Annotated in this window: 431 protein-coding genes, 2 tRNA genes, 1 other RNA gene, 1 pseudogene and 2 riboswitches (1 of these 437 only partly in view); of the genes and pseudogenes, 175 read left to right on the top strand and 260 right to left on the bottom strand. The window is 33.9% G+C overall.

The annotated features are described in order from the left end of the window. Positions 1-136, bottom strand: partial view of an NADH:flavin oxidoreductase gene (locus RM51_RS08710; RefSeq protein WP_039367617.1) — the 5' portion only. It extends 926 nt beyond the left edge of the window; the window shows 136 of its 1,062 coding nt (coding positions 1-136); it begins with the start codon at positions 134-136; its stop codon lies off the left edge, out of view. 140 nt (positions 137-276) lie between these two features. Here RM51_RS08710 and RM51_RS08705 point away from each other — a divergent pair, with 140 nt between their 5' ends. Next, entirely contained in the window at positions 277-648 is a 372-nt protein-coding gene (locus tag RM51_RS08705; RefSeq protein ID WP_228375793.1) for a winged helix-turn-helix transcriptional regulator, read from the top strand. A gap of 72 nt (positions 649-720) precedes the next feature. Here the strand turns inward: RM51_RS08705 and RM51_RS19085 are convergent, their stop codons facing one another. Together RM51_RS19085 and RM51_RS08695 are read right to left on the bottom strand one after the other, a co-directional pair. Then, positions 721-1,209 (bottom strand): DUF4274 domain-containing protein, encoded by a 489-nt coding sequence (locus RM51_RS19085; RefSeq protein ID WP_052248439.1) that lies wholly within the window; start codon positions 1,207-1,209, stop codon positions 721-723. A 105-nt stretch (positions 1,210-1,314) separates the two neighbouring features. After that, positions 1,315-3,747, bottom strand: coding sequence for an alpha-ketoacid dehydrogenase subunit alpha/beta (locus RM51_RS08695; protein ID WP_039367610.1), 2,433 nt, complete (start codon positions 3,745-3,747; stop codon positions 1,315-1,317). Positions 3,748-3,884: 137 nt separating this feature from the next. Here RM51_RS08695 and RM51_RS08690 point away from each other — a divergent pair, with 137 nt between their 5' ends. Then, on the top strand, positions 3,885-4,178 hold the full coding sequence (locus RM51_RS08690) for a hypothetical protein (protein WP_039367608.1): 294 nt from the start codon (positions 3,885-3,887) through the stop codon (positions 4,176-4,178). Here the strand turns inward: RM51_RS08690 and RM51_RS08685 are convergent, their stop codons facing one another. From RM51_RS08685 to queA, 6 genes are all read right to left on the bottom strand, one after another. Further along, positions 4,179-5,156, bottom strand: a complete 978-nt coding sequence (locus RM51_RS08685; RefSeq protein WP_039367605.1) for a polyprenyl synthetase family protein — start codon at positions 5,154-5,156, stop codon at positions 4,179-4,181. A 72-nt stretch (positions 5,157-5,228) separates the two neighbouring features. After that, positions 5,229-6,137 carry a hypothetical protein gene (locus RM51_RS08680; RefSeq protein ID WP_039367602.1) on the bottom strand — a complete coding sequence of 303 codons (909 nt, stop codon included), beginning with the start codon at positions 6,135-6,137 and terminating at the stop codon, positions 5,229-5,231. A gap of 78 nt (positions 6,138-6,215) precedes the next feature. Next, positions 6,216-7,157, bottom strand: coding sequence for a sterol desaturase family protein (locus tag RM51_RS08675; protein WP_039367599.1), 942 nt, complete (start codon positions 7,155-7,157; stop codon positions 6,216-6,218). 74 nt (positions 7,158-7,231) lie between these two features. Continuing rightward, on the bottom strand, positions 7,232-8,266 hold the full coding sequence (gene rlmN / locus RM51_RS08670) for a 23S rRNA (adenine(2503)-C(2))-methyltransferase RlmN (RefSeq protein WP_039367596.1): 1,035 nt from the start codon (positions 8,264-8,266) through the stop codon (positions 7,232-7,234). 42 nt (positions 8,267-8,308) lie between these two features. After that, positions 8,309-8,656 carry a four helix bundle protein gene (locus tag RM51_RS08665; RefSeq protein ID WP_039367594.1) on the bottom strand — a complete coding sequence of 116 codons (348 nt, stop codon included), beginning with the start codon at positions 8,654-8,656 and terminating at the stop codon, positions 8,309-8,311. A 48-nt stretch (positions 8,657-8,704) separates the two neighbouring features. Then, entirely contained in the window at positions 8,705-9,754 is a 1,050-nt protein-coding gene (gene queA / locus RM51_RS08660; protein ID WP_039367589.1) for a tRNA preQ1(34) S-adenosylmethionine ribosyltransferase-isomerase QueA, read from the bottom strand. Between the two features lie 199 nt (positions 9,755-9,953). Here queA and RM51_RS08655 point away from each other — a divergent pair, with 199 nt between their 5' ends. Then, positions 9,954-10,646, top strand: a complete 693-nt coding sequence (locus tag RM51_RS08655) for an AIM24 family protein (protein ID WP_039367587.1) — start codon at positions 9,954-9,956, stop codon at positions 10,644-10,646. A gap of 54 nt (positions 10,647-10,700) precedes the next feature. On the opposite strand, the gene RM51_RS08650 is transcribed toward RM51_RS08655, so the two are convergent. The 6 genes from RM51_RS08650 to RM51_RS08625 all read right to left on the bottom strand — a co-directional run bounded on the left by RM51_RS08650 (position 10,701) and on the right by RM51_RS08625 (position 17,465). Beyond that, entirely contained in the window at positions 10,701-11,192 is a 492-nt protein-coding gene (locus RM51_RS08650; RefSeq protein WP_039367585.1) for a DNA-deoxyinosine glycosylase, read from the bottom strand. A 128-nt stretch (positions 11,193-11,320) separates the two neighbouring features. Beyond that, the gene (locus RM51_RS08645) at positions 11,321-13,315 is read right to left on the bottom strand and encodes a S9 family peptidase (protein ID WP_039367583.1); all 1,995 of its coding nucleotides are present in this window, start codon (positions 13,313-13,315) and stop codon (positions 11,321-11,323) included. A 195-nt stretch (positions 13,316-13,510) separates the two neighbouring features. Then, entirely contained in the window at positions 13,511-13,855 is a 345-nt protein-coding gene (locus RM51_RS08640) for a phage holin family protein (protein ID WP_039367826.1), read from the bottom strand. A gap of 79 nt (positions 13,856-13,934) precedes the next feature. Continuing rightward, the gene (locus tag RM51_RS08635; RefSeq protein WP_039367580.1) at positions 13,935-14,357 is read right to left on the bottom strand and encodes a PaaI family thioesterase; all 423 of its coding nucleotides are present in this window, start codon (positions 14,355-14,357) and stop codon (positions 13,935-13,937) included. Between the two features lie 129 nt (positions 14,358-14,486). Further along, positions 14,487-16,037 (bottom strand): GMC family oxidoreductase, encoded by a 1,551-nt coding sequence (locus tag RM51_RS08630; protein ID WP_039367577.1) that lies wholly within the window; start codon positions 16,035-16,037, stop codon positions 14,487-14,489. Positions 16,038-16,058: 21 nt separating this feature from the next. Beyond that, positions 16,059-17,465 carry an aldehyde dehydrogenase family protein gene (locus RM51_RS08625; protein ID WP_039367574.1) on the bottom strand — a complete coding sequence of 469 codons (1,407 nt, stop codon included), beginning with the start codon at positions 17,463-17,465 and terminating at the stop codon, positions 16,059-16,061. A gap of 103 nt (positions 17,466-17,568) precedes the next feature. Here RM51_RS08625 and RM51_RS08620 point away from each other — a divergent pair, with 103 nt between their 5' ends. From RM51_RS08620 to RM51_RS08610, 3 genes are all read left to right on the top strand, one after another. Continuing rightward, positions 17,569-18,438, top strand: coding sequence for a helix-turn-helix domain-containing protein (locus RM51_RS08620; RefSeq protein ID WP_039367572.1), 870 nt, complete (start codon positions 17,569-17,571; stop codon positions 18,436-18,438). Positions 18,439-18,760: 322 nt separating this feature from the next. Beyond that, positions 18,761-19,513, top strand: coding sequence for a helix-turn-helix domain-containing protein (locus RM51_RS08615; RefSeq protein WP_039367569.1), 753 nt, complete (start codon positions 18,761-18,763; stop codon positions 19,511-19,513). Between the two features lie 24 nt (positions 19,514-19,537). Then, entirely contained in the window at positions 19,538-20,704 is a 1,167-nt protein-coding gene (locus RM51_RS08610) for an FAD-dependent oxidoreductase (RefSeq protein WP_039367567.1), read from the top strand. A gap of 53 nt (positions 20,705-20,757) precedes the next feature. Here the strand turns inward: RM51_RS08610 and RM51_RS08605 are convergent, their stop codons facing one another. Together RM51_RS08605 and RM51_RS08600 are read right to left on the bottom strand one after the other, a co-directional pair. Further along, positions 20,758-22,881 carry a type IA DNA topoisomerase gene (locus RM51_RS08605; RefSeq protein ID WP_039367564.1) on the bottom strand — a complete coding sequence of 708 codons (2,124 nt, stop codon included), beginning with the start codon at positions 22,879-22,881 and terminating at the stop codon, positions 20,758-20,760. A 111-nt stretch (positions 22,882-22,992) separates the two neighbouring features. Beyond that, positions 22,993-23,739, bottom strand: coding sequence for a metallophosphoesterase (locus RM51_RS08600; protein ID WP_039367560.1), 747 nt, complete (start codon positions 23,737-23,739; stop codon positions 22,993-22,995). Positions 23,740-23,974: 235 nt separating this feature from the next. Between RM51_RS08600 and RM51_RS08595 the strand changes: the two genes are divergently transcribed. After that, positions 23,975-24,823 (top strand): GLPGLI family protein, encoded by an 849-nt coding sequence (locus RM51_RS08595; RefSeq protein ID WP_039367557.1) that lies wholly within the window; start codon positions 23,975-23,977, stop codon positions 24,821-24,823. 63 nt (positions 24,824-24,886) lie between these two features. Here the strand turns inward: RM51_RS08595 and RM51_RS08590 are convergent, their stop codons facing one another. Further along, positions 24,887-25,606 carry a pirin family protein gene (locus RM51_RS08590; protein ID WP_039367823.1) on the bottom strand — a complete coding sequence of 240 codons (720 nt, stop codon included), beginning with the start codon at positions 25,604-25,606 and terminating at the stop codon, positions 24,887-24,889. A gap of 353 nt (positions 25,607-25,959) precedes the next feature. Then, on the bottom strand, positions 25,960-26,256 hold the full coding sequence (locus RM51_RS08585) for a GNAT family N-acetyltransferase (RefSeq protein WP_039367821.1): 297 nt from the start codon (positions 26,254-26,256) through the stop codon (positions 25,960-25,962). Positions 26,257-26,672: 416 nt separating this feature from the next. Between RM51_RS08585 and RM51_RS08580 the strand changes: the two genes are divergently transcribed. The 7 genes from RM51_RS08580 (at position 26,673) to RM51_RS08550 (ending at position 34,165) form a co-directional block, all read left to right on the top strand. Next, positions 26,673-27,701 (top strand): methionine ABC transporter ATP-binding protein, encoded by a 1,029-nt coding sequence (locus RM51_RS08580; protein WP_039367554.1) that lies wholly within the window; start codon positions 26,673-26,675, stop codon positions 27,699-27,701. Beyond that, the gene (gene metI / locus RM51_RS08575) at positions 27,694-28,350 is read left to right on the top strand and encodes a methionine ABC transporter permease MetI (RefSeq protein WP_039367551.1); all 657 of its coding nucleotides are present in this window, start codon (positions 27,694-27,696) and stop codon (positions 28,348-28,350) included. The genes RM51_RS08580 and metI overlap by 8 nt, the downstream gene beginning before the upstream one ends. 205 nt (positions 28,351-28,555) lie before the next feature. Next, on the top strand, positions 28,556-29,368 hold the full coding sequence (metQ, locus tag RM51_RS08570; RefSeq protein ID WP_039367548.1) for a methionine ABC transporter substrate-binding lipoprotein MetQ: 813 nt from the start codon (positions 28,556-28,558) through the stop codon (positions 29,366-29,368). Positions 29,369-29,743: 375 nt separating this feature from the next. Further along, complete coding sequence (locus RM51_RS08565) at positions 29,744-30,202, top strand: hypothetical protein (protein ID WP_039367545.1); 459 nt, start codon at positions 29,744-29,746, stop codon at positions 30,200-30,202. Continuing rightward, a complete protein-coding gene (locus RM51_RS19080) occupies positions 30,202-31,146 on the top strand; it encodes a 4Fe-4S binding protein (protein WP_052248438.1) in 945 nt (314 codons plus the stop codon). Before RM51_RS08565 ends, RM51_RS19080 begins: the two co-directional genes overlap by 1 nt. A 2-nt stretch (positions 31,147-31,148) precedes the next feature. Continuing rightward, the gene (locus tag RM51_RS08555) at positions 31,149-31,562 is read left to right on the top strand and encodes a hypothetical protein (RefSeq protein WP_131667062.1); all 414 of its coding nucleotides are present in this window, start codon (positions 31,149-31,151) and stop codon (positions 31,560-31,562) included. A 341-nt stretch (positions 31,563-31,903) separates the two neighbouring features. Beyond that, a complete protein-coding gene (locus RM51_RS08550) occupies positions 31,904-34,165 on the top strand; it encodes a glycoside hydrolase family 3 C-terminal domain-containing protein (protein WP_039367540.1) in 2,262 nt (753 codons plus the stop codon). Positions 34,166-34,218: 53 nt separating this feature from the next. Here RM51_RS08550 and RM51_RS08545 read toward each other — a convergent pair whose 3' ends face one another. Continuing rightward, on the bottom strand, positions 34,219-34,992 hold the full coding sequence (locus tag RM51_RS08545) for a hypothetical protein (protein ID WP_131667061.1): 774 nt from the start codon (positions 34,990-34,992) through the stop codon (positions 34,219-34,221). Positions 34,993-35,051: 59 nt separating this feature from the next. Continuing rightward, the gene (locus tag RM51_RS08540) at positions 35,052-36,554 is read right to left on the bottom strand and encodes a carbon-nitrogen hydrolase family protein (protein ID WP_039367534.1); all 1,503 of its coding nucleotides are present in this window, start codon (positions 36,552-36,554) and stop codon (positions 35,052-35,054) included. Between the two features lie 232 nt (positions 36,555-36,786). Between RM51_RS08540 and RM51_RS08535 the strand changes: the two genes are divergently transcribed. The 6 genes from RM51_RS08535 (at position 36,787) to RM51_RS08505 (ending at position 44,401) form a co-directional block, all read left to right on the top strand. Next, positions 36,787-37,329 carry a helix-turn-helix domain-containing protein gene (locus RM51_RS08535; protein WP_039367531.1) on the top strand — a complete coding sequence of 181 codons (543 nt, stop codon included), beginning with the start codon at positions 36,787-36,789 and terminating at the stop codon, positions 37,327-37,329. Positions 37,330-37,415: 86 nt separating this feature from the next. Further along, positions 37,416-38,327, top strand: a complete 912-nt coding sequence (locus RM51_RS08530; protein WP_039367814.1) for a hypothetical protein — start codon at positions 37,416-37,418, stop codon at positions 38,325-38,327. A gap of 53 nt (positions 38,328-38,380) precedes the next feature. Further along, positions 38,381-38,764: a VOC family protein gene (locus RM51_RS08525; protein WP_039367529.1), complete on the top strand. Its 384-nt coding sequence runs from the start codon at positions 38,381-38,383 to the stop codon at positions 38,762-38,764. 187 nt (positions 38,765-38,951) lie between these two features. Continuing rightward, positions 38,952-41,042, top strand: a complete 2,091-nt coding sequence (locus RM51_RS08520) for an outer membrane beta-barrel protein (RefSeq protein ID WP_039367526.1) — start codon at positions 38,952-38,954, stop codon at positions 41,040-41,042. 382 nt (positions 41,043-41,424) lie between these two features. Further along, positions 41,425-42,612, top strand: coding sequence for an FAD-dependent oxidoreductase (locus RM51_RS08510; RefSeq protein ID WP_039367520.1), 1,188 nt, complete (start codon positions 41,425-41,427; stop codon positions 42,610-42,612). Between the two features lie 16 nt (positions 42,613-42,628). Then, the gene (locus RM51_RS08505) at positions 42,629-44,401 is read left to right on the top strand and encodes a flavin monoamine oxidase family protein (RefSeq protein WP_039367517.1); all 1,773 of its coding nucleotides are present in this window, start codon (positions 42,629-42,631) and stop codon (positions 44,399-44,401) included. A gap of 127 nt (positions 44,402-44,528) precedes the next feature. Here RM51_RS08505 and mnmE read toward each other — a convergent pair whose 3' ends face one another. Together mnmE and RM51_RS08495 are read right to left on the bottom strand one after the other, a co-directional pair. Next, entirely contained in the window at positions 44,529-45,914 is a 1,386-nt protein-coding gene (mnmE, locus tag RM51_RS08500) for a tRNA uridine-5-carboxymethylaminomethyl(34) synthesis GTPase MnmE (RefSeq protein WP_039367514.1), read from the bottom strand. Positions 45,915-46,233: 319 nt separating this feature from the next. Then, positions 46,234-48,003, bottom strand: coding sequence for an aminopeptidase P family protein (locus RM51_RS08495; protein ID WP_039367510.1), 1,770 nt, complete (start codon positions 48,001-48,003; stop codon positions 46,234-46,236). A gap of 157 nt (positions 48,004-48,160) precedes the next feature. Here RM51_RS08495 and RM51_RS08490 point away from each other — a divergent pair, with 157 nt between their 5' ends. From RM51_RS08490 to RM51_RS08470, 6 genes are all read left to right on the top strand, one after another. Next, the gene (locus tag RM51_RS08490; protein ID WP_039367508.1) at positions 48,161-48,598 is read left to right on the top strand and encodes a DUF6526 family protein; all 438 of its coding nucleotides are present in this window, start codon (positions 48,161-48,163) and stop codon (positions 48,596-48,598) included. 25 nt (positions 48,599-48,623) lie between these two features. Further along, positions 48,624-48,791 (top strand): phosphatidate cytidylyltransferase, encoded by a 168-nt coding sequence (locus RM51_RS19280; RefSeq protein WP_084111013.1) that lies wholly within the window; start codon positions 48,624-48,626, stop codon positions 48,789-48,791. An 11-nt stretch (positions 48,792-48,802) separates the two neighbouring features. After that, positions 48,803-49,906 (top strand): DNA topoisomerase IB, encoded by a 1,104-nt coding sequence (locus RM51_RS08485; protein WP_039367506.1) that lies wholly within the window; start codon positions 48,803-48,805, stop codon positions 49,904-49,906. An 80-nt stretch (positions 49,907-49,986) separates the two neighbouring features. Continuing rightward, on the top strand, positions 49,987-51,612 hold the full coding sequence (pruA, locus tag RM51_RS08480; RefSeq protein ID WP_039367504.1) for an L-glutamate gamma-semialdehyde dehydrogenase: 1,626 nt from the start codon (positions 49,987-49,989) through the stop codon (positions 51,610-51,612). A gap of 164 nt (positions 51,613-51,776) precedes the next feature. Further along, positions 51,777-51,995, top strand: coding sequence for a hypothetical protein (locus RM51_RS08475; RefSeq protein WP_039367502.1), 219 nt, complete (start codon positions 51,777-51,779; stop codon positions 51,993-51,995). 182 nt (positions 51,996-52,177) lie between these two features. Next, positions 52,178-53,338 carry a thioredoxin family protein gene (locus RM51_RS08470; protein ID WP_039367500.1) on the top strand — a complete coding sequence of 387 codons (1,161 nt, stop codon included), beginning with the start codon at positions 52,178-52,180 and terminating at the stop codon, positions 53,336-53,338. 68 nt (positions 53,339-53,406) lie between these two features. Here the strand turns inward: RM51_RS08470 and RM51_RS08465 are convergent, their stop codons facing one another. Then, positions 53,407-54,429 carry a 3-oxoacyl-ACP synthase III family protein gene (locus RM51_RS08465; RefSeq protein ID WP_039367498.1) on the bottom strand — a complete coding sequence of 341 codons (1,023 nt, stop codon included), beginning with the start codon at positions 54,427-54,429 and terminating at the stop codon, positions 53,407-53,409. 72 nt (positions 54,430-54,501) lie between these two features. On the opposite strand from RM51_RS08465, the gene RM51_RS08460 reads away from it, so the two are divergent. The 6 genes from RM51_RS08460 to RM51_RS08435 all read left to right on the top strand — a co-directional run bounded on the left by RM51_RS08460 (position 54,502) and on the right by RM51_RS08435 (position 59,400). Beyond that, positions 54,502-55,401 carry a magnesium transporter CorA family protein gene (locus RM51_RS08460; protein WP_039367496.1) on the top strand — a complete coding sequence of 300 codons (900 nt, stop codon included), beginning with the start codon at positions 54,502-54,504 and terminating at the stop codon, positions 55,399-55,401. Positions 55,402-55,527: 126 nt separating this feature from the next. After that, entirely contained in the window at positions 55,528-57,144 is a 1,617-nt protein-coding gene (locus RM51_RS08455) for a patatin-like phospholipase family protein (protein ID WP_228375792.1), read from the top strand. Between the two features lie 37 nt (positions 57,145-57,181). Further along, positions 57,182-57,853, top strand: coding sequence for a DUF4919 domain-containing protein (locus RM51_RS08450; protein WP_039367493.1), 672 nt, complete (start codon positions 57,182-57,184; stop codon positions 57,851-57,853). Between the two features lie 2 nt (positions 57,854-57,855). Further along, positions 57,856-58,356 carry a DUF2199 domain-containing protein gene (locus tag RM51_RS08445; RefSeq protein ID WP_039367490.1) on the top strand — a complete coding sequence of 167 codons (501 nt, stop codon included), beginning with the start codon at positions 57,856-57,858 and terminating at the stop codon, positions 58,354-58,356. A gap of 2 nt (positions 58,357-58,358) precedes the next feature. Continuing rightward, positions 58,359-58,841: a hypothetical protein gene (locus RM51_RS08440; protein WP_039367487.1), complete on the top strand. Its 483-nt coding sequence runs from the start codon at positions 58,359-58,361 to the stop codon at positions 58,839-58,841. A 49-nt stretch (positions 58,842-58,890) separates the two neighbouring features. Beyond that, positions 58,891-59,400 (top strand): LptA/OstA family protein, encoded by a 510-nt coding sequence (locus RM51_RS08435; protein WP_039367484.1) that lies wholly within the window; start codon positions 58,891-58,893, stop codon positions 59,398-59,400. Positions 59,401-59,830: 430 nt separating this feature from the next. Here RM51_RS08435 and RM51_RS08430 read toward each other — a convergent pair whose 3' ends face one another. Continuing rightward, positions 59,831-60,382 carry a DNA-3-methyladenine glycosylase I gene (locus tag RM51_RS08430; RefSeq protein WP_039367481.1) on the bottom strand — a complete coding sequence of 184 codons (552 nt, stop codon included), beginning with the start codon at positions 60,380-60,382 and terminating at the stop codon, positions 59,831-59,833. A 132-nt stretch (positions 60,383-60,514) separates the two neighbouring features. Between RM51_RS08430 and RM51_RS08425 the strand changes: the two genes are divergently transcribed. Further along, entirely contained in the window at positions 60,515-60,889 is a 375-nt protein-coding gene (locus tag RM51_RS08425) for a hypothetical protein (RefSeq protein ID WP_039367478.1), read from the top strand. Positions 60,890-60,940: 51 nt separating this feature from the next. Continuing rightward, positions 60,941-61,957: a TQO small subunit DoxD gene (locus RM51_RS08420; protein ID WP_039367475.1), complete on the top strand. Its 1,017-nt coding sequence runs from the start codon at positions 60,941-60,943 to the stop codon at positions 61,955-61,957. A gap of 89 nt (positions 61,958-62,046) precedes the next feature. Here the strand turns inward: RM51_RS08420 and RM51_RS08415 are convergent, their stop codons facing one another. The 6 genes from RM51_RS08415 to RM51_RS08390 form a co-directional block, all read right to left on the bottom strand. Beyond that, positions 62,047-62,946 carry an EamA family transporter gene (locus tag RM51_RS08415; protein WP_039367473.1) on the bottom strand — a complete coding sequence of 300 codons (900 nt, stop codon included), beginning with the start codon at positions 62,944-62,946 and terminating at the stop codon, positions 62,047-62,049. 168 nt (positions 62,947-63,114) lie between these two features. Beyond that, a complete protein-coding gene (locus tag RM51_RS08410; RefSeq protein WP_039367469.1) occupies positions 63,115-64,689 on the bottom strand; it encodes a DHA2 family efflux MFS transporter permease subunit in 1,575 nt (524 codons plus the stop codon). A gap of 189 nt (positions 64,690-64,878) precedes the next feature. Beyond that, positions 64,879-65,982 (bottom strand): HlyD family secretion protein, encoded by a 1,104-nt coding sequence (locus RM51_RS08405; RefSeq protein WP_039367466.1) that lies wholly within the window; start codon positions 65,980-65,982, stop codon positions 64,879-64,881. Positions 65,983-66,000: 18 nt separating this feature from the next. Next, on the bottom strand, positions 66,001-67,323 hold the full coding sequence (locus tag RM51_RS08400; protein ID WP_039367463.1) for a TolC family protein: 1,323 nt from the start codon (positions 67,321-67,323) through the stop codon (positions 66,001-66,003). Then, a complete protein-coding gene (locus tag RM51_RS08395; RefSeq protein WP_039367459.1) occupies positions 67,307-67,933 on the bottom strand; it encodes a TetR/AcrR family transcriptional regulator in 627 nt (208 codons plus the stop codon). Before RM51_RS08395 ends, RM51_RS08400 begins: the two co-directional genes overlap by 17 nt. 270 nt (positions 67,934-68,203) lie before the next feature. After that, entirely contained in the window at positions 68,204-69,322 is a 1,119-nt protein-coding gene (locus RM51_RS08390; RefSeq protein ID WP_039367456.1) for a DNA polymerase III subunit, read from the bottom strand. Positions 69,323-69,557: 235 nt separating this feature from the next. Here RM51_RS08390 and RM51_RS08385 point away from each other — a divergent pair, with 235 nt between their 5' ends. From RM51_RS08385 to RM51_RS08375, 3 genes are read left to right on the top strand one after another with little or no spacing between them, the layout of a single operon-like run. Then, positions 69,558-70,868, top strand: coding sequence for a membrane protein (locus RM51_RS08385; RefSeq protein WP_039367453.1), 1,311 nt, complete (start codon positions 69,558-69,560; stop codon positions 70,866-70,868). 3 nt (positions 70,869-70,871) lie between these two features. After that, the gene (lptC, locus tag RM51_RS08380; RefSeq protein ID WP_039367450.1) at positions 70,872-71,462 is read left to right on the top strand and encodes an LPS export ABC transporter periplasmic protein LptC; all 591 of its coding nucleotides are present in this window, start codon (positions 70,872-70,874) and stop codon (positions 71,460-71,462) included. 9 nt (positions 71,463-71,471) lie between these two features. Continuing rightward, on the top strand, positions 71,472-72,515 hold the full coding sequence (locus tag RM51_RS08375) for an anhydro-N-acetylmuramic acid kinase (RefSeq protein WP_039367448.1): 1,044 nt from the start codon (positions 71,472-71,474) through the stop codon (positions 72,513-72,515). Positions 72,516-72,546: 31 nt separating this feature from the next. Here RM51_RS08375 and RM51_RS08370 read toward each other — a convergent pair whose 3' ends face one another. Next, on the bottom strand, positions 72,547-72,936 hold the full coding sequence (locus tag RM51_RS08370) for a hypothetical protein (RefSeq protein ID WP_039367445.1): 390 nt from the start codon (positions 72,934-72,936) through the stop codon (positions 72,547-72,549). A gap of 36 nt (positions 72,937-72,972) precedes the next feature. Between RM51_RS08370 and RM51_RS08365 the strand changes: the two genes are divergently transcribed. Beyond that, positions 72,973-73,584, top strand: a complete 612-nt coding sequence (locus RM51_RS08365) for an NUDIX hydrolase (protein WP_039367442.1) — start codon at positions 72,973-72,975, stop codon at positions 73,582-73,584. Between the two features lie 104 nt (positions 73,585-73,688). Here the strand turns inward: RM51_RS08365 and RM51_RS08360 are convergent, their stop codons facing one another. Then, a complete protein-coding gene (locus RM51_RS08360; protein ID WP_039367439.1) occupies positions 73,689-74,960 on the bottom strand; it encodes a UDP-N-acetylmuramoyl-tripeptide--D-alanyl-D-alanine ligase in 1,272 nt (423 codons plus the stop codon). A 63-nt stretch (positions 74,961-75,023) separates the two neighbouring features. Next, a complete protein-coding gene (gene gldJ, locus RM51_RS08355) occupies positions 75,024-76,625 on the bottom strand; it encodes a gliding motility lipoprotein GldJ (RefSeq protein WP_039367438.1) in 1,602 nt (533 codons plus the stop codon). A gap of 164 nt (positions 76,626-76,789) precedes the next feature. On the opposite strand from gldJ, the gene porU reads away from it, so the two are divergent. The 3 genes from porU (at position 76,790) to RM51_RS08340 (ending at position 84,401) form a co-directional block, all read left to right on the top strand. After that, entirely contained in the window at positions 76,790-80,686 is a 3,897-nt protein-coding gene (porU, locus tag RM51_RS08350; protein ID WP_039367435.1) for a type IX secretion system sortase PorU, read from the top strand. 61 nt (positions 80,687-80,747) lie between these two features. Next, positions 80,748-81,911 (top strand): type IX secretion system outer membrane channel protein PorV, encoded by a 1,164-nt coding sequence (gene porV, locus RM51_RS08345; RefSeq protein ID WP_039367430.1) that lies wholly within the window; start codon positions 80,748-80,750, stop codon positions 81,909-81,911. A 207-nt stretch (positions 81,912-82,118) separates the two neighbouring features. After that, a complete protein-coding gene (locus RM51_RS08340; RefSeq protein WP_039367427.1) occupies positions 82,119-84,401 on the top strand; it encodes an FUSC family protein in 2,283 nt (760 codons plus the stop codon). On the opposite strand, the gene RM51_RS08335 is transcribed toward RM51_RS08340, so the two are convergent. Then, positions 84,382-84,996, bottom strand: a complete 615-nt coding sequence (locus RM51_RS08335) for a 4'-phosphopantetheinyl transferase family protein (RefSeq protein WP_039367424.1) — start codon at positions 84,994-84,996, stop codon at positions 84,382-84,384. The two genes, RM51_RS08340 and RM51_RS08335, sit on opposite strands and share 20 nt — an antisense overlap. A gap of 403 nt (positions 84,997-85,399) precedes the next feature. Beyond that, positions 85,400-85,930, bottom strand: coding sequence for a HugZ family pyridoxamine 5'-phosphate oxidase (locus RM51_RS08330; protein ID WP_039367421.1), 531 nt, complete (start codon positions 85,928-85,930; stop codon positions 85,400-85,402). A gap of 166 nt (positions 85,931-86,096) precedes the next feature. Between RM51_RS08330 and ahcY the strand changes: the two genes are divergently transcribed. Both ahcY and yiaA read left to right on the top strand, forming a co-directional pair. After that, the gene (gene ahcY / locus RM51_RS08325) at positions 86,097-87,410 is read left to right on the top strand and encodes an adenosylhomocysteinase (RefSeq protein WP_039367418.1); all 1,314 of its coding nucleotides are present in this window, start codon (positions 86,097-86,099) and stop codon (positions 87,408-87,410) included. A gap of 137 nt (positions 87,411-87,547) precedes the next feature. Beyond that, complete coding sequence (gene yiaA / locus RM51_RS08320; protein ID WP_039367415.1) at positions 87,548-87,940, top strand: inner membrane protein YiaA; 393 nt, start codon at positions 87,548-87,550, stop codon at positions 87,938-87,940. Between the two features lie 45 nt (positions 87,941-87,985). On the opposite strand, the gene purE is transcribed toward yiaA, so the two are convergent. After that, on the bottom strand, positions 87,986-88,489 hold the full coding sequence (gene purE / locus RM51_RS08315; RefSeq protein WP_039367413.1) for a 5-(carboxyamino)imidazole ribonucleotide mutase: 504 nt from the start codon (positions 88,487-88,489) through the stop codon (positions 87,986-87,988). A 156-nt stretch (positions 88,490-88,645) separates the two neighbouring features. Here purE and RM51_RS08310 point away from each other — a divergent pair, with 156 nt between their 5' ends. The 4 genes from RM51_RS08310 (at position 88,646) to RM51_RS08295 (ending at position 91,503) form a co-directional block, all read left to right on the top strand. Continuing rightward, positions 88,646-89,551 (top strand): DMT family transporter, encoded by a 906-nt coding sequence (locus RM51_RS08310; RefSeq protein ID WP_039367409.1) that lies wholly within the window; start codon positions 88,646-88,648, stop codon positions 89,549-89,551. A gap of 83 nt (positions 89,552-89,634) precedes the next feature. Further along, complete coding sequence (locus tag RM51_RS08305; protein WP_039367405.1) at positions 89,635-90,234, top strand: hypothetical protein; 600 nt, start codon at positions 89,635-89,637, stop codon at positions 90,232-90,234. A 38-nt stretch (positions 90,235-90,272) separates the two neighbouring features. After that, complete coding sequence (locus RM51_RS08300; RefSeq protein WP_131667060.1) at positions 90,273-91,136, top strand: hypothetical protein; 864 nt, start codon at positions 90,273-90,275, stop codon at positions 91,134-91,136. A 7-nt stretch (positions 91,137-91,143) separates the two neighbouring features. Next, the gene (locus RM51_RS08295; protein ID WP_039367400.1) at positions 91,144-91,503 is read left to right on the top strand and encodes a hypothetical protein; all 360 of its coding nucleotides are present in this window, start codon (positions 91,144-91,146) and stop codon (positions 91,501-91,503) included. 45 nt (positions 91,504-91,548) lie between these two features. Here RM51_RS08295 and RM51_RS08290 read toward each other — a convergent pair whose 3' ends face one another. Both RM51_RS08290 and RM51_RS08285 read right to left on the bottom strand, forming a co-directional pair. Then, on the bottom strand, positions 91,549-92,661 hold the full coding sequence (locus tag RM51_RS08290; RefSeq protein ID WP_039367396.1) for a 5-(carboxyamino)imidazole ribonucleotide synthase: 1,113 nt from the start codon (positions 92,659-92,661) through the stop codon (positions 91,549-91,551). Positions 92,662-92,790: 129 nt separating this feature from the next. Further along, a complete protein-coding gene (locus RM51_RS08285) occupies positions 92,791-93,354 on the bottom strand; it encodes a DUF1543 domain-containing protein (RefSeq protein ID WP_228375791.1) in 564 nt (187 codons plus the stop codon). Positions 93,355-93,426: 72 nt separating this feature from the next. Here RM51_RS08285 and RM51_RS08280 point away from each other — a divergent pair, with 72 nt between their 5' ends. Then, entirely contained in the window at positions 93,427-94,257 is an 831-nt protein-coding gene (locus RM51_RS08280) for a sulfite exporter TauE/SafE family protein (protein ID WP_039367392.1), read from the top strand. Beyond that, complete coding sequence (locus RM51_RS08275; protein WP_039367389.1) at positions 94,257-94,640, top strand: DUF1634 domain-containing protein; 384 nt, start codon at positions 94,257-94,259, stop codon at positions 94,638-94,640. Before RM51_RS08280 ends, RM51_RS08275 begins: the two co-directional genes overlap by 1 nt. A gap of 3 nt (positions 94,641-94,643) precedes the next feature. Here the strand turns inward: RM51_RS08275 and gloA2 are convergent, their stop codons facing one another. From gloA2 to RM51_RS08230, 9 genes are all read right to left on the bottom strand, one after another. Further along, positions 94,644-95,021: an SMU1112c/YaeR family gloxylase I-like metalloprotein gene (gloA2, locus tag RM51_RS08270; RefSeq protein ID WP_039367386.1), complete on the bottom strand. Its 378-nt coding sequence runs from the start codon at positions 95,019-95,021 to the stop codon at positions 94,644-94,646. Between the two features lie 6 nt (positions 95,022-95,027). Further along, positions 95,028-95,471: a nuclear transport factor 2 family protein gene (locus RM51_RS08265; protein WP_039367383.1), complete on the bottom strand. Its 444-nt coding sequence runs from the start codon at positions 95,469-95,471 to the stop codon at positions 95,028-95,030. 109 nt (positions 95,472-95,580) lie between these two features. Further along, on the bottom strand, positions 95,581-95,901 hold the full coding sequence (locus RM51_RS08260) for a GIY-YIG nuclease family protein (RefSeq protein WP_039367380.1): 321 nt from the start codon (positions 95,899-95,901) through the stop codon (positions 95,581-95,583). A gap of 181 nt (positions 95,902-96,082) precedes the next feature. Then, the gene (locus RM51_RS08255; RefSeq protein WP_039367378.1) at positions 96,083-97,141 is read right to left on the bottom strand and encodes a diphosphomevalonate/mevalonate 3,5-bisphosphate decarboxylase family protein; all 1,059 of its coding nucleotides are present in this window, start codon (positions 97,139-97,141) and stop codon (positions 96,083-96,085) included. 59 nt (positions 97,142-97,200) lie between these two features. Continuing rightward, the gene (locus RM51_RS08250; RefSeq protein ID WP_039367377.1) at positions 97,201-98,970 is read right to left on the bottom strand and encodes an AMP-dependent synthetase/ligase; all 1,770 of its coding nucleotides are present in this window, start codon (positions 98,968-98,970) and stop codon (positions 97,201-97,203) included. Beyond that, positions 98,971-99,984, bottom strand: coding sequence for an NAD-dependent epimerase/dehydratase family protein (locus RM51_RS08245; RefSeq protein WP_039367375.1), 1,014 nt, complete (start codon positions 99,982-99,984; stop codon positions 98,971-98,973). Positions 99,985-100,454: 470 nt separating this feature from the next. Then, on the bottom strand, positions 100,455-101,234 hold the full coding sequence (locus RM51_RS08240) for an alpha/beta fold hydrolase (protein ID WP_039367374.1): 780 nt from the start codon (positions 101,232-101,234) through the stop codon (positions 100,455-100,457). A gap of 59 nt (positions 101,235-101,293) precedes the next feature. Further along, the gene (locus tag RM51_RS08235) at positions 101,294-102,016 is read right to left on the bottom strand and encodes a pyridoxine 5'-phosphate synthase (protein WP_039367371.1); all 723 of its coding nucleotides are present in this window, start codon (positions 102,014-102,016) and stop codon (positions 101,294-101,296) included. Positions 102,017-102,026: 10 nt separating this feature from the next. After that, on the bottom strand, positions 102,027-103,295 hold the full coding sequence (locus tag RM51_RS08230) for a mechanosensitive ion channel family protein (RefSeq protein ID WP_039367369.1): 1,269 nt from the start codon (positions 103,293-103,295) through the stop codon (positions 102,027-102,029). Positions 103,296-103,557: 262 nt separating this feature from the next. On the opposite strand from RM51_RS08230, the gene RM51_RS08225 reads away from it, so the two are divergent. The 3 genes from RM51_RS08225 to RM51_RS08215 all read left to right on the top strand — a co-directional run bounded on the left by RM51_RS08225 (position 103,558) and on the right by RM51_RS08215 (position 105,831). Then, the gene (locus tag RM51_RS08225) at positions 103,558-104,745 is read left to right on the top strand and encodes a carboxypeptidase regulatory-like domain-containing protein (protein ID WP_039367366.1); all 1,188 of its coding nucleotides are present in this window, start codon (positions 103,558-103,560) and stop codon (positions 104,743-104,745) included. A gap of 85 nt (positions 104,746-104,830) precedes the next feature. Next, the gene (locus RM51_RS08220) at positions 104,831-105,322 is read left to right on the top strand and encodes a DUF456 domain-containing protein (RefSeq protein WP_039367363.1); all 492 of its coding nucleotides are present in this window, start codon (positions 104,831-104,833) and stop codon (positions 105,320-105,322) included. Between the two features lie 11 nt (positions 105,323-105,333). After that, entirely contained in the window at positions 105,334-105,831 is a 498-nt protein-coding gene (locus RM51_RS08215) for a hypothetical protein (RefSeq protein WP_039367360.1), read from the top strand. Here the strand turns inward: RM51_RS08215 and RM51_RS08210 are convergent. The 3 genes from RM51_RS08210 to RM51_RS08200 form a co-directional block, all read right to left on the bottom strand. Then, on the bottom strand, positions 105,818-106,459 hold the full coding sequence (locus RM51_RS08210) for a uracil-DNA glycosylase (protein ID WP_039367357.1): 642 nt from the start codon (positions 106,457-106,459) through the stop codon (positions 105,818-105,820). The two genes, RM51_RS08215 and RM51_RS08210, sit on opposite strands and share 14 nt — an antisense overlap. A 163-nt stretch (positions 106,460-106,622) precedes the next feature. Continuing rightward, positions 106,623-107,126 carry a GNAT family N-acetyltransferase gene (locus tag RM51_RS08205; RefSeq protein ID WP_039367354.1) on the bottom strand — a complete coding sequence of 168 codons (504 nt, stop codon included), beginning with the start codon at positions 107,124-107,126 and terminating at the stop codon, positions 106,623-106,625. Between the two features lie 10 nt (positions 107,127-107,136). Beyond that, positions 107,137-107,676 (bottom strand): hypothetical protein, encoded by a 540-nt coding sequence (locus tag RM51_RS08200; RefSeq protein ID WP_131667059.1) that lies wholly within the window; start codon positions 107,674-107,676, stop codon positions 107,137-107,139. Between the two features lie 161 nt (positions 107,677-107,837). On the opposite strand from RM51_RS08200, the gene RM51_RS08195 reads away from it, so the two are divergent. Together RM51_RS08195 and RM51_RS08190 are read left to right on the top strand one after the other, a co-directional pair. Next, the gene (locus tag RM51_RS08195) at positions 107,838-109,985 is read left to right on the top strand and encodes an endonuclease MutS2 (protein WP_039367347.1); all 2,148 of its coding nucleotides are present in this window, start codon (positions 107,838-107,840) and stop codon (positions 109,983-109,985) included. A 6-nt stretch (positions 109,986-109,991) separates the two neighbouring features. Further along, positions 109,992-110,483 carry a YcxB family protein gene (locus tag RM51_RS08190; protein WP_039367344.1) on the top strand — a complete coding sequence of 164 codons (492 nt, stop codon included), beginning with the start codon at positions 109,992-109,994 and terminating at the stop codon, positions 110,481-110,483. 48 nt (positions 110,484-110,531) lie between these two features. Here RM51_RS08190 and RM51_RS19275 read toward each other — a convergent pair whose 3' ends face one another. Then, positions 110,532-112,085 carry a T9SS type A sorting domain-containing protein gene (locus RM51_RS19275; protein ID WP_084111010.1) on the bottom strand — a complete coding sequence of 518 codons (1,554 nt, stop codon included), beginning with the start codon at positions 112,083-112,085 and terminating at the stop codon, positions 110,532-110,534. 201 nt (positions 112,086-112,286) lie between these two features. Here RM51_RS19275 and RM51_RS08180 point away from each other — a divergent pair, with 201 nt between their 5' ends. From RM51_RS08180 to RM51_RS08165, 4 genes are all read left to right on the top strand, one after another. Next, positions 112,287-112,568 carry a hypothetical protein gene (locus RM51_RS08180; protein ID WP_039367341.1) on the top strand — a complete coding sequence of 94 codons (282 nt, stop codon included), beginning with the start codon at positions 112,287-112,289 and terminating at the stop codon, positions 112,566-112,568. Then, entirely contained in the window at positions 112,561-113,223 is a 663-nt protein-coding gene (locus RM51_RS08175; protein ID WP_039367338.1) for an ATP-binding cassette domain-containing protein, read from the top strand. Before RM51_RS08180 ends, RM51_RS08175 begins: the two co-directional genes overlap by 8 nt. 33 nt (positions 113,224-113,256) lie before the next feature. Beyond that, positions 113,257-114,054 carry a hypothetical protein gene (locus tag RM51_RS08170; protein ID WP_039367335.1) on the top strand — a complete coding sequence of 266 codons (798 nt, stop codon included), beginning with the start codon at positions 113,257-113,259 and terminating at the stop codon, positions 114,052-114,054. Between the two features lie 44 nt (positions 114,055-114,098). Further along, positions 114,099-114,279, top strand: a riboswitch (cobalamin riboswitch). Positions 114,280-114,393: 114 nt separating this feature from the next. Continuing rightward, positions 114,394-114,777, top strand: a complete 384-nt coding sequence (locus tag RM51_RS08165; RefSeq protein WP_039367331.1) for an acyl-CoA thioesterase — start codon at positions 114,394-114,396, stop codon at positions 114,775-114,777. Positions 114,778-114,898: 121 nt separating this feature from the next. On the opposite strand, the gene RM51_RS08160 is transcribed toward RM51_RS08165, so the two are convergent. Beyond that, positions 114,899-115,489, bottom strand: coding sequence for an HD domain-containing protein (locus RM51_RS08160; protein ID WP_039367327.1), 591 nt, complete (start codon positions 115,487-115,489; stop codon positions 114,899-114,901). Between the two features lie 314 nt (positions 115,490-115,803). Between RM51_RS08160 and RM51_RS08155 the strand changes: the two genes are divergently transcribed. From RM51_RS08155 to RM51_RS08115, 9 genes are all read left to right on the top strand, one after another. Further along, positions 115,804-116,133 (top strand): PadR family transcriptional regulator, encoded by a 330-nt coding sequence (locus tag RM51_RS08155; protein WP_039367323.1) that lies wholly within the window; start codon positions 115,804-115,806, stop codon positions 116,131-116,133. Between the two features lie 11 nt (positions 116,134-116,144). Then, the gene (locus RM51_RS08150; RefSeq protein WP_039367320.1) at positions 116,145-117,872 is read left to right on the top strand and encodes a PspC domain-containing protein; all 1,728 of its coding nucleotides are present in this window, start codon (positions 116,145-116,147) and stop codon (positions 117,870-117,872) included. Positions 117,873-118,185: 313 nt separating this feature from the next. Further along, the gene (locus RM51_RS08145) at positions 118,186-118,782 is read left to right on the top strand and encodes a 1-acyl-sn-glycerol-3-phosphate acyltransferase (protein ID WP_039367317.1); all 597 of its coding nucleotides are present in this window, start codon (positions 118,186-118,188) and stop codon (positions 118,780-118,782) included. Positions 118,783-118,881: 99 nt separating this feature from the next. Beyond that, entirely contained in the window at positions 118,882-119,316 is a 435-nt protein-coding gene (locus RM51_RS08140) for a PaaI family thioesterase (RefSeq protein ID WP_039367312.1), read from the top strand. A gap of 115 nt (positions 119,317-119,431) precedes the next feature. Continuing rightward, the gene (locus RM51_RS08135) at positions 119,432-119,887 is read left to right on the top strand and encodes a protease complex subunit PrcB family protein (protein WP_131667058.1); all 456 of its coding nucleotides are present in this window, start codon (positions 119,432-119,434) and stop codon (positions 119,885-119,887) included. Positions 119,888-119,939: 52 nt separating this feature from the next. Then, positions 119,940-121,007 carry a hypothetical protein gene (locus RM51_RS08130; RefSeq protein ID WP_039367305.1) on the top strand — a complete coding sequence of 356 codons (1,068 nt, stop codon included), beginning with the start codon at positions 119,940-119,942 and terminating at the stop codon, positions 121,005-121,007. A 4-nt stretch (positions 121,008-121,011) separates the two neighbouring features. After that, complete coding sequence (locus tag RM51_RS19075; RefSeq protein WP_052248437.1) at positions 121,012-122,106, top strand: RNA polymerase sigma factor; 1,095 nt, start codon at positions 121,012-121,014, stop codon at positions 122,104-122,106. Positions 122,107-122,192: 86 nt separating this feature from the next. Continuing rightward, positions 122,193-123,011 carry an outer membrane beta-barrel protein gene (locus tag RM51_RS08120; protein WP_131667057.1) on the top strand — a complete coding sequence of 273 codons (819 nt, stop codon included), beginning with the start codon at positions 122,193-122,195 and terminating at the stop codon, positions 123,009-123,011. Between the two features lie 21 nt (positions 123,012-123,032). Beyond that, the gene (locus RM51_RS08115; protein ID WP_039367299.1) at positions 123,033-124,001 is read left to right on the top strand and encodes a chorismate-binding protein; all 969 of its coding nucleotides are present in this window, start codon (positions 123,033-123,035) and stop codon (positions 123,999-124,001) included. Positions 124,002-124,151: 150 nt separating this feature from the next. On the opposite strand, the gene RM51_RS08110 is transcribed toward RM51_RS08115, so the two are convergent. The 10 genes from RM51_RS08110 to RM51_RS08065 form a co-directional block, all read right to left on the bottom strand. Continuing rightward, positions 124,152-124,346, bottom strand: a complete 195-nt coding sequence (locus tag RM51_RS08110; protein ID WP_039367297.1) for a hypothetical protein — start codon at positions 124,344-124,346, stop codon at positions 124,152-124,154. Positions 124,347-124,351: 5 nt separating this feature from the next. Next, on the bottom strand, positions 124,352-124,954 hold the full coding sequence (locus RM51_RS08105) for a MarC family protein (protein ID WP_039367295.1): 603 nt from the start codon (positions 124,952-124,954) through the stop codon (positions 124,352-124,354). Between the two features lie 43 nt (positions 124,955-124,997). Then, entirely contained in the window at positions 124,998-126,740 is a 1,743-nt protein-coding gene (locus tag RM51_RS08100; RefSeq protein ID WP_039367293.1) for a BatD family protein, read from the bottom strand. Continuing rightward, positions 126,740-127,486 (bottom strand): tetratricopeptide repeat protein, encoded by a 747-nt coding sequence (locus RM51_RS08095; protein ID WP_039367290.1) that lies wholly within the window; start codon positions 127,484-127,486, stop codon positions 126,740-126,742. The genes RM51_RS08100 and RM51_RS08095 overlap by 1 nt, the downstream gene beginning before the upstream one ends. Positions 127,487-127,584: 98 nt before the next feature. Then, entirely contained in the window at positions 127,585-128,592 is a 1,008-nt protein-coding gene (locus RM51_RS08090; protein WP_039367287.1) for a vWA domain-containing protein, read from the bottom strand. Beyond that, the gene (locus tag RM51_RS08085) at positions 128,592-129,584 is read right to left on the bottom strand and encodes a VWA domain-containing protein (protein WP_039367284.1); all 993 of its coding nucleotides are present in this window, start codon (positions 129,582-129,584) and stop codon (positions 128,592-128,594) included. Before RM51_RS08085 ends, RM51_RS08090 begins: the two co-directional genes overlap by 1 nt. Further along, a complete protein-coding gene (locus tag RM51_RS08080; protein ID WP_394330995.1) occupies positions 129,577-130,473 on the bottom strand; it encodes a BatD family protein in 897 nt (298 codons plus the stop codon). Before RM51_RS08080 ends, RM51_RS08085 begins: the two co-directional genes overlap by 8 nt. Positions 130,474-130,588: 115 nt before the next feature. Then, positions 130,589-131,452: a DUF58 domain-containing protein gene (locus RM51_RS08075; protein WP_039367278.1), complete on the bottom strand. Its 864-nt coding sequence runs from the start codon at positions 131,450-131,452 to the stop codon at positions 130,589-130,591. A gap of 3 nt (positions 131,453-131,455) precedes the next feature. Beyond that, positions 131,456-131,911 carry a GNAT family N-acetyltransferase gene (locus RM51_RS08070; RefSeq protein ID WP_039367276.1) on the bottom strand — a complete coding sequence of 152 codons (456 nt, stop codon included), beginning with the start codon at positions 131,909-131,911 and terminating at the stop codon, positions 131,456-131,458. Continuing rightward, the gene (locus RM51_RS08065) at positions 131,911-132,915 is read right to left on the bottom strand and encodes an AAA family ATPase (protein ID WP_039367273.1); all 1,005 of its coding nucleotides are present in this window, start codon (positions 132,913-132,915) and stop codon (positions 131,911-131,913) included. Before RM51_RS08065 ends, RM51_RS08070 begins: the two co-directional genes overlap by 1 nt. Before the next feature lie 251 nt (positions 132,916-133,166). Between RM51_RS08065 and RM51_RS08060 the strand changes: the two genes are divergently transcribed. The 8 genes from RM51_RS08060 (at position 133,167) to RM51_RS08025 (ending at position 141,632) form a co-directional block, all read left to right on the top strand. Next, the gene (locus tag RM51_RS08060; protein WP_039367270.1) at positions 133,167-133,640 is read left to right on the top strand and encodes a DinB family protein; all 474 of its coding nucleotides are present in this window, start codon (positions 133,167-133,169) and stop codon (positions 133,638-133,640) included. 91 nt (positions 133,641-133,731) lie between these two features. Next, positions 133,732-134,490, top strand: a complete 759-nt coding sequence (rlmB, locus tag RM51_RS08055; protein ID WP_039367267.1) for a 23S rRNA (guanosine(2251)-2'-O)-methyltransferase RlmB — start codon at positions 133,732-133,734, stop codon at positions 134,488-134,490. 3 nt (positions 134,491-134,493) lie between these two features. After that, on the top strand, positions 134,494-135,609 hold the full coding sequence (locus tag RM51_RS08050; RefSeq protein WP_039367264.1) for a serine hydrolase domain-containing protein: 1,116 nt from the start codon (positions 134,494-134,496) through the stop codon (positions 135,607-135,609). Between the two features lie 16 nt (positions 135,610-135,625). Further along, entirely contained in the window at positions 135,626-136,675 is a 1,050-nt protein-coding gene (locus tag RM51_RS08045; protein WP_039367262.1) for a DUF6263 family protein, read from the top strand. A gap of 99 nt (positions 136,676-136,774) precedes the next feature. Continuing rightward, a complete protein-coding gene (locus RM51_RS08040) occupies positions 136,775-137,005 on the top strand; it encodes a hypothetical protein (RefSeq protein WP_039367260.1) in 231 nt (76 codons plus the stop codon). A gap of 34 nt (positions 137,006-137,039) precedes the next feature. Beyond that, the gene (locus RM51_RS08035; protein WP_185095001.1) at positions 137,040-139,571 is read left to right on the top strand and encodes a hypothetical protein; all 2,532 of its coding nucleotides are present in this window, start codon (positions 137,040-137,042) and stop codon (positions 139,569-139,571) included. A gap of 5 nt (positions 139,572-139,576) precedes the next feature. Beyond that, entirely contained in the window at positions 139,577-140,860 is a 1,284-nt protein-coding gene (locus RM51_RS08030) for a glycosyltransferase family protein (RefSeq protein ID WP_039367256.1), read from the top strand. Between the two features lie 13 nt (positions 140,861-140,873). Beyond that, on the top strand, positions 140,874-141,632 hold the full coding sequence (locus RM51_RS08025; protein ID WP_131667056.1) for a hypothetical protein: 759 nt from the start codon (positions 140,874-140,876) through the stop codon (positions 141,630-141,632). 14 nt (positions 141,633-141,646) lie between these two features. Here the strand turns inward: RM51_RS08025 and RM51_RS08020 are convergent, their stop codons facing one another. Further along, a complete protein-coding gene (locus RM51_RS08020; protein ID WP_039367796.1) occupies positions 141,647-142,285 on the bottom strand; it encodes a hypothetical protein in 639 nt (212 codons plus the stop codon). Between the two features lie 149 nt (positions 142,286-142,434). Here RM51_RS08020 and RM51_RS08015 point away from each other — a divergent pair, with 149 nt between their 5' ends. Beyond that, positions 142,435-143,400 (top strand): YpdA family putative bacillithiol disulfide reductase, encoded by a 966-nt coding sequence (locus RM51_RS08015; protein WP_039367254.1) that lies wholly within the window; start codon positions 142,435-142,437, stop codon positions 143,398-143,400. Positions 143,401-143,480: 80 nt separating this feature from the next. Here the strand turns inward: RM51_RS08015 and RM51_RS08010 are convergent, their stop codons facing one another. Continuing rightward, positions 143,481-144,659, bottom strand: a complete 1,179-nt coding sequence (locus tag RM51_RS08010) for an MFS transporter (RefSeq protein WP_052248447.1) — start codon at positions 144,657-144,659, stop codon at positions 143,481-143,483. Positions 144,660-144,928: 269 nt separating this feature from the next. Here RM51_RS08010 and RM51_RS08005 point away from each other — a divergent pair, with 269 nt between their 5' ends. From RM51_RS08005 to RM51_RS07995, 3 genes are all read left to right on the top strand, one after another. After that, a complete protein-coding gene (locus tag RM51_RS08005; RefSeq protein WP_039367251.1) occupies positions 144,929-145,804 on the top strand; it encodes a helix-turn-helix domain-containing protein in 876 nt (291 codons plus the stop codon). 89 nt (positions 145,805-145,893) lie between these two features. Continuing rightward, the gene (locus RM51_RS08000; RefSeq protein WP_039367250.1) at positions 145,894-147,834 is read left to right on the top strand and encodes an oleate hydratase; all 1,941 of its coding nucleotides are present in this window, start codon (positions 145,894-145,896) and stop codon (positions 147,832-147,834) included. A gap of 25 nt (positions 147,835-147,859) precedes the next feature. After that, positions 147,860-148,756: a 3-hydroxyacyl-CoA dehydrogenase gene (locus tag RM51_RS07995; protein WP_039367247.1), complete on the top strand. Its 897-nt coding sequence runs from the start codon at positions 147,860-147,862 to the stop codon at positions 148,754-148,756. A gap of 76 nt (positions 148,757-148,832) precedes the next feature. Here RM51_RS07995 and RM51_RS07990 read toward each other — a convergent pair whose 3' ends face one another. The 3 genes from RM51_RS07990 to fbp form a co-directional block, all read right to left on the bottom strand. Then, positions 148,833-150,506 carry a glutamine--tRNA ligase/YqeY domain fusion protein gene (locus RM51_RS07990; protein WP_039367246.1) on the bottom strand — a complete coding sequence of 558 codons (1,674 nt, stop codon included), beginning with the start codon at positions 150,504-150,506 and terminating at the stop codon, positions 148,833-148,835. 336 nt (positions 150,507-150,842) lie between these two features. Then, a complete protein-coding gene (locus RM51_RS07985; protein WP_039367244.1) occupies positions 150,843-151,850 on the bottom strand; it encodes an o-succinylbenzoate synthase in 1,008 nt (335 codons plus the stop codon). Then, positions 151,850-152,866, bottom strand: coding sequence for a class 1 fructose-bisphosphatase (gene fbp / locus RM51_RS07980; RefSeq protein ID WP_039367242.1), 1,017 nt, complete (start codon positions 152,864-152,866; stop codon positions 151,850-151,852). The genes RM51_RS07985 and fbp overlap by 1 nt, the downstream gene beginning before the upstream one ends. Positions 152,867-153,180: 314 nt before the next feature. Between fbp and RM51_RS07975 the strand changes: the two genes are divergently transcribed. The 3 genes from RM51_RS07975 to RM51_RS07965 all read left to right on the top strand — a co-directional run bounded on the left by RM51_RS07975 (position 153,181) and on the right by RM51_RS07965 (position 156,465). After that, the gene (locus tag RM51_RS07975) at positions 153,181-154,419 is read left to right on the top strand and encodes an aspartate kinase (protein WP_039367240.1); all 1,239 of its coding nucleotides are present in this window, start codon (positions 153,181-153,183) and stop codon (positions 154,417-154,419) included. Between the two features lie 22 nt (positions 154,420-154,441). Next, positions 154,442-156,283, top strand: coding sequence for a lysophospholipid acyltransferase family protein (locus RM51_RS07970; protein ID WP_039367238.1), 1,842 nt, complete (start codon positions 154,442-154,444; stop codon positions 156,281-156,283). A 109-nt stretch (positions 156,284-156,392) separates the two neighbouring features. After that, a tRNA-Phe gene (locus RM51_RS07965) sits at positions 156,393-156,465 on the top strand. Between the two features lie 55 nt (positions 156,466-156,520). On the opposite strand, the gene RM51_RS07960 is transcribed toward RM51_RS07965, so the two are convergent. The 9 genes from RM51_RS07960 to tssD (RM51_RS07915) form a co-directional block, all read right to left on the bottom strand. Beyond that, the gene (locus tag RM51_RS07960) at positions 156,521-157,690 is read right to left on the bottom strand and encodes a hypothetical protein (protein ID WP_039367236.1); all 1,170 of its coding nucleotides are present in this window, start codon (positions 157,688-157,690) and stop codon (positions 156,521-156,523) included. Positions 157,691-157,740: 50 nt separating this feature from the next. Further along, the gene (locus RM51_RS19625; protein ID WP_039367234.1) at positions 157,741-159,030 is read right to left on the bottom strand and encodes a hypothetical protein; all 1,290 of its coding nucleotides are present in this window, start codon (positions 159,028-159,030) and stop codon (positions 157,741-157,743) included. A 15-nt stretch (positions 159,031-159,045) separates the two neighbouring features. Next, the gene (locus RM51_RS19065; protein ID WP_052248435.1) at positions 159,046-163,236 is read right to left on the bottom strand and encodes a TIGR02594 family protein; all 4,191 of its coding nucleotides are present in this window, start codon (positions 163,234-163,236) and stop codon (positions 159,046-159,048) included. Between the two features lie 16 nt (positions 163,237-163,252). Further along, positions 163,253-164,047, bottom strand: coding sequence for a hypothetical protein (locus RM51_RS07945; protein ID WP_039367233.1), 795 nt, complete (start codon positions 164,045-164,047; stop codon positions 163,253-163,255). 308 nt (positions 164,048-164,355) lie between these two features. Further along, a complete protein-coding gene (locus RM51_RS07935) occupies positions 164,356-164,817 on the bottom strand; it encodes a hypothetical protein (RefSeq protein WP_039367231.1) in 462 nt (153 codons plus the stop codon). A 58-nt stretch (positions 164,818-164,875) separates the two neighbouring features. Further along, entirely contained in the window at positions 164,876-165,316 is a 441-nt protein-coding gene (locus RM51_RS07930) for a hypothetical protein (protein ID WP_039367230.1), read from the bottom strand. A gap of 6 nt (positions 165,317-165,322) precedes the next feature. Then, on the bottom strand, positions 165,323-166,630 hold the full coding sequence (locus tag RM51_RS07925) for a hypothetical protein (RefSeq protein ID WP_039367229.1): 1,308 nt from the start codon (positions 166,628-166,630) through the stop codon (positions 165,323-165,325). A 1-nt stretch (position 166,631) separates the two neighbouring features. After that, on the bottom strand, positions 166,632-168,512 hold the full coding sequence (locus RM51_RS07920; protein ID WP_039367228.1) for a type VI secretion system Vgr family protein: 1,881 nt from the start codon (positions 168,510-168,512) through the stop codon (positions 166,632-166,634). Between the two features lie 179 nt (positions 168,513-168,691). After that, positions 168,692-169,096: a type VI secretion system tube protein TssD gene (gene tssD / locus RM51_RS07915; protein WP_039367225.1), complete on the bottom strand. Its 405-nt coding sequence runs from the start codon at positions 169,094-169,096 to the stop codon at positions 168,692-168,694. Between the two features lie 432 nt (positions 169,097-169,528). Between tssD (RM51_RS07915) and RM51_RS07910 the strand changes: the two genes are divergently transcribed. The 4 genes from RM51_RS07910 to RM51_RS07895 all read left to right on the top strand — a co-directional run bounded on the left by RM51_RS07910 (position 169,529) and on the right by RM51_RS07895 (position 171,739). After that, positions 169,529-169,601: transfer RNA gene (locus RM51_RS07910), tRNA-Phe, on the top strand. A gap of 98 nt (positions 169,602-169,699) precedes the next feature. After that, positions 169,700-170,875, top strand: coding sequence for a thioredoxin family protein (locus RM51_RS07905; protein WP_039367222.1), 1,176 nt, complete (start codon positions 169,700-169,702; stop codon positions 170,873-170,875). A gap of 7 nt (positions 170,876-170,882) precedes the next feature. Beyond that, the gene (locus RM51_RS07900; protein WP_039367220.1) at positions 170,883-171,527 is read left to right on the top strand and encodes a DUF3575 domain-containing protein; all 645 of its coding nucleotides are present in this window, start codon (positions 170,883-170,885) and stop codon (positions 171,525-171,527) included. A gap of 5 nt (positions 171,528-171,532) precedes the next feature. Further along, positions 171,533-171,739 (top strand): hypothetical protein, encoded by a 207-nt coding sequence (locus RM51_RS07895; protein WP_039367218.1) that lies wholly within the window; start codon positions 171,533-171,535, stop codon positions 171,737-171,739. Positions 171,740-171,793: 54 nt separating this feature from the next. Here RM51_RS07895 and RM51_RS07890 read toward each other — a convergent pair whose 3' ends face one another. After that, a complete protein-coding gene (locus tag RM51_RS07890; RefSeq protein WP_039367791.1) occupies positions 171,794-172,990 on the bottom strand; it encodes an exo-beta-N-acetylmuramidase NamZ family protein in 1,197 nt (398 codons plus the stop codon). A gap of 4 nt (positions 172,991-172,994) precedes the next feature. Here RM51_RS07890 and RM51_RS07885 point away from each other — a divergent pair, with 4 nt between their 5' ends. Together RM51_RS07885 and RM51_RS07880 are read left to right on the top strand one after the other, a co-directional pair. Then, a complete protein-coding gene (locus RM51_RS07885) occupies positions 172,995-174,224 on the top strand; it encodes an ABC transporter permease (RefSeq protein ID WP_039367216.1) in 1,230 nt (409 codons plus the stop codon). 122 nt (positions 174,225-174,346) lie between these two features. Then, a complete protein-coding gene (locus RM51_RS07880; protein WP_039367215.1) occupies positions 174,347-175,330 on the top strand; it encodes a PLP-dependent cysteine synthase family protein in 984 nt (327 codons plus the stop codon). A 54-nt stretch (positions 175,331-175,384) separates the two neighbouring features. Here the strand turns inward: RM51_RS07880 and RM51_RS07875 are convergent, their stop codons facing one another. From RM51_RS07875 to RM51_RS07865, 3 genes are all read right to left on the bottom strand, one after another. After that, complete coding sequence (locus RM51_RS07875; protein WP_039367214.1) at positions 175,385-175,912, bottom strand: hypothetical protein; 528 nt, start codon at positions 175,910-175,912, stop codon at positions 175,385-175,387. 122 nt (positions 175,913-176,034) lie between these two features. Further along, positions 176,035-176,337, bottom strand: a complete 303-nt coding sequence (locus tag RM51_RS07870; protein WP_039367213.1) for a chaperone modulator CbpM — start codon at positions 176,335-176,337, stop codon at positions 176,035-176,037. A 3-nt stretch (positions 176,338-176,340) separates the two neighbouring features. Next, entirely contained in the window at positions 176,341-177,261 is a 921-nt protein-coding gene (locus tag RM51_RS07865) for a DnaJ C-terminal domain-containing protein (RefSeq protein ID WP_039367212.1), read from the bottom strand. A 93-nt stretch (positions 177,262-177,354) separates the two neighbouring features. Here RM51_RS07865 and RM51_RS07860 point away from each other — a divergent pair, with 93 nt between their 5' ends. After that, positions 177,355-178,554 carry a dicarboxylate/amino acid:cation symporter gene (locus RM51_RS07860; RefSeq protein ID WP_039367211.1) on the top strand — a complete coding sequence of 400 codons (1,200 nt, stop codon included), beginning with the start codon at positions 177,355-177,357 and terminating at the stop codon, positions 178,552-178,554. 139 nt (positions 178,555-178,693) lie between these two features. On the opposite strand, the gene RM51_RS07855 is transcribed toward RM51_RS07860, so the two are convergent. The 3 genes from RM51_RS07855 to RM51_RS07845 form a co-directional block, all read right to left on the bottom strand. Beyond that, on the bottom strand, positions 178,694-179,077 hold the full coding sequence (locus tag RM51_RS07855) for a DUF779 domain-containing protein (protein WP_039367788.1): 384 nt from the start codon (positions 179,075-179,077) through the stop codon (positions 178,694-178,696). Positions 179,078-179,554: 477 nt separating this feature from the next. Further along, on the bottom strand, positions 179,555-180,589 hold the full coding sequence (gene adhP / locus RM51_RS07850) for an alcohol dehydrogenase AdhP (protein ID WP_039367210.1): 1,035 nt from the start codon (positions 180,587-180,589) through the stop codon (positions 179,555-179,557). A gap of 372 nt (positions 180,590-180,961) precedes the next feature. Further along, on the bottom strand, positions 180,962-182,491 hold the full coding sequence (locus RM51_RS07845; protein WP_039367209.1) for an aldehyde dehydrogenase family protein: 1,530 nt from the start codon (positions 182,489-182,491) through the stop codon (positions 180,962-180,964). Positions 182,492-182,672: 181 nt separating this feature from the next. On the opposite strand from RM51_RS07845, the gene RM51_RS07840 reads away from it, so the two are divergent. Next, positions 182,673-183,596: an AraC family transcriptional regulator gene (locus RM51_RS07840; RefSeq protein WP_039367208.1), complete on the top strand. Its 924-nt coding sequence runs from the start codon at positions 182,673-182,675 to the stop codon at positions 183,594-183,596. A 49-nt stretch (positions 183,597-183,645) separates the two neighbouring features. On the opposite strand, the gene RM51_RS07835 is transcribed toward RM51_RS07840, so the two are convergent. The 12 genes from RM51_RS07835 to RM51_RS07780 all read right to left on the bottom strand — a co-directional run bounded on the left by RM51_RS07835 (position 183,646) and on the right by RM51_RS07780 (position 197,416). Beyond that, positions 183,646-184,974, bottom strand: a complete 1,329-nt coding sequence (locus RM51_RS07835) for a hydroxymethylglutaryl-CoA synthase family protein (RefSeq protein ID WP_039367207.1) — start codon at positions 184,972-184,974, stop codon at positions 183,646-183,648. Between the two features lie 207 nt (positions 184,975-185,181). Further along, entirely contained in the window at positions 185,182-185,961 is a 780-nt protein-coding gene (locus RM51_RS07830; protein WP_165584992.1) for a T9SS type A sorting domain-containing protein, read from the bottom strand. 243 nt (positions 185,962-186,204) lie between these two features. After that, complete coding sequence (locus RM51_RS07825; RefSeq protein ID WP_039367201.1) at positions 186,205-188,718, bottom strand: M1 family metallopeptidase; 2,514 nt, start codon at positions 188,716-188,718, stop codon at positions 186,205-186,207. Between the two features lie 41 nt (positions 188,719-188,759). Further along, positions 188,760-190,079, bottom strand: a complete 1,320-nt coding sequence (locus RM51_RS07820; RefSeq protein WP_039367197.1) for a serine hydrolase domain-containing protein — start codon at positions 190,077-190,079, stop codon at positions 188,760-188,762. A 58-nt stretch (positions 190,080-190,137) separates the two neighbouring features. Beyond that, a complete protein-coding gene (locus RM51_RS07815; protein ID WP_039367192.1) occupies positions 190,138-191,049 on the bottom strand; it encodes a hypothetical protein in 912 nt (303 codons plus the stop codon). Next, positions 191,049-191,843 (bottom strand): thymidylate synthase, encoded by a 795-nt coding sequence (locus tag RM51_RS07810; RefSeq protein WP_039367190.1) that lies wholly within the window; start codon positions 191,841-191,843, stop codon positions 191,049-191,051. The genes RM51_RS07815 and RM51_RS07810 overlap by 1 nt, the downstream gene beginning before the upstream one ends. A gap of 142 nt (positions 191,844-191,985) precedes the next feature. Then, positions 191,986-192,735, bottom strand: a complete 750-nt coding sequence (locus tag RM51_RS07805; protein ID WP_039367186.1) for an SDR family NAD(P)-dependent oxidoreductase — start codon at positions 192,733-192,735, stop codon at positions 191,986-191,988. A gap of 235 nt (positions 192,736-192,970) precedes the next feature. Beyond that, positions 192,971-193,411 (bottom strand): hypothetical protein, encoded by a 441-nt coding sequence (locus RM51_RS07800; protein ID WP_039367786.1) that lies wholly within the window; start codon positions 193,409-193,411, stop codon positions 192,971-192,973. A gap of 16 nt (positions 193,412-193,427) precedes the next feature. Next, positions 193,428-194,777, bottom strand: coding sequence for an alpha-amylase family glycosyl hydrolase (locus RM51_RS07795; protein ID WP_039367183.1), 1,350 nt, complete (start codon positions 194,775-194,777; stop codon positions 193,428-193,430). Between the two features lie 150 nt (positions 194,778-194,927). Then, a complete protein-coding gene (locus RM51_RS07790) occupies positions 194,928-195,530 on the bottom strand; it encodes an IS1096 element passenger TnpR family protein (protein ID WP_039367784.1) in 603 nt (200 codons plus the stop codon). A gap of 132 nt (positions 195,531-195,662) precedes the next feature. Continuing rightward, positions 195,663-196,694: a sensor histidine kinase gene (locus RM51_RS07785; protein ID WP_039367180.1), complete on the bottom strand. Its 1,032-nt coding sequence runs from the start codon at positions 196,692-196,694 to the stop codon at positions 195,663-195,665. A gap of 44 nt (positions 196,695-196,738) precedes the next feature. Further along, the gene (locus tag RM51_RS07780; RefSeq protein WP_039367177.1) at positions 196,739-197,416 is read right to left on the bottom strand and encodes a response regulator transcription factor; all 678 of its coding nucleotides are present in this window, start codon (positions 197,414-197,416) and stop codon (positions 196,739-196,741) included. Positions 197,417-197,603: 187 nt separating this feature from the next. On the opposite strand from RM51_RS07780, the gene RM51_RS07775 reads away from it, so the two are divergent. After that, complete coding sequence (locus RM51_RS07775; protein ID WP_039367174.1) at positions 197,604-200,249, top strand: TonB-dependent receptor plug domain-containing protein; 2,646 nt, start codon at positions 197,604-197,606, stop codon at positions 200,247-200,249. Between the two features lie 34 nt (positions 200,250-200,283). After that, the gene (locus RM51_RS07770) at positions 200,284-201,507 is read left to right on the top strand and encodes a hypothetical protein (protein ID WP_039367172.1); all 1,224 of its coding nucleotides are present in this window, start codon (positions 200,284-200,286) and stop codon (positions 201,505-201,507) included. Positions 201,508-201,617: 110 nt separating this feature from the next. Here the strand turns inward: RM51_RS07770 and RM51_RS07765 are convergent, their stop codons facing one another. From RM51_RS07765 to RM51_RS19620, 7 genes are all read right to left on the bottom strand, one after another. Then, positions 201,618-202,856 (bottom strand): amidohydrolase, encoded by a 1,239-nt coding sequence (locus RM51_RS07765; RefSeq protein ID WP_039367169.1) that lies wholly within the window; start codon positions 202,854-202,856, stop codon positions 201,618-201,620. Between the two features lie 77 nt (positions 202,857-202,933). After that, on the bottom strand, positions 202,934-203,779 hold the full coding sequence (locus tag RM51_RS07760) for an AraC family transcriptional regulator (protein ID WP_039367167.1): 846 nt from the start codon (positions 203,777-203,779) through the stop codon (positions 202,934-202,936). A gap of 54 nt (positions 203,780-203,833) precedes the next feature. After that, positions 203,834-205,165, bottom strand: a complete 1,332-nt coding sequence (locus RM51_RS07755; protein ID WP_039367165.1) for an amidohydrolase — start codon at positions 205,163-205,165, stop codon at positions 203,834-203,836. A gap of 130 nt (positions 205,166-205,295) precedes the next feature. Beyond that, a complete protein-coding gene (gene hemL / locus RM51_RS07750; protein WP_039367162.1) occupies positions 205,296-206,582 on the bottom strand; it encodes a glutamate-1-semialdehyde 2,1-aminomutase in 1,287 nt (428 codons plus the stop codon). A gap of 85 nt (positions 206,583-206,667) precedes the next feature. Beyond that, entirely contained in the window at positions 206,668-207,726 is a 1,059-nt protein-coding gene (locus tag RM51_RS07745) for a glucosaminidase domain-containing protein (protein WP_039367781.1), read from the bottom strand. Between the two features lie 11 nt (positions 207,727-207,737). Next, complete coding sequence (locus RM51_RS07740; RefSeq protein ID WP_039367160.1) at positions 207,738-208,643, bottom strand: 1-aminocyclopropane-1-carboxylate deaminase/D-cysteine desulfhydrase; 906 nt, start codon at positions 208,641-208,643, stop codon at positions 207,738-207,740. 80 nt (positions 208,644-208,723) lie between these two features. Next, the gene (locus RM51_RS19620) at positions 208,724-209,050 is read right to left on the bottom strand and encodes a membrane protein (protein ID WP_039367159.1); all 327 of its coding nucleotides are present in this window, start codon (positions 209,048-209,050) and stop codon (positions 208,724-208,726) included. 40 nt (positions 209,051-209,090) lie between these two features. Between RM51_RS19620 and RM51_RS07730 the strand changes: the two genes are divergently transcribed. Together RM51_RS07730 and RM51_RS07725 are read left to right on the top strand one after the other, a co-directional pair. After that, entirely contained in the window at positions 209,091-209,273 is a 183-nt protein-coding gene (locus RM51_RS07730) for a DUF5522 domain-containing protein (protein ID WP_029294953.1), read from the top strand. A 1-nt stretch (position 209,274) separates the two neighbouring features. Further along, entirely contained in the window at positions 209,275-209,802 is a 528-nt protein-coding gene (locus RM51_RS07725; protein WP_039367153.1) for a DUF4136 domain-containing protein, read from the top strand. A gap of 116 nt (positions 209,803-209,918) precedes the next feature. Here RM51_RS07725 and RM51_RS07720 read toward each other — a convergent pair whose 3' ends face one another. Next, positions 209,919-210,734, bottom strand: coding sequence for a T9SS type A sorting domain-containing protein (locus RM51_RS07720; RefSeq protein ID WP_039367150.1), 816 nt, complete (start codon positions 210,732-210,734; stop codon positions 209,919-209,921). Positions 210,735-210,919: 185 nt separating this feature from the next. Here RM51_RS07720 and RM51_RS07715 point away from each other — a divergent pair, with 185 nt between their 5' ends. Further along, complete coding sequence (locus tag RM51_RS07715) at positions 210,920-212,713, top strand: endonuclease (RefSeq protein WP_052248434.1); 1,794 nt, start codon at positions 210,920-210,922, stop codon at positions 212,711-212,713. A gap of 52 nt (positions 212,714-212,765) precedes the next feature. On the opposite strand, the gene RM51_RS07710 is transcribed toward RM51_RS07715, so the two are convergent. From RM51_RS07710 to namA, 6 genes are all read right to left on the bottom strand, one after another. Next, positions 212,766-213,896 carry a DUF6119 family protein gene (locus RM51_RS07710; RefSeq protein WP_262483697.1) on the bottom strand — a complete coding sequence of 377 codons (1,131 nt, stop codon included), beginning with the start codon at positions 213,894-213,896 and terminating at the stop codon, positions 212,766-212,768. Between the two features lie 20 nt (positions 213,897-213,916). Beyond that, positions 213,917-214,537 (bottom strand): DUF6119 family protein, encoded by a 621-nt coding sequence (locus tag RM51_RS07705; RefSeq protein WP_039367144.1) that lies wholly within the window; start codon positions 214,535-214,537, stop codon positions 213,917-213,919. A 154-nt stretch (positions 214,538-214,691) separates the two neighbouring features. Further along, complete coding sequence (gene tssD / locus RM51_RS07700) at positions 214,692-215,096, bottom strand: type VI secretion system tube protein TssD (protein ID WP_039367141.1); 405 nt, start codon at positions 215,094-215,096, stop codon at positions 214,692-214,694. Positions 215,097-215,396: 300 nt separating this feature from the next. After that, complete coding sequence (locus RM51_RS07695; RefSeq protein ID WP_039367136.1) at positions 215,397-215,729, bottom strand: CCC motif membrane protein; 333 nt, start codon at positions 215,727-215,729, stop codon at positions 215,397-215,399. A 22-nt stretch (positions 215,730-215,751) separates the two neighbouring features. Further along, positions 215,752-216,042 carry a DUF2752 domain-containing protein gene (locus RM51_RS07690; protein WP_039367133.1) on the bottom strand — a complete coding sequence of 97 codons (291 nt, stop codon included), beginning with the start codon at positions 216,040-216,042 and terminating at the stop codon, positions 215,752-215,754. Between the two features lie 24 nt (positions 216,043-216,066). Continuing rightward, positions 216,067-217,119, bottom strand: coding sequence for an NADPH dehydrogenase NamA (namA, locus tag RM51_RS07685; protein ID WP_039367130.1), 1,053 nt, complete (start codon positions 217,117-217,119; stop codon positions 216,067-216,069). A gap of 103 nt (positions 217,120-217,222) precedes the next feature. Here namA and RM51_RS07680 point away from each other — a divergent pair, with 103 nt between their 5' ends. After that, a complete protein-coding gene (locus RM51_RS07680; RefSeq protein WP_039367127.1) occupies positions 217,223-217,705 on the top strand; it encodes a cytidine deaminase in 483 nt (160 codons plus the stop codon). Positions 217,706-217,719: 14 nt separating this feature from the next. Continuing rightward, a riboswitch (cobalamin riboswitch) is annotated at positions 217,720-217,918 on the top strand. Positions 217,919-218,042: 124 nt separating this feature from the next. Beyond that, positions 218,043-219,944 (top strand): TonB-dependent receptor plug domain-containing protein, encoded by a 1,902-nt coding sequence (locus RM51_RS07675; protein ID WP_228375790.1) that lies wholly within the window; start codon positions 218,043-218,045, stop codon positions 219,942-219,944. A 103-nt stretch (positions 219,945-220,047) separates the two neighbouring features. Here the strand turns inward: RM51_RS07675 and RM51_RS07670 are convergent, their stop codons facing one another. After that, positions 220,048-220,341 (bottom strand): hypothetical protein, encoded by a 294-nt coding sequence (locus RM51_RS07670; RefSeq protein ID WP_039367121.1) that lies wholly within the window; start codon positions 220,339-220,341, stop codon positions 220,048-220,050. 1 nt (position 220,342) lies between these two features. Beyond that, positions 220,343-221,764, bottom strand: a complete 1,422-nt coding sequence (locus tag RM51_RS07665; protein WP_039367119.1) for a CCA tRNA nucleotidyltransferase — start codon at positions 221,762-221,764, stop codon at positions 220,343-220,345. 133 nt (positions 221,765-221,897) lie between these two features. Between RM51_RS07665 and RM51_RS07660 the strand changes: the two genes are divergently transcribed. Beyond that, positions 221,898-222,869 carry a hypothetical protein gene (locus tag RM51_RS07660; protein ID WP_039367116.1) on the top strand — a complete coding sequence of 324 codons (972 nt, stop codon included), beginning with the start codon at positions 221,898-221,900 and terminating at the stop codon, positions 222,867-222,869. 41 nt (positions 222,870-222,910) lie between these two features. On the opposite strand, the gene RM51_RS07655 is transcribed toward RM51_RS07660, so the two are convergent. The 8 genes from RM51_RS07655 to gldB all read right to left on the bottom strand — a co-directional run bounded on the left by RM51_RS07655 (position 222,911) and on the right by gldB (position 228,125). Further along, on the bottom strand, positions 222,911-223,459 hold the full coding sequence (locus RM51_RS07655; RefSeq protein ID WP_039367113.1) for an L-threonylcarbamoyladenylate synthase: 549 nt from the start codon (positions 223,457-223,459) through the stop codon (positions 222,911-222,913). A 40-nt stretch (positions 223,460-223,499) separates the two neighbouring features. Continuing rightward, positions 223,500-223,808 carry a GIY-YIG nuclease family protein gene (locus tag RM51_RS07650; RefSeq protein WP_039367110.1) on the bottom strand — a complete coding sequence of 103 codons (309 nt, stop codon included), beginning with the start codon at positions 223,806-223,808 and terminating at the stop codon, positions 223,500-223,502. 76 nt (positions 223,809-223,884) lie between these two features. Beyond that, positions 223,885-224,388 (bottom strand): DinB family protein, encoded by a 504-nt coding sequence (locus RM51_RS07645; protein ID WP_039367107.1) that lies wholly within the window; start codon positions 224,386-224,388, stop codon positions 223,885-223,887. A gap of 96 nt (positions 224,389-224,484) precedes the next feature. Further along, on the bottom strand, positions 224,485-224,937 hold the full coding sequence (locus RM51_RS07640; RefSeq protein WP_039367104.1) for a GNAT family N-acetyltransferase: 453 nt from the start codon (positions 224,935-224,937) through the stop codon (positions 224,485-224,487). Between the two features lie 6 nt (positions 224,938-224,943). After that, positions 224,944-225,423 (bottom strand): nuclear transport factor 2 family protein, encoded by a 480-nt coding sequence (locus RM51_RS07635; RefSeq protein WP_039367101.1) that lies wholly within the window; start codon positions 225,421-225,423, stop codon positions 224,944-224,946. A 132-nt stretch (positions 225,424-225,555) separates the two neighbouring features. Continuing rightward, the gene (locus tag RM51_RS07630; RefSeq protein ID WP_039367100.1) at positions 225,556-226,695 is read right to left on the bottom strand and encodes a cystathionine gamma-synthase; all 1,140 of its coding nucleotides are present in this window, start codon (positions 226,693-226,695) and stop codon (positions 225,556-225,558) included. A 98-nt stretch (positions 226,696-226,793) separates the two neighbouring features. Beyond that, a complete protein-coding gene (gene gldC, locus RM51_RS07625; protein WP_039367098.1) occupies positions 226,794-227,120 on the bottom strand; it encodes a gliding motility protein GldC in 327 nt (108 codons plus the stop codon). Positions 227,121-227,147: 27 nt separating this feature from the next. After that, positions 227,148-228,125 (bottom strand): gliding motility lipoprotein GldB, encoded by a 978-nt coding sequence (gene gldB / locus RM51_RS07620; RefSeq protein ID WP_081999197.1) that lies wholly within the window; start codon positions 228,123-228,125, stop codon positions 227,148-227,150. Between the two features lie 120 nt (positions 228,126-228,245). Here gldB and RM51_RS07615 point away from each other — a divergent pair, with 120 nt between their 5' ends. From RM51_RS07615 to RM51_RS07590, 6 genes are all read left to right on the top strand, one after another. Then, the gene (locus RM51_RS07615) at positions 228,246-228,773 is read left to right on the top strand and encodes a GNAT family N-acetyltransferase (protein ID WP_228375789.1); all 528 of its coding nucleotides are present in this window, start codon (positions 228,246-228,248) and stop codon (positions 228,771-228,773) included. Further along, positions 228,770-229,303: a GNAT family N-acetyltransferase gene (locus RM51_RS07610; protein WP_185095000.1), complete on the top strand. Its 534-nt coding sequence runs from the start codon at positions 228,770-228,772 to the stop codon at positions 229,301-229,303. The genes RM51_RS07615 and RM51_RS07610 overlap by 4 nt, the downstream gene beginning before the upstream one ends. 11 nt (positions 229,304-229,314) lie before the next feature. After that, positions 229,315-230,109, top strand: coding sequence for an NAD(+) synthase (gene nadE, locus RM51_RS07605; protein WP_039367095.1), 795 nt, complete (start codon positions 229,315-229,317; stop codon positions 230,107-230,109). A gap of 96 nt (positions 230,110-230,205) precedes the next feature. After that, positions 230,206-230,700, top strand: coding sequence for a ribonuclease domain-containing protein (locus RM51_RS07600; RefSeq protein ID WP_039367093.1), 495 nt, complete (start codon positions 230,206-230,208; stop codon positions 230,698-230,700). A 61-nt stretch (positions 230,701-230,761) separates the two neighbouring features. Continuing rightward, the gene (locus tag RM51_RS07595) at positions 230,762-231,304 is read left to right on the top strand and encodes a matrixin family metalloprotease (RefSeq protein ID WP_117590342.1); all 543 of its coding nucleotides are present in this window, start codon (positions 230,762-230,764) and stop codon (positions 231,302-231,304) included. Continuing rightward, complete coding sequence (locus RM51_RS07590) at positions 231,301-231,606, top strand: barstar family protein (RefSeq protein WP_039367768.1); 306 nt, start codon at positions 231,301-231,303, stop codon at positions 231,604-231,606. Before RM51_RS07595 ends, RM51_RS07590 begins: the two co-directional genes overlap by 4 nt. Before the next feature lie 74 nt (positions 231,607-231,680). On the opposite strand, the gene RM51_RS07585 is transcribed toward RM51_RS07590, so the two are convergent. Beyond that, positions 231,681-232,898 carry a T9SS type A sorting domain-containing protein gene (locus RM51_RS07585; protein ID WP_228375788.1) on the bottom strand — a complete coding sequence of 406 codons (1,218 nt, stop codon included), beginning with the start codon at positions 232,896-232,898 and terminating at the stop codon, positions 231,681-231,683. A 236-nt stretch (positions 232,899-233,134) separates the two neighbouring features. On the opposite strand from RM51_RS07585, the gene RM51_RS07580 reads away from it, so the two are divergent. Next, positions 233,135-234,790, top strand: coding sequence for a helix-turn-helix domain-containing protein (locus RM51_RS07580; protein WP_039367089.1), 1,656 nt, complete (start codon positions 233,135-233,137; stop codon positions 234,788-234,790). Further along, on the top strand, positions 234,787-235,920 hold the full coding sequence (locus tag RM51_RS07575) for a hypothetical protein (protein ID WP_039367087.1): 1,134 nt from the start codon (positions 234,787-234,789) through the stop codon (positions 235,918-235,920). Before RM51_RS07580 ends, RM51_RS07575 begins: the two co-directional genes overlap by 4 nt. 60 nt (positions 235,921-235,980) lie before the next feature. On the opposite strand, the gene pafA is transcribed toward RM51_RS07575, so the two are convergent. Next, positions 235,981-237,627 carry an alkaline phosphatase PafA gene (pafA, locus tag RM51_RS07570; RefSeq protein ID WP_039367085.1) on the bottom strand — a complete coding sequence of 549 codons (1,647 nt, stop codon included), beginning with the start codon at positions 237,625-237,627 and terminating at the stop codon, positions 235,981-235,983. Positions 237,628-237,743: 116 nt separating this feature from the next. On the opposite strand from pafA, the gene RM51_RS07565 reads away from it, so the two are divergent. Genes RM51_RS07565 through RM51_RS07550 form a run of 4 tightly spaced genes read left to right on the top strand, consistent with a single transcriptional unit; the run spans position 237,744 to position 240,225 of the window. Continuing rightward, positions 237,744-238,658 (top strand): hypothetical protein, encoded by a 915-nt coding sequence (locus RM51_RS07565; protein WP_039367083.1) that lies wholly within the window; start codon positions 237,744-237,746, stop codon positions 238,656-238,658. A 4-nt stretch (positions 238,659-238,662) separates the two neighbouring features. Beyond that, positions 238,663-239,334: a hypothetical protein gene (locus RM51_RS07560; protein ID WP_039367081.1), complete on the top strand. Its 672-nt coding sequence runs from the start codon at positions 238,663-238,665 to the stop codon at positions 239,332-239,334. Between the two features lie 23 nt (positions 239,335-239,357). Beyond that, complete coding sequence (locus RM51_RS07555) at positions 239,358-239,900, top strand: GNAT family N-acetyltransferase (protein WP_039367078.1); 543 nt, start codon at positions 239,358-239,360, stop codon at positions 239,898-239,900. A gap of 28 nt (positions 239,901-239,928) precedes the next feature. Further along, complete coding sequence (locus tag RM51_RS07550) at positions 239,929-240,225, top strand: S41 family peptidase (protein ID WP_316932313.1); 297 nt, start codon at positions 239,929-239,931, stop codon at positions 240,223-240,225. An 83-nt stretch (positions 240,226-240,308) separates the two neighbouring features. On the opposite strand, the gene RM51_RS07545 is transcribed toward RM51_RS07550, so the two are convergent. Then, entirely contained in the window at positions 240,309-241,181 is an 873-nt protein-coding gene (locus RM51_RS07545; RefSeq protein ID WP_039367073.1) for a helix-turn-helix domain-containing protein, read from the bottom strand. Positions 241,182-241,392: 211 nt separating this feature from the next. Then, on the bottom strand, positions 241,393-242,319 hold the full coding sequence (locus RM51_RS07540) for a malate dehydrogenase (RefSeq protein ID WP_039367071.1): 927 nt from the start codon (positions 242,317-242,319) through the stop codon (positions 241,393-241,395). Positions 242,320-242,725: 406 nt separating this feature from the next. Between RM51_RS07540 and RM51_RS07535 the strand changes: the two genes are divergently transcribed. The 6 genes from RM51_RS07535 to RM51_RS07510 are packed head-to-tail and all read left to right on the top strand — an operon-like array spanning position 242,726 to position 249,809. Further along, the gene (locus RM51_RS07535; protein WP_039367069.1) at positions 242,726-243,775 is read left to right on the top strand and encodes a linear amide C-N hydrolase; all 1,050 of its coding nucleotides are present in this window, start codon (positions 242,726-242,728) and stop codon (positions 243,773-243,775) included. 43 nt (positions 243,776-243,818) lie between these two features. Further along, positions 243,819-244,973: a porin gene (locus tag RM51_RS07530; protein ID WP_039367066.1), complete on the top strand. Its 1,155-nt coding sequence runs from the start codon at positions 243,819-243,821 to the stop codon at positions 244,971-244,973. Positions 244,974-244,991: 18 nt separating this feature from the next. Then, positions 244,992-246,422 carry an anion permease gene (locus RM51_RS07525; protein WP_039367064.1) on the top strand — a complete coding sequence of 477 codons (1,431 nt, stop codon included), beginning with the start codon at positions 244,992-244,994 and terminating at the stop codon, positions 246,420-246,422. A 17-nt stretch (positions 246,423-246,439) separates the two neighbouring features. Further along, positions 246,440-247,096, top strand: coding sequence for a succinate dehydrogenase cytochrome b subunit (locus tag RM51_RS07520; protein WP_039367061.1), 657 nt, complete (start codon positions 246,440-246,442; stop codon positions 247,094-247,096). An 11-nt stretch (positions 247,097-247,107) separates the two neighbouring features. After that, positions 247,108-249,024, top strand: coding sequence for a fumarate reductase/succinate dehydrogenase flavoprotein subunit (locus RM51_RS07515; RefSeq protein WP_039367057.1), 1,917 nt, complete (start codon positions 247,108-247,110; stop codon positions 249,022-249,024). 35 nt (positions 249,025-249,059) lie between these two features. Then, the gene (locus RM51_RS07510) at positions 249,060-249,809 is read left to right on the top strand and encodes a succinate dehydrogenase/fumarate reductase iron-sulfur subunit (RefSeq protein WP_039367055.1); all 750 of its coding nucleotides are present in this window, start codon (positions 249,060-249,062) and stop codon (positions 249,807-249,809) included. Positions 249,810-249,875: 66 nt separating this feature from the next. Here the strand turns inward: RM51_RS07510 and RM51_RS07505 are convergent, their stop codons facing one another. Beyond that, complete coding sequence (locus tag RM51_RS07505; protein WP_039367053.1) at positions 249,876-252,632, bottom strand: T9SS type A sorting domain-containing protein; 2,757 nt, start codon at positions 252,630-252,632, stop codon at positions 249,876-249,878. Between the two features lie 753 nt (positions 252,633-253,385). Continuing rightward, a complete protein-coding gene (locus RM51_RS07500) occupies positions 253,386-254,399 on the bottom strand; it encodes a nucleoid-associated protein (RefSeq protein ID WP_039367050.1) in 1,014 nt (337 codons plus the stop codon). Positions 254,400-254,849: 450 nt separating this feature from the next. Between RM51_RS07500 and RM51_RS07495 the strand changes: the two genes are divergently transcribed. After that, positions 254,850-255,245, top strand: coding sequence for a DUF7674 family protein (locus tag RM51_RS07495; protein WP_039367047.1), 396 nt, complete (start codon positions 254,850-254,852; stop codon positions 255,243-255,245). A 51-nt stretch (positions 255,246-255,296) separates the two neighbouring features. Here RM51_RS07495 and RM51_RS07490 read toward each other — a convergent pair whose 3' ends face one another. From RM51_RS07490 to dnaK, 4 genes are all read right to left on the bottom strand, one after another. Continuing rightward, positions 255,297-255,812, bottom strand: a complete 516-nt coding sequence (locus RM51_RS07490) for a thioredoxin family protein (protein ID WP_039367042.1) — start codon at positions 255,810-255,812, stop codon at positions 255,297-255,299. 116 nt (positions 255,813-255,928) lie between these two features. After that, positions 255,929-257,467 carry a RagB/SusD family nutrient uptake outer membrane protein gene (locus RM51_RS07485; RefSeq protein WP_039367033.1) on the bottom strand — a complete coding sequence of 513 codons (1,539 nt, stop codon included), beginning with the start codon at positions 257,465-257,467 and terminating at the stop codon, positions 255,929-255,931. A 10-nt stretch (positions 257,468-257,477) separates the two neighbouring features. Continuing rightward, positions 257,478-260,387, bottom strand: coding sequence for a SusC/RagA family TonB-linked outer membrane protein (locus RM51_RS07480; protein ID WP_052248433.1), 2,910 nt, complete (start codon positions 260,385-260,387; stop codon positions 257,478-257,480). A gap of 410 nt (positions 260,388-260,797) precedes the next feature. Continuing rightward, positions 260,798-262,690: a molecular chaperone DnaK gene (dnaK, locus tag RM51_RS07475; RefSeq protein ID WP_039367030.1), complete on the bottom strand. Its 1,893-nt coding sequence runs from the start codon at positions 262,688-262,690 to the stop codon at positions 260,798-260,800. 245 nt (positions 262,691-262,935) lie between these two features. Here dnaK and ppk1 point away from each other — a divergent pair, with 245 nt between their 5' ends. The 5 genes from ppk1 to RM51_RS07455 all read left to right on the top strand — a co-directional run bounded on the left by ppk1 (position 262,936) and on the right by RM51_RS07455 (position 270,208). Next, on the top strand, positions 262,936-265,008 hold the full coding sequence (ppk1, locus tag RM51_RS07470) for a polyphosphate kinase 1 (RefSeq protein WP_039367028.1): 2,073 nt from the start codon (positions 262,936-262,938) through the stop codon (positions 265,006-265,008). A 97-nt stretch (positions 265,009-265,105) separates the two neighbouring features. Then, positions 265,106-265,987 carry a Ppx/GppA phosphatase family protein gene (locus tag RM51_RS07465; RefSeq protein ID WP_039367025.1) on the top strand — a complete coding sequence of 294 codons (882 nt, stop codon included), beginning with the start codon at positions 265,106-265,108 and terminating at the stop codon, positions 265,985-265,987. Between the two features lie 198 nt (positions 265,988-266,185). After that, entirely contained in the window at positions 266,186-266,839 is a 654-nt protein-coding gene (locus RM51_RS07460; protein ID WP_039367022.1) for an NAD-dependent epimerase/dehydratase family protein, read from the top strand. Beyond that, the gene (locus RM51_RS19465; protein ID WP_156122054.1) at positions 266,836-266,988 is read left to right on the top strand and encodes a hypothetical protein; all 153 of its coding nucleotides are present in this window, start codon (positions 266,836-266,838) and stop codon (positions 266,986-266,988) included. Before RM51_RS07460 ends, RM51_RS19465 begins: the two co-directional genes overlap by 4 nt. Before the next feature lie 181 nt (positions 266,989-267,169). Then, positions 267,170-270,208, top strand: coding sequence for a choice-of-anchor I family protein (locus tag RM51_RS07455; RefSeq protein WP_039367020.1), 3,039 nt, complete (start codon positions 267,170-267,172; stop codon positions 270,206-270,208). Positions 270,209-270,599: 391 nt separating this feature from the next. Here RM51_RS07455 and RM51_RS07450 read toward each other — a convergent pair whose 3' ends face one another. Next, positions 270,600-270,848, bottom strand: coding sequence for a NifU family protein (locus RM51_RS07450; RefSeq protein WP_039367015.1), 249 nt, complete (start codon positions 270,846-270,848; stop codon positions 270,600-270,602). A gap of 17 nt (positions 270,849-270,865) precedes the next feature. Then, positions 270,866-271,969: an Mrp/NBP35 family ATP-binding protein gene (locus tag RM51_RS07445; protein WP_039367012.1), complete on the bottom strand. Its 1,104-nt coding sequence runs from the start codon at positions 271,967-271,969 to the stop codon at positions 270,866-270,868. Between the two features lie 130 nt (positions 271,970-272,099). Here RM51_RS07445 and RM51_RS07440 point away from each other — a divergent pair, with 130 nt between their 5' ends. Together RM51_RS07440 and RM51_RS07435 are read left to right on the top strand one after the other, a co-directional pair. Beyond that, positions 272,100-274,925, top strand: coding sequence for a GH92 family glycosyl hydrolase (locus RM51_RS07440; RefSeq protein WP_039367009.1), 2,826 nt, complete (start codon positions 272,100-272,102; stop codon positions 274,923-274,925). A gap of 162 nt (positions 274,926-275,087) precedes the next feature. After that, the gene (locus tag RM51_RS07435; protein WP_039367006.1) at positions 275,088-278,231 is read left to right on the top strand and encodes an AsmA family protein; all 3,144 of its coding nucleotides are present in this window, start codon (positions 275,088-275,090) and stop codon (positions 278,229-278,231) included. Between the two features lie 134 nt (positions 278,232-278,365). Here the strand turns inward: RM51_RS07435 and RM51_RS07430 are convergent, their stop codons facing one another. Both RM51_RS07430 and RM51_RS07425 read right to left on the bottom strand, forming a co-directional pair. Beyond that, positions 278,366-279,601, bottom strand: a complete 1,236-nt coding sequence (locus RM51_RS07430) for an OmpP1/FadL family transporter (RefSeq protein ID WP_039367003.1) — start codon at positions 279,599-279,601, stop codon at positions 278,366-278,368. Positions 279,602-279,611: 10 nt separating this feature from the next. Then, on the bottom strand, positions 279,612-280,955 hold the full coding sequence (locus RM51_RS07425) for a DUF4270 family protein (protein ID WP_039367000.1): 1,344 nt from the start codon (positions 280,953-280,955) through the stop codon (positions 279,612-279,614). 228 nt (positions 280,956-281,183) lie between these two features. On the opposite strand from RM51_RS07425, the gene RM51_RS07420 reads away from it, so the two are divergent. From RM51_RS07420 to RM51_RS07405, 4 genes are all read left to right on the top strand, one after another. Continuing rightward, positions 281,184-282,164 carry a Kelch repeat-containing protein gene (locus tag RM51_RS07420; RefSeq protein ID WP_052248432.1) on the top strand — a complete coding sequence of 327 codons (981 nt, stop codon included), beginning with the start codon at positions 281,184-281,186 and terminating at the stop codon, positions 282,162-282,164. Continuing rightward, the gene (locus RM51_RS07415; protein WP_165584991.1) at positions 282,151-282,459 is read left to right on the top strand and encodes a DUF4907 domain-containing protein; all 309 of its coding nucleotides are present in this window, start codon (positions 282,151-282,153) and stop codon (positions 282,457-282,459) included. The genes RM51_RS07420 and RM51_RS07415 overlap by 14 nt, the downstream gene beginning before the upstream one ends. Positions 282,460-282,628: 169 nt before the next feature. Beyond that, positions 282,629-283,591, top strand: coding sequence for a sensor histidine kinase (locus RM51_RS07410; RefSeq protein ID WP_052248431.1), 963 nt, complete (start codon positions 282,629-282,631; stop codon positions 283,589-283,591). A 2-nt stretch (positions 283,592-283,593) separates the two neighbouring features. Continuing rightward, complete coding sequence (locus RM51_RS07405; protein ID WP_039366993.1) at positions 283,594-284,304, top strand: LytR/AlgR family response regulator transcription factor; 711 nt, start codon at positions 283,594-283,596, stop codon at positions 284,302-284,304. A gap of 40 nt (positions 284,305-284,344) precedes the next feature. Here RM51_RS07405 and RM51_RS07400 read toward each other — a convergent pair whose 3' ends face one another. Beyond that, a complete protein-coding gene (locus RM51_RS07400) occupies positions 284,345-285,064 on the bottom strand; it encodes a phytanoyl-CoA dioxygenase family protein (RefSeq protein ID WP_039366991.1) in 720 nt (239 codons plus the stop codon). A gap of 25 nt (positions 285,065-285,089) precedes the next feature. Further along, a complete protein-coding gene (locus RM51_RS07395; RefSeq protein ID WP_039366990.1) occupies positions 285,090-286,340 on the bottom strand; it encodes a dicarboxylate/amino acid:cation symporter in 1,251 nt (416 codons plus the stop codon). A gap of 225 nt (positions 286,341-286,565) precedes the next feature. Between RM51_RS07395 and RM51_RS07390 the strand changes: the two genes are divergently transcribed. From RM51_RS07390 to RM51_RS07375, 4 genes are all read left to right on the top strand, one after another. After that, the gene (locus RM51_RS07390) at positions 286,566-287,054 is read left to right on the top strand and encodes a BON domain-containing protein (RefSeq protein ID WP_039366988.1); all 489 of its coding nucleotides are present in this window, start codon (positions 286,566-286,568) and stop codon (positions 287,052-287,054) included. A gap of 5 nt (positions 287,055-287,059) precedes the next feature. Further along, positions 287,060-287,479: an SH3 domain-containing protein gene (locus RM51_RS07385; RefSeq protein ID WP_039366986.1), complete on the top strand. Its 420-nt coding sequence runs from the start codon at positions 287,060-287,062 to the stop codon at positions 287,477-287,479. Positions 287,480-287,564: 85 nt separating this feature from the next. Continuing rightward, complete coding sequence (locus RM51_RS07380) at positions 287,565-290,288, top strand: outer membrane beta-barrel protein (RefSeq protein ID WP_039366983.1); 2,724 nt, start codon at positions 287,565-287,567, stop codon at positions 290,286-290,288. Positions 290,289-290,472: 184 nt separating this feature from the next. Beyond that, positions 290,473-292,332 carry a CocE/NonD family hydrolase gene (locus RM51_RS07375; protein ID WP_039366979.1) on the top strand — a complete coding sequence of 620 codons (1,860 nt, stop codon included), beginning with the start codon at positions 290,473-290,475 and terminating at the stop codon, positions 292,330-292,332. A gap of 225 nt (positions 292,333-292,557) precedes the next feature. On the opposite strand, the gene RM51_RS07370 is transcribed toward RM51_RS07375, so the two are convergent. The 3 genes from RM51_RS07370 to speB all read right to left on the bottom strand — a co-directional run bounded on the left by RM51_RS07370 (position 292,558) and on the right by speB (position 295,133). Next, complete coding sequence (locus RM51_RS07370) at positions 292,558-293,169, bottom strand: alpha-ketoglutarate-dependent dioxygenase AlkB family protein (RefSeq protein ID WP_039366977.1); 612 nt, start codon at positions 293,167-293,169, stop codon at positions 292,558-292,560. A 199-nt stretch (positions 293,170-293,368) separates the two neighbouring features. Next, positions 293,369-294,211: a bifunctional helix-turn-helix domain-containing protein/methylated-DNA--[protein]-cysteine S-methyltransferase gene (locus tag RM51_RS07365; protein ID WP_039366974.1), complete on the bottom strand. Its 843-nt coding sequence runs from the start codon at positions 294,209-294,211 to the stop codon at positions 293,369-293,371. A gap of 67 nt (positions 294,212-294,278) precedes the next feature. Next, positions 294,279-295,133, bottom strand: coding sequence for an agmatinase (speB, locus tag RM51_RS07360; protein ID WP_039366972.1), 855 nt, complete (start codon positions 295,131-295,133; stop codon positions 294,279-294,281). A gap of 166 nt (positions 295,134-295,299) precedes the next feature. Between speB and RM51_RS07355 the strand changes: the two genes are divergently transcribed. Continuing rightward, the gene (locus RM51_RS07355) at positions 295,300-295,959 is read left to right on the top strand and encodes an HAD family hydrolase (protein ID WP_039366969.1); all 660 of its coding nucleotides are present in this window, start codon (positions 295,300-295,302) and stop codon (positions 295,957-295,959) included. A gap of 85 nt (positions 295,960-296,044) precedes the next feature. Here RM51_RS07355 and RM51_RS07350 read toward each other — a convergent pair whose 3' ends face one another. The 4 genes from RM51_RS07350 to RM51_RS07335 all read right to left on the bottom strand — a co-directional run bounded on the left by RM51_RS07350 (position 296,045) and on the right by RM51_RS07335 (position 299,674). Continuing rightward, on the bottom strand, positions 296,045-297,436 hold the full coding sequence (locus RM51_RS07350) for a type III PLP-dependent enzyme domain-containing protein (protein WP_039366966.1): 1,392 nt from the start codon (positions 297,434-297,436) through the stop codon (positions 296,045-296,047). Between the two features lie 111 nt (positions 297,437-297,547). Beyond that, positions 297,548-298,423 (bottom strand): tyrosine-protein phosphatase, encoded by an 876-nt coding sequence (locus RM51_RS07345; protein WP_039366963.1) that lies wholly within the window; start codon positions 298,421-298,423, stop codon positions 297,548-297,550. A 56-nt stretch (positions 298,424-298,479) separates the two neighbouring features. Further along, complete coding sequence (locus tag RM51_RS07340; RefSeq protein WP_039366960.1) at positions 298,480-299,115, bottom strand: thiamine diphosphokinase; 636 nt, start codon at positions 299,113-299,115, stop codon at positions 298,480-298,482. Then, complete coding sequence (locus RM51_RS07335) at positions 299,105-299,674, bottom strand: cob(I)yrinic acid a,c-diamide adenosyltransferase (protein ID WP_039366957.1); 570 nt, start codon at positions 299,672-299,674, stop codon at positions 299,105-299,107. The genes RM51_RS07340 and RM51_RS07335 overlap by 11 nt, the downstream gene beginning before the upstream one ends. A gap of 133 nt (positions 299,675-299,807) precedes the next feature. Between RM51_RS07335 and RM51_RS07330 the strand changes: the two genes are divergently transcribed. Then, positions 299,808-300,020, top strand: coding sequence for a hypothetical protein (locus RM51_RS07330; protein WP_039366954.1), 213 nt, complete (start codon positions 299,808-299,810; stop codon positions 300,018-300,020). Positions 300,021-300,102: 82 nt separating this feature from the next. On the opposite strand, the gene RM51_RS07325 is transcribed toward RM51_RS07330, so the two are convergent. Further along, complete coding sequence (locus tag RM51_RS07325; RefSeq protein WP_039366952.1) at positions 300,103-300,687, bottom strand: hypothetical protein; 585 nt, start codon at positions 300,685-300,687, stop codon at positions 300,103-300,105. A 181-nt stretch (positions 300,688-300,868) separates the two neighbouring features. On the opposite strand from RM51_RS07325, the gene RM51_RS07320 reads away from it, so the two are divergent. Then, a complete protein-coding gene (locus RM51_RS07320) occupies positions 300,869-301,360 on the top strand; it encodes a DinB family protein (protein ID WP_039366950.1) in 492 nt (163 codons plus the stop codon). Positions 301,361-301,591: 231 nt separating this feature from the next. Here the strand turns inward: RM51_RS07320 and RM51_RS07315 are convergent, their stop codons facing one another. The 4 genes and pseudogenes from RM51_RS07315 to lptB all read right to left on the bottom strand — a co-directional run. Beyond that, positions 301,592-302,548 (bottom strand): helix-turn-helix transcriptional regulator, encoded by a 957-nt coding sequence (locus RM51_RS07315; RefSeq protein WP_039366948.1) that lies wholly within the window; start codon positions 302,546-302,548, stop codon positions 301,592-301,594. 36 nt (positions 302,549-302,584) lie between these two features. Next, positions 302,585-304,312, bottom strand: a complete 1,728-nt coding sequence (locus RM51_RS07310; RefSeq protein ID WP_084111022.1) for an ABC transporter ATP-binding protein — start codon at positions 304,310-304,312, stop codon at positions 302,585-302,587. 181 nt (positions 304,313-304,493) lie between these two features. After that, positions 304,494-305,573 carry a baeRF3 domain-containing protein gene (locus tag RM51_RS07305; RefSeq protein WP_039366944.1) on the bottom strand — a complete coding sequence of 360 codons (1,080 nt, stop codon included), beginning with the start codon at positions 305,571-305,573 and terminating at the stop codon, positions 304,494-304,496. A gap of 562 nt (positions 305,574-306,135) precedes the next feature. Beyond that, a pseudogene (gene lptB / locus RM51_RS07300) lies at positions 306,136-306,861 on the bottom strand (LPS export ABC transporter ATP-binding protein); the annotation flags it as partial. 133 nt (positions 306,862-306,994) lie between these two features. Between lptB and RM51_RS07295 the strand changes: the two are divergent. Next, positions 306,995-307,723, top strand: a complete 729-nt coding sequence (locus RM51_RS07295) for a hypothetical protein (RefSeq protein WP_039366942.1) — start codon at positions 306,995-306,997, stop codon at positions 307,721-307,723. Positions 307,724-307,765: 42 nt separating this feature from the next. On the opposite strand, the gene RM51_RS07290 is transcribed toward RM51_RS07295, so the two are convergent. Together RM51_RS07290 and hemB are read right to left on the bottom strand one after the other, a co-directional pair. Then, positions 307,766-308,524: a carbonic anhydrase family protein gene (locus RM51_RS07290; protein WP_039366938.1), complete on the bottom strand. Its 759-nt coding sequence runs from the start codon at positions 308,522-308,524 to the stop codon at positions 307,766-307,768. Positions 308,525-308,679: 155 nt separating this feature from the next. Next, entirely contained in the window at positions 308,680-309,669 is a 990-nt protein-coding gene (hemB, locus tag RM51_RS07285; RefSeq protein ID WP_039366934.1) for a porphobilinogen synthase, read from the bottom strand. A gap of 118 nt (positions 309,670-309,787) precedes the next feature. On the opposite strand from hemB, the gene RM51_RS07280 reads away from it, so the two are divergent. The 4 genes from RM51_RS07280 (at position 309,788) to RM51_RS07265 (ending at position 313,162) form a co-directional block, all read left to right on the top strand. Then, the gene (locus RM51_RS07280; protein ID WP_039366931.1) at positions 309,788-310,138 is read left to right on the top strand and encodes a T9SS type A sorting domain-containing protein; all 351 of its coding nucleotides are present in this window, start codon (positions 309,788-309,790) and stop codon (positions 310,136-310,138) included. Between the two features lie 106 nt (positions 310,139-310,244). Next, the gene (locus RM51_RS07275) at positions 310,245-311,156 is read left to right on the top strand and encodes an ABC transporter ATP-binding protein (RefSeq protein ID WP_039366927.1); all 912 of its coding nucleotides are present in this window, start codon (positions 310,245-310,247) and stop codon (positions 311,154-311,156) included. A gap of 4 nt (positions 311,157-311,160) precedes the next feature. Further along, positions 311,161-312,468: an ABC transporter permease gene (locus RM51_RS07270; protein WP_039366924.1), complete on the top strand. Its 1,308-nt coding sequence runs from the start codon at positions 311,161-311,163 to the stop codon at positions 312,466-312,468. 31 nt (positions 312,469-312,499) lie between these two features. Next, the gene (locus tag RM51_RS07265; RefSeq protein WP_039366921.1) at positions 312,500-313,162 is read left to right on the top strand and encodes a hypothetical protein; all 663 of its coding nucleotides are present in this window, start codon (positions 312,500-312,502) and stop codon (positions 313,160-313,162) included. Between the two features lie 59 nt (positions 313,163-313,221). On the opposite strand, the gene RM51_RS07260 is transcribed toward RM51_RS07265, so the two are convergent. The 8 genes from RM51_RS07260 to RM51_RS07225 all read right to left on the bottom strand — a co-directional run bounded on the left by RM51_RS07260 (position 313,222) and on the right by RM51_RS07225 (position 321,050). Further along, entirely contained in the window at positions 313,222-313,866 is a 645-nt protein-coding gene (locus RM51_RS07260) for a porin family protein (protein WP_039366919.1), read from the bottom strand. A 133-nt stretch (positions 313,867-313,999) separates the two neighbouring features. Continuing rightward, a complete protein-coding gene (gene sucD, locus RM51_RS07255; protein ID WP_039366916.1) occupies positions 314,000-314,872 on the bottom strand; it encodes a succinate--CoA ligase subunit alpha in 873 nt (290 codons plus the stop codon). Between the two features lie 90 nt (positions 314,873-314,962). Beyond that, positions 314,963-315,865 carry a UDP-3-O-(3-hydroxymyristoyl)glucosamine N-acyltransferase gene (locus RM51_RS07250; RefSeq protein ID WP_039366913.1) on the bottom strand — a complete coding sequence of 301 codons (903 nt, stop codon included), beginning with the start codon at positions 315,863-315,865 and terminating at the stop codon, positions 314,963-314,965. Positions 315,866-315,938: 73 nt separating this feature from the next. After that, positions 315,939-316,505, bottom strand: a complete 567-nt coding sequence (gene efp / locus RM51_RS07245) for an elongation factor P (RefSeq protein WP_039366910.1) — start codon at positions 316,503-316,505, stop codon at positions 315,939-315,941. A gap of 32 nt (positions 316,506-316,537) precedes the next feature. Beyond that, positions 316,538-317,329, bottom strand: coding sequence for an acyl-ACP--UDP-N-acetylglucosamine O-acyltransferase (gene lpxA / locus RM51_RS07240; RefSeq protein WP_039366907.1), 792 nt, complete (start codon positions 317,327-317,329; stop codon positions 316,538-316,540). Then, positions 317,330-318,727 carry a bifunctional UDP-3-O-[3-hydroxymyristoyl] N-acetylglucosamine deacetylase/3-hydroxyacyl-ACP dehydratase gene (locus RM51_RS07235; RefSeq protein ID WP_039366904.1) on the bottom strand — a complete coding sequence of 466 codons (1,398 nt, stop codon included), beginning with the start codon at positions 318,725-318,727 and terminating at the stop codon, positions 317,330-317,332. It lies immediately after the preceding gene. Then, positions 318,720-319,751: a UDP-3-O-(3-hydroxymyristoyl)glucosamine N-acyltransferase gene (gene lpxD / locus RM51_RS07230; protein ID WP_039366902.1), complete on the bottom strand. Its 1,032-nt coding sequence runs from the start codon at positions 319,749-319,751 to the stop codon at positions 318,720-318,722. The genes RM51_RS07235 and lpxD overlap by 8 nt, the downstream gene beginning before the upstream one ends. A 72-nt stretch (positions 319,752-319,823) precedes the next feature. Continuing rightward, entirely contained in the window at positions 319,824-321,050 is a 1,227-nt protein-coding gene (locus RM51_RS07225; RefSeq protein WP_039366899.1) for an HD domain-containing protein, read from the bottom strand. Between the two features lie 291 nt (positions 321,051-321,341). Here RM51_RS07225 and porX point away from each other — a divergent pair, with 291 nt between their 5' ends. The 3 genes from porX to RM51_RS07210 all read left to right on the top strand — a co-directional run bounded on the left by porX (position 321,342) and on the right by RM51_RS07210 (position 324,167). After that, entirely contained in the window at positions 321,342-322,886 is a 1,545-nt protein-coding gene (gene porX, locus RM51_RS07220; RefSeq protein WP_039366896.1) for a T9SS response regulator signal transducer PorX, read from the top strand. 36 nt (positions 322,887-322,922) lie between these two features. Continuing rightward, positions 322,923-323,339, top strand: coding sequence for an MliC family protein (locus RM51_RS07215; protein WP_052248430.1), 417 nt, complete (start codon positions 322,923-322,925; stop codon positions 323,337-323,339). A gap of 63 nt (positions 323,340-323,402) precedes the next feature. Next, positions 323,403-324,167 carry an exodeoxyribonuclease III gene (locus RM51_RS07210; protein WP_039366892.1) on the top strand — a complete coding sequence of 255 codons (765 nt, stop codon included), beginning with the start codon at positions 323,403-323,405 and terminating at the stop codon, positions 324,165-324,167. Between the two features lie 101 nt (positions 324,168-324,268). Here the strand turns inward: RM51_RS07210 and RM51_RS07205 are convergent, their stop codons facing one another. The 16 genes from RM51_RS07205 to RM51_RS07130 all read right to left on the bottom strand — a co-directional run bounded on the left by RM51_RS07205 (position 324,269) and on the right by RM51_RS07130 (position 342,026). After that, positions 324,269-324,640, bottom strand: a complete 372-nt coding sequence (locus tag RM51_RS07205; RefSeq protein WP_039366889.1) for a septal ring lytic transglycosylase RlpA family protein — start codon at positions 324,638-324,640, stop codon at positions 324,269-324,271. A gap of 327 nt (positions 324,641-324,967) precedes the next feature. Beyond that, positions 324,968-326,269 (bottom strand): 30S ribosomal protein S12 methylthiotransferase RimO, encoded by a 1,302-nt coding sequence (rimO, locus tag RM51_RS07200; protein WP_039366885.1) that lies wholly within the window; start codon positions 326,267-326,269, stop codon positions 324,968-324,970. Positions 326,270-326,364: 95 nt separating this feature from the next. After that, the gene (rfbC, locus tag RM51_RS07195) at positions 326,365-326,910 is read right to left on the bottom strand and encodes a dTDP-4-dehydrorhamnose 3,5-epimerase (RefSeq protein WP_039366882.1); all 546 of its coding nucleotides are present in this window, start codon (positions 326,908-326,910) and stop codon (positions 326,365-326,367) included. A 44-nt stretch (positions 326,911-326,954) separates the two neighbouring features. Beyond that, positions 326,955-327,902, bottom strand: a complete 948-nt coding sequence (locus tag RM51_RS07190; RefSeq protein WP_052248429.1) for a sugar transferase — start codon at positions 327,900-327,902, stop codon at positions 326,955-326,957. Positions 327,903-328,161: 259 nt separating this feature from the next. Further along, positions 328,162-329,295: a glycosyltransferase gene (locus tag RM51_RS07185; protein ID WP_039366880.1), complete on the bottom strand. Its 1,134-nt coding sequence runs from the start codon at positions 329,293-329,295 to the stop codon at positions 328,162-328,164. After that, positions 329,292-330,041: a glycosyltransferase gene (locus RM51_RS07180; RefSeq protein WP_039366878.1), complete on the bottom strand. Its 750-nt coding sequence runs from the start codon at positions 330,039-330,041 to the stop codon at positions 329,292-329,294. Before RM51_RS07180 ends, RM51_RS07185 begins: the two co-directional genes overlap by 4 nt. Then, on the bottom strand, positions 330,038-330,859 hold the full coding sequence (locus RM51_RS07175; protein WP_052248428.1) for a glycosyltransferase family 2 protein: 822 nt from the start codon (positions 330,857-330,859) through the stop codon (positions 330,038-330,040). The genes RM51_RS07180 and RM51_RS07175 overlap by 4 nt, the downstream gene beginning before the upstream one ends. Then, positions 330,860-331,906: an EpsG family protein gene (locus tag RM51_RS07170; RefSeq protein WP_039366875.1), complete on the bottom strand. Its 1,047-nt coding sequence runs from the start codon at positions 331,904-331,906 to the stop codon at positions 330,860-330,862. A 290-nt stretch (positions 331,907-332,196) separates the two neighbouring features. Next, positions 332,197-334,557 carry a GumC family protein gene (locus RM51_RS07165; protein WP_039366872.1) on the bottom strand — a complete coding sequence of 787 codons (2,361 nt, stop codon included), beginning with the start codon at positions 334,555-334,557 and terminating at the stop codon, positions 332,197-332,199. Between the two features lie 180 nt (positions 334,558-334,737). Beyond that, positions 334,738-335,367, bottom strand: coding sequence for a DUF3575 domain-containing protein (locus tag RM51_RS07160; RefSeq protein WP_052248427.1), 630 nt, complete (start codon positions 335,365-335,367; stop codon positions 334,738-334,740). A 30-nt stretch (positions 335,368-335,397) separates the two neighbouring features. Continuing rightward, entirely contained in the window at positions 335,398-335,970 is a 573-nt protein-coding gene (locus RM51_RS07155; protein ID WP_039366870.1) for a sugar transferase, read from the bottom strand. A gap of 104 nt (positions 335,971-336,074) precedes the next feature. After that, entirely contained in the window at positions 336,075-338,879 is a 2,805-nt protein-coding gene (locus RM51_RS07150; protein WP_131667055.1) for a COG1470 family protein, read from the bottom strand. 17 nt (positions 338,880-338,896) lie between these two features. Then, positions 338,897-339,919 carry a hypothetical protein gene (locus tag RM51_RS07145; RefSeq protein ID WP_039366864.1) on the bottom strand — a complete coding sequence of 341 codons (1,023 nt, stop codon included), beginning with the start codon at positions 339,917-339,919 and terminating at the stop codon, positions 338,897-338,899. Beyond that, positions 339,912-340,715 carry a fimbrial biogenesis chaperone gene (locus RM51_RS07140; protein ID WP_039366861.1) on the bottom strand — a complete coding sequence of 268 codons (804 nt, stop codon included), beginning with the start codon at positions 340,713-340,715 and terminating at the stop codon, positions 339,912-339,914. The genes RM51_RS07145 and RM51_RS07140 overlap by 8 nt, the downstream gene beginning before the upstream one ends. Positions 340,716-340,797: 82 nt before the next feature. After that, entirely contained in the window at positions 340,798-341,349 is a 552-nt protein-coding gene (locus RM51_RS07135) for a hypothetical protein (RefSeq protein ID WP_039366860.1), read from the bottom strand. Positions 341,350-341,666: 317 nt separating this feature from the next. Continuing rightward, positions 341,667-342,026: a hypothetical protein gene (locus RM51_RS07130; RefSeq protein WP_039366857.1), complete on the bottom strand. Its 360-nt coding sequence runs from the start codon at positions 342,024-342,026 to the stop codon at positions 341,667-341,669. A 299-nt stretch (positions 342,027-342,325) separates the two neighbouring features. On the opposite strand from RM51_RS07130, the gene RM51_RS07125 reads away from it, so the two are divergent. Beyond that, on the top strand, positions 342,326-343,564 hold the full coding sequence (locus tag RM51_RS07125) for a YaiO family outer membrane beta-barrel protein (protein ID WP_228375787.1): 1,239 nt from the start codon (positions 342,326-342,328) through the stop codon (positions 343,562-343,564). Here the strand turns inward: RM51_RS07125 and RM51_RS19060 are convergent. The 49 genes from RM51_RS19060 to RM51_RS06880 form a co-directional block, all read right to left on the bottom strand. Then, positions 343,561-347,001 carry a sulfatase-like hydrolase/transferase gene (locus RM51_RS19060; RefSeq protein WP_052248426.1) on the bottom strand — a complete coding sequence of 1,147 codons (3,441 nt, stop codon included), beginning with the start codon at positions 346,999-347,001 and terminating at the stop codon, positions 343,561-343,563. The two genes, RM51_RS07125 and RM51_RS19060, sit on opposite strands and share 4 nt — an antisense overlap. Then, the gene (locus RM51_RS07115; protein WP_131667054.1) at positions 346,998-348,071 is read right to left on the bottom strand and encodes a HEAT repeat domain-containing protein; all 1,074 of its coding nucleotides are present in this window, start codon (positions 348,069-348,071) and stop codon (positions 346,998-347,000) included. Before RM51_RS07115 ends, RM51_RS19060 begins: the two co-directional genes overlap by 4 nt. Positions 348,072-348,076: 5 nt before the next feature. After that, the gene (locus RM51_RS07110) at positions 348,077-348,433 is read right to left on the bottom strand and encodes a response regulator transcription factor (protein WP_039366850.1); all 357 of its coding nucleotides are present in this window, start codon (positions 348,431-348,433) and stop codon (positions 348,077-348,079) included. An 18-nt stretch (positions 348,434-348,451) separates the two neighbouring features. Continuing rightward, positions 348,452-352,366: a response regulator gene (locus RM51_RS07105; RefSeq protein WP_039366849.1), complete on the bottom strand. Its 3,915-nt coding sequence runs from the start codon at positions 352,364-352,366 to the stop codon at positions 348,452-348,454. Positions 352,367-352,623: 257 nt separating this feature from the next. After that, complete coding sequence (locus RM51_RS07100; protein WP_039366846.1) at positions 352,624-353,757, bottom strand: DegT/DnrJ/EryC1/StrS family aminotransferase; 1,134 nt, start codon at positions 353,755-353,757, stop codon at positions 352,624-352,626. A 119-nt stretch (positions 353,758-353,876) separates the two neighbouring features. Next, positions 353,877-354,929 (bottom strand): glycosyltransferase family protein, encoded by a 1,053-nt coding sequence (locus RM51_RS07095; protein WP_039366844.1) that lies wholly within the window; start codon positions 354,927-354,929, stop codon positions 353,877-353,879. Further along, the gene (locus RM51_RS07090; RefSeq protein ID WP_039366840.1) at positions 354,919-356,250 is read right to left on the bottom strand and encodes an oligosaccharide flippase family protein; all 1,332 of its coding nucleotides are present in this window, start codon (positions 356,248-356,250) and stop codon (positions 354,919-354,921) included. Before RM51_RS07090 ends, RM51_RS07095 begins: the two co-directional genes overlap by 11 nt. Further along, the gene (locus tag RM51_RS07085; protein ID WP_039366837.1) at positions 356,250-357,140 is read right to left on the bottom strand and encodes a glycosyltransferase family 2 protein; all 891 of its coding nucleotides are present in this window, start codon (positions 357,138-357,140) and stop codon (positions 356,250-356,252) included. Before RM51_RS07085 ends, RM51_RS07090 begins: the two co-directional genes overlap by 1 nt. A 213-nt stretch (positions 357,141-357,353) precedes the next feature. Further along, positions 357,354-357,902, bottom strand: a complete 549-nt coding sequence (locus tag RM51_RS07080) for a sugar transferase (protein ID WP_039366833.1) — start codon at positions 357,900-357,902, stop codon at positions 357,354-357,356. Positions 357,903-357,935: 33 nt separating this feature from the next. Continuing rightward, positions 357,936-358,844 (bottom strand): NAD-dependent epimerase/dehydratase family protein, encoded by a 909-nt coding sequence (locus RM51_RS07075; RefSeq protein WP_039366830.1) that lies wholly within the window; start codon positions 358,842-358,844, stop codon positions 357,936-357,938. Next, positions 358,841-360,052, bottom strand: a complete 1,212-nt coding sequence (locus tag RM51_RS07070) for a glycosyltransferase family 4 protein (RefSeq protein ID WP_039366827.1) — start codon at positions 360,050-360,052, stop codon at positions 358,841-358,843. The genes RM51_RS07075 and RM51_RS07070 overlap by 4 nt, the downstream gene beginning before the upstream one ends. Beyond that, complete coding sequence (locus RM51_RS07065) at positions 360,052-360,900, bottom strand: dTDP-4-dehydrorhamnose reductase family protein (protein WP_039366824.1); 849 nt, start codon at positions 360,898-360,900, stop codon at positions 360,052-360,054. Before RM51_RS07065 ends, RM51_RS07070 begins: the two co-directional genes overlap by 1 nt. Then, positions 360,897-362,018, bottom strand: a complete 1,122-nt coding sequence (gene wecB, locus RM51_RS07060) for a non-hydrolyzing UDP-N-acetylglucosamine 2-epimerase (protein ID WP_039367736.1) — start codon at positions 362,016-362,018, stop codon at positions 360,897-360,899. Before wecB ends, RM51_RS07065 begins: the two co-directional genes overlap by 4 nt. A 4-nt stretch (positions 362,019-362,022) precedes the next feature. Beyond that, positions 362,023-362,433 carry a WxcM-like domain-containing protein gene (locus tag RM51_RS07055; RefSeq protein ID WP_039366821.1) on the bottom strand — a complete coding sequence of 137 codons (411 nt, stop codon included), beginning with the start codon at positions 362,431-362,433 and terminating at the stop codon, positions 362,023-362,025. Between the two features lie 6 nt (positions 362,434-362,439). Continuing rightward, complete coding sequence (locus RM51_RS07050) at positions 362,440-363,438, bottom strand: polysaccharide biosynthesis protein (protein WP_039366819.1); 999 nt, start codon at positions 363,436-363,438, stop codon at positions 362,440-362,442. After that, complete coding sequence (locus RM51_RS07045) at positions 363,439-364,440, bottom strand: glycosyltransferase (protein WP_039366817.1); 1,002 nt, start codon at positions 364,438-364,440, stop codon at positions 363,439-363,441. Positions 364,441-364,749: 309 nt separating this feature from the next. Next, on the bottom strand, positions 364,750-366,168 hold the full coding sequence (locus RM51_RS07040; protein ID WP_039366816.1) for an O-antigen polymerase: 1,419 nt from the start codon (positions 366,166-366,168) through the stop codon (positions 364,750-364,752). Between the two features lie 2 nt (positions 366,169-366,170). Beyond that, complete coding sequence (locus RM51_RS07035; RefSeq protein ID WP_039366814.1) at positions 366,171-367,052, bottom strand: glycosyltransferase family 2 protein; 882 nt, start codon at positions 367,050-367,052, stop codon at positions 366,171-366,173. Further along, positions 367,045-367,989, bottom strand: a complete 945-nt coding sequence (locus RM51_RS19055; protein ID WP_165584990.1) for an NAD-dependent epimerase/dehydratase family protein — start codon at positions 367,987-367,989, stop codon at positions 367,045-367,047. The genes RM51_RS07035 and RM51_RS19055 overlap by 8 nt, the downstream gene beginning before the upstream one ends. Then, positions 367,989-368,432 (bottom strand): dTDP-4-dehydrorhamnose 3,5-epimerase family protein, encoded by a 444-nt coding sequence (locus RM51_RS07025; protein ID WP_039366812.1) that lies wholly within the window; start codon positions 368,430-368,432, stop codon positions 367,989-367,991. The genes RM51_RS19055 and RM51_RS07025 overlap by 1 nt, the downstream gene beginning before the upstream one ends. Beyond that, positions 368,420-369,535, bottom strand: coding sequence for a CDP-glucose 4,6-dehydratase (rfbG, locus tag RM51_RS07020; RefSeq protein ID WP_228375786.1), 1,116 nt, complete (start codon positions 369,533-369,535; stop codon positions 368,420-368,422). Before rfbG ends, RM51_RS07025 begins: the two co-directional genes overlap by 13 nt. Next, positions 369,529-370,299 (bottom strand): glucose-1-phosphate cytidylyltransferase, encoded by a 771-nt coding sequence (rfbF, locus tag RM51_RS07015; protein WP_262483691.1) that lies wholly within the window; start codon positions 370,297-370,299, stop codon positions 369,529-369,531. The genes rfbG and rfbF overlap by 7 nt, the downstream gene beginning before the upstream one ends. 42 nt (positions 370,300-370,341) lie before the next feature. Next, positions 370,342-371,286 carry an NAD-dependent epimerase/dehydratase family protein gene (locus RM51_RS07010; protein WP_165584989.1) on the bottom strand — a complete coding sequence of 315 codons (945 nt, stop codon included), beginning with the start codon at positions 371,284-371,286 and terminating at the stop codon, positions 370,342-370,344. After that, the gene (locus RM51_RS07005; protein WP_084110986.1) at positions 371,276-372,529 is read right to left on the bottom strand and encodes a glycosyltransferase; all 1,254 of its coding nucleotides are present in this window, start codon (positions 372,527-372,529) and stop codon (positions 371,276-371,278) included. The genes RM51_RS07010 and RM51_RS07005 overlap by 11 nt, the downstream gene beginning before the upstream one ends. 10 nt (positions 372,530-372,539) lie before the next feature. Beyond that, complete coding sequence (locus tag RM51_RS07000) at positions 372,540-373,997, bottom strand: MATE family efflux transporter (protein ID WP_131667053.1); 1,458 nt, start codon at positions 373,995-373,997, stop codon at positions 372,540-372,542. Positions 373,998-374,074: 77 nt separating this feature from the next. Next, positions 374,075-375,247: a hypothetical protein gene (locus RM51_RS06995; protein ID WP_039366795.1), complete on the bottom strand. Its 1,173-nt coding sequence runs from the start codon at positions 375,245-375,247 to the stop codon at positions 374,075-374,077. A 27-nt stretch (positions 375,248-375,274) separates the two neighbouring features. Beyond that, entirely contained in the window at positions 375,275-376,012 is a 738-nt protein-coding gene (locus tag RM51_RS06990) for an oxidoreductase (RefSeq protein ID WP_039366793.1), read from the bottom strand. A gap of 14 nt (positions 376,013-376,026) precedes the next feature. Next, positions 376,027-376,809 carry a nitrilase-related carbon-nitrogen hydrolase gene (locus RM51_RS06985; RefSeq protein ID WP_039366791.1) on the bottom strand — a complete coding sequence of 261 codons (783 nt, stop codon included), beginning with the start codon at positions 376,807-376,809 and terminating at the stop codon, positions 376,027-376,029. After that, on the bottom strand, positions 376,809-378,107 hold the full coding sequence (locus tag RM51_RS06980; protein WP_039366789.1) for a glutamate-1-semialdehyde 2,1-aminomutase: 1,299 nt from the start codon (positions 378,105-378,107) through the stop codon (positions 376,809-376,811). The genes RM51_RS06985 and RM51_RS06980 overlap by 1 nt, the downstream gene beginning before the upstream one ends. A gap of 11 nt (positions 378,108-378,118) precedes the next feature. Then, on the bottom strand, positions 378,119-378,865 hold the full coding sequence (locus tag RM51_RS06975) for a cytidylyltransferase domain-containing protein (RefSeq protein ID WP_039366786.1): 747 nt from the start codon (positions 378,863-378,865) through the stop codon (positions 378,119-378,121). Further along, positions 378,865-379,881: a Gfo/Idh/MocA family protein gene (locus tag RM51_RS06970; RefSeq protein WP_039366783.1), complete on the bottom strand. Its 1,017-nt coding sequence runs from the start codon at positions 379,879-379,881 to the stop codon at positions 378,865-378,867. The genes RM51_RS06975 and RM51_RS06970 overlap by 1 nt, the downstream gene beginning before the upstream one ends. Before the next feature lie 166 nt (positions 379,882-380,047). Next, positions 380,048-381,097: a nucleotidyltransferase family protein gene (locus RM51_RS06965; RefSeq protein ID WP_039366780.1), complete on the bottom strand. Its 1,050-nt coding sequence runs from the start codon at positions 381,095-381,097 to the stop codon at positions 380,048-380,050. Next, positions 381,094-382,248, bottom strand: a complete 1,155-nt coding sequence (gene neuC / locus RM51_RS06960; RefSeq protein ID WP_039366779.1) for a UDP-N-acetylglucosamine 2-epimerase — start codon at positions 382,246-382,248, stop codon at positions 381,094-381,096. Before neuC ends, RM51_RS06965 begins: the two co-directional genes overlap by 4 nt. Then, on the bottom strand, positions 382,245-383,255 hold the full coding sequence (neuB, locus tag RM51_RS06955) for an N-acetylneuraminate synthase (RefSeq protein WP_039366776.1): 1,011 nt from the start codon (positions 383,253-383,255) through the stop codon (positions 382,245-382,247). The genes neuC and neuB overlap by 4 nt, the downstream gene beginning before the upstream one ends. Further along, positions 383,256-383,882: an acetyltransferase gene (locus RM51_RS06950; RefSeq protein WP_039366774.1), complete on the bottom strand. Its 627-nt coding sequence runs from the start codon at positions 383,880-383,882 to the stop codon at positions 383,256-383,258. It lies immediately after the preceding gene. Continuing rightward, complete coding sequence (locus RM51_RS06945) at positions 383,872-385,014, bottom strand: LegC family aminotransferase (protein ID WP_185094999.1); 1,143 nt, start codon at positions 385,012-385,014, stop codon at positions 383,872-383,874. Before RM51_RS06945 ends, RM51_RS06950 begins: the two co-directional genes overlap by 11 nt. A gap of 3 nt (positions 385,015-385,017) precedes the next feature. Then, on the bottom strand, positions 385,018-386,205 hold the full coding sequence (locus RM51_RS06940) for a UDP-N-acetylglucosamine 4,6-dehydratase (protein WP_039366770.1): 1,188 nt from the start codon (positions 386,203-386,205) through the stop codon (positions 385,018-385,020). Between the two features lie 40 nt (positions 386,206-386,245). Then, positions 386,246-387,616 carry a nucleotide sugar dehydrogenase gene (locus tag RM51_RS06935; RefSeq protein WP_039366767.1) on the bottom strand — a complete coding sequence of 457 codons (1,371 nt, stop codon included), beginning with the start codon at positions 387,614-387,616 and terminating at the stop codon, positions 386,246-386,248. Positions 387,617-387,757: 141 nt separating this feature from the next. Continuing rightward, the gene (locus tag RM51_RS06930) at positions 387,758-390,073 is read right to left on the bottom strand and encodes a GumC family protein (protein ID WP_117590339.1); all 2,316 of its coding nucleotides are present in this window, start codon (positions 390,071-390,073) and stop codon (positions 387,758-387,760) included. A gap of 78 nt (positions 390,074-390,151) precedes the next feature. Next, the gene (locus RM51_RS06925; protein ID WP_039366761.1) at positions 390,152-390,961 is read right to left on the bottom strand and encodes a polysaccharide biosynthesis/export family protein; all 810 of its coding nucleotides are present in this window, start codon (positions 390,959-390,961) and stop codon (positions 390,152-390,154) included. Positions 390,962-391,096: 135 nt separating this feature from the next. Further along, positions 391,097-392,089: a mannose-1-phosphate guanylyltransferase gene (locus RM51_RS06920; protein ID WP_039366758.1), complete on the bottom strand. Its 993-nt coding sequence runs from the start codon at positions 392,087-392,089 to the stop codon at positions 391,097-391,099. Between the two features lie 20 nt (positions 392,090-392,109). Further along, entirely contained in the window at positions 392,110-394,065 is a 1,956-nt protein-coding gene (locus tag RM51_RS06915; protein ID WP_039366755.1) for a polysaccharide biosynthesis protein, read from the bottom strand. 299 nt (positions 394,066-394,364) lie between these two features. After that, positions 394,365-394,826 carry a regulatory protein RecX gene (locus RM51_RS06910; RefSeq protein ID WP_039366752.1) on the bottom strand — a complete coding sequence of 154 codons (462 nt, stop codon included), beginning with the start codon at positions 394,824-394,826 and terminating at the stop codon, positions 394,365-394,367. 66 nt (positions 394,827-394,892) lie between these two features. Then, positions 394,893-396,158, bottom strand: a complete 1,266-nt coding sequence (gene glyA / locus RM51_RS06905; protein ID WP_039366749.1) for a serine hydroxymethyltransferase — start codon at positions 396,156-396,158, stop codon at positions 394,893-394,895. Positions 396,159-396,254: 96 nt separating this feature from the next. Continuing rightward, positions 396,255-397,286 carry an ACR3 family arsenite efflux transporter gene (arsB, locus tag RM51_RS06900; protein WP_039366746.1) on the bottom strand — a complete coding sequence of 344 codons (1,032 nt, stop codon included), beginning with the start codon at positions 397,284-397,286 and terminating at the stop codon, positions 396,255-396,257. Positions 397,287-397,292: 6 nt separating this feature from the next. Continuing rightward, on the bottom strand, positions 397,293-397,904 hold the full coding sequence (locus tag RM51_RS06895; protein ID WP_039366743.1) for an arsenate-mycothiol transferase ArsC: 612 nt from the start codon (positions 397,902-397,904) through the stop codon (positions 397,293-397,295). 18 nt (positions 397,905-397,922) lie between these two features. Beyond that, on the bottom strand, positions 397,923-398,396 hold the full coding sequence (locus RM51_RS06890; protein WP_039366740.1) for a DUF6428 family protein: 474 nt from the start codon (positions 398,394-398,396) through the stop codon (positions 397,923-397,925). A 59-nt stretch (positions 398,397-398,455) separates the two neighbouring features. Then, positions 398,456-398,782 (bottom strand): ArsR/SmtB family transcription factor, encoded by a 327-nt coding sequence (locus RM51_RS06885; protein WP_039366735.1) that lies wholly within the window; start codon positions 398,780-398,782, stop codon positions 398,456-398,458. Between the two features lie 112 nt (positions 398,783-398,894). After that, on the bottom strand, positions 398,895-399,794 hold the full coding sequence (locus RM51_RS06880) for an NAD(P)/FAD-dependent oxidoreductase (protein WP_039366732.1): 900 nt from the start codon (positions 399,792-399,794) through the stop codon (positions 398,895-398,897). Between the two features lie 87 nt (positions 399,795-399,881). Between RM51_RS06880 and RM51_RS06875 the strand changes: the two genes are divergently transcribed. Further along, positions 399,882-400,280 carry a Fur family transcriptional regulator gene (locus tag RM51_RS06875; protein ID WP_039366728.1) on the top strand — a complete coding sequence of 133 codons (399 nt, stop codon included), beginning with the start codon at positions 399,882-399,884 and terminating at the stop codon, positions 400,278-400,280. On the opposite strand, the gene RM51_RS06870 is transcribed toward RM51_RS06875, so the two are convergent. The 5 genes from RM51_RS06870 to RM51_RS06850 form a co-directional block, all read right to left on the bottom strand. Beyond that, positions 400,267-400,833, bottom strand: coding sequence for a hypothetical protein (locus tag RM51_RS06870; RefSeq protein ID WP_039366726.1), 567 nt, complete (start codon positions 400,831-400,833; stop codon positions 400,267-400,269). The two genes, RM51_RS06875 and RM51_RS06870, sit on opposite strands and share 14 nt — an antisense overlap. 128 nt (positions 400,834-400,961) lie before the next feature. Continuing rightward, positions 400,962-402,164, bottom strand: a complete 1,203-nt coding sequence (locus tag RM51_RS06865) for an efflux RND transporter periplasmic adaptor subunit (RefSeq protein WP_039366723.1) — start codon at positions 402,162-402,164, stop codon at positions 400,962-400,964. A gap of 36 nt (positions 402,165-402,200) precedes the next feature. Then, positions 402,201-403,472 (bottom strand): ABC transporter permease, encoded by a 1,272-nt coding sequence (locus RM51_RS06860; protein WP_039366720.1) that lies wholly within the window; start codon positions 403,470-403,472, stop codon positions 402,201-402,203. A gap of 17 nt (positions 403,473-403,489) precedes the next feature. Next, positions 403,490-404,719, bottom strand: a complete 1,230-nt coding sequence (locus RM51_RS06855; protein ID WP_039366717.1) for an ABC transporter permease — start codon at positions 404,717-404,719, stop codon at positions 403,490-403,492. Between the two features lie 76 nt (positions 404,720-404,795). After that, positions 404,796-405,485, bottom strand: coding sequence for an ABC transporter ATP-binding protein (locus RM51_RS06850; protein ID WP_039366714.1), 690 nt, complete (start codon positions 405,483-405,485; stop codon positions 404,796-404,798). A gap of 429 nt (positions 405,486-405,914) precedes the next feature. Here RM51_RS06850 and RM51_RS06845 point away from each other — a divergent pair, with 429 nt between their 5' ends. The 5 genes from RM51_RS06845 (at position 405,915) to RM51_RS06825 (ending at position 410,546) form a co-directional block, all read left to right on the top strand. After that, positions 405,915-406,889, top strand: a complete 975-nt coding sequence (locus RM51_RS06845) for a ribonucleotide-diphosphate reductase subunit beta (RefSeq protein ID WP_039366711.1) — start codon at positions 405,915-405,917, stop codon at positions 406,887-406,889. Between the two features lie 149 nt (positions 406,890-407,038). Further along, positions 407,039-407,326 carry a hypothetical protein gene (locus tag RM51_RS06840; RefSeq protein WP_039366707.1) on the top strand — a complete coding sequence of 96 codons (288 nt, stop codon included), beginning with the start codon at positions 407,039-407,041 and terminating at the stop codon, positions 407,324-407,326. 49 nt (positions 407,327-407,375) lie between these two features. Continuing rightward, on the top strand, positions 407,376-409,043 hold the full coding sequence (locus tag RM51_RS06835; protein ID WP_262483696.1) for a ribonucleoside-diphosphate reductase subunit alpha: 1,668 nt from the start codon (positions 407,376-407,378) through the stop codon (positions 409,041-409,043). Between the two features lie 195 nt (positions 409,044-409,238). Next, on the top strand, positions 409,239-410,129 hold the full coding sequence (locus RM51_RS06830) for a DUF72 domain-containing protein (RefSeq protein ID WP_039366702.1): 891 nt from the start codon (positions 409,239-409,241) through the stop codon (positions 410,127-410,129). A 192-nt stretch (positions 410,130-410,321) separates the two neighbouring features. After that, the gene (locus RM51_RS06825) at positions 410,322-410,546 is read left to right on the top strand and encodes a hypothetical protein (protein WP_039366700.1); all 225 of its coding nucleotides are present in this window, start codon (positions 410,322-410,324) and stop codon (positions 410,544-410,546) included. 14 nt (positions 410,547-410,560) lie between these two features. On the opposite strand, the gene RM51_RS06820 is transcribed toward RM51_RS06825, so the two are convergent. After that, positions 410,561-411,139 (bottom strand): hypothetical protein, encoded by a 579-nt coding sequence (locus RM51_RS06820; protein ID WP_039366698.1) that lies wholly within the window; start codon positions 411,137-411,139, stop codon positions 410,561-410,563. A gap of 52 nt (positions 411,140-411,191) precedes the next feature. On the opposite strand from RM51_RS06820, the gene RM51_RS06815 reads away from it, so the two are divergent. Beyond that, positions 411,192-412,439 (top strand): hypothetical protein, encoded by a 1,248-nt coding sequence (locus RM51_RS06815; RefSeq protein WP_039366696.1) that lies wholly within the window; start codon positions 411,192-411,194, stop codon positions 412,437-412,439. A gap of 2 nt (positions 412,440-412,441) precedes the next feature. Here RM51_RS06815 and RM51_RS06810 read toward each other — a convergent pair whose 3' ends face one another. The 4 genes from RM51_RS06810 to RM51_RS06795 all read right to left on the bottom strand — a co-directional run bounded on the left by RM51_RS06810 (position 412,442) and on the right by RM51_RS06795 (position 417,344). Further along, positions 412,442-413,086: an HD domain-containing protein gene (locus tag RM51_RS06810; RefSeq protein ID WP_039366694.1), complete on the bottom strand. Its 645-nt coding sequence runs from the start codon at positions 413,084-413,086 to the stop codon at positions 412,442-412,444. Continuing rightward, positions 413,079-413,924, bottom strand: a complete 846-nt coding sequence (locus RM51_RS06805) for an alpha/beta hydrolase family protein (protein ID WP_039366692.1) — start codon at positions 413,922-413,924, stop codon at positions 413,079-413,081. The genes RM51_RS06810 and RM51_RS06805 overlap by 8 nt, the downstream gene beginning before the upstream one ends. A gap of 96 nt (positions 413,925-414,020) precedes the next feature. Continuing rightward, on the bottom strand, positions 414,021-414,659 hold the full coding sequence (locus RM51_RS06800) for a DUF4241 domain-containing protein (RefSeq protein WP_039366688.1): 639 nt from the start codon (positions 414,657-414,659) through the stop codon (positions 414,021-414,023). Between the two features lie 69 nt (positions 414,660-414,728). Next, positions 414,729-417,344 carry a valine--tRNA ligase gene (locus tag RM51_RS06795; RefSeq protein ID WP_039366686.1) on the bottom strand — a complete coding sequence of 872 codons (2,616 nt, stop codon included), beginning with the start codon at positions 417,342-417,344 and terminating at the stop codon, positions 414,729-414,731. A gap of 128 nt (positions 417,345-417,472) precedes the next feature. Here RM51_RS06795 and RM51_RS06790 point away from each other — a divergent pair, with 128 nt between their 5' ends. After that, entirely contained in the window at positions 417,473-417,952 is a 480-nt protein-coding gene (locus RM51_RS06790; protein WP_039366683.1) for a DUF1573 domain-containing protein, read from the top strand. Positions 417,953-418,072: 120 nt separating this feature from the next. Then, on the top strand, positions 418,073-418,942 hold the full coding sequence (locus tag RM51_RS06785) for a polyphosphate kinase 2 family protein (RefSeq protein ID WP_039366681.1): 870 nt from the start codon (positions 418,073-418,075) through the stop codon (positions 418,940-418,942). Positions 418,943-419,022: 80 nt separating this feature from the next. On the opposite strand, the gene rnpB is transcribed toward RM51_RS06785, so the two are convergent. Continuing rightward, positions 419,023-419,346, bottom strand: an RNA gene (gene rnpB / locus RM51_RS19095) — RNase P RNA component class A. 173 nt (positions 419,347-419,519) lie between these two features. Between rnpB and RM51_RS06780 the strand changes: the two genes are divergently transcribed. From RM51_RS06780 to RM51_RS06770, 3 genes are all read left to right on the top strand, one after another. Continuing rightward, complete coding sequence (locus tag RM51_RS06780; RefSeq protein WP_039367723.1) at positions 419,520-420,011, top strand: RNA polymerase sigma factor; 492 nt, start codon at positions 419,520-419,522, stop codon at positions 420,009-420,011. Then, entirely contained in the window at positions 420,004-420,681 is a 678-nt protein-coding gene (locus RM51_RS06775) for a hypothetical protein (protein WP_039366680.1), read from the top strand. The genes RM51_RS06780 and RM51_RS06775 overlap by 8 nt, the downstream gene beginning before the upstream one ends. Positions 420,682-420,743: 62 nt before the next feature. Beyond that, entirely contained in the window at positions 420,744-422,366 is a 1,623-nt protein-coding gene (locus RM51_RS06770) for an AMP-binding protein (protein WP_039366677.1), read from the top strand. Positions 422,367-422,412: 46 nt separating this feature from the next. Here RM51_RS06770 and rpoN read toward each other — a convergent pair whose 3' ends face one another. The 4 genes from rpoN to RM51_RS06750 all read right to left on the bottom strand — a co-directional run bounded on the left by rpoN (position 422,413) and on the right by RM51_RS06750 (position 426,795). After that, positions 422,413-423,876 (bottom strand): RNA polymerase factor sigma-54, encoded by a 1,464-nt coding sequence (gene rpoN / locus RM51_RS06765; protein ID WP_039366674.1) that lies wholly within the window; start codon positions 423,874-423,876, stop codon positions 422,413-422,415. 159 nt (positions 423,877-424,035) lie between these two features. Continuing rightward, on the bottom strand, positions 424,036-425,484 hold the full coding sequence (gene asnS, locus RM51_RS06760; RefSeq protein ID WP_039366672.1) for an asparagine--tRNA ligase: 1,449 nt from the start codon (positions 425,482-425,484) through the stop codon (positions 424,036-424,038). 136 nt (positions 425,485-425,620) lie between these two features. Continuing rightward, positions 425,621-426,220 carry a CDP-alcohol phosphatidyltransferase family protein gene (locus tag RM51_RS06755; protein ID WP_039366671.1) on the bottom strand — a complete coding sequence of 200 codons (600 nt, stop codon included), beginning with the start codon at positions 426,218-426,220 and terminating at the stop codon, positions 425,621-425,623. Between the two features lie 8 nt (positions 426,221-426,228). Beyond that, the gene (locus RM51_RS06750) at positions 426,229-426,795 is read right to left on the bottom strand and encodes a hypothetical protein (protein WP_228375785.1); all 567 of its coding nucleotides are present in this window, start codon (positions 426,793-426,795) and stop codon (positions 426,229-426,231) included. 106 nt (positions 426,796-426,901) lie between these two features. Between RM51_RS06750 and RM51_RS06745 the strand changes: the two genes are divergently transcribed. The 3 genes from RM51_RS06745 (at position 426,902) to RM51_RS06735 (ending at position 430,461) form a co-directional block, all read left to right on the top strand. After that, positions 426,902-427,828, top strand: coding sequence for a hypothetical protein (locus RM51_RS06745; protein ID WP_039366669.1), 927 nt, complete (start codon positions 426,902-426,904; stop codon positions 427,826-427,828). A gap of 1 nt (position 427,829) precedes the next feature. Beyond that, positions 427,830-428,630, top strand: a complete 801-nt coding sequence (locus RM51_RS06740; protein WP_039366667.1) for a helix-turn-helix domain-containing protein — start codon at positions 427,830-427,832, stop codon at positions 428,628-428,630. Positions 428,631-428,817: 187 nt separating this feature from the next. Beyond that, a complete protein-coding gene (locus RM51_RS06735) occupies positions 428,818-430,461 on the top strand; it encodes a serine hydrolase domain-containing protein (protein WP_039366666.1) in 1,644 nt (547 codons plus the stop codon). Between the two features lie 95 nt (positions 430,462-430,556). On the opposite strand, the gene rimM is transcribed toward RM51_RS06735, so the two are convergent. From rimM to RM51_RS06705, 6 genes are all read right to left on the bottom strand, one after another. Then, on the bottom strand, positions 430,557-431,099 hold the full coding sequence (rimM, locus tag RM51_RS06730) for a ribosome maturation factor RimM (RefSeq protein ID WP_039366664.1): 543 nt from the start codon (positions 431,097-431,099) through the stop codon (positions 430,557-430,559). Between the two features lie 12 nt (positions 431,100-431,111). After that, positions 431,112-431,672 (bottom strand): 30S ribosomal protein S16, encoded by a 561-nt coding sequence (locus RM51_RS06725; protein WP_039366663.1) that lies wholly within the window; start codon positions 431,670-431,672, stop codon positions 431,112-431,114. Positions 431,673-431,870: 198 nt separating this feature from the next. Continuing rightward, positions 431,871-432,278, bottom strand: coding sequence for a VOC family protein (locus tag RM51_RS06720; protein ID WP_039366661.1), 408 nt, complete (start codon positions 432,276-432,278; stop codon positions 431,871-431,873). Positions 432,279-432,369: 91 nt separating this feature from the next. After that, positions 432,370-432,882 carry a nitroreductase family protein gene (locus RM51_RS06715; protein ID WP_039366658.1) on the bottom strand — a complete coding sequence of 171 codons (513 nt, stop codon included), beginning with the start codon at positions 432,880-432,882 and terminating at the stop codon, positions 432,370-432,372. 163 nt (positions 432,883-433,045) lie between these two features. Next, a complete protein-coding gene (locus RM51_RS06710) occupies positions 433,046-433,495 on the bottom strand; it encodes a GreA/GreB family elongation factor (protein WP_039366655.1) in 450 nt (149 codons plus the stop codon). A gap of 75 nt (positions 433,496-433,570) precedes the next feature. Further along, entirely contained in the window at positions 433,571-434,104 is a 534-nt protein-coding gene (locus RM51_RS06705) for an SRPBCC family protein (RefSeq protein WP_039366653.1), read from the bottom strand. Between the two features lie 202 nt (positions 434,105-434,306). Between RM51_RS06705 and RM51_RS06700 the strand changes: the two genes are divergently transcribed. The 5 genes from RM51_RS06700 to RM51_RS06680 all read left to right on the top strand — a co-directional run bounded on the left by RM51_RS06700 (position 434,307) and on the right by RM51_RS06680 (position 438,277). Continuing rightward, positions 434,307-436,325, top strand: coding sequence for a M3 family metallopeptidase (locus tag RM51_RS06700; protein ID WP_039366650.1), 2,019 nt, complete (start codon positions 434,307-434,309; stop codon positions 436,323-436,325). 10 nt (positions 436,326-436,335) lie between these two features. Beyond that, entirely contained in the window at positions 436,336-436,821 is a 486-nt protein-coding gene (locus RM51_RS06695; RefSeq protein WP_131667052.1) for a hypothetical protein, read from the top strand. 81 nt (positions 436,822-436,902) lie between these two features. Then, positions 436,903-437,376 carry a hypothetical protein gene (locus RM51_RS06690; protein ID WP_039366645.1) on the top strand — a complete coding sequence of 158 codons (474 nt, stop codon included), beginning with the start codon at positions 436,903-436,905 and terminating at the stop codon, positions 437,374-437,376. Positions 437,377-437,445: 69 nt separating this feature from the next. Next, on the top strand, positions 437,446-437,832 hold the full coding sequence (locus RM51_RS06685; protein ID WP_039366641.1) for a tetratricopeptide repeat protein: 387 nt from the start codon (positions 437,446-437,448) through the stop codon (positions 437,830-437,832). Positions 437,833-438,004: 172 nt separating this feature from the next. Further along, positions 438,005-438,277: a DUF4242 domain-containing protein gene (locus RM51_RS06680; protein ID WP_039366638.1), complete on the top strand. Its 273-nt coding sequence runs from the start codon at positions 438,005-438,007 to the stop codon at positions 438,275-438,277. A gap of 333 nt (positions 438,278-438,610) precedes the next feature. On the opposite strand, the gene RM51_RS19460 is transcribed toward RM51_RS06680, so the two are convergent. Continuing rightward, on the bottom strand, positions 438,611-438,817 hold the full coding sequence (locus RM51_RS19460) for a hypothetical protein (RefSeq protein WP_165584988.1): 207 nt from the start codon (positions 438,815-438,817) through the stop codon (positions 438,611-438,613). A gap of 259 nt (positions 438,818-439,076) precedes the next feature. Here RM51_RS19460 and RM51_RS06670 point away from each other — a divergent pair, with 259 nt between their 5' ends. Beyond that, entirely contained in the window at positions 439,077-439,742 is a 666-nt protein-coding gene (locus RM51_RS06670; RefSeq protein ID WP_039366633.1) for a hypothetical protein, read from the top strand. Positions 439,743-439,803: 61 nt separating this feature from the next. Here the strand turns inward: RM51_RS06670 and RM51_RS06665 are convergent, their stop codons facing one another. Next, entirely contained in the window at positions 439,804-440,829 is a 1,026-nt protein-coding gene (locus tag RM51_RS06665) for a lysylphosphatidylglycerol synthase transmembrane domain-containing protein (protein WP_039366630.1), read from the bottom strand. 4 nt (positions 440,830-440,833) lie between these two features. After that, positions 440,834-441,184, bottom strand: coding sequence for an aspartate 1-decarboxylase (gene panD / locus RM51_RS06660; protein ID WP_039366628.1), 351 nt, complete (start codon positions 441,182-441,184; stop codon positions 440,834-440,836). Positions 441,185-441,583: 399 nt separating this feature from the next. On the opposite strand from panD, the gene RM51_RS06655 reads away from it, so the two are divergent. After that, on the top strand, positions 441,584-441,874 hold the full coding sequence (locus RM51_RS06655) for an HU family DNA-binding protein (protein WP_039366625.1): 291 nt from the start codon (positions 441,584-441,586) through the stop codon (positions 441,872-441,874). A gap of 59 nt (positions 441,875-441,933) precedes the next feature. Here the strand turns inward: RM51_RS06655 and pdxH are convergent, their stop codons facing one another. Beyond that, on the bottom strand, positions 441,934-442,575 hold the full coding sequence (gene pdxH, locus RM51_RS06650; RefSeq protein WP_039366623.1) for a pyridoxamine 5'-phosphate oxidase: 642 nt from the start codon (positions 442,573-442,575) through the stop codon (positions 441,934-441,936). A gap of 23 nt (positions 442,576-442,598) precedes the next feature. On the opposite strand from pdxH, the gene RM51_RS06645 reads away from it, so the two are divergent. Together RM51_RS06645 and RM51_RS06640 are read left to right on the top strand one after the other, a co-directional pair. Next, on the top strand, positions 442,599-443,147 hold the full coding sequence (locus RM51_RS06645) for a YqgE/AlgH family protein (protein WP_039366619.1): 549 nt from the start codon (positions 442,599-442,601) through the stop codon (positions 443,145-443,147). A gap of 106 nt (positions 443,148-443,253) precedes the next feature. Next, the gene (locus RM51_RS06640) at positions 443,254-443,838 is read left to right on the top strand and encodes an N-acetylmuramoyl-L-alanine amidase family protein (RefSeq protein ID WP_039366614.1); all 585 of its coding nucleotides are present in this window, start codon (positions 443,254-443,256) and stop codon (positions 443,836-443,838) included. Between the two features lie 84 nt (positions 443,839-443,922). Here RM51_RS06640 and RM51_RS06635 read toward each other — a convergent pair whose 3' ends face one another. The 11 genes from RM51_RS06635 to RM51_RS06585 all read right to left on the bottom strand — a co-directional run bounded on the left by RM51_RS06635 (position 443,923) and on the right by RM51_RS06585 (position 455,714). Next, positions 443,923-444,696, bottom strand: coding sequence for an aminotransferase class IV (locus RM51_RS06635; protein WP_039367717.1), 774 nt, complete (start codon positions 444,694-444,696; stop codon positions 443,923-443,925). Positions 444,697-444,808: 112 nt separating this feature from the next. Further along, positions 444,809-445,195 (bottom strand): START-like domain-containing protein, encoded by a 387-nt coding sequence (locus RM51_RS06630; protein WP_039367715.1) that lies wholly within the window; start codon positions 445,193-445,195, stop codon positions 444,809-444,811. A 186-nt stretch (positions 445,196-445,381) separates the two neighbouring features. Continuing rightward, the gene (locus RM51_RS06625; protein ID WP_039366613.1) at positions 445,382-445,822 is read right to left on the bottom strand and encodes a hypothetical protein; all 441 of its coding nucleotides are present in this window, start codon (positions 445,820-445,822) and stop codon (positions 445,382-445,384) included. 52 nt (positions 445,823-445,874) lie between these two features. Beyond that, positions 445,875-446,153 carry a hypothetical protein gene (locus RM51_RS06620; protein ID WP_131667051.1) on the bottom strand — a complete coding sequence of 93 codons (279 nt, stop codon included), beginning with the start codon at positions 446,151-446,153 and terminating at the stop codon, positions 445,875-445,877. A 198-nt stretch (positions 446,154-446,351) separates the two neighbouring features. Then, positions 446,352-447,527, bottom strand: a complete 1,176-nt coding sequence (locus RM51_RS06615) for an aspartate aminotransferase family protein (RefSeq protein ID WP_039367712.1) — start codon at positions 447,525-447,527, stop codon at positions 446,352-446,354. 101 nt (positions 447,528-447,628) lie between these two features. Beyond that, the gene (locus tag RM51_RS06610; protein WP_039366607.1) at positions 447,629-449,368 is read right to left on the bottom strand and encodes an OstA-like protein; all 1,740 of its coding nucleotides are present in this window, start codon (positions 449,366-449,368) and stop codon (positions 447,629-447,631) included. A 3-nt stretch (positions 449,369-449,371) separates the two neighbouring features. Further along, positions 449,372-449,845, bottom strand: a complete 474-nt coding sequence (locus RM51_RS06605) for a Fur family transcriptional regulator (protein ID WP_039366604.1) — start codon at positions 449,843-449,845, stop codon at positions 449,372-449,374. Between the two features lie 67 nt (positions 449,846-449,912). Further along, positions 449,913-451,907 carry a KUP/HAK/KT family potassium transporter gene (locus tag RM51_RS06600; protein WP_039366601.1) on the bottom strand — a complete coding sequence of 665 codons (1,995 nt, stop codon included), beginning with the start codon at positions 451,905-451,907 and terminating at the stop codon, positions 449,913-449,915. Between the two features lie 112 nt (positions 451,908-452,019). Further along, positions 452,020-453,000: a pyruvate dehydrogenase complex E1 component subunit beta gene (locus tag RM51_RS06595; protein ID WP_039366597.1), complete on the bottom strand. Its 981-nt coding sequence runs from the start codon at positions 452,998-453,000 to the stop codon at positions 452,020-452,022. 209 nt (positions 453,001-453,209) lie between these two features. Continuing rightward, positions 453,210-453,629 (bottom strand): DUF2147 domain-containing protein, encoded by a 420-nt coding sequence (locus tag RM51_RS06590; protein ID WP_039366595.1) that lies wholly within the window; start codon positions 453,627-453,629, stop codon positions 453,210-453,212. A gap of 153 nt (positions 453,630-453,782) precedes the next feature. After that, positions 453,783-455,714: an LTA synthase family protein gene (locus RM51_RS06585; RefSeq protein ID WP_039366592.1), complete on the bottom strand. Its 1,932-nt coding sequence runs from the start codon at positions 455,712-455,714 to the stop codon at positions 453,783-453,785. Between the two features lie 138 nt (positions 455,715-455,852). Between RM51_RS06585 and RM51_RS06580 the strand changes: the two genes are divergently transcribed. From RM51_RS06580 to RM51_RS06560, 5 genes are all read left to right on the top strand, one after another. Further along, entirely contained in the window at positions 455,853-456,572 is a 720-nt protein-coding gene (locus RM51_RS06580; RefSeq protein WP_039366591.1) for a CDP-alcohol phosphatidyltransferase family protein, read from the top strand. Positions 456,573-456,666: 94 nt separating this feature from the next. Further along, positions 456,667-457,431 (top strand): 3'-5' exonuclease, encoded by a 765-nt coding sequence (locus RM51_RS06575; RefSeq protein ID WP_039366588.1) that lies wholly within the window; start codon positions 456,667-456,669, stop codon positions 457,429-457,431. A gap of 4 nt (positions 457,432-457,435) precedes the next feature. Beyond that, complete coding sequence (locus tag RM51_RS06570; protein ID WP_039366587.1) at positions 457,436-457,834, top strand: putative signal transducing protein; 399 nt, start codon at positions 457,436-457,438, stop codon at positions 457,832-457,834. 547 nt (positions 457,835-458,381) lie between these two features. Next, the gene (locus tag RM51_RS06565) at positions 458,382-458,987 is read left to right on the top strand and encodes a fumarylacetoacetate hydrolase family protein (RefSeq protein ID WP_039366585.1); all 606 of its coding nucleotides are present in this window, start codon (positions 458,382-458,384) and stop codon (positions 458,985-458,987) included. 59 nt (positions 458,988-459,046) lie between these two features. After that, positions 459,047-459,484 (top strand): universal stress protein, encoded by a 438-nt coding sequence (locus RM51_RS06560; protein ID WP_039366583.1) that lies wholly within the window; start codon positions 459,047-459,049, stop codon positions 459,482-459,484. Positions 459,485-459,558: 74 nt separating this feature from the next. Here the strand turns inward: RM51_RS06560 and RM51_RS06555 are convergent, their stop codons facing one another. Beyond that, entirely contained in the window at positions 459,559-459,792 is a 234-nt protein-coding gene (locus tag RM51_RS06555) for a DUF6341 family protein (RefSeq protein WP_039366581.1), read from the bottom strand. 42 nt (positions 459,793-459,834) lie between these two features. Between RM51_RS06555 and RM51_RS06550 the strand changes: the two genes are divergently transcribed. Both RM51_RS06550 and RM51_RS06545 read left to right on the top strand, forming a co-directional pair. After that, positions 459,835-460,740, top strand: coding sequence for a DUF6427 family protein (locus RM51_RS06550; protein WP_039366578.1), 906 nt, complete (start codon positions 459,835-459,837; stop codon positions 460,738-460,740). 5 nt (positions 460,741-460,745) lie between these two features. Beyond that, positions 460,746-461,330: a DUF3109 family protein gene (locus RM51_RS06545; protein ID WP_039366575.1), complete on the top strand. Its 585-nt coding sequence runs from the start codon at positions 460,746-460,748 to the stop codon at positions 461,328-461,330. The last annotated feature ends 43 nt before the right edge of the window (positions 461,331-461,373 follow it).

The raw sequence follows: 461,373 nt of genomic DNA, 5'->3' as shown, positions 1-461,373 counted from the left end.
TTGCATAATACTCTGTAATTTGTTGAGTCGGGACTCCGTTATCAGATTGTGCCCTGGTCATCGGAGCCATTACAATTCTATTTTTTAGTTCTAAATTCTTATATTTAAAAGGCTTAAATAATGATTCTGTGCTCATTTTTATCTCTATATTTTATAATTGTTACACAAAGTAACTAATAATAGTTCACTTTTGTATCTTTTGAATTTAAAAAAGTGGTAACTTTGCAGTAACCTACATTAGTAACGTAAAAGTAACATATGAAGCAAAATGAATTAATGGCATACAGTTGCCCTTTAGGAAAAGCAATGTCTGCCTTAGGAAGCAAATGGAAACCGATTATTGTATTGGTGATCAAAGACCGAAAATTACGTTTTGGAGAACTTGCGGTGCGCATTAATGTAATCTCAAGAAAGGTTTTAACCGATCAATTACGTGAAATGGAAGCCGACGGATTGGTGATCCGTGAAGAGTTTAAAGAAATTCCTCCAAGAGTTGAATATTCGTTAACGGAGAAAGGATTAGCATTATTACCTATTCTGTATCAATTAGAAGAATGGGAGAAGAAATATCATATATATGATCCGGAAAAAGAGAAAGATTGTAAAACTCTTTTAGAACAAAAGAATATAAAAAAGGCTGTTGTTTGACAGCCTTTTCTATTTATTTCAAAAATTCTCCGAATGCTACGGTTTTACAAAGTAATTGAGTTTCAAAGTCCACTATTGATTTTTAAGAAATTTTAGTATTGTACCTAAATAAATTGGTTTAAGACCTTTTATCATTTTTGTCATCTCGACTGGAATACCCCAATTTAAGATTTGATCCTCCTCAATTTCAAAATCTTCTTGAGGATTGTAGCTAAATATTGATCTTTTAAATTTATTGGATTTGAAAGATTCTATAATTGTTTTCAATAAATGATTAATTTCTCTTTCATAAACATCTAATTCGTTTTCTTCTTTTTCAAGATAATAATCTGGACAAGCTCTCCAAAAAATCATCAAAGCAGTTGCTTTATCACATTTGTTAGAGTTCACAATCCACAATAAAACTTCAACACCATCATCCCAATTATAAATATCAACAAGATAATGAAGTTCGACAGAGCTTAATGTCTTAAATTTTTCAAAATCTGGTTTTTCATCTCGAAAAGACAATTCAAAAAAATTCTCTTTAATAAAATTTTCACGGCTCGATTTGACAATCATTTGTATTAGTTATTAATTTTAAACAATTTACAAATTTTAAGACATTTTATAACAAAAAAACCGCTCCCAAAAAGAAGCGGTTTCAAAATTTATTTAAAAGCTCAATTAAAATATCGCAGGATATTTCTGAGGATTTGTTTCATTAAACATCGCGTAGATTTTTTCTACCATATCATCTGTAGATGGTTTAGAGAAATAATCTCCGTCACTTGCATACGCAGGTCTGTGATCATTTGCTGAAATTGTTAATGGGTCAGAATCCAAGAATCTGAACGCTTTTTGCTTTTCTAAAATCTGTTGCAAAATAAACGCTGAGGTTCCGCCTTCCACATCTTCGTCGATTACGACTAATCTGTTGGTTTTCTTCACAGACTCAGCAATTTCGTGAGTTAAATCGAAAGGAATTAATGACTGAACATCAATAACTTCCGCAGAAATCCCAAGTTTTTCTAATTCTTCCGCAGCTTCCATTACAATTCTCCAAGTTGAACCGTACGTTACCAATGTAACATCAGCTCCTTCTTTGGTCACTTCAATTTTTCCAACAGGAACCGTGAATTCACCTAAGTTATCCGGCTGTTTTTCTTTTAATCTGTATCCGTTCAAACATTCAACAATCACAGCAGGATCGTCGCTTTGAAGCATTGTGTTATAGAATCCGGCTGCTTTTGTCAAGTTTCTTGGAACTAATACCAAAATACCTTTAGAAAGGTTTAGAATTCCCGCCATTGGAGAACCGGAATGCCAAACTCCTTCCAATCTGTGACCTCTCGTTCTGATAATTACAGGTGACTTTTGACCTCCTTTAGTTCTGTACTGAACGGTAGCTAAGTCATCGCTCATTCCCTGTAAACAGTATAAAATATAATCTAAATACTGGATTTCAGCGATAGGTCTCAACCCTCTCATTGCCATCCCAATACCTTGTCCAAGAATCGTAGCTTCACGGATTCCCGTATCGGCAACACGAACCTCGCCATACTTTTCCTGCATTCCTTCAAGACCTTGGTTTACGTCACCAATATTTCCGGCATCTTCACCAAATACTAAAGTTTCAGGGTATTTTTCGAAAATCTTGTCAAAGTTATTTCTTACCACTACTCTTCCGTCTACATCTTCCGAAGCATCAGAATAGATTGGTTTGATTTCCTGTACATTCTCCGCTTTCCACTGAGACTGAGAGTATAAATGAGAAGAATAATTGTCTTTTTCAACCTCAAAAATCTCATTGTATTTCTGCATCAATTGGTTTCTTTCCGCAGAATTTGTTCCTCTTGTAGCCAATAAAGATTTTCTTACCAAATGGAAAACATCTTTCTTAGCTTTTGAAACTAATTTATTGAACTGATTAATATAGTTTTCAATTTCAGTATTTTGTCCTTTAATATTTTCAACTAAAGGTAACACTGAACTGATTAAATCTATAATTGTTTTCTGATAGCTTTCCCAAGCCTGTTTTTGTCCTGCTTTTACAGTCTTCTTAGCTTCTTCATCGATAGAATCCAATTCTTCAGCAGTTGCTAAAACTTCTTCTTTACCATCGATTTCTATTGAATAGTTTAAAATCCATTCTTTGAATTTCACCAAGCCATCAAACTGAGATTCCCAAGCTAAACGCTCTTCATTCTTATATCTTTCGTGAGATCCTGAAGTAGAGTGACCTTGTGGCTGTGTCACTTCAATTACGTGAACCACAACAGGTACAGATTCCATTCTTGCAAATTGTTCTGCTCTTGCATAGGCATCCAATAATGCTGCATAATCCCAAGCTTTCACCTGAATGATTTCACAACCTTGAGCTTCTCCTTCTTTTCTTTGGAAACCGCTCAACATTTCTGCAATATCCGCTTTTGCTCTCTGATTTTTTGTAGGTACCGAAATTCCGTAACCATCATCCCAAATTGAAACCACCATAGGAACCTGAAGTGCACAAGCAGCATTCAAAGTTTCCCAGAAATGCCCTTCCGCTGTAGAAGCATCTCCAATTGTTCCAAAAGCGATTTCGTTACCGTCTTTTGAGAATTTTTCAGAACCATCGAATTTAACTGATTTATATATTTTTGAAGCCTGAGCTAATCCTAATAATCTCGGCATTTGTCCTGCTGTAGGAGAAATATCTGAAGAAATATTTTTCTGAGCCGTCAAATCTTTCCAACTTCCGTCTTCATTCAAACTTCTTGTGGCGAAGTGACCGTTCATCTGTCTTCCAGCTGACGCAGGTTCTCTTTCAACACTTGTATCTGCATATAACTGAGCAAAGAAACTCTCTACGGTCAAGGCATCTACAGCCAATGCAAAAGTCTGATCTCTATAATATCCTGAACGGAAGTCTCCATTTTTGAAAACTTTCGCCATTGCCAACTGAGGAAGCTCTTTACCATCCCCAAAAATACCAAACTTAGCTTTTCCTGTAAGAACTTCTCTTCTTCCTAAATAGGACATTTCACGAGAAACCCTCCCCAACTTGTAGTCTCCAAGTATTTGATTTTTAAAATCTTGGAAAGAAATTTGCTGTGTTTCAATATAGGTTGTTTGCATAGCCAAATATAAAATTTTTAAATTCTCGAAGTATTTTGCTAATATACACTTTTTAAATTAATTTTAATTTTTATTAATCTTTTTTAAAAATTTGATAATAAAAAAAATTGTGTTTTATTTTGGATAAATTTGTATAGATGGAAAAAAAGTCAACACATATACTGAACGCATCGAGTAATCTTTTAGGGTTTTCATTGGTGATCATCACCTCATTAAAGATCACTAAAATGAGTCATAGTACACATTTGGACGAATTTGCAGGAGTAGCATGTCTATGCTTTGCATTCAGTTGCTTCTTCTCTTTCCTATCCATCAGATCAATGAACGAAAAGCGTGCAACCAAGTTTGAAACCATTGCGGATTATTTATTTTTAACCGCTTTATTTTGCATTGTTTTAGCCGTTATTATTGTAACAATGAGAATTATTTAATTAAAATTTTCTCTCAATTACATAATCTAGCATCAGATGTAAAGCTTTTTTAGGCTCAGAATCAGGAAATTCATTAAGAATATCTTTTGCTTTCTGCTGAAAATCTTTCATCACAGAAATAGCATAATCAAGTCCACCAGAAGATTTCACGAAATTTATCAACTCTTTAACACGTTTTTGATCATTATTATAACGTTTTATCGTATTAAAATAGTATTTTTTATCTTTTTCGTTAGCTATTTTTAAGGTATGAATTAAAGGCAATGTCATTTTTTGCTCTTTAATATCAATTCCTACAGGTTTTCCGATGACATTTGAACTTAAGTAATCGAAAAGGTCATCTTTAATCTGAAACGCCATTCCTGTGTAAGTTCCGAAATCCATCATTTTTTTTGCCAATTGTTCATCAGCGTTATTTGATAGTACTCCGATCTCACAACAAGCAGCAATTAAAGTAGCAGTTTTCTGACGGATAATTTCATAGTAAACATCCTCCGTGATATCCAGTTTTCTTGCTTTCTCTAATTGAAGAAGCTCTCCTTCGGACATTTCACGGATCGTTCTTGAAATTACGGCAAGCAAATCATAATCTTTATGATCCGTAGAAAGTAAAACAGCTTTTGACAATAGGAAGTCTCCTACCAAAACCGCAATTTTATTTTTCCACAATGCATTGATTGAGAAGAAATTACGTCTTTTAAAACTTTCATCCACCACATCATCATGAACCAAAGTCGCGGTATGAATCAATTCGATCATAGAAGCTCCACGATACGTTTTTTCATTGACATCTCCGATAAGCTTAGCACAAAGAAAAACAAACATTGGACGCATCTGCTTTCCTTTTGTTGTAACGATAAAACGAGTGACTTTATCTAATAAAGGTACTTTGCTCTGCATTGATTCATAAAACTTCTGCTCGAAAAGTTTCATTTCCTCATTGATCGGTTGCTTGATTTCTTCTACGATGTTTGCCACAATCTGCGAATGATGGATAAATAATTATTAATTCTCACAAAGATAATTTTTTTAAGTTAATTTTAAGGGAAATTAATCTTTGAGTTTATCTTTTGGAATAAAATATAAGCTTTGTTTTGCCCCTCCCACAGGAGAATGGAATTTCTCTCCAGAAATATAGACACCCAGCTCATCTACTGCTACTCCTTCGATCTGCCCGATTGAAAGAGCAGTTCCCAAATAATAATGCTCTGGATCTTCTTTTAAAAATATTCCCGGCTCTGTTTCTTTGAAAATATTTAAGAAGACTTCTGTTTTCTTGGTATAACCTACTAAATAAAGCTTATTGTCAAAATAAGCAGCATCCGTCACAACAAAATCGGTCTTGAAAGATTCTATTTTTTTAGCTTCCTGTTTTTCTGAAATTTCGGGATCTATAGTATAATGTGTTGTTGATTTTGAAGCCCATTCTTTAGTAAACAGATGAATTTTCCCATTCAAATAAATCATTGCTTCTGCATCAAAGTCAGTTTTTAGATTCTTTGGGGTAAAATCAGTTTGTTCGGGATAGAAAAACGGAATTGAAATACCATCTAAAGCTCTTTCAGATCCTGAAACTTTATCGGTATTGATCTGATTAAAATTTCCATAAGGAACTTTATAAATGACAAGGTCTTTTCTAGCACCTGCATTATTCCCAAAGTCTCCTATATAAAAGTTTTCTCCATCATTTGTCAAAGCTTCCCAATCGGTATTGATTAAGTTGGTTTTAAGGACTCGGGCAACTTCACCATTCTCTTTATTGAGTTCAAAAAGATCAGGAGTATTGCCACTGTCATTGAAAGTATAAAGTTTTCCATTCAGTAGACTTAATCCCGATGTTTCTTGAACTTTTGCCTCTAAATAATTCACTCTGTATTTTCTGATCTTTAGAAAATCAGTTTGTTGAGAGAATAAAATTGTAGAAATAGAGAGAGAAACGACTAGGAAAAACTTTTTCATAACGTAAAATTAAGGTTTTTATGTAAGTACCGCTACAAATACTCTAAAAACAAAAGATGAGCAAAAGCTCATCTTTGATTATGCAGATTTTTCGTGAATCTTTTCTTTTTTTCTATTTTTTTTCTCCCAATATTCCCTTTGATAATCTTTCACCGTTTTTCCTTTCCCATCGTGTCGCCATCCCGGAGAATTGAATATATAATTAAATCGATCTTTAATGGTAAGATTGGGTTGTTTAAGGTCTTTTGCAATTTTTTGCCATTCGTAAAGTAGTGTTGTGATGGGTCCGTCATCCGGCATTTTAGGGTAAATTCCAAATTTAACAGGAACTTTAGGATCTTCAGGTTCAAAAGTTCCGAAAATTTTATCCCAAAATATGAAAACCATTCCCATATTTCTGTCAAGATACTTGATATTACATCCATGATGAACACGGTGATGAGAAGGTGTCACTAAAATATATTCTAAAAATCCCATTTTTTTCACTGTTTGTGTATGTACCCAAGTTCCGTAAACCTGTCCAACAGCATAGCAAACCATGATCGTCCAAGGATTAAAACCTAAAAATGCTAAAGGAGAAAAGAACAGATAACGATACAAAGGCTGGAAAACCGGACTTCGAAAACCTGTCGTTAAATTAAAATATTCAGAATTATGATGGGTAATATGCACCGCCCAAAAAGCTCTTGATTTATGATCAACGAAATGATGAAAATAATACGCTAAATCTGTCACCAAGAAACACAGCACCCAATAATACCAAGTGCTCATATCAAAATCGAACAGTCTGAAACTATAGAAAAAGAACATTACGCCCATTGCGAAAGTCTTCATCACAAGATCCAACCCAAAGTTCATCAGTGCAAGATATATATTGGTCAGTAAATCTTTTCGATTGTACAAATGTGCCTGCGCGATACTGCTGTAAATCATTTCCGCCAAAATAACCGCAGCGTGAACAGGAATAGCCCAAGCATATACACTTTCTAGTCCATTTTCGCTCATAAAATAATCCATCATTTGCTACTAGTTTAGTACAAATTTAGAATTTTAAGAGATCGTTAAGAGTATTTTTTGATTTTTTTAATGAAATTTTAATCTACCGTTTTATTGGCAAGCTGACCGCAAGCTGCATCAATATCACCACCACGGCTTTTACGGATCATTACCGTAATTCCTGCATTTTCAAGCTGACGAACATAGTTTTCTTCTGCCTGTTTGTTGCATTGGTCGTATTTACCGTCACCAATCGGATTGTATTGGATAAGATTCACTTTAGAAGGAACCTGTTTACAGTACTTGATTAAAGCTTTGATATCTTCGTCTCCGTCATTAATTCCTTTCCAAACGCAATATTCGAAGGTAATCACAGAGCCTGTTTTTTTATACCAATATTGAAGTGCCTCCATAATATCCGTTAAAGGAAATTTATCAGAAAACGGCATGATTTCGTTACGTTTAGATTCTATAGCAGAATGCAATGACAATGCTAATTTCACCCGTAATTCATCATCAGCCAACATTTTGATCATTTTTGGAATTCCCGAAGTAGAAACAGTGATTCTTCTCGGAGACATTCCTAAACCTTCCGGTTGTGTTATTTTTCTAATCGCTTCAACCACATTTTTGTAATTCATCATCGGCTCCCCCATTCCCATAAAAACAATGTTGGTAAGCGGTCTGTCGAAATACATTTTACTTTGGCTGTCAATTAAAGCGACCTGATCTACAATCTCGGCAACTTCAAGATTTCTCATTCTTTTCAGACGAGCTGTTGCACAAAATTCGCAGTTTAATGAACATCCAACCTGCGAAGAAACACAAGCTGTTGTTCTAGTTTCTGTAGGAATTAAAACAGATTCTACCAATAAGCCATCGTGAAGTTTCACACCGTTTTTAATGGTTCCGTCCGAACTTTTTTGAAGTAAATCAACAGAAACGGGGTTTATGGTATATTCTTCAGAGATTCTATCTCGAAGCTGTTTTGAAAGATTCGTCATCTCCTCAATAGAGTGGAGATTTTTACTCCACAACCAGTCATACACCTGCTTCGCACGAAACGGTTTTTCTCCTAAAGACACAAAATAGTCTTTAAGCTGGTCTAGTGATAAAGTTCTGATATCTTTCATATTATTTAAAGAGCCAAGTTAAAAGTAAAAATTAAAAAGTTTTTAAAGTTTGGTATTATTAACAATTGCAGCCAAAATGTTCTTCAATTCAGCGCTTTCATTTAATAAAGCTTTAAATTCTTCAGAATCATATCCTTCTAATTTTTCTAAAATCCGAAGCCAAAAATTACTTTCTCTGGCTTCTCTTAAAGCAATTTTCACTTTATTTTTAAAATCAGCTTTAGAAGATCCCGCTTGCGATTCTTCATAGTTAGCTCCTATTGAAGTCGCTGATTTTCCAAGTTGAAATCTTATTAATTTACTTTCAGGATCATTGGGAAGTGATCTTAAAAACTTAAGACAATTCACTCCAAATGTAAAAGTTCTTGTAAGTAAATCATTTTCTTTCATCTCGACTTGTACTTTTTACTTTTAACCTGGTTCTTTTTACTTATTTTATTAAATAATTAACATTGCATCTCCGTAAGAGTAGAATTTATATTTCTCTTTTACGGCTTCTTCATAAGCATGCATAATGAAATCTCTTCCCGCAAACGCTGCAATCATCATAATTAATGTAGATTTTGGCGTGTGGAAGTTGGTGATCATACAGTTTGCAACTCCGAAATCGTGTGGAGGATAAATGAATTTATTCGTCCATCCGTGGAATGCAGAGATTTTCTTGTTTGAAGAAACTGAAGTTTCAAGAGTTCTCATTGTTGTTGTTCCAACAGCACAAACTCTTCTGTTTGCTTCTACCGCATTGTTGATGATCTGAGCATTTTTCTCGTCGATGAAGATTTCTTCAGACTCCATTTTATGCTTAGAAAGATCTTCAACTTCAATCGGGTTGAAAGTTCCTAAACCAACGTGAAGAGTAACTTCAGCAAAATCGATTCCTTTGATTTCTAATCTCTTCATCAAGTGTTTTGAGAAGTGAAGACCTGCTGTAGGTGCAGCAACCGCTCCTTCTACTTTTGCGTAGATTGTTTGGTATCTTTCAGCATCTTCTGGCTCAACGTCTCTTTTGATATATTTTGGAAGCGGAGTTTCTCCTAATTCCTTCAATTTAGTTCTGAATTCTTCATAAGAACCATCGAATAAGAATCTCAATGTTCTTCCTCTTGAAGTTGTGTTATCAATAACTTCAGCTACCAAAGATTCATCTTCAGTAAAGAACAATTTATTACCAATTCTGATTTTTCTTGCCGGATCTACCAAAACATCCCAAACACGAGTTTCTTTATCAAGTTCTCTCAACAAGAAAACTTCAATTTTAGCTCCTGTTTTTTCTTTATTTCCGTAAAGACGAGCAGGGAACACTTTAGTATTGTTGAAGATAAAAAGATCTCCTTCGTCGAAATAATCAACAACATCTTTGAACAATTTGTGCTGAATAGTTTCAGTCTTTCTGTCCAAAACCATTAATCTGGCTTCGTCTCTGTGTTCTGATGGGTGCTCTGCCAATAATTCTGCAGGAAGGTCAAAATTAAAATCTGATGTTTTCATTTTTTAAATTACGGTTTAAAAATTATTGAAATTACAAGGTGTAATTTTCGAGGTGCAAATATACGACATTAAACACCCCTTTGTCAAGTGTTATTTAATCGGATCATAAATTAATATTTAAATGAAATAAAAAAAACCGGGATTTTACGATAATTTTTAAAACTTTAAAAAGCTATTTTTGGGGCTTTAAAATTACACTATGAGCAAATATTCAATTGAATCTTTTGTAAACGAGACAAAAGAAAATCCACAAGAAAGAGATTATTTTGAACTGGAAAAACCAGCACTTTTAGAAATCAATTTAAACAACCAATCTGTATGGACAAAGAGGGGAAGTATGGTTGGTTATGTTGGTAGCATCAATTTTGAAAGACAGGGAATGCTTTCCGGAGGAATTGGAAATCTATTAAAAAAAGCGATTAGCGGAGAAGGTTCCAAGCTGATGAAAGCTGAAGGAACCGGAAAATTATACGTTGCTGACGAAGGAAAAAAAGTCCGTATTCTGTATCTTAACAACGAAGCAGTTTGTGTAAACGGAAACGATGTTTTAGCACACGATCAGAGTATAAAAAGTGACATCACGATGTTAAAAAGTATTGCTGGTGTAATGTCTGGTGGACTTTTTCAGGTAAAACTTTCCGGTACAGGACACATTGCAATGACTACTCATGGTGAACCATTGACATTAATGGTAACTCCTGATGCGCCTGTTTTCACAGATCCCAATGCAACAGTTGCCTGGTCTGGAAATCTAAGTCCAGAGCTAAAAACAAATGTTTCTTTCAAAAGTTTGATGGGAAGAGGAAGTGGTGAAGAGTTTCAAATGAAGTTTTCAGGAAATGGATGGGTTTTGATTCAGCCTTATGAGGAAGTTTATAGAATTGAGAAATAAATTTTAATTTTTATATTAGATAAATTTAGGCAGGAATAAAACTATTCCTGTTTTTTATTTTAAAGCTTCCAAAATTCTTTTCCATTCTTCTAATTTCTTTTCAAAAGAAACCGTGTGAAGCGGACTTGTTGAGGGCATTAATATAATTGGGGTTTTAAAATTTTTCCCTAGAACTTTTTGTAGGTTTTTATATGATTTTCCTCCGTTACAGAAAATGGCTGTAATACTCGGATACTGTTCTAAAAGCTCTTCAATCTGATTGGCTTCTTCATTTTTGATTTCAGAATCGAGACTTCCTTTTCTTTCGCAGGAATCAATAACATCCCAAAGCGCAATATGGTTTTTCTTTAGTATATTGATTCTTTCTTCATAATCATCGGTAAAGCCCTCATGAAACAATTCAAAAATAATTTTCCAGAATTTGTTTTGCGGATGGGCATAATACTGTTGTTTTTCTAATGATTTCACTCCGGGAATTGAGCCTAATATTAAAATTTTAGAGGTTTCATCAACGATCGGAGGAAAGGAAGAAATTCTGTTTTGCATGATTCAAATATATAAATTTTGGCTAAAGCCATTTACCTATTATAAAACAAAAAGCGGGCTAAAGCCCGCTCCTATTGATATTTTTCAGAACAAATTATTTTTAATTATTGATTCTTATCTTTTAATTTTTAAAGTGTTTCTTTTAACCAGTCAAAGAATTCTCTTTGCCAAACCAATCCATTTTGCGGGTGAAGTACCCAGTGGTTTTCGTTCGGGAAGTATACCAGTTTTGATTTTAATCCTCTCATTTTTGCAGCCTGGAAAGCTTCCTGACCTTGTTCGTAAGGAACTCTGAAATCAATTCCTCCCTGAACGATCATAATTGGTTTATTCCATTTATCAACAAAATTACTCGGATTGAATTCTGTATACGCTTTCGGCAATGGTTTTTCCCATGGAGAACCTAAATCCCAGTTTGCAAACCAAAGTTCTTCAGTCGTTAAATACCAAGATTTCATATCAAATAATCCATCGTGAGCGATAAATGTTTTGAATCTGTTCTCGTGAATTCCAGCTAACATAAATACGCTATATCCTCCATAGCTTGCTCCTACTGCCGCTACTCTGTCTCCATCTACATAAGGTAATGTTTTAGCATAGTCTGTAGCTGCCAAATAATCTCTCATCGGCTGTCCTCCCCAATCTCTTGAGATCTCTTCATTCCATTTTGTTCCCCAACCCGGCATTCCTCTTCTGTTTGGAGCCACTACGATGTATCCGTTTGCTGCCATTAAAGCAAAGTTCCATCTTGTGCTGAAAAACTGTGTTAATGCAGATTGCGGACCTCCTTGACAATATACTAAAGTCGGATATTTTTTACTTGGATCGAAGTTTGGCGGATAGTGGAACCATACTCCCATTTCTTTTCCGTCAGAAGTCTTCACCATTTTCAGTTCAGATTTTCCCTGAGCTAATTTAGAGTACATGTCTTTATTTGCTTCAGTAATCTGCTTCATTTCTCCGTTTTTAATATTGACAGAGAAAATATCGGTGGCATGATTGATATCTGTTCTTCCTACCAACAGCGAGCTTTTCTGATCTGCGAAGATTTCATTCACATCAAAATCACCTTTTGTGATTTGCTGAACTTTGTTACTTTTCGGATCTAATGAGAACAATTGTTTTGTTCCTCTGAAAGCTGCTGTGAAATAAATCGTTTTAGAATCTCCGCTCCAGAAAACATCTCCGGAAACGCTTTCATCCCAACCGCTCGTTAAGTTTGAAATTTTTCCGGATTTCCAGTCCATGATTTTTACATCATTCTTGTCTGCTTCATAGCCGTCTCTGGCCATACTCTGCCAGATCAAAGATTTTCCGTCCGGACTGAATTTTGGGTTTACATCATATCCTTTATTAGCTTCCGTAAGGTTTTTTGTAGTTCCTGAAGCCAAATCGTACGCGAAAATATCTGTATTGGTACTTGTAGAATATTCTTTACCGCTTTTTGGTTTCGTTACGTATAAAAGCTGTGCAGAATCCGGGCTCCAGATGAAATCTTCTGCCCCACCGAAAGGTCTTTGAGGGGAATCCCACATTTTTCCGTCCAGTAAATCTTTTGCAGCATCTACTTTATCTGAAGTATTGACTACAAAAACATGATTGTATTTCCCTTCATTAAAGTAATCCCAGTGTCTGTGATTAAGATCTGTATATACCTGTGCCGTCGTTTTTGGGGTATCGGAATATTTGTCTTTTCCCATTACTTTTTCCACCAAAACCTGCTTACTGAAAGCTATTTTTTTACCATCCGGAGAAATGACTACATTATCAGCTTCACCGATCGTGTAGAATTCTGACCATGTTTTACCATTGTCTTTTGAAAGAAAAATCTTATCTCCTTCCTGAGCATAAATTCCATTTTTATCCCACTGGATAAGTGCTTTCTTGCCAAAATCGATTTTTGCAGACTGATTATTAAGAACGTTTAAGAAATAGTTCTCACTTTTCGTTTTTTCAGTTTTAAGATCAACCTGCCCCACTTTATAGATAAGTGAAGACTGATCCGGTGAAACTGCCTGTACTCCCACTTTTTTCAAAGTCCATAGGATCTCAGGCGTCATTAGTTGTTGTGCATTCATTAAAAGCGGAGCTGCCAAAGCCAGCAGACTGTACTTAAGTTTCATATTCTGATATTCATTTTTAGCGGATATATAAAATCTCACGAGACTTCATATTCCTAAATTCAAAGATTGCCAAAGTTAATATTTAAAATAAAAATGAACGAAAGAATTAACATTTAAAGTTATTGGTGTTTTAAAAAGAAAATCCGCCAATTAAAAACTGACGGATTCTGCTTGTATTATTAAAGAGATTTTTCATTAATCTCCATCTGAAAAGATTGAATTGGCCAAAGAGGTAATAATTGACAGCAAAATACTGAAAATAAACGCCCACCAGAAACCATTGATCTCCATGCTATCAATAAAGTAATCTGCGATCAGGATAATTAAAGCATTGATTACTAATGCAAAGAAACCTAATGTAATAATGGTAAGCGGTAATCCGAATAAGCTTAATATCGGTTTTACGATTACATTCAGAACGCCCAGAACGATGGCAAAAATAATAGCTGTGCTGAATCCTTCAAAATGTACTCCCGGCAAAATTTTCGTTAAAAGATATGCTACAATTGCAGTGATCAGTAATCGGATAATTAAGTTCATGTTATTTATTTTTTTATTATTCGTAGTAACCACCGAACAAAACTCATTCCATTTTCATGTGAAAAAGTTTTTATCCTGTTTATTTTATCTTCATCATCGTTACCAATGAAGTGGCTGCATGGCTTTCATTTTCTCCATTTTCATCTACAACATAAATTTCAGTTCTTACCACGCTTATCTTTCCTCCTCCTTTTATCACATAAGATTTTGAAACCAGTGCGTCTCCTATCGCCGGTCTTAAATAATTGACCTTCAGCTCAACCGTCACCACATAGCAATCTTCTGCATAATGACTTACAGCTGCATATCCTGAAGAAACATCTACCAAAGAAGCGATCATTGCACCGTTGAACATTCCTGCTTTTCTGGTCATCATTTCCATTTTTGGAATTTTGATGGAAATATAATCGGTTTCTACCGCCAATAATTCTGCTTTGTAAAATTTCAGGGTTTCGGAGCGGCTGAAGCTGTCTGTAATGAGTTTTCTTTTTTCCGGAGTCATTATATTCTGTTTACTGCAAAGGTAAGCCCTGCAAAGCTTTTATTTGAATTAAAGATAAAAAAGTTACCTCATTTTCATGAGATAACTTTCGAATTTCTGAACTTTCTTTTACATTAATTGAAGCAGATTTTACGCCATTGACATATTCTTTGAGGAACTTGACTGCTTAATTCCATGATCTTCTTTGATCATATCAGCAGCTTTTTCCCCAATCATAATGGTCGGAGCATTGGTGTTTCCTGAAACCACATCGGGCATAATGGAAGCATCCGCAACACGCAATCCTTTGATTCCGTAAACTTTTAGTCTCGGATCAACAACTGAATGGCTGTCGATTCCCATTTTGCAGGTTCCTGTCATGTGATGATAGGTTGAGCAGGATTTTTTAATATAATCTAAGACTTCTTCTTTGGTTTTGCCTTCTCCCGGATAAATTTCACCGTCGTTCCATTCTTTCATAGCTTCGGTTCTTCCCATTTCACGACAGATTTCAACACATCTGTACAATGCTTCCAGATCAGATTCTTCAGAAAGATATTTTGGATCTATTTCCGGTGAAACTGACGGATCTGAAGAGATTAATTTGATATACCCACGACTTGCAGGACGGATAAATCCCGCACAGAAAGTGAACGCATTTTCAGGACCTGTAAAACCGGGGCTGTAATACGGAAGTCCCATAAATAAAGGCTGCAGATCCGGAAAAACCATTTCTTCTTTACTTTTCCAGAATAATTGTGCTTCCAAAAGATTGGCTTCCGGAGCCGGAATTTCTTTTTTAGCTTTAAAAATAACACTGGTCAAAAGATGGTCCTGAAGATTTTTACCTACTCCTTTCAGGTGTTTTACAACAGAAATACCGACAGATTCCAGTTCATTTTTATCTCCAATCCCTGAAAGCATCAGAAGTTTTGCAGATTCTATCGTTCCGCAGGAAACAATCACTTCTTTATCGGCTCTTGCTTCTACTAATTCTCCGTTTTTTAAATATAAAACCCCAACACATCGATCGCCTTCAAAAAGTAACTTCTGAGCTAATGCGTTGGTATGAATTTCCAGGTTTTCTCTCGATTTTACAGGGTCTAAAAAAGCTTTTGCGGTAGAACATCTTTTTCCGTCCTTACCAACAGTAAGATGGTTTAAACCTGATCCCCAAATTTCTTTATTAAAATCATCTGTTTCAGGAAATCCCAATTCTGTACAGGCTTTAAGAGCGCTTATAGAAATCGGATTCGGAGTTTTGATACGGCTCACAAAAAGAGGTCCGTTTCCTCCGTGAGTTTCATCTTCACCGTCTTCGTGTGTTTCGGACTTTTTAAAATAAGGTAAAACACTTTCCCAATCCCAACCTACACATCCGTTATAAGCCCAATGATCGTAATCTTGTCTGTGACCTCTGATGTAAATCATTCCGTTGATGGAACTTGAACCGCCCAATGTTTTTCCTCTCGGCCAATATCTTGTATTGTTTCCACCACTTTCCTGAGGAACTGTGTGATATGCCCAGTCTCTCTCCGTATTCCATATTGCAGGCCAGCCTGCCTGTGCATGAACTTCGGGAATATTGTCTTCTGAACCGGCTTCTAAGAGAAGTACATTTATAGTTGAGTTTTCGCTTAATCTGTTGGCAATTACTGCACCTGCCGAACCTGATCCGACAATGATAAAATCGTATTTCATATAGTTTTAATTTGTATTGTTCTACTTTTTAATGCTGATTACTTTTGGAACCGTCACCGCTTTTAATCCCTCTATTCCGAATTCCACTCCGTAACCGGATTGTTTTGCCCCTCCGAACGGCACAAAAGGGTTGATCGCTCCATGCTGATTGATCCATACCGTTCCTGCTTCCAGCTGACCGGCAACTTCTTCGGCTTCTTTTATATTGTCACTCCAGACTGAAGCTCCCAAACCGTTTTCCGAATCGTTTGCTTTTGCTATGGCTTCTTCAATTGTTTTATATTTGATGATCGGTAAAACCGGTCCGAACTGCTCTTCATCAACAATTCTGTTTCCGTTATCCACATTTCCGATAAGAGTAACAGGAATGAAATACCCTTCTGAATCTGGTTTCTGACCTGTAAATAAGAAATCCGCACCTATATTTTCAGAATCAGCGATCAGATCCTGAATTTTATCAAACTGCATTTTATTTTGAATAGGCCCTAAAACATTCGCTTCATTTGCTCCATCACCCATCGGAATATGGGAAGAATAATCCGCTAAAGCTTTAGCTACTTTTTCATAATCGTCTTCATGAACATATAATCTTTTTAAGCAGGCACAGGTTTGTCCCATATTAAGAAACGCTCCCCAGAAAATATTGTCAATATGTTTAGTAAGGTCAAGCCCCGGTAAAATAATTCCGGCATCATTTCCGCCACATTCCAATGTTAATCGAGCCATATTTTTAGAAGATGCTTCGATTACTTTTTTTCCGGTCGCGATAGATCCGGTAAACATAATTTTTCCGATTTCAGGATGTGCTGTAAGATACGAACCCACTTCTCCTCTTCCGGTAACCACCTGCAAAACATCTTCAGGAAGCACAGAGTTAATCACTTTGATCATTTCTAATGTAGAGAACGTTGTATATTCTGAAGGCTTCAGGATGACCGCATTTCCCATTCTCAAAGACGGAATAATCTGCCATATTGCGATCATCAAAGGCCAGTTCCACGGAGCAATTGCAGCCACCACTCCGATGGGTTTTCTGTATAAAACATCTTTTCTGGTTTCATCTTCAAAAACAATTTCTTCCGGTACATCCAATGAAGCAGGAACCTGAGTCCAGCCAACGCAAGCCTGCATTTCAAAATTTGAGCCCGGTCCGCTTAATGGTTTTCCCTGTTCACGCGTAATCCATTCTGCCAACTGCTGAGCGTTTTGCTGTAAAGCTTCTGCAACTTTCAATAAAATCTCCTTTCTTTCTGAATCCGGTCTTGCCGACCATAGTTTTTGGGCAATCTTTGCTTTGTTTATTGTAGCGTTTATTTCTTCTTTTGAGGTATTGTTCACTTTACCGATAACCTCTAAAGTAGAGGGGTTTAGCGATAAAAATCCGGTATCTTCGGTGGTGCTTTCTTTTACAAATGAGGTATTTTCCATTGTTTTAAATTATTTTGTATTTTACATAGCTCGAAAATGACAAAAACATGATATAAATCATTTACTTATTCTCTATTTTTTTTAACCTAAACTCTATGCTATAATGGAAAAGATCGAAGAAAGAACAGTTTTAAGCATTCCTTTTGGAGAATTGAATGTATTTGAAACGAATGTAGTATGTCATGATTTCCCTTTCTATTTCGAGAAACCCGTCATCACATTAATGTTAAGCGGTAATAAGATCATTCGCAGTGAAGAAGAGACGTTTGAGTTTAATGAAAGAAGTGTATTCATCCCGCCCTGTAAAAAGGAATTAAGTATAGATATTCATCCTGTCTTTCAGGAACCGACGAAATGTCTGGTTTTAAATATAGAGCAGGAATATATTGATAACGTTTTTTCCGAGGTCATCGAAAACTGGCATCCAGATTGGGATAAGACAGGAATCATGATGAAGGAAAACGCTGTGAAAAAATTTGTGAGCTCTGATGAATCTTTGTGGAGAAGTTTAACGAATCTTTACAACCGAAGAATAGATGATACATTGAACGGAACTTCAGATTTTCTTTTGAGCCTGAGTCTTAAAGAACTGATCTATGAACTGATGAAAACCAACGCCAAACATCTTCTTCTTCATCCCAATAAAGCAGAAAATGTACAGCATGGTCTTCAGGAAGTAGTCCATTTTATAAAGCAAAATTACAGAGAACCCATCACCATAAAAAAACTCGCATCGGTTGCAGGAATGAGCGAAGCCAATCTTTTCAAAAAATTTAAAAATACGTACAGCTGTACTCCTGTTGAATATATTATCGAGCTAAGAATAGAACACGCAAAACAGCTTCTGATCAATAATCCGGAAATTGACATTAAAAATATCTGTTTTGAATCCGGATTTAACACACTGGAATATTTCTACAGAAAATTTACTCAGATCACCGGAAAATCTCCGAAGAAATTTAAGGTTAGCTGATTTATTATTAAGTATGTTTAAACTCATATTAAAATTAACCACAAAAGATACAAAAGCGATTTATAAAGATGCTAAGAGATACTGAAAGTTCTCAAAAGGATAAAAATCAAAGATTTTTAAAAACTTGGATGTTCTTTTTTCAGCCTAATGTTCAACTTTAAATGTATTATATGAATCTTTTGTGCCTTTTGTGGTTAAATAAAAAATTTAAACAGGTATATTAATAACGTAGTATATATATGTGAAATTTTTCTGTTAATATCCATCTATAAAAATAAGAAAACTGTAAATTCGTTCTACTGAAACAGGTCATAGACAAAGCATGAGCAACGAATTAATCTATCAATTCATTAAACCTGAAAAATCCCTTACTGACTTTGTGTATGGGTATTCTTCTCTGCAAAATTTGTCAACCTTTAAGGAAGGTGTAATCATTCCCAATGGAAAAATCGATCTGCTTTTCTGTAAAACCACCGATAATCAATTTCAAATTGTTTTGATGGGACTGGAAACCCAACCCAAAACGATGCCTGAAACCGAGTTTTCCACTTTTTTTGCGATCAGTTTCAATCCGCTTGCGTTGGAATATATTCTGCATCAATCTATTGCAGAGTTTGTGAACAGTGGAAAAGAATTACCCAATAATTTCTGGGATTTCAGTATTGCTGATCTTGACGACTTTGAGGAATTCTGCGCTAAAGCTTCTCAAAAAATTAAATCCCTATTACCTGAAAATATTGATGAGCGAAAGCGCAAATTATTTCAGCTTATTTTTTCCACTCATGGGGAAATTACCGTTAAAGACCTTTCCGAACATATCTTTTGGAGCGAACGCCAGATCAACCGGTATTTCAATAAACAATTGGGAATCTCGTTAAAATATTACTGTAAAATTTTACGTTTTCAGGCTTCTCTTCATCATATTAAAGACGGAAATCTGTTTCCACAGCTTAATTTTACCGATCAGTCTCATTTCATCAAAGAGATCAAAAAACTCTCCGGAGTTTCACCTAAAGAGCTTTTTAAAAATCAAAACGACCGTTTTTTACAATTTTTAGTGTATCATACGTCCTAATTTTGCAGCATAAAATTTAAAATTATGCTTATCAATAATAAATCAATTGCCATTGTTGGCGGTGGTCCTGGAGGATTAACATTAGCAAGACTATTACAATTAAAAGGTGCCGACGTAAAAGTATTTGAAAGGGATCTTAATAAAAATGCCCGAATTCAGGGGGCTCCTCTCGATCTTCATGACAACTCAGGATTGGCCGCAATCCGTAAAGCAGATCTGCTGGAAGAATTCAAACAGAATTATCTTGTAGGAGCCGACAGAGAACTTATCATGAATGAAAATGCGGAAATATTTTTCAGCGACCACGAAGACAAACCTGAAGAAGATTTCGGACATCAGCATTTTCGTCCGGAAATCGATCGTGGTACCTTAAGAAAAATCTTACTGGAATCTTTACAGCCGGAAACAGTAGTCTGGGACAGCCACTTCGTTTCTATGGAGAAACAGAATGAAGGATGGCTTCTCCATTTCAAAAACAAAACAACAACGTATGCCGATATTGTTATTGCCTGTGATGGAGCCAATTCAAAAATCCGCCCTTATATCACTAATATTAAGGCTTTCTATACCGGTATCACGATGCTTGAAGGAAATATTCTGCAGGCAAAAGAGAATGCTCCAAAAGTTAATGCCTTATTGAAAGGGGGTAAAATAATGGTTTTCGGAAATGAGAAAAATCTCCTGATGGGGCAAAAAGGAAACGGCGACATTGGTTTTTATGCAAGCTTGAAAACGAATGAAAATTGGGCTGTAAACAGTGGATTAAACTACAGTGATAAAGTTCAAATGCTGAACTGGTTCAAATCTACCTATCCGGAATGGAATTCTATTTGGTTTGAATTGTTTGAAAATGCTGAAACACCATTCATTCCTCGTCCTATTTACTGTATTCCTTTTGATCAGACCTGGGAAGCTCAATCCAATGTAACGATGATCGGAGACGCGGCTCACGTAATGCCTCCGTTTGCCGGAGAAGGGGTAAATATGGCCATGCTGGATGCACTGGAATTGAGTGAATGCTTAACATCAGATCAACACAAAACTTTACAGGAAGCTATTTCCACCTATGAAATCCAGATGCGAAAAAGAGCTGCTCTCATTGCCAAAGAATCTCTTGATAACGGAGAACTGATGCATGCGGAAAATGCTCTTGAAAATATGCTGAATTTTTTCAACGCACCTCATGAATAATAAAAAAAGGAACAGCTTAAGCCGTTCCTTTTTATGTTTTATATATTTTGATATTAAGAAATAATGACGCTAAACTGATCATTAAAGGATAAAACGCCTTCCGTCACACTTTCCGGATGTGTACTGAATCCTTTTAATTTTGATGTTTTGCCTTTCAGTACTAAATCCATCAATTGTTTATCAGAAAGTTTCTTACCAAAGATTTCAAAATTTACCTTAAAGCCACAGTTTTTAAAATCAGAGCAACCGACAGCGGTTTTTCCTTTCATCAAATGGTGTTCTTTACATTTCGGGCATTTGGTTTCTTCCCAGGATTGAAGTTCTTTTTTAACAGCTGGTTCGCGTTTTTTCTTTTCTTTTACCTCAACTTTTTCTTCTTCCAGAGTAATCACTTTTCCTTTTCCGTCCACCACTTTTTTAGTGAGTTCTGTGACCATTTGGATCAGTTCTTCCTTAAATTGATTGGCTTCATATTCGCCGCTTTCAATTTTACGAAGTTTTAATTCCCATTCTCCTGTCAATTCAGGACTTTTCAACAATTCGTCTTCGATCGTGTCGATCAGCTGAATTCCGGTATGGGTGGCAATTAAGTTTTTTCTTTTCTTTTCGATATATTTTCGTTTGAAAAGTGTTTCGATAATGTTGGCTCGCGTTGATGGTCTACCAATTCCGTTATTTTTCAGCATTTCACGAAGTTCTTCATCATCCACCTGCTTTCCGGCAGTTTCCATGGCTCTAAGAAGCGTTGCTTCCGTGTAAGGTTTCGGCGGTGAAGTTTTCCCTTGGTGAATCATCGGGTCATGAGGTCCGGTTTCTCCAACCGTGAATTCAGGAATCGTCTGTTCTTCTTCCTTTTCTTTTTCTTTATCGTTGGATTCTTCTTTGGGTTCTTTAGCATATACCGCTCTCCAACCCGGTTCTAGAACCTGTCTTCCACTGGTTTTGAAAGGAATTGTTCCTACTTTTCCTTCTACCAAAGTATTCGAAATTTTACATTCAGGATAGAAAACAGCAATGAACCTTTTGGCAATCAAATCATAAATCAGTTTTTCTTCCCTACTCAGATTTTGAGACGGTGGAACTTCGGTTGGAATAATTGCATGGTGATCGGTAACTTTGGTGTCATCAAAAACTGCTTTTGACTTTGGGATCGGAGCTTCCAACAGAGGCGAAATTAAATCCTGATAGAAATACATTTTTCGTAAAATTCCTTCTATTTTAGGATATAAACTTTCGGATAAGTATGTTGTATCAACACGCGGGTACGTCACATGCTTTTTCTCGTATAAACTCTGAATATAATTCAAGGTATTTTCTGCAGAATACCCATATTTTTTGTTGGCTTCCACCTGAAGCCCGGTCAAATCGAAAAGTCGCGGATTTTTTTCTTTTCCTTCTTTAATTTCGAAAGAAACAATCTCAAAAGGATTTACTTTCAGATATTCCAGTCCTTTTTCAGCACGTTCTAAAGTTTTTAAACGGTCGATCGCAGCATTGAAAATTACGTCACGGTATTTGGTTTTAAGTTCCCAATATTCTTCGGTAGTAAAGGCATCAATTTCTTTTTGACGCTGAACCAGCATCGCCAAGGTAGGCGTCTGCACTCTTCCGATAGAAAGAACCGCTTTATTTCCGCCGAATTTTTTCGTAAAAAGTCGGGTCGCATTGATTCCCAACAGCCAATCTCCAATGGCTCTTGCATTTCCTGCGAGATACAGATTTTTGTAATCTTCAGCCGGTTTTAAACTTGCAAAACCTTCTTTTATCGCTTCTTCGGTAAGGGACGAAATCCACAACCTCTGGATTGGTTTGTTACATTTTGCTTTCTGCAATACCCATCTTTGAATCAGTTCTCCCTCCTGACCAGCATCCCCGCAGTTAATGACCTCATCACATTCTTCGACTAATCTTTCAATGACTTTAAACTGGTTTTCAACACCTTTATTAGGAATTAATTTGATTCCAAAGTTGTTAGGAATAATAGGTAACAAAAACAAATTCCAGGCTTTGTATTGCGGACCGTAATCATGAGGCTCTTTCAGAGTACAAAGATGTCCGAACGTCCATGTCACAAAATAGCCGTTTCCTTCCATATAACCTTGCTTCGGCGTGGTAGCACCCAATACTTTGGCGATATCTCTGGCAACACTGGGTTTTTCGGCAATACAAAGTTTCATGAATTTTCGTAATTATAGAAGAGGGCAAAAATCGGGATTTTTTTTGGATTTTGCTAATTTGTTCTTTCCATTCCAAAATAATCAGACATTCGAAAATGAAGAAAAAAACAGTTAAATTTCTATAATCAGCTCCTTTTCATAGCCATTATATTTTTCATCAATATATCCATGTGGATTACAAATAATTTTTGTGGCTCCAATTTCATAATCAGAAGGCGTATGAATATGACCATGAATCCAGTATAAGGGTTGATATTCCTGAATTAAATCTTCAAGATTAGAAGCATAAGCTGATGTAACGGGATCATTTTTGTATTGCTCCGTAACTGACTGAATACTGGGAGCATGGTGAGTCACTACAATATTTTTCATTCCTTTTGCTTCTTCTAAACTTTCCTGTAACCATAATTTAGATAATTGATGAATCTTAAATATATCTATAGTTCTCATTTTGGAATAAGAAGGATCACGTTTTATCTTTTTATAATCGTTCATTACCGACTGGCAGATCATTCCATATTCTATTGGGTTGCCAAAAATTGAAAAATCAGTCCACAAAGTCGTTCCATGAAAGCGAATTCCTTCAATATCCACAAAAGAGTTTTCCAGCACAAAGACATTGGAATCTTGCGATGCCTCTTTTATTTTATGTAATGTTTTTGGATAAGAACCTTTATAATATTCATGATTTCCCAGAACATAAATTACAGGTTTATCAGGAATTTTAGTCTTGATCCAATCAATTCCTTTTGTTCCTAAATTCACATCTCCTGCTAAAACAACTACATCGGCATTATCAAATGATAAATCCGTATATCCAAATTCCTGATGCAAATCGCTTATGATTTGTATTTTCATATTTTACAAATTACATCAAAAAAAACTATATAAAAAACTCTTAAGAAAAAGGAAGTTTTCTTAAGAGTTTTTTTTCGTCCGGCTTATCCTATTATATTTGTTTCCTAATTTCAATATTACTTTACAAATGAAAAATAATCTAGTAAATAAATTTCAACTAATCTAAATTTGAGCACTTGTAGAGAAAAGTATTTCACTGCAAGTACAGTTTTATAATAAAAACCTTTCCTATCTTATGTTTTACTACAAAAAACTACTAGCACTATTCATATTATTTTACAGTATTTTATTTTTTGCTCAATCAAATAAAGATACATTACGTGGCGACTTTACCTACCAGTTAAAAGCAAAATATGACATCCGAAATGATAACAGATATGAAGAGCTTTTTTCATTACAAATAGGTGAGAATCGAGCGTTTTTTGCAAGTGCTGTATCACTGAAAGGAGATTCAGTAATGACAAATTCAGGTACAACAACACATAATACCGATGGAAGCATTACTATTGGCTGGAAAAAAGGTACCGTAATTCCAAAAACAAATCTAAACTTTACCATTATCCAATCACCTGAAAATGTACAATACTACGATTCAGCATTCATGTCATTACTCAGTTATAAAGAGCCGGTAATAAAGAATTGGAAACTTGTGGATGAAACGAAAATAATCAATACAATTAATTGTAAAAAAGCAGAAGTTACTTTTAAAGGAAGAAACTGGACTGCTTGGTATTCTCCCGAAATTCCGTTCCCTTATGGCCCGATGAAATTTAGTGGATTACCCGGATTAATTGTTAAAATAACAGATGATAGGGGTGATTATGATTTTGAAATAGTAAGATCTGTACCTAATTCCAAACTGAAAGGCAAATTAGTTAATATTAAAAAAAGCCGATATATGGGAGCTACGGAAACAACACAGGCAAAATTGAAGCAAGCCAAACAAAATGTTGATGCTAATGTTGCAGGCGTACTTGCAAGCACTGGAACAACAATTATAAAAGGACAAGAGATTCTAAGACAAAAGGAAAAACAAAAAGAAGAAAACGAAAAATATATAAATCCACTGGAGTTAACTGATTAAAATAATTAAATATAAAAAGCTCCCTAAAAAAGAGAGCTTACCAACAATATTTATAAAACAAAATTAATTAATTTCCATAGGAACTTCCATTAAAAGAATCTCCGTATTTTCTGAGGTTATTTTAATATTTACATCTGAAATATCCCAAACTCCGAAGCCGTCTCTTTCTTCCAGTTTATGACCGCCAATTTCTGCACTTCCCTTAATGATAAAGGCATAAATACCATTTCCTTTTTTCTTAATCTGATAATGGGTTTCTATATTATTTTCAAAATTTCCTAAATGAAACCATGCATCCTGATAAATCCAAACTCCTTCATCATCGGTGTTAGGAGAAAGAATTTGCTGAAACTTGTTTTTGCTTTTTGTTTTGTCTAATGTAATCTGATCGTATCTTGGAACAACATTTCTTTTGTTGGGATAGATCCAGATTTGAAGAAACTTTACCAAACCTTCTTCATTTTTACTGAATTCACTGTGCATCACTCCGGTTCCGGCACTCATCACCTGAATTTCACCACTTTTTATAGTCACTTTATTCCCTAAACTGTCTTCATGCTCCAAACAGCCTTCAAGAGGAATGCTTATAATTTCCATATTATCGTGGGGATGAACTCCAAATCCTCTTCCCGCTTCCACCGTGTCATCATTAAGTACTCTCAAGGCTCCAAACTGAATTCTTTCAGGATCATAGTAGTCGCCAAAACTAAAAGTCTTTTCACTTTTCAGCCAATCATTTTCCGACTTCCCTCTGGAATCAGCTTTATGCAAAACATTTTTAATTTCGTCAGCTTGGGAAAAAGCAATATTCACTTCACTTTTCAGTAATCCGCTTCCACCTCCGTAATGCTCTATTACCTTAATTTCCTGATCCAAATTTTCACAAAACCTTTTAATATCTTGTTCAAACTGATCTTCCAAGCCAGAACTCAGCAAGACAATATCCACTTTATTGTTGCGAATATAATCATACGCTTTATTTTCGGAGCTTAAGAGTTCAGCTTTCCAGCCTTCATTTTTTTCTATAATTCTTTTTAATACATCAAGAATTTCTTGATTTTTTCCGAGGACTAAGAAATTAAGCATTTTCATTTCAGACGAATTAAGAGTTACAATTAAAATTAAAATTCAGATTCTTACAATGTTTCTTTGAACCAAACATCATTATATTCTTCCGGATGACGCTTGAACTGAGCATGAACGTAAGGACATAACGGAACGATCATTAAATCATTTTCTCTGGCATAAGAAACCAGTTTTTCCAGTAATAATTTTGCAAATCCTCTTCCTTCATATTCAGGATTCACTTCTGTATGGTAAACAGTCAGCTTGTTTCCAATGACTGAAATATCCATTTTTCCTGCTTTATTGTCGTCTGAGAAAAGTTGAACTTCTCCCCTTACGTTTCCTAAGACTACTTCTGTTCTTTCCATTGTTTTAATTTTTAATAATAACAAAGTTATGACCTCTCTCAAAATTACATCATGATCTATGATAATTTCGACCAAAGTTTTAGCATTTTTTAGCAACAGGAAAAAAACAAATACAAATAACTGATTTTCAAATATTTAAATTTCAATCCAAAATTATTTACAAAAAAGTCTACTTTTTTAGTGGACTAATAAAAATTTATCCCTTATATTTGCAACCGTAATCAGGACATTAAAATAAAATGAAATCGAATTTTAGAAATCAATCCATTAAAAAGCATACCATCAATACTATGATGATGTATTGCTGTATGCCTGAATTACGAAATTGCTGTGGTTGAACTTACTTTTATATGACATATTTTTAAAGGCTCTACCACGTTGTAGAGCCTTTTTTGTTTACTAAGAATAATATCAGAATGATAGAGATAAAGAACATTTCAAAAACTTTTCACCAGAAAAAACAGTCTTTTAAAGCACTGGATAATGTAAGCCTGACTATTGAAAAAGGCGACATTGTTGGAATCATCGGATTTTCAGGAGCGGGAAAAAGTACCTTAATCCGAACGGTGAATCTTCTTGAAAAACCGGATAATGGTGAAATCATCATCAATGGAAAAGATTTCACTAAATTAAATTCCAAACAATTAGCCAGCGAAAGAAAAAAAATAGGAATGATCTTCCAACATTTTAACCTTCTTTCTTCAAGAACAGTTTTTGAAAATATTGCTCTCCCATTAGAACTGGATCATGTTAATAAAACGGAAATCCATCAAAAAGTCAATGAGCTGTTGAAAATCGTTGGTCTGAAAGATAAAGCCAATGATTATCCTAAAAGTCTTTCGGGCGGACAAAAACAAAGAGTTGCGATTGCAAGAGCTTTAGCCAATGATCCTTATCTCCTGCTTTGTGACGAAGCGACAAGTGCCCTCGATCCGGCAACCACTCAATCAATTTTACAGTTATTGAGGGATATTAATCAAAGGTTGGGAATTACCATTTTATTGATCACCCACGAAATGGAAGTCATAAAAACCGTCTGTAACCATGTTGCAGTGATTGACCAAGGAAAACTAGTAACCAAAGGAACTTTAAGTGAGATTGTCTCCAACAAAGAGAATCCTATCATCAAACAATTTTTAAACTCTAGTGTTATGACTATACCACAAGAACTGAATAAAAAACTACAAAAAGAACCGCAAAACGGACTCTTCCCTCTTGTTGAGGTTGAACTTAATGAACAAATATCTGTTGAAGAATTACTTTCAATAGTTTATGATAAATATAAAATTCCTTACAAACTTCTGAAAGCGGATGTTGAATATTTAGGAGATTCCAACTTTGGAAAATTATTATTACAGCTACAGGGTGAAGAAGAGGAAAACCAGCAGGCTCTTTATTATTTCAACCAGAATAAAATTCAAAATACGGTAAGAGGATATGCTTAGTGATACGATAATTTCTCTTTTATCGAAGGGAATTTGGGAGACAGTTTACATGACATTCGTGTCAGGATTTTTTGGATTTGTATTGGGATTACCGGTTGGAATTCTCTTGTTTTTAACAAGAAAAGGACAGCTTTTGGAAAATGTAATTTATAACAAAGCTTTATCTGTTTTAGTTAATATCTTTCGCTCCATTCCTTTCATTATTCTGATTGTGTGGATGATTCCGTTTACAAGAAGTCTGGTCGGAACATCAATTGGCGTGAATGCCGCTTTGGTTCCCTTAAGTATTGGTGCAGCTCCTTTTATAGCAAGATTAGTAGAAAACAGTTTGCTGGAAGTTCCTCATGGTTTGATTGAAACCGCAAGAGCATTGGGAGCTACTCCACTCCAAATCATCCGAAAAGTATTGTTACCGGAAGCGCTTCCGTCTTTGATTAACAATGCTACGATAACGTTGATCACTTTGGTAGGATACTCTGCAATGGGTGGCGCAGTCGGAGCAGGAGGATTGGGGCAGATCGGTTATCAATACGGATATATTGGTTATGATGCGGTCATTATGAATCTGGTATTGGCTTTATTGGTGGCCATCGTATTTATTATTCAATTTTCAGGTGACCGATTAGCAAAAAGATTTGATCATCGTTAAAACTGAAAAATTTAGAAAATATAGTGCTTAAGCACTTTGAAAATACAGTGTGAATGTGAAATAGTGTGATGGTATGATGATTTCAGCCATCGATCCGGCGAAAAAGGTAATTCAAAAGGTATAAAGCCATATTTTATTATTTATTATCAAAGAATTTAAAGATTACCTTTTTCCTTTTTCGCCATTTTTTTGAAAATAGTTGACAATGAAAAAAATAAAGATTTTAGGGGTTTTGGCAGCAGGTTTATTAGTATTTATAGCCTGCAATTCGCCAAAGAAAGATGATCCGAATGTGATTAAAGTAGGAATCACTTCCGGACCGGAACAGGAAATTGCAGAGGTTGCGAAAAAAGTAGCTAAAGAAAAGTATAATCTTGAGGTAGAACTGGTTTCCTTCAATGATTACGTCGTTCCCAATGAGGCTTTGAATAACGGAGATATTGATGCCAATGCGTTTCAGCATGTTCCTTACTTAAATGAACAGTCACAACAAAGAGGTTATAAATTAGCTGTTGTTGGAAATACTTTTGTGTACCCGATTGTAGCCTATTCGAAAAAAATTAAAAACATCAGCGAACTTCAAAATGGAAGTACAATTGTCATTCCTAATGATCCAACAAACGGCGGCCGTTCATTACTTTTATTACAGAAAAACGGGTTGTTAAAATTAAAAGACGGTATTGGTTTATTACCTAAAGTGACTGATATTGTGGATAACCCTAAACAACTAAAAATCCTTGAAATTGAAGCTCCACAATTGCCGAGAGTATTGGATGATAAAGAAGTGGTTATCGCCATCATTAATAACAACTTTGCCGCACAGGCAGGATTGGATGCGGAAAAACAGGGAATTTTTAAAGAAGATAAAGATTCTCCTTATGTGAATGTAATTGTTTCGAGAGAGGACAACAAGACTTCTGAAAAAGTAAAAAACTTTGTAAAGGCTTATGAATCTGATGAGGTCATGAAAAAAGCAGAGGAGATTTTTAAAGGAGGAGCCATTAAAGGTTGGAACTGATTCTGTTAAAAGTTTAGCGTAACAAAAACAATAATGCCTGATTGATAAAGTTCAATCAGGCATTATAACATAAAAATGAAATATTATTTTACCATAATTTGATCAATGTATGTCTTATTATCCCAGAACAAATATTCTTCACTCATAGTATTATCTTCTTTCTAAATACCCGATAGTAGCCATATTTACCCTTTATTTAAAGTAAATTTTAAGAAATAATAGTATAATTATTTTATATTTGCGCGAAAATACAGATGCCTACTTATACCAGAAAACCTAAGGGTTTGAAAAAATTCCTATGGGTGTAATCTTATCTATAAAAGATTAATCTTCTGATAGAAATTAAGCGTTTTTTAAATGTAAATAGCAGTGAATATGAATAGAAAAACATTTTTAAAAACATCACTTAATGGTCTAGTCTATACTAGTTTATCCATGTCGTTACTTTCGTGTCTTAATGATGATCATTTTGAGACAGAAACTAATGATAAAAACACAGAGCGCTCAAAAAAAAGATTTAAACCTATTTACATTATTAGTGAAGGAGGTGATGTAGTGGGTAAAAAAACCAAAAGTATCGAATATGATAAAAGAAAAAAAGTATTAATGAATTTTGTAAGTCTAGGGTATATAACTGAAAATATATCTATTAGTGAAACAAATAAAACTAATAATAAATTAAAAATAATAAAACTCAATCATCGCTTCTCTTGTGTCTTGTTTAATGATCCATTGGAAATAAGCCTGCCAAACACCTTCAGGAAATTGAAATTCAAGTACATTAATTATAACGATATAACAGAAAACTTTACAAACAAAGAAATAATTTTTTAATGAGCAGTTTTACTATTGGCACAGTAATCGAAGTAAACGTTACAAATTGTATTGAATGTGCGATGTGTGTTCCGGAATGTCCTGTTGAAGCCATAAAAGCGGGATATACGTATCTTGATGTAGATGGCTATGTAGTATTGAAGGATACGGAAATATCCATATCTCCTGAAGCTTGTGTTGGCTGTGGGGATTGTATCTCTGTATGTCCTACAGATGTTTTTTCTTGGCTTTCTGATAATGGTGGTGACGACGGAGGTGATGATCCAATCCCTGGTCCTAATCCACAACAAGATCCTTGCGCTGCTGCTGCTCAGGCTGCTGCATATGCGACAGAACTTTCAGAATCTGATGCATTTAAAAAACGAGCTGAGAAACTTCCAACTTATAATGATGGGAATGAACACGGATATGTATTAGGGAGTGAAAATGGTAATATTGTTCCTACTGATATTCAACATGGAGGACCGAGTGGTATAAATTTAACGCATGATTTTACAAGTCCTGTTGCCAGCAATCATTTACATCCTAATAATACTCCTCCTTCAGTTGGAGATGCATATTCTTTAATGAATTCATATAACGCATATAGCACGTATAGTACATACTATGTGACAGCTCAGAATGGCTCGGCTTATGCATTAGTGGTAACAAACCCTGCAGCAATGAACCAATTCTTAAGTAATTATCCATCAGTAAGCAATCCTCCATATGCTCCCAACTTTCCAGCTCCGCTTAATGATGAATATAATGATGTGGCATTCGATGCAAATACTGATAATCAAACCTCATATGAGATAGCTTTAGCATATATGCTGGATAAATACAATACAGGATTAGCATTATTGAAAAAAGGGGCTGATGGTAATTTCCATAAATTAGGAGCTAAAAAAGATGACGATGGAGGTGGAGGCTCCGGCTCAGGTTACTCCCAAACAAAATGTTAATTATGGAAATAGTAAAAAAAATAGTATTTATTACAAATTTAGTTTTATCTGTTATGATGTATTCACAACAGCTTAATCCTCAGGATAAGCAAAAATTACAAATCATGGAAAATACCTCCAAAAAGTATATAGGTGAAAAATTTGAAGTATTACTTCAGGATGTACCTGAAATTAAAATGATTAGGATATCTCCAAATAACCCGGAATTGGGAGTTCATACTTTTATTATAGGTTTTGTGGATAATGCCACTTTTAGTAAAACAAAAGATGGTTCAATTAAAAATGAACGCATAACACTTTATGTAAAAGGAAATAATCGATTTATAAAGACTAATCAATTGACAAAAGAAGATATAACAAAAAGTAAAGCAATTGAAAAATATGGAGATTTAATTATAACTTCCATTATAAAGTAAAAAAATAATCTAATTCTTTATAAGAGCAGCTTTTTTATAAAGCTGCTCTTATTGTTTTCAGAGAATTAAGATTTAGGCAACTATATATTTGAATGTACCAAATCAAAAATATAAAATTCTAAGTGTTTAAATTCAATCGAGATTTGTTCTAACTAGTAGAAAATCGATGTTTAGATAAAAGTTATATCTGGTACATTTAAGTATATTATCACCAAATTTTAAAATTATTTCTTTCATAAAAAGGATGATAATTAGACATTTATTCAAAAAAATACATTTTCTCAATTTGAGATAATAAATATTTTTGCTAATTTTGTTACCTATCAATAAAAAGGCTTTTTATGTTAAAGAAAACCGCCATTGTAAGTTTATTTACTCTTATTTCTGCTTCTTATATGGCTCAAAATACTACTCTACCCGTTTATTTAGACGAATCGAAACCCGTTGAGCAACGCGTTCAGGATGCCCTATCCAGAATGACACTGGAAGAAAAAGTGGCTATGCTTCATGCCCAGTCAAAATTCAGTTCTCCGGGTGTACCAAGACTGGGAATTCCAGAATTCTGGACAACAGACGGACCTCATGGAGTTCGCCCTGAAGTAATGTGGGACGAATGGAACCAGGCAGGCTGGACGAATGACTCCATTATTGCTTATCCCGCTTTGACGGCACTTTCCGCAACTTGGAATAAAAAAATGTCTTGGAACTACGGAAAGGCTCTTGGAGAAGAAGCCCGTTATAGAAAAAAAGATATTCTTTTAGGACCTGGAGTGAATATTTACAGAACTCCACTGAACGGAAGAAACTTCGAATATATGGGGGAAGATCCTTATTTAACCTCAAAAATGGTGGTTCCTTACATCAAAGGAGTTCAATCTAATGGTGTAGCAACTTCCGTAAAGCATTTTGCACTGAATAATCAGGAAATGTTCCGTCATACCAGTAATGTAAAAGTGGATGACAGAACATTGTATGAAATTTATCTTCCGGCTTTCAAAGCCGCTGTTACAGAAGGAGATTCTTGGACGATTATGGGAGCTTATGACATGTACAAAGGTCAATACGCAAGCCAGAACCAGTATCTTTTAAATGATATTTTGAAAGGAGAATGGAAATACAAAGGAGTTGTCGTTTCCGACTGGGGAGCTGTAAACAATACTGAACAGGCCATCCATAACGGATTAGATTTAGAATTCGGAAGCTGGACCAACGGACTTTCGGCTGGAACGAAAAATGCTTACGATAATTATTATTTGGCAAAACCTTACCTAGATTTAATTAAATCTGGAAAAGTAGGAACGAAAGAGCTTGACGATAAAGTTTCAAGACTTTTAGGTTTAGCTTATAAAACGACAATGAACAGAAACAAGCCTTTCGGAAATATTGCTTCTGAAGAGCACAAGGCTGTGGCTAAAGAAATCGGTGAAGAAGGTATTGTATTGTTGAGAAACCAAGGAAATGTACTTCCCATTGATCCCAATAAAGCTAAAAAAATCGCTGTAATTGGTGAAAATGCGATCAAGATCATGACTGTTGGCGGAGGTTCTTCTTCATTAAAAGTGAAATATGAAACGCTTCCTTTAGACGGAATTAAAGCAAGATTCGGAAAACAGTCTGATGTACAATACGCAAGAGGATATGTGGGAGATATTGGCGGAGAATATAATGGTGTAAAATCCGGACAGGATTTGAAAGATACTCGTTCTGAAGCTGAATTACTGAATGAAGCCGTTGAATTGGCAAAAAAATCTGATTACGTCATTTTCGTGGGAGGATTGAACAAAGCAGACTTCCAGGACAGTGAAGGAAATGATAGAAAAAGCTACGGATTGCCATACAATCAGGATAATGTAATTGCTGCATTGGCAAAAGCGAATAAAAATCTTGCAGTAGTTTTAATTTCAGGAAATGCAGTAGCTATGCCTTGGATTAAAGAAGTTCCAACTGTTTTACAATCTTGGTATTTAGGTTCTGAGGCAGGAAATTCTATTGCTTCAATTTTAGCAGGAGATGCTAATCCATCAGGAAAACTTCCATTTACTTTCCCTGTGAAACTGGAAGATAATTCGGCTCACCAATTAGGAGAATATCCTGGTCAAAAAGATGAATTTGCGGCAGGAAAAGGAAAAGATCAGAAAAACCCGATCAACATCACGTACAACGAAGGAATTTTTGTAGGATACAGATGGCATGATACAAAGAAAATCAAACCATTATTCAGTTTCGGACATGGCTTAAGCTATACCACTTTTGAGTTTGGAAAAGCTAAAGCTGATAAAACAACAATGTCTCAGGACGACAAAATTACGTTTACGGTTTCTGTGAAAAATACAGGAAAAAGAGCCGGAGCGGAAGTTGCTCAATTGTATATTTCTGACCTAAAATCTTCCGTGGAAAGACCAGCCAAAGAATTGAAAGGTTTTGAAAAGGTATTTTTAAATCCGGGAGAAGAAAAAGAAGTGACATTTACTATCGACAAGTCAGCTTTAAGTTACTTTGATGCTCAAAAACACGATTGGGTAGCTGAACCGGGAGATTTTGAAGCACAAATCGGAAATTCTTCTGATGCTATTAAAACGAAAGTTAAATTTACGTTGAAGTAATTTTACTTATATATTTCTAAAACGAGAAGAGTCCAATAAATTGGACTCTTTCTTTATTTCTGATTATAAATGATTTTTCTTTCTTCTTTTATTATTTTTTTCCCATTTTCTATTTCAAATATCTTTACAACATTTCCTTTTTCATCAAACTCTTTTTTATGTATTATGAATTTAGCTTTCTTAATCTCTTCAGCGTCAAGTTTTCCTTTCACCAAAATTGGATCTCCGTATTCATCTAATTTATAATCTCCAATAAATTTTAATCTCGGAAAAGTAAACTGTTCATATTCTAATCTATAACCACTTCCTTTTGAATTCCAAAAGTATTTTGTAATATCATTAAGAACAATATCATTATCTAAATGCAAAGTATTAATTACTTCTTTCTTTCGACCGTTCTCATCTATTATTTGAAATTCTTTATTTGAAAGTTTATTTTTTGAATCATAATAAGACTTTTGAATATTATTATTCCCATAGGAATATTTCGTAACTAAGCTTACTAAAGTATCTTTTAAATCATTATTTTTTATTTCCAAGCCTTTATAAAACTTTTTCTCTTCAATGATTTTGTAATCATTACTAATTTTAAAAATAGTAAACAAAACATCAGGATCTTCAATATTGTCCTTATCATTGAGGCAAATTTCCTGTTTTTGTTTATCATAAATAATAATTTTTGTCAGAAGTAATTTGCCATTTTTATCGGTATAGATATGAATAGTATCAAATTTACTTTTAATCAGATTCTCAGTAAAAATTCCTTGCATTTGAGAATAACTATATAAACTGAGAAACAGTAATATAAAATTCAAAAATTTCTTCATAGTCATTAAATGAAACCGCAAATTAAAACAAAATATTCAGTAAGTTAATTTCAAATTATTTATTTTAAATACGTATCATATAAATCTGTTCTTCTATCTTTCAGAACCTGTACAGAACCGTTATGATGCAGATCTTTCAAAAGATTCAGATCGACATCTACTATTAAGGTCATTTCTGTATTGGGAGTTGCCTCTCCTTTCACTGCATTGGAAGGAAACGCAAAATCTGAAGGTGTGAAAACAGTGGCTTGCCCAAACTGAATATCCATATTATTCACCCCGGGAAGGTTTCCTACACAACCTGCAATAGCAACATAACACTCGTTTTCAATCGCTCTGGCTGCTGCACAATGTCTTACTCTGATATAAGCATTCTGCGTATCGGTAAGATAAGGCACAAACAGAATTTTCATTCCCTGATCAGCCAATATTCTCGGAAGTTCAGGAAATTCCACATCATAGCAGATTACCAAACCAATTTTGCCACAGTCGGTATCAAAAACTTTGATCTCACTTCCTCCTTTCATTCCATAATATTTCTTTTCATTGGGCGTAATATGAATTTTTCGGTATTCGTCTATTCTTCCATCTCTATGCAGAAGATAACTTACATTATACAGGTCATTATTCTCAAAAACCGGCATACTTCCAGAAATAATGTTCACATTGTAACTGATGGCTAATTCCGAAATTCTAGTTTTAATATCCTCCGTCATTTTAGCCAGCTCAATCATACTGTCCCTTCCCGATAAATTATTGAAAGGAGCCAATAAAGGCGTATTGAAGAGTTCTGGAAAAAGAACAAAATCTGATTTATAATCTCCCATTACATCCACAAAAAACTCGACCTGTTCGTAAAAAGCATTAATATCCTTAAACTGTCGCATCTGCCATTGCACCAGACCGAGCCTTATAATACTATCCTGCATCGTATTCGGTTTTTTACTGTAATAGATATTATTCCATTGCAGCAAAACAGCATTCTCTTTTGAAGACTCATCTTCGGGAAGATATTTTTTTAATACTTTGATCGGTAAAAAGTTATTGGACAACTGAAAGGAAAGAACCGGATCATAGATTTCTTTATCTCTTACTTTGCGAATGTAATCTCTTGCAGAAAGTTCATTGCTGTAGGTATGATAATTCGGAATTCTTCCTCCTAATACAATAGATTTCAGGTTTAACAGTTCACAAAGCTCTTTACGGGCATCGTATAGTCTTCGTCCAAGTCTCAGTTCACGATACTGAGGATCTACAAAAACCTCGATACCATATAAAACATTTCCTGTAGCAGAATGGGTATTGAACGTATAATTTCCTGTAATATCGCTATAGGTATGATCGTCCCCAAAATCTTCATAGTTCACAACAATCGAAAGAGCAACTGCCGCCAATTTTCCGTCTACGGTAATACAAATCTGACCTTGCGGAAAAATTTTAGTAAGCTTAGCAATGCTTTTCTTACTCCAAACGTATTCTGACATTTTAGGATAAGCGAGCTTCATCACTTCTACCAGTTCATCATAATCTTCAAGCTTTAGCGATCGTGTTTCAATTTGCATATTATTTATTTTTTTATGATTTGTAAAAAGTGTCAATTCTTCTCTTCTTATCTATAATTTCGTTTTTATAGAATAGAAAATGACATTTGTATTTAATATTTGGTCGATTAAACACATTAAAAATATACGGAATTTTTGATTTAAAAGATTAATCTTTTTGCGTTCTTTTTAATTATTTGTTAAGTTTACTCTGTTGAAATTTATTTATTAAACGACTAGTATTCCCTTTACAATGAGCAATCAGGCTAAAATTTTGAGAGAAAAACAGCATATGACTCAAGCTGAACTTGCCGAAAAATCAGGACTTTCATTAAGAACGATCCAGAGAATTGAGGCTGGAAGTATTCCAAAAGGTTTTACGTTAAAAGCAATTGCACAGGCATTACAAACAGACCCCGAAAAAGTTGTGCTTCCTACCGAAGAAAAGAAAGAAAATAACAGAGCTAAACTTATAAATCTGTCTGCTTTATGTGGTCTTATTATTCCATTTGGAGGTGTGATTTTTCCTTTAATCTTAACCTACAAAACACAAGATGTTGTCACAAAAGAAATAGGAAAAGACATTATCAGCATACAGATTTTGTTGGCTGCTGTTCTTTCTCTTTTTATGATTGTAAGTCCGTTTATTCAGCATTTTTCAGGAGTCCGGTTTCCGCTTTTTCTTATTCCTTTAATCCTCTTACTTGGGATAAAACTCTTCATTATCATTAGAAATGGCATCAGTCTGAACCAAAACAACAATTTACACATAAAACTGAAAACCAATTTCTTATAATTAAACAATCGTAATTGTCGTAAAATTGTCGTCTTGTTTTTGTGAGAATTATGATGGAAAACCACGAATCTTGCAAAAAAATAACAATGAAGATTTTCAAGAAAATTGTATTGACTTTTATAGTCGTTTTAATTCTGATTTCTATAGGCGGATATATTTATTTTAATCAAAAATTTACCCCTGAAAAGAATTATTTAACCGTAAAAAACGAAAGCGGAAACATTCCGATTACATGGTTAGGAAATGATAAAAATGTATTACTTGTTCCTATTCATTTTCCGGCAGATTCTACAATTTATTATTTACAGTTTGATACGGGTTCTCCTTCAACCGTCTTTTATTCGAACTCGATAAAAAATATTCGAGGAATAAGCGTGTTTCAGGATCGAGCAAAAGCATTATTTACTTTAGGAAAAACAGAAATATCTTCAGAAAAATTTATCCTGCTTCATCAAGGAAAAGAACATCGTCAAGATTCACTCAAAATTATCGGAACTTTAGGCGCAGACATTCTGGAAAACAATAAAACCCTGATCAACTTTAAAGAAAACTATCTGGTTTTTAATCTTTCAAAAATACCTTCTCAATATAATAATCAACTGATGGATTTTACGTTTAAAAAGAGAAAAATTATTCTAAAAGGAATATTGAGAGGACGAGAAGAGCAGTTTCTGTTCGATTCCGGAACGAGTGCGTATGAATTGCTGACCAATAAAGAAACCTGGAAAAGTTTAAAATCTTCAAACTCCAACGTCAGTGTTGAAAGAGCCCAATCATGGCAAAAAATTCTTACCTCATTTACAGCAACCTGCAATCAAACTATTCAATTTCAAAACAAGAAAATCCCACTCCATCAGGTTACTTATGTAGAGGGGTTTTCACAGACACAATATGCGCTTATGAAGTTTTCTGGAATGACAGGAATGCTCGGAAACAGAATTTTCCTGAATAATATTTTATATCTGGATGGTAAAAATGAAAAAATAGCCATAGAATAAGTTTATCCGATAGTTTTTTCTATCTTTCAAGGGTAAATTATAACCTTACAGTAATGAAAAAAGTAACAGGAATAGGCGGAATTTTCTTTAAATGTAAAGATCCTAATGCCATGAACGAATGGTACAAAACCCACTTAGGCTTCAACACTAGTCCCTACGGAACAAGTTTTGAATGGCGTGAAGAAGAGGATCCTTCTAAAAAAGGGACTACACAATGGGCTCCGTTTTCCGAAGACACCAAATATTTTGAACCGGCTACCAAAGAATTTATGATCAACTACAGAGTAGAAAATCTTGAGGCATTAATGGAAGAATTAAAAAAAGAAAATGTAACCATTCTTGATGAAATCCAAACCTACGATTATGGAAAGTTCATTCATATTTTAGATATGGAAGGTAATAAAATAGAATTATGGGAACCTACGGAACATGATTAAATCATAGTTTCCTGATAATAAAACAAGGCTAAAAAACTGATTTACTGCAGTAATTTTAGCCTTTGCTATGTAACTGACTTTTCATTTTTCTATTTTCAACCTCACTTATTTATTCCAATATTGGTGATATTTCTTTTGATAAAACACTTATGTAGCCTATATTTGCGCATAATTTTCCGAAAAAGAAATGAAAAAACAAATAACTTTTGCATTATTACTGCTATGCGGTTTAACTTTTGCACAAGACAACAATGCTTCAACCGTTCAGGATTCCGTTCAAAACACTAAAGAAATTCAAGAAGTTCTTATCAAATCTCAACGCAAGAAACAGTTTGTAGACAAAGCAGTATATAGTTTTGATGAAGAGGCTTTAAAAAAAGCAAGATATGCCAATGATTTACTGCAAACCTTACCGGAGCTTCAATTTGACCCTATTTCCAGCAGTATTTCCAGTATCAAAGGTGGAAAATTTTTGCTTTTAATCAATGGAGTTGAATCAACAGAATTACAGGCAAGAGGGATTCGACCGGAAAACGTGGTAAGAGTTGAATATTATGACAATCCTCCTACCCGATGGGCAACCAGAGCAGATACGGTCGTGAATATCATTACCAGAAATCCTGAAGTAGGCTTTGCTGCAGGAGCTTCAGCTAGTACGGCATTAACAACCGGTTTCGTAAATGGGCAAGCTTACGCTAATTATACCAACGGACGAAACAATTTCGGATTGGAATATTCAATTAATTTCAGAGATTATGATAACCGAAATGCCAACAAAGTCTACGATTATGTGTTGCAAAATTCTCATTATAATACCAATGAAAACAAGACGGATCATTTCGGATATACGTATCAGGATATTGCTTTGAGATATACGAATTCATTAATGGATAATTATGTCTTTCAAGCGAAATTCTCGATGAATATCTTCAATTATTTTTCAAAAGGAAATGGAACCAGTATTTTTTCAAAAGATAATACTTCAGAACTTCACGGAACATCGCAATACAGCGGTGAAAGTTATAATCCGCCAAAACTCGATCTTTATTTTTCGAAAAAGCTGAGTAAAAAGGATGAAATCAGTTTGAATGTTGTAGGAACAGCGTATACCAGTGAAAGTTTCGAAATTGATAAGGAATGGATCATCAGCTCAGGAACTCCTATTTTTGACAATGATATGAATCTGAAGGCTAAACAAAACAGTATCGTTGGAGAAGTTGCCTACACTCATGATTTTAAAGCAGGAAAATTAAGTTCAGGATATAGAATCTCTAACAACAACGTTGATAATACGTTAGAAAACTTAGCCGGAAACTTTGATTATTCTGTTAATTACTTAACTCAATATATATATTCTGAATTTGCTGGGAAAAGCAAAAAACTAATGTATCGGTTGGGATTAGGAGTAACCAATATTCACAATAAAACTGCCGCTACTACAGAGGATGACTGGGTAATCACTCCTAAATTAATTTTAGGCTACGAATTAAAAAAGAATCAAAGCTTAAGATTAACCAGCAGTTATACCCCTTACAGTCCAGAAAGTTCGTCTTTAAGCCCCAATATTAATCAGGTGGTTCCTAATATCGTATCTACGGGAAATCCATATCTTAAAATACAGAAATCATGGAATAACAATCTGAATTATTCCTACAATAACAAGTATTTTGATTTTAACGGAAATATTTTCTACAACTATACAGATAACGCCATTAACAGTATGTACGTTCTGTATAATAACAATACCCAATATGCATTGACCTATGAAAATGCACAATTCAGTTCCCGTACAGGAATTCAATTAGTGGGTTCTGTAAAGCCTTTTGGAAGCAGGTTATTAGTGATTAAAGCCAATATCTATCCAACGATGCAACGTGTAAAAACCAATTCCGGGGCATTGCTTAAGAACAATTATTTCGGAAATAACTTCACCGTTTCTTCGGAATATAAAAACTTTAGTTTGAGTTATATGTTTAATATTCCTGTGTATACGTTAAGTGGCGCTTTTTTAAATACCAACGAAAATCAGAACCACATTTTTGCCAATTATAAAGTAAAAGACTGGACTTTCACTACCGGAATGTATTGGTTGGGAATGCCTTCGAGGTATAAAACAAAGACTCTTGATGAAAGCCTGGTCAACTATAAAGGGACTACCAGTATTTACAACAACAGAAATATGATTATTATAGGTATAGGCTATGATTTTGCTAAAGGTAAAAAGAATGAAGTCAATCGAAAACTGAATAATGATACGGCTCCCGCAGCAACATTCTAAACAATAGAATCTCATGATAAAACAAGGCTAAAAAGACTGATCTTTTTAGCCTTGTTTGTTTAATAGTCCTTCCTATAGCGATAGGAAATAACTAATAGATCCAAGCTTTGATACAAATCACTTCTAAAAACATTGTGCTATTTTCAAATTATAGGTAGTAAATTTCTTCAAAAACACTTAAAAACACTACGCATTCATCGCTAAAACAAAAGAAAAAAATAACAATTTCGTAAAAATAAATTTTGTTTTCAGAAAAAAATCCTACTTTAGTGAAATGATTAAGATTTAAATTGAATATGTTTCTGAAGCCTTTAAAATAACTGAGAGGCCTTATCATAGAATCAATCATTATAAAAACTAAACCCGAAAACTCTGTTATATTATGAATCAAGACTATTTTGATGTCATCGTTATTGGCGGTGGCGCCATTGGTTTAGCCACGGCTTATGAACTTGGCAAAAGAAAGACCAAAACTCTGGTACTGGAACAGTTTAATTTTATGAATCAACTGGGAAGTTCTGCAGGTGTTTCCAGACAGTTCAGAATTCCGTATCCGGATGAGTACATGGTGCAAATGGCTTTGAATGCTCAACCTTATTGGGATGAGCTACAAACAAAAACGGAAACTCCCTTACTTGATAAAGTGGGAACCCTCTGGTTTGGAGATCCCAACGTACAATCCACAGAAGGAAATATTGCAGAAGCTGAAACGGCATTAAAGGCACTCAATGTACCTTATACTACTCTTTCCGCTCAAGAAATTGAAGAGCAGTATCATTTTAAAAACCTTCCTGAAAAATATATTGGATTATTTCAGCCAGATGGTGCAAGTATTAATTTTAAAGCGACTATTGAAACCCTCTTCAAATTATGTCAGGAAGAAGAAACAGTACAACTTCAGGATGATTCTCCCGTACTCAATATAGAGCCTATAGAAAACGGTTTTGTACTGACTACTCCACATGGTATCTATAAAACAAAAAAGCTGGCCATTATACCGGGACCATATATCAACAGTGTCATTAATTTACTTAATTTCAAGATAGAAGCGACGTACTGGAATATGTCTTCAGCCTATTTCAAAAAAACAGATCCCAACATACAATATCCTACATGGTTTGTTTTTCAAAATCCTGAAGGAGAAAATGGTAATCAGTTTTACGGATTTCCTTCAGTAGACTGGGACAACCCAGACTATATCAGAGTAGCTCCGGATTTTGTAATAAAACCTCTGGATGATCCCAAAGAAAGAACATTAATTCCCAATAGCGAAGAACTCCGCTATACTTCAGAATGGGTGCAGAAATACATGAATGGACTTGCTACAGAACCTGAATACACTTCAACATGTCTAATTTCTCTAAGCACGATTCCTAACAAAGAACTTCTGATTGATTTTGCTCCAAGATATGTTCCCAATCATAAAAACATTGTGGTGTATGCTACCGGATGGGCAGCAAAATTCACTCCTTTTCTTGGTAAAATAATGGCTGATTTAGCATTAGACGGAAAAACAGATTTTGATATCAGTCCGTTTCAATTAGGTCAAACTTACTTTAAACTCCTTTAATCATTATACTTTTACTATGAACAAAAACACCCCTTTAAATTCAGGAAAATCCCCTGATTTAAAAATTGAAGTTGCTATCATTGGCGCCGGAACTTCCGGATTATACACTGCCTACCGTTTAACTACAGAAAATAAATACAAAGCAAGCGATGTTCAGATCTTTGACATGAACAATAAGCTGGGCGGAAGATTAGAATCTGTGATCATGCCCGGAATGAATTTCTGGGGCGAGCTTGGAGGAATGCGTTATCTTACCTCTCAGGAGATTGTAACAACCTTAATAGAAGGTTATCCTCTCACAGAAAAAGATCTGAGCAAAAGAACTCCGGTTTTAAAAGATAAAATGACCCCCATTCCTTTTCCAATGGGAGATCCTTCTAAGTTATTGATGTATCTTAGAAAAGAACGCTTCCATCAGAATGATTGGGATGTAGCCCAACAAAACAATGAAAAACTGCCAACACGATATTACCTTAATGAAAATGATTTAGGCTTTAGTTCAGATCAGCTTTTCAATAAAATTATTTATGACGTTCTTATGGCTGACTCTTGGGTTAAAAATAAATATGGCGACAGAATAATAAAAAGTGAAAAATCGATTTACGAGTATACTTTTAAATTGACTAGCCGAGATTGGGACGATATAAAACCAAAACTGATCTACAATTTCCCTAATTCGCCATATGACCAACGTAAAGTAAATGATATCGGTTTCTGGAATTTAATTAAAGATCAGGTATCACAAGAAGGCTATGAATTCCTTGCCAATGCAGGAGGCTATTATTCTAACACCATCAACTGGAATTCTGCCGAAGCTTTCCCTTATATGGTGGGTGATTTCTCAGCAGATACGACTTATAAAACCATTCAAGAAGGATATGACAGTATCGCTTATGCAGTAGCCAATGCTTACATGGAGCATGACGGAGCTTGTATTTGGTCTGAAAATCAACTTTTAACATTTACAGAGGATCACAATTCAAAAGACACGCATCGTTATGAATTAAGTTTCTTAAATCTTAAAAGCAATTCTATCTGGAAAGTTTATGCCAACAGCATTGTATTGGGGATGCCAAGAAAATCTCTGGAGCTTTTAGATCAAAATAATTTCTTTTTTAATATCAATTCCAATCCTCATCTCCAAACCAATATGAAATCCATTATTATGGAACCCGCTTTTAAAATCCTGATGGGTTTTGAGTACCCATGGTGGAGAGAAAAAGAACTGGATATTGATTCCGGACATTCTATTACCGATTTACCAATGCGACAATGCTACTATTTTGGTACTGATTCAGAAACCAACAATTCAATGTTATTGGGTAGTTACGGAGATATGGAAACGGAGACTTTCTGGAAAGCACTTTCTGATGATAAAGTTTTGTTTGAAGTGCGACCTGCAAAAAACGCATCATTACAAGAACTTCATCAGCTTAATGATGTTCAGGCTACCCAATTCATGGTACAGGAACTTCTTAATCAATTACGAGAATTACACGGCTCTATCGTCAATATCCCTGATCCGTATGTTACCTATTTCAAAGACTGGACAGATGATCCGTTTGGAGCTGGTTACCATGCATGGAAAGCAGGATTTTCAGTAGATGAAGTAATGCCCTATATGCGAAAACCTAATCATGATCAAAACATTCACATTTGTGGTGAAGCCTATTCCGATCAACAAGGCTGGGTAGAAGGTGCCTTCTGTGAAGCAGAAAAAATGTTACAGGAACATTTTGGATTAAATCGCCCAGAGTGGCTAAGTCCAGAATATTATTTGGGATGGTAATTTAGTATTATTAGCGATAAAAAAACAGCACCTTCTTTTTGAAAGTGCTGTTTTTTTTATTATTGAAGTTTTTATTTTTTGATATTTTCAGAAGAAGAAAATTCTCAAAATGATTTGTTTACTATTGTTACTTTCCGATACAAAACTTAGAAAAAATATTCCCCAAAACCTCATCATTAGTCACTTCACCTGAGATTTCCCCAAGGTGCTCCAGTGCATTTCTCAGTTCATACGCCAACAATTCTGTTGAAATCTGGAAAGAAATTGCTTCTTTTACTTTATGTACTGCATCCAAAGATTTTTGTAAAGCTTCGAAATGACGCTGATTGGTAATTACGACGTTATTTTCAGATGCTTTTAATTGTTCAACATAAGAAGACAATTCATTTTTAAGATCCTGAATATTTTGGTTTTCTACTGCTGAAATTTTAATAAAATCGAAGTCATGAGAAATTTCGTTTCTGAAAACATCTTCTAGCTTTTCATATTGGGTTGGAATAACTTCATCTATTTTCGTTGCGCAGATAATTAATTTCAAATCCTCTCTCAACAAAGATTTTATCATCTCAATATCTTCAGAGAAATCTTCAGTCCCCGCATCTGCCAAATACACAAGAATATTCGCGTTTTCTACTTTTTCTTTGGCTTTTTTTACACCAATGGCTTCAATTTCATCCATTGTTTCGCGCAATCCGGCAGTATCGATCAATCGGAAAGCATGCCCTTTAATGTGTAAAACCTCTTCAATCGTATCTCTCGTTGTTCCCGCAATATTACTTACAATCGCTCTTTCCTCTTTTAATAAAGCATTCAGCAATGTAGACTTTCCTGCATTTGGTTTTCCTATTATCGCTACAGCAGTTCCATTTTTAATAGCATTTCCGTATTGGAAGCTTTCAATCAGTGAGTTTAATTTAAGTTCAATTTTATTCAACAATTGCACTAAAGCTGAACGGTCAGCAAACTCTACATCTTCTTCTGCAAAATCTAGCTCCAACTCAATTAAAGAAACAAAATTCAGCAAATCAGTTCTCAAAAAGGATATTTCATTGGTAATTCCTCCTTTCAACTGATTAATGGCAACTTTTCTGGAAGCTTCATTTTCCGAAGCAATAACATCTGCAATCGCTTCAGCTTGAGAAAGATCAATTCTTCCATTAATAAAAGCTCGAAGCGTAAACTCTCCGGCTTTTGCCATTCTCGCTCCGTTTTTAATCAATGTTTCAAGAATACGTTTTCCAATATGCGGTGATCCGTGAAAAGCTATTTCTACAGAATTCTCTGTGGTAAAACTTTTCGGAGCCAGAAAAATGGAAAGCATCACCTCATCTATCGCCTCTTCTCCGTCTACAAAATATCCGTAATGAATAGTATGGGATTTTTGTTTCTCCAGTTTCTTCGCAGGAAAAGATTTTTGAACGACAGATAAAGCATCGTTCCCCGAAACTCTGATAATGCCTAAAGCTCCTACTCCATTGGCTGTAGCCAACGCGCAAATGGTATCGTTATTCATGCTGCAAATTTACGGTTTTTAATTGCAAAGAACCATATCGTTTATCTATTGTCGCGATTTCTCACCACTTAAAAAATATATAGAAAAACAAATGAACTGTTTTTAAACATAAAAATCATCCCGAAATGAGATGATTTACTGCTTTTGATTTACTAATGTATATGAAAGGTGTGATTTGTGTCTTTCTGTATAACAAATGTAATACTTATTTTTCACAAATTAGAGAAAAATTTCAATTATTCTCATTCACTTGTTATCATACTTAACAAAAGAGCCTTGTAACACTGATTACAAGGCTCTTTTTATTATTTTATAAATCTTACAATGGACTCACTAAATTCAGGAACCAATCTTTAACTTCCCCTTCTAAAAATGGAGCGATTTTTTCTTCACAAGTTTTATGATAGCTATTCAGCCATGTTACTTCAGTTTCAGAAAGAATTTCTTTTACGATAGTATCTTTAAAGAACGGACAGAACGTTAAGGTTTCAAATTCATAGAATGTTCCGTGAATTGTTTTCTCTGCTTCTTTTACTACGATCAGATTCTCGTGACGGATTCCGTAATCTCCTTCAAGATAATAACCCGGTTCGTTGGAACACACCATTCCTACCAAAAGATCCTGCGGATTCATATCTTTTCTGATATTCTGAGGTCCTTCATGAACATTCATAAAGCTTCCAACACCATGACCTGTTCCGTGATTGAAATCTTTTCCTTCCATCCATAATGGTAATCTCGCAATAGCATCAAGGTGAACTCCTTTTGTTCCTTTCGGGAATTTTACCATTGATAAACGGATCATTCCTTGTAAAACCAAGGTAGAATTTCTTTTAAATTCCTCTGAAACCGTACCTAAAGCAAAAGTTCTGGTAATATCAGTTGTTCCTTCAAGATATTGACCTCCTGAATCTACCAGAATACTTGCATCATTCGTAACTTCCTTGCTTCCTTCGCTTTTAGCCGAATAATGCATAATCGCACCATTATCTTTATATCCAACAATGCTTCCGAAACTTTCTCCAACGAAGTTTTCTCCTTCAGCACGGAAACCTCTCAGTTTCTCACCGATTGAATATTCGTTCATCGCTTCTTTTCCGGCATTGTGTGTTAACCAATACAGGAATTTCACCATAGCAACGCCATCTCTCACCATTACTTTTCTGAAGCCTTCCAACTCAGTTTCATTTTTCTGAGCTTTCATTAAGTTTCCGGGAACCGGAGCTTTGATGAATTGATTATCTGATTTTAATGCTTCAAAAATAGACTGATTGCTGTTCGGAGAAACCAATACTTTTTCATTTTTGAATACACTTAAATGATTGTAAAACTCTTCGTAAGGCATCATTTTCACGAAAGACTCATCCATTTGCTTTCTTGCTTCAACCTCTAGTTTTTCCAGATCTGTGAACAAGATTGCATCATTTTTAGTAATAATAACATATCCTAAAAATACAGGATTGCTCTGTACATCACTTCCTCTTAAATTCAACGTCCATGCAACATCGTCTAAGCTTGAAATAATGTGAACAGTTGCTTCCTGCTCTTCCATTTTCTGACGGATAGCAGCAATTTTATCAGCCACAGATTTTCCGGCCCATTTTACAGGGTGTACGAAAATTGGATTTTTTGATGGTGTTCCTCTGTCAACCCAAATTTGCTTTAAAAGAGGATTGTCAACCAACGTTATATTTTTAGAATTTAATTTTTGAGTTAAAAGTTCCCAATTAGCATGAGCTGTTGCTACAGCATTTACGGCTACTTTTCCGTTTGCCGGGATTTCAGAAATGATCCAATCGATATAATTAGGAGTTCCTTCCATCCCATCCTTGAAAAGATCAATTCCTGAACCTTCCAACTCAATAGCTGCTTGTGTAAAATATCTTCCGTCCGTCCAAAGTCCGGCTTTATCTTTTGTAACTACTACAAAACCTGCAGAACCTAAAAATCCTGACAGCCAAGCTCTCTCCTGCCATTCTTCAGGCAAATATTCACTCATATGCGGATCCGCAGAATATACTATAAATGCATCAACATTATTTTTCTGCATCTCTTCACGAAGCGCAGCTACTTTTTCCTTTGAAGTCATTTTTATAATTTTTTTAAAGAGGTGAAGTTACAACTTTTTAAGGTTTTGCAGTTAAATTTTGAGGTCAATTTATAGGATATTATCACTAATCACTGTACATTCAGAGATGAATATCTAATTTACATTTTTTTGGAAAGATTCTTGCTGTATTCACAGTATGGAAACACAGAATTACAAAAATCACAAAAAATTTTATCCTCCTCATCATTTTATTTACCTCCCTGTTTTAATCCTATTAGAAATTCTGGGAGTGTATAAAATCTTTGATGATTCTTCCCATCAGTTAACATGGATATTATTTTCGATTGTTATTTTTTTGCTTTTCTACTTGGCAATTATGCTGAGACAACATTATGCATTAGGACTTCAGAACCGGTTGGTCAGACTTGAATTTAAGCAACGTTATTTCGAAATTTTCGGGAGAAGATCTGATGAAATTGAAGAAAAGCTGAAGTTTGATCAGATAGCTGCCTTAAGATTTACTTACGACGATGAATTTAAAGAGTTGCTCTATCAAGCACTCCACGAAAATATTTCGGGCGATAAGATTAAAAAATCTATCAAAAACTGGCATCCCGATCTTCATAGAATTTAGAATACTAACCACAAAATAAATTATTATGAAAAAATTAAGCGTATACAGTATCATAATGCTCTGTTTGTTTTCATTAACAAGCTGTGAAGCCGTAGAAACCATCTTTAAAGCTGGAATGTGGTGGGGAATTATTTTAGTAGTCGGCATAATTGGTATCATTTTATGGTTGTTTTCCAGAGGGAAAAATTCTTAAAATAAAAGTCTATGGATCATTCAGATTTAGATCTTATTTCTCACCTGAAGCCTTCCAAGATTGTAAAAATTATGAAAGATCCGGAAGCTTCTGCAAAAGCTGTACATCTTATTTATACGTCTGATGCAGAATCTGCCGGTATTATTCGAAAAAAACGCGGTAAAAAATATTCCTACTTTAAAGACGGAGAAAGAATCAAAGATAAAGACGAGATCAAAAGAATAAATAGTCTCGTTATACCTCCTGCCTGGGAAAATGTCTGGATTTGCGCATTAGATAATGGTCACCTTCAGGCAACCGGTTTAGACTTAAAAAAGAGAAAACAATACCGGTATCATCCTCTGTGGAATGCATTGAGAAATCATACAAAATTTTACAGAATGCTTCAGTTTGGCGCTGCATTGCCACAAATGAGATTACAGATTGAACAGGATTTGGCATTGAGAAATTTCGAAAAGAGAAAAATCTTAGCCTTAATCGTTAGTTTAATGCAAAAGACAAACATCAGAATCGGAAACAATGCGTACGAAAAACTGTACGGTTCTTTTGGGTTAACAACTTTAAAAGATAAGCATGTAAAAATAAAAGGGCAAAAAATCACCTTTTCATTTAAAGGAAAAAAAGGAATCATGCATAATGTGGATCTTAAAAGTAAAAGACTGGCAAGATGGGTTCAAAAATGTAAAGATATTCCCGGAAAAGAGCTCTTCCAATATTATGATGAAGAGGGAAATCATCATTCTATCGATTCAGGGATGGTGAATGAATATATTAAAGAAATCAGCGGTGAAGATTTTACAGCAAAAGATTTCAGAACCTGGTCGGGAACGGTAAACGCTTTAATAGCTTTTAAAGAAATAGGCTACGCCGAAACCAACACCGACTACAAAAGAAAGGTAAAAGAAGCATTGGAAATAGTGGCTTCTCATCTCGGAAATACAAGTACGGTCTGCAAAAAATATTATGTTCATCCTCTGGTCATTACTTTATATGAAAATAACAGCATCAAAAAATATCTTGATGAACTGGAAAAAATAGAAGAAAATGATGGTAAAGCAGACTTAACTCAGGAAGAAAAACTGGTTCTCAAAATATTAGAAAACGAAAAGATGTAAATAGGCTGTATCGATTTTTTGTCAGGATTAAATGTTGTAAATTTGTAACATTAGCAAATTAAAAAATAATACAACGTAATATGTCTAAAGCAATTTCGCAAGTACCATTTGCAGTAAACGAACCGGTAAATTCTTATGCACCGGGAACTCCGGAAGTAAAAAGCCTTATCGCTCAATACAAGAAAATGTGGGCTGAAAAAGTAGAAATCCCAATGATCATTAACGGAAAAGAAGTAAAAACTGATGATAAAGTTCAGCTTCAGTCTCCTCAGGATCATGCTCATGATTTCGGTTTTTACCACAGAGGAACAATGCAACATGTAGACGATGCTATCAACGCTGCATTGGCTGCAAAAAAAGAATGGAACGAGCTAGGTTGGGAACACCGTGCTGCCATTTTCTTAAAAGCTGCTGATCTTTTAGCAGGACCTTACAGAGATGTAATCAACGCTGCAACAATGATCGGACAATCTAAGAATGTTCATCAGGCTGAGATTGATGCTGCTTGTGAATTCATTGATTTCTTAAGATTCAACGTAGAATTCATGACAGAAATGTATTCTGAACAGCCGGTTTCTGATGCAGGAATCTGGAACCGTGTAGAATACAGACCATTGGAAGGGTTCTGTTTTGCAGTGACTCCGTTTAACTTTACGGCAATCTCAGGAAACTTACCGACTTGTATGGCAATGCTTGGAAACGTAGTGGTTTGGAAACCTTCTGACAAGCAAATCTATTCTGCAAAAGTAATTATGGATGTTTTAACTGAAGCAGGTCTTCCTGCAGGGGTTATCAACATGATCTTTACAGACGGAAAAGAAACTGCTGAGAAAGTTTTAGCACACAGAGATTTTGCAGGTCTTCACTTTACAGGTTCTACAAAAGTATTCCAGGGAATGTGGAAAATGATCGGTGATAATATCCACAATTACAGAACGTACCCAAGAATCGTAGGGGAAACTGGTGGAAAAGATTTCGTTATCGCTCACCCGTCTGCAAACGTAGAAGCTGTGGCTACTGCTTTGGTAAGAGGTGCTTTCGAATATCAGGGACAAAAATGTTCTGCGGCTTCTAGAGCTTATATTCCTCAGTCTCTTTGGGCTGATGTGAAAAAAGTAATGGAAACTCAGATTGGTTCTATTAAAATCGGTTCTCCTGAAGATCCTTCAAACTTCGTAAACGCGGTAATCGACAAAAATTCTTTCGAAAAATGTAAAGGATATATCGAAAGAGCTAATGCATCTGGTGAAGCTAATGTAGTAATCGGTGGACAGACAGATGATTCTAAAGGATGGTTCGTAAATCCAACAGTAATTGAAACTACTAATCCTCAATACGAAAGTATGGTAGAAGAAATCTTCGGACCAATCTTATCTGTATATGTATATGAAGATGCAAAATGGGCTGAAACTTTAGAATTAGTAGATTCTTCTTCTCCTTATTCATTAACAGGTTCTGTATTTGCACAAGACCGTTATGCTGTAAACCAAGCGTTCAAAGCATTGGAAAATGCATCCGGAAACTTCTATATCAATGACAAACCTACAGGTGCAGTTGTTGGTCAACAGCCTTTCGGTGGTGGTAGAGCTTCAGGAACTAATGATAAAGCAGGTTCTAAAATGAACTTATTAAGATGGACGTCTGTAAGATCTATTAAAGAAACTTTTGTTTCTCCTAAAGATTATAAATATCCATACTTAGGATAATAAGTAATACATAATGAGCAATGAGTACTTGTTGTTCGTTAAAAAATACAGCCTCGGAATTTCGGTTTCGGGGCTTTTATTTTTTAATCACCGAAAACAATTTTTGAAAATGAAAACCTTGACTATTATTTATTATATTTGAGTAAACATTAAAAGCAATCAATATGAAAAAACTATGGATCGTTACCGGTCTAGGCTTACTCTTCTTAGGAAGCTGTGCAGACAAAAAAGAAAACAGAGAAGAATTTAAAGAAGCCCACAATAAAGATTCTATAAGAAACTCTATGGGAGACAGTGCTGTGGCGAATTCTGAACCTTCTCAAACAATTCCGGCAGACTCAACAAAAGTAACTAAAGACAGCCTTATTCCTCAAAAGAAATAAAAAATTCCAATTACACACAAAAATTGGAAGTCATTCATAAAGATCCGTAATACTCTATTACGGATTTTCTTATTCTTTTATCCTTTTAATTTCCTTTCCGTAAATACTTTACAATATTTTTTAAATAATCAAATCATTTAATGCTCTTAATGATTACATTTGTAGCGGTCAAAAAAAATTAAATGAAAAAATTAGCAATATTATCTTCCCTGTTTATCGGAGCATTAGCATTTGCTCAGGGAATGAAATTTGAAGAAAGTAATTTCGCAACTGTTTTAGCTAAAGCTAAGAAAGAAAAAAAATTGGTGTTCATAGATGCATATACTACTTGGTGTGGACCTTGTAAGCTGATGGCAAAGAATATATTCCCGCTTCAGGCTGTTGGTGATTATTATAATAGCCACTTCGTGAATGCAAAAATCGATATGGAAAAAGGTGAAGGAATTGAACTTGCTAAAAAATACAATGTAAAAGCATATCCAACGTATCTTTTCGTAGACGGAGACGGAGAAATTGTGCACAGAACTTTAGGATATGTTGAAGAAAAAGATTTCATCCAGTTCGCGAAAGATGCAGGAGATCCCAATAAGAGATTGACAGCTTTGAAACAAAAATTCGAAAATGGAGAAAAAAATCCTGAGTTTTTGAAAAACCTTGCGGGTCTTACCATCTATAGCGATACTGAATTTGCAGGAAAAGTATTGGAGCGCTATTTCAGTGTTAAAACTTCTTTGGATCAAGATGATGTACAAATGTTACTTTCAGGAGCGCAAACATCAGACAGCCCATTGTACAAGATTTTCCAGTCTAAAAAAGCAGACATTACAAAAGTTATTCCTGCTGAGCAATATGATGCTATTGATAAAAGTATCAAAGTAAGTACACTTTTCAAAAAGTCATACAACAAGGATACTAAAACATGGAATGACAATTATTTCCTTACAGAAGCGCAAAAATTCATGTCAAAGGAAGAAGCTGAGAAAATTCTTAAAAAAACACAGGCAGGAAGAGCTTTAAGAGATAAAGATTTCGCGACTTATGAAAAATTAACGATGGAACTTTACAAAGATACTTCAGCAGCATCTTCAGCAGAATTGAATTCTATCGCTTGGAATTTCTTTGAAAACGTAAGCAACAAGCCTTCTCTAGAAAAGGCATTAGCTTGGGCTCAGGAGTCTGTAAAGAAAGATGAAAACTACGCCAACACAGATACTTTAGCAAACCTTTACAATAAAGTAGGTGATAAAAAGAATGCTAAATTATGGGCTGAAAAAGCAATTGCATTGGCAAAAAGCAAAGGAGAAGATTCTACCGATACTGAAAAGCTGTTAAAAACTCTTTAGTATAAAAGATAATCAATAAAAAAGCCGAAGAATATTCTTCGGCTTTTTTGTTGATTGTAAGTTTTGAATTAATATTCAAATAAAACACTTCCCCAGGTAAACCCACTTCCGAAAGCAGAAAGGAGTACCAAATCTCCTCTTTTTATTTTACCTAATTCAATCGCTTCACTTAGAGCAATAGGAATAGAAGCTGCCGTTGTATTCCCGTATTTCTGGATATTGTTATGAATTTTTTCGTCAGGCAATCCAAACTTCTGCTGAACAAATTGAGCAATTCTCAAATTCGCCTGATGCGGAATAAACATATCCAGATCCTCAATTGTTTTTCCGGCTTTATTTAATGCTTCCTGCATCGTTTCAGGGAATCTTGTTACCGCATGTTTGAACACGAAGTTTCCGTTCATAATCGGATACACTTCTTTATTCGTTACATTTTCAGGTTCTTTTCTCATTCTGTCGCTCCATCCGTATTTAGATCCCGGGAACTGAGTACACAACTCATCGGCATATTTCCCTTCAGAATGCATATTGACAGCTAAAATATCACCTGCATTTTCATCTTCAGTCGCAGAAAGTACAATCGCTCCTGCTCCATCACCAAAAATTACAGAAACCCCTCTTCCTTCATCCGAAAAATCTAATCCAAAAGAATGAATTTCTGCTCCTACTACTAAGATATTCTTATACGTGTTCGACTTGATAAAAGCATTAGCAACACTCATGGCATAAACAAAACCTGAACATTGGTTTCTTACATCTAAAGCTCCGATCGTATCACAACCTAACATATCCTGCAACAAAACCCCACATCCCGGAAAATAATAATCAGGTGAAAGCGTCGCAAAAATAATATAGTCAATATCCTGAGCTGTTAATCCTGCATTTTTAAGCGCTTTTTCAGATGCTTTAAAACCTAAATGAGCTGTCGTTTCCTGAGCATCATTTCTGTTTTTTCTGTGTCTTCTTTCTTTGATACCTGTTCTCTCCGTAATCCACTCATCATTGGTAGTCATTAATTTTGCTAGATCATCATTGGTAACAACGTTGTCCGGAACATAAAATCCAATCCCTTTTATTGTACTTTTAATCATATAGTTTTTTAATTTTGGTAAAGATAAAATTTATTTAGTACATAGGATTTCAAAATATTAGTATTTTTAATTATGCCAATTAACACCATATATAGAGACTCCCAATGCGAATGGATAGATGTAGAAGCTCCTACCGAAGATGATTTAAAATTTCTTCATGAAAGGTACGAGATCAACAATCTCCTTTTGGAAGATACTTTAGACCCCAACCATTTACCCAAGTATGAAGAAGACGGAAATGTAAAGTTTTTTCTTCTTCGCGAAAGCACTGAACTGGAAAGGAAAAATCTCAATACAATCAGTGATATCAGTACAAAAATTGGGATCTTTCTGATCAACAATACTATCATCACCATTCACAGGATGAAGACCAAAAGTATTGTTCAGACCAAAGGTCAGCTTTCTCTCATTCAAGATGGAATGACTTCTCAGAAAATAGCGTTAATGATTGCTTTACTCATCATGAAAAGCTTTGATGATGAATCCGTAAGTCTTATGGAAACTATGGATAATATTGAGAATGAGATTTTCCTTAAAAACACCAACCATACCAATCAGATCCGAAGATTGTATAAACTGAAAAGAAAATCAGGGCTCAATTCAAGAGTACTGACCATTTCCACGGATGCGATTGATAAATTCAAGCTCTTAGATTTACAGGATTCTGAAGTGGTCGATTTAAAAGATAAGCATAAAGATGTTGTGGCAGATTTCGACCATTTAAATATTCAGATTACCAACCTCATCTCTATGTTTTTGGCGCTTTCCGATCAAAAGGCTAATCAGGTGATGAAAGTCTTAGCCATCTATTCTGTTTATTTTTTGCCTATTACTTTTATTGCCGGAGTTTATGGGATGAACTTCGATCATATGCCGGAACTGCACCATAAAAACGGATATTTTTTCACCTTAGGATTGATGGCTATTGTTGTCATCTGTACTTTCATTTATGCCCGCAGAAAGCAATGGTAATTCCCTTGTAAAAATATCGTAAAAACACTGTGTTCAATTCTTTTAAATATACTTAGTTTTGAATAGTAAAACGAATGGATAAAGCTTTGTAACTCGTATTTGAGCGATAGCTTAAATTCCTATGGAATGACAATTTCACAAAAACCAAACCAAGCCATGAAACCTGAAACTTTACAAAAAATTCTCGAGGAAGATATTCTCTCCAAAGATTCTAAAGAAAAACTCGCAGCATTGTATGATAAGATTTCTAACAAAGAGTTTTCTGATCTTTTGGATGCACAAGGCAATCAATACGTGGAATTTGTACAGGAAGGAGGTGGTGTTTGGGGAAGTGCATTAGTAGGTTATCTCTACGGTCTTGAAATTTTCGGAATCCGTTTTCTGAAAGTTGCGGGAACGAGCGCAGGTGCCATTAACACAATGCTTATCGCTGCCTGCAAAACGAAAGAGGAAGCAAAAAGCGAAGTCATAAAAGACATTCTGTTCAACTGGAATTTTGCAGACTTCATGGATGGGAAATCCTATGTAAAAACCACCATTCATGCTCTTTTGAATAACAAGAATTTTATTAAGATCAATGTAATTCTGGCGGTCATTACAATGCTGATTCTTCTTACGATTCCTTTTGCTACGCCTTCAGAAACAACATTACGGGCAAAACTGCTTTTTTTAATTCCCATTATTCCCATTATTATTGCATTTTTCTACATCAGAAAGCTTTATAATGACCTGAAAAAAGCAAATTCCGGGCTCAATCCGGGGAATACTTTTTTAACCCAAATGACACAAGTTTTAGAAGGCTTCGGAATAAAAACCGTCGCTTCTTTGAATGAGAAATTCGTAAAGTCAGGAAAAGACCTCCATCTTAATTATCGATACGGAAACGATATGGAGTATTATAATAATGCTTTGAACGGTATCGAAGAAATCAGAGTAAAAAACCAGGAGCATATTGACCAAATTCGCTATAAAATTTTTTATGAAAGTGCTGCCAACAACGAGTACTATAAAAAAGATCCTTTCTATTTATTAAAATCAGAATACATCGTTATTACAACAGATATCAATGCTAAAATCAAAGTTGAATTGCCAACCATGGCGAATCTGTATTGGTCTGAAGAAGAACTAAAACACATCAGTCCGGCTGAATTTGTTCGCGCTTCTATGTCTGTTCCTTTCTTTTTTGAACCCTTACAAAAGCAAATCAATAAAAATGATGACTCTGTAAAATACGCGTGGAGATACTGGATGAATACGAAACAGGAAGATATCAATCCTGTCGGGGTTTTTATTGACGGCGGAAGTATATCCAATTTCCCGATCGACCTTTTCCATTCCGCTGATATTTTTTATCCGAGAATGCCTTTGTTTGGAGTTCAGCTGACCAGTGATTCCGATATCCTTTCCGAAAAAGGAAAAACAAGTGAGCAAATCCTGAAGTCTCCCCTATCTTTTGCCGGAAATATCATCAGTACTCTGAAAGGTTTTAATGATAAAACGTTTCTTACCAAACATACGTTCTATCACCTTTTCAGCATTCAGACCGTCAATTGCGGAACAAGCAACTGGCTGAATTTCTTTATGCAAAAAGAGGAAAAAGAAGAGCTTTTCAACCGCGGTTTTCAGGCTGCTCTGGATTTCCTCAATCATTTCGACTGGGAGAAATACAAGTACGAAAGAATGATGTTGTCTATGAAGGAGAAAAAGATTTTGAAGGAGGAAGACACGCCGACTGTGGGGTAAGGATTTTTGAGTATTTTTATCGCTTTAATTTAAGTTAATGATAACAAAACTAATCACCTTTCTTTCATTTACACCGTTGTTCATTTTCGGTCAGGAAAATTTTAACTACAAAAGAGATTTCGAGAATATTTTAAAAGAAACAAAAAATAAAAACTCTGAGCTTTATTCTGAAAATCTTATGGAAAGATATACAAAGACGGACACGACTCTTACCGATAAGCAGATGCTATCTTTATTAATCTCTTTTACTGATAATAAAAACTACAAACCATATAAAGATCTTGGATTTGGAAGAAATCTTTATCAACTTAATGAAGAAGAAAAATTTGACGAAGTCATAAAATCAGGAAACGAATTTCTGGCAACACATCCTTTTGATTTAAAAACTTTATATGAAGTTTCTTATGCCTATCATAAAAAAGACAATAAAATATTAGCAGAAAATTATTTAATAAAAGCAATGTTGATTTTTAAAGCTATGCTTTATAGCGGGGATGGCAAATCTATGGAAACTCCGGCATTTGCTTTGAGTCCAACTGACGGGCAAGACCTTATAAAAAAAGGGATAAGCGCTAAAATTGGTAAAATGGGATCAGGACATGATAAAAATGGATATTTCATTGATATATTGGATGCCATTTTTGAAGATGGTACGACACAAACTTTGTATTTTATTATTCCTCACGCTACAAAAAAAATGTTTGAATAATTATGAAATACATCTGTCAATGCTGCGGCGAAGAAAAGGAAGACTGGCCGGCAATAGCTTATTCTGCACCTTATCCATATTTTCAACTGTCTGAGGAAGAACTTAAAAATTCTGAATTAACTCCGGATTTGTGTATCATTAAATATTCTGATGAAACCTGCTACTTTGTTCGTGCTGTTCTTGTTCAGGAAGTCAACGAAACTTGTCAGGATCTCGAATATGGAATCTGGGTTTCTTTAAGTGAAAAAAGCTTTACTGAATATGTTGAAAATTATGATAATGAAGAATTCGAAGGAGGATATTTCGGATGGCTCTCCAATTACCTTCCCGATTATGAATTCAGTGAAAGTATTCCGACTGATGTTTTCGTTAACAATAAAATAGGGAGACCTTTTGTTTATCCTCATGAGAGCCATGAACACCCTTTTGTAAATGATTTTTACAGCGGAATTTCTAAAGAGGAAGCTGAGAGAAGAGTTGATATTGTTTTAAATAGTAATTAAAGATGAACTGGATCATCAAAAGTACTAAAAAAGTAAAGTTTCACACTAATTTACAGGAAGTTTTAAAACCAATTTGGAATGACCTTACTGGGTATGATTGGATATTAACCGATTTGGATTATATATCTGATCAGAAAATCCCTATTAATTTTAATCATGATTATTTTATCTTAAACCAAGAAGAATTCCAGCTGCTCTACCAATCAAATGCTCAAATTATATGGGGTATTATTTCCGCTATTCCTAGAAACGCAGAGCTAAATATAAATTTAATTTCAAACTTATCTGCAGAAGATGAAAGGGCATGGAAATCTGATCACTTTATGATTACTGAATCTATTATTGAAATTGTAGCTTTTGACAGCGGTTATACCATTATTAAATTTAAAAATGAAAAACTCTCCAATACATTTAGAGATTATTTTCAGGAAGAAGCTTTAGGCTTACAGGAATTCACCAAGAAACATATCTTAAACAAAAGATAATCAGTTATTTTTCGTAGTTTTAATAGCACAATCACAGAAACATAAAACTATGAAAACTTCAATTGTATCATTTTTCCTTTTTATCGCAATCGGTTTTAGCATTTCCCTTAATGCTCAGAAAATCTCCGATGGGCAATCTATTGATCTCAACGGGATGAGCGTTGTTTTTAATATTTTAAACAAAGAGAGCATTGAAGTAGGTGGAAAACCTTTTGATCGTTACAAAGTCTCTGCAACTGTAAAAAACACTTCGGAAAAGTCTTATAACATCAGACTTTCATCCTATCCTCAGATTGTAAGTAATATTGGTATTGTAGAACTGGATTGCATCAATGCTACCGGAGCCAAGCTGACTTCAAAGAAAATTCAACTGAAAATGAAGGCACAGATCATTAATGTCACCTATTCGGCTTATGATAAATCGGGAAAATTCACCAACAGTATACTTCCTGTTACCGGAAGTTATTATTTTGATTCCGGAGATACGATCAGTGATGATGCTATTTTCATTGTTCCTCAGGGTGAAAAGCCTGATGTATCCGTAAGAAGTTTAAAATAAAATTAGTGTCACGGTGTCATGCTGAGCGAAGTCGAAGCATCTCGCGTTTTATACGAATAGATTTCTCCGTCGTCGAAATGACAACTATGACGAATGACAGCAGGGAAATTTTCAGAAAGGAAATCATAAGCTTATAAAAATTTTTAAAGCTAAATATATTGATGGATCACGATCGAGTATATTCAGATGTTGAAGCCGAGCGTCTTCAAGTGTTGAAGTCGTCCATCTAAAGACGTTGAAGTCGCTCGATTCTAAAGCTTAGTATTTTTATAGTTGCCAGAGCTCAAATTTTCTCAATTAAAATCAGACTATCATAATAACCCTATCAAGGCTGTCATGCTGAGTAAAGTCGAAGCATCTCATTGTTTTAAACGAAAAGATTTCTCCGGTGTCGAAATGACAACCATAAAATGACAGGATTTAAGTGAAGCTATTCCGTGATCCACTTAGGATTCTGTTGCAAAACTTTATGATAAACAGGACAGCTTTCGGCATGTGAACCTCTCAGGTAGCCAATGCTCATCAGGAATTCATTTACAATTTCTCCTCCTGTGAATTTAAAGGTTTTCTTAAAAAGCTTCATCCATTCTGGTAATATTTTAGGATGATGATGTTCCAGCCACTTTTCAAAAGATCCGAATTCTTTTTGTAAACTGAGAATCGTTTTTGCATTTTCAATGGCTGCGTTTACTTTCAGTTTGTTTCTGATAATTCCGGGATCGTTTAATAGTCTTTCACGATCCGCTTCTGTATAATGGGCTACTTTTTCAATTTCAAAGTTGCTGTAGGCATTTCTGAAACTTTCTTCTTTCTTAAGAATCGTTTCCCAGCTCAATCCTGCCTGATTGATCTCCATAATCAGTCTTCCGAACAATTCATTATCATCATGAATCGGGAAGCCATAATGGTTATCATGGTAATTTTTGTGAAGCTCTCTCCTGCTTTCAGGCTGCATTCCGTCGATCGCTAAGCAATAACTCATTTCTGTTTTGATTACATTTTATGCTGTAAAGATAATGGTAAGTGTTGACAACGGTTTGTCAGGAGTCCCTTTCCTTCTCAAATTTATTTTGAAATCTGTACTACATTAAAATAAAAGATTAGTTTTGTAATAATGTCTCACCCAAGATCACATATCGGTTTTTATAAAGCAATCACTATTCTGCTGCTTTTGGCATTTTCACTATCGCCTTGTAGTGTAAAGAGAGATCTGCTGAATATTTTTGATATTGAGTATATTGGAACTTTAAATAAGGTAAAGACAACCGTTTCTTCACCTTCAAGCTGTGATGCTTTCCAAAACTCTTCAGTCAGATCGGTTTTTAAAGCTGATTCAAAAGTAAAGCAATTAGATTCTTCTTTGAAGGCTAATTTACCTGTAAGAAATTCAGGAAAGGAAAAAATACGTTCAAGTTATTCAAAAACCACCACAGGAAACAGTCCTCCGAAATACATTTTGTTTAAACGCTTGAAACTGGATCTGATGTAAGATGAGTCTCACATCACTTTCAATTCAAATTATTTAAACAATTATACTTTCATGAATCATTATACAAAAAGCCAGAGCTATTCTACTGCTGGTTTATTTACGCTATCACTACGTCTTGTGATTGGCTGGACGTACTTTTCTGCCTTTTGGCGCAGGCTCGTCCTCGAAAACAAATTAATTCCTGACGAAGCAGGATACATCGGAGAAAAGTTCAATCATTTCCTCCCCAATGCTTTAGGCATTAAACCCATTATCGAATATCTTGTTACTCATCCCGATACCTTACAGCGCTCTATGATAGCTTTTACGATCATTGAGGCAATAGTGGGCTTGTTTATTATGTTAGGATTATTTACCCGACTGATGAGCATCGGTGTTTTTAGTCTTGCTATGGGAATTTTACTGGGCTCCGGCTGGATCGGAACGACCTGTCTTGATGAATGGCAGATAGGTATTTTAGGAATTGCAGGAGGCTTCACTCTTTTCCTGACAGGAAGTAGCTTCTATTCTGTTGATCAGTATTTCTTAAAAAACAACCTGAGTTTTACCCACAAAAAATGGTTTCAGTGGTTCAATTCCGGCGTTCTTCCAATTTCCAATCTCAAACCTTTAGTGTTGATTGGTTCTATCGTTATTTTCGGACTGACTCTTTTTACCAATCAATATTTTCATGGGGGAGTTTGGGGAACGCTGCACAATAAATCTGTAAAACCTAGGCTTGAAATCACCAATGTTTCATTACAGCAATCTGATCTACATTTTAACGTTCACCGTACGGAAGGTGTTGATGTTTACGGATCATTTCTTATCGGAATTCATCTCTTAGATCAGCATGGAAATATTGTAAAAGAATTAAACCTTAAGGAGCTTTCAGAATTTCCAAAAGAGAACATCAAAAATCATTATGTAGCCAAAGTGAAACCGGGAAAGCATAGCCTGATCATCCCTTTAGGTTCTAAGGCGGATATAAAAATAAATATTGATGATGTCCTTGCTCAGAAAAAGAGAATCTATTCTTTACAGCTGATTGACATTAGCGGAATCGAGTGGAAAGCTAAGATTAATTAAAATCCATCCTAAAAGACCAAAAATAAACCCAAGCAGAAATGTTCCTGCTTGGGTTTTTATTTAGTTCATGAGCTACGGGTGAATATGATCTACACCGCTGCTTCTTTATTCAATCTGAAAATTTCTTTAGCATTAAAAACAATCACTGCCAAGAATATAATTGAATAGGATACGATCTGTAATCCTCCGAGCGCTTCATGGTACACTGCTCCCGCCAGAATAAATGCAATAATAGGATTGATATTGAGAATCATTCCTACTTTTGAGGAGGCAATTCCGGACAAAGCGTAGAGATTTAAAAGCAATGGAACTATCGTGTACATCACCGCAATGATTTCAATATACAGATAGAATTTGAAGTCAGTAGGAATTGGCCCTGACTGCGATGGAAAGAATGGCAATAAGATCAGTGCTGCCAAAATCATGTGAAAATTCAGAATCAAAAATTTATCAAACTTTGAGTTGGTACTTTGAATAATCAAATAGCACGCATACGTAGAACCGATGAGACTACTGTACAACATATCTAAAAGATTGGAATAAGATAATAAAACACAGCCTACTCCACTCAGAAAAACAGACAGCCACTGTAATTTGGTAAGCTTCTCACGCAGAATAAAAAATGCAAGAATAGTAGTAATAATCGGACACACAAGATAGGCAACCGAAGTTGCTCTTACACTCACATGGTTCATCACATAAATAAAGGAAAACCAATTAGCGGTGAGCAAAATACTGCTCAGAATATTTAAACCGATTACTTTCTGCTTCTCTTTTTTATCGAGGTTTCTGAAGTATTTTATATTATCTTTCAGTTTTCCTCTTCTGAAAAGCACCGTTACTATAGACATAATTACTGCACAACTGAAAACTCTGTAAAACAGAATATCCAACGAAGCATAATCATGTAACGGTCTTAAAACTAAACTAAAAGTTCCCCAAGTTGCAAAGGCAAAAATGGCGGCCAAATAATATTTCAGATTCTTCAAGTGAAATTCAATTTTTTATTGGTGTAAGAATGGCCCAAAGATAGTCGATTCTTAAATATTTACCTCTTTCGGCTCCTTTTTAATGTATACTATTTTTACGTTTATTCGGCTTCTCAACAAAAAAAGCCTCCGAAATTTCGGAGGCTTTTTTATGTATTCAAATACAATTTAGTGTACACCACTCAAATCTATTTTTTCTTTACTTTTTCTTTCTTTAATGAAAAGAATAAACGGAATACATACTAAGAATATTACTCCTAGATATAGGAAGACATCCATATATGATAATACCGTTGCTTGTTTGGTGACTGAGAGATCAAGCATTTTATAAGCCGCATTGAGTGCTGCATCAGGAGTCATTCCTTTGGCTACAAAACTTGCTTTTAATGCATTCACCCTCTGCTGAACATCAAAGTCGGTAGAGTCTAAATGGGTAATCAGGTTCACCCTGTATTTCTGACTCGCATTGGCGATAAATGTGGTAATGGCTGCAATCCCGAAAGATCCTCCCAGCTGTCTCATCATTCCGGTGAACGCTGCTCCCTGACCAATTTCCTGCCCCTTCAATGTACTTAATGATAGTGAAGTAATCGGAATGAATAAAAGTCCTAGACCTGCTCCTCTTACAATCAACATCCAGAAGAAAGCATCTTTACTGGTATCTGGTGTCAGAATTTTATATCCCCAGAAACTGTAAATAAAGAATATGAATAATCCTAAAGCGACAAGAATCTGTTGTTTGGCACCTTTGGATAGCAATCTACCAATGATAGGCATCATGAAAGCGGTGGTTAATGCCGCCGGAATCATCAAAGCTCCCGACTGAAGCGCCGTCCAACCCAAAATACTCTGTGTATACAACGGAACGATAAAGGTAGAACCATATAAACCGAATCCTAATACAAAGGACATGATGGTACCGATCCTCAGATTACTATTCTTCAATACTCTTAATTCCACAATCGGATATTTGAAGGTAAGCTCCCTCCATAGGAATAGGATAAATCCTAAAACAGCTGATATTGTAAATATGACAATCCATCCACTTGCAAACCAGTCTTCTTCATGACCTCTTTCCAGAATATACTGTAATGATCCTACGGTAACTGCCAGTAAAGCAATTCCCAGCCAGTCAACATCTGAGGCTTTACGTTTTTCAGCGTATTTCGGACTTTTCACAAACTGTAGCGTCATTAATGTCGCTGCAATCCCGATCGGAATATTGATATAAAAAATATACGGCCAGCTGAAATTATCAACGATATATCCTCCAAGTGGCGGACCTAAAGTAGGACCAATAATTACCCCCAAACCATAAATCGCCTGTGCCATACTTCTCTTTTCAACCGGATAAGATTCGGTAATGATCGTTTGAGAAGTTACCAAGAGAGCTCCCCCTCCGATTCCCTGCATCAGTCTGAAAAATACCAATTCCCAGATATTCGTCGCGTTTCCGCATAGGAATGAAAATATGGTAAATATGATAATGGATGCAGCGAAATAATTTCTTCGACCAAACTGCTGTGAAAGCCAGCTTGTCATCGGTACAATAATTACGTTACCTATGGCATAGGCCGTAATTACCCAACCTACTTCAGAAAGTGTGGCTCCAAGATTACCCTTCATCTCATTCAAGGCAACATTTACAATCGTGGAGTCCACTATTTCAAGCAGTGCACAAAGAATAGCCGTAATCGTAATGATTACTCTTCGGGCACCGTATTCTACTAATGAATCTTGCATAGTTTTTTTACAATGTAAAAAAGTGAATCGTCAATGGTCAGTCTACTTTGTTGTCAATTTTACTACTTCACTTCACGCTGCATCACTGACCTCTTCTTATAAAACCCATCTCAACTTCATCTCAATTTCCGGCTTCATATCATGTTCATCATTGACCTGCCTCCGCAAAATTGACAATTCACTTATATATTATTTCAACGAAACTTCCGCTTTCACGTTCATTCCTGTTCTCAATCTTTTTGCAATGTCTTTATCTAAGTTTACAAAATCGATTTTTACAGGAAGTCTCTGCACCACTTTTACGAAGTTACCACTTGCGTTATCCGGAGGCAGAATAGAGAACGTAGCTCCTGTTGCAGGAGAGAATGAGCTTACTACTCCTTCAAATTCTTTTCCAGGGAAAGCATCAATTTCAATTTTTACTTTCTGACCTTCCACCATTCTGTCTACCTGAGTTTCTTTGAAGTTAGCCACTACCCATTTCTGATCGTTTTTAACTAGAGCAAATAACTGAGAACCTGCCTGTAGGTATTGTCCCGCCTGAATGGGAACTTTTCCAACGTATCCGTCTTCAGGAGCAACGATTACTGTATATGATAAGTTTAGTTTTGCATTTTCTACATCCACTTCTCTCTGTTTTGCAACAGAACCTGCCACACTGATCTGTTGAGAGCTTGCTGCAGTCTGAGAAGACGCTACATTCGTTTGCTGTGCAATCTGATTTCTCTGGTCAATTAAAACCTGTAATTGTCTGTCAGCAGATTGTTTTGCTGCTAAAGCCTGCTCATATTGCTGTTCAGTAATTGAATGATCTTTTACCAATACTGAGTATCTTTTTAAATCCTGACCAGTCTTCCAAACATTTACTTTAGCTGCTTCAATCTGTGCGTTAGCAGTGGTAACCGCTGCTTCTGAAGTATTAATGTTTTTAGAGGTTGCAGTAGTGGTAGCTTCTGCATTTGAAATATTGCTTTTGGCTGTTGTTAAAGCTGCCTGAGCTTGTTCCAAAGCCATTTTCTGATCTCTGTTATCTAAAATAACTAAAGTATCTCCTTTTTTAATGAACTGGTTATCTTTTACTTTTACTTCTGTTACGTATCCTGAAATTTTAGAAATTACAGGGGCTAAGTTTGAAGCAATTTGAGCATCATCAGTTTCTTCGTGAACTTGTCCGTAAGAATATGTTTTATAACCGTAGATTCCTCCACCGATTAAAACAACTGCCAAGATGATTGGGAAAACTAAACTCTTTTTCTTTTTAGGTTCAGTAGCTTGTGTAGTATTATTTTCCATTGTTGGTATCGTTCTTAATTATTTAATTGTTAAAGTTCCTGTAGTTTGTAATAGTTTTCTGTACGCCAACGCTGCGTCTGCTTTTGCATTGATTACCCCAACATTTGCCTCAATCTGAGCGGCATCTGCATCCAGTAATTCCGTCATGGTAGCAAGACCGTTGTCGTATTTATTTTTTGTGATTCTGTAGTTTTCATTGGCCTGTTCTGCAGATTTTTCGAAAACAGTAATTCTCTTTTTAGAATAATCTGTATTCTGATATTCTCTGTTTACATCAAGCTTAATATTGTCATTCAACAATTCATTGGTTGCAGACAACTGCATTTCTCTTGCTCTGGATTGCTTATATGCCGAATTTTCTTTCCAGATATTTGATAGGTTGTAAGAAAGCCCAACTCCAACGTTTACTGCATTATAAATTGTTAAAAACTTAGGAATATCTGCTGCCACATATCCTCCTGTAAATGCAAGTGAAGGAAGGTTTTCCGCTTTTGCCGCTTTTGTTCCCAAAGCTGCTGCCTGTCTTTGTTTGTCTAACGCCTGAAGATCTTTACGATTTTCTTTGGCTGTGTTTACATAAAAGTCAACTGGTTTTACCTCTTCACCTTCTTCAATATAATTTTGATCGACTTCAATTTCTGTCGTTTCAGGAAGACCTAATAATAAATCCATATTGATATTGGCAATATTGTAGTTATTTCTAGCTTCCAATAACTGCAACTCGATATTTGAAGTCTGAAGGTTTGCTTTTAAACGGTCGTTTCTTGCGATTACCCCATTATTTTCAAGCTTCAGGAAAGTCTCATCTCTTTTTTGAGAAGCCGTAAGGTTTTCTTCCAAAACTTTAATGGACTGATTGGCTTTAAATAAATTATTATATGCCTGAGCAACGTTATAAGCAATTGCTGTTTTATCGTTTTCAGTCGTTAGTTTTGATGCTTCTACCAAATATTTTGCAGATTGAATTCCGTATTTTATTCTTCCTCCGCTATAAATAGGAACGCTAAGATTTGCTGCCCCATAAAGAACCTGATGAACTTCCGGACTGCTGCTTCCTCCTTCTGATGAAAGTCCCGGAAGTTTTATATTCACATTCGGCTTATTCGGAAGATACATATAGCTTCCTGAAACCTTAAGTTCCGGTAATTGTCTGTTTTTTGCTTCCAAAAGATCTGCTGTAGCTTCTTCAATCTTTGCAGCATCAATCTTCAGATTTTTACTGTTCTGGATTCCCAATTGCACAGCTTCATCAAGAGTAAGTGTTTTTTTCTCCTGAGCATTTGCGTTTGCAAACCCTACGAATAGAGCTAATGCAAGGACTGAGTTATTTATTTTCTTCATAACCTAAAAGGTCTTTTAGTAAATATTTAATATGTTTATTAAGTTCTGTGTAGTATTTTTCATCGAAAACCTCTTCATCTTCAGTATCATTAAGGAATTCTTTATACATTTCTTTTGCATTGGATGCATAAAATAAAGTTCCGCTTACTGTAGAGTGTAAAAGATAAATGGGTGGGTTTTTCGTAAAAATTCCTTTTTTCAATCCACTTTCCAAGATTTTAGAATACATCGCAATGAATCCCATTTTTGTCTCCTTCAAAAATTCCACGATCTGAGGATTTTTTGTGTGAAGCTGCTCACGCTGCATGATTCTGTAGAAACATTTCTGATGTCTCACTTTCCCCGAAAACTGATCAACAATCTTTTCTATTTTTTCCCATTCGTTGATATCAGTTCTTTCAAGGATGTCTTTAGAAAAAAACTGTCCTTCATTCATCCTGTATTCAACTAATTTTTCGTAAAGTTTTTCTTTTGAACCAAAGTAATAGGAAATCATAGAGATATTTACGTTCGCTGTCTTTGCAATCTCTCGGGTTGAAGTTCCTTCAAAGCCCAATTCTGCAAATAATTTTTCAGCAGCGAATAATATATTTTCTTCTTTTGATAACATTCTATGCTCTTAATTTTCAGGGGGCAAATGTACAACCGATTTTTGATAAATCAAACGATTGATTGATTTTTAATTTAAATTTAATTTTTTATTAATATTGAACAAATTAAAACATTGATAATCAATTTTTTAATTCTGATATAAAATTTAAATAAATATTATAGATTTTGTATTATAAAGTTATTTCAAGGTAAAATCAATCCCAAAATTTCACCTTAGAATGTCTATTTAATGAAAAAAGAAAACTCTGACTAATAAGTCAGAGCAGTTTTACGAGTTCTTATGAATATATCTTGATAATTTTATTCCTAAATCTGTCCATACAATTTTAGGATTCCCATTTCTGGTTAGATGTAGATCTGCCGTATTAATTTCTTCTAAAATACTTTCAATATTTGCTCCACTGATAAATTTTGAAAAACCTTTCCAATTGAAACCATTCGCATCAATCTTTTTATACACTAACTCTTCGGATTGATAATTTTGTAACAATGCCAATCTGAAAATCTCTGAACAGTAATTTAAAAAGTTCTTTTGCTTTTCACGATTCCAACCTGCAATTTCTCTTGCCCAAATAATGATACTTTTTAGAAACTCCGGCTTCTTTTTTACCATAAAAGCATCACGAACCCATTGTACAAAAAGCTTTTCAAATTCTTCATTTTTGTTTCCTGATTGTAAAAGTTTCATCGCATCATTCAGATCTCCTTGAGCTTCGTGAACAATTTCTCTCATCTTTTCATCAGAAACATTGAAATTAGTTTTCAAATACCCCTGAATATCTTCATCATTAATTCTCGGAACTTCTACAATCTGCGTTCTTGAAAGAATGGTTGGAAGAATGTCATTGGAAGATTCTGCAGTTAATAAAATAATCGTTTTTGCAGGTGGCTCTTCTAAAAATTTCAGAAATTTATTGGATGCAGCAATATTCATTTTATCTGCTCTCCATACAATCAGGATTTTTGTTCCTCCTTCAAAGCTTTTAAGGGAAAATTTTTGGTTTTGATCATCTACTTCGTCTGCAGAGATAAACAACTGTTTATTTTCAGATTCCAGAAAAGCTGTCCAATCATCATAACTAGAATAAGGTGAATTAAGGATCATTTCACGGAATTCTTCAAATTTATTTTTACTTAAAGAATTTTTATTATCCGTAAAAACAGGGAAACTGAAATGTAAATCGAGATGATTCAGGTGTTCTACTTTTGAAGCAGCGTGTTCATTTTCCCGGCTCAGAATCTCTTTTGCATATGCTAAAACCATCGGTAATGTACCGTATCCTTCTTTTCCTACGAAAAGCTGGGCGTGGCTTACTCTGTTTTCAGCGATACTGTCTCTAAGAAGTTTTTTCAGATTTTGTTGTCCGGCAATATTCTCCCAATTCATGGCTCAAAGATAGAGAATTTTTAAATTTCCAATGTATATTATACATGGTAAAAGTCAGTCATCAATAATCAATTTTATTCTAAAAAATCAATGTATTAATTGACAATAAAGTGAATTACCTTTATATAAATTGTCTAATTTTCTCTATTCATAGCCCTTAACAAACTTTAACCTCTTATAATTTTTACAATTCATTAATATTTAAGATATTTGCGCATTGTTTTAAAAATATAGAATGAAAAAAATCTTTGTACTATCATTCATATCGGTCGGATACTTCTTGCAGGCGCAAAATCTAGGAAACTCACCCTATGCGACTTACGGAATTGGAGATGTAAAATATGATAATACGATTGAAACTGCCTCTATGGGAGGTATATCAACAGCATATGTAAGTGATTTCACGAGCAGCTTCAACTTTGCAAACCCAGCGAATAACGCTAATTTTGAACTTACAAGTATCAAGCTTGAAGCGACTAATGAAAACAATTATTTCAAAACTGATTACAACAATACAAAGTCTAACAAACATTCTACGTATCTGTCTAATATCTCTTTAGCATTCCCTTTATCTTCTAAAGTAAAGATGGGATTATCATATCAGCCTTACAGCTCAAAAAACTATGATATCCTATATACCAAGACTTTGGAAGATGGTACTATTTATTCTTATAATCGTTTCAAAGGTAGTGGTTCATTAAATACGGCTCAGATTGCTTTAGCTTATAAAGTTGCTCAAGAGTTTTCAGTAGGTTTAAGAGCAAACTATTACTTTGGAAATCTTTCTGATTTGGATGAATTTTCTACTCCAAATTCTGAATTGTATAATGGATATGAAACGACAACTAATATCAAAAACTTCAATTTTACTTTAGGGGCAAATTATCAGCATCTGAATACAAGTACAGATAAGAAGTTAACTATTGGTGCTACTGCCACTTTTGGTAATACAAGCAATATGACCACTAGTTATAAAAATAGTACTTATTTTTATACTGATGCTTCCATGGAAACCAAAAGCTACGAAAGTATTATTGAGCAGAAACAAGCAAGTTCTAAAAACCTTTTACCTTTACAAGCTTCAGTGGGTGTAGGATATGGAAGCGAAAATCAATGGTTTGCTTCTGCACAGGTTGATTACAAGAAAGGAGAAGATATTTTATATTTCGGACAACCAAAACAGTTTCAAGATTCTTACAGGGTTTCTGTAGGAGGATGGTATTTACCTAATTATAATAACTTCAGAAATTATTTTTCAAGAGTGGTCTACAGATACGGAGCATTCTATGAGAAAGGAAATCTTTCTATAAATGGGCAAGGAGAGCTTGATCCAAACGGAAACAGTATCAATAAATTTGGTATTTCTGCCGGTGTATTGCTTCCATTCAAAAACAGCAGTATTACAAGAATGAGTGGTCTTGAATTAGGTGTAGAACTAGGAAAAAGAGGAACACTTAAAAATAATTTAATCAATCAAAATTATATTAATTTCAAAATAGGCTTTAATTTTGCAGATAGATGGTTTAGAAAATCATTGTATAACTAAAAAATGAGTTTGATTTCAAAAATAAAATTTAAAAATATAGCATATCTTCTTAGTTGTGCTATATTTTTTATTATAACTTCTTGTGAAGAAGATCTTACAAAAGGAAATGATAATAAAAACAAAAACTTTCCTTCACAAATCATCAATAATGCCAATATCATTCAAAGAGATTCCGGCTTTGTTACTCTAAAAGCAAAGGCTCCTATCATTGAGAAATATGAACTGATAGATAGTCCTTATATTGTGGCTAAAAGGGGAATCAATATAGAATTCTTCGACAAAAAGAAGCCCAAAACACCAGGTAAGATAACGGCAAAATATGCCCGTATTTTTGAATATAAAAAATTCTATGAAGCAAAAGGTAATGTCAGAATTACAACTAATGAAGGACAGCGATTTGCTATGCAAAGTATCTATTGGGATCAGAAAAAAAACAGAATCTATACCCGCGATACTGTATTTGTAACGATGGAAGATGGATCTACCTTAATTGGAGCAAACGGAATGACCGCCAAAGATGATTTTTCAGAATATACTTTCTTTAACAGCTCTGGAGATATCAATTCTAAAAAACTATCCGAAAATCAAAAGTAATTTACTATTATGATCTTTCAAGCTATTGGATTAATGTCCGGAACAAGTCTGGACGGATTGGATATTTGTTTTGCAAAATTTGAAAAGCAAAATTCATGGAATTTTGAAATCAGAAAAGCAGAAACAATTCCTTACTCCAAAACACTGGAAGATCAACTTAAAAATTCGATTTATCTTTCATCTGAGCAATTATTGGAACTGAATTCAGAATATGGTTTTTATCTGGGTAAAACAGTGAAAAATTTCATTGAAAAACACCAGATTGAAAATATCGATTTAATTGCTTCACACGGTCACACGGTTTTTCACCAACCACAAAAAAAATTCACTCTACAAATTGGTGATGGAAGAGCCCTTAAATTAGAGACCGAATTACCTGTAATTTATGATTTCAGAAGTCAAGATGTTTTGATGGGAGGAAATGGGGCCCCACTTGTTCCGATCGGAGATGAATTACTGTTTTCACAATATGATGCCTGTCTGAATCTTGGTGGGTTCTCCAATATTTCTCTAAAAATAAACAATAGAAGAATTGCTTTTGATATTGCTCCGGTAAATATTATTTTGAATAAATTAGTTCAGCAATTCAATAAAAACTTCGATGAAAACGGAGATTTGGCAAGATCGGGAAAAATCAATTCTGAACTATTATTTCAACTTAATTCATTAGAATTTTATCAGAGATCCTATCCAAAATCTTTGGGAATTGAATGGTGTAATGAAAATATTTTTCCGCTGTTCGAAAATATTGAAGCTCTTGATGTCTTAGCTACTTTTACAGAACATGTAGCGCAACAGATTTCTAATGTTTTTAACGAAAACCATTTAAATAATGTTTTGTGTACCGGAGGTGGAACTTTCAACCAATATCTGATTGAAAAAATCAGCAGTAAAACAAATACTGAAATTATTATTCCGAAAAAGGAGCTTATAGAATATAAAGAAGCATTGATTTTTGCTTTCATGGGAGTTTTAAAGCTTAATAATGAGATTAATGTACTTTCATCTGCAACAGGCAGTTCTCATGATCACAGCTCAGGAATTTTCGCATAAAAAAACCTTCATTTCTGAAGGTTTTCTATTTTTACTTATAAGCTTCGATTTTATCTGTCAAAGTATTGATAAAGTTCTGAAGAGGTTTTTCCACCATCATTTTGATAAATGGATTGAACTTACCTTCAAACAACATCTGTACTTCCGTTTGATTTTCGTTGATAGGATTTATAGTTGCCGTTAATGCGAAATCTAAACTAGAACTTGCAGATTTTAAAACTGCTTTCTGATCCGTAACTTCATCAATTTTTAAAGCAATTTCCGGCATCCCTTGTAACCCGAATTTAAATCCGTCTTCTCTTGTTTCAAACTTTTGAAGACCATCCGGCATAAAATCTTTATAATTTTCCGGAGATTTTAGGAGTTCTACCAACTCTTTAGATGATTTATTGACAATAATCTTTCGTCCTTCTAAATTCATTTTTTATTTTTGTATTTAAATTCTTAATTCTTACAAATGTATAAAGTTTTTGTGAACGAAAAAAAATTATTGCTATCCAAACAATCTGAAAACCTGGAAAAAACGCTTGGATATGAAAACTTCACATCATTGGAGATTGCCCTAGATCTTCTTGAAAATACATCTGTGAAAGAATTGAATGTTTTTGGAGAAAATATTGATGAAATATGGTCGGAATTTCAAAAGCTTTTCAGAATTATTGAAGCTGCAGGAGGAATTGTGAACAATCCTGAAGGAAAAGTACTGTTCATCAAAAGACTTGGAAAATGGGATCTTCCAAAGGGTAAAATGGAAAAAGGAGAATCCCGTGAAGAATCTGCAGTGCGTGAAATTGAAGAAGAAACTGGCTTGAAAGACGTGGAATTAGTCCGTTTCATCAATACTACGTATCATATTTATATTGAAAGGAATGGAGATAAAGTCCTAAAGTGCACGCATTGGTTTGAAATGAATTTCAGTGGTGAAGATACTTCTAAACCTCAGATTGAGGAAGGAATTACCGAAGTTGCATGGAAAAATACTGCTCAGATTGAAGAAGAGGTTTTCCCAAGTACTTTTAAAAATATTAAATTGATTATAAAAGAATTCTGGGAAACCAAGAACCCATAAACTTTATTTTATCATATATAAAAAAGTTCACATAAGCAGCTTTGAAGCTTATGTGAACTTTTATTTTAGGCATATTATACCTTTTATTGTAACTATTATTTGTATTAAATAAAATCAATTGATTTTTCCAGTGCTACTCCTCTCGAGCCCTTCAATAAGATATTTTCTGACTGAATTTGATTTGATTTTAAATACTCAATTAATTCCAAAGTATTCTCGAAAGATGTTGTAAAGGTATTGATCTGTTTGAAGTTCTTCCCTACCGTAATAATTTCATTAAAACCTAATCCCTGAGCTAAATGAAGAATAGCTTTGTGCTCTTTCTCACTCTCCTCTCCCAGTTCCAACATATCACCAATAATAATTGTCTTTGAGCCTTCAAAAGTTATAAAATTATGTAGAGAAGCCGTCATTGAGCTAGGATTTGCATTGTAAGTATCTAACACTAAAGTTCTGCCCTCTTTTTTTACAATTTGAGAACGCATATTGGTTGGTGTATAGTTTTCAATGGCATTTTTAATCTGAATGAAACAAATTCCGAAATGAAGACCTAAGCTTGCGGCAGCACAAAGATTCGTAAAATTATATTCTCCTGTAAGTTTTGAAACTGCTCTTTCATTATTATACATTAATCCTACGAAATGCTCTTCGGAGAATAAATCAAACTTATAATCGGAACTCTCCTTTCCAAAAGTAATTTTAGGTGAGTAATTTTCAGTTTTTTCAACCTGAATAGGATCATTCTCATTAACAACAATAGTCTCTTTATTATTTTTAAGATAATCGTACAATTCGGACTTCCCTTTGATCACTCCTTCAAAGCCACCAAAACCTTCTAAGTGTGCTTTTCCAAAATTGGTAATATATCCGAAATTGGGTTGTGAAATAGAACAAAGAAATTCAATCTCCTTTTGATGGTTTGCTCCCATTTCAATGACTGCCATTTCATGTTCAGGTTTGATGGAAAGAATCGTTAAAGGAACTCCAATATGATTATTTAAATTTCCTAAAGTATACTGCACATTGAATTTCTCTGAAAGAACCGCGTGAATGATTTCTTTCGTAGTAGTTTTTCCATTACTACCTGTAAGACCTATGATAGGAATCGTTAATTGATTTCTATGATAAATTGCCAGTTTTTGTAAAAATTCCAGCGTTGATGGAACATAGAAAATATTTTTATTTTCATTTTCAAAATCTTTCTGCTCAACAATAACTGCCAAAGCTCCTTCATTAATAGCTTTATCAGCAAAAGTTGCTGCATTGAAATTCTCTCCTGAAAAAGCGAAGAAAATATCATTCTTTCCTATTTTTCGGCTGTCAATAACTGCCTTTTCAGACTTTAAAAATAAAGGGTAAAACTGTTCTACATTCATACTTCAAAAATAAAAAAACCTTCCAAAATTTTGGAAGGTTTTTCAAATTTATTTTGATAAATATTATCTTCTAGTTCTACTCTTATCATTAGTTCTAGCATCCTGAGCAACACGGAATCCAACCCAGCCATACGCTGTATTTTGATTCTTGTATCTTCTTTGTCCTGGATCTAACCAATAAGCAGTGTCTTGCCAAGAACCACCTTTTACAACTCTTACATCGTTAGAGATAGCAGAAGTTCTGTCTTTAGTATCTTTTTGTAAAACTACTTTACCTTTTGCATCTACAATAAATCTCGTCTTAGGGGAGTTGTACATATCGTAAGCCGTAGCTGAATCTGATGCATTTCTATAATCTAAAGAAGATTGTTTATCACCATCTCTGTAGTTTCTATAGTCAGCAATCGTTTCTCTTTCGAATTGACCAGGTAAATTTCTGTAAACTAATCTTCCGTCAGCCAATGTATCGTATTTAATATTGCTTTCGTCAACCATTTTGTAAGTACCGTCTCCGTTTCTTACAACTGCTTGAGGCATATTTCCTCTGTAATAGTTGAAATCGCTATAATCTTCGTCAATAATAGGTCTGTAAACATCAGCAGTCCATTCAGAAACGTTTCCGTACATTCCATAGATACCGATATCGTTAGATGGATATTTTCTTACGTCAGCTGTTAAAGCAGAACCATCGTTTTTCCATCCTGCAGGCCCAGAGTAGTCACCTTTACCTTGTTTGAAGTTTTCAAGTAACATTCCTTTCTCTCTACCTTTAGTACCTCTCAATCTTTCGATTCCAGGAGCTTTACCTTGGTAGTTGTTATATTCTCTGTTTTTCTCCATACCAAGAGCTGCATATTCCCATTCTACTTCAGTAGGAAGTCTGAATTTCTGAACCATTGCAGAACCTGGAGAAGCATTAGCAGCAAGAAGTCTTTGGTTGGTAGTTTTCATACCAGATTTTTGCTGTTTTCTCTGCTGATTAATATATCCTTGCATTTCAGGATCATTCGATTTGAATTTATCCATATTGAACGCAGTACCACCTTGATTGTTAGATTCATTGATATATAAATCTTTTGCAATGATACCAGCATTCATTAATGCTTTTTCGTTTGCTCTGTCTGTTAACCACTCGCAATATCTGTTTGCTTGCGTCCAAGAAACTCCTACTACTGGGTAATAGTCATATTCCGGAGAACGGAAATATGTTTCATTGAAATCGTTTCTAGATAGTTTGTTGTCCCACAACAAAGTATCTGGCAAAGCACCATTATAGATTTCTTTAAAACTTGGATCACTTGGAGGGAATACATACTTCAACCATGTAAGGTATTCGCGGTATTCGTAGTTAGTAATCTCAGTTTCGCCGATAAAGAATGAACTTACCTGCATTCTGCGAGGTGAGTTATTCCAATCATGCATAACATCATCTTTCACTAATCCCATCGTAAAAGTTCCACCTTCTACATATACCATTCCCGGCCACCCTTTCTGCTGTTGTTGCTTTCCTGCAAAAAACCAACCCTGTTTTTCGTTTGGTTTCCAACCTGTCTTGCTGACAAATTTTTTAGTACCACCTCCTTTGCTGGTACCCGAACCTCCACAACTGGTTAATGCAAGTGTAGAACTCAATGCTATTAATGAAAACAACTTTAGTTTTTTCATAGTCGATTTAAATATTTTCAAAGTACAAAGAAAAAATAAATTATTCAATAAATCAAGTAAAGATTTGATTTTTTTGAAAAACGATAACAAATTAATTTTATTGTATCACAATTTAATTATAAAATTTTCATTTATTTTGTAATTCAGAAATTTCAATAATAAATATGAAACAAAAAGTATCGATTTTATTCCTATTCGCTTTTGTATCATCCTTTTGGGCTCAAAGAACATCCATTGAGTGGAGCGGTTCAAAAATCCAAGATTTTGGTGAAACAAAACTGAATCTCCCAAATTTTAAAAACGAGGGGTTTTCATTTAGCCAAAATAATATTTTTATATCAACTAGACAAAAAATAGGGGAAAGAGATTTAAAAGTTTCAAAACTAAACTGGGAGGCGGTTTCTTATAAAGAATTGTACGAGATTAATAGAGACCTTCTTCCTAATAATGACGTTGCAGATATCAGTTATTATTATCTTGAAGGAGAAAGATATGCCAGTATTTCTGTTGCCTTGTTTAAAAAAGAAAAAGGAAAAATATTAAGACTTTCTTCATTTGATGTTAATGAAACGACAATAAGTTCTAAAAATATCGCTGCCAAAGTAGGGACAACCGCAAACCCTCTTTCTACAGGAACTTTTTATAAAATAAAAGTTGATAAATCCGGTGTTTTTAAAATTACCACTCAATTTTTAAAAGATAATGGAATTAATCCGGCTAATATAAATCCTAAGAACTTCAGAATTTATGGAAATGGAGGAATTATGCTTCCTGAACATAACCAAGATGTAAGATATAGCGCTCTTCAGGAAAACGCTATACAAGTAGTAGGAGAAGATGATAATGTGTGGAATGATAATGATTATGCCATTTTCTATGCACAAGGTCCTAATGGATACAATCTTTATGATAAATCCAATGGAAATGGTTTTAAGAGACTTGAAACAAGAAATAGCGTAAGTGATAATTTAAAAAACATTTACGAAGATTATTCTTATTATTTTATCAACTTTGATAAAGGGGCAGGAAAAAGAGTCCAGTCAGTTGACATCAACCTTCCTTCTACTCCTTTGATTACAAGATACGATAATTATCAAGTTATTAATAACGATCAAAAAAACCTTTTAAAAGTAGGTAGAACTTGGGTTGAAGATGCTTCTTTTATAAATGACAAAAGTGTTACCTTCACTACAAACTCACCTATACAGGGTGGAGATGTTATACGATATAGAGCACAGGTAATTGGATTTAAATCTCAGCAAAATTCAATTGAATTTAACATCAATAACCAAAACCCCGCAACAGGCTCTATCCCTCCAAACGACCCTAATTATGCCTACGATTATCTTCCACTAAAATATGAAGGAACTTTAAATAATTTACAAGGGAATCAAATTACCCTTACTTGTAAACCTAATATTAGCTTAAACCCTAACGGAGTATTTTACTTTGATTATTTTGAAGTTCAATACAAAGAAAACTTAAGTTTCAACGGTTCACAAATGAGTTTTAGAGACTTTTCATTAGTAAGTGGGAGTAATACTTCTTATGGTTTTAGTATCGCTAATGCCTCAAACATAGAGCAAGTTTGGGATGTTACCGATATTACTAATGCCAGCAGAAGAGTAAATAAAGCTTCAGGAAATGCAGCATTTAATTTCGGATATACTGCTTCAGACCCTAACTTCAACAATGAGTTTGTAGCTTTCAGAGCTGACGCTGCTTATTCTCCGCAATTTGTTGAGAGAATTGGGAACCAAAATCTATCCGGGTTACAAAATGTGGATTACCTTATTCTGACTACCCCAGAAATGATGGGGCAAGCCCAAAGATTAGCGAATTACCATCAAACAAAAAATAGTTTCAATGTACAAATAGTAGACATCAGCAAAATCTATAATGAGTTTGGTAGTGGGAGCAGAGATCTTACAGCAATCAGAGATTTTGTCACTAAGCTTAACACTCCATTAGGAAGTTTAAAATATGTTTTCATATTAGGAGATGCTTCTTATGATTATAAAAACCGAATTTCAAATAACTCGAATGTTGTTCCAAGTTATCAAAGTGAAAATTCTCAGGATTTTGTAAGCTCATTTATAACGGATGATTATATTGTGATGACAAGTCCACAACCATCTACGAATACATCTATTGACAATAATTTACCAGATCTTCCAGTAGGTAGAATCCCCGCAGCAAATGCAACAGAAGCTACCAATATGATGGATAAAACATTGGCATACTACAACTCATTATCTGGTCAGTCAACTCCTTTTGGAGAATGGAAAATGAAGCTTGACTTTGTTGTGGATGATGACAAGGACGGTGGAGTTCCGTTCCATACTGTAATGAATAACTCTTTAGTGACAACATTTGAATCAGGCACTAATCTTAAAGAATACAATGTAAGAAAATTATACTTAGATGCATTTCAGGCTCAGAGTACAGCAGGAGGACAACGTTATCCACAAGTCAACCAAGCTATCTCTAATAGTATTGGAAATAGCCTGTATCTCTTCTATTTCGGGCATGGAGGAATTAACGGTTGGGCACAAGAAAGAGTATTAACTTCCGATGAAGTACAAAACGCAAATAATTTCTCTAATGTTTATAGCAGATTTCCATTTGTTTCAACCATCACTTGTGAATTTACTCTTTGGGATGAACCGGGAACATCTTCAGTAGGGGAACAATTTATAAAACTAAAACAAGGAGGAGCTGCTGCAATGATTACTTCTAGCCGTGCCGTAGGTGTAGATTATGGAATAAAATTCACCAATCTTTACACTCAAGAAATGTTTAAGCTTACCAATGATGATTTCATTACTATTGGTAATGCTCATTTAAATGCAAAAAAACTGAAAGCTGGAGATTCTAACCACTTAAAAGTAAACTTCCTTGGAGATCCTGCGATGAAATTGAGCAGACCTCAAAGATTATTAACAATAGACAACATTGAAACTCCTGTTCCGGGATTAATAAGAGGACTTGATTTTGTAAAGATAAAAGGACATATCAATAATCCTAATGGTACTCCCAATACTACTTTTAACGGAAGAGTTGTTATTAATATCTTTGATAAAAGACTTAACAAATCTACTTTAAATAATGATGGAGGCTTAACTCCTGTACTCAACTATACAGAAGAAGGAAGTGCTATCGTAAAGGCTTCAGGAACCGCCGTAAATGGAGTATTCACAGTTGAGTTCTACGTTCCAAAAGATATCAATTATGCTGTCGGAGAAGGAAGATTATTAGGTTATGCAGACAACAAAGCAACAGATGTATTCAACAATCAGGCAGTACAGGTAGGTGATATTAACCCTAACGGAATCAACGATAGCGAGCCTCCAAAGGTAAAATTATACATGAACAATACCAACTTTGCAGATGGTGGTATTACCAACCAAAGTCCTATGTTGCTTGCTTGTGTTACCGATGATACAGGAATTAATTCTACAGGTTCTGGTATTGGTCACGATATTACCGTATATTTAGACGGTCAAATTATTAATACCATTGTACTGAACGATTTCTACTCTTCAGGAGAAGGAAACGGATGTTTAAGTCCTAGCTTGGCAGATTATCAAAAAGGAAATGTAACCTACCCTTTCAGAAATCTTGCAATAGGTCAACATCAATTAACATTTAAAGTTTGGGATATAAACAATAATTCGACAACTGCTACGTTAAATTTTGAGGTTAAGGATGAAGCCGATCAACATCTGATCATCAACAGACCATTGAACTGGCCAAATCCTTTTACCAATAAAACGTACATCCATTTTGAGCACAATTGTGATGATATTTTAGATGTAAATGTTCAAATTTATACCATCACAGGGAAATTAGTAAGAACTTTATCCCAAGCAGTTGTTGCAGAACCCTTCTTACAGGGCTTTAGAACGCCACGCCAAGCAATAGAATGGGACGGAAAAGACGATTTTGGAGATACATTAGCAAAAGGTACGTATATTTTTAAGATATTTGCAAAAAGTCAAAATCAAGAAAAATGTAAAGGAAGTGCTACAGCTGTAGAAAAAATGGTACTTTTGAAATAATTTTAAAATGACAAAAACAATAATATTAATAAAAAACTGATAATATATTAAAAGACAACATATGAATTTAACTACTAAACTGCTATTAGGAATAGGTTTAAGTGCTGGTTTTTTAGGCTATTCACAAGACCTAAGCAAGGTGAATCCTGTATTAACCGGAGCTCCATTTCTAAGAATTGCACCAGACGCAAGAGCCGGAGGTATGGGAGATCAAGGGGTTGCTACCTCTCCTGATGCATTTTCTCAATTTTGGAATGCCGCGAAATATCCTTTTAGCAGAACAAGTTCTTCCTTTGGTCTAAACTATACACCGTATATGGGGAAACTTACTAATGATGTTTTCCTACTTTATGCAGCTTTTCATAAATTTTTAGGACAAGAAGAAAGATCAACTATCTCTGCGAGTATTTATTATTTCAATATGGGAGAGGTTGACCTTACATCTTTCGTAGATAATCAAGTACAGTCTAACGGGGTTTCAAAACCTAACGAATTCTCTATTGACGTAGCTTATGGTCTAAAACTTTCTGATTCATTCTCAGCTGCTGTTACCGGTAGATTCATCCGTTCAGACTTAGCCGGAGGATTCAACACTGATACAACATTAAAACCTGCGAACTCTTTTGCTGTAGATATTTCTGCATACTATACATCTCCTAAATTTTCAAGTTTTGGGGGTATGGATGGTAAATTGAATGGAGGTTTTGCTATTCAAAACTTAGGTCCTAAATTAGACTATACAGGTAATGAAGAATCAAGATCTTATCTTCCTACAATGGCAAGATTAGGGGCTGGTTATGATATGTACCTTGATGATATGAACAAGATTGGAATAAGCGTAGAAGGTTCAAAAATTTTGGTTCCGGGTTCTGAATATGTAGGAATCGATCCAAATACAAGACAACCTATCTATGAAGTTCCGAATGTAGGAGTAATGTCAGGTATTGGAAAATCTTTCAAAAACAAAAACTCTATCATGATGAGTGGAGCATTAGAATATTCTTATGACAATGCTTTTGCTGTGAGAACAGGTTATTTCCACGAAAGTGAAGAGCAAGGAGCAAGACAATATGCTACTGCAGGTATTGGATTAAAATACCGTTCTTTCGGACTTGATGTATCTTACTTAATCAATATGTCTAAAATCAATACTGCTTTAGATAACACGCTTCGTTTCGGTTTAACTTGGAATATCGGAGAAGAAACGTCTAACGTAGATTACTAAAAAATATAGTATACATATTTCATATAAAAAAGGTTTCATTTTCATGAAACCTTTTTTTGTTTTATACATTAAGCTCTTTGATCAAATCAGTTTTTAATATTTATTTATCACACATGAAAACTAGTAATTAAAAAATGATTACAGAAATATAATATAAAAGTCTCTTTTTTATAAGGCTTTTTGTTTTCCAATAATTATTTTTGTAGTATGAACTATTCATCGGAGCTCAAAAAGTTTGTCACCAGTCAATATGTGTATTCTGCCATCAGAATTACATTAGCCACTGTTTTACCTTGTTTAGTTCTTGCTCATTTTGGAATCTTAAAAGAATATTTCTTATTTCCTTTGGGAACAAGTTTTGTTGCTTTAACAGATCAGCCTGGACCTTTCATCAGAAGAAGAAATGCTTTAGCCTTTGCAATCATCTGTTTTATAATCGTTGCGCTCATTGCCAGCTTAGTGATGAATTTTAAAATACTTGTCTTTGCAGAGATTATCGTTTTTGGAATGTTTTTTTCCTTAATTGGCGTTTATGGACAAAGATTAGCGGCAGTAGGATCACTTTCGTTGGTGGTACTTGCCATCTTTATTGATGGACATCTTACAGGAACGAATATTCTTAAAAGTTTACTGATTTTCGCTTCAGGATGTATTTGGTTCTTACTGATATTCTTAATTGTAACGACCATTCAGCCTTATAAACTGGCGAGTCAGATGATTGGTGAAAACTATCTTCAACTTGCTGATTTTTTGAAAATAAAAGCCAATTACTATCAAAAAAATCCTGATTTTGACAAACTTTCTATTCAGGTTATTGCCAAGCAGATTGAAATAAAAAATTTACAGGAAGATACCCGAGAAACCGTATTCAAAACAAGAACCATCGTCAATGAATCTACAACAACCAGCCGTTTGCTGATGCTGATGTTCCTTAACTCTATGGATCTTCACGAAAAACTCATGACCTCTGAAAGTGATTACCAAAAACTTCAGCAGAGCTTTGATGACAGTATGATTTTGGTTAACATTCACGATTACCTGAATTTACTTGCCGAAGAAATCACCAACATCGGAATCGCCCTTCAAATTGGAACAAGAGCAAAGCCGATGTTCAATCTTGACGTTGAGTTAAAAAATTTAAATCACCTGTATTTCGATTTAAGAAACAAGCGAATTTCACCAGATAACTTTGAAGACTTCATGATCCTGCGTCAAATCCTGATGCGTATCAATGAAATTACCAAAGAAATTAATGAAATCTATAAAGTATTTTCACAGAATGTAAAGTTGGCAAAAAGTCTTTCTACAGGATTGGATTTAAGAAAATTCATGCCTAATGAAGAGAAACTTAATTTTAAGGTTTTAAAGAACAATATTTCCCTTTCCTCTTCTCATTTCCGACATGCTTTGAGAATCACGATCGCCCTTCTTTTAGGATATGCTTTTTCGTTATTTCAATTTCTGGGAATCGGTCATACCTATTGGATCTTAATCACCATTGTTGCGATTTTGAAACCCGCCTATTCCATCACCAAACAAAGAAACCTTCTGCGTTTGTATGGAACTCTTGCCGGAGCTGTGATTGCCTATGGAATTCTGCATTTCGTTCATATTAATGAAGTTTTGTTCACTGTACTCTTATTAAGTATGATCATGTGCTTTAGCTTTTTGAAAGGAAGATATTTCTGGGCTGTATTGTTTATGACGATTTATGTTTTCTTAAGCTTCAATTTTTTAAGCCCTGGAAATGTAAATATTATTTTTAAAGACAGAATTGTTGATACCATTATTGCCGGAATCATAGCATCCTTAGTTTCTTATGTTGTTCTTCCTGTTTGGGAACACACACAGAATTTAGAACTGATGAAAAAATCCGCGGAATCTAATTTAAAATATTTCCAAAGTGTCATTTCTAAATTTTTAGATAAAGATTTTGATGTTGAAGAATATAAAGTAAAGCGAAAAAATGCCATCATTTCATTGGCAAATCTTTCTGACAATTTTCAACGAATGATTTCTGAACCTAAAAATCAGCAGAAAAAATTGGAAGTTGTTCATCAGTTTGTGGCAACATCACATCTGATCACCGCTTACACTGCTTCTCTTTCTCAGTATGTAAAAGACGATGAGAAATATCCTGAGATCGATTCTGAAAGCTGGAGTAAAAAGATAGAAGCCGAAATGCAGCAGGTTTCCAATCTTTTGAATGGAGGGAAAATGAGTGAAGTTTTGAAGATGGAAAGCCGAATCGAACCTGAAGATTCATCTCTGGAAGATATGATTTTAAAAAGAAGGACAGAGCTTACCGAAAACGAATCTTATGATCTGAGAGATCCAAATAAAATCTCACATTTAACAGAATTGAAAAATGTTCACGATATTTTGGAACTTATTTACGATGTTGCTAAAGAGCAAAGAAAAGTGATCGAAAATTATAGAAATGAATCGGAAAGTGCCACTGTTTCCGAAGCTACTCCTCTACAATCGTAAAACAATATTCATCAAAGAACTCAACTCGCGCCTTCAGTTCATCTGAAATTTGATCATCATGTACTCTGCATTTTATATGATGAAGATGTTTTAATTCAAACGGTCGCACTTCATAATGTTTCTTCAAAGACCAATGTTTGGAATGATGAATTTTATACATACTTTCCTTCACACTCCAAATAATGGTATAAAAAGTAACTTCATTATCAAAAGGAATAAATCCTCTCTCATTTTCATACGTGAATTTATCGATTACTCGTAAAATCTTAGGATTAAATTTTTCAAGATCAATTCCTATTTTATTTTTAGAAATAGCAATCGCAGCAAAAGGAAAAGAATGCGTAATGGAAATTTCAGCATCTTTTGGGGAAAGGAAAGGCTCTCTTTCTTTATACAGAATTTTGGAGTGAGGCTTCAACCCTTTCAAGAGTTTTCGCACCATTAAAACCTCCAATAGCTTTTTCGGATGATAATCCTTTACTTTCTCTGCATTTTCAGGCTCTAAAAGTTGATTAATATCCAAATCTTCAGTTTCATCGTATTTCCATACGAGAATTGTAGCGTTATCATCAGAAAAATCGCGGTAAAGAGGCATGGGTTTGTTTATTGGACAAAATTAGTGAAAAAATTTTTGGTGGGGCGTTGGAAGCTGGAAGTGGGAGGTTTTACTACTGACTGTTTTATTTCTTCTTTTGTTAACGCAAAGGTTTTGTTTTGAAATGTAATATTTAAAGGAGCTAAGAATTGCGACAAGTCGCTGATTAAGCAAACGTTTATACACATGCTTAATCAAATCAGCTTTGCCGATTAAAACTTTGCTCACTTAAAAATTAATCAAAACTTGAAAATCTTTGCGTTTAAAAAAAATTCAAGTTTTTACACAAAAAAAATCACTCAAATCCAAAGATTCAAGTGAATTTTATATTATTTAAAAGCTAAAAAACGATAAAGCAGTTAGTGGTAAAACCTCCAGCTTCCTTCATCCAGCTTCCGGCAAATTACTTCGACTGGTGATTGATATCGTTTCTGTGTTCCATAATTTCAAGATTCTGATCTACGAAATACGCACTTCCGAATCCGTTCACATAAGAACCTTTCACCGGATGAAGTCCAATTAAGATGAAATCCTGCATTTCAGCGATTACATCAACTACTTTTCCATGAGTTTCTTTTAATTGAGAAACTACAGTATTCCATGTTTCAGAATCTCTTTCAACCTGAGAAGTTGATGCTTCAATCGTTAATCTTTCACGAGCGTAAATTTGTTTTGTTGCAGATTCATCTTCAATAAACATTACTGAAGTTTTTCTCCCGTCCGCAAGATTTTTAGTATGCTTTGCCATGAATGAAACCAAAATATAGAAAGTATTATCTACCTGTACAAATGGCGCATAGCTGGAATTAGGTGTTCCTTCTGCATCTACCGTCGCCAAAATGAAACTCTTACTTCTCTCAACTAATTCCTTTACTTTTGGAGTTAACGGTTTTGCCTGTCTTTGCTCTTGTTCCTGAGTATTTGTATGATTCATAATAAAGATTTGTTTCCACAAAAATAGTTTATTTAGAATAAAGAAAAATAATTTCCCGATATGTATAATTTCATATAATTGAATCTTATTCAGCGTTTTTATATCTAGATTATATGTTGTAATTTTGCAATTCGTTATAAACCGAATTAAAAATTATTCATCAGATATGAGTACTACAACACAATACGTTCCTTATAAAGTAAAGGATATTTCCCTAGCCGAATGGGGAAGAAAAGAAATTACCCTTGCAGAAGCTGAAATGCCAGGTTTGATGGCTATCCGTGAAGAATACGGACCGTCTCAACCACTTAAAGGAGCAAGAATCGCAGGATGTCTTCACATGACGATCCAGACTGCAGTTTTGATCGAAACTTTGGTTGCTCTTGGAGCTGAAGTTACTTGGTCTTCTTGTAATATTTTCTCTACTCAGGATCACGCTGCTGCTGCTATTGCTGCTGCAGGAATTCCAGTTTATGCATGGAAAGGTCTTAATGAAGAGGAATTCGACTGGTGTATTGAGCAGACTTTATTCTTTGGTGAAGACAGAAAACCATTGAACATGATCTTGGACGATGGTGGAGATTTAACAAACATGGTTTTTGATAAATATCCTGAATTCACAAAAGACATCAAAGGACTTTCTGAAGAAACGACAACTGGTGTTCACAGATTGTACGAAAGAATGAAGAACGGAACTTTGGTAATGCCTGCAATCAACGTAAACGATTCAGTAACTAAGTCTAAATTCGACAACAAATACGGATGTAAAGAATCTGCAGTAGATGCTGTAAGAAGAGCTACAGACGTAATGTTGGCTGGAAAAAGAGTGGTAGTTTGCGGATACGGAGACGTAGGTAAAGGTACTGCTGCTTCTTTCAGAGGAGCTGGTTCTATCGTTACTGTAACTGAAATCGACCCAATCTGTGCTTTACAGGCTGCAATGGACGGTTATGAAGTAAAAAGATTAGATACTGTAGTTGATAACGCAGATATCGTAATCACAACTACAGGTAACTTTAACATCGTAAGAAAAGAACATTTCTTAAAATTAAAAGATAAAGCAATCGTTTGTAACATTGGTCACTTCGATAACGAAATCGACATGGCTTGGTTGAACGAAAACTACGGTCACACAAAAACTGAAGTTAAGCCACAAGTTGACATCTATACAGTTGAAGGTAAAGAAGTAATCATTCTTGCTGAAGGTAGATTGGTAAACTTAGGATGTGCTACAGGTCACCCATCTTTCGTAATGTCAAACTCTTTCTCTAACCAGACGTTAGCTCAAATCGAACTTTGGAACAACTCTGCAGCTTACGGAAACGAAGTATATATGTTACCTAAACATTTGGATGAAAAAGTGGCTGCTCTTCATCTTAAGAAATTAAGCGTAGAATTGGAAACTCTTTCTCCAGAACAAGCTGAATATATTGGTGTAGATGTGAAAGGACCATTCAAACCTGAATATTACAGATACTAATATTTTTCAATTTTAGTGATACAATATAAAGACTCTTCAAAAAATTGAAGAGTCTTTTATTTTTCAGGAGTGAAAAGAAGAAAATATTTATCAAAAAATAATATATTTGATCCCACTATAAAAAAACATATAATTTAATGAAAAAACAAGGAGTATCAAATGCATTTGTTGCAGCATCTTGGATTGCTTTAGGAGCGGGAATGATCGGATTTATCGTAGGTTTGGCAAGAGCTGAAATGCAACTTAATGAAAAAGGGTATTATTTTACCATCTTATTGTACGGTCTATTTGCCGTAGTTTCTCTACAAAAGGCTGTTCGTGACAGATTAGAAAACATCAAAGTAACTGATATTTATTATGGTATCTGTTGGTTTGCAACTTTATCATCCATTGTTTTATTAGCTATCGGATTATGGAATGCCACTATCCTACCAAGTGAAAAAGGATTCTATGGATTTGCTTTCTTACTGGCTTTATTTGGAGCCATTGCTGTCCAGAAAAACACAAGGGATAATATGATTCAGGAATAAAAGAAAACTCTCCAAATATTGGAGAGTTTTTATTTTATAAATCAATTATTTATCATACTGATTAGGATGTATCGCTTTAATATCATCCACTGTTCCTAATACTTTATCTTTTAGAGAATCCTGATATTTTTGAAGGTTTTCGGCAACCTTTTCATCTCCAGTCCCTAAAATTTTCGTTGCTAAAATCCCGGCATTCAAAGCTCCGTTTAATGCAACTGTAGCCACAGGAATTCCTCCTGGCATTTGAAGAATCGACAACACAGAATCCCATCCGTCAATAGAATTACTTGATAAAATAGGAACACCAATTACAGGTAACGTTGTACAACTTGCTACCATTCCGGGTAAATGTGCTGCTCCTCCTGCACCTGCAATAATCACTTTCAAACCTCTTTCTTTCGCCGTTTTTGCATATTCGAACATTCTTTCCGGTGTTCTATGAGCCGAAACTACCGTTAATTCATACGGAATGTCTAAAGATTTCAAAAAACTCGCAGCCTGTTCCATGATTGGTAAGTCGCTCTGACTCCCCATAATAATTCCTACCATCTTCAATTTTTTATTAGATGTTCAAAGATAAAGAATTAATGACTTTAAATGCAAAAAAGCAAAATACGAGTTCTGTTCCCTAAAAAAGAATAACAACTGTAACCTTTTGATTGCTTTGAAAATAAATATATTTGTCAGTTACATTTATATCATCCATTGAAAGATTACAAACTTCTTTTTGCCGTTCTTACTGTTGCCATTGTTTGGGGAACAACATTTTTAGCGATTCGTGTTGCTGTGGAAACCATTCCGGCCTGGTTTGTTGCAGGTATCCGTCAGTTTCTGGCTGCTATTATCATGTTTTTGTTATTAATTTATAAAAAACAATTCCGATGGATTGGCTGGAAGAGTTTAAAACTCCAGATTATTTTCTCAATTCTCATGTTGGTTATCGCCAACGGAATGACTACTGTAGCAGAAGAAACCGTTTCGAGCAGTTTGGCTTCATTAATCAATGCCGCCTCTCCTATTTTGGTATTTTTAGGCAGTGTGGCCATTGGTTTGCAAAAATTCAGCTACAGAGCCTTACTAGGAGTTCTATTATGTTTCAGTGGAATCCTTTTTATTTTTTGGGATGGTTTAAAAGATTTAGCAAATCCTGATTATAAAATGGGAATCATTTTTCTGTTCTGTGCTATTTCAGGATGGGCTTCAGGAACTATTTTCACTAAAAAACTGAATATACAGACCGGAAATATTTCTTTAAATTTATTTTATCAATTCTTATTCGCAGGAATTGTCCAAATTATTTTTGCATTTATCTTTTCAGACCATTACAATTTTGAAAACTGGACCCTAAAAAGTATTTCAGCGATGATTTATCTTGCCGTTTTCGGTTCTGTAATTGCCTTTTTTGCTTTTCATTATGCACTCACAAAAATTTCGCCCGTTCAGGTTTCCATTATGGCGTACGTGAATACAATCATCGCAATATTTTTAGGCTGGTTGATTTTAGATGAGAATATTTCCGCTAAATTTATCATTGCAACGATTTTGATTATCTTAGGCGTGTTTATTATTAATTATAAACCGGAGATGTTTAAAAAACAAAGAATCAATTAACAAAAATAATATCATTCTTTTAAAATATTTCTTACTGATTTTAGTTTATTATTGATAACTAATAACAATCTTTAATCATAATCATGAAATTAAATATTTTATTCTTCTTCATATTAATTCCTTTTTTATATTTTTCACAAAGAAATAATTTAATAACCTCTCAAGCTTCTTACCCCGTCACCAATCCAAAATCATTTAATAAAAAGAAATTCAAAGGAAATAATACCATTTTATTTGAAATTCATTCTGATCAAAAAATTTCAGAGTTTATCAAAGTTAATTATTACTTAGATAAAAATGCAGACTATTTTATTGCCTATATTATAAACAATAATAATTTCCCTTTTGACTTTGCTTTGCAAGATGGAAGTTTATTTATTATCCAAGAAGCTCAAAACCATGACAAGGAATGGGTTCCTATAGAACATTGGTCATACAGCAGCTGTGGAAACAGTTATGATCGTTCACTCATTTTGCCTCCAAAAACTTATGCTACATTTCCCGTTAAAATATCAAAAGGGAACTATAAAACTAAAATAAGGCTAAAAATGAAAGATTTGAGATCTAAACACATTTATTACTCTCAAGCCTTTGAAGGGATAATTGATGATTCAAAATTCAAACCTCAAAACTGGAAAAAATCTGATTATACATCTGTAAGCTATTTTGATGAGATTGAATAGAACCCGCTATATTTGTAGCTAAATTAATTATGCAAACCATGAAAAAAATTATTTTAATCTTTACTCTCTCCTTCTCATTACATTTATTCTCACAAATAGATAAAAACGGCAACCCTGTTTTTAATTCAGTTTCAGTTTCTGAAGAAAAAATAAATGATTATCAATTAAATTCTAATTACTATACATTATCAAATAATATTAATAATAAAAATTCTTCTGTTTTTATAGACGAGAAACCTACATTAGATCAGATTGAAGCAGCAGCAACGAAGCTTCCTTCAGATTTTTTCATGATTATTAAGGATAATTCTCCTGTAAATATGGTAATGATAGCAGATAAACCAGAGCAAAGAGTCTTCTTTATAATTAATCCTGCAACTGGAAATAATGAAATTTTACCTTGTGATATTAAAGGTGATATTACGGAAAACAGAGCTAAAGAAATTATTGAACAAAAATTTGATAAAAATGCTAAAATAACAGGGAGTAAATTATTCTTTAACAATAAAGAATTTGAAATCATAGCTAACAATGAGATTAAATCTAAGGTAAAAAATCTTATTAAAGATAAAAAGTTGAATGAGGGGAAATCTTCAGAAATAAAAATCCTGGATAAAAGCCTTCTCAAAAAAATGATTATTGAAGAATCTAAAGATGGAGGAAAGCTAGATTTTTTCACAGAAATCAAAGGTCATGAAATGGATGCAGTTCAGGTAAAAAAAGGAGTATTCACAACAAATTTGGGTATTGCTCTATACAAATGGGGACGTGAAAATTATGAATTGGGAGTAAATACTGTAGACGACGCATTAAAAATTTGGGAAGAAATAAAAAGTAGAAAACCCAACCAAAGAGAATCTGAATACATAAAAATGGGATTCAACAAAGAACTTGAAAAATAGTTTTCAAATGAAAAAAATCTTAATAACTCTTGCCTCACTCCTACTTCTAGTCATCATTTCAATTACAATCTACTGGAATTTGCCCATTGAAATCACCAGAAAATCTGACAGTGAGACCGGAAATACAATTATTAAAAACATCGAAGCTTATCAGAAAGCAAACGGAAAACTTCCCGGAAATAATGATTGGAAAACACTAAAGAAACTAGGTTTTAATTTAGAGAGTTCGGTATCTTATCTTAGTTATACAACAGATAATCACGGTAATTTTGAACTGGCTTATCTGGAAGGTTTTGAGGGTCCTTATTTATTATGGAATTCAAAAGAACGAAAATGGACCATTGATCAGCCCAAAATCTACAAATAAAAAAGACTGCTCTTCAGCAGTCTTTTTTCAATATCATAAGCTAGATTATTCAGCAATCACTCTTACCATTCCTTTCACCATCACCAGTTTTTCCATCAGTTCTTCTCTGGAATCTGCCAATACGTTGATATGTCCCATTTTTCTTCCCGGTTTGGTTTCTGTTTTTCCGTAAAGGTGGATGTACGTTTCAGGAAGTCTTAATACATTTTCCATTCCTTCATAAACCACTTTACCTGAAAATCCTTCTGCTCCAACCAAGTTCAGCATTCCACTGTAGATAATTGCATCTGTATCTGCCAAAGGTAAATTTTTCACGACTCTATACATTTGCTCAAACTGAGAATTCGTATTCCCTTCCTGACTTTGGTGTCCTGAATTGTGTAATCTTGGTGCAGTTTCATTTACCCAAACTTTTCCTTCTTTATCTAAGAATAATTCAATCGCAAAAAGTCCCGGAGAATTTACGACACTCAAGAATTTTTCTGTAATAGAATTAATTTGTTCTTCAATTTCTTCTTCTAAAAAAACCGGACAAACATTGAAATCTAATAAGTTTAGTTTAGGATCAGCAACCATCTCCGTTACAGGGAAAGTTCTTGTTTCTCCGTTTTCGTTTCTTGCCACGATTACAGAAAGTTCTTTCTCGATATCAACCAGTTTTTCAATCACTGAATCCTGTACCCAAAGATTTTTCATGTCTTCTGCATTACGAATCACCTGTACTCCTTTTCCGTCGTAACCACCTGTATTCATTTTTTGTACGAAAGGTAACGGCATTTTGATCTCATCAGAACTTCCGTCCATGATTTCAAACTCAGGACTTGGAATGTCATGGGCTTTATAAAACTCCTTCTGAAGAATTTTCTGTTGAATGGTTTTAATAATTTTAGCATTCGGAACCACTTTTATTCCCTGGTTTTCCAACTCAGCCAAAGCATCAGCATTTACGTGCTCGATCTCAATGGTTACCACATCTTTATCTTTACCAAAATTTAATACTGTCTCGTAGTCATTGAAATTCCCTTGGGTAAAGTAAGAAATATTATGGCAAGGCGCATCTGAAGCAGGATCCAGTGTATAAAATTCATCATCGTATTTTAAAGCTTCCTGAATCAGCATTCTTCCAAGCTGTCCTCCTCCTAAAATTCCTATTTTCATTTTTTCTTTTATTTTTTCTATTAGATTTTCTTTGATTTAAACCTTCTTAAACGCAATGCTCGCAAAAGTTTTTATTTAAATACTAAGTGTTTTTAGGTTCGCAAAGGCGTTTCACTTAGCAAAAGTCTTTTATTTAATTTTATCAATGTTCAAATATCCTAAACCCATAGGGTTTTCCTGATTTTCCTCATCAGATTTTCTTAACACAATAGAATATTGTTCTTTCATTTTCTCAGGAAGAATATCTGTTACATTAAAAATATCATCGATGTCAACTCCATGCTTATCATCAATATGACTTACGGCTCCTTCAAATCCCATTGTTTTATAAAATTCGGTAGCTTTTGCTTTTTTGACAATATCTCCCATGGAATTTCCCACCATCAAATGCTGCTCATGAAACTCCTCAAAAAATCCTTTTTTGTACCCACCAAGATTAATAAAGTACAGTTGCTCCTCAGAATTTTTTTCACCTTTTTCAACGATTTTCACTTCATATCCATCAGCAAATTTTACTTCCTGATAACAATCTAAGTGAATTTTCCCCTCCGCTTCTTTCCAGAATTCTTTCATATCCGGAACCAGATCTTTTATACTTTCCGCAATTCCGAAAAACACGTCATGCTGCTCAATATTCCTGCCTTTAGGAGTTGCACCGAGAATAATATAGAATAGTTTCAGATCATTTTCCATCTTGCAAAAATACGTTAAATTTATCTTTTTTAAACGTTTGGCAGACTAGCGCAATAGTTTTATATTTGTAGCATGTCAGAAATCATTATTCTCTTCCTAGGAGCAATTTCGGCAGGCCTTTTAGGTTCACTGACCGGTTTAGGAGGAGGAGTTATCATTATTCCTTTATTAACGCTGGGTTTCGGCGTTCCTATGCATTATGCAATCGGTGCTTCTTTAATCTCTGTAATCGGAACTTCTTCAGGAGCTGCAGTAGCTTTTGTGAAAGAAGGTTTTACCAATATGAGAATCGGAATGTTTTTAGAAATTGCAACCACAGCCGGAGCAATTATAGGAGCCTTAGTTTCCGGAATGCTGAATCCGAATACCATCGGAATTATTTTTTCCAGCATTCTTCTTCTGACGGTTATTTTAAATTTAAAAGGTAAACCGGATCACCAAGAACCTGTGATAAAAGGCAGTCTTGAAGATAAATTAGAGTTGTACGGAACTTTTCCTGATAAAGGTGTTATAAAAAGCTATTCTGCAAGAAATACAGTACCAGGATTTTTTATGATGATGTTTGCGGGAGCAATGTCCGGTCTTTTGGGAATTGGCTCCGGAGCATTAAAGGTTTTAGCCATGGATAACATGATGAAATTACCTTTCAAAGTTTCTACCACTACCAGTAACTTTATGATTGGGGTAACTGCTGTTGCAAGTGCGCTGATCTATTTCCAAAGAGGAGAAATCATTCCGGTAATTGTAGCTCCTGTATTAGTCGGAGTAGTTGTGGGAAGTATTATCGGATCAAAAACGCTGATGGTTTCAAAAACAAAAAAACTGAAAACATTTTTTGCCATTGTGATCACGATTTTGTCGGTGTATATGATGTATAAAGGTATTACTAAAAGCTTCAGCTAATGAAAAAGACTTTCACAGATGTAGACCTGAACCGCTCCGTTGGAAATCTCCTTAGATTGGGCGTTATTTTATCCGTTGCAACATCATTAATCGGTTTTGTCAAATTATTCTTAGAAGGCTTCAAAATGCCTGAAAAATACTCCAGTCTTGCGGTAGGATCTTCTTCCGAAAAAGTTTGGGGGCAATTTTGGAATTCTCTTTGCAAAGGAGAAGGTACTGCAATTATTCAGTTGGGAATCCTTCTTTTAATTTTCACTCCTTTAATGAGAATTATTTTTGCTTTAATCGGTTATCTGAAAGAAAAAGACTACGTGTATGTAGTCATTTCTTCGATTGTATTGGCGATTATGGCAGTTAGTTTCTTTACAGGCTACGCTCACTAATTTTTACATTTCATAAAACTCCAGAGGTAACTGATCGGGATCTTGGGTGAAGAAAAATTCTTTGCCTGTAAATTCGTCTATTCTTACCTCTTCACAATTGAGCCCTTTCTGAATAAGTTCATGACGTTTTTCATGTACATTTTCAACTGAAAAAGCGAGATGTCTTAAACCACAGGCTTCCGGACGTGAAGGTCTTTTCGGAGGATTTGGGAAGGAAAAGAGTTCAATTACATAATGATCTCCGATAGCCAGATCCAGCTTGTAAGATTGCCTTTCTTCACGATATACTTCACGAACAATATTCAGTCCTAAAATTTCTGTATAAAATTTTTTGGAAACTTCGTAGTCAGAGCCTATAATGGCAATATGATGGATTTTCATTTTATTTTATTTGATTTCTTTACAGTTATCCTTTCTTCTTGTATCAATTATATATTGGATTTTCCATTCTTCATTTTGTTTGACCAACTGAAAGCTATTGGCTCCGCAATGGGAAAGCTTACCTTTAAAATAAAATGAATAAGGCGTAAAAACACTTGCGAGATTTCCGTCTACATGAATGGCTTCAATAGTAATTCTTTCATCCAGGTCACCCTTCTCCATTTTAGAAATGGAAGTTATAAATTCCTTTATATCTTCGGTTTTCACTCCATCTTTTGTAATCGTCTGAAGAATTGCCGTATCGGAAAAAGCTGAATTCAATAATTCCGGATCAGCATTTTTCATACCTAAAAATAAGTTTCGGATCGGCTTTTCGATTTCCTGATTCTGATTTTGCTGTCCGAAGCAAAAACTTCCGAAGAATATGGCAATAGCGAATATTTTATTCATTTTATTTCTGCTTGAATCCGATGAATAAAAATAGGGAAAATTTTCTTTTATTACTATTATTTAAGAACGCTTGATTCTGTCATTCCGTAGGAATCTAAGCTGTTAGTTTTCACATTATATCTTTAAATAAATAATTCCAAAAATCTAAATTAGGATTTACAGATCTTATCAATTCTAACTTTTTATTTCTTGAAAAATTTTTAATCTCTTTTTCTCTTTCAATTGCTTGTTGCACCCAGCCAAATTTTTCATAATAAATTAAAAACTCCACATTATATCTTGCAGTAAAACTATTTGAATTTCGCTTTATTGAATGGTGATATAAACGTTGATGCAAGTTTCCGGTCACACCTGTATACAAAACAGTTTTTCTTTTGTTTGTGAGGATATAAACATAGAATTTATAAATTCCCTCTGAAAATTCTATCATTTGTGTTGCGTTTTAAAATTATAAAATGGCTTAGATTCCTACGGAATGACAAATAACCTTATAAAATTTACTATCTAAATATAACGCAAAATTGTCATTCCGTAGGAATCTAAGTTAATAGTAAATAAAAAAAACGGACTAAAAAGCCCGCTCTATTTTATATTTGAATTGATTAAAATCTTTAAAACCTCATCACATCTTTCACCACTCCATTTTTCTGAGTAAATAGTAAAAGTTCCTGATTGATAAAATCTTCAATTTTGTTTTGTTCCAGATCATTTGGGAAAAGCAAATGTACATTCGCACCAGCATCAAGCGTAAAAAACAATGGTAAACCGGTAATTCTTCTGAAATCCCAGATTTTATTTATCACTTCCAATGTTCCTGTCTTCATAAGAATAAAGGCAGGCTCACTCATCATCATCATCGCGTGAAGTGTTAGTGCTTCGTGTTCTACCAATTTGATAAAACTCTCCATATCTCCATTGGCCAGAATTTCTTTCATAGGTCCGAAATTCTCTCTCGCTTCCTGAAATCTTCTTTCTGCATAAGGATTGGTATTCATTAAGCCATGTCCCACCGTAGAAGAAACACTTTTCTGCCCTTCATGGATCAGTAAAACCCAATCATTAAAGTTTTTGAAAATATCGTGAATTTCATCATTTGGATATTGCACCGCAAATAAATCTGAGCTTCCTCTTACCTGAGATTCTCCCCAAACAACTAATCCGTTGTACAAACTTCTACACGCACTTCCGCTTCCTAATCTTGCCAAAAATGATGCTTTTCTTAGAGATTCTTCTTCAGAGTCTTTTCCTGAAAAAATTTCATCTAGGTTCATCAGACATTTAGCAATCGCTCCAAATCCTGAAGCTGAACTTGCAATTCCAGAACTGTGAGGAAAGGTATTTTCTGTTCTAATGATATATTTCCCCTTCAAAATCCAAGGAAGATACTGTTCTATATTTCTAAAGTATTTTTCTATTTTTTCAGCAAACTTAACCTCTTCATTTCCTGCTAAAAAAGTTTGAACAGAAAATGGTTCATTCGCTAAAAACTCAACAGTCGTATTCGTTTTACAATGATTTAATGTATAACTGATACTTGGGTTCGCTGGAATCTGATTGTCATATTTACCCCAATATTTAATCAGGGCAATATTTGACGGACAGCTTTCCGAAACCGTCTGATTATTTATTGTAAAATCTTTTTTTCCTAAAAATTCTTGTGTCGTTACCATAATTGAGTTTAAATAATAAACTTTGTTTTTTTAATACTGCCTAACTTTTATGGTTAGTTTTAGTACATTTTTTCAATCACATCCGCATATTTTTTCAGCACTACATTTCTTTTTATTTTCAATGTAGGAGTGATCTCTCCGGAGTTGATTTCAAATTCTGCAGGCATTAAAGTGAATTTTTTCACCTTTTCAAAGTCCGATAAATGAGACTGCAATTCTTTTATTTTTTCTTTATAAAAATGAACTACTTTTTCATTTTTCACGACCTCTGTCCAATTCGTAAACGGGATATTATTTTTCTTAATAAAATCCTGTAAAAATTCAAAATTGGGGACAATTAATGCCGATACGAACTGTCTGGCTTCAGCAATTAAAACAATCTGCTGAATGAAATTATTATTCGTCAGTAAGTTTTCAATCTGTTGCGGAGCAATGTATTTTCCGTTGGAAGTCTTCATAAGATCTTTCAAGCGGTCTGTGATGGTAAGGTTTCCTTTTTCATCGATTTTCCCTGCATCACCCGTTTTAAACCATCCGTCTTCCGTAAAAACCTTTTGAGTTTCTTCAGGTTTGTTATAATACCCTTTCATGATTCCGTTTCCTCTAGCCTGGATCTCATCATCCTGACCAATACGAATTTCTACTCCCGGTAAAGCTTTTCCACTTGTTCCGTGTTCAAAATGAGTTAAAGGAAATAACGTTAGTGTTGCCGTAGTTTCTGTCAATCCATACCCTACCGTAACGTGAATTCCTACAGATTCGAAGAATTTGGTAACTTCCGGTGATAAGGATGCACCACCACAAGGTAAAAACCAAAGCCTACCTCCCATTCTCTCTTTAATTTTACTGAAAACAAGCATTTCAGCAACCGTTTCTTTTATTTTTAATCCGAAAGGGATTTCCTGTTCGTTTCTTTTTAATTCTGCCGTTTGCCACCCTATTTCTCTTGCCCAGTTAAAGATCTTTTTCTTTAATGATGAACCTTCTTCTGCTTTTTCCAGTACTCCTGCATAAATTTTCTGGAAAAATCTCGGTACTGCACACATCATGGTTGGTTTTACCTCTTCCAGTGCTTTCGCAATATTTTTCGGATCTTCAAGGAAATAGACACGAGCTCCTCCGTATAAACACAATAAACTCCAGCTTCTTTCGAAAACGTGACTTAATGGTAAAAACGCCAGTGAAAGTTCCTCCTCAAAGTTTTTAAATTTAAAAAACTCAAAATGGGCATCGAAAGCTTTAATAAAGTTTCCATGGGTTAACATTACTCCTTTCGGAGTTCCTGTTGTTCCAGAAGTATAAATCAGCGTAGCAACATCTTCGTCTTCTTTTTTACAGATTTCAAGCTTTAAAGACGATTTAGCAATAAAATCTTCAAGATAAAAACTGCTGAATTCTTTTTTGATCCAAACCGCTTTTTTTGCAACAATAATGGTCTGAAGCTGGTTATCTTCTTTCTGTAAAAGTTCTAAACACGCATCATACTGAGCCTGATTGCCTACTAAAATAACTTTTGAATCGGAATCTTTGATGATATATTCTGCTTGTTCAGCGTTATTCGTAGAGTAAATAGGAACGGTAATCGCCCCTATTGACATCGCAGCAAGATCAAAAATCATCCATTCGGAAGAATTATCAGAATAGATCGCGACTTTATCATTTTCCTGAACTCCTGCTCCTTTCAGTGCATTCGCCGTTTTATAGATAATCTCACTAAATTTTTTCCAGCTTAATTCTTTCCATGCGGCTTCTTTCTTCTTGAAACCAATAGCAGCTTTTATAGCGTGTTTCTCTACATTTTTATGGATAATTGCTTCTGCAAGATTCATTTATTTCTTCTGCTTTTTGTCGTTAATATAATTCTTCAAATGAAAATCAACACTTTCCTTTAACGGAATAAATTGATAGTCAAGTTTTTTTGTGATTTTCTGGTTTGAAATCACGTTCAATGTCGATATAGACTCAATATTTGATTTGGTAATAATTTTCAGTGACGGAATGAACCATCCGAAAAGGATATTGGCTAATCTACCAATGTTTAATTGAAATTTTGAAAGGATTTTAGCATCTTTCAATCCTAAAGTTGATCTGATCTGACGTCCCAAATCAGCATATTTTTTATTTTCAGAAATCAGAATAAACCGTTCTCCGAAAACATTTTTTTCCATCAATTCAATGGCAATTTTAGCCACGTCTCTTACATCTACATAACTCGTTCCCCCCGAAAATGTAAAACTATTTTTTTCAAATGTCGGAAAAATATCTCCGCTGCTGTTACCCCAGTTTCCACTTCCGACGATCATTCCCGGATTGATGATGATAGTATTCAATCCTTCTGCAGAAGCTCTCCATACTTCCATTTCAGAAAGATGTTTAGAAATCGCATAAGCAGAATGTTCTTCTTTGGGATTAAAATCAGATGTTTCGTCCAGCTCTCCTTTTTCATTAAAATTATCAAGCACCGCAATTGAACTTACATGAAGAAATTTTTTCACACCGGCACTGTCACAAGCATATAACAGGTTTTCTGTACCTTTTACATTCGTATGATACATTTCTTTTTCATCTTTGGGATGAAAGCTCACTTTTGCAGCGCAATGATATACTTCCTCCACATCTTTCAAAGCATTTTGAAGTGAATGAATATCATCAAAATCTACTTCTACCCATTCAATTTTATTAAAGAAATCATCAGAGTTTTCCGTATAATAGGTATACGAATGTTGTACTTCATTTAAATTGCTTGTCGGTCTTTTAGAAGCACGCACATTTTTTCCCTTCTTAAGAAGCTCCAAAACGATTATTCTGCCTAAAATTCCGGTTGCACCCGTTACAAAAACCATCAGTTATTTTTACTTGATTGCTGGCTAAATTATGATAATATTTTCAATTGGTAAATCTTCGTTTTCAATAAAAGAATTGACGAAAAATTACATATTGCAAATTTGCGATTTTTAAAACATATAATAAGAATTATTAGTAATATTTATGAAAATACTCTGCCCTTCTAAAGAGCACTTTCCAACAGGCAGATTATCTATAGATATTGAGTTGTAAAGCAAAAAAAGGAAACCTATTGCTAAGTTCCCTATAAATATAATTTGTTAATATGTTCTCTTATAAATTTCTCATAATCCTCTAAAATTATAAAATGTTTTCATTAATAAAAATCGACATTTATTTTATTTTCAATTATAATAAAAGATTATTTTTAAATTTTTGATAAATCTAATTTAGTTCTTTTTTCCCATATTAAAGAATAAAATACATTTTTAAGAAAACTTTAACAAAGATTAATTTTTATACTCTGAGATTAATGAATCTGCAAGAAGTCTTTAACCACCATCATAAAGTCAACAGGATTATCTGCCTGAACCCAATGTGCCGCGTTTTTAATAGTGACAAACTGCGCTTTAGGAAACTGTTGCTTTATCGCAAAATGATCCTGCGGAAGAATGTAATTTGATTTTTCACCCGCAATAAAAAGAGCTTCACCACCAAACACCCCATATTTTATAGCATTAGAGACAAATTCATTGTACTTTTCTGAAAGTGTTTTAAGATTGAATCTCCAGTTCAATTTTTTATTTTCGTCCCAATACAGATTCTTTGTAAGAAACTGAATGGTAGATCTTTCAGGAATATACTGACTTAAAACCGCTTCTACATCACTTCTCGAACCTACCGTATTGAAATCAACAGTTTCTAAAGCTTTAATAATTCCCTGATGATGTGGAGGGTACGCTTTTGGAGAAATATCAACTACAATCAGCTTTTCTACTTTTTCAGGATATTTTATTGCAAACTGCATCACCGCTTTCCCTCCTAAAGAATGTCCTAAAACAAAAGCTTTATCCATTCCATAATGATTCATATAATTAGCAATATCATCTGCTAAATCATCATGAGACATATTTTCAGAATGAAAGCTTCTTCCATGATTTCTCAGGTCAATAAGGTGAACTGGTAAAAACTCTCCCAAGTCTTTCCCAAAACTTCCCCAATTATCAAGCATTCCAAATAACCCGTGAAATACTAAAAGCGGTGTAGACGAAAGGTTTTCGCCAAATATTTTTGAATTTAAAATTTCCATAATTTTATTTAAGAAATAGAGGTTAGAAATATTCAAACCTCAATAATATCCGGTTTCTATTAAGCCCATTTTGTCAATCTCTTCAGATACGCCTGAACCGTATTTTCCAATCCCATATACAACGCTTCAGAAACTAAAGCGTGACCAATTGAAACTTCTAACAAATTCGGGATATGGTCTGCAAAATATTTTAAATTATCTAAACTTAAATCATGACCTGCATTTAAACCCAATCCATAATCAGCAGCAACGATTGCTGTTTCATAATAAGGTTTAATAGCCAATTCTTTATTTAATGGATAATTTTTTGCGTAAGCTTCCGTGTACAATTCGATTCTGTCTGCGCCAGTTTTTGCAGCGTATTCCACCAACTCCGGATTTGGATCTAGGAAAATAGAAGTACGGATTCCTGCATTTTTAAATTCAGCAATAATTTCGGTAAGAAAACTTAAATGTTTTACGGTATCCCAACCTGCATTTGACGTAATCGCATCATCTGCATCCGGAACCAAAGTCACCTGCTCCGGTTTTACTTCTAAAACCATATCAATAAACGGACGGTGAGGATTTCCTTCGATATTGAATTCCGTAGTTACCAGAGGTTTCAGATCATAGACATCTTTTCTGGTAATATGCCTTTCGTCCGGTCTTGGGTGAATCGTGATTCCCTGTCCGCCGAATTCCTGGATTTTAACTGCTGCTTCTGTTACACTTGGCGTTTCGCCTCCTCTTGCATTTCTTAATGTCGCAATTTTATTGATATTGACACTTAATTTTGTCATTTTTACTATTTTAAATTTTAATATTAACCTGCATCACTTCCAGATCAAATTCTTTAGAAGCGACTAACAGATGATCAAAAATATCTGACTGAATCTGTTCAAAATGTTCCCATTTCGAATCATTGGTAAAACAGTAAATTTCCAAAGGTAATCCTTGCGATGTAATTTCCATTTGTCTTACCAACACCGTTTCTGATTGGTCGATATTTTTATTATTTCTGAGATATTCGTAAGCGTATTTTCTAAAAGTTCCAATATTGGTAAGCTGTTTTCCATTAATCATTTTTTCAGCATGACTGAGGTTGCTTCTCTGCTCATCCAACTCGTCTTTTTTTCGTAAAAGATATTCTTTCAATAAATTAATTTCCAATAATTTATTAAACATTTCATCATCTAAAAACTTAAATGATTTGATATTGAAAATAATAGATTTTTTAATTCTTCGGGTATTACTTTCAGACATTACCTGAAGGTTCTTCACCTCCGTACTCATCAAATCATATGTAGGAATTGTAGAAACCGTCTTATCAAAACTCTGAATTCTAGTCGTAAGCAGAGTAATGTCTTCTATGGTTCCTTCCAGATTATATTTAGGGATTCCGATCCAGTCACCGACTTTCATATTCTTAGAAGTTGCCACGTGAATACCGGTCACAAAACCTAAAATAGTATCTCTGAAAACCAATACCAAAACAGCTGTGATTGCTCCTAAACTCCCTACAATAGTCGTTCCTTTAATACCAAAAATCACACAGATCCCTACAATTGAAAAAATAAAAATCCCAAGAATCTTCATCGTTTCTGAAATAGCATTTAATGCCATGATCTTGTAAAAATCTTGTTTTATACTAAAGTAATTTCTAAAGGCGGTTAAGCTGCGATACAACATTCCTGCAAAAATCAAAACGACACCTAAATTAATAGATCTGATAATAAATGTATTTGTTTTTGGTATCGCTGACGAAGGAAATATAAACGTTTGAATACTTGCGACAAAAGCTAGAGCAATATAATGAGCAACAGAATTACTCACTCTCGATTCGTAGATCGATTTAATGATGGGATATTTTTTTTCATCATGAAAAAAACGAAAAACAAAATTAATGATGGGTTTTAAAATAAAATCCACCAGTAAAAATAAAGCAATAAGTATTGCCAGTTTTACAATCATATGAATGATCCAATCAAAACCGGCAGGGGAAATCTTGCTTATATAAATATAAAGCTGATCGCTGAGATCCTGTATAAAGTTTCTTGTTTCTTGTAGTTGATCATTCATCACAGCAAATTTAGGAAAATTAAGACTGAGTTTTAGTACAATTTCTCTATCAATTTTCAGCCCAAAACTGATTATTTGACAACATTTCTTTCGAATATTTTAAAAATATCAAATTCACCACAACATCGATAAACAAATAAAAATTTAATTAAAAATAACCAATATAAATTAATTATCGTAAAAATATTTAAACTTTTAACAATTTTATATTAATTAATTATTTACATTTGAATAAAACTAAACAAATCAAAATCAAATATATATGAGAAAACACTACTTATTTATTCTGTTGTGTGTATTCACACTTTTAATCAATTGTTCAGGAAATGACGATTCGCCATTAACTTCAGAAAATACAGCTGCTACAACTGTAGAAACCGGAAAGCTTTCAGGAAAAGTAATGTCACAAAACGGCACAAAACCTATTGGAGGGGCATCAGTTTTTACATTTGATGACAAGTATAAAATCTACTACACGACATCAGACGCAGATGGAAAATTCATATTGGAGGCACCTGTTGGAAACCACACCATTTACATACAGACTGGAAATGGAAGCAATTTCCGTACGGAAATTTCTGCAACAGTAAAAAATAATGAAACTTTAAATCTTGACGTAAGCCAAACCAAGCTGAATCAGGTTGCAAAAATTGCTTACGTAAAAGGAACTTATGACAAGATTGAAGACATTATACAGACTTTAGGCTATACAGCTACCGAAATAACCAATAATGATCTTGCCAATCTGACAACCATTGCACAATATGATATTATTTTTCTAAACTGTGGCTCAAGAAGTAGTTATTCTTCAAACCCCGCACTTTTTGCAACAATTGATACTAATTTGGCCACTTTTGTAGCCAACGGAGGGAGTATTTACGCTTCAGACTGGGATGTTGCCTACTTAGTCGGCGGAGCAACCAACACCAACAATTGTTCGCTTGCCGGAGGATTTGTTCCTGACACCAAACTTTGTTCTAAAAACATAGGAACATCAGGAATGGTAGCTGCTACAGTAAATAATGCAGGACTTACAACTGCTTTAGGATTCAATACCCTTACTATTGATTTTGACTTATCGGCTTGGCAAAAAATAATCAATTATGATCCGGCTTACTGGGAGGTTTTAGTGAAAGAAACGTCTACAAACGATGCTTTAATGATCAGAACCAACCATTTCACAGCGACAGGTACAACAACTATACCGATTGGAAATGCTCCAACGACAACATTTGTGACGGTTTGTATTACGCTTTCGGGAAATATCCAGATCAGCCTTTCGGTTCCTCAAGCTTTGGTTCCTTATTTAGTTGCATTGGGAGCAACAGTAGGATCTTGTTCAGGATCTTCAACAAGCGGATATATCTATTATACGACTTTCCACAATCACGCTTCAGGAAACATTGGAAATGCAGGCGTTATTTTACAATATGTAATCTTAAATCTTTAGTCTCAATCATAAACGTAGTGTAAACATGCGAAGTGGTTTTTTAACAAAGCCACTTTTTTTATATCTTGCATAGACAATTAAAGAAATGGATACAGCATTAATCAATATTATCTGTCTGATTTTACTAATCATAGGAATTTTAGGAACTTTTCTCCCCATTTTACCCGGATTATTGCTGAGTATTTGCGGACTATTGATTTATAAATTCGGAACAGATTCTGACTTACCGATGATTTACATTTGGGCTTTCGGGATCTTAACATTAGTCTCCTTGGTTTTAAGCTATGTAATTCCTGCCAAAACAACAAAAAAATACGGCGGAACCCGTTGGGGAAGTATAGGATCTGTAGTAGGAACCATTGTAGGAATGTTTTTACCTATTCCTCTTGGTTTTCTGATTGGGATGTTTGCAGGAGTTTTCATTGGAGAATTATTACACGACAGCAAAGACATGAATAAAGCCTTAAAATCAACAAAAGGAGCACTTGTTGGATTTATCTACGGAACAGGTTTCAGTTTTGTAGTAGGTGTGGCAATGTTTTTGGTAGTAGTTTTAGATATGCTCAATGTTATTTAAAAAACGAGATTATGCTTAACAAAACCATCATATTCAGTTTAGGATTATTGTTTTTAATCAACTGTAATGCTCAAAAAAACAAGACCTCAACAAAAGTAAACGTTGACGGAAACAGTACAATGACTACAATAAATAATAAAGACGGTGAAATCATCTATTTCAACGAAGGTGAAAACAAATTCCTGAAAGAATATCAAATGAACGTGACTTTCAAAGGAATTTCCGAAGACAGCCGTTGCCCCAAAGACGTTACTTGCGTTTGGGCAGGAGTTGCAGTCGCAGAGGTTGAAGTAATGGGAACTACCACCCGACCCATGACCTTACATCTTTCAAGTATAGATAATAAAGGTAGAAATTATAATAAATCTACAGAGTTCAACGGCTATACGATTTCGTTAGTGGATGTGCAGCCTTATCCCGGAGCAGCAGAAGGAACAAAAGCATTAAACGGAAATTACAAAATAGGAATTACTATCAAAAAAGCAGGAGAAAATCCTACCACGAAATAGGCTTCTTCCCTTTTGAGACAAGATATTCATTAATTTTTGAAAAAGGTTTGCTTCCGAAAAACCCTCTGTACACAGAAAATGGTGACGGATGCGCAGACTTTAAAATAAAATGTTTAGCCGGATCGATGAATTCGGCTTTTTTTTGTGCAAAAGCGCCCCACAAAACAAAGACAACATTTTCTTTCTTATCTGAAATTTCTTTGATAATATAATTCGTAAACGTTTCCCAACCCAAATCTTTGTGCGAATTCGGAGTGTGCGCACGAACCGTTAAAGTTGCATTCAACAATAAAACCCCTTGTTTTCCCCAGTCGTCAAGCTCTTTGGAAGTTCTTACAATTCCTAAATCTTCTTTCAATTCAATGAATATATTTTTAAGAGAAGGAGGTGCAGTCACCTGCTCAGAAACAGAAAAACACAAACCATTCGCCTGAAAATCATTATGATAAGGATCTTGCCCAATAATCACCACCTCAACATCGTCGAAAGGTGTAATTTCCAACGCTCTGAAAATCTGATTTTTTGGTGGAAAAATTTTTGTAGTCGCGTATTCTTGTTTTACTTTTTCCCAAAGATTGGTAAAATAGGGAGTGCTTTTTATGGGCGCTAATATTTCTGTCCAGGTCATATAATCAATTTGAAAATTTGAGAATCCTTTAATTTGAAAATTCAAATCTATCCGCTTGTCATTCTGAACGAAGCAGAGCGTAGTGAAGAATCTCTAATTAAACGACAAATTTAGTGAATAAAAAATTTAGATTCTTCCTTCGTCAGAATGACAAACTAAACACTTATTTCTTTAGGCTAAAAACCAAATTATCAGGAAAACCTTCATCTTCTACCCCTTCTTGCAATATAAAATCATATTTCACGAGGAGACTTTTAGAGTTTTCGTTAAACTTATTGGTCATTGCGACAATTTCGTGCAAATGTAAATCTTTAAAAGCAAAATTTAAAACAGTCTCCAAAGCTTCCGACATAATTCCTTGTCTGTGATAATTGGGTAATAATTCGTAACCGACTTCTGCAACATTTCGATCTTCAGAAAAATTATACAGGCAAATGGTTCCAATCAAATTGGATTGCTTTTTAAGCGAAATTCCCCAATAAAAAGATTGATTATCTTTAGTTCTTTCTTTTATGGTTAAGATAAACTGAAGTGCATCATAATTGTTTTTTGGAGAGTTTCTCTGAACAAATTGGTTAATAACTTCATTACTTCTTATTTTCAGAATATCGTCGACATGGCTTTCGTTGATATCTTTTAATTGTAATCTTTCGGTTTCTAATTTCATTGAATATGTTTTAATAAGACCATCTTTGTTGTTTGTATTCTTCTATAAATTTCCCCGTTTTCATATCATAGACAAATCCCCGAAGAGGTCTTCCATCAGGATATTTAGGTGGACAAACTATTTTATATATTGTTTTATTTAAATTTTTGCTCTTTTCTATATTCCATCCTATAATTTCATCTTCATTTTCAATATTTACATTAAAATCTTTCCTTATATTCTTTGCAATATCAAAAATTGATGCGCAATTTCCACATTCCGTTAATAAAAGATCATAATTGACTGTCTGTAGTAACTCTCCCTTTTCAGAATAATCTTTCTTTACTCCAACATAATTACCTGCAAAAAGTGAATACTGGGAAGAAATAGAATAATTAGGATAATATTGGGTTATTATTTTGCGACTTCCTCTTTTCTTAGTTCTCGTTATTCTATAGTCTAAATTACAAGAATATTTTTCCATTATAATTAGAGAATCACCTTTAATAATCGTGTAAGCTTCATGAATATTTCTTTGAGTAGTATCATTAGCCATTTGTACTGAACTCATCCGTTTTTTATTCTTTTCAAATAAGTCTATATCAAATTTCTGATAATTCTGTGCCTTATAGTTAGAAAATAAAATGATAAAAATGAAGATTACATACCTCATAAATTTTGTAAATATCTCAAATATACGTAATAATCACATTTTCTCACTAAATTTGCAGTGTGTATATAGATAAAGAAGATTTAAACGAATTAGAGTTTCCGCAATTGCTCGCGGAAATTTCTCCTTTTGCGTATTCTCCAAAAACAAGAGAAAAAATTCTTCAACTTCGTCCGATGGAAATTGACGAGGCAGAACTTTCTTTGAAAAAAACTTCCGAATATTTGTCGAGTTTTGAAAGTTCAAATGCGATTCCGTTTGATGAGTATGAGGATATTGAAAGTGAGTTGAAACTCATGCTGATCGAAAATTACCGTCTGGAAAACAGCGCTTTCATCAAAATCAAAACCATCACGGAACAAATCGGTAAACTACAAAAGTTCTTCCCAACCATGCCGGAAACTTTCCCCACTTTGATAGGCGATGTTTCGGTTCTGGAATTCAGAAAAGAGATTATTGATAAAGTTGATAAAGTTTTTAACCGTTTTGGTGAAGTGAAAAGTGAAGCTTCTCCTATTTTAAAAGGGTTGAGAACGGAAATTCAGCACGCCAGAAAAGCGATCACAGAAAACTTTAACCGTGCCTTATTCAACTACGGACAAAGTGAATTTTTGGATGACATTCGCGAAACCATTATTGATGACCAAAGAGTTTTGGCGGTAAAATCTGCTTACAAAAAAAGAGTGGCAGGAAGAGTATTAGGACTTTCAAAAACAGGTTCTATTACTTATATGCAGCCGGATAGTGTTGTGAAGCATTATTTCAAACTTAAGGAAAGCGAAGAGGAAGAGAAAAAAGAAATTGATAAGATTTTAAGACAGCTGACTGCGGAATTAGCAGAATTCCAACCTCAGCTTTGGAGATATCAGAAGTATATTTTTGACCTTGATTTAACGAGGGCTAAAGCAAAATTTGCTGAACTCATCAACGGAGTTTTACCGAAAATCAACCGTCATAAGACCTTAAGATTAAAAGATGCTTTCCATCCTTTATTGTTTTTAAGAAATAAAGCGGAAAATAAAACGATTCATCCTCAATCACTGACTTTTACAGAGCATAACAGAATTATCTGTATTTCCGGACCGAATGCAGGAGGGAAATCAATTACGCTGAAAACAGTAGGATTGCTTCAATTGATGATTCAAAGTGGAATCTTGGTTCCGACTCACCCGAAATCTGAAATGTTTTTCTTTGATAAAATAATGACCGATATAGGTGATAATCAATCGATCGAAAATCATCTTTCAACGTATTCGTCAAGATTAAAGAAAATGTCGGGTATTATTCGTGAAGCGGATTCGGAAACATTATTATTGATTGATGAATTTGGAACAGGTTCTGATCCTGAATTGGGTGGCGCTTTAGCGGAAAGTTTCCTTGAATTTTTCTATGATAAAAAGAGTTTTGCGATTATTACAACACACTATACCAATATTAAACTGGTTGTAGAACAGCTTCCGAATGCTCAGAATGCAGCAATGTTGTTTAATGAAGAAACTCTTGAACCGATGTACAAACTGGAAGTGGGACAAGCGGGAAGTTCATTTACTTTTGAGGTTGCGGAAAAGAACAAAATTCCGAGATTTATTATTCATTCTGCGAAGAAAAAAGTGGAACATGATATTGTAAATCTGGATAAAACGATTGTAAAACTTCAACAGGAAAAATATGAGGTTGAAAAACTGAAAACCGATCTTGCGGAAAGAAAAGAATCTGTAGAAGACAAGCGTGACAATCTGCAAAAACTGAACGAGCAGCTTCAACAAAAGTTATTTAATTTCCAAAAACTGTATGAAGAGGAGCATCGTAAACTTCAGTTTGGAAACAAAATAGAATCTTTTATCGACAGTTATGTAAAAGGAAAATCCAGAAAGGATGTGGTGAAAGATTTTGTGAAAATTCTGGAACAGGAAAAGTTCAGAAAAATTGGAGCAGATAAAGATGAAACGAAAAGACTTCAAGTTGTAAAGAGAAAAATCACACAACAATTGAAGAAAGAAGAAGTCATTGAAAAAATCACTGAAACCAATGAAAAACTGGAAGAGAAACGTAAAATTGACCGCGCTCTTTGGATGAAGATTGGTCAACGTGTCCGTATTTCCGGAAGTACGAGTGTGGGAACCATTGAAAAGATCTCCAGAAATAAAGTCATCGTAAATTACGGCACATTCAAAACGACGATTGATGCGGACGAACTGGAAAGGATTTAATGAAAAATGATAACAGTAAAAACTCATATTGTTTTTAAGGATTTCTTGATTTTTAATGTAAAAAATTCATTATCAAGGATTCTTATTTTCCCATTATTGGCTTTGGTATTTTTTATAACAAAGTATTTCATGGAAGAAAGCGATGAAAGAAATATTCTAGAATCTGCTTCGATGTGGCTTCTTTTTGCATTTGTTTTTATTGTTATCCGTTCTTATTTCCGTTTGAAGAATGCTTTTTATTCTAATAAGAAAATTCAGGAACATATTTCTTATACGTTTACGAATGAGCACATTCGGAACCAAGGAGAAACTTTTGAAGGAGAATTTAGCTGGAATTCCGTTTTTCGAGTTAAAGAAAAAAAGGAATGGTTTTTAATCTATCAAAGCGTTCATGTCATGAATATGGTTCCTAAAAAATATTTTACAAAAGATCAGATTTTGGAACTTAGAAATATTATTACAAGCAATCAGGTAAAAGCAAAACTGAGAAATGATTAAAAATCAGTTTAAACATAAAAAAAGAGCGCCTTGACAGACGCTCTTTTTTTATTTTTTGATGAATTTTTGCTGCTTGTCTTTCATTTGAATAAAGTAAACACCTTTTTGCAGAGCATTTACATCTATAGTAAATTGTGACGTTATTCCGCTTACTATCTTTTGTCCGATCATTGAATAAATTTCATATTTTTCATCGGATGATAAACCAGAAACAAACAGCTTATCTGTCACAGGATTTGGATAGATACTAAAGCTTTCCAACAACTCTGTCTCATTTGTTGACAACACTTCAGGACCTAGCTTTACCACCCAAAAATCAGGATACGTCGGAATTCCGTAATGAAGAGAAACATCACCGTCGTTCGAATACGAATATCCCGTCATGATAAAGCCACCATCGGATGTCTGACTCATAGATTGTCCAAAATCAGCTAAACTTCCTCCCATTGATTTTTGCCAGATCACATTTCCATTATTATCAATTCTTACAATCCAATAATTTGCTGAACCTGTAGGATTCCCGACTGCATCTCCATCATCTGATGATGAGTACCCTGCAAATACATACCCTCCATCTGGTATTTCCTTAATAAAATTAGCAACATCATTACCCGTTCCCCCTTTAGATTTCTTCCATATAATATTGCCGTTTCCATCCAACTTGATGAGCCAAGCGTCATTAGTATATAAATTTCCGTAGTGATCATGTACAAGACCGTTGCCCGATCTTGAAAATCCTGCAACCATATATCCGCCATCAGAAGTTTGTATTACAGATTGTGCATTTTCAGTACCACTTCCTCCAAAAGTCTTCTGCCATTGCAAATTACCTACACTATCAAGCCTTAATACCCAATAGTCATATTCACCATAAAGCAATGTTACATCACCACTATTAGAAGCTGTAGCTCCTGCAACAATATATCCACCATCTGAAGTTTGCTTAGCATCAAAAGCAACTTCTGAACCATAGCCCCCAAATGATTTTTGCCATTGAATATTCCCTGTACTATTAATTTTTACGATCCAAAGATCCGTATTATTATAAGGTAAATGACCAACTGCATCCCCATCTGTTGATGAAGACTCACCTGCTACGATATAACCTCCGTCAGAAGTTTGCTGAATTGAGTAAGCTACATCATGGCTACTTCCTCCAATTGATTTTTGCCATTGAATATTACCAATCGTATCTAACTTAACAATCCAAAAATCAGGATGAACAGTACCATGATATCCTGTTACATCGCCGTCATTCGACTCAGTTCTTCCAGCAACAATATAACCACCATCTGAAGTTTGCTTTATAGAGTAAGCATAATCATAATCACTACCTCCCAATGATTTTTGCCATTGGATATTTCCACTGTTATCCAATTTCACTATCCAAAAATCACCACCACCGTGATTTCCCGTTACATTACCATCAGTAGAAGGAGAATAACCCGCTACAATAGAACCACCGTCTGTAGTTTGACAGACAGAAGCTCCCTGATCCCAGTTGGTTCCTCCAAGTGTCTTCTGCCATTGAATGGAAGGAGCTGTTTGTGCCATCATTATAAGTGAGAGCATGAATGCTAAAAGTGAAAATATGTTTTTCATTGTTGATGAGTTGTAAAAAGTAATTTAGAGAACTTACTTTCTTCATGATTAATTAAGCGTCAAAAATAAGCCTTTTTACAAAAATATAGAGGCTTAAATTAGAATCCGAGCTAGAGAATTTTCAGTAAATAGTACTAAAACCATAACTATTGACTTACAAGAAATATCTAATTTATATATTTGAATAACAAAAAATCAAGAATGATAAGAAACGTAAAGATTTTATGGATTTTCTATTTAAAATTATTAATTCCTGCCATTCTATTTTCTTTACTCATGAATACACAGCTTGGTTTTACCGTTGGCAATTTTGGATTATGCTTTCTTTTATTTTTACCGGCTTTACATTTTCTGATTTATGAATTAAGATTAAAAGATGAGTATTATTTTTATGCTAATTTTGGATTTTCCAGACTCTTTCTTTGGATTTCCACAGCTGTATTAAGTTTAATTATCAATATGAGTTGTCAGTTTTATGAGTAAATTACATGTAGACAGCCTAACCAAATCTTTTGATGAAAAGAAAATTCTAAGAGATATTTATATTAGCTGCGAAACAGGAAAAATTGTCAGAATTTTGGGAAGAAACGGCACAGGAAAATCAACTTTACTCAAAATAATCTTTGGGACAATAAAAGGAGATTATCAACATATAAGTGTTGACAATAAAGTCCTTCAACATCAGTGGGACAGAAAGGATAAAATTGCTTATTTACCACAATATTTCTTTCTTCCTAAAGGTGTAAAGATTAAAAATTTAATTTCTATTTTCTGTAATAAAGAAAATTCAGAAAAACTTGCTGAATTAGATATTATGAAACCTTTTCTTGATGAAACTTCAAGAAATCTTTCAGGAGGTGAGAAGAAAATTGTTGAAGCTTTGTTAATTATCTTCTCCGGAGCTCAATTCATTTTACTGGATGAACCTTTCAATGGACTTTCCCCGAAAATGACCAATGAAATGCAAAAACTCATTAAAGAACAGTCAAAAGAAAAAGGAATCATTATTTCTGATCACCGTTATCAGGAAGTACTGGATATTTCGGATGAAATTTACCTGCTTTCTGAATCTTATTTAAAACCTATTGAAGATTTAAAAGAATTGCAACGGTATAATTATCTGCCGAAAAGTATTTAATTTATATATTTGAACTATCAAAACAATTTTAAGATGATTTCTGTGAACAAAGCATTATATCTATCAATTTTCAGTCTTTTTTCTTTTGCTTTTGTGAATGCACAAAACAAAATCCCTTTTGGAGTGGTAAAAGCAGAGGAAGGCTATGCAATGGTGCGTGTTCACAAAGATGATTATCGAAAAATCATTGATAAGATCCGTATGAAAACCGGTGATGTATTTGTCTACGTAAAACCAGCACCCGGCGAAACAGAGTGGATCTGGATTAAATATCCTGAAAAAGATGATACTGATAAGCCTTTTGTACGATACGACAGCATTACAAAGGAAGGCATGGTGAATAAAAACCGTGTTGTTTTTGTAGATCAGTTGCCTAAATTCACTCCTTCTAAATCTAAAAACGGAAAGTCTTTGATTTTCACAGACGATACAAATCCTAAAATACCTGGAAACCAGAGAACCAAAGTTACTATCGACATTTATCCTTCTTATGCCCATATTAAGAAACAGGAAAAAGATGCGGAAGGAAACATCATTAAAATCGATAAACAGAAAACCTGGGGAATCGGTAAAGAGCTTCCTGAAGGAATGACTGAGGTAAAATCTATCCGAGTGCAACAACCGGGAAGAGGTTCTGTTTTTGTAAGAGATGCTATAAAAAATCTGTTTCAACCTACGATGGATTTTGATAAGGTAGGCGTTACCGCTTTAGATCAAGATCACATCTTCTTATATATGATTAATGGTTCCGGAGAAAACCGATATGTCACATTCTGGTCTATTAAACAAGGAGCGGCTATTAGTCAGATTATTTATAAAAATCCTGAATAATTCACCATTTATTCTTATTTTTGCTTCCGAAAAAGTTTTACAACTTTATTCATCATAGAAATTGGTTCTGCTTAGCTGCTGATTAAAAGGGAATCGTGTGAAAATCACGAACTGTCGCGCAACTGTAAGTAACTGAAGTCTTTATAAAAAATCCACTGTGCTAAAGCATGGGAAGGAAATAGAGATGTTACAAGTCAGGAGACCTGCCTTTTCTTTAAACAAAAAACTTTCGCGATCTGAAGTTTATTGATCTGATGGATTTTAACAGGAATATCTTACGTTCCTGCTATTCTTCTGTTATTTTAATGTATTTCATCTCGCTTTAATTAATAATGAAATATGACTACAGAAGAAAGAATTGAAGCATCGGAAACCAGAATTTTCAAAGCAGTTTTCCCCAACACAACCAATCATTACGATACTCTTTTTGGAGGTACAGCGATGCAGCTCATGGATGAAGTGGCTTTCATTGCAGCGACACGATTTGCAAGAAAACGTGTCGTAACCGTAAGCAGTGATAAGATCGATTTTAAAAGATCTATTCCTGCAGGAACCATCGTAGAACTTATCGGAAAAGTTTCTCACGTAGGAAAAACAAGTATGAAGGTAAGTGTTGAAATCTACACCGAACAAATGTACTCTTACGAAAGAGAAAGAGCTATTGTCGGGGATTTTACTTTTGTAGCCATTGACGAATTTAAGAAACCAATCTCAATACTATAAAAAAGGTTCCGGCGACCTTCGGTCGCCGGAATCCTATATTTTCATCATGTTTATTACGAGTTTCGGCGGGCTTTACCCGCTGAAACTTTTTTATTTTCTATCGTTTATTCTAAATTAAAACCTATCTTAACACTTTTTCAGATTCAAGACTAAGGTTCAATAGATGATGAAAAGCCTCTCCCATTTCATCGGAAGCTCTTACAATAGCATTCTCCAGCATGTTTCTGATTTGTTTTTCCGTGACTCCGGCTTCTGTCCAACTTTTCCCTGAAGTATGTGAATTCAGAATGAAAGGCATAATTCGGTCGATAGAACAGGCAAAAATAGCATCAGGAGTTTTTTCTTCTTCAAATTCCAGCCACAGATTAAAGAATTCTGTACGTAAAGGCTCATCTAAAATTCCAAAAATCTTTTGAGCCGAAATTTTTTCTCTTTCAAACTTTCCTACCATTGCTGCTTCATCAAATAAGAAGGTATCTCCTGCTTCAATTTCTACCAAATCATGAATGGAAAGCATTCTGATTACTCTTAATAAATCAATATCGGCCCTATTTTTCGCGTAAGGAAAAAGGATTTGGGCTAAAATTATAATCTGCCAAGAATGTTCCGCCGTATTTTCTCTTCTCGTATCATCTGCATTATAGTTTCTTCTTTGTACATTTTTCAGGGCATCGACTGCCAAGATAAAATCAATCTCCTTCTGTATTTTCATTCTTAATTATTCTTTATACTATTCATTTTTTTGAATCAATTCTCAGAATTTCATCAAAATTTCTGATCTAAAAATACGAAAATTTAAAATTTTTGGAAAATTTTTCGACTTAAATAAAGTTAACTTTAAAAACGCATAAAAATTATTTAATTGATTTTCAATAATTTATATATTTCAATTTAAAAAATACACTACTTTGTATTGCATAATACCATTTTATTTACATATCTTTGTAATGTAAAATCGAAATAGGATCAACTAGCTAGGTTCCGAACTTCGAAAATTATATAACTAATTAACAAAACTTATTAAAGATGAATACTGAAAATACCAAAGCGCAAATGCGAAAAGGAATTCTGGAATTCTGTATTTTAAGTCTCATCAATCATCGTGAAATGTATGTTTCCGACTTAATAGATGAACTAAAAAAAGGAAAACTGGACGTAGTAGAAGGAACACTCTACCCTCTTTTAACAAGATTGAAAAATGGTGAGTTTCTTTCATATAGATGGGAAGAATCTACTGGAGGACCACCAAGAAAATACTACCAGATTACTGAAAAAGGTAAATTATTTTTAGATGAACTTCAAAATACCTGGAACGAACTAACAGATTCCGTAAACCAAATCACTCAAAAACATTAAAAAACAAAGCTATGAACAAGACACTCTCCATAGGACTCGCAGGTTTTTCTTTTACGATAGAAGAACACGCATATATAAAGCTTAGCGATTACCTAAATGCATTGAGAAGCTCACTAGATGCTTCAGAAGCAGACGAGGTAATGCATGACATAGAAATCAGAATGGTAGAGATCTTCAGAGATTCTTTAGGGAAACGAGAAGTCATCAATGATACCGACGTAGAAAAAGTAATTGCACAAATCGGATCTCCTGAAAAAATCGAAGAGCAAGAAGAAGCTTATTATTCTGAAAAAAACACAAAGAAAACATATTCTTCAGGAACTGAATACACAGATAAAAAACAATTGTTCCGTGATCCTGAAAGACAAAAGATTGCAGGTGTTTGCGCAGGTTTAGCTCATTATGTTGGAATGGACATTACAGCAATGAGAGCAATATGGTTAGGAATTTTCGTCTTAGGAATTTTCACCGCAGCTGTTTCTTCAACTCTTGTTTTCTTACTTTACGTAATCCTTTGGGCGGTATTACCTAAAGCAGAAACCGCAGCAGATTTCCTGAAAATGAAGGGAAAGCCTATGAACTTCGACAATCTTAAGAATGAGTCTAATAAATTGGTACAGTTTGCCAATGAATCTACTCAGAGGGTCGGAGAAATCTACATCGAGAACAAACCTTACATCAACAATGCTGGAAGCGGACTTTGGAATGTATTCCGTTACATCTTAGGAGGAATCTTCGCATTCATGTCTTTATCTTGCTTAATCGGAGTATTTGTAGTATTCGGTTTCATGGGAGCAGACAGCGATTTTCCACCTGTCAGCGAAATGAACTTCTATTTTAACAATGACAGTATGAAATACATCATCATGGCATTGATCACCTTAGGAAGTTTAATCCCTGCAATGATCTTCGGGTTATTAAGTATCAAATTAATTTCTCCTAAAACGAAATTAAGAAATACAGGATGGGTAATCGGGGCATTATTCCTTGCATTGATTTCTTTAGGTACTTACTTCGGAGTTAGCATGGCAAGACAGGAAATGTTCCTAAAAGGTCATAAAGAAGATACTGAGGAAGTAGCAATCAACACTCAATCAGACAGTATTTATGTAGATGTAAAACAAGTAACTATTCCTCAAAACTTTAAAGGATACGATAACGATCTTTATTCAGATAAAATCTCCGTATTCGAAAAAGACTGGATTCATGTGGATGTAACAAGAAAAGCGGATATCAAAACGCCTTACTTAATCATTAAAAAAGAAGCTAAAGGATATAATCTTCCGTTGAACGTAAGTGTTCCGGTAGAAGTTATAAACAACAGAGTAATTCTTCCTAACTTCGTAAAATATCCTTATGAGCACAGATTCAGAGATTACAGCATCGATTATGAATTGGTAGTTCCTTTAAAAACAATCGTACTTCCTGCAAAACATGATCTTATCAACTTCGACGGTGATCTGAATGCAGACGGAATCAATGATAACGATCAGGACAGAGATGAAGACGGAAACATCAAAATTGAAAAGAATAAAATCACAGTAAACGGTTCTACGATTGAATATAATTCAAATGATGAGAATAGCGACAGCATTATTATAAACGGTAAAAAAGTACCGAGCAACCAAGCAGACCAAGTAATTGATTCTATGAAAAACAGCATCAAAAAGATGAAAGGCGGTAACGTAGACATCAAAGTAAACGAAGGTAAAAACGAAATTTCCATACAAACTAAATAATTAACTGCAGAGAGTGGCAGAAAGTGTGAATGGATGGCAATAGTTTGAAATTCACACTCTTCTTCTCTCAAAAAGATTAAAAAAATTAATTTTTTAGTTCTTTTATCAAAAAAAATATCATACCTTCGTGGAGTTATTTTAATCCCCAAATCAATAACAAAAATATTTTTTAACCATGGTACAGCTAGCATTAGAAATTGTAATGAAAATCGTTGATTTAATCAGCAGTTTATTTTAAGAGCGATAATATTTCAATATATTTGTAAAGTATAACCAATATTTGGTTATACTTTTTTGTTTTAATACGAAGACTATGAGAAAGCTTATCGGTAAACTGATGCTAAAAATAATGGGTTGGAAAGTCGTTTTACAAGGCGATGTAAACAGCCTGAACAGGTGTATTCTGGTTGTAGCACCCCATACTCACAATATGGAATATATCTTGGGAAACCTTGCCTATTGGTCATTGAAAAAACCATTAAAAATCATCATTAAAGATGCCCATACAAAAGCATGGTACGGAAGTATTGTAAAAGGTTTAGGTGGAATCGGAATCGACAGAAGCCAAAAAAATGATTTGGTAAATTTCGTAGCAAAACAATTTGAAAAAGATGACTTCAGTCTTGTCATCACTCCGGAAGGAACAAGAAGCTGGGTTCCGAAATGGAGAAAAGGATTTTATCATATGGCTTTAGCGGCAAAAGTTCCTATCGTTTTGGCTGCTGGAGATTTCAAAAGAAATATTGTTTATTTGGGATATACTATTCCTTACGAGAGAATAGCCTCTGTTCCTTTTTCAGAAATCATGGAAGAAATTCAGAACTACTATATCAAAAATGATATTGTACCAAAAATTCCTGAAAACTGGAATCCAAATATTATGGGAACGGATTCCGAAGTTAGAAGCTAGAAGCAAGAAGCAAGAAGCAAGAAGCAAGAAGCAAAATTACTTTTTACTTTTTACTTTTTACTTTTTACTTTTCATCAACAAAAAAACACTCATATCACTATGTATACTAAAGATAAAACCAAAGAAGAAATATTAGCATTTATAAATAACTGGGGTGGCGAAACATTTGCAAAAACCCTGGAAATACAATTTACAGATATTGATCTTGAAAATGAAACATTAACGGCAACCATGCCCGTTCTACCAAGAATACATCAACCTTTTGGAATTATGCATGGGGGAGCAAGTTGTGTTTTAGCTGAAACAATGGGTTCTAGCCTGTCTAATATTTTTATTGACGGAGAGAAATATTATGGTGTAGGTACTAATATTAATACCAACCATTTAAGAAGCAAAAAAGACGGTCTCGTAACTGCTGTCGCCCGTTTTATCAGAAAAGGCAGAAGCATGCATGTCTCAGAAATCGAAATTCGTGATGAAAAAGATCAATTGGTAAGCCATACTACAATGACCAATACCATTATCAATAGATAAGAAACTTTCATACAACATAGATAAGACTCAAAATTTTTGGGTCTTTTTTTATATCCTTACTGCAACCTTTTATATTTTTTTCATCCTAATGATATAAAACTTTAAATTTATGTATATGAAAAAAATTCTACTTTTAACTTTTATAAGTTCAGTGCTTTTCATGTCGTCTTGTCATGAAGAGGAGGAAAACGCTACGGTTAGCATTCCCATAGCCAGCCAGCTTATTGGAAAAGGTACGATATCGTCTCATTCGATGCCACAACAGAATATAGCGATTACCAGCACAACACAATGGAATAACTTCCTTGCAGCTTTAGACAGTACTTATAATGTTTCAGGAGGTTTTACGGAAATCAATATCGATTTTAATCAGTATATGTTGATTGTAGCATTCGATCAGGTGTATAACAACGGAGGACATTCTATAGATATTATGGCAATCGATGAGGCTGCTCAAAGCATCAATGTAGATATAGAAAAACTATTACAAGGAAACACAACTTCTGTTATAACACAACCCTATCACATCGTAAAAATTCCTAAAATTTTAAAACCTGTAGTATTTTATTAAAATCCACTGCAACTTTTTCACATTTCTGTATCTTAAAAATAAAAAATAACCTATGAAGAATTTAATTTTACCTTTTATTTTACTATTAACTTTTGTACTCTCTTGTAGTGATAATACTACCGACGAAGTGCTTGAGAAAAAGAACACTTCTTATGATGTATACATTGCCGGTAGAGAAAACAGCAAGGCTTGTTATTGGAAAAACAACGTGAAAACAGATCTTACAAATGGAGATAATATAAATCCTTTGGAAATCATAGTTCAGAACAACAATGTATATGTAACCGGAACTAACGGATCAACCCCCACTGCACTCAAGCCTATTCATTATTTCTGGAAAAACGGAACGAGATATGAGATTAAGCAATACCTTAATCTACCCAATACTGGGTTAAGTGAAATTACAAGTTTTACAGTCAACAATGATGATATTTATTTCTCAGGATATGTTGAAAATCCAGCAGCTACAAGCAATTTTGATAAATATGAACTTTGTTATTGGAAAAACAGCGTAAAAACTATTCTTTACAAAAGCCAGTATACTCCTTCAGCAGAAGGAATAGCAGCAACCAATTCAACAATAGGTACAGATGTATATGTGTCGGCTAGAATTACAGACAATAACCAAAACACAGATAGAGGTTATTTTAAGAATACCACTTTCAATTCTCTAAATCAGCCAACATATGTATTTAATTTTACGAAAAATAATGACGGATTACACCTTCTATTTCAGAAAAATGCCAGTTTTTATTCTAAAAATTTATCTACTAACGTAGAAACATTAATCGGATTTTACAGCCACCCGGTTCCTATCTTTGGAAAAATTGCATCAGACATCCATACCAGTGATTTGTATACAATATACTACAACCAAGGAAATAGTTATTACAAAAATACAGCAACAGTTACTCCGAACTTCTCTACTCTAGCTTATATACAGGATTTATTTGTGCTAAACAATAATATCTATATCATTAAATATAGTAATACTAATAATACGACCTATAACGGAAAAGTATTTATAAATGGTGTAGAAACGCAAACTATTACGAGTACACAAAACAGTTCTCAAAATTTTACCGGAACTTTCAATGCTATCTATGTAGTAGAAAATTAAATCAATGACAAAAACAAACTGGCAAAAAATTTATCTCGACCATTCCCCAAAACTCTTGGGGATTTGTCGTAGATATATCACAGATCTACAGACAGCAGAAGATATTCTTCAGGACAGTTTCATTATGGCTATTCAAAAAAATCACCAGCTGAAAGATGAAAAAGCCGTTTTTGCATGGTTGAAAAAAATCGTAGTCAATAATGCATTACAGGTTATCCGAAAAACCACAAAAGATACTTATATCAATATAGAACCATCAGAAATCCCGGATACATTTACCGAAATGACAACATCTGCAATTGACGAAACAAAGCACATTTTAGCATACAATTTCACAAGAGAAGAGCTCTTACAATCTATTGATAATTTGCCTTCTCATCACAAGTCGGTTTTCAACCTATATTATATTGAAAACTATTCTCACGCAGAAATTTCAAGTCTCTTGAAAATTCCTGTCAACACTTCCAAGTCACATTTAATGAGAGCGAAAAAATTTGTTCAGAATTATTTGGTTACCCATTTCGTGACCAAAGAAACTCAAAAAAATAAAACGGCACAGTTCTTAATTTTCCTAGGATTTGGCGGATTATTGTGGGCGCAAACCTTTCAAACTCAATTTTCAGATTTTTCAATTTCACCTTCCAAAAACTTTGAAATTCCATCTGACATTTCAATGAATAACCTTTCATTTTCTTCAGCTAATTTCTGGAAGCAAAAAATAATTATTGGATGTACTTTCTTCATCATTATTATCGGATCGGTTTTATTTTTCGTTCCCAACAACTCATTAATAAAGACATTTAATTCCGATACCTCAAATTCTCAATCAGAAGAAAGAGACCGATCAATCAATGATATTAAGCCTAACTATGACCATAAAGTACATCCTGAAGAAGCTTTAAGCGATACTCCAATTTCTCCAAAATCAAGTTCAGAGACTCCTGAAAATACAAAATCAGAGAACCTCCCTTCTATCAAAGCAAAAAACGTTGTATCTTCAAAACCTATAATAAAAAAAGATTCTGTGGAACCTGTTTCCCACAAAGTAATTGTGGTAAAAAAGATCATTCAGAGAGATACTATATTTGTAGAAAGATAACTAATCAAACCATGCTGTTAAAAAAGATATTTATACTCTTTTCCCTCATTATCATCAACTTTTCATTAGCACAAAAAAAGAGAAAAGTGGATACGGTATATGTATATGAAAAAGTGGTTGTTTACGATACGGTTTATATTGAGAAACCTATACAAATACAATCAAAAAACCTAGTTATCCCTCCATTAGCTGTTTCTGAAAGAGAAATAAAAGATTCTTATACCGAAAACACTAACAAACAAAAGAATGAGAAAAAAATAAAACGCAAACTTCTTCACAAATTTCAATATGGAATAGAAGCCGGAATAGGCTTAAAAGACACAGATTTAGCACAAGAAATTTCAGGAAAGAAACAACAATTTGGAGAAAATATAGGAATTTGGGGTTCAAAAAACTTTTTCTCATTTCCTCTGTCATTAATACTTTCGGCAAATGTTTATCATTGGAGTTCAACCTTTGATCTCGATGCCAATAAAGAAGATACCTATCTCAATGGGTTTTATTTTACTTCAGATCAGCAACCTTTATTATTTCAACGATTTAATAATAAACACTTTGAATACGCTTTACAATTAAAAGTTGCCTATGAATGGAAAAAATTCAGACCTTTTGCAGGAATTTTAATTAATAAAAGCATCTACAAAATGCAGTTTTTAGTTCCTGAAAATAATGTTCTCAACAAAATGGAAGATTTTAAAACCAATCAGACTAATTTTGGCTTTTCATTGGGACTTCAATACCGAATTTTTAATCGATTTCTCTTATCTGCAGAATATCAAAGGGTAAAAATGAAAAATTTTTCGTTAAAAAACAGCTCGTTTGATTTTGACATTTTTAAGACTAATAATACCTTTGCAGAAAGCAAAATCAACTTTGGAATTATGTATTCTATTTCTAAGCCCTGATTTTCGAAAAGCGGTACAATAATGATCTATTTCAAATTTCCATTCGACGAAAAGTTATATTCTACAGACGAAAATTCAAACGAAAATAATGTAAATTTTTATTCTTTTGATGGATTAAGGCAAATCGATTTTAACGGGAAAATTATCGAAATACATCAGGAAAAATTTGATCTTACAACAATTTCGAATGATCTTTTAGTTGAAGACAGCAACCACTTTATTGCAGAAACTAAAGACGAATATTTACATCATCTGGATAAGGTAATTGGTGTTATCAAAGAAAAACAGCTTCCAAAACTGGTGTATTCCAGAAGAAAAATCTTCACAGATTTCAATCAAATAGATCTTAAAGAAAGTTTTAAAAAGTTATGCAATTCTTATCCAAATGCTTTCAGGTATATCTTTATCAATGGTGAAACTTCTTGGATGGGTGCTTTTTCCGAGGTATTAGGGAAATTCAATAAGAAAACCCACACTTTTGAAACCATGAGCCTTGCAGGAACTCTTCCCGTTTCTGAAAACTGGACCGAGAAAGAAATCGAAGAACAAAAACCGGTTTCCAGTTATATAAGAAACATTTTAAAGAAGTATTCTGAGACTCTTGAAGAATCAGAAACCTATGATCATATTTCGGGAAATATTAAGCATTTAAGAACCGATTTTAAAACAAAAATACAACCAGAAGATTTAGATACAATCATTTCGGAATTACATCCTACTCCGGCTGTTTGTGGTATTCCTAAAGATTTTTGTAAAGAAAACATTCTGAAACTGGAAAAATTTCCGCGTGAATTGTATGCCGGTTACATCAAAATAGAAACCGAAGAAAGTATCCAATATTTTGTTAATCTACGTTGTTCTAAGCTGTATAAGAATGCCATCCATCTTTTTGTCGGAGGCGGAATTACAGCACAAAGCAATCCAGAAAAAGAGTGGATAGAGACTGAATTGAAATCCGAAGCAGTGCTGAAGAATCTTGTCATTTCTTAAATTTATACTTGTCAAAATCTGCATGCCAAGATTGAGTGAGATTCTTCATTTCATTCAGAATGACAACTTTATACTTTAGCGATCATAATAAACAAAAAACCTCTTTCAGATTGAAAGAGGTTTATATTTTGATAGTATAATTAAAAATAATTATTTTCTTACTCCAACTTTACTCCAGGTATTCATTACAAAAAGTAATATCAACCCTATAACACCTGCTCCAATAGAGAATACAAACTTCAGATTATCTTCAGATAAAAGGTCTGTGTTAAAATCTATTGCATATACATTGATTCCGATAATGATAACGAAAACGATCAAAAATACTTTATAAAACTTCTGCATAATTTTTAAAAATTAATATAATTCTGCACCAATTGGGCAAAGTTTGCGGTAAATAATTTGATTGAAATTGCTAGAAGAATAATTCCAAAAACTTTCTGTAAAATAGCCAATGTTGCTTCCCCCATTTTCTTTTCCAGCCAAGTAGCAGATTTCAGCACCAAATATACGAAAATTGTATTGAGAATGATTCCAAAAATAATATTAATATCATGGAATTCAGCTTTTAAAGATAATGTCGTCGTTAAAGTTCCGGCTCCAGCTACCAACGGGAAAGCAATCGGAACAATAGACGCAGATTTTGCTTCTGAAGTTTTATTGATCTCAATTCCTAAAATCATTTCCAGAGCGATAATAAAAATGACAAATGCCCCTGCAATTGCAAATGAATTCACATCTACTCCAATAAATTTCAGGATTTTGTTTCCCACAAAAAGGAAGACCAGCATAATTCCACCTGCAGTAAGGGATGCTTTTCTGGCTTCAATCTGACCAAATTTTTGCTGTAAGCTTACCACAATAGGAATAGAACCTATGATGTCGATCACAGCAAATAGTACCATAAAACAGGTAATAATCTCTTTAATAGAAAAATGTTCAAATACTTCCATTATATCAAATTAAGAATTTCGCAAAAATATGAAAAATAATTAATTATTTGCTAATACTAGAATATAAATTAACAATTGTGTTAAACAGCTCATCAATTCCCTCCTCAGATTTCACTGGAGCATATTTCTCAACCTGAATTTTTTGAGATAACTTTCTATATTCCTCGGCAATATGAGAACCTTTGTAATTTTCTAAAAACTGAATAAAATCCTTTGAAGAACTTTGGAAATATTGGTTTCTAACTTCTGCATCAAGTTCTTCTACCGTTTCAAAAAACTTAGCATGGTCATTATTTTCTTTCAGGTTTTTCAAATAATTGAAATAGTCTGTAATATCTGTTTTCAGCATGGTACGAATCTCTTCTTCTGTTTCTGCCACGGAACCCAAAGACTCGGAAGATGTTGTTTTAGTAACCAAAGAACGTTTTTTTTGCCAATTTCTAAATAAAAGATAAGCCACTAATAAACTTAGCAGAATAACAGCATTCACAAACAAAACATTCCAGTTGAACTTGTTCTTTTCTTTTACTTTAAATGAATTGGTTTTTAAAACCGGAGTATTTACCGTTTCTAAAAAATTGTTGGTATACTCATTTACTTTTTCTACCGTTGTACGCGATTCCAGCACCTGCTCATGAGAGAATGTGTGGGTAGTTAAATACTCAGAAGGAACCTCAACATATTCTTTTTTTCCTGGATCAAAAAATGAGAAATCTTCTGTTTTAATAGAAATTGTTCCTAGCTTTTTAGGAATGACAATATAATTCGCAAAAATTTCGCCTTTCATTCCCACTTTTCCGGGATAAACTTTTGAAGTAATTTTTGGATTAAAGAACTCATAATCCGGAGAAGCTTCAATACCCGGAAGTTTCATATCGCTAAGATTACCTTCACCCGAAACTTTTACAACTACATGCATTGGTTTTTTAACCTCAGCTTTTTCTTTAGTCGGACAATAAATATCTACCTTGAAGTTTCCAACTGCATTTTTAAAACTTTCAGGAGAGCCTTCCGGAAGCTTTTTTACGTTGAGCCTTACTTTATTGGAAAGTATTTTATTTTTATGAGCAAGTGTGTTTACAGAAGCTGAAACTGCAGGTACTTCTACATATCCGGCTTCGTTAGGAAAAACCATAAAAACGGCAATCACCTGTGAAGCCATATTTCCTCCCATGTCAGAAGGATCGATTTCTGATTTTCTAAAATGTACCGGATGTACATTAAGATTTCCTTGTTCAGGAAGCTGTATATTTTTAACCTTTCTAAGGTTATCCATATTTCTGGAATATACTTTTAATACCGCAATGGTAGGTTGATTCTGATAGACTTCTCTATCTTCAATCTCCATATTCAGAAATACATCATTCTGCGCTGCAGCATGTACCGATGATTTTTTATCAATATCTTTTACTACAATCTCAAAAGGCTCTGTTTTATAAATTTTGTTGCTGACCGTAACAAGAACTGATCCGATTCTAATTTTACCCTTCTTTTTAGGTTCAAGAGCCAATCGGGTAATCTTTTCGGTGATCACTGTATTGGTGACAGGATCCATAAAGCTATTGGTTACAGAACCACTACCTATGATCGTAAATTTGGAAAGATCCGGTAACTGAAATACTGATTGCTGTTCCAAATCTCCTCCGTTAAGTTCTAATACAATTGTAAGATTGATAATATCTCTTCCGTTATATTCAGATTTATCAGTTTCTAGAGAAAGATTTACCTGTCCATAAGAAATTATGGAAGTAAATAGTAGTAATATGTAGATAAGCTTTTGCTTCATCACCAATCTTTCTCGTTGCTTTGCGGCATCGAATAAGAATTCTTATTTAAAATTCTTCTGGCGGTTTCTTTTTCTTTTTCGCTTACTTTGTCTAATATGGCATTTTCAAGATCTTTTGGTATTTTGCCTTCATTATTCTGGTTCTGATCAGGACTGTTTCCTTCCTGATTTTTCCCTTTATTTTGCTGGCCTTTTCCCTGATCTTGCTTTTGATCTTTAGGATTTCCGTTTTGATCATCATTTTGTTTTTGGTTTTCACCACCGCCTCCTTTGCCTGAGTTATTCTGCTGGTTTTTCTTTTGTTGGTTTTCTTTCTCCTTCAGTTTAGCAATTTCATAATTTTTTCTTGTTGCCTCACTTTTAGGATTCTGCTTTAAGGACTGCTTATAATAGTCTGCCGCTTTTTCCGGCTGGTTCATCTGCATATAAGTGTTCCCTAAATTGTGTAGAGCCGCTGCTTTATCGGGAAGAGTCTGAGAAAGCGCTTTTGCTTTTTCAAATTCTGCCTTTGCCTCTTCATATTTTTTGCTCTTATACAATGCATTTCCCATATTATAATGAGCTGTAAAATCTTTATTGTTTTGTTTTACGGCTTCCATATATTTGGAAGATGCACCCTCATAATTTTTATCATTAAATTTTTGATTGCCTTCGTACACTAAAGTTCTGTAGCTTTCCTGCCCAAATAAACAGCCTGAAAACGTAAAGACAAGTACAAACGATAAAAAAATGATTTTAGTATTCATCAATTGCAAAATTATTCCTTTATATGTTAATAAACAGATTCTAATTTGTTAAAGTTGGGTTAAAGTATGGCTTAACGAACTGTAAACTAAATAGAAAATTAAACATTAAAATCTCTTTTAGGATTAAATATATAAATTAAAAAGAAAAATAAAATTGAAAAACCTAAGAAATATTGATAATAATGGTTTGCATTTTGAGATTTCACCAACGTTTCTGATGAGAATGATTTTTTACTCAAAACATCGGCTATTTTATCAGGTGTTTCATTGATATTATTTCCATCGATATAATCACCTCCTGTCGACTGAGCTATTTTATGTAAAGCTTCCGTTTGTCTTTTTGAAATGACCGTTTCTCCATTCATATCAGCTTTATACCCCATCAACTGACCAAAAGAATATTCAGGAACAGGAGCTCCTTCTTCTGTACCGATTCCTACAGTGGTTACAGCAATCCCTTCTTTATTCGCCAATCGTATCGCGGCAGCATCATTTCCTTCATTATCTTCCCCATCACTCAGCAAGATTATTTTTCTGGCTCCTTTGTTCACGTTTTTAAACTTATCTACAGCGACTTCCATTGCTTTTAGAAAGTCTGTTCCCTGAACCTGCATAGAATTAGTTTCGATACCGTTAATATAAGTTTCCGCAGAAGAATAATCGGTCGTTAAAGGCATAATAGAAGTTGCTTCCCCCGCAAAGATTACCACACCTACTTTGTCGCTTTTCATCTTCTGCATGGTATTTACGATTACATTTTTAGCCTCCATCAAACGGTTGGGTTCCACATCTTCTGCATTCATCGAGTTGGAAACATCCAGCATGAAGATCACATTATTCAGTCTTTGTTTGGTCTCAACTTCATTAGAACCGCTTAAAAGATCTATAATCGAAAAAATGAGAAATAAAGTCCCTAAAAGATACAGCACAGGGAAAAACTTTGTAAATCCTGAATTTTTCTCAAACAATTGTTCATGAAACTGTTGCTCTGCAAAAGCTTCTCTTTTTTTCTTTTTCCATTTTAAAAAACGGATCAGCAATATTGCTAGAAACGGCAAAAGTAGCAGCAACAACAAATACCAGTAATTTCCTAAATACCAATCCATCAGCTTAAAAATTTATAAAATACCCATCTCAACAAAGCATCAAAAACAAGCATTCCCAAAGCTATCCAAAGAAAGAACTTAAAGTATTCTTCATAGTTGTACAGCTTTGAAACCTTTATATCTGATTTCTCCAATTGATTAATCTCATCATATACTTCTGCCAATCCAGAATTTGAAGTTGCTCTGAAATACTTACCTCCTGTCATTTGTGCAACATCTTTTAAAACCGGTTCGTCTATCTTCACTTCGGTCTCCGTGAACACCAAATCTCCGAATATATCGGTTTGTGTAGGCATTAGAGCATATCCGTTGGTTCCAATTCCTATTGAATATACTTTTATGTTATTATTTTTAGCCAACTCAGCAGCAATTTGCGGTGGCATTGCATTTTCTATAGTGTTAACTCCATCCGTCATCAAAATAATGATCTTACTTTTCGCCTTGCTGTTTTTAAGGTGATTCACAGCAACAGAAAGTCCTTCTCCAATTGCTGTTCCCGGCTGAAGTTCCATCGGATTCAGATTTTTCAGTTCGTCGATAACAACCTGATGATCGGAAGTTACAGGAACTTTAGTAAACGCTTCTCCTGAATAAGCAACCAACCCAATTCTGTCATTCGGACGTTTTTCAACAAACTTAACAGCAATATCCTTTAAAGCCGTTAAACGATCCGGCGTTAAATCTTTTGCCAGCATACTCAAAGAAACATCCACCGAAAGCATAATATCAATTCCTTTGGTATCATCTCTATCCTGAGAAATGGTAAAAGTTCTTGGTCTTGCCATGGCAATAATTAAGGCAGAAAGAATAATATACTTCGATATTTTCAGTAAAAAGAGCACCGGCAGAATACCGCTGTTCTCGCCCATATTTTTAACCGTAGGAACTTTAATTCCTTTTCTTTTCTGCTTGCTGATGTCTCTGAATAAAAGAGGAATGAACAGTAAAAAAAGAAGCAAAAACCACGGACTATAAAATTCAAAATCAAGCATCCTTTCTCAAGTTTTCAAATTCCAAATCTTTTGACGAACGCTTTACAAACTCTCTGATATCCGTAAAGTCTTTTTCCATCATCTCTTTATCCGGAAAGGTTTTAGCAAATTTCACCAAGTCTCCGCGCAAGAATACATCTTCCACTACTTTTTCGTTTTCCTGAGAAATGGTATTATTTTTTTTCATTAAATCAATTAAATCATCCGTTAACAAAACATCTGCAGGCAAACGATATTGTCTGGAAATAAATTTTCTGGAAATATCAATCAGTTCAACATAGAACGAACGATAATCCCCACTTTCTACATATTTTTTCTTTTTTAAAGAATCAAGCTCCTTCAAGGTTTGATTAGTCGCGACTACAGGTGAATCTTTTGCTTTCCTACCCCATTTAATGAACATGACAATAGCAACAATTAAAGCAATGACGGACAAACCAGCTAAAATATACCATTTATAAAGCTCCCAATAATCTTTAGCTTCCAGATTAACCTCCTTATTCTGCATGATATCGTTGATCTGGTCATCTTTTTTTGCCGTATTAATGACATCTATTTCATAAGGAATGGTTTTTAAAATCTTTCCGTCTACCTTGAATTCCAGTTCGGGAATTTTAAAACTTCCTTCTTCAAATACTGCAAATTCGATTCTTCGGTAATAAATATCTTTAGTCTGAGCAATACTGTCTTTTACTTCTTCAAAATGAAAAGGCAAAAGCTCATTTTCAGGAGCCGCAGAAACCTTTTTGTCATTTAAATTGTTAATCGTTATAACAATATGATTCACTTCTCCCAAAGCAATGGTTTTCTTCTCTACACTGGAAGAAAGTATCTGTGAAAAAGCATTCGCACAGATCAAAAAGCAAAATATAAATAATAGTTTTTTCAATTTTATCATTAAATTTTAACATCTCATCTGTCATTCTGACGAAGGAAAATCTCTGATCAAAACATCAGATCATTTCGCTTACGCTACATTCAGAATAACAAAAGAACGTTTATTTTTATTTCTTCTGAAAATAATTATACAATAGTTTTGAGTAGTCCGAACCGGTATTAATATTCATAAAGCTCGCCGAACTATTGGCAAAATCTTCTTCTAAAGCTCTTAACTTCTGTTTTTGAGCTTCTGCAAAATTATACCTCCATCTCGCACTCGAAGTATTCGCCCAAACCTGTTTTCCCGTTTCCGCATCATATAATAAAGTATATCCTACATCCGGAATTTCATTATCCTTCTCATCAAAAATTCGCATTCCCAATAATTGATGTTTTTTGGAAGCTACTCTCAACATTTTAGAGTCATATTCATCTTCAAAATCCGAGAAAAGAAATACCAGAGATTTTCTTTTAAAAATTCCCATCATGTATTCCATAGCTTTATCGATTCTTGAGACTGCAGGAACATAATCTGCCGTAAGAATATTACTGATAATCGAAAGAATATGTTTTCTTCCTTTTTGTGGAGGAATCACTTTATATACTTTATCCGCAAATAAAATCAGTCCCACTTTATCATTATTCCCGGCCGCTGAAAAGCCTAAACTCGCAGCAATTTCAGCCACATATTCTCTTTTCAGCTGAGTTTTTGTTCCATAATCCATCGAAGCGGAAATATCTACCAACAACATCATCGTCAATTCCCTCTCCTCTTCCATCACTTTCACGAATGGCTCACGGAAACGCGCTGTCTTATTCCAGTCAATTCTACGGATCTCGTCGCCAAACTGATACGGACGAACTTCCGAAAAAGTCATTCCCTGCCCTTTAAAAGCACTGTGATATTGCCCCATCAAAGTAGCTTCCGTCTTCTTACGAGTACGGATTTCTATTTGCTTGACTTTTTTTACAATATCTTTTATCTGCATAAACTATTTAAATTCTATTGAAACATTCAACCATTCATCATCAAACTTCGGACTGTATTTTTTATAGAAATTGATCGCCGGTTCGTTCCAGTTCAATACCTGAAAAACCATTCCGCTGTATTGATTAGATTTTCCATATTCCATGGTTGCTTCAAATAATTTCTTTCCGATTTGCTTACCTCTCAACTTTTCCGTCACCACCAAATCTTCCAGATACAATCTTCTTCCCTTCCATGTTGAATATCTATCATAATACAATGAAATTCCAACAATCTCACCATTATATTCAGCTACAAAAGCTCCCCAAACAGGCGAACTTCCGAATCCATCTTCAATAAACTGCTCTAAAGTTAAAGTAACTTCATGCAAAGCCTTTTCATAATCAGCCAGTTCTTTTATCAACCCCAACATCGGAGCACAATCTTCCTGAACCGCCTTTCTAATGATTACTTCACTCATTACGGAGCCTGAATTTTCGCTAAAATTCTATTGATAATTTCTTCTGTGGAAATTTCTTCTGCTTCCGCTTCGAAGGTTAAACCGATTCTATGTCTCAATACATCTTTTGCCAGTTCTTTTACGTCTTCAGGAATCACAAACGCTCTTCCTTTCAGAAATGCATACGCTCTGGAAGCAATAGCAAGATTGATCGATGCTCTTGGCGAAGCTCCGAAACCTATATAGTTTTTAAGTTCTGAAAGACCGTAATTTTCAGGGAAACGGGTTGCAAAAACCATATCCAGAATATATTTTTCAATCTTTTCGTCAAGATAGATCTGATTGATAAGTTCTTTTGCATCTACAATATCCTGTAAAGAAATCACAGGTTTTACTGTAGGTTGATGTGACGTTGAAACCATTCTCATCACGGTTCTTTCATCCTCAAATTTTGGATAATCAATCGTACATTTCAGCATGAAACGGTCGCTTTGAGCCTCCGGTAAAAGATAAGTTCCTTCCTGATCAATCGGGTTCTGCGTTGCCAACACTAAGAAAGGTTTTGGAAGTTTCATCGTCTCATCACCAATAGTCACCTGCTTTTCCTGCATTACTTCCAGCAAAGCCGACTGTACTTTTGCAGGAGCACGGTTGATCTCATCTGCCAATACAAAGTTGGCAAAAACAGGACCTCTTTTTATTGAAAAATCGTTGTCTTTAACGTTATAAATCATGGTTCCGACAACATCTGCAGGCAACAAATCCGGAGTAAACTGAATTCTTGAAAAATCACCATGAACAGCATCTGCCAGTGTTTTGATTGCCAATGTTTTTGCCAAACCCGGAACTCCTTCCAAAAGAACGTGACCATTTCCCAGAAGTCCGACTAAAAGACGGTCTATCATATATTCCTGGCCGATAATCACTTTATTGATTTCCTGTCTCAGAAGAGAAAATAAGTAGTTTTTTTCTTTTACTTTTTCCGTCAGCTGACGGATGTCTTCTGCTTGATATGTATCTGACATAACTTAATTTAAAATAATTGGTAAATTTCTAATAAATACTTGCATTAATCAACACAATAGATGCCATTTTTGAGTTAAAGTTTGTTAAATATTCCAGCACCAATGCGAGATCCAAAATAGTTGAAACCTTAAAACTCAATACGATTATTCTTTTTTTTCATAAAAATATATAAATTTTGCTTCAATCTGCCGTTCAAAAATTGTCATTTCCAGTTTATTAAACTATTTTTGGTGATTAAAATTTTTGCAAAATGAATTATCATTTTCAAGCTCACAGACAAGTAAGAAAAAACCTTTTAGAAATCCTACAAAACACTTCTCACGAAGATCTTTTGCTGATTCCGGACGGTTTCAACAATAATATATACTGGAATATTGCGCATACCGTTGCCACACAACAGCTTTTGCATTATTACCTAAGCGGGAATCCTTTCAGAATAGACAAATATTGGATCGAAACCTACAAAAAAGGAACATTGCCTAATTTGGATGTTCAGAAATCAGAAGTGGAAGATTTGGCGTTTTTATTGACTGAAACCTCAAAGATTTTAATGAAGGATTATGACAGCGATTTCTTTTCGGATTACACTCCTTATACGACAAGTTTCGGAATGGATTTGAAAAGCATTCAGGATGCCATTATTTTCAACAACATGCATGAAAGCTTACATTACGGTTATGTAATGGCACAAAAAAGAGCAATTTTAGGAGAAAAAGGAAGATAATTGAGTGTAAATTTCACCTCACAAGTCAACAGTAATAAATTGACTGACAAAGTAGATTTACATTTAACAATTCACTATTTAAAATATCAACATGACAGATAAAAAAGACGATTTTATTTTCGGGTTACGTCCCGTAATTGAGGCAATTGAAGCAGGAAAAACGATTGATAAAGTTTTTGTACAAAATGCATTACAAGGACCTATTTATGCTGAATTAAAAGCAATTTTAGCTAAAAATAAAATCCGTCCCAACTACGTACCAGTTGAAAAACTGAACCGTTTTACAAGAAAAAATCACCAAGGGGTAGTCGCTTTTATTTCGGACGTTCCGTTCCATAAAATCGAAGATATTGTTCCTCAGTTATTTGAAGAGGGAAAAACTCCGTTTTTATTGATTCTGGATCGATTGACGGATGTTAGAAATTTCGGTGCAATTTGTAGAACTGCAGAATGTGTGGGAGTTGATGCGGTAATTATCCCAGAAAAGGGAGCAGCTCCAATTAATTCTGACGCGATAAAAACTTCTGCAGGAGCACTTTATAATGTAAAAATCTGTAAAGAACCGAACTTAGCACATGTTGTTGATTTCCTTCAACAGAGTGGAATTTCCGTATTTGCCGCAAGTGAAAAGGCACAAAAACTAATCTACGATGTAGATTTCAAAGAACCTTGCGCGGTTGTAATGGGAAATGAGGAAACAGGAATTTCTAAAGAAGTCCTTCATCACGCCGATGAAAAAATAAAACTACCGATTGAAGGAAAAACTCAATCACTGAATGTTTCTGTAGCATGCGGAGCGATTTTATATGAAGCGGTAAGGCAGAAAATGACTGCAATTCCCAATGCATAATATATGAAAAACCTATTGCTTTTACCATTGTGCTTTGCATTATTTACATGTCATGCACAAAACAAAAAAATTCCTACAGACAATCCTCTTGCTACTGAACTCGATCAGTTGGTTCAAAAAGAGGCTTCTGCTTACATGCAGGATCCGGCTCGTGTCGGGATCTCAATAGGAGTTTTTAAGGATGGTAAAAGTTATTTTTACAATTACGGAACAACGGAATTAGGAAAATCTGAACTTCCGACTTCCAAAAGTGTTTACGAAATTGCCTCCATCACCAAAACGTTTACAGGAACACTTTTAGCGCATGCTTTAGTGGATGGTAAAATTAAACTGGATGATGATATCCGAAAATATTTAACCGGAAATTATCCCAATCTTGAGTTTGAAAAGCATCCGATAACGATTGCAAATCTTACGAATCATTCTTCGGGATTACCACAGTTTTTACCTGATCAGTCGGAAACTTTTAAGAAGCCGATGGATTCTGTAGCCTTGATATTAGCTGATTTTTATAAAAATTATTCTAAAAAAAAGTTTTATGAAGATCTTCATCAGGCAAAAGTTGCTTTTGCACCCGGAACGGATTATAAATATTCTAATGTAGGAACGCAGATCGCAGGTGATATTCTGGAAAAAGTCTATCATAAGAGCTATGAAAGTCTGCTTTCAGAATACATTACCCAACCTTTGAAAATGAATCATACCATAATTGGTACAAATTCTGCAAAGCTTTTGACTGGTTATAATGAAAAAGGAAAGGTAATGCCCCGAAATATTACAACGATCATGGCGCCAGCTGGCGGAATTCTTTCAACAACGGAAGATCTGGTAAAATACATGCAGTATCATCTTCGTGAAAATGATCAATATGTAAAAACCTCTCACACTCCTGTGGTAAAAAGCGAAGAAGATCAAATAGGATTATATTGGCGAATTCATACCTATGATGAAACCAAAACCATTTTTCATACAGGCGGAACTTTTGGCTTTTCGAGCGTGCTCCAGATGTATCCTTCAAAAAATATGGGTGTCGTTATCCTTACCAATGAGTCAGACGGCGAATCTCAGGGAAAGCTGCAGGATATTGCAGATAGTATATTAAATAGTAGTAAAAAATAAAATTTAAAAAATTCAAATGAAAAATATTGCGGCGCTTGCGCTAGTATCAACAATAGCATTGGTTTCTTGTAACAAAAAAGAAACGGCAAAAATCACAAAAGTAGATCCTAAAACAGGAAAAACAGTTACGGTAGAGGTTCCTGCTGATTCTGTAGTAACAGTAGAAGCAAATCCTGCTATCAAAGACTCGTTAGGAATCTTCAAACAGTCTTTTAAATTAGAAAAAGGGAAAACATATCCGCTTACAACATATCAAAGAGATGTAAAGACGATGACAGACCCTCAAGGGAAGTCGATCACTGCGACCAGTGAAGCAACTGACGAGATGAATTTTGTAGTGAATGACATCAAAGGAAATGTATATGATATGACGTTAAATCTTGTTGCTAAAAGAAATTCTCAATCGGCGCAAGGTAAAACATTAATTGTAGATACTAAGCTTCCGGAACCGAAAGAGGAAGAACTTAAAATGCTTTGGATTGTCAACAGAGCGCTTACCAGCAACAAGCTGAACGTAAAAATGGACACCAAAGGAAATGTGATTTCAATTACAGGTTTTGAGCCTATCTACACAAAAGTGGCTAATGCAGTGGGAGCTCTTGTAAAGGATCCAGCTCAGAAAGCAGGTGTAACAGCTAATCTGAAGGAAACCTTCAATGAAAAAATATTAAAAGATCAGCTTTCTAAAAACCTGACGCTTATTCCTAAGAAAGGAGTGAAAATAGGTGAAAAATGGGCGAATAGCGAAAATGCAGATCCTAACGGTAAAATAAAAGTAACCTCTAACTACACGTTAAAAAGTGCAGGAAATGGTATCGTAGAAGTTTCTATTTCTGGAGGAATCCCTAAGAAAACAGAAAAACAGGCTCAAGGACCTATTACGCATAGCATGAGCAGCGAGCTTGTTCAAAACGGAACCATTAAGTTTGACCAAAATACAGGATGGATTGCCAATCAGAATATTAATGTAAAAACATCACAGATTGAAACGATTTCAGATGGAAAACAGTCTCAGTCTATGAAAAGTATTTCCAATTCTTCTGTGATGGTAAATCCTTCTAAATAAATGAAAAAGAGTTTTGCAGTTCAAAGGTTTGAAATAGATTTTTTTAATCATCAACTTTGAAATCTTTGAACTGTAAGCTTTGAATAAAAATCAAAAATTATGAAGTACATTCTTGAGTTAGTACTCTCTGCTATTATTATTTTCTTTGTCTGGAATATTCTGAAAAGAATTTTCTTTAAGACATTTTACAGCTATAGATTTAACAATAATAATGGCTCAAACAACAAACAGCAGGACATTCATAGTTCAGACAAATCGAAACAGAATCTTAAATGGGATGCAGAAACCGTAGATTTTGAAGAAGTAAAAGAGAGCAAAGATAAAAGGTAATAATTCCGAAAAATAAAAGATAATAACCATCAATATGGCGAAAAATAAAAACTTAATTTATATTGCAATTTCATTAGTTGTCTTTATAGTTTTAGCATTTTTATATTCCACTCCTGTGTTCACAGGAAAACAGCTTTTCCAGCATGACATTGTACAATACAGAGGAGGTGCAAAAGAGCTTTTGGACTACAGAGCTGATACAGGAAACGAAACCTACTGGAGTGACTCCATGTTCGGTGGAATGCCTACTTATCAGATGGGAAGTCGATTTAACGGGGATATTATCAAAAAAATTGACAGCTATCTGAATATTCTTCCGAGACCTGTTAATTATATTTTCTTACTTTTTTCAGGATTTTTCCTGTTAGGAATGGTAGCAGTCAGAAACTGGAAATATGCTCTTTTAGGAGCTACATTCTTCGGGCTTTCTACCTATTTCTATATTGCCATTGCGGCGGGACATAATGGTAAAATTAATACGATTGAGTATTTTGCACCACTTTTAGCAGGTATTTTACTTGTTTATATGCGGAAACAGTACATTTGGGGATTCATTGTCACTACCCTCTTCATGGGGCTTCAGATTGCAGCAAACCACCCTCAGATGACCTATTATTTATTTATTGCTTTAGGTTTCTTATTTATTTCTGAGCTTATAAGAGTCATTCAGAAGAAAACAGAAGTAAAACATTTTCTGATCTCTTCAGGAATTATTGCTGCATCATGTTTGATTGGAGTAGGAATGAATTCACAGAGAATCATGGCCAACTCTGAATACATCAAAGAAACTGTTCGTGGAAAGCAGATCTTAACCAACGACAGTCATACCGAAGGAAATTCAGGAATGGATAAAGAAAGTATGCTGATGTGGAGCTACGGAAAACTGGAAACACTGAACCTTTTCATTCCAAGATTGATGGGTGGCGGAAGCCAGGAGCCGGAAGGAAAGGAAATGATGGCAAAAATTCAGGAACTGGTTCAGCAAAACGTAGAATCTCAGGCTGAATATGACAGAATTTCTAAAGGATTCGGAAGTCTTACCTATTGGGGAGACCAACCCGGAACTTCAGGACCGGCTTATCAGGGAGCAATTGTTTGTTTCTTAGCCGTTTTAGGATTCTTCTTTGCGTCTAAAAAATACCGTTACTGGATTTTAGGAGCTTCTATTCTTACCATCTTTTTGGCTTGGGGAAGCAACTTCATGGCACTTTCAGATTTCTTCATAGACTTTGTACCGTTTTATAATAAGTTCAGAGCGCCGTCATCTATTTTAGTGGTAGTTGAATTATTATTCCCATTAATTGCAATTATTGGATTGTACAAATTCTTTACCGATGAAAAACTAACGGAAGAATACAAACAAAAAATTCTTACTTACGTAGGAGGAGGAACATTAGGATTGATCTTAATTCTTCTTATTTTTGGTAAATCTCTATTAGGATTCCATACAGACAACGAGCAGGCTTATTTACCTCCTTTCCTATTGGATTATCTGACAGACGAGCGATTCAAATTATTCAGAATAGATGCGATCAAAGCATTTATTTATATCGTTATTACCGTTATTGCTCTATTCTTAAGCTTAAAGAAAAAACTAAACCAAAACATTGTTTTAATCGTTATTGGAGCGGTAAGCTTATTTGATCTTTGGACGGTTAACAAGCGTTATCTAAACGATGAAAATTACGTAGATAAGATCTTTGCTGAAAATCCTTTCCAAACAGAAAGCTCAGACCTTTTAGCTGAGAAAGTTCAAGGAAATCCAAATTTGGAATCTATTATTGCGAATGTAAATGTTAACAAAACATTAGAAACGATTGCTGACAAAGACAAAACGCATTATAGAATTTTCAACAATATTTTAGGAACATTCAGCGAAACAAACACTTCATACTTCAAATCTTCAATCGGAGGATATCATGCCGTAAAATTGAGAAGATATGATGATGTCATCAACGAATATTTCCAGGTAATGGATTCTGTAAAAGTTCCGAACATCCTCAACCTTTTAAATGCTAAATATTGGGTAGTAGGATCACCGGAGCAACCTCAGGCAGTTCCCAACCCTACAGCAAACGGAAATGCTTGGTTTGTAAGTGATTTAAAATTTGTAAACACAGCAAACGAAGAAATTAAGTCTATCGGACTTATTGATAATAAAAAAACAGCCGTTATTGCCTCTTCTGATAAAGAATATTTCAACAGCAAACCTGTTCAGGCAGACTCTACAGCAACAATCAGCTTAACGGGATATCAGCCGAATGAACTTGAGTTCAAATCAAAATCAAGAACTCCTCAGTTAGCGGTATTCTCTGAGATCTATTATCCTCATGGATGGAAAATGTTCGTAGACGAAAAAGAAGTTCCTTACATCAAGGCAGATTATCTTCTTCGTGCCGTTCACGTTCCTGCAGGAAATCACAACATAAGAATGATCTTTGAGCCGGAAGTTATTGAAAAAGGAAAATGGATCTCTCTTCTTTGTTTCGGTCTCTTTATCATATTAAGTGGACTTGGAATATTCATGATGAATAAAAAGAAGAAGGAAATTATTGAAACTGTTTAGAGCCAATGGAACACAAAAAAATATTGATCATCACCTATTACTGGCCTCCTGCGGGAGGTCCTGGTGTTCAAAGGTGGCTGAAATTCGCAAAATATTTACCTGATTTTGGGTGGAAACCTATCATTTATACTCCGGAAAATCCAAGTTATCCGTTATTAGATGAAAGCCTACTCAAAGACGTTCCTGAGAATCTTGAAATCGTAAAAACAAAAATCTGGGAACCTTATCAACTGGCAGAAAAGCTAAATAAAAGCAATAAAAAATTCAAAGCCGGGCAATTTGATGTAGGTAAAAATCAAAGCTGGAAATCAAAACTTTCAATCTGGGTAAGAGGAAATTTTTTCATTCCTGATGCGCGAGTTTTTTGGGTAAAACCTTCCGTACAATTCCTGGAAAAGTATTTAAAAGAGAATAAAATCGATGTTGTGGTAACTTCCGGTCCACCCCATTCTTTACATTTGATCGGTTTAGATCTGAAAAAGAAACTTCCCAATTTAAAATGGATTGCTGATTTCCGTGATCCATGGACGGAAATTTCATACTATAAACATTTAAAACTTACCAAAAGTTCAGATCAGAAACACCGTCAATTGGAAAGTGCTGTTTTCAAAAATGCAGACATTACCTTGGCGACAAGTTATACAGATGCAGAAAACTTTAGAAAGAACGGAGCTAATGCAATTTGTATCACTAATGGATTTGATGAGACCGATGCTTCTCAAAAGATCTCAAATTCTGATCAAAAATTTACATTAAGCTATATCGGTGTTTTAGAGCAGTTAAGAAATCCTGAAAACCTTTGGAAAGCACTTTATGATTTAGTCACTACAAATTCAGATTTTGCTGAGAATTTTAGCTTAAAATTTGCAGGAAGAGTCGATGATAAAATCTTACAGGAAATTGAAAATTCCGGTTTAAAAAAACACATTTCCAACCTAGGTTATCTTTCTCATGACAAAGCTATTGAAGAAATGGCAAAATCTTCGCTTTTACTGATTACCAACTTCCCTAATGAATCTTCAAAAGGAATCATTCCCGGGAAGATCTTCGAATATCTGGCTACAGGAAAACAAATTATTTCTTTTGGTCCGAATGGTGCCGATGTTTCAAAAATACTGGAAGAAACCAAAGCTGGAAAACATTTCGGCTATAATGATTCCGAAAGTATCAAGAGCTTTATCTTAGAAAAATTTGAGCTTTGGAAAAACGGAAATCTTTCTGACAATACGCAAAATATTGAGCAGTTTTCAAGAAAAAATCTGACAAAAAAATTGGCAGAAATATTATAATTGAACACAATTCATGAAAATTGTATTACAGCTTATTTCAATATCATTTTTAATGTTGATTTCAAATTGCAGTAAACATGAAAATAAGCCTCCTTTATTAGTTGCATCTCAAAAGTTTTATGACTTAAATAAGACCGATATCTTATTTACAATTTACAACGACAGTACTTATTTTGTGAACAAAACAACAACCGAAATAAATGAAAATAAGATTGAAAAATGGAAAGGAAAGCTTAAAATAAAAAAAGATACAATTAAATTTTACCCAAATGAATTAACTTACAATAATAGTAAAACAGCTATATTAAAGAATGGTTTTGTAGAATTTATAGATGGGGATTATCCTGAGAGAATGAAAATTCGAAGAACATCTCTATTGGTAAAAAATAACATTGATTTTAAGAATCTAAATAATTATGCTGTTTTTACCTTCTATAAAAAATATCATAATTCCTTTAGAGAAAAAGATTTATCCAATTACGAACTCAGTACAAAAGAACTTTTTAAAATTGATTCTATTTTTAAAAATGAGTTTAATTCTAATAAAGATTTAGAAAAATATTCTGATTATTTAAAACAAATTGTAGCTGTAAAAAATATCAAAAATGAAATAATTATACAGGCTCACTTTTACTGTAAAAGTAAGTTTTTATCTGAGAGCTATATGTATTATGAAACAAGTATGATGGATGGAGGAAACTGCAATATCTATATTGAATTAAATCTAACAACTGGAAAATTTAATTTTATAAATATTGCAGGAATTGCTTAATTCTATATAGATCTTTATATCGTCCATTGATCATTCACTACCGCAACCAGATAATATTTTCCCTGAAGCTCTTCGAAAACCAAACGAAGACTTTTCCAGTCCATCCCAGCATTTGCTTCTGAACCTTTGATATAATTCTCTGTAAAATCTGCCTTTGGATAGATCTCCTTTAAATTGTTCAATGAATTCCCTTTCCCTAAGAATTCGTTAAAAGCAACCTGCCCAGTTGCAAAGTCTTTTGAATAGACCCATTTTGTTAGATAATTGTCTATCGTAGCTTTATACACATCTCCTGAACCATCCAATGTTCCCCAAGTAAACAAAGTTTTAGTCGGTTCATATTTTATGAAATTGGATTTTGAAAAGCTTTTATCTTCTTTAGGATTTACGAAAGCATACATTGAGAAACTCACTCCTTTCTCCGGATGAATAAAATCGGCAAATTTTCTATAATTCTTATCCTTTAAAGTCTGAATAATTTCTTCATTAAGTTCCTTTAGAGCCTGATCTTTACTTACCTCAGTCTGAGTAACCTTTGTAGTATCAGTTTTTACAGACCCGGTAGAATCTGTTTTGTCATTGATAAATTTTTCGGGATTTTTCTTGCAGGCAATCACACTTAGAATAAGTAATGAAGCAAATAGTTTTTTCATATTTTTTAATGTTTGATGTAAAAAATTCACCAAAAGCAATGCCATACTGAAGTTTTCAGAGGGATGAAATACAGATTAAGTATTATCTCTATAGTTTTTTTACATATCACTTAAAACACTGTACATCATGTTTTTTGTATTTTTGTGAGATGGAAATTTTGGATATTCTTATTATCGGCGGAGGCCCCATCGGATTGAATTGTGCATTAGAAGCTCAGAAAAATAATCTTACGTATTTAATTATCGAAAAAGGAACCATTGTAAATTCTTTATACAACTATCCTTTATATATGAGATTCTTCTCTACCGCAGAAAAGTTGGAAATTGCTAATATTCCTTTTATCTCTACGGCTCCAAAACCCGGAAGACAGGAAGCTTTGGAATACTATCAGGGAATTACAAGACAACGGAACCTCAACATCAATTTATACGAAAAAGTAGAAAAAGTTTCCAAGGAGAATGAAATCTTCACTGTGGCTACTTCCAAAGGAGAATATTTTGCTAAAAACGTAGTGATATCAACCGGATTCTATGACATTCCAAACCTGATGAACATTCCGGGAGAGCACTTATCCAAAGTAAAACATTATTACACGGAGCCTTATCCTTACGCCCAACAGAAAATTGTAGTCATAGGTTCGAGCAATTCTGCGGTAGATGCCGCTTTAGAAACGTATAGAAAAGGAGCCGAAGTTACCATGATTGTCCGCCACTCCGAGATTTCAAAAAGTGTAAAATATTGGGTGAAACCGGATATTGAGAACAGAATTGCAGAAGGAAGTATCAAAGCTTATTTTAATTCGGAGATGGTAGAAATTAAAGAACGTTCTGTAGTTTTTAAAGATGAGAAAGGAGAAGCCCATGAAATTGAAAACGATTTTGTATTGGCTATGACAGGTTACCTACCAGATTTTGATTTCCTGAGAAATTCCGGAATAGAATTACAAGGAGATTGCCTGAATCCGTTTTACAATGCTGAAACAATGGAAACGAATGTTTCTAATCTTTATCTAGCCGGTGTTGTTTGCGGAGGAAAAGATACGCATCTTTGGTTTATTGAAAACTCAAGAATTCATGCAGAAATGATTCTGAGAAATATTCTTTCTAAATCTTAATATCTTTTAATGATCTAAGATTTTAATCGAAAAATATATTAAAAAGGAAAGCCTTAGATAAAGTTTTCCTTTTTTGATTTTTACCCTTCAATCTCAAGGTCTTTTTTATCTTTAATCAGCCACGGGACAATAAAATAAAAGGCAACAGCAATTATTGTCGCCAATATTCCGGTTCCAATCCATAAGGCATTGAATCCGAATTTTTCCGCAATTAAAGTTCCTAAATAAGGCGTTACGATAAAGGCTATAGAAAAGGAAATTCCATTCAATCCCATATAAGCGCCTTTATTGTTTTGTCCGGATCTCAATGCTGTAATAGTTGACATGAAAGGCAAAGTCCAGATTTCTCCTATACAAAGCAAGGTCATAGAAATAACCAAGGTAATGATGCTGTAATCAAATGCCATCATCGCGTACGAAAAGCCACAAATAAAAGTTCCCAGTAACATTGTTACGGCCAGATTAAAATATTTCTCTGCAATCTGCACAAATCCCATTTCGAGCAATACAATCAAAAAACCACTATATCCTAAAATATATCCGATGTTCTGCTGACTCAATTTTGCAGTATCCTTATAGAAGATCGTCAATGTACTGAACAGCTGAAAGAAGCAAATGGAAAACAACATACAAAAGAAACAATACACCAAGAATCGACCGTCGCGATATGGTGAATTTTCTTTTTTAATTACAACTGCTTCTTTTACTTTTCTTGCTTTTAATCGGGCAATTTTATTACGTTTTCTGAAAAATATAATATAAAGAATTCCTGCCGACAAAGCCGCCAAAGCATTAGAGAAAAATAAGAATTCATACGAAATAGCAGAGAGAATTCCGCCCAAAGCAGGACCAATTGAAAATCCTAAATTGACCGCCATTCTGTTTAATGAAAAAGCTCTGGTAATATTCTCAGGCTTTGCATATTTTGTAATAGCGACTGAATTCGCCGGACGAAAAGCATCACTTACAATACTTTGCAGTAAAATGATTGAGGCTACTCCAATTTCTGTTTTAAAAACAGGAATCAAACAAAATAAAGGAACACTCAACAGCAGACTTATAGACTGAACTTTATATTCCCCGATCTTATCGGTAATATAGCCTCCTAACCAAGATCCGATCACGGATCCTATTCCGAAAAAGCTGAGAACAATTCCTGTATTTTCTATACTGAATTTCAAATGATCGGTCATATAAACTCCCAGAAACGGAAGCACCATAGAACCGGCCCGGTTGATGAGCATTACCAACGCAAGCATCCAACTTTCTTGAGAAAGCCCTTTAAAAGAGTTTGTATAGAGATGGATAATTTTCAAAACTAAAGAATGGAATACATGCAAAAGTACTCAAAACCTTCCCTAGGGAAAGGATTTTATATTAAAAAAAATTAATTTCCCCGTTAATCCAATGCTTAATAATGAGAATATTTTTTCTTATTTTTAAATGAAAATTTAATAAAATTCGTAAATTGTATACGTATTGATGTATTTTTCTACTTTTTAAACACAAATCTCAAAATAACGCCGGAATGATAGCCTATGAAAATTTACATGACACTCTTTCATTTTACAGTATTGATTGCCGGGAATCTTATTATATCTCTTCCGGGAAAACTATTTTCAGCTTTCCTGAAGAATCTTTCAGGATGGATTATTATGCGCTCTGCATCTGTACTTCAGGGAATATACATATTGAGATCGACAATAAAAAGTATGCCATTTCAAAACACGGATTCCTTATTTCTGCACCTTCTACGATTGTAAGGTTTTTGAAAACCAGTGATGACTTCAGAATGAAGCTTCTCTTTTTTGATAAAAATTTTCTCCTTAAAAACATTTCTGATCCTTTTATTATTGAGAAGATGAATATTTTCAGAGAAACCTCTTTCAGTATCATCAACTCTAATGAAAATGATGCTTCTGTACTCATTAATCTTTTAGAATATATGAGTAAAAAAGTTCAGAAAAAAGGAAAATATATTGATGAGATTATAAGGACCATTATTTTTAATATTTTACTGGAAACCGCTGAAATCATCAGTAAGAAAGATATCAACATTGAAAACGATGAAGTAAAGAATAATCTGTTCTTTAAATTTAATAAACTCATTAGGGAAAATATTCAGCATTCCAAAAATGTTCAGTTTTATGCAGAGCAGTTATTTATTTCAAGAAAATATCTTATTGAAGTGGTAAAAAAAGCCTGTGGAAAAACACCTCATCAGATCATTGATGAAATCCTTCTAAAAGAAGCCTACAGCATGTTGGGAAATCCGCGTTTAACGATTTCTGAGATTGCTTTTGAGCTTCAGTTCAATTCTGTTTCTGCTTTTGGCAGATTCTTTAAGAAACATACCAATATTTCTCCTTCCGAATATAGGAACAGCGAAAATTTCAGCAACTGAGAATTTAGGGATAATAATTCCGACATTGGGGATATACTACCTCCCGGAAGTCAGCGTACCTTTATGTTGTTAATAAAAAACAATACAAAATGAGTACGATTACATCAAAATTCGACAAAGTTTTAAATGCTTACGATGGGTACGGAAAAGTAAACCACGAACCAGATTCCAGTAAAGAAGTACAGATTAACACCCCTGAAAAGACAATGCCCTTTTCAGATCAGATTGGAAACTACCAAAGAAACAAAGGGATTCCTGTAAAGTCCTATGAAAACAGTAAAATCTATATCGTAGGAAGCGGAATTGCAGGAATGTCTGCTGCCTATTATTTTATAAGAGACGGTCATATTCCCGGAGAAAATATTATTTTCTTAGATCAGTTACCTATAGAAGGAGGCTCTCTGGATGGTGCCGGAAACGCTAAAGACGGATACATCATTCGTGGAGGTCGTGAAATGGATATGACATATGAAAACCTATGGGATATGTTTCAGGATATTCCTGCCTTGGAATTGCCGGCTCCTTATAGTGTATTAGATGAATACCGATTAATTAATGATAATGATCCCAATTATTCAAAAGCCAGATTAATTCATAATCAAGGGCAAATACAGGATTTCAGCAAATTTGGTTTAGAGAAAAAAGACCAATTGGCCATTGTAAAACTTCTTCTTAAGAAAAAAGAGGAACTGGATGATCTGACGATTGAAGATTATTTCAGTGAAACTTTTTTAAACAGTAATTTCTGGTTTTTCTGGCGTTCTATGTTCGCTTTTGAAAACTGGCATAGTTTATTGGAATTGAAACTGTATATGCACCGTTTTTTACACGCCATAGACGGAATGAAAGATTTCTCCTGTCTTGTTTTCCCGAAATACAATCAGTACGACACCTATATTACTCCGTTAAAAAATTATCTGGTAAGTAAAGGAGTAAAAATAGAGTTCAATACATTAGTGAAAGATCTTGATATACATATTGATACGGAAGGAAAAACCGTAGAAAGCATCATCACCGAACAGAATGGTGAAGAGGTAAAAATACCTGTAGGAAAAGAAGATTATGTAATCGTGACCACAGGTTCTATGACGGAAAGTACTTTCTACGGAGACAATAAAACAGCTCCGGTTATTACCATTGACAATTCTTCCGGCGGACAAAGCGCAGGATGGAAACTTTGGAAAAACTTAGCCGCAAAATCTGAAGTATTCGGAAAACCGGAAAAATTCTGTAGCCATATCGAGAAATCTGCCTGGGAATCAGCAACACTAACTTGCCGTCCTTCTGCTTTTGTTGAAAAATTAAAAGAATTATCTGTCAACGATCCTTATTCAGGAAAAACAGTAACGGGTGGTATTATTACCATTACAGATTCTAACTGGGTGATGAGTTTCACCTGTAACAGACAGCCGCACTTCCCAACTCAGCCGGATGATATCCTGGTAATCTGGGTATATGCATTGCTGATGGATAAGGAAGGAAATTATGTTAAAAAAACAATGCCTGAATGTACCGGAGACGAAATACTTGCAGAGCTTTGTTATCACTTAGGAATTGTAGACCAATTGGATAACGTGGTGGAAAATACCATTGTAAGAAGTTCATTCATGCCATACATTACCTCAATGTTCTTGCCAAGAGCGAAAGGAGACAGACCAAGAGTTGTTCCGGAAGGGTGTAAAAACTTAGGTTTGGTCGGTCAGTTTATAGAAACCAATAATGATGTTGTGTTTACTATGGAAAGTTCTGTGAGAACAGCAAGAATAGCCGTTTATGAGCTTCTTAACCTAAACAAACAGGTTCCGGATATCAATCCGCTTCAATATGACATCAGACATTTATTAAAAGCCACCCAGTCCTTAAATGATTATAAACCGTTTTTAGGAGAAGGTATTTTAAGAAAAATCCTTAAAGGAACTTATTTTGAGCACATTTTGGTGAACCGCCCTGAAGAAAAAGAAGAACACCAATCTTTCTTTATGGAGCAGATTAATAAGTTTCAGGATTTGATAAAAGGAATTAAAAGTTAATTCCAATCAATTAAAATCAAAAGTTATGAACTTTAAAAATGTAACAATAGCAGGAAGTGGAGTTCTTGGATATCAGATTGCATTTCAGTGTGCTTTTCACGGGTTTAATGTTACCGTTTATGATATCAATGATGAGGTTCTGGAAAAAGCAAAAGCCAAATTCGATGGAATGGCAGATAATTTTAAAAGAGATCTGAATGCCACCCAAGACCAGCTTGATGCCACATTAAAGAATTTACATTACAATTCTGATTTGGCAGAAGCTGTAAAAGATGCGGATCTTCTCATAGAAGCCGTTCCGGAAAATCCGGATATAAAAATAGAATTTTATCAAAAGCTGGCGAAGGTTTCTCCAGAGAAAACAATATTTGCGAGCAACTCTTCTACCCTGCTTCCAAGTCAGTTTGCAGAATATACAGGAAGACCTGAAAAGTTTCTGGCATTCCACTTTGCCAATGAGATCTGGAAACACAATACCGGAGAAGTCATGAAGCATCCCGGAACTTCACAGGAAGTTTTTGATGCAGTCCTCCAATTTGCTAAGGATATTGGAATGGTTGCTCTTCCCATTTATAAAGAACAACCGGGCTATATTGTCAACTCTTTATTAGTTCCTTTACTGAGTGCAGCTATGGAACTTTGGATAAAAGAAGTTGCCGATATAGAAACCATTGATAAAACCTGGATGGTTGCTACAGGAGCGCCAACAGGACCATTCGGAATTTTAGATGTTGTTGGGATTACAACTGCCTATAACATTAATAAAATGGAAGCAGAAGCCACACAAGATCCCGATAAACTCAAACTTGTAGAAACATTACAATCTGAATTTATTGATAAAGGAAAACTCGGAGTACTTTCAGGGGAAGGTTTTTACAAATATCCCAATCCGTCTTATCAGGAAAAAGACTTTTTGAAATAAGTCCATTAAAAATATATTTCAAAAAGAAAGAGGATTCAGTCAATGAATCCTCTTTTTGTATTGTATTTTCTTATACCTATTCCGGTTTATAAGAATCTTTCAAAGTAACTGTTCTGTTGAAAACCATTTTGTCTTCTGTAGAATCCTGATCTTTTGTAAAATATCCAATTCTTTGGAATTGAAGAGGTTCTCCAACTGCCACTTCTTTTAAGCTAGGCTCAGCAAATCCCTGAACGGTAGTTACCGAATCCGGATTGATGAAATTTAAGAAATCCACATCTTTCTCAGCATCTGGCTGCTCAACAGTAAATAGTTTATCGTAATTTCTTACCTCCACAGGAATTGCATGTTTCACAGATACCCAATGAATGGTACCTTTTACTTTTCTTAAACTTTCCTCAGTTCCACTTCCTGACTTAGATTTTTCATCGTAAGTTGCATAAATGGTCGTGATGTTTCCGTTTTCATCTTTCTCTACTCTTTCACCTTTAATGATATAAGCTGATTTTAAACGAACTTCTCCACCTAATTTCAATCTGAAGAACTTATTATTAGCTTCTTCCTTGAAATCTTCACGCTCAATATATAATTCTCTTGAGAACGGAATTTCTCTTGTCCCAGCATTTTCCTGCTCAGGATTATTTTCTGTTTCCAGCCATTCTTCTTGTCCTTCAGGATAGTTTTCAATCACCAATTTGATTGGATCAACTACCGTCATTACACGTTTTGCCACCTTATTCAGGTCTTCACGAACGCAGAATTCCAATAACTGAATTTCGATAAGGTTTTCTCTTTTAGCAACCCCTATTTTTTCAATGAAGTTTCTGATAGAAGTCGGTGTAAAGCCTTTTCTTCTCATTCCGGAAATCGTAGGCATTCTAGGATCATCCCAACCGTCCACTACATTCTCAGCAATAAGCCTTTGTAGTTTTCTTTTAGAAGTGATCATATAAGAAACATTCATTCTTGCGAATTCTCTTTGCTTGTTTCTTACTTTACCTTCATCATATACCTGATCCAGATACCAATCGTAAAGAGGTCTGTGGTTTTCAAATTCCAAAGAACACAATGAATGTGAAATTTGCTCAATATAATCAGATTCACCGTGCGCCCAGTCGTACATCGGATAAATTTTCCAGTCTGTACCTGTTCTGTGATGTGGCTTATTCAGAATTCTGTACATCACAGGGTCACGCATATTCATATTTGGTGAGGTCATGTCGATTTTTGCACGAAGAGACATTGAACCACTTTCGAATTCACCGTTTTTCATTCTTTCAAATAAGTCTAAAGACTCTTCAATAGGACGGTTTCTGTATGGCGATTCAATTCCCGGTTCTGCAGGATTTTTTCTTTGCTCAGTAATCACTTCAGAAGGTTGCTCATCTACATAAGCTTTTCTTTCTTTAATTAGCTGAACTGCCCAATCGTAAAGCTGCTGGAAGTAATCGGATGCGTACAAAACTTTATCCCATTTAAAACCTAGCCATTCAACGTCTTTCATAATAGAATCTACGAATTCCTGTTCTTCTTTTTCAGGGTTCGTATCGTCGAAACGAAGGTTTACGGGAGCATTGTATTTTTCACCAAGACCAAAGTTGATGCAGATCGCTTTCGTATGACCTACATGCAGATAACCGTTGGGTTCAGGTGGAAAACGGAAACGGATCTGATCATTTCTCAGACCGTTTGCCAAATCATCTTCGATAATTTGCTCAATAAAATTGAGAGATTTTTTTTCTTCTTCCATTAAAATTCGCTTTAAGATGTCGGATAATACGACAATTTGCAAATTTAAGAAAATTTAAGGGGTAAAAAAATAGATTGTCTTTACATAAATCTTAAAAAATTCACCAATTTGTTATTTTTCTTTGAATATCCGATAAAAAAGAGCAAATAATTGTTAAAGTAAAGATTTTTAATCTTAATTTTGCAGTCACAACAGCACTAAACTAGTGTAGTATAATTTTTTTTAAAAATATCACTATACCATGAAAAAATTAAAATCTAAATTCTCTGACCTCATTGATTACATCAAAAAAGTTATTTTTGTAGAAAATGTTGTTTGAGATGTATGATCATTTCATCATTTACCTTTAAAATAGAGTTCTTCACCTTTTAGATCAAGATCCGATTCAAAGTTGTTGACAAATAAAGCTCCGGTTCCTAATCCTTGAGGCATCGGATTTTTTTTTGTAAAAGTGTACTGTGCAATCGCGTTCAGACCGATATTACTTTCCAAAGCAGAGGTAATCCACCAACCGATATTTTGATCTTCAGCAAGGGAAATCCATTCATCACTGCCAGCAAAACCACCAACTAATGCCGGTTTCAAAATAATATATTGTGGTTGTATCGTTTTCAGTAATTCTTTCTTTTGACTGAAATCAATAACTCCAATTAATTCTTCATCCAAAGCAATCGGAGTTGGTGCTTGAGCACATAACTCTGCCATATCACTCCAATTCCCCGCTTTTATGGGCTGTTCTATAGAATGAATATCCAAATCGGCTAATTGCTGTAAAACAATCTTTGCATCTCCTTTTGTAAAACCTCCATTAGCATCTACACGAAGCTCCAATATTTCTTTTGAAAATTTCTGTCTTAGTTTTTTAAGAACTTCATGCTCCGATTTCCAGTCTACTCCTATTTTTAGTTTAATGCAATGAAAGCCTTTTTCCAGCTTATCCTGAATCTGTTCTTCCATGTAGTGAACATCTCCCATCCAAATCAAACCATTGATGATTATGGGAGTTTTTCCATTGGTAAATTCGCTTGGAAAATAGAGGTGTTCTCCATATTTCAGATTAGAAACAGCCTGTTCATACCCAAACCAGATAGAAGGAAATTCTTTTAGCTCTCCTTGTAAGAAATCAGAATTCTGATCAATGTTTTCACAAAGCCATTGCAATTTTTCTTCATACTCCGGTTGATCATCGAAACTTAATCCTCTGAAAATTGCACACTCTCCTATTCCCGTTTTCCCGTTTTCCGAAACTTTAAGAATAAAAGTCTCTTTTTCATGCAAAACGCCTCGAGATGTTCCACTCGGGCGTTTGAATTCTAATAAATATCTTGAATATTCTGCTGTCATTATTTTACGCTATCAATTCGCATAAATTCTTCTGCTTTTTCTACCATATCTACACTTCCACAGAAGAAAGGAATTCTCTGGTGAAGTTCTGTCGGCTCAATTTCTAGAATTCTTCTGAAACCGTCTGTTGCTTTTCCACCCGCTTGTTCAGCTAAGAAAGCCATAGGATTACATTCATATAGCAATCTCAATTTTCCGTTTGGAGCTTGTGAATAAGAAGGATAAATATAAATTCCGCCTTTCAGCATATTTCTATGGAAATCCGCTACCAATGAACCAATATATCTTGAAGTATAAGGTCTGTCACCTTCTTCCATCTGACAATATTTAAGGTAATTTTTTACTCCTTGAGGGAACTTAATATAGTTTCCTTCGTTAATAGAGTAAATTTTACCTGTTTTTGGGAACTGCATATTTGGATGAGAAAGATAATAAGTTCCTAAAGATGGATCAAGCGTAAATCCGTTCACTCCATTTCCTGTTGTATACACAATCATCGTTGAAGAACCATAGATCACATACCCTGCTGCAATCTGGTTGACTCCTTTTTGTAAAAAGTCTTCCAACTGAACCGGAGTTCCAGGCTCCGTAACTCTTCTGTAAATTGAGAAAATAGTTCCTACGGAAACGTTTACATCAATATTTGAAGAACCATCCAGAGGGTCAATTAATACTACATATTTACTTAAATGACCATTTTCACTACATTTAATATCGATGAAATCATCATTTTCCTCAGAAGCAATTCCACAAACAACCTCTCTCTGAGACAAAGCTGTAATAAAAATTTCATTGGCAATCACATCCAGTTTTTGCTGTTCTTCGCCCTGAACATTTTGGTTTCCGGCAGCACCTGCAATGTCTACAATTCCTGCTTTGTTTACTTCTCTGTTTACAACTTTTGAAGCTAATCTTATTGCGCTTAAAAGACGAGAAAATTCCCCTGTAGAATACTGAAAATCATCTTGTCTGTTAATAAGAAACTCCCCTAAAGTTTGTAATGGTTGCTCTGACATATTTTTCTTTTTACGTTTTCTCCAAATTTCGTAAAATTTATCGCAATTAAAAAAAATTATCAATAAAAGACCTTACCATCTGTTTATCAAAACAATACAAGCTTAATTTACCTCCACATCAAAGCCTTATCATAAAAAAGATTTCCCTTTTTCTTGAAGCAATCTGAATAATTTCACTTAATTCTTCATTTTAATAAAATCTTAAGCCTATAGAATAGCTAGGCTATTTCATATCTCGCCGTAAATGTATAATTTTGTCACCCGTAAAAAACTCTCATAAATTTTTATCTAACAATTTTATTATTAACAATTTAATGAAAATTTTCAAGTTTGGTGGAGCATCAGTAAAAGATGCCGAAAGTGTAAAAAATGTCTCTATGGTATTACAAAGCCAGGGATTCGCTAAATGTTTGCTGGTAATTTCAGCAATGGGCAAGACAACTAACGAATTGGAAAAAGTTGTAGAACTTTATTTCAAGAAAGATAACTACCAAACTGAAATTGAAAAGATAAAACGAAAACATATTGAGATTGCAGAAGGATTATTTCCTGAAAATCATGCAGTTTTTGCAGAAATCAACTTATTTTTTGATGATATTGATTCTTTTTTAAGAAGAAATAAATCTCCGAACTACAACTTCGTATATGACCAAGTAGTAAGCTGCGGTGAAATGATCTCTACAAAAATTGTAAGTGAATATTTAAATGAGATTCAGTTTACCAACCAATGGCTGGATGCAAGAGATTATGTAAAAACAGATAATTCTTACAGAGAAGGGGTTGTAAACTGGACCAATACTGAAGAACTAATTGCTCGTTTGAATAATGAGAGCTGTTATGTTACGCAAGGTTTCATCGGTTCAGATGAAAACAACTTTACGGTAACATTAGGAAGAGAAGGTTCAGATTACTCTGCCGCGATCTTTGCTTATTGTTTGGATGCAGAAGCAATGACGATCTGGAAAGACGTTCCCGGAGTAATGACGGGTGACCCAAGAAAATTCCAAGATGTTACTTTGCTTTCAAATATCTCTTATGAAGAGGCAATCGAAATGGCCTATTACGGAGCAAGTGTTATTCACCCGAAAACATTGCAGCCACTTCAGCAAAAAAACATTCCTTTTTATGTAAAATCTTTCGTAGATCCTACCAAAGAAGGTACAAAAGTGGGAGCTTCCGACAAAAACCAAAACGAAGAATCATATATTTTAAAAGAAAATCAGACTCTATTAAAAATCTCAACAAGAGACTTCTCCTTTATTGCAGAAGACCATATGAGTTTAATTTTCGGATATTTATCTAAATATAAAATTAAAGTTTCTTTGATGCAGAATTCTGCTATTTCATTAGCGCTATGCTTGGAAGACAAGTTTAATACTATTGATGAGCTTAATAATGAACTGCAAAAAGTATTTGAAACAGAAGTTGTAAAAGATGTATCTTTATTTACCGTAAGAAATGCGAAGATGGAGAACATTGATAAATTTTACCAAGAAAAAAGTGTATTATTGGAGCAAATTTCGAAGAATACACTTCAGATGGTAACAAAGTAACACAAATTGCAACGAAACACACATGAGTTTAATATCGAAAAACGATTTGATTAAAGCTTCCGGCTTGAGTAAAATGGGATTCCTAAAGAATCCTATTGCAGCTGCTGTAATGAGCATTGCAAAAATAAATGAAGTTAACAAATTATACGATAAACTAAAAGACAAGGAAGATAAAGACTTTTTCGACTCATTTGTAAGAGAAAGAAACCTAAGCTATATTGCTTTTGAAGAAGATTTGGCAAAGATTCCGAAGACGGGACCATTTATTTTGGTTTCCAATCATCCGCTGGGTGCGATTGACGGAATTTTAATGTGTAAAATCTTATCAGAAGTCCGTCCGGATTTCAAGGTGATGGGGAATTTCCTTTTGGAAAAAATCAAACCTATGGAACCTTATGTGATTTCTGTAAATCCTTTTGAAAACAGAAAAGACGCCTACAGCAGTTCATCCGGAATGCGCGAAACCTTGAAGCATTTACAAAACGGAGGCTGTATAGGTATTTTCCCGGCAGGAGAAGTTTCTAATAAAAACAATCCTTACGGAGAAATTTTAGATAAAGAATGGGAAAAACCGGCATTAAAGCTGATCAGAATGGCAAAAGTTCCGGTCGTTCCTATGTATTTCCATGCGAAAAACAGCCGTATGTTTTATCAGGTGGCAAAACTTCATCCGAATTTACAAACATTGATGCTTCCTGCAGAAATGATGACCGACAGGGAAAAACCTATCAGAATCAGAATAGGAAGACCTATCACCGTAAAGGCGATGGATGACATGGAGACCATTGAAGAATTGGGTGAATTCCTGAAACGTAAGGTCTATATGATGAAATCTTACTATGAAAAAAGGAAATCTTTAGCCCAAAGCATTAATCTTCAAAATCTATATGTTAAATTCCCTTTACTTAAAGAGGAAAACATCGTCCAGAACATTATCGACGAAACTCCGAAAGAAGATATCCTTAAAGACATCAATAAACTGAAAGGCACCGATAAAATGTTTTTCAGCAACGGAAACTACGAAGTATACTTTACGACCTATGAAGAAATCCCATCAATCATGAGGGAAATTGGGCGTCAGAGAGAGCTTACCTTCCGTGCAGTAGGTGAAGGAAGCAATCTTCCTTTCGACTTGGATGAATATGATAAACATTATCATCATCTTTTCCTTTGGGATAGTGCTGAGGAAAAACTGGTTGGAGCTTACCGAATGGCTTTAGGTAAAGACGTCATGAAGAAATTTGGAATTAAAGGCTTCTATACCAGTTCTTTGTTTGAATTTGAGCAGGACATTCACCCTTTCTTCAAAAAAGTGATTGAAATGGGTCGAGCTTATATCTGTCAGGAATATCAGCAAAAACCACTTCCACTCTTCCTTCTATGGAGAGGAATTGTACACGTTTGCTTAAGAAATCCTGACCATAAGTTTTTAATGGGAGGAGTAAGCATTTCCAATAAATTTTCAGAATTTTCAAAATCTCTGATGATTGAGTTCATGCGTTCTAATTACTACGATTCCGCTGTAGCTCAATATATCACTCCAAGAAATGAATATAAAGTAAAGCTTAGAGACCGAGATAAAAATCTTTTCTTTGATGAAATGGAATCTGATTTAAATAAATTAGATAAAATTATTGATGATCTGGAGCCGGAACTAAGACTTCCTGTTTTAATAAAAAAATACATCAAACAAAACGCAAAAGTAATTGCTTTCAATGTTGACCCAAACTTTAATGATGCGATCGACGGATTGATGTATATCAGAATAAGCGATCTTCCTGAAAACACGATAAAGCCTGTATTGGAGGAAATGAGCGAGCAGATAAGAAAAGAACAAGAAAATAATTCAGCTGAGAATCAATAGGTTTTTAAGTTTTGTTAAAAAAAGTACGATTAATACTTGCTTTGTATACCAAAACTTACTACTTTTGCATCACTTTAAAACAACGAAGTAAGTCAAACAAAAATATAATGGTTTCTTAGCTCAGTTGGTAGAGCAATGGATTGAAAATCCATGTGTCCCTGGTTCGATTCCTGGAGAAACCACTTTAAAACCTCTAATTTATTTAGAGGTTTTTTTGTTTTTATAGGGAAAGATAATTTATTCAGAAGAATGCTCAATAATCCCTTGTACTCTCATTACACTTTCTTTTAAGTCAGAAAGACCATAATAATTATTCTTTTGAAATACGGAGATTATATTTTTATCTTTTACTACACTGTTATAAAGCACGCTTTCAGCATTCCATACAGCATTCCCTGAATTAATACCCGCAAAATTCAAATAAAAAGGATCAACGGTATTTCCTATGTAAGCAAGAATTTTATATTTTTCATCTGCAGTAAAACTATTATTATCTTTCAAGGCATATCCAAAATTCTCTAAAGCCGTTAAAAACCTATTTTCATCTGATTTTGTATGCTCTTTTATATATTTTAATAACTCGGTTCTTATTTCTAATTTTCCATTGCAGTTTCTAGTAAAAATAACACCACCAATCGCAGCAGAAGTCTGATAATTTTTCAAATAATCATTCATAACAAGATCATTAAACTTAGGTTCTTGTGTATATCCGAATTTAGTAACCAGCATTTTAATAAAAAAAGTATCTTGAGTAATTAACCATGTTACATACGTTTTATTGTCATTGAATAAATACATATTTCTGGCAACGATCGTCTTAATATTTTGCTTTCTGATCTCCTTTAAATCTGTTATATCTTTCCAATAATATATTTTCACATCTGGTAGATGATTATTATTTTGGGCATCTTTTTCATATTCGGATAATTCAGAATTTTTAGTATAATCTAGTATTTCAGGGATACTATATAGATCTGAAATGAATAATCCTTTTTTAAAAATGTATATACTGTATGGATCAGCATCTATGCTATTCGAATTTTTAAAAAGTTTAAGGTCTTTCAAACATTTATTATCAAAATTGATATGCAAATACTTGGTTTCTGATTTAGGATCAATTATCCTTTTGAAAACCGTGTTAATTTTATTAATAAATTCTTCTTGAGCTGGCTTTTTATATCCGTTATCCTCCAATTCTTTTGATATAATAGATTCAGTCGCCTCCAAATCTTTTAATGTAAACTTATATGTTGGATAATCCGTTTCGTTTTTCTCTCCACTTACACCAGATGATAGTTGTGATTTAAGAACGGAAAGAAAAAGACTTTCTATATTGAATGTTACATTTTGTGAATACAAGTCATTCAATATTAATATTGTTAAGGAAATTATAATCTTTTTTATCATTGTTGTGTTTTAAAATAAAAGCACGGTTAAATTATACCGTGCTTCAAATATTATTTTTTAGGATGTTTCTTTCTCCATTCCGTTATATTCATGGGTTGATTATCCGGACCACATGTTCCGTTGTATTCACATTCTTCAACGAAATATTCATCATAATCTGCATTATCCCACCATTCTTTAAATTTAGGAAGTCCAAAATAATTATTTTTCTGCAAAATATCTCTGGAACTATCTCCCAAAAAGAACCGCAATCTCCCCATCATTCTTGTCCCATCCTTATAAGATGAATCGTATTTATACTGTTCCGCAAAATAAACCAGATTAGCCATTATTTTTACTTTATCAGTTTCTGTCAAAGTTTTTGATTCAGCATTCTCGTTATTCTCCAAATACTCTAAATATTCTTTAATATTATTAAGAATAAATCTGTTTTCAGACGAATCATTAGGAAGATAAAGTTTTTGCAGCTCTTTAAAGGTATTAACATGAAGTCTTATACCTTCATTACAATCTTTTATCCAGAAAAGTTTACCATAATCAGACGGATCTTTTTTATTAAACTTCGTTCTTTCGACAACCCATTTCAATAAATCAGCATCCTGCGTATATCCAAAGGTTTTCACTAAACTTTCCATAAAATACGGATCATTAAGGACAAGCCATTTGTATTGGGCTTTATTATCATTGAATAGATACAGGTTTCTGGCAATTAGTGTTTGTATATTCTTTTTTTTCTGTTCTTTAAGATTGGAAACATCTTTCCACAAGTATTTTTTGACTTCATTACCGCTCGCATCTTTATAGTTTTTAGAAGCAGTATTTTCTTCCTGAGCTGTTTCAGCATACGTTTTTTGATACTCAATAATAGTTGGAAGAGGATATAGATCAGTAATAAAATTCTGATTTTTCACAACGAATACACCGTTATTTTCAGCATTATTCGGAACATAATTCAATGCTCTGTCACACTTATCAATAAAGTTAACATAAAGAAATTTATTCGATGATTTCTGATCAATAATTCTGCTAAATATCTGCTTTATTTTGGTATTAAATTCTTCATTACTGATCACTTTATATCCATTATCCAATAGTAATTGGTTTAGTATTGGAATTGTCACTTCCAGATCTTTCTCAGAATACTGGTACGGGTTATCAAAAGAAGGTTTTCCGTATTCCAACTGTTTTTTTAGCATAGTATTAACGTCTTGATTAAATTGCAAGCCCGCTGAACTTTCCTTAACAACAATTGTGTTACTGTTATTATCAGCTTTTTTATCTTGGCAGGACACCAAAACTGAAGAAATAAAAAGCAGGCTAACTAAAATTTTATATTTCATCTTTTTCTTTTTGTTTTAAAGTTCCGATCCTTTTGCTCCAGGATTCCCTTTATATTCAGGTAAATTATAATCTGCATCAGTAATTTCATAATTGTTTGGAACTATATATGCAAAATAGTCAGAAATATCATAAGATACACAATATAATTTTTGCGACTGATTTCCTCCTAATATCACAACTTTATTCCCTTTCTTACCGGCAACAAAACCAACATGCCCTCCTCCTGACCTGGTTTTCACAGCAATTGCACCATACACTGGCTTCTTCAAATCTTTTCCTTCAGCCCATGTTGCCCATTTTAGTGCTCTTACAGCATCGTATCCTTTATCAGTAGTAACTCCTTCATATCCGTAATGTTTCATGATCCAATTAACAAATGCTGCACACCATGCTATATCTTCTTCATTTTTTGTACCATTTTTCATTTGACTTTCATAAGGCGTTCCGTCAAAAAACTTCTGAATTTCTTTATTACTCCCTGTTTCAACGAGATTTTTAGCTTCTTCTTTCCAAACCAACTCCATCCATGGGGCTCTTCCTTCAAGATTTGGCATAGCTACAGCTTCTCCATCACAGACTTTTTTATCGTATTTAAACCATGTTTTTAATTTCTCCAAAGCCTTTTTACGTCCTTCCCACCCTATAGGTGGTTTTTCTAATCTATCGGCAGGAGCATACCCATTCAAAATTTTCCCCTGTAAGAAAAAATATTTCTCCTCTTCTTCTTCCATCAAAATTCCAAGCTCCGTAAGACTTTTTCCTAATCCTTTACTAAAGTAAGTCCGCTTCCAAGCAAGGGTTTCAGTAAGTTCTTTAGAATAAGTCTTTTTAGGATTAAGCTCCCATGAAGGAACTTTTTTGAAATTAAAAATCCAGCCTCCTACATCTACCGCATTGTGAAGATCTTTAGAAATAAGATCTGCATTATCATCAAGGAATTTATTCTCATTAGCATACTTGTCTTTCCCATAGTTTTTATAAGGACCCGGGCTATTATAGTACCCTGTTCCGTCATCAATTCCGGTAATCTGAAGTATACCTCTTCCTTTATAAGTACTTTGACTAGACAAGTATTTACTTTTTTCTTCTTTACTCTGCACAAAAAAACCTGTTTCTTCAGATACATTTGCAAGGAATGATATTTTCTGCATACAACGATTAATTCCATTGCTGGCAAACATAGCATTTACCTCAGCTGTTAAGCTTTTAATAGTTTTATCTGTAATATCACAACTTTCTTTTATTCCCTTCCAAATTTCAGTACCTCCAGTCATTGCTTTAATGAGGTCTTCCATTTCTTTTTCAGTAAAACCGCGATTACAATAACAGGATTTCTGCTTTCTTACCTCTGCCATCTCCACAATTACAGGCGTTACATCATTATCAATAGTTTCGGGTGTTTCTTTCTGAGAAACCTTTAGACATCCATTTTCATAGAAAATAAACTGTTTACGCAATTCCAGCATCTCCTGCTGAGTAAATGCTGTTCCATCTTTCTTCTTTGCATGAATTCCCAGCTTTTCCATATCCTCTGTCCGTACCAGATCTGCAGGAAGTGTACTATTGATTGTAAACTGGCTTTTTTCTATTTTCCAGACTTTCTTTTTGGGATCAGCAGGATCCTGAACCTGTCGGGAAACCTGTGCTATATAATAATCAAAGTTTTTTGGCGGATTTTTCCATTCTTCCTTGGGGGTGAAGGAAACTTCTAGTAATCCGTCTTTTCCTGTTTTTTCTTCGTTATAGCTTTGTTTACTTTCGTGGGTATAAGTGATATGATCATTTTCATTCATTCCTTCTTTAGGAATTTCTTTCAGTACATTTATTTTAAGCGTTTCTTCCGTCATATTAACGGTATGTACCCAAAGCTTATGAGTCTTTCCATAGAAGGTCTGCATACGCTGGATATCTTTACCATCTTCCGTAGAAAACATGATAGAAACAATTTTCTGTTCTGAAGTGATTACCAGTTCTTCATTAGAATCCAACACCTCAAGATAAGTTGTGGTTCCATCTATAACGACAGGACGCGTTCCCTGAATGGAAATAGCAGATGGGAGGACAACCTCTGTAGATGAGCCCGCCTGAAGTTCCACGGTAAATATTAATCGGTAAGAAGGATTAGGACTCTCTGTCGTTTTAGGAATGGCTGCCTCGATCTTTTTCTTATAATCATCATTAGTAGTGATCATAAAGGAAGCTTTTCCTTCATTATTAAGAGTCACACTTTTCTCCTCCAGCATGTATTGTTCTTTCTCTTTGTAGAAATCATCCCCTTCTCCTTTTACCCAGACCTTCACTTTCAATGCCTGATTCTGGAGACCATCGATTTCCAGGAATCCGTATGTTTCTTCTGCGAATCCTGTTTCGGTACGTTTTACACCGGTTCCATACGCCCAGAGTGCTCTTTTTACAGAGGGTTCAGATACTTTTATTTTAGCTTCAATCTTTTTGCTATCGGTATAATCACCCGTCAGATAAGCTGAAATGGTATATTCACCCAGTTCATTAAAGGTAAGGGTTCCATCTCCGTTATCAGTAACATTTTGGGGTACTTCCACTTTTACAGCTTCATTTCCGGCAAGAGTGGCAATTCTTGCGGTGGCGGTATATTTTACTTTTGTTCCTTTAGGAATATTTGCTGCGGAAAGGGTAAATTTATCTACAACATTTTTAATGACTTCAAAATTAAAACAGTCGGATCCTGAAAATGCAGGCTGCTTACTACTTCCCAATGGATTAGCATAAGCTTCCAGTGTATATTTACCAAAATATTGACTGTTATCAAGATGAGCGTCATTATAGAGCAGTTCCGAAACTTTTTTATTGATGGACCCAGTTTTAAGTGATGATGAACTCTCAAATGCAGTAAGTCTTCCTATCCCTTCTTTTTTCAGATACCAATGTACAGAAGTTCCCGAAGGCATATAGTTCACATTGAATTTGGAAGCTTTCACTTTCAATACATCACTAAACCTCAGCAGACCGGCATCTCCTGTAACCCCCATAACTCCTAAAGAGTTTTCTATTTTAACTTGTACAGATTCTGGTTTTGGATCTGTAGGGTCTGTAAATGCTTCTACAGTATAGGTTCCGGCGTTCTTAAAAGTTAACAATACTTTTCCGGCTACATTGCTCACACCAACAAGATGAGAGGCTGAAGTCCCTGTAGAGCTGTTATATAATACTGTTGTTCCCTGTTTTACCTTCCATTGAGCTGTATTCACAATGGGATTGAAAACATTCCTGTTCAAGATTCTTAATTGATCTGCGCTTGTATTCAGCTTCAGCTCTACAGACAGGGGAAAAGGAATATTAACCAACGTAGAAGTACCGGGAGCCACAATTTTTTTAACAAAGTCTTTGACAACTTCTATGATTATCGAACAATTATTATCACCCGGTTTCTTTCCATAGGCTTCGATGCGGTATTTTCCTTCTTCAAGACCACTGAATATCTTACTCATTGATTGATTGAAGACACTTCCCAAGCCTATGAAGGTTTTAATCTTATCTTTCGTGCCATCGCCTTTAAAAAGTGCCCAGATAATTTTTGTACTGTCTCCTTTGAATTGTGCAGTAAGAGAAAGATTGTCTATCGCTATAGGATTCATAAATGAGTTAAAAATCCCTCCCGTCATCTGAATATAGTAATACGTTCCTGACGGCTTGGCTACAGAGATTGGCAATGTCATAGAAACTGAAGCTACAGATGTTGTAGAAGCAGATGCAGATGACGTAGACCATTGTGGTGATGTATTTGCTACTGAAAATTCATCCGCTTCCTTCACATCAATCTGCGAAACATTATTAGCCTGCCCGGTTGTTGCAAAAGCAACGGTTCCCGGAACTCCGTATCCGGGACAGTTTCCTGTGGAAACATCCAGCAGGATTTTCATGCTTCTATTGAACTCTACATTTTCATAGTAATCTTTGTACCTGATATTGCATTTGCCTTTACAGGGATATGTTTTTCCATCGGATCCTTTACAATTTCCAAAGCCGTTTCCGCCACCGAAGCTTTCTGCTTTATCATCCAGATAAGTGGCTACAGGTTTACTCTGAGCAAAATATTTGTTCTTGCCCAATTTTTTTTTCTGGCTTTTCACTTCCATTGGAACCGCAGTTCCATTAGAATTGTTGGTTACGGAACTGCTGCAATACGCAGTGGCCCCTTCTATAATGATATATCCTTTATCCGCCATGTCATTTATTCTAAGATTAAATCATTGTAATCGTTTCCCGGTATACCGTTTTCTCTCCGTCTGATAATATAAAGTCTGCTTTCTTTGTGGAATACTGTTTTTTCCGGGAGTTGTATTCCATCTTTATATTTAATCTCACCTGATATTCTCCCGTTTGATATGGGTATTTTTTTTCTAATTCTTCTTTTATGGCTTCAGGAGCTTTTATTTCTGATGTAAAAAAGGCGTCAAAACCATAATCTCTTTGTTCGGCACTGATCACTCCTGTACATTCTACATCGCCTATTCCTTTGATATTCCATACAATGGATTCGTTAGTTTTTTTTCCGTCGTCTACGTAATGAGGGGCAAACAACAGGAGATTCCAAAAAGGTTCTTTCAGCTTATTTTTATAAAAAACGGCTTCATCTTCAAATGCCGTCAGATATTGGTTTCTGAAAACATCAACATTCTCGTACTTTTCCTGAAGCCCCTCTGTTTTCTGTTTCCAGTCTTCTATATTTTTCTGATGACCTACAGCTTCTAAAAAATTTCCTTTTTCATCAACTTTTATTTGTAATGGATAAGAACTTTGCTCCAACACATACAGGATTTCCATAAATTTATTTTCAGACGGAAAAGAAGAATCTTCCAACTTGTCTATCAGCCAGTTTTTGGTCTGGTCTTCATTTATTTCTTCCTGTAATGCAATTTTATAGGACGAATAAAACCCTTTAGATTCTCCAAACTGTATTTCAAGAGCATTTTCCACCTGATAATTATGGATTCCTGATGTATATTTCTGAAAAGGTTTTACTCTGGTTTCTACCATATTGTTTTTTATTACTGATTATTTTACTCTCTAAAACTTCAAAATAATCTTCCTGTCAATCCTCAATTTCACAGGTTCTTTTCTTAAAAATCAAAATACCTATAACCACCAGAAAAATCATAATCAAAATAGAATATACTATCGTTGAAAAAAATTCTCTATCATATTTTTCCGGATCATGAACTCCATCTCCAGTAAGCGAATCATTTGTTAAAAAGGAATAAATAAAATACGCTCGTACTAGAAAAAGAAGCTCAAGAAATATTATAACTCCAATGGCTATTTTTGATCTTTTATTTATTATCATATCACTTGTTAATAATCTGAAGGATCAACCATGAAAAAATAAAAACCATTATACTATTTAAGATATATAATGCAGAAGAATTAACTACAACATCATTATAACAGCCTACTTTATACACTTTATCATCAAGAGCAATACCTTTTATCAAATTCTTTATAAAGTCTATCTCTAGTAAATCATAGTTAATCCAAGCAAAAATTAATGGCAAAACAAATAAAACTACAATAGAGAAAATAGTTTTTTTGCCTTTAGGAAGCTCACCTGTTACTCCATAGTATAAATAAAAAAATAAAACCGCAAGAACAATCGGAACTATAAATATCATATTAGAAAACTCCCTCGAAGGTGTTGAAGCACACGGATCTATAACTTCATAAGAATTTTCAAATACAAATTCTAAAAATAAAAACCAAAGAACTGAATATATAAAAAGGCCAATCCATTTATTTTTAATCAAGCTCATACATTATAAAGGTTTAAATGTTTTCATATCATCAGAACTTGGAGCAGCTTCTATATTCTTAAAATTCAGGTTTATTAACTTCTTTTCTTAAGTATTGAAATGACATCCCAGTAGGATTATAAAGTTTACAGCAGAAAACAATTTTATATTTGTAAAATCTTGAATCTAGTTTTAACCTATTAATCTCCCTTACTATATTTTTAGATTTCCCATATATTGAATCTTCTTTTATTTCACAAAATTCTTTACTGTACAGATACAAAGTATAGGTAACCGTATCCTTCTTTTTCATTTCTCTTTCAAAAGCTGGTGTACGTTCTATTTCCTGTAAATGGTATTCCTTTTTAATTCTTTCCATTAACTTTTCGTCTCCTAGGCTTTCAATTCTGGGTGGATTTGAAAAATAAGTTAACCAGAAAACGGCAAAGAATTTAATTCCAAAATATAATAGGGTACAAATTATTCCCATACCCAACAACCACTTTAGTGTCTTATTCATAATTTGTTATGATTTTTCGTATTCATTTTTTGAATGCTCATGATAAGTTTCTTTATTCTTATAAATTTTTATAAATTGCTTATTATGCTTCATTCCACTACTCTTATAAATATTTACTTTTAACGGTATTGAGGTCGCTGGACCTAAACCATCTGAAGGCATACGCTGATATACGGTTTCGGTACGGCTAAAAGTTAAAGTTATGACTTCAAGATCTTCAAACCAATCCCATACATATCCTTCTAATTTAGTATTAGCATGGCCATATTGATCATGCCCTGGATTTTGCATTAAGCCGGCAGCCTTTACACCTCCAATATAATCTCTGTCATTAAGATTTTTATACATTAAAACAGGATCCCAGCTTATATCGAGCTGGTATGTTTTATCCGGATAATTTGCAGAAAAACCTGAATTATCCGCAGGAGACAAATGCACTACTTTCTCAACATTAAGTTTTTTTTCTTTTAAAACGCTAATCACACCTTCTGCAAATGCTCCACCCATACTATGAGAAACCACCATTATTCTTCGGGAATCTTCAAAAATTGCTTTATAGAATTTGGATTGCTTATTATCGAATCTGGAAACAGCGAAATCTTTACCATTAGCATATCTTTTATTTCCACTACTAAAAGCAGTATCTGCTCCATTTAAAAAAAACACTTCCGAATCACTTCCAAAATATTGAATAGCTTTTGCTCTTAAGCTAGTCCCCCAATAGCCAGCTAATGATTTCCCATCAGAGAATCCCAATGCATCTTTTTGCAACCAACTTACATTCCAGTATCCATTAACAAAAATAATAATCGGAGGTAAAATTTTAAAAGAAACTTCTGCTTTTACCTGTTCATCCGGAGCTTTAAAAAAAGCATATACTTTTAGTTTGGTCAGTTTCCGTTCCTTAGGAACCGTATAAGAAATTTTTTCCTCCCCTGTTACCTGAGATGCATTAGCCAAAGGAGTGTCATCATATTGAATCGCCCATTTCAAATTTTTAAGCTCAGATTTAGAAGGAGTTCTACTGTATTGAGTTGCTTTAAAATAATATTTAACTCCTTTTTTTATTATTTTAACTTCTTTGGTACACGTAAAATCTTCGTAACATTTTACCTGCTTTACTAGTAATGGCTGCGTTTCTTTTTTACCTTGATATTCATCAAATTTCTTCCCTCCTTGTTTTCCGTAAAAGGTATTTTCCTGTGGAGATTTAAAATCCAATGTACCATTGGAGGCATCTTTCATGATGCCTTCAGCCTCTTTGTAAGACTTTCCAAAGACATTGCGTACGATATTTCCGCCTTCCCCTGCCATATTATTGCATTTTTACCTGTTTACCACTATTGATAAGGACTTCCTTGGCACTTTCTACATTGATGGCGTCTTTTGTACTGATATAAGAGCCGGATTCCATATTTTCTGTAATATTTTTTGCTCTGGAGCTTCTTCCTGTTTCAGCAGTTTCGATAATATTACTTGCCGTAAGATTGTAATCGTCATTGGCTGTTTCCGTGATATCTTCTCCGGCCATAATATTGACATTTCTTTGCGCAGAGGCAATGATATTTTTTCCGGCATTAATCTGTACATTTTCTCCTGCAGTGAAAGTTATATTTTTAGGAGCGTTAACAGTAATATTTCCTTTGCCATCCATGAGATAGGTATTTCCGCTCGGATCTTCAATAAAAATACTTCCTTCCTGATCATTAAAGATTACTTTATTCCCGCTTCTGGTCTGTATAGATTTAATATGATTGTTGATACTTCCTCCTAAAGCGACCTGCCCATGAAACATTCCTCCCATTGCGAAAGGAAAATCAGGATGATGGTATTCAAAGCCGACCATTACTTGATCGCCGACTTCCGGAACTGCTACAAAACCTCTGTTTTGGGTGATCATATCTGTTCCCCCTGCATCTGGACTCATCATTCTGATAAAATGAGTAGTATCCGGATTTTTCTGCCAATCAAACTGCACCTGGACTCGCCCTTGATTAAGAGGGTCTGTATTGGAAATAACAGTCGCAACCTGTGGCTCTGCTTTAGGTTGTACAAAATCAGGCTTGGGCATAAAGCCGGTTCCGTCTGCAATAGCTTCAAAATTCCCGGTATAATCTCCTCTTTCTTTCACTTCATGAAAAACTTCTGTAATCGTAATTTTTGTAAAATAAGAGGTTTGATTGCTGTCCGGCTTTCTCATTTCAATATCAGCAAGACAGCCGGGATATAAAAACGGAACAGTAGTGTTCCCTGAAACTGTGAAAACTTCTACTGCAGCACTTCCTGCAGCACTTTTCTGCGAATCATCCACATCCACGAACATATTAGCATTGATAGGCGCCGGAGAAAGCGAACGCGTTTTAAAAATACTGTTATTAAGTTCATAAGCCTCGGAAGGAATTCCTCCTACATGCTTAATATTGTTTTCAGCACCCTCCATTTTGGTATGGCTACTGCTGTTGTATCCAAAGAATTCAGGATTGGTATGTACGGCATTCAATTCTACCTGAACATCAGTGGCATTGCTTCCGTATACAAGGCGGATAGGTTTTTCAGAAGGGGGAAGTTTTCCAAAATGAAGAACTTCACCATCATAATAAAACTGTTCTCCGTAGGCTTCAGCAGTTCTAGCAAGGTAATTGTAATGGGTTTCATTATACTGCGAACTGTAATTGATATAGCTTTTATTCTGATTTTCTACCCTGAAATCAAATTTTCCGGATCCGAATGCATCTTTGATTATTTTATTGGCAATAATACCTGTATTGACTGCCTGATCTCCTCCAAAACTCTGAGTATGAGGAGCCGCATCCATAAGAATAGTGGGACTTTGCCCTTTAAGCACAATATTTCCAAGACTCATTTGTTCCTGACTGAAAGCTACTTTGGTAATAACACCAATAAAATTTCTTTCGGGACTTGCGTTTTCATAGTCTTTATATTTAAAAACGATAGTGATACGTTTTCCTAAAAACTGACGTGCCTGCTCTAAGGTATGATTTTGAGTTTCTCCCAAAGAGTCATGAGCTAAAATAAGCTCAAAATTGTGATGCCGTCTTACACTTTGTTGCAGACGGAAACGCTTGAAGTGTTTGATAATTTTACCTTCAATCACAATATCCAATTTCACCACACGGTTGATTCCCGGAATATGATTTTCAGAAATCTTATCGGAATTTGAAATATTTTTATTCATAATGATGTAGAGTGTTTTTTTAGTTTTTAATTTCTTAAAAATAAATCATCACTTTAAGGCAAAACGCCCTTCCTGCGCATAATCTGTTAGAACAGTTTGGCAAAGCAGGTAATGGAAACAAAACCAATCCTCTTAAAACAGAAATACAATTCTATTTTATATTTAAATTTAATCAGTATTTAGGAAGGCCATGCTCCATCGTAAGAAGAATTGCCTAAATCAATCTGTTCTGCACTTACAATAAAAGTGATGTACATGCTGTTATTATCTACAGCATCGAAATCCACTTCATGTTGAATCACATATCCATTATTCCATTTCAAAGTGGTCAAAGTTCCCTCTTCGTGAGATTTATTGAACGTAATTTCACCTACGGTAGGCTTATACTTCCCATTCAGAAAGCTTTCCAAAATGTCCGATTTTTCTGTGGCTTCTACAGTTATTTTGATAAGAGCATTAGATGGATCCGATGACACACGTCCTGATACGTCCGTAGATCTGGACACTGTATAATTTAATTTTAAGACTTTTTGACCTTCACCATTGTTAAATTTTAAAATTCCCCTTGAATTTTTCTCTGCCATGATTTATAAATTATGATTGGTTGTTTTTCTATATCACCAAATATAGATGTAATTATAGATAAAAATGAAATTTTCCATTGAATTTTAAAAAGTGTCGTAATTCTACTACTAACAATCATCAGGCAAACAAATATTACCAATCAAGTACTTAATAAAGATAGTTTCAAAAGTTTTATGCTTAAAAGAGAAAATTAACAGTATTGCGACAACTTATTTTAATGTCAATCCATTATAACAATTCTGGTTGAAAACCCAGGTAAGAATAAAAATATGCAGAAAAAAAGTAAGTCCATAAAAGAAACTGAACATCAGCAAATTGAAATAAAAAAAAGTTTACTAATATATTTTTTTAAATAAAATTCTTTCCAAAACTTGCATGGTATTACAAAATGTTATACTTTTGCACCACTTCAAAAAAGAAGTAAACCCAATGGTTTCTTAGCTCAGTTGGTAGAGCAATGGATTGAAAATCCATGTGTCCCTGGTTCGATTCCTGGAGAAACCACTTAAAACCATCTCGATTGAGATGGTTTTTTTTGTTTTCAGCACAATTTACATTCATTTAAAATAAGTATCTTCGCTTTTTTAAATTTCTAATTGAAAATGAAAAGTATCGTTTCCGGGTTATTCATATTAATTTCTCTTTTCACCTTCGCTCAGGATGGAATTCAATTTCAGGATATTCCTTTTAAAGATTTAGTGGCAAAAGCAAAAAAAGAAAAAAAATTGGTTTTCATAGATGCTTACGCTTCTTGGTGTGGCCCTTGTAAAATGATGGAAAAAAATACTTTTGTTAAAAAATCCGTTGGTGATTTTTTCAACAAAAATTTCGTCAATGCCCGAATTGACATGGAAAAGGGAGAAGGAAGAGAAATTGCTGCAAAATTCGGAGTTCGCTCATACCCTACTTATCTTTTCTTAAATGGTGAAGGAGAATTGGTTTCTCAAAACTATGGCTATATGGAAGAAGGAATGTTTTTGCTTATGGCACAAGACGTCAATTCACCCAAAAATGCTAAAGGATCTTTAAAGGAACGATTTGCCAAAGGAGAAAAAGATCCGGAATTTCTAATCAACATTATCAAACTCAATTCAACTTCTGATTTTGAATTTGCTAAAAAAGCTTCCGAAAGATATTTTGAAAATAAAAATAAGACAGAAGAGTTCTCCAAAGATGAAATTGGATATTTATTGTACTTTTTAAAATCTACAGAAGATCCTAATTATAAAACTTTTGTTTCAAGAAAGTCAGAAATCATTAAGTTCTTACCGGAAAATTCATATTCGGATTTCGATCATCAGCTAATCTTGTCCAAAGTTGTAGCACAATCCATTGATGAGAAAAATAAAAAGATCAATGAGGACTATTTCATTAAAACCGCTGAACCTTTAGTGGGTAAAGAAGAGGCACAAATAAAGTTAAATCAAACCAAACTGGCTTATTACGAACAAAACGCCAACTTCCCTGAATACGAAAAGACAGCTTTAGAGTACTATAAAAAAACAGATTCATTTGAACCGAATGAACTTTTAAAAGCAGCTTGGATTTTTTCGGAACATATAAAAAACACCTCATCTCTAAAAAAAGCAGCTGAATGGGCAGAACAATCTGTAATGCGTGGTGAGACTTCTGAAAATACCTATATTCTAGCTAAAATTTATTTCTTAACCGGAAACAAAGAAATAGCTAAGAACTTTGCTGAAATGTCCAGAAATATTGCTGTTCAAAATAATAAAGACGCCAGTCTTGCAGAAGAATTACTAAAACAAATCAAATAGTAGAGCATTGAAAAATAAAATTTTATTATCCTTATTGGGATTATTTGCATTAAATACAATAAGCGCACAAACAACAGAGACTTCTCAAGAAAAATCTGAAAAAAAAGTATACATAAAAGGAAATGCATTACTTCTTCCAATTGGCATTATTAACGCAGGAATAGAACATCAAATTAATAAAAAGTTTACAATACAAAGTGATGTTTTAATTTCTCCATGGAAATCCTTTGCTGGGCATGAAGCTCAAATTTACATGGGAACTATTGAGGGGAGATACTATTTCAAAGAAGCCTTCAAAGGATGGCATATAGGAGCTAATATCTCAGCGGGCATTTATACCATTCAAAAACCATCTTATTGGAATAACAATATCTATGTAGATGCCCAACTAGGAGTTCCTAGTCAATATATCAATTCTCAGCTTTACCAAAAAGGCTACTCTATTCTATTTGGTATAGAAGGAGGATACCAATTTAGATTAGCTGACAACTGGAATATGGATATTTTTGCAGGAATTGGAAATTCTCAAGATTTCTATAAAGGATATGTACGCGGAACCGGAGAAAGATATGACAGCGCCAATGGATATAACCGTAGTGGTGAGATAATCCCCTACCGTGGAGGTGTAATGATCTCTTATCAATTAAAATAATCTCTATGAAATTATTCGGAAGAAATCATATTCTGGTTTGTGTTTTCACCTTTGCAATTTTATTTTTAATGAATTACTTAGGAAATGAAGAAGCAGATAAAATGGAGAGAGCATTAATGACTGCAGCAGCAGGAGTAATAGGATTAACGGTTGGTCTTTTTATTATGAATAAAGGCAAAAACGATAAAAACCCGCCTCAAAATTTTGATTAAAATAAAAAAGAGTCCATTGTAAAATGACAATGGACTCTTTTTATTTAAGGCAAATTAGTTTTCATAAAGAATATACTTACCTCTTATCTTTTCAAAATCTTCCAGATCAGATTTCCAAGATTCCCTGATTTCCTGAACTGATTTCCCTGCTATAATTTGTTTTCTCAACTTATTAGTTCCTGCTAAAGTATCAAACCATAAATTTTTCAGGAAAAAATCTAATTGAGGGTTATTATAATTTTGGTACGCTTTAATTACCCATTCTAAATTCAATTCTCTTAAATCAGTTTTATAATCCGAAAGATTTTCACCATAGCATAATTTCCCGTTTAAAAATGGATCTTTTGCTCCCAAATTAGGCTTTGGAGTAAATTGATATGGTAGACTTGTTGTCCAAGGTGAACCATAAATCTGAAACGGCAAATCTGTACCTCTTCCCACAGAAACCTGTGTTCCCTCAAAAAAGCATAAACTTGGATATAGATTAATAGCTTTATCATTCGGCAAATTCGGTGAAGGCTTATCTAAAATAGGATAACGTAGCTTTTTATGATAATTTTTCATCGGAATCACAGAATATTTTGCCTGGACTTCATTTTTCAACCATTTTTCACCATTCACCATTTTTCCATATTCTCCTATCGTTAAACCATACACAACAGGAACTTCATGCATTCCTACAAAACTTGCCCATTTTTTCTTTAAAACAGGACCGTCTGTATAGCCATCATGTGGATTAGGTCTATCTAAAACCATAATTTCCACATTATTTTCTGCTCCTGCTTCCATTAAATAAGTCAGCGTTGAAATATAGGTGTAAAATCTCACTCCAACATCCTGAATATCAAAAACGACAATATCAATCCCTTTCAATTGTTCCGGTTTAGGTTTTTTATTGTTTCCATATAAAGAGACGATTGGGATTCCTGTTTTCACATCTACTCCATTTTTCACCTTTTCACCTGCATCCGCATCTCCTCTAAAACCATGTTCGGGAGCGAAAATTGACTGAATTTTAACACCATTTTTAACTAAAAAATCCACTAAATGCGTTCTATCACTCATAAGACCCGTCTGATTCGTAACAACTCCGATTGTTTTGTTTTTTAACAACGGAAGATAAAGTTCCGGCTGGTCGGCTCCGGTTCTGAAATCAATCTTATCTTGAGTCTGAGAAGAATATTGATTGAATACTCCTAAAAAAATTAGGCAAATAAGAAGTAAATTTTTAATTTTGAAATCTAAATTCATAAGCTTGAAATTTCCTTTATATTTCTCTAGAAAAATAGCGTTTTCCAAAGATAACAAAAATAATCTCTCGAGGATTATCATCTTCATTGGCAGACTCTCTGTAGCTTTGGGGATTATTGTCTCTTTAATTACAGTTTCTACAGGTTTTGGTTCTAAGAAAGCAATCAAGGAAAGACTGGCGGATTTCAGTGGGCACATTACGATAAAGTCCACAAAATCCAACTCATCTTACAACACTTCAATTCTTGACAATCAGGGATTGGAACTTCAAAAAATAAAGGATCTTCCTGACGTGGCAAGTATACAAAAATATGCTACCGTGACAGGAATTATGCGTAATGAACATAACTTCGCCGGAATTATTTTTAAAGGAATCGGAAAGGATTTTGACAGTTTACGTTTCAAAAAATTCTTGATTGAAGGACGTACTCCTATCGTAACCGAAGTAGGCTACAATCATGGAGTCACTATTTCACAAAAAATTGCCAATGATCTTCATTTGAAGCTGAAAGACAGTATTGTTACCATATTTTCTAAGGTTGATCAAAAACCAATTTACAGAAAATTTGAAGTTGTAGGGATTTATAAAACCGACATTAAAATGATTGATGAACAATTCGTTATTGGAGGAATCAATCATGTAAGAAAAATTCAGGATATGAAACCTGATGAAGTTGGCGGAATCGATATTTTCCTGAAAGATGTAAATGATATCGACAAAGATTATCCTGAAATTGAGAAATTAATCGGGTACAAAAATTACGCTGAGAAAGCAACGGAGAAATTCCCTCAAATCACTGATTGGATTAGTATTTACGATACCAATATTGCTCTTATCATCATCATCATGTTGATCGTAGTAATTATCAATATCATTATGGTTCTTTTAATTCTTATCATTGAAAGAACAAACTCGATTGGTTTGCTTAAAACTTTGGGAGCAAGTAATTCTCAGATCAGAGCGACTTTTATTAATTACACCTTAATTATTATGATTCCTGGGCTTTTGTATGGAAATGCAATTGGTCTTGGACTGATTTTAATTCAGAAGTTTTTTGGTGTGATCAAGCTTAACCCTGAAAACTATTATGTAAGTACTGTTCCTGTTGATTTGAACCCGCTTGCTATTATATCTATTTCTGTAGGGATTTTATTTATTTCCGGATTGGCTTTAATTATTCCTAGTTATTTAATCAGTAAAATTTCGCCTGTTAAAGTAATTAAATACAACTAATTGTTGTTGTAAATTCTGCATTTTTAATAATGATTGACTCTCACTCATTCATTATTCCATAACTTTATATTCATCTGGATAACATTTAAAAACCTTATCTTTGCAAGGCTTATAAGACATTTATGAAATACGCAAAAAATATTCTTGAAACTATAGGAAATACACCATTAGTAAAGCTTAACAAAGTTTTAGGGGAAGATTTTCCGGCATTAGTTTTAGCAAAAGTTGAGACTTTCAATCCCGGAAATTCTGTAAAAGACAGAATGGCTCTTAAAATGATTGAAGACGCAGAAAAAGACGGAAGATTAAAACCTGGAGGAACCATCATTGAAGGAACTTCCGGAAATACAGGGATGGGATTAGCTCTTGCTGCAATCATCAAAGGGTACAAATGTATTTTTGTAACCAATTCTAAACAATCAAAAGAAAAATGTGACATCCTTCGTGCTGTTGGAGCTGAAGTTATCGTTTGTCCTACAGACGTAAAACCTACAGATCCTCGTTCTTATTATTCAGTTTCAAAGAGATTGGCTAAGGAAACGGAAAACGGATGGTACGTAAATCAATATGATAATTTATCGAACAGAGCGGCTCATTACGAGTCTACAGCTCCTGAAATCTGGGAACAAACAGAAGGAAAACTAACTCATTTTGTAGTAGGAGCCGGAACAGGAGGTACCATTACAGGTTGTGGAAAATTCTTCAAAGAAAAAAATGCTGATATTAAAGTAATTGGTGTTGACACATACGGTTCAATCTTAAAAGAAATTCACGAAACTGGAGAAGTTAATTTAGGAAATGCTTATACATACATCACAGAAGGAATTGGTGAAGATATTCTTCCTGAAAACTATGATATGTCTGTGATTGATCACTTTGAAAAAGTAACAGATAAAGATGGAGCTGTGTACGCTAGAAAACTAGCTAAAGAAGAAGGGATCTTCTGTGGATATTCTGCAGGAAGTGCCATTGCTTCTTTGGTTCAGATGAAAGATCAGTTTACAAAAGATGATGTTATCGTTGTTCTTCTTCACGATCACGGTTCAAGATACGTTGGAAAGATCTACAACGACGAATGGATGAAAGAAATGGGTTGGTTAGATTAATCAACTTTTCATTATAAAAATAAAACTCAGAGTATTTTGCTCTGAGTTTTTTATTTATTCCTTGATATTTTGCTTTAAAACCTGTTTTAAAATATTATAATCTTTCTCACTCATCGATTTTCTGGGGAACATATAACTGTATTTTCCTTCAACGGTAATAAACTCATTGTTGCTATCGAAATATTCGAAATCTTTCCATTCGCTGGTTTCTTTTTCATCATCAATATTGACTGTAAAGAAATTTTGGTCGAACGTAATTTCATAAATCTTACAGTTTTCAAGTTTGGTCAAATAACGATTCACCTGTTTTTTCCATCGTGAAACTTTATTAATACTTACTGAAAGAAAAACCGCACACAGCAAAAACAAAAAGCTTGCAAAGTATAAAATTCCAAATTTTTCTTTGGTAAAATCATCTTTAAAGAAAAACATAATCAGTAAAATCAATCCCACAACAATCGTCGTCACTGTTCTTCCTCTCGTGGTTGATGAAAAAAACAAACTTCCCTGACTTCCACTAAAATATATTTCCTCGAAATCTGGCCTTTTAGGTTTTAAAACAATCACTTTTTCTTCACTCATATGTATTAATTTTTCTCACAGCCTACAAAGCTAAACGAAATAGTCTGAATTTTGAATAAAACCCTTTAAAATCTATTTATTTTTCAAACTTCTTCTCACTTCTCTCCTTTCACTTCTTACTTCTAAATATCTTCATATTCACCACTCATCGCCGAAAGCTTATTCATCAACTCACGATTTCTTTGTTTTAAATCCTCCATTTTTTGAAGCATATCATGAATCACTTCCAACCCGGGAAGATTGATCTCCAGATCGTAATGCCAATTCGCAAATCTTTCAAAAGATGGCAGATCTTCATACATCAGATACCGAATTTCATTCTCCATTTGAATTTTAAGTAAACCGGAATCCACCAATTCATCAAAAAAAGTGATTTCAATATTGTATATTTTTACGAGCTCTTCTCGCGATATTCTTTCACTCATGGCTTAGGAATTTTTAAGTTGTTCAAAAAGTTCTTTCTGCTTTTCAGTAAGGTTGGTTGGTAATTTCACTTCATACGTCACAAATAAATCACCAAATTCACCATCTTTTTTATATACTGGAAAACCTTTTCCTTTCAATCTCACTGTTGTCCCGCTTTGTGTTTCAGGTTTTACTTTTAGGTTTACGCTTCCGCTCAATGTATTTATTTTTACATCTCCTCCTAAAACGGCTGTATAGAGATCAATCGAAACTTTCGTTTTCAGATCATCTCCAATTCTTTCATAATCCGGATCAACAGCAATATTAAAAGTGATATATAAATCTCCATTCGGACCGCTATTAAATCCGGGATTTCCGTGACCTTTCAATTTGATTTGCTGCCCGTCATACACTCCAGCCGGAATAGTAATTCTTACTTTTTTACCATTAATATCAAAGGTTTGCTGATGAGTTGTTGCTGCGTCTTTTAAACTCAAATTCAATTCTGCATGTACATCCTGTCCTTTGAATTTCCCTGAAGCACTTCCTCTCGAGCTTCTTCCGAAACCACCTCCTGCTCCACCGAACATATTTTGGAAAAAATCTGAAAAATCTTCACCTTCTCCAAAATCCGCACCCGAAAATCCGCCTCCAAAGTCACCACTCTGACTTTGATATTGTCTTTGTTGCTGTTGCTGAGCTTTTTCGTATTCTTCACCATGCTTCCAGTTTTCACCGTATTTATCGTATTTTTTACGATTTTCAGGATTGCTGAGCACTTCATTTGCTTCGTTCAGCTCTTTGAATTTTCTTTCAGCTTCTTTGTCGTCGGGATTTAGATCGGGATGTAGCTTTCTTGCTAATTTTCGGTAGGCTTTTTTAATGTCATCTTGCGTTGCATTCTTATCTACGCCTAAAATTTTATAGTAATCTATATAAGCCATAGAAACGTTTTTACCCAAATTTAAGGAATTTATGAATGAAATTAATATAACTGAATGTTAAAAATAAACCTATCTTTGATTAAAAAGCACCACATGAAAGAAGTGTTGAAAAACTATTCAGGAATCATCCTTTTATTGTTTGGAATCGCCGTTGGAAGCATTATTGGAATCATTGCTCCAAATATCGTTAATTACATCAAACCATTAGGTGATATTTTCCTGAATCTGCTTTTTGTGAGTGTAGTTCCGTTGGTATTTTTCGCCGTTTCCAATTCTATTGCCTCCTTAGAACAGCAGTCCAAATTCGGAAAGATCATGGTGACAATGGCTTTTACCTTTCTGTTTTTTATTTTAACAGCCGCTGTTTTTACCATTTGTGCGGTCTATCTATTTCCCGTTTCAGGAGTATCCGGAAGCTCAGAAGCTATAGAGGAAGCCGCCAATAGTGACAGTTGGGGAAACCGAATTGTAGGATTTTTTACGGTTGGAGAATTTACACAGCTCTTTTCAAGGCAAAATATGCTCGCTCTTTTGATTTTCGCTTTCATGACGGGATTTTCCGCTAGAAAAGCAGGAGAAAAAGGACAGGTTTTCAGATCGTTTATTGCTTCAGGTTATGAAGTAATGAAAGAATTACTTCTATTAATTATGAAAGTTGCTCCGATTGGTTTGGGAGCTTATTTCGCTTATCAGGTTGCGACTTTAGGGCCTCAGCTTTTCGGATTTTACGCTAAACCTTTAGGATTGTATTATATCGCAGGCGTTGTTTATTTCTTGGTATTTTTTTCACTGTATGCTTTTATGGCAAAAGGTCAGAATGGAGTGAAAAGCTTTTGGACAAACGCGATTTATCCGACTTTAACCGCTTTAAGTACCTGTAGCAGCTTCGCAACCATGCCTGCCAATTTACAAGCTGCAGCAAAAATTGGAGTTCCAAGCCAGATTTCAAATATTGTAATTCCGATTGGAACGACTTTACATAAAAATGGATCTTCGATGTCTTCGATTATTAAAATTTATGTTGCTTTTTTAATTATCGGAAGAGATTTTTTTGATCCGATGAATTTGCTTTTAGCATTAGGAATCACAGTCTTTGTAAGTATTGTTGCCGGCGGAATCCCGAATGGCGGTTATATTGGTGAAATGCTTATGATTTCTGTTTATAAATTACCTCAAGAAGCTATTCCGGCTGTGATGATTATCGGAACTTTAGTTGATCCTTTGGCGACTGTTTTAAATGCAGTTGGACAATTAGTCGCTTCTATGTTTGTGAGTCGGTTTGTGAAAGTTTAATTTGCCCCAAAATAAATTGCATCAATATTTTGTGCTAATTTTTTCTACTGTTTTTAAACTCGAACATCTGCGTTATCTGCTAAATCTGCGTGAGTTTTCATTTTTTTCGTCTCGCAGATTTTGCTGATTGAGCAGATTATTATTCACTTCGCTTCACAGGTTCCAAATTTTCAAGTTCTTCAGGAGTGAAAAGCCTGTAATTGACCTTAAAAGTTTTTCCTAAAGGTGTTTCCAAAGAAAATCCGCCTGGTCCGAAACCATCCACAACGTCTAATGTAAAATGTGAATATTTCCAGTATTCGAATAGATCTCGATCGATCCAAAATTCGTGGTTATTAATGGTTCCGATCATTGCATCGTTCATTCTTGGGTAGAATCCTCCTTTTTCGAAACATTGGGGTTGCGTACCTTCACAGCAGCCTCCTGCCTGATAGAACATGAGATCTCCGTATTTTTTTTCTAGGTCCCAGATTACTTCCAATGCTTTTTCGGTTGCTGAGAGACGAGATATTTTGGTTTGCATAACTTTTCTTTTTTTATTTAATGTTCTTTTGTCTTGAAACAAAAGAACCAAAAATTCAAGACTTGGCAACTCCGGCTAAAAATGAATTTCGTTCTCTAAAAATTCTAAAACTCGCGCGAATTTAATAGTTGTTATTCGACTCAAAATTCATGTCGCGCTCAAACAGTAGAATTTTCTTTACGTTCACAAAAATCATTTTCTTAACGCCTCCGTTTCCTAAGTCATTTTTAATACAAATTTTCAAAAGAATTTTGTCATTCAGAGCGTAACTAAGTGAAGCGTGGAATCTAGGTCGACTAGATTATTTTAAATATTTTGCTTAGATTCCTACGGAATGACAAACACTCTGGATCATTTTTCTCTTTTTGGGATTGCTTCGTCGCTTCGCTCCTCGCAATGACAAACTTTATTTCATATATAAAGTTAAAAAAGTTCGGCGAAATGAAATTTCGCCGAACCTAAAAAACTCATCACAATTTAATTTGAACCGGCAATATCGAGAACGATTCTACCATCAATCTGCCCTTTTTTCATTTTGTCAAAAACATCATTGATGTCTTCTAATTTTGCAGAGGTTACCGTTGCTTTCACCAATCCTTCATTCGCAAAGTCCAAAGCCTCCTGAAGATCTTTTCTTGTTCCGACAATTGAACCTCTTACGGTAATTCTTTTCAAAACAGTTTCGAAAATTGGTAATTCAAACGAACCCGGTGGAAGCCCATTTAAAGCGAGTGTTCCTTTTCGTCTCAGAACATCAATTCCCTGTTTAAAAGCAATGGGAGAAACCGCCGTAATCAATGCGCCGTGCATTCCGCCGACTTCTTTATGAAGATATTCTCCAGGATCTGTGTTTTTTGCATTGACTACTAAGTCTGCTCCCAATTTTTTCGCCAAATCTAATTTATCATCCGCCACATCAATCGCTGCTACATGCATTCCCATCGCTTTTGCATATTGTACTGCAACGTGTCCTAATCCTCCAATTCCTGAAATAGCCACCCATTCTCCAGGTTTTGTTTCGGTTTCTTTTAAACCTTTATAAACCGTTACTCCTGCACAAAGAATCGGTGCAATTTCTAAAAAATTAACATCGGATTTCAAATGCCCTACATATCTTGAATCTGCAATTACATATTCTGCAAAACCTCCATCTACACTATATCCTCCATTTTTCTGAGCTTCACAAAGGGTTTCCCAACCTGTAATACAATAATCACAGCATCCGCAAGCTGAATACAACCACGGAACTCCTACCGCATCACCTTCTTTCACCTGAGCTTCGGGTCCGCAAGCAACCACAATTCCTACTCCTTCATGTCCGGGAATCAGAGGCATTTTAGGTTTTGCCGGCCAGTCACCATCAACAGCATGTAAGTCGGTATGGCACACTCCACACGCGATAACTTTTACCAATACTTCATATCTTCCAGGTTCTCTCACGGGAACTTCTTCGATTTTCAGGGGTTGTCCGTAACCTTGGACAACTGCAGCTTTCATTGTTTTTGGAATCATATTTTGATTTTTTGTGTTAGTTTTTAGTTTGGTTTTTGATCTTTTTCAATTGATGTTTTTTTAACGCAAAGGGCGCAAAGACTTTTTTGCCAATTAGGCTGTGTATTTTTAAGTTCGCAAGGGCGTTTAGCTAAGACTGCAAAGATTTTTCTCACGTTTTTTTGAACCTTGACAAGGCTCATGAAGGCATAAAATCTCCTACTCACTCGAAAATTTCGGATAAGGGCAAATATTGTTTGCGTGAGGGATAGAAAGGGTCTCGTTTGAAAAACGAGAGTGCGAAGCACCGAAACGAAGTGAAGCCCTGGATAGCCCGACCGTTTTTCCCCATTGCCGAGATGGGGAAAACGGGCACGCCCTAATATTTAAAAATTAAAAGAAACCTAATTTGTTTTTGTTGTATGAAATCAACATGTTTTTAGTCTGACGGTAGTGATCCAACATCATTTTGTGGTTTTCACGACCGATTCCTGACTGTTTGTACCCTCCGAAAGGTGCTCCTGCCGGATAAGAATGATACTGGTTTACCCAAACTCTACCTGCCTGAATCTGACGCGGAACATTGTACAACTGATGCGCATCTCTCGTCCAAACTCCTGCTCCAAGACCGTAAATGGTATCGTTTGCAATTTTGACCCCTTCTTCTTCATCTTTGAACGTGGTAAATGCCAACACAGGTCCGAAAATTTCTTCCTGGAAGATTCTCATTCTGTTGTTTCCTTTGAAAATTGTTGGCTGGATGTAATATCCGTCTTCAAGACCTTCTCCTACATTGTTTACATCTCCGCCAACAAGAACTTCTGCCCCTTCTTCTTTTCCTAAATTGATATAAGAAAGGATTTTATCTTTTTGAATCTGAGAAGCCTGAGCTCCCATCATCACTGTTTTATCTAATGGATTTCCGACTTTTATCGCTTTTACTCTTTCGATAACTTTTGCGATGAAAGCGTCTGCAATGTCTTCCTGAACTAATAGTCTTGAAGGACACGTACAGATTTCTCCTTGATTTAAAGCAAAAAGAACTGCTCCTTCAATGGCTTTATCTAAAAATTCATCATCTGCATCCATTACCGAACTAAAGAACACGTTTGGAGACTTTCCTCCTAATTCCAATGTTACCGGAATAATATTTTCTGTCGCGTACTGCATCACCAAACGACCTGTCGCCGTAGAACCTGTAAATGCTGCTTTTGCCACTTTAGGATTGGTTACTAATGCTCTTCCCAATTCTGCTCCAAAACCGTTTACGATATTTACCACCCCATCCGGAAGCAAATCTCCGATGATTTCCATTAATACCATGATAGAAATAGGTGTACTTTCAGCTGGTTTTAAAACTACACAGTTTCCTGCTGCCAAAGCCGGAGCCAATTTCCATACTGCCATTAAGATAGGAAAGTTCCAAGGGATGATTTGGGCGATCACTCCAAGCGGTTCGTGAACGATAAGAGAAACCGTATCTTTATCCAGTTCGTTATGCGAACCTTCTTCTGCTCTTATTACCGAAGCAAAGTATCTGAAATGATCAACCGCTAAAGGTAAATCTGCTGCTAATGTTTCTCTTATTGCTTTTCCGTTATCAATTGTTTCAACCGTTGCTAAATATTCTAAATTCTGCTCGATTCTGTCAGCAATTTTATTTAAAATAATACTTCTTTCTGTAGAAGAAGTGTCTTTCCAGGTTTGAAATGCTTTTTCAGCTGCATTTACCGCCAATTCCAAGTCTTCTTTTGAAGAATGAGCTGCCTGTGTAAAGTTTCTTCCATCTACCGGAGAAACAACGTCAAAATACTGTCCGTTTACAGGTGCTGTAAATTGTCCGTTAATATAGTTATCGTATCTGTTTTTGAATTCAGGCCACTGTAGTAAAGTCCCTGATTGTTGTTGTGTTGTAGTGCTCATATTTGTATAGTTTTAATTTTTCTGTAAAGCCAAATTACACTTACCTATGACATTCGTATAGCACAATCGTACAAAAAAACTTCAAAATCGTACAGACTGCAAACTTTATAATTTCATTAACAGTAATGTAAGTTGATAATTTTCTATATTTGAGTAAGCAGGCAATAAAAAATGTTTAGAAATGAACAATAACAAGATTTTATTAGAAACTCCTGAATTAAAAAGGGAAAATCAGCTATTACACTTAGTTGAAAATCAGACAAAATTCAATCTAAACAATTGTGAATTTAGCATTTATGAAACTCACAAAGCCGCTTTTGACGTAAAACTGCATTTTGAAACGATTGCATTTACAGCCATGCTTCGTGGGAAAAAGCATATGAAACTGGATAATAAGACGAATTACTTTGATTATTATCCTGGAGAAAGTGTACTTGTATCACCTGGAGAGACCATGGTTATTGATTTTCCTGAAGCTGACGAAACTCCATCACAATGTATTTCTTTGAGCCTAAATCCTGAATTTATTGAAAATTCTCTGAATCATTTGAATTACCATCTTCCCAAAGTAGACGAAACTTCCCGCTGGAATATTGAACTGGATGAATATTTTCTGTTTAATAATCAGTCTTTAGCTTCAGCTACCAACAATATCATGAGAATTGCGATGGATGATAATTCACAAAAAGATATTATGGCAGATTTTGCCTTAAAGGAACTTTTGATCCGGTTGATGCAGACTCAGGCGAGAAGCATGGTGGAAAAGAATATTGCTAAAAATAAATCTAGAATTGGTTTTGCCGTAGATTATATCAAAAAAAACCTTCATCAAAAGCTATCGATTGATAGTATTGCCAAGATGGCTTATGTGAGCAAGTCTAATTTCTTTAAAATGTTTAAAGATGAACTGGGAACTTCTCCAAATGATTTTATTTTGCAGGAAAGAATCAATCGTGCTAAAGAGTTATTAGCAAGTCAGAACAGTATTAAAGAAACGGCTTATCAGACTGGTTTTTCAGATACTAATTATTTTACAAGAGTGTTTAAACAATTGGTTGGAGTTACCCCAAAGAGCTATCAGGATAAGATTTTGTTTTTAGAATAAAAAAACACCTCAACAATTGAGATGTTTTCAAATTTTATTATTGGTTTGATTACCCTTGGTAACCGTAATACCTTGCTCCTTTCAAAACAGGGCTTTCCAATTCTACCGATTGTAATCCGAAACCTTTATAATTTTCATTAACAGATTTTTCCAATTTCTTTCTGTGAAGTTTTTCATAGGTATCAAAATCAATTGCGGTTCTGTTTTTTAAGCCTTCAAATAAATCCCATTTTGCCACCACATTTTTCCAGTTTTCAGAAACTTTTCCGGCAAAGACTTTAGATTTGGAACCACTTCCATACCCTAAAAATCCAATTTCCTGACCTTTTAATTCTTCATTTTCATTAAATGAGGTCTGTAAAGCAGAAAGTAAAGCCATAAAAATAGAAGCGGTATACATATTTCCGATCTCTGAAGAAGCTCTTTGAGATTTTTCAATTTTGTCATTAATAAACTGAATATAGCCTTCAGATTTTGCTACTGCTTTTTGTTCTTCGGGAGTCTCATAAGAAAGTTCATTTTCTAAGCTGTAAATCTCAGTAAAAACTCTCTTCCCATGAAATGCGTAAGGAAGATGGAAGATAAGATATTTCCAAGCTTCATAAGGTTTATTTTCGCCTGTAATTTCTTTATAATGATTGTATGCTTCTCTAATCCTGTCCTGATAACATTGGTTTGAATATTGACCGTCAAAAACAGGTTCATCCGTAAAGATTTCAATTTTCTCCGGAAAATTTTCTGGCGTATTGGTCAAATCTTCTTTTTTGAAATGACGTCTCGGTTTGAAAAAGTCAAAAACACTTTCTGTCGCGACTCCCCAATTGTTTTCAATTTCAATTAAATCCGGTTTTGACGACACTAAAACTGACACCGCTCCTCCTCCTTGCGTATATTCACCTGAAGAAGCCAGCTCATATTTTGCATAATCACTTGCGATTACTACTGCTTTTTTGTCGGGATTAACTCTCACAAAATCTAAAGAATTGTGAAGCGCATCTACTGCTCCGATACAAGCAAACGTCATATCGACTACATCACAGTTTCTAAAACATCTTTCTCCAAATTCTGCTTCCAACACTTTTTCAACCATCTGCATCGCATAAGAAGCCGTTGGTTTTGCCGCATCTAAAGCACTTTCCGTTCCAAGATAAATTCTTGCTATTTCTTTTGGATTGATATTATAGTCTTTGATGAGTTTCAACAAAGCTTCTGCTGCAAAAGTTGCTGCGTCTTCGTGAACATCAGGAAATCCCATTTTATGCAATCCCAACCCTTTTTCCAGCTTTGCCGGTTCTATTCCTCTTTTTTCTGCTAAATCCTTAATTTCCAAATATAAAGAAGGCACATAATAGCTTGCAGCCTCAATTCCAAAAGTCATATTATTTTAATTTTTATACGAATTTAAAAAATGTAAACGTTTAATTAGTCATAGTTTTTGCTAAATATTTAAAATTTTTAACAAAAAAAGGTAAGTCATAAAATTTTCAGCCATTTTTTTATCCAAAATTCTGAATCTTATAAATTATTTAAAAAGCACCTCTAAAAAGAGATGCTCCGACTAATAAAAAATTCTATGTAGTATTTTTTATTTTTTTATCATTTTATATGTTTTTATTTCGCCCGTGTCTGTTTTTCCCGTAACAATATACATTCCACTATTTAAAGCAGATACATTTACACTTCCCTGGTTCGCTTCAACTCTGTTCGTCTGAATTTTTTTCCCGGCTCCATCATAAATATTGATTTCCTGTATTTTTTCATCACTGGTATAATTCAGCACCTCTTTTGCAGGATTGGGATAATACTTAACAGATCCTCTTGATAATTTTGAGATATCATTCGTACTTAGTAAATCATCATTACTTATTACCACATTATCTATTAGTGTAGAATATCCCTGAGCATTTTCACATTCTATCGCAATCTGATAAATATTTGGCGGCATTCCCATATTTCCAAAAAGGAACCAAGAACTCAAAGGTGGCTGAAACTGCATATGCAGATTCCATGCACCTGTAGCAGAAAATCTATAATAAATTTTTATAAAGTTTGCATTTCCGTTCTGTTGAGGGTTAATAATATAAACGCTCAACTTCGGCGAGGTAAGATTAGCAGTATTAAATGGAGGACTTACGAGCTTTGTTTTATCAGCAGAAGTAGTATTTGCTGGAAAATTAGCAAACTTAGTTCCTGCAAAGGCTGTCACTCCTACACTACCGGTCGTTGCAGCAGAAGCAAAAGTCCAGTCTACAGTATTCGTTTCGTGTATTTGTGTCCAGCTTGCTCTTGTTGACGAGCTATCTTCAAAAGTTTCGGTCCATGGAAATGTAGAAATCTGAGCATTCAATCCAATTGTAAAAGACATGAATAAAAAAGAAAAAAAATGACGATTCATCACAATTCTAAAAAATAGATTCGTTTTCATTATTAGTTATTTAAGTGTTAAATTCACAACAAATGTATATATTTATAATTATAAAAATAACATAATTAACAAATAATTAATATTAAATCAATATTCAAATCAAAACAAAAATGAAAAATAAACAAAAAAACCACTATAAAAATAGTGGTTATCATAATTCTAAACAAAACCTTATCTTTGATATTATTTGAAATCTTCAATCGCTTTATTAATCACATCAATCTGCTTATTGATACTATTAGCGCTTTGCGGAGTCTGTTTTAATAGCTCCATTTTTTTATTCAACCCATCTTTTAACATCTGAGTTATCATCATTTTTGCCTGTGGGTTATCTCCAATCTGTCCTTTCGCATGCCCCAGCATTTTTGTAATACTTTCTGTCGCTTTCAAATTATCAGAACTCATGATCCAATTGTATCCTTCTTCTGCAGATTTTCCTAATTCAGGATTTTGGAATTTAACAAAAGGATAGAAAGCTGCCACCTGAGCAATATTTGACATTTGAGAAGTCACTTTATTTTTAACGATAATTGGTAACAATTTCTCCAATAATTTATCAGAAGCTCCTTCCAAATCAATTTTATCCGCTAAAGAACTTGCTCTTGAAGGATCAACATCAATAATCGCACTTACAGAATTCGCTTTCACAGCATTTGAAACTGCATTTAGTCCTTTTTCAAAAATAGGAAGGTATTTTTTATCTTTTGTTTTTGCCAACGCTGAAATTGCCGCTGCCTGAACCAATGTTTTTGGATCGTTGGTAGCCAGTTTTTCAGCTTCAGCACCCATCGCCTTGAATTGTTCTGCATTGGATAAATCCATTGTCTTTAAAGCTCTCATTCTTACCCTGAAGAAAGGATCTTTGATCGCAGCTATCAATAATTTGGTTGCTGCAGGACTTTTTCCTACCTGATCTTTAATACCGTTTAATGCATCATATCTGCTCTTGAATTCTTTTGAGCCTAAGTATTGCATTAAATTTTGTTCAGGAGTCTTTTGATCAGTAATATCCGCCAACAACACTCCATCTGCATTGATATTTACCAAATCTGCATTTTTAGAAACATCAAAATTGAAGGTATTTTTTGCCGTCGCATTTACCCAAACATTATATCTTTTAGGTTTTCCGTTATCGTATACATCGATCGCTAAAGGGAACTGGAATGGCAATTCCTGAGTCTGTTCAATAACCACCGCAATTTGCTTTTTAACAGGTTCGAAAGTATAAGAATACTTAAGCTTCGGGTTTCCGCTTCCGAAATACCATTGATTAAAGAACCAATTCAGGTCTTTACCAGAAACTTTCTCTAAGGATAATCTTAACTGATGCGCTTCTCCGTTTTGATATTCATACGTTTTCAGATAGTCATTTAATCCTGCAAAGAAAGCATCATCTCCTAAATAGTTTCTCAACATATGAAGAATCCCTCCTCCTTTTTGATAGGTTACCAAATCAAAAACATCTTCACGAGAATCATAATCAAATCTCACTAAGTGTTTATCGAAATTCCCCGGCGTTGTAAGATACATATTGACATCCATCATCTGATGGTAGTCCGCCTGATCTTTTCCGTACTTGTATTCATTCCAAAGGTATTCTGAATAGTTTGCAAAAGATTCATTCACAGTAAGGTTACTCCAGCTTTCCGCTGTTACTAAATCTCCAAACCATTGGTGGAATAATTCGTGAGCAATGGTATCTTCCCAAGTGTTTTCATCGATCAGTTGCCCCGGTTTTTGTAGAATATCACTTCCATGAAGGGTGGCTGTAGTATTTTCCATAGCCCCACTCACATACTCTCTTCCTGAGATTTGTGCATATTTTGACCAAGGATAATCGTACCCTAGTTTTTTAGAGAAAAACTCGATCATTTCCGGAGTATTTCCGTAGATCTGTTTTGCATACGGTTCGTATTCTTTTTCAATATAGTAATCAACCGCAATATTTCTCCATTTGTCTTTTACAATCGCATATTCACCTACTCCCATGAAGAAAAGATACGTAGAGTGTCTTTTATCCATCACCCAATGATCGGTTCTTAATCCATTAGCTTCTTTTTGAGAGTCTTTTAAAAGTCCGTTGGAAAGCGTTACATATTTATCAGGAACTGTCATATAGATTTCCTGAGTCGTTTTTTGGTTGGATTTATCAATGGTCGGAAACCAGGCAGAAGAAGATTCCGTTTCTCCCTGCGTCCAGATCTGAGTCGGCATATCCGGATCTTTTCCCTGAGCATTAATGAAATACAAACCTTTTGCATCGTTGATCGCCGCACTTCCTTCTTGTTTCACCTCACTTGGGCGCGCTGTATATTTGATATAAACCGTATAATCCTGATTTTTCTGATATTTTTTATCTAAAGTAATTTTCAACACATCGTCCTTATACTCATATTTCAAAGGAGATTTTTTACCATTTGTATCCAACGCTACTTCATGAATCAACATTCCTTTTGCATCAAGCGTCAATTCATTGGTAGGATAGAAAAACGGAGCTGCAGTCAGCCATTCTTCTCCATTCATCTGTTCTTTCTGATAGTCGAAATTTACTTTCAGCTTGGTATGTTTCAGTTCGGTTACTTTTGTATGGGTAGCTCTGTACACCTTTTCTCTGCCTGAAGTTTCGGTTTGCGCTGCTACATTTGTGGAAAAGAATATTCCACTCAAAAGAGCAATCGATAAAATGGCTTTTTTCATTAGTATTATTTAGAGTTATTTTTTTATTTAATATTGATTTGTTATTCTTTTGTGAATGTATTTTTCGTTCCTCTCTGTTTAATGTCAAACTGATTTTTCTCCGGATTAAAATCGATTCCGATTCCTGCTGCATCAAATTCAAAACTTGTATTTGAGGTCGCTTCCAAAGGAAATGCACTTTGTCCGGTTGCTTGCGCCATCAGTTTTTTATCTTTGATAAAAATATTAATTTTTAAAGGGATATCCTTACTCGAATAGGTACCTACATATTTCTGAAGTACATTCTCCGGAACCTCCACCGTTTTAAAACTTGGCATTGCAAAGTCTTTTCCTAAAGCCGTTTCAATCATTTTAATGGAAATCTCATTAGTATCCATGTTCGATTGATTGATATTAAAAGCCATTGCAACCTTTAAATCAGGAAAATAAAACAAAGCTGATCTGAAATTATCAATTCCTCCTGTATGACCAAATCCCCAGTATTGCTGAAATGGAACTTTCATCAAACCATACCCATAGTTATCAACAAAAGTTTTCATTTTTTCCAGACTTTCTTTTTTGATGAGTTTTCCCTGTTCTAATCCAAGAATAAAATTCAAAAGATCTCTTGGTGTCGAGATAATATTTCCCGCTCCAATCGGAATACTCATATCTGTTTCGGATGAAACTACATATTTCCCATTGGTAAAGTCGTAAGATTCTGCCTGATTTTTCGAAGGATCGATTTTCCCTCCTACTTCCGTTAAAGTCAGCTTTAATGGCTTTGTAATTTTATCTTTTATCAATTCCGCATACGACTTTTTGTACACTTTTTCAAGGATAAAGCCCAGCAAAATATAGTTTGAATTGCTGTATGCATATTTTGAACCCGGTTCAAAATCACTTGTATATTTTTTAATAATATTGACTAAGCTGCTTTCTGTCTGAGCTTTTGTATTATATTGTAAATATTCAGATTCATCGGTCAGATTATGAATTCCGCTTCTGTGCTGCAATAAATTTTCAATGGTAATTTTACTCGCATTAGGAATTTCAGGGTAAAAATCTGAAAGTTTTTTATCTAAAGAGATCTTCTTATCTTCGACAGCTTTCATAATCAGTACCGCTGTAAAAGTCTTGCTTATGGAACCTACACGATATTGTGTATTTACATTGGCTTTTTGCTGTTTTGCAGCATCTGAAAATCCGACCACTTTAATGAAAGTCGGACGATTGTCTTCTGCCAACGCAAAACTTCCCATTACTTTATGATGTACATAAAGGGAATCGAAATAATTACTTAGTTTTTCTTTTACATTATTTTGGGAAAATGCAACAGCAGAAACACTGATTGCAGAGAGTAGAAATAACTTTTTCAACATATTTTGAGATTTAATGAATAGGTAGTAAAAAAGTTAATTTTGTTACATATAAACACCTTTATTTAGTAGGATATTCACCTGGTAAAATCCCATTAGATTCTAATTCTTTTAAGATTTCATGATCATCACTGAAAAGAGTGTCTTTTTTCAGATAAGCAAGAATGAATTCTTTATTTTCAGAATTCCTGAACGACAATAATTCCGAAAGAAATATCTTCTTATTATAAGACAGAGAATCATTTTTAATCATTGCAATAAGTTCTTTTTGAATATCATCAGCATAATCTCCCTTATGCCAATGCGTAAGATATCTTATCGCATCCATACTATGATTGTTAAATGCCAACTCTTCAATTCGCTTTCTGTAATTCTTGGGATATATCCTATACCTAAACGCCTCCTGTAGAAGACTTCCCGGTGAATTCTGATTAAAGATAATCAGACTATCCAGCTTACGTAATTTGGAATCTGTTCTTACATTTTTTAAATCCAAAGAACGGTAATAAGCACTATACAAAGGTTCAGCAGGATTTTGATCTCCGATAATACAACCGTTCTGCGTATGAATGGTAGTGGTAAGGTTTAAGAATTTTTGAAAAATCTCTCCCAGAAGTTCAGGCTTCCTGTTCAAAAGTCCCACCGATGCATATACCGCAACGGTTTTATTCTTATTATTTAAAAGGGACACTAATTCGTCATCTGAAGCAGACTCCGTCAGTTTTTTAAAGTTTTCAAAATTTTCAGATTTCTCTTGACCTTTTCCTAAGACTCCGGTTTCGTAAGTATTGATTCCTGAAATCTGTTTTACGACACTCCTTAGATGCTGAGGAACTGCTACAGTGTCAAAAACAGCATCTTTAGTATTGTCAAAAACCTCTATTACATCTGTATAATCTACCTTCTTCTCTTTTTGACAATTAAAAAGAAAATTAGCAGACAGTATTAAAAATCCAAAACGGCAAATCTTCATTAAATCGCAACAGGTGCTTTAATCCCCGGATGCGGATCATAATTCTCCAATTTAAAATCTTCAAAATCAAAATCGAAAATAGATTTAATTTCAGGATTTAATTTCATGGTAGGAAGTGATCTTGGCTCTCTTGAAAGCTGTTTCTGAACCTGCTCAAAGTGATTGTTATAAATATGAACATCTCCAAAACTGTGAACATAATCTCCCACTTCCAAATCACAAACCTGCGCTACCATCATCAATAGCAAAGCATAACTTGCAATATTAAAAGGAACTCCTAAGAAAACATCTGCACTTCTCTGGTATAACTGTAGAGACAATTTGCCGTCTGCAACATAAAATTGAAATAATGCATGACAAGGCGCTAAAGCCATATTGGGGATTTCAGCCACATTCCAAGCAGAAACGATCAATCTTCTGGAATCAGGATTTTTTTTGATCTGATCAATAACTTCTGTAATTTGATCCACAACTTTTCCGTCTGCACCACTCCAGCTTCTCCATTGTGCTCCGTAAACAGGTCCTAAATTTCCGTTTTCATCTGCCCATTCGTCCCAGATCGAAACTCCGTTATCTTTTAAGTATTTAATGTTGGTGTCTCCTTTCAGGAACCAAAGCAATTCATAAATAATAGATTTCAAATGCACTTTTTTGGTCGTCACCATAGGAAAGCCTTTTGACAAATCATATCTAAGCTGGTATCCGAAAACACTTCTCGTTCCCGTTCCCGTTCTATCGGTTTTGTCTGTTCCGTTATCTAAAATATGTTGTAAAAGGTCTAAATAATTTTGCATTTTGAAAGCGATTTATAGTGTCCAAATTTAGAAAAAACTTAATGATTTTTTGTTATTGTAAGTTATAAAAAAAGCATTCATGGTGATGAATGCTTTCTATTATTTTGAAGTTCTTTTATTTAAAACAATAAGAACTCAGGGTTTAAATTGCTGTATATCCTCCATCAACAAGATAATATCCTCCTGTCATAAATGATGATTTATCAGAGCTTAAGAACAGAACAAGCTCTGCCACTTCCTGAGGTTTTCCCAGTCTTCCCATTGGATGCTTTGCAATCAGTGCTTCTTTCATATCTCCGCTTGCGCTTTCCAAAAGAGGGGTTTCAATATAAGCCGGACCTACTGCATTACAACGGATATTTTTTTGTCCGTATTCTGCTCCGATATTTTTAGTAAGACCTACCACCGCGTGTTTTGCCGAAGTATAAGCCGATGAAAGCGGCGCTGCCACCGTACCATGAATAGATGCAATGTTCACAATCACACCGCCTCCATTTTTATCCATTTGTTCCAATTCATATTTACAGCCATAGAAAACACCGTCTAAGTTTACACTTAATACTTTTCTCCAACTATCCAGACTGTAATCTCCAGTCAATTCCTGTTCGCCACCGATTCCTGCATTGTTACATGCAATATCCAACCTGCCGTATAGCTCAACTGTCGACTTTACCAATGCCTCTACTTCTTCTGCTTTTGACGTATCTGCTTTTACAAATGAAGCTTCCCCACCTGCTGATTTTATTTTTTCTACCGCTTCTTTTCCGTGCTCTTCATTAATGTCTGAAACAATTACTTTTGCTCCTTCTTTGGCATACGTTTCTGCAATAGCCAATCCGATTCCTGAGCCGGCTCCTGTTACAATTGCTACTTTATTTTCTAAAATTCCCATATTGATAAAATTTTATATTATTTATTACTTAAATACCTATCTACAATTTACGAAGAAACGGTATTATGTTTTAAAATTTTAACAATAAAGTTTTCTTAATTTTACACGAATTAAGTTAAATATTACAAAAACAATTCATAAAAATTAACAAATTATTCAAAAAGAAGAAAAAAGAATAAGATTTAAGGCATTTTATATTTTATGAAACAATTAATATTTCAAACCCATTTTTAATTTACCAAATCCCTTCAATAATCTGTTGGATATTATTGATGCTAAAGGTTTCTTTTTCTTTTTTCCCCAACATAGCTTTAATTAGTGGAGATTCTATTGAAACGGTCATAATTTTTTGACTTTCTACTATAATCTCACCCATTGAAACAGAGACATAAAACAATCCTTTATCGGTTTTTACCAAGGCTCCGTTTTGTACTTTTAAGGAAGGTTCTGAGGTAATTTTCTGAAGCAAAGCCTGCTGACTGAGTGCTTCATTGAGCTGTCTTGTAAGATTATTGATCTCCTGCTGAAGCATTTCCCGACCCGTCTCATACTTATCTCCCATAGAACTTTTGGTATCGTTATTTGAAGCTCTTGTTTCCGCTATCAACTTTTCAAAAGTATGAATCTTCTCTGCCGTTTTTATTTTTATAGTATCTAATATCTGTTGTTTATCCATTTTTCTCTCTTCAAAATTATTTCTCAAATACAGCATAGTCGGATACCTGGAAATTAAAATGTTTTCCTTGATTAAAATCTCTTTTGGAACCGTCAAAAACATTTACAAAGGCTCCGGACAAATAATCATCTTCAATCGTAAATTCAACCGGGTCTTTTGACATATTCAATACCACTAAAACCTCATCTTCCCCATTTTTCCTTACATAAGCAAAAATCTTATCATTTGCCGTTGTATTCAAAATATAGGTAGAAGCCGCAGGATCGCCTCCTCTTAAAGCCGGATTGGAAGATTTTAAGTTCAATAATGTTTTATAGAAGGCAGCATTCTGATAGTTATTCGTCCATTTAATAGGGTCTTTTTCAAAAAACTCCAGTCTTTTGTCATTAGGAAGCTCCTGCCCCGAATACAACAACGGAACCCCGTTCCAAGTAACTGAAAAAACCGCCATTGGCTTGGTGATAGCTCCATATTTTTCATATTCCGTTCCATTCCACGAGTTTTCATCGTGGTTTGACGTAAACCAGGCTCTCATAGAGCCATTACCAATTTTTGCATATTGTTCCAGTAAGTTTTTCAGATCGTGCAAAGGCTGGTTTTTATTGTAATAGTCATTCGAAGCATGCATCCACTTCCACGAATAGCTTGCATCAAATACTTTTCCGTATTCAGGATTTTCCAGTTCGTCAAATTCGCCCAGCCAGAAAAGAGGTTTTATGGTTTCGACTTCCGGTCTTGCCTGTTGCCAAAAATCTACTTCAACCCAAGATGCCAAATCACATCTGAAACCGTCTATATTGGTTTCTTTCACCCAAAACTTCATCGCATCAATCATTGCTTTTCTCATTTCCTGGTTTTTATAATCCAGTTCAATGATATCATCCATTCCGGACGCAATATGGAATTTCCCATCGGGATCTTTCAGATAAAATTCAGGATGCGTTTTAGTCCACACATGATCCCAACCTGTATGATTGGCCACCCAATCGATAATTACTTTAAAACCAAGCCTGTGAGCAGCATTTACCATGTGTTTAAAGTCTGCCATCGTTCCAAATTCCGGGTTGATAGAAACATAATCTGAAGCCGCATAAGGACTTCCCAAGCTTCCTTTTTTATTTTGCTGGGCAATAGGAGTAATAGGCATAAACCAAAGTGTTTTCACTCCCATCGCTTTCAGTCTCGGCATTTCCTTTTCAAATGCTCTGAAAGTTCCTTCTTCTGTATATTGTCTTACGTTTACTTCGTAGATATTCGTTGCATGCTTCCATTCTTTCGGAAAATCCATAGTGCTTTTATTTATATTTTGTGTCGTACAGGAAACCATTCCTATACCAATTATCGTCGATAAAATCCATTTTTTCATTTATCTATTTTTAACAAAAATAACGAATTGGGTGATAATAGCTATGAATCACAGTTGATAAATATTGTTAATAAAATGATTTTTCACTCGGTTTATTCAACAAAAAACCCTGAATTTTCATTCAGGGCTATATTATTTTTTCAGCTATTTTTATCTTTCATCGTCATTATCATCTTCATCATCAAAAGCATCATCATTGTAATCTTCTTCCTCCTCATCATCGAAGTTGTCATCATCTTCATCCGCAAAGTTGTTGCTTCCTCCTCCAAAATCATCATCAAAACCGAAATCATCCTCCATTAAAGGCATCGCCGATTTTTTCTTTGATCCTCCTGAAGCACCGTTTTTACTAGGAGCTTTTAAAGGAACGTTTCCAAATCTGTAAACAGTGATCGGGTAATTAACTCCTTTCGTTTCGTCAATAACTTCTACAAGTTCACAGAAAAATTCCCAAAGATCTAAAAGACCGTACTGAAACTGAGCTTTGTCTCCATTCTTTTCAAATGCCTCATCAATGTATACATCTGACATAATTTCGCCATCACCATCATCACTCATATCTTCTAATGGAACACTTTTTACTATTGTACCATCTTCCTCCAGCAAATTAAAAGTAGAAAGCTCTTCACCTTGCAGGCTGAATGCACTTTTAATTCCTAAATGTAAGTTCCATAGCGTCTGTTTTCCTTTAACTTCGATATCACGGAAAATATCTTCTTTCGCATCTAATATTACGCGGATTTTGTAAACCATATCAGTTTTTAAATTACTTTTTGCCTTTTTTATTATGATAAATCTCTGCTGCAAATATATAATAAATGACATGTGACAAAAAAATATTTCAGAATTTTTTAAAATATTTTTTTTTCTTACATTTTGCCGAAACTATTTACTTTTTTCGAGCATAAAACTGAACTTCGTTCCTTCAAGATATACACTTTCTACAGTAATGTTTTCGTTGTGAGCTTCCAGAATATGCTTCACAATCGCCAATCCAAGACCAGAACCGCCTTCTCTTCTGCTTCTGCTGGTTTCCACACGATAAAATCTTTCAAAAATTCTAGGCAGTAATTCTGATTTTATTCCCATTCCATTATCTATAACTTCAATAAGAACTTTATTTTTCAGAATGCTTGTTTTCACCACCACTTTTGCTTCCTGTCTGTTTGCATAGTGAATGGCATTGGAAATTAAATTGATAAAAACCTGAGATATTTTCTGCTTGTCTGCATCTACAAAAATCTGCGGATGCAACGTCTGAATCTGTAATGTGGTATTGCGCTTTTCAGCTTCAAGATCAAGCAAATCAAAAATCTCTTTAATAAGTAGATTGACATCAAATCTGGAAACAGTAAGATTGATCTCCCCCGCTTCAAGCCTGTTGATCATATCCAAATCTGTAACAATGGCAATCAGCCTTTCAACCGATTTATCAATTCTTTCTAAATATTTGTCACGGATCGTCAAATTATCGACTCCTCCCTCTCTTAAGGTTTCTACATATCCCTGAATGGAAAACAAAGGTGTTTTAAGCTCATGAGAAACATTCCCAATATATTCTTTGCGATAGCTTTCCATTTCTTTCATCATATCAATTTCAGTAACTTTCTGCTGATTGAGATCTGAAAAACGCTCTCCTAATTCTTTTATGGTAATATTCTCATCGTTGTCCTGAACAATTTCCTGAGGTAAGAGCTGAGAAAGCCCACGAACCTGCTTCTTTCCGTAATAGTTGAAAAGCAGTTCCAGGACCAGGTAATTGATAATGAAAATGAGAATCAGACAGATCAGTAATCCTATTTTGAAAAATGCAGTCTGATAATAAAGATCTTTCAGCCAATCAAAAATGATGACCAAAACGAACATCACCACTGTTAGTAAACAAGAGGTGGCGAGAGTAAGTCTGTAAAATTTCAATTTTACAAATATTTAATAATTAGTTGTATGTATAAAGATCTGGATTAAACAATAAGTTTATATCCAATTCCTTTTAAAGTCTGAATGGTGTTGATTCCTAATTTTTCTCTTAATCTACGAATATGAACATCGATGGTTCTTTCTCCTACAATCACATCATTTCCCCAAACTTTTTCAAGAATTTCTTCTCTTTTGAAGACTTTCTCTGTATTCGAGGCTAAAAGATACAACAAATCGAATTCTTTTTTCGGCAATAAAAACTGCTGTCCAGCCTTTGAAACTCTAAAATTGTCTTTGTCGATTACCAAATCTCCGATTTCAATCAGCTTGGCATTGTCTGAAACCTGAGAAGTCAGTTGTAATAAGGCATTCACTTTAGAAGTAAGAATTTTCGGTTTGATCAATTTTACAATATAATCATTGGCTCCTGCCTGAAAACCTGCCAATTGAGAAAACTCTTCACTTCTTGCAGAAAGGAAAACAATTAATGTTTTTTGAAGTTCTTTTACTTTACGAAGTTCCTGACAAGTTTCGATACCATCTTTTTCTGGCATCATTACATCTAATAAGATAAGATCCGGGATAATTTCTTTGGCTTTGTCAATTCCTTCGTTACCATTGGTAGCGGTATAAATGTCGTAGCCTTCTTTTTCTAAATTGTAAGACAGAATCTCTAAAATATCCAGTTCATCGTCTATTAAGAGGATTTTCTTTTGGTTCATTTCTAATTTTTACGAGTCAAAGTTAATAATTTTTAAATCACAGATTAACAAATCACACATCGTTCACATAAAGTTAACAAATATATCCTTTTCTTAATGTTTAGTTAAGAAAAATTTAAATTTTACTAAACCATTTACCCCGGCAATCTTTTATTCCTTTGCACCGAAAGAATATAGTAAAAAAGAAATGAAAATTAATAAACTTAGTGTTGCAGTCTTATTCTTATCTGGATCTGTATTTTATGCTCAAGAAATAAAAAAAGACACAGCAAGTAAAGAGAAAAAAATTGAAGGCGTAATCATCCAAGGAAGCAGTAGCAAAAAAACTGAGACTGCAGTATTAGGAGAACAAAAGAAAGCGATTATTCAAAAACAAGCTGTAAGTGCTGAAGAAATTTCCAGAAAAGGAATCTCCAATGTAGAACAAGGTCTTACTAAGGTAACAGGAATCACTACAGTAGAAGGAAGAGGACTTTTCGTAAGAGGTTTGGAAGAAAGATACAATTATTTATTAATTAATGGTCTTGGTTCACCTTCAAACAATCCATTTCAAAAAATCATTGCTTTAAAACAGTTTCCAACAGACGTTGTAGGTAAACTGAACATCTATAAGACTTTTAACTCAAATCTTTACGGAGATTTTGCAGGAGCTACATTTGATATTGAAACTTTAACAATTGACAAATCTTTTTCTAAAATAGAATTTGGTATTGGAGTAAATACTTTAAGTACTTTCAGAGATAACTTTAAAGTGGCTGAAGGAGCTTCTGGGATGAACGGTTATCTAGGCTTAAATTCTAGTGACAGAAGATTACCTAGTGAAGTGAGAAATTCAAGACCTAATAACTATAGATTTACGGCTGGTGAATCATTAAATTCTTTTAAAGATTCTTGGAATGTAGATAATGTAAAATCAATGCCAAATACAAATATTGGATTTACAACTGCTCAGAAGGTAAAAATGGGATCCGGAAATTTAGGAATTTTATTTTCACTAAATCAAGGAACTAAATTTGAATATAAAGAAGGAGCTAACAACCAGTTCAGATCACAAGGTCAAGATTCTTTCATTGATAATATGAACTTCCTAAATCGTAAACAATACAATTACGAAACAGAATCTTCCGCGTTGCTAGGACTTGGATATAAAAACAAGGGAACTGCTGTTAACTTAAACGCATTTTATCTACAAAATACCAACAACATCATTGAAGATAACTTCGGGTACAAAGACAATTTAGTTCAAAATAAACAATCTGGTTTCTTTAGAACTAATCAGTTGGATGTTTCAAGATTTTTGGATCTACAATTAACTGCTTCACAAAAAATCACAGACAGACATCAAATAAAAGCTGGAGCTAGCTATGTAATCAACAATTACAGCCAACCGGATAGAAAAATCATTGACGGTAACCGTACAGACCCAAGTACAGGAGCTATTCTTCCTGAAAATATGATACAGATGCGTTATGGTGGAAACAACCTTATTCGCCAATATTTAGATGTTGATTCTAGATTTTATGGTTCCGCATTTGCAGAATATCAATTGTCTTTAGGTGAAAAAGGAGATAGAAAAGATTACCCAATACAAATCGCATTAGGTTATAATGGATTCTCTGATTTCAGAAAAACTTCTTATAGATTCTTATTTGGACGTACTTCTAACGCTTCTTTAACTCCATTTATTGTTAACGTTGATACACCACAAGATACATTTGATGCATCAATAAAAAAGGGAGATCTATTCTATCAGGAAGGTTCTGATGTTTCTCAGTTCTATTCGAGTTTTTATCAGATCATCAATGGAGGTTATGCTAATGTGAATTTCAAACCTACAGACTCTTGGGATATTTTATTGGGAGCGAGATACGAAAATGATATGACTCTTATTCGTTTCTCTGCTCAAGGTGCAGATACTAAAACTAATCTTGAAAAAAATAAGGATTTCTTCTTACCATCATTGGCGATCAAAAAAGCTCTTAACAGCAAAAATAATCTAAGATTTGCTTTCAGCAAGACTGTTACGCGTCCTATTCTTATCGAGACAATGCCTATTAAATATATCAGTCCTGATAACGTAAATATTGTAGGAAATCAAAATATTCAAAATAGTGAAAACTATAATTTTGATTTGAAATGGGAATATTACCCAACTACAAAAGAAATGTTTGCAGTCAACTTATTTGCAAAAAGAATTGATAATGCAATTGAACGTTCTCTAACAGCATCAGCAGATGCAACAGGTTCTACCATTACGTTCTTTAACGCAAAAAAAGCTGAATTGTACGGAATAGAATTAGAAGGAATTTTAAGTTTAAGCAGAATATCAGAATCTCTTAAAAATTTCACATTAGGAGCTAATGCTACCATCATGCACTCTAATGTTGAGAGAAGTCAGGAACAATTGAACATGGAACAACCAACTTGGTTTAAAAGTACTGGAGAAACATTACACAAAAGGGGGTTACAAGGTGCAGCTCCTTACACAATCAATGCTGATTTAAAATACGAAATAAAGAATCGTAAGAATCTGGCTCAAACATTCTCTCTTGTATACAATGTTTCAGGAAGTAAAATCTATGCAACAGGAGGAACGGGCACAGATAATTATTATGAAAAGCCTTTCCATCAGTTAGATTTTGTTTATCAAGGACAATTAACAAAGAACTGGAATGTAAAGTTTGCTGTTCAAAACATTCTTGACAGTAAATACAGAATCTTATTGGGAGAAGACAAAAGCTATTTACCTCTAAAAGTAGAAGATGGAAACAATGTTCTTACAGACTATTACAGAGGAGTAACATTTAACTTCACAGTAGGCTACACATTCTAAAATAAGTATAAAAAATAAAAATAAGTATAAAAAAATGAAAAGAAGAGTTTTATCATTATTATCGTTAACAGCTGTGTTAACATTAGCCTTAAATTCATGTACTATTGATGTAAATGACGGCTTAGGGGAAGGAACTACAGTTACTACTCCTGGAACTACTGAAAGCGTATTAAGCGGAAGTGGAACTTTATCAGGAACTATTACAAAAGATCTTTTAATTAAAAAAGGAAACTATACATTAGATGGAATTGTAAAAATAACCAACAATGCTACCATCACAATTGAAGCAGGTGCTACATTCAATGTAGTAACTACAAAGACAAGTGGATTAGTAATTCTTCAAGATGGTAATATCAACGCTGTTGGTACAGCTTCTGAGCCTATTGTATTTACAACATCTACTAAAACTCCTGGAGATTGGGGTGGAATTACATTATATGGAAATGCTCCTATCAAAGCTGTAAACGGAAATACACAAGCTCTTTCTGAAGATGGTAACAACGTTTATTACGGAGGAAGTGATGCAAATGACAATTCTGGAACAATGAAGTTTGTACGTGTAGAATATGCTGGTAAAAAAATCGGTGATGGTACATCTGAAACAAACTCTATGACTTTCTACGCTGTAGGAGCAGGAACTACATTGGAAAATTTAGTTTCATACAAAGGAACAGATGACGGATATGAATTCTTCGGAGGAACTGTAAGTGCTAAAAATCTAGTAGCTTATGGAAACTATGATGATTCTTTCGACTGGCAAGATGCTTGGAGTGGACAGAACAATACAAACTGGTATGCTTTCCAAACAGGAACAGGAAACTTCGGAATGGAAATTGAAGCGTCAAGTAATGTAGACAATACAGCTCCAAAAATCTCAAACATAACATTAATTAGAGATACAAACACAAATCCTGAGTCAGCAAACTCTCCAGAAATTTCTGCAATCCAATTCAAAAAACATGGAACAGGAATCTTCTCAAATGTTTATATCAGTGGTTATAAAAATATTGGTACTCAAAAAGCTTACTCTGTATTAATTCAGGATGCAGCTACAGAAACTAGCCAAGTTCTTACAGGAAAAGTGAAAGTAGAACCGGTTAATTATGTAAATTCTGACAATGCAGGAGTTTGGGGATATGCATATACACCAACTACTCCAAAAACATTCACAAACGCAACAACAGTTACTAAAGTTTCTCTAACTGGAGGAGCTTGGGCTACAGTAGACGGAGTAAACCTTCTTGCTGGACTACTATAGATTTCAATAAAAGTTTTCTTCATATCAAATTGAAAAATAATCCATCTCATACCAGAGATGGATTATTTCATTAATAAAAACAAGTATTAAAAAAACTCAACTATATATATTTAATTTTTCCAGAATACATTTCCTTCATGTATCATCACTTCTACTTTTGATATTCTCGAAACCGCTTCTGCAGAGCAACCAGCATCTACTAAAACGACATTCGCTTCATCACCAATTTTTGGCCACTGCTGCTCTCCTTTATCATTTAGCGGAAGAATATTTTGAGTTGCAAATTCCAAGGTTCTTGAAAGAGCAAATTCAGATTCATAACCATACAATTCGGCAATTAGATTAGCTTTCTGCAGCATATTTCCTGATCCGAATGTGCTCCAGTAATCTTGAACATTGTCATTCCCGATCAAAACGTTCACTCCATATTTTTTCAAGGTAGGAATCGGCATTATTTTTCCTCTGAAAGGTACTGAAGAAGCAATCCCAACTTTTGAAGCCGCCAATCTTTCAGCAATCTTTTCCGTTTCTTTTTGGTTTAAATAAGCCAGAGCAAAAGCATGACTTACAAAAGTTTTTCTCTGAAGTTCAGGATTCTCAAGGACTTTATCAATTAAATAATTGATTGTTTTCATCCCTGATTCTCCGCTTTCATGCAAATGAATATCTATTCCTTTGTGATGATCTAAAGCCAACTGAACGGTAAAGTCCATCACTTTTTCAATATTCCCATCAATACTTAAAGGATCTAAACCACCAATAAAACCAACACTCTTTAACTGAGCAGCTTCTTTCATCAAAGGTGCAGAATCTGTATAATACACTCCATGTTGCGGAAAAGCAACCAACTCTGCTTTGAAAGAATCTTTTTTATTTTCTAAGGCTTTCTCTAAATTTTCTAATGATTGCAATCCTGAAGTAGGATCAATATTAAAATGCGTTCTTACATGATGTGTTCCGTAATGCTGAAGTAGATTAATCAGTTGCTCTGCCCTTTCTACAGACGTTTTTAATAATTCAGGAATGATTTCCTGTTCATAGGCAATCATGTCTTTTACTGTTCTTCTTTTCGGAGAAAGCGCTTGCCAAGGAAGTCCATACAAGGTTTTATCCAAATGAATATGCATATCTTTAAATGCAGGAAGCATCAAAAAACCTTTTCCATCAATCGCATCAGAGTTTCTGTCATTCGGTTGTACAGATTTTATTTTTCCCTTTTCAATTTCAATACAAAACAAATCGGTTTTGGTACCGACAATCTCTTCCTCATCATATTCAAACCCGGTTTCCAGGCGAACATTCTTTATCCAATAGTTGTCTTTTGAAATAGACTGATAATTTGATTGCATTACTCTTATTTAGTACAGCAAAGTTACATCGCTCCTATTTCAAATAGGTGTATCAATTATGTCTTATTTTGTACAGATCATTCCTTGAATTGCGAAGGTGTCATTCCGGTCTGCATCTTGAAAAATTTTGAAAAACTGGCATGATCATAGAAACCAAGATCGTATACAATATCTTTTACCGACATTTCAGAAACTTTAAGCAATCGTTTTGCCTCAAGCAAAATTCTGTCCTGAATAAGTGATGAAGCGGATGCATTAAGGTTTTTCTTACAGACAATATTGAGATAATTTGCTGAGATATTTAATTTACCTGCATAAAAAGAAACAGAACGCTCCGTTCTGAAATGTTCATTAATGAAGTTCAGAAATTTGGAAATAATGGGATTCGAATTGTAGATCTCAAAATCTTTAAAAGTACCTTCCACCGATTTACTCACCAGTAAACCAATCAATTCACTTCTTTTTTGAATAAGTTCCCAAAATATCTTCTCTTCACTAAGCTCTTTTTTAATGGCTTGGAATTCATGTAAAAGCAAGTGATAAATCTCTTCTGAAACCGTAAATGCAGGATGCTGAAAATAATAAGAGGACGAAAACCGTAAAGCCGGAAGAAAGCTTTCATACCATTCTCTACTGATCATTAATTGATAGCCAACTGTTTCTTTCTCAATTGTCCACTGATGAACCTGATCCGGAAATACCAAATGAATCTGATGATTTTCAACTTGATACTCAACAAAATCAATGATATGAACTCCTTTCCCTTTTTCGAAAAGATTAATAATAAAAAAATCGTGTTTATGAGGTTCATCAATTCTTCTTTCACCACTCAGTTCATTGAACAGCAAATGACAACCTTTCGATTGTTTTTCTGCAAATTCATGAATTCCGAGAATCGGAAAATACTCTGACTGATGATTCATTCCCTTATAATTTACCCTAAAATACGTAAATTTTATCAGAATGAAATCTTCTTTTTAAAACACTACATTTCCTTGGTGAATCAACGATTCCACATCAGAAATTCTAGAAACAGCCTCTGCCGAACAACTAGCCTGTACAAGAACTAAATTCGCCTCATCACCAACTTTTGGCCATTGCTGATTTCCCTTATCATCCAACGGTAAAACATTTGCCGTCGCCAGTTTCAGACTTCTTGACAATAAAAATTCGGTAGACTGTCCGTACAATTGAGCCATTAAATTCGCTTTTTGCAGCACACTTCCTGTTCCAAAAGTATTCCAGTGATCAACAATACTGTCATTTCCCGTCAATACTTTTACATTATGTTTATACAAAGTCGGGATTGGCATTACTAAACTCCCAAAAGGAATCGTAGAAACAATTCCGATATTTGCATTACCTAATTTTTCTGCAACTTCTCCCTGTTTTGCTTTCTCCAGTTTACCCAAAACAAAACAGTGACTTAAATACGTCTTTCCTTTCAACGAAGGATTTTCATTTACTTTATCAATTAAATATTCAACAGTTTTCAAACCAGATTCACCACTTTCATGCAAATGAATATCAATTCCCTTCTTATGGTCTAAAGCCAACTGAACGGTAAAATCTATTGTTTTTTCAATTGCTCCGTCAATCGTAAAAGGATCTACTCCTCCAATAAAATCAATATCCATTTTAGCAGCTTCTTTCAGATACGGAACCGAATCTGTATAAAACACTCCATGTTGTGGAAAAGCAACCAATTCAGCTCCGAACGTTTTCTTTTTATGCTCTAGAGCTTTCTGTAGATTTTTTAAAGATTGTAATTGGGAAGTAGGTTCAATATTCACATGGCTTCTTGCAAAAGAAGTTCCTTTTGACTGTAATAATTCAATCATTTTTTCCGCCTTGAAAGTTGAATTTTTCAACAATTCGGGCATCATTTGCTGTTCCAGAGCGATCATTCCTTTCACTCCACCCGTTCTTCTTTTCACAGCCTGCCATTTATCGCCATAAAAAGTTTTATCTAAATGAATGTGCATATCTTTGAAAGCCGGAAGCATCAAAAATCCTTTTGCATCAATCGCTTTTGCATTGGGTTGATTAGGAGAAATTTTCGTGATTTTCCCGTTTTCAATTTCAATATAAAATAAATCGGTCTTCGTAGCAATCACCTCCCCTTCTTCATATTCAAAACCAGTTTCAAGGCGAACGTTTTTTAATGCTAATTTTTCTTTTGTAGAAATAGTTGCATCATTAAAAATTGAAGTTGCTCCCAACCTATTTGACGATAAAGCCAGTCCTGCCATTGCTAAAGCTGAGTTTTTAAGAAAATCTTTTCGTGATATGCTGCCTGAAGTGTTCATTTCCAAATTATTTACAACAAATTTAGAAAGAACGAAAAGGAATAATGGGTACGAATTATTGTATTGTTTGTACGATTTATCAGAAATACAATAAAAAAGGATGAAGTAAAAACCTCATCCTTTTAATATTTTAATTTGAATATTCAAATTTTCTAACTGCTTCCAGTGTCATATCAATCTCTTTATCTTTTATCGCATCGCTTATGAAATACGTTTCATAGCCACTTGGCGGAAGATAAATACCGTTTTGTAGTAACTGATGGAAGAAATTATTGAACAATGAATGATTGGCATTCTGAGCTTCATCAAAATTAGAAACTCTGTTCGTATGGAAAAACACAGACATCATTGAACCTTTTCTGTTGATTTTATGAGCAATTCCTTTTTCATTCAAAATTTTTCCGATTTCAAAATCTAAAGTTTCCGTAGTTTTTGCCAATCTGTTGAAAAATTCAGGATCGTTTTTGATGATCTGTAAAGTCTTCAAACCAGCTCTCATTGCCAAAGGATTTCCACTTAATGTTCCCGCCTGGTAAACACCTCCTTTTGGAGCCAAATGATCCATAATTTCGTTTCTTCCGGCAAAAGCTCCAACCGGAAGTCCACCTCCGATCACTTTACCGTAAGTCACCAAATCTGCTTTTACATTGAAAAGTTCCTGAGCACCACCAAAAGCCAATCTGAAACCAGTCATTACCTCATCAAAAATCAATAATGTTCCGTTTTCATCACAAATTTTTCTTAGTTTTTGTAAGAATTCATTTTCTGGAAGAACACATCCCATATTTCCTGCAACAGGCTCTATAATCACCGCTGCAATCTCACCTTGGTTATGTCTGAACAAATCTTCTACTTGCTCAAAATCATTATATCTTGCTAATAAAGTATCTTTTGCCGTTCCTGCAGTGACTCCCGGAGAATTCGGATTACCAAAAGTTGCTGCACCACTTCCCGCCTTGATTAAAAATGAATCTGAGTGACCATGATAGCACCCTTCAAATTTTATAAATTTATCTCTTCCTGTAAAACCTCTTGCCAGTCTGATGGCACTCATGCAAGCTTCTGTTCCTGAAGAAACCATTCTGATCTGGTCGATATTCGGAACATTTCCAGTGATAAATTTTGCAATTTCAGTTTCCAGTTCAGTCGGAGCACCAAAAGAGAAACCTTTCTCAGCCTGAATTTTTAATTCTTCCAATACTTCAGGATGCGTATGACCTAAAATCGCAGGTCCCCAAGAATTAATATAATCAACATACGTATTATCATCAGCATCTGTAAGGTAAGCTCCTTTTGCCGATTTCATAAAAACAGGAACTCCTCCTACCGATTTAAATGCTCTAACCGGAGAATTTACCCCTCCCGGAATGTATTTGTAAGCTTCGTCAAATAAAGCTGAACTTCTTTGGTATCTCATATCTTTGTAGTGTAAAATTAACAATTGCTAGTCGGCGGTCAACATCATCAACCATCAACTAGCAATCACCAATATATAAATTAAATTAGTTTCTAGGTTTTTTATCTATTAAATAAATCAACTGTCCTGCAGAAGGTTTCTGACCTTCATCCATTCTGTTTTTTGCATATAATTTATTTAATCTGATTCCGAATTTCTGAGCAATATCATGCATATCTTCGCCTAATTCGGCTTTATAAGTAGCAGTATTACCATCAGAATTTTTAGATTCAAGGAAAACAATTTCGTTCTTTTTTAAAACATCATTATCCAATTCATTCCATTTTATCAGCTTACTTTCACTGATATTGAATTTTTTAGCAATAAACTGAACATTCGTATCTTCAGGAATAATGATATATTTTAGTCCGTCATTAGGATGACTTTTAATGAGAATCGAGTTAAGAATTTCAGCTTTTGTCTTGATCTTCTCTACTCTTTTTTGTTGCTGAGCATACGATGTTGCCTTATACGGAACTTCTACCGTTACCGGATCTTTTGATTTTTTCACCGCTTTTGAAGGTTCAAGCTGTGCCATAAAAGTTCGGTCATCTTTCAAATCCGGATACATTTTCAGTACAGCATACATTACTTCTTTAGAACTCGTATCATCAAATTCATACAACTTATACTTTTCAATTTTCCCAATCAGGATAGAAGCATAACGAGGATTGGTAGCATATCCGGCTTTTTTCAGCCCTGTCGCCCATCCTTTATAATCTTTCATATCCAGTTTGAAAAGATTCGTATAATATTTTCTGGTTGCTAAAAATATAGAATGATCTTCGTAAGACTGTTTAGGATCTTCATATACACGGAAACACTCATTAGGAGCATCATCGGTATGTTTCATTGTTTTTCCCGTCCAGTCTTCTTTACATTTTATTCCGAAATGATTTTTCCCTTCCTGAGCCAATCGGCTTTGTCCGCCACCGGTTTCCAAAAGTCCCTGCGCAAGAGTGATAGAAGCCGGAATTTTATACTTTTCCATCTCCTCTACCGCATATTTTGCAAATTTTTGGATGTATTGATCTTCAGTTGCCCAGGTCTGAGCTGAGAATTTTGATAAAACTAAAAGGCTAATTAGTAAGAAAAGTCTTTTCATGTTTTTCAATTTTACTTTATAATTAAATTTCTATTTTGTTTCTGTAAAAGCAAATTTGCTCCTTCAATTCCCTGTAATCCACCGGTATGAAAGCACAAAATCTTGCTATTTTCAGGAAAATACCCTTCTTCAATCAGTTCGAAAACCTTCTGCATCATTTTTCCTGTATAAATCGGCTCCAAAGGAATTCCGTATCGCTCTTTAAAATCATTGATAAAACGGATGTTTTCATCTTTTATTTTACCATAACCTCCAAAACTTGAATCTATTAGATCAAAATTTTGTTTCAAAGTTAATTCGGATATTGTATTCTCCAGTGAAGAATCGTTTACTACCGTAAATCCTATAACTTTCTGATTGTCTTCACTAAATTTCAAGATCCCGGCAATGGTTCCTCCAGTTCCGACAGCCGTGCAAAGATAATCAAAATCTTTTGTTTCGTCATTTAGCATCATTTTTACCCCATTTACAGCATCTTCATTCGTTCCTCCTTCCGGTACAATCAAGGCATCGGGAAATTCTTTCTGTAAAGATTGAGTAAGTTTTTCTTTATCGCGGTATTCTTCACGGGTAACAAATCTTAAATTCATCCCATTTTGGTTCGCAAAGGCTAAAGTCGGATTATCACGCCATTTATCCTGCAGTTCCTCCCCTCTTATGATTCCCAAAGAAGGAATATTCAACATCTTTCCTACCGAAGAAACTGCAGCAATATGATTGGAAAAAGCACCACCAAAAGTTATGATAAACGGATTTTCAGGATTTTTCTCTAAATAATTATTAATATTAAAAAAAAGTTTCCAATATTTATTTCCCGAAATTTGAGAATCGATGAGATCTTCTCTTTTCATAAAGAGCTTCACATTGTTATTGACAGGAAGTTCAATAATCGGAATATGAATTTCAGGAAGTTTCATTACCGCAAATTTCCTGAAATTATTTTAATTGATAGTTTTTTAATTCGTTAAACAAAAGCTAAAATTATGAAACAGTGATATTATAGATATTTCCGGAAGCTCCAGAATTTTCTATTTTTGAGGTAATCTAAGTCATACTCATTCGTATAGGCTTCCCTTTCAAAAGAGATTCTTCTGTAGGCTAAATCTCTGTTTTTAAGCTTCAATAACCAGTAATAATATTCGATGATGTAGAAAAAATAGAAAAAAATGACCAAAAGCTCCAATTGCTGTCTCAAATGGATTTTTTCATGATTGATAAGTATTTTATTTTCCCTATCTTCGAGTCTCCTAATGAAAATAAAGGGAAATAGAGCAATGCCGTTAATTTTTAATCTTTTTAAAGGCTTTTGGCACACAATTATCATAATAACAAATATAAAGTTTTTTGACTTAGAGATTTAACTTATGGCACTTTTTGACATCAAAGAAGGTGAAGACTTTTACTACAACGAGCAAGGGTATAAGGTTTTTACAGAAAAATTTCATCTGAAAAGAGGACATTGTTGTAAAAGCGGTTGTAGACACTGTCCTTACGGATACGATAAAAAGACCGATACATTCATTAAAAACGATAAAAAAAATAAATAAAATGAAAAAATATATTTTTATTTTGTTAGCCTCGGCTGCTTTGGGACTAACGTCATGTAGTCCTTTCCAAGTACGTTCTGATTATGCCGAAACTGCCAATTTCACTTCTTATAAAACTTATAAAATAAGAATTGATGATTTGAAGCTGAATGATATCGATAAAGACCGTGTTTTGAATGAATTGTCAAGACAACTTCAAAGTAAAGGTCTTCAATCTGGAGAAAATCCTGATCTTATTGTAAATGTAAAAGCAAACCACAAAAAAATAACGGATGTGACCAACAATTCTCCTTACGGAATGTACGGTTGGGGAGGTCCTTTCGGATGGGGAGTTGGAATGAGCAGAACATGGACTAGCAATTATAATGAAGGAGCTATTATTGTAGATTTAATAGATTCAAGATCAAACAAATTGGTTTGGCAAGGAATCGGAAGCGGTATTTCTGTAGATTCTCCGAAATCAAAACAAAGACAGATTCCGGAAATCATGGCGGAAATCATGAAAAACTATCCTCCACAGAGAAAATAGATGTAAATCAATCAAATATATAAAAAGCCGATACAAATTTTGTGTCGGCTTTTTTGTTGCCAATAGAAAAGGCTGTCGATACATCAACAGCCTTTTCAGAGGAAATTTAAAAAAAATTAGTATTTGATTGATTTGAATGATTTAGTTGTTCCATTTTTAAAGTGTAAAGTCACAAAATACACTCCTTTTTCCAAGTCTGATAATTGTATTGCTGCAGATGGTTTTTCGATAGTCTTGATCTGTCTTCCTGAAGCATCAGTAATGGAAATTGTTTTCAGATCTTTCGTATCTGAAATATTCAATACCTCATTAAATGGATTTGGATAAACTCCTACTCCTGAATGAAGATCATTTTCAGTGGTAGATAAATTCTGAATTTGCTCCCAAACTGCATCATCCCAATAATGACCTGCAAAAGAAGTTCCCGGATTCCTAATTGCCAGTCTCGCTCCTGCAGGAACAGTGGTTGGAACTGTAAAAATTCTTTCCGCTGCACTATCATTATAACTTGTATTATTAATATTGATCGCCTGAAGGACAACAAAAGTACTGGCATCAGCAGGATCTGTAATATATCCAAACTCAAGATAACCAGCAGAATTGGCTTTCATCTTTACTCTGAACCGATGGGTTCCTGCATTGATATTTGAAACCTCAGGCATTATCACGATAGACACTGTTCCGGCACCATATCCGAACTGATAGATCTGGCTGGTTCCTGATGCAGGCTGTGTACTCGATATAATCTGACTTGCATTATTCAGTCGTATACTACTCCAACAATTGGGCACAACTCCCATCGTGCAACAGGAATAAGCATCAAAATTTTCTGAAAATTCAGTTACCGGATTGCATTGTGCATTGATGAATAAAACCCCACAAAAAGTACTGATTATGGGTAAACATTTTTCAATAAGTAAATTTTTAATCATTCTAAATAAAAATAATAATGCGAAATTATGCATTACATCAGATACGGCAATATTAATTTTATATGATTTTTATCAACACTGAAAATTGATTTCTGTAAGAGAATTAAAACAAATAATGTAAAATCTTAACAATTATGTAATTTAATATTTATAAAATTGTATTAACCTTACAAAAAATAAATTTTATGAAAAAGATTTTCTTCTTTTTGGGCTTTGCTTCTCTGGCAAGTGCTCAAGCTCCCACGGGATATTATAATTCGGCTAATGGATTAACGGGTGCAAACCTGAAGACGGCTTTAAGTACCATTATCACAAACGGACATCAGGATAAAGGATATAGCGGTCTCTGGACAGGCTATAAAACGACTGACATTGATAAAAATTATGAAAATGACGGATCTATTTTAGATATTTATTCAGAAAATCCTACGTCAACAGATCCTTACAAATACACTCCTGGAACCAATCAGTGTGGAACCTATTCCGTTGAGGGAAACTGCTACAACAGAGAGCATATTGTTCCTCAAAGTTTATTTAATGAGGCTGCTCCGATGGTTTCAGACATTCATTTTATCAGAGCTACCGACGGAAAAGTAAATGGAATGAGATCTAATTACCCTTTCGGAAAAGTGGGAACAGCAACTTTTACCTCTAAAAACGGTTCAAAACTTGGAAACTCCACTTCTTCAGGATATTCGGGAACTGTTTTTGAGCCTATTGATGAGTTCAAAGGAGATGTAGCGAGAATGATTTTTTATTTTGTGACTCGTTATCAAAGCAAACTTTCGACTTTCACTACAGGAAACATGCTGGGAAGTTCTACTTATCCGGGATTACAGACTTGGGAACTGAATGTTTTACTGGCTTGGCATAATCAAGATCCTGTTTCTCAGGCAGAAATCAACAGAAACAATGCTTCATATGCATACCAAGGGAATAGAAATCCTTTTATTGATAATCCGACATATGTGGATTCAATTTGGGGTTCTCAACAGCCGACAACAGATACACAAGCTCCAACAACAGCTACAGGATTGGCAGTTTCGGGAACTACAACAAACAGTATTTCTCTTTCATGGAGTGCTTCAACGGATAATGTAGGCGTAACTTCTTACAATGTTTATATGAACGGAAGTCTGAAAACGACGGTAAGTTCAACTTCTGCAACAATTTCAGGATTATCAGCTTCTACTACTTACAGTTTCTATGTGGTAGCAAAAGATGCAGCCGGAAATCCTTCTGCAAACAGTTCAACCGTTTCGGGCACAACAACAGGAACGGTAACTCCACCTACTAATTGTGTGAGTGAAACTTTTGAAACAATTCCTACTGTAAGTTCATCATCTTATTCCACAAGAACGTGGACTAACGGAGGGATTACATGGACTGCTACTGATGCAAGAACAGACCAAACAATCTCTACCAAAGCAATTACTGTAAGAGATGGATCTTTAACTTCAAGTTCTTCTGCCAACGGAATTGGTTCACTTACAGTAACTACTCAGCTGAAATTTACAGGTACAAGCGGAACGTTTAATGTTCTGGTAAATGGTGTATCTGTAGGAACAATTCCTTATAGCACAACATCGACTACGACTACAATCAGCAATATCAATATTTCAGAAAATGTAACGGTAAGCTTAGTAAATAGCTCAACCAGTAACCGAGTAGCTCTTGATAATCTAAGCTGGACTTGCTACGGCGGAACTTCAAGAATGGCAAGTAGCACACCTACTTTAGCTACAGAAAATACACCTCTACAAATTTCTCAGAACCCGATTTCTAATCAGGAGATTTTTGTAAAAGGGGATACAGCAAGTATTCAGAAAGCTGAGATCTACAATCTTCAGGGGAAATTAATGCAAACCATTAATCAGCCTTTTAAAAACAGTAGAAATTCAATTAAAATTAAAAATCTTGAACAGGGAGTTTATATTTTAAAACTGGGTGTTTCTACCCTGAAGTTTATCGTAAAATAAATTTATTTTGACATAAAAAAGCCTTGTCTGTAGAAAGAGAAGGCTTTTTTGTTTATTCATCTAATAATATTCGCTCAAATAATAACTCATAATCAGTTCTTTTCATATCTCTTATTATATAAATTAAAGATAATTTTGCTATGCGAGAGTTACTTGCAATAATTTCTTCTTGTATAGATAATTCACTATTAGAGCCATAACCAAAAACAAAAGATATTTTCCTCTTTGATTTAAACAATTTAATGAAATCATCTTCAGATAATGTTTTTATATTTCTTTTTTCTTTTATAGTAATTTCTCCTCCACTATAATGCTTATTTGAAATACTTTTATAATATGATTTAAGACCTTCAATACTTTCTTCATCTTCTGAATAAGATAGAAAACGAGCTGAATTATTTATTTGATTTATTAAAGCTCTAGTATCTTGTCCTAAACCTTTTTTAATATGATATAAATAGATTTTATCATCTGTTACTTTAATTAGATCTGCAATTTCAATATAGTTCAAATAAGCTCTATCACCAACAATAAAACCTTCATTATTTTTGAAACTCAAATTATACAAACCTTCATTCTTTTTAATCCAAGATTTTAATGGTAATGTTGGAGCAAAATTTTCAAAATCAAAATTTTTAAAATATTCGTTCAAGTTTTGATCTAAACTCTCCCTATATACATACCAAGAACCATCAAGTTTAAAATATTTGTTTCCTCCATATTCTACTTCTCCAGAAATCCAAGAAGAAAGTTTTGAAGCCGAAATAAACTCTCCAATATCATTCTCTCTAAAATGACCTTGAGTATTTTCTAAAGATTCTTTAAATGTTTCTAAACTAGCATCATCAATTAAATTATTATCCCTTAATAAATTCATTATTTCAATATAATTACTAGAAGCTGCATATTCTTTCTCACAATATTCTCCATCTTTTTTATTAAAGAATTCAGTCTCTGTTGCTCTTATGTAATGAATTAGATTAGGGTTATAGAAATCAATGTTTTCATTATTTTTAAGACATTCATAAGCATAGGCTAGCAAACAATCGTTTAGCTCTTTATTAATTGGATTTGATAAAGGCAATCTATAAAATTGATTAAATTCAACACCTTCTAATTTTAATAATTTTTTTATTTTTATCAATCGATTTATAAGCTCCTCATAATTAAATTTAGAAGAAATTTCAAGAGATGAGCTACCATTTATAGAAAGCTTCTTTGTTGATTCTTTTTTTTAGTAATACCTAATTTTCCAAAATCATCTTCATTAATCGATGCTAACATTGCCTTATAAATTTTTCCAAAATCATCTTCAAATGCTAAACTGTAATTCTCTCTAAAAAATCTCTGGGCTCCAAGTTCAATTCCAAACAACCCTCTTTCTTCTAGCTGTCTAATTTCTGTCGAGTTTTTATTTACTAACTTTGATAGTACATCCATTCCAAAAAACGGTTCAATATATCCATCTAATAAAGAATGTCCGTGATATCCTTTCGATATAATAAAAATAGATTCCTTATCATAAATAAATAATACAAATGTTGAATTTTGTACTTTAACATTGTCTAATTCTTCTTCATCATCAACTATAGAAACTAAAAAATCATACCAATGAGGAGCTTTAATTCCAGTTGTAAACACATATAACTTTGCATTCCAATTATCAAAATTCACACTATCTGATAGGCCAATAGGAATAAACTCATTCTCTTTCGTCTTTAAATAATTATCAATTACTTCTTGAATAAGTTCTTCATTATTATTTTTTTCTTGAACAATAAAATCTTGTATTTTGTACAATTTTGCATTAACTGTATCTGACATAAATATTTGGTTATAGTTTTATTATATAAATATATAAAATACTAATAATCAAACATTATGGAAAACCGTAATAAAAAGCTTTCATAAAAAAAGACCGCCTATAATAGACAGTCTTTTTTTATGAATGTTGATGATGTGGTGTGTATTGTCTTGTTTAAGCTGAAGGCCAAAGTCCTTCATAAGCAGAGTTACCATAATTGATCTTCTCTGCGCTTATGGTAAAGCTAACCAACATAGAGTTTTGATCTACTGCATCAAAGTCTACTTCGTGCTGAATTACGTATCCGTTTTCCCAATTCAAAGTAATCAATGTTCCTTCTTCATGAGATTTGTTGAATGTGATTTCTCCGCTTGTCGGTTTATATTTTCCGTTCAGTAAGCTTTCCAGAATATCAGATTTTTCTGTTGCTTCTACGGTAAGTTTAATAATTGCGTTGGAAGGATCTGAAGCTACTCTACCCGATACATCTGTAGATCTCGATACGCTGTAGTTCAGCTTTAATAATTTTTGACCTTCTCCTCCGTTGAATTTTAAAATTCCTCTTGAATTTGCTGCCATGATCTGTAAATTTTAATCGTTAATATTTCGTGATTTGGTGATTAATGTAAGACAAAGGTATAGTCAAGAATTTAATCTTAAAAACTTTTAAACACTAATTTCAAATTTTGTAGTAATTCTACGATTCTTTGTAGTAGTTCTACGACTAGAGCGGTAATTTCAACATTTTAGAAGCTCCAAGAGATTTATTAAAATAACTAAACAGCTCAGTTAAAACATTGTATTTGAGTATTTAATGACGGAAAAAGTCACAAAAAAAGACCACAAATTGTGGTCTTCTATTTTCTATATGTTTGTAGATTACTGTCCTAAGATTTCTCTCATTCTTTCCTGAATCAGTTGAGGATCAGACATTCCTTGCCAACCGAATATTGAGATCATTGCAATATTAGCAATTAGGTTTAATGAGCTTAGAATAAGACCGATAATACATAATATTCTACCAGTATTCAGATTGCTGTAATCAGAGTATAAATCAGGATTTTGCTGATATAGAGCGTTATCTTTTTTGTAAAGAGACAATCCTATAATTCCTGTAATAACTCCGACAACTCCGTAGCAGCAGCATCCGACAATAGATACAATTCCTAAAACAAGTACCGCCGTTGCATTGGGTAATTTTTGTTGATTCATAGTTAAAATTTTAATGTTTGTGTTATATATAAATAAAAAAATGTTTGTAAAAATAAGCAATCACCATGATTACTGAATTAATAATTGCTAAGGAAATAATTAAACTTCCGTAATTTCTCTTCCTGTCAATAAAGTTTACACCAACTACACACAAAAAAAGCAGTAAGGTGTACACCGCAGGAAACATATGAAAGGCTTCACTAAATCTGCCCTCAAAAACCATCACAATTGCTCTTTGAGCTCCACAGCCAAAACATTCTATTCCTAGAAACTTTTTGCTTGGGCAGGGCAACATAAAGTCTTCGATTTTCATATTCTCATTTTTGGTGGCACTAAATTAAGAAGAAATTTTTGCCCTCAAATACTGATGTGGAAAAAATGATTCTTCATGCATTTCAAACGAACCTTGCACGGCAATATACGGATTTCTTAGAATTTCTCTTGCCACAAGCACAAGATCAGCATCACCTTTTTGTAGAATCTCTTCAGCATGTTCTATTTTAGTGATCAAACCTACCGCTCCTGTTTTCACTTCTGCTTTGTTTTTAACTTCTGAAGCAAACGGAACCTGATAGCCTTCAAAAACAGAAATTTTTGCACCATGAATATTTCCTCCGCTGGAAACATCAATAAGATCAACATTATGACTCTTTAATATTTTTGCCAATGCCACACTTTCTTCAATATCCCATCCGTTTTCAGCATATTCTGTTCCGGAAATTCTAACAAAAAGTGCCACATTTTCGTTCAATTCTTTATTTACCGCATCTACAATTTCCAGTAAAAATCTAGTTCTGTTTTCAAAGCTCCCTCCGTATTCGTCTGTTCTGATATTGGAAAGTGGCGATAAAAACTGATGAACTAAATATCCATGCGCTCCATGAATTTCAATCACATCAAAACCTGCTTTCACCGCTCTTTTTGCTGCTTCTTTAAAATTCTGAACTTGTTTTTTAATTTCTTCCACTGTCAAAACATGAGGAATTCTTTCTGTAGGATGATACGGAATAGGGCTCGGAGCGAGTGTTTCCCATCCTTCTTCTAAAGAAATCTGAATATTATTCCATGTAGAACCTTTCCTTCCTGAGTGAGCAAGCTGAATTCCAATTTTACTTTCTGAATTCTGATGGACAAAATCAACAATTTTCTTAAGCTTTGCAGCCTGTTCATCATTCCAGATTCCCATGCAATGATTGGTAATTCTTCCTCGAGGTTCTACGCCAGTTGCTTCTACTATAATCAACCCTGTTCCTCCCTGTGCACGACTTCCGTAATGCACAAAGTGAAAATCATTAGCGACTCCGTTTTCGCAAGAATACATGCACATAGGTGACATTACCCAACGATTTTTTAACTCTACATTTCTAAATTGTATTGGTGAATATAACATTGTTTATTTTTTATAAGTTTTAAAATTACAAATTTAGTCTTAGTAAAAGGTATTGCCTACGTTACGAAAAAGGGCTAATTTTATCCCCCTTTTTTATTAAGATATGAGAAAAGATATACATATAAGCTATGAGCATTTCAAAAACAGTACAGAACTGAACGAAATAGAGCGAGAACTTTTTGAAAAAGCCAGACTGGCAAGAGAGAAAGCTTATGCTCCTTACTCAGATTTTTTCGTGGGATGTGCCATACTTTTAGAAAATGGAAGCATCTTTTCCGGCAATAATCAGGAAAACGCGGCCTTTCCTTCCGGTCTTTGTGCTGAAAGAACGACTCTGTATTGGGTAGCTGCAAATTTCCCGAATGAAAAAATTAAAAAGATATTCATTGTAGGTGGTCCCAAAGAATTTTCAGAGAAAAACCCACCTATTCCTCCTTGTGGATCATGCCGCCAAAGCATCATTGAATACGAGACAAAGCAGAATGAAAATATTGATCTTTATTTTGCCAATCTAAATGAAGAAACCATCAAAGTGCATTCTATAAAAGACCTGCTTCCGTTTTCTTTTGACGGAACTTATTTATAGATTTTCAAATAGTTGAAATATTTTCACTAATTTCGCAAAAATTTTCAGAAAAGGGAATCGTGTGAAAATCATGAACTGTCCCCGCAACTGTAAATCACAACTTTATAGGAGTACAAAACGTACTTTATAAAAAGATTTTTCTACAAAAAAACCATTGCTAACGCGAGAAGGTGTAGAAAAGGTGAAAGTCAGGAGACCTTGCTGAAATATTAAATTAAAAAATGCTTTCGGAGGAAAAGCCTGATTTCATCGAATTTTTCAAGAATTCGTTATAATTAGCCTTTTATTTTTTCCGGTAAGCGAACTTTAACTTTAGCAATTTTTTATGAACAAAAAAATGATTTTAGTTGGAGCGATGCTTGTCACTGGTACAACCATTTTCGCACAACAACAGGAGACTCAGATTGAAGAAGTGACTGTAGCTTCCAAAATTCCTCAACAGCTTTATAAAACTGGGAAAAACGTAAAGCTTTTTACACACGAAGATTTAGAAAACTTCAAAGGACAAACTCTTAATGATGTTTTGGATCAAATTGCAGGTTTTCAAATTACCGGAAATTTCAACAATCAAGCTGAGCCTAAATCAATGAAAATCCGTGGAGGAAAAAGTGCTAATGTTTTGGTTCTTATTGACGGAATTCCGTTGAAAGATGTTACAGGAAACGATTACACTGTAACAGATCTACGTTTAATTGCTCTGGAAAATATAGAAAGCATCGAAGTGCTGAATGGTTCTTCTTCTGTACTTTACGGTTCTAATGCTACGGTTTCTGTAATCAATATTAAAACAAAACAGTCTGCACAAAAAGCTGTAGAAGGTATTCTTTCTGCAAGAGGAGGATCTTTCAGTACTTTTGCTCAAAATGCGACTGTAAAAGGAAAAGTCAATAAATTCAACTATCAGGTTAACGGCTTCAACGAAAAGTCTCAAGGGATTTCTTCTGCTGAAGGTGATGATACTTTTGATAAAGACGGTTGGGAAAAGCAAAATATCTCAGCTAACGCAGGATATACTGACGAAAAATTCAATGTAAATGTTTCGGGAGGCTGGAATCACCACCTTTATAAGTATGACGAAGGAGCTTTTGCTGACGGAGCATACAGAGGAAATGACAAACAATTCTTCACCGGATTAAATGCAGGATTCAAATACAATAAAGGTCAGATCGTTTTAAATTCGAGATATTCAGGAAATGAAAGAATCGGACAAAGTTTCTATTCAGATAAATACAACGATCAGTTTTCATATAAAGGAAAAAACCTTTTCACAGAATTATACAACTACTATAAAGTAAATGATTTTTTCAATTTTACTGTAGGAGTTCAGTATGAAAATCAAAAAATGGGATCTTCTTCTCTACCATGGGGAGGAACTTCATTAGAAGAGGTTATGAAAGAGGATGATACTAAAATCTCTAATTTCGATGCATTTGCTAAAATTAACCTGAATTACCAAGGATTTAATTTAGAAGCAGGAACTAGAATGACGGATAATTCTAAATTTGGAAATCATTGGGTATATTCCGTAAATCCATATTATTTAGGAGAAAGCGGAAATATTTTCTATAAAGTAGGTTACTCTTTTGCCACTGCATTTATTGCTCCTACTCTATATCAGAATTACGGTTCTCTACCATACATTCTTCCCAATGCTGACTTAAAACCGGAAACGAATCAATCTCACGAAATTGATTTAACGATTGGAAACAAAAGCAAAACTTTAGTTTTTAATGCAAGCCTTTTCCAAAGACAGGAAAAAGATGTTTTTGCGTACCAAACTGTTGATTTCGTAACGTATGCAGGACAATATCTGAACGTAGATACCAATAAAGTAAAAGGTTTCGAAATCGGTTTTGATTATGATGTAAATAAGTATGTCGGATTTGGAGGAAACTTCAGCTTTGTAGAAAAAGAAAAAGAAGCAACCATGCTAAGACAGCCAAAACAAAGAGTAAATTCTTATGTTAAAATCACTCCTTTCAAAACTACTCGTATTTACCTGACTCACCAGTTTGTAGGAAAAAGAACCGATGCATACTACGATTCTACAACATATTCAACGGTAAACGTTGTAAACAAAGATTTCAATCTTTTCAATCTGAATGTTAATCAAAATATTAACAAAAACATCAATATTTCTGCGAACATTGGAAACTTGTTCAATACCTCTTATGTTGATGTCATCGGATACAAAACTAAACCTAGAAACTATACTTTAGGAGTTAGTTATCAATTCTAATATTTCTATCCTTTAATTTTGAAAAAGATTAAAGGTGAAATAATACTTTTTATTTTTTACATTATGTTGTCCGGGCGGTTTCTTCGAAACCGCCCGGACGTTTTTATTTTCTTAATAAAGACCTTAGAAATCCGATTTCTAAAATTCCTATCAACCACCAAGTTGGAAATCTAAAATAGGTATATAAAAGTGTAAAATTATCAACAAACTCCTGCCCTTCAATTGCTTTTTGAATCTCAAAGCCCATAGAAAAGAAAGGTATAATACACCCAAAAAGCAAAAACGTAATCAGATACAATATCCAATTACGTTTCTTAATTATTTTATATTTCCAAACTCCGAAATTGAAGATGAAAGTAAGTCCTAAAATGATATAGTCAAATGTTCCGAAAAACATTTTAAGCAAGAGAAAGTCCTAGTTTTTCAGCTTCCGCAATCACGAATCTTCTAGCCTCTTCACTATCATTCCCAATCTCACCTTCAAGGATAGCTTCTTTTACTTTTTCTTTTAAAATTCCAATCTCGCGACCTGGCTTAAGATTAAACATAGCCATAATTTCTTCTCCGGAAATTGGTGGCTGAAAGTTTCTTACCTGATCTTTTTCTTCTACTTCTTTAATCTTTACGGCAACATATTCAAAATTCTTTTTGAACTTCTGTTGTTTCTTAGAGTTCTTTGTTGTGATATCTGCTTTGCAAAGCGTGAATAAATCCTCCAAATTTTCTCCTGCATCAAACAGCAATCTTCTCAGTGCAGAATCCGAAGCATCATCCGTAATCAAAGCGATAGGACGGGATGAAAGCTTTACCATCTTCTGAACATATTTCATGTCTGGTCCCAATGGTAATTTCAATCTTTGAAACAATGTTTTCACCATTTTTGAACCTAAAAATTCATGTCCATGGAAAGTCCAGCCTGTTCCTTCAACGAATTTTTTTGTCGGAGCTTTTCCGATATCGTGAAGTAATGCTGACCAACGAAGCCACAGATTATCTGTATTTTCAGAGATATTATCCACCACTTCCAGTGTATGGTAAAAATTGTCTTTATGGGTTTGTCCTTCCACTTCTTCCACACCTTTTAGTTCGATCAGCTCAGGAATAATTAATTTCATCAAACCTGTTTGTTCCATAAGCTTCAGTCCTATTGAAGGTTTTTGGGAAAGCATAATTTTATTAAACTCCACCATAATTCTTTCCATAGAAACAATCTTGATTCTTTCCGCTTCCTGCTTAATGGCTTCTAAAGATTTCTCTTCAATCTGAAACTGTAATGTTGATGCAAAACGAATCGCTCTCATCATTCTCAAAGGATCATCAGAATAGGTTTGAGCCGGTTCTAAAGGAGTTCGTAAGATTCCTTTTTCCAGATCATCAATTCCATTAAAAGGATCGATCAGCTCTCCGAAATTATCTTTATTCAAAGAAATAGCCATTGCATTTACCGTGAAATCTCTTCTCTTCTGATCATCTTCTATTGTTCCTCCTTCTACTTCGGGTTTACGGCTGTCTTCCGTATAACTTTCTTTTCTTGCCCCTACAAATTCAAGTTCAAGATCTTTATATTTGATCATAGCCGTTCCATAAGTTTTGAAAACAGAAACTTTCATTTTCGGATCGATTTCCTTTCCAACACTTTGAGCCAGCTCAATTCCACTTTGTTCAGTAACAAAATCAATATCCGTTGACGCTTTTCTTTTCATCAATAAATCTCGAACATAGCCACCAACAACGTATACAGACTGATTGTTCTTGTCTGCAACCTCCGAGATTATTTTGAAAAGCTTTAAATTTTTATTTTGATTGAGATTGATTGTCATTATTAAGGATATAAGATTTCAGATATTAAAATGAAATTTTTTGCAAAGATAACAATTAGATTAAATTTTTAACAATTGCAGAATCGTTTATAAAATTTACTTAACTTTATAAGATAACTAAAAACTAACAACTATGAGAAGATTCTTATTCATGGCCTTCTTGTGTTTATGTTCTATTCTTTTTTCTCAGGCCAAAAATGTTTATTATACCGATTTTATAGATTTTACCGATAATTCCGGCGTGAAATACAACGTTATGATGATTACCGATCGACATAGTGAAGACGGACGCGCAGATTCTACCGTAAGGGTTTTATATACCACCGATGAAAATGAGCATTTGATCCAATTTTATGCAGACTGTTATTATGAAAAATTAAAAAACGGAAATACAAGAATTTCATTTATTCCAAAATCTAATGGCACAGTGCAAATCATCAAAGGAAAAGACGTTACCTACAATCCCGATACTTTTGTGTATGAAATTGATCCAAAAACAAGTACAATAACAGGAACACAATCTGATAAAAACAGTACTTCACCTATTCCTATTATTTATAAAAACTCAACTCTCACAACCCAAGACAGGCAAAATCAAGCGGATAGATTTTATTTCAGAACCGAAAATATGTATACCCTTCTTCAAAACTTTTATGCTAAAAAAACAGATGATACAAACAAACCTTATTTTGATGCTGTAGGCTGGTTTGGTAGTGACGGTATTGCCTATCAAGCTTTTATTATATCTGTTTTTAAAGAAGAAGCTACCTTAAATTCGATCGTCAGAATACGTTATGAAAAAAATGGAGAAATTCAGATTGTTCAATATGATGCTCTATCCAAAATTGCATTACAAGATGATGATACACTTAAGATTACCTTCACGCCCAAAAACACTCCTGTAAAAAATATAAAAGGAAATTCCAGCTACAATGCTGACAACTTTTCTTTCACTTTAGATTCCAACGATCAATTTTTAAAAGGAAAACAATGGGATGAAAACTCTTCTGCAGATTTATCTTACATTAAAATCAGCGATAATCAGGAATTTGCTTTAAAATTCTATTCAGAAAAAGATGAAATCTATCAGAAATACCTGAAATAAAATAAATTAAAAAGACGCCTTTTTCAGGACGTCTTTTTAATTTATTCTCTAAGAACTTTTATTCTATTGTCACTCCAAATCTTTATCACAGAAGACCCGGAATATTTTGAAACTTTCTCTCGGTCTTCTTCCACCGCATAATCTACAAGATCAATAATTTCAGGTGAAATATCAGAGAATTTCAATGGACTTTTATCTCCACTAAAATTTGCAGAAGTAGAAACCAATGGTTTATTTAATTTAGTAATTAGTTTTTTACAAAAATCATTTTTTACCAAACGAATTCCTATACTTCCATCTTCGGCCAAAAGTTCTTTGGGTAGACCTCTTGGATTTTCATAAACGATTGTCACCGGCTTTTCACTCAAATCGATGATTTCCCATGCCATTTCAGGGACATCTACCAAATCCTGTAGTCTCTTTTCAGATTCCACCAAAATGATCATGGATTTGTTCTTTTCACGTTTTTTAATGTCAAAAATCTTGTTGACCGCGTCTATATTGGTAGCGTCACAACCTATTCCCCAGATTGTGTCTGTTGGGTAAAGAATTGTTCCTCCGGATTTTAGTATTTCTATTATTTTTTCCATTATTTTCTGTCATTGCGAGGAACGAAGTGACGAAGCAATCTCAAAAAGGATTCATTATATCTTTTATCTCCTCTGTTAAATCTCTCCATTCCGGATTAAGTGAGTTTATTAAATTTATTTTTTTCTGTCTTGAACCTGCTTTAATCTGTTTTTCTCTAAAAATAGCATTTCCTATTTCCTGAAAAGATTCCCAATACACTAATTTATTAAGATTATACTTTGAAGTAAAACTTAATTCATAAGCTTTTTCTTGATGTTCCTGAACTCTTTTAGGCAAGTTTGATGTAACACCAGTATAAAGAACAGTATTATTTTTATTGGTCATGATATATACAAAACCAGGTTTCATTTGTGATAAGTTTTAAATAATATAAAGATTGCTTCGTCGCTTCCGCTCCTCGCAATGACAATAAAATTACTAAACTTTACAAATTCGGCAAATATCTTTCCTCAATAATATTCAGATGATGATAATTGTGACCGATAATCAATTTTCCGATGGTTTCTACAGAAATCGAGTTTCCGTTGGCTGTTCCAATATTATTTAGAACAGAGGAATCCAATGTTTCCAATAAAATTTGTGAAGATTTTCTTACCAATTGATACTCTTCCAACAAAGAGTCTAAACTTCTTCCATTGGCGAAAGACTGACTTGCATATAGCTCTTCATCAAAACCCGGTAGTTCATTTTTATCTCCTCTTGCAAAAGCTAAAATTCTATATTGAAACACTCTTTCTGTATCTGATAAATGCAAGAGTAATTCTTTCAAAGTCCATTTCCCTTCTGCATAGGCAAAAAGCGATTGCTCCTCTGTAAGATTTGAATAGATTTCTATGGTCTTTTCACCCGATCTCTTCAACTCGCCCAACCAATCTTCGGATGGAATATTATCTAAATATCTCTGAACGTATTTTTGAAAATCAGTCATGTTTTTTAGGTATAAGTTGTTAATATAATTGATAAATGATAGCCGATAATTGATAACTGCCAACGTTTTAATCATTTACAATTTATCAATGATTATTTATGAATCTCTGTTCGTCCATTCATAGAAATTCACTTCATCGTAAAGTTCGAATCCGCAAGATGGATATAATTTGTTTCCGATATCGTTGGATCTTCCGGTTTCAAGAAGAACTCCACAAGCATTAGTAGATTTTGCCAGTTCTTTAGCTTCTTCAATTAACTCTTTTGAAAAGCCTTTTCCGCGGTAATTTTCATTGACATACAAATCATTCAGCAACCAGTATCGTTTCATTCTCGTTGATGAAAACAATGGATATAATTGAACAAAGCCAACCAGCTTTCCTTCACTTTCAGCAATAAAAATTTCAGAATCTTTGTTTTTGATTCTTTCTGTTAAAAACTTTTCGGCTGCCGGAATATCGGAATCTTTATGATAAAAAATCCTGTACTGATCAAACAATTCGGACAATTGATGTACATCCTGAATTGTTGCTTTTCTTGTATTTTTCATAATTAATTATAAGTGATGGTCGTAGCTCAATACCCGTTTCATTTTCCAGTCTTTTCCATCCAGAACCCAGAGGATAGTAAATTTGGCACGGCTACCTTTATTCCATTTTCCTTTATAAAATTCAGCAAACTCATGTTCGCCTTCCTCAATAAAAGCATACAAAGTATTATTGTTGTATAGAGGATATACTTTCAGGCTGTTCGGAACCAACTCACGTTTTACCTTATTTGGCCCACCACAAATATTATTTTTAATCGAAGCTATGAAAGCTGTTTTTCCGGAAGTGATTCCGCCTTTATCGTGATAAAACTCAAGATCGTCACTTACGATAGAATCATAATGAGAAAGATCACATGTATTGAATCCGATATCGAATATCAAACTGTCTAATCTTTTTGCCGTTTTGTACAATTCATCGGAATTTTTCACCTGAGAATAGGCAATCTGACTTAAAATTAACAGCAATACAATCTGAATCTTTCTCATGATGTTTTATTTTTAATATATTCTTCAGTGGATTGTCATTCTGACGAAGGAAGAATCCCTTGTAAAGACAACAGATTCTTCACTTCACTCTGTTACGTTCAGAATGACAAAGCGTTACAATATTTCTACAATTTAAGAAAAAGCTCTTTCCAAATCTGCAATAAGATCTTCAGCATCCTCAATTCCAACGCTTAAACGAACTAAGTCATCAGTAATTCCTAATTCAGCACGTTTTTCAGCAGGAATAGAAGCGTGAGTCATCAAAGCAGGGTGATTCGCCAAAGATTCTACTCCACCGAGAGATTCTGCCAAAGTGAACACTTTTACTTTCTCTAAAAATTTGATTGCATCTTCTTTTTTACCCGATTTGAATGTGAAAGAAACCATTCCTCCAAAATCTTTCATCTGAGATTTTGCCAATTCGTATTGTGGGTGAGATTCCAATCCCGGATAAATTACTTTATCTACTGCAGGATGAGATTCAAGATATTTTGCTACTGCTATTCCGTTTTCAGAGTGTCTTTGAACTCTTAAAGCCAAGGTTTTAATTCCTCTCAACACCAAATAAGAATCGTGAGGTCCTAAAATACCACCACTTGCAAACTGAATGAAGTGAAGCTTATCTCCTAATTCAGCATCTTTAGCAATCAAAGCTCCCGCAATAACATCAGAGTGCCCTCCTAAATATTTAGTTGCAGAGTGCATTACGATATCTGCTCCCAAATCGATTGGTCTTTGAAGATAAGGTGTTGCAAATGTGTTGTCAACCGCAACCAAAATATCTTTTCCTTTTGCAACCTCAACAACTGCTTTAATATCAACCAATTTCATCAAAGGGTTTGTTGGAGTTTCAACCCAGATCAATTTAGTTTTATCTGTGATCACATCAGCAATTTTTGAAGCATCATCAAAATTCACGAATGTAAATTTCAATTGATATTTTTCAAAAAGTCTGGTGAACATTCTGTAAGTTCCGCCATATAAATCGTCAACTGCAATTACCTCATCACCAGGATTTAATAATTTTAAAACACAGTCGATTGCAGCCAAACCAGAACCAAAAGCCAATCCTCTTGCTCCGTTTTCAATGCTTGCCAAAGAGTCTTCCAAAGCCTGTCTTGTAGGGTTTGCCGCTCTTGAATATTCGTAACCGGAATGTACTCCCGGACTTTTTTGCGCGAATGTAGACGTTAAAAATACAGGAACATTCACAGAACCTGTTGCAGATTCATGATGTTGCCCTCCGTGTATAACTTTTGTATTAAAATTCATTGCTTTATAATTTATTAATTTGAAAATGTTAGAATTTGAAAATTTCTTTCACTGCTTTCATTTTCAAATTATTTCATTACCACATTTTCAAATTGGTTTTACATTTTTATTGCAGACTTGATCGCAAATTCTTCTGCCATCTGCTCGATCCATTGTGCTACATCTTCCTCTCCTGTAGCTCTTTGATAAGTACTTCCAAGAGAAACTAAAATCTGGTGCATGAACATTTTCATCTGGTCAACCGGCATTTCTTTTGTCCAAAGATCGATTCTTAAAGCTTCCATCGCTTTTTCGTCCCAAACAGAAATCATTACTGCTTTTGTTTCTTCTTTATCAACACCACCATCCTGTGCATTCCAAGTCATTGTTTCCGGGATGTGATTTTCATCCAATTCTACATCTATCGTAATCTGAGTCTTTCTCATTCTTTCTATTTTTTCTAATTCTTTTAATTAATTTTTAGGTTTATATCCTGATTTACTGAAAATGGTTTGTGCATCCATTTTTAAGAAATCTAATAATTTTGTTTCCGGATTCTCTTTTAAATATGATTTACAAATCTGCCATCCTGTGAAAATTCCGATCTGAGGAGAAGATTCATTATCAATTTCGGTATAAAATTTTGAGAATGGGCCGGGAGAAATAAAACGTTCTACCAATCTCGGATCATCACCGAATATTAAATTATTCTCTACAAAATAATTCCAGATGTTTGCTTCATTAGTCACTGCCCAATCATATTGCTTAACAGTATAATTCATCTTAAGGTAATCAGGAAAATTCGGTAAAAAAGCATCCTGAAGGGTCATAATCTTGCCATTAAGGATCAGCTGATCTACAAACTTCTGTTCAGTAGAAGCCGTCACAATATTCTCCGCAAAAATCTGTGAAACTTTCGGAACAATATTAGCCGGATTCATCGATTTTTGGAAATATAGCTCCAATCCTTTATAATTAGCATTTCCATCTCCCATAAATCCTGTAATGTCTATGAATAAAAAACCGCTTTTTTCATCATAGATAATAGGATCCTGAGCCATCTGTAATGCGGATGAAAACAAATAGACTTTCGGACTCTTAAATTTCGGGTAATAATATTTTATATGTGAAAATAATTCCTGTAGCTCAGTCTGAAGTTTCTTTACATCTATTTTATGTATTGCCTCATTATAAATTTTAATTTCATTGGCATCTGCTCTTCTTTTAGCAAAATCTTCATCAGGAACTGTCCCCTGAAACCAAGGGAAATTGGTTTTAAACTGCTCCAACGGAACGTTTTTATCATAAAACATCTTAGAAATATCAACAACCTCTACTTTTTCAGCTGGTTTTTCAATTTCTACCTTCCATGGTGTCTCCTGCTCTTTTTTACATGAATGTAAGCTTACAACTAAAATGGAAGAAAGTATAGCAATTCGGAAAATCTTCATTATTTTTACATGAATTTAAGTTTACAAAAATAAGGATTTAAAGATAATTCTATAGTCAAATTATTGGGTTTTATCATCCTGAAAAATGGAATCTTTATTTGAAAAATATAAGACACAAAAATGATACTGGAAACCAAGCGTCTTTTAATGAGAAAATTTGAAGAAACAGATGTTGAACGCTTGTTTCTCTTAGACTCAAATCCGGAAGTAATGAAATATATTGGAGTTCCTCCCCTTTCGGAAGTCCATGAGTCTAAGAATGTTATTAAAATGATTCAGCAGCAATATATTGATAATGGTATTGGAAGACTTGCTGTCATTGAAAAGGAAACAGGCTTGCTAATTGGATGGAGTGGGTTAAAACTCTTAACTGAAGAAATCAACGGATATAAAGGAATATATGATTTAGGATACCGCTTCTTACCTGAGAAATGGGGAAAGGGATATGCTTTTGAATCGGCAAGGGCTTCTTTGGATTTTGGTTTTAATGATTTAAAAACTGATACGATTTATGCTCATGCTCATTCTGAAAATGTAGGGTCAAACCACATTCTAAAAAAATTAGGTTTTCAAAAAACGGATGAGTTTACAGAACCGGATGGAGTTTGTTTTTGGTATGAATTGAAAAGCGAAAACTATATCTTATGATTACGATACGACAGGAGGAGGAAAAAGATTATCCACAGGTTTTTCAATTAATTGAAGAAGCTTTCAAAAATATAGAATACAGTGATCACCAAGAACAGTTTTTAGTTGAAAAGCTAAGAAAATCTGATGCTTTCATTCCTGAACTCTCCCTCGTTGCAGAAAATGAGAATGGAGAAATAGTCGGTCACATTTTATTTACAAAACTTAAAATTATTAATGATTCTGAGGTGTTTGAATCATTAGCTTTAGCTCCTGTTTCTGTAAAACCAGAGTTTCAGCACCAGGGAATCGGTGGAAAACTGATTGATTTTGGACATCATAAAGCAAAAGAATTAGGGTTTGAGTCTGTTATTTTAATTGGACACGAAACGTATTACCCTAAGTTTGGATACAAAAAAACCAGTAATTTTGGAATTTCATTTCCGTTTGATATTCCTGAGGAAAACGGAATGGCATTGGAATTAACTGAAAATTCATTGAAAAATATAAAAGGGATCGTAAAATACCCTAGAGAATTTGGAATAGATTAAAAAAATAAAAAATGCAGACACAAAAAGTAATAGATCATCTTGTAAGCTGGCTGAAAGATTATGCAACAAAAGCAAATGTAAAAGGATATGTAATTGGAGTTTCGGGAGGTGTAGATTCCGGTGTGGTTTCTACCTTATGCGCCATGACAGGACTTGAAGTTCTGCTTTTAGAAATGCCTATTCGTCAAAAAGAAGATCAGGTAAACAGAGCTCAGGATCATATTGCAGATCTCAAAAAAAGATTCCCGAATGTTCAGGGAAAAAGGATTGATCTGACTCCGGTTTTTGAAACATTTGAAAACAGTGTGGAAGATCATGTGGAAGGAAGATGGAGCAATAATTTATCATTAGCCAATACAAGATCTCGTTTCAGAATGGTAACGCTGTACTATTTCGGACAACTTCACGGTCTCCTCGTATGTGGTACAGGAAATAAAGTAGAGGATTTCGGAATCGGTTTTTATACAAAATACGGTGATGGCGGTGTAGACGTTTCTCCAATTGCTGATCTTTACAAAACTGAAGTCTATGAATTAGCAAAAGGCTTAAATCTTATTGAAAGTATTCAAAAGGCTATCCCAACAGACGGACTTTGGGATGCTGAAAGAACTGATGAAGATCAAATTGGAGCCACTTATCCAGAATTGGAAAAAATTCAGAAAGAATATGGTACTAAAACCGCTGAAGATTATGAAGGAAGAGACAAAGAAGTATTCCTGATTTTTGACAGAATGCATAAAGCAGCAAAACATAAAATGGTTCCTATTCCGATCTGTGATATTCCTGAGGAGTGGAGAGAAGCATAAAATGAATGGTCAGTTGTGAATTTTTATAATTAAATTTAGAAATTCACAATTGATTGACGAAGTAAACAATTTACCCATAATAATTGATAGCAAAATATGAACGGTAAGACAAGATCTCTGTTTTTCATTTGTTTAGGACTTCTTTTCGGAATGTCTGTAATGTATATTTACAATAATTTCATTAAAGATAATCCGGCGCCACCAAGTACAACTACAGTTGAATATGGAAAAGTAAATGATTCTGCAAGTTCTTCTTTACAACAATCCATCGATCAACTAACAGAAGAGAAAACGGTGATTAGCTACGTGAAACAAAATCATCAGCTTCCCAATTATTACATTACAAAAAATGAAGCCCGAAACCAAGGATGGAATCCTTCAAAAGGAAATCTGTGTGATGTTTTGCAGGGAAAAGCAATTGGTGGAGACAAGTTTGGAAATCGGGAAGGAAAATTACCTAAAGGACAAAAATATTTTGAGGCAGATGTAAATTATCACTGTGGAAACCGAAATGCTGACCGCATTATTTTCACTCAAAACGGAGATGTTTATTTGACGAAAAACCATTATAAGAGTTTTGAAAAGCAGTAATTTTCTTGTGTTCGTTGTTTCCTTATTCCTCATCTTTTCCTGTTCAGAAAAACAACAGAAAATGTTCGGGGAACAAGAAACTGTTACCATCTTAATTCAGCCTTTTAAAGATTTAAAACCTGAAAGCATTAAGTTTGTAACGAATGAAATCAAAAAGGTGTATCCCAATATCAAAGTTTTAGAGCCTATCGATTTACCTGATAACACTTATTATAAAGAGAGGAACCGCTACAGAGCAGACTCGATTATTAAATTTTTAGATCAAAGAACGGAAGAAAATTTTGTAACGATTGGTTTAACTTCAAAAGACATCAGTGTTACCAAAGGAGAAATAAAAGATTTTGGTGTAATGGGATTGGGCTTTACACCGGGGAAAGCTTGTGTTGCTTCAATGTTCAGATTAAGTAAAACAAATACTGATGAACAGTTCTTTAAAGTAGCTATTCATGAACTTGGTCATACACAAGGATTACCTCATTGCTCCGAAAAACAGTGTTTTATGAGAGATGCAGAAGGCAAAAATCCTACAAACGAAGAAACAGAATTTTGTAAAAAATGCAAAAGGGTTTTAATTAATAAAAATTGGAAATTCAATTCGATATGAAAACAATATATATAGATTTTACAGATATAGGAGATTATGAAGACTTCTATGCTCAATTAAAAGAAAAGCTTCCACTTCCTGAACATTTTGGAGAGAATCTGGATGCACTAGCAGATGCCATTACCGGAGAACTGGAAATGCCTCTTCACTTAGAGTTTGTAAACATGAGCATAGACCAGCTGGAAATCTTCGAAGATTTACTCACGACTTTGGAAGATTCCGAAGATGAAATGGAAGACTTCACGTTCACTTATTATTTAGAGCAATATGAGGATGACGAAGAAGAAGCATCCGAAGAATAATTATAAAAAAACAAAACTCGCAGATTAATCTGCGAGTTTTTTGGTCTAAGACATCAAGTGAGTTGTCTGTTTTTTTACTGCTTTATGAATTTATAACTCTGTTGTTTTCCCCCCTTAACAGAATATCGCAGTATATAATCTCCACTTAATAAAGACGATACGTCAATCTGGCGCTCAACCGAATTGAATATTCTCACTTTTTGCCCGACCATATTATAAATTTCACCCTTTTCAATTTTTTCATTTCCTTTAAAATAAAGGATATTCGTTACCGGATTTGGATAAATACCTATATCCGGATTATTTCTTACATCATCTTTCACGGACAGATATTGTGTAAGATCTAAATAAAAACCTACTATTCCGGAAGCATTTGTTCCCACGCCTGCAATTTTCTTCCCATCCTGAGAAATTGCTAAAGGCAGCGCCATCGTTACCCCATTCGTTGCAATTCCTAATGAAACTGCATAATCATTTAGGTTAACACGTCCAGTCGTTGCTGTCCAAATAAAGCCTTCTCCAGACATTGGAGGCGCCGAAAATGCCCTGAAATACCCTACTACAGTTGTTCCATCGGCAGATATCCCTGTCGCACCACCCCTGAAGAAGACCGAGGAATTTGGATGTGTTATGTATGTAACTCCAGATGTTGTGCTCCAAACATACGGATTTGGCATTCCTGCCCCAATTACTATATTTCCATTTGAAGAAACCCCTCCGGCTTCCCCAAGATTATTTCCGCCACCGTCGGTAATAAAACTCTCTACTCCATTTACCCATCTTGCGGCACTTCTTGTTCCATTTGCTTCATCCTGCCATCCTACAATTACAGAACCATCTGCATTAACTGCATTTGCTCTTGAACTGCTTCCCGAGATCATACTTCCCAAGTCTACCACTCCGTTCGTTGCATCCCATTTTACAGCATGTGCTGTACCTGCAGTAAGCCAGCCTAGGCCAACAATTACATTTCCGTTTGCAGACATTCCCCAAGTAGAACTTACAGATCCGTCCCAACCGGTAGGAACAAGCCCTCCTCTGTTCGTCCATGAAGTCCCATCATACGTCGAGATCTCATTAAAACCTGTCGCAGCTTTCGTAACCGAAGAGGCAATTTTAGTCCCATCATTAGAAACCATCGTTCTTCCGGCTGCAGGATACCCATTGGTAATTGTCCCTATTTGTACAAGTCCACTTGCCGCGCTCCATTTATAAACTGCACCTCCACTTGTGTGCATACTTACCACTCCGTTATCTGAGACTGCTCCCACAGTATAATTTCCAAGCCCCATTACGGAAGCTGTGCTTTTGTAACTCCAAAGTTCAGTATGCAGTAAACCGCCAATACTTTACTGGAAAGATTGTAAACTTTTTTCATGTTGAATGTGTATTTAATATTTTAGATTGGTGGAAGCAATATTAATATTATATTTACGCAATCAAAAGATTTTGTCTTTTACAATTCGTGAAATTCAAAAGACATAAAATTATAAAAACCTAATATTCAACCACATAAAAACACCCTATCTTGAAGGAAGTTTTGAAAGAGGTTATTCATAAAAACAGAAAAAACAGTCTATTGCTTTTAAAAATACTTACCAATAAAAGGAGTCTTCTACTGTTTATTCTCCTATTTTATTCCATTTTCACAAACGGACAGTCTGGTCCTGACTTTAGTATTTTGGCCGATAAAGCTTTTCAAAAGCTGTATCAAAATCCTGATGAATGTATTAGTTATTCTCAAAGCCTTCTCCTGAGTGATCAAAATATCGAGCATAAAATCGTACTGCAAAATATCATTTCACAAGCGTATGCGATGAAAGGAGACTATGTGCAATCGGTAAACATTTCTGCTCAGAAGGAAGAATTCCAACAACATAATCTTTCGTATTTCATGCAGATTTTTGGAAACTATAATCTTGCTGAACAATATCAGAATCTGGATTTATACGATCAGTCAAAAAAAATCATTGCCCATCTTTTGTCTGATCAAAACCTCATAAAGAGCAATGATCCCAAGCTTAGAATAACAACTGCTAAACTTTACCAGCTTCAGGCACTTAATTTCGGGGCCAACAGAGAATATCAGTCTGCTTTAAAATATCTTAGTAAAAGCGATGAATATACGAATGGCAGTAATGAAGAAAATATCATCACAGAAATTGAAAATAAGATTTTCCAGTCATCTTATTTAATGAGACTGAATAAACTGGAAGAATCTAAAAAACTGATAGACAGTATAATTTATAATCTTGAAAAAAATAAAGACCGTCCGTTTTTATTAGGTCTTGCTTATGAAACTTTATCTAAATACTATTTTATTAAACAAGATTATCAAACCTCGGTTTATCAATCGGAAATAGCTCTTTCGCAAATTAAAAACATCCCGTTCGGTAGTTTAAAGATTAAAATTTACGAATCTCTATCCAAAAACTATTTTGCCCTTCATGATGATGCAAAATATCATCAATATAATAAGCTTTGCATTGATTTAACAACAAAAGAGGAAGCCAATACAAAAGAAGGGATACGATATATTGTAAAGCTTGCTGAAACCAATCAAAATAAAAGTATTGAGTTTCAAAAGCAGAAATATATGCAGTCTTTGGGAATTTTAATATTAATCTTAGCTTTAATTATTCTAGGATTAGTCATTTATTTTTTAATCATCAAAAACAAAAACAGAGACTTAAAAAAGCAATTTTATTTTTTTGAAAAGCAAAGAAAATATCAGCAAAAAATAGTCTCTTCCCTGCCTGTTCCTACAAAAGAATTACCAACTCTTGAAAAGAGTCCTGAAAAAGATTCTAATAAAATTTCAAAGGAAAAAGAAGAGGAAATTCTTCAAAAACTTGAAGAATTTGAACAATCTGACCGATTTTTAAATAAAAACATGTCTCTTTCTTTACTTTCTTCTCAAATGGAGATTAATACAAAATATCTGTCAGAAGTGATTAACAACAGTAAAGAAAAGAATTTCAACGGTTATATTAATGAATTAAGAATCAATCATATTGCTCATTTATTAAGAACCAATCCTATATTTCTTAATTATAAGGTAAGTTATCTTGCAGAATATTCAGGATTTTCGTCTCACAGTACCTTTACAACGGTATTCAAATCTATTACAGGAATGTCTCCCAACGCTTATATTCAGGAAATCAGTAAAAGTAAAATAGTATGAAACTCATTTTAAAAATATTTTCATTCCTACTGTTAAGCTTTTATATTTCTATAAATGCTCAGAAAATCCCAGATGATTCTCTGATGAAAAAAGCCAACGCTCAAATCTATGACAATCCTGATAATACGATTAAAATAGCTAAGGATCTTTTAAAAAAAGAGAATGATATTAATAAGTCTATCAAGATTTATACGATGCTTTCTACCGCAAATATTGCCAAAAGAAATTTTGACGAGTCTTTAAAATATATTTTAAAAGCTAAAGAACTTGCCCAGAAAACAAATGATCCAAAAATTCAGACACGTGTCCTGATTTCTATTGCGATCCAATACCAACAAATGGAGCTTTTCAGCAAAAGTCTTGAAACTCTAAACGAAGCCGATGTATATTTGGCTAAAATTCCGGAGAATGTTCCTGAAAAACATTCAGAAACAGCCATCAGCAATGCCATACAGGGGATGATTTATAGAAGTCAGCTAAACCCAGAGCTAGCTCTTCAAAAATTCTTAATTGCGCTTGAAAACTTTGAGAAAGTACCCCTAAAGAAAACTACCTATGCTAATATGAGTGTGGTGTACTATAATATTGGCTATTGTTATCTGAACCTAAACCAAATCGATAAAGCACAAGAAGTCTTTTCACAGTCTATAGACTATGCACAGAAAAATAATGCTAAAAGCCTTGAAGCGTTCGCTTTGAAAGGAATGGCGGAAATGCACAAGCTAAAACGTGAACATCAGATTGCAATTACTCTTTTACAGCAAGCAGAAGATCTTAGTAAAAACACCGGAGATATTATCCTTAATCAAGGAATCTACAAAGAAATGGCAGATAATTATCTTGCTTTAGGCAAACAGAATCTTTATCAGCTTTATAATAAAAAATATTTTGAAATGCGCTTCCAAAGGAGGCAAAACGAACTCACCTCCATCAATCATGTCATTGATAATCACAACAAAGACACCGCTCTCAAAAATAAAGAGATTAAATCTTATTACATTCGCTTAATGATTATCTCAACTGTTGTAGGCTGTATTCTTGTCTCTGTTCTTTTATATTTAATTATAAGAATAAGAAAACAAAATAATAAGCATCAAAAAGAAATACAGCAGATTATACGAACTTCATAACTCACAGAAATAAAAAACATTCCAAATTTGGAATGTTTTTTATTTTTATAATAGTCAAATCTATTTTCCGATAGCTTCGGTAATTGGATTTCCTACATTTCCACTAGGAAACTGAATTTTCAATAAAGATGAAACTGTAGGTGCAATATCTGTCATAAAATACGGTTTATTGCTTTCTCCATGCTGAATTCCCCATCCCATAAAGATTAACGGAATATGTGAATCGTAAGAGTTCCAAACACTGTGTGTTGTTCCTGTTTTTGCATACGGAGGCAACATAGAATCGCGAGAGATCAACTGAATATCACCACTTCTCTGTCTGTTGATTCCATTGATAATTCTCTGTTTGATAGGCTCTGGAATAGTCGCTTCCTGAACTTCGGTCACAGAAACCGCATACAAAACAGTAGGATCTTTTTCCAATTCTTTGATCGCAAAATCTCTTACATCATCCAACTCAAGCTTATTATCTTTCAGCAATTTTCTATCGAAATAAACCTGATAGTTATCTACTGCATTAATCAGCTTATCTACACCAAACTTTTCTTTTAATTTCTCATTGACATTTTTTTCCATTCCTTCTCCAAAGAAGCCTGTTGAAATTTTATACTCTTGTAAAAAACCTACAGAATGTGCTCCACCATGATCCGCAGAAAGGAAAACCGTATATTGTCCTTTTCCAACTTTTGAATCTAAATAATTGAAAAACTGAGCCAAGTCTTGATCTAATCTTAAATAAACATCTTCAACTTCAATAGAATTCGGACCAAATTTATGACCTGCGTAATCTGTTGAAGCTAAATTGATAGCCAACATATCAACGATATCATCACCACCCAACTTTTCTCCTTCTACAGCTGCTTCAGCCAATTTCAACGTCAATGTATTTCCAAAAGGAGTATAACGGATATTGTCTTTTTTAGCTTTGTAATCCGCTGCTAAATTGCTGTAAGGGAAAGTCGGTGTTTTTGCACTTCCCAACAATCCTTCCCAAGAAGAATTATCCGGAGAACTTTCTGTATACTGATTGATTGGAAGTAAAGTATTCCATCCGTTTGCTACTAATTTATCCGGTAAATTCTGAGAATTAAAAGATTTTACCCACTGTGGTAAATCATTCATATACCAAGAACTGGTGATGAAGTCTCCTGAAGAATCATCAAACCAAAAAGCTCCGTTCGGATTGTGACCTGCCGGAAGAATAGAAGCTCTGTCTTTCAAAGAAACTCCGATTACTTTTCCCTGAAAATTAGTCGCCAATCTTAGTTCATCAGAAACTGTCGTCGACCAAAGGTTTTTCGGAGAGTGACTTCCTACTTTTGCATTGGTAGTTCCGACTGGCTTTACGCTTTCGTCTGTTGTACAATATACATTTTGTCCCGTTTCTTTATCCGTCCAGTCATTTCCCGCAATCCCATGAATTGCCGGAACCGAACCTGTATAAATACAAGTATGCCCTAAAGCTGTAACGGTAGGAACATAAGGAATATGAACATTATTCAAAGAATAACCTGTTCCTAATAATCTTTTGAAACCGTCGTTACCATATTTATTGTAAAAACGATACAGATAATCCCACCTCATCTGGTCTACTACTAAACCTACTACTAATTTTGGTCTTTCTAATTGAGAATTTTTGTTCTTCTGCGCATTGATTGTAAAAACGGATAACAAAGTAACCGCCGCAATCGAAATTTTCCTAAGCATTCAGTAAAATTTTATTGGGAACAAATTTACGGGTTTTGAAAACTTTGGTGTGTGAAATTTTATTTAAATTTCATCGTTATGTAATTTAAAACTAAAAATTAATCAATTTAACCATCATGAAACTCAAGTCTTTCATTCTTATTATTTTAATCACTTTAAGTAATAATCTATTTGCTTATCCTATTACTCCTACACCTCTTAGAGTTTTGGTCTCCGAAACAGAAAATATCGTTTATGCCCAAGTAACTGATATAAAACAAAATAAAAATGAAAGCAAAAATGATTGGAATAAAGATTTGATTGCAGTATTAACAATAAAAGAAATTTTACAGGGAAAAATTAATTCGAAGACAGTAGAAGTATATTTCTCTAACGAACCTTCATGCCCAATGCCTGCTCAATATGAAAAAGATCAAGAAATACTTGTATTTTTAGATCAAGATATTGATAAATATACGACTCATGCTTTAACTTATGGTTTAAAGACTTTAGAACAATCTGAATATGAAATTTATAAAAGCAGAATTCTAGAAATTCAACAAATCTTAAAAGTAACAAACAATGAAGAAAGGAAAATCAAAACAATAGACTGGCTGATTGATTGTGCTTATAATCCAATTACAAGATGGGAAGGGCTTCAAGATTTAGCTCCTGAAAATGATTTCATTTCTTACTATGACTGGGATAAAGAAAAATTCATAGGAACATATGAATTAAATAAACAACAAAAACAAAGATTAAGAACTTTATTTTTAAATACAAAAAAAATAAACTATGATGATTTAAGTATTGTAGATCTTATTACTGAACAAAATGATAAAGAAATTTTAGATTTTCTAATCGACCAATTTAATAAATTTAGAAATGAAAAATATTGGTGTAAAAATTCTGTAATGTTGCAAATTGCAGAGGTATCAAATAGAGAAAATTTAAAAAATATATTGAAGAGAAAAAAAAGATTAGATCTATTTGACGAAAATTATGAGCAAGAAACTGAGAATATTAATAACGAATTTATAAATAAATTATAATTTAATGAGATTATTTTTCACCATAATTTTCTTCTTTTTTTCATTTACAAGAATTTTAGCAACAGAACAACAAAGTGATATTTTATATATGAACGGAGAGAAATATTATATTCTGAATAAAATTCTGAACAGAAACATTATTGAAAATTACATTGAGGAAAAAAATATAAAGTATGAAATCAACAGCAGTTTGTGGCGAGGCTATATTGCAAACTATGAAATCATAAACAATACATTTCAAATTAAAGACATACTCATTCCTGTATATTCTAGTAAAAATAATTTTATCAAATTAAAGGACAAAGACAAAACATTATTTGAATCTTTGAATCAGATAAAAACAAATACTGTTCTAATCTTATCTAAAAAAAATATATCCCTATATCATTTGGAAGACCAAACAGCAAAGATTAAAGTCATTGAAATTCAAAACAATAAAATTGTAAAGAATTTTGACATGAATTCATTTGAAGATTTTACTAAGTTTCGAAATGAACAGTTTCAGAAGTACAAACTGACAGACCTGTATAAGAAAGACCTTTATCACGCACTTAGAACGGTTCAATCTTCAAGAGAAAGGCATCATTATGGAGATGATTGGCCAATTGAAAAAGAAGTTGAAGAACTAATTATTAATACAATGTTTGAAAATGAAAACTTTAACATGATCTTATAAAATTATTTCATTTATTTTTACAGATGATCAATATTGAAAAACTAGAAAAGCTCACCTCAAACCCAACTTTAAGCTGGGGATTCAATGGCTATGAAACCGATAAAATATTCAGCATTTCTACGATCGAGATCGGAACTTCTTTTGAATTTAATATAAGAGAGAAAAATCAATCCTATAAAAAGGTCTGGAAAACGACTTCTGAAGACATCGATGATTTGAATGAAATCATTGAAAAGGGAAATTCATTTGGAGCTTTTGAAAATGGAGAATTAATCGGTTGGGCAATCTGTGATTTCAGAGCATGGAACAACAGTCTTTTCATTGAAAACATATTAATCAACGAGAAATTTCGTGGACAGAGTATCGGGAAATTATTCATTAAAAATATTAATCGAAAAGCAAGAGAATTACAATGCAGAATGGTAGAACTTGAAATTCAAAACACTAATTATCCGGCAATCAAATTCTATCAAAAGGCAGGTTTTGCCATCACGGGAATCAATACAAAATTATACAAAGACTCTACTGAAACGGCTTTATTCATGAGCTTTGATGTGTTACTTTAAATGCAATCACTTTTTTAGCGATTAGTAAATTATTAATTCAGAATCACAAAGCGCCAGCGAATGGTATACGATGGATCTCCAGCATATTTTTCCTCAGGCAATAACCATTGGGCAGCAAACAGCAGGTGCAGACGGAGACACTACCAAAGTAAATTTACCTGGTGATTATGTGTTAGAATTTACGGGAAACGGAATTTTTTATCCTGATCATTCTCAAACCCAGCAAATCGGAATCAAAATAAATGAAGTGATACAATATAAAGACCAAGACATTATTGAAAACCGCGATTTGGAATTTGAAAGAATTTTAAGTCTTGTAAAATAAGTTTCTCATCCTAAAAGTTGAGTATTTTTAGAATTGTTTTAATTTGTTTCATGGATGGTTAGTTTTTTATATTTTAAAATAAATCAAATGGAGAATGGGAAAACACAGCTCACGAGACTTCTGAATTCCGTCGGCTTTTTTCCCGTGTGTTTTTTAATGAAATTGGTAAAGTTGGCTTCATCCGAAAACCCTAACTGATAGGATATTTCAGAAATCGTAAGTGTCGTATATTTTACCGATTTCTCAAATTCGTTTACCAATTTATCAATAATCATTTCCTTTGCTGATTTCCCAGCAATAAATTCAGTCATGCTGGTAAGCTTTCTTGTGGTAATATGAAGAGCGTTTGCATAATAAGAAACTTTTTTTTCTGTCTTAAAATCTCTTTGCAGCATTACTCTAAATCGATTAACATAAGATACATATTCCAGCTTTTCATCTTTTTCAACTTCAGGATTAATAGCCAATAATGCATCAAGAATAATTGTTTCAAGTGTATTATGAGCTGCCGAAACGAAAAGCACTTCATCTTTTTTCTGAAAATCTAGCAGTCGGTTGATCAAAAAATATCTCATGATATCTTTAGGAACATCGCCTAGATATGGTGAAATAAAAACCTCTTTTCCATAGTTAAAAAACAATGTGGAATTCAGAAAAACAGAATCCGTGGAAGACTGTTCGTAAAAAATGGATGAAAAAGAAAACACATACGCTTCTTTTCCTTTACACTCTCCAAAACTTATATTTTTATGTGGACCGACAAAAACCGTACTTAATCCTTTTACATCATACGTTTGTCCTTCTATTATCATTTCCAGATCATCAAACACAAACCAAATATTAAAATACTCTATGGTATTAAAGTCCTTTTTACCCTGATTTCTGTCTATAACATAACCTAACGGATTCATGCTGAACCCTGTTTTTTTCAATCTTTCTGTAATTGTATACGTCATTTTCCCTCTAAAACTAATTGGTGATTAAATTAGTGAAAAATACCTAAATCTCAAACTTTTTATTATCTACCCTCATTTTTTAGAATTAATCAAAACATTCTTTGAATTTCAACTAATGTATCGCCTTTTTTATTAAAAACCTTATTTGAATATTTCCCATAAAAAACCGCACCTTTACAGGCGCGGTTTTTATTTATATACGTTGAGTAAATTAGAATTTTAAATCACCGTTTACATCTCTTACCGCCTGAGCTGCTTCAGCAAATTTCAATTGCTCTTCTGCAGTAAGGGTAATATTTACAATTTTCTCTACACCGTTTGCACCGATAATTGCAGGAACTCCTAAACAGATATCGTTTTGTCCGTACTCACCTTCTAACATCAATGAACAAGGGATCATTTTCTTCTGATCACATGCAATCGCCTGAACCATTACAGAAACTGCTGCACCTGGAGCATACCAAGCTGAAGTTCCTAATAATTTCGTAAGAGTTGCTCCTCCTACTTTCGTTTCTTCGATTACATATTTTTGTTGCTCTTCGTCTAAGAATTCTGTTACAGGAACACCATTTCTAGTTGCTTTGCTCAATAGAGGAAGCATACCTGTATCACTGTGAGCGGCAATTACCATACCGTCAACATCAGAAATTGGAGACTCTAATGCTTCAGCCAATCTGTATTTGAATCTTGCAGAGTCTAATGCACCACCCATACCGATAATTCTGTTCTTAGGAAGACCAGAAGTTTTGTGTACAAGATAAGCCATGGTATCCATTGGGTTAGAAACCACAATAATGATTACGTTTGGAGAGTTTTTTACTAAGTTTTCAGTAACTTCTTTTACGATTCCAGCGTTAATTCCGATCAATTCTTCTCTCGTCATTCCCGGTTTTCTTGGAATCCCTGAAGTGATAACAGCGACATGAGAACCAGCAGTCTTGCTATAATCTCCTGTTGTTCCGGTAATTTTTGTATCGAATCCGTTTAATGATGCTGTTTGCATCAAATCCATTGCTTTACCTTCAGCAAATCCTTCTTTAATGTCTACTAAAACTACTTCTGAACAGAAGTTTTTCATAGCGATGTATTCCGCACAGCTAGCCCCTACAGCCCCTGCTCCTACTACAGTTACTTTCATAATGTATACTTTTTTTAAAATTTATTTATTAAAGTTTAGTTCAAAATTTTAACTCCCAAATTTAATGATTCCTGAAAAAATGAGCAATTTTTCAGGAATTTTAATTAGATTTTTAATCAATTAATTGATGCTCGGCAAAAAGACCTTCAAATTTCCCTATATCTCCCGCTTTTTTAATTCTTTGAAGAGATTTTTTATAGTTAATAAAAAATGATCCTAATTTTATTTCCAACATCTAGCAAATCATGATTATTAACATATATTTCATGTTAAACTTTAGAAAAAAAATGTTAATTAAATAAATTTTCATTAAATTTATATCACCAAATTTTGAAAACCATTAAAATTTCACTGAATATTTCTGATAGAAATTCAAAGCATATTTCAACGAGCAAAAAAAATTATTATGAAAAAGTTTCCCTTAATTTTCTTTTCAATTATCCTTTCTGCAGGATTATGGAACCCATCCGAAGCATGTACAAGAGTTGTTTACAAAGGTCCTGAAAATACCATTCTCACCGCCCGTTCTATGGACTGGCGTGATGAAATCCCCGCCAATCTGTGGATTCTTCCAAAAGGAATTGACAGAACCGGAGAAGTAGGTTCTCTTTCTGAAAAATGGACCTCTAAATACGGAAGCGTAGTGAGTACTTCTTGGGATATTGCTTCTTCAGACGGAATGAACGAAAAAGGATTGGTAGCCAATCTTCTTTGGCTCGGAGAATCTCAGTATCCGAAATTCGATCCTAAAGGCAGAAAAAAAGGGGTTGCGATTTCATTATGGGCACAATATTTTCTTGATAATTTTGCAACGGTAAAAGAAGCTGTAGAACAGGCAAAAAAAGAAAAATTCGTTATCGTAAGCGATTATATTCCGGGAACTGAAAGATTCACAACCGTTCACCTTTCTCTTTCTGACGCTTCAGGTGACAATGCCGTTTTCGAATATATTGGAGGAAAACTTATCATTCATCACTCTCCTGAATATACCGTGATGACCAATTCTCCCGTTTTTGATGAACAATTGGCTTTAAATAACTACTGGAAAGGAATTCCGGGAACCATAATGCTTCCGGGAACCAATCGTGCTGCGGACCGTTTTGTAAGAGCTTCCTATTATATTGATGCTATTCCGAAAACAGCAGACACAAGAACCGCAGTAGCAAGTGTTTTCAGTGTGATAAGAAACTGTTCTGTACCTTACGGAATTACTACAGAAAACGAACCTAATATTTCATCTACAAGATGGCGCTCCGTTTCAGATCAAAAAAATCTGGTCTATTATTTTGAAACTGTTTTTACCCCGAATACATTCTGGGTAAATCTTAAAGAATTTGATCTCAGCGCGAAAGGAAAAGTAATGAAATTGGATTTGAGCAATTTCCAAACGTACAACGGAAAAGCAAATTCGAACTTCAAAGAATCAGCACCTTTTAAATTTTTAGGATTAAACTAATCTTAAAAAAGAAAAAAACTACTCTCACCAAAACAAAAATAATATGGCTTTTTTATCAATGAAAAAGAGTCTGCTGCTTTGCTTTATGCTTTTTTGCTGTAAAGCACTTGCACAGATTCCGGATTCTGTACAAACCGAATCGAAGGAAGACAATGTAAAATATCCTGTTCTCCAAATCAAAGGTCTTTTTCAGGCTCGTTATCTCGTCGGAATGTCGAAAGATGTAGACGTAAATGGGCTTCACCATACAGACGAATCCGGAATCAGCAATAATTTCATGGTAAAATATATGAGGGTACAAGTACGTGCACAAATCAGCAAACGTACAGAAGTAGTCGCATTGGCCAATTTAGCAGATTTCAAAAATGATCCTAAAAGCAGGGTTCTTGAAAATGCCTATTTAAAGTATACTTTCAATCCTAAATTAGCCCTTACTGTGGGACAATTCAGACCTTGGTTCGGGATTGAAGAAACCTACCCGATCGATATTATAAAATCTTTGGATTGGTCAAATCAGTATACTGAATTTGGAAAATTAGGCTGGACAAGTTTCCAAATCGGGCTTTCTGCAACAGGACAATTAAAATTAGGCTCAATTCCTTTTCAATACGCCGTTTCAGTAGTCAACGGAAATGGTAAAAATCAGGTCAATGATAATGACAACGGAAAACAATATTCAACAAGATTGGTTTTTGAATTAGTAAAAAAATACAATTTAAATCTTGGTTTAAATGGCGGTATTGGCGAAGTTCTTAGTAAGAAAGTCTACGGTGTAGGAATTGATTTAAGCTCACTGGTTCAATTCGATCCAAAGTGGAGTCTGGATATGCAACTGGAAGCGAAACAGGCAACCAACCATCCTCTATATTTCGCTGTTGATCCGGAGCTTAGACCCAATAATCCCGATGAATACCTAATTCGTGGAGCTTATTTTCTTCCGAATTTAAGATATGAAGTCAATCATAGAAACTTAAGTGCCTTCGAATTATCTTGTCGTTACGAATATCTAGACACCAACTTCAGATTAAATTCAAATCCGAGACAGACCATTACGCCAATGTTCGGTTTAGAGTTTTTGAAAAACTATGGAGCTAGAATTCAATTAGGAGTACAGTTCGATCGCTACAAATATCAAATAGAAAACACCTCTCAATACAATAACAATCTATTCATTGTTCAGGTACAAAGTAGATTTTAATTATTAAAACAAACTATTATGAAAGAAATAAACATTAAAGCTATTGCAATTACATTTGCCATCGCTTTGATCATATGGTTCATTCCTGCTCCGAAAGGTGTTGCTGAAAACGCATGGCACTTATTCGCGATTTTCGCTGCGACCATTTTAGGAATTATTTTAAAAGCCGCTCCTATGGGAACGATGTGTATGATGGCGATTGGATTTACAGCCCTTACTCAGGTTGTAGCTCCCGGAGACGCCGGAAAATCTATTACAAAAGCACTTTCCGGATTCGGAGACAAAGTGATCTGGCTGATTGGTATTTCCTTTTTTATTGCCAGAGGATTTATCAAAACCGGACTGGGAAACAGAATTGCATTTTTGTTCATTAGAGTTTTTGGAAAAAGTTCACTAGGACTTGCTTATGGACTAGGTTTAGCAGATGTTTGTTTAGCTCCTGCCATTCCGAGTAATACTGCAAGAGGAGGCGGAATTATTTATCCTATTATGAAATCGATGGCGATAAGCTTTGATTCCGTTCCAGATAAACCTGAAACTCATAGAAAACTAGGTTCTTATTTAACATTAAACAGCTATTATATGAACCTCATCGCTTCTTCCATGTTCTTGACGGGAACAGCGAGTAATCCTATGTGTCAAAAATTTGCAGCCAACTTAGGAATCAATATTACCTGGATGTCTTGGGCTGCCGCAGGTTTTGTTCCGGGATTGGTGGCTTTCTTTGTGGTACCTTTAGTTTTATATAAATTATATCCACCTGAATTAAAGAAAACAGGTGATGCTCCGAAAATGGCCGCTCAAAAACTAAAAGAAATGGGTCCTATTTCAAAAAACGAATGGCTGATGTTATTGGCATTCTTCATTTTATTAGCCCTTTGGATTTTTGGCGGAGCCTTATCAATTGATGCTACTACAACAGCTTTTATTGGTTTAACATTGCTTTTGCTTACCTCAGTTTTGACTTGGGAAGATGTAAAATCTGAAAAAGGAGCTTGGGATACCATTGTTTGGTTTGCCGTTTTGGTAATGATGGCAAGTTCATTGAACGAGCTAGGATTTATCGGCTGGTTTAGTGATTTGATTAAAGCCGAAATTGGCGGCATGACCTGGACTATTGCTTTTCCGGTTATTGTTCTCGTTTACTTTTTCAGTCATTATATTTTCGCGAGTGCTACAGCTCACGTAGCTGCGATGTATGCAGCTTTATTAAGTGTTGGTGTTGCGGTAGGAATTCCTCCTATGTTGTTAGCAATGATGCTTGGTTTCTTAGGTTCAATTTATGGGGTATTAACCCATTACGGACACGGTCCAGCTCCCGTATTTTTCGGAAGCGGATATGTTGACCTGAAAGCATGGTGGCTCAGAGGGTTGGAAATCGGAATTGTTTTGTTAATCATCTATATGGGAGTCGGTGGACTTTGGATGAAAGTACTAGGATATTATTAATTTAAAAATGAAAAAGTATGCTGTCAACATTGTCAAGAAAAATGTGGATGTGTTTTACAGGGCTTTTCCTGAGCTTCTTCCTGTTGATCCATTTCTTAGGAAATCTTCAGCTTTTTTTACCGCAGGAACAGGCGCATCTTCAATTTAATGCGTATTCGCACTTTCTGTCAGGAAACATCGTTATCAAACTGGTTTCTTATATTTTGTATCTAAGTATTATCCTTCATGCTGTGGATGGACTTATCATTACTTTAAAAAATAAAAAATCAGGAGGAAATTACCAATCCGACCATCGCGGAAGAGCCAGCAAATGGTATTCTAGAAATATGGGAATTTTAGGAACATTAATTTTAATTTTCCTGGTCATTCATTTCCAAAACTTCTGGTATGTCTACAAATTTGGAAATCCCCCGATTGATGAAAACGGAAACAAAGACTTATATATTTTAGTTGTCACTGTTTTTAAAGAATGGTGGTACGTTGTGATTTACATCATTTCAATGATCGCCTTATGCTATCATTTAATTCACGGAATTTACAGCGCGATCAGAACCTTAGGATTATTTCATCCGAAGTTTGTAAGATGGTTCAAAACTATTGGAATAGCTTATTCAGTCATCATCAGTACCGGATTTGCTTTAATGCCGATTTATATATTCTTCACTTACCGCTAAATTGAAAAATCATGATTTTAAATTCAAAAATACCGGAAGGACCTCTAGAGAAAAAATGGGACAACTATAAAAAAACAGCCAAGCTTGTCAATCCTGCCAACCGAAAAAAATTAGATGTTATCGTAGTCGGAACTGGATTAGCAGGAAGCTCGGTAGCTGCATCGTTGGGCGAAATGGGATATAATGTAAAATCATTTTGTTTCCAGGATAGCCCGAGAAGAGCCCATTCTGTAGCCGCTCAAGGTGGTGTAAATGCTGCCAAAAATTATAAAAATGATGACGACAGCGTTTACCGTATGTTTGTTGATACTTTAAAAGGAGGAGATTTCAGAGCCCGTGAAGCCAATGTGTACAGAATGGCAGAATGTTCTCTCAATCTTATTGACCAAGCTGTTGCACAAGGCGTTCCCTTTGCAAGAGAATATGGAGGGTATCTGAATAACCGTTCTTTTGGTGGTGTTCAGGTGAGCCGAACGTTTTATGCAAGAGGACAAACCGGGCAACAATTGCTTTTGGGAGCTTATCAAGCTTTAATGAGACAGGTCGGAAAGAAAACTGTACAGTTATTTTCAAGACACGAAATGTTGGATTTAGTTGTCATAGACGGTAAAGCCAGAGGAATTATCGTAAGAAATCTGGATACCGGAGAGATTGAAAGACACTCCGCGCATGTTGTTGTTTTAGCAACAGGTGGTTACGGAAAAATTTATTATTTATCAACTCTCGCCATGGGCTGCAATGGTTCTGCCATTTGGAGAGCGCATAAAAAAGGAGCTTTAATGGCTTCTCCCAGCTGGATTCAGGTACACCCTACTTCACTTCCACAATCCGGTGATTACCAATCAAAATTGACTTTGATGTCTGAATCTTTGCGAAATGACGGGAGAATCTGGGTTCCTCTAAAAGAAAACGAAACCAGAAAACCCAACGATATTCCTGAAGAGGAAAGAGATTATTATCTGGAAAGACGATATCCGGCTTTTGGAAATCTGGCACCAAGAGATATTTCATCAAGAGCTGCCAAAGAAAGAATAGACGCCGGATTCGGAATCGGCCCTTTAAAAAATGCGGTATATCTTGATTTTTCTAAAGCCATTAACGAGCAGGGAAAAGACAAAATTCAGGAGAAATATGGAAATTTATTTGATATGTATCTTAAAATCACGGGATATGATGCTTATAAAGAACCTATGATGATTTCTCCTTCCGCACATTTTTCCATGGGTGGACTTTGGGTAGATTATGAATTAATGACTACCATTCCGGGTTTATTTGCATTGGGAGAAGCAAACTTTGCAGATCACGGCGCTAATCGATTGGGAGCAAATTCTCTACTTCAAGCCTCTGTTGACGGATATTTCATCGCACCTTACACGATTGCCAATTATTTATCTAATGAAATCCACACCGGAAAAATTTCTACGGATACTATTGAATTTGAAAAAGCTGAAAACCATGTCAAACAACAAATCAAAGATTTTATTTCTATCAACGGAACAAAAACGGTTGATTATTACCATAGAACTTTAGGAAAGCTCCTTTATGATTATTGCGGTTTAGCCCGAAATGAAAAAGGACTAAAATACGCCATTGATGAAATCCGAAAACTGAAACAGGAATTTTATAAAGGTGTAAAAGTTTCAGGGCAAGGCGAGACAATGAATACGGAACTAGAAAAAGCAGGTCGTGTTGCCGATTATTTTGAAATTGGGGAATTAATGTGTTATGATGCTCTCACCCGAAATGAATCTTGTGGAGCCCATTTCCGTGAAGAATTCCAAACTCCGGACGGAGAAGCTTTAAGAAACGACAACGAGTTTCAGTTCATTTCTGCATGGAACTGGACTGGCGAAAATAATGAGCCTGAGCTCGTAAAAGAGCCTTTGACTTTTGAAGAAATACAGCCAACTGTAAGAAGCTATAAATAAAGTTTATTTCACTTAACTCCAAAAACGCAAAAATTATGAATTTACATCTGAAAATATGGAGACAGAAAGACCATCAAAGCAAAGGAAAACTCGTAAATTATGATTTGAAAGATTTAAATCCTCATATGTCTTTTCTGGAAATGCTGGATACCTTGAATGAAAAACTGATTGTTGAAGGTGAAGAACCGGTAGAGTTTGATCACGATTGTCGTGAAGGAATCTGCGGACAATGCGGAATGATGATCAACGGCCTCGCTCACGGACCATTGAAACATACAACTACTTGCCAGCTTCATTTACGTTCTTTCAAAGACGGACAAACTATTGTGATTGAACCTTTCAGAGCTTCTGCTTTTCCTGTGAAAAAAGATTTGAAAGTTGACCGTTCTGCTTTTGACAGAATTATTTCTTCGGGAGGTTATATTTCAGTAAATACAGGACAAGCACCCGATGCTACAGCAATTGCCATCACCCATCAGATTGCGGAAGAAGCTTTTGATTCTGCCGCCTGTATCGGCTGTGGAGCCTGTGTAGCAACGTGTAAAAACGGAAGTGCCGCTTTGTTTACCTCAGCAAAAATTACGCATATGGTTTTGCTTCCTCAAGGGAAAGAGGAACGAAGTGAACGTGTTCTCAGTATGGTTCAGCAGATGGATTCCGAACATTTCGGTCACTGCTCCAATACCGAAGCCTGTGAAGTTGAATGTCCACAGGGAATTTCCGTACTGAACATCGACAGAATGAATTACGAATACAGCAGAGCATTGTTTTTTAATAAAAAGTAAATCCTATAAAAAAACCCTCTGTATTTCCAGAGGGTTCCATAAAACTGAATTGTAGAATAATAAGAACTATTTTCTTATTATAATTTTATATGATTTTTCAAACTTAGAAGCTTTTACGGTTAAAATATAAATACCTTCCAGTAAACTATAGTTTTGATAATTAATCATTACTCTGTTTCCGTTTCTAGAAATATTTCTACTTAAATCCGCTACCATTCTTCCGCTAGAGTTGAATAAATAGGCACTTACATTTCCTCCTTCATTATTTTCAAAACTAAGGTTGATTTCTCCCCTTGTTGGGTTAGGATATACTTTAGCATCATCATTCACAGCCATATCAGGTTTACTCAATGAAACTCCGTTTTCCGCAGAATTTCTTTCCAACGGTCTGGTAGGAGAAGATGCACAAGGACAACCTAACATTCCTAAATTCACAGTTCCATTATCATAATTATTATTAATAGCATCAACAATCGAATTCATTTGATCTGCAGAATAACTTGATGCTACTCCTCCTAAAACATTATTCGCTTCTGCTAATACCTGACTGACAGTCCAGCCAGTAAATGTTCCGGAGATGACAATAAGATCACCTAACCATGTGGATGAAGAGGAGAATGAAGGGTTCACCTGATCAAATCTAAGGTTAAGAGTCAACGCAACAACTTGTCCTGCTAATACATTTTTATAACCACTTCCAGGATTAACAAGAGTTCCGGCATTTAATGCTCTAGCTGTTGTTCCACTTGGTAAGAAATCATCTACCGCTTTTGCAGTAGTCAATTTCAAGAATCTGCTTCCGGCACCAATTGTTAAACCAATAGGGAATGCTGCTGCAAAATTCAAGTCACGGTATGCACCCCAGTTGTTTCCGGATGCTTTTGCTCCCCATCCTCCTTGTGTAACAGTCGTAAAGCCATTACAAGTAAGTAGCTTAACTTCAAATGACTGAGAAATGGTACAACCATTAGAATCTGTCACTGTTACAGAGAAATTGCCCACCGGTAGATTGACTGTTTGAGCGGTAGCTCCGTTTGACCATAAGTATGAATAAGCCGGAGTACCTCCCGTTACATTAGCACTTACCGAAGCCGTTCCACCTACACAGGTAACATCACTTTTATTAATGATTAATCCTAAAGCTTCCGGTTGTGTAATCGTAATTGAAGCCGAAGCACTACAAGCGTTTTGATCCGTTACCGTTACTGAATACGTACCGGCAAGAACCTGAATACTTGGAGTCATGGCTCCGTTTGACCATAAATAGCTGTAACTTCCTGTTCCTCCACTTGCATTGGCCGTTAATGTTGACATTCCACCATTACATAAAATCGGAGTACTATCAATATTGACCATTAATTTTTCAGGCTCTGTAATCGTAACGGAAACAGTTTTTGAACATGAATTCTCATCAGTCACAGTCACTGAATAAGTACCGGCAAGAACCTGAATACTAGGAGTAGTTGCTCCATTAGACCATAAGTAACTATAACTTCCTGTTCCTCCACTTGCATTCACCGTTAAAGTAGAAAGACCACCATGACATAGAATTGGAGTACTTTCAATACTTGCAAGTAGTTCTTCAGGCTCTGTCATAGTAACCGAAGCTGAGGCAGTACATCCATTTTGATCCGTAACAGTTACTGAATACGTACCGGCAAGAACCTGAATACTTGGAGTCATTTCACCGTTTGACCATAAATAGCTGTAACTTCCTGTTCCCCCACTTGCATTAGCCGTTAAGGTAGACATTCCACCATGACATAAAATAGGAGTACTTCCAATACTAACCATCAATTGTTCAGGTTCAGAAACCGTAACTGAAGCAGTTTTTGAACATGAATTCTGATCGGTAACAGTTACAGAATAGGTACCCGCAAGAACCTGAATACTTGGAGTCATTGCTCCATTAGACCATAAATAAGTATAGCTTCCCGTTCCTCCGCTTACATTAGCTGTTAAGGTAGAAAGTCCGCCATGACATAAAACTGGCGTATTTCCGATATTTACAGTTAATAAAGGAGGTTCTCCTATTACAATAGAAGTACTGTCTGAACAATTTCCGTCGGAAACTGTAAAATTATGAGTTCCCGCACCTACCACAAAATCTCCTACCCCCTGTACATTTGAAGACCCACCTGTTGCTGTTACATGCACAGTGGTTGTTCCTCCATGACATAGAATAGGATCATAAGAAACATGAATTTTTAAAGAACAGCAGGAAAGATATCCAAGATCTACATTTCCTTCATCATAATTCAGATTAATAGCTGCAGCTGCATCATTAAATTGTGTTGCAGAATATTGAGATGTTCCACAGCCTCCCATAAAGTTATTAGCCAAAGCTAAAAACTGAGATACTGTCATTCCCTGAAAAGGACCTGAAACAAATACAAAATCTGCTAAATTGGCAGTAGCAGACGAAAATCCTTCATCATAATTATCAAATCCTACTGCAAGCATTACTGCAACCAATTGACCAGCTAACACATTGCTATAGCCGGATCCTGGATTAACATAATTATTATTTAAAGGAGAAGCCGTTCCTCCGGAAGGGAGAAAATCTGTAATAGCTTGTGGTGAAGTTAATGAAAGAGTTTTTCCTCCTACACATCCTACCACAACACCATTAGGAAATGCACCGTTGAAGTTTGCATATAGATAGCTCACATTAGGATTAGAAGTATTGGGAGCTCCCCAACCTCCAATGGTTAACGTTTTTCCCTGACAATTCTGTGCAGAAATACTATTCCCCGTGAATATGAGCAAAAACATGAAAATAAGAAATTTACACGTATTTTGAATGAGTTTAATTGTTTTCATTGAATTAAGATTTAAATTCTTTTCGAATACATAGCAGAAGAAAATCTTCAGCAGAAATCATCTATAATTCCATAACAACTTTATTGAGCCCACAAACAGCAAGAAATGAGTTTATTGAGCCCGGAAATAAAAAAATTGAATTGACATTATAGTCATCTCTTATAAAATCTCGGAAATGAGGCCGTTAAAATGCCTGCTTAAGTAGTAATTTTTCATTGTCTTCATTATTAAGAGTTCACAACGAAATAAAGTATAGAAAGGTAAATCTTTTACGATGGTATTCATATAACGCCATAATCTTATTGAATCAACAAGCCAAAAGACCTTATCAATTGAATCAGCAAATAAGAAAATTGGGGAAGTTATAGTCGTATCTCACAAAAATCTCAGAAAGGTATTATTCTAAGAAATTGTTATTTAAATATTCATTTTTCATCGGCATTAGTTGTTTTATTTAGACAAATGTATAACAAAAAAACAATACGATAATAAAATTTTTAACTTTTTTAAAAATAAAATTTAAAAAATCAATACAAACACCACCAATAAAGGATTTATTTAAATTAAAAGCAAAATAACTCTAACAAATAAAATTAGAGTTATTTTATTCAAATTCATAAAAAATGGCTATTTAATAGTACAAAAAATCACAAAATAACTCTAACCAGAAAGATTAGAGTTATTTTTATTTTCGTCACCTAAATAGGATTAATTTCTATCGCTTGAAAAGCTGAAATAATTTTAAAAAAAGTACTAAACTTCTTTATCGAAATACAACATATAGTATTTCCCTTTTTCATCTTCACCTGTAGCCAACTTTTGGCGATCTCCGTGAATATAGATATGAAAGTTTTTATCCAGTTTAATGATACTTTTGAAATGTCTTTGTGTTTTTTTCACTGCAGCCTCACTAATAGGGAACTCTTCTGCAATATTGATCTGCATATCCTGCTCATAATCGGTTTTAAAATTATTAAAACTTTCAATCACATGCTCGTCTCCCAATACTTCATTGGCAAATTCATCCAGCTTAAACTCTTCTTTTTCTTTAAAGAAATTGATTGATTTATTCAGAAAGTCTGCCTGATCCGCTTTGGAAACTTCAAATTCCTGAGGCAATTGCTTCGTGATATAGTCTTTATACACCATTAAAGCTTCCTGGGTGTGAAAATATTCATCATCACGCTGCTTCACTTTTAAGAAATCTTCAAACCAATAATACATATCTCCATTTTTGTTGTTGTCAACCACAGAAAGTACGTACCCGGTTTCTTTATCATTATTATAAATAAGAGCCGCTTTATCAATTTTAGATAAACCGATTCCCATATCTTTTTCAATTTCGAAACTTTCTTCCTGAGGAGCAATCTTCAAGAAAGATTCTCTTTTTTCAGTTTTAAAAATTCCTATTTTATCTACTTTCTCACCACTTTCTCTTTCGTCTTCAAAATACACTACAAAAAGTTCTCCTCCCTGAACTCTCGGGTTTTCAGCTGCTTCAAAAAGGTGTTTGGCAATATTTTCAGATTCCCAGATAAATTTCGCTTTATCATCAAAAATTCCTGATACAGCACTGTAAATAGGATTGTTTACCAAATAAGAATCACTATAGAAATGGAAAGTCTCTTCAGATTTGAAAGAACCTAAAAAGTAGTTTTCCAGCAATTCTGCCATTCCTTCATCCAGCTGCAATTCTTCCTGAGAAAGCATTAAAGATTCTCCGTTGATTTTATTTCCGACTCTGTGTACTATAATTTTTGAAAACATTTTCGATTTTTATGGATTGCAAAGATATTAATTATCTCAGAGACTCCACAGTTTTTCATTTTGAGAAAACCTTATCATTTTGCTAAGGATATTAAAATTCAATTCAACTATTTAAAAGTGATTTCATGTCATAGCTTTTCATATTTGTCAGAACTTTTTCAGGACAAATTTTCATTTCTGCCATATTATTTTCATTACATTTTTCATCCGTTTCATTACAAAACAAAGAAAAACAGAAAATTCAAAACTAAATTAGAAATCAACATTTTACATCTTAAAATACCATCGAAATAAAAAAATGAAAAAATTACGCAACCTCCATAAACAGAGATGTTAAAGTCATTTTTTGGTCACTATATTATCATGATTATAAAAAATAGTTAATTATTTATTTCGCTTTTATCTTGGTATACTTTTCGCTGCAATATTGGTACTTGAAAAATATTAATTATGGTGAACGTAAATATGCAAGCTATCAATCAGAAAACAGCTATGGAGTATTTAAAATTTTTCTACCCCCCTCTTCGAAACGAAATCACACAATTGTCTTCACAGGATAATTTTGCAGGGGTTATTCAGGCAACGATTAATTATTTAAAAAGACTTTTACAGGAATCGAAAGTCAACATCATTGCCCATCATATTAAACTTATGGATATGATCTATAAAAATGGTGATTCTTATGTACAAAGCATCATCGAAAACATCTTTGTAAGATCTTTTGAAAGCTTTAAGAAACACGGAAAAATCCAACATTGGAAGCTTCTTTATCAAAATATGCCTGTAACTTTTCAGGTGATCTACAACGATCAGCGAAAACAGGACAGGATGTTTTTTGGAAAATAATAGTTAGTATAAAGAGTTTCGGCGGCACCTTTGGTGCCGCCGAAACTCTTATTAATTCTTTTCACTAAAAGCCGTTGTTATAGTTTGCAGTTCGCTTTTATTCATCTTTGAAGACTTCTCTAGCTTCGCCGTAAACGTCGCCACTTCTTCCGCTGTGGAAGGACAACCAAGATTATCCCCTTTTGGATCGAAAGAATCGGTAAGAACTTCCCCTTTCGGATTTAAAACCAGCCAAAACGGAAGTCCTGCATTCTCACCTTTATATTTATTCATGATCTCCTGACCTCCCGGATTTTCAAGTTTTTTCTTATCTCCCATTTCCTGAACATCAAGATAAGCGGTAACAAATTTCTTTTCAAAAATAGGCTTAGTTTCCGGAAGATTCATATTCTTTTCCATCACATGGCACCATTTACACCATGATGCATGAAAAACAAGAAGTACATTTTTATTTTTTGCTTTTGCTTCAGCAAGTGCTTTGTTCAAAACCACGTCAGCTTTTTCCTGAGCAAAGTTTAATTGAAAAAGGAATAATCCCAGTATTACAAGTATTTTAGAAAACTTCATATAATTTTGTTTTTTGGTTTAAAGTGATACGAATGTAAGATTTTTTATTCTTAAAATAAAATTCCCCTCGCTTACGCTCGGGGAATACAAAATATAACTTGATAAAGGATAGATTTTTAAGGATTTTGCTCATATCCGGCTATCTGAACCTGGTTCAGTGGAATCTGATACAAATAATCGTTGGTGGTAATTGTAAAATTGTAATTGTTCGCGGCAGCAGCAGCGTTGATGACACTTACACCGATATTCCATCTTACCAGATCATGCCAATATACCCCTTCTCCTGCAAACTCTGATCTTCTTTCTCTTCTCAAAGCCGTTGTAAAATCTGCTGATGAAATGGATGTGGAAAGAGGGGCAAGACCTGCTCTCTGGCGGATTCTGTTCAGTTGAGGAACAGCAAGCGCTGTACTTCCCTCATAATTTAAAACTTCTGCGTACATTAAAATCACATCGGCATATCGAATAACCGGGAAATTGATTGGCCAATCGTAACGGTTACTGATTACCAATCCAGGTTCACGAAATTTAATAAAATAATTAGCGTTATCCGGCTGACCATTGGCTGCAATAAATGAAGTTTTTATGGTAAGGTTTTTTCTTAAATCACCTGCTTCGTAAGAATTTATCAATGATGTAGAAACCCCCAACTCGGCAGAACTGTAAAGACTGCTCTGTGCATTGTAAAGTGGGTCATTTACCCCAAAGTTTGGTGATACATAACTTGGCAAGTAAGATCCCTGAGATACTCCCCCACTGATGTGCTGGATTTCGAAAAGGTGATACTTATTGTCGTTCGCACTTTTGAAAAGATCTGCATAATTGGGTGCAAAAGTTACATATTGCCCTTCCACCTGAATCACCGCAGATAAGTGCACTTTGGCTTTGGTAAGATAAGAGCTGTTGTTTAAAGGATAACCATATCCTGTAAGATACATTCTTCCCAACATGGCATGAGCCGCTGATTTGGTGATTCTTCCTTTATTTTTGGTATCGTAGGTGTCTTTTAAACCTGCAACCGATGCTTCAATTTCTGATGTGATAAAATTATACAAAGTTTGAAGATCAGTTCTGGGAACCGCAGCCGCTTCCGTTGGCGTCATAGGATGATCGATCAAAGGAACTTTTCCGAACATTCTCATTAACTCAAAATAAGCATATGCTCTTAAAAATTTAGTTTCTGCACGGTACTGCTCTTTCGTTGCGTTGTCAGCAAAAGGAACCTCATCAATTCTTGCTAAAATATTATTGGCATAACTCACCAATTGATAGGCATCATCCCAAAGAATTGCCACCTCCTCGGTAGAAGAAGTATCCTGAAAACGGTTGATGGCAAAATAATCTCTGTTCCCGTTTTGAGAAATAGCGTTGAAGTTATTCGAACGAACCTCTGACGCCAAAAGGTAGAAATTTACATCATACCCACCTCTTGAAGAAGAATTGATCATCGCAGAATAAACTCCGGACACCGCCTGCTGAATTTGTAATTCTGTAGTGTAAAAAGATGTTTGTGTGATATTATTTTCAGGTTCGAGCATCAAATCTTTTTCACAGCTCATCGCTGACATTGTCAACGCTCCAAAAATCAAAGCTTTGCCTAACGTTTTAAAATTCAGTGGTAAAATAAATTTATTTTTAATATATATTGTTTTCATTGTCATAAAATTAGAAGTTAAAGTTTAAGCCCATCATATAGACTTTTGCATTAGGATATGCTCCGTAATCGGTTCCGTCTGACTGTACAGATTCCGGATTATAACCACCATAATAGTGATCTTTTCTCCAAACATTTTCTAAGCTCACATAGAGTCTTAGGTTTGAAATTTTAAGTTTTTGACTTACTTCTTTATCAAAAGTATACCCAAGCGTAATGTTTTTCAACTGAATATAAGTAGCATCATACAACCATCTTGTATCCAGCAAACCTCCTGTAGTACCATCCAGTCTCGGTGTTTTTCCATCTCCCGGTTCCGCATCAGAACGCCAACGGTTTGCCCAGTTCCCCATCACATTTTGAGTAGTTCCCATACTTGTACGGTCGATTGCTCTACCCAATAATGCATAACTGTAACCTCCTTTCTGCCCTTGGAAAAATACCGACAAATCGAAATTTTTATACGAGAATGTATTGGTAAAGCCCCAGTAATAATCGGGAGTCGGCCCACCGATGATATGGCGGTCGTTCTCATCAATTTTTCCGTCACCATTTACATCTTTATATTTAACGTCACCTGCAATCGCTCCGACTGTTTTTGCAACACCTGCATTGGCGATATCAGCACTTGAAAGCACCCCGATTGCTTCATATAGATAGAAGGAATTAAGCTCTTCTCCCACCATAATAATATTGGTAAGATCACTGAAACCTGTCGGAATTGGCTTGTTATTATTTCCTAACTGTGTAACTTTGTTATTATTAAATGCAATATTAGCCGAAGTATTCCACTTGAATGCGCCTACTAAGTTTCTTGTATTTAAATCTAATTCTAATCCGGTATTTCTTACAGAACCCACATTTCTCCAAATCGTATTATATCCGGTAACTGAAGCAATAGGCTCCTGAAGAAGAAGGTCGTTGGTATTTTTGATGTAATAGTCTGCAGTGAAATCGATTCTTTTAAATAAACCTACTTCCAAACCGAAATCAGAAGATTTTGTTTTTTCCCAAGTAAGATCAGGGTTTGCAATGGTATTTGGAACTAAACCTGTAGAAACTGAGCCACCAAACGAGTAATTACCACCCGTAAGGGTTCCGAACGCCCTGTAATCTCCGATGGAATTGTTTCCGTTTTCACCCCAACTATATCTTAGTTTCAAATTGCTCAGCCAAGTTTGATCTTGTAAAAACTCTTCTTTATCGATTTTCCAACCTCCACCGAATGCGGCAAATGTTCCGTAAAGATTATTCCATCCAAATCTTGAAGATCCGTCTCTACGAATACTCGCAGAAAGCATATATTTACCTTTATAATTGTAGTTTACACGCCCAAACATGGAAATCAGCATCCATTCTGAAGCGGTATATTCTGAGTTTAAAACAGCCACCGACTGCGTGAAGTTAAATGTTTTTAAATCATCATTAGGCAAACCTCTGTTTCTGTTGTATTGAGTTGTTGTTCTGTAATTTTCAGCACTGTATCCTGCGATAGCATCAAACTCATGACTTCCAAAAGATTTTTTATAGCTTAATAAACCTTCTCCTAAATACCTGTTGTAGTTCACCGTTCTTCTGCTTCCGATACTTACCTGCCCCGGAACGTTGGTAATTAAGTTAAACGTTGGGGTATAACCTGTGTTTGTATTGAAGTTGTTGGTTGCTCCTCCTGATAATTTAAAATTCAAACCCGGTAAAATATCATATGAAACATACAAGCTTGATAATAATCTGAATTCATTGGTATCATTGGTTGTGTTTTCCATTAACCCAATCGGACTTTGAGTAGAACCCGCCCATCTGTATTGTAAATTTTTCCAGAAATTGGTATACAAACCAGCGCTTAGCTCGGCAACAGGAACCATCGATAACATTTTGTGAGCAGTGTTGTCTTTTCCGTCCACAGTAGCTCCATAGCTTTTGGAGTAACTTGGTCGTAAGGTAACCCCTGCTTTTAATTTATCTGAAAGATTTACATCAATCGCTGCACTCAAATTAAATCTATTGAAACCTGTATTGATTGCCAAACCTTCCTGATCAAAATAAGCTCCCGAAATAGCATATTTTATCCCTTTACCTCCTCCTCTTACCGCAAGCTGATAATTCTGAATAGCAGCCGGACGATAGAACTCGTCCTGCCAGTCAATGTATGCCACCTGATTGGTTCCCCATCGCGGATCGATCATATAATTGATATTGGCTAAGTTGTAATCTGTTGTGTTGGCAAGATTAAAATACTGTGCTCTTTTTTCATAACTGTCTGAAGCCGAATTCCCGGGAGCTAAAGCTACCCATCTTTTGTTGATCGCTTCAGTTGCAAAATCAATCCACTCTGAACTTGTCATGATATCGAGTTTTTTCTCGATCGTCTGAACTCCGTAATATTGAGAAAAGCTGAAAGTTGGTTTCCCTGAAGCCCCTTTTTTAGTGGTAATAATCACGACCCCGTTTGAACCTCTTGATCCGTACATCGCTGTAGAAGCAGCATCTTTAAGTACTTCAATCGATTGCACATCATCCGGAGAAATATTCGCCATATCATCCACTACCATTCCATCTACCACGTAAACCGGTGAATTACTCGCCGAAATCGATGCAGTACCACGTACTCTAATCTCCAATGGTTCACCTGGTTTCCCTGAAGTAGCACGTGTTTTAACTCCCGCAATCTGGCCTGTTAATGCCTGATCGACTCTTGCAATAGGACGGTCTTTAAAGCTTCCGGCATTCACTTTACCTACAGCACCTGTAACCTCTCCTTTTTTCTGACTTCCATAAGCAATAACAACAACCTCTTCGATATCTTTAGTCTTATCCGATTTTATACTATCCTTGGCTGTACCGATAGTTTGCTTTTCCTGTGCGAAAATAGAACCTGTGGTACTTAACAAAATACCTAAAGCCACTATAGATTTCTTCATTCTATGATTCGTGATTATTAATTGTTAAAAATTTACTTGTATCCTTTGTGTGAACAAAACGTAAGAAATACTTAATCTAAAAAGACATGATATTTCTCATATTTTATTTCATAAAAGTATAGTTCTCGAAAATTTCTGCTATCCTGTAGTAACCTGTTAATATTCTCTTTTTAGAGAAATAAAAACACATAAACAATTAAAAGTCAAACAAATAAACCATTGCAAATACACCTATCCGAAACTATCAATAATTATAAAGCAAAAGCTTAATAAATAGAATCACATCCTTCTGAAATTCAACAACATAAAATACAATCCAGAGTTTCAATCTCAGAAAAAATTGAACATAAAAAAACCGCCGAAAATCTTAGATTTTCGGCGGTTTAGAGTTATTTATTGTTGTTCAATACTTACTTCACTTCTTCGAAGTCTGCATCTTGTACATCTTCTGCACCTGCATTTCCAGCATTCTGAGCTCCTGCATCTGCACCTTGAGCACCTTGTCCCTGTGCATACATCTCTTCTGAAGCTGCCATCCAAGCTGCATCTAAAGCTTCTGTTTTAGCTTTCACTTCATCACCATTTTTAGCTTCGAAAGCTGCTTTCAATTCCGTGTGAGCTGTTTCGATCGCTGCTTTTTTATCAGCAGATAATTTATCACCAAACTCTTTCAATTGTTTTTCAGTCTGGAAGATCAATCCGTCAGCTTTGTTGAAGATTTCAACTTCTTCTTTTCTCTTGTTATCAGCTGCAGAATTTTCCTGAGCTTCTTTCTTCATTCTTTCGATTTCTTCGTCAGAAAGACCAGAAGATGCCTGAATTTTAATAGACTGCTCTTTACCAGTTCCTTTATCTTTAGCAGAAACACTTAGGATACCATTCGCATCAATGTCGAAAGTTACTTCAATTTGAGGAACTCCTCTTTGTGCTGGTGGAATATCTGTTAAATCAAATCTTCCGATTTCTTTATTATCGTTGAACATTGGTCTTTCTCCCTGTCCTACTCTGATGCTTACAGCAGGCTGATTGTCAGAAGCTGTAGAGAATACCTCAGATTTTTTAGTTGGGATTGTTGTGTTCGCTTCAATTAATTTAGTGAAAACAGAACCCATTGTTTCGATCCCTAAAGAAAGTGGAGTAACATCTAATAAAAGAACGTCTTTTACATCACCTGTCAATACACCTCCTTGAATCGCTGCACCAATTGCTACAACCTCATCCGGGTTAACCCCTTTTGAAGGTTTTTTACCGAAGAATTTTTCTACTTCTTCCTGGATGATTGGGATTCTTGTAGAACCTCCTACCAAGATTACTTCGTCGATATCTGAAGTTGATAAACCTGCATCTTTCAATGCTTTAGCAACAGGTTCCATAGATCTTCTTACTAGATCTGCAGATAATTGCTCGAATTTAGCTTTAGTTAAAGTCTTCACTAAGTGTTTAGGACCTGTAGCTGTAGCTGTAATATATGGAAGGTTGATTTCCGTTTGTGGAGAAGAAGATAATTCAATTTTAGCTTTTTCAGCCGCTTCTTTCAATCTTTGTAATGCAATTGCATCAGATTTTAATTCTACTCCTTCTTCAGCTTTGAATTCGTCTGCCATCCAGTTGATGATGACATCATCAAAGTCATCACCTCCTAAGTGCGTATCACCGTTTGTAGACAATACTTCGAATACACCATCACCTAAATCTAGGATAGAGATATCGAAAGTACCACCACCAAGGTCATACACAGCGATTTTTTGATCTTTATGAGCCTTATCCAAACCGTAAGCTAACGCAGCAGCAGTTGGCTCGTTGATAATTCTTTCTACTTTAAGACCTGCGATTTCACCAGCTTCTTTAGTAGCTTGTCTTTGCGCATCATTGAAGTATGCAGGAACAGTGATTACCGCTCTTGTTACTTCCTGACCAAGATAATCTTCAGCAGTTTTCTTCATTTTCTGAAGCGTCATTGCAGAAATTTCTTGTGGAGTATATTCTCTATCGTCAATTTTTACTTTTACAGTATCGTTTGGCCCAGAAACTACTTCATAAGGTACTCTTGAAATTTCTTTCGCATCTTCTTTGAAGTGAGTTCCGATAAATCTTTTAATAGAATATACCGTTTTCTTTGGGTTAGTTACCGCTTGTCTTTTTGCAGGATCTCCTACTTTTCTTTCTCCGTCTTCTGTAAATGCTACAATAGAAGGAGTCGTTCTTTTACCTTCAGCATTAGGAATAACAACAGGGTCTTTACCCTCCATTACAGCAACACAAGAGTTGGTTGTTCCTAAGTCAATTCCAATTATTTTACTCATAATATTTATATTTTTTCTAATTTTTAAAATTAATTTACACTCTCAATTTCTCAATATCTGTACCATTTGCATTCATGTGACAAAATGACACAATACAAGATAAAGAGACCAGTTCATAGTAATAAAACTACACTATTCAAGACAGTTTTGACATTAACCTGTATAAAAATTAATCAAAGTTTAACCTGTATTATAGGGATCATAATCTCCTGAATTATTATTTTTGATAAAATATAAACCAGAGAATGTCATTACACTTTAATCCAAGAGATATTACATGGCTTGCCTTCAACGAAAGAGTATTACAGGAAGCTATGGACGAAAACGTACCTTTACATTTAAGAATCCGCTTTTTAGGAATTTTTTCTAATAATTTAGATGAATTTTTCAGAGTACGTGTAGCAGGATTAAAACGTGCAATGGACTTTAAAGAGAAGGTAATCGCCGAGTCGTTCTACCAACCTCCTTCAAAAATCCTCCAGAGAATTAATGACATTGTTATAAGACATCAGCAGAATTTTGATAAAACCTGGAAAAAAATTCAGCTTGAAATGGCTGATCATAAAGTTTTCATTAAAACCGCAAAAAACTTAACGGCAAAACAAAAAGAATTTGTCAGAAATTATTTTGATGAAGTCGTAGAAGCCAATGTTATTCCTATTCTTCTTCATGAAAATACACCAATGCCTTATATGAGAGACAAAAGTCTTTATTTGGGGGTTGCGATGAGAAAAAAAGACTGGCAATATTCAAGCAATTATGCCATTATTGAAATTCCGTCAAGATTTGTAGGAAGATTTCTTTTGCTTCCAACGGAAGATCCTGAGGAAAAAGACGTCATGTTGTTAGAAGACGTTATTACATTCAACTTACCACACATTTTCTCTTATTTTGGATATGATGAGTTTTCTGCCAATGCTTTTAAAGTAACTAAAGATGCTGAATTGGATCTTGATAATGACATCCGAACGAATTTCGCAGAAAAAATTGAAAAAGGATTAAAGAACAGAAGAAAAGGAAAACCTACCCGTTTCGTTTTTGATAAAGATATGGATAAAGCCCTTCTGGAAATGCTTATCCGAAAATTGAACTTAACGAAGAAAGACAGTATTATTCCGGGAGGAAAGATTCATAATTTCAAGCATTTTATGGATTTTCCGGATGTTTTTGAAAAATACGAAAGACCTGTAGAAAGAACTTCTTTCATGCATCCTGCTTTTGAACATGGAGAAAGAGTAACAGATGTGATTTTGAAACATGATGTTCTCCTTACTTTCCCTTATCATAAATACAATCCTGTAATCGATCTTCTGCGTGAAGCTGCGATGGATCCGGATGTAAAATCAATTCAGATTACTGCTTATCGTTTGGCAAGCAGCTCAAAAATCATCAATGCGTTGATCAATGCTGCCAGAAATGGTAAAGAAGTAACGGTTATGCTTGAACTTCAGGCAAGATTTGATGAAGAATCCAATTTAGAGTGGAAAGAAATGCTGGAACCGGAAGGAATCACGGTTTTGGTAGGAATTCCGGATAAGAAAGTACATGCAAAATTGTGCGTTATCAAAAAAAGAGCCCATAATAAAACGATTCAATACGGATTTATAAGTACGGGTAACTTTAACGAAAAAACGGCAAGAATCTACGGAGATCATCTCATCATGACTTCTGACAGAGGAGTAATGGCAGATATCAATAAAGTTTTTAATGTACTGAGAAAGCCGAAGGAAGACTATCTTACTGTATTAAAAACCTGTAAAAACCTTTTGGTTTGTCCTCAGTTTATGCGTGAAAAAATCATTCACCATATTGATAAAGAGATAGAAGAAGCTAAAGCAGGAAAAAAGGCAGAAATAATCATTAAAGCCAATTCGGTAAGCGACCGTATTCTTATTATGAAGCTTTATGATGCCGCCAACGCAGGCGTTGTGGTAAAAATGATTGTAAGAGGAATTTACTGTGCTGTCAACCAAAAAGACTTCAAAGAAAAAATAAAAGCCATCAGTATTGTAGACGAGTACCTGGAACATGCAAGAGTGATGTATTTCTATAATAAAGGTTCGGAAGATTTATACATTTCTTCTGCCGACTGGATGACCAGAAACCTTGATTACAGAATAGAAGCAGCGGCAAAAATCACTGATAAAAGTTTAAAAACCGAATTGAAAGACATTCTTGATATTCAGCTGCGTGATAATGTAAAAGCAAGAATATTAGACAAAAAACTGAGCAACGAATACATCCGAAATAATAAAGAGGAATGCCGTTCTCAGGTAGAAACCTATAAATATCTAAAAGCAAAGGCTACAAAAAAGTAATTGTTCACTAAAATCTTTGCTTTAAATGGGAAGTAATAATATATTTTTGTAAATTCAATTCATTAACTGAAATTTAATAAAAATCCGTACGAACATAATGATCATCGCAGCGATAGACATAGGAAGTAATGCAGCCCGACTTTTAATAAACGAAGTAAAAACTCAGCAGAAAGAGCCTGAATTCATCAAGCTTAATCTTCTCAGGATTCCTTTGAGATTAGGTATGGATGTTTTCACTATGGGAAAAATTGGCGCGGAGAGAGAAAAAATGGTTCTCGATTCCATGAAAATTTTCAGCGATTTGATGAGGATTTACAATGTGCAGCATTACAGAGCATGTGCAACCAGTGCCATGCGCGACGCTGCAAACGGACAGGATATTATAAAAGAAGTAAAAGAAACTTCGGGAATTGATATTGAAATTATCTCAGGCGATGAAGAGGCTACTCTCATCTATGAAAACCATGTTGCAGAGGGACTCGACAAAAATTTCGCTTACCTCTATGTAGACGTTGGAGGGGGTTCTACCGAACTTACATTCTATGAAAATGGCAGAATGATGTATGAAAAATCATTCAATATTGGAACGATACGTCTTCTGAACGATTTGGTGACAGAAGCGAATTGGAAAGAAATGAAAGAGGAAATAAAAGCCAATATTGTAAGTAAAAAACCTATTGTTGCTATTGGTTCCGGTGGAAACATCAATAAAGTATTTTCTTTAAGCAAAACCAAAGACGGAAAGCCTATGTCAGCTTCTTATTTGAAAAAGGCTTACAAAGAATTTGCAGGACTTACGATAGATGAAAGAATGACCCAATACAATTTAAGACAGGATCGTGCAGATGTTTTGGTTCATGCATTGAAAATCTTTAATAATGTCATGTCGTGGTCGGATATCAACCGTATTTTCGTTCCTAAAATATCTGTTGCAGATGGACTTATCCATAATATTTACAGTAAATTACATACTAAATAATTAATTTTAAAATACATAAATTATAAAACCAGTCATTTTTTTTGACTGGTTTTTTATTTCTACACACGATCACAAGACCGTCATTCTGACGACGGAAAAATCTTCTCCGGAAATTTCCCAAAAATAAAAATGATTAAATTTTCTAAAAAAATTAAAGTAAAGCCCGATCAGTAAACGTCATTAAGAAAAACAACGAAAATGGACACACTCAAAATAATTCTAACGGGAGCAACAGGAATGGTAGGGGAAGGAGTTTTAATGGAATGTCTTGAAAACCCCAATATATCAGAAATATTAAGCGTAAGCAGAAAACCATCCGGAAAGAAACACGCAAAACTTAAAGAATACATTGTTTCAGACTTTTTAACAATCGATATGAATGACGAAAATCTGAAAGGCTATGATGCTGTTTTCTTCTGTGCAGGAATCAGCAGTGTAGGAATGAGTGAAGAAGAATATATTAAAACGACTTATGACGTAACCTTACATTTCGCAAAGGTAGTTTTAAACCAAAACCCGAATATGGTCTTCAATTATGTTTCAGGAGCTCATACCGACAGTACAGAAAGCGGAAAAATAATGTGGGCAAGAGTAAAAGGTAAAACAGAGAACGCTTTAAAAAAGCTGGGATTAAAAGCCGCGTACAATTTACGCCCCGGATTCATGAAACCTGTTGAGGGTCAAGAAAATGTAAAATGGTTCTTTAAACCTTTTATTTGGTTGTTTCCTGTTTTTTTACCGTCAAAATCATTAACTTTACACGAAGTGGGGAGAGCAATGATCAATGCCGTAAAAAAAGGATACCCAACTTCAACATTAGAAATTAGAGACATTAAAAATCTAGCGGTATGAAAGATATGTTAAAAAGAATTTTCCTGGTTATCTTTGTATTACTTGTTCTGACGGCTATTTCAGGCTTTTTTTTCATGCAGAAGCATCCATTGGGAGGACAGCAGCCTGTAACCAAAAGCCTTACTCCATCAGGACAAACAGTAAAGTAGTACAATTATTTCCCTATATTATATCATACTATCTCTACGGGTATGTTTATCTTTCTTGTGATCTTATTACCACTACTTTTCGCCCACTACAATTACCTATTTATTAAACATTTATTAAAATTACCTTAAAATGTTTGCAAAGTAGAAACTTCATTTTTGCATAAACTTAATATAAGTAAAAATGATTAATAACTACTTGTTAAAAGGTTCTGTAATTGCCGCATTTTTTCTTCAGGGAAATCTTTTCGGACAGACCTCTCTTATTCACTACTGGAATTTTAATAACAATACTTCTGCTGCCACCATCACTGCACCGACTTCTACATTAATTGGAGGTTCAATGGCTGTATTTGTAGGCGGAACTACTGAAATCGATTTCGCAGGGGGAACAGGACAAAATTTCAACGTTGACAATTTAAATGCCAGAAACGGAGATGCTTCAGGAACCCATTTAAGATATAATATTCCCATTGGAGGTAATTTACAATTCAATCTACCAACAACAGGATACAATAATGTAGTTGTAAAATTCACAACAAGAAGATCCGGTTCGGGAGCAGGAACTCAAACCTGGAGCTATTCGATTGACGGAACGACGTTTTTACCGTACCAAACGGTTTCTCCGCTGGATGCAAACCCTCAGTTAATTACATTTGATTTTTCTGCAATTACAGGAGTTGCCAACAACCCTAATTTCAAACTTAAAGTTGAATTTGCTGCAGGAGCAGGAGGAACGGTAGGAAACAACCGTTTTGATAACTTCACAGTAGATGCTACAGCGGTAAGCGGAGCTGACACCACCCCACCCACCGTAGCTTATCTTCCTACAAACAACACAAATAATGCTTCTACTACTGTAAACCCTACCATCACTTTTAATGAAAATGTACGGTTAACAGACAACTCAACGATCAACGATTCTAATGCACAAACGCTTGTAGATTTCCGTCTTGGAAATGCTTCAGGTACACAAGTTCCCTTCACCACTACTTTTTCTAACAACAAGATCACAGTAATCCCTACTTCAGGATTAGTTCCTAACCAGACTTATTATTTGGCTTTAAAACCGAATATGGTAGAAGATACAAGTGATAATGCTGTGACGACATCAACTTCAACAACGTTTACAACAGCTGGAACTTCAATTTCTTTAGATAAAAACTTTATTAAAGTAAATGAAAATGCAGGGACTTTAGCATTTAAGATTAATGTGACCAATCCTTCAGCTTCAACCGTTAATTTAGTTGTAAAACCGACACCGTTCAGCACCGCAAATAACAGTGATTTTACGTTAGCCAATCAAACGATTACTTTAACTCCATCAATGACAAGCTACACGGTAAACATTCCAATCATTGATGATACATTAGAAGAACAACAGGCTGAATATTTTGTGGTAAGTCTTGAAAATCCTGTCGGCGCGACGATTTCTGGTGACAATAATGCTACAATCTATATTGTGGATAATGATAAACCGGCACCCGTTCCTTCCAATCAAATTTCATTAAATTATATAGGAAGTTTTGACCCTTCAGGAACAAACAATAGTTCTACGGAAATTGTAGTTCATGATCCGACTTCCCAAAGATTATTTACCATTAGTTCAATTACTGATGTTTTTGATATTATTAATTTCAGTACTCCAACAACACCTAGTGTTGTAAGTACAATTAATATGGCTCCTTACGGTGGTATCACAAGTATTGCCGTGAAAAATGGAATCATTGCTGCCGCTTCTCCAAATACCAACCCGCAACTAAATGGCTCTGTGGTATTTTTTGATATTAACGGAACCTTTTTAAAGCAGGTGACTGTAGGCGCTTTACCGGATATGATTACTTTCTCGCCTGACGGAACAAAAGTAATTACTGCTAACGAAGGTGAACCTAATGATGCTTACACTGTAGATCCTGAAGGTTCTATAAGTATTATTGATATCTCAGGAGGAATCAACAACCTTACTCAGACTAATGTAACAACGCTTAACTTCAATGCTTTTGATTCTCAGGTGGCAGCTTTAACAGCAACCGGACTAAGAAAAGTAAGAACCAACAATACACTTTCTCAGGATCTGGAACCGGAATATGTGACTGTAAGTTCTGACAGCCAGAAAGCTTGGGTTACCCTTCAGGAAAATAATGCCATTGCAGAGATCAATTTAGCGACAAAAACAATTACCAGCATTTGGGGATTAGGTAAAAAAGATATGAACCTTCCTGGAAACGGTTTTGATGCATCAGATAATAATGGTGAAGTTTTAATTGCAAACTGGCCTGTAAAAGCCTATTATATGCCGGATGGGGTTCAAAACTTTAAAGTAGGAAGTACCAATTATCTTGTAACAGCAAACGAGGGTGATGAAAAGGATCTTTCAGGATTCAGTGAAAGAACAACAGTAGGTGCCAATGAGTACGCTATGGATGCAACACTTTTCCCTCAGTCTTCTATTTTAAAAGCTTCTTATAATTTGGGAAGATTCAGAGTGTCTAATGCAACAGGAAATACGGACGGAGATACCGACTTTGAAGAAATCGCAGCATTGGGAGCACGTTCGTTTTCCATTTTCAATACAGATACGAAACAGATCGTTTATGACAGTGGCGACAGATTTGAAAGATATATTGCTGCCAGTCATCCATTGATCTTCAATGCCGACAATGAAGCCAACGGAACTAAAACCCGAAGCCGTGCAAAAGGTCCGGAACCGGAAGGTGTAGCTTTGGGAACGATTGGAGGTCAAACGTATGCTTTCATCACATTGGAAAGAACTGGCGGTGTAATGGTTTATAACGTTACAGATCCGAGTAATCCTACTTTCACAGACTACAAACATTCCCGAACGACTTCAGCGTATGGCGGAGACAATGGCCCTGAAGGAATCATCTATATTGCCCCTGAAAATACGACTACAGGAAAAGGCTATGTAATCATTGCCAATGAGATCAGTGGTACATTATCGATGTATGAAATCAATTCTGCAACATTGGCAACTGGAGAAACAAAAATTGAGAAAGCAACGTTCAATGTATTCCCGAATCCGGTAACTAAAGGAAATACATTGTATTTCAACAGAGTTCAGGATTATGAATTATATGATATGTCCGGAAAGCTACTTGGAAAAGAGAAAAAAGCTTTGACCATCGATACATCTAAATTGAATACCGGAGTGTATTTAATTAAAACTTCAGAAGGTGAAGTGAAGAGAGTAATTGTAAAGTAGAATATCTTTAATTGAATGCTGTGAACTTACTTTATTAAGTGGATAAATAAAAACCGCAGAAATTTTCTGCGGTTTATTTTATTTTCTTATAAACTTTGTAAATAAGATATACTATTATAATTAGAAAAATAATAGCCAAAATTTGTAAAATAAATAAACTTAAACTGAATTCATTTATTATTTGCTCCATATTTTATAAATCTAACGGTATTAAAATTTATTTTTTCATCATATATTGAATTAATAATGCGAATATAATATTCTAAATATAATTTACCTCTTATTTTTTGAAATAAATTCTTTTTCTTAACTTTTAGTTAATTTGTGCTTGTTTTAAAATAAAAAAAGACAGACCCAAAAGTCTGTCTTAAAAAATATATCGTCTTATTTTTTACTCTACATTCACTACCTTTTCAATTTCAGGAGCGTGTTGTTTAATGGTATTTTCAACGCCTAATTTCAAAGTTGAGAAATTAAGAGAACACCCTGAACAGTTTCCTAAAAGTTTTACATATACTGTATTTTCCTTTACATCGATAAGCTCAATATCTCCTCCGTCTTTATTAAGGAACGGACGAATGCTTTCCAACGCTTCCATTACTCTGGTTACAGTCTCTTCGTGTGTTGTATTTATCTCCATATTTGGGTTTGGTTTTCTTATTTTTTAGGTGAGCAACCCGCCATTGTCGTAATTTTCACTGCCTCAGTCGGAGGAAGATTTTTATTTCTTTCCACAAGACTTTCTATCATTTTCTGTACAGTACCTGTGTAGATTTCAGAAATTTTAGAATTTTCCTGTAATGCTGCAGGTCTTCCTACATCTCCCGCTTCTCTGATGCTCTGAATCAAAGGAATTTCTCCTAATACAGGAATTCCAAGATCATCTGCCAAATATTGCGCGCCTTGGTTTCCAAAGATATAATATTTATTTTCAGGTAATTCTTCCGGAGTGAAATAAGCCATGTTTTCTACCAATCCAAGTACCGGAATATTGATACTTTCCATCTGGAACATCGCAATCCCTTTTCTAACGTCCGCTAAAGCAACGTGTTGAGGCGTACTTACAATTACCGCTCCTGTTACCGGAACTTCCTGAATGATTGATAAATGAATATCACCTGTTCCCGGAGGAAGGTCGATTAATAAAAAGTCCAGTTCTCCCCAAGCTGCATCTCTGATCATCTGGTTCAAAGCTTTTGAAGCCATTGGACCTCTCCATACTACCGCCTGATTCGCACCTGAGAAATATCCGATAGAAAGCATTTTCACACCGTAATTTTCAATCGGTTTCATTAGACTTTTCCCGTCAACTTCTACCGTAACTGGTTTTTCACCTTCTGTATCAAACATGGTAGGAACTGAAGGACCATAAATATCTGCATCCAGCAAACCTACTTTAAAGCCCATTTTTGCTAAAGTCACTGCGATATTGGCAGAAACCGTAGACTTTCCTACTCCACCTTTTCCGGAAGCAATAGCAATGATATTTTTGATTCCCGGGATTTGCTTCCCTTTGATCTGACTTTGCTGAATTTCGCTTGGTTCCGGTGAAACTATCTTAAGTTTTAAATTAATCTCTTCTCCAAATTCACTGGCAAAAGCCTGCTTCATCGCAGCTTCCAGTTTCTTTTTTTCGTGCATTGCCGGTGAATGAGCAGTCATATCAATATACACTTCTGTACCCATGATCTGAAGGTTATTCACCAAGTCTTCTACTTCTATCTCTTTAAGGAAATTTTGTACCTTTTCTTTAGTCAACATAAAAAAATAAATTGTCCACAAATTTACGGAAATTTTACCTATTTAGAATAAGTAAACTTACTGATAGATAAATTCTTTTGCAGAACAAAATTTTGTAGTACTTTAGGGGAATTTTTAAACTGAAAACTGAATGAAAAAAGTAATATTCGTTCTTTTAGGATTGGCAGCCCATAATTTGTTTGCACAAAATTATTCGCAATATGTAAATCCTTTCATCGGAACAGGCGGTCATGGACATACATTTCCCGGAGCCATAGTTCCTTTCGGAATGGTACAACTTTCTCCCGATACACGAATTGACGGAAGCTGGGACGGATGCAGCGGTTATCACTACTCCGACTCTGTGATCTACGGATTTTCTCACACTCACCTCAACGGAACCGGAGTTTCCGATTACGGAGACATTATGCTGATGCCTACCATGGGGAAACCAAGTCTGAATAGCAAAGATTATTCATCAAAATTTTCCCATAAAAACGAAAAAGCAACCGCAGGATTTTACTCTGTTAAATTAGATAAACATAATATTGATGTTCGTTTAACCTCAACAAAAAGAGTCGGCTATCACGAATATACATTCAACAATGCAGGAGATGCTAATATTATTTTAGACCTGAATCACAGAGATAAACTACTAGAAGGTGAAGTAAAGATCATCGACGACAAAACCATCGAAGTTTTTCGTAGAAGTGAAGCTTGGGCAACCAATCAGTACATTTATGCAAGAATCGAGTTTTCAAAACCATTAAAAATTTCAAAAGAATTTTTAACCGGTGAAAAAATTGAAGGAATTAGTGGAGGTAAAAAGAAAATTTCATTTAATGGTAATAAATTAGCTTTAGCTTTTTCAACTTCCGTAAAAAAAGGAGAAAAAATCAGCTTAAAGGTTTCAATTTCTCCAACGGGCTATGAAGGGGCAGTAAAAAATATGTTGGCTGAAGGAAAATCCAACGATTTTGATGCTATTCAAAAGCAAGCGGTTGCAGATTGGGACAAAGAATTATCAAAAATTGAAGTAAAATCTGACGATAAAGATAAACTTTCTGTTTTCTATACGGCAATGTACCATGTCTTTACCCAACCCAACATCAATATGGATGTAGATGGGCAATACAGAGGGAGAGACAACAAGCTGTACTATGCTAAAGATTTCAACTACTACTCTGTTTTCTCTCTTTGGGATACCTTCAGAGGAGCGCATCCTTTGATGTCTTTAATCGACAGAAAAAGAACGGCGGATTTCATTAATACCTTCATTAAACAATACGAACAAGGCGGAAAACTTCCGGTTTGGGAACTGGCTTCCAACGAAACCGAATGTATGATCGGCTACCACTCAGTTTCTGTAATTGCAGACGCAATGGCTAAAGGGATTACAGGCTTTGATTATGAAAAAGCATTCCAGGCCTCTAAAAATTCGGCTATGCTGGATATTTTTGGATTAAATGCTTACAAACACAACAATTATATCGCTATTGACGATGAGCACGAAAGTGTTTCTAAAACAGTAGAATATGCTTATGACGACTGGTGTATCGCTCAGATGGCTAAAATTCTAGGTAAAAAAGAGGATTACCAATATTTCATGAAACGTTCTCAAAACTGGAAAAATCTATACAATCCAAAGAACGGATTCATGCAGCCCAGAAAAAATGGAAACTGGTATGAACCATTTGAGCCGAGAGAGGTGAATAACAATTACACAGAGGGAAATTCTTGGCACTACTCCTACTCCGTTCAACAGGATATTCCGGGATTAATTGCTGCTCACGGAGGAAAGGAAAAATTTGAACAATTTATCGATGCTATTTTCTCAGCTCCTGACAAAACAACAGGTAGAGAACAAGTCGATATCACAGGTTTGATCGGACAGTACGCTCAAGGAAACGAGCCAAGTCACCACATTGCCTATCTTTATAATTATGTAGGAAAGCCTGAGAAAACGGATGCAAAAATCAAATACATTCTTGATAACTATTACAAAAATGCTCCGGATGGATTGATCGGAAATGAAGATTGCGGACAGATGAGTGCTTGGTATATTTTGAGTTCAATGGGAATTTATTCTGTAACTCCCGGATTACCGGAATGGCAGACAACAAAACCTTATTTTGATGAGGTTAAAATTCATTTGGAGGACGGAACCACAAGAACCATCACAAAAAATACAAGTAAAGACGAGCTTAAGAAACTTGGTTTTGAAAATGCAAAATCTTTCAAAGATTACAAATACGATGAGTTGACAGCCACTCCAGTTATCGCTGCAGAAAGAATTTTTGATCTTAATACCAAGGTTGAAATCACAGCTTTGAATCCTGATGATAAAATTTATTATATGACCATGGATGAAGGGGATGCAAACGTCAGAAAGACCTTCAAAGCATACAACGGACCGTTTACGATTACAAAAACAACACAAGTTTCAGCATATGCAGAAAGAAAAGGTGAAAAAAGCTCAATTGTAACGGCCAACTTCAACAGAAGACCGAATAACTGGGATATCACGGTGAATGCTACTCCTACTCCGCAATATACTGCAAGCGGAAAATTATCTTTAATTGACGGAATCAACGGCGATGCCAACTGGAGAAAAGGAGAATGGCTAGGCTATCAGGGACAGACTTTTGAAGCAATTATCGATATGAAGTCTCCTCAGAAAATCACCCAATTGATGGCTACCTTTCTTCAGGATAGCAAGGCATGGATTTTATTGCCGAAAAAAGTTGAATACTATGCTTCAATGAATGGTAAAGATTACGTTCTGTTGGAAACAGTAAATAATTCCCTTGATCCAAAAGATGAAAAGGTTCAGGTAAAAGCCCTTTCTGCAGAAGTTTTACCAACTGAAGCTCGTTATATCAAAGTAAAAGCTTATCATTTCGGAAAACTTCCTGAGTGGCATCAGGGAGCAGGCGGAGATGCTTATATTTTTGTAGATGAGATTTCTGTAAAATAATTATTTTGTAGATAAATAATAAAACACGCTTCGAAGATTCCGAAGCGTTTTTTTATTTCTTAAAAATTGATAATTTTATCTATAAATGATTGATCTTAGTCGAAAAAATTTTATTTTCCTCGTCTTAATCAGTTACTTTGTATATTGATATAAAGCACCATCATGAAGAAGGAAAAAACAAAAGTTTCCAGTTTATCCAAAATTCTAAAAATTTCGGGAATAAGTATAGGCAGCATTGCTCTAATTCTCTATGTTTCTCCCTATTTTTTCAAGGATACGATAAATAGTGGTATCAAAGAAGTTTCTAAAAGCTATGTAAAAACAAAAGTAGATTTTCAGGATTTAGATATTTCGTTCTTTACCCATTTTCCTAATCTTACCGTTACACTTACCAATTCTTCAGTAAAAGGAAACAGTCCTTTTCAGGCAGAAAATTTGATTGATGCCAAAGAAATTGGTTTAGGAGTAGATATCACCAGTCTTTTTGACGACAAGATTATTTTCAATACACTTTATATTGAAAATGCGAATATCCGAATGAAGATCGACAGTTTAGGAAGAAACAATTTTGATATTTTGGTATCAGAAGAAAATGCCAAAGATAAAAACGACTCCAATCTGGCTTTAGCTTTAAAGAATTTCAAAATTTCTAATTCTAATTTTATTTATGATGATCAGCTCAGTAAAACCCATTTAAAATTAGATAATTTAGAATATGATGGATTAATTGACCTGACCAACGATATTTTGAGTTTAAATGCTGAAACGGAAGTTAAAAATACTCTTTTCAGATTAGACAAAGATACTTGGGTAAAAAATCTACCTCTAAAAGGAAAAATCAATACAAAAATTAATATCGATCAGTTAGGATTTTATTTTACAGACAATCCTTTGATTTTAGGAGGATATCCGTTCAATCTTCAGGGAAGCTTAAAAATGCCGAACGAACAGCAGATTTATGATCTAAAGATCACGACTAAAAATGCTGACTTAAAAACTATTCCGGCCATTGTTCCGGAAGCGTATCAAGACTATGCAAAACTGGTTGAAATGAAGGGTAAAACCGACATTTTGTTCACCATGAAAGGGATTTTAAATGCTTCTAAGAAACAAAATCCGGATATCCATATCGAAACGAATATTAATAATGGTTCTTTCAATTATCAGAAATCTTCGTCCCCTATTAATAATTTAAGGTTAACATCTGTTGTTGATATTCCGGCTTTAGATCCTAACCGACTGAAAGTAAAGGTAAATGAACTCGATTTTAGCCTATTAAATGGTTATACAAGAACACATTTTGTTTTTGAGAACGGTTCTCAAATGTTTTCTGAGGGGACAATTGATTCAAATATTAACCTTGAAGCCTTAAAAAATGCGACGGGATATAAAAAAATAGATGCAAGAGGAAATCTTAAACTTAATGGAAACTGGAAAGGTTTTGTGTCTATTGATGCTAAAAAAACATTAAAGAAAGTCCCTTTATTTGATCTAAAAGCTGATCTGAAAGACGGCTATTTCAAAATGAGGGAAATGCCTGCAGCTTTGGATCATATTAATTTGGATATGACTGCCCACAATACGGATGGTAATTTTAAAAATACCGCAGTTTTAGTTCATCATATCGATGCGAAAGCAATGGACAATTACGCCCAAGGAAAAATTGAAGTAAAAAATTTAAACAACTACCCTATTGATGCAGATTTTACCGCAAAAATTCATCTTCAGGATATTTATAAAATCTATCCGGTAAAAGGTATTGATCTTCGTGGTGATCTTTTTGTAAAATCTAAAGCGGTTGGAACATATGAACCTAAACGTAAAAAAGTTCCTGTAAGTAATAGTACTTTATCTTTAAAAAACGGTTTTATAAGATTCGATGAGTATCCTGAGCTTCCTTTAGAAAACATCAATGTAGAAACTCATATAAAAAGCGGAAGAGGTTCTTTTAGCGATTTAGATATCAGTGTTCTTCCCATTTCGTTTACATTGGCAGGAAAACCTTTTACCGTAAAGGCTAATTTAAAAAACCTAAATAACCTCAACTATAGGCTGCACTCCAAAGGACAGCTTAATCTAGGTGACATCTACAAACTCTTCCCTATTGAAGGTTTAGATGTAAATGGCGTTATTTCCACTGATGTTGGACTGAAGGGGCAAAACGGAGCTGCTTTGGACAATATTCAGAACAGAGGTTTTGTGAAAATTGAAAATATCACGATTCATTCTAAATTTTTCCCAAGCAACTTTGTAATAAAAGAAGGTTTGTTTAAACTGAACGGAAGTCAATTGACATTTGAAGATGTAAAAGCACGATACAAAAAGAATGTATTTGTTTTTAACGGAAGCGTGTCTAACTACATCAATTATATTCTAAAAGATCAAAACCTGAGTGGAAGCATCAATTTCACTTCAAAAAAGGTCAATATTGATGACTTTATGGCTTATAATTCGGGAGTATCTTCTAATTCCACTTCTGCGGAAGATGGTGTTATTTTACTTCCAAAAAACCTGAATGTTACCATCAATGGGAATGCCAATGAAATATTATTTAAGGATATTAAACTTAATAACTTCAAAGGGAATCTTGCTTTAAAAAACGGGAATTTAGCGCTTAATGAAACCGAATTTGGGATGATTGGTTCTACCTTTAATGCAAGCGGAACTTATCTCCCGATTAATGCTAAAAAAGCGAAATTCAGCATTAATACGAAAGCAAAAAACTTTGATATCCAAAGAGCCTATAAGGAAATTACGTTATTCCGAGAAATGGTTTCTGCCGCAGAAAAAGCACACGGAAAAGTTTCTCTGGATTATCATCTGGAAGGCGATCTGGGAGCCGATTTCTTTCCAAGATTAAAGACTATAAAAGGAGAAGGTATTTTAACGTTGGAAGATATTCAGTTTTATGGTTTTAAAGTCTTCAACTCGGTGGCTGAGAAAACTTCAACCGGTGCATTACATGATGCTAAAGTGAGTAAAGTTAACATCAAAACAACGATTAAAGACAACGTTTTCACCATAGAAAGAACCAAATTTAAAATTGCAGGTTTCCGCCCAAGAATTGAAGGACAGGTAAGTCTGGACGGCTATATCAATGTCGGAATGCGTTTAGGGCTTCCTCCTTTCGGAATTATTGGAATCCCGATTAAAATTACAGGACCTTCAGACACCTTTAAAGTGGAAACAGGAAAATATCAGAAAGAAGACCTCAGCGAAACGGATGATGATTACAATGACTATCAGAAATCTTTAGAGGAAGAAGCGGCTAAAAAGGCAGAAGCTGAAAAAGCAACCACAAAATAATAGATAAAAAATCCCCATCAAATGATGGGGACTTCTATTTAAAGCACTCCTGCTTGAGTACAATCTTGTGATACAGGAAGGAATGAAGATAAAAACACTGCGCTCACTATTCGATTGTACTTTTCTTTCTGATGTTAATTCAGGTATCTTTTCGTAAACCAAGTATCCAGGAAGTTGATACTTAAATTAATCATGTGATAATTTTCTCTAATTGGAATATTTTTTTGAACGCCGTGAATGCCATATCCGTAATTCACATTCAGAATAATTTTATTGAAAGGAACTCCGAGCCCTACCGTAGCTTCCATTTTATCGATCTTGGCATTATTTACCTTGTAATATCCGGTATCATAGTTAAGCCCGAAACGATAGATAAGTGCATCTGATAATGATTGCGCTCTTCCTCTTTGAGGAAGAATCTCAAAACCCAATCCATAAGTATTTTGTCGGTAATATTTTTCGGGAGTTACAGAGTTCTTCACCTGATCCCACTGGCTTTGCATAAAGTCAAAAGTAGCACGGTATCTGTCATTTTTCAGAATACTGATTCCGGCTCCAAACTCGAAAGGCAGAGAAGAATCTTTTGATGATAGTTTTGTGGTAAGCGTATTGGTATAATCTTTATTTTCAGTATAGCCTACTTCTCCTTTCGCCACCAATTTACTCTTGAAGTTTACTACGGCACCCAAATTCAAGAGAAGCCCACTGTTCTCAAATTCTTTTCTGTACTGTGTTCCCAGACCATAACTAAATCCAGTGTATCGTATATCGCGGCTTATCTCTACTTCTGAAGTGGTGGTAATGGTTTCTTTACGGATAATGGTTCCGAAATTATTTTTTACTTTACCTCCAAAACTCCAGTTATCATTTACTTTATATCCAAAACTGGCTCCCCAATTGGAAATTCCTCCGCTTCCTTCATAAGTAATAGGATATTCACTTGCCGTTCCTTCGATAGGAATAGTTGACGAAATTTTATAATCTGAAGAGGTTGTCGGCTGCATACTTAACCCTACAAAAGCATTTTTTGAAATTCGTAACGCCGCCCCGAAATTGGTAAAGTTGGAACTCAGTCTTTTATCAGTTCCCAAATTACTGGTGATCGTATTGTATTTCATGACCCCACTAATATCAAAAACGACATTTCTGGTAGAAATACTTGTCATCGCAGCCGGATTTTTAGAGTTGATATAATCCGGAGCATCAAGAGCTATTCCCGTATTTCCCAACGCTATATTTCTTGCATTATCAACATTATTAAACATTCCTATCCCAAAATATGAATATGGCGAAGCATTTTGAGCAGAAAGCTTCTGTCCTCCTATGCAAGCAAAAAGTATAGTAATAAGTATTGTTTTATTCTTCTTCATAAATTCTTAATTAATATCCCAACATATAAACTTTCAGCTTGGCAGGATTTGTTTTGTTCTTTTGATCTCCCAATACCGCTTTCCCAGATAAAACATCTGTATAAGAAGAAGGATAGATCAACGTATTATAATTTGAATCTGCAGATTCTGATAAAATAGTATTCACATAGGTTTTAAAAGAGAAATCATAAGAATGCTCATTTTGAAATTCACTGGTATTTGACAGACTTGCCGTAATCTCACTGGATCCGTCACTTTGTGTATAGGTTCCTACAATATGGTTGAGCTTATCACCCCAATAATAATACAATGCAGGAGGATTATAAAAACTGGTAGAATAATATCCGGCAACCGGACTTAGTGAAAGCGTGGCATCTATAACCTTATAATTTTCAAATAAGTTTTTCAACGATTTTAAATAAGGAACCTCTACTTTAGTATAGACCCCAATTCCTGCCATGAGATAGGTTTTATTTCCTAAGTTTTGAGAAGGAATTGGATTTTTAGGGGTAAGATTTGCCAGTTCTGAACCTGAGAAATCATGTCCTATTTTATTATAACTATAAGTTGAACTTGGTCCTAAATCCAATGTGTATTTTACTAGTTCCGTTCCGTTTTGCGAAGTAGTATGGTAATAAAGCCTAACAGTATTTGTCACCTTTTCTTTGGTACTCTTATTAATCTGAACCATATAAGAACCATTCATCCCGAAACGCATCATAGCATTATTATCAGAAGAAGGAACTAATGCTAAACCTTTGAAAAAATTAAGAAAATTTTCCTGAGTGGTTACATCATTATTTTTCAATGTATTAAATATACTTAACCCATAAGACTGATCCAGACGCATCTTTACATAGCTACTGTCAGTTCCCGGTCTTGGATAAAACTCTGCACTTCCTACTGAGGTGGAAGAATAATTGAAATTACTTTTATTATAAAGATATCCGTTATTCAATTTTATTCTATCCTGCATAGGATAAGCATTCAGCTTAAAACTTTTCAATGTATCTCCGTAATAAAAATTGGTATTGGTAAGATACATAACGATAGAGTCAAAAACAGCAGAAGAAGGAGAGGTAATTCCATAGCTGGAAGGCGTAAGTTCAAAAAGAGAAGAAGAAGTTACTTTCCCAAATGTTTGATCCTTTATATTTCCAATCATCATCACACTTTTTCCTGAAGTAACCACCGAGTCCATCATAATAGTAGACATTTTCATGGTAAGAGTGTCTATCATTACCATTTTGGACTGGGCGCTCGTCCAGGAGCTTCCTACTTCATATGTATTGCTCTCATCTTCACAGGAAAAAAGACACAACATTGAAATACATAATAAAAGGTATCTGTACATTTTTTTTTTGCAAACATATAATGAACAGGCTATTGCGGTAAAATTTTTTCTCCCTTTCCTATTGAGTTGTAGACCATAGCAAATTCTACATCGATATTTAATCTATTTAAAATCAACGCAATATTCATCTAAAAAAAATAACCGTTCGCCTACAAAAAATGCATGTTCGTCTAAAAAATTTTCAAAATACTTCAGAATGAGATTTTTTTGCACAAAAAAGAATGAATAATGAATCGTAAACTTTCAATCTTCGCTCTTACTATTGTAGGAACATTTTTAGTAACAAGCTGTAAAAATGATGATGACGAAGAACTAATGGGGAACTGGGTAAGAGTATCTGATCTTGATGGTAAACCTCGCTCTAATGCATCTGCTTTTGTAGTAAACGGAAAAGGATATATAACCGGAGGATATGATGGTGAATATTATTATAATGATTTGTGGAGCTACGATCCTTCTCTGAATGCGTGGACACAAAAAGCCGATTTTCCAGGGTCTAAAAGAAGCTCTGCTGTTGGATTTGCCACTACTTCTTACGGATACGTAGGAACAGGGTATGATGGATTGAATAAATTGAAAGATTTTTACAAATATAATCCTTCAACCAATACATGGAGCCAGATTGCAGATTTTCCGGGAACAGAAAGATATGCAGCTTTAGCATTCGGAATCAATGATAAAGGATATGTAGGAACCGGATATGACGGAAGCGAGTTGAAAGATTTCTATAAATATGATGAAACATCTTCAACATGGAGTGCTATCACAAGTTTAGGAGGCTCTAAAAGAAGAGACGGAACTGTTTTTGTAATCAACAGTACAGCGTATGTAGGGTTTGGAACAAACAACGGAAGCCTTGTTTCTGATTTCTGGGCATTTGATCCTACTTCTGAAACATGGACGAGAAAAGTAGACACCAGCAACGATGACGACTCTCAAAACCGTACTTCTACCGCAGCATTTGCAGCAGGAGGCTTAGGATATGTTTCTACAGGATCTACCGGAGGAGTTGTTAATACAACCTGGGAATATAATCCTGCAACGAATGACTGGACAGAAAGAACAGGTTTTGAAGGTTCTGCCAGAGAAAGTGCTTGTTCATTTTCAATAGGAAATTACGGGTATGTGCTTACCGGTAACAGTGGTTCATCTTATTTTGATGACATCTGGGTATTCCATCCAAATGAAAGTGAGAATGATGATGATTAAAAGATTTGGAAAGTTCCTTATTATTTTGGGATTTTTTATGGTTGGTTGTAAGAAGAAAACCGGTGATTTTGAAATCAAAATTACCCAGCAAGATGGAGGATATGGTTATCAGATCATAAAGCAGAAGAGAATTCTTATCAACCAACCCTATATTCCCGCTATCAATAAGCAACTTCCTTTTAAAAATAGTACGGAGGCTCATAAAACAGCCGATCTTGTAGTGAGTAAAATAGGAAAACTTTCTTTGCCGAGGGTTTCTTTACAAGAGTTGGACTCTATGAAAATTACGTACTAATTCTATTTTTTGTAAAACAATAGATTCCTTCAATTTGGTATTGAAGGAATTTTGTGCTAACAAACCATAAAAAAACACACCACCTATGACCGCATTTTTTAAAACCTTCCGAACCATATACATTTACCACTGGGTAATATGGATTATTCTCATACTTTTCAAACTGTGTATGGATTATGCTGTTTTTGGGAACTTCCTCTTTTTTATTAATGTTAAAATCTTTCTGGTATTCTTTATTCTTTTTTACCTTAATTATAGCGTATGCTTACCTTTTATCATTAAACAAAAACCCAATACGATACTTGCCATCACCATTTCATTTGTTGTAGTGTATGTGGGTTTAATGATTGCTTTTTTCCCTCCGTTGCAAAAGCCCCCTCATTTTCCTCCACCGGGAAATTTTACTAGACCGGGAAAGATGATGAGGTTTCATCAGGATCTTAATTTCCATGACATTTTCTTCAAAATAGGGCTTTTCTCAATTGTTTTCAGTACCCTCCTTTTCTTTGTGGATAAGTGGACGGAAAACGGAAAGAAAATAAAAGAATTAGAATTCGAAAGACAATCCAGCGAACTGAAGATTCTTCGTGAGCAGATTAATCCTCACTTCTTTTTTAATGCCCTCAACAGTATTTATTCTCTCTCTATAGCACAATCTAAAGAAACACCAAGGGTAATCCTTATTTTATCCGATATCATGCGTTACGTATTGAGTACCGAAAACAGGCAAAAAAACAATCTGGATGATGAGATTAATAATATTAAAAAGTACATAGAAATACAATCCATCCGTTTTAAAAAATATAATAATATCCATTGTATGTTTGAAGGAAATTTTGCGACTCACGAAATAGAACCTCTTCTTCTTTTAACGTTTGTTGAAAATGCATTTAAACATGCAGATATAAGAAAAGGACCTTTAGACTTGCTTGTCCGTATGGAAGGTGATGTATTGAATTTCAATATTAAAAATTTTTACGAGAAAAAGAATCCCGACACCTTCAACAGCAATAAACTGGGAATAAAAAATACTAAGATGAAACTTGATCTGATCTATCCTGAAAAGTATCAGCTTTATATCAACGATAATGGATCAGAATATCAAATTAACTTACAACTTCAACTGAATTAACTATGAATTGCATTATTGTAGACGACGAAGAACTCGCACACAACGTTATTGAAGAATATATCTCGAGAATTCCTTTTCTGAATCTGGTAAAAAATTGCTACGATATTCAGGAAACCATTCAGGTCTTACAAAACAACAGTGTAGACCTTATTTTTCTTGACATTAATCTTCCTAATATTACCGGAATAGAATTTTTAAAAAGCTTTAATAAACTTCCTAACGTGATCATCACAACTGCTTACGACGATTGTGCAGTAATGGGTTTCGAAATGGATGTGATTGATTATTTATTAAAACCATTTTCTTTCGAGCGATTCTTGAAAGCGGTTTATAAAAGCTATAACCTTCAGAATAACACAAAGATTTTACAGGAGAAAAGCAATCAGAATCTCTTTAACGACTCTTTTATTTTTGTACGCTCCAATAACGAAGATGTAAAGCTGAATTTAAGTGAAATCATAAGAATCAACGCATTGAAAGATTATATCATTATCTTCACAGAAACCCGAAAGCTGATCATCCATCAAACCATGAAATCTATTTCCGAAAAAATAGATTCCGAGAACTTTATCCGGGTGCACAATTCGCACATTATCTCACTCCGTCATTTGCAAAGTGTAGGAAAAAACACCATTATGATAGGCAATGAGAGAATTCCTGTAAGTGAAAAATACAAAGCTTACCTCAGCAAAACCATTGAAAAATATAAATAAAAATGTTTATTAAAGATTAAATTCAGATAATTTTAAAATATTATAAAACACTTTCTCTTTCAGACCATTGAATTTCCGAAGGAAGTTCCTGGTCAGAAAACTCTATATGGATCACTCTTCTTTTCTTTCCATTCGTAGTACGATTGGAACCGTGAAGCGTTAATGGTTTCATAATCATGATTCCACCTTTTTCTACATTACAGATATGCTCGGTTTCTACGTTCCAGTCAATGGTTTCCGGTCTGTAAATTCCTTTAGCATGTGATGTTGGAACTACTTTTAATGCCCCATTCTGCTCATCTGTATCATCAAGATGAATTCTGATTGTATAAATATTTTCAAGAATATCTAGTGGAGGCTGCACCGCAAACTGATTCTGCTTGGTTGTCCAAGGTCCGAAATTTTCCAGTACCGTCTTTTTATCCACAGAAATCGTCAGATCCTGATGATAGGCAACATACCAGTTTGAGGTTTCAGGTTTATCAAAATAAATGCTTTTCACCACAAAATACTGATCTCCAAAAACTTCTTTGATGATTTTTTTAATATTGTCATTAAAGACAAGATCCTTTACTTCAGGAATTTCCTTTAAAAACTGTCGAATGGCAAAAAGATCTTCCGACTTTCTGAACGTTTCTTTTGAAGTATCAATCTGGTTGATAACCTTCCCTATCTTCTCGATTTCCTCCTCAGAAAAAATATTGCTGATAACAGAAAACCCATTATCAGCAATGTCTTGTTTATAGTGTTGTAAATTCAAAATAAGAAGCTTACAAAATTATTCCTTAAATATCTCCTCCATGATTTTCAAGCTGACCTTCCCATTTAGAAACAGCAGAAGTTGCCAGTGCATTTCCTAGAACATTCGTCATACTTCTTCCCATATCACAGAAATGGTCAATTGGTAAAATAAGTGCAATTCCTTCCGGCGGAATTCCAAACATTGAACAGGTTGCCACAATAATGACCAAAGAAGCTCTCGGAACTCCGGCAATTCCTTTTGAAGTAAGCATTAATACCAAAAGCATGGTGATTTGCTGTCCTACCGTCATTTCTACTCCATAGATCTGAGCAATAAAAATAGATGCAAACGTCATATACATCATACTTCCATCCAAATTGAAAGAATATCCTAAAGGTAAAATAAATGAGACTACTCTATTATTACATCCGAATCTTTCCAATTCTTCTACCAGTTTCGGGAACACGGCTTCAGAGCTCGTAGTAGAGAATGCAATTAACAAAGGTGCTTTTATTCTTCTCAATAAATCGAATAATCTGTTTCCTAAGATTAAATAGCCTACTAATAATAAAACTAACCATAAAACAGCCAAAGCAAAGAAGAAATCTCTTAAATAAATAGCATATACTTTAAAGATCTCAAAACCGTTGGTTGCCACTACAGCTGCAATAGCTCCCAACACTCCAAGAGGTGCAAACCACATGATATACCCTACCATTTTCAGGATTCCATGGGCTATAATATCAAATAATTTAATGACAGGTTGTGCATATTCCTCTCCTAAATTTGCCAAAGCAATTCCAAACATGATAGAAAATACTACAATCTGAAGTACCTCATTCGTTGCAAAAGCCTCGAAAATACTTTTAGGAATAATGTGCTTTACAAAATCTTCCATAGAAAAGCCTTTACTGCTCTTCAACAATTCTTCTGCGGAAGCAGCATCCTGTATCGGAAGCTTGGTTACATGCCCCGGTTCCAACCAGTTCACCAACACCAATCCTATAAAAAGAGACACCAAAGAAGCAGAAATAAACCATAGCATTGCTTTCGTTCCTACCCTACCAATCATTTTAATATCACTCATTTTGGCAATACCTACCACAAGAGTCGTAAATACCAACGGAGCAATAATCATCTGAACCAATCTGATGAAAACAGTTCCCAGCAATTTTATGTTTTTTGAAAACGGTTCCGCACTTTCAGGATATTTCACATGAACGAAACCTCCAATTCCAACTCCTAAGATAAGGGCAATGATGATCGCAAAAAATAGTTTATTTTGTCCTTTCATATATATAATTCAAGTTGCACAAATATAATGTTTTTAAACTTTTGCCTGTTACTTATTCTTTTCACCGCATTTACCCCCCTTTTTATTCCATAAATTTTCCATTTTCATGTTGAATCTTTTCGAGAAATAAAAAATAATTAGCAGAATTTTAATCTTTTGGTATAAATTTTATTATTACATTTACGTATAACATTAAAACCTAAACAACAAAAAAATAACTCTATTATGAAAAAAACAATTGCTATGGCTGCGTTGGCAATCGCAGTATCTTTCGGATCTATTTCATGTAAGAAAAAAATTTCTGATGCAGATCTTCAGACTCAGGCAACAACTATTGTAACTTCCAATCCAGGTGCTTCTGTTGAAGTAAAAGACGGAGTCGCTCATCTAAGCGGAACTTTTGCTGATGAACAATCTAAAAATGCTATGATTGCTCAGTTGAAGACTGTAAACGGGATCAAAGATGTAATGGATATGACAAAAATTGAAGCTCCTGCTCCAGTTGCTCCGGTTGAAACAGCATCTGTAGTAGATCCGGCTATTCAACAAAAAGTACAGGATGCTTTAAAAGATTTCCCTTCAGTAAAAGTAGAAGTTGTGAATGGTGAATTAACGCTTACAGGAACGGCATCTTCAACACAGGCTAGAAAAATCAAAGAATCTGTGGATGCTTTGAAAGTTGGAAAAGTAAACTTTAACTATACCGTAAAATAATTAATATGAGCACATTACAAGACAAATATTCAAGCGTAGTTTCTGCTGCTCAATCTGCAGGAATTTCAAATCTTCAGGTTCAGGAACAGGACGGAATTTTATATGTTTCCGGAAGTGCAACCAATACAGCTGCTAAAGATGCAGTTTGGAATGCTTTGGGAGCAATTGACTCTACCTATTCTGCATCAGATATCAACATTGATGTACAAGTGAGCGGACTGGCTTCTGGTGCTTCTTTAACGGTAGCTACTGAAGAATCTAATTTAAATATCAGACAAGAACCTTCTACAGAAGCTGCTGTAGTAGGAAAAGCAGCAAAAGGAGCTGCGGTAACTTTAATTGAGCAGACTTCCGACGAATGGTGGAAAGTAAAAAATGCTGATGGGCAAGAAGGTTATGCCTATGCAAGATATTTAAGAGCTTAATTCGCAAGATTTAACATTATTTAAAATATAAGCATCCCTATTCAGGGATGTTTTTTTATACTTTAGTGCCTTCAAAAAACATTTAATGAAGAAAATTCTTTGGCTGCTGATATTCTCTTTTAATTTTTTACTCCTGAACGGACAAAAATTCAGTCTTGATGGGAAAGTTTTGGATTTTGAGAAAAAACCGATAGAAAATGCTACGGTTTATCTTTTAAAACAAAAAGACTCATCGGTTATCAATTATACATCGACGAATAAAGAAGGTAAATTTTCTTTAAAAACCAATGAACTGAATGAGCCGTCAATTTTAAAGGTTGATGCAGAAAAATTGATTTCCTATTCTAAAAAGTTGGAAAAAATAGATCAGTCGATCAATCTGGAGAATATCCAATTGGATAAAAATCAGATTACAGATATTGAAGAAGTAAAAATTACCGCTTCTCCTGTAAAAATAAAAAAAGACACCATTGAGTTTAATGCAAACGCAATTAAAGTCCGTCCCGACAGCAATATTGAGGAATTATTAAAAAACATCAGCGGTGTAGAAATCGACAATGACGGAAAAATTACCGCGAACGGAAAAGAAGTCGATCAAATCATGATCAACGGAAAACCTTTCTTCGATAAAGACGGAAAAATTGCTTTAAAGAATCTTCCGGCAGATATTATTAAAAATATTCAAATTACTTCAACCAAAACCAAAGAGGAAGAACTTACCGGAAAAACACCGAAATCTGAAAATGCTACGATCAATTTCACTATTGATGAAAAGAAAAATAAAGGTTTTCTTTCTAGAATCACAGCCGGCTACGGTTCAGACGAACGATATGATGGCAGCGGATTTTTAAGCTATTTTAAAGATAAAACGAAAATAAGTTTGCTTGCTTCTTCCAACAATATCAATTCTCAGGGATTCTCCAGCGATGAGGTTTCCGACAATATGGGAAGAGGTGGACGAAATATGCAGGCAGGAAATTCTTCAACAGGGATACAAAAGTCGACAACCATTGGTCTCAATTACAGCGATAAACTCAGCAAAGAAGTAGAAATCGATGCGCTGGGAATTACCAGAACCAGTACCAATCTGGAAACAGCTTCAAAAGTTTCAAAAACAACTTTTCTTCCAGATTCTACTTTAAAAACAGATTCTGAAAATAATGCAGAAAACGAAAGTGAACAGTATAGTTTTAATTCATCAATAAAAATAAAACCTGATACATTAAGCACTATCTATTTTTCGCCCGCTTTTTCACATTCAAAAACAACTAATTTCAGAAAGGCAACATCTACAACCTGGGGAAATGATGAACTTTTGAATACATCAGCATCTACCACCAATTCTAATTCTGAAAACAATTCATTCAGCCCGAATATTCATTATTCCAGAAAATTTAAAAAGAAAGGAAGAACCCTCTACACCAGTTTACATACTTCAATTACTGAAAATAAAAACAATAATCTTACGAATTCCCAAACATTATTTTATGATAACGGAATTGAAGATGTCACAAAAAGAGATACCAGAGACCAATTAAGCACTGTAAAAAGACAAAACAACAATTACTCGTTTAGTGCAAAATATTCCGAACCGATTTCTGATTCACTGAACGTAAGTTTTGGTTTAAATTATAATTCCAGAAATTCTATAAATGATAGAATAGTAAATGATTTCGATGAAATTACAGGACAGTATTCTCAATATAATCTGGCGTTGTCCAACAGTTCGAACGAGAAAAACAATCAGCTTTCTCCGCAGGTTACCGTTGAACTCAATAAGCAGAAAATGAATTTGTGGGCTTCTGTAAATGTTGATCTGACTGATCTAAAATACAATTCTATTTTCAACGGGGCACATTACGAACTGGAAAGAAACTTCTCCCTTCCCGATTATAATGCAGGTTTACAATACAGAATTTCTAAAAATTCCCGAATCAGCGTTTACAACTCGGCAAGTTTTACCATTCCGTTATCTACTAATTTGATTCCTTATACGGATGAATCCAATCCGCTGATCACCTACAAAGGAAATCCAGATCTGAAAAACTCTTGGAGCAATAGAACAAGCCTGTATTTTAATAATTTTAATGTCCCAAAAAATATCAATTATCATATCAATATCGGTTTTACGTACAACAATAATGACACGACCAATTTTTCTTATTATGATGAATCCGGGAAACAATTTGTAACCTACACCAACATCAGCGGAAATAAAAATGCAAATATTGGCGGAGGTTTCAGCAAAACCTTTAAATGGGGAGACAGCCGATTGATGGTAAATCCCAAAACCAGTTTTAATTACAGATTTAATAAAGGTTTTATCAACGGACAACAGTTCACCGGAAACTCGTATACTTTTGCTCCGGGAATTAATTTAATGTACGATAAGAAAGATAAAATCATCGTGAAGCCTTCCTATAATGTCAACTATTCTTTTTCAGAATATAAAAACTACAGTGTTGAAAGCATCAAAAATACGTATCAAACATTTAGACTGGAGCTTACCAATTATTACCTGAAAACCAATCTGCTTTTTGGAAATGATTTTGAATACAATACCAGCTCCAACATTGCTCCCGGTTTCAAAAGAGATTTTTATTTCTGGAATACGAGTGTAGGCTATTCTTTTTACAATAAACAGTTCACAGCAAGAGTAAAAGTATATGATGTTCTCAATCAGAACCAAAGTGTAAAAAGAACAATAGCTGCCTCTTATGTGGAAGATCGTGAAGACCTGATCTTAAAACGTTATATTATGTTTTCTCTTACTATGAAACTGAACAAATTTGCAGGAAAGAAAATGTGATTTAAACACCCAAATTCAACTATTTTATTACGAAATACCTGTCATTCTGACGAAGGAAGAATCTTTTTAAACCAAGTGCAGATTCTTCACCACACTTTGCTTCGTTCAGAAGGACAAGAATCTCTTACCATTAACATTTAATTAAAAGCTTTTTTATGTTTAAATTAGCGTCAAATTTTATGTAATGAAGATTCATTTTTCAATCTTGTTTATTTTCCTGTTTGTTTTCGGGAATTCACAGAATAAACAACAACCTGATACTTTTGTAAAAGATAATTTTATAAAAAAGGAAATGTACATCACCATGCGTGACGGAGTGAAACTTTTCACTGCAGTTTACATTCCGAAAGATATTTCCAATAAAAACAAGTACCCGTTTTTGATGCAGAGAACATGCTACAGCATCGCTCCTTACGGTGAAAATGAATACAGAACAAAGCTTGGTCCGAACCAATATTTAATGAAAGACAAATATATCTTTGTATTTCAGGATGTTCGAGGAAGATATATGAGTGAAGGGACGTTCACCAATATGACACCACAGGTTGACAGAAAAACGAAGAAAGATGTTGACGAAAGTACCGATACCTACGACACAATCGATTGGTTGATTAAAAACATCAAAGACAATAACGGAAAAGTAGGACAATACGGAACGTCTTATCCGGGATTTTATACAGCCGTAGGAGTTTTAGCTCAGCATCCCGCTTTAGTAGCCTCTTCTCCACAAGCTCCGATTTCAGATTTTTGGAATGACGACTTTCTTCACAACGGAAGATTCATGATGGGATATTTCAGAACCTTCCCTGTATTCGGAGTTCAGAAAACAAAACCTGAAAATAAAGCGTGGTATACAGATTCTATGATCAAAGTGACTTCTGAAGATGGCTTAAAATTCTACAGAGACATGGGAACATTGAAGGATGGCTACGATAAATATTATAAAGATAATTTCTTCATGACGGAAATTATGAACCATACCAATTATGATGAATTCTGGCAGAAAAGAAGTCTTCTCCCTCATCTTAAAAATATAAATCATGCTGTAATGACTGTTGGTGGTTGGTTTGATGCAGAAGATCTTTCAGGACCTTTAAATATTTATAAAACGATTGAAAAAACGAGTCCGAAAGCGAAAAATACAATTGTGATGGGACCTTTCTCTCACGGAGCTTGGGCACAGGAACAAGGAAAGCATTTCCATAATCAGATTTACTTCGGAGACAGTATTGCAACATACTATCAAAAAAATATTGAAACTAAATTTTTCAACCATTATTTAAAAGGAAATACCAAACAGGATGCTGGTTTACCGGAAGCTTTGATGTATGACACCGGAGCAAAACAATGGAGAGAATTTGCAACATATCCTCCGAAAGAAGGACAGAAAGTAAATTTCTATTTATCAAACGGAACATTGAAAAATGCAGCAGGACAAGGTTCATCGGAATATTACAGTGATCCGAACAATCCGGTTTTGAGTTCTGATAATTTAAAAGATTTCAACGGGTTCACTCCTAAAAATTATATGTCGGAAGACCAAAGATTTGCAGAAGGAAGACCAGATGTTTTAACATTCACGACAGATGCTTTAACGGAAGATATGACTTTCGCCGGGGAAATTATGGCTAAATTGAATATTTCTTCTACTTCTACTGATGCCGATTTTGCGGTTAAATTGATTGATATTTATCCTGAAGATTTCAAACCAATTGAGAAAAAAGACGGGGTGATCTACGGAAATTATCATCAGATGGTAAGAAGTGAAATTATGCCGGCAAGATTCAGAAACTCGAGAGAAAAAGCTGAAGCATTGGTTCCCAATCAAAAAACAGCAGTGAATTTTAGATTACAGGATGTTGTTCATACGTTTAAAAAAGGACATAAAATCCAGATTCAGATTTCTTCAACCTGGTTCCCGTTATTTGCAATCAACCCACAGAAATTCTTAGATAATCCGAATTTTGCAACGAAGGAGGATTATACAAAAGCGTTTATCAAGGTTTTTGATGATAGCGCGATTGAAGTTGAGGTTTTGAAATAAATTTTAAAAAGCTGGTTCGGTTTGAACAGCTTTTATTTTTTGTCTCCCGCAGATTTTGCAAATTAAGCAGATGATTGTGTTTAAAAAGATCTGCGTCATCTGCACAATCTGCGAGAAATAAAATTATACGTAACTTTTGTCATTCTGTAGGAATCTAGGTTCATTTATTAGAAATTAGAATAAAAAAATATTGGCTTAGATTCCTACGGAAATCTTTAAGTAAAATCACTCTTCGATTGTTCTAAAAGTCAGATTTACTCGCGGAGTTTTCACTTTTGTTGTGGGCGGAAGTCGATGCATCCAATGATCTTGAGTCGTTCCTTTCATCACCAGTAAACTTCCGTTTTCTAAGAATATTTCGACTTTTTCTTTCGTTGCTTTATGCTTAAATAAAAACTTTCTTTCCGCTCCGAAAGTCAGAGAAGCAATTGCTCCATGCTTTTTCAAATCTTTTTCACCATCACTGTGATACGCCATTCCTTCACTTCCGTCGTGGTATAAATTCAACAAACAGGAATTATAAGTTTCTCCTGTTATTTCTTCACATTTTTGTTTTAATTCTAAGAGTTCAGGAGTCCAAAATTGGGCATACTTTGTTCTTTTTGAATACGTGTATTCAAATGGTTTTTCGCCGAACCAGGCTACTTTTCTTTTCGTTAAAATCAATTTCCCGAAAATCATTGCTTCATCATTTTCCCAAGGAATCTGATTGAATAAATAGTCATAATAAAAATCCGACTTTTCTTCGGAGAAAATTTTTCCGTAATAGTGAACAGTTCCGTCGTTGGGAAGGATATTTAAAGGGTTATCTGATATGTCTTCGAATAAGCTTAACATAATAATGTTTAAAGTTTTGTATACGTTTTTGTCATTCCGTAGGAATCTAAGCAGGGTATTTTTTAAATTTTAATCTATAATAAATGAACCTAGATTCCTACGGAATGACAAACTTGAAGTTGATTTTTTTACAATTAAAATAAATTTTGATTAAAGTACATTATTCTCATTGATGAAGAATGTACAATAAAGTAAAATCTTAAGAATAAATATGAGAACTTTCCCAGCCAACTATCAGCTGTTTTCGTTCACTTCCCCATCGATACCCTCCCAGATGTCCGGAAGACTGAATGACACGGTGACAAGGAATTAAAAAAGCTACAGGATTACTTCCAATCGCCGTTCCAACTGCTCTTGAAGCATTTGGATTTCCTATTTTTCCGGCCAAATTTCCATACGTTGACAATTTTCCCATCGGAATGGTCAGAAGACTTTCCCAAACTTTTAATTGAAAATCGGTTCCTTTTAAATGGAGTTTTATCGTATTGAGCTTCGTCCAGTCCTTATTGAAAATGGACAATGCATTTTTCTGAAATTCATCCAGTTTTTCAAAAAAAGAAGCATTAGGAAATTTAAAAATTAAATCTCCCAATGCTTTATTGGTATCGGTTTCAAAGACCATATAACAGATTCCTTTTTCTGTGGAAGCTGTAATTACAGTTCCGAAAGGTGTTTCAGAAAAACTGTAATTGATTGTAAGGCTTTTTCCTCCGTTTTTATATTCTGCCGGAGACATTCCTTCAATCTTCACAAACAGATCATGTAATCTACTTGTACTTGAAAAACCTGTCTCGTAAGCTGTATCAAACAAACTCGCTTTTTCTTCCTTCAACAAATTTTTAGCATGTTCAAGGCTGATGAACTGCAAAAATTTCTTCGGACTTGTTCCTGCCCAATCAGAAAACATTTTCTGAAAATGAGCCGGACTTAAATGAATTTTCTCCGCCACTTCCTCTAAACTTGGCTGAAGTTTAAAATTGCTCTGGATATATTCTATCGCTTTGGCAATTCTTTCGTAATCTATCTGATTTTGTGTAGACATACCGTTGAATTTACCTCACAAAGTTCCAAAGAATTTCTAACAGAAAAAATCCGTTTCTTGCGAAGTTTTAGTCTTGATTAATATGATAATAAGCAAGCATTTTGTAATATAACTTCGCAGCTAAGAATGCACTTGGTTTTGCCATCGGAGAATCCATTAATTCTACAATATCAAATGCTACAACGTTACATTTTTCAAATACTTTTTTCAATAATTCCAGTGTTGGATACCACTGTAAACCTCCCGGTTCAGGCGTTCCTGTTGATGGACAAATTGAAGGATCAAAAGCATCAAGGTCGATCGTGATATATACGTTTCCTGAAACTTTTTCCAATACGTCATTTACCCAGTTTTCGTTGTTTGCAATTTCATGCGCGAAAAATACTCTTCCTTCCGGTAAATATTCAGCTTCTTCAATATCCATTGAACGGATTCCCACCTGTACCAAGTTGTGCTTCTGATTTGCTTCAAATACTGCACAAGCATGATTAGAAGTAGAACCGTGGAATTCAGGACGAAGATCTGTATGAGCATCCAATTGAAGAACCGTTAAGTTTTCAAATTTCTCCCCAACTGCACGAATAGAACCGATAGAAACAGAATGCTCTCCACCGAAAAGTGTGAATAATTTACCATCATTGTTCAAAAGTTCTTTTGTTTTTTGGTAAACCGCTTCAGTCATTGCTTCTGGTGTAGAATTTTCAGAAACTTCTCCAGCCAGATAAACTCCTTCTAAGTAAGGTTCAGTCTGAGTTTCGATATCATAAAGCTCCATGTTTTCAGAAGCGTTTAAGAACAATTCCGGACCTTTATCAGCTCCTTTTCCCCAAGTTGAAGTTCCGTCGTAAGGAACAGTCACCAACATTACTTTCGAGTTCTCTAATGATGCATTTTCTTCAGGAATTCCTGCGTATGTTTTCATGTTTTATTTAAAAATTAAATGATTCCGGCAAAGATACAAAATAGTCTTTGAGTTATAAATTATGAATGATGAGTTATGAATTTTTAACCTTCATTCTCATTATTTTAATTTTTAAATCCTTTACTGTTTAAATTTTAAAAGTTATTTTTGCTTAAAATTAAATTTTATGTCATTAAAAGCTGTGCTATTCGATATGGATGGCGTCATTGTGGATACAGAACCATTGCACAGAAAAGCCTATTTTAAAACATTTAACGAACTGGAAATTACGGTTTCCGAAGATTTATATACTTCTTTTACAGGGGCTTCAACAAAAAGAGTTTGTGAAACTTTAATTCATCAATTTGATTTAGATCATACTCATGAAACGATTGCTACCATCAAACGAACGCACTTCAAAGATTATTTTTATAATGATGATGAATTTGATTTGATTCCCGGAGTAAGAGAATTAATTCAGCATTATTATGAAAACGGAATTACCTTGATTCTGGCTTCTTCTGCAACCATGACCACTATCAATATGGTTTTTGAAAAGTTCGGATTAGAAAAATATTTCAACGGAAAAATAAGCGGTGCCGATTTAAAAGAATCAAAACCTCATCCTGAAGTTTTCTTATTAGCAGCAGAAATGGCAGGAGAACCTATTGAAAATTGTATGGTTATCGAAGATTCTACCAACGGAATTTTGGCAGCACACCGAGCTAATATTTTCTGTGCAGCATACCGAAGCCCACATTCTAAAAATCAGGATTACACGTTGGCAAATACTGTAGTTTCGGATTATGAAGATCTTCAATTGGATAAAATTTCAAAGTATTTTTAAATAAAAAAAGCTCTCAAAATTTGAGAGCTTTTTATTTTTATATTCTTTTTATTTTTCTGAATGAAATGAAGAATCTAATCTATTCTTAGTATCCAAGAAGCTTCAATACATCTTCCGGTTCCTGTTTTTCACGGAAAATTTCATAGTGTAATTCTCCATTTTCATCTTTCTGAATCAAAACGTGTCTCGGTTGAGGCATTAAGCAGTGGTGAACTCCACCATATCCTCCGATTGTTTCCTGATATGCTCCTGTATGGAAGAAACCAATATACAAAGGCTTTGTATCACTGAAAACCGGTAAATAAATAGCGTTGGTATGCTGTTCAGAATTATAATAATCATCTGAATCACAAGTCAATCCACCTAAGAACACTCTTTCATAAGTATCATCCCAACGGTTTAGAGGAAGCATAATAAAGTGTCTTGAAATCGCCCAAGTATCAGGAAGAGTCGTCATGAAAGAAGAATCGATCATATTCCATTTTTCTCTGTCGTTCTGACGTTTCTGAGAAATAATCTTATAGATATTCGCACCACTCTCTCCTACTGTAAAACTTCCGAATTCTGTATAGATATTTGGCTCTTCAACCCCTTCTTCCTCACAGAATTTCTTAATTTGAGAAACGATTTCCTCCACCATATATTGATAATCGTAATCAAATTGTAAAGAGGTTTTGATTGGGAAACCACCACCGATATTTAATGAATTGACTTCAGGAGCAATTTTCTTCAAACGTGCATACACACGAAGACATTTGTACAATTCGTTCCAGTAATACGCTGTATCTTTGATTCCCGTGTTGATGAAGAAGTGAAGCATTTTCAATCTTGCATTCGGGTGTTCAGCAATTTTTTGGCTGTAATAAGGAATAATATCTTTATATCCGATTCCTAATCTTGAGGTATAAAATTCGAACTTCGGTTCTTCCTCAGAGGCAATTCTGATTCCGATGTCGAATGTAGTATCAATACTTTCTGTTAATTTATCAAGTTCACGATAATTATCCAGAATTGGAGTAATGTTTTCAAAACCGCTGTTGATCATATCTGAAATTTTCGCCAGATAATCATCCGTTTTGAAACCGTTACAAATCACTTCGATATCTTTTGTTACTTTCCCTTCTTTATAAAGAGATTTCACAATATCCATATCATACGCAGAAGAAGTTTCTATAGAAATATCATTTTTCAAAGCTTCTTCCAATACAAATTTGAAATGACTTGATTTTGTACAGTAGCAATACCTATAATTCTTCTTATATTCGGTTTTCTCAAAAGCTTCCTTAAACCAGCTCTTGGCTTTCTGGATATTTTGAGAAATTCTCGGCAGGTAGCTAATTTTTAGCGGAGTGCCAAACTGTTCAACAACATCCATTAAAGGAATATCGTGGAACGACAAATTGTTCTCAGATACATTGAACTCCTCAGTAGGAAAATACAACGTCTGATCAATAAGTTCCGAGTATTTTATTTTCATTTCTAAACAAGTGAATTAAGAAATGCAAAATTGCTAAAAAAGTTTGATTTTTTAACGTTAAATTTATTATAATTTTTCGTGGGTTTTGTGATGAAAATTCTACTCTGATTATCAATAGGTAAACTTCTGAATATATTCTTGCCGTTTATTTTCAGAAATTCCTAAAACCTGTTGAATATAGTTATCGATCGAGCCATATTTTTTATTGATTTCATTAAAAGCAGCATCCAGATAATCAGTCTCCACCCAACTTAGCTTTTCTAAAACGTTAACGTCCATTTTCGGATAAAGAAAATGCAGATTATTAGCGAGATTCAGTCTTTTATCAATTAGTTTTTTCCTGTAATTATTCGACAAAAGATAGTCGTTATAAATCGTTTCTTTATCAAATTTTAAAATGGTAAGAATCAAAGCAGTGGTAATTCCCGTTCTATCTTTTCCTGCTGTACAATGATATAAAATAGGTTGATCTGATTCTAAAATCTCAGAGATGATTTTCTTTATAATTTCAGGATTTTCTGTGACATAATCTTTGTAAAATTCCAGCATTCTCTTATCTGCATCCGAACCGTCAACTTTTCCTTTCAACACTAATTTTTTAGCCTGATCCAATTGATCACCTTCATCTTCAAAAGCAGAGTAATTTTTATACACGACTCCGCTGGGAAGATTATCCGGTTTTTGAGCAATCTCTTTTGAATTTCGAAGATCTATAATTTCTTTAATTCCTAATTGTTCAAGCTCATCAAAAGATTTTTTCTTTAATTGATAGAGATGTCCGCTTCGGTAAAACTTTCCTTCTTTTAAAGTCCTTCCATCGACATTTTTGATATTTCCAATTGTTCGAAAATTATGAACTTTCTTTATTTCAATATTTTTTTCTGTTTCACTTTCTCCATATTCGGGTACGGATAATTTCTGCGTTTTGCAAGAGAAAGCACAGACTAATGAGAGGGATAGAAATGATATATTAATTAGTTTTTTCATTTGTACATCTCATAGATTATACACTATTTACAGAGAAACAGCCTCACTATAATTTTTTAAGGTCTGAAATAATTATTTCCAACAAAAAGTAACAGATCACCTGTTTCATATTCAATAGAAACTTCATCTTTTACAGCGAAATTTCTTGTTAAAAGCTTAGTCGTTATACTTCCGCTACCATTGGTTAATTCCCAGTTCAATCCGTTTGTTGTAATATGATCAACCATGGGAAAAGGATATAAAGAAATCATCTTATCTTTCACTCCTTGTAAAATCATCTTCTTAGGAACAAAATAATACTCGGAAAAATCATCAAAGAATTTAATATTCATCTGATCTTTAAAACGATACGCTACCGTAAGATTTCCTAAAAAATGATCCTGCTCTCCTCCACTTCCTCCTAAAACATCAACATTTGTAAAACCTCTTTCTAAGATAATTTCCAGAGCTTTATGAAAATCTGTTTTATCCTGATCGGGAGTATAAATGAATTTATCTTCATAGATATTTTCATCTTTCCCCGAATGTGAATCAAAATCACCGGAAATAAAATCCAGTTTTTCTAATGGAAAATTTAAGTTTTTTAAATAATGAAAAGCTCCGTCCGTACAAGCAATCAATCCATACGTTTCAAGATCCGGAACAGATTTCGGAGCATCTCCGTTGATGAACAATAATACTTTATCTTTCATTCGGATTCCAGTATTCTTCCGGCTCGTTATTTATTTTTGAAATATATCTTGCCAAAACAAACAGGTAATCTGAAAGTCTGTTCAGGTATTTAATCAATTCCGGACGTACTTCTTCCGATTCGTTCAAGAACACTAAAGAACGTTCTGCTCTTCTGCAAATCGTTCTTGCGGCATGTAAAAACGTTGCCGGCTTTCCTCCTCCGGGAAGAATAAAATATTGTAACGGTTCTAATGCCTCATCAAAAGCATCCATCCAGTTTTCCAGTTCTTCGATCTCAGTTTCTGAAATGATGATTGGCAAACGTGATTTTCCATTCGCTAACATTAATTTATCAACGGGAGTCGCTGCTTCTGAACCTACCGTAAATAAATCGAACTGGATTTTTTTTAATTGTCTTAAAACTTCCTGATCTTCAATATGGCTTTTTGCAATTCCGATGAACGAGTTCAGTTCGTCTATATTTCCGTAACTGTCAACTCTTGCACTTGCCTTTGAAACTCTCGTCCCGCCATACAAAGCTGTCTGACCTTTATCTCCTGTTTTTGTATAAATTTTCATAGTACTAAATTACTTTTTTCTCTTTAGGCAGACAAATGTTTTTGCTACTCTTACTTTGCAGACAGAATTCAATACAACGTTATATTTAGATGTAAAATATTTTATATTTGTAGTGTAATTTATTAATTTCAGTATGAGTTCCATAGAGTTAGTATTGCTTATAATTTCTATTCTGACACTTATGTTTTTCAGCTTTTTTAGTTTATTTAAAGCCAAAAAGAAAATTAATAGTAAAAAAATAGGAGAAAAAAAGGAGGGTATTCAAAAGCTTAAGGGTATAGCCAATGAAAACTCTGCACAAAGCGTACTTGAAATAGGAGTAAATATTTTTAAAAATCTATTTTAAGTTAAACAGTCCAACTATTCTGATTTCTAATTACTCAATTTCAACAAATAAAAATGACCGATAAATCGGCCATCTTCTCAAATTATTTATTTACCTCTACGTATTGTAATACGGTCTGGTTCTTGGGATTGTAGATAATCGTACTGCTATTCGGAAATCGTTTTAACCTGTAATATTCAATACTGTTATCATTTTTAATATCGTCCAAAAAGCTGGAATCTATTGTATTTTCAGGAAGAAATTTTTCTACTAAACTGATTTTATCGATGATGCTTTGTCCGTCAATTTTTTTGGCAGTTTTATCAGATTTATTCTCATCAGTAGCCGGCTGACTTTCCAAAAACGGAATTAAAGCCGCTTTATCTGCTTTATATTTAAAAATAAAGCCTTCTGAACCATTCGGAAACTTGAATTTCTTTCCTGTTCCTTCAGAAATGATTACTTTATCGGCTCCTGGAAAAATCTGATTAAATGGAACATCCTCAGAATTGGTTAGAGAATTTATAGATTCATTGACAGTCTTTTTTACTGTTTCTTCTACCGCATCCTGAGCTTTCTGCTTAACGGTTTCGGTAGTCTTCTGAACAGTCTGGTCAATTTTTTCTTCAATTTTATTACATGACACTAATAAAAATGCAGGTACAATCGCCAAAATAAGTTTCTTCATATTTTTAAATTTCGAGACAATTTACAATTTTATTAATTCACTTTGTTTATCTAACGGAAAACTACGCCCAGATATTTTAATAAAAAATAAAATATTTTTTCATGGTGAAAATCCTACTGACAAACTGTTGTCATAACCTCGATTTACCTTTGTATCAACAATAACAAACAATATTAAAATTATGACAACTACAGCAACCATCACAAAACAATTTATGACATCTGAACAATTATTAGAACATTGGCAAGGTCACAGAAATTTGACAAGAAGAGTCATCGAAATGTTCCCTGAAAAAGAATTATTCGAATTTTCAGTGGGAGGAATGAGACCATTTGCAAAACTGGCCGTAGAATTAATCAGCATCGGAGGACCAGCTTTGAAAGGAATCGTAGACAAGAATATGGAGGCTTATAATGAAGAAGGTTTCGCTCCCAAAACAAAAGAAGATATTCTGAAAAAATGGGATGAGGAAACTGAAGTAATCAACACCTATTTTGCTCAGATTTCGGAAGAGCGTTTTCAGGAGACTTTCAATTTATTCGGACAATATGAATTCCCGGTATATCAGAATATTCTGTATTTCGTGGACAATGAAATCCATCATCGTGGACAAGGATATGTGTATTTAAGAGCTTTAGGAATTGAGCCGCCTTTTTTTTGGGAGAGATTTTAGGATCTTTAATGCCTTTATGGAGACTAAAATCTTTGATCAATCTTAATCTTAAAAATCAATCTTAATTGATACAAAAGGGCAAATCTGCAACATCACAAATATATTCAAACCTTCCATAATTTGAATTTTGACACTCATTTTACTTTGTTGCTTTTTGTCCTTTTAACAAAAGAAACCATCTTCAAATTTAATTAATATTGCTAAAAAGCCTCAACAGAAATTGTCGAGGCTTTATTGATGTTTGTCGGAAATTTCGGTTAATAAATTCCTTAATTTTTCTTTCAGGCTTTCCGGTTCTAAAATGGTTGCAAAATCAGCGAACGTAATCAACCAGCGAGGAAATCCGTCTTTCATCGATTCTGTTTCGAACGTCAATTCTACCATTCCGTTTTCTGCATCAACTTCTTGGGTCAATCCATAATATTTTTTAGAGTTGACCAAGAATCCCATTATTTTTTTCTCGACTAAAAGTCTTACCGTCGTCTTATTTCCATTACCACTTTTTCTATAATCGTTGATTTGTCCGTACTCCCCTAAAAACGGATTCTGAGTTTTTGAAATTTTTAAAATCCTGTCCACACGGAATTGTCTGAAATCATTTCTCAGCGTACAGAAAGCCATGATGTACCAATAATTAAATTCAAAGAAAACACCGACCGCTTCAATGGTTCTTGTTGAAATTTGATCATCAACCGTTTTATATTCTATGGTCAACTGACGTTTTTCTGCAATACTTTCCAGAATAGTGGGAATTACATCTTTTATAGTGTCTTCCGTTTTTGCATGATACTGGAAAATATCAATCTGTTTTTCAATGTTCTGAATTAAATTTCTATCGGAATATTTCAACACAGAACGTACTTTTTCCATCGCCGTCTGATAATGACTTCCCAAACTCTGATGGGAGAATTTCTGCATCAGCTTCTCTGCGGTAATGAAACTCAATACTTCTTCTTTGGTGAACATTACAGGCGGAAGTTTGTAGCCATCCATTAAAGAATATCCGCTTCCGGCTTCACCAACAATAGGAATTCCCGCGTTTTCCAATGTTTTGACATCCCGATAAATCGTACGAACACTTACATCAAACTTCTGAGCCAGATCTTGTGCTCTGACAATGGGTTTTGATTGCAATTGAGTAAGAATAGCGGTAACTCTGTCGAGTTTTTTAAGATAATGGTCGTTCATTGACTGTTTTAATAGGTAGCAAAAAAATTTCTAAAATTAATTATCTTTATAGGTATTCACCAATTTATCTAAATTTAAACTTCTCGCCGAAGCATCAAAAATTTCTTTATACGTTCCTTCGATCTGTACCAATTCATCATGTGTTCCGCTTTCTACAACTCTTCCTTTTTTCATCACATAAATTTTATCCGAATCTAAAATCTGCGATAAAGAATGGGAAATAATGATCACCGTTCTTCCTTCTTTTATGGCATCCAAAGAGTTTTTGATCTGTTCTGTCGCAATCGCATCAAGACTCGCTGTAGGTTCATCAAGGAAAATAATTGGGGGATTTTTTAAGAATAATCTTGCAATCGCAATTCTTTGCTGCTGTCCTCCTGAAAGCTGGGTGGCATCATGATTATATTTTTCCGGTAAATCCAGAATCTGCTCGTGAAGGTAGGCTTTTTTCGCCGCTTCTTCAATTTCTTCAAAGGTGGCATTCATGTTTCCGTAGCGGATATTGTCTTCTATACTTCCCTGAAAAATATGATTTTTTTGAAGCACCAATCCTAAATCATTACGAAGAAAAGTATTGTCATACTCATTTAAATTAACATTATCCAACAGAATTTCACCTGAATTTGGAAGGTAGAATTTGCATAAAAGATTAATAACCGTAGATTTTCCGGCACCACTTAAACCGACCAAAGCAGTTGTTTTCCCATTTTCAATTTTCATGGAAACATCATGCAAAGCCTGTGTTCCGTTGGGATAAGAGAAATTGACATTTTTTAATTCAAAGTTTCCTTTTATTTCTTTTTCTACGAAAGCTCCGTTCGGTTCTTTTTCGTCTTCTGCATTTAAAATATCAAAATAGCCTTCTGCATAGATCATCGCATCGTTCATATCATCATAAATTCTGTGTAATTGGCGAATCGGAGCGGAAACATTATTGAAAAGCATGATATGGAGCATGATTGCCCCAATCGTCATTTGCTGATCCAACACCAAATAAACCGTTAAAAGAATAATTAAAACCACTCCGAACTGTTCGATAAAGGTTTTCAATCCATCATAAATAAAGTTGGTTTTTCTGGTGAACATCTGGCTTTCCATCAACTGCATCTGCAAATCGTATTGCTTTTTTCCTTCGAATTTTTCTCGAACAAAACTTTTGATAACCATGATTGAATTAATTAAATTCAAAAGTCCTGAAGTTTTTTGTTCACGCTGGTTTCTCAACGTTCGTCTTACTCCTCCCAATTTTTTTGCCTGCAAAGAACTTACGTAAAAATAGATGGGAACAATAATCGTAGAAACAATTCCGACATAGACATTCTGGAGATACATAATGATCAAAGCAATAATTGCATTGGAAAACAACGGCAACATATCGATGAAAAAGTTCTGAACCAGTCTTGTTAAGCTTTCAATTCCTCGATCAATCCTTATTTGCAACTTTCCCGATTCGTGGTTTTCATCATTAAAATAGGCAACTCTGTACGTTAAAATCTTATCAATTGCCGATTGTGCTAAAACAGAACTTACATTGATTCTGATTTTCTCTCCGTAAAATTTCTGCCCGAAATTGATGAAAATATTCAATAACTCCTTCCCCAGTAAAATCACCGAGATCAGAACCAAAACGTGAATCCCTTCCGACATCGGATGCGGAAGATGGGTAAGTTTCGTCACCTCATCTACCGTATATTTTAACACCAACGGATTCACCTGTGCCGCGAGAGCTCCTAAAAATGTAAGAAATAGTGTTCCGTAAATCATCAGTCGATAAGGTTTTATAAACGGAACAAGTTGCTTGTAAATACCGAATAAGGTAATGGTTCTGTTAAAAGGTTTTATCATAGAATTCCTTTAAAGATATGTAGTAAAGTTAATTTTTTTATTTCAGAAGCCCATAAAAAAAGCCGACTAAACGCCGGCTAAAATTTGATATGAAGAAAATTTAGTATCTTGTTTTTAGAACAATTTCACCCAAGTCTAATAATTCTTCCTGATTTGTGAAATGTACTCTTCCTTTTTTAGAAAGAACTTCCCAAGAAATTATAGAAACAATATCATCTACAATCCCCGGTTCTTTAGAATCTTCAACATATTCAAAAGTTCTTTCTCCGGTTAATTTTACCGGCTGTTGATAATTTTGATTGACAATAAGCAAATCTCCTTTTCCATCTAAGGCTGCCCGATAAATTTCCTGAAGATCCGTTAAAACTTTTCCGTGAGAAACAGCTTCTCTCAACTCTTCTATAGCCTGAGTTCTTCCTTCTTTTTGTTTTGCTTTGATAATTTCATACGCCTGCTCTACGACATGATGTTCATCCGATTCTGAATAATTTTTATTATCATGACCAATATAGATTCCAGGAATATCGGCAACTTCTAATAATTTACTGTAATTATCAGCAGTACTTATCACTACAATCTCCAATCCCGTTTTTTTGTGGATTTCAACGACAGCTTTATCAATTCGGTTAAAATATTCTTTTATCTGATTATCCACTTGTTTGCCGTCACTTCTCACATCGGAATGGGTAATATAAAATGGGTTTTCAGGAAACGGAAAGCCTTCTTCATGAATTTCTTTTATGACCTGATCATTTACGGCTTCCAGTAATTTTGTTCCGTTTTGTGCCAATACCAAGATAAGATATTCCTGGGATCTCACCGCATCTTTCACCAACGGTCGGATGGCGAACTTCCCATCTATTTCAACAGTATTATCTCGTGTTGGCCAGGTAGATCTTATGATTTCTTCGGTATTATCCGATAAGAATATATGTAAACTTTCTAAATTGTGACGGTGGTTAATTTTTCCTGAAATATTTTCCAGTTTTTCTAACACTGAGGAAGCCGGTCTTTTTCCGAATTCTTCAATCACTCTATTTTCAGCTTCTTTGATCAGGTTTTTAAGAACAATTTCGTCCTGTTGATTTTCTGGCAATGTACGGTGAGTATTCAAAGAGATACTTACTGACGGTTCATTGACTTCTACGGCTAATTTTTGTAATTTTTCTTTTAGTGACATGGTTTATATTTTAAAAGATTAATAAAAACAAAAGGAATTTGTCATTATTTTTTAAATCATTAATAAAAATAAATTCCTTTCACTACAGAAAATGCAAAAACCACTCCTCAACTCTCTTTTTCATTAACGAATTCAAAAAAAGTGATAAATATCAGAAAATAAAATATATAAAAAAAAGAGCAGAATTTATCTGCCCTCTTTATTAATCTTTTATATCGAATATCTGTTATCCTTCGTATAAATACGTCGTTACATAATGTAGCTCTTGTTTTGCTGCTTGTTTAGAGTCCAACTCTGCCTGTTCTAAGGAATAATTGGAATTGATTTCCTTTCTTTGGAACACATAAGCGTTATTCGCATTTTTATCAAGAACGTCATTAAAAATATGCTGAATTTCTGAATTCCCTAACGATGCAAAGCTGATATCTTCAAAGCCATACATTAATCTAAGATCATCAAATTGAGCAAAATTATGATCTACAAAACTTTGGAATTGAGATTTCGAATCGAAATTTCCAGCCCAGATATTGTAAGCATAATTTTTCTTTTTCGGTTTGTCGAAAATACTCTGATACACAAAGTTTTCTCCCAAATAAGCTTCTCTTACCTGTGGATCGTTTGCCAACTCTTCCGGAAGACCTTCTTTCAAGATTCTTCCTTCAAACATGATGTATGTTTTATTGGTAATTGCTAAAGTCTGCTGTACGTTGTGGTCGGTAATCAGAATTCCGATGTTTTTATCGGTAAGGCTCCTTACAATTTTCTGAATATCTTCCACCGCAATCGGGTCAACTCCCGCAAAAGGCTCATCTAAAAGGATAAAACTAGGATCTGTCGCAAGACATCTTGCAATTTCGGTTCTACGTCTTTCTCCTCCGGACAAAAGATCTCCTCTGTTTTTACGAACATGCTGCAAAGAAAATTCTTCGATCAGTTCATCACATTTCATCTGTTGTTCACGTTTTGAAAGTTTTGTCAACTGAAGAACCCCCATGATATTGTCTTCTACAGAAAGCTTTCTAAATACGGAAGCTTCCTGAGCCAGATACCCAATTCCTTTTTGAGCTCTGCGGTACATCGCATCGGAGGTGATCTCCTGCTTATCCAGGAAAATTTTACCGGAAGTGGGCTTAACCAATCCTACAATCATATAGAACGATGTAGTTTTTCCTGCTCCGTTGGGACCAAGCAATCCAACAATTTCTCCCTGCTGAACCTGTACTGAAACACCTTTTACAACTTTTTTAGGACCGTATTCCTTGATTAAGTTTTCTCCTCGTAAAATCATAGCAGCAAAGATAAAGTTTTTTTGAATTCAAATTTTAGATTAAAACCTACAGACAAAAGTTTTATGATATTTTAAAATTGAACCCAATAATTTTTAATTAATTTTATGACATCAATCAACCTTCACAAAATATATGGAAAATAATCAGCAACTCACCGAACTTTTAGCCTTGGATTTAGGCATCAATATTACCAACCGAAGGCCTTATGCGAAAGAGGTTTTCAAATGGCAGGACATAGATCTTCTCCCACATTCTTCGGCAGACACTTTACTTTGTGAAATTTTTGAATGGAACGGAAGGAACTGGAGAACCACCGGGAATAATCTTATCGGTTTTTTATTTTCGGATACCAATCTGAATACCGTTAAAAATCAATTGATCAATGCACCAAAACATCCTGCTTTGATTCCTGATTTTGAATTCACCAAAGACAGTATGATCGAATATGGTCTTTCTTTACCTTCGTTATTTAATATCGGAGTGAATGGAAATATTAAAAGTGCCAAAAATTTTTCTGTACGGGTAAATGGAGTTACAAAATCCCGAATCACCAATATTGATTCTCCCGGAATCGAAATTTTAAGAAGTTATTCTGAATTCACTCAGAATAAATCTAAGACGTATCGAAAAAACATCAAATTCAACTATTTAAGTACTTCTTTATTCTACGCGGAAAGTGTGGAAATTTATCTTGAAAAAGAATCAGGAGTAGGCTTAGATGTAAGTTTTCAAACTCAGAATGTAGAAGTGGATGCAAAAATTGATACGGATACCAAGAAACATTTTGTATTAAAATATTCAGGAAACCAGTCACCTTTTGCTGCAAAATTTACCAAAGGAAAAGATTTCAATATCTCTTAAAAGAATCGGGGAATTTCAATTTTGAAATTCCCCGATTCTTTTTTATTGTGTTAAAAATTCTACTTTACCCGTTTCCATATGGTATTCCCCTCCCACAATCTTAATTTCCTTCTTCTCTTCCATTTCTCTTAGAATTGCACTGTTTTTTCTGATATTATCTATAGTCTGCAATACATTAGATTTCGTCACCGCTTCCACATAAGCGGGATTCTTTGAAGTTTTGTCTCCCTGAAAATTTCCAGTCCTCGCAATAGCAGGTTTAATTTTTGCTAACAAACCGGTTATATTCCCAAGTTCCACATTATCTATAGCCGATTTTATTGCCCCGCAATGTTCATGTCCCAATACCATTACGACCTTTGCTCCGGATACTTTACAGGCAAATTCTAAACTTCCCAAAATATCTTCATTACTGATATTTCCGGCAACTCTCGCCACAAACATATCTCCAATTCCGGAATGAAAAACATCTTCTACCGGAACTCTTGAGTCTAAACAGGATAAAACTACAGCTCCCGGAAATTGCCCTAAAGACGCTTTACGGATTCTTTCAGACGTATTTCTGATGGTAAGATTATCTTCTACATATTCTTTATTTCGCTGCTGCAGAATAGAATACACTGTATCCGGTGTAAGCTTGGATTGTAATTTTTCAGTTAAGAAAGATTCATCAATAATTTCATCTTTGCTGATTGTAATAGAATCTCCATCCTTTTCAGGACTCTTTTTCGGATCATTACAAGAAATCAATACCGTTAAAACGAATAACAATACTCCTAAGTTATACATTGTTTTTTTCATAGTTAAAAATTTTGGTGAAATGATTTAAGAATCTAAGGTACAACTTATTAAATATAATCCACTGCTAATATTAACTAAATTTAACATGATCTATCAACAAAAAAAGATTGCTTACTACAGTAAACAATCTTTCTTTCTTATGAATACAGGAAAAACTACCTGTTTAAAATCATCGCAGCTTCTTTTGCAAAATACGTGAAAATCATGTCTGCTCCTGCTCTTTTAAAGCATGTTAAGCTTTCAATAATCGTTTTATCATTATCCAACCAGCCATTTTGAGCGGCTGCCTTTACCATCGCGTATTCACCACTTACATTATAAACAGCAATTGGAAGGTCAATCGCTTCACGAACTTTAGAAACAATATCCAAATATGGAAGACCCGGTTTGATCATGATGATATCTGCTCCTTCTTCCACATCTTTGTACACCTCATTCAATGCTTCACGAGAATTGTGAAAATCCATCTGATACGTTTTTTTATCTTTCGGAATTTCCATATCGTCTTTTGGAGCACTGTCTAAAGCACTTCTGAACGGGCCATAGAAAGAACTTGCATATTTTGCCGCATAACTTAGAATTCCCACATCTGTAAATCCGTTTTCTTCTAATGCCTCACGAATCGTCAAGACTCTTCCATCCATCATATCACTTGGTGCCACAATGTCAGCTCCGGCTTCTGCATGAGAAACAGACATTCTTGCCAATGCATCATTGGTAGCATCATTCAGAATTTTTCCGTTTTCAATAATTCCGTCGTGTCCGTAGATTGAATATGGATCTAAAGCCACATCCGGCATCACAATCATTTCTGGAACTGCATTTTTGATCGCTCTGATCGTATTCTGCATCAAACCGTCTTTATTCCATGCTTCTTTCCCTGTATTGTCTTTCAGATGATCTGACACTTTCATGTACAGATTGACAGATTTTACACCCAAAGAAAATAATTCTTTACATTCTTTCACTGTAAGATCTATACTCCTCCTGAAAATTCCCGGCATCGAGGGAATAGGTTCCTGCTTGTTTTCGCCCTCCATTACGAAGATGGGCATTACAAAATCATCGGTTGTAAGAGTATTTTCTCTGATTAAACTTCGAATAGATTGATTTACTCTAAGCCTTCTGTTTCTTGAATGTATCATTTTGGAATACTTTTTGAATAAGTTTATGCAAATTTAATACAAGTTCTATAAAAAAATATTGCAAGAGATTATAGAATTAGTTATTTTTGTTATAATATATTCGAGAAATTATAATTGGATGAAAAAATTTTTACTTTTATTTATATTCATAGGCGCATTTGTTGGATTTTCTAGCAATTTAAAAGCTCAACAAAGAGAGCCTTCTTCCACCTCGCAAAAGGCTGATGATGGAATAATCGTAGCATATCCCAATCCTGCGAAAGATTATCTGGTTGTAAAAGCAAAAGATACCTCTTTAAAAATCAAGAATGTAACTTTCTATTCTATTCTTGGTACTCAGGTAGCCAGCTATGCTGTAAACATGAATTCCGGAGAAATCAATATTGAAAAATTAAAACCCGGAAAATATCTGATTCGCTATATTTTGAGCGATAACACCCAAAAGGTAACGCAAATAGTAAAACAATAATATTAAATCCTGATAATCATCAGGATTTTTTCTTTTCGCATTAATTCTGTTTTAATAATTCCGTAACTTTCGGAACTTTATTATACTAATAGGTAAAAACAATTTAATGCTAAAAGCTGAACATATTAGGAAGACCTACAATGCCGGTAAAAAGGTAGCTTTGGATGACTTCAGCATCCATGTTCCGAAAGGAAGTGTATATGGTCTTTTAGGCCCAAACGGAGCCGGAAAAACTTCATTTATCCGTATCATTAATCAAATTACTCAGGCTGACTCGGGAGAAATCCAAATCAACGGAGAAAAGCTAAATCCTCATCATATCAAAAACATCGGTTACATGCCTGAAGAAAGAGGTTTGTATAAAAACATGACCGTTGGAGATCAGCTTCTCTATTTTGGAGAGCTGAAAGGAATGAGTAAAAACGATGCTTTACACGAAGCAAAGAAATGGTTTGATAAACTTCATATCGATCAATGGTGGAAGAAGAAGTTATCTGAACTTTCGAAAGGAATGGCTCAGAAAATTCAGTTTGTAGTGACCGTTCTTCACAGACCTCATCTTTTAATTCTGGATGAACCTTTTTCTGGTTTTGATCCCGTAAATGCCAATTTAATTAAAGACCAGATTATTGATCTTAAAAATAACGGTACTACAATTATCCTTTCTACTCACCGAATGGAAAGTGTAGAGGAAATGTGTGATTATGTTGCTTTGATCAACAATTCTAAGAAAATTATTGACGGAAGAGTTTTTGACGTTAGAGAAAAGTTTAAGAAAAATATTTTCGGAATTACACTTTCTGAGGTGAATGATTCTCAACTGGAAAGTTTCAAAAATAAATATGAGATCTTTAATATTACCAATGAAAATAATCTGGTTTCTTTTGATCTCAAAAATGAAGCTGACCAAAACCATATTCTTTTGGATCTTGTAAACGTAGGAAAGGTACGTTCATTCGACGAAAGAATTCCGAGTATGAATGAAGTGTTTATTAATGCCGTAAGTAATCATTCTTAATTTTATGAATAATATTATTTTAATTACTAAAAGAGAATTTCTTACGCAGGTTAAGAAAAAGTCTTTCGTTATACTGACATTACTGGCTCCGCTTCTGATCATTGCTTTTGGAGCAGTAATCGGATTGATGTTCAAAGCCAACGAATCACACAATATCATTGAAGTTGTTGACAACAGCGGTCTTTTCAAAAATGAGCTGAAATCTACAGATAAATTAGAATACAAAATCATCCCTTCTGCTGAAGAAAAGTCTACCATAAGTAATCTAAAGGGTAATGAAACTTTAGACGGAATTCTTATTTTACCACAGATACAGAACGGGAATTATGATGAGTTTCAGAAAAACACAAGGCTGATCGTCAACACAAAAATTGGGTTTGATACGAAACAGCGGATCATTTCTGATCTTAGTGATGTCATTAAAAAAGAAAAAATAAAGCAATTGGGCATTGCTGAAACTCAAATCGATGATCTTGATAAGGGTTTCACTCTTAAAACGATTAATGTTTCTGAAAATAATAAGGAAGATTCTGATCTGGCTTTAGGGGTAAAAAGTGTACTGAGCATGCTTCTTATGTATGTTACTTTCATGTTTATCATTATTTATGGGGTAAGAGTAATGAGAAGTGTATTGGAAGAAAAAAACAACCGTGTTGTGGAGATTATCATTTCTTCTGTGAAACCTTTTGAATTGATGATGGGAAAAATCTTAGGGGTAACTTTTGTAGCCCTGACTCAGTTTATTGTCTGGATTTCAATGTCTGTAGTCGGAGCTTTGGTTTTGAATACAGGATTTTCTTCAATGCAAAAAAATATTCCGGGAGGTGAGGAAGCTATGAGCAAATTGGATATTACTCAAATTGCAACACAAGTATCTCATAGTTTACTGGAATTAAATTTCCCTCTGATCATTTTTGTATTTATCGTATTTTTCCTTTTAGGATACATATTTTACAGTTCGATTTATGCAGCTATCGGTTCTGCTGTAGACAACGAGACAGAAACGCAACAGTTTACTTTATTTGCAGTATTACCTCTTATGTTAGGAATGTATGGAAGTTTTTCTTTCATCAATAATCCTGATGGACCGCTTGGTTTCTGGTTATCGATTATTCCGTTTACATCTCCTGTGGCTATGATTGCAAGAATTCCTTATGGTGTTCCTGCATGGCAAATTGCTTTGTCTATTGTATTGCTTTTAGGAACTACTTTATTCATGGTATTCTTGGCAGGAAAAATCTATCGAGTAGGAATTTTGATGTATGGCAATAAAGCGACTTTGAAGGAAATCTGGAAATGGATCAGAGGATAATTCTTTATTAACTACTATTCGTTAATGTAATATGGGAATTGGAAGACGAGAATTCATTAAGTTAATTAGCCTAGGCTTTTTAGGAATTGCAATTGATCCTTTAAAAGCTGTTCTAACCAATAATAATATTTACGTCAATAAAAAACTAGGTATTTATTTTGTGAAGCCTCAATATTGGGGTTTTATTGCAGTAAAAGATTTCGGAAATTTAAAAGAAAAACAATTAATAGGATCGGGAACTCAAGAAGAAAGCGATGAAATTTGGAAAGAATTAGACGAACCTATTTGTGTTATTACCAAGTTCTACGAAGATAAACCTGAATATTATGGTGTTTTTTCGCCAACAATAACTTTAACTGTAACTTCAAAATCTGAGCTTGAATATTTAGGATTTAAAACTTTTCAAGAGGTAATAGATTCTTCCGAAATAGGAACTTCATCCATTTTAAAGGATTTTAAAATAACAAAGCGATATAAGCCTTATTATATTAACAATATTAAATTTTATGAATTTGATTCCGAATATCTGTTCGAACATATTGAATTAAGTGAGCCTTTATTAGCACAGCTTAAAATTCTTAAAACTGAACACAACGGGTGTTATTATGATTTTAATTTTCATCAATCCAAAGCTCAAAATCAAACTGCTGAAATTGAATTTAAAAAATTTATCAACTCAATTAAACTAATTTGATCATTAAAAAATCCCGGAAATTACTTTCCGGGATCTTTATCTATTTAATCAACAAATTTTTATTTAAAAATATAACTTAGGCTTAAGCTCAACACCTGTTCAGACTTTTTCTTAGATGAATTAGGATCTAATTTTGATTCATCCAAATCCGGATAAGTGTTAGATAATCCCAAATCGTATTTAAAAGCTACTTCTAACTGTCTTTTGTAGCTATATCCAATTCCCAATCCAACTCCGAAATTAAAAGAATTCGCTTTTCCTAATGCGTCTTCTTTATAGATATCTCTGGATTCGTTTTTTACAGTTTGGTCTATTAAGAAGTTAAATCTAGGACCAACCAATCCATAGAATTCAGATTCTGCCTCTGAGAAATACCCTTTAAAATAAACAGGAACACTCAAATAATTATTAGCATACACCGCATCATAACCTTTCGTTCCTTTAGCATCTTTATCTTTACCTGTTTCACCTGCTCCATAGTATAAAACTTCGGGTTGCAGATAGAACTGATTAGCCTTTCCCATCGGAATAAGCGCTAAAAAACCTCCGTGAAATGCAAATCTCGGTCCGGAAGGATTATGTGCATTTTTCACTCTAGAATAGTTGGGTCCTGCAGTAACTCCAAATCTTGTACTACTAAAGTCTATCTGGGCAAACGACAAAGTAGAAAGAGCTAACGCTGAAGTTAATAAAAGTTTTTTCATGTCGATATTGATGTTTTTGTATTATTAATTTTTTTGATTGTTTAAAGATAGGTAATTATTCTAATTCTCCTGAAAATTTTGACAAAAAAAGCCTCGTAAAAACGAGGCTTATATTTTATTTCTTAAGAAAAAATTATCCTAATACTTTTGCTACAGTAGCACCGATATCAGCTGGAGAATCAACAACATTGATTCCGTTTTCTCTCATAATTTCCATTTTAGCCTGAGCCGTATCTTCAGCACCACCTACGATAGCACCTGCGTGACCCATTGTTCTTCCTTTAGGAGCAGTTTGTCCAGCAATGAACCCTACTACCGGTTTTGTAGAACCACTAGCTTTGTACCATCTTGCAGCTTCAGCTTCTAATCCACCACCAATTTCTCCGATCATTACAACCGCTTCAGTTTCTGGATCGTTGATGAATAATTCTAATGCTTCTCTTGTTGTAGTACCAATGATTGGGTCACCACCAATACCGATTGCAGTAGAAATACCGTAACCAGCTCTTACCACCTGGTCAGCAGCTTCATAAGTAAGAGTTCCTGATTTAGAAACAATACCTACTTTACCTTTTTTGAAAACAAAACCTGGCATAATACCAATTTTAGCTTCTTCAGAAGTGATGATTCCAGGACAGTTTGGCCCGATCAATCTGCAGTCTCTGTCAGCGATGTAAGATTTTACTTTTACCATATCTGCTACAGGAATACCTTCAGTAATACATACGATAACTTTGATACCTGCTTCTGCAGCTTCCATAATCGCATCTGCAGCAAATGCAGGTGGTACGAAAATGATACTTACATTAGCTCCAGCTTTTGCAACAGCATCAGCAACAGTATTGAATACAGGCTTTCCTAAGTGCTCGCTTCCTCCTTTTCCTGGAGTAACACCACCTACTACGTTGGTTCCGTATTCGATCATCTGGCTTGCGTGGAAAGTACCTTCGTTCCCTGTAAATCCTTGTACAATTACTTTAGAATCTTTGTTTACTAAAATTGACATTTTATTGTTGTTTTAATTTATTTTTATTTTCTATTAATGCTCACAAATTTACTTATTTTTCTTTGATTTCAGATAAAACTTTCGATTTGTTTATTTGAGATTTCTCAGTTTTACTTCTTTCTTCAGATATGTTTTAAAATCTTCTGCAAACATCCCGATATAAGTTCCTTTTTCAAGATCTCTGTTCACTCCGGTTTTCCCTAAAAGTACAGATCCACTCTCGATTTTATTTCCGGAAGCAATTCCAACTTGTCCCCACAACGTCACTTCATCTCCAATTACACAACAGCCTGCAATTCCTACCTGAGAAGCAATCAGACATTTTTTTCCGATCACTGTATCATGCCCAATCTGAATCTGATTGTCTAACACTGAACCTTCACCGATTATCGTAGAGTCTGTAACGCCTCTATCGATGGTACATCCGTTTCCGATTTCAACATTATTTTCGATCACAACATTTCCAACCGAGATTAAACGGTCGAAATTCCCATTTAATTTTCTGTAATAAAAAGCGTCACCACCTAAAACAGTATTGGATTGAATCACAACATTATCACCGATTACCGTTCTGTCACCGATAACAACATTAGGAAAAATAAGAGTATTCTTTCCGATCGTCACATTGTTTCCGATCACTGCAGAATGATGAATATGGGTTCCGTCTCCTATTTCAGCATCGTGAAGTTCTTCTCTGAAATTATATATTCTTGTAAAATGAGTATTGATCTTATTAAAATCTCTGAAAGGATCATCTGAAACTAAAAGAGCTTTTCCTTCCGGGCAATCTACTTCTTTATCAATTAAGATGATGGTAGCCGCAGAGTTTAGCGCTTTATCGTAATATTTAGGATGATTTACAAAAACTATTTCACCAGCTTTCACCATGTGAATCTCATTAGTTCCCAATACTTCAAAGTCTTCAGAACCAACAAATTTTGACCCGATAAGATCCGCAATAGTTTTCAATTTTTGTGGAGAATGAAATCTCATAATAATTGATTTTCTTATAAAACAAAATTCGGAATGCAAAGGCAAACCGAATTTATGTAAATTTTATTTAAAATTATTCTTTAACTCTTTCTAAGTAAGAACCGTCTTCAGTACTCACTTTGATTTTGTCTCCCGGTTCAATGAACAAAGGAACCATTACTCTTGCTCCTGTTTCAACGATCGCATTTTTAAGAGCATTTGTAGCTGTGTTTCCTTTTACTCCCGGATCAGCCTCGATTACATCAAGATAAACAGATTGAGGAAGTTCAGCAGAAAGCGGAGTCTCGTCAGCTTCTTTCAAAATGATAGTAACTTCTTCACCTGCTTTCATCAGGTTTGAGTTCTCGATCATTTCTTTATTTAAATATAACTGAGAGAAATCGTCGTTGTTCATAAAGTGGAATCCGTTCTCGTCATCATAAAGATATTGGAATTTTCTTGTGATAACTTTTACTTCTTCAATTTTGTGACCTGCAGAGAAAGTATTATCAATTACTTTTCCGTTTGTTACAGATTTTAATTTTGTTCTTACGAAAGCAGGTCCTTTCCCTGGTTTTACGTGAAGGAACTCGATTACTTTATAAATATCATTACTGTACTCAATGCACAGACCTTTTCTGATATCGTTACTTGTTGCCATTAATGTGTATTATCTTTTGTTTTTTATATTTTTTAATTATCTTTCCCTGTTCCGTATCCTTTTACGATACCTCTAGGTGAATTTTGGATGAACTGAAGAATTTCGTCTCTTTCAGCAGTTGGAAGCATTTCCTTTTCAATATGAGTAATTGCCTGAGAAACATTCATCTTCATTTGGAAGATCGCTCTGTAAATTTTTTGAATTTCAAAGATTTTTTCGTTGGTAAATCCTCTTCTTCTTAAACCTACTGAGTTAATTCCGGCATAAGACATCGGCTCTCTTGCCACTTTTACGTAAGGTGGAATATCTTTTCTCACCAAAGTACCACCAGAAATCATCACGTGTTTTCCAATTTTACCAAATTGATGTACAGCCGATAAACCTCCCATTACAGTATAATCACCTATTTCTACGTGACCTGCAATACCGCAACCGTTTACAATGATAACGTGGTCTCCGATAACACAATCGTGCGCAATATGAGAAGTCGCCATAATTAAACAGTTTGAACCAATTTTAGTAAATCCTAAAGCTTTAGTTCCTCTATTTACCGTTACACATTCTCTGATTGTAGTATCATCACCGATGATCGTTTGGGTATCTTCACCATCGAATTTCAAATCCTGAGGAATTGCAGAAATTACTGTCCCTGGAAAAATTCTACAATTTTTACCAATTCTTGCTCCATCCATGATGGTAACATTCGGGCCAATCCATGTTCCTTCTCCAATTTCCACATCCCCTGCAATAGTAGTAAAAGGTTCTACAATTACATTTTTGCTGATTTTCGCACGTTTATCTACGGCTGCTAATTGATGGATCATTTAATCAACTTTATTTTTTGCAACTTGGGCCATTAGTTCTGCTTCTACAGCTACTGTATCTCCTACGTAACCATAACCTTGCATATGAACAATTCCTCTTCTGATAGGTTCTATTAATTCAATTTTGAAAATAAGAGTATCTCCAGGAATTACTTTTCTCTTGAATTTTACTTTATCAATTTTAATAAAGTAAGTAGAGTAATTTTCAGGATCCGGAACACTTGCCAATACAAGAATTCCTCCTGTTTGTGCTAAAGCTTCAACTTGTAAAACTCCCGGCATTACAGGCTCTTTCGGGAAATGTCCAACGAAGAAAGGTTCGTTCATTGTAACATTTTTAAGACCTACAACATGAGAATCTGAAAGTTCAAGAACTTTATCAATCAATAAGAACGGGGGTCTGTGAGGCATTAGTCTCATAATTCCGTTGATATCGAAAACTGGTTCTTTTGTTAAGTCAAAATCAGGAACGTTTTTCTTTTTCTGTAATTTCCACTGACGGTTCAATTTTTTTGCAAACTGAGTATTTACAAAATGTCCTGGTTTGTTAGCAATTACTTTTCCTTTTATTTTCACACCAGCCAACGCCAAATCACCGATTACGTCTAGTAATTTGTGTCTTGCAGCTTCGTTTGGATAGTTTAAGTTCAGGTTATCAAGAATTCCGTTTGGTCTGATTGACACATTGTCTTTACCAAAAGCTTTCTTTAATTTCTCTGTAGTTTCAGGGGTAAGATCTTTATCTACATATACAATCGCATTAGAAATATCTCCACCTTTGATCAAACCGTGATCTAAAAGCATTTCTAATTCATGTAAGAAACTGAATGTTCTTGCAGATGAAATTTCTTCTTTAAATTCTGAAATATTTTTAAGGGTAGCATTCTGAGTTCCTAATACTTTAGTCCCAAAATCTACCATCGTAGTAATTTCGTAAGTATCCGAAGGGATAATCGTGATTTCTGATCCTGTAGCCGGATCGCTGTACGTAAGAACTTCTTTTACAACAAGGTATTCTCTTGCCGTATTTTGCTCAACAACTCCAACGCTTTCGATAGCTTCTACAAAAAACTTAGAAGATCCATCTAAAATTGGAGGTTCAGAAGCATCCATTTCTAAAATGGCATTATCAATATCACATCCTACTAAAGCCGCTAGAAGGTGCTCGCAAGTATTGATCTTTACTCCTAATTTTTCTAATGTTGTTCCTCTTTCTGTTGCAACGACATAATTAACATCAGCTTCGACTTGAGGGTGCCCCTCTAAATCTGTTCTTACAAATACAAAACCTGTATTTTCTTTTGCAGGTTTAATGGTTAATTTTACTTCTTTACCAGTATGAAGTCCGATTCCGGAAAGTGTCACTTCTTGCTGAAGTGTTTTTTGCATATCACTCATTAGTTTTATCTTTTGAGTTATTCTCAAGATTGTTTATTTTGTTTACAATTTCAGGTAAATTCCTGAAATGTACATAACTCCTTAAATAGTCGTTATAGCTGATTGCCGGAGAACCGTACAACGTTTCTTTATCATTAACGCTTGAATTCACTCCACTCTGAGCCTGAATTTTCACCTGATTTCCGATTTTAATATGACCAACAACTCCTACTTGCCCTCCAATCTGGTTCCAGTCACCGATAATCGTAGATCCTGCAATTCCTGCTTGTGCTGCAATTACATTATTCTGGCCTATTTTTACGTTGTGGGCAATTTGGATAAGATTATCGATCTTAGTTCCTTTCCCGATAATGGTAGAACCAATCGTAGCTCTGTCAATACTACAGTTAGAACCGATTTCCACATCGTCTTCAATGATAACGTTTCCTAATTGAGGGATTTTTTTGAAACCTTCCGGCGTTGGCTGAAAACCAAATCCATCACCTCCAATTACCGTATTGGAATGAATAACACAGTTATCACCAATCATGCAATAATCGTAGATTCTTGCGCCACTGTCGATCTTACAGTTTTTACCAATCTTTACACCTTTTCCTATATACACATGAGGATAGATTTGAGTTCCTTCTCCAATCTTAGCCTTTTCGGATACATAAGTAAAAGCGCCAATATATACTTTCTCACCCACCACCGCAGTATCATGAATAGAAGAACCGTCTTCAATTCCTTGTTTTCTACCCTGCATTTCCTGATACAGATTCATTAAAACCTGAAAAGAAAGGTAAGCGTCCTTTACCGCAATCACGGTAGGATTATATATATCTTTTGATAAAAGTTTTTCTGAAACGATGATAACGGAGCATTTGGTAGTATCCAAATAATGGGAAAATCTATCTTGTGCTATAAAAGAAAGATGCCCTGTTTCCCCTCCTTCAATAGGTGAAACTCCAGTAATAAGCGCATTCTCGTCACCTATTATTTTTCCGTCAATAAAACTTGCAATTTGCGAAGCTGTAAATTCCATATTCTGCAAAGATAAGAAATTCTGTAATTCGCAAACATTTTTTAATTTTCGGATTGTAAATTTTAATATACTTTAAGAAATTATGCTTGAAATATCTCTTGGAAATGTCAGAATATATCGAGTAGTCTTATTGGTGATCAATCCCGATAAAAGCTGATCTTCGGACTCCTCCAGTCTTATTTTCTTCCCGTTTTTCTGCAATAGAAAAATAGGTTGCTTTTTGGTATTGTATGGCAAAAGTTTTCGTTTAATTTCATGCACCAATTCATTTCCATTATCAATTCCGAAAAATTCATTGGTATTTTTTATTTTTTCTTCAATAAATCCGGCTTCAAATTCATGGGAAGAAATAATCGTCTTCGGCATGTTTCTCTGAATCACACATTTGCACCAATAGGATAAAATAAAATCACCTGCCGACTGCCAACTTTTCATTGCCTGAATTACATCGTTATCATCAAGCTGCGTAAATCTTTCAACATCTTCATCCGTAGCCGTATTTTTTCCTCTGTGTAAGAAGTATTTCAGATTTTCCGTAGCGGGAAGATCTACTCCTTGTGAAACAAGATATTTTGCTCTTTCTAAAATCTTAACCAAAAGAAACTCTGCCAACGCAGATGTTTTATGATAATACACCTGCCAATACATGAACATTCTCGCCGCGAGGAAATTCTCAATGGAATAAATACCTTTGGCATCGATCACCAATTCTCCTTCTTCACAAACGTTCATCATGGAGATAATTCGTTGCGTATTGATATTCCCTTCTGATACTCCCGTGAAAAAACTATCTCTTTTTAAATAATCTAATCGGTCAACATCTAATTGTGAAGAAATAAGCTGGTTGAAAAATTTCCTATGATATTTCCCCTGAAACATTTCAATGGCAACTGACAATTTCCCATCAAATTCCTCATTCAGTTTATTCATTAAGAGCAAAGAAAGGTTTTCATGATGCCAATCGTCCATCAACATGCTTTCTAATGCATGAGAAAATGGCCCATGTCCTATATCGTGCATCAAAATTGCCAACATCGCCCCTTTTTCTTCTTCTTCAGAAATTTTCACCCCTTTTTGCTTCAACGTTTCCAAAGCTGTAAACATCAAATGCATTGCTCCCAAAGCGTGATGAAACCTTGTATGGGTAGCTCCCGGAAAAATTAAATTCAAAAGACCTGTTTGCCCAATCCTTCTTAATCGTTGGAAATAAGGATGCTCAATGATGTCGAATAATATTTCGTGTGGAATTTTGATAAAACCGTGAACAGGATCGTTGATAATTTTTAGCTTATTCTGCATGAGAAAATAGGTGTATACTGCAAAAATAAGTTTTTTAAAGTTTCCTGTATGAATTATAACCAATAAAATCGCAAGTAAAACCGGCTTGCCATTTATTCAGAATTAAAGTTTTCAGAATACTTTTTAAACCTGTTTTTTATATCTATCTTTAAACTCTTATTCTCTTGAAGAAAAATTTAAAAGAAAGTATTTTCATTTAACGAAAATTTAACTATTAAAAGCTCTATTTTTATTGTTTTTAAAGGAATTTGGTCGAAATTTTGATACTATAACCGTGAAAAAATAAATATTATGTCAGAAAAGATATTATGGATAGATGATGAAATAGATTTACTAAAACCTCATATTGTATTCCTAGAAAAAAAAGGATATCAGGTAACTCCCGTAAATAATGTAAATGAAGCGTTGGAGTTGATGGATTCCGAAAAATTTGCACTTACCCTTATCGATGAAAATATGCCCGGAATTTCCGGACTGGAAGCTATTCCTATGATTAAAGAAAAGGATAATTCTTTAAAAATAGTAATGGTTACCAAAAGTGAAGAGGAACACATTATGGAAGAAGCCATAGGTTCTCAGATCGCAGATTATATATTAAAACCAGTAAATCCTAATCAGATTCTATTATCACTTAAAAAGAATCTTCAGGAAGATGATTTGGTTGAGCAAAAGACCATTTTACAATACCAGCAGGAATTCCGCAATCTATCGATGGAGCTTTCTTACCTGAGAACTTATCAGGACTGGGCAGAATATTATAAAAAAATCGTGAATTGGGAGCTTAAGTTTGATAAAGTTACCGATAACGAATTCGCAGATCTTCTTCAGTCTCAAAAAGAGGAAGCAAATATTCAGTTTGCTAAGTTTATTGAAAACAATTACGAAGACTGGTTGAGCGGTTCAGAAAAACCAATGATGAGTCATACTTTATTTAAGGATAAAGTAAAACCTGAGGTTGAAAAAGAAAAAGTTCTTTTGCTGATGGTGGATAATCTTAGATACGATCAGTGGAAAGTAATTGAACCTTTATTCACTAAACATTACAATAAAGTTTCTGAGGATTATTACTACAGTATTCTTCCTACCGCTACTCAATATGCCAGAAATTCATTTTTTGCAGGATTAATGCCTTCAGAAATAGAAAAACGTTTTCCAGACAAATGGTTTAATGATAACGAAGAAGGCAACAAAAACGAATTTGAGCGTGACTTTTTAGAAGATCAAATGAAAAGAATCGGTTTGAATTCTAAATCGATGAAGTATTTAAAAGTACTGAACGCTGATTTTGAAAGAAAGATTTACGATGACTTTAATCAGCATAAAAACAATGATCTATTAGTGATTGTTTATAATTTTATTGATATTCTTTCTCACGCCAAAACAGATAATCATATTGTTGACCAATTGATCCGAGATGATAAAACATTCCGATCTCTTACTTTGAACTGGTTTGAAAATTCATCTTTATTAAAAATAATAAAAGTAGCTGCCGAAAACGGATTCAAATTGGTGATTACAACTGACCACGGAACAGTTTACGTAAAAAAACCAAGCCGTGTTGTCGGTGACAGAGAAACCTCAACAAATATCCGTTATAAAACAGGGAAAAGTCTGACGTATGACAACAGTGATGTCTGGGCGGTTTCAAACCCTGAAAAACTGTTTCTTCCAAAAGGAAATTTAAGCTCGAAATACATCTTTGCTAAAAATAATATCTTTCTGGCTTATCCAAAGAATTACAATCATTTTGTAAATTATTATAAGGAAACCTATCAGCACGGAGGAATTTCTTTGGAGGAATGTATTATTCCGATCAGTATTTTAGAGCCTAAATAGTTTTACCACACCAAACAAACCACTAAAATATAAAAAATGAAAAAATCAATTTTAATTCTACCTGTATTAGCAGCTTTATCACTTGTTGCCTGTAAAAAAGAAAGCAGTAAAGCTCCGGAAACATCATCGGATTCTGTAGCAACGGCAATCCCTCATGATTCAGCTCAAACTCCTGCAACAGATTTAAAGGCTCCCGTAGACTCTGCCGCCGTAAAGAATACCCCTATTATAAAGGCTAAATCTACCGATGCTGCCGGAAAAACTATTGACATGACGTTTGACAATGATAAAAATACAGCAACCATTGTTTACGAAGGGGAAACTATTGAATTGAAAGGCCAACCAGCCGGTTCGGGAATTTATTATAAAAATGACCACTGGGAACTCAGAGGAAAAGGACTGGAAAACAATCTTTCGAAAGATGGAAAAGTTGTTTTCAAAGGAATTAAATAAAATTAAATGTCGGCTTTTGGGTCGACATTTGTTTTTTAGACTGTCTTTTGATATATTTCAACAATGAAATTAATTACATACAACGTCAACGGAATACGAGCAGCTTTTACCAAAGATTTTTTAGGATGGCTGAAAACTGCAGATCCCGATATTATTTGTATTCAGGAAAGCAAAGCTGGTAACGACCAAATAGATATCGAAAGTCTTGAAAAATTAGGTTATCACAGTTATTGGCACTCTGCCGTGAGAAAAGGCTACAGCGGTGTTGGAATTGCCTCAAAAACAAAACCTATTCACGTAGAATATGGTTGCGGAATTGAAAGTTATGATAACGAAGGACGAATTATAAGGGCTGATTTTGAAGGCTATTCTGCTATTTCTGTCTATGTTCCTTCTGCTTCCAATATCGAGAGACTAGAATTCAAAATGCAGTTTTGCCACGATTTTTTAAAGTATATTAAAGAGTTAAAAAAAACGATTCCTAATCTTATTATCTCCGGCGATTTCAATATCTGCCACGAAGCCATTGATATCCATGATCCTGTACGTTTAAAAAATGTTTCCGGTTTCCTTCCTATGGAAAGAGAATGGATGACTGATTTTATTAATGAATGTGAGTTGATAGACAGTTTCCGATTATTCAACCAAGATCCGGACAATTATACATGGTGGAGCTACAGGCAAAATTCGAGAGCAAAGAACAAAGGTTGGAGACTTGATTATAATTTTACCAGCTATGCTTTAAAAGATAAACTTACAAGAGCGGTTATTTTAAAAGAAGCGGTACATTCTGACCACTGTCCTGCTTTAGTAGAATTAGATGTTTAAAAGTTGATTTACAGCTTTAAAATATTTCTTCAAACATCGTTAATTAATCAAAATAAAAAAGCCAACTGTATCCAGTTGGCTTTACCATTTAAAATCATAAATTAATCGACAATTTCATATTCAACCGGAATTGTACCATGATTGATATTTCCGATCTCATCAAACGCTGCTTTAGACATGTCTAAAGATCTTGATGAATGGTAAGGTCCTCTATCATTTACTCTTACAACTACTGACTTACCATTATCCAAATTGGTCACCTTAATGTTTGTACCAAATGGAAGCGTTCTGTTTGCTGCTGTAAACTTTGAATTATCAAATACTTCACCGCTAGCTGTTTTTCTACCATTAAACTTATCGTGGTAGTACGATGCATAACTTGTTCTTTTCGCATCTGTGGTATTACTCGTAAAAGAGAAAATACCAAAGGTTGAAATCATCATTATGATTACGAGAATGAATCTTTTCATCATTTTGAATATTTTTGGGGTTTATGACGGAGCAAAAGTAACAGGATTATCTATAAAGACCTATTCAAAATGTTAAAAAACGTTAATTAAAAATTAATAAAACGTTAATAAAACTTATAAGTCCTTATCAATAGGCACTTTACACCATAGTGTTAAAGAATGTTAAAAAAAACACTAAAAAGTTAATTTAATTAACTAACTACAGCATAATTCCTACTACCTACAGTGAAAAACACCTTAATAATCAATGTTTTAAAACAATTAATCTCTTTATATTTTTAATAAAAAAACCAATGAAATAATCATTGGCTTCTCTATATTTAAATATTCTTAGACAAGTTCTCCGTATAAGTCAAACTCTTCAGCAGATGTAATTTTCACTTCGGCAAATTCACCGATCGAGATATACGTATCTTCAGCAGACACTAAAACGGTATTATCCACATCCGGAGAATCATATTCTGTTCTTCCTATAAAGTAGTTTCCTTCTTTTCTATCAAAGACACATTTAAAGGTTTTCCCTATTTTCTCCTGATTCTTTTCCCAAGAAATCTGAGACTGAAGCTCCATAATCTCTTCTACTCTCGCTTCCTTTACTTCTTGCGGGATATCATCCTCTAAAACATAAGCTGTAGTATTTTCTTCATGAGAATATGTAAAACAGCCTAATCTGTCAAACTTCTGCTCTCTTACCCAATCTTTCAGCTCCTGGAATCTTTCTTCAGTTTCTCCTGGATACCCTACAATAAGAGTCGTTCTGATTGCCATATCTGGAACTTTCTCTCTGAACTTCGCCAATAAAGCATCTGTTTTTTCATGAGTCGTTCCTCTTTTCATTGATTTAAGAAGATCTGAATTGATATGCTGTAACGGAATATCTATATAATTACAAACTTTCGGTTCTTCTCTGATGATATCCAGCACATCTTCCGGGAAACCGCTTGGGAATGCATAATGCAATCTGATCCATTCGATTCCTTCTACTTTTACCAATTCTTTTAAAAGATCCCCTAATGCTCTTTTTTTGTAGATATCTAATCCATAATAGGTAAGATCCTGAGCAATAAGTATTAATTCCTTCGTCCCTTTTTTTGCAAGCTTTGCCGCTTCATTCACTAATTTCTCAATCGGAGTGGAAACATGTCCTCCTCTCATCAACGGAATTGCACAAAACGAACATGGTCTGTCACACCCTTCAGATATTTTAAGATAAGCGTAATGTTTTGGAGTAGTCGTTAATCTTTCTCCTACTAGCTCATGTTTGTAGTCTGCTCCTAAATGTTTCAAAAGAACCGGAAGATCTCTGGTTCCAAAATATTGATCCACATCAGGAATTTCCTTAATCAGATCCGGTTTGTATCTTTCAGAAAGACATCCAGTAACAAAAACCTTCTCAACCTCTCCTCTATTTTTAGCATCAACATAGTCGAGAATGGTGTTGATAGATTCTTCTTTGGCATTATCGATAAATCCACAGGTATTGATCACCACAATATCTCCTCTGTCTTCATGCACCACTTCTTTACCATTGGCTTTTAGCTGGCTCATTAAAACTTCCGAATCGTACACATTTTTGGAACATCCCAATGTGACTACATTAATTTTCTTTTTACCTACAGATTTTGTTCGCATCTTTCTATTTTTCAGGGTGCAAAGATACAAAATAATAAAAAGGATAAATTAAAAAAATAAAACCACCTTAAAAAAGTGGTTTTCAGCAATTTTATTTAAAAGTTTTTATCTTTAAAATAGGGAGCGTTTTCATCTTTTTCAGAAAGTACAGCATCTTTATCTTCAATCTTCCAATCAATATTTAATTCGGGATCATTAAATCTCACAGCTCCTTCTGATTCTTTATTGTAAAAATTATCACATTTATAAGAAAAAACAGCCGTTTCACTCAACACAGAAAATCCATGTCCAAACCCTCTTGGAACATACAACTGTAATCTATTTTCGGCAGTAAGTTCAATACCAAACCATTTTCCATAAGTTGGAGAATCTTCTCTTAAATCTACAGCTACATCCCAAACTCTTCCTTCTAAACATGAAACCAATTTAGCTTGTGCATGCTTGCCTTTTTGTAAATGTAAACCTCTTAAAACGCCATACGAGGATTTTGAAATATTATCCTGTACAAAATGACCGTTCATTCCTGTTAATTCTTCAAATCTTTTTTCATTATATTTTTCAAAAAAGTATCCTCTGTCATCTTCAAAAACCGTAGGTTCTATGATGTAACAATCTTTTAATCGCGTTTCTTTAACCTTCATTTTTTATGAGAATTATATAAGTAGTTTAATGTTTAAAATTTATATTAATTACTATTAAAAGTAAATACTACTTTTATCGTTCTAAGCAGAATTTTAAAATCTAAATAGGGAGTATAACTTTTAATATAATATAAATCATATTCAAGTTTTTTTAGATTATCTTTTGGTGTTGCTTTTGGAAGATTAACTTGAGCCCAACCTGTAATACCTGGCTTTACAAGATGTCTCAAATCAAAATATGAATTCTCAGCAACCGATTCTTTAACATATTTTGGGCGCTCTGGTCGAGGGCCTATTATACTCATATCCCCATTCAAAACATTGAATAGTTGTGGTAACTCATCTATTTTTGTTTTCCTTAAAAATTTCCCAACAGGAAAAAGCCTATCATCTTTATCTTTTGTATACCCACCATCATGTCTCTTAGTCATAGTTCTAAGCTTATAGATCCTAAATCTCTTAGAATTTTTCCCAACCCTTTCCTGACTAAAAAAAACATTCCCAGGTGAACTCACAAAAACAAATAAACATCCCAATAAAATAATCAATATAGCCAATGGCAATAAAAGTATTGAAACTATTACATCAATAGTCCTTTTGAAAATAAAATCAAAATAATCTAGACCTATTGAAAAAACATCATCCACCAAATATTCATCCGAGTTAAGTTTCACTAATGGAATCCTTCCATTTATTTTTTCATAAAATTCATGAATTTCATAAACTTTTACTCCACTTAGTTTTGCCTCAATAATTTCGTTGGTGAGTTTCTCAGGTAAATGATTCAAATCTGAAGTTTCGATAATTATAGTTTTTACGTTTAATTTGTTAATATACTCTGAAATATTCTTTTTATCAACTTTTGAGTTAAAAAATACAGATTTATATGAATTTTTAAAATTTGCTTCTTTAAAAATTTTTTCTGAGATACTACTTACATTTATAAAAAGATATCTTTCAGAGTTTTTGGAAAGATTTAAATAGTTCTTCATTTTTAAATACTACAACTCATGAAAAATAACACTTTAGATTTTATACAAATATATATATATTATTTTATACCTTAAATGTTAAAAATTAGATGTTATCAAAAGGTTAATACATTAATGTTCATAAAAAATGAATCCAGATAATAAAGAATAAAATATACATTTATCTCATGTTCTAAGAATAAAATAAACCTACTCTTATTTCAACATATTAGACAATGTACAACAATATTTCCATCAAAAAATAAAATATTTATGTTTTTTAATGAGAACTTTTTTCTAAAACATTATAAAATTTCACACAATTTTCTATCATTATATTAATACTAAAATTTTCTAAATATCGCTTTCTTGCATTACTAGAATATTTATCATAGGTCTCTTGGTTTTGAAGTGTTTTAAGAATAGTTAATCCAATTTCCTTAGAATTTCGAGGAGTAACATTGAATCCTGAATACCCATCTTCATTTACCCAAGGAACACCACTACCATAAATTCTAGTTGCTACTACCGGTTTTCCAAATGCCATAGCTTCAATTTGCACAATAGCAAAGGCTTCTGTTTTTTCTATAGAACTTAGACAAAATAAATCACAAGCATTATAATATGCGTATAAATTTGCATCATCTAAATACCCTAATAATTCTACTTTGGAAGAAAGATTTTTCTTATTTATTAAATCCTGTAAATTACTTTTTAATGGTCCTTCTCCTCCTATCAATATTACATAATCATCATTAAGATAATCTGCTGCATTAATTAAATATTCAAAGCCTTTGTAATTTACTAATCTTCCAAGACTAAAAACAATTTTCTTATTCTTATATTTTTCTTTAATTTTTTTTAAAGCTGCAACATCAGAATATAAAGAAATATCTTCAATCCCAATAGGAAGAACATCACATTTACTTTTATATTTTTTTAAATCTTCCGAACATTCTATATAATTGGGACTTGTTGCAAGTATTAAATCAGCTCTTTTCAACAGCCAATTTTGTAATGGTTTATACAGCAGAAGTAGCTTTTTTTGCGCTAAAATATCACTATGCCAATGAAGAATAACTTTTCCTTTATAACCGCTAATAAACAATGCTAGTGCACTCATTGGATCTGGATGATGAATATGTATAATATCATATCTCTGCGCAATTTTTTTAAGTTTTGAAATTAATCTAATTGAAATTTTGGTTTTTGCCAACTCTATTATTGATGGTTCTATAAAAAGTTTCGAGAATGGATTAAATTCAATTATTTCTTCCTGTTCTGTTTTCTTTTCTGATGCGCAGAGCATATCACAATGTATCATTCTCTGAGACAATCCTAAAACTAGATCATACATCACTTTTTCAACACCTCCTTTTATAGGATAAAACTTACCCAACTGCAATATTTTCATCTTAGCCTGCTTTTAATGTGTACAACTCTTATTAAGAGCTCAGTTAATATTATAAGTCTGTATTTCAATTTGAAAAATAAATTATTAGAACTACGCTCTCCTGAGGCTGATAAATTATTCCCATGCCTTCTATATCCAACTAATTTTTTATTTAAAAACTGAACTTTACCAAAACATTCAGCAATCAATCCTAGCCAAATATCATGAGGAACTTCTTTTTGTGGAAATGGTAATGCAAAATCCAATACTGATCTTCTAAACGCCATGCAACATCCGAGATACGAATTTTTCACTAGATTTTTTAAAATACCCTGCCTAGATTTATTAAGCTTAAAGTATGATGAAAAAAGTTCTTGATTATCTTTATTTACAACTCTACAATCATGCAATACCAAGTCATTATTTTCCAATACTTTTCTACATACTTGTATTTTATCATCCTCCCAAATATCATCTTGATCTGCTAAAAAAATAAAGTTTCCTTTAGCATTAATTATGGCATTTTCAAAGTTTTTTGAAACATAACCAAATGCATTTTTTTTATTTGTTTTATTATTCAAAAATATTTTTATCCGATTATCCTTATAATTTTTTATAATGTTTAGAGTGTCATCGGTAGAACCATCGTCAGATATAATTATTTCATCATCAATATTCAATTGCTTCAAAATAGAATCAACTTGCGCCTTTATATAGTCTTGTCCATTATAAGTCGCTATACAAACTGAAACTGATTCTTTTATCATATCTTTAGACGCTTATAATTGAACTTTATCTTTAAAATATAATAATTTAATAAATTTATATTAGTATATTTTTTAACAAATTTAAAAGTTTTAATCTGCTCTTTTAAAATGTTAGGAAATAAAAACACTTTATTAACGAATGTCTTTACAGAAACTTCATTTGCTCCAATAGTATTATTAGAATGCTGTCTATAAAGCATCAAAGATGTATTTATATAACTTACCACTCCTTTCTGGAGAGCTTTAATCATTATATACCAATCATGCATCAACATATCTTCATCATAATCCGTTAAATGTTTTTTTAATTCATTATTGAATATCATTGTGCATCCAGGACTACAATTAAAGACACTAATGAATTTTGGATTTGATAAAAGAATTTCCGGAAAGGTTTTATTATAATTCCAAAAAGAGTTATTGACTAAGTTTAATTTTTCATCGACAATTTTTGCATCGGAAAATACCAAAGCGGGTTCTCCTTTTGTTTCTATTTGAACTATCCTAGATATAGATTTTTCAATTTTATTTTGCAGCCAAACATCATCCTGATCACAGAACATATAATAATCTGAATTCACTTTTTTCAACAAATCCATAAAGCTCAATGCCGCGCCCAGATTAGCTCCTTTAAAAAAATGAATATTAGAATACCCATTAATATACTCTTGAATAATGTCTATAGTACAATCTGTAGATCCATCATCTCTAATATAGATATCAAAATGAGAAAAACTCTGCTGTAAAATAGAATCAATTTGTTCCTTAAGATATTTCTCTCCGTTATAGGTTGATAATAATATGGCTAGTGTTTTCATTTATTTTACTATTACTAATTTAACATAAAAGATATCTAGTAATAAAAAACCTAGAGAAATCATCCAGACAGAAAGCTTTCCAAGCCATTTAAATCTCTCTGAAAACAAATAAAAAATAGTAGGTATCAAAATTATTTCAACAACACCTAATAATTCTTGTATTCTAAAAGAAAAAACCGGAATTCTACTAAAGAACAAAAAGCTAAAAAGGGATAAACTATATATTTTTAAATATATATATAAGTGCGGAAAAAAATGAGAGATTTTTTTAGATTGATAAAATATTACATAAAAAATAAGTATTCGTATTAATAATAATGCGTTAAATGGATTAATCTTCGAGTCTTTTAAAAATCCAGATTTTGTAGCTTCTTCATACAAATCTATTTTATTCTGAAGAATCGGGATAGGTATATTGATATGGAGATATGTGTTTAAAAAATAGAAGATATATCCCAGAGGAATCAACATAGCATAGATCCATGTATTTCTATTACTATTTCTTATCAAAGGAAAAAGCAATACAAGAAAACAAGATTGATGAAAAATAATTGCCAAAAATGAAAAGATAGCAAAAAAAACATATTTTTTCTCACTTAAAAAATATATTGAAAATAAAACAAATCCTGTAGCAACTCCAATCCTTATTTGAGTAAATTCATGTAAAAGAAAATAATGTGAAAAGTATATAAGTATGGATCCCCATAACAATGGGGTTATTTTTTTTATTGCTAAAATTTTAGTAGTTACTCCAATAAAGGCATACGCCAGTAGCAAATATTGAAATTGAAGATGTAACAAGTTTTTTATAAGCACTTTAATAAGATAAAATGAATATTCCACCGTTCCATCATCAATTTTTCTCATCCTCCAGAAAGAACGGTATACATAATAATCATTATCCACTCCCTTTCCTCTTAAGCCAGCCGTGAAAATTAAAGCTATCATCACTAAAAATAAAAATATATTATTTAAATATTTATTTTCAGGACTAATAACATATAACACTGTTATTACGGCAAATAAAAAGAAAAGTAATACAATCATTTATAATTTTCGTCTATTAAATATGTCTACTTTATTGATTTTTTTTAAGTTTTTTAACAAAAAAACAAAGCCCGAAATTATTAAATTACCTAATGAAATTTAATTTCAAAAAAAATAATTAAATAAAATTTCTAAAGCATATCATTCACTTTTCAAATTCCATCTTGAAATCCATGAACTGTATTTTTTATAACAACTCTGTTAAAATTCAAAACAACATAAATACAGTGGCTATCTATATTATATTTAGTGAACTTTGTCAATAAAACAACCAGAGTAGCATTTATTCATCAATTCTTAAATATTTTTTTAAAGAAAGATTTTTCTCCCTCTGCATGATAACCATATCCAAACTTATTACCATATCCGAAATTAGATTCTTTGATCCCATTTAAAATTATTCCGACATTTTTAAGTTTATTATCCTCGTTTGAATGATTCAAAAATTCTATATATTTTTTTTCGGTGATTTCTGATCTCGTAACATATACAATTACATCGCTTTTATCTGCAATAAGGAAAGAATCTGTTACTAAAAGAAGAGGGGCTGTATCCAAAACAATATACTTGTATTTATTCTGCTCTTTAATCATTACTAATAACTCATCCAATCTACCATTTTGCAAAAGATCTGATGGATTTGGTGGAATGGATCCAGAATAAATAAAGTCACAGTTATCATTATATCCGCTCGGATGTATGATTTCGTTAACATTCTGAACATCTTCACTTAGAAATTCCGTTAAGCCTTTTGCTGATTTCATAGAAGGGTTATAACGTTGCAGTTGAGGATTTCTGACATCTGCACCAATCACCAATACTTTATCTCTGGAAGAAGCTAATATGATTGAAAGATTAGTAGAAATAAATGTTTTCCCTTCTCCTTTTACAGATGAAGTAACCATAATAGTATATGGAGATTCCTTACTAGGCAGTAAGAATCTTAAATTTGTAACAAAGATCCTGAACGCTTCAGCCATTGGTGAAACATCATTAAAACTCACAAGCGCATTTTCCTTGTTTTTCAATCTTGGAATTTCAGCAAGAACTGGAATTTTGGTAAGTTTTGTGAGATCAGCCCTTTTAATGATTTTACTTTGTAATAATCCTTTCAAATATATAATTGAAAACGGAATTAGGGCACCAACTAAAAGAAACATTCCCAAAATCACCATTTTTCTAGGGGCAATTGGATTTTTAAATACAAACGCTTTATCCAACACCCTTGCTTTATCAGCTGTAATTTCCATACTTATAGCAGCCTCTTCTCTTTTTTGTAAAAGTAGCAGATAAAGGTTCTCTTTTATTTGTTGTTGCCTTTCTATACTTCTAAATAATTTTTCTTGGGCAGGTATTTTGCTGATCATATGTTCAGAGCCTCCTAATTGCCCCTCCACTTTTTTCTTTGCCAATTCTAATGAGGTTACATTTTTCTGTAATGACTGTGACAAAGAGGACTTCATTTCTTCAATCTGTTTATTGGCATCTTTCACCAATGGATTGTCTGGAGTAGCATTTTCTAAATATTTATTTCTTTGTAATACAATCGCATTATACTCTTGAATTAATTTTACAGCCCCATCATTTTCCAACCCTATATTAAGGGGTAAAACATCTCCTTTTCCTTTTTTATTTAAACTATTTTGAAGAATTTTATTAAGTTCCAGCTGAGTCCCTAATTCTAATATCTGAGCTTTGCTTTGCTCTTTTAGCTGGAGATTAATTCTTGCTTCCGTTGGCAGATCAACAATATTATTATTAGCTTTGTAATCTTCTTTTTCGGTTTCAACATTTCCTAATTCGCTAGATATAAGTGTAATTCTTTTATCGATAAAGTCTTTTGTTTTTTTAGATTCAATGTTTTTATCATTAATTGCATACACATTGTATTGTCTTACTAGGCCATTAAGAAAATCTTTTGCTTTATCTTTATTTTGAAAGTTTACCGCAAGACTTATAATAGTTCCTTCTTTATCCAACAAATCAACTGTTAAAGCCTCTTGAAAACCATTTACAGTACTTTCAAAATCATTATAATTAAAATAAACTTCTGATAACTTTACTTTTGCAGATGCTTTAAATGTTGGGTTTTTCCCAATCATTATTGTCGCAAAAGGTAAATTTGTAGTTTTATCGTAAGAGGTCTTTACTTCCTGCTTCCATTCATCGGACGATAATATAATTTCATTCCCTCTCGTTTTAATAAAAATAGGAGTTTTAGGTAATTCAGTATTTTTCTTTTCTTGTATTACCCTAATAATGTAAGGATTTGTAACTCCATAGAGTTCTAAATCATAAAAGGTTTGTTTAGTATATGTTGGGGTCTGAAAATTATGTTCCTTCAAAACATCTTCTACTATAGTTTTGGATGCAAAAACACCCATTTCATTTTCAATACTATTAGTACTCATTCCTCCAATTCCTCCCAAACCCTGAAGTACACCAATATCTCCAGCAGCAGAAGGCATTTTATTGGCATCTTTTATAAGCACAGAAGTCTGAGCTTTATAAATAGGAACTGTAGATTTAATATAAAATACTGCCAAAACAAACATCAATATGACAGAGATAAAAAAATACTTCCAATTTTTTAAATAAGGAGCTAAAATTTCTTTTATACTAGTTTCTTCTTCTAAATATTTCTTATCCATTTTTTCGGATTATCACATCAATTATACATTCTTTCAGAATTTCATCTGAAATCCTGCAAATATATATTTTTTTTATAAAAATGTCGTTCTATTCTCCCTTTAAATTGCTTTTTTAGTTATCATCAATGTCTTTAATTTATCAATATTAAAAACACTTTTTACTAAATAAAACTGCTTATTTTATTTTTCTAACTTATAAGTTAACATCACACCAGCTCTTGTAGGAATAAGCTCACCGCTTTTATTCCATTTTGTGGCTCCATCATACCTCTCATTATTATCTTCCATATAGCCTTTATACAATGATTGTGTAAAACCTACTCCTGCGAAGACATCCAATCCCCATTTTTTATCCAACATAAAATGATAGCCCCCACTTACTCCCCATATAAAAGCTAAACCTTTTTGATATCTTTCTGTAACACGGACACTGCCATCAGATAAAAGTTCCGGATTACCATTTTCATCTTCTACTGTTGTTTTACTCCAATAATTCCATTTTTGAAGATTGAAGGCTGCCATTGATAAATAAGTTCCCACATACCATTTATTTCCTGTTTCTTTAAAATAATATCGTCCTTCAAGCGTTCCCATATACATTTGAAGATTTTTTCCAAGAAATGACTTCCAAGGAGATACAAATACTTCGGCTTGTAAAGAAACTTTAGGATTTATAGGTTTTTCAATACCTACATTATAAATTCCCATTGGAATAAATACAGTATTGACTTTTAGTTCAGTTTGTGCACTTAGCATAGTGGTGGAAAACAAACCAATCAGTAACGAAAAATCTTTCAACATAAAACTCATACCCCTTATAACTTTTTTTTCTTGCAAATATTATCCTTTTAGGATCGAAAACGTTTTGAGTAAAATAAGAACATCTGTTTCAAAAGAAAGCTTGTGATAATATTCCAAATTCATTTTTATTTTATCTGGGAAAAGGACTTCATCATTAAATTTCAGAGGCTCTGACTGATTTTGAAGAAGCTCTTCTTCATTTCTATATTTAATACCGGCTTCAGAAGTAAGCCCCGGTTTTAATCTTAATACCAAACGATCATCTCCTTCTAATGTATCATAATAACCCGCAATATCAGGACGCGGACCAACAAAAGACATTTCTCCTTTAAGAATATTAAAAAGCTGCGGAAGTTCATCCAGTTTGGTCTTTCTCATCCATTCTCCAAAACCAGATTTCTGGGAAGTCTTTGGATGATAGGTTCGGAATTTATAAATCACAAAAAACTTTCCGCCTAGCCCTACTCTTTGTTGCGTGAAAATACCTGGAAATCCTGTATCTATAGATGTTAAAATTACCAATATAACAAACACAGGCATAAAAAGCATTATCATTATCAATGCCATGCTATAGTCCATTAACGCTTTCCACCAAGGATATTTTTTCACCATTTCCGAATTCCTGACAAATATATGAAATATGGAAGATATAGCTTTAAACCTTATATTAAATATCAAACCCATCTACAATGAGATGGGTTTTACTATATGAGAATTTAATTCCCGAATTTCTTTACTCGAATTTTCTTTTCTTTTACCTTAATCACAAAAGGATTAACGACAGATATTTTACCTGCAATACTTTCGGTATCTACGTAAGCCTGCTCACAATATGTATTTACAGGAAGTGTACTTTCATTCAGAGAAATCCTATATTCTCCTGTTCCTAAAAATGCTAAAAACTCTCCGTTTTCATCAGTTGCAATTCTTTGTAATAACTTTTCTCCCTGGAAAATATTAATGATAATCCCTCCTAATTTAGGATTGAATTCCTGAGCAGTTTTCGCATCAAAATCATAGGTTATTTTTCCACGAATAGTTCCGTTTCTGTGAAGCGGTATTTCTAATGGACGACGGTGGGAATCCATTTCTATATCCATCTCATCATAATACCAACCTTGCTGAATAACTTGTTTCAAACGATATTTACCATATGGGATCTGCTTGTATTCCACATTTCCTTCTTTGTTGCTTTTGAAAGAAATATTATTAATCATAATAACATATCCATCAGCTGCTTCATCTCCCTCATCATATCTATTATTATCATTATTATCATAATAAACGAAAGCTTTTATACTTCCTTTTTTACCAGGATCTAAAGTATTGGTTGGAAGATTAAGGGTAATTCCAGCTTCAATAGTCAGCATATTATTATGCAATACTCCCACCGAATATCTATACCAAGATGAGTTCAAATAAAGCCCATATTGTTTTCCCAGATATTTCAGATTAAAGAATGCAGAAGGTGCTTTACCATACAAAACATCATCTGTATAGGATACTCCTGACGTAAGATTTACTTTATCTTTAAAGAATGCTTTATTATAAAAAGCTGATAAAGACAGTTTTTTATAGTCATCCGTTCTATTCATCATTTTTGAGAAAGCATATTCTGAAAGGAAATACGCTCCATATTGATAAATATAACTAAAATTGAATGCTTTATATCCGTAATTTCCTGAGAGCTTCATCTGAAATCTCGGCTTCTCCATATCCGGATAAGTTACCAATCCTCCTTCTATTCCTAAAATTGAAGAGTGTTTTTTATTTGGACTTGTCCAACTTGTATATTCTGTAAACCTTTGGGCTTTCAACATATTCAGGTCAGAAGAATTTAGTATTCCCAGAAAAGAATTGTAGTTATTGGATGTTTCTTCCTGATACTGATAGCCGATTCCCCATCCGAAATTCCCTTTTCTTGCGAAATTAATTCCGGTATCTAATCTTACATTCTGAGATCTCGTATTGTAATCGTAAGAAAAATACTTAGGTGAAAAATCAGAAACTAGTATATTGGCATACGCATAATGCTCTTTAAAAATATTCTTAGAGAAACTTTGCTGTACCTGTAACACTCCTCTTCTATTCCCAGGATAATAATCGGTACTGTAGAAGTAACTTCCGTTAAGGTTGATTTTACTGATCACACCTGAATACTGAGATTCTACTCCAAGAGAAGGCTTTGTAGAATGGTCTTCTTCATAAAAACTCATCCCCGAATATAACTTTGCATTCACCCTCCATTCTTTATTGAAAAGATATTGAATATCTGTTCCTAAAAGGTTATGATTTGCTTTTTCATAAGGATCATTTCTGAAAACATATACTCCGGATATACTTTTGGAAGTATTTTGAGCTCCAAGTGTTCCTTTTGCATACATTCCATACCCATTTTGCAAAAACGGAGTTTTCTCAATCAGGTTAAAACTCTGATCAATAAATCCAAGTTCTACTTTTTTATCTTTATCTGAAGAAGTAATACTGTATTGCGCTCCTCTACCAAATAATGGCATCTCCAACATTTTATTTACATTCCCTAATGTAACAGCAGAATTTCCTCTGTGATAAGAAATATAAGTATTATTCACTATCGGATCGTTCTGATTACTCATCGTATAGATATTTCCGCTAATAAAAACATATCCTGCAGGAAGATTAAATCCTCCCGACCCCATCAGCTGATACATATCTGCATTATCACCAATTCTTCTATAGCTTGCTGTAATGCTATTTTTTGCATAGCTCGAAAAACCATTCATTGGCTGCATATCTTGATAGCGTTGCGTAGAAGAAATATTCTGTATAGACATTGATGTATTCCCGAAAATTTCTTTTTCAGGCTCTCTAAATCCGGCGATACTCACCGTAACCTGAGTAGATTTAAGAATATGAGCAGGGAGAAATTTGAAACTAAATACCGTATCTCTCAACACTTCAATCTTTCCTTTTTTCTCAACAAAAATAGTTCCTTGAGCCGTTTCCGGAATTTTAAAGACAACCGTAACATCCTGCCTTTTGTTCCCCATATTGGTTACTCTTGCCTTTACTTCTATAGAATCGTTGATATTATTCTCATTCATGTAAATTAGAGGGTTCTCGGCAGTCAGTCTAAGAGAATTATTCTCCTGTACTCTATGAATTATTTTCTTCTTTACAACCAGTTCATTTCCCGAGGTTTTTAAGCTAAATACAATTTCTTCATCTCCATATCCTGCATCATTGCTTACCAATATCTTTATGGGTAAAAATCTTTTTTCTCCTGAATTCAGCTCTACTTTTATCTGATTTCCTGAAATACTTCTAAATCCTTTAGGTACTTCAATAGAAACACTTCCATCGAATTTTGAAGAACTTTCATTTTTTACCAATACCACAAGATCTACAATATTGGGTTTATCTGCAGTAGATTCGTTACGGATTTCCATGTCTATTCCCGGATAGACCTGTGCTGAGGTAAATACAAAAGAGATTGATATCAAAAAAATAAGAAGTACTTTTTTGAACAAGTAATGAAGCATTTTGGATTAGTTTTTTTTTATTGAGGCATTATCTCATACTGAATTGTAGTAGCATAGTCTTCCATCTTTGCCTCAATAAATCTATTATCATTAGCAGATGTGGAATATTTGACATCATAGTATACGTTAGCACTTTGAGTAGTTCCTCCTTTTGCTACCAATTGAGAGGACGTGCTCAACGAAATAGGAAATGTACTTCCTGTATTCCCAGAAGCAGGATTCAGTACCATCTGTACCGCATCAAGAGCTAATGTACTTCCTGCAGCAGAAGTAAACTGGCCTTGAATAGACTTTACTTTTACCTGATAATTCGTATTACTTTTTACAATAAGTGCATTAGGATAAGATACGCTCACGCCGTTTGTATAATCCTGAACTGTTTTAAACTCTAACGTCCCATTCACTGCGTCAGAGGCAAGTTTCAAAGACATTTCAGTACTCGTCGGAGGCGTTCCTGAAAGCTGGGCAATTTGCAATTTAAAATAAATAACAGATTTTCCAATTAAATTGCTGTACTGATCGTAAGCTGCTATTTCCACAGGAACTGAAAATTCTGTCCAAGCCGGATAATTTCCCAGGTATGCTCCACCAGCAACGGTCAAACTGAATCCCATTTCCATATAGAAAGCTCCGTTTGAATTAGATGTATTTGAGAGCGGCGCATTAGAACTTGGCACTAAGTATTTTTCAACATTTTCCTGTAAAAAAACACTTGCAGGCATTCCGATCTGCTGAATAGTAGGAACCGGACCAGGTGTTGCACTTCCTGTCGTAAAAACAGGCTGAAAAGAAACTTTATCTGCCGGAAATGTATAAGTTCCGTTGGTAATCACCCCTTTCAATTGCGCTGAAAGCCTCCATTTCGGTTCATCAATATTTCCATTACCATCAAATCTCACCGTGAACGCATTTTGACTCATGTTTCCATTGTAAGAATTGATCTGCAAGAAACTATTATTTTCCCAAGGCTTAAAAGTCAATTTCCCTGCAAAACATTGAATTGAAATGAACAAGAATATAATAAAGATTTTTTTACTCATAATTAAAGTTTAGTTCTCCAACTTCCAAATTATTGGCATCACCATAATCAATCATCACAGAGGCTGTATATTTTCCTTTTTCTAATGTTGTAGGAAGAACAATATCCATTTCTCTTTTGTTTCCGGGCATAGTATAAAAAACAATATTATCCAGTGTCGTTTTTTTTCCCGTTTGTGTGTTTACCAGGTCGGTATACACCCTCCCGTCTGTCCATACATTTCCCTGATTTTCAAAAAACAGAGAAAGTTTATTATTGGATTTATCATATACCAGATTCTGAATTTCAATTTTCTTGACATTAGCAGAAGAGAGTTTATGAAAAAGCTTAATTCCTGAACGGATACTTACTTTTATATTGGCACCTTTACTGTCTATATCATCTACCGGATTCATTTGGCTTACATATAAAACCGCTGAATGTGTTGCCAGCTTATCTGATAGTGTGTTGGGAACTGTAATCGTAACATTAATCTCTTTCTTTTCTCCCGGAGCCAGTGTAAAATAAGAATCTTCTTTTTTTACAGAAATCCAGTTCGCACAAGAAACAGGTAAAGTATTTGCCGCATACATCATGTTCTCTCCTTTCCCATCATACTCCCAGTCTCCTAAGCTTACCGCCAAGTCCAATGAATTTTTAACGCTTTCATTAGTTATGGTAATCTGTTGTGTATTACTTCGTCCCAATTCCGATTCAAAATATACTCTGGGAGGGGAAACAGAAACTCCGGTTTGAGCATTGATGGTACACAAAAAAGAATACGCCAGAAACGAGAAAGCAACGAACAGTTTTTTCATTAAAATATTTTTTGTAATAATACAGAAAAAGTGCCACATTTCTCCTGCAACACTTTTTCTTTTCCTATCTTAATTATATATTTTATTTTGCAAAAATAGTGTAAGTAACTGTAGTTGTATATACAGTTTCTGCTCCAGAATTAGTAGAATCTGCAATATAATTATCTACATATGTATCTGCACTTGCACCGCTATATGTTACTTTGATATTCTTATTCACTCCACCTGAAGTTGATGTTAAAAGTGATGCATTTGTATTAGAAAGAGCAACTGCCGGTGCATAAGTAGCACTTCCTAATGCATTAGTACCAGCTGCTGCTGCTAATACTTTAATTGAATTTGTATCGATTGACTTTGTTGTACCATTTACCGTTGTTGACATAGTTGCCCCAGCAGCTTGTACTTTTACCTCAAAACCACCTGTACTGTATACTGTTAAGTGGTTATCTTGTTCTGAAGATACACCTGCTGCATATTTAGCTTTTGAATCATATACTAAATCTACAGTTGTTTGAGCTGGATTTACTACAAGAGTTTGAACTGGTTTCAATTTTACGTTTAATGTAACGATATTTTGAGCGCTTACTGTTGCAAATCCTAAAAAGGCAAAAGATGCTAAGATAAATTTTTTCATTGTTGAATTATATTTTCTGTTTATTAATTATTGATTAAATTATCGGGTGCAAAAGTAGACGCTAATAATTAGAGTTATTTTGTAAAAAAAGACTTTAAACTTGTAATTTTAAACAAGTTTTGAAATTATATATCACAAACAATATTTATGAATAAACAGAAGATAAATAAAAAATTACATGAATTTTATTAAGTATAAAAGATAATAATTACAAAATAATAGCCGCAAAATCAAAAAAACATTGCAGATACAATAATTACAAAAACAAAAAAAAATATTATTTGAAACATAGCGAAACCCAGCAAACAATTGAAATTTTACTGAGAAATAATCGTATACACTAATGTGTGATATAAATTATTTGAGCCTGGATTAATTTTATTAACATTGCCTTCTGATAGAAAATCATTACTTATTGCAATCTTTTCATCAATTCCGCCTTTGCGTTTATCAATAAGAGCATAGTCTTTATTGTAATTATTTTCCGTCGCAAAAGTTTTTTTATCAGCATTGTAAATTTCTCTGTGCATTTTTACCTGAAAACCAGAAAGACTTGATACTTTAATATATTTGGCATCAGATACAACAACAGATGTTTTATTTTGCGCTAAAGTTTCAGAATTATTGCTCGGAACAGAAAGGGTTTGAATAGGATACAGCCTTATATTAAGTCTCACGCTCTCCTGTGCAAGGCATTTCAGCGATGCAAATAGGAAAAATATTAATATAAAGTGTTTACAGTACATATCCCGCAATTAGATTTTTCACCAATTAGATACTTAGTAAAAATATGAAAAAATTTTGACTATTTCATATTTAGGGGAATTTTTTATTTATGTTTTTTACCCATATTATTTAAAATCCGCTTCAACACTCATTTAGTTTCAAAAAACACATTAAATAAGTTGACAATCTATTTTAAATCTTTATTATAATTTCTATAAAAAATATTAGCTTTACCATATTATTTATTTCTATGATGAAAACACTTTTTAGTTTTTTACTTTTCTTATTATTACCTTTTAGTTTATATGGCCAAGAAAATCTGAGTTCAGATGATTTGTTTGCTAAAGCAAGGAAAGCTGCTTTCGATGAAAAAGATTATCCTACAGCCATTAAACTTGCACAACAGGCATTGGATAAATCACCGGATTATACCGATATTTCTGTTTTTTTAGGCAGAGTGTATACTTGGAGTGATGATCTTACTTCGGCAAGACAGGTTTTTGAGAAACTTGATCAGAAGAATGTAAAAGATCAGGATTTCTTTATTGCGTATGCTTCTCTTGAATACTGGAACAATCAATATGACAAGGCAATCACTATTATTGATAAAGGATTAAGTTATCATCCTCAATCAGAAGAATTACTATTATTAAAAGCAAAAGTGTATAACAGCAACAATCAATTTGTTGAAGCGGAAAAAGCAACCTCATCTGTACTGGAAATCAATCCTAAAAATACGGAAGCCAGAGCGCTTTCTATAAGAATCAAGGAATTAACATCTAAAAATGCTGTAGGGATCACTTATAATTATTCACATTTTGACAAACAGTTTAATGATGACTGGCATATTATAGGAGTTAGCTATAAAAGAGCTACTTCTATTGGTTCATTTATTATAAGAGGTAACTATGCCAATAAGTTTGCAGAAAACGGAACTCAGATTGAACTGGAAGCATATCCAAGAATTTCGAAAACATTTTATTTATATGCTGGAGCAGGATATTCTAATGATGTAGGTATATTTCCAAAATACCGTACAGGAGTTTCTCTTTTCGCTAATCTTCCTCACAGTTTTGAAGGAGAAATAGGATACAGACAGCTTTATTTCAGCAGTAATATCTGGATGTACACCGCTTCTGTAGGAAAGTATTACAAAAACTTCTGGTTTAATCTTCGCACTTATATTTCTCCGGATAATAAAAACATTTCTCATTCTTATACCGGAACAATGCGCTATTACACCAAAGGTGCTTATGATTATTTTGGATTCCAGATCGGAACAGGAATAAGCCCAGAAGAGAGTATTAATAACCTTTTGGAAAATGAAACTTACAAGTTAAAGACCTTTAAAATAGGTGGAGAATATAATTTCTCAATTAATAAGTCAAATTTATTTTCCGTTTCGGCAATGTATTACAACCAAGAATACCGGCCGAATGAAAAAGGAAATCAATATGATATTACGATAGGATATACCAAAACCTTTTAAGGTTTTGGTATTTTTTTGTTCATAAAGTTTGCGACTACAGAATCAGGCATTACTTTTTCGGAAGAAGAAAACTTATTATTCTTCGTTTTAAATTCTCCGAAACGCTTGATCACTTCACCTCCAATAGATTTGTCATTGATTACATCTTCATCAAGATTAGGCTGCAATGCAAATAGCTGATTATCTACAAGGTGATATTTTCGGTATACATAGTCAATCAACAGGTTTTTACTTTCCATTAAAGGAATCCCTTCAGTTTCAATTTCATCATCGTTTGTCAATCCCTTTCCTATCCAAGCTATGGAAGAAGGTGTAGTCAATTTATAATTTGTTCTATAATACGCCAAAATAGACGGAGCCAGATCAAAATGACTTACATGTTTTTTAAAACGTTTCGCTTCTTTTAATAATGGTGAATAAATGATTAAAGGAACATGGTATCTGTCGATTTTTGTTTCAAAAGGAATTTCAGGCATGCTATGATCTCCGGTAATCACAAAAATCGTATTGTTAAAATCCGGACGTTTTTTATAGTTTTCAAAGAATTTCTGCAATGCATCATCAAGATTGAGAACAGAAACCAGTTGCTTTCTATTTTCCAAAGCCCATTTTTTTTGTGATGCAGTAATCTGTCCTGAATTCAGCCTTTTATCAAATACTGTTTCGTAATATTTTGAATTGTTAATTAAAAACGGATTATGAGTAGACAATGTAAGGAGCATATTAAAGTAAGGCTGATTCTGAACCTTTTGTACTTCCAGCATTTTTCCAAAAATTGCCTGATCTTCATATCCCCAACTTTCTCCATTATTCTGAGGTAACTTACGATATGGAGCTTTAAAAGATTTCTGATCGATAATATGATCTACTTTACTGTATTCTAAAAAGTTCTTCATTCTATCGAACTCAGCATTTCCACCATAATAAAACCCGGTTTCAAATCCATTTTTTTTCAGGATATTGAACAGATTAAAATTCTCTGGTGTCTTCTCTATTTCCAGAAAACCGTTTCTTCCAAAAGGTAGGGAACCCGTAAGTGTGGGAATTGCCGCAAATGTTCTTCCTGAAGAGCTTAAATTAAACTCCCAATACAAACTTTTATTTGTCAAAGAGTCTATAAACGGTGTAAAGTTTCCGATATATCCATTCGGAGAGCTATAGGCATGACCCAATCCTTCTACGGTAACAAAGACTAAATTCGGAGTTGTTGCGGATTGATTCAGGTAAGCTCCTAAAAAATCTTTTGTCTTTTCTTTTCTCCAAAACGGAAAGTCCTGATTAAGCATTTCGGGATCTGCGGCTAATGCTTCAGAATCATTTAGAAGATCTGATATTTCAGGATGATCGCTGATAAAATTATCAACATTTGAGTCTAAGAAGTAGGCCCATTTGCTTTGCCCTGCTTTTTGTTCAAATTCATTTTCATTTTTAGCACCAGAAAAATTCACAACATTTTTAGGAATAAAAAAAGATATTAATCCTATTCCTAACATGATTGCCCCCGTGTAGAATGACTTAAAAATTGATTTGGCAGAAAACCAGAAAGGTATGAATGCCCCCACAATCAAAATACACATTAATGCAATATTCTTGGTGCTTAGCATTCCGCTTGCCTGAAGAATCTGCTTCATTTCATCTCCACTGTAGTAGAATATATCTGCTCCCAATACATTATGAGATTCTGAAAAGTATAGGAATAATACATACTGAACGACAATAATACTTGTAAACAACGTTACAGCCAATATTTTCGCCCATTGTTCTTTTATAAAATTGAGGATCAAATAAAGAATACCTATTCCGAAAATAAGCTGAAATACAAATAGTATATTATTGATAAAGAGTTCTTTTACGAGTACAGAAGTCTCAAGTGTTGTGAAGTTGTAGCGATACCATCCCCATTCTGCCAATACTCCTAATAAGAATAAAGACAAAAACACCACTGCAAAAACGCCCCATTGTCTAAGACCTAGTTTAAGTATGGCGACCACTCGTTTCTTCCAAGGCAGATTTTTATCTTCCTGACTAAAGCCTTGCCTGGTCATTTCGCCCCAAGCATGTGATTTTTTAAAATAATCTACAAATCCTTTTACTCCTGCTTTTACAACTACCGGATGAAAATAGAAAGGCTCAAGAGCAGCAGTAAGTATTAAGGTAAGGAAATCTTTTCTTTTGGTATAAACCTGTCTACTGATAAGATCAACTAAAATAGCATATATAGAATAGAGAATTCCGGAAGATATCACTAAAGCAAAAAGAACCATAAAAAATGGCCAATTCACGATTCCTAGGATCAAGAAAATGATGAATATGATAATTCCTGAAAATTCTACCAAAGGACCTAAAAATTCGAAAAAGAACCAATACGGAAGACTTACCATTCCCAATTTACCGTAATTAGGATTGAACATCAGTTTTCTATGCTTCCAAAGGGTCTCCATGGTACCGCGCATCCAACGGTTTCTTTGTTTTTTCAGGATGTCTTTTGTTTCTGGTACTTCTGTCCAACATAACGGATCCGGAATATTTACGACTTCATAAGGTTCTTTCTTTTCTTCCATGTACCTTCTCATTCGTACCACCAACTCCATATCTTCACCCACCGTATTTTTATCGTATCCGCCGCAAGCCAACACGATACTTCTGTCGAAAGCTCCGAAAGCTCCGGAAATCAAAATCAATCCTGATGCTCTTGACCAAGCCATACGACCTAATACAAATGCTCTGATGTATTCTAATGCCTGACTTCTTCCCAACCAGGTTTTAGGAATGTTCACATCGGTAACTTTACCGTTTTCTATTTTACAGTTGTTTGCCAAACGGATTACCCCACCACAAGCAATTACTTTTTTATCAGTCTGCTCAAGGAATGGTTTTGCTAATCTCAACACCGCATCCTGCTCAAGAATACAGTCTACATCTATACAAACAATATATTCTCCGGAAGAGATGTTAACTCCTACATTTAAAGCATCTGCTTTTCCTCCGTTTTCTTTGTCAACAACAATTAGTTTTTTAAAAGCAGGATTTTTACTTTTATAAATTCCGCGTATGGGTTTTGTTTCGATGTCACCTTGTACAAAGAATGAAACGGATTCCAGTTCATAAGCTTGAATAAGCTTTTCCATGGAATCGTCTTTACTTCCATCATTTACAATAATGATTTCAAGATTATGATAATACAATGATAGTAAAGATCTTACATTATCAACAATCGTCATACCTTCATTGTATGCCGGTGCAATAAGGCTGAAAACCGGAGCATTAGGATTAGCTGCTATGATACTGTAATCTGTAAACGTATTCTCATTTTTATATCGGATTACCGCTCCCAACGCATAAATTCCTATCCATGCATAGATGAGAAAAACTGCTGCTGAGTAGATTAAAAACAGCCAAATAACAATTTCATAAATGATATGTGAGAATTCTATCATATTTTTTCTTGTAATGCGTGTTTAATAATCTGAACCAATTGCGGACATGAAGCATCATTTTCAATGATTTCAAGAAGATAATCATGATATCCTAATGACAGGAGTGCTTCTGCCGCTGCAATTTTCACCCCCGGAAGATTCGTTCCGTTTAATTTTTCTTTATAAAAATCGGCACAACGAGGGTCATGAGATAGTTTCATAGCCTTCAGTATTTCTATCTGTACTTCTAAAGGCTGCTCTTCATAGATCTCTTTAAATTCTGTAGTGGTGGAGGTATTTTCTAATGATTGTAAAGCCTTGACAGCTTCTATACGAACATCCATAGCAGGATGAACCAACAATCCTTTTGCTTTGTCATAAAAACCCAGCATTTGAAATTTTCTCAACAATCGCAATGCAAAAATAATTACCGAAGTATTTTGACTATCCAGCCAAACGTTAACTACCTGTTGACACTGATCCGGATCTAAATTGATAGAACGGAGCAAACGAAGCTGCTGCCAATCTGATATGATGTAAGCAAAATCATTTAGGAAATGTAAACCTTGGAATCCCTTAAATACCACCATTGCATATTGCGCTTCCTGGTACACCTGAGAGGAAGGGTGATTCAGGAAAGGCATAATTTTAGGAACCGCAGTTTCTACTTTCATTGCGGTAAGCTCTTGAATACCTTCTGCAATAATATGAGGCTTTTTTTGGTCTAGTTTTTTTAATGCTTCTTTTTGAAGATTATAATCTGTGAAAATTTTCTTTATTTCGTCTTGTGCACCTCCCGAAAACTTTTTCTCGGAAGCCACCAATCTTTCTAAAAAGAGATTTCTAAATGATGATTCCTGTGAATAGGTATTGAAAATTTCATCTTCTCTTTTTTCTTCCGGACCATATACAATGGCTTCTGAAACTTTCTCGTCGATCATCTCAGACCATTTATGCATATGGTTCAGGGTTTTATACTGATAAAAACTATAGGAAAGCACCACTATAATTAACAGCAGTACCAATACCAGTATGATTAAAAAAGTAAGGAACAGCTCGTGTACCGAAACATATAAAAACATTGTGGCCATTTTTTCTATTTAGCGGTAAGTCTTTTTATACGTAATGTCAATTCATTCGGACTGAAAGGTTTTACCATAAAGTCTGAAGCTCCCAAATCGAAAGCTTCCAGCACCACTTCTTCCTGTCCCAAACTGGAAAGCATAATCACCGGTATTTTTCTACCAAATGATCTGATTGCCGCAAGTATTTCCGTACCTGAAGCAAAAGGCATCATAATGTCTGTAATAATGAGATCTATCTCTGTGTCTTTAATGGTATCAATAGCGTCTTTACCATTGCGTGTAACAATTACGTCATATCCTTCTTTTAATAGTTTGTGTTCTATTGTTTTTAATATTAACTCATCATCTTCGGCAATCAAGATTAGCATACTTATATTTTTTTAGTTTTATTGATTTATTAGTTTATTGATTAAGGTCTCCCCTATTGCTATTTCTTTTGCTATAGAAGCTTCCATTTCTTCATAATCAGAATTCTGATCTATATTTTTTTCCCAGTGTAAAGCCTGTTGCGCCAGTTTAAATAGCCCGGCTGTACCTGAGGTTCCTTTCAGTTTATGTAAAAAGGCTTTTGCAGCTTCCAAATCTCTTTCTTTTACAATCTGTTTTAGTTTTCCTGAAGATTGGTCAAGCTCCTGAATCACCAGATTTAAGAAGAAAGCTTTAAATCCTTCATCATCTCCAATCTGCTCTTTCAGCATATCCATATTCAGATATTCTTCGGCAGGCCATTCTTCTTTTACCACCTCAGTTTGTTCTTCATGTGCTAAATATTTTTTCAGCATATTCAACAAATCATTCTGTCTGAGCGGTTTCGGTAAAAAGTCGGTCATTCCGGAATCCAAGCATTTCTCTTTTTCTCCGGTAACATTTCCTGCTGTAACTCCAATAATAGGAATATCTACATAATTAGGCAACAAACGAATATGCTTTGTAGCTTCAATTCCATCCATTACCGGCATTTGTACATCCATCAAAATAAGGTCAAAGGCTTCTTTCTTACACTCATCTAAAGCTTCTTGTCCGTTTACCACCTCTACCAGTTTTGCATTAGGCGTCAATGCACTCATCATTCTTTGATTAAGTGCCATATTCACAGGATTGTCATCGGCTAATAATACTTTAAGAGGCTGTTCAAATATGGACTGCTCATTATTCACCTTAGCAACAGGGGTTTCCGCATCTTTTTTGGTATACTGAATTGCGCGGTGTAATGTCGTATATAGCTCATCGGATTTAATCGGTTTAAGCAAACAATACGATTTTTCATCCTGGCGGAAAGAAGAAATCACTTCATGCTCTTCCGAAGAAGTATGAAGCACAATAAGTGGTGTCATTTCTCCCTGTTTTTCAAATAGCTCCTTTATCTTGTCTATCGTTTCAAGACCTGATAATATCGGCATATGATAATCCATCAAGATGACATCAAAACGTTCTCCCTGCATCAACAACTGAATAGCCTCCAATCCGTTGGCTGCCAATTCAGATTTTATGTTTTTATATTCCAACATATACTTCAGGATCATTCTGTTGTTTTCATTATCATCCACAATAAGTACACGCTCGATTGCTAAGTCTGAGATATCCTCAACATCTTCTACCTCATATGGAATTTCAATATCAAAGAAGAATACGGATCCTGCTCCTATCTCACTTTTCAGCGAGAGATTGCTTCCCATATATTTCAGAATATTGTTGGAAATAGTCAATCCAAGACCTGTTCCTCCATATTTTTTACTTACTGAACTGTCTTCCTGAGTAAAGGCATCGAAAATACGCTGCTGTTTTTCCATCGGAATTCCTATTCCTGTATCTCTTACAGAAAAGCGAAGGGTAACCGTTTTTTCATTGTCGCTCAGTTTTTCTATTTTAAGCTCAATTTCACCTTGTCCTGTGAATTTCACAGCATTTCCTAACAGGTTAATCAATACCTGCTTGATTCTGGATTCGTCCATCCATAATGCTTTTGGCAATCCTTGTTCAATATTCAGAAGCAATTCCAGATCTTTTCTTTGCGCCTGATAAAGAATAACATTGACCACCTGATTGGCTACATCATAGATATTGTATTTGTCTATAAACAGCTCCAGTTTACCTGATTCTATTTTAGAGAAATCAAGAATATCGTTAATAATATTTAATAAACTGTTTCCGGACTCATTGATATAATTCAGATACTGAACCTGTAGATCATTTAACGGAGTTTTTAATAAGAGATCCGAAAATCCTATCACGCCATTTAAAGGGGTACGAATTTCATGGCTCATATTTGCCAGGAACTCAGATTTAGCTTTACTCGCCAAGTCTGCAAGCTGTTTGGCTTTTTTCAGTTCTTCATTAATTTTTACTGAATTGGTAATATTCTGCGTAAAAATAATCACCCCACCAGTTTTACCATCACTCATATTCCAAGGAATTACTTCCCAGTTGAAATGTTGAGGTTCTTCAAAACCAACGATTTCAAATACCTGATCTTCATTTTTATAAGGTATTCCCTGTAAGGCGTCTTTATAAATTTTCTGCCTTTCTTCTGAAACATTAGGATAAATGGTAAACAGGTTTTTTCCTATAAGATCCTGACTATCCTGATGGAATTCATCTTTCCATCTTTTACTTACGGAAACATGGTTCAGATCTTTATCGAACATGGCAACTGCAGCAGGTACATTATTCACAAAAGATTGCAACATGGCTTCTTTACGCTCCAGTTCCAAATATAGCTTTTTGGCTTCGTCAATATCCTGAATAATTCCAAAAACTCTTATGCATTTATCATTCTCAAACTCTGGAATTCCTTTTACTCTTACCCAGATAAGCGTTCCGTCTTCTCTCTTAAGCTGTAATTCTTCATCATAAGAAATTCCTTCTTCTATTGCTCTGTTTAGTAAGAAACGTATTCTCTTTTCACTTTCCTCTTCATAAAAACCAATGGAAGTATCAAAGTCAGGGACGAAGTTTTTATCAACATTATGAATATCCTTTGTTGATTCCGACCAAAATATTGTACGTGATTTAAGATTCATTTCCCATCCTCCTACCTGAGCAACAGAACTGGTTTGTTCCAATATTTTTTTGGTATTGATGAGATCTCTTTCCAGCTGTATACGTTCGGTCATGTTCAGAGCCGTACTTACCACATATGGAGAGCCATTTTCGTCAGTTTCTACCATATTATGGTACATCCAATAGATCTGTTCTCCATTTTTCGCCTGAAGAATCATCATTCCTGAATCTTCTTTATTAACAGCAATGCGCTCTAAATATTGATTCAACAAACCAACATGATCTTTAGGAACCAGATCTTTCAGATTTAAAGAGATTGCTTCTTCTTTACTAAATTTCAGCAGTTCTCTTCCTTTCTCATTCACAGCCAGAATATTCCCCTCCATATCATGCATACTCATCAAGCCGATTGCATTCTCGAAAAAGTTTCTGAATCTGCGTTCCGAGCTTTCCAATTTCTGACGTTCCTGACTTTCCTGAGTAATGTTTCTTCCAAAGCAGAAAATCTCAGTTTTATTGATATTCTGTTTCAAATGCCATTCTATCAGTATTTCATCTCCCTCTGCAGTTGTTGTAAACGAGGTATAGTCTATCTCAGTTTCTTTTACAGGTAAGTCTTTACAGAATTCTCTTAGCTTTTCATTATTATTCCCTAAAAGACTTATAAAATCTTTTTCAAAAGCCTCATTTTTATTTATCTTAAAGGTATCTTCAAATGCCGGATTAATATTTTTTAATCTAAATCCATTATCCAGAACACAAATAATATTGTTCGTAATAGCAAAAGTTTCAGAGAAATATTCGGCCTGAATATTTTTTCTTTTACTTATCAATATTTTTGTAACCGCTTCGCCCAGTTTCTTCAAAGAATGTATTTGCTTCTCGGAAAGTGTTCTCGGTTTATAATCTATCACACATACTGTTCCCAAAACCAATCCTACTTCATCGATCAATGGGACACCTGCGTAAAAACGAATTCCTCCTTCCCTGATAATCTCATTAGAAGATGAACGATAGTCTTCAAAAGTATCGTTAATCACCAATACTTCTTTATCCATGATCGTATATTGGCAAACTGTATCTTTACGCGCCACAAAATCCAAAGAGATTCCTACACAGCTCTGGATGGTCTGTGTCTCAAACTCCATCATGGCAATCAATGAAGCCGGACAATCGGCAATAAGACAGGCTGCCTCTGCAAAAACATCCAAATCAGGATCTTTCCCAAGGTTTAAGAGATCATAGATTCGAAGTCTTTCCAATCTTTCTGCTTCATTTTCAGGAACAGGATATTTACTCATACAGTATCAATTTGTATTCTATTATAGTCTTGAAAGCCTGTAAAGATTACTCATTAATGAAATTTTAATCACTAATGTCCATCATACGGCTCTCAACATGCTTTTTAATATTTTATAAAAATAAAGAATTAAAAAGATATTCTGAAGTAAAATATCAACAACTCCCTACAATAAATCTTTTCCATAAAAAAATCTGCAGTGCCCTACAGATTGATTTTTATTATTTTATTTAAATTCACTAAGATAATTAGCGTTTATTAACTAAAGAAATTCTTTATCACTGTTGCGATTCTCTCGCGATCATAATCTGAAAGATTAGAACCTGAAGGCAAACATAAGCCATTATCAAATAATTCTTCAGCTACTTTCCCTCCATAATAAGGAGCATCTGCAAAAACAGGCTGTAAATGCATAGGCTTCCATAGCGGACGAGATTCTATATTATCGTCTAAGAAAGCCAAACGAAGTTCTTCACGATTTTTTCCCGTGGTTTTTGGATCAATAATAATAGCAGACAGCCAATGATTTGAATAGTAATCTGATGTTGGTTCTGAAAATACTTCAACACCGTTTATATTCCTGAAAAGCTCTACGTAAAATTCATGCATTTTTCTACGAGCTTCTACTCTATTGGGTAAAACTTCCATTTGTCCACGACCTATTCCCGCAACAATATTACTCATACGATAGTTGTAACCGATGTGAGAATGCTGATAATGAGGTGCATTATCTCTTGCCTGAGTTGAAAGAAAAACGGCTTTATTTTTATCTTCCTGATTGTGACAAACCAAAGCTCCTCCTCCAGAAGTTGTAATGATTTTATTTCCGTTAAAAGACAAAATTCCAAAACGGCCAAAAGTTCCGCAAGCCTGATTTTTATAAGTAGAACCTAAAGCTTCCGCAGCATCTTCAATCACAGGAATCTCATATTTTGTTGCAATTTCATTGATCTCTTCCATTTTTGCCGGCATTCCGTACAAATGCACCACAATAATTGCTTTTGGCTTTCTCCCTTTTGAAATTCTATCTTGGATTGATTCTTCTAAAGCAATTGGACACATATTCCAAGTCTCTTTTTCTGAGTCTATGAATATGGGAGTAGCTCCGCAATAGGTGATGGGATTAGCAGAAGCAACAAATGAAAATGTAGACGTAAGGACTTCATCATTTTTCGTAACATTCAACATTACCAATGCTAAGTGAATGGCAGAAGTAGCCGAATTCAACGACACTATTTCATGATGATTGCTTAAGCATTCTTTTAAATCCTGTTCAAATCCATCAATATTCTCTCCGATTGAAGTTACCCAATTTTTCTCAAAAGCATCATTGATATAAGAAAGTTCTTTTCCTGAAAGATGGGGTGAAGAGAGCCATATTTTGTTTTGCATTCTTATTAATTTTCAAAGACAAATTTAATATATCTTTCCACGAATCAAATGTTTTTTGATGTATTTATTTACTGTTATTATTCCTAAATAATATTTAATATAAAGTAATTTTTATTATTTCATTTTTTACTTAGCAAATAATTCCAAGTAAATTTCTCATTAATATTTTTTATTATTTCATTTTTTTCTGTTATTGTATTCTCTTCTAAATTTTCTAAGAATGAATCCCATTCATTTATATCTTTAAAAAAAATACAATTATACTTTTCAAAAACGTTTTTTAATTCTAAGAGAGGAGTTGATAGAAATGAAATACCCGCTGTAATATAAAAAGAAGCTTTTGTAGGATAGCACAAATTATAATAAAATCTATTTGCATTATAGGGAATAATTCCAATATCGCATTTAGAAACAATTTGATGTGCTATCTTTTCTTCAAAATTCCCCAGATAAATAATATTTTCAGAACAGTATTCTTTATTAATCCATTCACCATTTAGACCAATCAATATTAATTGCACATTTTCTCTATTATTAAATAATAAGATTAAGTCTTCAATTTGCCTCCCTTTATCCAAAGTTCCAGCATAAATAAAACTAATTACAGAGCTATTTTCCCATTCATATTTAATGTCTAAAAATGAATTTTTAAATTTTTCACCACCATTTATAATCACCTCTGTTTTTATTAAATTAAATTTTTCCTTCACATAGGCTTCCATTTCATGAGAGGCAAAAATAAAATGAACGTCCTTAAATGAAAATAAAGTCTTTTCAAATTTTAAATAAAAAGAATCTACAAATAATTCTAAATCAACAGCTTGTTCATATGGCAAATCATTAATCTCAACGGTCAATTGATTTCTATTACTACTTCTTTTTAAAATGAATAATACAAACTTAAAAATAAAATTAACTTTTAAAATTTTAATAGGAAATAAATACAATAAAGTTCCCTGGTGAATAAATATTGCTTTATTTTTCCTTATACTCAATTCTAAGATTGCTTTAAGGGTGAATAAGAATCTAAAAAAAAAAATAGTATTAAATACATTTACAGTATATATCTGATTCTGAGAGAAATAATTAAAAAAAGCGTTATTTCTAGCCATCCCTCCTTCCTTTATAGTCTGAGGAAGATGCGTGATATATATATTATAATTATTTTTCATTTGATTTAATCATTTGCCTTTTTATGATCACAATTTGTGAAATAATAGATTTAATCTTAAAATCATTCCAATTAAAAATATTAATTTTATTTTTTTTAAGCCCTACAAATAAACCAAACATGATAAAAATTTCTGTCAAAAGATAACTAAATGCGGTTCCTATATTTCCAAAGAAATAATCTAAAACAAAATTAAGAACTATACTTAAGGCTGCTCCAAATGAAGTTATCATAAGAAATAATTTATCCAATTTTAGATTGAGCATTGTCTGCACTCCCATTAAACCACTCATCCCTGAAATAAGGGGTAACACACAAATTATTTCTACAATTAAAATGGAGCCGTGAAATTTTTCACCAAAAATTAATATAATGAGAAATGGTGCTAAAAGTAAAATCCCCAAAACAACACAAAGATTAAGATAAAAAACAATGGGTAATATCTTCCTCAGTTTAGCAAGACCTATTTCTCTTCCTTCTGCAAAAGACCTTCCTATATAAGGATACAAAGCTGAAGCCACCGGGATATTTATTATACTTTGTATTATGGTTATAAGAGAAAGAGCAGTTGTGTAATAACCTACATTCTCTGCAGTATCAAACAAACCTAGAATAACAATATTTGTTGTTGTATAAAGTGAAAAAATGACTGAGGAGAAAAAGACATTTTTATCCTTTAACAGAGCATTTTTAGAGTTTCTTAAAGAATTTAATTTAAATTTTATTTTTAAAAATTTAAAAATATAAACAATCCAGACAAAAGAAAGTAAAAAATTAGTAAAAACACCTATTCCTATATAAAGTAATAAATCATTTTTGTCTTGAATTAATAAAAAAATTAATGCTGTATTAACAAATCCTTTTAAAAGGTTTACTCTACTAAAAAACGCCAGTTTTTGTAAGCCTTGAAAAATATATTGAGGAGTTAATAAATTCGATAGAACATTTATATAGAGAACTAAACTTATCCAAAAATTTTCATACAAAATAGGGAACAAAAAAATACATCCTACATATATTGGAATTGTTAATATAAATAGGACTATTCTAGCATTAAAAACTTCAACAAAAACATTTTCTAAAAGTTGTGTATCGTTTGGGTTTGAAGCTATTTTTCTAGTAGCTGTAAAATCAAACCCAAAGTTGACAACTAAAATAAAATAACTTACAAATGCTGTTATATAGCTAATAATTCCAAAGCCTTCTGGCCCAATAATTCTTGAAACATACGGGATGGTAATTAACGGAAAAACATAGTTAACAATTTGCACAACACTCAATGATGCAACATTATTAATTAATGTTTTATTTTGCTTACTCATTATCTACTCTTAAATGCTCTTGCTAATTTTAGCTTTATTTTTTGAAATAAATCAGTCAGACAGATTTGGTACTCAGGTTTATATTTATTAATTTCTAAATAGTTAGCTCTATAAATTTTACTTCTACTGGTAATACTTTGAAAAATCAATTTATTTCGTTCCGCTCTGCCATTAATATATTTCATTTCTTGTTCATCAGCGCTGATTGGTTTTGTATAATGATTTTGGTGTAAAACTATTGTATCATCTACAAATTTGATTTTCATTCCTTTCTGTCTAATTCTAAAAATTAGATCATCATCATCAAAGCCATGTCCTAAAGCGTATCTAGGGTCAAAACCTCCCAAGTCAACTAAATCTTTAGCCATAATTGCAGTACAGAAATGATAAGATTTAGGTCTATATTTTGAATGATTATACCACCCCAAACCTCCATCAATTTTTACAATATGAGCAAATTGTTTTATTACCCTGTCAATATTGTTTCTGTCTAAAAATAATTTATTATCATCTGTATTTTCCTTATCCAAAGAAAAGCAACCAAAACTTAAATAGGTATTATCAAATAGATTTTCACTAACATATTTTAAAATATTATTATAATGATAGCATTCTGGATTCTGGAGAATTATTTTATCTCCTTTTGCAAGTTCAAATCCGATATTAAAAGGTATGCAAGGATTAGAATACCACTTATCTTTTTGATCAATCCTATGAACTTTCAAAAACGGATAAACTGGTTGTAAATCCTCTAATCGTTCTTCTTCTTTACTACCATCATCTACAACAATCATTTCAAAATCAATCTTATCACTATATGCATTAAGACTTTCAAGTGTCCTTATAAACAGAGCTTTCCTATTGTAATATGCAGTAACTATAGATATCATAAATAATATTGATGTGAATTTCTACTTTGCAAATATTGGTATTTAAGTTGTAATTATCAATTTTATCTTTTGAGAAATTTTTATTAGCACATAGCTTTTAGAATGGGTTAATAAAAGAGTTTTTAATTGCGATTGCTTACAATAATGGTAAGAAGAAAGTATAATTTATTTCCTTAATCTAAAAACTTCCGTCCTTTATGTTGTGAAAGAAAATTATTTAATTCTATCACCTTGACCTTTTCCACCAACAGTTGCAAAAATATATCTGAAATAATCTGAAAGTGTAAGATTTTGAATCATTTCTGCATCTTTGATCGCAAGTTCTACTGGTGTTGACATATCAATTTCGTTGATTTGCGAAAGCCCTGTAATTCCTGGCACAACATTATAGACCCCTCTTTTGTCTCTCTCTTCGATCAATTCAGTCTGATTAAATAAATTTGGTCTTGGTCCTACCAAACTCATATCTCCTGTTAAAACATTAATCAATTGTGGAAGTTCATCCAGTTTAGATTTACGTAAAAAACTTCCAAATTTTGTAACTGATGCCTGGTTTGAAAGATGCGTAGCTACAGATTTAGTATTTACATACATCGTTCTAAATTTAATCAGTTTGAACGGTTTTTTATGCCGTCCTACTCTTTCCTGCACAAATATTGGTGAACCTGTATCAAATAAACCAATAATATATAATATTACAAGAATAGGCCAAAGGAATAAAAGCCCAAAAAATGAAAATAAAAAATCGAATATGCGAGTCATAATTTTTAAGTGTAAATGTGATCGTTTTAAAATTTACTTTTCTTTTTTAAAGCTTTTAATTGTTTTGATAAGTCCTTCTTCTGCTGATAAAGGAAGTTTTTCAATCTCTAAAGCTGATTTTACTTTTTGATTGGACACTACATAGGATTCTGTAAGTTTTTTTAATCTTTCTGAATTTAAAGGTAATTTTAATTTATCCCCTAAACCAGCAGTTTTCTCAATCAAACCTTTAGAAATCGACCAAAGTTTTGCCTTTTTATTTAAAGCCTTATTTACCGTTGAAATCAATTCATTTGTGGAAAGCGCTTCATCATCTGCAAAATTATAAATTCCTGATGGTAAACCATCTTTTTTCAGCATTTCATATACCAGATAATTCAAATTATCTATTCCAAGAAAAGATCTTTGATTATGAAATGAAGCGAGAGGCCAAGGCAGGCCTTTTTCAACAATTTTATAAAGAAGATTTAGATTTCCTTTGTTTCCCGGACCATGAATCATACAAGGACGGATGATATATACTTTTTTTTCTTCAGGTAAATTTTGACTTAAAATATATTCTTCTGCTTCAATTTTTGACTTGCCGTAGTGCGTTACAGGATTTGCTTTATTATTTTCTGTCAAAATCTCTTCAACAGAATCTGCTGCTGCTTTTACTGAGCTGAAATAGAAAAACTTTTTGCTGTCTGAATTTAAAAACTCATTAAATATATCAATCGTCAAATCACGATTTATTTTGTAATACTCATCAGGGTTTGAAACATTTGATGTATCATGCGCTTTTCCTGCAAGATGAATGATGGCATCAACTGATCTTGGAAAATTGACTTTCCAATTTGTCTTTCTTAAAGAAAGAGCATTTATAGTGCACCCTTTATTTTGCAAAAAAGTTGAAATATTTTTCCCAACAAAGCCTGATGCTCCTGTAATGATTATTTTCATGACTTATTATCCAAAATATTAATTAATTTATCTAACAGCATATTTCTTTCAAACTCTTCGTTGAAATAGGACAAACCATTTTGCCCCATTTTCTTTCTATCTTCTTCCGAATCATTAAAAAGTTTTATTGCATTTTCTGCAAGAAGTATTTCATCTTCCGAAGGAGAAGAATATCCTGCTCCAGCGTTATCTATAATATCTGCACCTTCACCATCCAAAGAAGCTAATATAGGTTTTCCACACGCTAGGTAAGACTGTATTTTTGATGGAATAGTTAAAGAAAATATTTTATTCTTTTTTAACGTTGATATAAGAACATCGCTACAAGCAAAAAATTTTGGCATATCAGTTCCAGGATAAGCTCCTAAAAAATGTACCTCATTTTTCAAATTGTTTACATCACTATATTTTTCTAATTGCTCTCTCTGTCTTCCATCTCCTAAAAATACCCATTTTATCTGGTGATATCCTCTTTGTTTAACTATTAACGCAGCATTCAAAATAGTAAATAAGCTCTGAGCCTCGCCAAGATTTCCAGCAAATGTTATACAAAATCCTTGAGGCATTTTATCCTGAAAAGCCTTCTCAGGAGTTACTGGTTGATAAAAGTTTTCTGTAGAATTTGGATAAAAAATAATTTTGTCAGGATCTATCCCCTGATTTACAATATAGTTTTTGAAACCTTTGGATTGTACCAATACTTTCTCAGCTTTTCTATAAATTAATTTCGTGATATTTTCAAAAAAACTCAGTACAAAACGATTCTTAATTCCTCCTGCAGCCGTAAGACTTTCCGGCCATAAATCCTGAACCCAGAAATAATAAGGAATTTTCAATTTTTTACCTGCAAATATTGCAGGAATACCAACAGTGATTGGAGAAGGTTCATACACCAATATACAATCAAACTTATTTGATAATGATTTAGATTTTAAACTGGCAAAAAACGCAAATGAAAAATAATTAATCATCAGTTTTAATCCACCATTTCCTCTTGGAAATAATTTACTTCTGTGTACAGGTATTCCCTCCCAAGTCTCATTATTGTTCTTGAACAAAGAATATCCTTCAAAAAACTTTCCTTTAGGATAATTTGGCAACCCTGTTAATACTTCAATGTAATGACCTTTTTCTTTAAGACCCAAACACAGATCATTTATCTTAAAATTTTCCGGCCAAAAATATTGAGATATGATTAATATTCTCATTAATAATTATATAAGCTTGAAAATTCTTTCATCCATTCATCCTGCTCAATCAGCATCTCTTTATATCCCTTAACCTGATATTTTAATGTATTTGATTTTTGTAAAGATTTATTAACATTTTTCCCTTCATAAGGAAGAATAATTGTTTCATCTTTATGCCAAATATCTTTAAATAAATTAATCAAGTCATATTTGTTTATTGCAACCCCATTTGTAAGATGCACTAAACCTTTTATTGGATTTTCTATTACATATTGAATTGCTTTAGCCAGTTCCAATGTTGTCACACCACTCCAATATGCAGAGCTATACCCATTAATTTCACCTGTTTGGTTCATGAACCAATGAAACAGACCAATTCCATTTTTATTAAGTTCAGGCCCAATTATAGAAGTTCTTATTGTAAGATCCTTATCATTTGTAATTTCACCTAAAGCTTTTGACTGAGCATAGAATCCTTCTCCATCTTTAAAATCATTCTCGGCGTAATTTCCTTTTTTCCCATTAAATACACAATCTGTACTAATATGTATTATCTGAGTATCTGATTCTTTGGTGATTTCTTCTAAAAAATGAGGAAAATAACTATTGAACCAAATTGACTTCGAAGGATGATCTTCCGCATCTTTATTCAGTATTCCAATACAGTTGATTACAACATCAAATTGGTGATGTAAAATAATTTCTTTTAATTGATTTGTATTTGAGACATCAAGAGATATTTCCTGATCATTTTCAGTAATATTTCGTGCAATGCCAAATACATGATAATCTTTATTTTTAGTAAGATAATTAAAAACAACATGCCCTGCCATTCCTTTAATCCCTATAACAAGTATTTTTTTCATTTTTTATTCCATATTACTTTATCCACAATTGCAGAATAACTTTGAATTGCCTTAATCACTCTATCTGAAGTATTTTTCACTTCATATTCAAATGGCAAATTAATATTTGGATCAAATAATCCTTTGGAGATTTCAATAGCATTTAGCATTTGATCTTTAGAAATACCACCCAAAACAATTGTTCCTGCATCAATAGCTTCAGGTCTTTCTGTACTTGTTCTTATACTAACCGCCGGGAATCCCATCATTGCCGATTCTTCACTGATTGTCCCACTGTCTGATAAAACAATGAATGATTTACTCTGCAGTTTTACATAATCAAAAAAGCCTAATGGGGCAACATTCTGAATTAATGGATGAAACTTAATATTATTTTTTTCTATCCTATTTTTTGTACGTGGATGTGTAGAAAATATAACTGGCATCTGATATTTTTCCGCTACTGTATTAATTGAATCTACCAGTATTTCGAAATTATTATCCAAATCAATATTTTCTTCTCTATGTGCACTGACAACAATGAAATTATTATCTTTTAACGATAAACGCTCAACAACATCACTCTGTTGAATTTTATTTTCATATTTATCTAAAACCTCTTTCAAGGGCGATCCTGTAACAAAAACATGATCTTTTCTAAAACCTTCACTCAAAAGATAACGTCTGCTGTTTTCTGTATAGGTAAGGTTTATATCACTTATATGATCTGATATTTTTCTGTTGATCTCTTCAGGGACATTTTGATCAAAACATCTGTTTCCTGCTTCCATATGAAAAATAGGAATTTTAAGCCTTTTTGCAGCAATTGTGCTTAATACACTATTAGTATCTCCTAAAACAAGTAGGGCATCTGGTTGCTCTTTTGATAAAATTTCATACGACTTCGAAATTACATTTCCTATTGTTTCTCCTAGGTGCTTCCCGGCAACATTTAGAAAATAATCAGGCTTGCGTAATTCTAAATCTTCAAAAAAGATTTCATTTAACTCATAGTCATAATTTTGTCCAGTATGTATTAATATATGTTCAAAATATTGATCACATTTTTTTATACATTCTGTTAATCTTATTATTTCCGGTCTTGTACCTAATATAGTAACTACTTTTATTTTTTTCATTTTATTAATGTTTCCATTTTTGAGAATCAAATTTATAATCATCTTTTATTTCTCCTAAGTTATAATCAGAGAAAACAACAAGTTTAGAATTAGGCTCTAATGCTTGTATAGATGTAGCATGTCCTTCTTCGATATATAAGGAATCCATAGATTTTCCTTTAAGTACAAAACTTTCAGATTCCAATTTATCTGAAGGAGTTTTAAAATCGTCTATTTTAACTACTTTTATTTCGAATAATCCATTTACGGCTACAAACCATCTTTTTTCGATTTGATGCCCTTGCCAAGCTCTACAAATTTCTTTATCAATATTTTCTATAACATACATTCTTTTCACAAGGTTAAGATCTAATAAATTATTAAAAGAAACTATTCCTCTATGATCTTCAAAGAATCCTCCTTGCAAAATTTTCATACGATATTATTGAAATAAGTCTAGTTTTTTTAACAGTTTTTTTACTCCTTCAACATCCTCCCTTTTTGTGTTATGAGAGTTGTAATCTTCTATGGAAGTTTCAATCTGATTACCTTCTGAAAAATATTTAGCATAATTCAAATCTCGATTATCGGCAGGAATTCTGTAAAATTCACCCATGTCTTCTGCTTTCATCATTTCTTCCCTTGTACAAAGTGTTTCATATAGTTTTTCACCATGTCTCGTTCCTATAATCTTTACAGCATTCTTTGCACTTTTTAATTCTAAAACAGCTTTCGCCAAGTTACCTATTGTAGCAGCCGGAGCTTTATTTACAAATAAGTCTCCTGGGTTTCCGTTTTCAAATGCAAATAAAACAAGTTCTACAGCTTCCTCCAGAGACATTAAAAAACGAGTCATATTAGGATCAGTGATTGTTATATCTTCATTATTTTCAATCTGATTTAAAAATAATGGAATTACAGATCCTCTTGAAGCCATAACATTTCCATAACGGGTTAAACAAACCACTGTATTTTTCAAATTTCTGGCTTCTGCAACAGCTACTTTCTCCATCATAGCCTTGGAAATCCCCATTGCATTAATAGGATAAGCTGCTTTATCAGTAGAAAGACAAATTACTTTTTGTACACCATTTGAAGCAGCTGCACGAATTACATTTTGTGTACCTTCAACATTAGTTTTAACAGCCTGCATCGGAAAAAATTCGCATGATGGAACCTGCTTCAAAGCTGCTGCATGAAAAACATAATCAACTCCCTTCATAGCATAGTCTACACTATTATAATCTCTCACATCTCCAATAAAATATTTAATTTTATTGTTTTTATAAAGATTACGCATATCATCCTGTTTTTTCTCATCGCGAGAAAAAATACGTATCTCTTTGAAATGATTTGTTTCCAAAAAACGATTTAATACTGCCGTACCGAAAGATCCTGTTCCTCCAGTAATTAATAGGACTTTATTTTTAATTGTATTCATTTATGTTAATAAACTTATTATATCATCTATCTTGTTGAATATTTTCTGTTCCGTATTAGGTAATGTGTTATTCATAGCAGTAAGTATTGCGTTCTCAATTGAATCTATATTTAAAGGATCAAAGAGTAAAGAAGGTTTACATACTGCGTGCATATAAGGTAAATTTGCACCAATTACTTTACAACCACCTTCTATAGCTTCAATAATACTTATACCAAAACTTTCTGTTATAGATGGATAAATTGTAAATTCAGCTTTAGCATATTCCAAACATAATTTTTCTTTAGACACAAATCCTAAGTTTTCTATAGGATAGCCTTTATTTATTAATATATTAATCTCTTCATATAATTTGATATAAGAACTATCAATAGTTACTACTAAACTAATACTTTTAGTTAAATCATAAGCTTTTTTAAATGCTTGTAGTAAACGTTTATGATTTTTATACTCTTCACCACTACTAACATAAATAAAACGATTTTTAATTTTATTTGTATTGGGATAATTTAATGGTTCGTAAAAAGGGTAAGGTAAAATTTTATTTTCTTCAAAACGAATTTCTTTTAAAAATTCCTGTTTTATAATATCAGATTGTACTATTACATAATCTGTATTTTTTACTATTATCTTTAAAAATAAAGATTTTAGTTTCAACATAATAAAATTCTTTAAAACTGTATGCTTTGGAATATTTATTAATAATCGGTTATGAAAATAGGTAAATACTGGTAAATTTAATTTAATCAATGGTGGTAAATTGCCAAAACACAAAAATATACCAAATTTATTATTATTATTTTTATAAAATTGATATCTCTTTACTAAAGAAGCTTTCATGTATACTTTACGATGTTCAGGAACATATTGAAAATCATTAGAACATCGAGAATCGAATATATAAAATACATTATCATATTTTTTTTCTAATTTTTTAACTAAATAATCAAGAAGAACCTTTCCTCCTCCGTTGTTAATATATAATGCATCAATTAATATCATCTTAAAATCTATCTTGTTTAAATTTTTATTGAAACTTACAAATACGACTACAAGTGCTGTTTAAAACAAAATTTACATCAAATCTTTTAATACTTTAAATATATCAATTTCATTATCTAGAATAAAACTAATTTATATGACCTTAATAAATTATGCAAAAAAATATTTTATCCTTAGCAAGCACCATAGTTATACAATCTTTTGCAATATTTATATTTTGAAATAAATTATAATAATGTATATTTAAATATCATAATTAATTACAAGTATTCAAACCATCATATTAAATATCCTATGGTATTAATTACTTTATCGTAAAAGTCCCTTAAAAATTTGATATGTAAAAAAAATAGAAAAAATATCCAAAAATAGCCAATCAATTCCAAAACTATTCAGCATTATCCAAAAAACATACAAAACAAATGCTCTCTTCAAATAAAACAAATAAATATTATCTTTTTTTAATCTTAAATAAATCCATTTAAAAATGAATCCGGTAAAAAATATTGGTATTAATGAAAACCATTTTCCAAATAGAGCATAAAACTCACCATACATAGTAAATTCATCCGATTGATAAGCTTCTGCAACTTTCGACTTTTTTGGTTCTCCTTCTTTATTATAAATAAATCTTAAAGCATTTGAAGTTTTAGGGGTATCAAAAACATCAAACCCAGGACTCAATACATTATCAATAGTACTTTTAAAATAAAATTGAGCATTAAAAACAGTTGAATATTCCTCATTATTATTAATTATCTCTGCACAATAGTCCAAAAAACCAATTCTGTCCCCAACTCCCATTAGTACTAAATCTATAGAATCTAAAAAATCAGACTCTATATCAAACTCTTTTATTACCTCAATCGTTTGCTCACCTACTGTACTTCTCTCTTCAACCCTTAGCCTTAAAAAGGTAGTAACTGAAAAAATTAAAATCATTAGTGGAGCCAAAAATAAAAAGAAGGATAAATATTTTCTTTTCACAACTAAATAATTTTTAATAGCCAATATAGAAAACAACAAAAAATTTAATAAAGTCAAAATTGCCGACCGACTACCAATCAAAGTTTGCAAAACCACAAATATAAGCACACCTAATATTATAAAAAGCTTTATGCTTTTGCTTAATTTATTTCTAAAAAGAAAGAAATAAACCAACACCATTAATAAAATTGTAGCTATATTTAAAAAAGTACCATTTAAAACATCAATTATCCCAGCAAGACTTCCTAACCCAATTTGTCTGTAAAAAGTAAAAAAATATCCTATTGCCAATAAGACAAGAATATTAGAACGATGTTTAGGTAAAAAATTTAGAATCTCGTTTTTAGATTGAAATTTTAAACAATTTATACTTAATCCCAAATAAAAAACACAGTTAGCAATTAAAATAAAAAATAGTGAATAATTTAAATCTTGAACAAAGAATGGATATCTTAAAAAGACTACCGAAAAAGAATATTCATGTAATGTATAAATCCTCAATAAAAAATAAAAAACCATTTGTAAACATAATAGTATCACAAACGGATCTCTTCTCTTCTTTTCAAAATACAAAAAAACACCAATTTGAAAAGATAAAAGCGTTCCTAAAAGAACAGTGTTAAAATTCACGTAAGTGGTATCTCCATCTTCTAAATATGAATACCACAACAAAAATAAAATACCAAAATTGAATAGCTTCAAAATTCTATTTAAATCTACAGTTTTATCAATTCCAATCATTATTAATATTTAATTGAAAAAAAACATAGCAAATAACCAACAATTGCTTTAAACTTGCTACGAACAAAACTTGTATTAAGTGACAGTAAGTAGTGTTTTTTAGCATCTGAAAAAAAAGAAAAATGATGATACATTCGAGCAGCATTAAAATTATAAAGCGCAGTTGCTACTCTTTGCTCTTCAATAGATAAATCAACTAAGTATTTATTCAATAACGACTTTGATCTTTCTATTTGCTTAAGCGAGTAAGAAGTATTTGCACCCATCCAATAACCACCCAAAGACTGTTTAATATATTTAAAACGATCTGTTACTTTTGCAGCCCTAATCCAATAATCATAATCTTCAACAGCAATTAGCATTTTATCCTCTGATATTTTCCCGATCCAATCAACTATTTCTTTTTTAATGATTACACTTGAATTTAGAACACCATTCCCCTTAATGAGCAAATTTTTATAAAAATTGCCTTCTAAATCTCTACCCTTCGCTATTTTATTTGATTTACCAAGAGAAGTATATATATCTAGATTATGATGAACTAAATCATAATCATTCAGATACGGTAAACAAACCTCCAACTTATTCGGATACCACCAATCATCTGAATCTAAAAAACATATCCAATTACCTTTAGCTACGGACAATCCTTTGTTTCTTGATACAGCAATTACCCCACCATTCGCATTATTTATAAGCCGAATACGAGGATCATTGTATCTTTCTACAACTTCAATAGTATTATCTTCAGAAAAATTATTAACAACAATTGCTTCCCAATTTTGGTAGGACTGACACAATAAGCTTTCTATGCACCTCCCGATAAGCTCCGCATGATTATAAGTCGGAATGACAATAGAAAAAAATGGAGTTGAATTATTCATTATTTTGTTCTAAATATTCAAAAAGGTTATTAATTCCGTCTTCAAGATTCCATTTAACCTCAAATCCTATACTGCGTACCAGACTATTATCTAATAAATATTTATTAATTTCTACATCTGATTCACGTTTTGCTGTTATAATAGGCAATTCAATGCCATACCTAACAAAAAAAACAGTTTTTATCTTTTGGGCAATTTCTATAATTGACATAGTTTTACCTGAATTTATATTATATATGAAATGATCTTCAGATGTCTCAATAATACACTGAACACCATTACAAACATCCCAACCGTGAATAAAATCACGCAAAGGAGATCCATCTGATTGCAAAACAATCTTATTTTCAATGTATGCCATTCTGCATAAATCATTAACCACCAACCACCAACAATTATTTTCTTCAAAAATTGGTGCTCCATAGCTATTTGAAAGACGAACAATCCTACAATCAACCGAAGAAACCCTATTGTAATGCTCACAAATAACTTCCCCTATATGATGCGTTAAGCCATAAGCGTTTTGAGTGTTCGTATCGTGAAATTCTGTTACTTTCTCATCTTTAAGAGCTCCATAAACCTGAGCTGTAGAAAAATATATAAATTTTTTCAGACCCTGTTTTGAAAAAACATCCAATAAAGACCAAACAGGAGCAATATTTATAGAGCTTACATAAGCAGGAGATCCGTTAGACTGATTATGATCTAATGATACCAAATGTACTATGACATCATATTTGTTCTTTGCGAGTTCAATAAGAAATTTTTCATCTCTGATATCACCTACAACAACATTATCCATTTTGGAAATCCAGCTTTTTTCTTTAGGGATATTAGAATAAAACAGCGGCGTAACCGAATATCCTTGCTCTGCAAGATGCAAACATAGACGAGCCCCTATATATCCACTCCCTCCTGTAACTAGTACCTTGTGCATTACCATTGATATACTATATCTGACAGGTCTTCTTTTCTCTCAATCTCATTTGGATCATGTTCAAGATTAGCCAAATTTAATAATAAATTATATTCAGAACCCACTCCGTGAAATGCCACCCATACACCGGGAGGTATCGTGATCCTTTGATAATTATTTTGACCTAATGTAATATCAAAGAAACTATTTCTAGTTGGACTTCCTTCTCTGTCATCAAAAATCACAAAACGTATTTCTCCTACAGGCACCACAAAATTAAGCGTCATTTCAAGATGTTTTTTCCATGGTTTTGTATCATTAAAATGAATGGTTGAAAAATAAGCTTCTCCAAAACCGGAATACCCCTCATCACTTTTTTTCATCGCGTGAAATACATTACCTTTTGGGTGATGAATTTGCTTTAAAGATGTTACTATAACTCCTTCTACTGTTATTTTGTCCATGCCAAGTTTTGATTAATAGCCAAATTTTCATAACCTTCAATTTGACTTTTAGTATATTCAAACATATCCGGTTTGTTTTTATAATACTCATAATACCAATCACTGGTATATTCTAATAGGGTTTTATAATTAAGCGTGGGCTTCCATTTAAAATGGAATAATGCCTTATCGCAGTTAAGCTTGAGTAAGCCAGCCTCATGAAACTTAATATCTCCGGTAATTTGGTAAGCCTCCTTAGAACTTTTAAAATGCCATCTCACACTCATATCTTCCAATATTTCCTGCACTGTATGGCTATACTCTGCTTGTGGCCCAAAATTAAAACTCTCTCCGTTTAGTGAATGGTTTTTATACAATTGCTCACCAAGCTGAAGGTAGCCACTTAATGGCTCAAGAACATGCTGCCAAGGTCTTGTTGCTTTAGGACTTCTTATCTCTACATATTTATCTTCACTCCATGAACGCATACAGTCAGGTACAATTCTGTCTAATGCCCAATCACCTCCACCAATTACATTACCGGCACGGGCTGTTACAATTTTCACAGGAAAGTCTTCCTTATTGAAAAATGAATGATAGTACGATTTAAAAATCACTTCTGCGGCACCTTTGCTCCCACTGTAAATATCTTTCCCTCCTACAGCATCAGTTTCCTTGTATCCATATATCCACTCAACGTTATCATAACATTTATCACTAGTTATTATTACTGCCGTACATGGTTTGGTATACTTTCTTAAAACCTCAAGAATATTAGCCGTACCCATCACGTTACTTGATATAGTATCAAGAGGTTCAGCATAAGAAAAAGAAACTATAGGCTGCGCAGCAAGGTGAAATACAAAATCAGGAGACACATTGTTAATTATCTCCTCCATTTTGTTATAATCACGAATGTCAGCCATATAATGCGTCATTTTATCTGCTAAAGCAAGCTCTTCAAACATAGAGGGTTTAGTTGGTATATCTTTAGATATACCGTAGACTTCTGCTCCTAAACTAATTAACCATGTACACAGCCACGAACCCTTAAAACCGGTGTTACCAGTAACAAGAACCTTTTTTCCTCTATATACGTCTCCAAACAATTGTTTATTTACCATTTTACCCAAGGTGCTTTATCGTTATTATATAATTCATTCAATAGGCTATATTCTCTTGAGGTATCCATCGGTTGCCAAAAGCCGTCGTGTTCAAACATTTTTAACTCTTCTAATTCAACTAATTTTTTCATTGGTTCCTGTTCTAAAACCAAATCTTCGTCATCACTTAGAATATCTAAGAATTCTTTATTACATACAAAATAACCTCCATTTATTCGTCCACCGCTTGCCTGAGGTTTTTCATTAAAACCGGTTACAGTACCGTCCTCATCAAGACCAAGCTCTCCAAAACGTCCCGGTGGCCTAACACCTGTGAGGGTAACCATTTTCCCGTGTGATTTATGGAAAGCTACTAATGCATCAATATCAATATCTCCAACACCATCTCCGTAAGTTAACATAAATATAGGATCATCTCCTATGTACTTTTTAATTCTCCTTACACGAGCACCTGTCATTGCTTTGATTCCTGTTTCAGCAAGAGTTATCTGCCAACCATCTTCGTCGTGGTTTGTTTCAGAAATTATTTGTTCTGATTTTTTACCTAACTTTATGGTAACATCTGCACTTCTAAGCTCATAATTAATAAAAAAGTCCTTAATTACATCGCTTTTATATCCCATACACAATACAAAATCGGTATAGTCAAAAGTTGCATAGGTCTTCATAATATGCCAAATTATAGGCTTCCCTCCAATGGGAATCATTGGTTTGGGTATGTCATCAGCGACATCACGAATTCTTGTTCCGTATCCTCCGCACAATATTACTACTTTCATAATTAGTTTTATTTGTTATTTTTAAGTTTAACTAAGTATAGATTTCCTTGAATTTTCCCAAAATATCGTTTGTTGAATAGCCTCTTTAAGTTCTGTAAATTTGAAATTAACAAACGATTGCATCAAAGATATGTCTAGACAAAAATCTTTAACATCTGTTGTTTTAGATTCGACATAATCAACCTTTACATCAGGCAAATATATCCTAATCGTATTTAGTATGCAATTAAGTTGATAAGATTCACCTGAACCAACATTCAATATTTTATTTACAACCTCTTGTTTTAAAAGCAGAAAAATAATTTTAACCAAATCATCAACGAATAAATAATCCTTAGACTGTGTACCGTCTCCCCAAACCTCTAAAGTTTCTCCCTGTAATGCTCTTCTAATAGCAATATTCACTACCCCTTGTTTTTCAGAAGTATGAAACCTGCCAAATGGATTAGAAATCCTTAAAATCAAATAATTAATTCCATATTGCTTCTGATACAGTCGTAGATAATTCTCAATAGTAAGTTTGACAACTCCATAAGAACTCAAAGGATTACAGATATCATTCTCCGAAATCTTCTCCAAATTTTTCTCCCCGTATACAGCTCCTCCTGAAGACAAATACAGAATAGATTTACAGCTGAAATCTCTCATTACATCTAATAACCCAATTGTTGCAATTAAATTACCATTGATATCGCTTAGAATATTGTTACCAGACGTTAAAGGTGTTGTTGAAGTAGCACAATGAAATACTTTTGTAAAATTCCATTTTGAGAATAAACGTATTAATACACTTTTATCGGCATAATCTCCCGTCACATATTCTATAGATTCATCAATCTCCCTTTGAAAATTCCTAGATAAAACAACTATCTTATAGTTAGAATATTCTTTATTTTTTAGGACATAGTCAATTATATTCCTACCTATGAAGCCTGTACCTCCAAGTAATAAAACGGTTTCTTTAACTTGCATAAATTTGTTCATAAATTTGCTTCAATTTTAAGCCATACATCTCCGGACTATAATTTATATAACTTTTTTTAGCATTTATACCCAACACTATTCTTAAGTCTTCATCATTATACAAACGGTATATTTCATTTGCCAAATTATCAGTAAACGTTTCTAAATCATTTTGTATCAAAATGCCATTCGAATTCGGTTCTATTGCCTGGGAAATACCTGCAAAATCAGTTGCTATAATTGGCTTCCCATATCCTAAGGCCGACAACAAAACTAATGGCATATCTTCATCCCGTATGGAAGGCAATACAAATAGGTCGGAAGCAGAAATATAATCTTCACTATTTTTCTTATATCCTAAAATAAAAACATTTGAACTTAATCCAAGATCTTTAATATAATTTTTCAAAAAATTTTCTTGTTCCCCATTACCCACAAAAGCACAAAACACTTTTTCTTTTGAAAGTAACTGTTTTTTATATAAAGCAGACAAAGCATCTATCAAATACCTCTGTCCTTTTCTTTCGGACAAAAAAGCAACTTCAACAATTAAAAAACTATCCGGTGGAATATTAAGTTCTTCAAAAATCTGTTCTCTATTTAATTTAACTTTAGGCAATGGAACACAATTATTAACAACCATTATTTTATTGGAATTAAAATTCCTTTTTTCTACCAGCTGTTGCTTTGCTTTGTGAGAGGCATTTATAAAACAATTAACATTTTTATTAATGAACTTGTCGTAAATTCTTTCAAAATAACCTTTACATTCACGAGCTTGATTATTAACTTGATAAACTACCTTAGCTTTACCGGTTAAAAAATTAGCCACAACCAAAACATTACAAGTTTTTGCAGCAGGATAACCACCATTGTTAATGTGAATTAAATCCGGTTTTGTCTTCACCAACAAATTCATTAAGCCTAATAAATTCCATATAAAATAAATCCCTAATTTTTCGACAAGAAAAAAAGGAACTTTCAAGAGTTTTTTTAATAATAAGGGTATTGAAAGTTGATTAATTTGGTGAAACAAGGTATCATTTGCCAAAAGAATCAAAGGATAATTCCCTTCTCTATTCAACAAATTTTCATTATCAAGCCCAGTATCATATTCTTTATGTTTCCTGTAACTATATTGAAGAATGAAATTTTCATTTAAAATTTCATTCTTAAGCAAAAAAGCCATTAATTTTTCGCTACCTCCGTATATGTAACAATCACTAAAGATTAGTATTTTTTGTCTTTCCATAAGTTAAAAACTAATTAGATTTAAATAGTCCCAAAGTTTTAGTCATTTGCTGTCTCCATTTTTCTGATGCAAAATATTGTATTACAAAAGAAATGACAATCAATCCTCCCATGACTACTGCAACTATCACTAAATTTATTTTCGATTGTTCCAAAGGCAAATAGTCTCTTACCAAAAATGAACCAAAAATTAAAAACAATAAGGGAAAAAACATCGGCAAAAAAATCTTTCCTACCGAATCTAGAAAAGTCAATTTCAAATAATCAATCATCAGCTTGTATAATACAAAAGCAGAAAATACAAATGCTAATAATTTAAAAACCGCAAACGAATTTACTCCCCAAATATTGATGGTAAATATGATACCAGTCCAAAATACAAAAGGCAGGAGCGTATTAATAAAATATAATGTTCTTTGACGTTCTTTAGCTATTAACATAAAGTTAGTTGGATAAGTAACAAAGGCAAAAATATTGCAAAAAACCAAAAATTGTATTACAATAACTGATTCCGAATAATTAGGCCCAACCCATGAAAAAACAATTGGGCGTGCCAGAATAGCAATAGTAATTATTGGAAATACGATAATTGGTGCCAAAATAGAAACGACTTGCAAATAAAAGGACTTTAAACCCTCTTCATCTCCATTACCAATAAAATGATTAAATCGAACACTGAAAGGAGAAAACAGAATACCAAGAATACTTCTAAAAAAGGAAAGAACTGTCAATCCTATAGCATAAACAGCAACTTGATTGGCTCCTAGTAACTTACCAATAGCTATTGAATCAAGCTCATAATATAGTATCCAAGAAATAGTGATAAACAAACTGGTAAATGCCAAAGATTTGGTCTTATCAAACACATCTTTATTAAAACAAACAGCAAGAAACAACGCTCTAAAATCATAATCATATCTTTTTCGTGCAATTATCAAACTGACTAATGCTGCTAATAAATTAACAATCTGCGTAAAAAGAAAATAACCTACTATATCATATTGTCCCTCCCTGAAAAACCACAAAACCGAAAGTATCTTGAATATACTCCCAAAGATATTGGTTCGTTGCACTATAAAATCTTCCATTCGAATCCCAAATATCATCTGTAACAAGCGTTGTAACAAAGTGGTAGGTGTAAAAACCGCCAGAATCAATAATAAGGATGATGCTACATATTCCTGTTGAGCCGACTTGATTCCTTTAACCAATAATTCAGGTTGTATACTTAAAATAAAAAAGCCAATCGAAAATAAGAGTAAAAAAACCAATAATATAAAATTGGTAAATCCTATTACTTTCATCTCTTCCTCCTTATCACCTTTTGCAAAATATTCGGCTGCATATTTTTGTCCCGCTCCCATAAATCCTAAATCGGCATAGACAAGAAAAATTGAAAAAGAAATACATACAGAATAAATCCCATAGGTAATTGGGTCTGAAGTAAGATAAGGCAGTACTACAAACATGGAAAGGAAATTCAACACAAGTGAAACTCCCTGCCAGAGATATATTTTAAGATAATTTTTTGTATAAGATTGTTGCATTAAAGACTTAATATTGATTGAGTAAAGACTTCCGAAGAAATCATATCTTGGCTTTTTAAGGAAGTTAAATATTTATAGGCGTATTCTGAATATTTAATAGTATTAGGTTCCCTCAAAACTATTTCAGAAGAAACATTATCATCAATATTTATTAAATGAGTATCTAGAATTTTTGAAAAATGATTTATAAAATTATAATAATTAGGCATTACTTCTTTAATTGAATTCGAAGTCAATGTTAAAATTGGCTTTTTGTTTAATACTGCAAAACTTATCGAACTTGAACAATGGGCTATTACAAACTCTGAATACCTGCTCAATTCGGCTGATTTATTAAAAAAGACTTTACGTTTATTAAAAAAATCCTTTTCCCTATACTTATCTGCTTTAGGATGTGCGGCAATAATAACCTCTACATTAAGTTTATTTTCTACTAAATTGAAAAAACGATTCAAATTATCATAATACTCATTTGGTTCGATTGTTCTAATTTTTAACATCTCGAAATCTGGATGAAAAGGAAAATACTCATCTAAAAAAACACAATATTTATTTACCATTAAATTTTTTGAATTTTTAGTTTTTACATATTTATCATAATCAAAAGAATTCACATCAATAATTTTCGATTTTTCATTTTCGATATCACTACCAACACCTATTGTCTGAATACCTTTTTCACCAGCTCGAAATACAAGTGAATAAGGTTTAACTATACCCTTTTTCTTTAAAAAATAAGCATATTTATTTTTGACATATCCAAATAGCAAATTTAGATCGAAAGCCTTCTTTAATTTAAAAATAAAATTCTCAACATGTGAGGTAGATGTCGCAAAAGGTAATGCTCCTCTGGCAAAAAAAGATGTTTTGCATTTGTATTTTGATAATAATCTATAAAGAGTAAGCACTCTATATTCGAACGTTATATTACTCAAAAACAAAGTATTTAATTTGTCCTGCTGCTTTATCAAATCTTCTAGTATAGAAAATGAATTTATTTTAACTATAAAGTCATCCTCCAACTGATCATTAAAAAGATCTTTAAAATATACCTCCGACAAATCCCAATACTCAATTTTAATACCTTTCTCTTTTAAATTTTTAAAATAAAAATCTTCTTTAACCTTTTCAGTTAATGGCTGGTAACCTATATATACTACTTTGTTAATCATGTTAAATTACATTACTTTAATGTAGATCTATATTATACTCCACCCTCCATCTACAACCAAATTATGTCCCGTCACATATGAAGCTTCATCTGTCAAAAGATAATAAACAGCTGCAACAATATCTTTTGGGCTTCCCATTTTTTTCATTGGCACTTTTTTATTGTAATTATTAACGAATGATTCCGGTTGATTGTCAAAGATCCCCCCAGGAGAAACTGTGTTTACTCTAATTTGATACTCACCATAGTACGAAGCTAAATATCTGGTAAAATTGTTTAAACCTCCTTTGATAGCAGAATAAGCCGCAGGCATGGTCATCTCTGTACCCTCATATACTGTGAAATCTGGTCCGACTAATCCGTAAATAGATGACATATTAATCAGCGAACCTGAACCTTGCTTCTTCATTTGCTCCAAAACAACTTGGCAACACAAAAAATAACCATTCAAGTGCATATCTACATTTTTACGCCATGATTCAAGTGGTATGTTTTCAAATTTATTCCCCCAATCTTTTGTTCTCGGATAAGCATTATTAACCCAGCCATCTATTCTATTATATTTCTCAACTATAGTTGCAATCCCTTCCATTACTGAATTTTCATCAGTAATATTAATTATAAAATCATCTTCATTTTTTTCTTCAAAATAAATATCGGCAGCAACAACTGTTGCTCCCTGTTCTCGAAATGTAGAAACCATCTGTTTTCCTAATAATCCATTTCCTCCTGTTACTACTATTACTTTATCTTTTATTGAAAACATGGTAATTTTATTTTTTAACTGTAAAACTCTTTATAAAGATCTTCCTGTCTATCTTTTTTGATTGGGAAATTTTTTCTGTATTGGATTGCCTGCTCAAGATCCAGATCAAATATTTTAATAGTATTTGAAACCGCAAACGAATCTAATTTATCTCCTATAGGTGAAAAAACACAAGAACTTTCTTCATATTCTAAACCGTTCCCATCAATACCGGTACGGTTCACACCAATCATAAAGCTTTGGTTTTCTATTGCTCTAGCATTCAACAGAGTTCTCCAATGGGTGACTCTTGTCTTCGGCCAGTTCGCTATATTGATCAAAATCAAGTTCTCTTTCGATAATTCCTGATAAAGCTCAGGAAATCTTAAATCAAAACATATACTTAATCCCCACCCTCCCTTCCAAGAAAGGCTTTTAACTTCATTACTGCCGGATATTAATTCATCTTCGCCATTATACGAAAAAAGATGTATTTTTTCATAATTCCCTTCTATTTCTCCCTTGGTGTTTACTGCAATGCAGCTGTTATATTTTTTATCTCCTTTAGAAATCAACAGCCCAAATACAATGTTTACCTGATTTTTTTTTGCTAGTTTTTGAATCGCCCTAATTGAATTCGAATTCTCGAAATCTTCAGCTAAAACCAAATTAGAAACTGAAAAACCTGTTAATGACATTTCAGGAAAAATTACATATTCTGCTTTTTGGTGTAATGATTGAACTATACGTTCAATTTCTTCCAAATTTGCTTTTTTATCTTCCCAAACCGAATTTAAAGAAACGACAGCTACCTTCATTAATTATATTTTCTGAATACCGGTTTAATAATATGCGATTTTAAATGTCCATCCAAACCATTCTCCAATGCTTTTTGATAGATCGTTAAAGCACGCTTAGCTGCTGATAGTGTCATATCCAATTCGGTATCCTTATGAGAATAAGAAACAGCTATATAAGGCATCATTATATTTTTCTCTAACATTTCCTGAGCAAATAAAGTACGCATCGCTAAAGACACATTACCTGTTTTATCTTTTGCAACATAATTTGGAGAACAAGCATAACCTTCTACATAAAATTGATCCTGTATTCCCAATTCCTTAGAAATTTCATTTATACCATTAACCAATTTAGTTCCATAATTCCAAAAATGTTCAACTACCTGATCCCTCTTCAAGATTTCCATAGTTTTTATAAAAGCTCCAAGTGCACTCATTTCTGCACCGTGAGTTGTAGAAGTTAGGAATATTCTTTCTTTTCCTTCTTCTAATATACCACCAATCTGCATGATTTCTCTTTTTCCTGCTAAGGCAGCAACTGCAAAACCATTGGCCATAGCCTTACCAAATGTACATAAATCCGGTTCAATTCCATAATAGGTTTGAGCCCCCTGTAAATGCCATCTAAAACCGGTAATCATTTCATCAATAATAAATACGGCACCATTTGCTCTACACAAATCCTGAACTTCATGTAAAAAATTAGCTTTTGGCTCTACTGTTGTTGTTGCTTCCATTATTACCGCAGCGATTTGATCAGGATATTTTTCAAAAAGCGCTTTTAAAGAGGCAATATCATTATAATTGAACTTTAAAGTGAACTGACTAGCTTCATCAACAGTACCACGGCTAATAACCGTCGAACCAATAAACCAATCATCATATGAGAAAAAAGGTTGTTCAACCGGAATAGCAATAAATTTCTTGCCGGTATACGCCCTTGCAAGCTTAACAGCAGCAGTCGTTACTGTAGAGCCGTGTTTTGCAAATTTAACCATGTCTACAGACGGGATTAATTCACATAATAATTCTGCGGCTTTCAATTCCGTTAAAGATGCCCTTGTAAGGTTATTTCCTTTTAAGATTTCTTCATAGCATGCATCTCCTATTTCTTTATTACCATACCCGATATTTACAGAACGTAATCCCATTCCGTAATCCAAATATTTTTTTCCATCCGGAGAATAAACATAAGCTCCTTCTCCTCTTTCTAAAATTGAAGGTGCATTAGACGGAAATTGATCGTCACCTCTTGAATAAGTATGTGCCCCACCGGGAATAATCTTGTGTAGTCTTTGTGAATAAGTTTCTTCCATTTAAAAAAAAATTAATTTTCCTCTTGTTTTTGTTTATTAAAATTTGACCAATAAATATCATCAAGATGATCATTTATTTGATTCCAATTGTTGGTTATGATAGATCCAATTAAAGCGTCATCCGACACATCTAAAACATCAATACTAGATATTACTTTTTTGAAAAAAACAGCATCAGGCTCATAATCCAAGGTCATTCTTATATTTTCAGTACTTTTCTCATCTTTCAATTGGATAACTTCAATATGGCTTTTATCAAAAATTTTTCCCCAACCCGTTTCAAGCTTATTAAATTCATTTCCAAGTAAAGATTCTTCCAAAAACTCTTTACTATAGCCTGTACTATTCATTCCTAAAGGTAATCCTAAAGTCTGTACCATTTTCGACCCACTTAATAATTTATCTAAGACTATTTTAGAAGCTTCAGTAGAACATAAAATATCATCCCCGTCGATAGAAATTATATAATCGATGTCATTATCAATTGCACATTTCAAATGACGTAAAGGAATATTTTCATCAGATCCATAATATACTTCTGCTTCACTTTTATCAAAAATAGACTCGAATTTTTTGTTTTCAATTTTTGTGGAAGTAGTAATGAATATTTTCAAATCATTTCTTTCAATATTTGCTTTAAACGCAATTAAAAAGCGTTGAACAAGCCATTTTATGAATGGTTTGCCATTTACTTCAATTAAATGCTTTTCACTCAATCTGGATGACCCTAATCTAGCTGTGATAAAAACTCCAATCATTACAATTTTTCAATAACATCATTATTATCTGAACTTTCAACAGCATACAACACTTTTAAAACCTGATGATCATGTTCTAAATTATTAGGAAAAGGCCTCTCATTATTGGCAGCCATTAAAAAAGCTTTCATTTCATCAATATACATTTGTTCAGTGATATTTTTGTTATAACCATTTTGAGCGGCAATTGTCTCGTACTTTATTTCTTTCCAGTCATTTACTTCAGGATCATAAACTTTTATCATATTATCATCCCAATTCCAGTAAAGTTGTTTTTTATCTCCGTTAATTACCAAACGTCGAGTTGCATGCCTTGAGACAACATCAACTGATAAATTAAATATCGACTGACCATAATCCATCAATAAATTATAGGTATCATCAATATCATTGGCGCCTTCAATTTGAATTGCATTTTTATATAACCCTACAACTCTCTTCGGGAATCCCAATACTAAAGTAATCCAAGTTAGTTCAAAAGGAACAATCTCTCTACCTCCTCCTGTTTCTTTTTTTGAAACGTAATATTCACTTACATCTTCATAAGTATGCCAATCAGGTAAATATTGCCCTGAATGATATAAAAAATTAGAAATTTTACCTAGTTCATTATTTTGGACTATTTCCGCTATTTTTTTTATTGCCGGGTGAAAAAACAAGGTGCACGAAGGCGCTAAGCACACATTTTTTTCTTTGGCATCTCTAATCATTTGGTCAAAATCGGTATCAACTACACTAGCTTCAATAAAAGTCGAAATACCCAATTCTATAGCCTTCTTCATATAGATATGGTGAATAGCAGGAGGTAATGAAATAACAAACGCATCAAATATGTAATTTGTAATAGCTTCATCGAAACTACTAACAGTTTTAATTTGATACTTTTCTCTCGTTTCTTGCCTTCTATCTTCTCTGTTATCCAGCCCTATAATATTTTTAATCCCAAGAGCCTGTAAATTTCTAATTCTCCTTTTACCCATTGAACCTAGTCCAATTACAAGTATAAAATTTTTCATTATTTAAATTTTTTATAATTTATATCATTTTGCGCTTTCTCTAAGTCTTCATACTTATAAATATCTAACTAACAAATGAGTAAGACATTACTTTTAAATCACTCATTGTCAATATTTATATTAGATCGGTTCATTAAAAAAAATCTTGAGATATACCTTGAACTCTTCATAATTTAATATGTTTAATATCTTCCTGAGCTTTCTTAAAATCTTCGTGCTTACCCACATCAAGCCAATAACCGTTAATAGGATAAGTTACTAATTTTAAGTTCATTTCCAGTACACGCTCCATTAAATCTGTAATATCATAAAACTGATTTTCTGGTATCATTTTTAAAATTTCTTTTTTAATAATATAAATACCTGCATTTGAATAATAAGTATATCTTGGTTTCTCTTTCAATGATTTTACTTCCACACCATCTCCAACCTCTAATACTGCGTAAGGTACATCAACGTGGTAAGACGTAGCAGCAACAGCCATATCGGCATTTGATTCCTTATATATTTTAAAGAAATCTGCAAAATCAATATTGGTTAATAAATCGCTGTTCATCACGATGATATCATCATTATAAAAGTTTTCAACCAATAGTACGGAGCCAATTGTACCTAAAGGTTTATCTTCTTTTACATATTTAATTTCAATGCCTTTTTGGGTTCCGTCTTTGAAGTAATCAATCAGCTGCTCTCCTAAATAATTGATGCTTAAATTAATTGTTTTAATTCCAAAATTAATCAAGCGGTCAATATTGTATTCAATTATGGGCTTATCACCTACTTTTAAAAGTGGTTTTGGTGTATTTTCAGTTAACGGTCTCAATCGCTTTCCTTTACCACCCGCCATTAAAACAGCATCGGCTGGAATCAATGTTTTTCTTATACTAAAATCTAGAATATCAACAATCACTTTATCATCATTAACGATGGGAATAATTTTTAATAAATCTTTTCTAAATCTTTCCAGCTGATTAAGATCGTATTCATTATGTTTAATAGAAATTGGCGATGATTGAACAAAATCTAACAACTTATTGTCAAAACCAAATCCTTTTATAAAACCTCTACGTAAATCTCCATCAGTTAAAGAACCTAAAAGTTTTCTTTCCTCATCAACCACAAAAAGAATAGAAGAAGGGGCTATTTCATCCAATTTGATGAGAGCATCTCTTACCGATTGCCCAAAATAAATAATATGTTTTTCAACTATATTCATGATAAATTATAAAAAGATTTATTAGTTTTAATGGTTTTGAATTCAAGAATTTTATTTAAAATTTCCTGAGCAGCTCCACCATTATCGTATGGATTTTTCACCTCAGAAAATTGATTTTCTGTGATTAATTTTCTGGCCAATTCGAATCCTGATGATATACCTTCTTCAGAGTTATTTACATTAATGATACTAGACGCCTGTGCTCTTCCTTTTTGTCTGTTACCGATATTAATAGTTGCTGTATGTAACGAAGGTGCTTCCAAAATACCGCTGGAACTATTGCCAACAATTGCATCGCAAATTTTCACAACAGATAAAAATCTTAAGGTTCCTAATGAACTAAAAGCTTTTGCTATATTTGGGTGTTTTTTAACAAAATCATCAATCATTTGATTAATAATCCGTCCATCCGTATCTGCATTAGCTTTAGTAAAAATAAAAAAACTATCTTCCTCTTTTTCAATAACATTCAATAAATTTTGAAACTGCTCTGCTGAAGATAAACTACCTAAAGTTTCAGGATGAAAAGTGATCTGGTAATTATATTTTTTAAATTTAATATCTAAATCTGCTTCTAATTCTTCTTTTGAAAGTAATTTCAAATCACGGATATTATCTAAACCTATCGCTCCTACATTAAAAACATTTTGAGGGTTTTCACCCATTTGGATAACTCTATTTCTATATTCATCAGTTGATGTAAAATGAAGATGGCTCATTTTGGTAATAGAATGCCTGATTGCGTCATCATACGCTCCTTCTGTTATTTCTCCCCCATGCAAATGCGCTATAGGGATTTTGAAAATTGTAACAGCAGAAGCAATAGAGAGCATTTCGTATCGGTCTCCTAAAATAACAATTAAATCGGGTTTAAGCCTTGGTAAGGCATCTGCCATCCCCATCATTGCCATTCCCATCGTTTTCACAATACTTGCGGATGTATCGGATGACAAAAGTATTTCTACCTTTTCATCGATTACAAAACCGTCATTTTCTATATTTTTATAAGTCAATCCGAATTCCGGTGATAAATGTGCACCTGTTACAATAATTTGTAACTGCAGTTGGTCTGAATCTTTGATAAGCTTCATTAATGGTTTCAGTAAACCATATTCTGCACGCGTAGCTGTTATTACACAAACTTTTTTCATATTTCAATTAAATCGTCTGTTAAATAATCTTTTAATGCCACTTTTCCAATTACTTGATCCCATTTCATCGGCGAAATTCCTGTTCCGGGTCTTTTAATCGTTAAATTTTTTTCCGTAAAAATTTCTCCTTTTGAAATTGACTTAGAAGCTACAATACTTTTACGTGCTATTTCTATATTTTTTATTTCCGAAGCACTCGGTTTTTTAAGACCATCTCCAGAAATAGCTTGTTCTATATTGCGAATAGCTTTTACCATTTCTTTCAATTGAAGAGGTTCCAAAGATGCAGCATGATCCGGACCTTCCATTGAATTATCTAAAGTAAAATGCTTTTCAATTACTGAAGCACCTAAAGCAACTGCTGCAATCGGAACTTCCATTCCCAAAGTATGGTCTGAATACCCGACTTCTGTACCAAATTTGTGCTGAATGGAAAGCATTGCTTTTAAATTCACATCATTCATCGGAGTTGGGTATTCTGTGTTACAGTGAAGAATAGTAATATCATCTTTTGATATTTTCTCTGATAAGAAAACATTGATAGCAGCTTCGATATCTTCCATCGTGCACATTCCCGTAGAAAGAATCACTTTTTTAAAAAGTTGAGCTGCTTTTCTTAAATAAGGCAGATTGGTAATTTCTCCCGAAGGGATTTTAACTAAATCTAAACCAATCTCTTTTAAATATTCTAAAGAATCTAAATCAAAAGCAGTTGAAAAGAATTGTATATTCTTCTGTTGACAGTAATCAATTAATAATTTATGGCTTTCGTGAGAGAGTTCCAATTTCTTCAACATTTCATATTGCGAATCTGTCGAATTTCCTGTATTTTGAATTTGATAATCTGCTTTTTTGGCAGATTTGGAAACTAAACTTTCAGATTTAAAAGTCTGAAATTTCACATAATCAACACCGGAATCTACTGCCGCATCAATCAGTTTAAAAGCATTATCTAAATCTCCATTATGATTAACACCGGCTTCGGCGATAATTAAAACTTTATTCATCTATTTAAGTTTTTTTGCAGGATTTCCTGCCCAAATTTCATTGTCAGGAATATCCTTAATGACTACACTTCCCGCTCCAACAGTCACTGCATCCCCAATTTTAACACCTTGTTTTACAACAGAATTGGCTCCAATAAAAGAATTTTCGCCAACATGTACATTTCCTGCCAAAACAGCTCCCGGTGCAATGTGTACTCCACTTTCAATGACACATTCGTGTTCTACTATACATCCGGTATTTAAAATACAATTGTCTAAAATTTTTGCAAAAGCATTAATCGTAACATTTGCAGCTATGAAATTTCCAACTCCAAATATCGCATAATTACTTATTATTGACGACGGATGAACAACATTTAATACTATCTTTTTTTTTGATAAAATTAAATTTGCCACTTTCTGGCGTATTTTGTTATCTCCTATTCCCAAGATAAATTCATCGGCACAGTTCCAATCAAAAGAATCACTTCCTTCATTTCCTAAATAATCAATCTCAAAAGGATTGAAAGAAGCCCGTTTTTTTTCACAGTAATATTTTACATTCATATTCATTTCTTTTGCTGCATCTAAAACAACAAAAGAATGTCCTGAATATCCTATTATTACTATGTTTTTTTTATCTGGCACTACTTGGAATATTTACAATTCTTTCTTCTAAAAATTCAGCATTTCTTTGTGCATCACGCTGGCAATGTGCATACATCGGCAAACGATACATTAAATTCCAAATCGGGCGTGTCATTACCCCTTGATCATTTGTATTTTTTAAAAACTCCTCTCTTTCGGATTTATTATTCAGCTCAACACACATCAGCCAATAATTGGCTTTTGTATTAGCTGTTTCTTGTCTGAATTTAATTCCTGATTTGTTAAAAAACTCAGCGTACTTATTTGCTAAGATTCTTTTATCTTCAAGAAAATCATTTAGAGATTCCAATTGTGCGCAAGCCAAAGCTGCATTCAAATTGGGCATTCTGAAATTATACCCCAATTCATCATGGAAAAATTCATAAGGGTGTGGCCGTTTTGCAGTCGTGGTTAAGTATTTTGCCTGAGTCCCTAATTCAATATTATTTGTAACAATGGCACCGCCGCCGCCACTCGTTACCACTTTATTTCCATTAAATGAAAAACCACTGATTAAACCGATGGTTCCTGTATGTTTTCCTTTGTAAAAACTTCCTAAAGATTCTGCCGCATCTTCTACCAGAGGTATTTGCCATTTATTGCAAACCATCATTAATTCATCTAAATGAACCGGAAAACCGAAAGTATGCATGGGCATACATGCCGCAATTCTTCGATCGGTAGATTTGTTATAACAACCATCTTCACGAAGTTCTCCAAATTCTTCTAAAAAATCTTCGAGTGCTTTAGGAGAAAGTCCCATTGTATCAAGATCTACATCAATAAAAACGGGAATTGCATTATTATAGGTGATTGCATTAGCCGTTGCTATAAAAGTTAGTGCCTGTGTTATGACTTCTTCGTCTTTTTTTACCCCTGCCAATCTCAAAGCAACCTGTAATGATGCTGAACCATTCACTACTGCAATAGATTTTGATGCACCTGTGATATCCTGCATCATATTTTCAAACTGATCCACAAAAGCTCCTACGGAAGACACAAATGTAGAATCTATAGTTTGTTCAAGGTATTTTTTTTCATTACCCCTAAACCTGGGTTCGTGAAGAGGAATAAATTTATCTGAATTAAAATGTTCTCTTACAAAAGAGACCATGTTTTGAATATTTTCCATCATTTACATTTTAGAATCTAAATATTTACCCGTCTCCTTATGTCCGAAATCAGGAATCATCGTAAAGAATAAATCTACAATTTCTTCCTTATTCCATTCACAGGCTGCTTTTAATTCATTGATTTTAGCTTCAAATAAATTAAGTTTTTCTTCTTCGATATTTAGTTCGTTTTTAATTACTCCTAAATTTTCGAAACGATCCATATCCAAAGTTTCTTTATCGGTAAAGAACTCTTCGAAATCTTTTTCGCCGGTAGTATCACTTGATGTAAATAAACAAGGCCATTTCCCTTCTTGTGGTAAAGTTTCGATTAAAGTTCTTGCTTCGTCTTCATCTTTACATAAATAAGGTTCGTACCCGATTTCTGCAAGATATTTTACTGCGATTTCTGCGAAAGTAATCAGGTGCAAATTTTCGCTTAATTTCGGAAAAAAAATATCTCTGTTTTCTCCAAAAATACAAGACATTAAACAAAGTTCTCCTGACTCTTTCGGAATGACGAAATAACGCTTTATATCATTGGGAGCCACAATTGGCTGTTTTTTTTCGATTCTTTTATTAAATCCATGTAATAAGGATCCATCTGAAAAGGCCACATTTGCAAAACGCGCTGTAGAAATTGTGATTTCTTTGCTTTTTCTCATTAAAAACATTTCCATAATACGTTTCGACGCACCCATCATATTAACCGGATTGGCAGCTTTATCCGTAGAAACACAAAAATATTTTTTTACTCCTTTATCAATAGATTGTTGCAGTGTTTTATCTGTATTAAAAACATTTACATCAATCATTCTCATAAGAGTATATGCGTCTTTTTCACTTCTTACGTGTTTCAGTGCAGACAAATTTAGTACATAATCATAATCTCCGTCTGCTTTCCAAAAAGCATCATATTCAACAGAACCAATATCTAGAGCAAAGGTTTGAAAATCACCATCAATATAACCGAAAGAACTGCGAATATCACGAACCAACTCCACCATATTGTTTTCACTAATATCAACAACGTGAAGCTTTCTTGGGTTTCGTTTAAAAATTTCTTTTGTTGTGGCCGATCCTATGGAGCCCGCTCCTCCAATTACTAAAAATTTTGAGTTTGAGACTATATGAAATAATTCTTTCTCATGATTTTTAATATCATTAGAAAACAATTCACTTGTTCGTCCTATTAAACTTAAAATATTCATACTTTTTAATAACTAAAATTTTATTAATTGGTTTAATTTTTTATAATCTCTTGTCTATCATTTCTTTTAAGAATACTCCTTTCACATCATACACCACATTTTTCTCTTTCAAATAAGAGTTAAGATCAAGACTTAGAAACTCCTGATGTGCCACGGTAAGTATAATAACATCAAACTTTTGAGATTCTTCATTAGGATGAGAATGGCTTGGCGAAAGTTCGGATAGACAAACTATACCATATTCATCCATTACCTCTTCTGCATTTGCCCAAGGATCATACGTTATTACCTCTACCCCATATTCTTCCAGATTGGTAATTACGTCTATCGCCTTTGAGTTTCTGATATCTGGGCAATTTTCTTTAAACGTGATTCCTAAGTTCAGTACTTTGGCTCCTTTAATGGGAATATTTTTCTGAATCATTAATTTAATGACTTGAGAAGCGACAAAAGCCCCCATTGAATCATTAAGTCTTCTTGCACTTAATATTAATTCCGAATAATATCCTATCTCCTGAGCTTTTTGGGCGAGATAAAAGGGATCTACTCCAATGCAGTGTCCGCCAACCAATCCCGGTTTAAAATTCAGAAAATTCCATTTGGTTCCTGCAGCTTCCAATACATCATGTGTATCGATATCCATCAATGAGAAAATCTTTGCCAACTCATTCATAAAAGCAATATTAACATCACGTTGGGAGTTCTCAATTACTTTTGAGGCTTCCGCTACTTTGATAGTGGGTGCCAAATGAGTTCCTGCAGTTATTACCGATTTATATAATTGATCGACTATTTTTCCAATTTCAGGAGTTGAACCTGAGGTTACTTTTAAGATTTGGTCTACGGTATGTTGTTTATCTCCCGGATTAATTCTCTCCGGAGAATAACCTGCAAAAAAATCTATATTGAATTTCAATCCGGAAACACTTTCCAGTACGGGAACACATTCTTCCTCTGTTACACCAGGATATACCGTAGATTCATAGATTACAATATCTCCTTTTTTCAGTACTTTTCCTACTGTCTCCGATGCCTTATATAAGGGGGTAAGATCGGGACGGTTATGTTTATCAACCGGGGTAGGAACTGTGATGATGTATATGTTGGCTTGTTTGATATCATCTAAGCTTGTTGAACAATACAAACCTTGCTTAGATTCGGTTTTAAATTCTTCATTAACATTCGGAACAACAGAACCATCACTAAGTAAGAAAGGGTTTTCTTTCACTAAAACAAACTGAAGGGTACTGTCCTCCAATTCCAATGTATTGTCATGTCCTTTGTTGAGTTCGGCAACTCTGTCCCGGTTAATATCAAAACCTACCACCGGATATTTTGTCGCCAATAGCCTTGCTAAAGGTAAACCAACATACCCTAAACCAATTACTGCTATTTTGTTTTTTTTATCCATTTACTTTTACAAATGCCAAATACCAAATACCAAATACCAAATACCAGACAATTAGATATCGATATTCCTTTTTTTTATATATTCACCTCTTTTTTTCAGATTTTTCGAGCGACACTTCAAATCTGCTCGAAATGACGGCTATTAGTTCATCAATCTTTTCCACCAAGATTTTTTAATATCTGCATTATAGCCGTATCCATATTTATAGCCATACCCATACCCACTATTTCTTTTTGATACATCATTGAGAACAAATCCTACATTATGAATCTTTTTATCTTTAATCTGATGATTCGCAAATTTAATCAATTCTTTTTCGGTATGTCCGGATCTTGTTACATATACAGTCACATCTGCCACATCGGCAATCAAAAAGGAATCGGTTACCAACATTAATGGTGCCGTATCTAAAATAATATAGTCATAATGAGGCTTCAAACTTTCTACCAATTCCTGATATCTCCCATTTGATAACAACTCTGTCGGATTCGGTGTAATGGCACCAGAATAAATTACATCACAATACGGATTAAATGATGTCTGATGAGTAATTTCCGAAGCCTGCATCTGATCATCATACATAAATTCTGAAAGCCCGGTTAATCCCCTTCTACTTTCATTATATCTTTGTAATTGTGGATTTCTAATATCAGAACCTATAATGATTACCTTTTTTCTAGGAGTAGCTAAGGTTAATGCTAAATTTACCGAGGTAAAAGTTTTGCCCTCACCTTTTACTGTAGAGGTTACAAAAATAACATTCCCTTTTCTGTTTTTAGGCAACATGAAGTTTAGGTTAGTAATCAAAATACGGAATGCTTCTGCCAAAGGTGATAAATCATTCAGCTGTACCAATTCCGGATCTCCTTTTTCCAATGAGGGTAGTTCCCCAATCACTGAGGCTCCTTCCAGTAATTTCTCCAAATCATGCTTAGTCTGTACCTTATTGTTGAACAACTCCACTAAATAAATAATTCCAAATGGAATCAATAGACCGATAATTAAAGCTCCCAAATAAATAATCATTTTTTTAGGAGAAACCGGAGTAGGATTTGTCAACGCATCATCTACAATACGAGCTTTGGGTGCTGCAATTGCCAATGAAATAGCTGCTTCTTCTCTTTTCTGCAGTAATAATAAATACAGCTGTTCTTTGATATTCTGCTGTCTCTCGATACTTCTAAATAATTTTTCCTGTACCGGAATTTTAGAAATCATCCCGGATAGCCGGTTCTGCTCCATCTGAATATTTGAACCTGTAATCTGCAATGCTGATCTGCTTTTTTGCAAACTTGCCCCAATTGCGGTACGCATTCCGTTGATTTGCTTGGTAATATCCTGTACCAATGGGTTTGCCGTAGTTGAATTTTCCAGCAATCGATTTCTTTCAATAACCAATTGATTATATGTTGCAATATCCGAAGCAGTATTTGAATCTTTCAAACCTACATTCAATGGTAATACCTGAAAATTTCCTTGTCTGTTTAAATAGCTTATTAAGCTATTTACTAATTCCAACTGAGATTCATTTTCAAGTTGCACATCACGTGTAGCAGTTACACTCTTCAATGATAATTCTGCTTCAGTCTGAATATCTGCTATATTATTTCTAACTTTAAAGTCTTCTTTCTGATTTTCAACTTTGCCCAATTCATTACCGATCAACTTAATTCTGTCTTCAATAAATGAGGCTGTTTTCTGAGCTTCCGAACTTTTATCCAAAATTGCTTCACGATTGTAATTTACCGCTAAACGATTCAAAATCATCTCTGTTTTTTCCGGTACAACATCGTTCATTGAAATCTTCAATACAGTTGCTTCTTTCTGAACTAATGTTACATTTAATTTAGATAAAAGATCTCGTGTACGATTCATCCCGGACATGAACTGTAGTGCATATTTTCCTTCGTCTTTGGCAATCTTTCTAAAACGAGGATTTTTCTGAAAAATTGCGATACAGAAAGGTAATCTTATTGCCTTATTGAAATCTGCCAGTATATCCTGTTTAAAAGACTCAGACTTTAATACGATACGTCCGTTCTGTATTGATGCCAAGACCTGCTTAGCTGGATACTGAGCCTTAGGAAATTCTTCAATCACTCTTACCGTGAATGGTGCCATTTCTTGATACAACTCCGTATCCTTTACCTTTCCTTTGGCATAAATCCCGGTTTCCAACCCCAACTCTCTCACAACCGAAAGCATCAACTTTTTGGATTTGAAAATTTCGATTTCATTATCTACTGAATTTGTACCCATTCCGCCAATTCCGCCCAATTCGGAAATCACAGATAACTCCGGTTGTCCCGATGCAGATTTCTTTACTTCTTTAATAAGCAGTGTAGCTTCTGTATTGTAAACAGGAATACTATATCTTAAGAAAAACCATGCCCCTATAATTGTTATAACAATTCCAATGATAAACCAATACCAACGATGTAGATAAGGTTTAATCATTTCCCTCAAGTTTAAGGACTCTTCCTGATTCTGATCCAAATAATTCTGATCCACTATAAATGATTAGGTGTAAATAATTTAATTTTTCGTCAATGCCAAAATACCAATTGCCAAAGAAGCAATAACCGAAGCCACGGAAATATATAATCCTGTATTTGGGTCTACTCTTGCTGCTTTTTCTCTATTAGCATTTGGTTGTACATAAATAATATCGTTTTGTTTTAAATAATAATATGGAGAATTGATGAACTGAGCACTGGTAAGATCAATTCTTTCTTTAGTGAACTGACCATCAACATTTCTAACCACTAATACGTTAGTTCTTACCCCATAAGAAGTAAGATCTCCTGCAAGTCCTAATGCACTTAGCAAAGTTGCGTTTCCGTCAGGAACCAAATAAGTTCCCGGTCTTGTTACCTCTCCTAATACAGAAACCCTGAAATTGATCAGTTTTACATCTACTACAGGATCTTTGACATATTCACGAATTAAATCTGTCAGTTTCAGCCTGAACGTCTCTATATTCTCATTTTTTGTATTTACTTTTCCAATCTGTGGGAAAACAATATCCCCGTCGGTATCTACGTTATATGTAGGCCCGGAAACAGGAACCTGTTGAGGAAGATTATTAGAACTTGGGGTAGAATATTGTGTAATCGTAGTAGCTGATGAATACGTCTGATTAAAAGGTTTCACTACATCCATATCTTTAGCAGAAACCGTAATTAATAGTTGATCTCCGGGCTGCAGTGTACTTCTACTGTTTTTCACTGAATTATCTAATGCCAGGTTTTCAATATCCTTCATATAGTTTATCTCCTGTCTTGTTCCGCATGAAAACAATAACACGGACAGTGCGCCGCCCCAAATACAATTTTTCCAATTCATTCCTGATCTATTTTTCACAAAAATATGATTATTATTTTTTAAACAAAAGTCTCAATTTTATTTTTTCATAATACTAAAGTCGAAAATCAAAAGTTTAGATTTGGTGATTACTTTTGAACTTCAGTATTCCTTTATTTATCTTAATATTGATTTATACTTATCTAATTTTGCATATACTTTCTTCACTTCCTGAGACCTTTCTTTCTGTAAAACCAATACCGCATCTGTGGTAAATACAAAAATACAGTTTTTCATTCCCACAAAAGCTGTAAAAATATCCGTTCCAATCACCATGTTTCCATTTTCATCTACGGGATGGCCATTTGACCTTAGATAATCATACAGCGATTCGAAAGAGCCTAAATCATTCCATCTGAAATAAGCCGGAATCACTTTAATCTTTTTTGAACGTTCCATCACTGCATAATCAATACTGAGAGATGGTACCCTTGATGATGCTTCAGCATTCAGAATATTATCTTTAGAAAGTTCCCAGACTTCTGCACAACTTTCGTAAATCTCCTGTTGATAATTTTTTAACTCTTCTAATAAAGCTCCAGCTTTGCAACAGAACATGCCTGAATTCCATAGGAAAGTTCCACGCTCTAAAAATTCCTGAGCTGTTTCTGTGTTAGGCTTTTCCCTGAACGACAGTACATTTTTGCCTTCATATTCAATATACCCATAACCTGTTTCTGGTTTAGAAGGAATTACTCCGAAAGTCACTAAAAATCCCTGTTTTGCTAAATCTATAGATTCTCGAATTGCCTTTTCGTAATTTTCCTCATCCTGAATTTGGTGATCTGAAGGCGTAATCAATAAAACATCCTCCTTATCTACAGCTAATGCGGCAAAAGCAATAGCTGCTGCCGTATTTCTCGCTACTGTCTCTGTGATAAACTGTTTAGGGATACTAATCCCTTTTAAAATATTTCTGCTCCATTCAATATGATCATTGTTACCTACTACCATGAGCTCATCTACCAACCCAACATTTCTTTCTGCCGTTAATTCAAATAACGATTTTCCAGAGAAAAGCTTTAAGAACTGCTTAGGATGCTGCTTTCGTGATAACGGCCACAATCTGCTTCCTACTCCACCACTTAAAATAACATTATAAATTTTCATATCTTTATTTTAAGCAAGTATTATAACATTGTGATTTCTTCATTCTTAGCATCTAAAATTTCAAATTCTGAATTATTACTTATGAATTCAGGTACAATAGTCTTTAATATTTTTACTACCTCTAATCTATCTCTTTTAATTGCTGATTTTATAATTTGTACGCATAAAATATCAATCTCCTCAAAGCTGATACTTGGATCTTTAGAAATCATAATTTTTTCATGATGAGTAGGAATCGTCATTGCATTATCACTTAACAATTCTTCATATAATTTCTCTCCCGGCCTTAATCCTATAAAACTAATTTTTATATCTAAATCTGGTGTATATCCTGAAAGTTTAATCATTCGTTTTGCCAAATCCAAAATCTTCACTGGTTCCCCCATATCAAAAACGTAGATTTCCCCACCATTACCCATTGTACCTGCCTGCAATACCAATTCACAAGCTTCAGGAATCGTCATAAAATAACGAATAATATCGGGATGAGTAATTGTAATTGGCCCCCCTTTCTCAATTTGTTTTTTAAAATGGGGAATTACAGAACCATTTGATCCCAGCACATTACCAAAACGCGTTGTGATGAATTTAGTAATATTTCCTTCCGAATTTTGTAAAGACTGCACAAAAAGTTCTGCTGCTCTTTTTGAAGCCCCCATAACATTTGTTGGATTTACTGCCTTATCTGTAGAAACCATTACGAAACGATTAACTTTATATTTTTTTGAAAGCAATGCTACATTCTTAGTTCCTAACACGTTGACAAAAATAGCTTCATGAGGATTATCTTCTATCAAAGGTACATGTTTGTATGCCGCAGCGTGATATACCATTGAAAACTGATGTTCTTCAAATATTTTTTCAAGTCTATATTTATTCGAAATATCCGCCAGTATAAATTTAAAGTTTTGATCCGGAAACTTCTCACGTAATTCTAATTCCAGTTCATACAAAGGAGATTCTGCTTGATCTAAAACAATAATTAATGAAGGATTAAACTGAGCTACCTGTCTTACAATTTCGCTTCCAATTGAACCAGCCCCACCTGTTACCAGAACATTTTTCTTAAAATGTCTTTTTTTCACCTCTTCATTTTCAATTTTGATAGGTTTACGATTCAACAAATCTTCAATCTGAAGTTGACGTATACCACCTACAAGATCAGAATCTCTCATTTTACTCAATGAGGGAGCCTTTAATACTTTTAATCCGTGATCCAGCGCAAGAGTCATCCATTCTTCAAGTTCCTGCTTTGTCATGATCTCTTTAATAATCAATACTGCATCAAACTTTTTGATCAAATTTTCATTTTTAAAAAAATGTTCCTGATTATATATTTTATGCCCTAACAACATTGCCCGATTAGAATCTGATCTTTTTGTCAAAAAACCGTACAATCTATATGGATAACTAGGATTATGCATAATAGCCCTTGCCACTGATACTGATGCATCTCCTACACCTACTACAGCAACCTTTACTTTATATGAAAATCCTTTATAATCGATTAACATATTGAAAAACTGTTTTGTCACCATTCTAAAAAAGAACATAGCCGAAACAGAGATAAAAAAGTATAAAAATAGATTCGGATAGAGGTATAGAGTTCTTCCTAGCAATACCTCTACACAATAATTAGCAACAAGTAAAGTCACCAAAGTACTTCCTGATGAGAACATAATCTTAAAAAAATCAAAGAAAGTAGAATGTCTTATAATCCCTGCATATGTTTTAAACACGAACATAAACAGTACATTGACAACAATAACTATGATTATTTTTCGAAATGTATATTCTGGAAAACTGTCTCTTACATGCAATTTTTCTAAGAAAAGAGAAGAAAGCACTATAGAAAACAGTACAATAAGAACATCTATAATAATAACTAACCAACGAGGGACATATCTTAATTTTGTAATTTTCAATATGTTATCCCCATCGTACAGTACACTAAAAGCATGAAGTAGCTTTTTCATTCAACATCAATTGGTTTTATAATTTTGGGTACAAATATACTGATATTATTCATTCTTATCACCTACTCTTGATTTTTTTTTCATGTGACACACATTATGTAAAAAACAAACTTAACATCTTATTACATAACGGAAAGTTGCCATCATTTTAAAAATATACATCCGCTAAAATTTATAAAATAAAATCATACTAAGTTCATAACTTTATATCCAAACAAAAGTCTTTCTGAACTACTCTCTAAAGAATGACATAAATAATCTGTTGATATTAATTAATCCAAATTTGAAATCATGAAGTTTTAATTATTTGTGATATCAAGTATACTCTCATATTCAAAACCTCTACTTAAAAGATATTTAATACTCTTCATTTTTCTTTGATATTCTTTCAGCCCTTTCTGCTTAGAATAATAATCTTCATAGATTTTTCGGATTGTTTTTTGGTAATCATTTTCATCAATTTCATCAAAACATTTACTGATCAATTTCTCGGAAATTTGTTTTTGTTTTAAATTGATCTTGATTTTTGTCTTTCCCCAATGTTTGATGTAAAACTTTCCACGAATGTAACTTCTGGTAAATCTTTCTTCATTCAAATAATTTTCTTTTAAAAGATAAAGCATGATTTCTTCTTTAGCATCCTCAATTAATAAAAATTCTTTCATTTTCTGCTCTACTTCTGCATGACAGCGATCCTGATAAACACAATAGTTTACTAGTTTCAGTTTAATTTCATCAAAAGTGAAAGATTTCTTTTCCATAGTTTAGGGATAAAAAAAGAATGAGCGAAATGCCCATTCTTTATATATTTTTAACGAAGGTAAATATTAATAATTGAATAATGCTTTACCTTCCATTAATTCATTAACTTTCTTTCTTACAGAAGTAATCACTTCTTCATTTTTGATATTGTCAACCACTTCAGAGATAAATCCTGCGATAGTATCCATATCGTTTTCTTTCAATCCTCTTGTGGTAATTGCCGCAGTTCCCAATCTGATCCCAGAAGTTGTGAATGGCGATTTATCATCAAACGGAACCATATTTTTGTTACAAGTAATATCAGCAAGAACCAAAGCTTTCTCCGTTTCTTTACCGTTTACATTTTTATTTCTAAGGTCAACAAGCATTAAGTGATTGTCTGTTCCTCCACTTACAATATCAAATCCTCTGTCGATCATCGCTTTTGCTAAAGCCTGAGCATTAGACTGAACTTGTTTTGCATACGTTAAGAACTGATCATCTAAAGCTTCACCAAAAGCCACTGCTTTACCTGCAATCACGTGCTCTAACGGACCTCCCTGAATTCCTGGGAAAACAGCTCCATCAAGAACCTGGCTCATCATTTTGATTTCTCCTTTTGGAGTTTTGTGACCATATGTATTTTCGAAATCTTTCCCCATCATGATCATCCCTCCTCTTGGACCTCTTAATGTCTTGTGAGTAGTCGTTGTTACAACATGACAGTGTTCGAATGGATTATTTAAAAGTCCTTTTGCCACCAAACCTGCAGGGTGAGCGATATCTGCCCAAAGGGTAGCACCAATTTCGTCAGCAACCGCTCTGAATTTAGCATAATCTAAATCTCTTGAATAAGCCGAGAAACCAGCGATAAGCATTTTTGGTTTTTCTCTCAATGCAACTTCTCTCATTTGATCGTAATCAATAAGACCAGTTTCCTGCTGAACTCCGTAAGAAACTACATCATATTGGATCCCAGAGAAATTCACAGATGAACCGTGAGTAAGGTGACCTCCCATTGAAAGATCCATTCCCATGATTTTATCACCCGGTTTCAAAACCGCCAAATAAATTGCCGCATTAGCCTGAGAACCAGAATGTGGCTGAACATTTACATAGTCTACTCCGAAAAGTTCTTTAGCTCTGTTGATCGCCAAAGTTTCAACCTCATCTACTACTTCACATCCTCCGTAATATCTTTTACCAGGATATCCTTCTGCATATTTGTTAGTCAATACGCTTCCCATTGCTTTCATTACATTCTCAGAAACAAAGTTTTCTGATGCAATCATCTCAATTCCATGGGTTTGTCTTTGTCTTTCTTTTTCAATCAGGTCGAAAATAATGTCCATTTTACTTTTAGTTTTTGAAATTTTTCACGTCAAAAATACGAAATTTTCGGCGAGATTAGCATATCAAATACGATTAAAAAACTGTATTCTAAATTATTACTTATAATATCTATGTTTAAAGTACAAACTTACCTTTACTAAAAGAATGAGTACAGGAACTTCTACCAATGGACCAATAACTCCTACAAAAGCCTGAGCTGAATGAATTCCAAATACAGCAATACTTACAGCAATAGCCAATTCAAAATTATTTCCCGTGGCTGTAAAAGCAATTGAAATATTTTTATCATAAGGAACTTTCATGAACCTGTTTATAAAAAAGCTGATAAAGAACATTATGACAAAATAAATAACCAACGGTATTGCAATTTTTATTACATCCATTGGAAGTTTCAATATTTTATCACCTTTCAAACTAAACATCAGAACAATTGTAAACAATAATGCATAAAGAGTAATTGGTGAAATCATTGGAATAAACTTCCTGTTGTACCATTCTTTTCCTTTTCTCTTAATAAGAAAATAACGCGACAAAAAACCAGCTAAGAAAGGAATTCCTAAGTAAATCAATACACTTTCTACTACTTCATATATCGGAACAGAAACAGTGAAACTTCCTAATCCTAATTTCTTAGGAAGAACATTAATAAAAAGCCATACAAAAAAGCTATATGACACAATTTGAAAAACACTATTTAACGCAACCAGCAAAGCCGCATATTCACGGTTTCCCTTTGCAAGATCATTCCAAACAATTACCATAGCAATACACCTTGCCAAACCAATCAGAATCAGCCCTATCATATAATCAGGTTCATCTCTAAGAAAAATAATTGCAAGGACGAACATTAAAACCGGACCAATAATCCAATTTAGAAATAATGAGATCGAAATTACTTTTTTATCTTTAAAAACCTGTGTTAGTAAGCCGTAATCCACTTTTGCCAATGACGGATACATCATAAGAATGAGACCGATTGCTAAAGGAATATTCGTTGTTCCGGAAGACAATGATTTTGTAACCTGTGAAATATTAGGGAAATAATTTCCTAATCCGACACCAACAATCATTGCCAGAAATATCCAAAGTGTTAAATACCTATCAAGAAATTTTAACTTAGGTTGCATGATGAATTATTTCTTTATTTGTGAAAAAACATAAAACATTTCTGAGGCAATCTGTAAGCTTCTCTCACTATAAACTTTGGTTTGCTCAGTTGTATGATCTGAAATTTTCGGATCTTTAAAAGTAATAGGAATACGTTTTTCAGCACCTGGAATAAAAGGGCAACCTCCATCTGCTTGCGAACAGGTCATAATTGCTGCAAAATCACTGATCGGATTAAATTCATCATCATATTTTTTAGAAAACCCAATAACCGGCAATGCATTTCCATCAAATTTTATAACATACACCGAATTTTCAGTTTCGCTTAATTTCCACACATTAAAACCTACGTCAGACAATGTTTCTGCAATCTTAGGAAACAATGCCGTTGTTTCTGTACCCCCTGAATAGCATTGAGTATCAGAAATAGCATAATAATGACTCGCTACCTGAGCCCAGACCTGAGCCAAATGGCTTCTTCGGGAATTGTGTGTACAAATAAAATTGAGATGAATAGGTTTCAGATTTTTAACCTTCTGTTGAATATAATCGATTAAAGGTTGCAAAATTACTTTTCGATCGTAGGTAATTTTCTGTTGAAGAATATTTTCAACATACGCTGACAATTTTGGATTCATTGTAATGATTTTTAAAAATTAGCAGCAACCAGAATTAGGCGAACAAGAATTCTGCTTATTTCCAGACAGGTCACTCAAATTCACTTTTTGTTTTTGAGGAGGAATTCCACACGCATCCTGAGCAAAACAGGCAGTCAGTTTATTTTTCAAAACAAAATTCTTTCCGTTGAATTCAAGATCATACTTTCCGATGGTTGTATCCTGATATTCTACTTCAATTTCAAAATTTCCGATTCCTAACTTTTCTTCTGATAAATGAATGATATGAAGCAATTTTCCAGGCTTTAAACGATGTTCATAATCATCAGCATTCCAAAGCTGAAAGTTTACTTTTTCCTCTTTTCTGATGGTTCCGCCACAATCGATGAAGTTTTTGGTAACCATTCCGATTTCCGTTACATGAAAATGTTCGGATACAAATTGTCCATTTTCAAGCTCAAATTCCACATTATCTAATGTTGGAAGAATTTCTTTGATTTGTTCGAGTGTCATAAGTAGTCTATTTAAAATTGTAATATCGCAATATTACGATAATTAATTCCAAAAAAATTTTAACAGCAGTTTTGCTTTTTTACAGTCGAGATGATATTGGAGAAAAATACATTCAGAACTTCAAATGCTTTTTCATCTATACAATAGCAAATTGAATTTCCTTCAATGTTTCCTTTAATTAATCCCGCATTCTTCAGTTCTTTTAAATGTTGAGAAACAGTAGGCTGTGCTAATGGAAGTTCATTCACGATGTCACCACAAATGCATTCATTCACTTTCAGCAAATATTCAATAATTGCAATTCTTGCAGGATGCCCCAAAGCTTTTGCAATGGTTGCAATTCTATTTTGCTGTTCGGTAAAAAAATCGGTTTTGGTTGCTCCCATGATTCAAAACTATATCGCAATATTACGATAATAAATTATATTGACAAATTAAATTTCAAAAAATCCTCTCAAAAAAATTGAAAGGATACTAAAATAATAATCTGTAAAAACTTTAAAATTCTTCTTCAGACAGCTCTTTATTGACAACAGCTCCTGCAAAGTTCCCTTGCGCAACAGCATTCGCAACAGATCTCATCATTGTCACATTGTCTCCACAAGCAAAAACTCCTGGGATATTTGTTTTCTGCATCATATCCACTTTGACGAAACCATTTTCGTTTAATTCAATTCCAAGATCTTCAACATTGATGTTTTGTTCAAAACCTATTTTTGCATACAAAGCTTTTAATGAAACTTCTTTTCCGTTTTTAAAAATGATTTTCTGAATATTTCCATTTTCATGCTGAACTTTTTCTATTTCATCTTCTATAATCTCTATTTTATTCTGACTAAATTTTTCAGTCTGTTCTTTATTTAAAGTAGATTTTCCGTTAGTAAATAAGGTTAGCTCTTTTGTTAAATTAAATACCAGTTTTGAAAAGTCAAACGCGATATCACCATTGGAAAGAATTCCTGTTACTTCACCTTTCACTTCGTATCCATGACAATATGGGCAATGAATGGCAGAAATCCCCCAACATTCGGCAAAACCTGAAATATTTGGCATCAAATCTTTAATTCCTGAAGCAAGAATCAGTTTTTTAGCAGTAAATACTTCTCCGTTTTCTGTATTTATTGTAAAACCTTCAGCACCTTTCTCCATTTTCACAACTACTCCATCATGAAATTTCACTGTTTCATATTGTAAAACTTGAGCTTTAGCCAAATCGGAAATCTCTTTTGGTGTTTTCCCATCATGCGTTATGAAATTGTGAGAATGTGGAGTCTGTCGGTTACAGGGTTTCCCACTATCAATAATTAGTACATTTCGTAAGGATCTTCCTAAAGCCATCACTGCTGATAAACCAGCATAACTCCCCCCAATGATAATGACGTCAAATTTATTTTCCATAGTTTTTGCTACTTGTATTGATTGCAAAGTTAAAATAAAATTTCATTAATGCGACTTAATCGCAATAATAATTTTTATATTTGTACTATGGCTAAGAGAAATACCATCACCAAACAATTGATTCTGGATTCGCTAAAGAACTCAAAGTCTGCGGTGAGTCAGGAAATTTTACAAAAGGAATTGGGTGAAGCTGTAGATCGTGCAACGATATATAGAGTCCTTAATAGTTTTTGTGAAGACGGAATTGTTCACAAAATTTTGGGCGATGATGGAAAATATTATTTTGCTATTTGTGTAAATTGTTCAGAAAAAAAACACAAACACAATCATTTTCATTTCAGATGCTTGTCATGTGGAAAAATCGAATGTTTGCCAAACGAAATGGAAGTAAAATTACCGGAAGGTTATCAGTCGGTTAATTTTAATGGTTTTATTTCGGGATATTGTAAAGATTGCTCAAATTCTTCTCTTTTTAAGCAACAATAAATTTCTGATTAACCATTTCATCCTTTATTTTTAAAATTTGATTTGCCCAATAATTTATTCTTTCCATTTTGTTCGGAAATTCAGTTTTAGAAAGATTCTGACAGAAAACTAAACTACCTTGATATTCTTCCAACATATTTTTCAAATACATTTCATAATCTTTGGGATTTTGAGGAATGTAACCAATTCCATCACAACCACAGGTGTGGAAATCTTTTCCGATTTGGTAAAGTCCTTCGATAATTTTCCATTCTTTGATTACTGTCTTTTTCGGAGCTTTAAAATCTCGTCCTAAATCAGCCATTAGATTTCTACATTCGGGACATTTTATAGGACGGTTTTCAATTTCTAAAATCAATTCATCTAATTTATTTCGTTCTTTTTTTGTAAAAACCTGTCCTACGTTTCGAATAGATTTTCCGTTAAGCTCATGATAGACTTTATCTTTTTCAATTCTTGCTAAAATATCATAAGAATCAGTTTGCTTAAAAGATTTTCTGCAACTGAAACATGCGTAATGAGATTTATATGTTTTCCCTGCGTATCTACACATGATTTTAATTTTAATGGAAATCAAATTTACTTATTTTTAAATAGGATTGCTTCATTTCTTGTAACGACACAAAAAAATCCTGAGAAAAATCTCAGGATCAAAGTTTGAAAATTTATAGCGTTAGTTTACTATTTTTTTGATTTTTCTTTCAGTTCTTCTTTGTCTTTATCGGACGGATTCCAAACTTTTACTTCGGAATTCTGATCAATTCCTGATCCTGGAAGAATCTGAACATTAATTCCGTCACTAGCTCCCAATTTCACATACACTTTTTTGAACTTTCCATCTTTTTGTTTTGCTTCTACAAAAGGAACGTCTTTTCCGTTCTTCTTTTCATACTGAACCAAAGATTCATCCAATAGCAAAGCATTTTTCTCAGATTTTAAAACGATTTCTCCGTTAGCAGAAAAACCAGCTCTGATGTATTCATTGTTCGGGTTTTCAACATCTCCTTCTACTGGAAATTTAATAGTTCCGCTAGTATCTTTTCCTTTAGGAGCAATCATCGTAAGTTTCCCAGGGAAAGTTTTGTTTTGTAGAGCACCAATTACGATATTCATACTCATTCCTTGTTTTAACTTTCCAGCTTGTGCTTCATCAATTTCCCCCTGGAAGATCAAAGAGTTAAGATCTGCAATAGAACAAATAGTTGTACCTGCATTGAAAGAGTTAGCCTCAATTACCTGACTTCCTACTTTTACCGGTACTTCAAGTACTGTTCCTGAAGCTTTTGAACGGATCTGAGTAGTTGCCAAACCTTGCAATTCAGGTGTTGAACCTGTTTTTGCGATCTGCAATGTTTTTTGTGCAGTTACTAAAGCCTGTTGAGCATTTTTAAGTGTCTGTTCCTGAGAATAGAATTGCTGCTGAGCATTTAAATATTCCTGTTTTGAAGCCACTCCCTGCTTATACAGTTTTGCCTGCATTTCAAATTGCTTTCTCATATTATCTACGTTCAACTTGGCATTGCTGATCTGAAGCTGCTGATTATTCACATTCTGCTGTGCACTGTTTACATCAGAAAGATTCGGAACGATTCTTACTGTTGCGATCAACTGACCTACTTCTACTTTGTCTCCTTCATCTACCAAAATTTTATCGATAATTCCCGCAATATTCGGTTTAATTTCAATTTCTTCTTTCGGAACAATTTTTCCGGTGGCCATCACTTTATCATCCATGTTTTGAATGCGCGGTTTTCTGGTCAGGAAAATCTCAGCTTGTTTAGAATTTGATTTTACGAGGTAACTAATTCCTGAGAACAACGCAACCACAAGCAAAAGCCCTAAGAGAATGTAAATGGCCTTTTTCCAAGTGAATTTCTTTTTCATATGTATAGTTTATTTTTTATTTAATTGGTTTAATATTTATTCTGTTCTTAACGCTTCGATCGGTCTGATTTTCACGGCACGTTGTGCAGGAATCATCCCGATAATTAATCCTAATATTACCATTACCGACATCGCGCTGAATACGTTTCCATAATTTACAGTAGGATTATAGAATGGAAAGGAATCCTGATTCTGAGTCAGTGCATTTAAAGTCATTAAAAGGAAAATCCCTAATATAAATCCTATTAATCCGGAAGACAGTGTGATCACAACACTTTCCAGCAAAATTTGATTTCTGACTTCAGAAGGTTTCGCCCCCAATGCTCTACGAATCCCAATTTCTTTGGTACGTTCTTTTACCGTAATCAACAGAATGTTCGAAATGGCAATTACCCCTGCAAGAATCGTTAATGTCCCTACAATAATGGTTAATAACTGCATTCCTGTAAGGAAACCTGTCAGTTTTTTAAATTCTTTTCCAAGATTGAAACTTCCGAATGCATTGGTATCTTCTGGCGAAACTTTATTTCTCGCTTTTAACGCTAATTTCACTTTTTCTTCTACCTGATTGACATCCACATTCGGTTTACTCACAATCGCAAACATATCGATCTGATCACCTGCATTATACATTTTCGTATAAGTGGAAAGCGGAATAAAAGCGGTACGGTCATTTTCAAAACCACCTCCTTTTTTCACTCTGAAAACTCCAATGACATTAAAGAAAATCCCTTTGATATTAATTGATTTCCCCAACGGGTTTTCATTCTTTTTAGACTCGAAAAAGTTTTTATAAATTTCTTCTCCGATTACCACTACATTCTTATTTCCTGAAACATCGGCATCGTTGATATATCTTCCAAAGATTAATTTCTTTTCAGATATTTTATTTCCTACAGGATAATCTCCCGTTAAAGAATACACTGCATTTTTTCCGTTTCTGGACATTGATTCTCCCGGTGTTCCCGTAAAGCTTCCGCGTGAATTTTGCGGAGAGATATAATCTATTTCGGGAATTTTATTTTTAAGCATCTGAATATCGGGCAAATTAAGATGTAACTGTCTCCCTTTCGGAAAACCATCATAGGGAATCGCCGTATTCTGAGCCCAAAGAAAGATAGAGTTGGTAGCAAAGCCTGAAAATAATTTATCAAAACCATTTTCCATTCCTTTTGCAGCCCCCAAAAGACTCACATATAAAAACATTCCCCAACCTACCCCAATCATGGTAAGGAATGTACGAAGCTTATTATTCCTCAATGAATAATAAATTTCCTGCCAAGTATCTTTTTTGAATATGATATTCATCTGTGTCGAGTTATTAATTATTCTGTTCTTAAAGCTTCAATCGGTTTAATTTTCGATGCTCTGTACGCAGGAACAAAACCTGCAATAAATCCTGAAAATACCAAAGCTAGAAATGCAAGGAAAATATCTCCCCAACCTACATGTGGATCTTTAATGAAAAATTCTTCCAAACGAGTTCCAATAAGACTTAAAGCCAACACTCCTAATCCTACTCCTACAAAACCCGAAACTACCGTAATCACTACACTTTCCTGAACAATCAAAGCCACAATACTTTTAGGTTTCGCCCCAATTGCTTTTCTTACTCCAATTTCTTTGGTACGTTCTTTTACGATATACACCATGATATTACTGATCCCGATAATTCCGGCAATCAGAGTTCCTAATCCGATGAATCCTACAATCCCTGTCAAAACCGCCATAAACATAAAAGTATCATTCATATTCTGTGCGTTATTCCAGATACGAACTCCATTTTCGTCATCAGGAGAAACACTTTTTCGTGCTTTCAGCTTGTCTTTTAATTCATCACCGTATTTTATCGCTTCCTGCGGAGTCAGCTTATCATTGTAAGCAATATAAACCGTACTTACCGTATCGGAACCTTTTTTCATCTGCTGCAACGTTGAAATAGGAATGGTAATATGTCTTTCGTCCCAGTCTCCTCCGTCATCAGAGAAAACTCCGACTACTTTGAACATCGTTCCGTTAATATCAAGATCTTTTCCCACAGGGCTTCCGTTTTTAATCAAATCCCTCTGAACCATTCTCCCGATTACCGCAACATTTTGCTTTCTTTGCAAATCCATAGGAGTTAGGTAGCGCCCTTCAAGAATTTTTCTGTTTTCTATATATTTTTCTTCTGTATCCGCTCCGTTTATCTGGTAACTGCCACTCTCTTTGCCATATTTTACCATTAAATTTGCGGTATATCGCGGTGTAGAATACCCTACTTTTTCTTTATCAGTTCCTACCAGAAAATCATAATCATCATTATTCATCGTAATGGTTCTGTCAGACTGAAGTCCTTTATATGCAATAGTGGTTTTGCCTGTAAAGATTGAGATTAAATTTTGAGCATCTCTGGCAAATCCTTCTGTAAAGGCATTCTGAAGCCCTTTTCCAATACCGAAAAGTACAATAAAGATAAACAAACCCAAAGCTACTGTAAACCCTGAAAGTACCGTCCGCAATACATTACTGCGAATAGAACTGAATATTTCCTGCCAACGATCGAGGTCAAACATGTTTAATTGATTAAAAAATTAAAAAATTTAAAGATTGAAGAATTAGATAGTACAATTATCTCATTTTCAAATTAATCTATAAAACCAGCTGTTTTATAAACTCGTCTCTTTCTATGATTCCGTCTTTTAGGATTACATTTCTTTTCGTTTGTGCAGCCACATCAGGTTCGTGAGTTACCACAATAATGGTTTTACCATCATCATTAATTTCCTGAAGCAGCTTCATAATATCATGGGTTGTTTTAGAATCTAATGCACCGGTAGGTTCATCTGCCAAGATCACTTTAGGATCTGTAATCAGAGCTCTTGCGATAGCAACCCTTTGTTTCTGACCTCCGGAAAGTTCATTAGGAAGGTGATTCGCCCATTGAGCCAATCCCACTTTTTCCAAATATTCCAACGCTTTCTGATTTCTTTCTTTTCTTGATACGTTCTGATAATATAAAGGAAGTGCTACATTCTCTAACGCCGTTTTATATCCTATCAAATTAAAAGACTGGAAAATAAATCCCAAAAACTTACTTCTGTACTCCGCAGCCTTCACCTCAGACAAATGTTCAATAGGAACCCCATCCAATTCATAGGTTCCTGAATCTTTTTCATCCAAAATCCCGATTATATTAAGCAAAGTAGACTTTCCGGAACCAGAACTTCCCATAATAGAAACAAATTCTCCTTCGTCAATATTTAGGTTGATCCCCTTGAGAACGTGTAATTTACTTTTACCCGTATCGTATGATTTATGTAAATTTTGAATTACTAACATTAAGTGATTTCATTTTGTTTTCTTATAAGTAGGAGATATTTTTATTTTGTTACAAGAATTACAATTAATTAAAAATTTTAATCGTTTAATACATATTCAATTAAAAAACAATACTTTACAAATAATCGTTTAATTAAAAGAATCACAAAACATGCAATTTTAAAAGCTAAGTATCTCGAAACCAATGATAGAGCAGGTTCCTAACAAATGTGGAAAACTTTTACCTTTAAAATTCAAACATTTAAGCTTTTCCCCTTTCAAAATAGGATGCCGTTTTCTAACTTTGTGCATCGCAGGTCACAAGAGATAAAAGAAAATTCTAGTGGATAAGTTTATCAAACAACCATTTGAAAATCAATTCATTATTTATCTCTTGAATGTTATTCACATGGATCGTTTTTTGTAAAATTTTAAAGACATTATTTTAATATGGGAATTTTTGATAAAAGAGTAAGTTATAAGCCATTTGAATATCCGGAGGTTCTTCAATTCGTAGAAGCGATCAACAAATCGTTCTGGGTACATTCGGAAGTGGACTTTACTGCAGACGTTCAGGATTTTCATTCTCAACTTGAACCTCACGAAAAGCACGCTGTAAAAAATGCATTATTAGCTATTGCACAGATCGAGGTGTCTGTAAAGACATTCTGGGGAAATTTATATAATCACATGCCAAAGCCTGAACTGAACGGTTTGGGAGCTACTTTTGCAGAATGTGAATTCCGTCACTCTGAGGCGTATTCTCGTTTGCTTGAGGTGTTAGGTTATAATGAAGAATTTACACATGTTGTGGAGGTTCCTGCTTTAAAAAAGAGAATTGACTTTTTGTCAAATGTTCTTAAACACGCAAATTCTGCAACTCCGAAAGAGTATGTTTCTTCTCTTTTATTGTTCAGTATTTTAATTGAAAACGTTTCTCTGTTCTCGCAATTTGCAATCATCCTTTCTTTCACAAGATTTAAAGGATACATGAAAAATGTTTCCAATATCATCGCTTGGACTTCTGTAGATGAGCAGATTCACGCTAATGGAGGAATTTTCCTTATCAACAAAATACGTGAAGAACAACCAGATCTATTAACGGATTCTGATATTGAAGATATTTATACATTGGTTGACCAATCTATCGAACTGGAAGGTGAAATCCTAGACTGGATCTTTGAATTAGGTGAATTAAGCGTTTTCTCAAAAGAAGATTTGCTAAACTTCATGAAGTACCGTGTTGACGACAGTTTAAAGAAAATCAACATGAAAACAAGATACAACGTTTCTCCTGAGCAATACAGACCAATGGTTTGGTTCGAAGAAGAGGTTTTCGCAAATTCTATGGATGATTTCTTTGCAAAAAGACCAGTAGATTATACGAAGCACGATAAGAGTATTACTGCAAACGATCTTTTCTAGTTTTACATACTTAGATGTGAAAAGCGCGAGCGAAGCGAGCGTCGAAACAGTTAGTATTAATGATGTCATATTGAGCGAAGTCGAAGTATCTTTAAAAATAGATAATCTTCGTTGCTCGGAATGGTAAAACCAATCAAAACACAAAAAAAATGATCAATGTAATTGTCACTTACACCGTAACTCCTGAATTCGTTTCAGAAAACAAAACGAATATTCGGAAGTTCTTGCACGACTTTAAAAGTCTAAATCAGGAAGCTTTTGAATATAAAGTGTATATAAAAGATGATGGTGTCACATTTTTACATTATTCAAATTATATTAATGAAGAGGTACAATATGAGGTTCTGAATGTTCCGTCTTTTAAAGAATTTCAAAAATTAAGAGATGAAAGCGGATTAAATGGTTCGCATAAAGTAGAAGTTTTACAATCAATATAAAAAGCAACAAAATTCCTGAGTGTGTAAAAGCATTCGGGAATTCGAAAATATAAGGACTATGGAAGAACAAAACAACAATATATGGTGGCTCAATGAAGAATCTGAGCAAATGCTTAACAGAGGATATCTTCTAAAAGGGGAAACGGTAGATGGAGCTATTGAAAGAATTACCACTGCTGCTGCCAAAAAACTTTACAAACCTGAACTTCAACCGGCATTCAAAGAGATGATTACCAAAGGTTGGATCAGTTTCTCGTCTCCTGTTTGGGCAAACATGGGAACGCAAAGAGGTCTTCCTATTTCTTGTTTCAATGTTCATATTCCGGACAGCATTGAAGGCATTACTCACAAAATGGGTGAAGTCATTATGCAGACAAAAATCGGAGGAGGAACTTCAGGATATTTCGGAGAACTTCGTAACAGAGGAACTGCTGTAACAGATAACGGAAAATCTTCGGGAGCAGTTTCTTTCATGAAACTGTTTGATACAGCAATGGATGTTGTTTCTCAGGGTGGTGTAAGAAGAGGTGCTTTTGCAGCTTATCTAGATATTGACCACGGAGATATTGAAGAATTTTTATCAATCAAAGATATCGGAAGCCCAATCCAGAATTTATTTACAGGAGTTTGTGTTCCTGATTATTGGATGCAAGATATGATTGATGGCGATATGGAAAAACGTAAAGTTTGGGCAAGAGTGCTAGAAAGCCGTCAACAAAAAGGTCTTCCTTATATTTTCTTTACTGACAACGTAAACAGAAACAAGCCTCAAGTTTATAAAGACTTAGGATTACCTGTAAATGCAAGTAACCTTTGCTCTGAAATCATGCTTCCTTCTTCAAGAGAAGAGTCTTTCATCTGCTGTTTATCATCGATGAACTTAGAATTGTATGATGAGTGGAAAGATACAGATGCTGTAAAATTAGCAGTGTATTTCTTAGATGCAGTTCTTTCTGAATTTATCGATAAAACAGAAGGAAACTACTATCTTCAGGGAGCAAGAAACTTTGCAATGCGTCACAGAGCACTTGGATTAGGAGTTTTAGGATATCATTCTTATTTACAGAAAAATATGATTCCATTTGAAAGTTTTGAGGCAACTCAATTCAACGCAAGAGCTTTCAGACATATTAAAGAACAGGCAGAACAGGCTTCAAGAGAATTAGCAAATATCTACGGAGAACCTGAATTATTGAAAGGATACGGATTGAGAAACACCACAACGATGGCAATCGCTCCTACTACTTCAAGTTCTGCTATCTTAGGACAAACTTCTCCGGGAATTGAACCATTTGCATCCAACTATTATAAAGCAGGTCTTGCAAAAGGAAACTTCATGCGTAAGAACAAATATTTAGCAAAATTGCTAGAAGAAAAAGGTCTTGACAACGAAGAAACATGGAGAACAATCATGTTGAATCACGGATCTGTTCAACATTTAAAGGAATTAACTGACGAAGAGAAAGCTGTATTTAAAACATTTAAAGAAATTTCTCCGATGGAGATCATTTCTCAGGCAGCTCAAAGACAGCAATATATTGATCAGGCTCAATCATTAAACTTACAGATTCCTTCTACGATGCCTGTAAAAGATGTCAACTATCTTTACATTGAAGCATGGAAAAAAGGGGTGAAAACATTATACTATCAAAGAAGTTCTTCAGTTTCTAAAGAAATGATGGTGAATTTTGTTACTTGCTCAGCTTGTGAAGCATAGCAAATAATAAACAATTAGAAAAACTAGGGAAACCGCAGAATATTTCTGCGGTTTTTTTTATTTGCTTATTCTTTTAAGCTATTAAAACGAACATTTTTCACAGAAAAAAAGAACTAATTCACAAGTATTAGAGTGAATAAATATCAAAATTAATCCCTTAAATTCTTAATTTAGCTATAGACTAAAAATACCCTTATGAAATTCGGACAAGTAGAAGATCCTTCACAAATAGATTTTACCTTACCTAAAGATCATCCAAGAACAAAAGATATTTTAAAGCAAAATAAAAAGGGCTTGGAAAATATCTCCATCGGATGTGCAAAATGGAATAAGACTGATCTAAAAGGGTTTTATCCCAAAGGAACAAAAGATGAGTTATCTTATTATTCTACCCAATTCAATTCTATAGAACTGAATGCCACTTTTTATGGAATGCCGACTCCGGAACAGGTACAAACCTGGAAAGAAAAGACTCCGGCAGATTTTAAATTTTTTCCGAAAATCACCAATACGGTTTCACACTTTAGAAGGTTATTGAATATTGATGATGTGGTAACACAATTTGCTTCGGCGGTATTGAATTTTGATGAAAAACTAGGAATGGTTTTCCTTCAGCTTCACGACAATTTTAAACCAAAAGATTATGAAAGACTGGAAAAATTTGTCAATAACTGGCCACAGGAAGTTCCATTGGCAATAGAACTGAGAAATACAGATTGGTTCACCGACGAGGAAATCTTAAATAAAACCTGTGAGCTTTTCGAAGAAAACAATATTACTAACATCATTGTAGACACAGCAGGAAGACGAGACATGCTTCATATGAGACTTACTACACCCAATGCATTTATCAGATATGTAGGAGCCAATGCCGAAAGTGACTATGAAAGATTAGACGACTGGTTGGAACATCTTACAAAATGGAAGAAAGACGGGCTTCAGAATCTTTATTTCTTCGTGCATCAAAATATTGAAAAAGCATCTCCTCTTTTGTCCGCCTATTTTATCAAAAAATTGAATGAAGAATGGAAAACTGAGATTAAAATCCCTCAAATGGCTACTGAAAATATGCAAACGCTCTTTTAGTCTATAAAAAAAATGCATTAAAATAACATTATTAATTAAAAATAAACAAATATAAACCTCATATAAACAGAGAATTACCATTAAAAAGCACAAAAAAATCAACACTTTGAAAAGTGTTTTGAATATTTATAAAATTCACTATATTGTGACCGTTTAAATCACACTATGGTAGAGTAATAAAAAACTAAAATCATGGAAAAAGAAATTTGTACTATCACCCTCACAGGAGAACAACCTGAACAGTATACATTCTACAGCAACAATACAATAAAAAAAGTAGAAAGTATTGATAACCCAAATCAGCAGACAGAATGGTTAGAACCTAGCCAGATCAACAAACATAATAAAGACAGAATCATCAGAAGTTGTCCGGAAGATGTAAAAGAAGTCGTAATGCAAATCTTAGACTATCCTTAATGGGATAGTCTAATTTATTTTCTTCTTAGAAATAAGGATAGATTTAAAAATAAAAGCAGGAGATTTAGCGTGATTAAAATCCCTAGTTTAATGTTTTCCTGGTTGTAAGCTTCTACTTCTTTTTTGGCGATACCTGATAATTTGACGCTTTGATTGATGTAATTCTGTACTTCAATCATCTGATCAATATTTTTATTCGGAACCGAATGTTGGGAAAAGTAAACAGCATTTTTCTTCCCTAAATACCCAATAATCCAATACTCATCCGAATTTTTCATTTTCAGATATTCAATACGATAGTATTCAGGACGTATCTTCCCCAAATGTATTACTTCCAATACATCATTTTTATCTACATGATTGACGTTTATCACATAAAAATCCAAAGGTTGTGGAAGTTTATTGATCAACTGTAGAGCAACAGCATTCTGTACAACACCAATAGAGCTTTTTTTGATAAACCAATAGGTAAAAAGAGAAATGGAAAAAACTAATGTGATAGCTCTAAAAATCTTTGCCCAACCTAGTTTTACCTTTGATAAAAACAGAGAAATGATTAAAGTAACTAATATGATAAAAAGAAGATACCCCATTTCACAAAGATAGTTATTTATGTATATTTGCCACTTAATTAAATAAATAACTATGAAAGGAATTATTCTAAGCTTGCCACTATTCTTAGCAAGTATTGGATACGCACAAGTAAAATTTGAAAAAGGGTATATTATCAGTAAAAATGATAATGCAAAAAAAGAAGTATTAATTAAAAATCTAGATTGGATTAACAGTCCAGATAATTTTACATATAAAAAAGATAATAATTCTATTGAACTCAAAGGTACTCCTTCAGATATCAAAGAATTTAGAGTTTATGGATCTCCCAAATATATTTCATATAATGGACTTATTGATACTTCTCCATCTGATTTATCAAACCTATCTAACCAATCTGAACCAGAGAACAAGAACATATCAACATTTTTGAAAGAAATAATTTCAGGTGATAAAAACCTTTATTCTTACATAGGATCAAAAAGTTCAATCACTTATTTTTATTCTGATTCTAATGTGTCAGAAATTAAACCCTTAATTTATAAAAAATATCATCCTGATGGCAATGAATCTCTTGTTGCAACCAACGAAAGCTATCTTCAACAATTAAAAGATATTTTTAATAATGATCCTAAATCACTATCACTTATTTCACAAACAAGATATAGTACAAACAGCTTAGTGAAAGTTTTTAAAGTGCATAATTCGCAATTTTCAGAAAATTCTGACGAAGAAGCTATAAACATAAAAAAGGTACCCATCAAGTTCAATTTACATATTAGACCTGGAGTCAATTTTTACTCCCCTCTAAAGACTACTTATATAGTAGGAAGTAACGAGTTTCCATCAACAACTAATTTTAGAATTGGTATTGAAGCAGAAATGGTATTACCTTTCAATAAGAATAAATGGGCAATTCTATTAGAACCAACATATTCATTTTATACAAATAAAAAGATCACTGCAGCTACAGGAAATAATCTTTACAATATGAGTATGGATGGATATTCATTCATTAATATCCCAGTAGGTATAAGACACTATATGTATTTAAATGAGAAATCTAAATTTTTCCTAAATGGACAAATGAATCTTATAACATTGAGATCAGGTAAAGCTAAAACTATTGATCTAGATTATGAAGGATATATTTTTTCTCAGACAAAATTAGCATCAAACCAGACATTCAGAAGCTATTCTTTTGGCGCTGGTTACAATTATAATAATAAATATAGCATAGAATTAAGATACAATACTGCAAATAATATTATTGACAGTAAAGAACCCCAAAAAGCCAAAATTTCCTATACTTCTATAATTTTAGGATATAATATATTCTAATCTCACTCTACATTCCATTCTTTAAAAAACTGGTGGAGGAAAGTCAGCATAAAATCATGTCTTTCCTCTGCTATTTTCTTTCCTTCAGAAGTGTTCATAAGATCTTTCAGTAAAAGAAGCTTTTCGTAAAAATGATTGATTGTCGTTCCGTTGGACTTTTTATATTCTTCTTTAGACATATTCAAGCTAGGTTTAATATTCGGATCATACATCGGATTGTTTTTAAAACCACCGAAATTAAACGTCCTGCCTATTCCAATCGCTCCAATCGCGTCAATTCTATCTGCATCCTGAACGATTTTAAGCTCGATAGGTAGATTTTCAGGCACTTCTCCTCTATTCTTAAATGAAATATTTTTGATCACAAATAAAACCTGTTCAATAATATCCTCAGAAGTATTTTGACTTTCTAAAAATTCACGGGAAATCTTTAACGCCAATGTTTCATCCCCGTTATGGAATTTAGGATCTGCAATATCATGCAATAACGCTGAAAGCTCTACAACCTCAACATTACAATCTTCCTTTTCAGCAATTTTCTTAGAAAGTTTCCATACTCTTTCGATATGAAACCAATCGTGTCCCGCTTCTGCTCCTTCTAATTTTTCTTTTACAAACTGTATCGTGTTGTCAATCAAATTATTCATTTACCAATTCTTTTAAAATAATTTCCCAAAGTTTTTTATTATAACTTCTGAAAAAATTAACGTGTCCTATTTCTCCTTTTTCCGATTCAGAGGTTTTTACAATTCTGTAGGTTGGTTTAAGATTCGGGTAAGTATCTTCCAATAAACTTCTTACTCCTTTTTCAGTAAGCCATACATCATCTTCTGCGCGGATTACAAATACTTTTTGAGTTAATTTTTTAGAATAGTCCTCTATTTTATCCAACAATCTGTTGGTAGATTTCTTGTTCAAAATTAAGGTTCTCCAGTCATAAGCGCAATTTTTTGGAAGACTTTCTCCCAAGCCAAACCAATTAGCAGGAAAATATCCCAAAAGCTCAGTAAAGAGAGGTTGTGCTACTCCAAATCCAAAATATGCCTCCATTTTTGTTCGCCATTTCAAATTCCCTACAAAGGCATTCTGAGTTCCTACAAAAAAGAATTCATCAAATATTTCCGCATCCTGATTCATTCCTAAGATTAGTGCACCCACAGAATGTCCTAAGCAATATTTTTTATAGGTCGAAAAATTCTTTTGTATATAATTGGTAAGCGTTTTAAAATCTTTAGCTCCCCAAGTTCTCATAGAAGCATTAAATTTCTTCATTTTTAAAGGCTTTGAAAGACCAATTCCTGCATAATCATACGTAATCACAGTAAATCCTTTTTCCGCAAAAAATTGGGCAAATGAAAAATAGATCTGCTGCTTTACTCCTGTTGCAGAATTAATCAATAAAACCTTATGATTACTCTCTTCAGGAATAAAAACATGAACTGCTAAAGCTACGCCGTCCTCAGTTTTAAGAATAATTTTTTCCATAAAACAATAAAAAGTCCACTTCAAAAATGGACTTTTTATTTTAAAATATTTTATCTAAAAACTTTATTTCAGTATGCGATAAATAATTGTTTAAATTTAAACCAATACTTCTATAAACTCAGTTACCATTTTTACAGGTTTATCACTCTTGTCATACGCGATATAACTTGCATAAAATCCTTCTCCATATCCCGTTTCAAAACCAAAAATAGTTCCCGGATGTTCTTCCGAAGGTTTCAAGAACGCATACTGATCTATCGCACCGTTTTCATCAAAGAAATGTTCATGGAAAAATTCTTCATAGATCCCCATAAAATCTGCTCCCTTGCTTTTGTATAAGCTCTGCTCCAGGTCATTAAGACTATTCTGCGTATCAACATCCATAAAACAGCCCATCCCGCTTTCTACAGGATATCCGAAAACTTCTCCTTCCGCCAAATCTTTTACAGATTGTCCAGGTATCGTAGCCATTTTCCAGTCAGCAACTTCTGAATTACTGAAAATAATTTCAGCATACGCCACACAATTGCTTTCTCTTTCTTTATGTAATAAAACAGAAAAGTCTCCTTTAGGAAATTCTGTAGTGAAAGGCTGCATATCATTTGTAATCAAAGGATCACAAGCAACCAGCTTTCCACTTGAAAGATAGATTTTCCCAACTTCGAAGCTTTCCAATAACGGACTTTCTACGAAGTTTTTTGAGAATAGTTTTTGTATATTTTCTAAGTGTGTCATTTTAATTTTTTAGGCTAAGATTAAGGTTTAGGCTAAGCTTGAGACTCAACCTTAACCTAAACCTTTAAATTATAAACTTTTCAGCTTCTCTTCCAAGATCGCAATCTTGTCAAGAGCATCTTTTTGCTTTTTACGCTCTACTTCTACAACTTCTGGTTTTGCATTCGCAACAAACTTTTCGTTTGAAAGCTTCTTATCAACAGAAATCAAGAATCCTTTTAAATATTTCAATTCTTCTTCTGTCTTGGTTTTTTCTTCTCCTAAATCTAAGTTTTCACTTAAAGGAATAGAAATTTCTGTTGCGCCCACCAAGAATGTAAAACTAGGTTTATCAGTTTTCGTACCAAAATGAATTTCAGAAACGTTTGCTAATTTTTTAATCACAGATTCATTCGCGAATTCCGATGCATTAGTATAAACTTCAGCAGCTTCTCTTGGCGAGATCCCTTTTGTCTGACGGTAGTTTCTCACTCCAGAAATAATTTCAGATGCTGTTTCGAAGTTTTTAATAATATCTTCACTGAACGCTTCTGCTTTTTTCTGCTGAGCGATAACTAAAGCCTCATCAGCTTTTCTCTCTGCAATCAACTGCCAGATTTCTTCTGATTGGAATGGTAAAAATGGATGAACCAATTTCATTAATTCTTCAAAAAGAGCAACCGTTTTGTTATAAACTTCTTTAGAGATACCTTCACCATAATTTGGTTTAATTGCCTCTAAATACCATCCGCAGAAATCATCCCAAATCAATTTGTAAATTAAATGTAAAGCATCAGAAATTCTGAATTTTTCAAACTGATCACTAATTTCTACGATCGTTTTATTTAATTTATTTTCAAACCATTCGATAGTCTGAATCTCTGTTGTATTTGCAGGTTTATCTTCATGATTCCACATGTTAATCAAACGGAATGCGCTCCAGATCTTCGTCATGAAGTTTCTTCCTTGTAACATCAAATCTTCATCAAAAAGAAGATCATTTCCAGCCGCAGAACTTAATAAAATCCCTACACGAACTCCATCTGCTCCATATTTATCCATTAATTCCAACGGATCCGGTGAATTCCCTAAAGATTTTGACATCTTTCTTCTCTGCTTATCTCTTACAATCCCTGTAAAATAAACATTCTTGAATGGAACTTCTTTTCTGTATTCCAATCCGGCCATGATCATTCTCGCAACCCAGAAGAAAATAATATCCGGACCTGTTACCAAATCTGAAGTCGGATAGTAATAATTGATGTCTTTATTTTCCGGATCAAGCAATCCATCAAAAACTGACATTGGCCACAACCAAGATGAGAACCAAGTATCAAGCGCATCTTCGTCTTGTTTTAGGTTCGAGATTTCGAGATCCGAGTTTCCAGTTTTTTCTTTAGCCAAAGCTAAAGCGTCTTCGATGTTTTCTGCAACTACGAAATCATTTTCTCCGTCACCATAATAATAGGCAGGAATTTGTTGTCCCCACCAAAGCTGACGCGAAATATTCCAGTCACGGATGTTTTCCATCCAGTATTTATAGGTATTTTTAAACTTCTCAGGATAAAATTTAACCTCATCATCCATTACAACATCCAAAGCAGGTTTTGCAATGTCAGACATTTTTAAGAACCACTGAACAGAAACTTTAGGTTCGATAACCGCACCTGTTCTTTCCGAAGTTCCTACTTTATTTACATAATCTTCTGCTTTCAACAAAAGATCTTTTTCTTCTAATTCTTTTGCGATCTGCTTTCTTACATCAAACCTGTTTTTTCCTGCATAATGTAAACCGTAATCATTCAGATTACCATCATCATCCAAAGCATCAATCATCTGAAGATTATGTTTTTGTCCGATTTCGTAATCATTAATATCGTGAGCAGGTGTAATTTTCAAAGCACCAGTTCCAAATTCAATATCAACGTATTCGTCCTCAATGATAGGAATCACTCTGTCAACGATCGGTACGATTACTTTTTTACCTTTTAAATGAGCATATCGCTCATCATTGGGATTAATACACACCGCAGTATCACCAAAAATCGTTTCAGGACGCGTTGTAGCTACCGAAAGGAATTCTTCTGAACCTTCGATTTTATATTTCAGGAAATATAATTTTCCGTTTTGCTCTTTAAAAATTACCTCTTCATCTGAGATATTGGTTTTTGCTTCAGGATCCCAGTTTACCATTCTGTACCCACGATAGATCAATCCTTTATTGTATAAATCAACAAAAGATTTGATTACCTGCTGAGAAAGTTTTGGTTCCATAGTAAAACGAGTTCTGTCCCAGTCACAAGAACAACCTAGTTTTTTCAACTGCTCAAGGATCGTTCCTCCATATTTATCCGTCCAGTCCCAAGCATGTTTCAAGAATTCTTCACGGGTAATATCAGACTTGCTGACCCCTTCTGATTTCAGTTTAGCAACAACTTTAGCTTCAGTAGCAATTGAAGCGTGATCTGTTCCCGGAACCCAACAAGCATTGAAGCCCTGCATTCTTGCACGACGGACCAGAACATCTTGAATGGTATTGTTCAGCATATGCCCCATGTGTAAGATCCCCGTAACGTTTGGCGGAGGAATTACAACAGTGTAAGGCGGCTTGTCATTCGGCTCTGAATGGAAGTATTTGTTTTCCAACCAGTAATTGTACCACTTTTGTTCTGTTTCCTGTGGATTGTACTTTTCTGAAATCTGCATAAATTCTATTACTTTAATTTACAATTTGCAAAAATAGTCTAAAGAAAAAAAATTTTAAGTATGAATTAAAATAATTTTTAACTTTGTTTCTTAAAATTTATCTAACAAACGTATTAACATTCAAGAATATGAAAAAATTAATTGCAGGAATTGCATTATTCGGGACATTTGCTGTTGCATCTGCACAGAGCATCACTTTCGACACTACAACTTTTGACTATGGTGCTATTAAACCTGGAGCTGATGGAACAAGATTTTTCAATGTAACGAATACAGGGGATAAGCCTTTGATTATTTCAAATGTGAAACCATCTTGCGGATGTACAACTCCTGAATTCAGTACAGATCCTATTCTTCCTGGAAAATCTGCAAAAATTAAAGTTGGATACAACACTGCTAACCCAGGTGCTTTCAACAAAATGATTGAAGTATTTTCTAATGACCCAGTAAACAGCAGAAGTGTAATTTACATCAAAGGTAACGTAGATGCAAATGCTCCAGAGCCAAAACCATTGACTCCTGAAGAGCTAAAAGCAAAAGCAAAGGCTGAGAAAAAAGCTGCTAAGATAGCTGCTAAAGAAGCTAAAAAAGTTGCAGCTGCAAAGTAAATCTCTACTCAAAAAATAAAAAAACCGTCTCCATGGAGGCGGTTTTTTTATTACATTTATACTGGACATCTTCAAAATGTTAATCCAAACATAATTTCGCAACCATAACTCACAAAATATATGGATACTGATTTCTCAGATAATTTTATCATTAAGGGGAACTTTTCTATGAAAAAAGCTTCCACCGAATACAAAGGAAAACTTACCAAAGAAGAAGGGGAACAACTCTTATTACAGGAAAAAGAAAAACTTCGTGAACTACAGGAAAAACTGTATTCTGATGGAAGCCAATCTCTTTTGGTCATTCTTCAGGCCATGGATGCAGCAGGAAAAGACAGTTTAATAGAACACGTTTTCGGAGGGGTAAATCCACAAGGATGTAATGTCACAAGCTTTAAAACTCCAAGCTCAAAAGAATATTCTCATGATTTTTTATGGAGACAATATTTAGCATTACCACAAAAAGGAATGATCGGTATTTTCAACCGTTCTCATTATGAAAGTGTTCTGGTGTGCAAAGTTCACCCTGAATATAATTTAAGTGAAAAAACATGGAAATCCGTAAAAGATTTTGACAAAAAATTCTGGGAGAATCGATACGAAAGTATCCGGAACTTTGAAAAGCATCTTTCTCAAAACGGAACTACCATTGTAAAAATATTTTTAAACGTTTCTAAAGATGAGCAAAAGAAAAGATTTCTAGACAGAATTAATGAACAGGAAAAAAACTGGAAATTTTCTATGGGTGACCTTCCTGAGCGCGCTCTATTTGATCAATATATGGAGTGCTACGAGACAGCAATCAATGAAACAGCAAAAGATCATGCACCGTGGTATGTTTTACCCGCAGATGATAAATGGTTTGCTAGAGTTGCCGCTATCCAGATTATTATTGATACACTGGAAAAAATGAATTTACAATATCCTTCCTTATCTAAAAAAGACAGAGCAGATTTACAAGAAGCTAAAGAGCAGTTGGAAAATGAATAGCTTTTGAAGAAAAAATATACTGGAGGAAGGAATTTTTAAGTTCATATTACTAAAATTCTCCTCTTCCAGGCTCTTAAAAAATCACGAGAAAATCTATAAGCCGGATTTTGTACTTCAAAAGAAGTGCTTGTTATTTATCTACGTCGTGCATTGCTGCAAAACTTTAGCTGATTACCCCTCGGCTTTCAGGGCGAGCAACCCCTATTTTCATTGCTGAAAAGAACCGATATACTTATCATTGCACCACAAAGAGTTTACCTGATTTCACTACAGCCGAACTGTACATCCTTTCTGTTGCACTTGTCCTACCCTCACGGGTGACGGATGTTATCCGCTTTGCTGCTCTATAGTGTCCGGACTTTCCTACCCTTACCAAAGTAAGAATCAACAAGCCGATTTTCTCGTGGCTGCAAAGATAGATAATTTGAAAATTTGGCAACGTGATAATTTGAAAATTTTCAATTCGCAATCAGATTTATTACATCAGTTGAACTTTATTCCTCCATTTTCAAATTACTTAATTTTCAAATTCTCAAAATTATATCATATATTCGTGCAACTAAACTACACCTCCTCATTGGGTTCAAAAGAAAAAGAATTTGCACAACTTATCAAAGATAATCAGGGCTTGATTATCAAAGTTTCGCGTCTTTATACCAATTCTCTTGAAGATGAAGAGGATCTTTTCCAGGAAATAGTCCTACAGCTTTGGAGAAGCTACGGATCTTTTAAAGGAAATTCCAAAATTTCAACCTGGATGTATCGTGTAGCTTTAAATACCGCTATTACACTTTTCAGAAAAAAAAGTAAAAGCCCACTTACAAACGAACTGGATATTAATCACAAAGATTTTGTAGAGGATGACGACGAGAAACAGCAGCAGATTTCTCTTTTATACACTGTGATTAAGACCCTTCCTAATATAGAGAGAGCCATCGTCATGATGTATCTGGATGATTTGCCTTACAAGGATATTGCAGAAAACCTCGGGATCACCGAAGTCAATGCGCGTGTGAAAATGAACAGATTAAAGAAAACCCTTAAAGAAAAGATGGAAAAACATGCCTGAATTTGATTTAGACAACTTTAAGAAAACATGGCAAGAGCAGCCTGTTCAGGAAAAATACGACAACACTGAGATTCTTCAGATGCTGAATAAAAAATCACGTAATTACGTTAAATATATTTTTTGGATCAGCGTTGTAGAGTTATTATTCTTTTCCGGTATAGGGTTATTTTACATCATAAAAGGTGGTGATGAATCCAATAGTTTTTTAAAACTTCTAGAAAGATTAGGCGCACAAAAGACTCCGGAAATTATTGCCAATTTTGATACGATCTATTTTGCTATAAAGATTTTAAGCTTATTGGTTACTGCCTATTTTGTCTTTAAATTCTATCAAAACTATCACAGAATAAAGATTGAAGAAAATTTAAAGGGTCTTATTACCCGCATTATTAAATTTAAGAAAACAGTAAATGCCTTTATTTTAATAAGCATTGCTATATTACTTGCCTTCATTATTACATTCACCGCATTTATTTTTTATGCACTGAATTCCCAAAACATAGAGCCTAAAGGTTCAGACCTTATGATCGTGATTGCCATCATCATATTGAGTACAGTATTATGTGTATTGCTGATCTGGCTATATTACAAACTTGTTTATGGAATCATCATCAGAAAACTTGATAAAAACTTAAAACAACTGAAAGAAATAGATTCTCAGGAAATTTAATACTCTTCCTTGCTTATGGATAAAGATATAATTGTTAATTTTATTTTATCAAATCTTAATCTATGCCTTTATCTTACGTTCATGGAGCTTCTGATATTCCATTATTGGGACAAACTATTGGAGCTAATCTAAAAAATACTGTTGAAAAATTTCCTAATCAAGAAGCCTTAATTTGCGTACATCAAAATTACCGTGCCACTTATCAGGAGTTTTATAACCAAACGACTGCCGTTGCAAAAGCCCTTATATTTCTTGGAGCAAAAGCCGGCGACAGAGTTGGAATATGGTCTACCAACCGCTACGAATGGGTTCTTTTACAATATGCAACCGCAAGAATCGGGGTTATTCTGGTCAATATAAATCCTGCGTACAGAACCAGTGAACTGATCTTTGTGATCAATCAGTCTGAAATGTCTCACATTTTCTCTTCTTTAGCATTTAAATCCAGTGATTACAAAGCAATGATTACGGATGCCAGAGAATTTTGCACCACATTAAAATCAGAAATTTTCTTTGATGACAATTGGGAAGATTTTTTGAATAACGGTCAGGAAATTTCCGATGATGTGTTACACAGTTATGAAGAACATGTTCAATTTGATGATCCGGTAAATATTCAATATACTTCCGGAACAACCGGGTTTCCTAAAGGCGTCACACTTTCCCATCATAATATTCTGAATAACGGATATTTTATCGGAGTACGACTAAAATACAACGAGAAAGACAGAGTTTGTATTCCGGTTCCTTTTTACCACTGTTTTGGAATGGTCATCGGAAATATGTGCTGTACTTCTCACGGAGCTTGCATGATAATTCCTAATGACAGTTTTGATCCGGAGATCACCCTAAAAGTAGTTTCTGAGGAAAAATGCACTTCTCTATATGGAGTTCCTACCATGTTTATTGCTGAATTAGCTGTAAAAGATTTCGATACTTTTGATTTTTCAAGCTTAAGAACAGGTGTAATGGCAGGTTCTGTCTGTCCTCCTGAAATCATGAAAAAAGTGGAGAATCTGATGAATATTAAAGAAATGAGTATCTGTTATGGAATGACGGAAACCTCTCCTGTTTCTACTCAGACTTTAATTGGAACTCCTTTTGAAAAACAGGTCAATACCGTAGGAACCGTTCAAAATCATCTAGAAATAAAAATTATTGATGAAAACGGAAAAATTCTTAAACGCGGAGAACATGGCGAACTGTGTACAAGAGGATATTCTGTAATGCTGAAATACTGGAACGACCCTGAAAATACGAAAAAAGTTATTGATGACGGACGCTGGATGCACACCGGAGATATGGCCGTGATGGATGAAGAAGGCTATATTACCATTTCGGGAAGAATTAAAGACCTGATTATTCGTGGCGGAGAAAATATTTCTCCAAAAGAAATTGAAGACTTTTTATATACCTATCCTAATATTTTAGATGTTCAGATTATCGGAGTTCCTAGTGAAAAATTCGGGGAAGAAGTGATGGCTTGGGTGAAAGTGAGAAAAGGATTCAACGTAACAGAAGATGAGCTTTTAAATTATTGTAAAGGAAGAATTGCCCATTACAAAGTTCCTAAATACTGGAAGTTTGTAGAAGAATTCCCAATGACGATCTCAGGAAAGATAAGAAAGGTAGAAATGAGAGAAGTTTCCATGAAGGAACTGGGCTTAGAAAATATACATCAATAGATGGTAAACAAAAAAAGCATTTCAAATTGAAATGCTTTTTTATATTTTAAAGTTCTTTTCTTAATCTTGCGACAGGAATATTCAGCTGTTCACGATATTTTGCTATCGTTCTTCTGGCAATATTATAGCCCTGCTCTTTTAAAATGACTACCAAAGCATCGTCTGTTAATGGCTTTCTCTTATTTTCTTTGTTAATAACCTCCTGTAGATGGGTTTTAATCTCTTTTGTAGAAACCTCTTCACCATCATCATTTGTTAAACTATCAGAAAACAGATCTTTAAGATATACAATTCCGTTTGGAGTATCTGCATACTTGCTTTTAACTACTCTGGAAATCGTAGAAATATCAAAACCGGTAATATCTGCAATATCTTTTAAGATCATTGGTTTTAATGACTTCTCATCTCCGGTAATAAAATAATCTTTCTGGAATTTTACAATGGCAGTAATGGTTTGCAATAAAGTATTCTGACGCTGATTAATCGCATCAATATACCATTTCGCCGCATCCAGTTTTTGCTTGATAAATAAAGCAGCCTGTTTATGCTCTGCTGAATTTTTATCATGAGAATACGTCGATAATATATCTTTATATTCTTCAGAAACTCTTAAAGTTGGAGCGTTTTTACTATTTAGCATTGGAATTACCTGTCCGTCTTTTACCTGTATGACAAAATCGGGAATAATTTCCTGATTAATAGTAATTGTCTGAGTATCGAAGTTACCTCCAACTTTTGGTGATAATTTTGATATTTCATCCAATGCATCTTTCAGATCCTCCTCTTCAATATCATATTTCTGAATAATCTTGTTGTAATGTTTATTCGTAAGGGCATCGAACTGATGTCTTAAAATATTTGCCGCTAAAGAAATCGCTTTATCTGAGCTTACTTTCTTTTCAATCTGTAAAAGAAGGCATTCCTGCAAACTTCTGGCTCCCACACCTGAAGGATCAAGCTTTTGAATATAATTTTCAAGAATATCCTCTACTTTCTCTTTCGTTGTATAAATACCTTGTGAAAAAGCCAAATCATCTACAATCGATTTGATTTCTCTTCTTAAATAGCCATCTGTATCCAGATTTCCAATAATATATTCTGCAATCCTCACATCTTCATCTGTAATATTTACAAGATGAATTTGTTCCATTAAGTAATCGTATAAAGACTGACCTTCTGTCAGAAGACTCTCATTATCAAACTCTTCATCATCAGGAGAATAGTTACTAGATGCCGTTTTATAGCTAGGTTCATCATCATAAAGATATTCATTCACATCAAAATCAGTTTCAATGCTTTCTGTACCTTCATTTTCGTAAGAATCTTCAAGAGAAGAGTAATCTTCTTCTTTAGAATCCTCTTTTGCTATTTCCAACGCCGGATTTTCCTCTAACTCTCTCTCCAATTCCTCTTCAAATTCCAAAGTGTGAAGCTGAATCAACTTCATCAACTGGATTTGCTGAGGAGCCAGCTTCTGTCCTAATTTGAGTTGTAAGTGTTGTTTAAGCATAGTTGTCTTTGTGTTTTAACATAACATATTCTACGAATTTAATAAATTTATTTGTAGAATAATAATTTTTAGCACGATTTTTGTATTATAGAACTTTATAATAAACTATTTAAATAAACGAAAAAGCCTTAAAAATTACTTTAAGGCTTTTTTATTTTTTTAAAACTCTGCGTTCTTCGGTGTCCTAGGGAAAGGAATCACATCTCTGATGTTGGTCATTCCCGTCACAAAAAGCACTAATCGTTCAAGCCCTAATCCAAATCCTGCATGTGGCACAGAACCGAATTTTCGGGTATCCAAATACCACCAAAGCTCGTGTTCATCTACGTGCATCTCTGCCATTTTCTGCTTTAGAACATCTAATCTAGCCTCTCTTTCAGAACCTCCGATGATTTCTCCGATCCCAGGGAAAAGTACATCCATAGCTGCAACCGTTTTGTTGTCATCGTTCAGTTTCATATAGAAAGCTTTGATTTCTTTTGGATAATCAAATAAAACTACCGGACTTTCAAAATGTTTTTCAACCAAATATCTTTCGTGCTCAGACTGAAGATCAGTTCCCCAGTTTTCAACAGGATATTGGAATTTCCCTTTTTTATTTTCTTTAGAGTTCATTAAGATCTCAATCGCTTCAGTATAGCTTACACGCTTGAAACGTTTAGCAATTACATTTTGAAGTTTTTCGATCAAGCCTTCTTTTGCTCTGTCTTTTTCCGGTTTAGATTTTTGCTCTTCTTCAAAACGCTTGTCTAAGAACTCCAAATCATCTTTACAGTTATCCAACACATATTGAATCACATATTTCAAGAAATCTTCTGCCAAATCAATGTTGTCTTCAAGATTGTTGAAAGCAACTTCCGGCTCGATCATCCAAAATTCTGCCAAGTGACGTGTTGTGTTTGAGTTTTCTGCACGGAAAGTAGGTCCGAAAGTATAAATTCTTCCCAATCCCATCGCTGCAGTTTCTCCTTCAAGCTGTCCCGAAACTGTTAAGTTTGTTTTCTTCCCAAAGAAATCCTGAGCAAAATCAATATCTCCCTGCTCATCTCTTGGAATATTATTTAAATCAAAGTTGGTAACACCAAACATCTCTCCCGCTCCTTCTGCATCAGCTCCTGTAATAACAGGCGTATTGATATAAAAGAATTGGTTTTGGTTAAAGAATGAATGCACTGCAAAACTTACTGCGTGACGTACTCTGAAAACAGCTCCGAACAAATTAGTTCTGAATCTTAAGTGAGCCTGCTCTCTTAAAACTTCCAAAGAGTGCTTCTTCGGCTGAAGAATCGTCTTATCTCTTTCTTCAGTAAAGTTATCTCCTAAAATGATAATCTTTTTAGCGATAATCTCTACAGTTTGTCCTGCTCCCTGACTTTCCACAACTTCACCCACCACTTTCAAAGAAGCTGCCGTACTGATTTTACTAATAACCTCTTCGTCGAAATTTTCGAAATCAACAACTATTTGCAAATTATTGATCGTAGAACCATCATTAAGCGCTATGAAGCGATTTGAACGGAACGCTCTTACCCAACCGTAAACCGTAATGTCATGATGTAATACTTTCTTGTAATCCTGAAGGACTTCCTTAATTGTCTGCTTTTTCATTTGTTGATTATAAATTTTCGTATAAAAATTAATGTCTGCAAAGTTACAAAAAAACAGCGCAACTTGATGATTACGCTCTCTTAATTAAAAACCGATTTATCAATTATTTAACAAAAAACTATGCTTTAAATATGAATCAATTAAAGAAAATCGACTTTTTGCGTTGTTTTCCGTTTCGGATTTTCCAGGCATGATAAGAACTCGGAACATCATATTGCCACTTCGGAAGCAGTAGAATAATCAGAATAACATCGATATGAGCAATAAAGCCCAGTCCTACCGTGAGATAAAAAGCCCAACCTGCCTGTTGAAAACCAATCAAATACGTAAAAGCAATTAGCAAACTCAATCCCCACATTTTTGATAGAAATGCATGAGTACAGGTTTCTTTTCCAAATTTCCAAATGCTGACAACATAACACAAAGCTTCCATTACTAATATTAAAAGAATTCCTTTCCATTCACTCTTTATCAGTTCCGGATTTATAAAGTAAGCGGCAAATCCCAACGAAAGCCAGAAAATCAAATCGGTTTGACTGTCTAATCTTCTTAATTTTTCAGAAGAAACGCCAACTTTTCGGGCAATAATTCCATCAAAAATATCCGTCAATAATCCAAAATACATTAAAACTAAAATTAAAAATCCGAAGTCTTCTCCTTTAAAATAAGCCAGTAAAAAGATAATGGGTGCTAGGATAAATCTTGTAGCGATTAAAATATAGGGTATAGTTCTCATGATAAATATTATTGGATTTTTTTATATTTCTCAGCATAATTAATAGTATAACCAGCCCACATGATAAACAAAGCCGCACCGCTGTTATCATAATAGTCCTGAATCAGTAAATTCTTTTGCGCAGTAAGACCAATCCTGCTCTGAAAACTCTGACATCCCCCAAATAAAAAAGGAATTCCATGACATTTGGAGGTATAATTACTCAGTGAAAGCAAACCGTTTTTGAGGGTGGCATTGTATTTAAAAGAATATTTTAGAGAATCATTCTTTAAAAGCTTAAAGTCAATTTCATACGTTTTTGGTTTGTCCAGAGGTTTTGATCTTATAAGAACTTTATCACAATCTGCAATTTTAGAATTCTTCAGAGCAATCATTCCTGCAAAATCTCTCATTTGCTCAGATTTTTGATTTCCGGAGTTGATATGCTCATATCCTTTAAACTCATATGCTCCACCAATCATCGAAATATTTTCTTTGGTGATAACTGACAAATCATCTTTAATCATTTTTCTATTGAAAGTCGTACAGGAATTAAGAATCAGAACAACTACAGGAAGCATACAATACTTTTTCATGGCTCATGTATTTAGAATTATACTTCAAAAGTATCTCTCACAAGCAAAAAGCCGAATGCTAAAAAAAATTAAAATAAATGAGTACATTTGTGAAAATCACAAAATCATGTATCAGGAACGCTTATTACAGGAAATCCGAAAGAAAATTGGTAATAAATCTTTGAATGATGAGATTGCTAATATTCTTAGTATAAGCTATGACGCAGCCCATAGAAGAACTTCCCTGAAAGCAAAATTCAGTTTTGAAGAGGGTCTGGAACTCGCAAAATATTATCAGATTTCCCTGAATCAGTTTATCACTTCAGATCAACAGATTTTAGCGCAAAAAACGACAGCAGTCACTGAAACCGATGACTTGCAGTCATTTTTTCAAAATAACCTCAATGTTTTTGAAAATCTTCCTCTTTCTGACGGAATGACAATTTATTACTCAGCGAAAGATATTCCGTTTTTTTATACACTTTCGGACACCTTACTTTCCCGTTTCAAAATTTATGTATGGATGAATTTACTCAATGCAAAGCAGGTCTTCATCCCTTTTCTTCGGTTTTCACCTCCTAATTTCGAACCTAATACTAAAGAGTTAAGAAAAAAATATGAGGAACAAAATGTGATAGAATTATGGAATGACATGACGGTCTCCAGTATTTTGCAACAGATCTCGTTCTACTATGATACAAGATTGCTACAGAGAAATGAAGCTCAAATTATTTTGGATGAATTAAAGGAATTAATTGAGTATATCGAGCAAAAAACGGAGAACAATCCGAAATTTCACCTGTACGAAAATGAACTAATGCATCTTTCCAATGACATCTTTTTTCACCATCCGCAACAGTCACTTTTTGCATTACCAACCAATATGTTTGGATATATCCTGATTAATGATGCAAAAACCTGCAGTGAAACCAAGAACTATTTTGAACATCAGATTAAAAATTCAAAATCTCTAGGAACTTCCGGAAATCGAGACCGAAAAATATTTTTCAATAAGATGTATGAACAGATTGATAATTTAAAACACAAGTTATAATATGAAGAACCTTCGTAATGGTGAATTTTTTGGACAAACCAACGAGACTCTCAGTTTCGATGGATTAACTATTACGGATACAGAGTATACTCATCCTTTTGTGGATTGGCATTATCATGAAAACCCTTATTTCACCTTTCTGCTACAGGGAAATATGACAGAAGGCAACAAAAAAGAAACATATGACTGTTCGGCAGGAACACTCCTTTATCATCATTGGGAAGACGCTCATTACAATATAAAACCTGACATTTTCACCCGTGGATTTCACATTGAAATTACAAAAGAATGGTTCGAAAAATTTCAGCTTTCTAAAGATTTAATTGAAGGAAGTTTCAATATTAAAAATCCTTCTTCAAAATTATTAATTCATCAAATTTTCAAAGAAACGAAAATTAATGACCATTCATTTGAATTAAATATCCATCAACTTTTATTGAATATTTTTAATCAGTTATCTCATCAGAAAGGAAATTCAGAAAAGAAACCTCTTTGGGTAAAGCATATCGATGAAATATTACACGAACATTCTACAGAAAAGTTGAGTTTAGCTGAACTTTCTCAAACATTGAATATTCATCCTATGCATCTGAGTCGGGATTTTCAAAAATATTTCCGATGCAACTTGGGAGAGTATCTTAGAAAATTAAAAGTTGAAAAATCTCTAAAACTATTGAATGAGCTTGAGTCTTTATCAGAAGTTGCACTGGAATGCGGATTTTCAGATCAGAGCCATTTTATCCGTTGTTTTAAAGAAAATATGGGGATTACTCCGTTGAAATATAGAAAAATTTTGAAATGATTTTTTATTTATGACTTTTAAACATCTTTTGTCATTCCGTAGGAATCTAAGTAAATATTTTACAAATTAAGTCTAGATTCCTACGGAATGACAAAGTGAACGTAAATTAGTAATTAAAATACAAATGTTAATTTCATTCTATTTTTCATGAAAAACGATATATATCTTTGTTCAGATAAAATTGACCATGAAGCCAATCATCTTATTTCTTTTAATTCTAATTTCAGGTTTGTCTTTTGGACAAACTTCAAACATTATTGAACCCGATAAAATTGAGACCGTTGTTCAGAGAAATCATTTGAAAAAAATTATGTTCTTGGATAAAGCCATTTCTTTAGAAAATATAAAAGAAAGTGATTTCCTGAAAACCATGACATTTCAGGAGGATAAGGATTTTGATATTCGTGTTTTCATGAATAATTCGTTGGTAAATTATTTACATCAACTAGATCAAACATTATCCGTAGATGAATTGTTGAAAAGGGGAAATTATCAATTTAACTTTATCGTTGACGGAAAGTTAATTTATACTGAAAATTTGAATACAGGAGCGGGAAATCCGGAAAGCAAAAAATTCAAAACAAATTTCAGAATTCCTTTTTTAAGTAGTACGAACGAAGATTCCTGGGGAAGATATTTATGGATGCGGTTTTATCTTGCAAACGGAGGAATTGATGCCTTAGAAACAGGAAATCATACTTTAAAAATTGAAATTAAACCTTATTTAAAAGTATCAACCTTGAAAATAGGGAATGTAATAGCCCAAGGAGAAATTCAATTAATTATTCCTAAAAAAAGTATTTCTGAGCGACAAATTGCCGTTCAGAAAATCAAACCAAACAGTAGCTGGAAAGTTTCTGAAGAAAAACTTAATACAGAAAAAATAAAAGCTTTAAATCAAAAAATAGCAGAAAACAGATTCCGTGATATTACAGGAATTGTTGTGATCAAAAATGAGAAACTTCTATTAGAAGAATATTTTAACGGCTATACAAGAGATAGTTTAAATGATACTCGTTCCGTTGGAAAATCCTTTTCTTCAGCATTGATGGGAATGGCAATAAAAGATGGCTATATAAAAAATGAAAACCAAAGCTTGAAAGAATTCTATGATTTAAAAAAATTCAATAATTACGCTTCTAAAAAAGATAGTGTAACCATTAAAAGTCTATTAACAATGAGTTCTGGATTTAATGGAAATGATGAAGATTACGATTCTCCCGGAAACGAAGAAAATATGTACCCAACCGAAAACTGGATCAAGTTTGTTCTTGATTTACCGATGACTGAAAATAAAATTGGAAAGACATGGAACTATTTTACCGCCGGAGTGGTTTTAACAGGAGATATTTTAGATAAATCTGTTCCAAAAGGATTAGAAAAGTACGCCAGTCAAAAGCTGTTTCAACCTCTTGGAATTACCAATTATAAATGGCAATTTACACCTCAACACAAACCTTCTTTAGCCGGAGGTTTGAGAATGAAAGCTTTAGACTTTGCCAAATTCGGGCAGCTTTATAAAAATAATGGAATCTGGAATGGAAAACAAATTTTGGATAAAAACTGGATTAAAAAATCTTTCACCAATTATTTTTCAGACCGTAAAGACTTTGAAGGTTACGGATATTTGTTCTGGAGAAAAGTCTATAAAATCGGGAACAAAGAATTTGAAAGCTACCAATCCAGCGGAAATGGAGGAAATAAAATCATTATTTTCACAGAGATACCTGTCGTGATAGTGATTACCGCAAAAGCATATAATAAACCTTATGCACATTCTCAAGCCGATAAAATTGTACAGGATTATCTATTACCCTCAGTTTTTGAGTAATAAGAATTGGAAATAAGCAGTAAAATAGTATGAATAAATAATGATTGAAGGTAAATTTGCTTCGTCAGCTTTATCTTCTATTCAAAAAAGAAATATTATTCGTCTTTCTTAGAAGGAACTAAAAAGACATCGATAAGACCTTCAGGAAGCTGCATTTTGATTGTTCTTTCTTCCCTGTCAACTTCAAGAATCCAGTCTTTGATCATAGGAATCACTACTTCTTTTCCATCCAGATTGGTAATGAAATACACCTGTGCTGTCTGATCATTCACAGATCTGATGACCCCACAGTTGTTATCATTTTCATCAAGAATTTCGTAGCCTATGATTTCGTGGTAATAGAATTGCTTTCCTGAAAGTTTTGGTAAAGAAGCCAATGGTAAATATACATCTTTACCTAAGGATTGATCTACCAACATTTCTGAAGAATTTTTGAAAGCAATATTCAGAGCATCTAATTTGCTCCATGATGACTTAGCAATAAAAAAAGGAACCAATAATCCGTTGATTTCAACGAATATTGATTCCAGTTTATTGTAAAGCTCGGGTTGGTCTGTATCCAATTTAAGGATTACATTTCCCGCAAGTCCGTGTCTGCGTGTGATTTTTCCTAACAAATAGCAATCTTCTTTACGCATACAGGAATTTTCTTAAGCTTCAGTGTTTTCTTCTGTAGATTCAGCAGCAGCCTCACCTTCTTCTGTAGCAACTTCTTCAGCAGGAGCGTTTGCAGCTTCAGCAGCAGCCTTTGCATCAGCTTCAGCTTGTGCAGCAGCAGCGATTCTAGCTTCGTTTACTTTAACTTCAGCTTCTAAAGCAGCTTTCTTAGCATCAACTTTAGATTGAGCCAAACCTTCTACTTTACCTTGTACTTTCGCATCTTTAGCCTCTACCCAAGCAGCAAATCTTTTTTCAGCTTCAGCCTCATCAAAAGCTCCTTTAGCAACACCACCTTGTAAGTGTTTTTTGTAAAGTGCACCTTTGTAAGAAAGGATAGCTCTTGCAGTATCAGTTGGCTGAGCACCGTTGTTTAACCACTTTACAGCAGAATCAACGTTCAAATCGATAGTTGCAGGGTTAGTAATTGGGTTGTAAGTTCCTAGTTTTTCGATGAATCTACCATCTCTTCTAGCTCTAGAATCTGCAACCACGATATGGAAGAAAGGTCTCCCTTTTGATCCGTGTCTTTGTAATCTGATTTTTACTGACATAATGTTGTGAATTTTATGGGATCTCGTCCCAGTTAATTATTTAAGAGTGCAAAGATAGTAAAAAAGTTTGAAGTAAAAAGCTCCTTGTAAAAAGTTTTATGAATTCATTTTCTCAGAGTTGAGAATCTGCTTTCTATTATGCTTTATCTGTGTAGTCTTTCCTCCTCTTACTTTGCCAAAAAGAATTGTTGCAATAATCTACTTATCCTTAAATTTCTTAATTGCTTCTTCACTTACCGGAGTAAATAAATTCACCAAGTTACCATCCGGATCCCTAAATAAAAGAGATTTATTTCCCCACGGCATTACTGTAGGTGGCTGTACAATATAATCTTTAAGAAAATGAGATAATCTTTCATAGTCCTTATCAACATTCTCTACCAAAAATTCTATGATACAACTTTTATTAGAGCCGGGCTTCGCTACTTCATCGCCTCCAAAAAACTGAAGTGTATTTGTACTGCCAATAGCGAGAGTAGCTGTCTTCATCTGAAGTTCAACAAAATCGGGTGTATACTTTACGATTTCCGCTCCGGTAACTTCTTCATAAAATTCCACCAAGCCTTCAACATTGGCCGTAATAATTCTTGTAGATACTAAATTCATTGTCAAAATATTTTTTATTCAACAAAAATATTCTGACTAAGTGACAGCTATCTGTCAGTAGCTTTGAGAAATTTCACTACAAAAGAATTCTTTAATCTACTTGCCCCATATAAAACAAACCAAGACATTTCTGGTTCTCTTCAATGGTTAAAGAATCTTTCAGCTGCTCTACTATTTTCGGTGAACTCCAATAGCAACCGATTTGATTAGCTGTACAGGTAAGATACATATTCTGAACCGCCATAGAAACCGCCGCGATCTCCTCCCATTCCGGAACCATACCGCTGAAATTAACAACGATAGAAACCACCACATCTGCTTTATTGATTTTAAAACCGATATCGTTATATTTTTTTTCCAGAAAAAGTTGCTCGGGTTGGGTTGCTTTGTAAATAGCCTGCATTTCAGAAGCTAATGTAGCTTTTTCTTCTCCTTTGAATATTTTAAAACGCCAAGGTTTTGTACGTTTGTGATTGGGAGCCAATGTCGCTGAATGTAAAATTTCATCAATAATTTCCTGAGAAATTTCATTTTCATTGTAATCTTTTGGAAAGATACTTCTTCTTTGCTCTATGATTTCTTTTAAAACTTCTGCTTTGTTCATGAAGCAAAATTACGACATGAAATTCAATATCTTTTACTTATTCTAAATTAAATTTTAAGCTTAAAATGATGTTTTGTCATTATGATAATGGAAGAATCTCAACAATAGGAATAGATTCTTCGTTACGCTTTACACCACTCAGAATGACAGCGAGGTAACGTTATTATAAAACCTCAACAATTTCCTGATGGATTTTATTTAATGTAAAATCATCGCCGGATTTCATTCCCATCATTTTTTTTGCCATCGGACTTTCCGGGGAAATCGCATAAAAACGATCACCTTCAAAGAAAAACTCACCCAGCGAAACCGAAATATAAAAACGGGCTTTATTGGTAATCACCAAAGAACCCAATTGTACACGCTCCGTAGAATTTGTCAGAACTTTTGCCATATTTCTCTTCAAATCATTCAAAGCTCCAAGCTGTCTCTGCATTTGGTAAATCTCCTCCTGCATTTCTTCTCTCATACTGTCATACTTCGGAGTCTTTTTGATGTCGCGACTTGCTTCTAAAGTAAATTCAATAAAGTTTTTAAGCTTTTCAATCTTTTCAGCAATCACGTTTTTCACATAATTTCTTATGTCATTTTTCTCAAATACTATCTTCTCCATACATCGAATCTTTATATAAAGATAATATTTTTATATAAAAAAGCCCTGTAAAATTTTCTACAAGGCTTTTTGATTTTATTTTTCTACTATTTTTTTCAGATTGTCCAATCCTTCTCCATACGATTTACCCATTTGATAGTCCATCATAGGTCTCATTATTTTCATCATGGGATCTTGCTCAGTATCCATACTCCATGTTACTTTTGTAGCATTCCCTTCAGGTGTTAAAATAATATCAGAAGTAGCTTGTCCTTCAAAAGGTTTTTTAAAGATCATTTCCGTTTTCTGCTTTTGATTCGGAATCAATTCTTTGATCTCCTGACAACCGGCTCCTGCATCTTTATTCTGACTGTCCCAACAATACTTATCTCCTACTTCTCCGGCATTTCCTGTATAATTAAGTGTCATATTTGTATCTAATTTCAACCAAGGATTCCATTGGTTGAAAGCTTTCATCGAGCTTACCTGTTCCCATACTTCTTCTTTGGGAGCATTAATGACGATTGATTTTTCATAATGATAATTTTTACCGAAAGCCAATACTGCAATCACAGCATACACAAGAATCAAAAGGATAAGTACACCAAGAATTTTTAAGATCGTTTTCATAGTTTTATTTATTTAGGGTTACAATTTCCAACATTAAGTTGTTGCCAAAAGTAGTCATTCCAGCCCCATTTCAACTTCGCCTATGACAAGATTAATAAAGATAAACAATTTTGTCACATCTTTTCACTCAGGCATCATTTTTGAGTAATTCCCTCAAGAATCCTTGTAATTCCTTACATTTACAATCATTAAAAATCGAAAAATGAATATTTTAACAGAACATTTTAACACACCATATCATTCCGCACCGTTCAATTCTATTAAAAACGAAGATTATCTTCCGGCTTTCAAGGAGCTAATTCAGAAATCTGAAGAAGAGATCAATGCTATTGTCAATAATCCTGAAGAACCGACTTTCACAAATGTAATTGAAGCATTGGCTTATTCCGGTGAGCAGCTGGATGTGGCTTCCAATATATTTTTCAATCTAAATTCTGCTGAAACGAGTGATGAATTACAACAGATTGCTCAGGAAGTTTCTCCAATCTTAACGGAATATTCTTCAAAAATCTCTCAAAACGAGGCTTTATTTAATAAAATTAAAAAAGTATATGATCAAAAAGAGAAATATAATCTGAATGAAGAACAGCAAATGCTATTAAATGAAACGTATAAAGGTTTTGTAAGAAGCGGAGCTTTATTGAATGATGAAGACAAGGAAAAATTAAAGAAAATCAGCATGGATTTATCTTTAAAATCACTACAATTCGGGCAAAATGTATTGGCTTCAACGAATAATTATTTCAAACATATTACCAATAAAGATGATTTAGCAGGAATTCCTGATGCTATTTTAGAACAATATGCTGAAGAAGCTAAAGAAAGAAATCTGGAAGGCTGGGTTGTAACGTTACAATATCCAAGTTATATTCCTTTCATGACGTATGCAGAAAACCGCGAACTGAGAAAGGAAATTGCATTGGCAAATGGCAAAAAATCTTTCGACGGTGGCGAATTCGATAATCAGAATTTAATTAAAGAACTTCTTACTTTAAAACAGCAAAAAGCTGAATTATTAGGGTATGCTAATTATGCTGATTATGTTTTGGAAGAAAGAATGGCAAAATCTCCATCAAAAGTGATTGACTTCCTGAATGAGCTTCTGGTAAAAGCAAAACCTTATGCAGACAAAGAAATTGAAGAATTAAAATCTTTGGCAAAAGCAGATGGAGTTGAAGAGATGCAATCTTATGATCACGCTTTCTATGCAGAAAAACTTCGTAAAGCAAAATATGATTTAAATGATGAGGAATTGAAACCTTATTTCCCTTTAGAACAAGTTCAGGAAGCCGTTTTCGGATTATCAAAACAACTTTTCGGATTAACTTTTGAGGAAAGAAATGATATTCCGAAGTATCACGAAGACGTAAAAGTGTATGAGGTAAAAGAAAATGGTGATTATAAATCTTTACTGTATGTAGACTATTTCCCGAGAAAAGGCAAAAGAGCCGGAGCTTGGATGACAAGTTATAAAAATCAATATAAAAAGAATGGGGAAAATTCTCGTCCGCATATTTCTATTGTTTGTAATTTCAGCAAACCTACGAAAGACACCCCAAGTTTATTAACATTTCAGGAAGTGACTACTTTATTCCATGAATTCGGTCATGCCCTTCACGGAATGTTGGCAAACACTCAATATCCTACTCTTTCCGGAACTTCTGTGAAATGGGACTTTGTGGAATTACCTTCTCAATTCCTGGAAAACTTCTGTTATGAACCGGAATTCTTAAAGACTTTCGCTAAGCATTATAAGACAGGAGAAACTCTTCCGGATGAAAAAATCGAGAAAATCGAACATTCTAAAAATTTCATGGAAGGTTACCAGACTTTGAGACAGATTGGTTTCGGATTATTGGATATGAATTATCATACGAAAGTTTCAGAATTGGAAAATGAAAGCGTGAAAGAGTTTGAAGATAAATATACAAAGGCTACACAATTATACCCTTCAAATCCAGAAACAGCAATGAGCCCAAGTTTTTCGCATATTTTCCAAGGTGGATATTCTGCGGGATATTATTCTTACAAATGGGCAGAAGTTTTGGATGCGGATGCTTTCCAATATTTTAAAGAAAACGGAATTTTCAATCCTGAAATTGCCGCAAAATATAAAATCCTTCTTTCTTCCGGTGGTACAAAAGACCCAATGGAATTGTATAAGAGTTTCAGAGGAAGTGAGCCGAAAGTGGAGAGTTTGTTGAAGAGGGCGTTTGGGTAAGATTATGATAATGAAAGAATCTAAAGAATTAACTAGTGACGATATAAAGAAAATCAAAAGAATTAATTTCTTAAGAATAAAAAAAGATTCTTATATTTTGATTAATTTGGTAACAATAAGTCTATTCTTATACTCTTTTGGTTTTCCATATTGGGGATGGAGAAGAAAACCTCTTCATCCCCCAACTAATATGAGTGAATATTTAAATCAAATTATTGATCTAAATATTTTTTGCTCACCTCTTTATTTTCTCGTGTTCTTCAACATTCTTATTAAATTTTTTGAAATTAAATATGGCTATAAATTTATATCACAAAGTGAGGTCATATTTAAAAGACAGCTTCTAAGGAGACTTAATATCATTATTTTCAAACCATTTAAAGTCTTATTTTTCAGTAATAAATTTAAATACAATGACCTTAAAGAAAAAGATGACGTTCAATTAGAAAGAACCATTTTAGGAAGAGTTTTAAATTATAAAAAGTATAATGATTAATTAATTCCATTTTTTCGACAAAAAGAATAAACTAAAAAACATTTCCTATCTTTCCCAATCAAAACTTTAATAACCTGAATTTTGAAGAAAACGATCTTTACTTTTTTTATTTTTTTATTAAGTTTTAATACTTATCATTCACAAGAATTAAAAAACAACATAGAACTTGGCTTAATTGGAAATTTAGGATTTTTGCATGTTGGCTATACACGATCTGTTTTCAATTTCTCAGAATTTTCGATTAATACAGGTCTGAAAATTGGTTACGTTCCCAGTTCCGGAGATGAAGAAACGAAAAACCCTCAAAATTCCGTTCCAAATTTTATACATTTGAACCTTCCTATTGAATTTCTATGGAAATTTCATCGATCAAATAATGTTGGGGTTGGCGCAAGCTATTCAAAAATTTTCGTAGGATCGAGCGAATATGGCAATCGCCCCAAAACAAATTACAATAGAGTGTTGGGAGAGATAAGCTACAGCCATATTCTTAGTTGGAGTGAAAATAGTGATGACACAACTTGGATCAGACTTTCTTTCACCCCGATTTTATGACGATCATGCAGGTGATGTACAGAATTTGCCTGTCCGTTTGTCATTTATTTATAATTTTTAGTTGAAAAAATGAGCGCAATAACAAAAAGATTAGAAAACGTAAAAAAACTCCAAGCCAAAAGATGGGACAACGAAGAAGAATATTGGGACGAGATCAATGATCTTTTAATAAAGGAATTAGACGAAATCTTGCTTATTGAACCTAAAAATACAGCTGCTTTAATTAACATCGGAGTCATTTATTCTGATCTAGGAGAAAATGAAAAAGCCATGTATTATTTAAAACAGGCAATGCAATTAGGTTCTGAAGATAAAAATCTTTACATCAACCTTGCTATTGTGATGGTCGGTTTAGGAATGCATGCAGAAGAATATCACGAATATCTTGAAATTGCAGAGGATAAAAAAGAAGATCCGCTTACTTTCAAAGCATATTTCGACCCTCAATCTCATTGATTTCATTCGTATTACGCTAAAAAAATCGTAAATTTGATATAATAAATAAATTTAGAATTAACTTTAAAATCTGAATGAACATGATCCTTTCTATTCAGAGATAAGGAGTAGTTACCTTTTGAAAACGGCTAATTTTAAAAGCCCAATAAGTAGAAAACTAAATTTTTGAATCATGCCTAAATACGTAATTGAACGGGAAATTCCCGGAGCAGGCCAATTAACAGCCGAGCAATTAAAAGGAATCTCACAAACATCTTGTGGGGTACTTAGTAAAATGGGTTCACAAATTCAATGGTTACAAAGTTATGTGACAGGTGATAAAATCTACTGTGTTTACATCGCGCCAAACGAAGAAATGGTTCGGGAACACGCAAGACAAGGTGGATTTCCTGCCAACTCTGTAAATGAAGTTGCCACCATTATTGATCCAACAACTGCCGAATAGAAATTAGATCAACACTTTCAATTTTAACGAGCAGATTATAAACCAAGCTTAGCATCAGAGGGAAACTCCATACACAGCCTCCTTCAGATGCTAAGTTTTTTTTGTGCACAACTGATAGCCACTGAATATTTGTTTTTTCATTTCAAAGTAATAAGAAATAAAACCATTCTTTTTTTTATTTTTCTCTATTTTAGTCCACAGAAATATTACAATAACCATAAAAACAATATTTAGAACATTCATCATGATAGAAAATCAGTACAAAAAAAGCACAGACGAGAATTATCAAAAATTTCAAAATACGCAACACCTCAATAGTCAACCTACCTATATTCAACAAGAAGCAACCCCATCCAACGGCATCGGTATTGCAGGATTTGTCATGTCAGTAATTGCAATTTTTGTTGGCTGGATTCCATTTCTAGGGTGGTTTGTTTGGGTTTTAGGATTAATTCTTTCATTCATCGGAATTTTTAAAACTCCAAAAGGATTTGCCATTGCCGGTTTAATCATTTCATTGATAGGAATCGTGTTTTTCATCTTTTTATTCGGTGCTATTCTCGCTCTTGTAGGATTAAGCCAATAAGTAAAAAGGCTTCAAACTATGTAATACATATTAATAATATCAATAGAAGACGCTCTTCAAATTAATAATAGTTGTATTTTAGGTTGGAAAATAGAGCAAAGAATGATAATATATCAAACTGATAAAAATACAGAGTCAAACACTCTGAAACCTTCAAAACTATCAACATAATTTGTATCTTTAAATAAGCAATAGTAAATAAATTATTAAAATATGGCAGAAGAACTTTACTTTTTAAAAACAAATCCTCTTGTTGCCAAAATTAATTTATATAATAAACTATGCAACGAAGAAGAAGATGTTTTGCGTTTTTTAAATGGAGATAAAAAAATCAATCTTGAGCTTATTAAGGACAAACTTCAGGATTCTATAGAATACCTTAGTCCGGATGAACTTAGACAACTTTTTAATTGGTTTAAATTTCAATATGCCTCGAATTCTGTAAACGGAACTGTAAATAATAATGAGGAAGTGAAAACCCAATTATACGTTAATGGTATTGATTTATTTCATGAGATTCCATCTGCTCTTACCAAACCGTTTGATCGTATTCTTAATGATTATGAAAATGCAAATCAATGCAGTCTTGAATACATTTCGGATGCAGAAAAATTTAACAAGTTCCTATTGTATGGATTGTTTTATACCAGTCTTGCACAGGAAGATGATGAGGAAAAACGTATTTTGGTCGATTATTTAAAGTCGCAACACCCTGCAATGTATGAAGCTGCACAAGCTGAGTTTAAAGAAAAAATAGGTAAAACAGGTCTCACAGAAGATTTAAATTCGAAAGGAATTATATTATTCGATAATTTTTCTGAGTTGTATGATTCTACCAAATTTTATAAAGGCTCAATCATTCAAATTAATAGTGATTAAAAAAAATGATCGGAAGAAAATTCTTCCGATCATTTTTTTTATCTTAAGTAAGTAATAGTTTCTATTTAAATTCTTTTTCAGCAACTGCTTTATTTCTCGCTTTTGCTAACATAGGAATAGAAATAAGCCCCATCACCATCATAATCACAATCTGTAACGGCAGGGAAATAAATGAATAGGTTAAACCAATTTCTCCACCCAACTGACCACTTTTCCCCATAGAGATAAACAACGCCATAAAGCCATACTTCATTGCTAAATTGAAAGCTCCGATTCCACCACTTGCAGGAACGATCATTCCTAATGTTCCTACTACAAGAATTAAAAAGCCATCATCAAAAGTAAAGTTTGAGGTTTCAGGAAGTGCAAAACATACAAGATAAGCTGCAAAATAATAAGAAACCCAAATTCCGATCGTATAAAGAATAAATTTTCCTTTTTGTTTCAGTTTAAATATTGATGTTAGACCTTTCATAATCCCATCAATGAAATTAATAATCTTATCTAAAACCGGAACATTCGCCAACCTTTTTTTAAAAACAAAAAATAAAATTGCTCCTAAAACTAATATTCCTATGATCAATATAATCTTATTTGGATTAATATTGATTCCTGAGTTTTTATAAAAAGATAAGATTACATCTCCCTTAAAAATTAAAGTCAATGCTAAAAAAGCTAGCATACAAACCAAATCTACCACTCTTTCCAGAATAATGGTTCCGAAAGACTGATCAACCGGAACTTTTTCTACTCCATATAAAGCCGTTGCTCTGGCTACTTCCCCACTTCTCGGAATGGTAAGATTCATTAGATATCCAAAAGAAAGTGACCATAATGAATTAGAGTTCGAAATCTGATATCCCATTGGTTCCAACATCAGATTCCAACGAATCGCTCTGAACCAATATGCTGCAATCCCAAAACAGGCTGCAAACAAAACCCACCAGTAATTCGCTTTTGATATAGATTTTTGAAAGGATACATAATCAAAATCTTTAAGAGCAAACCATAAAAAAAAGCCTGCAATTGCAAGCGAAATTACTATAGTTAGTAATGATTTTAAAGGATTTTTCACTTTTTTCTCCATCCGATTACGTCAAAAGATTTGTTTTTTCATCCGGAAAAACAATTTTCGGCTGGAAATCTTTGGCTTCTTCAGGAGTCATCTGTGCATACGCAATAATGATAATGATATCATCTTTCTGTACTTTTCTCGCAGCAGGACCATTAAGGCAAACCTCTCCGGATTTTCTTTTTCCTTTGATAACGTACGTATCAAAACGCTCTCCGTTATTTACATTTACGATATACACTCTCTCGCCCACTACCAATCCGGCAGCTTCTATAAGCTCTTCATCTATCGTAATACTCCCGATATAATTAAGGTCTGAAGCGGTAACTCTTACCCTGTGAATCTTAGACTTGAAAACTTCTATTAACATGGTGCAAATTTATTAATAAAAATTCAGAAAACAGCCTTTTAAAATGATTTTAAAACTAGCAGATACACAGGAGTTTAATTTAAAAAAATATATTTTTTTCGAATTTTAATTAGCAAATATTCAAACATATCCTCAAAAACATTAATAGTTTATCTTAAATTTCGGATTTAATAAATACATAAAATAAATTTACATTTTTGCTAAAGTCAATATACATAAGCAATTGGCATGATTTTAGTAACGGATAACGTAGATTTTTCGTGAAATGTTAAATTATGATATTTTAATCATTTTTAGGAAAATTTGAAAAAATTACACAATATTTAATAAAAAAATTGCACAATTAGAAAATAGTATTATATTTGCTATAATAACGAACTAACTTTAATATTAAAAATTATGAACAAGTCTGAATTAATCGACGCAATCGCAAAAGATGCAGGAATTACTAAAGTTGCAGCTAAAGCTGCTTTAGAATCATTCATCGGTAATGTAACTTCTACTCTAAAGAAAAAAGACGGAAAAGTTTCTTTAGTAGGTTTCGGAACGTTCTCAGTAGCTGAGAGAGCCGCTAGACAAGGTATTAACCCTGCAACTAAAAAACCAATCAAAATTGCTGCTAAAAAAGTTGCTAAGTTCAAAGCTGGTGCTGATTTAGCTACTGCAGTTTCTGGTGCTAAGAAAAAATAATCATTCAGATTAGAAAAATAAAGCCTCATCAATTGATGAGGCTTTTTTATGCGCTTTGTTTAAGGAGCTAATCTTGAGATTTTCCAATCCAGATCTTCTAATTGATACACTATTCTGTCATGCAATCTATTAGGTCTTCCCTGCCAAAATTCTATTTCATAAGGTCTTGCAAGATAACCACCCCAGTTTTCAGGCCTTGGAACTTCCTCATTTTCATATTTTTTCTCCAGATCCTTCAGCTTATCTTCTAGAAACTCTCTGTTCGGAATTTCCTGACTTTGGGGAGAAACTGCCGCTCCAAGCTGACTTCCTTTCGGTCTTGAATGAAAATAGCCATCACTAAGATTTTCAGCAATTCTTTCCAATTCCGCCTTGATGATAATCTGCCTTTCCAACCCTGGCCAAAAGAAATGTAGACAGGCTTTATGGGTTCTTTCTATTGATTTCCCTTTCTTACTGTCATAATTCGTATAAAAAATAAATCCTTCATAAGTATAAGATTTTAGTAAAACCATTCTTGTACGTGGACAGCCATCATCTTCCACAGTAGAAATTGCCATAGCATTCGCTTCAGAAATACTTGGATTATCACTTGCTTCTAAAAACCAATCCCTAAATTGTTCAATCGGATTCTGTTTAATCTCACTTTCAATAAGTTGGGATTTCTCGTACACTTTTCTCTTATGGTGCAGGTTTTCCATAAATATTTTTATTAAATTTGAGTATGAATTACTCTTACAAAGGTAAAATATTAATCTCCACCCCCGATATTTCCGGTGATATTTTTTCAAGATCGGTAGTCCTGATTATTGAGCATAATGAAAATGGTGCATTTGGTTTGATCCTGAATAAAAAAAACACTCAAATGAGCGGGAAATTTAAAAATTTATTTGATTTTCCAATTGAAGTGTATGACGGCGGACCTGTAGAAAACGACAAGGTTCTGTTCATCGTAAAAGGAAAAAAAGTAACGGAAGTATATTCTGAGATAACGGAGGATTTTTATCTTACAGAGGATATTGAAAACATCATCAGTGCAATTCTTAATAGTGAATTGAACATAGATGATGTAAAGATTTTTTCAGGATATTCTGGATGGACCGCTCAGCAATTAGACAATGAAGTTCTAAAAAAACTATGGACCGTAGTGGACATTTACAACCTTGATTACACCTTACCCAACGACCAAACTCTTTGGAAATCAATTATGCAAAATCTTGGAGGAGAATATCTGCTTTGGGCAAATTCACCGGAAGACATTTCTTTAAACTAGAAAGCTTTTCCATTATCTGTGATTTAAAAATTAACAAACTTTAAGAACGTCTTAACCAATTTTTAAGAAAGAATTGACGTTATTTGATAGACCAAAAAATCACGATATGAAAGCAACTAAACTACTTATTTTATCGCTTTTTTCTACAGTATTTTTATCTTTCACTCCTATTAATAAAAAATACATTGTTGTAGATGCGGGACATGGAGGAAATGATTTCGGATCAAACTTCAACGGTCATTCTGAAAAAGACATTACTCTTAGTATCGCTAAAGAAATTAAGAAAATCAACGAAACTCAGGATAAATATGAGGTTATCTTAACCCGGGATTCTGACATTTACAGTCAACTGAAAGAAAGAACTGATTTGATCAATAAGCTTAATCCGGAAATGGTTATTTCTTTACACGTCAACAGCAGCCCTGAAAAAGAGTCTACAAAACAGGGACCGGAAATTTTCGTTCAAAATTCTGATTCTTCAAAAAAACTAGCTGAAAAAATAATGCAAAAGTTTACTTCCAGCACAGTAAAGGGTGAAACTAATCTTCATATTTTAAGGGAAAGTAAATCGCCTACCGTATTGGTAGAGCTAGGATTTATCAATAACACCCAAGACAGAACTTATATGACCAGTACAGAGGGGCAAAAAGAAATCGCACAGAAATTCATTGAAGTCATCAATGAAAACTAAATAAAATACAATTTCTGATTTATTCAGAATAAAACCCGGTAAAGGACTTTTAGAACTTTGTTGTTTACCGGGTTTGCCTAATTTTTAAAAACTTTCTTTCCAGCTTTCTACCCATTCTAAAAAACGGGAAGCGACAAAAGTCTTATTTCTTATTTTACCTACAGAAAATATGCCTTTCTCTTCGGAAATCATTAAAATTTCTTCAGCTTTTTGAGATTCAAATGCAATAATCTCGTGTTCCTGAATATCTGCAAGTTTATTTTTATGTAAAAAGGTCACAAAATTTTCCATTAAAGGAGAAATGTAAGCACCTTCTGTTTGTTTGGGAACTTTAATAACATCTCCTTCCAAAAATAAAAGATTACCAGAAGTTGTACGTGCAATTCTTTTATTGGGGTTCAGTAAAATAACATCATCAAGGTCATTTTCCTGAGCATAAATCTCCCCGTAGATATTTTCCGGAGAATGTACTCTGATATTACTTAAAAGGTTATTATTGACGTTTATTTCTTTAATCAGATCCAACTCTAAAGGTCTCGTATGAACCGCTAAAACATCATCCATTTCTGTAACCTCATAAAAGTAAGATATAGTAGATTTAGACAAGGTAATACCATCATTATTTCTGAACACCTGAAAGTTGATGATCCCGTTCTGTATTCCTTTCTGATCAACAACTTCTTTTTGAAAAAGAGACTGGAAAAACTCCAGTGTATAGGTTAGAGGAATATTCATTCTCATCTTTCTCATGGATGCCATTAAGAAGAAATAACATTCTTCATCCATTATAAGTTTAGCATCTCTCACGAAGAAAGAAACTTTCACAGCATCTCCCGCAAGAAATGCTCTATTTTTCATAGGTAATTCTCCTGAAGTAAAATATTGATTTTCCAATTTTATATTGATTACGTTATAAAAAAATAATGAACGATAAATCGTTCATCAGTTTTGTTATTTGGTGTATACTGCATTATGCAGCACCTAATTTTATTCTTAGATTCTCTATCAGATTTTCCCAGTACATTGCATTTTCGCTTTCGTCTCCTTCTTCGCAGAAGTCTGTAATATTTAGAGCTAAATCTTCTGTAATATCATCAATTACGATAGTCATTTCAAAGAAATTTTTCGTTCCTTCATCTTCTTCCCATCTGAAACGAACGAAACCTTCAGGCTTATATCTGATTAAAGTGGCTTTCTCAGCAGGACCTCCACCCCAGCTGAAAAAGAAATCATCACCCTTCTCTGTTACCTCATCCGCAAACCATTCAGACAACCCCTCTGCAGTCGCAAGATATTCATATAAAATCTCTGATAGACAATGCATTGGAAATTCGTAATGGACTTTATGTTTCGCCATATAATCTTTGTTTTTATCGTCACGCAATATATAAATTAATTTTTTTATTACACAAAATTGTATTTACTTTTTTACATAATCTTCATGATATTTATCAGAGATTTTTAAATAATTATTTAAATCTATTTTCATGAAAAAACGCTCCAATTTTTGAAGCGTTTTTATATTAATTTTCGTTTGAAATATTTAATCTCGCCAAATAAAAGCATAGTCATCACTTATTATCTTTTGAGTAAACTCATGATTTGAGGAAATATAATATTCGATATTCATAACGTATTTTTCCCCATCTTTAAAATCATAAAACTCCCTAATATTCATAGGAAATTTAAATTCTAAGGTGTCATTCACACTCAAAACAGAAGCAGGATAGGCACAAGCAGGATCTGCCTTAACTCTGATTTTAATGGGTAGCTCCTTTCCTTCTTTATGGATGTTGACATATGTATTATACATACAAGGTTTTTTTATTTCAACAGAAAAATTATTTTTATTACTGAAAATCATGTAGATGTCGTAATTATTTTTAAACACACCTTGTAAGTCTATTTGTAAATCTACATGTTTACCCTGAGAACTTGAAGTACAGCTGAATAATAATATAAAAAAAACAATAAAATTTTTCATAATTGAAGTTTTACATGTACAATCTAGACAGCTATTTTTTCACAAATCAATTCTAAAGGAATCTTGCAGGAACAAACCACAATAGAAGAGAAACAACAAATAAGATTCCAATGAAAATTACAGCCCGTATTTGCAGATTATCAGAAAAAACGAGATCTTTTTCTCTATCATAATAAAAATATTTATCATTACTACTTCCAATTTTCAAATCAGCTACCGGAAGAGAAATATTATCATATATATGATTATTAAATTGTACTTTACATGAAGACCTCCCCCTTCCACCATAAACATCCAAGATTTTAACCTTTACTGGGTTTTGCATGTTCATAATTTCCTGTTTTCTACTTATATCCTTATAGCCTGCATTTAGAAAATAGAATAAGATAATGTTAAAAATGATAAGTATAAGAATCCTAAAATGTAATATTCCTTTATAAGCATTTATTAATCTCATACTTTTTATCTTTTACTAATTAAGATCTAAATTCCTGTATAAAACTTAAAGATAGTAAAAAACTTCACGCTATTAATTTTCGTTTAAAACATCCAAGATAATCTGACATCCTTCTCTGATTTCATCCAAAGAAATTGTTAACGGTGGAGAAATTCTTAAGTATTCATTTCTGTACAACTGCCAGAAAACGATCAACCCTTTTTCCATACATTTTTTAGCAACCTCCAAAGTATATTCCGGAGAACCTAAATTTACAGCAAGCATCAATCCTTTACCGTTTATATTTTGAATTTTAGGATGAACCAAAAGTTCTCTGAACAATTTTTCTTTTTCTTCTACTTCATCCATTAATCCGCTTTCTAAGACTTCTTTCAACGTTGCATAACTGGAAGCCGCAATTAAAGGATTTCCTCCGAAAGTGGTAATGTGACCTAATTTTGGAGAGTGAGCCAATGTTTCCATTATCTCTTTTGAACTCATGAATGCTCCTACAGGAACTCCTCCTCCCATTCCTTTTCCCATAACCAAAATATCGGGAACAATGCCGAAATGTTCAAAAGAAAACAATTTCCCTGTTCTTCCGAATCCGGGCTGAATTTCGTCAAGAATCAATAAGGCTCCTACTTCTTCACATCTCTTTTTAAGTTTGATTAAATAATCATCATTAGGAACCAAAAATCCCGCTGCTCCCTGAACGGTTTCTAAAATAACACAAGCTGTTTTCTCTGTTATTTTATCAAAATCATTTTCATTATTGAATTCAATGAAGGAAACCATCGGTAACAGAGGACGGAATTCTCTTTTATGAGTTTCATTCCCTGAAACACTTAGTGCTCCGTGTGTATTTCCGTGATACGAATCTTTAAAGGAAACAATTTCTTCTCTTCCTGTATATCTTTTAGCTAGCTTTAAACTCCCGTCAATCGCTTCTGCTCCACTGTTCACCAAATACGTAATTTCTAGCGGATCCGGAGTTGCTTCTGCCAATAGTCTGCATAAAGCGACTGGTTTTTCCTGAGCATACTCTCCATATACCATGACATGAAGATATTTTTCTGCCTGTTCTTTGATTGCATCTACAACTTTTGGATGGGAATGACCTAAAGTATTCGCAGAAACCCCTGCTACAAAGTCTAAATATTTTTTTCCGTTGGTACCGTAAATGTAGCTCCCTACCGCTTTTTCAACTTCAAAACCTGCAGCAAATTTTGTAGTCTGAGCCTGATATGTAAAAAAATCTTTTTGCATTTCCATTATAAGAAAAATTTTCAGCAAAGCTATAAAACATTCGTTAAATCCTGAAATTAATCCCCATAAAAAAGACCAGCTTCTACAAACTGGTCTTCTTATTATTTTCTAACTCTTTTTGGTTTTTTAGCTTCTTCTTTTGCTCTTTCGGCATCTATAGCCTCCTGCGCTTTATCATACAACTCGCTCTCCGGAGTATACTTTATCTCTTCATAATTCGGAGTATCTACCAGAATATCCTGCCACTTCCTTATTCGGTCTTTTGTATTCCAATTGAAATCCTGGAATTTCCGTTTTGAAGGTTCAATTTTACTCATCGGGTAGGTTTCAGAAGTAGCACCGATACTACATGAAATGATCTGTAAAGCACTTTCTGCAAACAGCGTACTGATAATTCCACAAGAAGAAAGGGTAATTCCTATTCTTTCTGTCTGTTTAGTTTCTTTGTTGGTATCGTCTGTATAAGCAATCGCCTGAGCGTTACCAATTACTGTGGCTTCTTTAATTTCATTATTCTCATAATGAACTGTCATGAACTTTCCTTTCACCTGATTGAATTCATCTTTCAGAGTAAGAGAGTCGACTTTACTGATTGCCAAAGCATTTCCAATCACTTTTAATGAATCAATATTTTCATTTTGAGTATTAAAATAAGCTTCTACTTTATCTCCTGTCACCTGCTTCTCGCCACTCCAAAGAATAGGAGCTGTATACATATGCATTACTCCATCTGTTTCGTTAAAAGCAATGGAATCTGCCCTTCCCTGTGCGTTTGACTTATAGAATCTTGCTTTTTTAAATGCTCTGATAAAACTTTTCTTTACCGCCAGATCCGCAGAATCTGGTTTTTGATAGGAAATTATTTTTTCTGAAGCGAAGTATAAAGAATCTTTTTCCATTGCTTTTACAGCATATGGATTTTTGGTCATCATTGCAGAGTCTTTCTTCTGAAAAATCTCACCATATCCTCCTTTTATCCATCTTCTTTCATTCGGGTCATCCAACATTACATTGCCGGTTGCTTTCCCAAAACCTGTAAGCTGATTGTAATAGATCTCATCTCCGGTAAGGATTTTATCATTATAATATACCCTTGAATTTTTCGTCAGGAAAGATTCTTTGGTATTCAGATTATGAGTCCCTTTTTCTGTAACGATTCTGTTTTTAGGATTCTTATTATTGGTAATTGTAGTATACCCGTTAATGGTAACAATATTGGTGTTTTGATTCTGAACAACATTTTCACCTTCCAATGTATAATCACGATCTACAATCTTCACTCTCCCTGTAAGATCAATAGTACGAGTCGTTAAAAAGTAAGTAGCCGATTTGGAATACGTTGTACTTTTACCATCATCAATCGTTCCTCCTGTATTATAATAAGCCTGATTGGTCAGTCTGTCATAATACATAGTTTCTGTTTTAATAATAGTTCCTTTCGGATCGGTAAGCACTACATTTTGTCTCGCAACCCCTCTTTGAGTAGTTCCGTTATATTCCATTTCTTTTGCCGAAATGACAGAGCCATCAGAGTTAACCAATTTTACATTTCCAAAAGCTTTTACAAGACTTTTCTCATTATAAAGAACTACTTCATCTGCCGTTAAAACCGAACCTTGATGCTCAATTTGCACACGACCAACCATGTATTGATTACCTTCATACTTCGTATCTCTTTTAAACTCATCAGCATGAATAATCCTTACTTTATCCTGAGGGCGAACCGGTTGTTGTGCAGCATTCGCTTTTGGCTGAATATAAGGATCCATCTGCACAGTCTTATTATTCTGCGCAAAAAAGAACGTAGAAACGAAAAGTAACAGTAAAAAAATCAGTCTCATTGATTAATCATTCTTAGTGCCATAAAAATATAGCGAATGAGAATCAATTTTTACGCCAAAAGCTTCTTCAATTGCCTCTTTAATCCCTTGAATTCTAGGATCACAAAATTCGATAATTTCTTCAATCTCCTTATCTGAATCTTTTTTATAAATCACCAAATGATCATGCTGTTTATCAAAATAAGACTTTTCGTATGAAGATGAAGTCAATGTTTTTTCTCCGAACTGATGTTTACGAATCAGCCCTGCATCAAGGAAAATTTCAATTGTATTGTAAATCGTTGCTTTCGATACATGATATTTTTTCTGAAGCATCAATAGGTATAAATCATCCACATTGAAGTGGTGATCCATATTATAGATTTCTTCTAATATGGTGTATCTTTCGGGAGTATTTCTGAAACCTTTCTCTAATAAATAGTTTCTTAAAACATCCTTAATTAAAGCTATATTTTTTTCTTTTTGTAAAGTATCCATCAAAAAAATTATCTACAAATTTATTGATTTTTATTTAATTAATATCAGAAGGAATTGTTAAAGCAGACTAACTATTGTGTCTCAAGAACCCGGCTTGTTCAATTTTATGATCATAAACCGTAAGTTCTGTAATAGGTGCAGACTCAACCACAACGTTGTGAGAAGTCACTCCCCATGCTTTAAAGTCATCACTTCCTATATACTTCACAAAGTTGTAAATATTCAACGTAATCTTCTGTTTAACAGTTAAAAGGATATCGTTGATATAGGAGTTATCTATAATTACATACTTTAAATCCGGTGGAATATTGTAAGATCTTAAAGACGGGTGACTGCTTCTTGAAGGTATGGTTCCGTCTGCCATCAAATCTTTTAAAACCATACTAAAATAGTCATTGATTCTACGATCTACTTTAAATCCTAAAAGGAAATTGATTTTATAAATAGTTCCCGGCAAGATCTCATCTACGGTATATTTAAAAGTAAACGGATCTTCCTGATTGGTAATCGTTAAAATAAAATAATGATCTGCTCTTTTCGGTTGTTTTTTAATGATAGAATAGATAATTTTTGATTCTACCTCATCACTTCTTTTCGCTCTACTCAGATAAGCAAGATTGGTCGCATATTTCGGAATTGTTTCATCCAGCTTCATATCCTTGATAATCGGAGTATAATTTTCCAGCTTCACAAACTGAATAAACTGAGTTTTTATAGATCTACCGTTATACCAAGCATACATACAAATTCCTATTGAACCAGCCAATACTACGGTAATCCAACCTCCTTCCATGAATTTGATAATATTTGCGCTGAAGAAACCTAATTCTATCGCTAAATACACAAAAGCAAAAACAAGGATCAAAAGCTTATTGATTCTGTGCTTCAGTAACCAAAATACAAGAAGTACTGTCGTCATTAACATGGTAACTGTAATGGAAAGACCGTAAGCCGCTTCCATTTTTCCTGATTCTCTGAAGTGAAGAACCACGATAATACAGAATAATAATAGTCCCCAATTGATTCTTGGGATATACATTTGTCCTTTTACTCCTGAAGGATAATCAATTTTTTGATTAGGCCATAAGTTAAGAGACATTGCTTCAGAGAAAATAGTAAAAGACCCTGTAATTAATGCCTGACTTGCAATAATTGCTGCAGCTGTTGCCAAAATCACTCCCGGTAAAACTGCCCAAGGCGGCATAATTCCAAAGAAAGGATTTACAGCAGAGAATCCAGGATTTTGGTAATTTGTTAGTAACCAAGCTCCTTGTCCAAGGTAATTTAAAATCAACATGATTTTCACAAATCCCCAACTTACTCTGATGTTTTTTGCTCCACAATGTCCAAGATCTGAATATAAAGCTTCTGCTCCGGTTGTACAAAGGAAAACCGCTCCCAAAATCACAATAGCACTTGGTGAATTTACAATCAGTTTATAAGCATAGTAAGGGTTGAATGATCTTAAAATTTCAAAGTTTTCGCTTAAATGAGAAACTCCTAATCCTCCCAATACTAAAAACCAAACGACCATAATAGGTCCGAAAAACTTCCCTATAAAGCTGGTTCCGAACTGCTGAACCACAAAAATCACAATCAGAATTCCAATCGTAATAGGAACTACAGGAGTATGAGGATTATAAATTTCAAGACCTTCAATTGCTGACATTACCGTCAACGAAGGCGTAATCACCCCGTCTGCAATAAGTGCAGCTGCTCCCACAATAGCGATAAGATACAGCCAGCCTTTCTTAAGGTTCTTAACTAAAGAAAATAAAGCTAAAATCCCACCTTCTCCTTTGTTATCTGCACGAAGGGCTATGATAACATATTTAATGGTTGTTTGCAGCGTTAAAGTCCAAATAATACACGAAAGCGCCCCTTCTATGTATTCGTTAAAAGGCATATTGCTTCCGCTCTGTCTTGCGTTCACAATTGCTTTCATTACGTAAAGCGGTGAGGTACCAATATCTCCAAAAACGATTCCTAGAGAAACCAAAACTCCAATAAAGGAAAGCTTTTTAATGTCAAAATGATGACCGCCTTCTGTAACTTCTGCCATAACAGATAATTTAATTTTTAAACGCGCAAATTTAAACCAAAATTATATCCCCAAGAACTTTTCTTCATGAATATAATAAATGAAAAAACTTCCTTTCGGAAGTTTTTTTCTATTACTTAACGTACATTGCTTTTTTAATCTCCTCTTTTACTTTTTCAAGTTTAGGGAACCACTCTGCAAATAATGCAGCTGAATAAGGTGCAGGAGCATCAGGAGTCGTAATTCTCTTGATAGGAGCATCCAAATAATCGAATGCTTTTTGCTGTACCATATATGTAATTTCAGAAGAGATTGATCCAAATGGCCAAGCTTCTTCTAAGATCACTAATCTATTTGTTTTCTTTACAGATTCTAAAATTGTATCAAAATCTAAAGGACGAACCGTTCTAAGATCGATAACTTCTACAGAAATACCTTCTTTTTCCATATCTTCAGCCGCCTGAATTGCCAACTTCATGATTTTTCCGAAAGAAACTAATGTAACGTCTGTACCTGCTTTTTTAATATCTGCTTTCCCGATTGGTAAGTAGTATTCTTCTTCAGGGATTTCCATTTTATCACCATACATCTGCTCAGATTCCATGAAAATTACAGGGTCATTATCCTGAATCGCTGTTTTCAATAATCCTTTCGCATCATAAGGGTTTGAAGGAACCACCACTTTAAGTCCCGGAACGTTTGCAAACCAGTTTTCAAAAGCCTGAGAGTGTGTAGCTCCCAATTGTCCTGCAGAAGCAGTAGGTCCTCTGAAAACGATAGGACAGTTCCACTGACCTCCACTCATCTGACGGATTTTCGCCGCATTATTAATAATCTGATCAATACCTACCAATGAGAAATTGAACGTCATATACTCTACAATTGGTCTGTTACCGTTCATTGCAGCACCTACAGCAATCCCTGTAAAACCAAGCTCAGCAATTGGTGTATCGATTACTCTCTTAGCACCAAATTCATCCAGCATTCCTTTTGAAGCCTTATATGCACCGTTGTATTCTGCAACTTCCTCCCCCATTAAAAAGATGGATTCGTCTTTACGCATTTCCTCGCTCATTGCCTGTGCAATTACCTCACGAAAAGTATATTCTGCCATATTTATTTGAAAAATTTAGACTACAAAAGTAGTGTTTTTTTATTATACGCATCATAAAAAAGAGATCACATTCGCTAAGATTTTTGTATTAATTTTAATTTAAATTACATTTTCTTCCGGTTTATTTAATTCTTTATAAATTTCATAAAAATAAAAGACGATATTTCTAAAAGAAATACCGTCTTTAAATTCTATTTACACTAAGTTTTTTAGTTCGTTTTCTGCCAAGTCTGCGTTCTTCCTATTAAAGAAAGACCAATATACCCTCTTACATTCAGCTTATCACCCTCTCTTGTAATGGTACACTTGTACGTTTTCCCAGTTTTAGGATCGGTGATCGTTCCTCCTGTAAATTCATCATCTTCTTTTTTAAGTCCTCTGATGATCTCCATTCCTAAAATCGGTTTTCCTTTTCTATCGTCTTTACAAACCGTACAATTAGGATCCGCAGGTTTTATTAATAGCTGAGAAACTTTCCCATAATACTTACCGTCGGATTTTTTATAGATCTCTACGATAGATTTTGCCTGTTTTGTTTCATCATCTATTGTTTTCCATTTTCCTTCGATCTGTGCAAAAGACAGCACTCCCAATAAAGAAAAAGCAGATGTTAATAATAATTTTCTCATATTTTTATAGTTTTAATTCTGATACAATAGTTTTGTTGTCTAATTACTGTTAAAAATATAAATTAATTTTAAACGAACAAAAACTTTTATTATCCAAGGCATATATAACAAGAGGTATACCAAATTTCAGAATTAAACATTTACTAAACGGACTTAATACATCTTTCTATTAATAACCCTGTTCATATAATCCTGATACCACGCCTTCGCCATCAATTTCCCTTTTTCCACCTCAGGATTATTTTTCAGTTGATCCATCAAGTTTTTCTCCAATCCCAGATCCGATTTATCAAAAACACCTACGATTTCTTTACCGTCAAAACGATAAGTATAATTCCCTATAATGAACTGCTCTACCGTTCCATCGGAATTAGCAATAATGGGAGCATATTTTTTATCACTCACCAAACTTCTTCCCCAACTTCTGATTTTTTTATCATAGCCTATTAAATCAGCCAATGTAGGATAGATGTCTATTTGCTGTGCAAATTCCTGATTCACGCCTTTCAGATTATATTCCGGATTCGGAGAATAGAAGATCAAAGGAACCGCAAAACGATTCATGATTTTTTCATATTCAGGATAATACACTTCATTGGTATGATCTCCTGTAAAAACAAATATGGTATTGTTGTACCAAGGTTGCTTTTTAGCGGTTTCAAAATATTTTTTGATGGCATAGTCCGTGTATTGTATCGGCTCATGCATCTGATTTTTCCCTTTTTTGAATTTCCCGTTATATTTCTCCGGAATTTTGAAAGGGTGATGTGAAGAAGCCGTAAACACGGTTGTCATGAAAGGTTGGGTTTTCCCTACATTTTTAGCAAAATACTGCAAAAACGGTTCATCCCAGATCGCCCACATTCCGTCGAAATCGCTATCATTATTATATTCCGTTTTTCCATAATAATGTTTAAACCCAAGAATATTTCCAAAACCTAAGAATCCCATAGAACCATTCGGAGCTCCATGATAAAAAGAGGTATCATATCCTAAGTCATTACAGATAGAAACAATTGACTGTATTTTTTGGTTGGAATAAGGTGAACTTGTAAAAGCATCCGTCAAACTCGGGATTCCTGCCAGAACAGAACTCATCCCGTGAATAGACTGTCTTCCGTTCGCAAAAGTATTCGGGAATATTAAACTTTGCCCTGCCAAACTATCGATAAACGGCGTATAAGAAACATAATCCTTAATATTTTTGTCTTTATTAAATGCTCCGGAATATTCTCTACCAAAGGATTCTACAATAAAAATAACAATATTAGGTTTGTTTGTTACTTTCCTGTCATACTGTTTATAAGGCTGAATATTTTCATCAATAAATTTCTCGTCTACAAAGTGTACTTCTTTGAAATTATTGGTATTTAATGTCCTGAAAAAGGAAAATGTACTGTTCAGCACCATATTTCCCTGAGCCGGAAGCTTTACAAAACGATTTGCATCTACAAGATTGATCGGTCTTGTACTGTGTTTAAAATCCCCTCTTATTCCACCAACAACTAAAACTGCAGTCACACAAAGTGTTAGAATGGATAAAATAAAATACGGGATTAATTTTACAGGTTTACGTTCTGTAATTTTCACTTTCTTATAAAGGAAAACCCAGAGCCACATCAAAGCGACAAACCAGATAAGAATAAAAGGATTCTGTATAATAGAAGCGGTAAATACTTTGAAAATATTTTCTTCGTGCTGTGCCACCTGAAATGCGGCTGAAGTAAGTCTTGTTTGAGAAAATTTAAAATACACAAAATCTCCGAAATTCATTGCATAGGTAATTCCGTTGGTGATAAAGTACAGCCAGAAAAGGATTTTCTGATATACTTTCTTTGTATTAACCACAATAGGAACTAAACTCAGCAGGATGAAAAGAGCATTTACATATAAAATTGCGGTGGTATCAAATGCAATCCCATGATAAGACAGGCTAAAATAATCTGAAACTGAGTCTATTTTAATTAAGCCTCTATTAAAATACCAAAATAAAAATCTGGCAATCTGATAGAAAAAATATGCTAAAAAAATCCGGTATAACAATACCAGAACTTCTTGTCTTCTAAATTCTTTAAAAAATTTCATGGCACAAATTTACATCAAATTCGTATACAATGAATGCAACAATGCTGCAATATAGAAATGTAGCAATAATTAAGCACACCTTTAAATTGATATATTCTTACATTCATTTATTTGATATATTGTTTTAATTTTGTGGTTATGAATTTTATTAAAAATAATCTTGCGAATGCAATCACTCTGGGAAATCTATTTTCAGGCAGTGTGGGAGCCATCCATCTTATTCTTGGCGATTATCAAACGACAGCTATTTGCATTATTCTTTCCTTGATTTTAGATTTTTTTGATGGTTTTGTAGCCAGAGCTTTAAAATCGAATTCAAACTTAGGTGTTCAATTGGATTCTTTAGCGGATATGGTAAGTTTCGGACTGGTTCCGGGATTGGCAATGTTTAAAATGCTTGAACCTTTCGGCACTCATCTTTTAAGATTCTCTTTGCCTTTTGAAATTAAATATCTTGGATTGTTTATCACGTTATTTTCGTGTCTGAGACTGGCTATTTTCAATTTAGATGAGGATCAAAAATATTATTTCAAGGGATTGAATACGCCTTCTAATACCATTTTGATATTTGGGATTTATTATTATTTGGTGGAAATCGCATCACCAAAAATATTTGAAAACGAAACATTCAGCTTGGGTCTTATCATACTGACTGTTTTATCTTCATGGCTTTTGATCAGTCCTATCAAAATGATCGCCATGAAATTCAAATCGATGAAACTTCAGGACAATTATCCTAAAGTAGCTTTATTAATTGGTTCAATTCTTATTCTGACTATCTTCAAAATTGCAGGAATACCATTGGTGATTATCTATTACATTTTTATTTCAATTATCTTTCAAAAACAACTTAATTAAGTGATAAGTTTTGAGTTATTAGTGATATGTTGTAAAATATACGACTTCATTTTAACTCATAATTCATAACTTTCAACTCATAACTTACAAAAAAATGAATTTAAAATTATATAAACCTCTTTGCATCTTTGATCTGGAAACTACAGGAACCAATATCGGGAAAGACCGAATTGTAGAAATCTGTATTTTAAAAGTAAATCCGGATTCTTCAAGGGAAAGCAAAACATGGAAAGTAAATCCTGAAATGCCTATTCCTCTAGAATCGAGCCAGATCCACGGAATATATGATGAAGATGTAAAAGATGCTCCTACATTCAAACAGATTGCTTCCAAAATCATGGAAATGATTTCAGGAGCAGATTTGGGAGGCTTTAATTCTAACAGATTTGACGTTCCTTTATTAGCAGAAGAATTATTAAGAGCTGAAATAGATTTTGATCTTAGTAAATTCAAATTAGTGGATGCACAGACGATTTTCCATAAAAAAGAGCCTAGAAATCTGGGAGCTGCCTATCAGTTCTACTGTGGCAAAACATTGGAAAACGCACACTCTGCAGAAGCTGATGTTATGGCTACTTTTGAAGTATTGGATGCACAGGTTGGAAAATATGAAGATGTTCCGAATGAAATTGCCGAACTAAGTGAGTTTACATTTCATAACAAAAATGCAGATTTGGCAGGATTCATCGGATATAACGATAAAAATGAAGCGGTTTTCAACTTCGGAAAGTATAAAGGACAAGGCGTGAAAGCTGTTTTCCAGAAAGATCTTGGATATTTCGGATGGCTGCAGAATGCGGATTTCCCTTTATATACTAAGAAGGTTTTCACAAAAATTCAGTTATTAAGTAAATTTTAAAAAGATGAGTGAGCTCGTTAAATTTAAATTTTATGAAACTGCTCTTCAGGCGAATAGAGACAAACAAATCCTGGCTGAAAACGGGATCAACAGTTTTATTGCCAATGAACAATTAATCCAGTCGGATTGGTTGCTTTCTCAGGCCGTAGGAGGAATTCAGCTGCAGGTTTTTGAGGAAGATCTGGAAAAAGCAAAACAAGTTTTACAGGATTACAAGGAGAACGAAGAATTTTCTCTGGAAGTAGAACATACTATTGAAGATCCTGAATTTGATTTTGTTTGTCCGAAGTGTGGTTCTAATCACATTTACAGAGATGATAGTGCAACAAGTTTCTTTGGTATTTCCATTTTAACGAGTCATAAATTTGTGTGCTATTATTGTGGGAATGAGTTTACGCGTTAAAAATTGAACGCAAACCTTGTCATTCTGATTGGAGCAAAGCAGAATGAAGAATCTATTATTTTAAACGCAAGGTTGGCTAAGTTTTTTGAATTTTGTTGTGAATATTTTTAGTTCACAAAGACGTTTCACTCAGCAAAGGTTTTGAACACAGTTTGTCATCCTGAAAGGATCTAAGCCACGGCATTTTTCTTTTTAAATAAAGAGATTGCTTCGTCGCTCTGCTTCTCGCAATGACATAAAACTGTTCTCTAATACTACGTTGGGATTCCTCTGGAATGACAAGCTTTATGGTTTTCTAAAGTTTTAAATTCACAGGCAGAATTCCACCCCTCCAGAGGAGTGGCCAAAATTCTGAAAGAATTTTTGACGGGGAGGTCTTTAAACAAGATAAATCTCCTAGCCCCGATTGCAACGGCATCCTTTTGTGAAGCGCAGCGGAACAAAAGATATAGTGAAAAGCGGGAAATAGCTCCTTAAAAAAATTAATAATACCATTACGAGATTGCTTTGGAACTTCGTTTCTCGCAATGAAATAAATAAAAGAATTATGAAAATAATCTGCATAGGAAGAAATTACAGCGAACACGCGAAAGAATTAGGAAACGAAATTCCTGAAAGACCGGTTATCTTTATGAAGCCGGATACCGCCGTTTTAAAAGGAAATGATTTTTACATCCCTGAATTTTCTGAAGATGTTCATTACGAACTGGAAGTTGTCGTTAAAATTTCGAAAGGGGGAAAATACATCCAGCAAGAATCTGCTCACAAGCATTATGAAGAAATCGGTTTGGGAATAGACTTTACGGCAAGAGATCTTCAAAGTGATCTAAAATCTAAAGGTTTACCTTGGGAATTAGCAAAAGGTTTTGACGGTTCGGCTGTCGTAAGCAGCTTTTTCAAAAAAGAAAAATTCAGCCTTGACGCTCTGAATTTCTCATTACTAAAGAACAAAGAAAAAGTACAGGACGGAAATACAAAAGACATGATGTTCAGTATTGATGACATCATTACTTTTGTTTCTCAATATTTCACGTTGAGAGTTGGAGATCTTATTTTCACAGGAACTCCAAAAGGAGTCGGAAAAGTGAATGAAAATGATATTCTTGAGGCTTATCTGGAAGAGGATAAAGTTTTAGATTTAAGAATATTGTAATTTTAAAATTTTTCATTTATCTATTTTTTTCTTACCTTTAAGAGACAAAATATGACCATATGATAAATATAGTATTACCCGTAGATTTTGGGGAAAAGACAGATCAGCTGATAGATGGAGCCGTGAAATTTGCAAAACAAGTCAATGGAAAAATAAATCTGATACATGTTGCTCCTACCGATATAGGTTTTGCTATTGGCGATATGGGGTACCAATATTTCCCGGAAGTGGAAGAAAACGAGATCAGAGAAGAATTGGTACAACTGAATAAACTTCAGCAAAGAATTCTTGCTCATGATGTAGACTGTGAACACCTTTTGAAACAAGGGATCGCAAAAGATATCATTCTAGAGTATGCAAAACTAAAGAATGCTGATTTTATCGTGATGGGATCACACGGAAGAAGCGGAATTTATGATGTTTTTGTAGGAAGTTTAACGAAAGGACTTACAAAAAGTTCTCCAATCCCTGTATTGGTTGTTCCTATTCATAATTAGTAATTTAATTATTAACCATAAAAAAACCGATCAAATATAATATTTGATCGGTTTTTTACTATATAACCAATTAATTAACCTTCTTTTTTGTAGATTTTTGGATCGTAGTAAGGGTGTTTACCTTCTGTAGGAGAATAATAATCTTTGTCTTTATCTCCACCTAACTTTGATACTAAAACATAGCACCAGTACGTAAACAATACGCAGCAAACGATAAACAAGATCCAGTTTAAAACATTTCCAAATGCATCATAAAAACCGAAAGACCATTTGAAAACTTTACTTAAGAATAGAAAGAAAGACGTCATTATTTTCCTTTTTTAAATTAACTTTGCACAAATTTATAAAAAATGTTTAAATTACTTTCAAAAGAAAGCAATATTTTTTCGATACCGGTCTATATTGTTTTTCTTCTTTTTATAGTAATATTATTTAACATACTGAATTTCAACACTTATGAAGCGATTGTTGCCGGAATTACATTTCTAGGAATTGCTTTGGCCTATTTCTGTTTTCACTCTATTGCCCTTAATTATCAGACTCATCTTCCTTTATTTTTATATACATTTTTTATTTTCGGATTGTATCCTGGAGGAATAGATATCGGCATTGCTGTAGCTTTGCTTACGAATGCTTTTCTTATGCTTCTTCTTACGAGTACGAACGAAGATCTAAGAAAGAAATCTTACGTATTGGTAGGCTCCATTGTGGCGCTTAATTTCATATTTCTTCCGACAACCTGGCCAATGGCTGTTTTTGTGTTGATACACGTTATTGCAACCTCTGAAAGGGTAAGTTTAAACATCATCAGATTTTTATTAGGAGTCCTTCTTATTGTGATCAGCTATTTATCTACAATGTATTTTCTTGATTTCACTACATGGAATCTCGATTATTTTCCTTTTGGAAAGATGACAATCATTACTGATTACCATGAACTTTTCCCTTTAATTCCTATTGCATTGCTTCTTATTTATGCGATATACGACCACTTTAGCAATTACAATAAAAAAAGCCCGATCAGCAAGTATAAGTATACTTTTTTATTGGTTTTTTCATTGGCACAGCTGGTTACGATTATTCTTTATATGAATAAGAATTACGAGTATTTATTATTATTGGCGTTTCCGTCAAGCATTATATTGAGTAGAATGTTAAGATTCCTCCCCAAATACTGGATGAGGGAATTGAGTTTGTGGCTTATTATTTTAAGCTTAATTATGTTTAAGGCAGAAACCTATTTTGATATATTTTAAAGATTATGATTCAGATAGACGATAAATTAATTTCCGAGGATATTTTTTCCGAAGAGTTTGTATGCAATCTTACCAAATGTAAAGGCGCATGTTGTGTGGAAGGTGATGTAGGAGCTCCGCTAGATAAAGAAGAGCTTGAGATATTAGACAATATTTTTGATAAGATAAAACCTTATTTAACGCAAGAAGGAATAAAAGCACTGGAAGAGCAAGGAACATGGACTACAGATCCGTCTGACGGAATGTATGTAACGCCAATGGTTGAAGACCGCGAGTGCGCTTATGTTACTTTTGATGAAAAGGGAATTACGAAATGCGGTATTGAAAAAGCTTACGAGGATGGTGCTGTAGATTGGCAAAAACCGATTTCCTGCCACTTGTACCCGATCAGAATTACAGAATATTCTACTTTTTCCGCTTTGAATTACCACGAGTGGAATGTATGCAGTGATGCTTGCGCTTTAGGAAAAGAATTACAGGTACCTGTTTATAAATTCCTAAAAACTCCGCTTACGAGAAAGTATGGTGAAGATTTCTACACGACTCTCAGTGAAGTTGCTGAAGAATGGAAAAATGAATATGGCTCGTAATTGAGTTTAAAAATATTTCTCTAAAATAATAAAAGCCCTCAGA

This window comes from Chryseobacterium taiwanense, from assembly GCF_000813825.1.
Taxonomy (GTDB): domain Bacteria; phylum Bacteroidota; class Bacteroidia; order Flavobacteriales; family Weeksellaceae; genus Chryseobacterium; species Chryseobacterium taiwanense.
Note: the sequence above shows the minus strand (reverse complement) of the source record. Positions and strands in the feature narration are given on the sequence as shown.

Coding starts and splice junctions, on each gene's coding strand:
- RM51_RS06800 (WP_039366688.1), bottom strand. CDS start 414,659: ATGACACACTTAGAAAATATACAAAAACTATTCTCAAAAAACTTCGTA.
- RM51_RS08070 (WP_039367276.1), bottom strand. CDS start 131,911: ATGAGTGAAGTAATCATTAGAAAGGCGGTTCAGGAAGATTGTGCTCCG.
- RM51_RS08490 (WP_039367508.1), top strand. CDS start 48,161: ATGGAAACACAGAATTACAAAAATCACAAAAAATTTTATCCTCCTCAT.
- RM51_RS07395 (WP_039366990.1), bottom strand. CDS start 286,340: ATGAAAGGACAAAATAAACTATTTTTTGCGATCATCATTGCCCTTATC.
- RM51_RS08690 (WP_039367608.1), top strand. CDS start 3,885: ATGGAAAAAAAGTCAACACATATACTGAACGCATCGAGTAATCTTTTA.
- RM51_RS07645 (WP_039367107.1), bottom strand. CDS start 224,388: ATGACTGATTTTCAAAAATACGTTCAGAGATATTTAGATAATATTCCA.
- RM51_RS07320 (WP_039366950.1), top strand. CDS start 300,869: ATGACAACTACAGCAACCATCACAAAACAATTTATGACATCTGAACAA.
- RM51_RS07365 (WP_039366974.1), bottom strand. CDS start 294,211: ATGTCTACACAAAATCAGATAGATTACGAAAGAATTGCCAAAGCGATA.
- RM51_RS08145 (WP_039367317.1), top strand. CDS start 118,186: ATGAGAAAGCTTATCGGTAAACTGATGCTAAAAATAATGGGTTGGAAA.
- RM51_RS07840 (WP_039367208.1), top strand. CDS start 182,673: ATGAACAATAACAAGATTTTATTAGAAACTCCTGAATTAAAAAGGGAA.
- RM51_RS07455 (WP_039367020.1), top strand. CDS start 267,170: ATGATTAATAACTACTTGTTAAAAGGTTCTGTAATTGCCGCATTTTTT.
- RM51_RS06560 (WP_039366583.1), top strand. CDS start 459,047: ATGATAAATATAGTATTACCCGTAGATTTTGGGGAAAAGACAGATCAG.
- RM51_RS07115 (WP_131667054.1), bottom strand. CDS start 348,071: ATGGCCACAATGTTTTTATATGTTTCGGTACACGAGCTGTTCCTTACT.
- RM51_RS07345 (WP_039366963.1), bottom strand. CDS start 298,423: ATGAAAAAACTAATTAATATATCATTTCTATCCCTCTCATTAGTCTGT.
- RM51_RS08630 (WP_039367577.1), bottom strand. CDS start 16,037: ATGAAATACGATTTTATCATTGTCGGATCAGGTTCGGCAGGTGCAGTA.
- RM51_RS07065 (WP_039366824.1), bottom strand. CDS start 360,900: ATGAAAAAAATACTTGTTATAGGGATTAAAGGAATGGCAGGGCATGTT.
- RM51_RS07270 (WP_039366924.1), top strand. CDS start 311,161: ATGAATAATATTATTTTAATTACTAAAAGAGAATTTCTTACGCAGGTT.
- porU (WP_039367435.1), top strand. CDS start 76,790: ATGAAACAAAAAGTATCGATTTTATTCCTATTCGCTTTTGTATCATCC.
- RM51_RS07780 (WP_039367177.1), bottom strand. CDS start 197,416: ATGAACCAAAAGAAAATCCTCTTAATAGACGATGAACTGGATATTTTA.
- RM51_RS06850 (WP_039366714.1), bottom strand. CDS start 405,485: ATGTTAGTAATTCAAAATTTACATAAATCATACGATACGGGTAAAAGT.
- RM51_RS07350 (WP_039366966.1), bottom strand. CDS start 297,436: ATGAAAATAAAATACTCGGAACTTATTGATCAGACGTTGTATTTTCCT.
- RM51_RS08385 (WP_039367453.1), top strand. CDS start 69,558: ATGAAAAAAATCTTTGTACTATCATTCATATCGGTCGGATACTTCTTG.
- RM51_RS08450 (WP_039367493.1), top strand. CDS start 57,182: ATGATAACAAAACTAATCACCTTTCTTTCATTTACACCGTTGTTCATT.
- RM51_RS08600 (WP_039367560.1), bottom strand. CDS start 23,739: ATGAAAATACAAATCATAAGCGATTTGCATCAGGAATTTGGATATACG.
- RM51_RS08000 (WP_039367250.1), top strand. CDS start 145,894: ATGAGTACGATTACATCAAAATTCGACAAAGTTTTAAATGCTTACGAT.
- RM51_RS08150 (WP_039367320.1), top strand. CDS start 116,145: ATGAACAAGACACTCTCCATAGGACTCGCAGGTTTTTCTTTTACGATA.
- RM51_RS06925 (WP_039366761.1), bottom strand. CDS start 390,961: ATGAATTGGAAAAATTGTATTTGGGGCGGCGCACTGTCCGTGTTATTG.
- rimO (WP_039366885.1), bottom strand. CDS start 326,269: ATGCGAACAAAATCTGTAGGTAAAAAGAAAATTAATGTAGTCACATTG.
- RM51_RS08390 (WP_039367456.1), bottom strand. CDS start 69,322: ATGAATTGGGAGAATATTGCCGGACAACAAAATCTGAAAAAACTTCTT.
- RM51_RS07235 (WP_039366904.1), bottom strand. CDS start 318,727: ATGAGTGATATGCAAAAAACACTTCAGCAAGAAGTGACACTTTCCGGA.
- gldC (WP_039367098.1), bottom strand. CDS start 227,120: ATGAGAAAGACTCAGATTACGATAGATGTAGAATTGGATGAAAATCAC.
- RM51_RS07535 (WP_039367069.1), top strand. CDS start 242,726: ATGAAAAAGTTTCCCTTAATTTTCTTTTCAATTATCCTTTCTGCAGGA.
- RM51_RS07985 (WP_039367244.1), bottom strand. CDS start 151,850: ATGACAGCAGAATATTCAAGATATTTATTAGAATTCAAACGCCCGAGT.
- RM51_RS07100 (WP_039366846.1), bottom strand. CDS start 353,757: ATGCAAAACAAAATATGGCTCTCTTCACCCCATCTTTCAGGAAAAGAA.
- RM51_RS06755 (WP_039366671.1), bottom strand. CDS start 426,220: ATGAGAACTATACCCTATATTTTAATCGCTACAAGATTTATCCTAGCA.
- RM51_RS08485 (WP_039367506.1), top strand. CDS start 48,803: ATGGATCATTCAGATTTAGATCTTATTTCTCACCTGAAGCCTTCCAAG.
- RM51_RS08530 (WP_039367814.1), top strand. CDS start 37,416: ATGAAGATTTTCAAGAAAATTGTATTGACTTTTATAGTCGTTTTAATT.
- RM51_RS07430 (WP_039367003.1), bottom strand. CDS start 279,601: ATGAAGAAGAATAAAACAATACTTATTACTATACTTTTTGCTTGCATA.
- RM51_RS07205 (WP_039366889.1), bottom strand. CDS start 324,640: ATGATGAAAAGATTCATTCTCGTAATCATAATGATGATTTCAACCTTT.
- RM51_RS08025 (WP_131667056.1), top strand. CDS start 140,874: ATGAAAATTGTATTACAGCTTATTTCAATATCATTTTTAATGTTGATT.
- RM51_RS06830 (WP_039366702.1), top strand. CDS start 409,239: ATGAAATTCGGACAAGTAGAAGATCCTTCACAAATAGATTTTACCTTA.
- RM51_RS08035 (WP_185095001.1), top strand. CDS start 137,040: ATGGCGAAAAATAAAAACTTAATTTATATTGCAATTTCATTAGTTGTC.
- RM51_RS07450 (WP_039367015.1), bottom strand. CDS start 270,848: ATGGAGATAAATACAACACACGAAGAGACTGTAACCAGAGTAATGGAA.
- RM51_RS07590 (WP_039367768.1), top strand. CDS start 231,301: ATGAAAACAATATATATAGATTTTACAGATATAGGAGATTATGAAGAC.
- RM51_RS07890 (WP_039367791.1), bottom strand. CDS start 172,990: ATGAATTTAGATTTCAAAATTAAAAATTTACTTCTTATTTGCCTAATT.
- RM51_RS08160 (WP_039367327.1), bottom strand. CDS start 115,489: ATGAAAATACAGAAGGAGATTGATTTTATCTTGGCAGTCGATGCCCTG.
- RM51_RS08645 (WP_039367583.1), bottom strand. CDS start 13,315: ATGAAACTTAAGTACAGTCTGCTGGCTTTGGCAGCTCCGCTTTTAATG.
- RM51_RS07210 (WP_039366892.1), top strand. CDS start 323,403: ATGAAATTAATTACATACAACGTCAACGGAATACGAGCAGCTTTTACC.
- RM51_RS07315 (WP_039366948.1), bottom strand. CDS start 302,548: ATGAACGACCATTATCTTAAAAAACTCGACAGAGTTACCGCTATTCTT.
- RM51_RS07575 (WP_039367087.1), top strand. CDS start 234,787: ATGAAACTCATTTTAAAAATATTTTCATTCCTACTGTTAAGCTTTTAT.
- RM51_RS07340 (WP_039366960.1), bottom strand. CDS start 299,115: ATGAAAGATAAAGTATTATTGTTCATCAACGGAGATGCTCCGAAATCT.
- RM51_RS08430 (WP_039367481.1), bottom strand. CDS start 60,382: ATGAGTTATTGCTTAGCGATCGACGGAATGCAGCCTGAAAGCAGGAGA.
- RM51_RS07755 (WP_039367165.1), bottom strand. CDS start 205,165: ATGAACACTTCAGGCAGCATATCACGAAAAGATTTTCTTAAAAACTCA.
- RM51_RS07515 (WP_039367057.1), top strand. CDS start 247,108: ATGATTTTAAATTCAAAAATACCGGAAGGACCTCTAGAGAAAAAATGG.
- RM51_RS07930 (WP_039367230.1), bottom strand. CDS start 165,316: ATGAATAAGACACTAAAGTGGTTGTTGGGTATGGGAATAATTTGTACC.
- yiaA (WP_039367415.1), top strand. CDS start 87,548: ATGAAAAAACAAGGAGTATCAAATGCATTTGTTGCAGCATCTTGGATT.
- neuB (WP_039366776.1), bottom strand. CDS start 383,255: ATGAATAAAGTTTTAATTATCGCCGAAGCCGGTGTTAATCATAATGGA.
- RM51_RS08400 (WP_039367463.1), bottom strand. CDS start 67,323: ATGAAGAAAATAAATAACTCAGTCCTTGCATTAGCTCTATTCGTAGGG.
- RM51_RS06980 (WP_039366789.1), bottom strand. CDS start 378,107: ATGGAAGAAACTTATTCACAAAGACTACACAAGATTATTCCCGGTGGG.
- RM51_RS07410 (WP_052248431.1), top strand. CDS start 282,629: ATGGATTATGCTGTTTTTGGGAACTTCCTCTTTTTTATTAATGTTAAA.
- lpxA (WP_039366907.1), bottom strand. CDS start 317,329: ATGATCCATCAATTAGCAGCCGTAGATAAACGTGCGAAAATCAGCAAA.
- RM51_RS08475 (WP_039367502.1), top strand. CDS start 51,777: ATGAAAAAACTATGGATCGTTACCGGTCTAGGCTTACTCTTCTTAGGA.
- RM51_RS08520 (WP_039367526.1), top strand. CDS start 38,952: ATGAAAAAACAAATAACTTTTGCATTATTACTGCTATGCGGTTTAACT.
- nadE (WP_039367095.1), top strand. CDS start 229,315: ATGCAGACACAAAAAGTAATAGATCATCTTGTAAGCTGGCTGAAAGAT.
- RM51_RS06615 (WP_039367712.1), bottom strand. CDS start 447,527: ATGCAAAAAGATTTTTTTACATATCAGGCTCAGACTACAAAATTTGCT.
- RM51_RS06785 (WP_039366681.1), top strand. CDS start 418,073: ATGGATACTGATTTCTCAGATAATTTTATCATTAAGGGGAACTTTTCT.
- RM51_RS07820 (WP_039367197.1), bottom strand. CDS start 190,079: ATGTTGAAAAAGTTATTTCTACTCTCTGCAATCAGTGTTTCTGCTGTT.
- RM51_RS08650 (WP_039367585.1), bottom strand. CDS start 11,192: ATGCAAAACAGAATTTCTTCCTTTCCTCCGATCGTTGATGAAACCTCT.
- RM51_RS19465 (WP_156122054.1), top strand. CDS start 266,836: ATGAAAGATATGTTAAAAAGAATTTTCCTGGTTATCTTTGTATTACTT.
- RM51_RS06890 (WP_039366740.1), bottom strand. CDS start 398,396: ATGACACTCGAACAAATCAAAGAAATTCTTCCAACATTAGATAATGTG.
- RM51_RS07530 (WP_039367066.1), top strand. CDS start 243,819: ATGGCTTTTTTATCAATGAAAAAGAGTCTGCTGCTTTGCTTTATGCTT.
- RM51_RS08405 (WP_039367466.1), bottom strand. CDS start 65,982: ATGGAAAATAATACTACACAAGCTACTGAACCTAAAAAGAAAAAGAGT.
- RM51_RS07185 (WP_039366880.1), bottom strand. CDS start 329,295: ATGAAAATATTGCAGTTGGGTAAGTTTTATCCTATAAAAGGAGGTGTT.
- namA (WP_039367130.1), bottom strand. CDS start 217,119: ATGTTATATTCACCAATACAATTTAGAAATGTAGAGTTAAAAAATCGT.
- RM51_RS06640 (WP_039366614.1), top strand. CDS start 443,254: ATGAAAGCAACTAAACTACTTATTTTATCGCTTTTTTCTACAGTATTT.
- RM51_RS06740 (WP_039366667.1), top strand. CDS start 427,830: ATGAAGAACCTTCGTAATGGTGAATTTTTTGGACAAACCAACGAGACT.
- RM51_RS06965 (WP_039366780.1), bottom strand. CDS start 381,097: ATGAATATAGTTGAAAAACATATTATTTATTTTGGGCAATCGGTAAGA.
- RM51_RS19060 (WP_052248426.1), bottom strand. CDS start 347,001: ATGATAGAATTCTCACATATCATTTATGAAATTGTTATTTGGCTGTTT.
- RM51_RS07665 (WP_039367119.1), bottom strand. CDS start 221,764: ATGACAATCAATCTCAATCAAAATAAAAATTTAAAGCTTTTCAAAATA.
- RM51_RS08170 (WP_039367335.1), top strand. CDS start 113,257: ATGATTTCTGTGAACAAAGCATTATATCTATCAATTTTCAGTCTTTTT.
- RM51_RS08555 (WP_131667062.1), top strand. CDS start 31,149: ATGGAAATAGTAAAAAAAATAGTATTTATTACAAATTTAGTTTTATCT.
- porX (WP_039366896.1), top strand. CDS start 321,342: ATGTCAGAAAAGATATTATGGATAGATGATGAAATAGATTTACTAAAA.
- RM51_RS07600 (WP_039367093.1), top strand. CDS start 230,206: ATGAACGGTAAGACAAGATCTCTGTTTTTCATTTGTTTAGGACTTCTT.
- RM51_RS07720 (WP_039367150.1), bottom strand. CDS start 210,734: ATGATTAAAAATTTACTTATTGAAAAATGTTTACCCATAATCAGTACT.
- RM51_RS19280 (WP_084111013.1), top strand. CDS start 48,624: ATGAAAAAATTAAGCGTATACAGTATCATAATGCTCTGTTTGTTTTCA.
- RM51_RS07970 (WP_039367238.1), top strand. CDS start 154,442: ATGAGTTTAATATCGAAAAACGATTTGATTAAAGCTTCCGGCTTGAGT.
- RM51_RS07415 (WP_165584991.1), top strand. CDS start 282,151: ATGATGATGATTAAAAGATTTGGAAAGTTCCTTATTATTTTGGGATTT.
- RM51_RS08265 (WP_039367383.1), bottom strand. CDS start 95,471: ATGAATAAAATATTCGCTATTGCCATATTCTTCGGAAGTTTTTGCTTC.
- RM51_RS08165 (WP_039367331.1), top strand. CDS start 114,394: ATGACTACAGAAGAAAGAATTGAAGCATCGGAAACCAGAATTTTCAAA.
- RM51_RS07170 (WP_039366875.1), bottom strand. CDS start 331,906: ATGATTGTATTACTTTTCTTTTTATTTGCCGTAATAACAGTGTTATAT.
- RM51_RS08655 (WP_039367587.1), top strand. CDS start 9,954: ATGAGCAAATATTCAATTGAATCTTTTGTAAACGAGACAAAAGAAAAT.
- RM51_RS06920 (WP_039366758.1), bottom strand. CDS start 392,089: ATGAAAATTTATAATGTTATTTTAAGTGGTGGAGTAGGAAGCAGATTG.
- rfbC (WP_039366882.1), bottom strand. CDS start 326,910: ATGAAGGTTAAAGAAACGCGATTAAAAGATTGTTACATCATAGAACCT.
- RM51_RS06715 (WP_039366658.1), bottom strand. CDS start 432,882: ATGAACAAAGCAGAAGTTTTAAAAGAAATCATAGAGCAAAGAAGAAGT.
- RM51_RS06745 (WP_039366669.1), top strand. CDS start 426,902: ATGTATCAGGAACGCTTATTACAGGAAATCCGAAAGAAAATTGGTAAT.
- RM51_RS07250 (WP_039366913.1), bottom strand. CDS start 315,865: ATGAGATTTCATTCTCCACAAAAATTGAAAACTATTGCGGATCTTATC.
- RM51_RS06970 (WP_039366783.1), bottom strand. CDS start 379,881: ATGAAAAATTTTATACTTGTAATTGGACTAGGTTCAATGGGTAAAAGG.
- RM51_RS08495 (WP_039367510.1), bottom strand. CDS start 48,003: ATGACTTCAAAGGAAAAAGTAGCTGCGCTTCGTGAAGAGATGCAGAAA.
- RM51_RS06945 (WP_185094999.1), bottom strand. CDS start 385,014: ATGGAAAATATTCAAAACATGGTCTCTTTTGTAAGAGAACATTTTAAT.
- RM51_RS07655 (WP_039367113.1), bottom strand. CDS start 223,459: ATGGAAAAAATAATAGAAATACTAAAATCCGGAGGAACAATTCTTTAC.
- RM51_RS07680 (WP_039367127.1), top strand. CDS start 217,223: ATGAGAAAAGATATACATATAAGCTATGAGCATTTCAAAAACAGTACA.
- RM51_RS08545 (WP_131667061.1), bottom strand. CDS start 34,992: ATGAAGAAATTTTTGAATTTTATATTACTGTTTCTCAGTTTATATAGT.
- RM51_RS08015 (WP_039367254.1), top strand. CDS start 142,435: ATGGAAATTTTGGATATTCTTATTATCGGCGGAGGCCCCATCGGATTG.
- gldB (WP_081999197.1), bottom strand. CDS start 228,125: ATGAAGATTTTCCGAATTGCTATACTTTCTTCCATTTTAGTTGTAAGC.
- lpxD (WP_039366902.1), bottom strand. CDS start 319,751: ATGGAATTTACAGCTTCGCAAATTGCAAGTTTTATTGACGGAAAAATA.
- RM51_RS07705 (WP_039367144.1), bottom strand. CDS start 214,537: ATGTCAGATACAGTTAATGCAAAATTGTACAAAATACAAGATTTTATT.
- RM51_RS08240 (WP_039367374.1), bottom strand. CDS start 101,234: ATGGAAATTTTAAATTCAAAAATATTTGGCGAAAACCTTTCGTCTACA.
- RM51_RS08410 (WP_039367469.1), bottom strand. CDS start 64,689: ATGCAAGATTCATTAGTAGAATACGGTGCCCGAAGAGTAATCATTACG.
- RM51_RS06845 (WP_039366711.1), top strand. CDS start 405,915: ATGGGAATTTTTGATAAAAGAGTAAGTTATAAGCCATTTGAATATCCG.
- RM51_RS07770 (WP_039367172.1), top strand. CDS start 200,284: ATGAAAAGAAGAGTTTTATCATTATTATCGTTAACAGCTGTGTTAACA.
- RM51_RS08235 (WP_039367371.1), bottom strand. CDS start 102,016: ATGACAAAATTAAGTGTCAATATCAATAAAATTGCGACATTAAGAAAT.
- RM51_RS06555 (WP_039366581.1), bottom strand. CDS start 459,792: ATGACGTCTTTCTTTCTATTCTTAAGTAAAGTTTTCAAATGGTCTTTC.
- pafA (WP_039367085.1), bottom strand. CDS start 237,627: ATGCTTAGGAAAATTTCGATTGCGGCGGTTACTTTGTTATCCGTTTTT.
- RM51_RS08065 (WP_039367273.1), bottom strand. CDS start 132,915: ATGTCAGATACATATCAAGCAGAAGACATCCGTCAGCTGACGGAAAAA.
- RM51_RS08435 (WP_039367484.1), top strand. CDS start 58,891: ATGAAAACTTCAATTGTATCATTTTTCCTTTTTATCGCAATCGGTTTT.
- RM51_RS06875 (WP_039366728.1), top strand. CDS start 399,882: ATGGCTAAGAGAAATACCATCACCAAACAATTGATTCTGGATTCGCTA.
- RM51_RS06720 (WP_039366661.1), bottom strand. CDS start 432,278: ATGAATTTAGTATCTACAAGAATTATTACGGCCAATGTTGAAGGCTTG.
- RM51_RS08615 (WP_039367569.1), top strand. CDS start 18,761: ATGAGCAACGAATTAATCTATCAATTCATTAAACCTGAAAAATCCCTT.
- RM51_RS06855 (WP_039366717.1), bottom strand. CDS start 404,719: ATGTTTGACCTCGATCGTTGGCAGGAAATATTCAGTTCTATTCGCAGT.
- gldJ (WP_039367438.1), bottom strand. CDS start 76,625: ATGAAAAAACTAAAGTTGTTTTCATTAATAGCATTGAGTTCTACACTT.
- RM51_RS07105 (WP_039366849.1), bottom strand. CDS start 352,366: ATGAGTAAATATCCTGTTCCTGAAAATGAAGCAGAAAGATTGGAAAGA.
- RM51_RS06990 (WP_039366793.1), bottom strand. CDS start 376,012: ATGTTTTCAATAAAAGATAAAGTAATAGTAGTAACAGGAGGAAATGGA.
- RM51_RS07610 (WP_185095000.1), top strand. CDS start 228,770: ATGATTACGATACGACAGGAGGAGGAAAAAGATTATCCACAGGTTTTT.
- RM51_RS07775 (WP_039367174.1), top strand. CDS start 197,604: ATGAAAATTAATAAACTTAGTGTTGCAGTCTTATTCTTATCTGGATCT.
- RM51_RS07565 (WP_039367083.1), top strand. CDS start 237,744: ATGAAACTCAAGTCTTTCATTCTTATTATTTTAATCACTTTAAGTAAT.
- RM51_RS06620 (WP_131667051.1), bottom strand. CDS start 446,153: ATGAACATGCAAAACCCAGTAAAGGTTAAAATCTTGGATGTTTATGGT.
- RM51_RS08030 (WP_039367256.1), top strand. CDS start 139,577: ATGGAACACAAAAAAATATTGATCATCACCTATTACTGGCCTCCTGCG.
- rlmB (WP_039367267.1), top strand. CDS start 133,732: ATGACAGATAAAAAAGACGATTTTATTTTCGGGTTACGTCCCGTAATT.
- RM51_RS07805 (WP_039367186.1), bottom strand. CDS start 192,735: ATGGGAATTTTAGAAAATAAAGTAGCAATTGTAACAGGAGCCGGCTCA.
- RM51_RS07740 (WP_039367160.1), bottom strand. CDS start 208,643: ATGAAACTTCCTGAAATTCATATTCCGATTATTGAACTTCCTGTCAAT.
- RM51_RS07790 (WP_039367784.1), bottom strand. CDS start 195,530: ATGGTTTACAAAATCCGCGTAATATTAGATGCGAAAGAAGATATTTTC.
- RM51_RS06820 (WP_039366698.1), bottom strand. CDS start 411,139: ATGGGGTATCTTCTTTTTATCATATTAGTTACTTTAATCATTTCTCTG.
- RM51_RS08135 (WP_131667058.1), top strand. CDS start 119,432: ATGAAAAAAATTCTACTTTTAACTTTTATAAGTTCAGTGCTTTTCATG.
- RM51_RS08370 (WP_039367445.1), bottom strand. CDS start 72,936: ATGAATTTAGAAGGACGAAAGATTATTGTCAATAAATCATCTAAAGAG.
- RM51_RS08050 (WP_039367264.1), top strand. CDS start 134,494: ATGAAAAACCTATTGCTTTTACCATTGTGCTTTGCATTATTTACATGT.
- RM51_RS06655 (WP_039366625.1), top strand. CDS start 441,584: ATGAACAAGTCTGAATTAATCGACGCAATCGCAAAAGATGCAGGAATT.
- RM51_RS07560 (WP_039367081.1), top strand. CDS start 238,663: ATGAGATTATTTTTCACCATAATTTTCTTCTTTTTTTCATTTACAAGA.
- RM51_RS07055 (WP_039366821.1), bottom strand. CDS start 362,433: ATGAAAATTTTGCAAGGAGGATTCTTTGAAGATCATAGAGGAATAGTT.
- RM51_RS06840 (WP_039366707.1), top strand. CDS start 407,039: ATGATCAATGTAATTGTCACTTACACCGTAACTCCTGAATTCGTTTCA.
- RM51_RS08245 (WP_039367375.1), bottom strand. CDS start 99,984: ATGGTTTTTGTAACGGGTGCAACCGGAATTTTAGGCAGAATAATCGTT.
- RM51_RS07150 (WP_131667055.1), bottom strand. CDS start 338,879: ATGCTTCATTACTTGTTCAAAAAAGTACTTCTTATTTTTTTGATATCA.
- RM51_RS08625 (WP_039367574.1), bottom strand. CDS start 17,465: ATGGAAAATACCTCATTTGTAAAAGAAAGCACCACCGAAGATACCGGA.
- RM51_RS07495 (WP_039367047.1), top strand. CDS start 254,850: ATGGTGAACGTAAATATGCAAGCTATCAATCAGAAAACAGCTATGGAG.
- RM51_RS19620 (WP_039367159.1), bottom strand. CDS start 209,050: ATGATAATTGTGTGCCAAAAGCCTTTAAAAAGATTAAAAATTAACGGC.
- RM51_RS06860 (WP_039366720.1), bottom strand. CDS start 403,472: ATGAATATCATATTCAAAAAAGATACTTGGCAGGAAATTTATTATTCA.
- RM51_RS08580 (WP_039367554.1), top strand. CDS start 26,673: ATGATAGAGATAAAGAACATTTCAAAAACTTTTCACCAGAAAAAACAG.
- RM51_RS06940 (WP_039366770.1), bottom strand. CDS start 386,205: ATGAATATTTTAAGTTTAATAGGACGAACAAGTGAATTGTTTTCTAAT.
- hemL (WP_039367162.1), bottom strand. CDS start 206,582: ATGAGATACCAAAGAAGTTCAGCTTTATTTGACGAAGCTTACAAATAC.
- RM51_RS08300 (WP_131667060.1), top strand. CDS start 90,273: ATGAAAAAAATTATTTTAATCTTTACTCTCTCCTTCTCATTACATTTA.
- RM51_RS08095 (WP_039367290.1), bottom strand. CDS start 127,486: ATGAATACTAAAATCATTTTTTTATCGTTTGTACTTGTCTTTACGTTT.
- RM51_RS08295 (WP_039367400.1), top strand. CDS start 91,144: ATGAAAAAAATCTTAATAACTCTTGCCTCACTCCTACTTCTAGTCATC.
- RM51_RS07585 (WP_228375788.1), bottom strand. CDS start 232,898: ATGGGGCTTGGAAATTATACTGTGGGAGCAGTCTCAGATAACGGAGTG.
- RM51_RS08200 (WP_131667059.1), bottom strand. CDS start 107,676: ATGAGTTCAGTACAAATGGCTAATGATACTACTCAAAGAAATATTCAT.
- tssD (WP_039367225.1), bottom strand. CDS start 169,096: ATGGCAGAGAAAAATTCAAGGGGAATTTTAAAATTTAACAATGGTGAA.
- RM51_RS06790 (WP_039366683.1), top strand. CDS start 417,473: ATGAAAAAATTAATTGCAGGAATTGCATTATTCGGGACATTTGCTGTT.
- RM51_RS07830 (WP_165584992.1), bottom strand. CDS start 185,961: ATGTCTTTTACAATTGGATTGAATGCTCAGATTTCTACATTTCCATGG.
- RM51_RS06825 (WP_039366700.1), top strand. CDS start 410,322: ATGGAAAAAGAAATTTGTACTATCACCCTCACAGGAGAACAACCTGAA.
- RM51_RS06575 (WP_039366588.1), top strand. CDS start 456,667: ATGAATTTAAAATTATATAAACCTCTTTGCATCTTTGATCTGGAAACT.
- RM51_RS07725 (WP_039367153.1), top strand. CDS start 209,275: ATGAAAAAATATATTTTTATTTTGTTAGCCTCGGCTGCTTTGGGACTA.
- RM51_RS08330 (WP_039367421.1), bottom strand. CDS start 85,930: ATGAATCATACAAATACTCAGGAACAAGAGCAAAGACAGGCAAAACCG.
- RM51_RS07500 (WP_039367050.1), bottom strand. CDS start 254,399: ATGTTTTCAAAAATTATAGTACACAGAGTCGGAAATAAAATCAACGGA.
- RM51_RS07225 (WP_039366899.1), bottom strand. CDS start 321,050: ATGCAGAATAAGCTAAAAATTATCAACGATCCTGTTCACGGTTTTATC.
- RM51_RS06985 (WP_039366791.1), bottom strand. CDS start 376,809: ATGAAGGTAGCTGTCGTTTCTTTAAATTCGGTTTGGGAAGATAAAAAA.
- RM51_RS08465 (WP_039367498.1), bottom strand. CDS start 54,429: ATGATTAAAAGTACAATAAAAGGGATTGGATTTTATGTTCCGGACAAC.
- RM51_RS08510 (WP_039367520.1), top strand. CDS start 41,425: ATGAATCAAGACTATTTTGATGTCATCGTTATTGGCGGTGGCGCCATT.
- RM51_RS08225 (WP_039367366.1), top strand. CDS start 103,558: ATGAGAAAACACTACTTATTTATTCTGTTGTGTGTATTCACACTTTTA.
- hemB (WP_039366934.1), bottom strand. CDS start 309,669: ATGATACATTCAAGAAACAGAAGGCTTAGAGTAAATCAATCTATTCGA.
- purE (WP_039367413.1), bottom strand. CDS start 88,489: ATGGTAGGAATTATTATGGGGAGTCAGAGCGACTTACCAATCATGGAA.
- RM51_RS06635 (WP_039367717.1), bottom strand. CDS start 444,696: ATGAAAAATAGAGCATTTCTTGCGGGAGATGCTGTGAAAGTTTCTTTC.
- RM51_RS08360 (WP_039367439.1), bottom strand. CDS start 74,960: ATGAATGTAGAACAGTTTTACCCTTTATTTTTAAAGTCTGAAAAGGCA.
- RM51_RS08005 (WP_039367251.1), top strand. CDS start 144,929: ATGATAGCCTATGAAAATTTACATGACACTCTTTCATTTTACAGTATT.
- RM51_RS08455 (WP_228375792.1), top strand. CDS start 55,528: ATGACAATTTCACAAAAACCAAACCAAGCCATGAAACCTGAAACTTTA.
- RM51_RS06895 (WP_039366743.1), bottom strand. CDS start 397,904: ATGAATCCAAAATTGTCAGCGTATGTTGAAAATATTCTTCAACAGAAA.
- RM51_RS06665 (WP_039366630.1), bottom strand. CDS start 440,829: ATGGAGAAAAAAGTGAAAAATCCTTTAAAATCATTACTAACTATAGTA.
- RM51_RS06610 (WP_039366607.1), bottom strand. CDS start 449,368: ATGAGACTGATTTTTTTACTGTTACTTTTCGTTTCTACGTTCTTTTTT.
- RM51_RS07310 (WP_084111022.1), bottom strand. CDS start 304,312: ATGATTTACGGAACACTATTTCTTACATTTTTAGGAGCTCTCGCGGCA.
- RM51_RS07695 (WP_039367136.1), bottom strand. CDS start 215,729: ATGAATCAACAAAAATTACCCAATGCAACGGCGGTACTTGTTTTAGGA.
- RM51_RS07635 (WP_039367101.1), bottom strand. CDS start 225,423: ATGAGAAAGATTCAGATTGTATTGCTGTTAATTTTAAGTCAGATTGCC.
- RM51_RS06915 (WP_039366755.1), bottom strand. CDS start 394,065: ATGAAAAAGCTACTTCATGCTTTTAGTGTACTGTACGATGGGGATAAC.
- tssD (WP_039367141.1), bottom strand. CDS start 215,096: ATGGCAGCAAATTCAAGAGGAATTTTAAAATTCAACGGAGGAGAAGGT.
- RM51_RS07035 (WP_039366814.1), bottom strand. CDS start 367,052: ATGAATAATTCAACTCCATTTTTTTCTATTGTCATTCCGACTTATAAT.
- RM51_RS07435 (WP_039367006.1), top strand. CDS start 275,088: ATGAAGAAGGAAAAAACAAAAGTTTCCAGTTTATCCAAAATTCTAAAA.
- RM51_RS19275 (WP_084111010.1), bottom strand. CDS start 112,085: ATGAAAAACATATTTTCACTTTTAGCATTCATGCTCTCACTTATAATG.
- RM51_RS07675 (WP_228375790.1), top strand. CDS start 218,043: ATGATTTTAGTTGGAGCGATGCTTGTCACTGGTACAACCATTTTCGCA.
- RM51_RS06680 (WP_039366638.1), top strand. CDS start 438,005: ATGCCTAAATACGTAATTGAACGGGAAATTCCCGGAGCAGGCCAATTA.
- RM51_RS07380 (WP_039366983.1), top strand. CDS start 287,565: ATGAAGAAAATTCTTTGGCTGCTGATATTCTCTTTTAATTTTTTACTC.
- RM51_RS06880 (WP_039366732.1), bottom strand. CDS start 399,794: ATGGAAAATAAATTTGACGTCATTATCATTGGGGGGAGTTATGCTGGT.
- glyA (WP_039366749.1), bottom strand. CDS start 396,158: ATGGACATTATTTTCGACCTGATTGAAAAAGAAAGACAAAGACAAACC.
- RM51_RS06935 (WP_039366767.1), bottom strand. CDS start 387,616: ATGGATAAAAAAAACAAAATAGCAGTAATTGGTTTAGGGTATGTTGGT.
- RM51_RS08420 (WP_039367475.1), top strand. CDS start 60,941: ATGAATCATTATACAAAAAGCCAGAGCTATTCTACTGCTGGTTTATTT.
- RM51_RS07595 (WP_117590342.1), top strand. CDS start 230,762: ATGTTCGGGGAACAAGAAACTGTTACCATCTTAATTCAGCCTTTTAAA.
- RM51_RS06810 (WP_039366694.1), bottom strand. CDS start 413,086: ATGAATAATTTGATTGACAACACGATACAGTTTGTAAAAGAAAAATTA.
- RM51_RS08695 (WP_039367610.1), bottom strand. CDS start 3,747: ATGCAAACAACCTATATTGAAACACAGCAAATTTCTTTCCAAGATTTT.
- RM51_RS07335 (WP_039366957.1), bottom strand. CDS start 299,674: ATGAAAATTTATACAAAAACAGGAGATAAAGGTCAGACAGCTTTGTAT.
- RM51_RS07845 (WP_039367209.1), bottom strand. CDS start 182,491: ATGAGCACTACAACACAACAACAATCAGGGACTTTACTACAGTGGCCT.
- RM51_RS08635 (WP_039367580.1), bottom strand. CDS start 14,357: ATGACTCCGGAAAAAAGAAAACTCATTACAGACAGCTTCAGCCGCTCC.
- RM51_RS07815 (WP_039367192.1), bottom strand. CDS start 191,049: ATGAAGATTTGCCGTTTTGGATTTTTAATACTGTCTGCTAATTTTCTT.
- RM51_RS07765 (WP_039367169.1), bottom strand. CDS start 202,856: ATGCAATCAAATTATCAGTCTATTTCAAAAGACAACTATTGGATAAAG.
- rfbG (WP_228375786.1), bottom strand. CDS start 369,535: ATGGTAAATAAACAATTGTTTGGAGACGTATATAGAGGAAAAAAGGTT.
- neuC (WP_039366779.1), bottom strand. CDS start 382,248: ATGAAAAAAGTTTGTGTAATAACAGCTACGCGTGCAGAATATGGTTTA.
- RM51_RS08060 (WP_039367270.1), top strand. CDS start 133,167: ATGAATTATCATTTTCAAGCTCACAGACAAGTAAGAAAAAACCTTTTA.
- RM51_RS07640 (WP_039367104.1), bottom strand. CDS start 224,937: ATGAAAAATACAAGAAAAGCAACAATTCAGGATGTACATCAATTGTCC.
- RM51_RS07485 (WP_039367033.1), bottom strand. CDS start 257,467: ATGAAAACAATATATATTAAAAATAAATTTATTTTACCACTGAATTTT.
- RM51_RS07445 (WP_039367012.1), bottom strand. CDS start 271,969: ATGTTGACTAAAGAAAAGGTACAAAATTTCCTTAAAGAGATAGAAGTA.
- RM51_RS19085 (WP_052248439.1), bottom strand. CDS start 1,209: ATGATTGTCAAATCGAGCCGTGAAAATTTTATTAAAGAGAATTTTTTT.
- RM51_RS08335 (WP_039367424.1), bottom strand. CDS start 84,996: ATGCCTCTTTACCGCGATTTTTCTGATGATAACGCTACAATTCTCGTA.
- RM51_RS07925 (WP_039367229.1), bottom strand. CDS start 166,630: ATGGCAGGGGAAGGCGGAAATATCGTACGCAATGTCTTTGGAAAGTCT.
- RM51_RS08605 (WP_039367564.1), bottom strand. CDS start 22,881: ATGAAACTTTGTATTGCCGAAAAACCCAGTGTTGCCAGAGATATCGCC.
- RM51_RS07280 (WP_039366931.1), top strand. CDS start 309,788: ATGAAAAAATTTTTACTTTTATTTATATTCATAGGCGCATTTGTTGGA.
- gloA2 (WP_039367386.1), bottom strand. CDS start 95,021: ATGAAAATCCATCATATTGCCATTATAGGCTCTGACTACGAAGTTTCC.
- RM51_RS08340 (WP_039367427.1), top strand. CDS start 82,119: ATGAACTATTCATCGGAGCTCAAAAAGTTTGTCACCAGTCAATATGTG.
- RM51_RS06700 (WP_039366650.1), top strand. CDS start 434,307: ATGAATATTTTAACAGAACATTTTAACACACCATATCATTCCGCACCG.
- RM51_RS08535 (WP_039367531.1), top strand. CDS start 36,787: ATGAGCAATCAGGCTAAAATTTTGAGAGAAAAACAGCATATGACTCAA.
- RM51_RS06725 (WP_039366663.1), bottom strand. CDS start 431,672: ATGTCAGTAAAAATCAGATTACAAAGACACGGATCAAAAGGGAGACCT.
- RM51_RS07005 (WP_084110986.1), bottom strand. CDS start 372,529: ATGGAAAGACAAAAAATACTAATCTTTAGTGATTGTTACATATACGGA.
- RM51_RS06695 (WP_131667052.1), top strand. CDS start 436,336: ATGAAAGAATCTAAAGAATTAACTAGTGACGATATAAAGAAAATCAAA.
- RM51_RS07290 (WP_039366938.1), bottom strand. CDS start 308,524: ATGAAAAAAACAATGTATAACTTAGGAGTATTGTTATTCGTTTTAACG.
- RM51_RS07190 (WP_052248429.1), bottom strand. CDS start 327,902: ATGAAGAACTATTTAAATCTTTCCAAAAACTCTGAAAGATATCTTTTT.
- RM51_RS07875 (WP_039367214.1), bottom strand. CDS start 175,912: ATGAGTGAAGAAAAAGTGATTGTTTTAAAACCTAAAAGGCCAGATTTC.
- RM51_RS08620 (WP_039367572.1), top strand. CDS start 17,569: ATGGAAAAGATCGAAGAAAGAACAGTTTTAAGCATTCCTTTTGGAGAA.
- RM51_RS07510 (WP_039367055.1), top strand. CDS start 249,060: ATGAATTTACATCTGAAAATATGGAGACAGAAAGACCATCAAAGCAAA.
- RM51_RS08375 (WP_039367448.1), top strand. CDS start 71,472: ATGATCTTTCAAGCTATTGGATTAATGTCCGGAACAAGTCTGGACGGA.
- RM51_RS07990 (WP_039367246.1), bottom strand. CDS start 150,506: ATGGAAGAAGAAAAAAAATCTCTCAATTTTATTGAGCAAATTATCGAA.
- RM51_RS06870 (WP_039366726.1), bottom strand. CDS start 400,833: ATGTGTAGATACGCAGGGAAAACATATAAATCTCATTACGCATGTTTC.
- RM51_RS07555 (WP_039367078.1), top strand. CDS start 239,358: ATGATCAATATTGAAAAACTAGAAAAGCTCACCTCAAACCCAACTTTA.
- RM51_RS07630 (WP_039367100.1), bottom strand. CDS start 226,695: ATGAATTTTAATACAAAAGTTATACACGGAGGGCAACATCATGAATCT.
- RM51_RS06865 (WP_039366723.1), bottom strand. CDS start 402,164: ATGAAAAAGAAATTCACTTGGAAAAAGGCCATTTACATTCTCTTAGGG.
- metI (WP_039367551.1), top strand. CDS start 27,694: ATGCTTAGTGATACGATAATTTCTCTTTTATCGAAGGGAATTTGGGAG.
- RM51_RS07095 (WP_039366844.1), bottom strand. CDS start 354,929: ATGAAAAATAATTATAATATATATATCACGCATCTTCCTCAGACTATA.
- RM51_RS08550 (WP_039367540.1), top strand. CDS start 31,904: ATGTTAAAGAAAACCGCCATTGTAAGTTTATTTACTCTTATTTCTGCT.
- RM51_RS08460 (WP_039367496.1), top strand. CDS start 54,502: ATGCCAATTAACACCATATATAGAGACTCCCAATGCGAATGGATAGAT.
- RM51_RS08290 (WP_039367396.1), bottom strand. CDS start 92,661: ATGAAAATAGGAATTTTAGGAGGAGGACAGCTTGGAAGAATGCTGATT.
- RM51_RS08075 (WP_039367278.1), bottom strand. CDS start 131,452: ATGCAGATAAAAGATATTGTAAAAAAAGTCAAGCAAATAGAAATCCGT.
- RM51_RS06775 (WP_039366680.1), top strand. CDS start 420,004: ATGCCTGAATTTGATTTAGACAACTTTAAGAAAACATGGCAAGAGCAG.
- RM51_RS07275 (WP_039366927.1), top strand. CDS start 310,245: ATGCTAAAAGCTGAACATATTAGGAAGACCTACAATGCCGGTAAAAAG.
- RM51_RS07880 (WP_039367215.1), top strand. CDS start 174,347: ATGAAATACGCAAAAAATATTCTTGAAACTATAGGAAATACACCATTA.
- RM51_RS06795 (WP_039366686.1), bottom strand. CDS start 417,344: ATGCAGATTTCAGAAAAGTACAATCCACAGGAAACAGAACAAAAGTGG.
- RM51_RS08140 (WP_039367312.1), top strand. CDS start 118,882: ATGTATACTAAAGATAAAACCAAAGAAGAAATATTAGCATTTATAAAT.
- RM51_RS08105 (WP_039367295.1), bottom strand. CDS start 124,954: ATGGAAGTATTTGAACATTTTTCTATTAAAGAGATTATTACCTGTTTT.
- RM51_RS07905 (WP_039367222.1), top strand. CDS start 169,700: ATGAAAAGTATCGTTTCCGGGTTATTCATATTAATTTCTCTTTTCACC.
- RM51_RS07800 (WP_039367786.1), bottom strand. CDS start 193,411: ATGGATAAACAACAGATATTAGATACTATAAAAATAAAAACGGCAGAG.
- RM51_RS06750 (WP_228375785.1), bottom strand. CDS start 426,795: ATGAAAAAGTATTGTATGCTTCCTGTAGTTGTTCTGATTCTTAATTCC.
- RM51_RS08525 (WP_039367529.1), top strand. CDS start 38,381: ATGAAAAAAGTAACAGGAATAGGCGGAATTTTCTTTAAATGTAAAGAT.
- RM51_RS19625 (WP_039367234.1), bottom strand. CDS start 159,030: ATGAAATATAAAATTTTAGTTAGCCTGCTTTTTATTTCTTCAGTTTTG.
- arsB (WP_039366746.1), bottom strand. CDS start 397,286: ATGCAACCTAAGTTAAAATTTCTTGATAGGTATTTAACACTTTGGATA.
- RM51_RS06570 (WP_039366587.1), top strand. CDS start 457,436: ATGAGTGAGCTCGTTAAATTTAAATTTTATGAAACTGCTCTTCAGGCG.
- RM51_RS07155 (WP_039366870.1), bottom strand. CDS start 335,970: ATGGTGAAAAAATATCCTTGGTGGAAAGCGTTAATGGACTATAGCATG.
- RM51_RS08540 (WP_039367534.1), bottom strand. CDS start 36,554: ATGCAAATTGAAACACGATCGCTAAAGCTTGAAGATTATGATGAACTG.
- RM51_RS07520 (WP_039367061.1), top strand. CDS start 246,440: ATGCTGTCAACATTGTCAAGAAAAATGTGGATGTGTTTTACAGGGCTT.
- RM51_RS07480 (WP_052248433.1), bottom strand. CDS start 260,387: ATGAAGAAATCTATAGTGGCTTTAGGTATTTTGTTAAGTACCACAGGT.
- RM51_RS08610 (WP_039367567.1), top strand. CDS start 19,538: ATGCTTATCAATAATAAATCAATTGCCATTGTTGGCGGTGGTCCTGGA.
- dnaK (WP_039367030.1), bottom strand. CDS start 262,690: ATGAGTAAAATAATTGGAATTGACTTAGGAACAACCAACTCTTGTGTT.
- RM51_RS06585 (WP_039366592.1), bottom strand. CDS start 455,714: ATGAAATTTTTTAAAGAATTTAGAAGACAAGAAGTTCTGGTATTGTTA.
- RM51_RS07215 (WP_052248430.1), top strand. CDS start 322,923: ATGAAAAAATCAATTTTAATTCTACCTGTATTAGCAGCTTTATCACTT.
- mnmE (WP_039367514.1), bottom strand. CDS start 45,914: ATGAATAACGATACCATTTGCGCGTTGGCTACAGCCAATGGAGTAGGA.
- RM51_RS08470 (WP_039367500.1), top strand. CDS start 52,178: ATGAAAAAATTAGCAATATTATCTTCCCTGTTTATCGGAGCATTAGCA.
- RM51_RS07650 (WP_039367110.1), bottom strand. CDS start 223,808: ATGAAACCTGGTTTTGTATATATCATGACCAATAAAAATAATACTGTT.
- RM51_RS06705 (WP_039366653.1), bottom strand. CDS start 434,104: ATGAAAACGATCTTAAAAATTCTTGGTGTACTTATCCTTTTGATTCTT.
- RM51_RS08100 (WP_039367293.1), bottom strand. CDS start 126,740: ATGAAGCAAAAGCTTATCTACATATTACTACTATTTACTTCCATAATT.
- RM51_RS08255 (WP_039367378.1), bottom strand. CDS start 97,141: ATGGTAACGACACAAGAATTTTTAGGAAAAAAAGATTTTACAATAAAT.
- RM51_RS07745 (WP_039367781.1), bottom strand. CDS start 207,726: ATGAAAAGACTTTTCTTACTAATTAGCCTTTTAGTTTTATCAAAATTC.
- RM51_RS08280 (WP_039367392.1), top strand. CDS start 93,427: ATGTCAGAAATCATTATTCTCTTCCTAGGAGCAATTTCGGCAGGCCTT.
- RM51_RS19075 (WP_052248437.1), top strand. CDS start 121,012: ATGACAAAAACAAACTGGCAAAAAATTTATCTCGACCATTCCCCAAAA.
- RM51_RS07440 (WP_039367009.1), top strand. CDS start 272,100: ATGAAAAAAGTAATATTCGTTCTTTTAGGATTGGCAGCCCATAATTTG.
- RM51_RS07795 (WP_039367183.1), bottom strand. CDS start 194,777: ATGAAAAAATGGATTTTATCGACGATAATTGGTATAGGAATGGTTTCC.
- RM51_RS06565 (WP_039366585.1), top strand. CDS start 458,382: ATGAAAATAATCTGCATAGGAAGAAATTACAGCGAACACGCGAAAGAA.
- RM51_RS19055 (WP_165584990.1), bottom strand. CDS start 367,989: ATGCACAAGGTACTAGTTACAGGAGGGAGTGGATATATAGGGGCTCGT.
- RM51_RS08205 (WP_039367354.1), bottom strand. CDS start 107,126: ATGAAATTAGAAACCGAAAGATTACAATTAAAAGATATCAACGAAAGC.
- lptC (WP_039367450.1), top strand. CDS start 70,872: ATGAGTTTGATTTCAAAAATAAAATTTAAAAATATAGCATATCTTCTT.
- RM51_RS08020 (WP_039367796.1), bottom strand. CDS start 142,285: ATGAAAAAACTATTTGCTTCATTACTTATTCTAAGTGTGATTGCCTGC.
- RM51_RS08260 (WP_039367380.1), bottom strand. CDS start 95,901: ATGATAGAATTTTCAGAGGGAATTTATAAATTCTATGTTTATATCCTC.
- RM51_RS07175 (WP_052248428.1), bottom strand. CDS start 330,859: ATGAAAACACTAGCCATATTATTATCAACCTATAACGGAGAGAAATAT.
- RM51_RS08155 (WP_039367323.1), top strand. CDS start 115,804: ATGAATACTGAAAATACCAAAGCGCAAATGCGAAAAGGAATTCTGGAA.
- sucD (WP_039366916.1), bottom strand. CDS start 314,872: ATGTCAATTTTAGTAAACAAAGATTCTAAAGTAATTGTACAAGGATTT.
- RM51_RS06735 (WP_039366666.1), top strand. CDS start 428,818: ATGAAGCCAATCATCTTATTTCTTTTAATTCTAATTTCAGGTTTGTCT.
- RM51_RS07090 (WP_039366840.1), bottom strand. CDS start 356,250: ATGAGTAAGCAAAATAAAACATTAATTAATAATGTTGCATCATTGAGT.
- RM51_RS07505 (WP_039367053.1), bottom strand. CDS start 252,632: ATGAAAACAATTAAACTCATTCAAAATACGTGTAAATTTCTTATTTTC.
- RM51_RS08565 (WP_039367545.1), top strand. CDS start 29,744: ATGAATAGAAAAACATTTTTAAAAACATCACTTAATGGTCTAGTCTAT.
- RM51_RS08305 (WP_039367405.1), top strand. CDS start 89,635: ATGAAATTAAATATTTTATTCTTCTTCATATTAATTCCTTTTTTATAT.
- RM51_RS07425 (WP_039367000.1), bottom strand. CDS start 280,955: ATGTACAGATACCTTTTATTATGTATTTCAATGTTGTGTCTTTTTTCC.
- RM51_RS07945 (WP_039367233.1), bottom strand. CDS start 164,047: ATGGTAGAAACCAGAGTAAAACCTTTTCAGAAATATACATCAGGAATC.
- RM51_RS08130 (WP_039367305.1), top strand. CDS start 119,940: ATGAAGAATTTAATTTTACCTTTTATTTTACTATTAACTTTTGTACTC.
- RM51_RS06770 (WP_039366677.1), top strand. CDS start 420,744: ATGCCTTTATCTTACGTTCATGGAGCTTCTGATATTCCATTATTGGGA.
- pdxH (WP_039366623.1), bottom strand. CDS start 442,575: ATGGAAAACCTGCACCATAAGAGAAAAGTGTACGAGAAATCCCAACTT.
- RM51_RS06545 (WP_039366575.1), top strand. CDS start 460,746: ATGATTCAGATAGACGATAAATTAATTTCCGAGGATATTTTTTCCGAA.
- RM51_RS07935 (WP_039367231.1), bottom strand. CDS start 164,817: ATGAGCTTGATTAAAAATAAATGGATTGGCCTTTTTATATATTCAGTT.
- RM51_RS08085 (WP_039367284.1), bottom strand. CDS start 129,584: ATGCTTGATTTTGAATTTTATAGTCCGTGGTTTTTGCTTCTTTTTTTA.
- speB (WP_039366972.1), bottom strand. CDS start 295,133: ATGAAAACATACGCAGGAATTCCTGAAGAAAATGCATCATTAGAGAAC.
- RM51_RS06595 (WP_039366597.1), bottom strand. CDS start 453,000: ATGGCAGAATATACTTTTCGTGAGGTAATTGCACAGGCAATGAGCGAG.
- RM51_RS07540 (WP_039367071.1), bottom strand. CDS start 242,319: ATGAAAGTAACTGTAGTAGGAGCAGGGGCTGTAGGGGCTAGCTGTGCG.
- RM51_RS06645 (WP_039366619.1), top strand. CDS start 442,599: ATGAATTACTCTTACAAAGGTAAAATATTAATCTCCACCCCCGATATT.
- RM51_RS06590 (WP_039366595.1), bottom strand. CDS start 453,629: ATGAGAAAATTATTATTAACATCTGCTTTTTCTTTATTGGGAGTGCTG.
- RM51_RS07265 (WP_039366921.1), top strand. CDS start 312,500: ATGGGAATTGGAAGACGAGAATTCATTAAGTTAATTAGCCTAGGCTTT.
- RM51_RS06670 (WP_039366633.1), top strand. CDS start 439,077: ATGGCAGAAGAACTTTACTTTTTAAAAACAAATCCTCTTGTTGCCAAA.
- RM51_RS07110 (WP_039366850.1), bottom strand. CDS start 348,433: ATGCTAATCTTGATTGCCGAAGATGATGAGTTAATATTAAAAACAATA.
- RM51_RS07370 (WP_039366977.1), bottom strand. CDS start 293,169: ATGTTAAGCTTATTCGAAGACATATCAGATAACCCTTTAAATATCCTT.
- RM51_RS07375 (WP_039366979.1), top strand. CDS start 290,473: ATGAAGATTCATTTTTCAATCTTGTTTATTTTCCTGTTTGTTTTCGGG.
- RM51_RS08045 (WP_039367262.1), top strand. CDS start 135,626: ATGAAAAATATTGCGGCGCTTGCGCTAGTATCAACAATAGCATTGGTT.
- ppk1 (WP_039367028.1), top strand. CDS start 262,936: ATGTCATTACACTTTAATCCAAGAGATATTACATGGCTTGCCTTCAAC.
- RM51_RS06685 (WP_039366641.1), top strand. CDS start 437,446: ATGAGCGCAATAACAAAAAGATTAGAAAACGTAAAAAAACTCCAAGCC.
- RM51_RS07260 (WP_039366919.1), bottom strand. CDS start 313,866: ATGAAAAAACTTTTATTAACTTCAGCGTTAGCTCTTTCTACTTTGTCG.
- RM51_RS08365 (WP_039367442.1), top strand. CDS start 72,973: ATGTATAAAGTTTTTGTGAACGAAAAAAAATTATTGCTATCCAAACAA.
- RM51_RS07825 (WP_039367201.1), bottom strand. CDS start 188,718: ATGAAAAAAGCCATTTTATCGATTGCTCTTTTGAGTGGAATATTCTTT.
- RM51_RS07860 (WP_039367211.1), top strand. CDS start 177,355: ATGAAAGAAGTGTTGAAAAACTATTCAGGAATCATCCTTTTATTGTTT.
- RM51_RS06815 (WP_039366696.1), top strand. CDS start 411,192: ATGAAAGGAATTATTCTAAGCTTGCCACTATTCTTAGCAAGTATTGGA.
- RM51_RS08090 (WP_039367287.1), bottom strand. CDS start 128,592: ATGGATTGGTATTTAGGAAATTACTGGTATTTGTTGTTGCTGCTACTT.
- RM51_RS07760 (WP_039367167.1), bottom strand. CDS start 203,779: ATGAATCATCAGTCAGAGTATTTTCCGATTCTCGGAATTCATGAATTT.
- RM51_RS08250 (WP_039367377.1), bottom strand. CDS start 98,970: ATGAATCTTGCAGAAGCAATTATCCATAAAAATGTAGAGAAACACGCT.
- metQ (WP_039367548.1), top strand. CDS start 28,556: ATGAAAAAAATAAAGATTTTAGGGGTTTTGGCAGCAGGTTTATTAGTA.
- pruA (WP_039367504.1), top strand. CDS start 49,987: ATGTCTAAAGCAATTTCGCAAGTACCATTTGCAGTAAACGAACCGGTA.
- RM51_RS08115 (WP_039367299.1), top strand. CDS start 123,033: ATGATCTATTTCAAATTTCCATTCGACGAAAAGTTATATTCTACAGAC.
- RM51_RS07080 (WP_039366833.1), bottom strand. CDS start 357,902: ATGACTCGCATATTCGATTTTTTATTTTCATTTTTTGGGCTTTTATTC.
- RM51_RS08585 (WP_039367821.1), bottom strand. CDS start 26,256: ATGGAAAGAACAGAAGTAGTCTTAGGAAACGTAAGGGGAGAAGTTCAA.
- RM51_RS07870 (WP_039367213.1), bottom strand. CDS start 176,337: ATGAGTGAAAGAATATCGCGAGAAGAGCTCGTAAAAATATACAATATT.
- RM51_RS08275 (WP_039367389.1), top strand. CDS start 94,257: ATGAAAAAGACTTTCACAGATGTAGACCTGAACCGCTCCGTTGGAAAT.
- efp (WP_039366910.1), bottom strand. CDS start 316,505: ATGGCAACAAGTAACGATATCAGAAAAGGTCTGTGCATTGAGTACAGT.
- RM51_RS07325 (WP_039366952.1), bottom strand. CDS start 300,687: ATGAAGAAACTTATTTTGGCGATTGTACCTGCATTTTTATTAGTGTCA.
- RM51_RS06910 (WP_039366752.1), bottom strand. CDS start 394,826: ATGGAAAAGAAATCTTTCACTTTTGATGAAATTAAACTGAAACTAGTA.
- RM51_RS07295 (WP_039366942.1), top strand. CDS start 306,995: ATGGAAAATAATCAGCAACTCACCGAACTTTTAGCCTTGGATTTAGGC.
- RM51_RS06805 (WP_039366692.1), bottom strand. CDS start 413,924: ATGGAAAAAATTATTCTTAAAACTGAGGACGGCGTAGCTTTAGCAGTT.
- RM51_RS07075 (WP_039366830.1), bottom strand. CDS start 358,844: ATGAAAATAATCATTACAGGAGCATCAGGCTTTGTTGGGAAAAATATT.
- RM51_RS07920 (WP_039367228.1), bottom strand. CDS start 168,512: ATGAATAAAAATATTTCAAATTCCGATAAGATTTCTGAAAATCATATT.
- RM51_RS07125 (WP_228375787.1), top strand. CDS start 342,326: ATGATGAAAACACTTTTTAGTTTTTTACTTTTCTTATTATTACCTTTT.
- RM51_RS19460 (WP_165584988.1), bottom strand. CDS start 438,817: ATGAAAAACACGATTCCTATCAATGAAATGATTAAACCGGCAATGGCA.
- wecB (WP_039367736.1), bottom strand. CDS start 362,018: ATGAAAAAAATAAAAGTAGTTACTATATTAGGTACAAGACCGGAAATA.
- RM51_RS06630 (WP_039367715.1), bottom strand. CDS start 445,195: ATGGCGAAACATAAAGTCCATTACGAATTTCCAATGCATTGTCTATCA.
- RM51_RS07690 (WP_039367133.1), bottom strand. CDS start 216,042: ATGAAAATCGAAGACTTTATGTTGCCCTGCCCAAGCAAAAAGTTTCTA.
- asnS (WP_039366672.1), bottom strand. CDS start 425,484: ATGAAAAAGCAGACAATTAAGGAAGTCCTTCAGGATTACAAGAAAGTA.
- RM51_RS06930 (WP_117590339.1), bottom strand. CDS start 390,073: ATGATTAAACCTTATCTACATCGTTGGTATTGGTTTATCATTGGAATT.
- fbp (WP_039367242.1), bottom strand. CDS start 152,866: ATGTCAGAGCAACCATTACAAACTTTAGGGGAGTTTCTTATTAACAGA.
- rpoN (WP_039366674.1), bottom strand. CDS start 423,876: ATGCTTAAACAACACTTACAACTCAAATTAGGACAGAAGCTGGCTCCT.
- RM51_RS07975 (WP_039367240.1), top strand. CDS start 153,181: ATGAAAATTTTCAAGTTTGGTGGAGCATCAGTAAAAGATGCCGAAAGT.
- RM51_RS07465 (WP_039367025.1), top strand. CDS start 265,106: ATGATCATCGCAGCGATAGACATAGGAAGTAATGCAGCCCGACTTTTA.
- RM51_RS07000 (WP_131667053.1), bottom strand. CDS start 373,997: ATGTTTGTAGTACTGCCTTATCTTACTTCAGACCCAATTACCTATGGG.
- RM51_RS07855 (WP_039367788.1), bottom strand. CDS start 179,077: ATGCAAACCAAAATATCTCGTCTCTCAGCAACCGAAAAAGCATTGGAA.
- RM51_RS08110 (WP_039367297.1), bottom strand. CDS start 124,346: ATGCAGAAGTTTTATAAAGTATTTTTGATCGTTTTCGTTATCATTATC.
- RM51_RS07330 (WP_039366954.1), top strand. CDS start 299,808: ATGAGTTCCATAGAGTTAGTATTGCTTATAATTTCTATTCTGACACTT.
- RM51_RS07385 (WP_039366986.1), top strand. CDS start 287,060: ATGAGCACATTACAAGACAAATATTCAAGCGTAGTTTCTGCTGCTCAA.
- RM51_RS07960 (WP_039367236.1), bottom strand. CDS start 157,690: ATGATAAAAAAGATTATAATTTCCTTAACAATATTAATATTGAATGAC.
- RM51_RS07405 (WP_039366993.1), top strand. CDS start 283,594: ATGAATTGCATTATTGTAGACGACGAAGAACTCGCACACAACGTTATT.
- RM51_RS07180 (WP_039366878.1), bottom strand. CDS start 330,041: ATGATAAAAGAATCAGTTTCAGTTTGTATAGCGACTTATAATGGACAA.
- RM51_RS07525 (WP_039367064.1), top strand. CDS start 244,992: ATGAAAGAAATAAACATTAAAGCTATTGCAATTACATTTGCCATCGCT.
- RM51_RS08215 (WP_039367360.1), top strand. CDS start 105,334: ATGCTTAACAAAACCATCATATTCAGTTTAGGATTATTGTTTTTAATC.
- panD (WP_039366628.1), bottom strand. CDS start 441,184: ATGTTAATAGAAGTTTTCAAGTCTAAGATTCACAGGGTAAGAGTTACC.
- RM51_RS08180 (WP_039367341.1), top strand. CDS start 112,287: ATGATAAGAAACGTAAAGATTTTATGGATTTTCTATTTAAAATTATTA.
- RM51_RS06975 (WP_039366786.1), bottom strand. CDS start 378,865: ATGATTGGAGTTTTTATCACAGCTAGATTAGGGTCATCCAGATTGAGT.
- RM51_RS08190 (WP_039367344.1), top strand. CDS start 109,992: ATGATAACAGTAAAAACTCATATTGTTTTTAAGGATTTCTTGATTTTT.
- RM51_RS07490 (WP_039367042.1), bottom strand. CDS start 255,812: ATGAAGTTTTCTAAAATACTTGTAATACTGGGATTATTCCTTTTTCAA.
- RM51_RS07865 (WP_039367212.1), bottom strand. CDS start 177,261: ATGGCTTATATAGATTACTATAAAATTTTAGGCGTAGATAAGAATGCA.
- RM51_RS08040 (WP_039367260.1), top strand. CDS start 136,775: ATGAAGTACATTCTTGAGTTAGTACTCTCTGCTATTATTATTTTCTTT.
- RM51_RS07140 (WP_039366861.1), bottom strand. CDS start 340,715: ATGAAAAAACTGTTCGTTGCTTTCTCGTTTCTGGCGTATTCTTTTTTG.
- RM51_RS07615 (WP_228375789.1), top strand. CDS start 228,246: ATGATACTGGAAACCAAGCGTCTTTTAATGAGAAAATTTGAAGAAACA.
- RM51_RS07165 (WP_039366872.1), bottom strand. CDS start 334,557: ATGGATAAGAAATATTTAGAAGAAGAAACTAGTATAAAAGAAATTTTA.
- RM51_RS08285 (WP_228375791.1), bottom strand. CDS start 93,354: ATGGAAAATGATCTGAAACTATTCTATATTATTCTCGGTGCAACTCCT.
- RM51_RS08505 (WP_039367517.1), top strand. CDS start 42,629: ATGAACAAAAACACCCCTTTAAATTCAGGAAAATCCCCTGATTTAAAA.
- rimM (WP_039366664.1), bottom strand. CDS start 431,099: ATGCGTAAAGAAGATTGCTATTTGTTAGGAAAAATCACACGCAGACAC.
- ahcY (WP_039367418.1), top strand. CDS start 86,097: ATGAGTACTACAACACAATACGTTCCTTATAAAGTAAAGGATATTTCC.
- RM51_RS08395 (WP_039367459.1), bottom strand. CDS start 67,933: ATGTTATCAAAAGAAGAAAATATATTATTCGCTGCTGAAAAATTATTT.
- RM51_RS07835 (WP_039367207.1), bottom strand. CDS start 184,974: ATGACTTTTGGAATTGAGGCTGCAAGCTATTATGTGCCTTCTTTATAT.
- RM51_RS07730 (WP_029294953.1), top strand. CDS start 209,091: ATGGCACTTTTTGACATCAAAGAAGGTGAAGACTTTTACTACAACGAG.
- RM51_RS07025 (WP_039366812.1), bottom strand. CDS start 368,432: ATGGACAAAATAACAGTAGAAGGAGTTATAGTAACATCTTTAAAGCAA.
- RM51_RS06995 (WP_039366795.1), bottom strand. CDS start 375,247: ATGATTAACAAAGTAGTATATATAGGTTACCAGCCATTAACTGAAAAG.
- RM51_RS08425 (WP_039367478.1), top strand. CDS start 60,515: ATGTCTCACCCAAGATCACATATCGGTTTTTATAAAGCAATCACTATT.
- RM51_RS07135 (WP_039366860.1), bottom strand. CDS start 341,349: ATGAAAAAATTTATCTTAGCATCTTTTGCCTTTTTAGGATTTGCAACA.
- RM51_RS08220 (WP_039367363.1), top strand. CDS start 104,831: ATGGATACAGCATTAATCAATATTATCTGTCTGATTTTACTAATCATA.
- RM51_RS07010 (WP_165584989.1), bottom strand. CDS start 371,286: ATGCAAGTTAAAGAAACCGTTTTATTACTTGGAGGTACAGGCTTCATA.
- RM51_RS06600 (WP_039366601.1), bottom strand. CDS start 451,907: ATGGCAGAAGTTACAGAAGGCGGTCATCATTTTGACATTAAAAAGCTT.
- queA (WP_039367589.1), bottom strand. CDS start 9,754: ATGAAAACATCAGATTTTAATTTTGACCTTCCTGCAGAATTATTGGCA.
- RM51_RS19065 (WP_052248435.1), bottom strand. CDS start 163,236: ATGGCGGATAAAGGATATATCATTATAGAAGGGGCCACTGCGTATTGC.
- RM51_RS08445 (WP_039367490.1), top strand. CDS start 57,856: ATGAAATACATCTGTCAATGCTGCGGCGAAGAAAAGGAAGACTGGCCG.
- RM51_RS08175 (WP_039367338.1), top strand. CDS start 112,561: ATGAGTAAATTACATGTAGACAGCCTAACCAAATCTTTTGATGAAAAG.
- RM51_RS07810 (WP_039367190.1), bottom strand. CDS start 191,843: ATGCAAAATTATTTAGACCTTTTACAACATATTTTAGATAACGGAACA.
- RM51_RS08595 (WP_039367557.1), top strand. CDS start 23,975: ATGTTTTACTACAAAAAACTACTAGCACTATTCATATTATTTTACAGT.
- RM51_RS06580 (WP_039366591.1), top strand. CDS start 455,853: ATGAATTTTATTAAAAATAATCTTGCGAATGCAATCACTCTGGGAAAT.
- RM51_RS08210 (WP_039367357.1), bottom strand. CDS start 106,459: ATGACCTGGACAGAAATATTAGCGCCCATAAAAAGCACTCCCTATTTT.
- RM51_RS06885 (WP_039366735.1), bottom strand. CDS start 398,782: ATGGGAGCAACCAAAACCGATTTTTTTACCGAACAGCAAAATAGAATT.
- RM51_RS07545 (WP_039367073.1), bottom strand. CDS start 241,181: ATGACGTATACAATTACAGAAAGATTGAAAAAAACAGGGTTCAGCATG.
- RM51_RS07660 (WP_039367116.1), top strand. CDS start 221,898: ATGAGAAGATTCTTATTCATGGCCTTCTTGTGTTTATGTTCTATTCTT.
- RM51_RS07045 (WP_039366817.1), bottom strand. CDS start 364,440: ATGATATTAATTGATGCATTATATATTAACAACGGAGGAGGAAAGGTT.
- RM51_RS07715 (WP_052248434.1), top strand. CDS start 210,920: ATGAAAAAGATTTTCTTCTTTTTGGGCTTTGCTTCTCTGGCAAGTGCT.
- RM51_RS08665 (WP_039367594.1), bottom strand. CDS start 8,656: ATGAAAGAAAATGATTTACTTACAAGAACTTTTACATTTGGAGTGAAT.
- RM51_RS07050 (WP_039366819.1), bottom strand. CDS start 363,438: ATGAATACAATTAAAAATAAAGTCCTATTAATTACTGGAGGAACAGGA.
- RM51_RS07895 (WP_039367218.1), top strand. CDS start 171,533: ATGAAATTATTCGGAAGAAATCATATTCTGGTTTGTGTTTTCACCTTT.
- RM51_RS06710 (WP_039366655.1), bottom strand. CDS start 433,495: ATGGAGAAGATAGTATTTGAGAAAAATGACATAAGAAATTATGTGAAA.
- RM51_RS07995 (WP_039367247.1), top strand. CDS start 147,860: ATGAACTTTAAAAATGTAACAATAGCAGGAAGTGGAGTTCTTGGATAT.
- RM51_RS06605 (WP_039366604.1), bottom strand. CDS start 449,845: ATGGATACTTTACAAAAAGAAAAAAATATAGCTTTAATTAAGGATGTT.
- RM51_RS06550 (WP_039366578.1), top strand. CDS start 459,835: ATGTTTAAATTACTTTCAAAAGAAAGCAATATTTTTTCGATACCGGTC.
- RM51_RS07070 (WP_039366827.1), bottom strand. CDS start 360,052: ATGAGAATATTAATCATATCTCAATATTTTTGGCCGGAAAATTTTAAG.
- RM51_RS08440 (WP_039367487.1), top strand. CDS start 58,359: ATGAACTGGATCATCAAAAGTACTAAAAAAGTAAAGTTTCACACTAAT.
- RM51_RS07085 (WP_039366837.1), bottom strand. CDS start 357,140: ATGATATCTATAGTTACTGCATATTACAATAGGAAAGCTCTGTTTATA.
- rlmN (WP_039367596.1), bottom strand. CDS start 8,266: ATGAAAGATATCAGAACTTTATCACTAGACCAGCTTAAAGACTATTTT.
- RM51_RS06625 (WP_039366613.1), bottom strand. CDS start 445,822: ATGAAAAATTTTATTGTTTTTTTTATATTATTATTCAGCTGTACTTCA.
- RM51_RS07040 (WP_039366816.1), bottom strand. CDS start 366,168: ATGATTGGAATTGATAAAACTGTAGATTTAAATAGAATTTTGAAGCTA.
- RM51_RS07460 (WP_039367022.1), top strand. CDS start 266,186: ATGGACACACTCAAAATAATTCTAACGGGAGCAACAGGAATGGTAGGG.
- RM51_RS07390 (WP_039366988.1), top strand. CDS start 286,566: ATGAAAAAAACAATTGCTATGGCTGCGTTGGCAATCGCAGTATCTTTC.
- RM51_RS07670 (WP_039367121.1), bottom strand. CDS start 220,341: ATGTTTTTCGGAACATTTGACTATATCATTTTAGGACTTACTTTCATC.
- RM51_RS07355 (WP_039366969.1), top strand. CDS start 295,300: ATGTCATTAAAAGCTGTGCTATTCGATATGGATGGCGTCATTGTGGAT.
- RM51_RS19080 (WP_052248438.1), top strand. CDS start 30,202: ATGAGCAGTTTTACTATTGGCACAGTAATCGAAGTAAACGTTACAAAT.
- adhP (WP_039367210.1), bottom strand. CDS start 180,589: ATGATTCCAAAAACAATGAAAGCTGCAGTTGTCCAAGGTTACGGACAA.
- RM51_RS07305 (WP_039366944.1), bottom strand. CDS start 305,573: ATGTCACTAAAAGAAAAATTACAAAAATTAGCCGTAGAAGTCAATGAA.
- RM51_RS07420 (WP_052248432.1), top strand. CDS start 281,184: ATGAATCGTAAACTTTCAATCTTCGCTCTTACTATTGTAGGAACATTT.
- RM51_RS08640 (WP_039367826.1), bottom strand. CDS start 13,855: ATGAACTTAATTATCCGATTACTGATCACTGCAATTGTAGCATATCTT.
- RM51_RS08705 (WP_228375793.1), top strand. CDS start 277: ATGGCATACAGTTGCCCTTTAGGAAAAGCAATGTCTGCCTTAGGAAGC.
- RM51_RS08230 (WP_039367369.1), bottom strand. CDS start 103,295: ATGAATGATCAACTACAAGAAACAAGAAACTTTATACAGGATCTCAGC.
- RM51_RS07145 (WP_039366864.1), bottom strand. CDS start 339,919: ATGAGTAAAAAAATCTTTATTATATTCTTGTTCATTTCAATTCAATGT.
- RM51_RS07160 (WP_052248427.1), bottom strand. CDS start 335,367: ATGAGTTTTATGTTGAAAGATTTTTCGTTACTGATTGGTTTGTTTTCC.
- porV (WP_039367430.1), top strand. CDS start 80,748: ATGAATTTAACTACTAAACTGCTATTAGGAATAGGTTTAAGTGCTGGT.
- RM51_RS08010 (WP_052248447.1), bottom strand. CDS start 144,659: ATGCTTGCGTTGGTAATGCTCATCAACCGGGCCGGTTCTATGGTGCTT.
- RM51_RS08675 (WP_039367599.1), bottom strand. CDS start 7,157: ATGATGGATTATTTTATGAGCGAAAATGGACTAGAAAGTGTATATGCT.
- RM51_RS08680 (WP_039367602.1), bottom strand. CDS start 6,137: ATGAAAAAGTTTTTCCTAGTCGTTTCTCTCTCTATTTCTACAATTTTA.